301 protein-coding genes, 2 tRNA genes, 5 pseudogenes and 2 riboswitches (2 of these 310 cut by a window edge) are annotated in these 358673 nt (G+C 63.0%); of the genes and pseudogenes, 154 read left to right on the forward strand and 154 right to left on the reverse strand.

The window, feature by feature from the left end; all coding sequences use genetic code 11:
* From mscK to betI, 5 genes are all read right to left on the reverse strand, one after another.
* On the reverse strand, positions 1-1442 hold the 5' portion of the coding sequence (mscK, locus tag KU43P_RS01675; protein ID WP_317660771.1) for a mechanosensitive channel MscK. It extends 1867 nt beyond the left edge of the window; 1442 of the gene's 3309 nt are visible here — the first part of the coding sequence; it begins with the start codon at positions 1440-1442; its stop codon lies off the left edge, out of view.
* A 35-nt stretch (positions 1443-1477) separates the two neighbouring features.
* Positions 1478-3220 carry a potassium/proton antiporter gene (locus KU43P_RS01680; protein ID WP_176510910.1) on the reverse strand — a complete coding sequence of 581 codons (1743 nt, stop codon included), beginning with the start codon at positions 3218-3220 and terminating at the stop codon, positions 1478-1480.
* Between the two features lie 258 nt (positions 3221-3478).
* Positions 3479-5176: a choline dehydrogenase gene (gene betA, locus KU43P_RS01685; protein ID WP_317660772.1), complete on the reverse strand. Its 1698-nt coding sequence runs from the start codon at positions 5174-5176 to the stop codon at positions 3479-3481.
* 76 nt (positions 5177-5252) lie between these two features.
* Complete coding sequence (betB, locus tag KU43P_RS01690) at positions 5253-6725, reverse strand: betaine-aldehyde dehydrogenase (RefSeq protein ID WP_317660773.1); 1473 nt, start codon at positions 6723-6725, stop codon at positions 5253-5255.
* 38 nt (positions 6726-6763) lie between these two features.
* On the reverse strand, positions 6764-7420 hold the full coding sequence (gene betI / locus KU43P_RS01695) for a transcriptional regulator BetI (protein WP_317660774.1): 657 nt from the start codon (positions 7418-7420) through the stop codon (positions 6764-6766).
* A 534-nt stretch (positions 7421-7954) separates the two neighbouring features.
* Between betI and KU43P_RS01700 the strand changes: the two genes are divergently transcribed.
* The 3 genes from KU43P_RS01700 (at position 7955) to KU43P_RS01710 (ending at position 19432) form a co-directional block, all read left to right on the forward strand.
* On the forward strand, positions 7955-9901 hold the full coding sequence (locus tag KU43P_RS01700) for a BCCT family transporter (RefSeq protein WP_317663700.1): 1947 nt from the start codon (positions 7955-7957) through the stop codon (positions 9899-9901).
* Between the two features lie 122 nt (positions 9902-10023).
* Positions 10024-14661 (forward strand): dermonecrotic toxin domain-containing protein, encoded by a 4638-nt coding sequence (locus KU43P_RS01705; protein WP_317660775.1) that lies wholly within the window; start codon positions 10024-10026, stop codon positions 14659-14661.
* Between the two features lie 145 nt (positions 14662-14806).
* Complete coding sequence (locus KU43P_RS01710; protein ID WP_317660776.1) at positions 14807-19432, forward strand: dermonecrotic toxin domain-containing protein; 4626 nt, start codon at positions 14807-14809, stop codon at positions 19430-19432.
* A gap of 21 nt (positions 19433-19453) precedes the next feature.
* Here the strand turns inward: KU43P_RS01710 and KU43P_RS01715 are convergent, their stop codons facing one another.
* The 4 genes from KU43P_RS01715 to gpmI form a co-directional block, all read right to left on the reverse strand.
* Positions 19454-20218 carry a divergent polysaccharide deacetylase family protein gene (locus KU43P_RS01715; protein WP_317660777.1) on the reverse strand — a complete coding sequence of 255 codons (765 nt, stop codon included), beginning with the start codon at positions 20216-20218 and terminating at the stop codon, positions 19454-19456.
* Positions 20219-20225: 7 nt separating this feature from the next.
* Positions 20226-21548 (reverse strand): S41 family peptidase, encoded by a 1323-nt coding sequence (locus KU43P_RS01720; protein ID WP_317660778.1) that lies wholly within the window; start codon positions 21546-21548, stop codon positions 20226-20228.
* 80 nt (positions 21549-21628) lie between these two features.
* Positions 21629-22915, reverse strand: coding sequence for a murein hydrolase activator EnvC family protein (locus KU43P_RS01725; protein WP_317660779.1), 1287 nt, complete (start codon positions 22913-22915; stop codon positions 21629-21631).
* A 188-nt stretch (positions 22916-23103) separates the two neighbouring features.
* The gene (gpmI, locus tag KU43P_RS01730; protein WP_317660780.1) at positions 23104-24639 is read right to left on the reverse strand and encodes a 2,3-bisphosphoglycerate-independent phosphoglycerate mutase; all 1536 of its coding nucleotides are present in this window, start codon (positions 24637-24639) and stop codon (positions 23104-23106) included.
* A gap of 207 nt (positions 24640-24846) precedes the next feature.
* Here gpmI and KU43P_RS01735 point away from each other — a divergent pair, with 207 nt between their 5' ends.
* Genes KU43P_RS01735 through secB form a run of 3 tightly spaced genes read left to right on the forward strand, consistent with a single transcriptional unit; the run spans position 24847 to position 26041 of the window.
* Positions 24847-25260, forward strand: coding sequence for a rhodanese-like domain-containing protein (locus tag KU43P_RS01735; RefSeq protein ID WP_317660781.1), 414 nt, complete (start codon positions 24847-24849; stop codon positions 25258-25260).
* 1 nt (position 25261) lies between these two features.
* Positions 25262-25516, forward strand: a complete 255-nt coding sequence (gene grxC / locus KU43P_RS01740) for a glutaredoxin 3 (RefSeq protein ID WP_317660782.1) — start codon at positions 25262-25264, stop codon at positions 25514-25516.
* Positions 25517-25555: 39 nt separating this feature from the next.
* A complete protein-coding gene (gene secB, locus KU43P_RS01745) occupies positions 25556-26041 on the forward strand; it encodes a protein-export chaperone SecB (RefSeq protein WP_317660783.1) in 486 nt (161 codons plus the stop codon).
* 47 nt (positions 26042-26088) lie between these two features.
* On the opposite strand, the gene trmL is transcribed toward secB, so the two are convergent.
* Complete coding sequence (gene trmL / locus KU43P_RS01750; protein WP_317660784.1) at positions 26089-26550, reverse strand: tRNA (uridine(34)/cytosine(34)/5-carboxymethylaminomethyluridine(34)-2'-O)-methyltransferase TrmL; 462 nt, start codon at positions 26548-26550, stop codon at positions 26089-26091.
* Between trmL and KU43P_RS01755 the strand changes: the two genes are divergently transcribed.
* Positions 26549-26986, forward strand: a complete 438-nt coding sequence (locus tag KU43P_RS01755; protein WP_317660785.1) for a hypothetical protein — start codon at positions 26549-26551, stop codon at positions 26984-26986. The genes trmL and KU43P_RS01755 overlap by 2 nt on opposite strands.
* 396 nt (positions 26987-27382) lie before the next feature.
* Here the strand turns inward: KU43P_RS01755 and ntrC are convergent, their stop codons facing one another.
* From ntrC to glnA, 4 genes are all read right to left on the reverse strand, one after another.
* Positions 27383-28819, reverse strand: a complete 1437-nt coding sequence (gene ntrC / locus KU43P_RS01760; protein ID WP_317660786.1) for a nitrogen regulation protein NR(I) — start codon at positions 28817-28819, stop codon at positions 27383-27385.
* Positions 28816-29901, reverse strand: a complete 1086-nt coding sequence (glnL, locus tag KU43P_RS01765) for a nitrogen regulation protein NR(II) (protein ID WP_317660787.1) — start codon at positions 29899-29901, stop codon at positions 28816-28818. The genes ntrC and glnL overlap by 4 nt, the downstream gene beginning before the upstream one ends.
* Before the next feature lie 255 nt (positions 29902-30156).
* Entirely contained in the window at positions 30157-30699 is a 543-nt protein-coding gene (locus KU43P_RS01770) for a chorismate mutase (RefSeq protein ID WP_317660788.1), read from the reverse strand.
* A gap of 150 nt (positions 30700-30849) precedes the next feature.
* Positions 30850-32256 carry a type I glutamate--ammonia ligase gene (glnA, locus tag KU43P_RS01775; RefSeq protein WP_008095432.1) on the reverse strand — a complete coding sequence of 469 codons (1407 nt, stop codon included), beginning with the start codon at positions 32254-32256 and terminating at the stop codon, positions 30850-30852.
* Between the two features lie 471 nt (positions 32257-32727).
* On the opposite strand from glnA, the gene thiI reads away from it, so the two are divergent.
* From thiI to KU43P_RS01790, 3 genes are all read left to right on the forward strand, one after another.
* Positions 32728-34182, forward strand: a complete 1455-nt coding sequence (gene thiI, locus KU43P_RS01780) for a tRNA uracil 4-sulfurtransferase ThiI (protein ID WP_317660789.1) — start codon at positions 32728-32730, stop codon at positions 34180-34182.
* A 126-nt stretch (positions 34183-34308) separates the two neighbouring features.
* On the forward strand, positions 34309-36129 hold the full coding sequence (typA, locus tag KU43P_RS01785) for a translational GTPase TypA (protein ID WP_016395395.1): 1821 nt from the start codon (positions 34309-34311) through the stop codon (positions 36127-36129).
* Between the two features lie 185 nt (positions 36130-36314).
* Entirely contained in the window at positions 36315-37742 is a 1428-nt protein-coding gene (locus KU43P_RS01790; RefSeq protein WP_317660790.1) for a PhoPQ-activated pathogenicity-related family protein, read from the forward strand.
* Positions 37743-37898: 156 nt separating this feature from the next.
* Here the strand turns inward: KU43P_RS01790 and KU43P_RS01795 are convergent, their stop codons facing one another.
* On the reverse strand, positions 37899-38303 hold the full coding sequence (locus KU43P_RS01795) for a YkgJ family cysteine cluster protein (protein WP_317660791.1): 405 nt from the start codon (positions 38301-38303) through the stop codon (positions 37899-37901).
* A 189-nt stretch (positions 38304-38492) separates the two neighbouring features.
* Here KU43P_RS01795 and KU43P_RS01800 point away from each other — a divergent pair, with 189 nt between their 5' ends.
* The 3 genes from KU43P_RS01800 to KU43P_RS01810 all read left to right on the forward strand — a co-directional run bounded on the left by KU43P_RS01800 (position 38493) and on the right by KU43P_RS01810 (position 42810).
* Positions 38493-40943, forward strand: a complete 2451-nt coding sequence (locus tag KU43P_RS01800; protein ID WP_317660792.1) for a glycogen/starch/alpha-glucan phosphorylase — start codon at positions 38493-38495, stop codon at positions 40941-40943.
* A 256-nt stretch (positions 40944-41199) separates the two neighbouring features.
* Positions 41200-42210, forward strand: a complete 1011-nt coding sequence (locus KU43P_RS01805) for a class 1 fructose-bisphosphatase (RefSeq protein ID WP_016395389.1) — start codon at positions 41200-41202, stop codon at positions 42208-42210.
* A 3-nt stretch (positions 42211-42213) separates the two neighbouring features.
* Entirely contained in the window at positions 42214-42810 is a 597-nt protein-coding gene (locus KU43P_RS01810; RefSeq protein ID WP_317660793.1) for a DUF924 family protein, read from the forward strand.
* A 110-nt stretch (positions 42811-42920) separates the two neighbouring features.
* Here the strand turns inward: KU43P_RS01810 and KU43P_RS26940 are convergent, their stop codons facing one another.
* Entirely contained in the window at positions 42921-43751 is an 831-nt protein-coding gene (locus KU43P_RS26940; RefSeq protein ID WP_411567243.1) for a methyl-accepting chemotaxis protein, read from the reverse strand.
* A gap of 24 nt (positions 43752-43775) precedes the next feature.
* Positions 43776-44903: pseudogene (locus tag KU43P_RS26945) on the reverse strand (cache and HAMP domain-containing protein); the annotation flags it as partial.
* Between the two features lie 134 nt (positions 44904-45037).
* Between KU43P_RS26945 and bamE the strand changes: the two are divergent.
* Both bamE and KU43P_RS01825 read left to right on the forward strand, forming a co-directional pair.
* Complete coding sequence (gene bamE, locus KU43P_RS01820; RefSeq protein WP_079230016.1) at positions 45038-45292, forward strand: outer membrane protein assembly factor BamE; 255 nt, start codon at positions 45038-45040, stop codon at positions 45290-45292.
* On the forward strand, positions 45289-45861 hold the full coding sequence (locus tag KU43P_RS01825; protein ID WP_317660795.1) for a lipocalin family protein: 573 nt from the start codon (positions 45289-45291) through the stop codon (positions 45859-45861). The genes bamE and KU43P_RS01825 overlap by 4 nt, the downstream gene beginning before the upstream one ends.
* Before the next feature lie 85 nt (positions 45862-45946).
* On the opposite strand, the gene KU43P_RS01830 is transcribed toward KU43P_RS01825, so the two are convergent.
* Positions 45947-47311 (reverse strand): formimidoylglutamate deiminase, encoded by a 1365-nt coding sequence (locus tag KU43P_RS01830; protein ID WP_317660796.1) that lies wholly within the window; start codon positions 47309-47311, stop codon positions 45947-45949.
* A gap of 143 nt (positions 47312-47454) precedes the next feature.
* Between KU43P_RS01830 and hutC the strand changes: the two genes are divergently transcribed.
* From hutC to hutG, 10 genes are all read left to right on the forward strand, one after another.
* Positions 47455-48165: a histidine utilization repressor gene (gene hutC, locus KU43P_RS01835; RefSeq protein ID WP_317663702.1), complete on the forward strand. Its 711-nt coding sequence runs from the start codon at positions 47455-47457 to the stop codon at positions 48163-48165.
* Entirely contained in the window at positions 48162-48734 is a 573-nt protein-coding gene (locus tag KU43P_RS01840; RefSeq protein ID WP_317660797.1) for a HutD family protein, read from the forward strand. Before hutC ends, KU43P_RS01840 begins: the two co-directional genes overlap by 4 nt.
* 383 nt (positions 48735-49117) lie before the next feature.
* Entirely contained in the window at positions 49118-50797 is a 1680-nt protein-coding gene (hutU, locus tag KU43P_RS01845; protein WP_317660798.1) for a urocanate hydratase, read from the forward strand.
* Between the two features lie 163 nt (positions 50798-50960).
* A complete protein-coding gene (locus tag KU43P_RS01850; protein ID WP_317660799.1) occupies positions 50961-51929 on the forward strand; it encodes an ABC transporter substrate-binding protein in 969 nt (322 codons plus the stop codon).
* 26 nt (positions 51930-51955) lie between these two features.
* Positions 51956-52807 carry an ABC transporter permease gene (locus KU43P_RS01855; protein WP_016395379.1) on the forward strand — a complete coding sequence of 284 codons (852 nt, stop codon included), beginning with the start codon at positions 51956-51958 and terminating at the stop codon, positions 52805-52807.
* Positions 52804-53634 carry a glycine betaine/L-proline ABC transporter ATP-binding protein gene (locus KU43P_RS01860; protein ID WP_317660800.1) on the forward strand — a complete coding sequence of 277 codons (831 nt, stop codon included), beginning with the start codon at positions 52804-52806 and terminating at the stop codon, positions 53632-53634. The genes KU43P_RS01855 and KU43P_RS01860 overlap by 4 nt, the downstream gene beginning before the upstream one ends.
* 8 nt (positions 53635-53642) lie before the next feature.
* Positions 53643-55166 carry a histidine ammonia-lyase gene (gene hutH / locus KU43P_RS01865; protein ID WP_317660801.1) on the forward strand — a complete coding sequence of 508 codons (1524 nt, stop codon included), beginning with the start codon at positions 53643-53645 and terminating at the stop codon, positions 55164-55166.
* A gap of 20 nt (positions 55167-55186) precedes the next feature.
* Complete coding sequence (hutH, locus tag KU43P_RS01870; protein ID WP_317660802.1) at positions 55187-56719, forward strand: histidine ammonia-lyase; 1533 nt, start codon at positions 55187-55189, stop codon at positions 56717-56719.
* A 134-nt stretch (positions 56720-56853) separates the two neighbouring features.
* Positions 56854-58059: an imidazolonepropionase gene (hutI, locus tag KU43P_RS01875; RefSeq protein WP_317660803.1), complete on the forward strand. Its 1206-nt coding sequence runs from the start codon at positions 56854-56856 to the stop codon at positions 58057-58059.
* Positions 58060-58069: 10 nt separating this feature from the next.
* On the forward strand, positions 58070-58873 hold the full coding sequence (gene hutG / locus KU43P_RS01880) for an N-formylglutamate deformylase (protein WP_317660804.1): 804 nt from the start codon (positions 58070-58072) through the stop codon (positions 58871-58873).
* On the opposite strand, the gene KU43P_RS01885 is transcribed toward hutG, so the two are convergent.
* Complete coding sequence (locus KU43P_RS01885; protein ID WP_317660805.1) at positions 58861-64371, reverse strand: dermonecrotic toxin domain-containing protein; 5511 nt, start codon at positions 64369-64371, stop codon at positions 58861-58863. The two genes, hutG and KU43P_RS01885, sit on opposite strands and share 13 nt — an antisense overlap.
* A gap of 182 nt (positions 64372-64553) precedes the next feature.
* Between KU43P_RS01885 and pip the strand changes: the two genes are divergently transcribed.
* The 8 genes from pip (at position 64554) to KU43P_RS01925 (ending at position 74181) form a co-directional block, all read left to right on the forward strand.
* Entirely contained in the window at positions 64554-65525 is a 972-nt protein-coding gene (gene pip / locus KU43P_RS01890) for a prolyl aminopeptidase (RefSeq protein ID WP_317660806.1), read from the forward strand.
* Positions 65522-65959, forward strand: a complete 438-nt coding sequence (dtd, locus tag KU43P_RS01895; RefSeq protein WP_317660807.1) for a D-aminoacyl-tRNA deacylase — start codon at positions 65522-65524, stop codon at positions 65957-65959. Before pip ends, dtd begins: the two co-directional genes overlap by 4 nt.
* Before the next feature lie 263 nt (positions 65960-66222).
* Positions 66223-67962 carry a glucan biosynthesis protein G gene (locus KU43P_RS01900; protein WP_317660808.1) on the forward strand — a complete coding sequence of 580 codons (1740 nt, stop codon included), beginning with the start codon at positions 66223-66225 and terminating at the stop codon, positions 67960-67962.
* The gene (mdoH, locus tag KU43P_RS01905; protein WP_317660809.1) at positions 67955-70528 is read left to right on the forward strand and encodes a glucans biosynthesis glucosyltransferase MdoH; all 2574 of its coding nucleotides are present in this window, start codon (positions 67955-67957) and stop codon (positions 70526-70528) included. The genes KU43P_RS01900 and mdoH overlap by 8 nt, the downstream gene beginning before the upstream one ends.
* Positions 70529-70807: 279 nt before the next feature.
* Positions 70808-71605: a transporter substrate-binding domain-containing protein gene (locus KU43P_RS01910; protein WP_317663704.1), complete on the forward strand. Its 798-nt coding sequence runs from the start codon at positions 70808-70810 to the stop codon at positions 71603-71605.
* A 77-nt stretch (positions 71606-71682) separates the two neighbouring features.
* Positions 71683-72645, forward strand: coding sequence for an amino acid ABC transporter permease (locus KU43P_RS01915; protein WP_317660810.1), 963 nt, complete (start codon positions 71683-71685; stop codon positions 72643-72645).
* Entirely contained in the window at positions 72638-73372 is a 735-nt protein-coding gene (locus KU43P_RS01920) for an amino acid ABC transporter ATP-binding protein (RefSeq protein ID WP_317663706.1), read from the forward strand. The genes KU43P_RS01915 and KU43P_RS01920 overlap by 8 nt, the downstream gene beginning before the upstream one ends.
* Before the next feature lie 14 nt (positions 73373-73386).
* Complete coding sequence (locus KU43P_RS01925; RefSeq protein ID WP_317660811.1) at positions 73387-74181, forward strand: hypothetical protein; 795 nt, start codon at positions 73387-73389, stop codon at positions 74179-74181.
* A 454-nt stretch (positions 74182-74635) separates the two neighbouring features.
* On the opposite strand, the gene KU43P_RS01930 is transcribed toward KU43P_RS01925, so the two are convergent.
* The 10 genes from KU43P_RS01930 to ubiE form a co-directional block, all read right to left on the reverse strand.
* A complete protein-coding gene (locus KU43P_RS01930; protein WP_317660812.1) occupies positions 74636-76198 on the reverse strand; it encodes a methyl-accepting chemotaxis protein in 1563 nt (520 codons plus the stop codon).
* Positions 76199-76297: 99 nt separating this feature from the next.
* A complete protein-coding gene (locus KU43P_RS01935; RefSeq protein ID WP_317660813.1) occupies positions 76298-77005 on the reverse strand; it encodes a 16S rRNA (uracil(1498)-N(3))-methyltransferase in 708 nt (235 codons plus the stop codon).
* Positions 77002-77793 carry a twin-arginine translocase subunit TatC gene (tatC, locus tag KU43P_RS01940; protein WP_317660814.1) on the reverse strand — a complete coding sequence of 264 codons (792 nt, stop codon included), beginning with the start codon at positions 77791-77793 and terminating at the stop codon, positions 77002-77004. The genes KU43P_RS01935 and tatC overlap by 4 nt, the downstream gene beginning before the upstream one ends.
* The gene (gene tatB / locus KU43P_RS01945) at positions 77790-78167 is read right to left on the reverse strand and encodes a Sec-independent protein translocase protein TatB (protein ID WP_317660815.1); all 378 of its coding nucleotides are present in this window, start codon (positions 78165-78167) and stop codon (positions 77790-77792) included. The genes tatC and tatB overlap by 4 nt, the downstream gene beginning before the upstream one ends.
* A 3-nt stretch (positions 78168-78170) precedes the next feature.
* Positions 78171-78458, reverse strand: coding sequence for a twin-arginine translocase TatA/TatE family subunit (locus tag KU43P_RS01950; RefSeq protein ID WP_317660816.1), 288 nt, complete (start codon positions 78456-78458; stop codon positions 78171-78173).
* A 25-nt stretch (positions 78459-78483) separates the two neighbouring features.
* Positions 78484-78819, reverse strand: a complete 336-nt coding sequence (locus tag KU43P_RS01955; protein WP_317660817.1) for a phosphoribosyl-ATP diphosphatase — start codon at positions 78817-78819, stop codon at positions 78484-78486.
* A gap of 1 nt (position 78820) precedes the next feature.
* Complete coding sequence (gene hisI, locus KU43P_RS01960) at positions 78821-79213, reverse strand: phosphoribosyl-AMP cyclohydrolase (protein WP_317660818.1); 393 nt, start codon at positions 79211-79213, stop codon at positions 78821-78823.
* Between the two features lie 73 nt (positions 79214-79286).
* Complete coding sequence (gene ubiB / locus KU43P_RS01965; protein WP_317660819.1) at positions 79287-80909, reverse strand: ubiquinone biosynthesis regulatory protein kinase UbiB; 1623 nt, start codon at positions 80907-80909, stop codon at positions 79287-79289.
* Positions 80906-81529 (reverse strand): SCP2 domain-containing protein, encoded by a 624-nt coding sequence (locus KU43P_RS01970; protein WP_317660820.1) that lies wholly within the window; start codon positions 81527-81529, stop codon positions 80906-80908. Before KU43P_RS01970 ends, ubiB begins: the two co-directional genes overlap by 4 nt.
* Positions 81529-82299: a bifunctional demethylmenaquinone methyltransferase/2-methoxy-6-polyprenyl-1,4-benzoquinol methylase UbiE gene (gene ubiE, locus KU43P_RS01975; RefSeq protein ID WP_317660821.1), complete on the reverse strand. Its 771-nt coding sequence runs from the start codon at positions 82297-82299 to the stop codon at positions 81529-81531. Before ubiE ends, KU43P_RS01970 begins: the two co-directional genes overlap by 1 nt.
* 124 nt (positions 82300-82423) lie before the next feature.
* On the opposite strand from ubiE, the gene KU43P_RS01980 reads away from it, so the two are divergent.
* Positions 82424-82699: a polyhydroxyalkanoic acid system family protein gene (locus KU43P_RS01980; RefSeq protein WP_317660822.1), complete on the forward strand. Its 276-nt coding sequence runs from the start codon at positions 82424-82426 to the stop codon at positions 82697-82699.
* Between the two features lie 11 nt (positions 82700-82710).
* Here KU43P_RS01980 and KU43P_RS01985 read toward each other — a convergent pair whose 3' ends face one another.
* Positions 82711-87402: a hypothetical protein gene (locus tag KU43P_RS01985; protein WP_317660823.1), complete on the reverse strand. Its 4692-nt coding sequence runs from the start codon at positions 87400-87402 to the stop codon at positions 82711-82713.
* A 180-nt stretch (positions 87403-87582) separates the two neighbouring features.
* On the opposite strand from KU43P_RS01985, the gene KU43P_RS01990 reads away from it, so the two are divergent.
* Both KU43P_RS01990 and KU43P_RS01995 read left to right on the forward strand, forming a co-directional pair.
* Positions 87583-88002, forward strand: coding sequence for a phasin family protein (locus KU43P_RS01990; protein ID WP_317660824.1), 420 nt, complete (start codon positions 87583-87585; stop codon positions 88000-88002).
* Between the two features lie 10 nt (positions 88003-88012).
* On the forward strand, positions 88013-88771 hold the full coding sequence (locus KU43P_RS01995) for a phasin family protein (RefSeq protein ID WP_317660825.1): 759 nt from the start codon (positions 88013-88015) through the stop codon (positions 88769-88771).
* Positions 88772-88880: 109 nt separating this feature from the next.
* Here the strand turns inward: KU43P_RS01995 and KU43P_RS02000 are convergent, their stop codons facing one another.
* From KU43P_RS02000 to gshB, 14 genes are all read right to left on the reverse strand, one after another.
* Complete coding sequence (locus KU43P_RS02000; protein ID WP_317660826.1) at positions 88881-89495, reverse strand: TetR/AcrR family transcriptional regulator; 615 nt, start codon at positions 89493-89495, stop codon at positions 88881-88883.
* Between the two features lie 13 nt (positions 89496-89508).
* The gene (phaC, locus tag KU43P_RS02005) at positions 89509-91191 is read right to left on the reverse strand and encodes a class II poly(R)-hydroxyalkanoic acid synthase (RefSeq protein ID WP_317660827.1); all 1683 of its coding nucleotides are present in this window, start codon (positions 91189-91191) and stop codon (positions 89509-89511) included.
* Positions 91192-91233: 42 nt separating this feature from the next.
* Positions 91234-92085 (reverse strand): poly(3-hydroxyalkanoate) depolymerase, encoded by an 852-nt coding sequence (phaZ, locus tag KU43P_RS02010; RefSeq protein WP_317660828.1) that lies wholly within the window; start codon positions 92083-92085, stop codon positions 91234-91236.
* A gap of 63 nt (positions 92086-92148) precedes the next feature.
* Positions 92149-93828, reverse strand: a complete 1680-nt coding sequence (gene phaC, locus KU43P_RS02015) for a class II poly(R)-hydroxyalkanoic acid synthase (RefSeq protein ID WP_317660829.1) — start codon at positions 93826-93828, stop codon at positions 92149-92151.
* Positions 93829-94180: 352 nt separating this feature from the next.
* Entirely contained in the window at positions 94181-94558 is a 378-nt protein-coding gene (locus tag KU43P_RS02020; protein WP_317660830.1) for a DUF971 domain-containing protein, read from the reverse strand.
* Positions 94559-94736: 178 nt separating this feature from the next.
* A complete protein-coding gene (gene hslU / locus KU43P_RS02025) occupies positions 94737-96080 on the reverse strand; it encodes an ATP-dependent protease ATPase subunit HslU (protein ID WP_317660831.1) in 1344 nt (447 codons plus the stop codon).
* A gap of 75 nt (positions 96081-96155) precedes the next feature.
* Entirely contained in the window at positions 96156-96686 is a 531-nt protein-coding gene (gene hslV / locus KU43P_RS02030) for an ATP-dependent protease subunit HslV (RefSeq protein ID WP_012312406.1), read from the reverse strand.
* A gap of 202 nt (positions 96687-96888) precedes the next feature.
* Entirely contained in the window at positions 96889-98160 is a 1272-nt protein-coding gene (locus tag KU43P_RS02035; protein ID WP_317660832.1) for a dihydroorotase, read from the reverse strand.
* Positions 98157-99161: an aspartate carbamoyltransferase catalytic subunit gene (locus KU43P_RS02040; RefSeq protein ID WP_317660833.1), complete on the reverse strand. Its 1005-nt coding sequence runs from the start codon at positions 99159-99161 to the stop codon at positions 98157-98159. Before KU43P_RS02040 ends, KU43P_RS02035 begins: the two co-directional genes overlap by 4 nt.
* Positions 99162-99174: 13 nt before the next feature.
* Positions 99175-99693: a bifunctional pyr operon transcriptional regulator/uracil phosphoribosyltransferase PyrR gene (pyrR, locus tag KU43P_RS02045; RefSeq protein WP_008099989.1), complete on the reverse strand. Its 519-nt coding sequence runs from the start codon at positions 99691-99693 to the stop codon at positions 99175-99177.
* A 50-nt stretch (positions 99694-99743) separates the two neighbouring features.
* On the reverse strand, positions 99744-100169 hold the full coding sequence (ruvX, locus tag KU43P_RS02050) for a Holliday junction resolvase RuvX (protein ID WP_110748630.1): 426 nt from the start codon (positions 100167-100169) through the stop codon (positions 99744-99746).
* Positions 100169-100738 carry a YqgE/AlgH family protein gene (locus KU43P_RS02055; protein ID WP_317660834.1) on the reverse strand — a complete coding sequence of 190 codons (570 nt, stop codon included), beginning with the start codon at positions 100736-100738 and terminating at the stop codon, positions 100169-100171. Before KU43P_RS02055 ends, ruvX begins: the two co-directional genes overlap by 1 nt.
* A gap of 373 nt (positions 100739-101111) precedes the next feature.
* Entirely contained in the window at positions 101112-102011 is a 900-nt protein-coding gene (locus tag KU43P_RS02060) for an energy transducer TonB (RefSeq protein WP_317660835.1), read from the reverse strand.
* 91 nt (positions 102012-102102) lie between these two features.
* Positions 102103-103056 carry a glutathione synthase gene (gene gshB, locus KU43P_RS02065; RefSeq protein ID WP_317660836.1) on the reverse strand — a complete coding sequence of 318 codons (954 nt, stop codon included), beginning with the start codon at positions 103054-103056 and terminating at the stop codon, positions 102103-102105.
* Positions 103057-103374: 318 nt separating this feature from the next.
* Between gshB and KU43P_RS02070 the strand changes: the two genes are divergently transcribed.
* The 7 genes from KU43P_RS02070 (at position 103375) to trhA (ending at position 112937) form a co-directional block, all read left to right on the forward strand.
* Positions 103375-103776 (forward strand): PleD family two-component system response regulator, encoded by a 402-nt coding sequence (locus KU43P_RS02070; protein WP_317660837.1) that lies wholly within the window; start codon positions 103375-103377, stop codon positions 103774-103776.
* A gap of 46 nt (positions 103777-103822) precedes the next feature.
* Positions 103823-104188, forward strand: a complete 366-nt coding sequence (gene pilH, locus KU43P_RS02075; protein WP_317660838.1) for a twitching motility response regulator PilH — start codon at positions 103823-103825, stop codon at positions 104186-104188.
* Entirely contained in the window at positions 104185-104739 is a 555-nt protein-coding gene (locus KU43P_RS02080) for a chemotaxis protein CheW (RefSeq protein WP_317660839.1), read from the forward strand. Before pilH ends, KU43P_RS02080 begins: the two co-directional genes overlap by 4 nt.
* Positions 104740-104786: 47 nt before the next feature.
* Positions 104787-106811, forward strand: a complete 2025-nt coding sequence (locus KU43P_RS02085) for a methyl-accepting chemotaxis protein (RefSeq protein WP_317663707.1) — start codon at positions 104787-104789, stop codon at positions 106809-106811.
* Positions 106812-106822: 11 nt separating this feature from the next.
* On the forward strand, positions 106823-111712 hold the full coding sequence (locus KU43P_RS02090) for an Hpt domain-containing protein (protein ID WP_317660840.1): 4890 nt from the start codon (positions 106823-106825) through the stop codon (positions 111710-111712).
* Positions 111705-112178, forward strand: coding sequence for a chemotaxis protein CheW (locus KU43P_RS02095; protein WP_317660841.1), 474 nt, complete (start codon positions 111705-111707; stop codon positions 112176-112178). The genes KU43P_RS02090 and KU43P_RS02095 overlap by 8 nt, the downstream gene beginning before the upstream one ends.
* Before the next feature lie 141 nt (positions 112179-112319).
* Entirely contained in the window at positions 112320-112937 is a 618-nt protein-coding gene (gene trhA / locus KU43P_RS02100; RefSeq protein ID WP_317660842.1) for a PAQR family membrane homeostasis protein TrhA, read from the forward strand.
* 3 nt (positions 112938-112940) lie between these two features.
* Here the strand turns inward: trhA and KU43P_RS02105 are convergent, their stop codons facing one another.
* The 3 genes from KU43P_RS02105 to KU43P_RS02115 form a co-directional block, all read right to left on the reverse strand.
* The gene (locus KU43P_RS02105; RefSeq protein ID WP_317660843.1) at positions 112941-113663 is read right to left on the reverse strand and encodes a 16S rRNA (uracil(1498)-N(3))-methyltransferase; all 723 of its coding nucleotides are present in this window, start codon (positions 113661-113663) and stop codon (positions 112941-112943) included.
* Positions 113664-113778: 115 nt separating this feature from the next.
* Positions 113779-115185, reverse strand: a complete 1407-nt coding sequence (locus KU43P_RS02110) for an adenosylmethionine--8-amino-7-oxononanoate transaminase (RefSeq protein ID WP_317660844.1) — start codon at positions 115183-115185, stop codon at positions 113779-113781.
* Positions 115186-115264: 79 nt separating this feature from the next.
* On the reverse strand, positions 115265-115756 hold the full coding sequence (locus tag KU43P_RS02115) for a hypothetical protein (protein ID WP_317660845.1): 492 nt from the start codon (positions 115754-115756) through the stop codon (positions 115265-115267).
* A gap of 212 nt (positions 115757-115968) precedes the next feature.
* Between KU43P_RS02115 and KU43P_RS02120 the strand changes: the two genes are divergently transcribed.
* From KU43P_RS02120 to KU43P_RS02130, 3 genes are all read left to right on the forward strand, one after another.
* Positions 115969-117726: an FAD-dependent oxidoreductase gene (locus KU43P_RS02120; protein WP_317660846.1), complete on the forward strand. Its 1758-nt coding sequence runs from the start codon at positions 115969-115971 to the stop codon at positions 117724-117726.
* 249 nt (positions 117727-117975) lie between these two features.
* Positions 117976-118527, forward strand: a complete 552-nt coding sequence (locus KU43P_RS02125; RefSeq protein WP_317660847.1) for a cytochrome b — start codon at positions 117976-117978, stop codon at positions 118525-118527.
* Between the two features lie 33 nt (positions 118528-118560).
* Complete coding sequence (locus KU43P_RS02130; protein WP_317660848.1) at positions 118561-119139, forward strand: YceI family protein; 579 nt, start codon at positions 118561-118563, stop codon at positions 119137-119139.
* A 101-nt stretch (positions 119140-119240) separates the two neighbouring features.
* Here KU43P_RS02130 and KU43P_RS02135 read toward each other — a convergent pair whose 3' ends face one another.
* The 5 genes from KU43P_RS02135 to ahcY all read right to left on the reverse strand — a co-directional run bounded on the left by KU43P_RS02135 (position 119241) and on the right by ahcY (position 125756).
* Positions 119241-121124 (reverse strand): DEAD/DEAH box helicase, encoded by a 1884-nt coding sequence (locus tag KU43P_RS02135; RefSeq protein WP_317660849.1) that lies wholly within the window; start codon positions 121122-121124, stop codon positions 119241-119243.
* Between the two features lie 219 nt (positions 121125-121343).
* A complete protein-coding gene (locus KU43P_RS02140) occupies positions 121344-122132 on the reverse strand; it encodes a substrate-binding periplasmic protein (RefSeq protein WP_317660850.1) in 789 nt (262 codons plus the stop codon).
* 43 nt (positions 122133-122175) lie between these two features.
* A complete protein-coding gene (locus tag KU43P_RS02145) occupies positions 122176-123252 on the reverse strand; it encodes a hypothetical protein (protein WP_317660851.1) in 1077 nt (358 codons plus the stop codon).
* A 94-nt stretch (positions 123253-123346) separates the two neighbouring features.
* The gene (gene metF / locus KU43P_RS02150) at positions 123347-124192 is read right to left on the reverse strand and encodes a methylenetetrahydrofolate reductase [NAD(P)H] (protein WP_317660852.1); all 846 of its coding nucleotides are present in this window, start codon (positions 124190-124192) and stop codon (positions 123347-123349) included.
* A 154-nt stretch (positions 124193-124346) separates the two neighbouring features.
* On the reverse strand, positions 124347-125756 hold the full coding sequence (gene ahcY, locus KU43P_RS02155; protein ID WP_079229976.1) for an adenosylhomocysteinase: 1410 nt from the start codon (positions 125754-125756) through the stop codon (positions 124347-124349).
* Between the two features lie 21 nt (positions 125757-125777).
* Positions 125778-125874: riboswitch (S-adenosyl-L-homocysteine riboswitch) on the reverse strand.
* Positions 125875-126052: 178 nt separating this feature from the next.
* On the opposite strand from ahcY, the gene KU43P_RS02160 reads away from it, so the two are divergent.
* Positions 126053-126454: an acyl-CoA thioesterase gene (locus KU43P_RS02160; protein WP_085676699.1), complete on the forward strand. Its 402-nt coding sequence runs from the start codon at positions 126053-126055 to the stop codon at positions 126452-126454.
* A 135-nt stretch (positions 126455-126589) separates the two neighbouring features.
* On the opposite strand, the gene KU43P_RS02165 is transcribed toward KU43P_RS02160, so the two are convergent.
* The gene (locus tag KU43P_RS02165) at positions 126590-127825 is read right to left on the reverse strand and encodes a cation:proton antiporter (RefSeq protein WP_317660853.1); all 1236 of its coding nucleotides are present in this window, start codon (positions 127823-127825) and stop codon (positions 126590-126592) included.
* A 178-nt stretch (positions 127826-128003) separates the two neighbouring features.
* On the opposite strand from KU43P_RS02165, the gene KU43P_RS02170 reads away from it, so the two are divergent.
* Positions 128004-128837: an EamA family transporter gene (locus KU43P_RS02170; protein WP_317660854.1), complete on the forward strand. Its 834-nt coding sequence runs from the start codon at positions 128004-128006 to the stop codon at positions 128835-128837.
* Between the two features lie 27 nt (positions 128838-128864).
* Positions 128865-129251 carry an MAPEG family protein gene (locus KU43P_RS02175; protein WP_317660855.1) on the forward strand — a complete coding sequence of 129 codons (387 nt, stop codon included), beginning with the start codon at positions 128865-128867 and terminating at the stop codon, positions 129249-129251.
* 112 nt (positions 129252-129363) lie between these two features.
* Here the strand turns inward: KU43P_RS02175 and KU43P_RS02180 are convergent, their stop codons facing one another.
* A complete protein-coding gene (locus tag KU43P_RS02180) occupies positions 129364-130515 on the reverse strand; it encodes a murein transglycosylase A (protein ID WP_317660856.1) in 1152 nt (383 codons plus the stop codon).
* 118 nt (positions 130516-130633) lie between these two features.
* On the opposite strand from KU43P_RS02180, the gene KU43P_RS02185 reads away from it, so the two are divergent.
* Positions 130634-131080, forward strand: a complete 447-nt coding sequence (locus KU43P_RS02185) for a c-type cytochrome (protein ID WP_317660857.1) — start codon at positions 130634-130636, stop codon at positions 131078-131080.
* A gap of 58 nt (positions 131081-131138) precedes the next feature.
* Here KU43P_RS02185 and KU43P_RS02190 read toward each other — a convergent pair whose 3' ends face one another.
* The 4 genes from KU43P_RS02190 to KU43P_RS02205 form a co-directional block, all read right to left on the reverse strand.
* On the reverse strand, positions 131139-131531 hold the full coding sequence (locus KU43P_RS02190) for a DUF1090 domain-containing protein (protein ID WP_317660858.1): 393 nt from the start codon (positions 131529-131531) through the stop codon (positions 131139-131141).
* A gap of 131 nt (positions 131532-131662) precedes the next feature.
* Entirely contained in the window at positions 131663-133360 is a 1698-nt protein-coding gene (gene ligB, locus KU43P_RS02195) for an NAD-dependent DNA ligase LigB (RefSeq protein WP_317660859.1), read from the reverse strand.
* A gap of 145 nt (positions 133361-133505) precedes the next feature.
* Entirely contained in the window at positions 133506-134696 is a 1191-nt protein-coding gene (metK, locus tag KU43P_RS02200) for a methionine adenosyltransferase (RefSeq protein WP_176513774.1), read from the reverse strand.
* Positions 134697-134715: 19 nt separating this feature from the next.
* A complete protein-coding gene (locus tag KU43P_RS02205; protein ID WP_317660860.1) occupies positions 134716-135696 on the reverse strand; it encodes an ArsR/SmtB family transcription factor in 981 nt (326 codons plus the stop codon).
* Between the two features lie 238 nt (positions 135697-135934).
* Here KU43P_RS02205 and tkt point away from each other — a divergent pair, with 238 nt between their 5' ends.
* The 9 genes from tkt (at position 135935) to KU43P_RS02250 (ending at position 145376) form a co-directional block, all read left to right on the forward strand.
* Positions 135935-137932: a transketolase gene (gene tkt / locus KU43P_RS02210; RefSeq protein WP_317660861.1), complete on the forward strand. Its 1998-nt coding sequence runs from the start codon at positions 135935-135937 to the stop codon at positions 137930-137932.
* A gap of 131 nt (positions 137933-138063) precedes the next feature.
* Entirely contained in the window at positions 138064-139125 is a 1062-nt protein-coding gene (epd, locus tag KU43P_RS02215) for an erythrose-4-phosphate dehydrogenase (RefSeq protein WP_317660862.1), read from the forward strand.
* A 12-nt stretch (positions 139126-139137) separates the two neighbouring features.
* A complete protein-coding gene (locus tag KU43P_RS02220) occupies positions 139138-140301 on the forward strand; it encodes a phosphoglycerate kinase (RefSeq protein WP_317660863.1) in 1164 nt (387 codons plus the stop codon).
* 32 nt (positions 140302-140333) lie between these two features.
* Complete coding sequence (locus tag KU43P_RS02225) at positions 140334-140552, forward strand: hypothetical protein (protein ID WP_317660864.1); 219 nt, start codon at positions 140334-140336, stop codon at positions 140550-140552.
* A 163-nt stretch (positions 140553-140715) separates the two neighbouring features.
* Entirely contained in the window at positions 140716-141045 is a 330-nt protein-coding gene (locus tag KU43P_RS02230; RefSeq protein ID WP_317660865.1) for an MliC family protein, read from the forward strand.
* Between the two features lie 100 nt (positions 141046-141145).
* A complete protein-coding gene (fba, locus tag KU43P_RS02235) occupies positions 141146-142210 on the forward strand; it encodes a class II fructose-bisphosphate aldolase (RefSeq protein WP_008093958.1) in 1065 nt (354 codons plus the stop codon).
* A gap of 196 nt (positions 142211-142406) precedes the next feature.
* Complete coding sequence (locus tag KU43P_RS02240; protein WP_317660866.1) at positions 142407-144527, forward strand: putative bifunctional diguanylate cyclase/phosphodiesterase; 2121 nt, start codon at positions 142407-142409, stop codon at positions 144525-144527.
* A gap of 39 nt (positions 144528-144566) precedes the next feature.
* Positions 144567-145067: a M48 family metallopeptidase gene (locus KU43P_RS02245; RefSeq protein ID WP_317660867.1), complete on the forward strand. Its 501-nt coding sequence runs from the start codon at positions 144567-144569 to the stop codon at positions 145065-145067.
* A gap of 12 nt (positions 145068-145079) precedes the next feature.
* Entirely contained in the window at positions 145080-145376 is a 297-nt protein-coding gene (locus tag KU43P_RS02250) for a helix-turn-helix domain-containing protein (protein ID WP_016395304.1), read from the forward strand.
* A gap of 17 nt (positions 145377-145393) precedes the next feature.
* On the opposite strand, the gene KU43P_RS02255 is transcribed toward KU43P_RS02250, so the two are convergent.
* A complete protein-coding gene (locus KU43P_RS02255; protein WP_317660868.1) occupies positions 145394-145846 on the reverse strand; it encodes a GNAT family N-acetyltransferase in 453 nt (150 codons plus the stop codon).
* A gap of 209 nt (positions 145847-146055) precedes the next feature.
* On the opposite strand from KU43P_RS02255, the gene KU43P_RS02260 reads away from it, so the two are divergent.
* Positions 146056-146793, forward strand: a complete 738-nt coding sequence (locus KU43P_RS02260) for a substrate-binding periplasmic protein (protein WP_317660869.1) — start codon at positions 146056-146058, stop codon at positions 146791-146793.
* 131 nt (positions 146794-146924) lie between these two features.
* Here the strand turns inward: KU43P_RS02260 and yccS are convergent, their stop codons facing one another.
* The 7 genes from yccS to KU43P_RS02295 all read right to left on the reverse strand — a co-directional run bounded on the left by yccS (position 146925) and on the right by KU43P_RS02295 (position 158104).
* Complete coding sequence (gene yccS / locus KU43P_RS02265; protein ID WP_317660870.1) at positions 146925-149108, reverse strand: YccS family putative transporter; 2184 nt, start codon at positions 149106-149108, stop codon at positions 146925-146927.
* Positions 149109-149190: 82 nt separating this feature from the next.
* On the reverse strand, positions 149191-150372 hold the full coding sequence (locus tag KU43P_RS02270) for an NAD(P)/FAD-dependent oxidoreductase (protein WP_317660871.1): 1182 nt from the start codon (positions 150370-150372) through the stop codon (positions 149191-149193).
* 131 nt (positions 150373-150503) lie between these two features.
* Positions 150504-151841 carry an ATP-dependent RNA helicase DbpA gene (gene dbpA / locus KU43P_RS02275; RefSeq protein ID WP_317663709.1) on the reverse strand — a complete coding sequence of 446 codons (1338 nt, stop codon included), beginning with the start codon at positions 151839-151841 and terminating at the stop codon, positions 150504-150506.
* 112 nt (positions 151842-151953) lie between these two features.
* Positions 151954-153381, reverse strand: coding sequence for a multidrug transporter subunit MdtD (gene mdtD, locus KU43P_RS02280; protein WP_317660872.1), 1428 nt, complete (start codon positions 153379-153381; stop codon positions 151954-151956).
* Positions 153382-153496: 115 nt separating this feature from the next.
* The gene (locus KU43P_RS02285) at positions 153497-154828 is read right to left on the reverse strand and encodes a TldD/PmbA family protein (RefSeq protein ID WP_317660873.1); all 1332 of its coding nucleotides are present in this window, start codon (positions 154826-154828) and stop codon (positions 153497-153499) included.
* Positions 154828-156270, reverse strand: coding sequence for a TldD/PmbA family protein (locus KU43P_RS02290; protein ID WP_317660875.1), 1443 nt, complete (start codon positions 156268-156270; stop codon positions 154828-154830). The genes KU43P_RS02285 and KU43P_RS02290 overlap by 1 nt, the downstream gene beginning before the upstream one ends.
* Before the next feature lie 31 nt (positions 156271-156301).
* The gene (locus tag KU43P_RS02295) at positions 156302-158104 is read right to left on the reverse strand and encodes an acyl-CoA dehydrogenase (RefSeq protein ID WP_317660876.1); all 1803 of its coding nucleotides are present in this window, start codon (positions 158102-158104) and stop codon (positions 156302-156304) included.
* A gap of 441 nt (positions 158105-158545) precedes the next feature.
* Between KU43P_RS02295 and KU43P_RS02300 the strand changes: the two genes are divergently transcribed.
* On the forward strand, positions 158546-158788 hold the full coding sequence (locus KU43P_RS02300; protein ID WP_317660877.1) for a hypothetical protein: 243 nt from the start codon (positions 158546-158548) through the stop codon (positions 158786-158788).
* Between the two features lie 272 nt (positions 158789-159060).
* The gene (locus KU43P_RS02305) at positions 159061-159498 is read left to right on the forward strand and encodes a hypothetical protein (protein ID WP_317660878.1); all 438 of its coding nucleotides are present in this window, start codon (positions 159061-159063) and stop codon (positions 159496-159498) included.
* A 341-nt stretch (positions 159499-159839) separates the two neighbouring features.
* On the opposite strand, the gene putA is transcribed toward KU43P_RS02305, so the two are convergent.
* A complete protein-coding gene (putA, locus tag KU43P_RS02310) occupies positions 159840-163793 on the reverse strand; it encodes a trifunctional transcriptional regulator/proline dehydrogenase/L-glutamate gamma-semialdehyde dehydrogenase (RefSeq protein ID WP_317660879.1) in 3954 nt (1317 codons plus the stop codon).
* A gap of 148 nt (positions 163794-163941) precedes the next feature.
* Positions 163942-164076, reverse strand: coding sequence for a hypothetical protein (locus tag KU43P_RS02315; protein ID WP_317660880.1), 135 nt, complete (start codon positions 164074-164076; stop codon positions 163942-163944).
* Between the two features lie 73 nt (positions 164077-164149).
* On the opposite strand from KU43P_RS02315, the gene putP reads away from it, so the two are divergent.
* Complete coding sequence (gene putP, locus KU43P_RS02320; protein WP_317660882.1) at positions 164150-165628, forward strand: sodium/proline symporter PutP; 1479 nt, start codon at positions 164150-164152, stop codon at positions 165626-165628.
* A 47-nt stretch (positions 165629-165675) separates the two neighbouring features.
* Here the strand turns inward: putP and KU43P_RS02325 are convergent, their stop codons facing one another.
* Positions 165676-165942, reverse strand: coding sequence for a hypothetical protein (locus KU43P_RS02325; protein WP_317660883.1), 267 nt, complete (start codon positions 165940-165942; stop codon positions 165676-165678).
* 150 nt (positions 165943-166092) lie between these two features.
* Here KU43P_RS02325 and KU43P_RS02330 point away from each other — a divergent pair, with 150 nt between their 5' ends.
* The 8 genes from KU43P_RS02330 to KU43P_RS02365 all read left to right on the forward strand — a co-directional run bounded on the left by KU43P_RS02330 (position 166093) and on the right by KU43P_RS02365 (position 175280).
* Positions 166093-166929, forward strand: a complete 837-nt coding sequence (locus KU43P_RS02330) for a 23S rRNA (adenine(2030)-N(6))-methyltransferase RlmJ (protein WP_317660884.1) — start codon at positions 166093-166095, stop codon at positions 166927-166929.
* Positions 166930-167131: 202 nt separating this feature from the next.
* Positions 167132-168889, forward strand: a complete 1758-nt coding sequence (locus KU43P_RS02335; protein WP_317660885.1) for a carbamoyltransferase — start codon at positions 167132-167134, stop codon at positions 168887-168889.
* The gene (locus KU43P_RS02340; RefSeq protein WP_317660887.1) at positions 168873-170003 is read left to right on the forward strand and encodes a glycosyltransferase; all 1131 of its coding nucleotides are present in this window, start codon (positions 168873-168875) and stop codon (positions 170001-170003) included. Before KU43P_RS02335 ends, KU43P_RS02340 begins: the two co-directional genes overlap by 17 nt.
* On the forward strand, positions 170003-170899 hold the full coding sequence (locus KU43P_RS02345; protein WP_317660888.1) for an antimicrobial resistance protein Mig-14: 897 nt from the start codon (positions 170003-170005) through the stop codon (positions 170897-170899). The genes KU43P_RS02340 and KU43P_RS02345 overlap by 1 nt, the downstream gene beginning before the upstream one ends.
* Positions 170896-172299 (forward strand): PIG-L family deacetylase, encoded by a 1404-nt coding sequence (locus KU43P_RS02350; protein ID WP_317660889.1) that lies wholly within the window; start codon positions 170896-170898, stop codon positions 172297-172299. The genes KU43P_RS02345 and KU43P_RS02350 overlap by 4 nt, the downstream gene beginning before the upstream one ends.
* A gap of 46 nt (positions 172300-172345) precedes the next feature.
* Positions 172346-173302: a glycosyltransferase gene (locus KU43P_RS02355; protein WP_317660890.1), complete on the forward strand. Its 957-nt coding sequence runs from the start codon at positions 172346-172348 to the stop codon at positions 173300-173302.
* Between the two features lie 67 nt (positions 173303-173369).
* Positions 173370-174143 (forward strand): glycosyltransferase family 2 protein, encoded by a 774-nt coding sequence (locus KU43P_RS02360; protein WP_317660891.1) that lies wholly within the window; start codon positions 173370-173372, stop codon positions 174141-174143.
* Between the two features lie 45 nt (positions 174144-174188).
* Positions 174189-175280: a glycosyltransferase gene (locus KU43P_RS02365; protein WP_317660892.1), complete on the forward strand. Its 1092-nt coding sequence runs from the start codon at positions 174189-174191 to the stop codon at positions 175278-175280.
* A gap of 3 nt (positions 175281-175283) precedes the next feature.
* Here the strand turns inward: KU43P_RS02365 and KU43P_RS02370 are convergent, their stop codons facing one another.
* Positions 175284-175889, reverse strand: coding sequence for a toluene tolerance protein (locus KU43P_RS02370; RefSeq protein WP_317660893.1), 606 nt, complete (start codon positions 175887-175889; stop codon positions 175284-175286).
* Positions 175890-175990: 101 nt separating this feature from the next.
* Here KU43P_RS02370 and KU43P_RS02375 point away from each other — a divergent pair, with 101 nt between their 5' ends.
* From KU43P_RS02375 to hldE, 3 genes are all read left to right on the forward strand, one after another.
* Positions 175991-177166, forward strand: a complete 1176-nt coding sequence (locus KU43P_RS02375; protein ID WP_317660894.1) for an O-antigen ligase family protein — start codon at positions 175991-175993, stop codon at positions 177164-177166.
* Positions 177167-177181: 15 nt separating this feature from the next.
* Positions 177182-178990 carry a lipid A export permease/ATP-binding protein MsbA gene (gene msbA / locus KU43P_RS02380; protein ID WP_317660896.1) on the forward strand — a complete coding sequence of 603 codons (1809 nt, stop codon included), beginning with the start codon at positions 177182-177184 and terminating at the stop codon, positions 178988-178990.
* Between the two features lie 129 nt (positions 178991-179119).
* Positions 179120-180541 (forward strand): bifunctional D-glycero-beta-D-manno-heptose-7-phosphate kinase/D-glycero-beta-D-manno-heptose 1-phosphate adenylyltransferase HldE, encoded by a 1422-nt coding sequence (gene hldE / locus KU43P_RS02385; protein WP_317660897.1) that lies wholly within the window; start codon positions 179120-179122, stop codon positions 180539-180541.
* Positions 180542-180661: 120 nt separating this feature from the next.
* On the opposite strand, the gene KU43P_RS02390 is transcribed toward hldE, so the two are convergent.
* The 4 genes from KU43P_RS02390 to KU43P_RS02405 all read right to left on the reverse strand — a co-directional run bounded on the left by KU43P_RS02390 (position 180662) and on the right by KU43P_RS02405 (position 184153).
* Positions 180662-181630, reverse strand: a complete 969-nt coding sequence (locus tag KU43P_RS02390; protein ID WP_317660898.1) for a metal ABC transporter ATPase — start codon at positions 181628-181630, stop codon at positions 180662-180664.
* A 52-nt stretch (positions 181631-181682) separates the two neighbouring features.
* Positions 181683-182495, reverse strand: coding sequence for an aldo/keto reductase (locus tag KU43P_RS02395; RefSeq protein ID WP_317660899.1), 813 nt, complete (start codon positions 182493-182495; stop codon positions 181683-181685).
* A complete protein-coding gene (locus KU43P_RS02400) occupies positions 182492-183667 on the reverse strand; it encodes an NAD(P)/FAD-dependent oxidoreductase (protein WP_317660900.1) in 1176 nt (391 codons plus the stop codon). The genes KU43P_RS02395 and KU43P_RS02400 overlap by 4 nt, the downstream gene beginning before the upstream one ends.
* 153 nt (positions 183668-183820) lie before the next feature.
* A complete protein-coding gene (locus tag KU43P_RS02405; protein WP_317660901.1) occupies positions 183821-184153 on the reverse strand; it encodes a multidrug efflux SMR transporter in 333 nt (110 codons plus the stop codon).
* 87 nt (positions 184154-184240) lie between these two features.
* Here KU43P_RS02405 and KU43P_RS02410 point away from each other — a divergent pair, with 87 nt between their 5' ends.
* Both KU43P_RS02410 and waaA read left to right on the forward strand, forming a co-directional pair.
* Positions 184241-185131: a LysR family transcriptional regulator gene (locus KU43P_RS02410; RefSeq protein WP_317660902.1), complete on the forward strand. Its 891-nt coding sequence runs from the start codon at positions 184241-184243 to the stop codon at positions 185129-185131.
* A gap of 11 nt (positions 185132-185142) precedes the next feature.
* Positions 185143-186417 carry a lipid IV(A) 3-deoxy-D-manno-octulosonic acid transferase gene (gene waaA / locus KU43P_RS02415; protein ID WP_317660903.1) on the forward strand — a complete coding sequence of 425 codons (1275 nt, stop codon included), beginning with the start codon at positions 185143-185145 and terminating at the stop codon, positions 186415-186417.
* Here the strand turns inward: waaA and KU43P_RS02420 are convergent.
* Positions 186407-187633 (reverse strand): hypothetical protein, encoded by a 1227-nt coding sequence (locus KU43P_RS02420; RefSeq protein ID WP_317660904.1) that lies wholly within the window; start codon positions 187631-187633, stop codon positions 186407-186409. The genes waaA and KU43P_RS02420 overlap by 11 nt on opposite strands.
* 127 nt (positions 187634-187760) lie before the next feature.
* Complete coding sequence (locus KU43P_RS02425) at positions 187761-189197, reverse strand: TolC family outer membrane protein (RefSeq protein ID WP_317660905.1); 1437 nt, start codon at positions 189195-189197, stop codon at positions 187761-187763.
* A gap of 162 nt (positions 189198-189359) precedes the next feature.
* Positions 189360-189466, forward strand: a riboswitch (TPP riboswitch).
* A gap of 155 nt (positions 189467-189621) precedes the next feature.
* Between KU43P_RS02425 and thiC the strand changes: the two genes are divergently transcribed.
* Both thiC and cytX read left to right on the forward strand, forming a co-directional pair.
* Positions 189622-191508 carry a phosphomethylpyrimidine synthase ThiC gene (thiC, locus tag KU43P_RS02430; protein ID WP_317660906.1) on the forward strand — a complete coding sequence of 629 codons (1887 nt, stop codon included), beginning with the start codon at positions 189622-189624 and terminating at the stop codon, positions 191506-191508.
* Between the two features lie 125 nt (positions 191509-191633).
* The gene (gene cytX, locus KU43P_RS02435) at positions 191634-192917 is read left to right on the forward strand and encodes a putative hydroxymethylpyrimidine transporter CytX (protein ID WP_317660908.1); all 1284 of its coding nucleotides are present in this window, start codon (positions 191634-191636) and stop codon (positions 192915-192917) included.
* On the opposite strand, the gene KU43P_RS02440 is transcribed toward cytX, so the two are convergent.
* Entirely contained in the window at positions 192886-193632 is a 747-nt protein-coding gene (locus KU43P_RS02440; RefSeq protein ID WP_317660909.1) for an RsiV family protein, read from the reverse strand. The two genes, cytX and KU43P_RS02440, sit on opposite strands and share 32 nt — an antisense overlap.
* A 185-nt stretch (positions 193633-193817) precedes the next feature.
* Between KU43P_RS02440 and KU43P_RS02445 the strand changes: the two genes are divergently transcribed.
* The 9 genes from KU43P_RS02445 (at position 193818) to KU43P_RS02485 (ending at position 203182) form a co-directional block, all read left to right on the forward strand.
* Complete coding sequence (locus tag KU43P_RS02445; protein ID WP_317660910.1) at positions 193818-194435, forward strand: NUDIX domain-containing protein; 618 nt, start codon at positions 193818-193820, stop codon at positions 194433-194435.
* Complete coding sequence (locus KU43P_RS02450) at positions 194426-194878, forward strand: DUF1249 domain-containing protein (RefSeq protein WP_027920723.1); 453 nt, start codon at positions 194426-194428, stop codon at positions 194876-194878. The genes KU43P_RS02445 and KU43P_RS02450 overlap by 10 nt, the downstream gene beginning before the upstream one ends.
* Positions 194879-194963: 85 nt before the next feature.
* On the forward strand, positions 194964-195767 hold the full coding sequence (cpdA, locus tag KU43P_RS02455; RefSeq protein WP_317660912.1) for a 3',5'-cyclic-AMP phosphodiesterase: 804 nt from the start codon (positions 194964-194966) through the stop codon (positions 195765-195767).
* Between the two features lie 213 nt (positions 195768-195980).
* The gene (locus KU43P_RS02460; protein WP_317660913.1) at positions 195981-196589 is read left to right on the forward strand and encodes a YqiA/YcfP family alpha/beta fold hydrolase; all 609 of its coding nucleotides are present in this window, start codon (positions 195981-195983) and stop codon (positions 196587-196589) included.
* 35 nt (positions 196590-196624) lie between these two features.
* Positions 196625-198529: a DNA topoisomerase IV subunit B gene (parE, locus tag KU43P_RS02465; protein ID WP_317660914.1), complete on the forward strand. Its 1905-nt coding sequence runs from the start codon at positions 196625-196627 to the stop codon at positions 198527-198529.
* A complete protein-coding gene (locus KU43P_RS02470) occupies positions 198526-199512 on the forward strand; it encodes an esterase-like activity of phytase family protein (RefSeq protein WP_317660915.1) in 987 nt (328 codons plus the stop codon). The genes parE and KU43P_RS02470 overlap by 4 nt, the downstream gene beginning before the upstream one ends.
* Entirely contained in the window at positions 199509-200027 is a 519-nt protein-coding gene (locus KU43P_RS02475) for a TIGR02281 family clan AA aspartic protease (protein ID WP_317660916.1), read from the forward strand. Before KU43P_RS02470 ends, KU43P_RS02475 begins: the two co-directional genes overlap by 4 nt.
* Before the next feature lie 10 nt (positions 200028-200037).
* The gene (gene parC, locus KU43P_RS02480) at positions 200038-202296 is read left to right on the forward strand and encodes a DNA topoisomerase IV subunit A (RefSeq protein WP_317660918.1); all 2259 of its coding nucleotides are present in this window, start codon (positions 200038-200040) and stop codon (positions 202294-202296) included.
* Between the two features lie 175 nt (positions 202297-202471).
* Complete coding sequence (locus KU43P_RS02485) at positions 202472-203182, forward strand: membrane integrity-associated transporter subunit PqiC (protein WP_317660919.1); 711 nt, start codon at positions 202472-202474, stop codon at positions 203180-203182.
* A gap of 81 nt (positions 203183-203263) precedes the next feature.
* On the opposite strand, the gene KU43P_RS02490 is transcribed toward KU43P_RS02485, so the two are convergent.
* Positions 203264-204727 carry an AhpA/YtjB family protein gene (locus KU43P_RS02490; protein ID WP_317660920.1) on the reverse strand — a complete coding sequence of 488 codons (1464 nt, stop codon included), beginning with the start codon at positions 204725-204727 and terminating at the stop codon, positions 203264-203266.
* Positions 204728-204862: 135 nt separating this feature from the next.
* Between KU43P_RS02490 and serB the strand changes: the two genes are divergently transcribed.
* On the forward strand, positions 204863-206077 hold the full coding sequence (gene serB, locus KU43P_RS02495) for a phosphoserine phosphatase SerB (RefSeq protein ID WP_317660921.1): 1215 nt from the start codon (positions 204863-204865) through the stop codon (positions 206075-206077).
* 131 nt (positions 206078-206208) lie between these two features.
* Here serB and asd read toward each other — a convergent pair whose 3' ends face one another.
* The 3 genes from asd to KU43P_RS02510 are packed head-to-tail and all read right to left on the reverse strand — an operon-like array spanning position 206209 to position 209478.
* Positions 206209-207072, reverse strand: coding sequence for an archaetidylserine decarboxylase (gene asd, locus KU43P_RS02500; protein WP_317660922.1), 864 nt, complete (start codon positions 207070-207072; stop codon positions 206209-206211).
* A gap of 9 nt (positions 207073-207081) precedes the next feature.
* Complete coding sequence (locus KU43P_RS02505; RefSeq protein WP_317660923.1) at positions 207082-207891, reverse strand: rhodanese-like domain-containing protein; 810 nt, start codon at positions 207889-207891, stop codon at positions 207082-207084.
* 51 nt (positions 207892-207942) lie between these two features.
* Positions 207943-209478: an HDOD domain-containing protein gene (locus tag KU43P_RS02510; RefSeq protein WP_317660924.1), complete on the reverse strand. Its 1536-nt coding sequence runs from the start codon at positions 209476-209478 to the stop codon at positions 207943-207945.
* A gap of 130 nt (positions 209479-209608) precedes the next feature.
* Between KU43P_RS02510 and motA the strand changes: the two genes are divergently transcribed.
* A complete protein-coding gene (gene motA, locus KU43P_RS02515) occupies positions 209609-210460 on the forward strand; it encodes a flagellar motor stator protein MotA (RefSeq protein WP_317660925.1) in 852 nt (283 codons plus the stop codon).
* 3 nt (positions 210461-210463) lie between these two features.
* Positions 210464-211477 carry a flagellar motor protein MotB gene (motB, locus tag KU43P_RS02520; protein WP_317660926.1) on the forward strand — a complete coding sequence of 338 codons (1014 nt, stop codon included), beginning with the start codon at positions 210464-210466 and terminating at the stop codon, positions 211475-211477.
* Between the two features lie 44 nt (positions 211478-211521).
* Here motB and KU43P_RS02525 read toward each other — a convergent pair whose 3' ends face one another.
* On the reverse strand, positions 211522-212001 hold the full coding sequence (locus KU43P_RS02525) for a molecular chaperone Tir (protein ID WP_317660927.1): 480 nt from the start codon (positions 211999-212001) through the stop codon (positions 211522-211524).
* 113 nt (positions 212002-212114) lie between these two features.
* A complete protein-coding gene (gene rsgA / locus KU43P_RS02530; protein WP_317660928.1) occupies positions 212115-213146 on the reverse strand; it encodes a small ribosomal subunit biogenesis GTPase RsgA in 1032 nt (343 codons plus the stop codon).
* A gap of 139 nt (positions 213147-213285) precedes the next feature.
* Between rsgA and orn the strand changes: the two genes are divergently transcribed.
* Together orn and KU43P_RS02540 are read left to right on the forward strand one after the other, a co-directional pair.
* Positions 213286-213828: an oligoribonuclease gene (orn, locus tag KU43P_RS02535; protein ID WP_317660929.1), complete on the forward strand. Its 543-nt coding sequence runs from the start codon at positions 213286-213288 to the stop codon at positions 213826-213828.
* A gap of 91 nt (positions 213829-213919) precedes the next feature.
* The gene (locus KU43P_RS02540; RefSeq protein WP_027920741.1) at positions 213920-214531 is read left to right on the forward strand and encodes a trimeric intracellular cation channel family protein; all 612 of its coding nucleotides are present in this window, start codon (positions 213920-213922) and stop codon (positions 214529-214531) included.
* 102 nt (positions 214532-214633) lie between these two features.
* On the opposite strand, the gene queG is transcribed toward KU43P_RS02540, so the two are convergent.
* Positions 214634-215698: a tRNA epoxyqueuosine(34) reductase QueG gene (queG, locus tag KU43P_RS02545; RefSeq protein ID WP_317660930.1), complete on the reverse strand. Its 1065-nt coding sequence runs from the start codon at positions 215696-215698 to the stop codon at positions 214634-214636.
* 65 nt (positions 215699-215763) lie between these two features.
* Here queG and KU43P_RS02550 point away from each other — a divergent pair, with 65 nt between their 5' ends.
* The 16 genes and pseudogenes from KU43P_RS02550 to KU43P_RS02625 all read left to right on the forward strand — a co-directional run bounded on the left by KU43P_RS02550 (position 215764) and on the right by KU43P_RS02625 (position 233019).
* Positions 215764-216624, forward strand: coding sequence for an NAD(P)H-hydrate dehydratase (locus KU43P_RS02550; RefSeq protein ID WP_317660931.1), 861 nt, complete (start codon positions 215764-215766; stop codon positions 216622-216624).
* Positions 216621-217085: a tRNA (adenosine(37)-N6)-threonylcarbamoyltransferase complex ATPase subunit type 1 TsaE gene (gene tsaE / locus KU43P_RS02555; protein ID WP_411567244.1), complete on the forward strand. Its 465-nt coding sequence runs from the start codon at positions 216621-216623 to the stop codon at positions 217083-217085. Before KU43P_RS02550 ends, tsaE begins: the two co-directional genes overlap by 4 nt.
* 11 nt (positions 217086-217096) lie before the next feature.
* Positions 217097-218530 (forward strand): N-acetylmuramoyl-L-alanine amidase, encoded by a 1434-nt coding sequence (locus tag KU43P_RS02560; protein ID WP_317660933.1) that lies wholly within the window; start codon positions 217097-217099, stop codon positions 218528-218530.
* A complete protein-coding gene (gene mutL / locus KU43P_RS02565; protein ID WP_317660934.1) occupies positions 218527-220425 on the forward strand; it encodes a DNA mismatch repair endonuclease MutL in 1899 nt (632 codons plus the stop codon). Before KU43P_RS02560 ends, mutL begins: the two co-directional genes overlap by 4 nt.
* A 1-nt stretch (position 220426) precedes the next feature.
* The gene (gene miaA / locus KU43P_RS02570; RefSeq protein WP_317660935.1) at positions 220427-221398 is read left to right on the forward strand and encodes a tRNA (adenosine(37)-N6)-dimethylallyltransferase MiaA; all 972 of its coding nucleotides are present in this window, start codon (positions 220427-220429) and stop codon (positions 221396-221398) included.
* 94 nt (positions 221399-221492) lie between these two features.
* Entirely contained in the window at positions 221493-221753 is a 261-nt protein-coding gene (gene hfq, locus KU43P_RS02575; protein ID WP_003258160.1) for an RNA chaperone Hfq, read from the forward strand.
* Positions 221754-221765: 12 nt separating this feature from the next.
* Positions 221766-223067, forward strand: a complete 1302-nt coding sequence (hflX, locus tag KU43P_RS02580) for a ribosome rescue GTPase HflX (protein WP_317660936.1) — start codon at positions 221766-221768, stop codon at positions 223065-223067.
* A 96-nt stretch (positions 223068-223163) separates the two neighbouring features.
* Positions 223164-224345, forward strand: a complete 1182-nt coding sequence (hflK, locus tag KU43P_RS02585) for an FtsH protease activity modulator HflK (protein ID WP_317660938.1) — start codon at positions 223164-223166, stop codon at positions 224343-224345.
* Complete coding sequence (gene hflC, locus KU43P_RS02590) at positions 224345-225214, forward strand: protease modulator HflC (protein ID WP_317660939.1); 870 nt, start codon at positions 224345-224347, stop codon at positions 225212-225214. The genes hflK and hflC overlap by 1 nt, the downstream gene beginning before the upstream one ends.
* Before the next feature lie 290 nt (positions 225215-225504).
* Entirely contained in the window at positions 225505-226692 is a 1188-nt protein-coding gene (locus KU43P_RS02595) for an ATP phosphoribosyltransferase regulatory subunit (protein ID WP_317660940.1), read from the forward strand.
* Between the two features lie 56 nt (positions 226693-226748).
* Complete coding sequence (locus tag KU43P_RS02600; protein WP_008095424.1) at positions 226749-228041, forward strand: adenylosuccinate synthase; 1293 nt, start codon at positions 226749-226751, stop codon at positions 228039-228041.
* 294 nt (positions 228042-228335) lie between these two features.
* Positions 228336-230270, forward strand: coding sequence for a methyl-accepting chemotaxis protein (locus KU43P_RS02605; RefSeq protein WP_317660941.1), 1935 nt, complete (start codon positions 228336-228338; stop codon positions 230268-230270).
* 172 nt (positions 230271-230442) lie between these two features.
* Positions 230443-230934: a DUF2867 domain-containing protein gene (locus KU43P_RS02610; protein WP_317660942.1), complete on the forward strand. Its 492-nt coding sequence runs from the start codon at positions 230443-230445 to the stop codon at positions 230932-230934.
* Positions 230935-231165: 231 nt separating this feature from the next.
* Positions 231166-231655: pseudogene (locus tag KU43P_RS02615) on the forward strand (Hcp family type VI secretion system effector).
* A 9-nt stretch (positions 231656-231664) separates the two neighbouring features.
* Positions 231665-232642 (forward strand): hypothetical protein, encoded by a 978-nt coding sequence (locus KU43P_RS02620; protein WP_317660943.1) that lies wholly within the window; start codon positions 231665-231667, stop codon positions 232640-232642.
* Positions 232639-233019 carry a hypothetical protein gene (locus KU43P_RS02625; RefSeq protein WP_317660944.1) on the forward strand — a complete coding sequence of 127 codons (381 nt, stop codon included), beginning with the start codon at positions 232639-232641 and terminating at the stop codon, positions 233017-233019. Before KU43P_RS02620 ends, KU43P_RS02625 begins: the two co-directional genes overlap by 4 nt.
* Positions 233020-233589: 570 nt before the next feature.
* On the opposite strand, the pseudogene KU43P_RS02630 reads toward KU43P_RS02625, so the two are convergent.
* From KU43P_RS02630 to tnpB, 4 genes and pseudogenes are all read right to left on the reverse strand, one after another.
* Positions 233590-233877, reverse strand: a pseudogene (locus KU43P_RS02630) (iron ABC transporter permease); the annotation flags it as partial.
* Between the two features lie 44 nt (positions 233878-233921).
* Positions 233922-234182, reverse strand: a complete 261-nt coding sequence (locus tag KU43P_RS02635; protein ID WP_085665094.1) for a DUF6429 family protein — start codon at positions 234180-234182, stop codon at positions 233922-233924.
* 67 nt (positions 234183-234249) lie between these two features.
* The gene (gene tnpC, locus KU43P_RS02640; protein ID WP_317660946.1) at positions 234250-235782 is read right to left on the reverse strand and encodes an IS66 family transposase; all 1533 of its coding nucleotides are present in this window, start codon (positions 235780-235782) and stop codon (positions 234250-234252) included.
* Between the two features lie 18 nt (positions 235783-235800).
* Positions 235801-236160 carry an IS66 family insertion sequence element accessory protein TnpB gene (tnpB, locus tag KU43P_RS02645; RefSeq protein ID WP_054913089.1) on the reverse strand — a complete coding sequence of 120 codons (360 nt, stop codon included), beginning with the start codon at positions 236158-236160 and terminating at the stop codon, positions 235801-235803.
* Between the two features lie 88 nt (positions 236161-236248).
* Here tnpB and KU43P_RS02650 point away from each other — a divergent pair.
* From KU43P_RS02650 to KU43P_RS02670, 5 genes and pseudogenes are all read left to right on the forward strand, one after another.
* Positions 236249-236494 (forward strand): annotated as a pseudogene (locus tag KU43P_RS02650) (DUF2867 domain-containing protein); the annotation flags it as partial.
* Positions 236495-236726: 232 nt separating this feature from the next.
* Positions 236727-237215, forward strand: a complete 489-nt coding sequence (locus KU43P_RS02655) for an Hcp family type VI secretion system effector (protein WP_317660947.1) — start codon at positions 236727-236729, stop codon at positions 237213-237215.
* A gap of 79 nt (positions 237216-237294) precedes the next feature.
* A complete protein-coding gene (locus tag KU43P_RS02660) occupies positions 237295-238197 on the forward strand; it encodes a hypothetical protein (RefSeq protein WP_317660948.1) in 903 nt (300 codons plus the stop codon).
* A complete protein-coding gene (locus KU43P_RS02665) occupies positions 238194-238568 on the forward strand; it encodes a hypothetical protein (RefSeq protein WP_317660949.1) in 375 nt (124 codons plus the stop codon). The genes KU43P_RS02660 and KU43P_RS02665 overlap by 4 nt, the downstream gene beginning before the upstream one ends.
* 228 nt (positions 238569-238796) lie before the next feature.
* Complete coding sequence (locus tag KU43P_RS02670; protein ID WP_317660950.1) at positions 238797-239453, forward strand: Bax inhibitor-1 family protein; 657 nt, start codon at positions 238797-238799, stop codon at positions 239451-239453.
* Between the two features lie 50 nt (positions 239454-239503).
* Here KU43P_RS02670 and KU43P_RS02675 read toward each other — a convergent pair whose 3' ends face one another.
* The 4 genes from KU43P_RS02675 to KU43P_RS02690 all read right to left on the reverse strand — a co-directional run bounded on the left by KU43P_RS02675 (position 239504) and on the right by KU43P_RS02690 (position 242528).
* Positions 239504-241069 (reverse strand): ABC transporter permease, encoded by a 1566-nt coding sequence (locus tag KU43P_RS02675; RefSeq protein ID WP_317660951.1) that lies wholly within the window; start codon positions 241067-241069, stop codon positions 239504-239506.
* Positions 241069-242082, reverse strand: a complete 1014-nt coding sequence (locus tag KU43P_RS02680; protein ID WP_317660952.1) for an extracellular solute-binding protein — start codon at positions 242080-242082, stop codon at positions 241069-241071. The genes KU43P_RS02675 and KU43P_RS02680 overlap by 1 nt, the downstream gene beginning before the upstream one ends.
* A 185-nt stretch (positions 242083-242267) precedes the next feature.
* Positions 242268-242354, reverse strand: a tRNA-Leu gene (locus KU43P_RS02685).
* A gap of 87 nt (positions 242355-242441) precedes the next feature.
* Positions 242442-242528: transfer RNA gene (locus KU43P_RS02690), tRNA-Leu, on the reverse strand.
* A gap of 271 nt (positions 242529-242799) precedes the next feature.
* Here KU43P_RS02690 and rnr point away from each other — a divergent pair.
* The 8 genes from rnr (at position 242800) to KU43P_RS02730 (ending at position 252446) form a co-directional block, all read left to right on the forward strand.
* A complete protein-coding gene (gene rnr, locus KU43P_RS02695; protein ID WP_317660953.1) occupies positions 242800-245370 on the forward strand; it encodes a ribonuclease R in 2571 nt (856 codons plus the stop codon).
* A complete protein-coding gene (gene rlmB, locus KU43P_RS02700) occupies positions 245367-246113 on the forward strand; it encodes a 23S rRNA (guanosine(2251)-2'-O)-methyltransferase RlmB (protein ID WP_008089831.1) in 747 nt (248 codons plus the stop codon). Before rnr ends, rlmB begins: the two co-directional genes overlap by 4 nt.
* 285 nt (positions 246114-246398) lie before the next feature.
* A complete protein-coding gene (gene rpsF, locus KU43P_RS02705) occupies positions 246399-246824 on the forward strand; it encodes a 30S ribosomal protein S6 (protein ID WP_003249557.1) in 426 nt (141 codons plus the stop codon).
* Between the two features lie 28 nt (positions 246825-246852).
* The gene (gene rpsR / locus KU43P_RS02710) at positions 246853-247083 is read left to right on the forward strand and encodes a 30S ribosomal protein S18 (protein WP_003249563.1); all 231 of its coding nucleotides are present in this window, start codon (positions 246853-246855) and stop codon (positions 247081-247083) included.
* Positions 247084-247116: 33 nt separating this feature from the next.
* Positions 247117-247980 (forward strand): hypothetical protein, encoded by an 864-nt coding sequence (locus KU43P_RS02715; RefSeq protein ID WP_317660956.1) that lies wholly within the window; start codon positions 247117-247119, stop codon positions 247978-247980.
* A gap of 20 nt (positions 247981-248000) precedes the next feature.
* Positions 248001-248447 (forward strand): 50S ribosomal protein L9, encoded by a 447-nt coding sequence (gene rplI, locus KU43P_RS02720; RefSeq protein WP_008101037.1) that lies wholly within the window; start codon positions 248001-248003, stop codon positions 248445-248447.
* 113 nt (positions 248448-248560) lie between these two features.
* Positions 248561-249958 carry a replicative DNA helicase gene (gene dnaB / locus KU43P_RS02725; RefSeq protein WP_317660957.1) on the forward strand — a complete coding sequence of 466 codons (1398 nt, stop codon included), beginning with the start codon at positions 248561-248563 and terminating at the stop codon, positions 249956-249958.
* 187 nt (positions 249959-250145) lie between these two features.
* Entirely contained in the window at positions 250146-252446 is a 2301-nt protein-coding gene (locus tag KU43P_RS02730) for a YgiQ family radical SAM protein (protein WP_317660958.1), read from the forward strand.
* A 687-nt stretch (positions 252447-253133) separates the two neighbouring features.
* Here KU43P_RS02730 and KU43P_RS02735 read toward each other — a convergent pair.
* On the reverse strand, positions 253134-253721 hold the full coding sequence (locus tag KU43P_RS02735; RefSeq protein WP_317660959.1) for a TIGR00730 family Rossman fold protein: 588 nt from the start codon (positions 253719-253721) through the stop codon (positions 253134-253136).
* 350 nt (positions 253722-254071) lie between these two features.
* Here KU43P_RS02735 and azu point away from each other — a divergent pair, with 350 nt between their 5' ends.
* Positions 254072-254518 carry an azurin gene (gene azu / locus KU43P_RS02740; protein ID WP_317660960.1) on the forward strand — a complete coding sequence of 149 codons (447 nt, stop codon included), beginning with the start codon at positions 254072-254074 and terminating at the stop codon, positions 254516-254518.
* Between the two features lie 43 nt (positions 254519-254561).
* Here azu and nadE read toward each other — a convergent pair whose 3' ends face one another.
* Together nadE and pncB are read right to left on the reverse strand one after the other, a co-directional pair.
* A complete protein-coding gene (gene nadE, locus KU43P_RS02745) occupies positions 254562-255389 on the reverse strand; it encodes an ammonia-dependent NAD(+) synthetase (RefSeq protein WP_317660961.1) in 828 nt (275 codons plus the stop codon).
* Positions 255390-255392: 3 nt separating this feature from the next.
* Complete coding sequence (gene pncB / locus KU43P_RS02750) at positions 255393-256598, reverse strand: nicotinate phosphoribosyltransferase (RefSeq protein WP_317660962.1); 1206 nt, start codon at positions 256596-256598, stop codon at positions 255393-255395.
* A 510-nt stretch (positions 256599-257108) separates the two neighbouring features.
* Here pncB and KU43P_RS02755 point away from each other — a divergent pair.
* From KU43P_RS02755 to KU43P_RS02780, 6 genes are all read left to right on the forward strand, one after another.
* Positions 257109-258245, forward strand: a complete 1137-nt coding sequence (locus tag KU43P_RS02755; protein WP_317660963.1) for a branched-chain amino acid ABC transporter substrate-binding protein — start codon at positions 257109-257111, stop codon at positions 258243-258245.
* Positions 258246-258401: 156 nt separating this feature from the next.
* Entirely contained in the window at positions 258402-259316 is a 915-nt protein-coding gene (locus tag KU43P_RS02760) for an ABC transporter permease subunit (protein ID WP_233689493.1), read from the forward strand.
* A gap of 2 nt (positions 259317-259318) precedes the next feature.
* Complete coding sequence (gene livM / locus KU43P_RS02765; protein ID WP_317660965.1) at positions 259319-260620, forward strand: high-affinity branched-chain amino acid ABC transporter permease LivM; 1302 nt, start codon at positions 259319-259321, stop codon at positions 260618-260620.
* Positions 260617-261492: an ATP-binding cassette domain-containing protein gene (locus tag KU43P_RS02770; protein WP_008089577.1), complete on the forward strand. Its 876-nt coding sequence runs from the start codon at positions 260617-260619 to the stop codon at positions 261490-261492. Before livM ends, KU43P_RS02770 begins: the two co-directional genes overlap by 4 nt.
* A complete protein-coding gene (locus KU43P_RS02775; protein ID WP_317660966.1) occupies positions 261489-262205 on the forward strand; it encodes an ABC transporter ATP-binding protein in 717 nt (238 codons plus the stop codon). The genes KU43P_RS02770 and KU43P_RS02775 overlap by 4 nt, the downstream gene beginning before the upstream one ends.
* A 663-nt stretch (positions 262206-262868) precedes the next feature.
* Complete coding sequence (locus KU43P_RS02780) at positions 262869-263636, forward strand: SDR family oxidoreductase (RefSeq protein WP_317660968.1); 768 nt, start codon at positions 262869-262871, stop codon at positions 263634-263636.
* A gap of 98 nt (positions 263637-263734) precedes the next feature.
* On the opposite strand, the gene KU43P_RS02785 is transcribed toward KU43P_RS02780, so the two are convergent.
* The 3 genes from KU43P_RS02785 to KU43P_RS02795 all read right to left on the reverse strand — a co-directional run bounded on the left by KU43P_RS02785 (position 263735) and on the right by KU43P_RS02795 (position 266090).
* The gene (locus KU43P_RS02785; protein WP_317660969.1) at positions 263735-264832 is read right to left on the reverse strand and encodes an AGE family epimerase/isomerase; all 1098 of its coding nucleotides are present in this window, start codon (positions 264830-264832) and stop codon (positions 263735-263737) included.
* 50 nt (positions 264833-264882) lie between these two features.
* A complete protein-coding gene (locus KU43P_RS02790) occupies positions 264883-265515 on the reverse strand; it encodes a TetR family transcriptional regulator (protein ID WP_317660970.1) in 633 nt (210 codons plus the stop codon).
* 122 nt (positions 265516-265637) lie between these two features.
* Positions 265638-266090: a phage infection protein gene (locus KU43P_RS02795; RefSeq protein WP_317660971.1), complete on the reverse strand. Its 453-nt coding sequence runs from the start codon at positions 266088-266090 to the stop codon at positions 265638-265640.
* A gap of 343 nt (positions 266091-266433) precedes the next feature.
* Between KU43P_RS02795 and KU43P_RS02800 the strand changes: the two genes are divergently transcribed.
* Complete coding sequence (locus tag KU43P_RS02800; protein ID WP_317660973.1) at positions 266434-268500, forward strand: AsmA family protein; 2067 nt, start codon at positions 266434-266436, stop codon at positions 268498-268500.
* Positions 268501-268593: 93 nt separating this feature from the next.
* On the opposite strand, the gene KU43P_RS02805 is transcribed toward KU43P_RS02800, so the two are convergent.
* Both KU43P_RS02805 and osmE read right to left on the reverse strand, forming a co-directional pair.
* Positions 268594-269124, reverse strand: a complete 531-nt coding sequence (locus KU43P_RS02805; protein WP_317660974.1) for a bacterioferritin — start codon at positions 269122-269124, stop codon at positions 268594-268596.
* Positions 269125-269154: 30 nt separating this feature from the next.
* On the reverse strand, positions 269155-269514 hold the full coding sequence (gene osmE / locus KU43P_RS02810) for an osmotically-inducible lipoprotein OsmE (protein WP_016395215.1): 360 nt from the start codon (positions 269512-269514) through the stop codon (positions 269155-269157).
* Positions 269515-269638: 124 nt separating this feature from the next.
* On the opposite strand from osmE, the gene KU43P_RS02815 reads away from it, so the two are divergent.
* A complete protein-coding gene (locus KU43P_RS02815; protein ID WP_317660976.1) occupies positions 269639-270529 on the forward strand; it encodes a triacylglycerol lipase in 891 nt (296 codons plus the stop codon).
* Here KU43P_RS02815 and KU43P_RS02820 read toward each other — a convergent pair.
* On the reverse strand, positions 270510-271403 hold the full coding sequence (locus KU43P_RS02820) for a DMT family transporter (RefSeq protein WP_317660978.1): 894 nt from the start codon (positions 271401-271403) through the stop codon (positions 270510-270512). The genes KU43P_RS02815 and KU43P_RS02820 overlap by 20 nt on opposite strands.
* 125 nt (positions 271404-271528) lie before the next feature.
* On the opposite strand from KU43P_RS02820, the gene KU43P_RS02825 reads away from it, so the two are divergent.
* The 3 genes from KU43P_RS02825 (at position 271529) to KU43P_RS02835 (ending at position 273743) form a co-directional block, all read left to right on the forward strand.
* Positions 271529-272317 (forward strand): AraC family transcriptional regulator, encoded by a 789-nt coding sequence (locus KU43P_RS02825; protein WP_317660980.1) that lies wholly within the window; start codon positions 271529-271531, stop codon positions 272315-272317.
* A 63-nt stretch (positions 272318-272380) separates the two neighbouring features.
* A complete protein-coding gene (locus KU43P_RS02830) occupies positions 272381-272665 on the forward strand; it encodes a PsiF family protein (protein WP_317660981.1) in 285 nt (94 codons plus the stop codon).
* Positions 272666-272735: 70 nt separating this feature from the next.
* Positions 272736-273743, forward strand: coding sequence for an AI-2E family transporter (locus KU43P_RS02835; RefSeq protein ID WP_317660983.1), 1008 nt, complete (start codon positions 272736-272738; stop codon positions 273741-273743).
* Between the two features lie 223 nt (positions 273744-273966).
* Here KU43P_RS02835 and KU43P_RS02840 read toward each other — a convergent pair whose 3' ends face one another.
* Positions 273967-275238, reverse strand: a complete 1272-nt coding sequence (locus KU43P_RS02840) for an Hsp70 family protein (protein ID WP_317660984.1) — start codon at positions 275236-275238, stop codon at positions 273967-273969.
* A 164-nt stretch (positions 275239-275402) separates the two neighbouring features.
* Here KU43P_RS02840 and cbpA point away from each other — a divergent pair, with 164 nt between their 5' ends.
* Together cbpA and KU43P_RS02850 are read left to right on the forward strand one after the other, a co-directional pair.
* The gene (cbpA, locus tag KU43P_RS02845; RefSeq protein WP_317660985.1) at positions 275403-276353 is read left to right on the forward strand and encodes a curved DNA-binding protein; all 951 of its coding nucleotides are present in this window, start codon (positions 275403-275405) and stop codon (positions 276351-276353) included.
* Between the two features lie 2 nt (positions 276354-276355).
* Positions 276356-276661, forward strand: coding sequence for a chaperone modulator CbpM (locus KU43P_RS02850; RefSeq protein WP_317660986.1), 306 nt, complete (start codon positions 276356-276358; stop codon positions 276659-276661).
* 105 nt (positions 276662-276766) lie between these two features.
* Here KU43P_RS02850 and KU43P_RS02855 read toward each other — a convergent pair whose 3' ends face one another.
* The 17 genes from KU43P_RS02855 to cbiE form a co-directional block, all read right to left on the reverse strand.
* Positions 276767-277285, reverse strand: coding sequence for a GNAT family N-acetyltransferase (locus tag KU43P_RS02855; RefSeq protein WP_317660987.1), 519 nt, complete (start codon positions 277283-277285; stop codon positions 276767-276769).
* A 32-nt stretch (positions 277286-277317) separates the two neighbouring features.
* Complete coding sequence (urtE, locus tag KU43P_RS02860; RefSeq protein WP_317660988.1) at positions 277318-278016, reverse strand: urea ABC transporter ATP-binding subunit UrtE; 699 nt, start codon at positions 278014-278016, stop codon at positions 277318-277320.
* An 84-nt stretch (positions 278017-278100) separates the two neighbouring features.
* The gene (urtD, locus tag KU43P_RS02865) at positions 278101-278958 is read right to left on the reverse strand and encodes an urea ABC transporter ATP-binding protein UrtD (protein ID WP_317660989.1); all 858 of its coding nucleotides are present in this window, start codon (positions 278956-278958) and stop codon (positions 278101-278103) included.
* The gene (gene urtC / locus KU43P_RS02870; protein ID WP_028625496.1) at positions 278955-280034 is read right to left on the reverse strand and encodes an urea ABC transporter permease subunit UrtC; all 1080 of its coding nucleotides are present in this window, start codon (positions 280032-280034) and stop codon (positions 278955-278957) included. The genes urtD and urtC overlap by 4 nt, the downstream gene beginning before the upstream one ends.
* Positions 280034-281554 (reverse strand): urea ABC transporter permease subunit UrtB, encoded by a 1521-nt coding sequence (urtB, locus tag KU43P_RS02875; RefSeq protein ID WP_411567232.1) that lies wholly within the window; start codon positions 281552-281554, stop codon positions 280034-280036. The genes urtC and urtB overlap by 1 nt, the downstream gene beginning before the upstream one ends.
* A 95-nt stretch (positions 281555-281649) precedes the next feature.
* Positions 281650-282915, reverse strand: a complete 1266-nt coding sequence (gene urtA / locus KU43P_RS02880; protein WP_317660991.1) for an urea ABC transporter substrate-binding protein — start codon at positions 282913-282915, stop codon at positions 281650-281652.
* Positions 282916-283189: 274 nt separating this feature from the next.
* Positions 283190-284596, reverse strand: a complete 1407-nt coding sequence (gene cycA, locus KU43P_RS02885; protein WP_317660992.1) for a D-serine/D-alanine/glycine transporter — start codon at positions 284594-284596, stop codon at positions 283190-283192.
* A 195-nt stretch (positions 284597-284791) separates the two neighbouring features.
* Positions 284792-286159 carry a PepSY-associated TM helix domain-containing protein gene (locus KU43P_RS02890; protein ID WP_317660993.1) on the reverse strand — a complete coding sequence of 456 codons (1368 nt, stop codon included), beginning with the start codon at positions 286157-286159 and terminating at the stop codon, positions 284792-284794.
* Positions 286160-286214: 55 nt separating this feature from the next.
* Entirely contained in the window at positions 286215-288275 is a 2061-nt protein-coding gene (locus KU43P_RS02895) for a TonB-dependent copper receptor (protein ID WP_317660994.1), read from the reverse strand.
* A 67-nt stretch (positions 288276-288342) separates the two neighbouring features.
* Entirely contained in the window at positions 288343-288774 is a 432-nt protein-coding gene (locus KU43P_RS02900) for a DUF2946 domain-containing protein (RefSeq protein ID WP_317660995.1), read from the reverse strand.
* Positions 288775-288800: 26 nt separating this feature from the next.
* Positions 288801-289286, reverse strand: a complete 486-nt coding sequence (locus KU43P_RS02905) for a copper chaperone PCu(A)C (RefSeq protein WP_317660996.1) — start codon at positions 289284-289286, stop codon at positions 288801-288803.
* A gap of 48 nt (positions 289287-289334) precedes the next feature.
* Entirely contained in the window at positions 289335-289724 is a 390-nt protein-coding gene (locus KU43P_RS02910) for a DUF2946 domain-containing protein (RefSeq protein ID WP_317660997.1), read from the reverse strand.
* A 184-nt stretch (positions 289725-289908) separates the two neighbouring features.
* Positions 289909-290763: an SPFH domain-containing protein gene (locus KU43P_RS02915; protein ID WP_317660998.1), complete on the reverse strand. Its 855-nt coding sequence runs from the start codon at positions 290761-290763 to the stop codon at positions 289909-289911.
* Positions 290764-290790: 27 nt separating this feature from the next.
* The gene (locus KU43P_RS02920) at positions 290791-291228 is read right to left on the reverse strand and encodes an NfeD family protein (RefSeq protein ID WP_317660999.1); all 438 of its coding nucleotides are present in this window, start codon (positions 291226-291228) and stop codon (positions 290791-290793) included.
* A gap of 136 nt (positions 291229-291364) precedes the next feature.
* A complete protein-coding gene (locus KU43P_RS02925; RefSeq protein WP_317661000.1) occupies positions 291365-292087 on the reverse strand; it encodes a cobalt-precorrin-6A reductase in 723 nt (240 codons plus the stop codon).
* Complete coding sequence (locus tag KU43P_RS02930) at positions 292084-293178, reverse strand: cobalt-precorrin-5B (C(1))-methyltransferase (RefSeq protein WP_317661001.1); 1095 nt, start codon at positions 293176-293178, stop codon at positions 292084-292086. The genes KU43P_RS02925 and KU43P_RS02930 overlap by 4 nt, the downstream gene beginning before the upstream one ends.
* Positions 293171-294382, reverse strand: coding sequence for a precorrin-6y C5,15-methyltransferase (decarboxylating) subunit CbiE (gene cbiE / locus KU43P_RS02935; RefSeq protein ID WP_317661002.1), 1212 nt, complete (start codon positions 294380-294382; stop codon positions 293171-293173). Before cbiE ends, KU43P_RS02930 begins: the two co-directional genes overlap by 8 nt.
* 101 nt (positions 294383-294483) lie before the next feature.
* On the opposite strand from cbiE, the gene cobG reads away from it, so the two are divergent.
* From cobG to cobJ, 4 genes are read left to right on the forward strand one after another with little or no spacing between them, the layout of a single operon-like run.
* A complete protein-coding gene (gene cobG / locus KU43P_RS02940) occupies positions 294484-295812 on the forward strand; it encodes a precorrin-3B synthase (protein WP_317661003.1) in 1329 nt (442 codons plus the stop codon).
* On the forward strand, positions 295805-296431 hold the full coding sequence (locus tag KU43P_RS02945; RefSeq protein WP_317661004.1) for a precorrin-8X methylmutase: 627 nt from the start codon (positions 295805-295807) through the stop codon (positions 296429-296431). Before cobG ends, KU43P_RS02945 begins: the two co-directional genes overlap by 8 nt.
* Complete coding sequence (locus KU43P_RS02950) at positions 296428-297162, forward strand: precorrin-2 C(20)-methyltransferase (RefSeq protein ID WP_317661005.1); 735 nt, start codon at positions 296428-296430, stop codon at positions 297160-297162. The genes KU43P_RS02945 and KU43P_RS02950 overlap by 4 nt, the downstream gene beginning before the upstream one ends.
* Positions 297163-297164: 2 nt before the next feature.
* A complete protein-coding gene (gene cobJ / locus KU43P_RS02955; RefSeq protein ID WP_317663711.1) occupies positions 297165-298856 on the forward strand; it encodes a precorrin-3B C(17)-methyltransferase in 1692 nt (563 codons plus the stop codon).
* Between the two features lie 80 nt (positions 298857-298936).
* Here cobJ and KU43P_RS02960 read toward each other — a convergent pair whose 3' ends face one another.
* The 12 genes from KU43P_RS02960 to KU43P_RS03015 all read right to left on the reverse strand — a co-directional run bounded on the left by KU43P_RS02960 (position 298937) and on the right by KU43P_RS03015 (position 314004).
* Positions 298937-299533, reverse strand: a complete 597-nt coding sequence (locus tag KU43P_RS02960; RefSeq protein ID WP_317661006.1) for a MarC family protein — start codon at positions 299531-299533, stop codon at positions 298937-298939.
* Between the two features lie 70 nt (positions 299534-299603).
* Positions 299604-302378, reverse strand: coding sequence for a hybrid sensor histidine kinase/response regulator (locus tag KU43P_RS02965; RefSeq protein ID WP_317661007.1), 2775 nt, complete (start codon positions 302376-302378; stop codon positions 299604-299606).
* A gap of 135 nt (positions 302379-302513) precedes the next feature.
* The gene (purD, locus tag KU43P_RS02970) at positions 302514-303809 is read right to left on the reverse strand and encodes a phosphoribosylamine--glycine ligase (protein WP_317661008.1); all 1296 of its coding nucleotides are present in this window, start codon (positions 303807-303809) and stop codon (positions 302514-302516) included.
* 133 nt (positions 303810-303942) lie between these two features.
* Positions 303943-305550, reverse strand: a complete 1608-nt coding sequence (gene purH, locus KU43P_RS02975) for a bifunctional phosphoribosylaminoimidazolecarboxamide formyltransferase/IMP cyclohydrolase (protein WP_317661009.1) — start codon at positions 305548-305550, stop codon at positions 303943-303945.
* 81 nt (positions 305551-305631) lie between these two features.
* The gene (gene fis / locus KU43P_RS02980; RefSeq protein ID WP_008093076.1) at positions 305632-305952 is read right to left on the reverse strand and encodes a DNA-binding transcriptional regulator Fis; all 321 of its coding nucleotides are present in this window, start codon (positions 305950-305952) and stop codon (positions 305632-305634) included.
* Positions 305949-306962 (reverse strand): tRNA dihydrouridine synthase DusB, encoded by a 1014-nt coding sequence (gene dusB, locus KU43P_RS02985; RefSeq protein WP_317661010.1) that lies wholly within the window; start codon positions 306960-306962, stop codon positions 305949-305951. The genes fis and dusB overlap by 4 nt, the downstream gene beginning before the upstream one ends.
* 196 nt (positions 306963-307158) lie before the next feature.
* Positions 307159-308484 carry a DUF3426 domain-containing protein gene (locus KU43P_RS02990; RefSeq protein WP_317661011.1) on the reverse strand — a complete coding sequence of 442 codons (1326 nt, stop codon included), beginning with the start codon at positions 308482-308484 and terminating at the stop codon, positions 307159-307161.
* A gap of 42 nt (positions 308485-308526) precedes the next feature.
* Positions 308527-309405 carry a 50S ribosomal protein L11 methyltransferase gene (gene prmA / locus KU43P_RS02995; RefSeq protein WP_317661012.1) on the reverse strand — a complete coding sequence of 293 codons (879 nt, stop codon included), beginning with the start codon at positions 309403-309405 and terminating at the stop codon, positions 308527-308529.
* A 259-nt stretch (positions 309406-309664) separates the two neighbouring features.
* The gene (gene accC / locus KU43P_RS03000) at positions 309665-311020 is read right to left on the reverse strand and encodes an acetyl-CoA carboxylase biotin carboxylase subunit (RefSeq protein ID WP_317661013.1); all 1356 of its coding nucleotides are present in this window, start codon (positions 311018-311020) and stop codon (positions 309665-309667) included.
* 17 nt (positions 311021-311037) lie between these two features.
* The gene (gene accB, locus KU43P_RS03005; RefSeq protein WP_317661014.1) at positions 311038-311499 is read right to left on the reverse strand and encodes an acetyl-CoA carboxylase biotin carboxyl carrier protein; all 462 of its coding nucleotides are present in this window, start codon (positions 311497-311499) and stop codon (positions 311038-311040) included.
* A 100-nt stretch (positions 311500-311599) separates the two neighbouring features.
* Positions 311600-312052, reverse strand: a complete 453-nt coding sequence (gene aroQ, locus KU43P_RS03010; protein ID WP_008093086.1) for a type II 3-dehydroquinate dehydratase — start codon at positions 312050-312052, stop codon at positions 311600-311602.
* Positions 312053-312231: 179 nt separating this feature from the next.
* A complete protein-coding gene (locus KU43P_RS03015; RefSeq protein WP_317661015.1) occupies positions 312232-314004 on the reverse strand; it encodes a protein-disulfide reductase DsbD in 1773 nt (590 codons plus the stop codon).
* Between the two features lie 266 nt (positions 314005-314270).
* On the opposite strand from KU43P_RS03015, the gene KU43P_RS03020 reads away from it, so the two are divergent.
* Complete coding sequence (locus KU43P_RS03020) at positions 314271-315518, forward strand: IS256 family transposase (protein WP_317658073.1); 1248 nt, start codon at positions 314271-314273, stop codon at positions 315516-315518.
* A gap of 67 nt (positions 315519-315585) precedes the next feature.
* On the opposite strand, the gene KU43P_RS03025 is transcribed toward KU43P_RS03020, so the two are convergent.
* Entirely contained in the window at positions 315586-317547 is a 1962-nt protein-coding gene (locus tag KU43P_RS03025; protein WP_317661016.1) for a methyl-accepting chemotaxis protein, read from the reverse strand.
* 101 nt (positions 317548-317648) lie between these two features.
* Positions 317649-319028 carry a diguanylate cyclase gene (locus KU43P_RS03030; RefSeq protein ID WP_317661017.1) on the reverse strand — a complete coding sequence of 460 codons (1380 nt, stop codon included), beginning with the start codon at positions 319026-319028 and terminating at the stop codon, positions 317649-317651.
* Positions 319029-319274: 246 nt separating this feature from the next.
* Between KU43P_RS03030 and KU43P_RS03035 the strand changes: the two genes are divergently transcribed.
* The 4 genes from KU43P_RS03035 (at position 319275) to speA (ending at position 323594) form a co-directional block, all read left to right on the forward strand.
* A complete protein-coding gene (locus tag KU43P_RS03035; RefSeq protein ID WP_317661018.1) occupies positions 319275-320342 on the forward strand; it encodes a DUF2333 family protein in 1068 nt (355 codons plus the stop codon).
* Positions 320343-320344: 2 nt separating this feature from the next.
* Positions 320345-320878 (forward strand): NUDIX hydrolase, encoded by a 534-nt coding sequence (locus KU43P_RS03040; protein WP_317661019.1) that lies wholly within the window; start codon positions 320345-320347, stop codon positions 320876-320878.
* 278 nt (positions 320879-321156) lie between these two features.
* Positions 321157-321528: a translation initiation factor Sui1 gene (locus KU43P_RS03045; protein WP_317661020.1), complete on the forward strand. Its 372-nt coding sequence runs from the start codon at positions 321157-321159 to the stop codon at positions 321526-321528.
* Between the two features lie 152 nt (positions 321529-321680).
* Positions 321681-323594, forward strand: coding sequence for an arginine decarboxylase (speA, locus tag KU43P_RS03050; protein WP_317661021.1), 1914 nt, complete (start codon positions 321681-321683; stop codon positions 323592-323594).
* Positions 323595-323719: 125 nt separating this feature from the next.
* Here speA and KU43P_RS03055 read toward each other — a convergent pair whose 3' ends face one another.
* Positions 323720-325057 (reverse strand): MATE family efflux transporter, encoded by a 1338-nt coding sequence (locus tag KU43P_RS03055; protein ID WP_317661022.1) that lies wholly within the window; start codon positions 325055-325057, stop codon positions 323720-323722.
* Between the two features lie 224 nt (positions 325058-325281).
* On the opposite strand from KU43P_RS03055, the gene KU43P_RS03060 reads away from it, so the two are divergent.
* Complete coding sequence (locus KU43P_RS03060) at positions 325282-330183, forward strand: alpha-2-macroglobulin family protein (RefSeq protein ID WP_317661023.1); 4902 nt, start codon at positions 325282-325284, stop codon at positions 330181-330183.
* Positions 330184-330303: 120 nt separating this feature from the next.
* On the opposite strand, the gene KU43P_RS03065 is transcribed toward KU43P_RS03060, so the two are convergent.
* The gene (locus KU43P_RS03065) at positions 330304-330597 is read right to left on the reverse strand and encodes a hypothetical protein (RefSeq protein ID WP_317661024.1); all 294 of its coding nucleotides are present in this window, start codon (positions 330595-330597) and stop codon (positions 330304-330306) included.
* Positions 330598-330673: 76 nt separating this feature from the next.
* Between KU43P_RS03065 and pbpC the strand changes: the two genes are divergently transcribed.
* Entirely contained in the window at positions 330674-333028 is a 2355-nt protein-coding gene (pbpC, locus tag KU43P_RS03070; protein ID WP_317661025.1) for a peptidoglycan glycosyltransferase PbpC, read from the forward strand.
* A gap of 91 nt (positions 333029-333119) precedes the next feature.
* Positions 333120-334781: a ShlB/FhaC/HecB family hemolysin secretion/activation protein gene (locus KU43P_RS03075; RefSeq protein ID WP_317661026.1), complete on the forward strand. Its 1662-nt coding sequence runs from the start codon at positions 333120-333122 to the stop codon at positions 334779-334781.
* Between the two features lie 12 nt (positions 334782-334793).
* Here the strand turns inward: KU43P_RS03075 and KU43P_RS03080 are convergent, their stop codons facing one another.
* The 8 genes from KU43P_RS03080 to KU43P_RS03115 form a co-directional block, all read right to left on the reverse strand.
* Positions 334794-335576: a response regulator transcription factor gene (locus KU43P_RS03080; protein ID WP_411567233.1), complete on the reverse strand. Its 783-nt coding sequence runs from the start codon at positions 335574-335576 to the stop codon at positions 334794-334796.
* A 113-nt stretch (positions 335577-335689) separates the two neighbouring features.
* Positions 335690-336160, reverse strand: coding sequence for an A24 family peptidase (locus KU43P_RS03085; protein WP_317661028.1), 471 nt, complete (start codon positions 336158-336160; stop codon positions 335690-335692).
* A 90-nt stretch (positions 336161-336250) separates the two neighbouring features.
* Positions 336251-336820, reverse strand: coding sequence for a DUF4136 domain-containing protein (locus tag KU43P_RS03090; RefSeq protein WP_317661029.1), 570 nt, complete (start codon positions 336818-336820; stop codon positions 336251-336253).
* A 19-nt stretch (positions 336821-336839) separates the two neighbouring features.
* A complete protein-coding gene (locus KU43P_RS03095) occupies positions 336840-337475 on the reverse strand; it encodes a DUF4136 domain-containing protein (RefSeq protein ID WP_317661030.1) in 636 nt (211 codons plus the stop codon).
* Between the two features lie 21 nt (positions 337476-337496).
* Complete coding sequence (locus KU43P_RS03100; RefSeq protein WP_317661031.1) at positions 337497-338246, reverse strand: methyltransferase domain-containing protein; 750 nt, start codon at positions 338244-338246, stop codon at positions 337497-337499.
* A complete protein-coding gene (locus tag KU43P_RS03105) occupies positions 338243-338548 on the reverse strand; it encodes a MazG-like family protein (protein ID WP_176509632.1) in 306 nt (101 codons plus the stop codon). Before KU43P_RS03105 ends, KU43P_RS03100 begins: the two co-directional genes overlap by 4 nt.
* 65 nt (positions 338549-338613) lie before the next feature.
* A complete protein-coding gene (locus tag KU43P_RS03110) occupies positions 338614-339468 on the reverse strand; it encodes a MaoC family dehydratase (RefSeq protein ID WP_317661032.1) in 855 nt (284 codons plus the stop codon).
* Positions 339469-339470: 2 nt separating this feature from the next.
* On the reverse strand, positions 339471-340823 hold the full coding sequence (locus tag KU43P_RS03115; protein WP_317661033.1) for a 3-oxoacyl-ACP reductase: 1353 nt from the start codon (positions 340821-340823) through the stop codon (positions 339471-339473).
* A gap of 118 nt (positions 340824-340941) precedes the next feature.
* Here KU43P_RS03115 and KU43P_RS03120 point away from each other — a divergent pair, with 118 nt between their 5' ends.
* Positions 340942-342225, forward strand: a complete 1284-nt coding sequence (locus KU43P_RS03120; RefSeq protein WP_317661034.1) for an acetyl-CoA C-acetyltransferase — start codon at positions 340942-340944, stop codon at positions 342223-342225.
* A 156-nt stretch (positions 342226-342381) separates the two neighbouring features.
* Entirely contained in the window at positions 342382-343161 is a 780-nt protein-coding gene (locus KU43P_RS03125) for an AraC family transcriptional regulator (protein ID WP_317661035.1), read from the forward strand.
* A gap of 121 nt (positions 343162-343282) precedes the next feature.
* Here the strand turns inward: KU43P_RS03125 and KU43P_RS26950 are convergent, their stop codons facing one another.
* The 5 genes and pseudogenes from KU43P_RS26950 to KU43P_RS03145 form a co-directional block, all read right to left on the reverse strand.
* Positions 343283-344050: a methyl-accepting chemotaxis protein gene (locus tag KU43P_RS26950; protein ID WP_411567245.1), complete on the reverse strand. Its 768-nt coding sequence runs from the start codon at positions 344048-344050 to the stop codon at positions 343283-343285.
* A gap of 90 nt (positions 344051-344140) precedes the next feature.
* Positions 344141-345229: pseudogene (locus tag KU43P_RS26955) on the reverse strand (cache domain-containing protein); the annotation flags it as partial.
* Between the two features lie 173 nt (positions 345230-345402).
* Complete coding sequence (gene cueR, locus KU43P_RS03135) at positions 345403-345807, reverse strand: Cu(I)-responsive transcriptional regulator (RefSeq protein WP_236236647.1); 405 nt, start codon at positions 345805-345807, stop codon at positions 345403-345405.
* Positions 345804-348203 (reverse strand): heavy metal translocating P-type ATPase, encoded by a 2400-nt coding sequence (locus tag KU43P_RS03140; RefSeq protein ID WP_317661037.1) that lies wholly within the window; start codon positions 348201-348203, stop codon positions 345804-345806. Before KU43P_RS03140 ends, cueR begins: the two co-directional genes overlap by 4 nt.
* A 52-nt stretch (positions 348204-348255) precedes the next feature.
* Positions 348256-348642: a hypothetical protein gene (locus KU43P_RS03145; protein WP_317661038.1), complete on the reverse strand. Its 387-nt coding sequence runs from the start codon at positions 348640-348642 to the stop codon at positions 348256-348258.
* 146 nt (positions 348643-348788) lie between these two features.
* Here KU43P_RS03145 and KU43P_RS03150 point away from each other — a divergent pair, with 146 nt between their 5' ends.
* Together KU43P_RS03150 and KU43P_RS03155 are read left to right on the forward strand one after the other, a co-directional pair.
* Positions 348789-348986: a heavy-metal-associated domain-containing protein gene (locus KU43P_RS03150; RefSeq protein WP_317661039.1), complete on the forward strand. Its 198-nt coding sequence runs from the start codon at positions 348789-348791 to the stop codon at positions 348984-348986.
* 92 nt (positions 348987-349078) lie between these two features.
* Entirely contained in the window at positions 349079-350260 is a 1182-nt protein-coding gene (locus KU43P_RS03155; protein ID WP_317661040.1) for a multidrug effflux MFS transporter, read from the forward strand.
* On the opposite strand, the gene KU43P_RS03160 is transcribed toward KU43P_RS03155, so the two are convergent.
* Positions 350211-350408, reverse strand: coding sequence for a hypothetical protein (locus tag KU43P_RS03160; protein ID WP_317661041.1), 198 nt, complete (start codon positions 350406-350408; stop codon positions 350211-350213). The genes KU43P_RS03155 and KU43P_RS03160 overlap by 50 nt on opposite strands.
* A 497-nt stretch (positions 350409-350905) precedes the next feature.
* Here KU43P_RS03160 and KU43P_RS03165 point away from each other — a divergent pair, with 497 nt between their 5' ends.
* Entirely contained in the window at positions 350906-351613 is a 708-nt protein-coding gene (locus KU43P_RS03165; protein WP_317661042.1) for an ArsR/SmtB family transcription factor, read from the forward strand.
* Between the two features lie 8 nt (positions 351614-351621).
* On the opposite strand, the gene KU43P_RS03170 is transcribed toward KU43P_RS03165, so the two are convergent.
* The 5 genes from KU43P_RS03170 to KU43P_RS03190 form a co-directional block, all read right to left on the reverse strand.
* On the reverse strand, positions 351622-352569 hold the full coding sequence (locus KU43P_RS03170; RefSeq protein WP_317661043.1) for an adenosine deaminase: 948 nt from the start codon (positions 352567-352569) through the stop codon (positions 351622-351624).
* A gap of 102 nt (positions 352570-352671) precedes the next feature.
* The gene (locus KU43P_RS03175; protein WP_317661044.1) at positions 352672-353358 is read right to left on the reverse strand and encodes an SDR family oxidoreductase; all 687 of its coding nucleotides are present in this window, start codon (positions 353356-353358) and stop codon (positions 352672-352674) included.
* Between the two features lie 365 nt (positions 353359-353723).
* Positions 353724-354308 carry an IMPACT family protein gene (locus KU43P_RS03180; protein ID WP_317661045.1) on the reverse strand — a complete coding sequence of 195 codons (585 nt, stop codon included), beginning with the start codon at positions 354306-354308 and terminating at the stop codon, positions 353724-353726.
* 9 nt (positions 354309-354317) lie between these two features.
* Complete coding sequence (locus KU43P_RS03185) at positions 354318-354980, reverse strand: TetR/AcrR family transcriptional regulator (protein WP_317661046.1); 663 nt, start codon at positions 354978-354980, stop codon at positions 354318-354320.
* Positions 354981-355070: 90 nt separating this feature from the next.
* Complete coding sequence (locus KU43P_RS03190; RefSeq protein WP_317663713.1) at positions 355071-355991, reverse strand: LysR family transcriptional regulator; 921 nt, start codon at positions 355989-355991, stop codon at positions 355071-355073.
* 115 nt (positions 355992-356106) lie between these two features.
* Here KU43P_RS03190 and KU43P_RS03195 point away from each other — a divergent pair, with 115 nt between their 5' ends.
* Together KU43P_RS03195 and KU43P_RS03200 are read left to right on the forward strand one after the other, a co-directional pair.
* A complete protein-coding gene (locus KU43P_RS03195; RefSeq protein WP_317661047.1) occupies positions 356107-357453 on the forward strand; it encodes an aspartate aminotransferase family protein in 1347 nt (448 codons plus the stop codon).
* A 73-nt stretch (positions 357454-357526) separates the two neighbouring features.
* Positions 357527-358673 carry the 5' portion of a CoA-acylating methylmalonate-semialdehyde dehydrogenase gene (locus tag KU43P_RS03200; RefSeq protein ID WP_317661048.1) on the forward strand. 347 nt of this gene lie beyond the right edge of the window, so the window shows 1147 of its 1494 coding nt (coding positions 1-1147); its start codon is at positions 357527-357529; its stop codon lies beyond the right edge, outside the window.

Consider the following 358673-nt stretch of genomic DNA (forward strand, 5'->3'; position numbering starts at 1 on the left):
TTGATGCCGGAGCCCCAGGGCAGGTCGGCGACCTGGGCGGCAAAACGCTCGGGCACGTAGCGCAGCCAGTCCCAGTCCAGCGGCTTGTTGCTGGGGATCCAGAACATCTGCTCGTCGAGGGTGGTGCGCAGGCCTTGGGCAGTACCCAGCAGCTGCTTCTGGTTGAGCTGCAGGGTGATCGATTCGTTGAGCAGCGCCGACAGCTCGCGGTTCAAGCGTTCGAGCAGGTCGCTGCGGGTGACGGCGACTTCCAGCAGCGCCTTGCGCAGTGCCGGGGTCACATCTTCCTCGGGCTGGTTGGCCAGCAGCTTGTCGACGTAGGTCACCGGGCTGCTCATCTGCTCGCGCTGCTGGTTGACCTCGAACTGGTACAGGCGGATGTCGGCGATCTGGTCGGCCAGGTCGCGGTCGACCTTCAGGTGCGGCAGGGCCTGCTTCTGCTTGTAGAGGATCTTCGACAGCAGCAAGCTGCCCTTGAGCACGCTGATTTGCTCGTCCAGGGCCTGGTCGGCCTGGGTCAGGCTGTCGAGCTGCTGCTTGGTGCGCAGGTTCTGCTGGGTCACTTCGTTGAGGCGGTCGGTGCTCTTGAGCAGGTAGTCGGAAAGCTTGAGGTTGGCCGCGCTCTCGCTGGCCAGTATCGAGCTGCCACCGGCCTTCTGGGCCTCGATCGACTGTTGGGTGACGGTCTGCTGCGATTGTGCCAGACGCTTCTCGTTGATCAGCGTCTGCAGGTTCTGGATCTCCTGCTCCAGGCGCGCGGCACGCTCGATCAGCAGGTCGTGGCGGGCATTGCCCAGGTCCTGCAGCAGGCCGTTGCCGGCCAGCTCCTGGCGGCGCAGCAGGGTCAGGGCGTTGAGCGAAGCCTGCTCGGCGACGAGCTGGTTGCGCTGGTCGGCATTGATTGCCTTGCCACCGTCCTTGCCACTCTTGAGGATGTTGTTGATCTGCTGGCTGCGGGTCTGGTTGTTGCTGATCTCGGCCTGCGCGCGCTCGGGGCGGGTCTGCGAGTTGATGATCAGGCTGTTGGCTTCCGACAGCGCTTTTTGCAACTCGCCTTGCAGGGTGTTGCGCTCGCTGAGCATCTGCTCGAGTTGCGGCACGGTGAGGTTGGCATAGCGCTGGGCAACCGGCTGCGGCTTGCTCTCTTTGAGCTTGGCCAGTTCTTTCTGACTGTCGCTGGTCTCTTTCGGTGCGCCGGCCAGCTGCTGCTTGAGCGCGGCGAGCTTCTTCTCGCTGTCTTCCTTGCTGGCCAGCAGCGTGAGGGTCTGTTCCAGTACTTGCTGCAGGGCTTTCTGGTCGGCTTCGGGCAGCTTGCGCTCGGCAATCTTGTCGAGGCTGTTCTGGATGCTGGCAGTGGTCGGAGTTTCAGCCGCGGCAGCCGCGAATGAAAGGGACAGACACAGCCCGAGCAGGGCTGTGCGAAGGTACACGCGCAGGGACATAGGCAGACTACTTGTGGATCAGGCGAAATCGGAGTTTAGAGGAACAATCCTGGTCCGGGTCGCGTTCCTTCGGGGAATCTGACGCCGACTTTCTGGATCTTGTTCCCGTCCATGGTCGCGACGGTCCAGATCGTGCCATGCCATTCGACCTGGTCGCCCACTACTGGAGCGCCTCCGACCTTTTGTCGGATGAACTGCGCCAGTGGCATTTTTGCGTCCAGGCCGTCGAGTTTCAGGCCATAAAGTGCGGCCACCGCACCCAGTTCGGCATCGCCTTCGAGCACGAAGTCGCCGAAGAAGCGTAAGTCGAGGCCGCGTTGCGGCGCCTGGCTGAACAGCTTGCCCAGGGCCGGAAGGTTATGTTCGTGGCCGATCACGCAGAGCATATCGCCGACTTCCAGCACGGTACTGCCCGAGGGGTGCAGCAGTTGTTCGTTACGGAACAGGGCGGCGATGCGCGTGCCTTCGGGCATCTTCAGTTCGCGCAGGGCGGCGCCGATGCACCACTTTTCCGCGCCCAGCCGATAGACGAACAGCTCCCACTCGCTGGTGACGTGCACCTCCAGTGCGGAGCGCGAGATGGGCGCTGGATCAGGCGGCACCGTCACCTTCAGCAGCTTGGCCATCCACGGCAGGCTGGTGCCCTGCACCAGCAGCGATACCAGCACGATGAAGAACGCCAGGTTGAAGAACAGCTGCGCATCCGGCAGCCCGGCCATCAGCGGAAACACCGCCAGGATGATCGGTACCGCACCGCGCAGGCCGACCCAGGAGATGAAGCCCTTCTCACGGCCATGGAAGGCCTTGAACGGCAACAGCGCGGCGACCACCGACAGCGGCCGTGCCACCAGGATCATCCACAGCGCCAGGCCCAGTGCCGGCAAGGCGATCGGCAGCAGGTCATGGGGGGTGACCAGCAGCCCCAGCACCAGGAACATGCCGATCTGCGCCAGCCAGGCCATGCCGTCGAGCATGTGCAGGATGCCGTGGCGGCTGCGGATCGGCTTGTTGCCCAGCACCAGGCCGCACAGGTACACGGCGAGGAAGCCGCTGCCGTGCAGGGCGTTGGTCAGCGAGAACACCACCAGGCCACCGGCCACCACGAGAATCGGGTACAGGCCGCCGGCCAGGTTGATCCGGTTGACCAGTTGCAGCATCAGCCAGCCACCGCCCAGGCCCAGCAGGCCACCGATGCCGAATTCGCGCAGCAGGTGGGTCAGCAGGCTCCAGTGCAGGCCGGTCTGGCCGCTGGCGATCATGTCGATCAGGGTGACGGTGAGGAACACCGCCATCGGGTCGTTGCTGCCCGACTCGATTTCCAGGGTGGCGGTGACCCGCTCGTTCAGGCCCTTGCCGCCGAGCAGCGAGAACACTGCGGCGGCGTCGGTGGAGCCGACGATGGCGCCGATCAGCAAGCCCTGGATCAGGCTCAGGTTGAACAGCCAGGCCGCGACCAGGCCGGTCAGCGCCGTGGTGATCATCACGCCGACGGTGGCCAGCGACAGGGCGGGCCACAGTGCCACGCGGAAGCTCGCCACCCGCGTGCGCAAACCACCGTCGAGCAGGATTACCGCCAGTGCCAGGTTGCCTACCAGGTAGGCGGTCGGGTAGTTGTTGAAGATGATGCCGCCACCATCGACACCGGCGACCATGCCGACGGCGAGGATGATGACCAGGATAGGGATGCCCAGGCGCGAAGAAAGCGAGCTGACCAGGATGCTTGCGCCCACCAGCAATGCGCCGATCAAGAACAGGCTGTTGATGGTGCTGGCATCCAAAGGCAGGTACTCCGGGACATCGCGGGGTGAGGGGACTTGCGAGAATGAACTAGCAGGTCGCGTGCCAATCGATTCTAACCTGATGAATTGGCAGGCTGTAAAGCGTTTCTGCAGATGTGCAAAAGGCACCCGGGTGGGTGCCTTTTCAGGTGTTGCCTGGCTGGGCCTCATCGCCGGCAAGCCGGCTCCCACAGGATGATCACAGGCCTGAGGGCTGCGCTGTACCTGTGGGAGCCGGCTTGCCGACGATAGTGCCGGTCAGCCCTGCTTCACTTCCCGCATCGGCTTGCCTTTAACCGGTGCACCGCCAGCCACGTAATACTTGGCAGTGCTGCGCGCCAGCGGCTTGCGGCCACGGATCTTGTCCGAGATTTTCTCGGCGATCATGATCGTGGTGGCGTTGAGGTTGCCGGTGATGATGATCGGCATGATCGATGCATCGACCACACGCAGGCCTTTCATGCCATGCACGCGGCCTTCGTTGTCGACCACCGCCATGTCGTCGGTGCCCATCTTGCACGAGCAGGACGGGTGGAAGGCAGTTTCGGCGTGTTCGCGGATGAACTTGTCCAACTCTTCATCGGTTTGCACGTGTTCGCCCGGGCTGATCTCGCGGCCACGGTACGGGTCCAGCGCGGGCTGGGCCATGATCTCGCGGGTCAGGCGGATGCCGTCGCGGAATTCCTGCCAGTCCTGCTCGGTCGCCATGTAGTTGAACAGGATGCTCGGGTGCTGGCGCGGATCCTTGGACTTGGCCTGGATGCGGCCGCGGCTAGGCGAGCGCATCGAGCCCATGTGTGCCTGGAAGCCGTGTTCCTTCACGCCGTTGGAGCCGTTGTAGTTGATGGCCACCGGCAGGAAGTGATACTGGATATTCGGCCACTCGAACTCAGGGCGGGTGCGGATGAAGCCACCGGCCTCGAACTGGTTGCTGGCGCCGATGCCGGTGCCTTTGAACATCCACTCGGCACCGATGGCCGGCTGGTTCCACCACAGCAGCGAGGGGTACAGCGACACCGGTTGAGTGCAGGCGTACTGCAGGTACAGCTCAAGGTGGTCCTGCAGGTTCTCGCCGACGCCTGGCAGGTCGTGCACCACCGGGATGTCCAGGCTTTCCAGCAGGGCGCGCGGGCCGACGCCGGAGCGCTGCAGCAGTTGCGGCGAGGCGATCGCGCCGGAGCTGACGATGACTTCTTTGCGGGCGCGGGCTTCGACACGCTCTTCGCTGTCGCCGACCAGGTAGGTCACGCCAACGGCGCGCTTGCCGTCGAACAGCACGCGGTCGCTCAGGGCGTGGGTGACGATGGTCAGGTTCGGGCGCTTCTTGGACTGGTCCAGGTAGCCACGGGCGGTGCTGGAGCGACGACCCTGCTTGGTCACGGTACGGTCCATCGGACCGAAGCCTTCCTGCTGGTAACCGTTGAGGTCTTCGGTGCGCGGGTAACCGGCCTGCACGCCGGCTTCGACCATGGCGTGGAACAGTGGGTTGTTGCCGGCCTTGGGCGTGGTCACGCTGACCGGGCCTTCGCCACCGTGGTAGTCGTTCGGGCCGATGTCACGGGTTTCAGCTTTTCTGAAATAGGGCAGGCAGTCCAAGTACGTCCAGTCTTCCAGGCCTGGCAGTTTCGCCCAGCCGTCGAAGTCCATGGCGTTACCACGGATGTAGCACATGCCGTTGATCAGCGACGAACCACCCAGGCCCTTTCCACGGCCGCACTCCATGCGGCGGCCGTCCATGTGCGGCTCCGGGTCGGTTTCGTAGGCCCAGTTGTAGCGACGGCCCTGCAGCGGGAAGGCCAGGGCGGCCGGCATCTGGGTGCGGAAGTCGAAACGGTAGTCGGGGCCACCGGCTTCCAGCAGCAGGACGGTGACGCCGGCGTCTTCGGTCAGGCGGGTGGCCAGGGTGTTACCGGCGGAGCCTGCTCCGACGATGATGTAATCGAATTCTTGGGACATGAAAAGTACCCTCGTTGGCGGTGATCAGGGAGCGGAAACGCCCGTGCGCGGTGGCACGGGCGTGGCTAGACAAGGCTTAGAAAACCGAGTTGTAGCCGCCCAGCTCGACCTGGACCGACTTGATGCGAGTGTATTGAGCCAGCGAGCTGACGCCGTTCTCACGGCCGACGCCCGACTGCTTGTAGCCACCGACCGGCATTTCGGCCGGCGATTCACCCCAGGCGTTGATCCAGCAGATGCCGGCTTCGAGCTTGTGGATGATACGGTGGGCGCGAGTGATGTCGTTGGTGCAGACACCGGCGGCCAGGCCGTAGTCGGTATCGTTGGCACGGCGGATGACTTCTTCTTCGGTCTCGTAGCTCAGGATGCTCATCACTGGGCCGAAGATCTCTTCCTTGACGATGGTCATGTCGTCGCTGCAGTCGGTGAACACGGTCGGGGCCACGAAGGCGCCCTTGGCGAAGTCACCGGCAGTCAGACGCTCGCCACCGCACAGCACGCGGGCACCTTCTTCTTTGCCCTTGGCGATGTAGCCGAGCACGCTTTCCATGTGCTGGAAGCTGACCAGCGGGCCGAAGTTGGTGTTTTCGTCTTCCGGGTTGCCAACACGGATGCGGGCAACACGTTCGGCGATCTTGGCTTCGAAGGCGGCTTTCATCTCGGCAGGGATGAACACGCGGGTGCCGTTGGTGCACACCTGACCGGAGCTGTAGAAGTTGGCCATCATGGCGATGTCGGCGGCCTTGTCCAGGTCGGCGTCGGCGCAGATGATCAGTGGCGACTTGCCGCCCAGTTCCATGGTCACTTCCTTCAGCGAAGAGCTGGAGGCACTGGCCATGACCTTCTTGCCGGTGGTGGTGCCGCCGGTGAAGGAGACTTTTTCGATGCGCGGGTGCTCGGTCAGCCAGGTGCCGACTTCGCGGCCGCTGCCGGTCAGAACGTTGAACACGCCGTCCGGCAGGCCGGCTTCGGTGTAGATCTCGGCCAGCTTCAGGGTGGTCAGCGAGGTGACTTCCGACGGCTTGAAAATCATTGCGTTGCCAGCGGCCAGGGCTGGTGCGGATTTCCACAGGGCGATCTGGATTGGGTAGTTCCACGCACCGATACCGACGGTCACGCCCAGCGGCTCGCGGCGGGTGTAGACGAAGGAGCTTTCACGCAGCGGGATCTGCTCGCCTTCGATGGCCGGTACCAGGCCTGCGTAGTATTCCAGCACGTCGGCGCCGGTGACGATGTCGACGTAGCGGGTTTCCGAGTACGACTTGCCGGTGTCCAGGGTTTCCAGCATGGCCAGCTCGTCGTTGCGCTCGCGCAGGATGTCGACGGCGCGGCGCAGGATGCGCGAACGCTGCATGGCGGTCATCGCAGCCCAGACTTTCTGGCCGCGCTCGGCGCTTTCGACGGCTTTCTCGACATCGGCCTGAGTAGCACGTTGCACGTGGGCGAGGACTTCGCCGGTGGCCGGGTTGATGGCTTCGAAGGTGGCATCGGTGCCAGCGTCGACGTAACCGCCATCAATGTAGAGTTTTTGCGTTCCGAAACGGGCCATAGTGTCCTCGCAAGTGCAGTGTGTGATTGGCTTGCGCGTCACGCTCCTGCCGAGTTGGCAAGCGCCGTGCGCGGTGTTTCAGCAGCCTGGTCGTCTGTTGCCAGGGTGTGCTGTTTAGCCAGTTGTAGATCCATGTATTCGTAAGCAATCCGTATCGCCTGGTCGGTGTCGAATGCATCCCCCGACAACGCTCCACGCAACCACAAGCCATCGATCAGGGCCGCCAGGCCGCGGGCTGCCTTGCGTGCATGGTAAAGCGGCAAGACGCGGCGGAACTGGCAACACAGGTTGGAGTACAGGCGGTGATCGTTGATCCGCTGCAACCTGTGCAAATCGGGCTGGTGCATGCTGGAAGCCCAGAAGGCCAACCAGGTCTTCATTGCCGGGCCGTTCACCTGGCTGGCATCGAAGTTGCCCTCGATGATCACTTTCAGGTGAGCGCGCGCACTGTCGTCGGTCAGAGCCTGGCGCCGTGCCGCAACGCCTTCGTTGAGCATGCTCATGATGTAGCCCATCGTCGCTGCAATCAGGCCGTTCTTGTCCCGAAAGTAGTGACTGATGATGCCGTTCGACACACCGGCCAAACGGGCAATCAGCGCAATGCTGGCATCTCCCAGTCCGACCTGATCGACCGCTTGCAGCGTGGCTTCGATCAATTGCTGGCGGCGGATGGGTTGCATACCGACCTTGGGCATCTTGCTATCTCCTCCAGGCCTGACGAGCAGACGACAAGCGGCTGACTCGGCGAAGGCCAGTCTATTTTGTTTTGATTGAACGTTCAATCAATAAAGAATAAGCTCTGCGACAATTTGTGCCATTGACACTTTTTCAAGCGGTCAAAAGGGCACGGATTGACACCCCAGGAAATCGCGTAACCCCCGGAATACAAGGCGTTGACGGGCATGTGCGATGCGAAATGCAGATTCTGCCAAACGGTTTAACCCCTGCGGCAGGCCCTTGGAGCGGGCGGGGTGCTCTGTGACGAATGCGCGCACCTCCTGCGAGGCGTGGCATTTTTTGCAGACCACCTGTCTGTTTTTTGCAACGTATCCATTCGGGATCACGGTTTCCAGGGTGCTTTTATAACACCTGTAGCAGTGGGGCTATTGCACCAATTGCTCGGGAATAGACTGATTAGCCTCCATAGCCGTACTGCCCGGAGCATTCGTGCAATGAGTTCTGCCTCCCTTACCAAACCCCCCGCCGAGAGGGTACGGGTCAACCGCGTGGTGTTCTTCACCTCCGCGCTGATGATCCTTGTTCTGACTGCCTTGCTAATCGCTGTACCCGATACCGCCGGCCAAGTGCTGGGCGTGGCCCAGAAGTGGCTGACGCGCACTTTCGGCTGGTACTACATGCTGGTGATCTGCGGCTACCTCGGGTTCGTCGTCTTCCTGGCCTTCTCCGACTACGGCAAGCTCAAGCTTGGCGGCAAGGACGACCAGCCTGACTTCAGCTACGGCGCCTGGGCCGGCATGCTGTTCTCCTCCGGTATCGGTATTTCGCTGCTGTACTTTGGCGCCTCCGAGCCGCTGGACCACTACTTCAACCCACCGGAAGGCACCCCGGCCAGCCTTGAGGCCGCGCGCCAGGGGCTGCAGCTGACCTTCCTGCACTGGGGCCTGCACGGCTGGGCGATCTACGCACTGGTCGGCTTGGCCGTGGGTTACTTCGCCTACCGCCATAACCAGCCTCTGGCACTGCGTTCGGCGCTCTACCCGCTGGTCGGTGAGCGCTGGGTCAAGGGCGCCGCGGGCAACGCTGTGGACATCTTCGGCATGTTCGTGACCCTGCTGGGCCTGGTGACCAACCTGGGGATCGGCTCGATGCAGGTGTCTTCGGGCCTCGAGTACCTGTTCGGCATGGACCACAGCAAGACCAATTTGCTGGTGGTTATCCTGGTCATGGCCGGCGTAGCCACCGTAGCGGCGGTGTCGGGCGTGGAAAACGGCATCCGCCGTCTGTCCAACCTGAACATCATGCTGTTCAGCGGCCTGCTGATCTTCGTGCTGCTGGGCGGCGAGACCCTGCACTTGCTCAACGGCTTCGTGCAGAACATCGGCGACTACCTCAACGGCATCGTGCTGAAGACCTTCGACCTCTATGTATACGAGGGCGAGGCCGGCAAGTCCGAGCGCTGGCTGGGCCTGTGGACCGTGTTCTACTGGGCCTGGTGGATCTCCTGGGGCCCGTTCGTCGGCATGTTCATTGCCCGTATCTCCAAGGGCCGCACCGTGCGCCAGCTGGTCAGCGGCGTGCTGCTGATCCCGCTGGGCTTCACCCTGGCCTGGCTGTCGATCTTCGGCAACACCGCGCTGGACCTGGTGATCAACCAGGGCGCCGTAGAGCTGGGCAAGACCGCCCTGGAGCAACCGTCGATGTCGATCTACCAGCTCCTGGAATACTTCCCGGCGGCCAAGATCGTGATCGGTGTGGCGGTGTTCGTCGGCTTCGTGCTGTTCCTCACCCCGGCCGACTCGGGCGCGGTGATGATGGCCAACCTGTCGTGCAAAGGCGGCAAGGTAGACGAAGACGCCCCGCACTGGATGGTGGTGTTCTGGTCGGTGGTCATCACCCTGGTCACCATCGGCCTGTTGTTCGCCGGTAACTTTGAAGCCATGCAGACCATGGTGGTGCTGGCCGGCCTGCCGTTCTCGGTGGTCCTGGTGCTGTTCATGTTCGGCCTGTACAAGGCCATGAAGCAGGACGTGGCCGCCGAAGGCGAGCGCGCCGAGCTGGCCGCCCGTGGCCGTCGTGGCTTCAGCGAGCGCCTGGGCCAGCTGGAGTTGCAGCCGACCCAAGCCGTGGTCCAGCGGTTCATGGACAAGCACGTCAGCCCAGCGCTGAAAGATGCCGCCGCGCAATTGCAGACCCTGGGCTTCGAGGTTGAAACCCGTGTCGGCCAGTCGCGCAACATGATGGGCCTGCGGGTGATGATGGAAGAGGGCAACCCGTTCGTCTACGAAGTGAGCTTGGACGGCTACTTGGCCGCACCTAGCGAGGCTCCGGTCGAAGGCGAGCCGGAGGTGCGCCAGCGCTTCTATCGCGCCGAGGTGTACCTGCACGATGGCAGCCAGGAATACGACCTGATGGGCTTTGCGCCGGAGCAGATCGTGCGTGACGTGCTCGATCAGTTCGAGAGCCACCGGCAGTTGCTGGGTCGCGTTTACAGCTGACCTGGACCCAGGGCGCGGCCGCATCGGTGCATGCCTACGGTCGCTGATGGCATAACTGTTTAACACCCGTGGGGGGAGCGGCAAATACATGGTGCGCATTCGTCAACAAGCGGATGCGTGTCATGGCAAACCCCACTACCTCCATTTTCGATTTCAAGTATGACGTCGCAGCGCAGTTCGCTGACCGACCGACGTTGCGTCAAGTTGCGAGCGAGCAGCTCTTGTCGGTGCTGATCAAGGAACTGCCTTGGCTTGCATTCGTGACGCCTCGGCTCACAACGGCGGATCCGTTGATCCTCGACAGCCCTGTAGCGGGTGCCGACCACTGGACTACCGCGCCGTTGGTGGAAGTGGTGCTGCAGGCGATGCTCGACGGCGTGACCCTCGATCTGGAAGCCAGCGGTGGGCGCAGTCACAACCTTGGCTTGGCCAGTACCCACCGTTTCCCCGGCTCGAACAGCGAGCTGGACACCCGCAGGCTGATGGGCATTTCGCCAGCCCTGAATACACTGATCGCACAATTGCCAGGCCATTACCATCAGGCTCAGGTGAACTATTGGCGTGGTCAGTCGCGCTCGAGCGGCAAGAGCCGTGATCAATGGCTGCAATCGCTGATGAAGATGGCGATGATCAGCAACCTGCCTTTGCAAAACCTGGATGAACAACAGCAAGCGTGCATTCGCGGGCTGCTCCGTGGCGGCAGCGAACAGCCTTCAGTATTCGTTGTGCAGGTGACGCTGAGCTGGGGTGAGCAGGTGTTTACCGAGGTACAGTCTGGATTGCTGGTAACTGGCAATTGGGACGAGCGTGAAGTCATTCTCTGGTGCTCGCCCTCCAGCCAGATTCTGGCTTTCGATTCTATGGACGATTTCGCCGGCGCGTTACGTGATCAACTTGCCCTTCGCTACCATTTCAGTGCCATAAGCTGGGAGCGATACGAACTTGAAGGCAATGCTTTCTCCCAGTGGGTCGCATTGCTGCTTGACGGTATGCTCGAACGTATTGGCCAGTTGCGCCTGAAGGGGCTGACGCTCGAGGCGTTCGAGGGGTTGTACGAAACCTTGAGCGACCCTGCCCAATGGTGGATCGCCGGCTATTTCATTGATCCCTCTGCCAGGGCAACCGTGCCGCCCGGGATTGGCGCGGCAAAGCCGATCGACAGTTTTTCCTATCAAGATGCGCTACTCGATTTGGCGCTGGATCAGGCTGACGCAGGCGGAAAGTCTGCGTTAGACGGCATCCTTGACCTGCACAGCTATGCTCGCCGCGCGCTGCGCGAGCAATTATTGAAGGATTATCCGGCAGAGGCCAACTATCTTCCCGACGAGGTGATCGTGCACCTTGATATCGCCCAGGGCATTCCGGGTGGCGCCGGCGCCGGAACCGGTGGGGGTGAGCCGTTGGTGTCGGCAGGCACGAAAACCCTGACCGAATTCGCGATCGCCAACCTGAGCGCCCTTGACGGCGTAATCATCACGCGAATCAGCCATTCCAAGGATCAGTTGATCATGCCTTGGCTGGACGCCAAATACATCAAGGCATTGGTGGGTCGGGTCGATATCGGTGGCCGTTACCCACGCTACGTCGCTGATGCCTTCGATGATCCGCAGGGGCGCGTTGAGCGCTGCCAGCTCTTTGCCCGGGAATGGCGGCAGTCGCTACGTTTCAGCGCCTTGCAGGCAAAACTCGAGGGGAGGATTACCGAAGCCGGTCTGCAATGTGTGGTTGACCTGTGCAAAGGCAACTTCGAGGCGCTCCAGGACGGTGGGCTGATGCCACTTTCTTTCAAGCGCTCGTCGACCAGTACCCGGCATGATCTGGTCCAAGGTATGTACCTTTTGTTTTCCACCGAACCTTCAGTCGTATTGTTGTATCGCCCCCTCTATCCGGCAGATTCTTTGCGGCAGTTTTCCAGTTTCGATGACGTAATAGCGCAGATCCGCCTACCTGGCGCACTGCAGGAGAGCATCCTGACCTGGATGAATCCGGATGCGGGTTCAGTGTATGAGCATGGTGGTTTTGCCGAACCTCATATCATCCACATAGGGCAGGATCCGTATCAGTTACCTGACAAGCCTGAGCCCGCGCAGCTCGACCTGCAGTTGTGGCAGAAGGAGACGGACGAGCGCCTGTATGTGGCAAATCGGAATCTATTGATCGAGCTGGCTGACCGGGAGAGTACATCGAATGCCCAGAGTCGCTGGGCAATTCTCGGTAAAGGTGCCTGGCTGTTGTTCCACACGGTCTCGCTGTTGGCAAGAGGCCCGGTTGCCGCAGCGGCATGGCTGGTGCAGGAGGCAAGCAGCTTGCAGAGCGAGGGTGCGACGCATGGCGATGAGTTCGAGCGGGAGTCAGCCATTGTCGACCTGATTGTCAACCTGGGCATGACGCTGTTGCATGCGCGTTTGCCTGGTGTGACAAGCGCCCAGGGACAAGCTTTGCCTAGCGCCACCGCCTTCGATGGGCCGCTGGCCCAGGACGGTGGCTTTGCCTCTGCTTGGGTCGTTCCGGAGCAGGGCAAGGTGGGGATCCCGGGGCCGCTCAAGCTGCCTGGCGCTGTCGAACTCGACTTCAGCTGGCGCGGCAATCAAGGCTTCAATTGGCTTGCCCCGTTTCAGCGCGAGGCTTTGCGGGCGATGCGCTCGAACATCGTTCTGGAGGGGCTGAAGCCTTCGCCATCCGGTGTGTATGAGCAGGACGGGCAGCAGTACATCAGCCTGCTTGGTGAAGTGTTTGCCGTGGAAGAAACGGAGGAAGGTGTCCAGATAGTCGATGCCGCCGGGCAGTCGGGGCCTTGGCTTGTTCGTGAGCAGGGGGGCTGGCGGATCGACACCCGTCTGCGTCTGATGGGCGGGGCGCCCAAAGTGCGTCTGGGGCAACAGTACAAGAGGCTGGAAGCGCGTGCGAACAGCTTGACCGCTGAGGCTAATGAAGTGATGGGCACGTTCGACATCCTCAGCGGTGAGGTCATCGAGATGGAAACGAAGATCGAACAGCTGGGCGCGCTCAAGGCTGCGGAACACGGCAGGCGGCAGAAGGCCACGCAGGACAAGGATGAAACGTTCGACATGAAGGGTTCGGACAAGATCATGGACGCCTACGAAAAGCGTATCGCTGAACTTGATCTCGCGCAGGATGCCAAACGCCTGCAGACGGTAACCCAAGGCGAACGCCTGGTGGCCCTGGATCGCGAACAATGCGAGATCCTGCAGTCGATGCTCGAGCCCAAGTATGGGAACTACCGCGAAACCGGATTCGAAAGGACGTTGCAGGTAAAGTGGGACTCGCTCATGGCTGGCGTGATACGTCACAGCGAATTCATCCTCGAAGACCTGCAATACCTGGTGAACTTTCCCCGAATGCGAGAGCTGGCAGCTCAGTTCGATGGCGGCGTCACTCCACAGCTGCATGGGCAATACCGGGCTTTTCGCAGTGAGCTTGAAAACGCGGTGGCGATTCAAGAGCGAATGCTGGTCGCCCAGGGCGGGTTGGATCAAGTGCTGGTGCAAGTACCGGACACGTTCGATATCAGCATGGGAAACGCGCCTCGTAGCGTAGGCCAGTTGATTGCCGGGCGCCTTTTCACCACCGTCGACCTGCGTTTTCACCATGTCATGAACCTGGCTGATCTTGCGTTGCACCTGGACGGCGGTTCCCCAAAATTGATCAGGTATCGGGAAGCGCTTGCCAGCGATGCTCTGAGGAGCGCCGGCACGGCCCATGGTGAGTCGCTGATGGCGAACTTGAGCGTGGCCGATCGGATCAGCATCCTCCAGGAGGCTTGGGACGCCTATGCGGCCGCGATCATCGACGCGCTGCACCTGGAGCGGACAGGTGGCAAGTTGGTCGAGGTTTCCAAGCTCGAGCGCTACCGCAAGCATCTGCAATTGCTCAAGGAAGACGCCGGCAGGCTTCTAATGGATGCGCTTGCAGAGCAGGACGGACTGCAAGAGGGCCGCAAGAGGGTGCCCTATCCCAGAAGCAGCGCGCCGCAGCGGGCGATTCGCAACCGTGACGGTTTGCTCGTGATCGCCACCCAAGCCGGGGCTGGGTTGGAAGTCCAAGACCCTATCAGCAAGGAAAGCCTGCAGATTTTCGATTTGAAGGATGGCGAATATGTCCAGCGTGAGGATGATTTGCCTGAGCCCGTGTACGAGGGAGCCACTGAGGCTGACTCGCTGATCCAGGCCCTGCTCGAAGATAACAAAGACGTGTTGGCGATCGCCGAAGACTATGTCAGAGATGACGCGAACGGCCAGGTGCTCGATCGTCTGTTACAGCGGCAGATCAAACGCTTGCGCGAAACCATGAAGAACCTGACCAAGGACGGCGCGGATGCGCAGCAAATCGGCCTGCTGGACACCGAAGTCACCAGCATGCAAGCCCGGCAGGTTCTTCTGCTGACTGAGTTGTACAGCAAGACCCGCTATCCGACTGCGCATGGCTTGCGCTTCCTGCACGACCAAGGCTTGATCAAGGTCGACTACATCCGGCGAGACACATCGGTCGCGACCAGTCCTTTCGATGAGTTCAGGATTACCCGCCTCAACGCTTCTGGCGCCGCAAACGGGCGCGCCATCTGGGCGGCTCACTTTCACTTGGAAGGCCAGGCTTCGAACCTCGATGCCTTCACGTATGCGCACCTGAAGCTCTGGAGCCAGCGCTATCTGGGCAGACAGTACGAAGCGGCCAGTGGCAACCGGGTGCACCGTGGGCGCCTGACCGCCGAGGATATACAGGGCATCATTCCCCTGACCTGAGATGATTCGGAAAGTGGCCCCCGCCTGTATCAGGCGGGGGCTGCCTTCGATGTCGTGGGTGCTGACCCCAGGCTCAAATAGATACCGCCAGGCGAGTACGAATACCCCCACCCTTGTGCATTTCCACGCACGAGGAGTCGCACTCATGAGTCACCCCATCACCCCGCAGGTGGACATTCGCAGCGGTGTCCGGGCCATGTTCGCCAGCCGCCCGACGTTGCGTCAGGTGGTCGATCTGCAACTTGTGAAACTGATCCGGGAACACTCCCCGTCGGTCGTCAGGCATCTGCCTTCGTTGAACTCGGCCGGGGCGTTGTTGCTGCTTGCGCCGAACGCACCTGCACGTCCCTTGGCGGATATCGTGCTGCAAGCCATGCTCGATGGCACGCCGCTGGACTTTTCTAGCGTCGAAGGTGGTGGCTACAGCTTGAAGGCTGGGCCGGCTGAGGAGGTCGTTCTCGAACCGAAGGTACTTGCCGCCAGCCTCAATCAATTACTGCCATTGCTGCCCGAGCATTTTTACCAGGCGCAGATTGCCTTCTGGAATGGTCGCGGCGAAGACATCGACCGAGACCTCTGGCTGCAGCAGATGTTGCGTGCAAGCCTGTTCGATGGCATGCGAACAGCCAACCTGGAGCCCAACGCGCGCAGCTGCCTGCAGGATGTATTGTTGAGCAGGCTGGCGGGTATCACCGTGCAGGCCGTGCGCGTGAATTTGAATGCAGGGCCAACGAAGTACAGCGAGATCCTCCCTGATTTGCTGATCACCACCAGTGACGAAGTGAGCAGGATTATTCTGGCCTGCACACCGGCCGGTGAGATTCGCCATTTCGAGTCCTTGGAGCAATGGGCGGCGGCCTTGCAGCGGCGGATGGGCCGGCGCTTTGTCTTCGACAGCATGAGCTGGGACCTATTCACCGGTGATGGTGATGCGTTCGCGCTGCAGAGTGCATTGTTGCTGGAAAGCCTGCTGGCAGATGTCGCACGGCTGCGGCGCAGCCGGATAGCTACGGTTGCGCAGTTGGAGCAGCTTTATGCCCAGGCCAGCGAGCCCGCACGGTTTTTTGCATCGTTTGCCTCCGAGGCCAGGGCAATGCCACCCTTGCGCTTTCCAAGCAAGCTCACGATGGCTGAGCAGCAAGTACGAACAGCCTTTGCCCAGGGCTTGATCGACCTTACTGTGCTGCAGTCGATGTTCAAGCCTGGTGACGACCAGCTGCTTGTCGAGGACCTGCACGACTACACCTCGCGTCGCCTGCGCGAAGAGATGCTTAACGATCATCCGGTGGATGCCAACTATTTTTCCGACGATCTGCTGCTGACGATCGATACGTTCGCCAACGATCTGCATGACATGGGTATTGGTCAAAAGATCGAAAGCAAGACTATCACCTTGACCGAATTGGCCATCGCTCGGCTGATGGCGACCGATGCCGGTGTCATCACCCACATCGGGCACCGTGAAAATCAATTGATCATGGATTGGATGAACACGCGCTACGTGCGCGAATTGGTGAGCCGGATCGACATCGGCCGTACTTACCCGCTTCATGTCAAAGGGTTGCTGGATGACGAAGCGCTACGTGGGCAGCGCATCGCCACTTTCGCCGGTCACTGGCGGTTGACGCTACTGTTCGATGCTCTGCGCGCGCGGGTGGTCAATCAGCTCGATCAGGCCTCCTATCACGCGCTCGGGCGCTTCTGCCGGCAGGGTGCTGACGACGGTGCCGGCGTCAGGATCGCCCCCTTGGCTTTCAAGCGTTCAGTGACCTCCCACTTGGTTGAGTGTGTGCACGGCATGTATGTGATCGAACTGCGTGATGTGCCGGCTTTATTGCTGTATTGCCCGCTGTTGCCGAACAGCCTCTACCAGTTCGAGGATGCCGAAGCCTTGCTGGCCGCCATCCGAGAGCCCGGCAGACTTCAGCATGCGGTGCTGGTGTGGCTTGACCAGTCAATGCGGCCGATTTACGACAATGGTGGTTTCGAGGAACCGCATCTACCGAACATGTCCCTCGACCCGTTCAGCCCTTCGGAAAAGCCTGGACCCGCAGTGCTGCAACTCGATTATTGGGGTGAGGCGCTGGACACATACCTATTCAAGGCTCGGCAGTCGCTGTTGCTCGAGATCGCCGATCGCAGCGCCGTGAGTAACAGCCAGGAACGCTGGGGGCTGATTGGCAAATTTGCATGGAGCCTGTTCCACGTAGTCACGCCTGTATTGCCGGGGCCGTTGGCAACGGTGATCTGGTTGTATGCCGGTATCGAGCAGGTGATCAGCGATGTGCAAGTCTTGAGTGAAGGCGGTGAACAGGCGCTTGAGGCGATCGTCGATGTGCTGAGCAGCAGTCTGATGGCTTTGGTTCAACTGCAAGTACCGACCGTAAGCCCTGTTGCAGGAAAGGGGCCGTCTCTGCAGCCCTGGCTGGATGCTTTGCCAGGCGCCGACAGCCCGGCTGTGCGCCCGCTGCCAGCGCCTGCGTCGGGTGAAACCGCATCACTGATCGAGCTGCAGGCCAAGGCCGATACGGTGCTGGACTTTTCCTGGCGCGGGGTAGGCGGAATCAATGGACTGTCGCCCTCTCAGCGCGGCCGGTTGCGCCAACTCAGCGCGAAGGTTTCACTCGCCGGCCTGGTGCCTGTGCACCCAAGCCGTGGGGCGAGTTTGTATCAGCAAGGGGAGCGTTTCTATGCGGAGCTTGAGGGCGATGTGTACGAAGTGGGGATCGAGGACGAAGACGTGCGCATTATCGGCAAAGACCAGAATGCCGGCCCGGCACTGGTAGGCGAAAACGGCGTCTGGCGAATCAAGACCGGGTTGTTCGGCGGCAGTGGCAGGGGCGCGAAAGAGCGTTTGAGTCGCAAGCTTGAGCAGCACGTCACCGGCCCGCTCAAGGCTTTGCAGCGTCACGTAGAGGCCATCAAGCAACGGGAAGCGGGCTATGAAACGCTTTCCAGCGAGTTGAATGAACTACATGCTTCGCTGAGAAAGCTTCAGGCTCTGCTTGAGCAGGAACCACCCCTGCAGGCTGTCGAGCGCGAGCGTTTCGACAAGCTCCAGACGCTTTACCGCGAAAAGCAGGCGCAACTTGAAGAGCGCATTCTGAGCAAGCGCCGTGAGCGGCTGGAACTGGTGAAGCAACTGGAAAGCGATCACCTCGGCGCTGAGCAGGCCTTGGTGTCGTTGCGCGATAACCCCAACTACATCCCGACGCCATCGCGGGCTAAAAGCGAACGCGAAACCTTGGTAGGACTGCGACAGAATCTGATCGCCTATGAAATGATCATCATCGACGAGACAGTGAGCATTGGAAGCTTCGGGCAGTATGGGCCGGCAATGGACGCGTACAATGCCGCACCTGAGCCGCAGAAGGCCGCGTTGCTTGCGCGCGCGCGAGGCTTGCTCGAGGTTGCGGTCAAGGACTTGCCAACCATGATCGATGCCTCCACGAAGCTCGACCGTTTGATCGCACTCAGTGATGGGCAGCTGCTGATCCCTTATGTCGGGAGCAGAATTGCGCTCGATGAACTCATCCCTAAAAGGCAAAGGTCGACCGTCGCACTCTGCTATATACAGGCGATGCACCTTGCCGAACTCGCCCTGCAGATGCACAGGGTCAGCCACGAGCAGTTCCTCGGTTTTCGCGACGCGGTCGCTGGCAAGCGCTTGCGTACGGCGGCCAGTGCGCACGATTTGTCGGTTTACCTCGATCTGCCGGTAGCTCAAAGGATCGAGTTATTACAAACGGCATGGGACGAATACCTCGCGGCCTGGCTCAATGTCGAAAGGCTCAAAGGCTTGAGCAAGCAGGTGCTCGCTGTCGATTGGCTACTGGCCTATCAGCTCCAGGTGCAGCAATTGAAAACACTGGCGGGTGATGCCCTGGTCGCAGCCATGCGTGAACAGACCACTGGGCAGGCTCTGGTACCGGCACGAGCGCTGCATGCACGCAAGGTATTGCAGGTGGCCCACACGCGGGATGGGCAGATTGTCATCGGTGTCGAGGAGACAGTAGAGGGGCAGGCGCAGTTGCAGGTCCACGACCCGCTGGGTAGCGAGATCCTCCATAGGTTCAACCGCGAGCACGGAGTATGGGTGGAAGAGGTTTCGGTTGAAGAAGCCCAGTCACAGGATGTGTCGCCAGAGCCCGATGCGGCCACCGCAGTGATTGCCCAAGAACTCTTGCAGGGTAATGGCAAGGTTATTGAACGCGCTGAAAGCATGGCTGACGAAGATGCGGACGAAGGCGTGTTGACCGACACGCTCAACGGGCAGATCAGCGACCTTGAACATTTCGCCAGGCTGCTCGACGCTCACAGCGAAAGGGCAGGGCTGGTAAATGAGTTGCGCGACAGCGCTGAGGCACTGCGTCGCAAACGGGTCGAACTGCTGCAAAAACTCTACACGCGCACTGCCTACCCCAGCGCACGAGGGCTGCGCTTCCTGCATGAGCAAGGCCTGATCACGGTCGAGTACGTGGGGCCGCGCCAGCAAGACTCGAACGGTTACATGGACGAATACAAAATCAGCCTGAAGACCAAGCCTGGCAGCAAAGGCCGGCCGTTATGGGCGGCGCATTTCCATTTTTCCGACGCCCAAGCAGCCCCTACGGACTTCGAAAAAGGCCACCTGAAGCTATGGCGTCAGCGCTTGCAAGGATACAAGGACCAGATGATCGCGGCGCAATCGGGGGAAGTGCTGAGGATCTACCGTGGCAACCTTACGCTGGCCCAGGCTAGCGGCATCATCCCCTTCCATGGGTTGGGATGAGGCTACAGCGGGTCCGGAGCGTCAGCGGTTGCTGTAAATACCATGCCTTCCATGCCCAGGCATGGCCTGATTGCTGCGCTCGGCGATCATTTGCTTGAGGCCGATCAGGGTGATGCCCTGGCTGGAAAGCCGGGGCAACGCTTGTTCCAGTACTGCCAACGTCTGTGGGTAGGGGTGGCCGATCAATACCGCCGAACCTTGGCGATGTGCCAGTTCCATGCCTCGGCGAAGCTGATCGGCAATCGCCTCGGGCGTGCGCACGTCATCGAGAAATACGTCACGAGACACATGCGCCAGGCCGATGCGCTGGGCTTCGGCGGCGGCCACGGTGGCAGCGCTGGTGCGGCTGTCGACGAAGAACAGGTGGCGCTGCTGCAACTCGCCCATCAGCCAGGCCATCGGTTCACGTTGGGCGGTCATGCGGCTGCCCATGTGGTTGTTGATGCCGGCGGCATAGGGGACTTTGGCCAGGGCCGCCTGGAGCCGGCTGGCCAACTCGGGCAATGGCGTGCCGGGGTGCCAGGCATAGGGGCCGGTGGCCGGGTCCATCGGCATGTGCAGGATCACCGTCTTGCCCGCCCTGTGTGCCTGGCGGGCGAATTCGCTGGCATGCGGGGTATCGGGCATGATTGCCATGGTTACCGGGCCGGGCAGCGCCAGGGTGCGGCTGTCGCGGTCAGCGCTTTGGCCCAGGTCGTCGATGATGATGCTCATGTAGGCCTTGGCTGGCGCCGCATGTGCGGTGCCAGCCAACAGGCAGAACAGCGTGAACAGCAGAAAACGCATGAGAGTATCAGTGGCCCTTGGTGATGTTCAGGCCCTTGAGCAGGCTCAGTGCCTGGCTGAGCTGGAAGTCATCGTCCTGCGGCCGCTCTTTGCGCTTGCTGCTGCTGGTCGGTCGGTCTGCGCCCCCGTTGCCGTTGCCCAGGTGACCCTGCAGATCGGCTTCCTTGAAGTTGTCGGTATCTGCTTCGGCGGTGAGTTTGGCCGGGCGCACTTCTATGTCCGGGACGATACCCTGGGCCTGGATCGAGCGCCCATTGGGGGTGAAGTACAGTGCGGTGGTGAGCTTCAAGGCGCGGTCGTTGGCTAGCGGCAGCACGGTTTGCACCGAGCCTTTGCCGAAACTGTCGGTACCCATCAGTACGGCGCGCTTCTGGTCTTGCAGGGCGCCGGCAACGATCTCCGACGCCGAGGCACTGCCACCGTTGATCAGTACCACCAGTGGCACGCCTTCGCTGGCATCGGCCGGATCGGCCGAGAAGCGCAGTTCGGAGTTGGCGATACGGCCCTTGGTGTAGACGATCAGGCCCTTGGTGAGGAAGTGGTCGGCCACTTCCACCGCCGATTGCAGCACGCCGCCGGGGTTGTTGCGCAGGTCGAGCACCACACCGCGCAGTTTCTTGCCGTTGTCCTTGCGCAGTTTGGCCAGGGCCTTGCCCACTTCCTCGCCGGTCTTGACCTGGAACTGCGTGATGCGGATGTAGCCGTAGTCGTTTTCCAGCAGCTGGCTCTTCACGCTCTTGACCTGAATGACCGCGCGGGCCAAGGTCACGTCGAAGGGGTTGCCGCCGTCGCGCACCAGGGTCAGGGTGATCTTTTCACCGACCTTGCCGCGCATCTTGTCCACCGCTTCGGTCATGGTCTGGCCGCGGGTCGGGGCGCCATTGATCTTGACGATCAGGTCACCGGCCTGAACGCCGGCACGCGAGGCGGGGGTGTCATCGATGGGCGATACCACCTTGATGAAGCCGTCTTCCTGGCCCACTTCGATGCCCAGGCCGCCGAACTCGCCGCTGGTGCTCTCCTGCAGTTCCTGGAAGTCTTCAGGGCCCAGGTAGGCCGAGTGGGGGTCAAGGTTGCTAAGCATGCCCTTGATGGCGTTTTCCAGCAGGGTCTTGTCGTCCACAGGCTCCACGTAGGCAGCCTTGATGCGGTCCATGACCTCGGCAAAGGTGCGCAGCTCTTCGAGCGGCAGCGGCGCCTTGGCGGTTGCCTCGGTGGCCGGTACTGCACCAGGCTTGGCGGGCGCCGGCTCGGCGGCGTAGGCCAAGGGCGCGCCGATCGCCAGGGCGATGGTCAGGGCCAGCTGGGTGAGGCGAGGCGAGTGCAGCATGTCGAACGAACTCCTGATCCTGTAGACGCTCCCTGGGGAGCCCCGGTGCAGCGCCTGGCGCTACGCCGTGAAAAATGAACCTAACCTCTGCACCATTGCGCAGGATCGGTTGGCCGGCCCTGCTGACGGATGGCGAAGTACAAGCCCGCACTGTCCTGGCCACCACTGTCGCCAACGGTGGAAATGGCTTCACCGGCCTTGACGATGTCACCGGCGCTCTTGAGCAGGCTCTGGTTGTGGCCGTACAGGCTCAGGTAACCATTACCATGGTCGAGAATGACCAGAAGTCCAGCGCCACGCAACCAGTCGGCAAACACCACGCGCCCGCCGTGTACGGCGTGTACCTGGGTCCCGGGGTTGGCGCTGATTATCACCCCGTCCCATTTGGCGCGGGCATCGGTGCCGCGGGCATCGCCGAAGCGTGCCAGCAATCGACCATTGACTGGCCACGGAAGTTTTCCTCGTGCGGCAGAAAATGCGCCGCCATAGCTTGCGCCGTCGCTGGATACTATCGGGCCCAGGGTGGTGCGGGCCTTTTTCGGCGGTTCGGCATCGTTGCGAGCGGCCAAGGCTTCCTGTTGGCGCCGCTTCTCGGCTTCCTGCTGGGCCAGCAGGGCTTTCTTGCGTGCCTCCTCGGCTTCGCGAGCCTGGCGAGCCAGGGTTTCCTCGATGGTCTTGAGTACTTTGGCCAGGTCGGCCTGGTCCTGTTCACGGGCCTGCAATTTCTGGTCGCGGTCTTTTACGTCGCTGTTGAGCTTGGCCAGCACCTGCTGGCGCTTGCCACGTTCGGATTCCAACGCCTGGCGGCGGGTGTCGAGGTCGGCGCGCTGGCTCAGCAATTGCTCCTGCTGGCGGCCTATGTCCTGTTCGACGTTGGCCAACTGGCGCAAGGTTTCGTTGAAAGCGCGCAGTTGCTCGGTGCGCGCCTTGCTCAGGTAGTCGTAGTAGCTGAGGGTACGGGCGAACTTCTCAGGATTCTGCTGGTTGAGCAGCAGCTTGAGGTATTCCTCGCGGCCGTTGTTCTGGTAGGCGGAGCGGGCCTGGATGGCGATCAGTCGCTGTTGTTCACTGCGGGCGCTCTGGAGTTTTTTTTTCTCGGAATCAAGGCGCTCCAGCTCGCCTTCAGTCTTTTTTAGTTCTTGTTGCAGGGCCTCCACCTGCTTTTCCAGGTTGCCGATGTCGGTTTCGGTGGCCTTGAGGTCTTTCTGTACGCCGGCCTTTTCTTCCTGGAGCTTGCCCAGCGTCTTCTTGAGCTCGGCGATGTCCTGGCGGGTGGCGTCCAGTTGTTGCTGGGTCTGTGCGCGCTCATCGGCGAAGGCCGGGCTGAGCAGGCAAGACAGGGCGAGTAGGATCAGGGCGCGGAACATGGGGTTTGGCGTACCAGGGATGGAGACTGGCCTAGTATGCCCGCCCGGGCCTGCAAAAAAAACGCCTCGCTGCGGGTGCGGCGGGGCGTTTGTCTGGAATTCATGTACACAGGGGCCGCTGCGCGCCCCAATCGCCGGCAAGCCGGCTCCCACAAAGGGCAGGCCGGGAAGCGGCCCCTGTGCCTCGATCAGGCCTCGACCAGAATCGAAGTGCCAGTCATTTCAGCAGGCTTCTCCAGCCCCAGCAGTGCGAGCATGGTCGGTGCCACATCGGCCAGCACGCCACCTTCGCGGACCTTGACCTTGCGCTTGCCCACATAGATGAAAGGTACCGGCTCGGTGGTGTGCGCGGTGTGCGCCTGGCCGGTGCATTCGTCTTCCATCTGCTCGACGTTGCCGTGGTCGGCGGTGATCAGCGCTTCGCCGCCAACCTTGTCCAGCGCCTCGACGATACGCCCGACGCAGCCGTCCAGGGCCTCGACGGCCTTGACTGCGGCGTCGAACACACCGGTATGGCCGACCATGTCGCCGTTGGCGTAGTTGACCACGATCACGTCATAACGCTGCTGCTCGATGGCCTCGACGATGCGGTCGGTGACTTCCGGCGCGCTCATTTCCGGCTGCAGGTCATAGGTAGCGACCTTCGGCGACGGGATCAGAATGCGCTCTTCGCCTTCGAATGGCTCTTCGCGGCCGCCCGAGAAGAAGAAGGTGACGTGGGCATACTTTTCGGTTTCGGCAATGCGCAGCTGGGTCTTGCCGTTCTTCGCCAGGTATTCGCCCAGCACGTTGTGCAGGCTGGCAGGGGCAAAGGCCGCCGGGGCCGGGATTTTCGCCGAGTACTGAGTCAGGCCGATGTAGGCCGCCAGTTTTGGCAGACGGGCACGGGGGAACTCGTTGAAATCCGTTTCGACGAATACACGCGACAGTTCGCGGGCACGGTCGGCACGGAAGTTCATGAAGATCACCGCATCGCCGTCTTCGACCTTCACCGCGTCGCCGATACGGGTGGCTTTGACGAACTCGTCGCTCTCGTCACGGGCATACGCGGCTTCGAGGCCGGCCACGGCGCTTTCGGCGGTGTATTCGGCAACGCTGTCGACGATCAGGTTGTAGGCGGCGCTGACGCGGTCCCAGCGGTTGTCACGGTCCATCGCGTAGTAGCGGCCGATCAGGCTAGCGATACGGCCCTTGCCCAGCTTGGCGAAAGTGGCATCGAGCAGTTCGATGGACGATTGCGCGCTGCGTGGCGGGGTGTCACGGCCATCGAGGAAGGCATGCAGGTAGATCTTCTCGGCACCACGCTGCGCGGCCAGTTCGGCCATGGCGATCAGGTGGTCCTGGTGGCTGTGCACGCCACCGTCGGAGAGCAGGCCGAGAATATGCACGGCCTTGCCGGCACCCGCTGCCTTGTCCACGGCGCCGGTAAGCACCGGGTTCTGGAAGAACTCGCCATCGCGAATGGCCTTGGTCACTCGGGTGAAGTCTTGGTAGACGACACGGCCGGCGCCGAGGTTCATGTGACCGACTTCGGAGTTGCCCATCTGCCCGTCCGGCAGGCCGACATCCATGCCTGAGCCTGAGATCAAGCCATTGGGCTGACTCGCGCGCAGGCGGTCATAGACCGGTGTGTTGGCGGCAAAGATGGCGTTGTATTCGGGGCTTTCGCTGTGACCGAAACCATCCAGGATGATCAGGACAAGGGGTTTGGGGGTGCTCGTCATCAATCAAACTCACGGTTGTTCAAAGATGATAAAGACACGCATTTTAGGGCAAATGCGCCACCTGCGGCGAATAATCGTCCTGTTCGCTGACCAACGTCGCCAGCCTGCGTAACATGAAGGCACCGTTCCGGCCGGCCTGACGGGCTTTGGTGGTCATGGGGGGCTGTGTATACTGGCCGGCATTTTCAATCGCCTGGAACACCGCTGATGGTTGCTCACCTGATTCAATTCGCGACAGATCACTACATCCTGGTTGCGATCTTCGTCGTTTTGCTGGTTGCCTTGCTGGTCAATGAAATTCGCCGCGGCGGCCAGAGCCTGAGCAATGGCCAACTGACCGCGCTGGTCAACGCCGACAAGGCCCTGGTCATCGATATCCGCCCGACCAAGGACTACTCCGCCGGCCATATTGTCGGTGCGGTGAACATTCCGCAGGACAAGCTGGCCAACCGCATGGCCGAGCTGGACAAGCACAAGGAAAAGACCCTGATCGTCGTCGACGCGATGGGCCAGCAGTCCGGCATGATCTGCCGCGACCTGCTCAAGGCTGGTTACACCGCCGCCAAGCTCAGCGGTGGCGTTTCCAGCTGGAAAGCCGATAACCTGCCCCTGGTGAAGTGATATGAAGCCCGTCATCGTCTACTCCAGCGACTATTGCCCCTACTGCATGCGCGCCAAGTACCTGCTCGAGAGCAAGGGCGTGGCCTTCGAGGAGATCAAGGTCGACGGCAAGCCGCAGGTACGCGCCGAGATGAGCCAGAAAGCCGGGCGTACCTCGGTGCCACAGATCTGGATCGGCACTACCCACGTTGGAGGCTGCGATGACCTTTATGCCCTGGAGCGCGCCGGCAAGCTCGACGCGCTGCTGGCGGCCTGATTTGCACTGCATTCAAAAACATTAGGATAAGGATCTGCCATGACTGACCAACAGACCAACGGCGCAGCCGCCGAAGACAACAGCCCTCAGTTCTCCATGCAGCGCATCTACGTGCGCGACCTGTCGTTCGAGGCGCCGAAAAGCCCGCAGATCTTCCGCCAGCAGTGGGAGCCAAGCGTTGCCCTGGACCTGAACACCAAGCAGAAAGCCCTGGAAGGCGACTTCCACGAAGTGGTGCTGACCCTGTCGGTGACCGTCAAGAATGGTGACGAAGTAGCCTTCATCGCCGAAGTCCAGCAGGCTGGTATCTTCCTGATCAAGAACCTCGACGCGTCTTCGATGAGCCACACCCTCGGTGCGTTCTGCCCGAACATCCTGTTCCCGTATGCCCGCGAGACTCTGGACAGCCTGGTGACCCGTGGTTCGTTCCCGGCCCTGATGCTGTCGCCGGTGAACTTCGACGCCCTGTACGCGCAAGAAATGCAGCGCATGCAGGACGCCGGCGAAGTGCCGACAGTACAGTGATTCTGCCGGTATGAAAAAAGCGCCCTTCGGGGCGCTTTTTTGTTCCCTCAGCTTCCGGCAAACCCCTGCTGGCGCCACGCCTCGTACACCGTAACCGCGACGGTATTGGACAGGTTCAGGCTTCGGCAGCCTGGTCGCATGGGCAGGCGCAGGCGCTGTTCGGCTGGCAGGGTGTCGAGCACCTCGGCCGGCAGGCCTCGGCTCTCGGGCCCGAACAGGAAGGCATCACCTGGCTGGTAGGCCACTTCGTGGAACGGATGCGAGCCCTTGGTGGTGAAGGCGAACAGCCGCGGGTTACCCAAGCTTTCCAGGCATCCGGCCAGGCTTTCGTGGCGCTTGAGCGTGGCATACTCGTGGTAATCCAGCCCGGCGCGGCGCAGGCGCTTGTCGTCCAGCTCGAAGCTGATCGGTTCGATCAGGTGCAGCTCGCAACCGCTGTTGGCGCACAGGCGAATGATGTTGCCGGTATTCGGCGGAATTTCTGGTTGAAAGAGGATGACGTGAAACATGCACGGCTCCAAGCATGAAGATGGCGAGCATTCTACCCCTGAAGCGGACCTGCGATCGAAGGGCTTCCCGCGTGTGCTGCTGTCCCTGGCGATCGTCGGTGTCATGGTAGGGCTGATGATCGGGCGCCTGACCTCTCCGGATGAGCGCGTACTGGAGCAGGTGGACGTGGTGCAGGATGGGCTCGACCTGTGGTTCAACGAAGAGCCGAAGCTGCACGGTGAGCATGTGGAAGGAACGGTCGCGGTGTTGTTCGAGGCCGATGGCAAAGCCCAGCGTGGGCAGTTGAGCCTGCAGGGCAAGCCTGTTGGGTGGCGATTGCAGAAGAGCGAAGAAGGGCTGCTGCTGACTCTGGTCGCCGCTCGCCCCCTGCAGGGCGAGTGGGCCGGTGCAGAGGACGCTGGGCGTTGGCGTGTGCAGGTGCGACTGCACGAATAAAAGAGGGGATTTCCCGGCCTGCCTGTACCGAGGTCCCCAAAACTGGAGCGACTGCGAATAAAAGAGGGGTTCACCCGGCCTGCCTGTACCGAGGCCCCCAAAACTGGAGATATCTGGGTTATTGCAGGGGGCGTGCCAGTTTTGAAAAGCCCGGGAATATTGGGGTTTGAGGGGGATTCGGACGGGTTTCGCGGGGATTTGTGCCTTGGGGCGGTGCAGGAGGCACAGGATCGGTGCAGGGTTGGGGCAATATGGACAGGTTGCAGGTCTATTGTGGGAGCCGGCTTGCCGGCGATCAACGGCGAAGCCGGTGCCTTGAATTGCGGCGCCTGCATCGCCGGCATGCCGGCTCCCACAAGGTCAGGTGACGCCGGCTCCCAGAAAGTCAGCTAAGGATCAATGGTCCTCGCCATCGTCATCATCCCCACCATCCACATTCATCCCCAGCTCCTTGATCTTGCGGGTCAGGGTATTTCGCCCCCAGCCCAGCAGTACCGCCGCATCGCGACGTCGGCCTGCCGTGTGCTTGAGCGCCGTCTCGATCATGATCCGTTCGAAGCTGGGCACGGCACTGTCGAGCAAATTCGATTGGCCGCGTGCCAACGCCTGGTCGGCCCACTGACGCAGCGCCTGCTCCCAGTTGGTGACCGGGGCTGCATCCTGCGGCAGGTTCAGCAGTTCCGGTGGCAGGTCACCAATCAGCACTTCGCGGCTGGAGGCCATCACGGTGATCCAGCGGCAGGTGTTCTCCAACTGGCGCACGTTACCGGGCCATGGCAGGTTGCGGATGAACTCTTCGGTTTCCGGCTTCAGCAGTTTCGGTTCGACGGCCAGCTCCTGTGCAGCGCGGCCCAGGAAGTGACGGGCCAGGGCCGGAATATCCTCGCGGCGGTCGGCCAGGCGCGGGATATGAATGCGGATGACGTTGAGGCGGTGGAACAAGTCTTCGCGGAACTTGCCGGCTTGTACGAGGGATTCAAGATTCTGGTGAGTCGCCGCGATGATCCGCACATCGACCTTCACCGGCACATGGCCGCCGACGCGGTAGAACTCGCCATCGGCCAGCACCCGCAGCAGGCGGGTCTGGGTATCGGCCGGCATGTCGCCGATCTCGTCCAGGAACAGCGTGCCGCCATCAGCCTGTTCGAAACGCCCGCGCCGCAGGTTGGCGGCACCGGTGAACGCACCTTTCTCGTGGCCGAACAGCTCTGACTCCATCAGATCCTTGGGGATCGCTGCCATGTTCAGTGCGATGAACGGTGAGGCTGCACGGGGGCTATGGCGATGCAGGGCGTGGGCTACCAGCTCTTTGCCCGTACCGGATTCGCCGTTGATCAACACGGTGATATTGGAGTGGCTCAGACGGCCAATGGCGCGAAACACTTCCTGCATCGCCGGCGCTTCGCCGATGATCTCCGGGGTGCGGGCAAGCGCCTGCGGGGCATCGAGGCCTTGCTGTTCCTGGGCGTGCTGGTTGGCACGTTTGACCAGCGACACGGCTTCGTCGACATCGAACGGCTTGGGCAGGTACTCGAAGGCCCCGCCCTGGTAAGAGGCCACGGCACTGTCCAGGTCGGAATGGGCAGTCATGATGATGACCGGCAGCCGCGGGTGTTGCTCGCGGATCTGTGCCAGCAGGTCCAGCCCGCTGGCGCCTGGCATGCGGATGTCGGAGATGATCACATCCGGCTGCTGCCGGGCCAGGCGTCCCATCACGCCATCGGCGCTGTCGAAGCTCTGGGTGGTCATGCCTTCCTGTTGCAGGGCTTTTTCCAGTACCCAGCGGATGGAGCGATCATCATCGACGATCCATACGGTTTCACTTCGGCTCATGAGGCGGTGGCTCCTTGTTCCAGGGGCAGGAAGATCGAGAAGGCGGTATGACCCGCATGGCTTTCACACTCGATCAGGCCCTGGTGCTGGCTGATGATGTTCTGGGTAATGGCCAGGCCCAGCCCGGTACCGTCCGGGCGTCCACTGACCATGGGATAGAAAAGGGTGTCCTGCAGTTCCGCTGGAATGCCGGGGCCGTTGTCGATGATCTCGACCCGGGCCACCAGGCGATGACGCACGTGGCCAATGGTGAACTGGCGAACCGCGCGGCTGCGCAATGAGATGCGGCCCAGGCGCAGTTCGTTTTGCGAGCTGATGGCCTGCATGGCATTGCGCACGATGTTCAATACCGCCTGGATCATCTGTTCGCGGTCGATCAGCACGTCCGGCAGGCTGGGGTCGTAGTCGCGCACCAAAGTGATGCATCCCTGGCTCTCAGCCTCGACCAGGCTGCAGACCCGCTCCAGCACTTCGTGGATATTGGTCATGGCTAACGATGGCAGCTTGTTCGACCCGAGCATGCGGTCCACCAGGTTCCGCAGGCGGTCTGCTTCCTCGATGATCACATTGGTGTAATCACGCAGCCCCTCTTCGGGGAGCTCGCGTGCCAGGAGCTGCGCCGCGCCACGGATACCGCCCAGCGGATTCTTGATTTCGTGGGCCAGGCCCCGCACCAGCATCTTGGTGGTTTCCTGCTTGCTCAGCTGCGCTTCTTCCTTGGTGATACGCAGCAGGCGATCGCGGGGGTGTACCTCAAGCAGCAGCAGGGTATTGCCCTGGTGCAGGATCGGCGTCACGGCGTAGTCGACCGTGATGGTCTGCCCGGTCAGCGAGGTCAGTTGCGCTTCGCGCTTGGTGAAGGGGTGTGCTTGCTCCACTGCCTGGCGCAAGGAGTTGAGCGCCTCGGTCGACTCGGTGAACAGCTCGCTGATGAATTGCCCATGGCTGCGTTGGCCGCTGACCGCCAGCAGCATTTCGGCGGCCGGGTTCATGTATTCCAGGCGCAGCTCCGCGTTGAGCAGGAGCGTGGCCGTGGTCAGGTTGTCCAGAAGCAGACGGTGCTGTGCATCGCTGATGGTCATATGGCGTCGTTGACCTCTTTTGGCGCTGGCAGGCCCAGGCGAGGGCCAGGGGCGGGCGCGCTATGGATCCGCTGATGCCAGGAAAATGCAAGAAACAAACCAAGGCTCCGAAAAGAAGCGGCATTTCCGGATAAAGACCCGGAATTGCGCTCATTCGGACCAAAATGCCCTGGTTTACCGTTTCACGTGACCTCTTTTGGGCTGCATGACGGCGCACGGGGCGTGTTTATGCACCAATATAGAGCATTCGCGGCTTCAGCGTTTCGCGCACAGGTGGGCGGTGGCGCGAATCAGGGCTTGGTGCCGAAGTGGGTCGTTTGTGCGCGTTGCCAGGGCATGGGCCAATTCGCGAGGACAGTTGCCCAGTTGCAACTGGTCAAGGCGGCTCAGCTCGAGCAGTAGTGCTGTCTGCAGCTCGTCCAGGCGTGGACGAATTTCATTGGCAAGGTCGAGCCGGGCGGCCGGCGGCCTTTGTCCGAGCGAGTTCCAGCGGTCGATCAGGCTGTACTGAACAAGTTTGTTGGCTTCGATCTGGTCGTTGAAGAAGGCGGCGGCGCGCTCAGGCGTGAGGCCGTAGTCGGGTGCCATTTCGCTTACTCGCGAAAGCACTTCCTGCTCGCGCGCCGGCGCGGTGACCGGCAGGTTGTGGTCCCACTTGTGAACCGCCACCGAGCTGGCCAGGTCCAGCCGCTGTTCGATGCTGGACATCAGCGGGAGGAAGGGAGAGGGTGCAGGCGGATGTGCATGGCAGCCGAGCAAGACGAAGCTGAAGGTAAGGGGAAGCAGGGCAAGGCGCATGGTGATCTCCATATTCTAGGAGACTTAAGTGTGCCCATGCGGTCAACTTCTGCTTGTAGGACGCGTCCGATTCACGCTGAGCAGAAACAAAAACGGCCTTCAGAAGAAGGCCGTTTCCGGTGATTTCATCGACGCAAGGCGCCGATCAAATCAGCAGCTGTAGTACAGCTCGTATTCCAGCGGGTGAACGAAGGTGCGGACCTTGATTTCTTCTTCGCTCTTCAGTTCGATGAAGGCATCGATGAAGTCGTCGGAGAACACGCCGCCCTTTGTCAGGAACGCACGGCCTTTATCCAGCTCTTCCAGAGCTTCTTTCAGGCTACCGCAAACCTGCGGGATGTCCTTCGCCTCTTCAGGCGGCAGGTCGTACAGGTTCTTGTCGGCTGCATCGCCTGGGTGGATCTTGTTCTGGATGCCGTCCAGGCCAGCCATCAGCAGGGCTGCGAAGGCCAGGTACGGGTTGGCCGATGGGTCCGGGAAGCGCGCTTCGATACGGCGGGCTTTCGGGCTGCCGACGTAAGGAATACGGATCGAAGCGGAACGGTTACGGGCCGAGTAGGCCAGCATGACCGGGGCTTCGAAGCCTGGGACCAGGCGCTTGTAGGAGTTGGTCGACGGGTTGGTGAAGCCGTTCAGGGCCTTGCCGTGTTTGATGATGCCGCCGATGAAGTACAGAGCGGTGTCGGACAGGCCGGCATAGCCTTCACCCGAGAAGGTGTTCTTGCCGTCTTTCCAGATCGACATGTGCACGTGCATGCCCGAGCCGTTGTCGCCGTACAGTGGCTTCGGCATGAAGGTGGCGGTGCGGCCGTAAGCGTCGGCAACGTTGTGCACGACGTATTTCAGGGCCTGTACTTCGTCAGCCTTCTTCACCAGGGTGTTGAACTTGACGCCGATTTCGTTCTGGCCGGCAGTCGCCACTTCGTGGTGGTGAACTTCGACGGTCTGGCCCATTTCTTCCAGTGCGTTGCACATGGCAGTACGGATTTCGTGGTCGTGGTCGAACGGCGGAACCGGGAAGTAGCCGCCTTTCACGCCTGGGCGGTGGCCTTTGTTGCCGCCTTCCACATCAGCGCCGGTCATCCACGAGCCTTGCTCGGAGAAGATCTTGAACATCGAGCCGGAGATGTCCGACTGGAACTTCACTTCGTCGAAGATGAAGAACTCAGGCTCCGGGCCTGCGAATACGGTGTCACCGATGCCGGTGCTCTTCAGGTACTCTTCGGCGCGCTTGGCGATGCCGCGCGGGTCACGATCGTAGCCCTGCATGCTCGACGGGTCGACGATGTCGCAGGTGATGATCAGGGTCGGCTCTTCGGTGAACGGGTCCAGCACGGCAGTGTCGTCAACCGGCATCAGGATCATGTCGGAAGCTTCGATGCCTTTCCAGCCAGCGATGGAGGAGCCGTCGAACATCTTGCCGACTTCGAAGAAGTCTTCGTCCAGGCCATCACGCGCTGGCATGGTCACGTGATGCTGAATGCCTTTGGTGTCCGTGAAACGCAGATCAATCCACTTGACGTCATGATCTTTGATGAGTTGAACCGACTTCGACATGTTGTCCTCCGGATGGTCTAGAGCGCGGTGGGCCGCTGCCCTGGAAAAAAGGGTGTTGCCGGGCGCGGATAGTCGGCCAAGCTTACCTGCCTCACAAGGGAGCAAATTGCATGCCAGTGCCCGAAAATGGCGAGGGCGGGATAAAAGGGGGCGTTTGCGGGCTTCTGCTGCCGCGTTGCTCGGGGAAAATGCACCTTTAAGATGCGGGTTTCTGCCTTGGTGCACCAATAGCGTGCATTTAAATGAGGTAGTGCTTCCTTTGAGGGCCTCATCGCCGGCAAGCCGGCTCCCACCAGGCAACCCTGCGTCTGAGACCTGCACCTCCCCTGTGGGAGCCGGCTTGCCGGCGATAAGGCCGGTGCAGGCAATATAAATCCAACCTTCTGTACAAAAGTTGGTCAAATCCTGAGCAATTTCCGATATAATTCGCGCCCCTCATTTTCGGCAGGCCCTGCGCGCGCTGTTAAACCAATGAAACTTATCGTCAAAGTCTTCCCAGAGATCACCATCAAGAGCCGGCCGGTGCGCAAGCGCTTCATCCGCCAGCTCGGCAAGAACATCCGCAACGTGCTCAAGGATCTGGATCCTGAGCTCGCGGTCGATGGTGTCTGGGACAATCTCGAAGTGGTCACCCGCGTCGAGGACGAAAAGGTACAGCGCGAGCTGATCGAGCGCCTCACCTGCACCCCGGGTATCACCCACTTCCTGCAGGTCGAGGAATACCCGCTGGGTGACTTCGACGACATCGTCGCCAAGTGCAAGCAGCACTTCGGCCACCTGCTGGCCGGCAAGCGCTTCGCCGTGCGCTGCAAGCGTGGCGGCCACCACGACTTCACCTCGATGGACGTCGACCGCTATGTCGGCAGCCAGTTGCGCCAGCAGTGCGGCGCCGTGGGCATCGACCTGAAAACCCCCGAAGTGCTGGTGCGCATCGAAATCCGCGACCAGCGCCTGTACGTTATCCACAATCAGCACCAAGGCATCGGCGGCTATCCGCTGGGCGCCCTGGAGCAGACCCTGGTACTGATGTCCGGTGGCTTCGACTCTACCGTGGCAGCCTACCAGATGATGCGTCGTGGCCTGATGACGCACTTCTGCTTCTTCAACCTCGGCGGCCGCGCCCACGAGTTGGGGGTGATGGAAGTTGCCCACTTCCTGTGGAAGAAGTACGGCAGCAGCCAGCGCGTGCTGTTCATCAGCGTGCCGTTCGAAGAAGTGGTCGGCGAGATCCTCAACAAGGTCGACAACAGCTACATGGGCGTGACCCTCAAGCGCATGATGCTGCGCGGCGCGGCGCACATGGCCGACCGTCTGGAAATCGAAGCGCTGGTTACCGGCGAGGCGATCTCCCAGGTATCGAGCCAGACGCTGCCGAACCTGTCGATCATCGATTCGGCCACCGACAAGCTGGTGCTGCGCCCATTGCTGGCCAGCCACAAGCAGGACATCATCGACCAGGCCACCGAAATCGGCACCGCCGACTTCGCCAAGCACATGCCTGAATACTGTGGCGTGATCTCGGTGAATCCGACCACCCATGCCAAGCGTCACCGCATGGAGCATGAAGAGAAGCAGTTCGACATGGCGGTGCTCGAGCGCGCCTTGGAACGTGCCAAATTCATCTCCATCGACCATGTGATCGACGAGCTGGGCAAGGACGTGGAGGTGGAGGAAGTGCGCGAAGCGCTGCCGGGCCAGATCGTCATCGATATCCGCCACCCCGACGCCCAGGAAGACGAACCGCTGGTGATCGACGGCGTCGAAGTCCAGGTCATGCCGTTCTACGCCATCAACAGCAAGTTCAAGCAGCTGGATGAAACCCGCCAGTACCTGCTGTATTGCGACAAAGGTGTGATGAGCCGTCTGCACGCACACCACCTGCTCAGTGAGGGACATGCCAATGTGCGTGTTTATCGTCCGGCATAAGATGCCAGGGCTGTATGGCGGCAGCATCCGCCATCGCCCTCCCGACCGCCGGGCCCGCTGAGCCTTTTAACTTCATATTGGCCGCCTAGACTGGCGGCAACCGAATCCTCTGATCGAGATACAGTTGTGATCGAAAATCTGCGTAACATCGCCATCATCGCCCACGTTGACCATGGTAAAACCACCCTGGTCGACAAACTCCTGCGTCAGTCCGGCACCCTGGAGCGTAACGAGCTCAACGACGAGCGCGTCATGGACTCCAACGACCAGGAAAAAGAGCGCGGCATTACCATTCTGGCGAAGAACACCGCCATCAACTGGAACGGCTACCACATCAACATCGTCGACACCCCCGGCCACGCCGACTTCGGTGGCGAGGTTGAGCGTGTAATGTCGATGGTCGACTCCGTGCTGCTGCTGGTCGACGCCCAGGACGGCCCTATGCCGCAAACCCGCTTCGTGACCAAGAAGGCTTTCGAAGCCGGTCTGAAGCCAATCGTCGTGATCAACAAGGTCGACCGTCCGGGCGCGCGTCCTGACTGGGTTCTGGACCAGATCTTCGACCTGTTCGACAACCTCGGTGCCACCGACGAACAGCTGGACTTCAAAGTCGTCTACGCCTCGGCCCTGAACGGCATCGCCGGCCTGGACCACACCGCCATGGGCGAAGACATGACCGCGCTGTACCAGTCGATCGTCGACAACGTACCCGCACCGGACGTCGACCGTGACGGTTCGTTCCAGATGCAGATCTCCGCACTGGATTACAACAGCTTCCTCGGCGTTATCGGCGTTGGCCGTATCGCCCGTGGTCGCGTCAAGCCGAACACCCCGGTTGTCGCCATCGACACCAACGGCAAGAAGCGCAACGGCCGTATCCTGAAGCTGATGGGTCACCACGGCCTGCACCGTGTTGACGTCGAAGAAGCCCAGGCCGGCGACATCGTCTGCATCAGCGGTTTCGACGAGCTGTTCATCTCCGACACCCTGTGCGCCCCGGACGCGGTAGAAGCGATGAAGCCGCTGACCGTTGACGAGCCGACCGTTTCCATGACCTTCCAGGTCAACGACTCGCCGTTCTGCGGTAAAGAAGGCAAGTTCGTCACCAGCCGTAACATCAAGGATCGTCTGGACAAGGAGCTGCTGTACAACGTTGCTCTGCGTGTTCAGGAAACCGATTCCCCTGACAAGTTCAAGGTATCGGGCCGTGGTGAACTGCACCTGTCGGTACTGATCGAAACCATGCGCCGTGAAGGCTTCGAGATGGCCGTAGGTCGTCCTGAAGTGATCATCCGCGAAGTCGACGGCGTCAAGCAGGAACCGTTCGAGAACGTCACCATCGACATCCCTGAAGATTCGCAGGGCAAGGTCATGGAAGAGATGGGTCTGCGTAAGGGCGACCTGACCAACATGGTTCCGGATGGCAAAGGCCGTGTGCGCCTGGAGTACAACATTCCAGCCCGTGGTCTGATCGGTTTCCGTAACCAGTTCCTGACCCTGACCAACGGTGCAGGCATCCTGACCTCGATCTTCGATCGCTACGACACCATGAAGTCCGGCCAGATGTCCGGCCGCCTGAACGGCGTACTGGTTTCGGTCGAGACCGGCAAGGCACTGACCTACTCGCTGGAAACCCTCCAGGCGCGTGGCAAGCTGTTCGTTGAACACGGTCAAGAAATCTACAACGGTCAGATCATCGGCCTGAACAGCCGCGACAACGACCTGGGCGTGAACCCGACCAAAGGCAAGAAGCTCGACAACATGCGTGCTTCGGGCAAGGACGAAGTCATCGCCCTGGTGCCGCCAGTTCGCCACACCCTGGAACAGGCCCTGGAATTCATCCAGGACGACGAGCTGTGCGAAGTGACGCCGAAGTCGATCCGTCTGCGCAAGAAGATCCTGGACGAAGGCGAGCGTACCCGCGCTGCCAAGAAAGCCAAGAACTGAGTTAGCTCAGGCTGAATGAAAACGCCCCCGGTCGAAAGGCCGGGGGCGTTTTTGTTTGCCTTATGGAAAGTGCCGGTAGGAAGCGGCTGTGTTTCGTGGGTGCGTATTCGACCGTAAGCCTAGGTGCCTTGTGGCGCTTGGACACCCTGCCTAGGTTAGTCGGCTCTAACCTTGGAGCTGGAAGCATGAACTGTCGTTACTGGTTGGTTATCCCGTGTCTTGCCGTTGGTTTTCAGGCGAGTGCGCAGCAGGACTGCAGTGGTCTGCGCCCGCAGGAAGTGGCCCGCTGTCATGTCGAAAAGGTGAGGCAGGCCCCGCTGCAGTACCGGCTTGAGCAGAAGACCCCCGCAGAGGGCTACACCCTCTATCAATACCGGATGACTTCCCAGACCTGGGCGCCTGAGCCTGTGGTCGAACCCCGCCTGTGGGAGCACCGCGTCGAACTGTTCGTGCCTGACGTGGCCTTGCCTGAAAAGGCACTGGTGGTGGTGAACAACGGTGTGAGATTCGGCGAAGAGCAACAAACCCCTGATTACTCGCCCGAGGCGTTGGGCGTTGTTGCCGTGCAGGCGCGCACCGTTGTGGCGTCGATCAGCGATGTGCCCAACCAGTACGTCACCTTCAGTGATGCGCAAGCGCCGATGCGCGAGGATGATGCCGTGGCCCACACTTGGGCGCACGCTCTGCACAACGACGCTGCCGCCCCGGAGCTACCGCTGCACTTGCCAATGGCCGCCGCCGCAAGCCGGGCCATGGACCTCACGACGGATGCATTGCCCGAACTTCGCCTGGAGCGATTCATCATCACCGGCGCATCGAAGCGCGGCTGGAGTTCCTGGCTGACGGCCGTGGCCGATGATCGGGTGATCGCCATCGTGCCCAGCGTCATCGATGTTGCCGACACTTCCCGCATGTTGGCAGGCTTGCGCAAGCGCTATGGCGGTTCATGGCCCTTGGCGCTTTGGCCCTACCAGGCTGCGGGGGTGTTGCAGCAGTTGGGCAGCCCGGCCTTCGAGCGGTTGATGGGGCTGATGGACCCGATGCAATACCTGGATGAACCCGAGGCTCGACTGGAGATACCGAAGTACCTGGTCTCCGCCAGCGGGGATGATTTCTTCGCCCCTGACCCCGCCACGGACTATCTACAGCGAATGCCTGGCCAGACCAGCCTGAGGGTGTTGCCGAATTCGGACCATGGCGGCGTGCGGGCGCATGTCGCCTCTACACTCGTGCCTATGGTTCAGCGGATCCAGGCCCGTTTGGCGCTGCCTCGCGTGCAGGTAACGCCGAGCCAAGCGTCAGGGCATGTGCAGGTACGGTTATCGGAAATGCCCGTGGCACTTAAGGTGTGGACTGCGGAAAATCGCACGGACCGGGATTTCCGCCATGCCTGTGGGGTGCGCTATACATCGCAGACGATCACGCCCAGCGAAGCCTTCAGCCTCGACTGGACGCCGCCGGCGCAAGGCTGGCAGGCGCGGTTCGTGGAAGCGCGGTTTGCCGATGGGTTCATTGCTACCAGCCCGGTCAGCGTGTTGCCGCAGACTTATCCCGAGCATCCGCCGGCAGATCAGGGTGGTGCTTGCCGGAGCTTCCCTGCTGGCGGAAAGTGAGGCAGGCCCATCACATCGATGAGCCTGGGATGAGTGCGCAGCCCCTGTGTGAGCCGGCTTTCCGGCGATAACCGGCATAGCCGGTGCCATGCCCGCGTTGTCTTCATCGCCGGCAAGCCGGCTCCCACAGGTACTGCAGCGGTCCTGGGTATCGAATCAGCGGACGTTGGCCTTCGGTTTGTAGGCGCAATACCCCGGCCGCGGGCCGACTTTCGGGTGATTGCGGCAGGTATCCGGGCGCTTGTCATAAATGGTGCACAGCCGGCTCTTACGATCCAGATAGAGGCAATCGTCGTTGCTCATGCGGGTCAGGGTGAAGATCCCCGACTTCTGGTTGAAGCGCTCGATGATGCCGTCTTTCTGCAGGCGTTTGGCGATGTTCTTCGGCGGCTCGTCCTTTTCGAACTCGTCCACCACGCCAATGCGAATCAGGTCTTTGATCTTCACTTCCACCGGCAGGGTGCAGCAGGTCGAATGGCAGCCCCCGCACATGTGGCTGGCATAGCGCTGCCAGGTTTCCAGGCGGTCGACTTCGGCCGCGGCAATCAGGGTCGTTTTCATCGTTATATATAAGGCTGGATCACGGTGTTGGGGCGCGCGATCATACCGGAGTTGTTCAATTTGTGAACAACCTTTTGCCGGATTCGCAAAGCGGGCATGAAAACTGCGAACCGTGGCTGTCACTCCCTGTCGAAGGGTCTAGTCTCAACACTCTCCCTCCGCTTTCGTCAACTTGCCCGAGGATGCCGCATGTCCCAGGAACCCAAAGCACGTGACGCCGAGGTGGCCGAATTTCGCGCCGCTGTACTGGACAAGCTGACCTATGCGGTCGGCAAGGACCCGGAACACGCCTTCGACCACGACTGGTTCGAAGCCATCGCCCTGGCGGCCCGCGACCACATGGTCGACCACTGGATGGACCATACTCGCCAGGCGTACCGACGCAGCCAGAAACGGGTGTACTACCTCTCCCTGGAATTTCTCATCGGTCGGCTGCTGTATGACAGCCTGAGCAACCTTGGCCTGCTGGACATTGCCCGCGATGCGTTGCAAGGCCTGGATGTGGACCTTGAGCGCATCCGCCTGCTCGAGCCGGATGCGGCCCTTGGCAATGGCGGCCTGGGCCGGCTGGCCGCGTGCTTCATGGAAAGCATGTCGACCCTCGGCATCGCTGCCCACGGTTACGGCATCCGCTATGAACACGGTCTGTTCCGCCAGGCAGTGGTCGATGGCTGGCAGCAGGAGCAGACCGAGAACTGGCTGGACTTCGGCAACCCCTGGGAGTTCGAGCGGGCAGAGGTGATCTACCCGATCAGTTTTGGCGGCAGCGTGGAAACGGTGAACGACAGCCACGGTACGCAACGCCAGGTGTGGTGGCCAGGCGAGACGGTGCGGGCGGTGGCCTACGACACACCGGTGGTCGGCTGGCGAGGGGCCAGCGTGAATACCTTACGCCTGTGGCGTGCGCGGGCCCTGGAAGAGCTGCACCTGGAGCGCTTCAATGCCGGCGATCATCTGGGCGCCGTGGCCGAAGTGGCGCGAGCCGAGAGCATCTCGCGGGTTCTGTACCCGGCGGACAGCACCGAGGCGGGGCAGGAACTGCGCCTGCGTCAGGAATACTTCTTCGTGTCGGCTTCGCTGCAGGATCTGCTGCGCCGCCACCTGAACATGCACAAAGACCTGCTCAACCTGCCCGATGCCGCCGCCATCCAGCTCAACGACACCCACCCGTCGATCGCCGTGGCCGAATTGATGCGGCTATTGGTCGACCAGCATGAGGTTCCGTGGGAAAAGGCCTGGGAGCTGACCGTCGGTACGCTCGCCTACACCAATCACACTCTGTTGCCCGAAGCGCTGGAAACCTGGCCGGTGGCCCTGATGGAACGCATGCTGCCGCGGCACATGCAGATCATCTACCTGATCAACGCCTTCCACATCGACGGTCTGCGGGCCAAGGGCCTGCACGATTTCGACGTGTTGCGTGCGGTGTCGCTGATTGAAGAAGAAGGCGGCCGTCGGGTGCGCATGGGCGCCCTGGCGTTTCTGGGTTCACATAGCGTCAACGGCGTGTCGGCGCTGCACAGCCAGCTGATGAAGAGCACGGTGTTCGCCGAGCTGCACAAGCTCTACCCGCAACGGATCAACAACAAGACCAACGGCATCACCTTCCGCCGCTGGTTGTACCAGTCCAACCCGCAACTCACGGCGATGCTGGTCGAGGTCCTGGGCCCCGACCTGCTGGACGACCCGGAGGGCCGCCTTGCCGACCTGGCGCCGTTCGCCGACAAGAGCAGCTTCCGCAAGGCCTTCGCAGCCCAGCGTCTGCACAGCAAGCGCGCGCTCGCCAGCATCATCCAGGACCGCATCGGGGTCACCGTCAACCCGGAGGCACTGTTCGATGTGCAGGTAAAGCGTATCCACGAATACAAGCGCCAGCTACTCAACCTGCTGCACACGGTCGCCCTGTACCAGGCCATCCGCAACGACCCCAGTACCAACTGGGTGCCGCGGGTGAAGATCTTCGCGGGCAAGGCTGCGGCGAGCTACCACCAGGCCAAACTGATCATCAAGCTGGCCAACGACATCGCCCGGGTGGTCAACAACGACCCGACAGTGCGCGGCTTGCTCAAGGTGGTGTTCCTGCCCAACTACAACGTCAGCCTGGCCGAAAGCATCATCCCGGCGGCAGACCTGTCCGAGCAGATCTCCACTGCAGGCTACGAGGCCTCGGGCACCAGCAACATGAAGTTCGGCCTGAACGGTGCGCTGACCATCGGCACCCTGGATGGTGCCAACGTGGAGATGTGCGAGCAGGTGGGGGCGGACAATATGTTCATCTTCGGCCTGACCGCGCAGCAGGTCGAGGCGCGCAAGCGGGCCAACGATTTTGGCGCGGGTGCCGCGATTGCCAGCTCCCATCGTTTGAACGATGTGTTGCAGGCGATCCGCAGCGGTGTGTTCTCGCCGGATGATCCGGGACGTTACGCGGGGCTGATCGACGGCTTGGTGGCCTATGACCGATTCCTGGTATGTGCCGATTTCGATGCCTACTGGGATGCCCAGCGCCGGGTCGAGGAGCTGTGGCATGCGCCGCAGGAGTGGTGGCGCATGGCGGTGCTGAACACGGCGCGGATGGGCTGGTTTTCTTCGGACCGGACCATTCGCGAATATGCCACCGAGATCTGGAAGGCGTTGGATTGAGCCGTGGGGCCGCTTTGCGGCCCAATCGCCGGCAAACCGGCTCCCACAGGTATTTGCAGCGCCGCTTACACTGTGGGAACCGGCTTGCCGGCGATCAGGCTGCGCAGCAGCCCCAACTGACCATTGGCCTGGCACGCGCTGAACTACCGACCTATTGTGCCGTCTGACAGCCCAGGCGAGTCTCATCGCTCGCTAGCTCGCAACTCTCCCTGTAAACTGCGGGGGTTTTTCTCCCCCCATCCTTTCGGAGCCATACATGTCCCGCGTTACCCTGAGTCGCTATCTGATTGAGCAGACCCGCAGCAACAATACCCCTGCCGATCTGCGCTTCCTGATCGAAGTGGTGGCGCGTGCGTGCAAGGAAATCAGCCACCATGTCTCCAAAGGCGCCCTGGGCGGCGTGCTGGGCAGCATGGGCACCGAAAACGTGCAGGGCGAAGTACAGAAGAAGCTCGACGTGATTTCCAACGACATCCTGCTCGAAGCCAACGAGTGGGGCGGCCACCTGGCCGGCATGGCGTCCGAGGAAATGGACAACGCCTACCAGATTCCGGGCAAGTACCCGAAGGGCGCCTACCTGCTGGTCTTCGACCCGCTGGACGGCTCGTCGAACATCGACGTCAACGTTTCGGTCGGCACCATCTTCTCGGTATTGCGTTGCCCTAATGAGTACCTGAGCCAGAACGAAACCCTCAACGAAAACGCCTTCCTCCAGCCAGGTACCGAGCAGGTCGCCGCCGGTTACGCCATCTACGGCCCTCAGACCATGCTGATCCTGACCCTGGGCAACGGCGTCAAGGGCTTCACCCTGGACCGCGAACTGGGCAGCTTCGTACTGACCCACGAGAACATCCGCGTACCGGAAACCACCGCCGAATTCGCCATCAACATGTCCAACCAGCGTCACTGGGAAGCCCCGGTACAGCGCTACGTGGGCGAGCTGCTGGCCGGTGAAACCGGGCCGCTGAAGAAGAACTACAACATGCGTTGGATCGCCTCGATGGTGGCCGACGTGCACCGCATCCTGACCCGTGGCGGCCTGTTCATGTACCCGCGTGATGCTCGTGAGCCGAGCAAGCCGGGCAAGCTGCGCCTGATGTACGAAGCCAACCCGATGTCGTTCATCATCGAACAGGCAGGCGGCGCGTCCACCAACGGTTACGATCGCATCCTCGACATCAAGCCAGAAAGCCTGCACCAGCGCGTGTCGGTGATTCTCGGCTCGAAGGAAGAGGTCGAGCGTGTGACCGCCTACCACAAGGAGTAAACCATGCTCGCACCTTGGCAGCCGTTGCTGGAGTGGTGGTTCGGTTGGGGCAACAATGCCCAGGCCGTGGCTGACGAGAAGAGCACGCTGTGGTTCGGCAAGCATCACGATGCCGAAGCCCAGGCGCTGTTTGGCGACCTGGTCGAGCACGCCCTGGCGGGCGGGCTGGACGAGTGGCAGCAGAGCCCGCAGGGCTGGCTCGGCCTGCTGATCCTGCTGGATCAGCTGCCGCGCATGCTCTACCGCGACACGCCGCGCGCCTTCGAAGGCGACCGGCGCGCACAGGTAGTGGCCATGCAAGGCTTGCAGAAGGGCTGGGACTACCAATTGCTGCCGATCCAGCGGGTGTTCGTGCTGCTGGTGCTGGAGCATGCCGAGGTGCTGGACTGGCAGAACCTGAGTGTCGAGCGTTACCAGATCCTGCTGGATGAGCAGCCGGAGGCGAACCGCCGGTTGTTCGAAGGCTTCCTCGACTATGCCGAGCAGCATCAGCGGGTGATTGCCCGGTTCGGGCGCTTCCCACATCGCAACCTGATGCTGGGCAGGCCGAGCACCAGTGAAGAGATGGACTTTTTGCTGGAGTCTGGGTCGAGGTTCTGAGACCGTACGGGGCTGCTTTGCAGCCCAATCGCTGGCAAGCCAGCTCCTACACCGGTCTGTGTGGGAGCCGGCTCGACGGCGATAGGGCCGCATAGCGGCCCCCAGCTTTCTCAGATCCTGAAACTCCCCACCAGATGCTTCAACCGCTCGACCTGATGCTCAAGGTCGGTGCAGGCACGCAAGGTGCTCTGAAGGTTCTGCACCCCTTCCTGATTCAGCGTATTGATCTCGGTAATGTCGACATTGATCGACTCGACCACGGCTGTCTGTTCCTCCGTGGCGGTGGCTACCGACTGGTTCATGCCATCGATCTCGCCAATGCGCTGGGTCACGCTGCCAAGTCGTTCGCCAGCCTGGTTGGCGATCCCCACGCTGTGATCGCTGTGCTCGCGGCTCTGGTTCATGGTGCTGACCGCCACCTGGGCACCGGCCTGCAGTTCTTCGATCAGGCGCTGTACCTGCTGCGCCGATTCCTGGGTACGGTGGGCCAGGTTACGCACTTCGTCGGCCACTACGGCAAACCCACGGCCAGCTTCGCCGGCACGAGCCGCCTCGATCGCGGCGTTCAGCGCCAGCAGGTTGGTCTGCTGCGAAATGCCGCTGATCACATCCAGGATCTGGCCGATATTGGCCGTGTGCGCATTCAGCGTCTCGATGTTGCCGCACGAGTCGCTGATACGCGCCGATAGCTGGTTCATCACGTCGATGGTGCGCCCGACCACCTGCTGGCCATCCTCGGCCAGGCCACGGGCCTCGCTGGAGTGCTGCGACGCCAATGCTGCGTTCTGGGCGATTTCCTGCGCCGCGGCGCCGAGCTGGTTGATCGCGGCCGCCACACTGCTGGTGCGGCTGGATTGCTGGTCGGCGTTAAGGATCGAGGCGTTCGAGGCGCTCACCACCTGGGTGGCGACAGCGTTGACCTGGCCGGTGGCCGAGGCCACTTCGCGAATCGATTCGTGAATACGCTCGACGAAGCGGTTGAACGATTGCCCCAGGCTACCGAACTCGTCCTGAGCGTGGATGGTCAGGCGGCGGGTCAGGTCGCCTTCACCTTCGGCAATGTCGTGCATGGCGCGGCCCATCAGGTGCAGCGGCTCCATCAGCACGCGAATCAGCAGGCCAAGCAAGGCGATGATCACCACCACGGCGATCAGCGTCGCCACGATTGCCGAAGTGCGCAGCTCGCCGAGCATGGCGAAGGCGGCGTCCTGGTCGACCACCAGCGCCACGTACCAATCCGCCGACGGCACACCATCGACGTGGGTGAAGCTGATGAACTGTTTATGGCCATCCAGCTCGACTTCCTTCAGGCCGCTGCCGATGCGCGGTGTGTCGGCCGGGTAGACATCGGCCAGGCTCTTGAGCGCCAGGTCGGCCTTGGGGTGGATCAGGATCTTGCCCTCGCCGTTGACGATGAAGGCGTGGCCATGGCCGTCGAAATCCAGGGTGTTGATCAGGTTGCTGATGGTTTGCAGGTCGGTGTCGACACCGCTGACGCCGAGCAGCCGGCCCGCTTGCTGAACCGGAGTGGCCAGGGTAATCACCAGCTTGCCGGCGGAAGCCGAGATGTAGGGCTCGGTAACGATGGTGCGGGTGCCTGCGCTGGCGGCCTTGTACCAGCCGCGTACCCGCGGGTCGTAGTCGGCGGCGCGGTTGCCCACTGGCACCGATTGCATGCTGCCGTCCTGGCCGCCGAAATAGGTGAGCTGGAAATTGTTGCCATACACGGGCAGCGCCAGGCTGCGGTCAAGGCTGCCCTTGCCAGGGCCATCGATGGCGATCTGCTGGGCCAGCGAGTCGAGCAGCTGGATACGGCTGTCGAGCCAGTTGCGAATGGTGCCGGCAGTCAGGTTGCCCAGTTCCTGCAGCGTGTTTTGCGTATCGCTGCGCAGGGACTGGCGCTGACGGTAATCGTTGAACAGGACGAAACAGGTGAAGGCAACGGCTACCACGAGGGCAGCGGCCAGCAGGATCTTGTGGCTGAACTTCAGGTTCTTGGTCATTTTTTTGCGGTCTGCACAAGGCACGTCGGAGGGGAGGCTGCGGCAATTCGCCACAGCCGCTCGCTGTGTCGTCCGCAGCGGCAGAAACATTAATCGTTTGCGCAGGGCCAGCCGACCAACGGCGTAGAACGAAAGAGGGGGTGGTAGGGAACCAGGGAGGGATTTTCCCGTCGAAGGTCACTGCAGGCCACTCGCCTGTATCCACCTTTCAGGAGTGTTCCTTCATGTCGTTGCGTTCCCTCGCCCTGTTGTCCTTGTGCGTCGTCCTGACTGCGTGCAGCAAGATCAATCAGGAAAACTATTCCAAGCTCAAGGCCGGTATGAACAAGGCAGAGGTCGAGCAGCTGCTCGGCACGCCCACCGAGTGCTCTGGCGCACTGGGCATGAGCAGTTGCACCTGGGGGGACGAGAAGAGCTTCATCAGCGTGCAGTACGCCGCGGACAAGGTGCTGATGTATTCAGGGCAGGGCCTCAAATGACGCGTGTGCACCTGCTGCTGGGGTTGTGCCTGGTGATGCTGCTGGGTGGCTGTGCCACCTCGGCCAACGACCCGCTGGTGCCGAAGACCGCGGGCAATGTCGACCTCAAGCGCTACCAGGGCAAGTGGTATGAGCTGGCACGCTTGCCGATGCCTTACCAAAGCGAGTGCGCCCAGTCCGAGGCGCATTACAACCTCAAGCCCGATGGCTCGTATGGCGTGCTCAACCGCTGCCGTACGATGGGCGACGAATGGTTGCGTGCCGAAGGCCATGCCAACATCCAGGAGCCGGGGCACACCGACAGATTGTGGGTTGAGTTCGATAACTGGTTTACCCGCATCGTGCCGGGCCTGACCAAGGGCGAGTACTGGATCCTATACGTGGATGATCGCTACCGCACCGCGATCGTCGGCAGCCCGGATCGTAAGTACCTGTGGATTCTTTCGCGCACGCCGACACTGCCTGCCTGGGAGCGCGAGAGCCTGCTGTCCAAGGCGCGGCAGCAAGGCTATGACACCAGTCGGTTGATCTGGCGTACGCCAGACAAGCAGATCGTGCAGATGCATTGAGTTAGAACGCGCGGGCCCTATCGCCGGCAAGCCCGATCCTTGTGGGAGCCGGCTTGCCGGCGATAGGGCCCTCACTGACTACTCATCAACCCAGCAGCTGGCGCAATACCTCGACAAACGCCCGCGCACTGTCCTTTTCCTGCTCGTGCCGCCCCTGGCGCACCACCCATTGCCCGTTGACCATCACATCGCGCACCTGGCGATCGCCACCAGCGAACAGCCAGCGGTTGAGAATCGCATCCCCCTGGGCCATGGCGATGTACGGATCCTGCCCATCCAGCACCAGCCAATCGGCACGTTTGCCCACCGCCAGTTCGCCCACCGGGTGCCCCAGCACCTGTGCACCGCCGCTCAAGGCAGCGTCGTAAAGCGTCCGCCCGACCATAGGCTGGTCTTCGCGATAGAGCCGGTTGCGCCGCTGGTCACGCAGGCGCTGGCCGTATTCCAGCCAGCGCAACTCCTCGACCACGCTCAGTGAGACATGGCTATCCGAACCGATGCCCATGCGCCCACCCTGGGCCAGGTAGTCCACTGCCGGGAAGATACCGTCGCCCAGGTTGGCCTCGGTGGTCAGGCACAGGCCCGCCACCGCGCCGCTGCGCGCCATTGCAGAAACTTCATGCGGGTCCGCATGGGTGGCATGCACCAGGCACCAACGCGCATCCACATCGACGTGTTCGTACAGCCACTGCAACGGACGCTGGCCGCTCCAGGCCAGGCAGTCGTCGACTTCCTTCTGCTGCTCGGCGATGTGAATGTGGATCGGGCATTGCTGGTCGCCCGCCGCCAGCACGTCGCTGATCTGCCCTGGGGTGACGGCACGCAACGAGTGGAAGCACAGGCCCAGCTGCTGCGCAGGTTGCGCGGCCAGCAGCGGGGCCAGCTGCGCTTGCAGGCGCAGGTACTGCTCGGTGGAGTTGATGAAGCGCCGCTGCCCCTCGTTGGGCGCCTGGCCGCCGAAGCCGCCATGGCTGTACAGTACCGGCAGCAAGGTCAGGCCGATGCCGGTGCTGGCGGCGGCAGCGCTGATGCGGCGGGACAGTTCGGCAGGGTCGGCATAGGCTTTGCCCGCCTGGTCATGGTGCACGTAATGAAACTCGGCCACCGAGGTATAGCCGGCCTTGAGCATCTCGATATAGAGCTGGCGGGCGATAACCTGTAATTGATCCGGGGTGACCTTGCCGACCAGCCGGTACATCAGCTCGCGCCAGGTCCAGAAACTGTCGTTGGGGTTGCCCGCCACTTCCGCCAGGCCCGCCATTGCGCGCTGGAAGGCATGGGAGTGCAGGTTGGGCATGCCGGGCAGCAACGGCCCGCTCAGCCGCTCGGCACCTTCGGCGCTCGCATCGGCTTCGATTGCGGCCAGTTGGCCATCGGCAGTTACCTCGAGGCGGACATTATTGGCCCAACCGCTGGGCAGCAGGGCACGTTCGGCAAAGTAGGCGGGCATTGCGCTATCCTGTTATTGTTTAACTTGTATATACATATACAGCCGTTTGCCTGCCGGGTAAACTCCGGCAAGCTACCGTCAATCAATTCGCACAAGGATCTAACGCCGTGCCGACACCTCCTGTCTCCGCGCTGGTAGCCCAGATGGGCGAGGGCCCGGCGCCGCTGTATGCCCGGGTCAAGCAGATGATCGTCCAGCAGATCGAAAATGGCAGCTGGCCGCCCCACCACCGGGTGCCTTCGGAAAGCGAGCTGGTCAGCGAGCTGGGCTTCAGCCGCATGACCATCAACCGCGCCCTGCGCGAACTTACCGCCGAAGGGCTGCTGGTGCGCATGCAGGGCGTGGGCACCTTCGTTGCCGAGCCCAAGACCCGCTCCGCGCTGTTCGAGGTCAACAACATCGCCGACGAGATCGCCGCGCGTGGCCACCAGCATAGCTGCCAGGTCATCGTCCTGGCCGAGGAAGCGGCCGGTTCCGAGCGCGCCCTGGCGCTGGACATGCGCGAGGGCCAGCGGGTGTTCCACTCGCTGATCGTGCACTTCGAGAACGGCGTGCCGGTGCAGATCGAAGACCGCTACGTCAACGCGCAGATCGCCCCGGACTACCTCAAGCAGGATTTCACCCGCCAGACACCCTATGCCTACCTGTCCCAGGTGGCCCCGCTGACCGAGGGCGAGCACGTGGTCGAGGCCATTCTCGCCGAGCCCGACGAGTGCAAGCTGTTGCAGATCGAACGGGGCGAGCCTTGCCTGCTGATCCGCCGGCGCACCTGGTCCGGTCGTCAGCCGGTGACCGCTGCGCGTTTGATCCATCCCGGTTCCCGTCATCGCCTTGAAGGACGTTTCAGTAAATGAGCCAGTTGCAGTGCTTGCGTGCCAAAGATTACCCGCGCATGCCGTGGAAGAACGGCGGTGGGTTCACCGAAGAGATCACCCGCGATGCCGGCGATGGCCTGGACGGCTTCGGCTGGCGGCTGTCGATCGCCGATATCGAGGCGTCCGGTGGGTTCTCCAGTTTCCCCGGTTATCAGCGGATCATCACCGTGCTGCAGGGCGATGGCATGCGCCTGACCGTGGATGGCGAGCAGGCCCGGCCGCTGTTGCCGTTCGATGCCTATGCCTTTGCTGGCGAAAGCCAGGTGAGCTGCACGCTGCTGGGCGGGCCGATTCGGGACTTCAACCTGATCTATGCGCCGGGGCGCTACCGGGCGCGGTTGCAGTGGTTCAACGGCGGTAGCCGGCTCTTCAGTGCTGCCAGCACGGTGCTGGTGTTCAGTGCACAGGCCGAGTTGCAGGTGAGCATTGATGGCCAGGCGCAGTCGTTGGGCTTGTATGACTGCCTGCAGCGCAGCGGTAACGACCGGTTGCTTGAAGTGGATGTGCTGGGGCGCTGCTGCGTGATCGAGCTGACCCAGATTTCCTAGTGGCTTCGCTGGCCCTATCGCCGGCAAGCCGGCTCCCACACCGATCCTTGTGGGAGCCGGCTTGCCGGCGATAGGGCCAGTAAATCCACCACAAGAGTTACCCGGTAACGCTTCCAAATGAAGCATCCTGTTACCGATCGCCTCAGGATGGCGCAATGCTGTCCAGCCTCAAGCAATCTTTTTAACCGCTTACGAAGATTTTTTTCTGCCCCTCGATCCCTCGATTTTCCTGGCTTGCAACCCTCTCTCCCGATGCTCGATGCCCTCCAGGAACCCTACTTGGCAATTCAATTGCATATGCTTGTATGTACAAGTAAAGCCAAGTGCGCGAAAGTGGATAGGCCGTCCCCATTCGCGCTGTACGCACCCGAGGAGCACTTTTCGTGACTGACAACAAACTGAACAAATTCCGTGACGTCGAGATCCGCGCCCCGCGTGGCAACAAGCTGACGGCCAAAAGCTGGCTGACCGAAGCGCCGCTGCGCATGCTGATGAACAACCTCGACCCACAGGTCGCCGAGAACCCGAAAGAACTGGTGGTTTACGGCGGCATCGGCCGCGCTGCGCGCAACTGGGCCTGCTACGACAAGATCGTCGAGAGCCTGACCAACCTCAACGACGACGAAACCCTGCTGGTGCAGTCGGGCAAGCCGGTCGGTGTGTTCAAGACCCACGCCAACGCCCCGCGCGTGCTGATCGCCAACTCCAACCTGGTGCCGCACTGGGCCAACTGGGAACACTTCAACGAACTGGACGCCAAAGGCCTGGCCATGTATGGCCAGATGACCGCCGGCAGCTGGATCTACATCGGCAGCCAGGGCATCGTCCAGGGCACCTACGAAACCTTCGTCGAAGCCGGCCGCCAGCACTACGGCGGCAGCCTCAAGGGCAAGTGGGTACTGACCGCCGGCCTCGGCGGCATGGGCGGCGCCCAGCCACTGGCCGCGACGCTGGCCGGCGCCTGCTCGCTGAACATCGAATGCCAGCAGAGCCGCATCGACTTCCGCCTGGAAACCCGCTACGTCGACGAACAGGCCAGCGACCTCGATGACGCCCTGGCGCGCATCGCCAAGTACACCGCCGAAGGCAAGGCCATCTCCATCGCCCTGCATGGCAACGCCGCAGAAATCCTGCCGGAACTGGTCAAGCGTGGCGTGCGCCCGGACATGGTCACCGACCAGACCAGCGCCCACGACCCGCTCAACGGCTACCTGCCGGCCGGCTGGACCTGGGAGCAGTACCGCGACCGCGCGCAGACCGAGCCGGCTGCCGTGGTCAAGGCTGCCAAGCAGTCCATGGCCGTACACGTGCAAGCCATGCTGGACTTCCAGAAGCAAGGCGTGCCGACCTTCGACTACGGCAACAACATCCGCCAGATGGCCAAGGAAGAAGGTGTTGCCAATGCCTTCGACTTCCCAGGCTTCGTGCCGGCCTACATCCGCCCGCTGTTCTGCCGTGGTATCGGCCCATTCCGCTGGGCCGCGCTGTCGGGCAACGCCGAAGACATCTACAAGACCGACGCCAAGGTCAAGGAACTGATTCCGGACGACGCCCACCTGCACCGCTGGCTGGACATGGCTCGCGAGCGCATCAGCTTCCAGGGCCTGCCGGCGCGTATCTGCTGGGTTGGCCTGGGCCTGCGCGCCAAGCTGGGCCTGGCGTTCAACGAAATGGTGCGCAGCGGCGAGCTGTCGGCGCCGATCGTGATTGGCCGCGACCACCTCGATTCGGGTTCGGTATCCAGCCCCAACCGTGAAACCGAAGCCATGCAGGACGGTTCGGATGCCGTGTCCGACTGGCCGCTGCTCAATGCCCTGCTCAACACTGCCAGCGGTGCTACCTGGGTGTCCTTGCACCACGGCGGCGGCGTGGGTATGGGCTTCTCGCAGCACTCTGGCATGGTGATCGTGTGCGACGGTACCGATGAAGCGGCCGAGCGCATTGCCCGCGTGCTGACCAACGACCCGGCCACCGGGGTGATGCGCCATGCCGACGCGGGCTATCAGATTGCAATTGATTGCGCCAAAGAGCAGGGGTTGAACCTGCCGATGATTACTGGCTGATGGGCCCTGGGGGCTGCTGCGCAGCCCTATCGCCGGCAAGCCAGCTCCCACAGGGGGTGGGAGCTGGCTTGCCAGCGATAGGGCCGCAAAGCGGCCCCCGATTCGGCCATTTTTCCTTGCAAGGACTGCCGATTTCCACTTTCAAGTTTGGGAGCGTCACGCAATGAAAACCAACAAGACCTTGCTTGCCTCGCTGTTCGCCCTCGGCCTGCTCGGCGCTGCCGGCAGCAGCCAGGCCGCCGGCTGGTGCGAGTCTGGCAAGCCGGTGAAGTTCGCCGGGCTGAACTGGGAAAGCGGCATGCTGCTGACCGACGTGATGCAATTCGTATTGAAGAACGGCTACGGCTGCGAGACCGATAGCCTGCCCGGCAACTCCATCACCATGGAAAACGCCCTGGGCACCAACGATATTCAGGTGTTCGCCGAGGAATGGGTTGGCCGTAGCGAGGTCTGGAAGAAGGCCGAGGCCGCTGGCAAGGTGGTCGGCGTCGGTGCCCCGGTGGTGGGCGCAGAAGAGGGCTGGTACGTCCCCCGTTACGTGATCGAGGGTGACGCCAAGCGCAAGCTCGAAGCCAAGGCGCCGGACCTCAAGAACGTGGCCGACCTGGGCAAGTACGCCAGTGTGTTCAAGGATCAGGAAGAACCGAGCAAAGGCCGCTTCTACAACTGCCCGGCCGGTTGGACCTGCGAGCTGGACAACAGCAAGATGCTCAAGGACTACGGTCTCGAGAGCAGTTACACCAACTTCCGCCCTGGCACCGGCCCGGCGCTGGATGCCGCCGTCTTGTCGAGCTACAAGCGCGGCGAGCCTATCCTGTTCTACTACTGGACCCCAACCCCGCTGATGGGCCAGGTCGATCTGGTCAAGCTGCAGGAGAAAGAAGGCGTGGATAAATCGGTGTCGATCAAGGTCGGCCTGTCCAAGACCTTCCACGAGCAGGCGCCCGAGCTGGTCGCGGTGCTGGAGAAGGTCAACCTGCCGATCGATTTGCTGAACCAGAATCTGGCGCGCATGACCAAGGAGCGGATCGAGTCGCCCGCACTGGCCAAGGCGTTCCTCAAGGAACATCCTGAAGTCTGGCAGGCCTGGGTCAGCGATGAGGCTGCCAAGAAGATCAACGCGGCGCTTTGAGCGTCCTCAGCTGATGAGTGGAACCTATGTTTCCTGACAACCTGACATTTTCCATCGCCGACTGGGTCAACGGTTGGGTCGACGCCCTGGTGACCAACTACGGCGACGTGTTCCGGCACATTTCCGACACCCTACTGTGGGCCATCGTCAGCCTCGAAGGCGCGCTGCGCGCCACCCCGTGGTGGCTGATGCTCGGCGTCGTGGCGGTGATTGCCTGGCACGCCACCCGGCGCATTCTGCCGACCCTGGTCATCACCGGGTTGTTGTTCCTGGTGGGTGCAGTAGGCCTGTGGGACAAGCTGATGCAGACCCTGGCACTGATGCTGGTGGCGACGCTGATTTCGGTGCTGGTGGGCATCCCGCTGGGCATACTCTCGGCCCGCAGCAACCGCTTGCGCGCCGTGCTGATGCCGCTGCTGGACATCATGCAGACCATGCCCAGCTTCGTATACCTGATCCCGGTGCTGATGCTGTTTGGCCTGGGCAAGGTGCCGGCGATCTTCGCCACGGTGATCTACGCCGCGCCGCCGCTGATCCGCCTGACCGACCTGGGCATTCGCCAGGTCGACGGTGAAGTGATGGAGGCGATCAACGCCTTCGGCGCCAACCGCTGGCAGCAACTGTTCGGCGTGCAGCTGCCGCTGGCCTTGCCGAGCATCATGGCCGGCATCAACCAGACCACCATGATGGCCCTGTCGATGGTGGTGATCGCCTCGATGATCGGTGCCCGTGGCCTGGGCGAGGATGTGCTGGTAGGCATCCAGACCCTCAACGTCGGCCGCGGCCTCGAAGCGGGCCTGGCCATCGTCATTCTCGCGGTGGTGATCGACCGCATTACCCAGGCCTACGGCCGGCCACGCCATGAGGTGAGCAAATGAGCACGCAGGCGATCAGCAAGATCGAAGTGAAGAACGTCTTCAAGATCTTCGGCGACCGCGCCGACGAAGCCCTGCAGATGATCCGCAACCAGCAGGGCAAGGAGCAGGTGCTGGCGCAGACCGGCTGCGTGGTCGGGGTCAACGACCTGTCGCTGTCGATCGGCAGCGGCGAGATCTTCGTCATCATGGGCCTGTCCGGCTCGGGCAAGTCGACCCTGGTGCGCCACTTCAACCGCCTGATCGACCCCACCAGCGGGCAGATCCTGGTCGACGGCGAAGACATCCTGCAGTACGACATGGAGGCCCTGCGCGAATTTCGCCGGCGCAAGATCAGCATGGTGTTCCAGAGCTTCGGCCTGCTGCCGCATCGCAACGTGCTGGACAACGTCGCCTATGGCCTCAAAGTACGCGGCGAGAGCAAGCAGCTGTGCGCCGAGCGGGCCATGCAGTGGATCGAGACCGTGGGCCTGAAGGGCTACGAGAAGAAGTACCCGCACCAGCTGTCGGGCGGCATGCGCCAACGTGTGGGCCTGGCCCGGGCGTTGGCGGCGGATACCGACATCATCCTCATGGACGAGGCGTTCAGCGCCCTCGACCCGCTGATCCGTGCCGAAATGCAGGACCAGTTGCTGGAGCTGCAGAAGACCCTGCACAAGACCATCGTGTTCATCACCCATGACCTGGACGAAGCGGTGCGCATCGGCAACCGCATCGCCATTCTCAAGGATGGCCGCCTGATCCAGGTCGGCACGCCGCAGCAGATCCTTCACAACCCGGCCGACGAGTACGTCGACCGCTTCGTCCAGCGCCGCGCGGTCGCGGTATGAGGAGCGCCATGTCGCAAGCTGCAACCGTGGTCTTCACCGGCGCCGCGCTGCGCTGGCAGGACATCGCCGCCGTGGCCCGCCATGGCGCGCGCCTGGAACTGGCGCCGCAGGTGTGGGCGCGCATCGACAATGCCCAGGCCATCGTGCGCCATATCGTCGAAAGCGGTGAGCGCGCCTATGGCGTCAACACCGGGCTTGGCGCGCTGTGCAACGTCTCCTTGCAGGGTGAGCAGCTCGCGGCGCTGTCGCGCAACACCTTGCTTAGCCACGCCTGTGGCGTCGGCCCGGCGCTGCCGGATGAGCAGGCGCGGGCGATCATCTGCGCCGCCATCGCAAACTACAGCCACGGCAAGTCCGGCATCCACCGCCGCGTGGTCGAGGCGTTGCTGGCGCTGCTCAACCACGGCATCACGCCACAAGTACCGTCCCAGGGCTCGGTCGGATACCTGACCCACATGGCCCATGTCGGCGTGTGCCTGTTGGGCATTGGCAAGGTGAGCTACCGCGGGCAGATCGTCGAGGCCGCCCAAGCGCTGGCCGCAGAAGGCCTGGCACCGGTGCAGCTGGGCGCCAAGGACGGCCTGTGCCTGGTCAACGGCACACCCTGCATGACCGGCCTGGCCAGTCTCGCGCTGGACGACGCCAGCCGTTTGCTGCAATGGGCCGACGTGATCGGCGCCATGAGCTTCGAAGCCTTGCGCGGCCAGATCGCCGCCTTCGACCCTGAAATCATCGCGCTCAAGCCGCACCCGGGCATGCAGGTGGTGGGCGAGAACCTGCGCGCCTTGCTCGAAGGCAGCGAAGTGATCGCCACCAGCAAGGGCATCCGTACCCAGGATGCCCTGAGCATCCGTTCCATCCCCCAGGTACACGGTGCCGCTCGTGACCAGTTGGCCCATGCCGCCCGGCAGATCGAGGCGGAGCTCAACGGCGCCAACGACAACCCGTTGCTGCTGGGTACCCCGGACGACTTCCGGGTCGTGTCCCAGGCCAACCCCCATGGCCAATCGGTAGCCATGGCCGCCGACCTGCTGGCGATCGCCATGGCCGAGATCGGCTCGATCGCCGAACGGCGACTGGATCGCCTGGTCAACCCGCTGGTCAGCGGCCTGCCGGCCTTCCTGGTCAGCAACCCCGGCGTCAACTCGGGGATGATGATCGCCCAGTACGTGGCTGCTTCGCTGTGCGCGCAGAACCGCCAGTTGGCGCAGCCGGCGGTACTCGACAACTACGTGACCTCGGGCGTTCAGGAAGACCACCTGAGCCTGGGCACCAATGCCGCGCTCAAGCTGCATCAGGTGCTGGACAACTGCACTCAGGTGCTGGCCATCGAGTACCTGCTGGCCGCCCAGGCCTTCGAATTCCTCAAGGAACAGCGTTTCGGCGCTGGCACCGATGCTGCCTGGCGCCTGCTGCGCGAACAGGTGCCGGCCTACCTGGAAGACCGTTGGCTGGCCCCCGACATCGCCCGCGCCGCCGCGCTTTTGAAAGCTTCGCAAGGGCCGCAGCCGGTGCTGCCGGCACTGCACTGAATACGCAAAGGAGTCTGAACATGGAAGCGTTGAACCTTGTGCCCGGCCGCCTGACCCTGGCCCAGCTGCGCCGTATCCACTTGGCACCCGTGCAGTTGAGCCTGGATGCCAGCGCCGGTGCGGCCATCGACGCCAGCGTCGCCTGCGTCGAGCGGATCATTGCCGAAGACCGCACGGCCTACGGCATCAATACCGGTTTCGGCCTGCTGGCCTCGACCCGCATCGCCAGCCACGACCTGGAGAACCTGCAGCGTTCGCTGGTGCTGTCCCACGCCGCCGGTATCGGCGCGCCGCTGGACGACGCCATGGTGCGGTTGATCATGGTGCTGAAGATCAACAGCCTCAGTCGTGGCTTCTCCGGCATTCGCCGCAAGGTCATCGATGCGCTGATCGCCCTGGTCAACGCCGAGGTGTACCCGCACATCCCGCTCAAGGGCTCGGTGGGCGCCTCCGGTGACCTGGCGCCCCTGGCACACATGTCGCTGGTGCTGCTTGGCGAAGGCAAGGCGCGCTACCAAGGGCAATGGTTGTCGGCCAATGAAGCCCTGGCCGTGGCCGGCCTTGAACCGCTCACCCTGGCAGCCAAAGAGGGGCTGGCGCTGCTCAACGGCACCCAGGCTTCTACCGCCTATGCGTTGCGTGGCCTGTTCCAGGCCGAAGACCTGTTCGCCGCCGCCATCGCCTGTGGTGGCCTGACCGTGGAGGCTGTACTGGGCTCGCGCTCGCCCTTCGATGCGCGCATCCACGCCGCCCGTGGCCAGCTTGGCCAGATCGATACCGCGGCGTGCTTCCGCGACCTGTTGGGTGAGTCGACCGAGGTGTCCCAGTCGCACAAGAACTGTGGCAAGGTCCAGGACCCGTACTCGCTACGCTGCCAGCCACAGGTCATGGGCGCCTGCCTGACCCAGCTGCGCCAGGCTGCCGAGGTGCTGGGCATCGAAGCCAATGCGGTGTCGGACAACCCCCTGGTGTTCGCCGCCGAGGGCGACGTGGTGTCGGGTGGTAACTTCCATGCCGAACCGGTTGCCATGGCCGCCGACAATCTGGCCCTGGCCATCGCCGAGATCGGCGCGCTGAGCGAGCGGCGCATCTCGCTGATGATGGACAAGCACATGTCGCAGTTGCCGCCGTTCCTGGTGGAAAACGGCGGGGTCAACTCCGGCTTCATGATCGCCCAGGTCACGGCTGCCGCCCTGGCCAGCGAGAACAAGGCGCTGTCGCACCCACACAGCGTCGATAGCCTGCCGACTTCCGCGAACCAGGAAGACCATGTGTCGATGGCCCCGGCCGCGGGCAAGCGCTTGTGGGAAATGGCCGAGAACACCCGTGGTGTATTGGCCATCGAATGGCTCGGTGCCTGCCAGGGCCTGGACCTGCGCGAAGGGCTTAAAACCTCGGTGAAGCTGGAGCAGGCGCGCCAGGTGCTGCGCCGCGAGGTGCCGCATTACGACCACGACCGCTTCTTCTCACCGGATATCGAGGCGGCCAGTGCCTTGCTGGCCGAAGGCAAGTTGACCGCGCTGCTGCCGGCCGGCGTGCTGCCAAGCCTGTAGGGGCGGATGTGGGAGCCGGCTTGCCGGCGATGAAGGCACCGCGGAGCATGGCACCAGCTGCGCCGGTGATCGCCGGCAAGCCGGCTCCCACAAGAGCCCTCCGTCAGAACAGCGATGAACATCGGAGTTTGTGTATGAGAACCCTCTGGCAAAACTGCCACGCGGCAACCATGGCCCAGGGTAGCTACTCGGCCATCGAAGACGCCGCCATCGTCAGCAACGCAGGCCTGATCGAATGGATCGGGCCACGTGCCGACGTGCCGCCGCTGGAAATCGCCCGCACGGTCGATCTCAATGGCGCCTGGGTCACCCCAGGCCTGATCGACTGCCACACCCACGCGGTATTCGGTGGCAACCGCAGCGGCGAGTTCGAGCAGCGCCTGCAGGGCGTGAGCTATGCCGAAATTGCTGCTCAGGGCGGCGGCATCGCCAGCACCGTGCGCGCCACCCGCGCAGCCAGCGAGGACGAATTGTTCGCCAGCGCCCGGCAACGTGTGCAGGCATTGATGCGTGATGGCGTGACCACGATCGAGATCAAGTCCGGCTATGGCCTGGACCTGGCCAACGAGCGCAAGATGCTGCGCGTGGCCCGCCGCCTGGCCGACGAGCTGCCGCTGGCGGTGCGCGCCACGTGCCTGGCCGCCCATGCCTTGCCACCGGAATATGCCGGCCGGGCAGACGACTACATCGCCCACATCTGCAACGAGATGCTCCCGGCCCTGGCCGAGGAAGGGCTGGTGGATGCGGTGGACGCCTTCTGCGAGCACCTGGCGTTCTCCCCGGCACAGGTCGAGCGGCTGTTCATCAAGGCGCGCGAATTGGGGCTGCCGGTCAAGCTGCATGCCGAACAGCTGTCATCGCTGCACGGCTCCAGCCTGGCGGCGCATTATCAGGCGTTGTCCGCCGATCACCTGGAGTTCATGACCGAAGAAGATGCCATCGCCATGGCCAAAGCCGGCACGGTCGCCGTATTGTTGCCTGGCGCGTTCTACTTCCTGCGCGAAACGCAACTGCCGCCGATGGAGGCGCTGCGCCGCCACGGGGTGAAGATCGCCCTCGCCAGCGACCTCAACCCCGGCACTTCGCCTGGCTTGTCGCTGCGGCTGATGCTGAACATGGGCTGCACATTGTTCCGCATGACCCCGGAAGAGGCCTTGGCGGGTGTCACCTTGCATGCCGCTACTGCGCTAGGCCTGGGCGACAGCCATGGTTCGCTGGAAACCGGCAAGGTGGCGGACTTCGTCGCCTGGCACATCGAACGCCCTGCCGACCTGGCCTACTGGCTGGGCGGTGACCTGCCCAAGCGTGTGGTGCGCAAGGGCCACGAGATTTCCAACTGAGCGAGGCAATATGGACAAGGTACTGAGTTTTCACCAGGGCCATTTGCCCCTGCTGATCAGCATGCCCCACGCCGGGCTGAAACTGACCCCAGCGGTTGAGGATGGCCTGGTCGAGGCGGCACGCAGCCTCCCCGATACCGATTGGCATATCCCGCGCCTCTACGATTTCGCCCGTGAGCTGGGCGCCAGCGTGGTGGCGGCGGAGTACTCGCGCTTCGTCATCGACCTGAACCGGCCGGAAGACGACCAGCCGCTGTATGCCGGCGCGACCACCGGTTTGTACCCGGCGACGCTGTTCGAGGGCGAGCCCTTGTTCGAGGAGGGGAAGGTGCCCTCGGCGCAAGAGCGGGCCACCTATCTGGAACAGATCTGGCGGCCGTACCACGACACCCTGCGCAATGAACTGGCACGCCTGCGTGAGGCGTTCGGCTATGCACTGCTGTGGGACGCCCATTCGATCCGCTCGCACATCCCGCACCTGTTCGACGGCAAGCTGCCGGACTTCAACCTCGGCACCTTCAATGGTGCCAGTTGCGACCCTCGGCTGGCCGAGCGGCTGCAGGGTGTATGCGCCGAGGAAAGCGCCTATAGCCATGTGCTGAACGGGCGCTTCAAGGGCGGCCACATCACCCGCCACTATGGCCATCCAGGCGAGAACATCCACGCCGTGCAGCTGGAGCTTGCGCAAAGTACCTACATGGAAGAGTGCGAACCTTTCGCTTATCGCGAGGAACTTGCGCAGCCGACCCAGAAGGTACTGCGCAAGCTGCTGGAAACCACCGTGGACTGGGGGCGTGAGCGCTACGGGCGTTGAGCCGGATCACTCGAAGAGCGCGGCTTGCGATCAGGGTCGGCGAAGGCGGTGAGTTCGCGGATCAGGTGTGATTCGCGGGCCTTCCGGCTTCGTTCCAGGGCATTGAATTCCTCGCTCAGGTCATCCAGTGACCGTTCGGGATAGCGTTCGGGGAGTTCGCTCACCTGGTCTCGGTAATGGCTTTCGATTTGTGCGAAGCGCTCCGAGTAGGACTGGCGCAAGTGTTGAACCCAAACTTCGTTGGCGGCAGCAAAACGCAGAAAATCCTCGCCGAGTTCCCCGCGCCGGACCTGCAACTCTGCATCGATCAATTCCTCGAAACTGGGGTTGATCGCATACATCAGCCTATCGACGGGCTGGCCAAGTTGCAGTGGCCCATTCAGTTCGCGCAGGTAGGTCAGGCGTACCTCGGCTATATCCCGGTCGCCAGCTTCGCGCGTGGCCACCTCATCTACCGTGCGCACGCGATACAGGCGGCGCAGCTCACGATACAAGTTGGCCTCGCTGTCTTCGCCATCAAACTTCAAATCTTCGCTGGCAATGTAGAACTCGATGTTCTTGAAGGTCAGCAGGGCGCCGTCATAGCAGGTATGGTCGCCGTCTTCTTGGATCAAGGCTTCGCTGGCCTGGATGTTGAAAAGCGCCCGATCGTCCGGATCAAGCAACGCCCTGACCAGTACCTTGCGAACGCGTTCGCAGAACGCCAAGCGGGTCTGGTCATTCTGGTAGGCAGCGGTATTTTTCAATCGGCCTACAAGGGCCAGCAGATCCTGGGCATCGCCTGCTTCCTCAAGTTGCTCCCAGGTGTCGCGCAGGGCTTCGTTTTCCACCTCCGAAGCCAGGAGCCAGTCCGTGAGCCTGGGTGTATCTTCGATGGGCAGTCCACCCACCTCGTCGCGAATCGCGCTGAGCAGGTCCTCGTACCATTCGTCGACGGCATCGAGCCTGAGCGTAAAGCTGCTACGGCTCTCCGATGACACGCGTGCGCGGTGGACGACATCCTCCCTCAATGGGTTGCCGTTCAGGCGGATGGTGCTGATGGGCACGCTGTTATCGAGGTTTTGCATGATGAAGGGAGGCAATTCCCTGAGCTGGTTATCACTCAGGTCCAGCATTTCCAGGGGTAACAGGCTATTGACCCAGGTTGGCCAATGCTCGAGGCCCATTTCGTTGAGGTTGATGCGTCGCAGTGTGATGAGTGTATGCGGGACATTGACGATTGTGCCGGCGCGGTTGTTTCTGAGGTCAAGTATTTGCAGCCGGTGCAGTGGCGCCAACGCATCCATGAAGTGCTGATCGATCTCCAGCCCGACATTACGCAGTGCCAGAAAAGTCAATTGAGAGGATTGCTGCAGCGCCATCGGCAGGTCATGCGGTGCCCGCACGAACGTGTCCAGGGTCAGGCGGGTCATGCCAGGGAAGCGACTGAGCAGATCTTGCAGTTGCGCGGTGGTACCGCTGACATTTTCGAGGCAGAGGGTAGTTACGCGCTCGCAGAAGAACGTGGGTAACCGAGTCGGGAACAATTCCAGTGCTACGCCTGTCAGGCGTAACGGGATGCTGGTTTGGCCGGTTTCCTGACTGCTCCAGAACGCGTTCAGCGCTGTAGCGATGTCCCTTCTGCCGTTGTACACGGCTTGGCTGACCACTGCGGCCGAGGAGGACGCGTTGAGGTAATTGTCCAGATGATCGCGAAGCCGTTGTCGCAGCGTCAGATGCTGATTCAGCTGCTCAAGGAAGGCATCGGGCTGGTCCCACTCGAAGTGCTGGCCCCAGCCGTCCTGGTCGAGCATCACCGGCAGCATGTGGTCATGGCTGATGGCGTTGCCTTGCAGGAGCAACCGGGGATGGTGCGGAACGCCGTGTGTCCTTTCCAGCAGGAAGTGGGGCAGCAACGTGATCTGGTTGTTGCGCAGGGAAATCTGCTGCATGCGGGAGGCGCTACTGTAGCCGAGCCCATCCGGCCAGTGTCCCAGCTGCATGTTGTCGAGGCCAAGATAATCCAGGCTCAAGCGACTGAAGTCGGGCGGATTGTCGTCGGAGAGGCGGTTCCCGCTGAGGTCCAGGTGGCGCAGGTCGTTCAGGTTCGCGAGGCTGTCGATATCGACCATTGAAATGATGATGTTCTGGTGGGTCAGGCGTAGCGTTTGCAGCGAGGGCAACTGCTCTGCGATCAACGGCAAGCTGAACTGGAACGGCGAAGGCAATGCATCTTGCCGGTAGGGGCGGCTGATCTCCAGCGTTCTCACGTTGGCGAATTGCCGCAGCATGCTGTTCAACCGTGGAGTGTGCTCGCGCACGCTCTGATAGCGTTCAGGCTGGGTTTCGAGCAGCTGCAGGTCGCTGACGCCTGCAGTGAAGAAGGTCGGCAGCCGAAGCGGAAAGTCCAGCAGCGACAACCGCTCCAGGCGCAAGGGCGTGACCAGGCTTTCGTGTGCTGCAAAGGCGCGATCGTACCAATGCTGGGTAATGGCATTCGCCATGTGCTCGAAGTCGTTGGCGCTGTAGCTGGGCAATACGGCCGCCATCTGCCGCCAGTGGCTCAGGCTGGACTGCAGTTGGCTGCGTTGCTCCAGCAGATTGTCGAGTTGCCCACTGATCGCGTTGCGATCGAGGCTGCGGCTTTCCAGTGATGCCAGGATCTGCTCGGCGGGACGTGGCGTGGGGGTGTGCAAACTGATCTGCCTGATCCTGGCGAGCAGTGTTTGCCGCGAAATGCTGATGACGCGCGGGCGAGTACCGCCCAATGGGTAGCCGAGACGCCCGTCGGCCAGGCGCATGGGTGAGCGGAAACCGGGCTCCACTGGCTGCATGCCCAGAATCTGCCTCAGCGCTGGGCGCGGCAGCAGGTCAGCTTGCTGAACCATTGCCTTGAATGCCAGGTTGTTGTCGATCCCCAGCGCCGTGCGCTGCGCTTCGCTGAGCGCTTCGAACAGGGCACCCTGCAACGAGGCGTGGGTTTTCAGTGGAGCATCGGAGGGTTCACTGCTCATCAGTATGTAGCCGGCCTGGGCACTGATGATCGTTGGACCCTGCGCTGCATCAGGGCCGATGCGGGAACGTTGGCTGGGCGAGTAGATGCGCTGTTCCAGGGTGATGCCGAGATTCACTGGCCAGCCAGGTAACTGCCCGAGGGTGTGCAGCACCAAGCAATCGGTGTCCCAGTTGCGCAACTGGTTCAGGTACAGCCCTTCGTAGGCGCGGTTGAGCCTGATCTGCTGCTGGAGAAGGCGGATCTCATCGGCCAGGCGCCTGGGCACCTTGCCATTGTCCAGCTCGCCCAGTTCGCTGGCGGTGGCATTGTTCAGCAGCTCCTCGATGACGGGGGAGGGCAGCTGCCGATAGCGTGCGTGGAGCATTTCGGCCCCCGGCACCTGGCTGGCGGGCAGGCGCTGGTACTGCAGCTGGAATTCGCGCTGAACCTCGCCGGGCAATGCCTGCGTGTTTGCCTGTTCAAGGCGCTGGTAAAGCTTGAAGCGGGTAAAGGTATCTTCCAGCTGGCCGGGCAAGCGCTGGCTGTCGCACAGCACTTTGCGCAGGACATCCTCGTCGATGTCACTTACCCGCAAGGTGCGCCGTACGGTGTTCTCGTCGAAGTGTTCGTTACCTGCCCCCGAGCGGCGCACCAGTTGGTTTGCCTGCCATTGCTCGGGGCGGTCCAAGGGATGTAGCCAGCTGTCGGTACCGTTGTGACGCAGCGGTGGTTGGTAGGCGTCCGCCCGGGTCGGGTGTTCGATAACGTAGCCATCGTCCTGCGCAGCACGCCTCACCGAATAGGCTTGGCCGTCCAGAACAAGCCACGCTCTGCCTTGGTGATGCCGTAGCCCCAGGTTGTCTGGCTGCAGTGTGGCGGGAAAATCGATGGGCTGGGCATAGGGCGCTAGATCGGTCTGCCAGAGCCTGGTCTGGCCTTGCGGGAGCTCCACGTCATCGAGCTCTTCAATGAATGACGGTATTTCTACCGGCAGGGGTTCGACCAGCTGCCTTGGGTCAAGGGTGCTTGCACCGCCCTGGATCGCCTTGAGGGCCAAGGTGAAGGCGGCCATCTCTGCCACGTTCCTCACCACGTCCATCAGGTACTGGTAGGCCTGCTGCCGATCGTCATGGGCCCAGCTTTCGATACCCTCGTAGACCTCATAAGCCAGTTGCAATGCACAGACACCCAGCATGACCTCGCCAACGGCAGGTATGAAGAGCCCGGCGACATTGAGTGCGGTGAGTGCTTTTTGCAGCAAGTGCTCGCGGTAACTCACTGCAGTGATGGTATCGATGAGGGTTGTGGGGATGGCGTGGAAGGCGGCGTCTTCTTCGTGGCGAAAGACTTTTTCCGTGACCAGCCCCTGCAACAGGGAACCACTGAGCTGGCGTGCTTGCAGGTGCAACGTCGCGTGAGGATCTGCGATACGTTCATGAGTACCTTTCTGCGTCAGCGTCCATGGCATCAGCCGGTCCAGCAACCGGGTCTGCAGATGTGCCTTGTGGCGCTCTTTCATGCAGTGGTCGAGGTATCTGATATCGCCGAGCAAACGGTCGCGCAACCATTGCTCGCATGCTGTCTTCGATGCGAATTCGCGAAGCGGTGTCTCAGGGTCGGCGGGAATGTAAAGCGCCACCGAAGATTCCCCATCGGCTGATCGGTAATCGAGCAGGCGCACATGGGTCAGTTGTACATCCCACAGCGTAATGACACCGAACGTCAGGGTGGGAGCGTGCACCGGAACATCCAGAGGCAGCGCCAGGGCTGCCTCGTAGAGGCCCTGGCTGATGTCGTTCTGCAGCCGGGCAAGGTGCAGGCTCTGGGTGAACGTGCAGCGCTCAAGCTCGGCAAGCTTCTGGCCGGTCACCTTGTTGCTTTCACCGCTCTTCAGGTCGCTGTAATGGATGGCCTGCAGTTTTGCCTGGTACTGGCCACCGATATCCAGTTCACGGCACATGCGGGCAAACCGTTCGGGGGCCATGTCGAGGGTGTTGGGGATCGGTACCGTGCCCATGAAACCTTTGTGGTCGAGGATCACCGACTTCTTGAGCAGGGCATTGGCGTTATCCATACCCCCTGGCTCGGCTGCGCTGGCCTCGAAGTTGCGCAGCGCACTCTCCAGCAAGGAATGGGTGGCAAGCGTGTAGGCCTGCAAATCCTCTCCTGGTTGATGGTCGAGGTGCCGGACGTCCAGCAGGTGGTTGTCGGTGACATCCAGTTCGATGCCGAAGGTTTCCTTGATGGCAATGGCCAGCTGTTCCTTGGCAAAGGTTTGCAGGTCAGGCAGAGACTGATACAGGGCCTGCACCTCAAGCATGGCGGCCTGCACGCGCGCATGCTCGCTCGCCAGTGCCCGGGCGATGGCAGGTTCGGCCTGGCAGGCCTGCTGCAGCTCGGCTGCACGTGCGCTCATCACCTGGTTCATCAGGGTATGGGTCGATGGCGGAGCGTTTTTCATCCAGTCGGGGGTTTTTCCGGCGATCAGCGCATAGGGGATGCCGTTGTCTTTTTCCAAGGTCATGGTGAGCCCTAAGTGAAGTGGAAGGCTCAGCGACTATGGCCATGCGCCTGGCGCGCATGTGGTAGATAATTCCGCTCGGTGACGCCTCGAACTTTGCCGTTCTACGGTACGAGGACATGCTCAAAGCGCAATTCAGGTTTATGATGCCCAACGGCAGACAATATCCTCACACGGAGTGCGCAATGCAGACCCTGTACCCGCAGATCAAACCCTACGCCCGGCACGATCTGGCCGTGGAAGCGCCGCATGTGCTTTATGTCGACGAGAGCGGTTCGCCGGAAGGTCTGCCGGTGGTGTTCATCCACGGTGGCCCGGGCGCGGGTTGCGATGCCCAGAGCCGCTGCTATTTCGACCCCAACCTGTACCGCATCATTACCTTCGACCAGCGCGGCTGTGGTCGCTCCACGCCCCATGCGAGCCTGGAGAACAACACCACCTGGCACCTGGTCGAAGACCTCGAACGCATTCGCAAGCACCTGGGGATCGACAAATGGGTGCTGTTCGGCGGCTCGTGGGGCTCGACCCTGGCCCTGGCCTATGCCCAGACCCACCCCGAGCGGGTGCATGGCCTGATCCTGCGGGGCATCTTCCTGTGCAGGCCTCAGGAGATTCAGTGGTTCTACCAGGAGGGCGCCAGCCGCCTGTTCCCAGACTACTGGCAGGACTACATCGCGCCGATCCCGCCGGAAGAGCGCGGTGATCTGGTCAAGGCCTTCCACAAGCGCCTCACCGGCAACGACCAGATCGCCCAGATGCACGCTGCCAAGGCCTGGTCCACCTGGGAAGGCCGTACCGCGACCCTGCGCCCCAACCCGCTGGTGGTCGACCGCTTCTCCGAGCCGCAACGGGCTTTGTCTATCGCGCGCATCGAATGCCACTACTTCATGAACGATGCCTTCCTCGAGCCGGACCAGCTGATCCGCGACATGCCCAAGATCGCCCACCTGCCGGCCGTGATCGTGCATGGCCGCTATGACGTGATCTGCCCGCTGGACAACGCCTGGGCGTTGCATCAGGCCTGGCCGAACAGCGAGCTCAAGGTGATCCGCGACGCAGGCCACGCCGCCTCCGAGCCGGGTATTACCGATGCCTTGGTACGTGCGGCCGACCAGATGGCCCGCCGCCTGCTCGACCTGCCCCTGGAAGAAGCATGAGGGGGTTGTTGCAGCGCGTGCGAGGCGCGCGGGTAGAAGTGGCCGGCGAGATCGTCGGTGCCGTTGACCAGGGCCTGTTGGTGCTGGTGGCGGTCGAGCCTGAAGATACCCGCGAGCATGCCGATAAGCTGTTGCACAAGCTGCTCAACTACAGGGTGTTCAGTGATGAGCAGGGCAAGATGAACCTGTCGCTCAAGGATGTCGGTGGTGGTTTGCTGCTGGTGTCTCAGTTCACCCTGGCCGCAGACACCCGCAGCGGCATGCGCCCGGGCTTCTCTACCGCCGCGCCGCCGGCGCTGGGGGCGGAGCTGTTCGACTACCTTTTGCAACAAGCCCAGGGCCAGCATGCCACGGTGGCGAGCGGGCGCTTCGGTGCAGACATGCAGGTGCACCTCGTCAATGATGGCCCGGTGACATTTCTGTTACAAATATGAGGTAAAAAAACCCTTTGTTTATAGGAAAACAAGGGGTTTTGTACGATAAATAGTTGGTTCAGCCTGATGCGTTGTAACGCGTCCTGCTGGATAATCGCGCGCTGCGTGAGCCTGCGTTCGCAGGTTCGTTTCACTCTGACTCGAGCATTGTCTGGATCCGTTTGGGGAATCATTACGCCCTCACGGGGTCCGAACAGTGCTCGCCAACCCGGCATTTGTCGCTGGCCGTTGGTTTCATGATCTGTTTTCGGCGAGGGTTGCTCGTGATTGTTAGTCCCCAAAAAGCATCAAGTATCCCCGGCACTCGGCTGCGCAAGGCCCTGATGGCCAGTGTCGCACTGGTCGGCCTGATGAGCGCGGGCCAGCTGTGGGCATTCAATCTTGACGATGTTGCAGCCAAGGCAAAGGATCTGGCCGGCCAGAAGTACGAAGCACCTAAAAGCAATCTGCCGGCAGTCTTCCGCGACATGAAGTTCGCCGACTACCAGAAGATTCACTTCCTGCAGGAAAAGGCCGAGTGGGCCAAGGACAAGACCCCGTTCAAGCTGTCGTTCTATCACCAGGGCATGCATTTCGACACGCCGGTGAAGATCAACGAAGTCACGGCGAGCAAGGTCGAGGAAATCAAGTACGACCCGAGCCGCTTCGAGTTCGGTGACGTGCCGCACGACCCGGAAACCACCAAGAACCTGGGCTATGCCGGTTTCCGCGTGCTGTATCCGATCAACAAGGCCGACAAGCAGGACGAGATCATGACCCTGCTGGGGGCCAGCTACTTCCGCGTGGTCGGCAAAGGCCATGTGTACGGCTTGTCGGCCCGTGGCCTGGCAATCGACACCGCACTGCCATCGGGCGAGGAATTCCCGCGCTTCACCGAGTTCTGGGTAGAAAAGCCCAAGCCGGCCGACAAGCATCTGGTGATCTACGCGTTGCTCGACTCGCCGCGCTCCACCGGCGCTTATAAGCTGATCCTGCGTCCAGGCAGCGACACCGTGGTCGACGTGCAGTCCCGCGTGTTCCTGCGTGACCATGTCAGCCGCCTGGGTATCGCGCCGCTGACCAGCATGTACCTGTTCGGCCCCAACCAGCCGTCCAAGGTCCTGAACTACCGCCCGGCCCTGCATGACTCCGAAGGCCTGTCGATTCACGCGGCCAACGGCGAGTGGCTGTGGCGCCCGCTGAACAACCCGAAACACCTGGCCGTGAGCAACTTCAGTGTCGAGAACCCGCGTGGTTTCGGCCTGATGCAGCGCCAGCGCGCCTTCAGCGACTATGAAGACCTCGATGACAACTACCAGAAGCGCCCGAGCGCCTGGATCGAGCCGAAGGGCGACTGGGGCAAGGGCACCGTCGACCTGGTCGAGATCCCGACCGCGGACGAAACCAACGACAACATCGTTGCCTTCTGGAGCCCCGAGACGCTGCCTGAGCCAGGCAAGCCGATCGAGTACGCCTACCGCCTGCACTGGACCATCGACGAACAGCAGTTCCAGGCGCAGGATCTGGGTTGGGTCAAGCAGACCCTGCGTTCCACCGGTGACGTCAAGCAGTCCAACCTGATCCGCCAGCCGGACGGCAGCGTTGCCTTCCTGGTCGACTTCGCAGGCCCGGCCCTGGCCGCCCTGCCGGAAGACACCGCGGTACGCAGCCAGATCAGCGTCGGTGACAACGCCGAGGTGGTCGAGAACAATCTGCGCTATAACCCAGAAACCAAAGGCTGGCGCCTGACCCTGCGGTTGAAGGTCAAGGAAGCCAACAAGGCCACCGAAATGCGCGCAGCACTGGTCCGTGACGTACCGGTCGAGCCGGCCAAGCCTGCCCAGGACAGCAAGCAGGACAAGGCGGCTGCCAAGCACGCCAAGCACGAAAAAACTGCCAAGGCGCAGGAGCCAGCCAAGGCCGAACAACCAGCCGCCGATGCGGCGTCCACCAACGGGACCCCGGCCACCACGGAAAAAGTGCTGACCGAGACCTGGAGCTATCAGTTGCCTGCCGATGAGTAACTCAAGCGCAAGGCCGGAATCGCTTGGCGAGTACCTGGCCCACCTCCCACTGAGCGACGAGCAGCGCGCGGAACTCGCCAGCTGCACATCGTTCGGTGAGCTGCACCAACGCCTGGCGGCCAAACCGGCCGCCGATTCCGCCGAGGCCGTGCAGGCCTCGGTGGGCTCGCGCCTGACCGTGGGCAGCGCCGCCGAGCTGGAAGACGCCGAAATGCTCGGCGTCGACGGCAGCGGCCGCCTGTGCCTCAAGATCGCGCCGCCGATCAAGCGCACCAAGGTCGTTCCCGAGCCGTGGCGCACCAACGTGTTGATCCGCATGTGGCGGCGCCTTACAGGCCGTCCCAACGCCCCGCAGCCCGTCCAGCGCGAGCTGCCAAAGGCGCGCTGGCGCACGGTTGGCTCGATCCGCCGCTATATCCTGCTGGCCCTGATGATCGGTCAGACCATCGTTGCCGGCTGGTACATGAAGGGCATCTTGCCGTACCAGGGCTGGTCGTTCGTCGACCTCGACGAGGTGGTCAACCAGCCGCTTTGGGATACCGTGGTGCAGGTCTGGCCGTATGCCTTGCAGACGTCCATTCTGATCCTCTTCGGCATCCTCTTCTGCTGGGTATCGGCGGGCTTCTGGACCGCACTGATGGGCTTCCTCGAGCTGCTCACCGGGCGTGACAAGTACCGTATTTCCGGCAGCAGTGCCGGCAGCGAGCCGATCGCCCCCGAGGCACGCACTGCACTGGTGATGCCCATCTGCAACGAAGACGTGCCGCGTGTGTTCGCCGGTTTGCGCGCCACCTTCGAATCGGTGGCCGCCAGCGGCAACCTCGACCGCTTCGACTTCTTCGTGCTCAGCGACACCAACGACACCGATATCGCCGTGGCCGAGCAACAGGCCTGGCTGGACGTGTGCCGCGAAACCAAGGGCTTCGGCCGCATCTTCTACCGCCGCCGCCGTCGCCGCGTGAAGCGCAAGAGCGGCAACCTCGACGACTTCTGCCGTCGCTGGGGTGGCGAGTACAAGTACATGGTCGTGCTCGACGCCGACAGCGTCATGAGCGGCGAGTGCCTGAGTAGCCTGGTGCGCCTGATGGAGGCCAACCCGGACGCGGGCATCATCCAGACCGCGCCGAAGGCGTCGGGCATGGACACCCTGTATGCGCGCATGCAGCAGTTCGCCACCCGCGTGTACGGCCCACTGTTCACCGCCGGCCTGCACTTCTGGCAGCTGGGCGAGTCGCACTACTGGGGCCACAACGCGATCATCCGCATGAAGCCGTTCATCGAGCACTGCGCCCTGGCGCCGTTGCCGGGTAAGGGTGCGTTCGCCGGTGCCATTCTGTCCCACGACTTCGTCGAAGCCGCGCTGATGCGCCGTGCCGGCTGGGGCGTGTGGATCGCCTACGACCTGCCGGGCAGCTACGAAGAACTGCCGCCGAACCTGCTCGACGAGCTCAAGCGCGACCGCCGCTGGTGCCACGGCAACCTGATGAACTTCCGCCTGTTCCTGGTCAAGGGCATGCACCCGGTGCACCGTGCGGTGTTCCTCACCGGGGTGATGTCGTACCTATCTGCGCCGTTGTGGTTCTTCTTCCTGGTGCTCTCGACCGCGTTGCTGGCGACCAACACGTTGATGGAACCGCAGTACTTCATCGAACCGTACCAGCTCTACCCCCTGTGGCCGCAGTGGCACCCGGAGAAGGCGGTTGCACTGTTCTCCACCACCATCGTGCTGCTGTTCCTGCCCAAGCTGCTCAGCATCGTGCTGATCTGGGCCAAGGGCGCGGTCGAGTTCGGCGGGCGTATCAAGGTCACCTTGTCGATGCTCATGGAGATGCTGTTCTCCATGCTGCTGGCGCCGGTACGCATGATCTTCCACACCCGCTTCGTGCTGGCCGCGTTCCTCGGCTGGGCCGCGACCTGGAATTCGCCGCAGCGTGACGACGACTCCACCCCGTGGAGCGAGGCGGTGCGCCGTCATGGCCCGCAGACCCTGCTGGGCTTCGCTTGGGCCGGGCTGGTGGCGTGGCTGAACCCGAGCTTCCTGTGGTGGCTGGCGCCGATCGTCGGTTCGCTGGTGCTGTCGATCCCGGTGTCGGTGATCTCCAGCCGCACGCGCCTGGGCCTGGCGGCCAAGGACGAGAAGCTGTTCCTCATTCCAGAGGAATACGCAACGCCCCAGGAGCTGCTGGCAACTGATCAGTACACCCACGAGAACCGCTGGCATGCTCTGCATGACGGCTTCGTGCGCGCGGTGGTCGACCCACGGCAGAACGCCCTGGCCTGTGCCATGGCCACTGCCCGTCACGGTCAGGCCGCACCGATCGAGGCATTGCGTACCGAGCGCGTGGCCAAGGCGCTCGAGGTCGGGCCGAAAGGGCTTGATCTCAATACCCGCTTGGCCCTGCTCAGCGACCCGGTAGCGCTGACCCGTCTGCACGAGCAGGTCTGGGCCCAGCACAATGCGGCGTGGATCGACGTGTGGCGTGCGTCGATCAACAACGACCCGCATTCGCCGCTGTTGCCGTTGCATCCAGAAAGTGAAGGGCAGCCGGCACTCGTCGGCGCCTGACAGACCTTGGGGCCGCTTTGCGGCCCTTTCGCCGGCAAGCCGGCTCCCACAGGTACTGCGAAGCCTCAGGGCTGTGGAGCACCTCTGGGAGCCGGCTTGCCGGCGAAAGGGGTTAGCCAATCTCCCTGCTATCTGCGGATTTTGGCCAACAAAGTCCCCCCCGGCTCTAGGTCCCAGGGCCGCCATGCGTTAGCATCCCTCTCCGATAAAACACGCCGGCCGGTACGGCCGTGCCAACAATAAGATTCGCTACTTTCTTTGCTAGGGGACTTGGTGATGATGAAGAAATACCTTTCGCGCCTGCTGGTCGGCGTCACCGCGCTGGTCGCGGTCGCTTCCGCTCAGGCCGGGGCCATCGACGACGCGGTCAAGCGTGGCACCCTGCGGGTGGGCATGGACCCCACCTACATGCCGTTCCAGATGACCAACAAGCGCGGCGAGATCATCGGCTTCGAAGTCGATATCCTCAAGGCCATGGCCAAATCCATGGGCGTCAAGTTCGAGGCCGTTTCCACCGCCTATGACGGCATCATCCCGGCCCTGCTGACCGACAAGTTCGACATCATCGGCAGCGGCATGACCCTCACCCAGGAACGCAACCTGCGCCTGAACTTCAGCGAACCCTTCATCGTGGTCGGCCAGACACTGCTGATCCGCAAGGAGCTGGCGGGCGAGATCAAGTCGTACAAGGACCTGAACAACGAGAAGTACCGCCTGACCTCCAAACTTGGAACCACCGGCGAAATGGTTTCCAAGAAGCTGATCGGTAAAGCCAAGTACCACGGCTACGACAACGAGCAGGAAGCGGTCATGGACGTGGTCAACGGCAAGGCTGACGCTTTCGTCTATGACGCGCCATACAACGTGGTGGCAGTGGAGAAGGCCGGCGCCGGCAAGCTGCTGTTCCTCGAAGAACCCTTCACCTACGAGCCGCTGGCCTTCGGCCTGAAGAAAGGCGACTACGACAGCATCAACTTCATCAACAACTTCCTGCACCAGATCAAGCATGACGGGACCTACGATCGTATCCACGACAAGTGGTTCAAGAACAAGGACTGGCTGAAGGAAATGGAATAAGGCCTAGGCCACAAGCCCAGCCTTTGACCCCGACGCGCAGGCAAACCCTGCGCGTTCGCATTTACGGAAGTACCCACGTGATCAAACACAAGAAAGCCCAGTGGCCCTGGCATGCGCTGACCGCGCTGGTTCTGGTGGGCCTGGCGTTCAGCCTGTACATGGCCACTTCGATGATTTCCTACGAGTGGCGCTGGAACCGTGTACCGCAATACTTCGCCTACCAGGCCGAGGAAGCGCAGCGGGCAGCCGGCTACGGCACCGTGCAGGACATCGTCGTCTCCGGTGACACCGCGCGTGTCACGCTGAAGGACGAAAACGGCGATGAACAAGTACTCGACGTGGACAAGGACAGCCTGCAACTGAGCCGCGGCGACGATGTCTCCGAAGGCGACCAGATTGGCGTGACCCGCCACTGGGCAGCGGGGCCGCTGGCATGGGGCCTGTGGACAACCTTGTGGATCTCGGTGGTTTCTGGGGCGCTGGGCCTGGTGATCGGGCTGTTCGCCGGGTTGTGCCGGCTTTCCAACAACCCGACGTTGCGCGATCTGTCGACCGTGTACGTCGAGCTGGTGCGTGGCACGCCGTTGTTGGTGCAGATCTTCATTTTCTACTTCTTCATCGGCACTGTGCTCAATCTCTCCCGCGAGTTTGCCGGCGTTGCGGCTCTGGCACTGTTCACGGGTGCCTACGTGGCGGAAATCGTGCGTGCCGGCGTGCAGTCGATTGCCAAGGGCCAGAACGAGGCTGCTCGCTCCCTGGGCCTGAATGCCAGCCAGTCGATGCGCCACGTGATCCTGCCGCAGGCGTTCAAGCGCGTGCTGCCACCGCTGGCCGGGCAGTTCATCAGCCTGGTCAAGGACACCTCGCTGGTGTCGGTGATCGCCATCACCGAACTGACCAAGAGCGGCCGCGAGGCCATCACTACCTCGTTCTCGACCTTCGAGATCTGGTTCTGCGTGGCAGGCCTGTACCTGCTGATCAACCTGCCGCTGTCGCACCTGGCCAGCCGGCTCGAGCGGAGGCTTGCGCAAAGTGATTGAAGTCCGTGACCTGCTGAAAGTCTTCGACACCCGCGGCCAGGTGGTGCGCGCGGTGGATAACGTCACCACGCAAGTGGCCAAAGGTGAAGTGGTGGTGGTGCTCGGCCCGTCCGGTTCGGGCAAGTCGACCTTCCTGCGCTGCCTCAATGGCCTGGAGCATTTCGATGAAGGCCACGTGGCCATCGACGGCCTGCGCCTGGACGACCCCAAGACCGACATCAATGCCTACCGCCGTGAAGTTGGCATGGTGTTTCAGCACTTCAACCTGTTCCCGCACATGACCGTGCTGGAGAACCTGTGCCTGGCGCAGAAGGTGGTGCGCAAGCGTAGCAAGGCCGACCGCGAGGCGAAGGCTCGTGCGCTGCTGGAGAAGGTGGGTATTTCGCAGAAGGCCAATGAGTACCCGTCGCGCCTGTCGGGTGGTCAGCAGCAGCGGGTAGCGATCGCCCGGGCGCTGGCGATGGACCCCAAGGTGATGCTGTTCGACGAGCCGACCTCTGCGCTCGACCCGGAGATGGTCGGCGAGGTGCTGGATGTGATGAAGACCCTGGCCCAGGAAGGCATGACCATGGTCTGCGTGACCCACGAAATGGGCTTTGCCCGGGAAGTGGCGGACCGAGTGCTGTTCTTCGATCACGGCAAGCTGCTGGAAGATTCGGCGCCGGTGGCGTTCTTCGATTCGCCTACAGATCCGCGCGCCCAGGCCTTCCTCCGTCAGGTGCTGTAACTGGTGGGGCTGCCTTGCAGACCAATCGCTGGCAAGCCAGCTCCCACCGCTATTGCACAGGCCTCATGGGCGGTGCTGTAACTGGTTGGGCTGCCTTGCAGCCCAATCGCTGGCAAGCCAGCTCCTACCGCTATTGCACAGGTTTCAAGGGCGGTGCTGTAACTGGTGGGGCTGCTTTGCAGCCCAATCGCTGGCAAGCCAGCTCCTACAGCTATTGCACAGGTTTCAAGGGCGGTGCTGTAACTGGTGGGGCTGCCTTGCAGCCCAATCGCTGGCAAGCCAGCTCCTACAGCTATTGCACAGGTTTCAAGGGCGGTGCTGTAACTGGTGGGGCTGCCTTGCAGCCCAATCGCTGGCAAGCCAGCTCCTACAGCTATTGCACAGGTTTCAAGGGCGGTGCTGTAACTGGTGGGGCTGCCTTGCAGACCAATCGCTGGCAAGCCAGCTCCCACCGCTATTGCACAGGCCTCATGGGCGGTGCTGTAACTGGTGGGGCTGCCTTGCAGCCCAATCGCTGGCAAGCCAGCTCCCACCGCTATTGCACAGGTTTCAAGGGCGGTGCTGTAACTGGTGGGGCTGCCTTGCAGCCCAATCGCTGGCAAGCCAGCTCCTACAGCTATTGCACAGGTTTCAAGGGCGGTGCTGTAACTGGTGGGGCTGCCTTGCAGCCCAATCGCTGGCAAGCCAGCTCCTACAGCTATTGCACAGGTTTCAAGGGCGGTGCTGTAACTGGTGGGCTGCCTTGCAGCCCAATCGCTGGCAAGCCAGCTCCTACAGCTATTGCACAGGTTTCAAGGGCGGTGCTGTAACTGGTGGGCTGCCTTGCAGCCCAATCGCTGGCAAGCCAGCTCCTACAGCTATTGCACAGGTTTCAAGGGCGGTGCTGTAACTGCTGGGCTGCCTTGCAGCCCAATCGCTGGCAAGCCAGCTCCTACAGCTATTGCACAGGTTTCAAGGGCGGTGCTGTAACTGGTGGGGCTGCCTTGCAGCCCAATCGCTGGCAAGCCAGCTCCCACAGCTATTGCACAGGCCTCAAGGGCGGTGCTGTAACTGGTGGGGCTGCCTTGCAGCCCAATCGCTGGCAAGCCAGCTCCCACAGCTATTGAACAGGCCTCAAGGGCGGTGCTGTAACTGGTGGGGCTGCCTTGCAGCCCAATCGCTGGCAAGCAGCTCCCACAGCTATCGCACAGGCCTCAAGGGCGGTGATGTCCCTGTGGGAGCTGGCTTGCCAGCGATTGGGCCGCAAAGCGGCCCCGTGCGATCTCAGAGCTTGAACCGCCCCACCAACCCCTGCAAATGCGTTCCCAGTCGCGCCAGCTCGACGCTGGAACTGGCCGTCTCCTCGCTCGCCGCCGACGTCTGATCGGAAATATCCCGCACATTCATCACACTACGGTTGATCTCCTCGGCCGTGGCGCTCTGCTGCTCGGCCGCCGTGGCGATCTGCTGGTTCATCGCCTGGATCGACGACACCGTGCGCGTGATGGTATCGAGCGAAGTTCCTGCCCGGCGGGTCAGCTCGACACTGCTGTCGGTGAGCTGGCGGCTGGCGTCCATCACGCTGGCCACGCGCTGGGTACCGCTTTGCAGGCCGGCAATCAGCTCTTCGATTTCTTCGGTGGACTGCTGAGTGCGCTGGGCCAGGCTACGCACCTCATCGGCCACCACGGCAAAACCGCGGCCAGCTTCGCCCGCACGGGCTGCCTCGATGGCCGCATTGAGCGCCAGCAGGTTGGTCTGCTGGGCCACCGACTTGATCACATCGAGCACGCTGCCGATCTTGTCACTCTCGGCCTTGAGCTGATTCATCGCTTCGCTGGAGTTGACCACTTCGCTGGCCAGGCGCTCGATCTGCGCGACTGCCTCGCTGACCACGCGGTCCCCTTCACGGGCCTGCTGGTCGGCCATCAGCGCTGCCTCGGAGGCCTGTTCGGCATTGCGCGCCACTTCATGCACGGTGGCGGCCATTTCATTCATGGCCGTGGCCACCTGATCGGTTTCGACCTTCTGGTTGTTGACCCCGGAGCTGGTCTGCTCGGTGACTGCCGACAACTCTTCGGCGGCGCTGGCGATCTGGGTGACGCCATCGCCGATGCCGCCGATCAGCTCGCGCAGGCCCTGGGTCATGCGCTGCATGCTGGCCTGCAACTGGCCTAGCTCGTCGCGACGGCTGGTCGGCAGGTCCTGGCGCAGGTCGCCGTTGGCCACACGCTCGGCGGCGGCCAGGATGTGGCGCAGGGGGATGATGATCTGCCGGGTGATGGCCCAGGCAGCCAGCAGGCCCAGCAGCAATGCCAGGCCGGTGGCGCCGGCGAGCATGGCCTTGGCCTGGCGGGCGCCGGCGTCGCGGACCTTGGTCTGCGACTCGGTCATGGCCTGGCTGGTTTGCAGCAGCACCGTGCCCTGATCGGCCATGCGCTGGAGGATCTGCTCGCTGGGGTTCTGCTTGAGCTCGATAAATGCCTGTCGATAGAGGCGAACCGCCTCAAGCTGCTGTTGCAGCCGCTGGTGGTCGACGGCCTGCTCGATCTGGCTCAGCATGAGCGTGACCTGGCGTTCGACATTGTTCAGCGCCTGATCCAGTTCGTTTATCGAGGCCTGGTCGGGCTGGCGCTGATAATGCTGGCGGGCAATACGCAAGTCTTGCGTGTATCCGTAGATGATCGAGATATTGCCCAGCTTGTCACCGCGGTTGATGATGCTGTCCATGCCAAGCCACCCGGTCAGGGTGATGGCCAGGGTCAGTAGTAGCACCAGGCCGAAACCCAGCCCTAGCTTGCGATTGACGCTCACATTCCCCAGCGATTGGGATAACCATTGGTACATTTTCGACTCCCCGGCAACTTGGCAGCACGGAATATTGTTGTGTTGCCAGGCCATCGGCTTGCGCCGAGGAAACTTGATGGGGAAAAGCTGACCCGTTTGTCAGAAAATCCTTGAGAGTAAGGCAGTTACGGCGGTTTCGACACGCAGGATACGCTCGCCCAACTGCACGGGTGCCAAACCAGCCTTGCCCAGCAGGTCTACTTCGTAGGGGATCCAGCCGCCCTCAGGGCCGATGGCCAGGGTGACCGGGCCCTCGACCGCGCGCGGGCAGGCGGGGTAGGGGCCTGGGTGGCCGACCAGGCCGAGTGTGCCGCTGGCGATGGCGGGCAGTCGATCCTCGACGAACGGCTTGAAACGCTTCTCGATGATCACCTCGGGCAGCACCGTGTCGCGGGCCTGTTCCAGGCCGAGGATCAGGTTCTCACGAATGCTTTCGGGATTGAGGAAGGGCGTCTGCCAGAAACTTTTCTCCACCTTGTAGCTGTTGACCAGGATCAGCCTCTGCACGCCAAGGGTGGCGACAGTCTGGAACAGCCGGCGCAGCATCTTCGGGCGTGGTACGGCCAACACCAGCGTCAGCGGCAGTTTGGCCGGTGGTTGCTGGTCGAAGGCGACTTCAAGTTCGGCTTCGTGCTGTTCCAGGCGTACCACGGTGGCACCGCCCATCAGGCCATTGATACGGCCCACGCGTAGCGTGTCGCCTACCGTGACGCGGTGGATGTCCTGCATGTGGGTAAAGCGTCGATCAGCGAGAACGACGCGGTCGGCCGACACGAAGTCGGCCTCTTCGAGGAGCAACAGGTTCACGGTTGGGTCGCAGGTGGCTGGTCGTTGTGGTCGTCGGTGGCTTGATCGGGCTCATGGCTGCGCTTGCGAATCAGGCTGCCGCACAGCACGCCGATCTCGAACAGCAACCACATGGGCACGGCGAGCAAGGTCTGGGAGAAGATGTCCGGTGGGGTAAGGATCATGCCGACCACGAAGCAGCCGATGATCACGTAGGGACGGATCTTCTTCAGGTAGTTCACATCGACCACGCCGATCCACACCAGCAGCACCACTGCGACGGGGATTTCGAAGGCGACGCCGAAGGCGAAGAACAGGGTCATGACGAAATCGAGGTAGTTGGCTATGTCGGTCATCATCGCCACGCCGGCCGGTGTGGCCGCAGCGAAGAATTTGAACATCAGCGGGAACACCAGGAAGTAGGCGAAGGCCATGCCGGCATAGAACAGCACGATGCTCGACACCAGCAGCGGAATGGCGATGCGCTTTTCATGGCGGTACAGCCCCGGCGCGATGAAGCCCCAGATCTGTTGCAGGATGAACGGTATGGCCAGGAACAGCGAAACGATCATGGTCAGCTTGAACGGCGTCAGGAACGGCGAGGCCACGTCGGTGGCGATCATCGTCGCGTTGGCCGGCAAGTGCTCGCGCAGGGGCGCCGAGACCAGGGTGTAGATCTGCTGGGCAAAAGAAAACAGCCCGGCGAAGATCAGGAAAATGGCAGCCACGCAGCGCAGCAGGCGGGTGCGCAGCTCGGTCAGGTGCGAGACCAGCGGCATGGGCTGGTCGTCTTGCGGATTTTCGCTCATGGGGCTCGCGGCGGTTGAGGCTGTTCGGGTTGCTCAGGTACAGGCACCGTGGCTGCCGGCGCTGCGGACGCTGGCGTGGCGGCGGGCTGCTCGGTAGCGACCGTGGCGGGCGGCTGGGCAGGCGGCGTCAGCGGGTTGAGGATGCGCTTGGCTTCCTGCTCCATCTGCAGGATGTGCTCGTTGTGCAGCTGGCGGCGGATGTCGTCTGCACCGATTTCGCGCTCGACCTCCATCTTGATCGCGTTGAAGCTGCGTTTCAGCCGGCCGATCCACAGCCCCGCGGTACGCGCGGCGCCAGGCAGGCGCTCGGGGCCGAGCACCAGCAAGGCTACCAGGCCGACGAGCAGCAGCTCGCTGAAGCTGATGCCGAACATGGCTCAGTCTTTCCGCTGCGGCTCTTGGACCGGCTGGGCCTGGCCCTCGATGGTATGGCCTTGCGCCTGCGGCGCTGCGGCTTGCTGCTGGGCGGTCTGCACCGGTGGAATCGGCTGGGCGGGCGGCGGGGTCTGCTCGGCCGGCTTGTTCTCTTCTTCGTTCATGGCCTTGCGGAAGCCCTTGATCGATTCGCCCAGGTCGCTGCCGAAGTTCTTCAGCTTCTTGGTGCCGAAGACCAGTACCACGACGACCAGCAGGACGATCCAGTGTTTCCAGTCAAAAATACCCATGGTGCTCTCCTAGAATGCTATTCGGTCAGGCCGACGGCTGACGCGCGGCCTTTTCATCATGCCCGGAGAGGCCGAAACGGCGCTCCAGTTCATCGAGTACGGCTTGTGGATGCTGGCCCAGCGCGCTGAGCATGACCAGGCTATGAAACCACAGGTCGGCGGTTTCGTAGATGACATCACTGTAATCCTGGCTGACCGCGGCGTCCTTGGCGGCAATGATGGTCTCGACCGACTCTTCGCCGAGCTTTTCGAGAATCTTGTTCAGGCCCTTGTGGTACAAGCTGGCCACGTAGGAGCTGTCAGGCGCCGCTTGCTTGCGCGCTTCGAGTACTTCGGCCAGGCGGGTAAGGGTGTCGCTCATGTCAGTGTCCTGCGCTGTAGATGGCATCCGGGTCTTTCAACACCGGGTCGACGGTTTGCCACTGGCCGTCTTCGAAGACGCGGTAGAAACAGCTTTCGCGGCCAGTATGGCAGGCGATATGGCCTAGCTGCTCGACCATCAGGATGATCACGTCGGCATCGCAGTCCAGGCGCATTTCGTGCAGCTTCTGCACATGCCCCGATTCCTCGCCCTTGCGCCACAGCTTGCCACGCGAACGCGACCAGTAGATGGCGCGTTGCTCGGCAGCGGTCAACGCCAGCGATTCACGGTTCATCCAGGCCATCATCAGTACGCGTCCGGTCTTGTGGTCCTGGGCGATCGCCGGCACCAGGCCGTCGCTGTTCCACTTGATCTCGTCCAGCCAGTCTTTCATCGTCGACTCCAAAACCGAGCCCGCTCCTGTGCCGGGCCCTTTGCGCTAGTGTGCCAGCCAGCAGCCCGGCTGGCTATTGGCGCACGATCAGGTACAAGCCTGCGGCCAGCATCAGCCACGCCGGCCAGGCGGCGGGGGCGGCCAGGCTAGCCGCCTCGGCGGCCCCCGCCGCCAATACCGCACCGCCGCCGAGCAGGCCGGCGCCGAGCAGGCGCAGCGCCCAGCGGTCGCCCTGGGCGCGGCGCCGTTCCGGCAGTTGCGGGTCTTGCAAGTGCGGCTGCGACAGGCGTTCGAGCAGGTCCCGGGTCATGCCGGCCAGGTGCGGCAACTGCTCGGCCTGGCTGTAGATGTTGCCGAGCACGGCCTTGGGGCTCATGCGGTCGCGCATCCAACGTTCCAGGAAGGGCTTGGCGGTGCTCCACAGGTCGAGGTCGGGGTACAGCTGGCGGCCCAGGCCTTCGATGTTGAGCAGGGTCTTCTGCAGCAACACCAACTGCGGCTGGACCTCCATGTTGAAGCGTCGGGCGGTCTGGAACAGGCGCATCAGTACCTGACCGAAGGAAATGTCCTTCAAGGGCTTTTCGAAGATCGGCTCGCATACCGTGCGGATCGCCGCTTCGAATTCGTTGACCTTGGTGTGCGCCGGCACCCAACCCGAGTCGATGTGCAACTGGGCGACCCGGCGGTAGTCACGCTTGAAGAATGCGATCAGGTTGCGCGCCAGGTAGTCCTGGTCCTCGGCGGTGAGACTGCCGACGATGCCGCAGTCGATGGCGATGTACTGCGGGCTCCACGGTTTGACCGTGCTGACGAAGATGTTGCCGGGGTGCATGTCGGCATGGAAGAAGCTGTCGCGGAATACTTGGGTGAAGAACACCTCCACACCGCGCTCGGCCAACAGCTTCATGTCGGTACGCTGGTCGGCCAGGGTCGCCATGTCGGTGACCGGCACGCCGTAGATGCGCTCCATCACCAGCACCTTGGGGCGGCAGTGATCCCAGTACACCTGCGGCACGTACATCAGCTCCGAGCCTTCGAAGTTGCGCCGCAGCTGGCTGGCGTTGGCCGCCTCGCGAAGCAGGTCGAGTTCGTCGTAGATGGTCTTTTCGTAATCGCCGACGATTTCCACCGGGTGCAGGCGACGGGCGTCGGCCGAAGCGCGTTCGGCGGCCTTGGCGATCAGGAACAGCCAGGCGAGGTCCTGGGCGATCACCGGCTTCAAGCCCGGACGCACCACCTTGACCACCACTTCTTCGCCGCTCTTGAGGCGGGCGGCATGCACCTGGGCCACCGAGGCCGAGGCCAATGGCTCGACGTCAAAGCGGCTGAACACCTCGCCCACCTTGGCGCCCAGTTGCGCCTCGATCAAGGCCACGGCCTTCTGTGGGTCGAACGGTGGCACGCGGTCCTGCAGCAGCATCAGCTCGTCGGCGATGTCGGTGGGCAGCAGGTCACGGCGGGTCGACAGCAACTGGCCGAACTTGATGAAGATCGGCCCCAGGTCCTGCAGCGCCAGGCGCAGGCGCGCTCCGCGGCTGAGCTCGGAAGGCTTGCGCGGCAGCCAGCGCCAGGGCATGAGCAGGCGCAGGCTCATCAACCACCAGGGCAGCGGCAGGTCGAACAGCAGGTCATCGAGACGGTAGCGGATCACCACACGCTGGATGCGGAAAAGACGGCGGACGGCGAGCAGCTTCATGCGTTATCGCTGGTATCAAGGGATCGGGAGAGGCGCTGAAGGCGCGCCTCGAGGCGTTCTATATCGACCTTCAGGCTGTCGAGCTCGCTGAAGGCGGCTTCGGCTTCACGCTTGCCCACCAGGGTGCGCGATTCTTCGGCCAGGTATTCGGAGAGATTCTGCCCGAAGCGCGCCAGGCCCTGGCGAGTCCAGCTTGCGCGCAGGCGCACATGGCCGGCAAGCAGCGCCGTGGCGACCGGGCCGAGCCAGCGCTGCAGCTCGTGTTCCCAGTCCAGCTCCAAGTCCTGCAGCACGCCGAACAGGTCGAGCAGCACGGCGCTGTCGCCATGCAGTTCGACCTGCGGAGTGTGTAGCACACCGGTCTTGTCCTTGGCCACGGCCAGTTGCAGCAGGCTCCCGGCAGGTGCGCGCAGGCTGCAATCGACATCGCCTTCCCAGTGGGCGGCGAGCATCAGGCCCTCTTCATCGGGCAGGATGAAGACCTGCAGGGCCGGCTGGCGGCAATCGATCTCGATGACCTTGCCTTCCAGCGCGGCCAGGCGCGGCAGAGCCGTGCTGTCCATGCGCAAGACGCGGTTCAAGCCATGTTCGACGCTGGCGAGCAGCCCTGCGAGCAGCATCAGGGCTTGATTCCCCGGTGCACGGCGACGATGCCGCTGGTCATGTTGTGGTAAGTGACACGGTCGAAGCCGGCATCGACCATCATGGCCTTGAGGGTTTCCTGGTCGGGGTGCATGCGGATCGATTCGGCGAGGTAACGGTAGCTCTCCGAGTCGTTGGTGATCAGCTTGCCGGCCAGTGGCATGAAGGCGAACGAGTAGGCGTCGTAGGCCTTGGACATGAACTTGTTGGTCGGTTTGGAGAACTCCAGCACCAGCAGACGGCCACCCGGCTTGAGCACGCGCAGCATCGAGCGGATGGCTTCGTCCTTGTGAGTGACGTTGCGCAGGCCGAAGGCGATGGTCACGCAGTCGAAGTGGTTGTCCGGGAACGGCAGCTTCTCGGCGTCGGCCTGGACGAACTCGATGTTGCCGGCCACACCACGGTCGAGCAGGCGGTCACGGCCCACCTTGAGCATCGATTCGTTGATGTCGGCGAGCACCACCTGCCCGGTCGGGCCGACCAGGCGCGAGAACTTGGCGGCCAGGTCGCCGGTACCGCCGGCGATGTCCAGCACCCGGTTGCCGGCGCGCACGCCCGACAGCTCGATGGTGAAGCGCTTCCACAGGCGGTGCATGCCGCCGGAAAGCACGTCGTTCATCAGGTCATACTTGGCAGCCACCGAGTGGAACACTTCGGCGACTTTCTTTGCCTTCTGGCTCTCGGGTACGTCCTGGTAGCCAAAATGTGTGGTGGGTTCGGCGTGTTCGCCTTTGCGCTGGTCGTTCATATCGCTTCACCGGAAAAAATTACCGCCATTCTAGGGTGATCGGGCGGATTTGTCTTGGCGGGGTGTGCCGCGGAGCGGGGGCGGGCATAATGCCAATTATGTCTACATACCCAGGATCACCCGCATGACCCAGATCAGCGTCGAACGCAAACACACCCTCGGCCGCGAAGCCGCCCGTGCCAAGGCCGAGGCGCTGGTAGACAAGCTCAGCCGCGAATACGACCTCAAGGCCACCTGGAATGGCGACCGCGTCGACGTGGCACGCAGCGGTGCCAATGGCAGCGTTCACATTGACGAGGACAGCATCCGCGTCGACTTGAAGCTCGGCATGATGCTGTCGATGATGAGCGGTACCATCAAGGGCGAAATCGAGCGGGCGCTGGACAAAGCGCTGGCCTGACGCCTCTGCATTCAACTGTCGGGGAAAGGAATCAGCTCCTCGACCTGCTTGAGGCGCAGATCTCCCCGATAGATCTGGTAGCGCTCTGCGGGGGCCAGAGCACGTTGCAAACGCTCCTCGCGGCTCATTGCGTCCGGGAACTTCAAATGGCCCTTGGCAAAGCGCCGGGCGTTGATACTGGGGCTGGTGTAGTGAAAATGGGCTTCCCAGAGTTTCTGCCTTGGTTGCAGGCGGTAAACGTCATACACATCCAGATAGTCGTTGGCCTTGAGCTTCTTGCGGCTTTTGGTCAGCTTCACCTCGACTTCGCCAGCCTCTACCAGAAAGCGCAACGCTTTGCTGTCGGGGTGCCGGGTGTCTAGGTAGGCAATGGTCAACAGGCGCTTTTTTTCTGCCTGTACCTCGGTCATTGCCTGTTCCAGCCTGGTAGCCAGTGCATGCCCTTGATCCGGGCCGGCACGCAAAGGGGCGGCGATGTCCGCCATGTCCTGAATATAGAAGTCGAGTTGGTCCGCCAGGCTGTTTGGTCCGTCCAGGTGACGGGCAGCGTGGGCGACCCTGGTGGATTTCTGGGTCAGCAGGTCGTTGGCCGTGCGGCGAAGGCGAGCGTAGTCAGGTGCTGGCGCAGCTTGCGGCACGGTTTCCCAGTGTTCACCTTGTTGCTGGTAGCGCGCAACCGTCTGTTCCGTCAGTGGGTCGATCTGCACGGCTTCGCTGTCTTCATCCGCCTGCTCGACGACCAGGGATTTGCCCCGGTTGGTGCGGATCACCTTACGCCTGCCGGGGCGCACCCTGTGGGTCAGGGGTTGTTCGGGCAGTGCATCCTGCAGATCGGCCGCAGCAGAAACGAAGGCAAGGTCATGCTCGGTCAGGTTTATCAGTGAATGCAGTTCAGCGATGTATTCGTTGAGCCTGCGGCTGTCCACCGCCGGTAAGTTGCGCGAAAGCAGGTACTCGGCATTTCCCAGTGTCAGTTTGTATTCACCCAGTGCGCTTTCCAGCGGTGCTTCCTGTTCTTCTGGCTTCAGGTGGGCAGCAGCCAGGCTGTCGTGGCTCAACATCGCTTCGTGCAGATGTGTGCTGCGCAGGGTTTTCTGCGAAAGCAGGGTGCTTTCGAAGTTTTCCGCGGTGAGCTGGTCTCGCATCACGATCAACTGATACAGGTCGCTGAGGATCTGTGCGCGGGTGATCATGGTCGAATAACGTCTGTTCTGGATGATGGTGTCGAGTTTCTTACGCTTGCCAGAGAACTGGATCTTCCCATCTGTCAGCGCTTCGCCGAGGTTTTGGTCAAGGCGTTGGCTGACGTTGAAGATGCGTCGATGAGTAGCCAAAGCGGCTTCGACGCGCTTGCTGTAGTCCAGGTAGAGTACCGCCTGCTCCTGGCCTGAAGGCAGCTGCACAAGCCGACGTGACTGGTCCTTGAGTGCGTCATAGTCAGTCATGTCGAGCAGGCGGCGGAACTGCTGCAGGTCCGAGGTCAGCAAATTTTCCCACCATTGACCACGGGCAAACGAGGCCGCGGCCTTGGGGTCGAACCTGGCGTATTTCGGGTCGCTCATGTCTGCGTATAGCTGCGCCTGCCTCCTTATCAGTTCCGCCTGCTTTTCGTAGGTGAGTGCCAGCACATCGAAGTTGGTACGCGCCTCGTTGCGCAGGACGCGTAGCGCCTGTCGCTGTGCCTGCAATGCTTCTGGCAGGTTGTCGAGCGTAGTGCCGGGGTACTCATTCACAGCCTGCTGAAACGCAAGGTGCGCCTGATCATAGGCTTTTACCCGCTCCAGGTAGCCATCAATGAACGTTTCGGTGCTGAGGAGTTTCTTGTCATTTTCCGTTCGGCTTTCCAGCATTTTCCTGAAGGCTTCTTGTTTTTCTTCGAGCAGTGCCCTGGCCGTTTTTGGCATGCCACCGGCCATGTGCAGGTCGAGCATCCACTCGCCGTTCCAGCGCGTAAGCCAAGGGCCGCGGCTGCGTTCGCGGCCGACGATGTAGTAGCCGTCGGGCTCTGCACCCCAGGTCTGCGACCATTCGCTATGGCTGATATCCGGGCCAATGATGCGTATGCCACCATAGGTCTCTTCGACTTCATAGGCGACACCCTGCAGCTTCACGTAGTAATGCTCGTCGATCTTGTACAGGCCGCGCATACGGCCACTGGACAGTGCGCTGCGCCCGTTCAGGCTAGCGTTGGCGCGCAAGGTGTCGAGGGCTGAGCGAGCCTCGCGAGGCAGGTTGCCGAGCCGCTGGTCATGGCCCCATTGGCTGACGTTGAGCGTAGTAGGCTGGAGTTGCTCGATTGAGGCTTGCCAAGAGGTTTGTTCGGGTGGCTGCGCCGCTGTTTCGCGCGGTACACGGCGCGGCGTGGGTTGAAAAGGCTGTTCAGTTTCCGGCTTGGCAGTGGCAGGGCCATGGGCGAGCAGCATGGCCAGGTTCAGCAGGAGGTCTGCGCCAGCGAGCAACTTTTCTTCGGTAGTGCCCTGGGTCAATGTCGTCAGGTCATCCTTGATGCTGAGCAGGGCGGTCACCAGCCAGGCCAGTACACCCAACGGGCCCCGCAGCAGTGGGGTGGCCGTATTGAATGCCAGCCAAGCGAACCGTACGACCAGTGCCCAGCGTTGCTGTGCGTTCGAGACACTCTGCCAGGAGGCCAGCAGCAGGAGCATGTCAGCCCTGGCTTTGAACATCATTTCGTCCAGTGCATCGGACCATGGCGTGAACGCCAAGGTGACCGGGGCCCTCAAGCGCTCGATGGCATCTGCAGCCAGCGCGGAAGCGGGCCCCAGCAGATGCGCCAGTTCGATGAGGCCGGCATGAAGGTGCGGGTGGTTGAAGCCATCATCGGCATAGATGGGGCGGGCATCGTCATCCAGCCACGGGAGGATGTCCTGCTGCAAAGCAGGCTCGGTCCTGATGCTTGTAATCAGCCGATCGCGGCTGTCGAACTGCCTGACAGCCTGCGCAGTGCTCATGGGCCGGTAGAGTAGCCAGGCTCCGGTGGCAGGTACTTCGATGACGAACATGCCATGCACCGTGTTTGCCTTCGGGCCGTCCGGCACGCTGTTGAATGACAGCGGCGCCAACTTCAGCGATGCGCTGGCGTGGGCTTCACGGCGGCAAAAATCTGCGACCACTTGCCAGGTGCGCTCGCTCAGTTGCCCGGCAATCTTGGCCTGCAACGCGCTCAGCAGCAGGGCGCCACGCCATTCTTCGGCAAACCGCTGGCGACGTTTGGCAGTGTCGGTCTGTAACTGTTCGTGAACATACTTCGGATATTGGCCACCGACATCCACGGCAGTGATCAGCGCATGGACATAGTCAACGTCCATCCAGCTGCCCGCTGCTTGTTGCCCGCTAAGTTGAGTGGACGTGGCTACCTGGTCGCTATCCAACGGCAGGCGGGTAATGGCCAGTTCGGTCAGGCTGACCGTTCTCAAGTATTCCAGCCTTGCCGGCCCCTCCGAGGACACCTGCACCACCTGCGATATCGCGACCTCTACCTGATCAGAGTTGTAAGGCAGGCGGGTCGGGTGGTCTTTGTGCATTTGTTCGCGCAGGCGGCGAACCGTGTATTGCTGCAAGTCTTCGATCCCGTCCAGGGAATCTTTGCCCTGTGCCAGCATTTGCCCTGCCGACAGCTCCAGCAGCGCCATGTGGTACTGGAAGCGGTCGCTCGCCGTGGCTTTTGCAACCCAGTCAGGCAGCGCGACGGCGGGCGTGGTTCGTTCAAGGCGAAAGCACGTTGGGAAGACCGATGAGGGATCGCTCAGCTTGCTGAATTCATCCTCCAGATCGCTGACGTGTTCGATATCGCCAAGCTGAATCCGATCAATTTTTTGCAGCAGACAGTTGAGCAGTTGCCGGGCCTGGTAGCCGAACGGGTCTTCGGCCAAGGCCGTACAGGCCCACGACATCGTGTCGAATGCATGGTGCTCGGAAAGTTCCTCGCGCAGGGCGGTGGCGAATGCAGCGAGCCCGTTGAAACCGCGTACGGTGCCGGAGGGCTTGCACCACAAGACCAATTCGCGAGCGTCTTTCTTGCCGGTGATCAGCAGGTCCGGCAAGACCTCGAGAACAGTTTTGCCTGGTGTCCCGAGCGAAACCTGCACAGATTGTACGGTTGCCGCGGGTTTTATCTGAGCGAGCACCGCATACAGCAGGGATTTCTGCTCGCTGTCCAGACCCTGGCGCTCAAGCGTGGCGAGCAATGCAGCCTTGAGCACCTGCTGCACCCAGCACAAACGGGTTACATCCGAATCGGCGTCGCGGCTGTTCCAGAAACTGACCTGTGCCTGCTGGAATGCTTCGCAGAGGGTTGCAAGCATATCGTCGTAGGCAACATTCAGGTAGGCCATGCGAATGTCGATTGTCGGCGCCTGCTCGTTGGGCCGGAAAATGACTGGCGGATTCAGGCTGAGCTGGTCCGTTGGCTGGAGCGCCAAAGGCTGACCGTTGAGAAAATGCTCAAGCAATCTGTCCACCAGGTTGCCTGGCTGCGCCGGTCGTTTGTCATTCGGGCCAGGCAGGATAACGAAGTCCCTGATGGAGTGCAGGTGTGGGTAGTTCTGTCGGATCCATGGGTAGCGTGCCGCAAGTGCGTCGAAGCCTGCTGTGGCGACGACCTCACGCAAGGTGGGGCGGTTGGCGAACTGCGTCGCTACCAGCTGCTTGAACGATATGGGTGGCGGGGGCACTGATTGGGACATGGAGTGAGGCTCCGAGCAGAGGGAGCCAAATCCTGAAACCTCAGGTATAAGTCGCTGCGGTAGATACATCAGTGCAGCGATCTTAGGGTGCAGATTCTAATTCCCCTCCCTACCTTATGCTTCAAGCCCAACCTCCATGGGCGGTTCCTCCCCTCCACTCATGAGCATGAGGTACAGAGCATGACCAAAGTGAATGTGAAGAAAAAGGATGACGCCCAGGGCACCTTGGGCGAAGTGCGCGGTTATGCGCGCAAGATCTGGCTGGCCGGTATCGGCGCATACGCTCGGGTCGGGCAGGAAGGCTCCGACTACTTCCAGGAGCTGGTAAAAGCGGGTGAAGGCGTCGAGAAGCGTGGCAAGAAGCGCATCGACAAAGAGCTCGATGCCGCCAACAACCAGATCGACGAAGCAACCCAAGAAGTCAGCCGGGTCCGCGGTAAGGTCGAAGTTCAGCTCGACAAGATCGAAAAGGCTTTCGACGCACGGGTAGGCCGCGCCTTGAATCGCCTCGGCATTCCGTCTAAACATGACGTTGAGGCGTTGTCCATCAAGCTTGAACAGCTACATGAGCTGCTCGAGCGCGTCGCGCACAAACCATAAGGAGAGCAGGATGGCTGGCAAGAAGAATTCCGACAAAGAAAGCAGCTCTTGGATCGGCGGGATCGAGAAGTACTCCCGCAAGATCTGGCTGGCGGGGCTGGGTATCTATTCGAAGGTCGACCAGGACGGCCCTAAGCTGTTCGACTCGCTGGTGAAGGATGGCGAGAAGGCCGAGAAGCAGGCGAAGAAGACGGCTGAAGACGTTGCCGAATCTGCCAAGTCCTCGACCACCTCCCGTGTGTCCGGCGTGAAAGACCGCGCACTGGGCAAGTGGAGCGAGCTCGAAGAAGCCTTCGACAAACGCCTGAACAGCGCCATCTCGCGCCTTGGCGTACCAAGCCGCAACGAGATCAAGGCCCTGCACCAGCAGGTTGACAGCCTGACCAAGCAGATCGAGAAACTGACTGGCGCTTCGGTAACGCCGATCTCTTCGCGCGCAGCTGCGGCCAAGCCGGCCGCCAGCAAGACGGCGGCCAAGCCACTGGCCAAGGCGGCAGCGAAGCCTGCGGCGAAAACCGCTGCAGCCAAACCTGCAGCCAAGACTGCTGCGGCGAAACCTGCGGCCAAAGCAGCTGCCAAGCCTGCGGCGGCCAAACCCGCTGCGGCGAAGAAGCCAGCAGTGAAGAAATCACCGGCCAAGCCTGCCGCAGCCAAGCCAGCGGCACCTGCTGCCAGCGCAGCCCCGGCGGCCACCGCCGCACCGGCGCCCACTGCGGCTCCGGCTAGCAGTGCGCCATCGGCGCCGGTAAACGTGGCCACCCAGGCCTGATACCGCGTGGCTCCCATCGCCGGCAAGCCGGCTTCCACAGGTTCTGTGAAGTCCTTGTGGGAGCCGGCTTGCCGGCGATGCGGCAGCTGCTGCACCCCAAGTTGTTGATCTATCCCTCCAGATACCGCCGCGCCAACTGTTGCGCTGCCTCCCGCGGTTTCTCCTGCAGATGCGGCGCCACCAGCATCATCACCTGGTACACCACCACCCCCACATCCCCCTCGCGGCCCAACACCCGCTGGTAGTCCAGCGAGAACATCAGGGTCAGGGTGATCTGTTCAACCAACTGCCCCAGCGCCTGGGTATCGCTGACCACTTGCCCCTGCCCCTTGAGGCTGGCCAGCAACGCCGCCAGGGTGCGCTTGAGCCCGTTTATCAGGCTGCGCATGCCACGGGCCAGCTTGGGCAGGCGCCCGGTCAGGTTCGACAAGTCCTGGAACAGGAAGCGGTACTGCGCCATGTGCTCGACGATCAGGTGCAGGAACAGCCAATAATCCTCGGCATCCAGGCGTACCTCCAGCGGTGGGTCGAGCAGCGGCATCAGGCTTTCTTCGAAGCGCTCGAACAGGCCGAGCACCAGCGGCTCTTTGCCGTGGAAGTGGTAATACAGGTTGCCGGGGCTGATGCCCAGCTCGTTGGCAATCTCGAGGGTCGAGACATTCGGCTCGCCCTGCTGGTTGAACAGCTGCAGGGCGCATTCGAGGATACGGTCGCGGGTTTTCATCCAGGCGTAGTGCTCATCGGGTCAGGACATAGGTGCCTGGCGCGGGGCCCAGCGGTGGATAAGTTGCATTGCCCAGCTCCAGGCGCGGTGCCTTGAGCGGGCCGGAGCGAGGAACGATCCACTCCAGCCACAAGGGCCACCAGCTGCCGTCGCTGCGCTGTGCATCGTGGAACCAGGCGCGCGGGTCACTCGACAGCTTGGGGTTGTCCAGGTAGTAGGCCTTGGGGTTGCCGGGCGGGTTGATGATGCTCTGGATATGCCCGCTGTTGGACAGCACGAAACGCCGCTCGCCACCCAGCAGCAGTGCCGAACGGTACACGGCGTCCCATGGGGTGATGTGATCGTTGCTGCCTGCCACGGTAAAACTGTCGAGGTCGACCTGCTTGAGGTCGATGGGCGTGCCGCACACTTCCAGCCCCGTCGGATGAGTCAGCGGGTTGAGCTTGAAGAAATCCAGCAGGTCGCCGTGCAGGGCGGCGGGCAGGCGCGTGCTGTCGGCATTCCAGTAAAGGATGTCGAACGCCGGGGGCGTCTTGCCCAGCAGGTAATTGTTGACCCAGTAGTTCCAGATCAGGTCGTTGGGCCGCATCCAGGCGAATATCCGCGCCACCTCGCCGCCGTCCAGCACGCCGCGCTGGTAGGAGCGGCGTTTGGCGGCCTCGATGGTCTGTTCGTCGGCGAACAGGCTGGCGGGGCTCTCGAACTGGCTGTCCAGCAGGCTCACCAGGTAGGTGGCGCTGCGCACCTTGCGCAGCTGATGCTTAGCCTGCAGGTGACCCTGCAGCGCGGCCATGGTCAGGCCTCCGGCGCAAGCGCCCATCAGGTTGGGGTCGCGGCTGCCGCTGATGCTGCGGCAGGCGTTGAGCGCTTCTTCCAGGGCCTGCACATAGCTCGAAAGCCCCCACTCACGGTGGCGTGGGTCGGGGTTGCGCCAGCTCACCATGAAAACCTGCAGGCCATGCTTGAGCATGTACTGGACGTAACTGTTGTTGGGCTGCAGGTCGAAGATGTAGAACTTGTTGATCTGTGGCGGCACTACCAGCACTGGCCGGGCATGCTGCTTTTCGCTCATCGGCTTGTACTGGATCAGCTCCAGCAGCTCGTTGCGAAACACCACCGCGCCTGGGGTGCAGGCCAGATTGCCGCCCACTTCGAAGGCACGCTCATCCACCTGCCGTGGCAGGCCGTCGTTGTGGCGCAAATCGTCAAGCAGGTGGGCCACGCCGCGGACCAAGCTCTGGCCGCCGGTATTGAACAGCTCCTTGACCGCCAGCGGGTTGAGCAGCGAGTTGCTCGGCGCCAGGGCATCGTTGATCAGGTTGAACAGGAAATGCGCGCGCGCCCGGTCGTCATCGTTCAGGTGGCTTTCCTCGATCCACAGGCGGGTTTGCTTCTGCCAGGCCAGATAGGCCTGCAGGCTGCGCCGGTAGAACGGGTTCTGGCTCCACGTCGGGTCGTTGAAGCGGCTGTCGCGCGGGTTTGGCTGATAGGGCGTGTCACCCAGCATCACACGGCCCAGCTGGCCGCTCAGGGCCATCAGGTGGCGTGCGGTGTGCAGCGGGTTGCGCAGGCTCTGACGGCCGACGCTGCGCAGTGTGGAAATCAGGTCGCGGCCGCGCAGGCCGAGAATGGCGTTCTGCACGTTCATGCTGGTGGCGGGAAGCGTTGTCGTTCCTCGGGCCGGTTTATCTTTCATGGCAACACTCCCTCGTCTTACCGGATTCGCGGGCAGCGACTATCAACCGCCGGAGGCGGGGCGCGGATGCATGACCGCGCGCTGACGTTCTTCCTGGAGAAACTTCATGATGATCGGGGCGACGGCCTCGGCACGGGTAATCAGGAACAGATGGCCGTCGTCGATAATGTGTAGCTGGGCATTGGGAATTCGCCAGGCCAGCAGGCGCATATTGATCAGCGGGATCAGCGGATCGTCGTCGCCGGCCAGCACCAGGGTCGGCTGCTGGATCTTGTGCAGCCAGTGGATGCTGGTCCAGCCCAGGCCGGCGAACAGCTGCCAGTAGTAGCCGAGCTTGCCGCCCGAGCGCACCTTGGCCGCGTGGTGCATGGCCAGCTCCGGGTCGCGGCGAAAGCCACCGCCATAGATCAGCGGCGCGATACGTATGACATGAGACGGCTGCACGTAGCGCCTCGGGCTCGCCATCATCCACAACACCTTGGGCTTGCCCGGCACCATCACCGCACCGGCCGCCGTGGCCGCCAGCACCAGCTTCTTGCAGCGCTCCGGGTAGTCGTGGGCGAATTGCTGGGCCAGCGCGCCGCCCCAGGACACACCGATTACATTCACCTGGCCGTAGTCCAGGTAATCGAGCATGCGCGCGGTCAGCTTGGCCAGGCCCGGGAAGCGATAAGGGTGGCGCGGGGTGGAAGAGCCACCCACGCCCGGTACGTCGAACGCGATCACTTCCAGGTCCGGGTCGAGTGCCTCGATGAACGGGAACACCAGCTCCAGGTTGGCGCCGATGCCGTTGAAGATCAGCAGCGGCGTCAGGTGCGGCTTGCCCGGGCGAACAGCGGTGCGGATGGATTGGTCATCCAGCTCGACGGTCCTGAATATGTAGGGTTGCGGCATGCACGTGGCTCTGTGGTGTCAGATAGCACCGTGGCATGCCGTTGGCGGCCACGGCGATGTAACTCAACGTTCGTGAACGTAGGTACCCGGCGAGGCTTCGCCTGCGGCGTAGGCGCGGCTGCCCAGGCGCGTGGGTGCCTTTTTCAGCTCGCCGGCGCGTTCGCCCAGCCAGTTCTGCCAGTGCAGCCACCAGGAGTCGGCATGCTTGTCGGCATTCTCCTGCCAGGCAACCGGGTCGCCCGGGCGGTCGGCACCGGTCATGAAGCGCGCCTTGGGGTTGCCTGGCGGGTTGAGAATGCTCTGGATATGGCCGCTGTTGGACAGCACGAACTCGATCTTGCCGCCGAACAGGTGCGCCGAGCGGTAGCACGACTGCCAGGGGGTAATGTGGTCGGTGGTGCCGGCCACGCTGAAGATGTCGCACGTGACGCTCTTCAGGTCGATGGCGGTGCCGCACACTTCCAGTGCGTTGCTGCGGGTCAGCGGGTTGTTCTTGAACAGCTCGATCAGGTCGCCGTGGAAGGCGGCCGGCAGGCGTGTGGTGTCGTTGTTCCAGAACAGGATGTCGAACACGGGTGGCTCGTTGCCGAGCAGGTAGTTGTTCACCCAGTAGTTCCAGATCAGGTCATTGGGGCGCATCCAGGCAAACACTCTGGCCATGTCGCTGCCTTCGAGCACGCCGGCCTGGTAGGAGTGGCGCTTGGCCGATTCCAGGGTCTGCTCGTCGACGAACAGTGAGACATCGGTGTCCATGGTGGTGTCGAGCACGCTCACCAGCAGGGTCAGGGCGTTGACCTTGTTCTCGCCGAGGGCGGCGTAGTGGCCGACCAGCGCCGTGCAGGTGATCCCGCCGGAGCAGGCGCCGAGGATGTTCAGGTCCTTGCTGCCGGTAATCGCCAGCACTGCGTCGACCGCTTCCTTGAGCGCATCGATGTAGGTCGACAGGCCCCATTCGCGCTGGGCCTTGGTGGGGTTGCGCCAGCTGATGATGAAGGTCTGCTGCTGCGAACGCAGGCAGAAGCGCGCCAGGCTCTTGTCCGGGCTCAGGTCGAAGACGTAGAACTTGTTGATCTGCGGCGGCACCACCAGCAGCGGGCGGGCATGCACCTGTTCGGTGATGGGGCTGTATTGGATCAGTTCCAGTACATCGTTGCGGTACACCACGGCACCTTCCGTGTTGCCGAGGTTCTTGCCCACTTCGAAGGCGTCCATGTTGACCTGGCTGGGCATGCCGCCATTGTTCACCACGTCCTTGGCCAAATTGGACAGGCCATCAAGCAGGCTCTTGCCGCCGGTTTCGAAGAAGCGCTTGACCGCCGCCGGGTTGGACAGTGTGTTGGTCGGCGCCATGGCCTCGGTCAGCAGGTTGATGACGAACTGGCCGCGGGCGATGTCCTGGGGCGACAGGTCGCTGTCGCCGATCCAGTCCTGCAGCTCCTGGCGCCACGCCAGGTAGGTTTGCAGGTAGCGTCGGTAAAGCGGGTTCTTGCTCCAGGCCGGGTCGTTGAAGCGACGGTCGTCGCTCTGCGGGGCCAGGGTGGATTTGCCCAGCAATACATTCTTCAGCTCCAGGCCGAAGTGGGCCACGTGCTTGGCACTGTGCAGCGGCTGGCGCACGGCCTGGCGCAGCACGGTACGCGCTGAGCTCAGCAGGTCCTTGCGGCGGATGCCGATGACCGGGTTCAGCCCCAGGGTGTTGTCCGAGGCCTGCCGCTGCAACTCATCGTTGTTCTTGTTACTCATCTACGACGCTCCGTTGTCCTGAGACGAGTACCGGTTTGCTGTGGCACATGCACAGTCTGCTGCCCGGTACTGCTACTCGGGTGACCAGTGATAAGGAACAGCGGTGCTGCGGGCCGGATGCTTTCGGCGATGAGCTGCGGGGGAATCTGCGTGTGAAGACAGCCTGCTTTCGCTCGCGACCTCTACAAACCGGCCTTGCCCTGATTGCCTACATGGCTATGCAGGGAACTTGCCAGCCCCATTGGTTACCCGACTTTCATGTAATGCGCAAGACAGCCGCGTTACGAGCTGTCTGTAGCGCATTCAAGCAGATGAGATTAGAAAATGCGCTCTAAACGGTGGAAGGCTTGCGCTAGAGCATGAGTTTGACCACAGATTCGGCAGGATCGCGGGACTTGCCGGCCTTGTGCAGCTCGTCCAGGTACTCGGCCCAGAGCTGTTCCTGGCGCAGGCAGAGCTGTTCCAGGTATTCCCAGGTGAACAAGCCGCTGTCATGGCCGTCGTCGAAGGTCAATTTCAGTGCATATTGGCCGGCAGGTTCCAGGCCGACCAGGCCGACGTTGATCTTGCCGAATTGCAGGATGGGGTTACCGTGACCCTGGACCTCAGCGGAAGGTGAGTGTACGCGCAGGAATTCGGCGGGCAGGTGGTAGGCCTCGTCGGGGGCGTAGGTGAGGCTGAGGGTTTTCGAGGCTTTGTGCAGGTTGATGGCGGTGGGCAGGCGGGCCATGGCTGGAAATCTCTTGTGAGCTGATGTTGCAAGCTTCGAGAGATTCAGGGGATTGTGCAAGGGGGCTGCTACGCAGCCCAATCGCCGGCAAGTCGGCTCCCACAGGGTTCTGCATTGCTGCGGACTTTGTAGGAGCCGGCTTGCCGGCGATTGGGCCGCGAAGCGGCCCCCTGCGGTCTTACAGGATGTAACGCGACAGGTCTTCGTTCTGCGCCAGCTCACCCAGGTGGCCGTTCACATAAGCCGCATCGATCCGGATCGGCGTTTCATCATGGGCACTGGCCAGGTCACCGGCACTGAACGATACCTCTTCGAGCAGGCGCTCGAGCAGGGTGTGCAGACGGCGGGCGCCAATGTTCTCGGTCTTCTCGTTGACCTGATAGGCGATCTCGGCCAGGCGCTTGATGCCGTCGGCCTGGAACTCGATGTTCAGCCCTTCGGTCTTGAGCAGTTCGCGGTACTGTTCGGTCAACGAAGCGTGAGGCTCCTGCAGGATGCGCTCGAAGTCTTCCGGGGTCAGTGCCTTGAGCTCGACGCGGATCGGCAAACGGCCCTGCAGCTCAGGCACCAGGTCGCTCGGTTTGCTCAGGTGGAACGCGCCGGAGGCGATGAACAGGATGTGGTCGGTCTTGACCATGCCCAGCTTGGTGTTCACGGTGCAGCCTTCGATCAGCGGCAGCAGGTCGCGCTGTACGCCTTCACGGGATACATCGGCACCGCCAACGTTGCCACGCTTGGCCACCTTGTCGATCTCGTCGATGAACACGATGCCGTGCTGTTCAACGGCTTCGAGGGCTTTGGCCTTGAGCTCTTCATCGTTGACCAGGCGGCTGGCTTCTTCGTCGCGCACCATCTTCAGCGCGTCCTTGACCTTGAGCTTGCGCGACTTGCGCTTGCCCTTGCCCATGTTGGCGAACAGGCTCTGCAGCTGGTTGGTCATCTCTTCCATGCCAGGCGGCGCGGCGATCTCGACACCCACACTGTCGGCGACTTCGATCTCGATTTCCTTGTCGTCCAGTTGGCCTTCGCGCAGGCGCTTGCGGAACAGCTGGCGGGTATTGGAATCGGTGCTGGTCTGCGCGGCTTCCTCGGCGAAGCTGCTGACCCGCGCCTGCGGCAGCAGGGCGTCGAGGATGCGGTCTTCGGCGGCATCTTCGGCGCGGTGGCGCACGCGGATGATTTCCTGTTCGCGCAGCATCTTCATCGCGGCGTCGGCGAGGTCACGGATGATCGACTCGACATCGCGGCCGACATAGCCCACTTCGGTGAACTTGGTCGCTTCGACCTTGAGGAACGGCGCGTTGGCCAGCTTGGCCAGGCGACGGGCGATTTCGGTCTTGCCGACGCCGGTGGGGCCGATCATCAGGATGTTCTTGGGCGTTACTTCGGCACGCAGCTCGGCAGGGAGCTGCATGCGCCGCCAGCGGTTGCGCAGGGCGATGGCCACGGCGCGCTTGGCGTCGTCCTGGCCGATGATGTGGCGGTTGAGTTCGTGGACGATTTCGCGGGGGGTCATGGACATGATGAAAATGGTCCTTGGGCAGAGTCGATCAGCGTGGAAATATCCCGCGACGAGCGGGACGCCAGAACAGCTGATTTACTCGGCCAGGTCCTGCTCCTCGATGGTCAGGTTATGGTTGGTGAACACGCAGATATCGCCCGCGATGTTCAGGGCAGTCTCGGCGATTTCACGCGCCGACAGGTCGGTCTTGTTCAGCAGGGCACGGGCTGCGGCCTGGGCGTAGGCGCCGCCGGAACCCATGGCGATCAGGCCGTCTTCCGGCTCTACCACGTCACCATTGCCGGTGATGATCAAGGATGCGTCCTTGTTGGCGACCGCCAGCATGGCCTCAAGGCGGCTAAGGGAGCGGTCGGTACGCCACTCTTTGGCCAGCTCGACGGCGGCGCGCACCAGGTGGCCGGAGTGTTTCTGCAGTTGCGCTTCGAAGCGCTCGAACAGGGTGAAGGCGTCGGCGGTGGCACCGGCGAAACCGGCGATCACTTCGCCGTTGTACAGGCGGCGGACCTTCTTGGCGTTGCCCTTCATGACGGTGTTGCCGAGGGATACCTGGCCGTCGCCACCCATGACGACTTTGCCGTGACGGCGGACAGAAACGATGGTGGTCAAGGGGAGAGTCTCCACGCAGCGGGGCGAAAATGCCTGATGCAGACTCATATGGGGGTGGGGGAAGGATTTCAACCGGGGGGGATGAATGGTTGGTGCATGTCTGTGCTGGCCCCATCGCCGGCAAGCCGGCTCCCACAGTGGTTGCAGTGCTGCAAATCCCTGTGGGAGCCGGCTTGCCGGCGATCAGGCCCGAAAGGCTTACTCAGCCCTCGTGGCAGACATGCCCATCGACCAAGGTATAACGCACCGCCCCAGGCAGGCAGTGGCCAATGAACGGGCAGTTGTCGCCACGCGAGAACCACTGCTCGCCCGCCACGGTCGAGGCCTTGGCATCGAACAGCACCAGGTCCGCGGCACCACCCACCTTCAGTTCACCCGCTGGCAGGCGCAGGGCCGCAGCCGGACCGCTGGTCAGGCGCGCCAGCAGCGTAGGCAGGTCGAGCAGGCCATCGTCGACCAGGGTCATGGCCAGCGGCAATAGCAGCTCGACGCTGCTGATACCCGGTTCGGTGGCGCCGAACGGGGCCAGCTTGGCGTCGCGTTCGTGGGGCTGGTGGTGGCTGGAAATCGCCTGGATCACACCCGACTTGACCGCTTCGCGCAGGCCGTCACGGTCGGCAGCGGTGCGCAGCGGCGGCTGCACGTGGTACAGGCTGGAGAACTCGCGCAGCGATTCGTCGGTGAGGATCAGCTGGTACAGGGCCACGTCGGCGGTCACCGGCAGGCCGAGCTGCTGGGCCTGGGCGATCAGCCGCGCGCCGCGGGCGCTGGTGATCTGGCTGAAGTGGGCGCGTACGCCGGTCTGTTCGACCAGCAGCAGGTTGCGCGCCAGGGCCACAGTTTCGGCGGTCTCGGGGATGCCAGGCAGGCCGAGGAAGCTGGCCATGGCACCTTCGTGGGCCAGGCCGCCCTGGGACAGGTCGCGGTCCTGGGAGTGGAACACCACGGTCAGGTCGAAGGTGGCGGCGTATTCCAGGGCGCGAGCCAGGGTACGGTTGTTGGGGATTTCCTTCAGGCCGTTGCCGAAGGCCACGCAGCCGGTATCGCGTAGGGCCACCAGTTCAGCCAGCTGTTCGCCTTCCAGGCCCTTGGTCAGGGCGCCGATCGGGTAGACCTTGCTGTTGCCGGCTTCACGGGCGCGATCGAGGATCAGCTCGGCCACGGCCGAGGTGTCCAGCACCGGTTTGGTCTGCGGCGGGCAGCACAGGCTGGTGACGCCACCGGCCACGGCGGCACGGGTTTCGCTGGCGATGTTGCCCTTGCGGCTGTAGCCCGGCTCGCGCAGGGACACGCCGACGTCGACCAGGCCCGGTGCAGCGACCAGGCCATCGGCCTGGATCGTGCGGCTAGCGCTGAAGCCTGCCGGGGCCGCGCCGATGGCGGCAATGCGGCCGCCGTCCAGGTGCAGGTCGGTGACCTGGTCCAGGCCGGTCTTGGGGTCGATGACCCGGGCGCCAAGAATGCTGACGGTCACTGGGCGTTCTCCTGGTCGAATTGACGTTGCGCGTTCTGCCCGCTCATGGCCATGGACAGCACGGCCATGCGCACGGCGATGCCGTAGGTGACCTGGTTGAGGATCACCGAGTGTTTGCCGTCGGCCACTGCCGACTCGATCTCCACGCCGCGGTTGATCGGGCCTGGGTGCATGACGATGGCGTCGGGCTTGGCGCCGGCCAGGCGCGCGGTGGTCAGGCCGAACAGGCGGTAGAACTCGCCTTCGCTGGGCAGCAGGCCGCCGGCCATGCGCTCACGCTGCAGGCGCAGCATGATCACCACGTCGACATCCTTGAGGCCTTCGGCGAGGTTGGTGTAGACCTTCACGCCGTATTGCTCGATGCCGATCGGGATCAGGGTCTTCGGGCCGATCACGCGGATGTCCGGGCAACCCAGCGCCTTGAGCGCCAGCATGTCGGAGCGGGCCACGCGCGAGTGCAGGATATCGCCGACGATCGCGACCGACAGGTTCTCGAAGCTGCCTTTGTGGCGGCGGATGGTCAGCATGTCGAGCATGCCCTGGGTCGGGTGTGCGTGGCGGCCGTCACCGCCGTTGATCACCGCGACGTCCGGGCACACGTGCTCGGCGATGAAGTGCGCAGCGCCGGAGTCGGAGTGGCGCACGACGAACATGTCGGCGGCCATGGCTTCCAGGTTGCGCAGGGTGTCGAACAGGGTCTCGCCCTTGCTGGTCGAGGACGTCGACACGTTCAGGCTGATCACGTCGGCCGACAGGCGTTGGGCAGCCAGTTCGAAGGTGGTGCGGGTACGGGTCGAGTTCTCGAAGAACACGTTGCACACGGTCTTGCCGCGCAGCAACGGGACTTTCTTCACGGCCCGGGCGCCGACTTCGAGGAACGAGTCGGCGGTGTCGAGGATCTCGGTGAGCAGTTCGCGGGGCAAACCGTCGAGCGAGAGGAAGTGGCGCAGCTGGCCCTGGTCATTGAGCTGCAGCGGGCGCTTGGCGTCGATTGGCGTCATCGCGAGGGGACTCTTAAAGGGCGGAAGCGGTGGCGAGGTCCTGGCGCTCGAGGGCGAGCGGTGCGGGTCCGGTCAATTTTACCCGTTCATGGGCCGCCAGCGACAGCGTGGCGCCAAGCACGTTGGGGCGGATCGGCAGTTCGCCGGCATCCAGGTCGAGCAGGCAGACCAGCGTCACGCTGGCCGGGCGCCCGTAGTCGAACAGTTCGTTGAGCGCTGCGCGAATGGTGCGCCCGCTCATCAGCACGTCATCGATCAGCACCAGGTGCTGGCCTTCGACTTCGAACGGCAGCTCCGAGGGCCGTACTTGCGGGTGCAGGCCGTTCTGGCTGAAGTCGTCGCGGTAGAAAGAGACGTCCAGAGTGCCCAGCGGGCTGCTGTCGGCCATCTCTGCCTGCAGGGCCTGGGCTACCCAGACGCCGCCGGTGCGGATGCCGATGAAGCGCGGCTCGGTGATGCCCCGGCGGGCCAGATGGGCGCGAAGGTCGACAGCCATCTGCCGGATCAGGTCGGCGGGATTGGGTAGGCTCATTGCGTGTCTCCTGGAGGGCGCCGGGCGGGCCCATTGGTGAGGCGGAAAGTTCAGGTGTTGGCCTCCAGCCAGCCTTGCAGCAGCAGGGCGGCGGCGATGGCATCGACCGGGTTGTCGCGGTAGCTGCCACGCTGGCCTCCACGGGCCAGGCGTTCGCCCTTGGCCTCGAAGGTGGTCAGGCGCTCGTCATGGGTATGCACTGGCAGGTTGAAACGGCCGTTGAGGCGGCGGGCGAATTTTTCGGCGCGGGCGCTCATTTCGCTGGGCGTGCCGTCCATGTTCAGGGGCAGGCCGACGACGATCGCGTCGGGCTTCCACTCATTGATCAGCTTTTCCACCTGGGCCCAGTCCGGCACACCGTTCTGTGCCTTAAGCGTGCACAGTTCACGGGCCTGGCCGGTAATCACCTGGCCGACGGCCACACCGATCTGTTTGCTGCCGTAGTCGAAACCCAGCAGCAGGCGTAGTTCGGCCATCAGGCGTGACCTGCCTGGCTGGTGAGCAGGCTGAGGTTGATGCCCAGGCTGGCTGCCGCGGCCTCCAGCCGTTGGTCGCTGGCCAGGCCGAAGATGATTTGCGGGTCGAACGGGCAGTTGAGCCAGGCGTTGTCGGCCAGTTCCGCTTCGAGCTGGCCTGCTTCCCAGCCGGCGTAGCCCAGGGTGATCAGGCTTTTCTCTGGGCCCACGCCTTCGGCGATGGCGAACAGCACGTCCTGCGAGGTCGATAGCGACAGGCCCTGTAGCTCGACGGTGGCCTGGTAGCTGCATTCATTGGTGTGCAGCACGAAACCGCGGTCGGTCTGCACCGGCCCGCCCTGGTAGATCGGCACCTGCAGGGTGCTGGCGGGAGGCTCCTCGTCCGGGCGCAACTGCTCGAGAATATCGGCCAGGTTCAGCTCCTGGGGGCGGTTGACCACCAGGCCCATGGCGCCATTGGCGTTGTGCTCGACGATGTACGTGAGGGTCTGGGCGAAGTTCGGATCGGCCATGTGCGGCATGGCGATCAGGAACTGATGCTTGAGATAGCTCGGGGCGAGGGTTTTCATGGGGGATAGTGTGGCGCCAGGTGGCGAGGCTGACAAGGTGGTTTGTGGCGGCTGTCATGCGCATGTCGGGAGGCTTTTTAGCGCCTTTGAGATCGAGCGCCGCCGGCGCGGCGCATTGCGGATAAATCCGCTCCTACATTTGTTGCAACGTGCCTATGCCTGATAGGCCATGGTTGCCAGCCTTGTTGGCTCGACGCGATTTTTTGGTTGGCGCCAATGCCAACACTGATTTATCGACGGGCGCCAAAAGGCGGACAACCATGGCCTGACAGACAGCGGCACGTTGCAACGAATGTAGGAGCGGATTTATCCGCGATGCGCCGCGCGGGCGGCGCTCGATTTCATGACCGCCAGAAAAACATCGCCGAGCCCATCAATTACTCGACAACCGATCCCCGCGGGCAAACCGCCAGGTCCGGATGATCTCCAGCCGGTCGAACTCCGCCAGGTCCCCGGTAAACGGTGCAAACGGCGCCGCCAGCCGCACGATGCGCTGCGCCGCCTGGTCCAGCACCGGCTGCCCGGATGACTCCAACACCAGCACCTCGTACAGCGAGCCATCGCGGTTGATCGACACCATCATCCGCAAGTTGCCGTAGATCTGCTGCCGGCGCGCCTCGTCGGGGTAGTTGAGGTTACCCACCCGCTCGACCTTCTTGCGCCACTCTTCCTTGTACCAGGCACCCTTGTCGCGCATGGTCGAGGCAGCGTTCAGGCGATGGATGCGAGGCCGCTTGGCGTACATCTGCTGTTCGTTGGACAGCTCGGCTTCAAGGCTGGCGATCTGGCTCGACAGCTGCGAGCTGTCGAAGTCCGGCGTGGCGGCTGCAGGCTTGGGCTGTGGCTTGCTTTCTTTGGGCTTGGGCTCGACCTTCTGTGGCTTGGGCGCCTTGGTGACCACGGCGGATTTCTCCGGCGTTGGCGGCACTTCGGGCTTGGCCGCGGGCGGCGGGGTGATCTTGTTGATCTTGCTGTCCTGGAACGGCGCGACCTCGGTGGTCTTGGGCACCGCCTTCTTTTCCAGCGTGCCGCTGCCCTGCTGGTTGTCCTGGGCCTGGAAATCGGCCTTCTCGGGCGCTTTCTCGCTCTTGAAGGTGGCCAGGGTGATATCCATGGTCTGGCGGATTTCAGCCGGTTTGACCACGGTAAAGCCCACGCCAAGGATCAGCGCCAGGTGCACCAGTGCAGCCAGGAACAGGGTAAAGCCGAGCCGGTCCAGCGGGCGAACGCGGGGTGGCAGCAAATCGGCGGGGATGTCGGCAGGCAGCGTCATCAGGTATCCAGCAACCGCAGGGCGGGGCAGCAGCTCAGTCGAATTAAACCGGCATCATACCCCACTCCGCGCCATTGCTCCGCGTCGGCGGTCAGCGCGCCTTGAGCTGGCGATCAATGGCATCCATCAACTTGCCACCGATATCGGTGTTGTAGGCTGCGTCGATCTCGCGGATGCAGGTCGGGCTGGTCACGTTGATCTCGGTGAGGTAATCGCCGATCACATCCAGGCCCACGAACAGCAGGCCCTTTTCGCGCAAGGTCGGGCCGACCTGGGCGGCGATCCAGCGGTCGCGCTCGCTCAGTGGGCGGGCTTCGCCGCGGCCACCGGCAGCCAGGTTGCCGCGGGTCTCGCCGCTGGCCGGGATGCGTGCCAGGCAGTAGTCGACCGGCTCGCCGTCGATCATCAGGATGCGCTTGTCGCCGTCCTTGATCGCCGGCAGGTAGGCCTGGGCCATGATCTGCTGGGCGCCCAGTGCGGTCAGGGTCTCGAGAATCACCGAGAGGTTGGGGTCGCCCACTCGGTGACGGAAGATCGAGGTGCCGCCCATGCCGTCCAGCGGCTTGAGGATCACGTCACCGTGCTCGGCGGCGAACTGGCGGATGATGTCCGGGCGACGGCTGACCAGGGTCGGCGGCGTGCACTGCGGGAACAGCGTGGCGAACAGTTTTTCGTTGCAGTCGCGCAGGCTCTGCGGGCGGTTGACCACCAGCACGCCTTCGGCCTCGGCCTGCTCCAGCAGGTAGGTGCTGTAGACGAACTCCATGTCGAACGGCGGATCCTTGCGCATCAGGATCACGTCCAGTTCGGCCAGCGGGCTGTCCTGTTCGTCGCCCAGCTCGAACCAGCGTTGCGGGTCGGCGAACACGTTGAGCGGGCGCATGCGGGCGCGGGCCTTGCCTTGCGCTTGGTACAGGTCGCGCTGCTCCATGTAGAACAGGCTCCAGCCGCGGGCCTGGGCGGCCAACAGCATGGCCAGCGAGCTGTCCTTCTTGTAGGAGATGGACGCGATGGGGTCCATGACAATGCCGAGGCGAACGCTCATGGGGGTGGTTCCTCTTGGCGGCGGGTGGCCGCGACGAATCGAAAGAAAAGTGGCTCAGGGTGGCGCCGCGAACGCCGCGGGTCAAGGGGTGGGGCAGATGGAATGGCTATCCGGAGTGTGCTAAAAATGCCAGTCACAGTGCTGTATCACAGGCCTTTGGGGCTGCTGCGCAGCCCATCGCTGGCAAGCCAGCCCCACAGCTACGGCGCCAATCTGCAGGAATGTGCTGTACCTGTGGGGGCTGGCTTGCCGGCGATAGGCCGCAGAGCGGCCTCGAGAGCGGCGTAACGTACAGTCAATTCCGACGGGTAGGCATCTATGGAACAACCCCTGAAGGTGATGGTGATCGACGATTCACGCACGATCCGCCGCACCGCGCAGATGCTGCTCGGCGAAGCGGGCTGCGAAGTGATCACCGCCAGTGACGGCTTCGATGCCCTGGCCAAGATCGTCGACCACCAGCCGCAGATCATTTTCGTCGACGTGCTCATGCCGCGCCTGGACGGTTACCAGACCTGCGCGGTGATCAAGCACAACAGCGCCTACAAGGACATCCCGGTGATTCTCCTGTCGTCACGCGATGGCCTGTTCGACAAGGCCCGCGGCCGGGTGGTCGGCTCCGACCAGTTCCTGACCAAGCCCTTTGGCAAGGAAGAACTGCTCGACGCGATCAGGGCCCACGTGCCCGGTTTCGTCGCGCAGGAACAACACGCACCCTGACCGCGCCCGAAGTGGCGCGGCCTCTATTTCCTGATGGGGAAGCAGCATGGCCCGAATTCTGATTGTCGACGACTCGCCGACAGAGATGCACAAACTGACCGCCTGGCTGGAAAAACACCAGCACCAGGTGCTCAAGGCCAGCAACGGTGCCGACGCCGTGGCCCTGGCTCGCCAGGAGAAGCCTGACGCGGTGTTGATGGACATCGTCATGCCCGGCATGAACGGTTTCCAGGCCACCCGGCAATTGAGCAAGGACCCGGAAACCAGCTCGATTCCGGTGCTCATCGTCACCACCAAGGACCAGGAAACCGACCGAATCTGGGCGCAGCGCCAGGGCGCCCGCGGCTTCGTCACCAAACCGGTGGAAGAAGACGCGCTGATCGCCAAACTCAACGAAGTGCTGGGCGCTTGACCACCCGCCCCCAGGGCGCGTCGTTGACCGCCTTCGAGTTGTTGCTGGACATCGACCGGCGCTGCCGCCTGCTGGTGGCCGACCAGCCCCCGCATGACACTCGCCTGCAGCAATGGAGCGGTATCGGCTTTCGCATCGCCGGGCAGTGGTTCGTGGCGCCCATGGGCGAGGTCGCCGAAGTGTTGCGCGAACCGCGCAGCAGCCGCGTACCCGGCGTGCAACCGTGGGTGTGCGGGGTGGCCAACCTGCGTGGCCGGCTGCTGCCGGTAATGGACCTGAGCAGTTTCTTCGGCCTCGGTCCGGCAGCGCCGGGCAAGCAGCGCCGGGTGCTTGTGCTGGACCACGAAGACCTGTTTGTCGGCCTGCTGGTGGACGAAGTACTGGGCTTGCAGCATTTCGCCCTGAGTAGCCTGGAGCTGTCGCCGCCGCAGCCGCTGCTGCGCGCCGCGGCGCGTTTCGTCCAGGGGCATTTCCCGCGTGAGCGCAACTGGGCGATCTTCAGCCCCTTCGCCCTGGCCCAGGCGCCGGGCTTTCTCGATGTGGCGTTATAGGACTTTCGAACGTGAACAAGCCGGCCACCAGTGTCGCCCCCAACAGCATGACGCCGCGCACGCGCAGCATCGTGCAGATCACCGTGCTGTTCGTGGTGCTGATCCTGTCGATCATCCTGCTGTTCGCCAACTTTGCCTACCTCAACACCCAGTCCAACCACGACAAGCAGTACATCGGCCACGCCGGCGAACTGCGCGTGCTGTCCCAGCGCATCGCCAAGAACGCCACCGAGGCGGCGGCCGGCAAGGCCCTGGCGTTCAAGCTGCTGTCGGATGCGCGCAACGATTTCGAACGGCGCTGGAGCTACCTGCGCGAGGGTGACAAGTCCACTGGCCTGCCTGCTGCACCGGTCGGCGTGCGCGATGAAATGGAAGCCGTGCGCCAGGACTGGGAAAATCTGCGCAAGAATACCGACACCATTCTCGCCAGCGAACAGACCGTGCTGTCGCTGCACCAGGTGGCGGCTACCCTCGCCGAAACCGTGCCGCAGTTGCAGGTCGAATACGAGAAAGTGGTCGAGATCCTGCTGCAGAGCGGCGCACCGGCCAATCAGGTGGTGGTGGCCCAGCGCCAGTTGCTGCTCGCCGAGCGCATCCTTGGCTCGGTCAATACGGTGTTGGCCGGCGACGACACCGCCGCCCAGGCTGCCGATGCCTTTGGCCGTGACGCCAGCCGTTTTGGTCAAGTACTTGAAGGCATGCTCGCCGGCAACCCAGCGATCCAGGTTACCCGTGTGGAAGATGCCGACGCCCGTGCGCGGCTGGCGGAAATCGCCGAGCTGTTCCAGTTCGTTGCTGGCTCGGTGGATGAAATCCTCGAAACCTCGCCCGAGCTGTTCCGAGTGCGTGAGGCTGCGGGCAATATCTTCAGCCTGTCGCAGACCCTGCTCGAAGAAGCCTCGCACCTGGCCAACGGCTTCGAGAACCTGGCCGGGAGCCGCACCCTCGACACCGTCGGCGGCTATGTGCTCGGCCTGCTGGCGCTGGCCTCGATCATCCTGATCGGCCTGGTGATGGTGCGCACCACCAACCGCCAGCTGCGCGAGACCGCCGAAAAGAACGAACGTAACCAGCAGGCGATCATGCGCCTGCTCGATGAAATCGAGGAACTGGCTGACGGCGACCTGACTGTCACCGTGTCGGTCACCGAGGACTTCACCGGTGCCATCGCCGACTCGATCAACTATTCGGTCGACCAGTTGCGCGACCTGGTCGCAACCATCAACCACAGTGCCGAACAAGTGGCAGCGGCCGTGCAGGACACCCAGAACACCGCCCGTCAGCTGGCCAAGGCTTCGGAGCATCAGGCCGACCAGATCAGCGAAGCGTCGGAGGCGGTGGGCGACATGGTCGAGTCGATCGACCGGGTTTCGGCCCATGCCTACGAGTCGGCCAAGGTGGCGGAGCGGTCGGTGGCCATTGCCAACAAGGGCAACGAAGTGGTGCACAACACCATCGACGGCATGGACAACATTCGCGAGCAGATCCAGGACACCGCCAAGCGGATCAAGCGCCTGGGCGAGTCGTCCCAGGAGATTGGCGATATCGTTAGCCTGATCGACGACATTGCCGACCAGACCAACATCCTGGCATTGAACGCAGCGATCCAGGCGTCGCTCGCAGGCGAGGCAGGCCGCGGCTTTGCCGTGGTAGCCGATGAAGTGCAGCGGCTGGCGGAGCGGTCTTCCTCGGCCACGCGGCAGATCGAGGCGCTGGTGCGGACCATTCAGGCCGACACCAACGAGGCGGTGATCTCCATGGAGCAGACCACTGCCGAGGTGGTGCGTGGTGCGCGCCTGGCCCAGGATGCCGGTGTGGCGCTGGCCGAGATCGAAGGCGTATCGCAGAACCTCGCCGAACTTATCCACAGCATCTCCGACGCCGCCCAGTTGCAGACGTCTTCGGCAGGGCAGATTTCCCACACCATGGCCGTGATCCAGCAGATTACCGCGCAGACTTCCGCCGGTTCCGGCGCCACCGCCGACAGCATCCGCCACCTGGCCCGCATGGCCAGCGAGATGCGCCGCTCGGTGTCTGGCTTCACCCTGCCGGCACCGGCCGAGCGCCGTTGAGGGAAATGCCCATGGCTTCTGCAGCAGTGAACCCGGAACGGCACGACACGGTCGCCCTGGCCTGGACCCGGGCGGCCATCCTCGACTGCCTGGGCCAGGCGCGCCAGGCATTGGAGCGCTTTGCCGGCGAGACCGACGACCGCTCCATCCTGGCGTTCGTGGTGGACAACTTGCACCAGGTGCATGGCTGCCTGCGCATGCTCGAACTGCGAGGCGCCACACGTCTGGCCGAAGAGCTGGAGCTGCTGGCCAAAGCGTTGGCCGAGGGCCAGGTGAGCCCGCGTGGCGACTGCCTGGGCCCGCTGTTTCGCGGGTTGGAGCAACTGCCCTCATACCTCGAGCGTCTGCGCGGGGCGCGCCACGACCTGCCGCTGGTGATGCTGCCGCTGCTCAACCAGCTACGTGCCTGCCGAGGTGTCGAGCCGCTGGCCCAGGGCAGCTTGATCAGCGGCGCGGCCCAGCGTTTTGCCGGCTCCGATGACCTGGCCAACCTCGACCTGTCCCTGGGCAACTGGCGTGAGCAGGTGCAGGCCGGGCCGGGCCGCGATGCTCTGCGTTCGGTGGTGACCGCCTTGTGCGATGACCTGGTGCGGATCAAGGAGCGCCTGGACCAGTTCGTGCGGGGCGATCGCCTGCACATAGAACAACTGGACGCCTTGCTCGCACCGCTGCGACATGTTGCCGACACCTTGGCCGTTCTGGGCTTCCAGCAGCCTCGGCGGGTCATCATCGACCAGGTCCTGGCGTTGCAGGCGCTGGCCCAGGGTGAACGTGCGGTGGATGACCCGGTGCTGATGGATGTGGCGGGTGCACTGCTGTACGTGGAGGCCAGCCTCAATGGCATGGTCGGCCCGTTGGAAGAGGGCGGGCAGAACGGCTTGCCCGGCTCGGACCTGGCAGAGATTCGCCAGTTGGTGCTGAACGAATCGTTGTCGGTCTTGCAGCAGGCCAAAGACCTGATCGGTGACTGCCTGGAGTCCGATTGGCCCCGGCAACGCCTGCAGCCATTGCCTGGCTTGTTGCAGCAGGTGCGCGGGGCATTGGCGATGCTGATGCTGCCAGCCGCCGCGCAGGTATTCGGCGGCTGCGCGGGCTACGTGCAGGGCTGGTTGCAGCACCTGGATGTGGAGCCGCCGGCGCAGGAGCTGGATCATTTGGCGCAAGCGCTGAGTGCGGGCGAGTGCTACCTGCAATGGCGAGTGGCCGACCCTCTCGCCGATGGCCAGCCATTTCTCGAAATGGCCCGCGCCAGCCTGGCGGCGTTGGGCGTGCAGTGCAGCCATGGCGAGGCCGCGAGTCATGACGGTGACAGCGATGGCATCGATGATGAACTGCGCGAGGTGTTTCTCGAAGAGGCCGGTGAGTTATTGCCGGAAATCGAGCGCCACTGGCTGCGCTGGCGCGCCGACAACAGCCTGCGTGACGCCCTGGTTGAAGTACGCCGCGACCTGCACACGCTCAAGGGCAGCGGGCGCATGGTGCATGCCCAGGCTGTTGCCGAGCTGGCCTGGGGCGGCGAACACCTGCTCAACCGTGTCCTGGAAGGGCGCATCGCGCTGGCGCCAGAGGGGGCCGTGGCGCTGCAGCAGGTCGTGGTACACCTGCCCGACCTGCTGGCCGATTTCGCTGCGGGGCAGATGCCGCAAGTCACCGAGATCGAGCAGCTGGCCAGCCACCTGCACGCGCTGGCTGAAAACGACACCCCCATTGGTGTCGAAATCGAGGGCCTCGACCCGCAACTGCTGGAAATCTTCCGCAATGAAGCACAGGGCCATCTGGCCAGCCTGGACACTTTCCTGCAAGCGGCCAGCGGGCAGGACACGCCGGTCAGCGATGACCTGCAGCGCGCGTTGCATACGCTGAAGGGCAGTGCCGCGATGGCCGGCGTAATGCCGATTGCCGAGTTGGCGACGGCCTTTGATCGTCTGGTCCGCGAGTACCGTGGCCACCAGTTGCCGTTGCAGGGTGCCGAAATCGCCTGGCTGGAGTTGGCGCATGTCCTGTTCCAGCAGGGCTTGGGGCAGTTGGGCAGCACCCCGCTGGCTGCCATTCCCGGCGCGGCGCAGTTGATCGAGCAGGTCGGCGAAGCGGTGGATGAACGCCTGGCCTCCCTGCATGACGAGCAATCCCATGCGCGGCGCAACGCACGCGACCCGCAACGCACAGCCATCTTCCTGGCCCAGGCCATGGACATACTGCTGGATGCCGAGTCGCTGCTCTCGCGCTGGCAAGAGCAACCCGGTCAGCGTCAGTCGCTGGACAGCCTGCTCGACGAGCTGACCACCTTGTGCCACGCGGCCCACCTGGCCGACCTCTGGCAGATGGATGACGTGTGCGAAGCGCTCCTGGACCTCTACGGGGCGGTGGAAGAGGGCAGCCTGGGCGCCGATGCGCACTTTTTTGCCCAGGCCCGACAAGCCCATGAGGTGCTGTTGGATATGCTCGACGAGGTGGCGGCCGGCCAAGAGCTGACGCCACGCCCCGACTGCGTCGACGGCCTGCGAGCCTTGCTGGCCGGTGCGCTGGCGCCGGAGGCCACTGGCCTGGTGGCACCGGGTTCGGTGACGGCGCTGAGCGCACCGCCGGAACTGGCCGAGGAGGCCGACAGCCCGGGCGACAAAGAGCTGCTGGAAGTCTTCCTCGAGGAAAGCTCGGATATCGTCGAGAGCGCCGCCGCCGCGTTGGCACGCTGGCAAGCCGACCCGCGCAACAGCGTCGAGGTGGAGAACCTGCTGCGCGACCTGCACACCCTCAAGGGTGGCGCGCGCATGGTCGAGATCGCTGCCATCGGCGACCTGGCCCACGAACTGGAATTTCTCTACGAACTGCTGGCTGCCGGACGCCTGCCGGCCAGCGCGGCGCTGTTCGCCCTGCTGCAGAATTGCCACGACCGCCTGGCGCACATGCTCGATGCCGTGCGCCTGGGCCAGCCGCTGCACGCCGCCACCGCGCTGATCGACTACATCCGCAACTTCAGCAGTGCCGCGCTCACCGACAGCGCCGCCGGCCAGGCACCGGCCGAAGCGGCGCCCGCCGATCAGCCCAGCGCCGCACCGGAGCGCGCAGCCGGCGATATGGTCAAGGTCGACGCCGAGCTGCTCGATGACCTGGGCAACCTGGCTGGAGAGCATTCGGTGATCCGTGGGCGCATCGAACAGCAGGTCAACGACGCCCAGTTCGCCCTGAACGAGATGGAAACCACCCTGGAGCGCATGCGCGATCAGTTGCTGCGCCTGGACAACGAGACCCAAGGGCGGATCAGCAGCCGTCAGCCGTTCGAAGGCGACGCCTATGAAGACTTCGACCCGCTGGAGATGGATCGCCATTCCCAGTTGCAGCAGTTGTCGCGGGCCTTGTTCGAATCGGCCTCAGACTTGCTTGACCTGAAGGAGACCCTGGCCCAGCGCGCCCAGGAAGCCTACAGCCTGCTGCAGCAGCAGGCGCGGGTGAACAGCCAGTTGCAGGAAGGCCTGACGGCCACCCTGATGGTGCCGTTCGAACGCCTGGTGCCACGCCTGCAGCGGGTGGTGCGGCAAGTGGCGTCCGAGTTGGGCAAACAGGTCGAACTGGTGGTGGGCAACGCCGAAGGCGAGCTGGACCGCAGCGTGCTCGAACGCATGGTCGCGCCGCTTGAGCACATGCTGCGCAATGCCGTCGACCATGGCTTGGAATCGCGCGAAGTGCGCCTGGCTGCCGGTAAGCCGGAGCAGGGCACCATTGCCTTGAACTTGCTGCACGAAGGCGCCGATATCGTCATCGAAATGACCGATGATGGCGCCGGGGTACCACTGGAAGCCGTGCGTCGCAAGGCCATCAAGCGCGGCCTGCTCGACCCCCAGGCCAACCTGAGCGACCACGAGATTCTCCAGTTCATCCTGCGGCCTGGGTTTTCCACGGCCGAGAAGATTACCCAGATTTCCGGGCGCGGCCTGGGCATGGACGTGGTGCACGAAGAGGTCAAGCAACTGGGCGGCTCGATGACCATCGAATCGGCCCAGGGCAAGGGCGCCCGCTTCCTCATTCGCTTGCCGTTCACGGTGTCGATCAACCGCGCGCTGATGGTGCACCTGGGCGAAGAGCAGTACGCCATACCACTCAACACCATAGAAGGGATCGTCCGTGTGCCGCCGGCCGAACTGGCCGCCTGCTATCAGCTTGAGGTGCCGCATTACGTGTATGCCGGCCATGAATACCAGCTGCGTTACCTGGGCGAGTTGCTGCAAGGGCTACCAAGGCCCGGCCTGCTGGGGCAGAGCGTGCCGCTGCCGGTGCTACTGGTGCATTCCCAAGAGCAATCGTTCGCGATCCAGGTCGACAGCCTGTCGCCGAGCCGTGAGATCGTGGTGAAAAGCCTTGGCCCGCAGTTTGCGGCCGTGGCCGGGCTTTCGGGCGCGACCCTGCTCGGCGATGGCCGGGTAGTGCTGATTCTCGACCTGCTCGGCCAGTTGCGCGGCCAGCAACGCCGCCTGGCGCGCCTGCCGGGCGGCAGCGGAGTACAGAACACGCTGTTCGGGCCCGCGCCACGCCGCGCCTTGCTGGTGATGGTGGTGGACGACTCGGTGACCGTGCGCAAGGTCACCAGCCGCCTGCTCGAGCGCCACGGCATGAGCGTGCTGACCGCCAAGGACGGGGTCGATGCCATGGCCCTGCTGGATGAACACCGCCCAGACGTGCTGCTGCTGGATATCGAGATGCCGCGCATGGATGGCTTCGAAGTGGCCACACGCATTCGCCGCGACGAGCGGCTCAAGGACATGCCGATCATCATGATTACCTCGCGCACCGGGCAGAAACACCGCGACCGGGCCATGGCCATCGGCGTCAACGACTACCTGGGCAAGCCGTATCAGGAGTCGGTCTTGCTGCAGAGCATCGCCCATTGGAGCCAGCACCATGCTTGAACTGATCGCTGGCCAGCGCAGCAGCCTGACGGGCCTGTTGCTGCCTCTGGGCGACCGTACTCTGGTGCTGCCCAACGTGGCCGTGGCTGAATTGATCGGCCAGCGCAATCTGCTCTGCCAGCCGCGTGATCCGGCGTGGCACCTGGGCTGGCTCGACTGGCGCCAGCAGCATCTGCCGCTGATCGGTTTCGAGGCTGCCTGCGGGGGCGAGACACCCTGTGGCGAGCGGGCGCGCATCGTGGTGCTCAATGCCTTGGGTGATACTGGGCTGCGTTATCTGGCGGTGTTGCTGCAAGACATTCCGCGCTCGTGCAAGCTCGACAGCCAGCTCAACTACGTGGATGTAGCGTTGGGCAGCCTGGAGCTGGCAGCCGTGCAGGTGGGGGAGCAGGTGGCGCGGGTGCCGGACTTGGTCGGGCTGGAAAGGCTGGTGCGTGACGCGCAATTGCAACCTGGGGTTGGGTAGGATGTGAGGCTGATGGCCTTATCGCCGGCAAGCCGGCTCCCACATGGACTTTGCGCGATACCTGTGGGAGCCGGCTTGCCGGTGATAGGGTCGGAGCGAACAAAGCGGGAACCCAGCCCACCCAAGGAGGTCTGTGTTTGCATGTATTACGGTGAACGCTTCAACGCCTGGACCCACCTGGTCGGTGCCGTCCTGGCCTGTATCGGTGCCATCTGGCTGATCGTCGTCGCAGGCCTGCAAGGCGACCCTTGGAAGATCGTCAGTTTCTCCATCTACGGCGGCACGCTGCTGCTGCTCTACAGTATCTCGACCCTTTACCACAGCACCCGCGGGCGGGCGAAGGTGATCATGCGCAAGCTCGATCACCTATCGATCTACCTGCTGATCGCCGGCAGCTACACACCCTTCTGCCTGGTCAGCCTGCGCGGCCCCTGGGGTTGGAGCCTGTTCGGCGTGGTCTGGGGGCTGGCGGTGATCGGCATGTTGCAGGAGATAAAACCACGCTCCGAGGCGAGGATCCTGTCGATCATCATCTATGCGGTGATGGGCTGGATCGTGCTGGTGGCGGTCAAACCGTTGCTGAACAGCCTTGGCACCGCCGGCTTTGCCTGGCTGGCGGCCGGCGGTGTGTTCTACACCGTGGGTATCATCTTCTTCGCCTTCGACAGCCGCTTTCGCCACTGGCATGGCATCTGGCACCTGTTCGTGATTGCCGGCAGCCTCATGCACTTCGTCGCGGTTTCGTTCTACGTGCGTTAGCTGTCAGGAAAAATCGCCCCACAGCTGCTGTGCCACCGCTAGGGCCACCACTGGCGCGGTCTCGGTGCGCAGCACGCGTGGGCCGAGGCGGGCGGCATGGAAGCCAGCCGCCTTGGCCTGTTCGACTTCAGCCTCGCTCAGGCCGCCTTCGGGGCCGATCAGGAAGGCCAGGCGTGCCGGTTTGGCATGGCTGGTGAGTGGCTCGGCAACCGGATGCAGGACCAGCTTCAGGTCGGCGTCAGTGGTCTTGCTCCATTCGGCCAGGGTCACTGGTGGATGAATGATTGGTAAGGTCGAGCGGCCGCACTGTTCACAGGCGCTGATGGCCACCTGGCGCCAGTGGGCCAGGCGCTTGTCGGCGCGTTCGTCTTTCAGGCGCACTTCACAGCGTTCGCTGACAATCGGAGTAATTTCGCTGACGCCCAGTTCGGTGGCCTTCTGGATGGCCCAGTCCATGCGCTCGCCGCGGGACAGGCCCTGGCCAAGGTGGATCTGCAGCGGCGACTCGGCCTGACCGGGCAGGGCCTGGTCAAGGCTGACGCGCACGCTTTTCTTGCCCACTTCGAGCAATTGGCCGAGGAACTCCTGGCCGCTGCCGTCGAACAGTTGCACGGCATCGCCAGGGGCCATGCGCAGCACGCGGCCGATGTAATGGGCCTGGGCTTCGGGCAAGTCGTGCTCGCCGAGGCTCAGGGGGGCGTCGATGAAGAAGCGGGACAGTCTCATGGTTCTGCTCAAGCTGAAGAGTGGAAACAGCCTGTAGGCGCGGATTTATCCGCGATTGCGGCGGTGAATCCAGCATCGCAATCGCGGATAAATCCGCTCCTACAGGGTTGTTGGGCTAGCCCGGATCGCGGAAGTCGGGGTGGAAGCTGGCGGGCACCGCGACGCTTACGCTTTCCCGCGTGGCGATATCGATGCCTTCGCTGGCCACCTCGGCCAGGAAGTCGATCTGCTCCGGGGTAATCACATACGGCGGCAGGAAATACACCACGCTACCCAGTGGGCGCAACAGGGCGCCGCGGGTCAGAGCGTGTTCGAACACCTTCAAGCCACGGCGCTCCTGCCAGGGGTAGGCGACCTTGCCAGCCTTGTCCTGCACCATCTCGATGGCCAGGGCCATGCCGGTCTGGCGGATTTCAGCGACGTGTGCGTGGTCGGCCAGGTGCGCGGTGGCGCTGGCCATGCGTGCCGACAACGCCTTGTTGGCCTCGATCACGTTGTCCTGCTCGAAGATATCCAGGGTTGCCAGGGCGGCGGCACAGGCCAGCGGGTTGCCGGTGTAGCTGTGCGAGTGGAGGAAGGCGCGCAGGGTCGGATAATCGTCGTAGAACGCCTGGTAGACGGTGTCGGTAGTGAGGCAGGCAGCCAGCGGCAGGTAGCCACCGGTCAGGGCCTTGGACAGGCACAGGAAGTCGGGGCGTATGCCGGCCTGTTCGCAGGCGAACAGGGTGCCGGTGCGGCCGAAGCCCACGGCGATCTCGTCGTGGATCAGGTGCACGCCATAACGGTCGCAGGCCTCGCGCAATAGCTTGAGGTACACCGGGTGATACATGCGCATGCCCCCCGCGCCCTGGATCAGCGGCTCGATGATCACCGCCGAAAGGGTTTCGTGGTGTTCGGCCAACGTCTGCTCCATGGCGGCGAACATGTTGCGCGAATGCTCTTCCCAGCTCATGCCTTCTGGGCGCAGGTAGCAGTCCGGGCTGGGCACCTTGATGGTGTCGAGCAGCAACGCCTTGTAGGTTTCGGTGAACAGGGGCACGTCGCCGACCGACATGGCGGCGATGGTTTCGCCGTGGTAGCTGTTGGTCAGGGTGACGAAACGCTTCTTCGCCGGTTTGCCGATGTTCTGCCAGTAGTGGAAGCTCATCTTCAGCGCCACTTCGATGCACGACGAGCCGTTGTCGGCGTAGAACACCCGGTCCAGCCCGGCCGGGGTCATGGCCACCAGCCGCTCGGACAGTTCGATCACTGGCTGATGGCTGAAACCGGCAAGGATCACATGTTCGAGCTGGTCGACCTGGTCTTTGATGCGCTGGTTGATGCGCGGGTTGGCATGGCCGAACACATTGACCCACCAGCTGCTTACTGCATCCAGGTAGCGTTTGCCCTCGAAGTCTTCGAGCCACACGCCTTCTGCGCGCTTGATCGGGATCAGGGGCAGTTGCTCGTGGTCTTTCATCTGGGTGCAGGGGTGCCACAGGACCTTGAGGTCACGTTGCATCCACTGATCGTTGAGGCCCATCGGCACTTCTCCTGGCATTGCGGCGTGGTTTGACCGCGTAAGCCTAAGCAATGCCAGGTGGCAGGACAACCGCTAGCGGTCAATGGCGGCAGGTGCGGGTCCATTCGAGCTTGCGAATGTGCACGGTGCCGGCCTGCGACGTGGAAATGGTCAGGCGTCGGAACGGGCCGGCGATGACCTGCTGATAGGGTTGGGTAGAAATGGGGCCTGGCATGAATTCGGTGAAGCCGCTGCCGGAAAGCGTCAGCCAGTAGAAGTTGCGTGTAACCGGCACGATCAGGTCGACATCGTAGCTGTCGGTATCCAGCAGCATTTGTACATCGTCGTAATGCTGGTCACTCACCACGTAGTATTCCAGGCGTAGGCTCTCGACCTCCTGGTTGAAGGCGATTTCCACGTCGCTGTGCTCGCCGATCACCAGCTCAGTGCCGTCATCGCCTTTGAAGGCTTCATGAAAGCCGGTCCAGGAGGTGCCGTTGGCGCGGATGCTCAACCCGGATGATGTTTGCAAGGTCTTATTGTGGCTCAGAGACTGCTTCTTGAGCTGTGCGAAATGCTCCTCGTAGATCATGTGCAGCTCCTTTTGTCGGTTTTTTTGGCTACACCAGAGAGCATCGCTGAGCGGTGAGGCGCCTGGCTACTGACAAAAATGCCAGTTGCCAAAGGCACTTGATGTCGCTGTGGTGGCAGGGTGTGCATACCTGACGTATTCTTAACGCATCTGCCTCGGGGCAATTCTTGCCTCTTCCCATTCCTGTTACGTCTGACTCGGAGTTCGCCATCATGGCTGCTGCTTGGGTGCGCCTGTGCGCGTTGGTATTGATCGGTGTGTCCAGCGGCGCCGCGCTGGCCAAAGACAAAACGCCTACGGCGATCGTCGTGGGCGGTGGCCTGGCAGGCCTGACCGCGGCCTACGAGCTGCAGAACAAGGGCTGGCAGGTAACCCTGCTGGAAGCCAAGTCGGGCATGGGCGGCCGTTCGGGCCTGGCGACCAGCGAATGGATCGGCAATGGCAAGGCCCAGCCGGTGCTCAACCAGTACCTTGACCGTTTCAAGCTTGAAACCCTGCCCGCGCCGGAATTCGTGCGTACCCCGGGTTACTTGATCGACGGCGAGTACTTCAGCGCCACCGACCTGGCCACCAAGCAGCCTGCCACTGCCGAAGCCCTCAAGCGCTACGAGAAAACCCTCGACGACCTGGCGCGTTCGATCGACGACCCGCTCAACCCGCAGGCGAACAGTACCCTGTTCGCCCTTGACCAGATCAACGTGTCGACCTGGCTCGACAAGCTGCAGTTGCCGGCCACTGCACGGCAGCTGGTGAATCAGCAGATCCGCACCCGCTACGATGAGCCGTCGCGCCTTTCGCTGCTCTACTTCGCCCAGCAGAACCGCGTCTACCGCGGTGTCAGCGACCGTGACCTGCGTGCCGCGCGCTTGCCAGGTGGCAGCCCGGTGCTGGCTCAGGCTTTCGTCAAGCAGCTGAAAACCATCAAGACCAGCTCGCCGGTCACCTCCATCGTCCAGGACAAGGACGGCGTCACGGTCAAGGCCGGTACCACCGGCTACCAGGCCGATTACGTGGTCATGGCGGTGCCACTGCGTGCCCTGGCCAAGATTCAGATCACCCCAGGCCTGGATACTCAGCACGTGGCAGCGCTTAGGGGTACCAACTACGGCTGGCGCGACCAGTTGATGCTCAAGTTCAAGCAGCCGGTTTGGGAGAGCCGTTCGCGGATGTCGGGCGAAATCTTCAGTAACGCCGGCCTCGGCATGCTGTGGATCGAGCCTGCGCTCAAGGGTGGCGCCAACGTGGTCATCAACCTCTCCGGCGACAACGCGCGGCTGCTGCAGGCTTTTGGTGACAAGCAGATGGTCGACCAGGTGCTGATCCGCCTGCACGCCTTCTATCCACAGGCTCGTGGGGCGTTCACCGGTTACGAGGTCAAGCGCTACAGCACCGATGCAGGCACCGGGGGGGCCTACCTGGCCTACGGCCCGGGCCAGATCAGCAAGTACTGGCGCCTGTGGGAGCGCCCTGTACAGCGCATTACCTTCGCCGGTGAACACACCGATGCCCTCTACCCAGGCACCCTTGAAGGCGCCTTGCGCAGTGGCCAGCGTGCTGCCAGCCAGGTGCAGGACTTGCTGGCCGGCAAGTCGTTCGACCCGGCCAAGGCGGCGACGGTAGCCGCCGCTGCAACCGCTGGCGCAGCGGCGACCCAGGACAAGGGCGGGTTCTTCTCGCGCCTGTTCGGTGGTGGCGACAAGGCTGAAGTGAAAGCAGCACCGGTTGCCAAGGTCGAGGAGGTTGCTCCGGCGCCAGCTCCCGCTCCTGCGGCTGCACCTGCCGCGGTCACTCCTATCGCCAAGGAAGAACCAGTCAAACCGGCTGCGAGCAAGGCGCTGCCGGCCAAGCAGGCGCCAGCGCACAAGCCGGCGGCCAAGCAGGCGCACAAGGTAACTGAGCAGAAGAAGGCGACCGCCAAGTCTGAGCCGGCCAAGAAGCCGGTGACCAACGCCCAGGCCAAAGCTGATTGATGTACCCGCCTGTTCTGGTCACTTCGCGAGGATAAGCCCGTCCCCACAGCTAACGGAAATGCTGTGGGAGGGGCTTGTTCCGCGAAGGGGCTGGCTATTACTAACTCTCCTACTATTGTTAATGTTTCCTTAATAGCAAGCTCACACACTAACTATCGGATTTCTCGATAATCGAAAGCAATCTTTTCCGCTTTAATTCGATACGTTTCGCGTTAGTCTGTGCACAGCTTTCAGGGGAAACACAGCATCATGCAACTGCGCAACTCATCTTCTCGCTATGGCGTCGTCAGCATCGTCCTGCACTGGGGCGTGGCGTTGGCAGTTTTCGGTCTGTTCGGCCTGGGCCTCTGGATGGTCGGTCTCGACTACTACAGCCCATGGCGCAAATCGGCCCCAGACCTGCACAAGAGCATCGGCCTGGTGCTGCTGGCGGTGATGATGCTGCGGGTACTCTGGCGTTTCGTCAGCCCACCGCCTCCGGCACCGGCAAACCACGGGCCACTCACCCGTGTCGCCGCCAAGCTGGGGCACCTGGCGCTGTACCTGGGGCTGTTTGCGGTGATGGGTGCCGGCTACATGATTTCGACCGCCGATGGCGTTGGCATCCCGGTCTTCGGCCTGTTCGAAGTGCCGGCCCTGATCAGCGACCTGCCCGACCAGGCCGATGTGGCGGGTGTCATTCACCTGTGGTTGGCCTGGGGCCTGGTGGTCTTTGCCGTGCTGCACGCCCTGGCAGCCTTGAAACACCATTTCATCGACCGTGACGCGACCCTGACTCGCATGCTGGGCCGCAAAGCTTGACTCTCAACTCAATTGCAAAGGAAGGAAGTAAGGATGTTGAAAAAGACTTTTGCCGCTCTGGCGCTCGGTACCGCATTGTTCTCCGCTGGCCAGGCCATGGCTGCCGACTACAAGATCGACAAGGATGGCCAGCACGCGTTCGTCGACTGGAAGATCAGCCACCTGGGCTACAGCTTCATTCACGGCACCTTCAAGGACTTCGACGGTAGCTTCAGCTGGGACAGTGCCAAGCCTGAAGCCAGCAAGATCAACGTAGAACTGAAGACTGCCAGCCTTTGGTCGAACCACGCCGAGCGTGACAAGCACATCACCAGCAAAGACTTCCTGGATGTGAATAAATACCCTGAGGCCAAGTTCGTCTCCACGAGCGTCAAGTCTACTGGCGAGAAAACCGCAGATGTAACCGGTGATCTGACCATGCACGGCGTCACCAAGCCTGTGACCTTCAAGGCGACCTTCAATGGTGAAGGCAAGGACCCGTGGGGCGGTGAGCGCGCAGGCTTCAATGCCACCACTACCCTTAACCTGAACGACTTCGGCATCAAGGGCCCGGGCCCAACCTCGCAGACCCTCGATCTGGATATCAGCCTCGAAGGTGTGAAGCAGAAGTAAGCCTTTGCCCTGGCAATGAAAAACGCCGCCCGATTGGGCGGCGTTTTTGTTTGTCTGTTCGGGCCTCATCGCCAGGAAGCAGGCGATGAGGCCGGTACAGATCAGCCCTTGCGGGTCAGCAGCGCAGGGCGCTCGCCACGGGGGCGGCTTGGCAGGTCGTCCAGTTGCTCAGGCGTCGGGTAACGGTCGAGCTTGGACTCCTTGCGGATGATCACCGGCTGGTTCTGCGGCTCGCGCGAGCTGCGTACTGCCGGCTCCTGGCGCAACCCATCGTCTCGACCGGCCGGGCGGTTGCGCCCACCACCATCACGACGGCCGCCACCGCCATTGTTGTTGCGCGGTGGGCGCTTTTCACCGCTGGCGTTACGTGGTTGCCCGCCATTACGGCCCTGGCCACCCCCGTTGTTGCGCTGGCCAGCGCCCTGGCCTTGCTGGCCGGCACCGGCAGTGCCACCTGGGCGACGGTTGCGGCCTTGGTTCTTGGCGTTCTGGTAAGGGCTGACGTAGTCGGCACGGTTGCCGAAATTGTCGACGTCGTCGTCCAGGAACTCTTCCGGGTCACGGTCGGCTGGCGCTTTCGGCGCGCTCGCCTGGCTCGCCTGCTGCTGGCGTGGCTTCTTGTCACGCGGCTTGCGAGGCTGTTGCTTGTCGCCGGCCTTTTCCTTGTCGGCAGATTTTTCCGCCGCTTGTGGTTTGGCCTTGCCTTTGTCCTTGCCTTTGTCCTTGCGGCCACCGCTGCCGTCTTTGCCGCCTTCACCGCGAGCCTGCTGGTTACGGCCACCGCGGCCGTTGTTTTGCGGGCGTTCGCGTACTTCTGGCTTCTCGGCTTCCACCTGGCTTGCATCGAAGCCCATCAGGTCGCCATCGGCGATTTTCTGCTTGGTGACGCGCTCGATGCTCTTGAGTAGTTTTTCTTCATCTGGCGCGACCAGGGAAATGGCCTCACCCGAGCGCCCGGCGCGGCCGGTACGGCCGATACGGTGAACGTAATCTTCCTCGACGTTCGGCAGCTCGAAGTTGACCACGTGAGGCAGTTGGTCGATATCCAGCCCGCGTGCGGCGATGTCGGTGGCGACCAGCACGCGTACGGCGTTGGCCTTGAAGTCGGCCAGGGCCTTGGTGCGGGCGTTCTGGCTCTTGTTGCCGTGGATCGCGGCGGCGGTCAGGCCGTGCTTTTCCAGGTACTCGGCCAGGCGGTTTGCGCCATGCTTGGTGCGAGTGAACACCAGCACCTGCTCCCAGGCACCCAGGGTGATCAGGTGCGCCAGTAGAGCACGCTTGTGGCTGGCGGGCAGGCGATAGACGCGTTGCTCGATACGCTCGACCGTCGTGTTCGGCGGGGTGACTTCGATGCGCTCCGGGTTGTGCAGGAGCTTGTCGGCCAGGTCGGTGATGTCCTTGGAGAAGGTCGCCGAGAACAGCAGGTTCTGGCGCTTGGCCGGCAGGCGGGCGAGGACCTTCTTGACGTCATGGATGAAGCCCATGTCGAGCATGCGGTCGGCTTCGTCCAGTACCAGGATTTCCACATGGGCCAGGTCGACCTTGCCTTGACCGGCCAGGTCGAGCAGGCGGCCAGGGCACGCGACAAGAACGTCGACGCCCTTGGCGATGGCCTGGATCTGCGGGTTCATGCCAACGCCGCCGAAGATGCAGGCGCTGACCAGGGGCAGGTCACGGGCGTACACCTTGAAGCTGTCATGCACCTGGGCTGCCAGCTCGCGGGTTGGCGTCAGCACCAGGACACGCGGTTGGCGCGGGCCATGGCGCTGGGATTTGTCGGGGTGACCGGCTGGGAACAGGCGCTCGAGAATCGGCAGGGCGAAGCCGCCGGTCTTACCAGTACCAGTCTGAGCGGCAACCATCAGGTCACGGCCTTGCAACACGGCGGGAATGGCCCGCTGTTGCACCGGAGTCGGCTGGGTGTAGCCCGCAGCTTCGATAGCGCGGACAAGTGCCTCGGAGAGACCGAGGGAAGCAAAGGACATGGGCAATCCTGTTCTCGTGGGGGCTGGGCCCGTTGGGATGTTCTGCCTGGCGCGACGGGCATCGGTGAGATGCGATCGCGTCCGGTCCAGCTTGGCTTTCACTGCACATCCGGGACGCGGGGGGTGGACGCCAATGGGGCGTCAGTGCCGATCGGGATGCTTGTTGCGAGGCCGAGCGTCCGGGCGTGAGCCGGGCGGGAAGGCCCGAGTATAACAGAGCTATTGCAGCGTGCTGCTTTCCTGCTGCTCAACGGCGTCAGGAAGATAGCTGGCGTCGCCAATATAACGTTCGATTATCGCGACAAAGGCCGGCTCCTGCTTGAACCGACGCAGTTCATCGGTGAAGGCCTGAGCCAGCGCTTCGCGGCCAGGTTTGCGTGCTAGCCCCAGATACTGTGGCTGGCGACTGATCACCAACGGCAGCTCCTCGACCTGTTGCTCCAGGCCCAGTTGCCGACGCAGAAAGCGCCCGACCATGCGGTCGGTGATCAGCAGGTCGATGCGGCCAAGCGCGAGTTTGCCGAAGTTGGCTTCATGGCTGGGGGCCGATTCACGCCTGAAGCCCGATGCTTCCTGGAACTCCGGACCGTAGGCATAACCTGGCGAGGTGCCTACGGTCAGGCCATTGAGGTCGCTGAGCTGGTGGATGACATGACGACGGCGGTTGGCCTGGTACAACACGAATTCGGCATCCGACATGGGCTCCAGCGGGTAGATCATGTAGGCCGTGCGTGCATCGACCTTGAATATGTCCATCACCCCGTCCGCCTGGCCTTGCTCGATCATGGCCAGACAACGCTTCCAGGGCATGAACTGCCACTCCACCTCAACGCCCAACCGCTTGAACACTTCGCGGGTAACTTCGTAGTCGATGCCCTTGGGTTCGCCGCCCTCCTGGTAGATGTACGGGGCCCAGTCGTCGCTGACCAGGCGCAGGCGCTCACCAAGCGCCATCGGGCTCAGGCAGGCGAGCAGGAAGATGCACAGCAGGCGGGTAATAACGGGCATGGCGCGAGATTACGCGCTCGGGCGGGGCAAGGCCAGAGACGGCTCAGTGTGCTGCGGTTCTGAGCAGGTGTGCCTCGATGTCTTTGCGCCGCTCGCCCAGCGACAAGCGCAAGCCCGGATGGCGCAGGCACTGGCGCAGTTGCTCGGGAGCCATGTTGCCATTGCGTTCGTTCAGATTTGCCAGCGCCTTGTCCCACCAGGCTGGCGCACAGGCGCGGTCGAACTCGTTGGGGTAGGGGTAGCAGCCGTACAGCAATTCACGGGCAAACTGGCGCTCATGGCTTGGCAGGGTCAGGCTCAGCGCCTTGTAGCCCAGGCGGTGCAGCGCCGGTGGCCGCGGCAGCTGGTCGTTGACCTGCAGTACGTCAGCCAGCGCCGCCGCACTCAATGGGTCGTCACCATGCTTGCGCAGCCACGCCTGGATCTTGGCACGGAACTGGGCCTTGCGGCTCCAGTAGTGATGGATGACGTCGGTACATTCAGCCAGCTCGAGCTTGCGGTACGCCGCCACCGCCAGGCAGAACTCTTCCAGGGTATAGGCCGTTCGGGCCAGCGGGTAGAGTTCGTCCATCAGTGCGATGGAATGGTCGAGCGCCGGGGCGTCGGCTGCGGTGAGCCCGATCACTCCGGAGTTCAGCAGCGGCATCTGGCAATCGGCCAGGTCACGTTGCTGAAGAATGGCCAGCAGGTTCTTGTACAGCAGACACTTCTGGTTGGCGCCATAACGCGGGCCGATGAAGTTGCACAGCAGGCGGCCCTGGCCGACGCGGTGGAACAGTTTCATGGGCGAGGTGCGGAAGAAGGTGTCGGTGTCGATCAGCACGGCCAGTGGATGCTGCCGCAGTACCTCGCGCAGCAGTACGTGCTTGCTGCGAAAATGGTAACCGTGCGGTTCGTTCCAGGCCTTGCGGGTGGCTTCGTCAAGCAGGTGCACGGTGACCGGCAACTTGCGGTAGGGCGCCGGGTTGTCGGTGTAGACCTGGATGTCGATGGCCTCGCCAGCCTTGGTGTCCAGGTGCGCCAGGGCGCTGACGATACTGAAGCAAGCCTCATGATGATAAGTGGCCGGCCCGAAGGCCAGGTAGACCAGTTGCGGGCGCGAAGGCGAGAGCGGTGGCATTTCTGGCAAGACCTGCATGTTCCAGTAAGGAAATAAGGCCTCAGTCTATGACCAAAGCCTTAATCATTACTGAATAAGATCTTGCCAAAAAGTTTCAGCGAGGCAGCTTCAGATTGTTCCAGATAGCCAGGCTGGCATCGGCTTGGTTCAGCGTATAGAAGTGCAGGCCCGGTGCGCCGCCTTGCAGCAGTTGCTCGCACATGTGGGTGATCACTTCTTCACCGAAGGCCTGAATGCTTGCGGTATCGTCGCCATAGGCTTCCAGCTGCTTGCGGATCCAGCGCGGGATCTCGGCGCCGCAGGCGTCGGAGAAACGTGCCAGCTTGCTGTAGTTGGTGATCGGCATGATGCCGGGCACTACCGGAATGTCCACGCCCAGCTTCTGTGCGCGCTCGACGAAATAGAAGTAGCTGTCGGCATTGAAGAAGTACTGGGTGATGGCGCTGTCGGCACCGGCCTTGACCTTGTGCACGAAGTTGGCCAGGTCGGCCTCGAAGTTGCGCGCCTGCGGGTGCATTTCCGGATAAGCGGCGACTTCCAGGTGGAAGTGGTCACCGGTTTCCTGGCGGATGAACTCGACCAGGTCGCTGGCATAACGCAGTTCGCCACTGGCCATGCCCATGCCCGACGGCAGGTCGCCACGCAGGGCAACGATGCGCTTGATGCCGGCAGCCTTGTACTCGGCCAGCAGGGCGCGTAGCTCGTCCTTGGTGTCGCCGACGCACGACAGGTGCGGGGCGGCCGGTACCTTCACTTCACTTTCCAGCTGCAGCACGGTGTTCAGCGTGCGATCGCGGGTCGAACCGCCGGCACCGTAGGTGCAAGAGAAGAAGTCCGGGTTGTAGGTCGCTAGCTGCTTGGCAACGGCCATCAGCTTTTCGTGACCGGCGTCGGTCTTGGTGGGGAAGAACTCGAAACTGTAGCGGCGTTCTTGTGACATCACTCGTTCCTCGAGCAGCGCGCTTCGGCGGCGTGCTGCAAGTAAAAGCCAGATCGGTGATGGCCGATCTGGCTTGGGCATCGTTCAAGATCTCTGCTGCCTGAGCTGCAAGCGGCGTGGCAACACCAGCCGCTTGAGGCTCCAGGCTTGCCGCTTAGTAGCGGTAGGCGTGCGGCTTGAACGGGCCTTCGACGGTCACGCCGATGTACTCGGCCTGCTGCGGGGTCAGCTGGGTGACCACGCCACCGAAGCCGCGGACCATTTCCAGGGCCACTTCTTCGTCGAGCTTCTTCGGCAGCACTTCCACGGTCAGGCGCTCGGCCTTCTTGGCGGCAGGCAGCTCGGCGAACTTCTGCTCGAACAGGAAGATCTGGGCCAGAACCTGGTTGGCGAACGAACCGTCCATGATGCGGCTTGGGTGACCGGTGGCGTTACCCAGGTTCACCAGGCGGCCTTCGGCCAGCAGGATCAGGTAGTCGTCGTTCTGCGGGTCGAAGGTACCGGCGCCGGTGCGGTGAATCTTGTGCACCTGCGGCTTCACTTCTTCCCATGCCCAGTTCTTGCGCATGAAGGCCGTGTCGATTTCGTTGTCGAAGTGGCCGATGTTGCAGACCACGGCACGCTTCTTCAGAGCCTTGAGCATGTTGGCGTCGCAGACGTTGACGTTACCGGTGGTGGTGACGATCAGGTCGATGCGGCCCAGCAGATCGGCGTTGATGCCGGCTTCGGTACCGGTGTTGATACCGTCCTTGAACGGCGAAACGACTTCGAAGCCGTCCATGCAGGCTTGCATGGCGCAGATCGGGTCGACTTCGGTGACCTTGACGATCATGCCTTCCTGACGCAGGGACTGGGCCGAGCCCTTGCCCACGTCACCGTAGCCGATCACCAGGGCTTGCTTGCCCGACAGCAGGTGGTCGGTGCCGCGCTTGATGGCATCGTTCAGGCTGTGACGGCAGCCGTACTTGTTGTCGTTCTTGCTCTTGGTGACCGAGTCGTTGACGTTGATCGCCGGGACTTTCAGCTCGCCCTTGGCCAGCATGTCCAGCAGGCGGTGCACGCCGGTGGTGGTTTCTTCGGTCACGCCGTGGATCTTGTCCAGCATGGCCGGGTATTTCTTGTGCAGGATTTCGGTCAGGTCACCACCGTCGTCCAGCACCATGTTGGCGTCCCATGGCTGACCGTCCTTGAGAATGGTCTGCTCGATGCACCACTCGTACTCCTGCTCGGTTTCGCCTTTCCAGGCGAACACAGGAATGCCGGCAGCGGCGATGGCGGCAGCGGCCTGGTCCTGGGTGGAGAAGATGTTGCAGGACGACCAGCGTACTTCGGCGCCCAGGGCGACCAGGGTTTCGATCAGCACGGCGGTCTGGATGGTCATGTGGATGCAGCCGATGATCTTCGCGCCCTTGAGCGGTTGCTCGGCTTGATACTTGCGGCGCAGGCCCATCAGAGCGGGCATTTCCGATTCGGCGATGATGACTTCTTTACGGCCCCAGTCGGCCAGGGAGATGTCGGCGACCTTGAAGTCGGAAAAACCTGCAGGCGTGTTTACAGCGCTCATTGAGAGCCTCCATTCGTAGTGTGCGAATGGGCGCCGTTGTGCGTTGAGCGTCCGCTTGAGCGGACAACGCCCCATCCGAGCCTGACAGGCCGAGCCTGCTGCAGCGCCCCTCGGACAGGTGGCGGGCATGGCACCGCTAATGGCTGCCATGTGAATCGGCAGGGATTATAGCCGCGGCTGTGTGACACACCCAAGGCTTTCTGTCGATTTATCGAGACGATAGTCGATGTTCAATGGAGAGGCTGGCGCCGCTCTGCCATCATTACTTCACGTTAGCCAAGCAGGTCAGGAGTACTATGAACTTTCACACCCGCAAATGGGTAAAACCCGAAGACCTCAACCCCAACGGCACACTGTTCGGTGGCAGCTTGCTGCGCTGGATCGACGAAGAGGCGGCGATCTACGCCATCGTCCAGCTGGGCAACCAGCGCGTGGTGACCAAGTACATGTCGGAAATCAACTTCGTCAGTGCCTCGCGTCAGGGCGACATCATCGAGCTGGGTATCACGGCCACCGAATTCGGCCGCACCTCGATCACCTTGCGCTGCGAAGTGCGCAACAAGATCACTCGCAAGAGCATCCTCACGGTAGACCGCATGGTCTTCGTCAACCTAGGCGAAGACGGCTTGCCGGCGGCCCATGGGCGGACCGAGATCAAGTACGTGCAGGACCAGTTCCCGGATTCGGCGGTGGAGTGATGGCTTCGGGGCTGCTCTGCAGCCCAATCGCCGGCAAGCCGGCTCCCACAGGGCTGACACAGCCCGTGAAAGCCGTGGAGTACCTGTGGGAGCCGGCTTGCCGGCGATTGGGCCACGAAGCGGCCCCCGCCATCCTCAAGCCTGTGCGCTGACCCTTCGCACCACCCCGCCGATGCTCAACCCCTGCACCAGAATCGACGACAGCACCACGATGTAGGTGATCGAAAGCAGCAGGTCACGTTCGCTCCCCTGAGGCAACGACAGGGCTAGCGCCACCGAAACCCCGCCTCGCAAACCACCCCAGGTCAGCACCCGCACCGTGCCTTTCGGCACACTGCGCCAGCGCCGCAGCAGCACGATGGCCGGTGCCACCGTCAGCAAGCGTGACAGCAGCACCGCCACCGCCAGCACACCGCCTGCCGCCAGGTGCAGCCAGTTGAACGGCAGCAGCAACAGTTCCAGGCCGATCAGCGCGAACAGCAGGGCGTTGAGCATGTCGTCGATCAGTTCCCAGAAACCGTCCATGTAGCGGCGGGTCATGTCGTTCATCGCCAGGTTGCGCCCCAGGTTGCCGATGATCAGGCCGGCCACCACCATTGCGATCGGTGCCGAGACGTGCAACTCGTAGCACATCGCCGAGCCACCGATGACCAGTGCCAGGGTCAGCATGACCTCGACCTGGTACTGCTCGACGCTCTTGATCATGCGGTAGGTGGCGTAGCCGATCAGCCCGCCGAACACCACGCCGCCGACGGCTTCGCGGGCGAACAGCAGCGCGGTGTCGGAGAAGCTCGGCGTTTCGCCCAGCTGGATGATCCCCAGCAGCACGGTGAATACCACGACAGCCGTGCCATCGTTGAACAGCGACTCGCCGACGATGGTGGTTTTCAGCGGTTTGGAGGCGTTGGCGGTACGCAGGGCCCCCAGCACGGCGATCGGGTCGGTCGGGGAGATCAGTGCGCCGAACAGCAGGCAGTAGATCAGCGGCACCTGCCAGCCGAACAGGGCAAATACCCAGTGCGACAGGTAGCCGATGACTACGGTGGCAATCAGTACGCCAAGGGTCGCCAGCAGGCCGATGGGCCAGCGGTAGCTGCGCAGGTCTGCAAGGTTGACGTGCAGTGCGCCGGCGAACAGCAGGAACGCGAGCATCCAGTGCATCAGCAGGTCATTGAAGTCGATCTGGCTCATCAGCCCTTCGACGCGCTCTTCCAGGCCCGGGAAGCCGATCAGGCTCAGGCCCTGGAGCATCAGGGAAAACAGCAGTGCCGTAACCATCACGCCGATGGCGGGCGGCAGGCCGATGAAGCGGTAATTGACGTAGGTGAGGAGGGTGGTGAGGCAGATGAACGCGGCTACTAATTCAAGCATCCCAAATCCTGTAACGATGGCTTCCAAGTCGTACCCGAGGGGCATCGGGCAGTTGTTTGATGACCTGGCGATGGTTTCGGGACACAGCTTTGACCGGATTTGTTCTTTTCGTTCCATGGCTCCTTCCGGGCCGGAAGCGTTGTATCGTTGCCAGCTCTGACTGCAAGGAGCGCCCCGCGTGTTGGCAACTTCCCTGGTTCTGATCGCCGCCCTGCTGCACGCGACCTGGAACACCCTGATCAAATTTAGCGGTGAGCGCTTGCTGGTCATCGCCAGCATGGACACCGTGGCGCTGGTCTTCGCCGTGTTCGCCGTGGCGTTCACCGAATTTCCCCCGGCCGAGATCTGGCCCTGGTTGCTCGCCTCGGCGCTGGCCGAGCAGCTGTACCGCTTCCTGCTGATCCAGGCCTACCGGGTCGGCGACCTGGGCCTGGTCTATCCTCTGATGCGCGGGCTGTCGCCGCTGGTGGTGCTAGGGCTGACCCTGGCGTTCGCTGGCGAGTCGCTGAGCCAGCAGCAGATCATCGGCATTCTGCTGATCCCTTGTGGCATGGCCTGCCTGTTGTGGCAGGGCGGCGGCGGGGATCGGCTGCCCTGGTCGATGTTGCCGGTGGTGGCGCTAATCGGCTTGTGCATTGGCTGCTATACGTGGTTCGACGGGCAGGCTGTGCGGCTGTGGGGCAAGCCTTGGGACTACCTGGTGTGGCTGACCTTGCTCAGCGCCTGGCCATTCCCGGTGCTGGCCAGCGTGGCGCGGCGGGCACCGTTCGTGTTGTTCTGGCGCATGCAATGGCGGTTGGGCCTGGCGGTGGGGCTGTGCGTGCTGCTCAGCTACGCGCTGGTGCTGTGGGCCATGCACCTGGGCTCGGTGGCCGAGACCGCGGCGTTGCGTGAGCTGAGCGTGATCCTGGTGGTGCTGCTGGGCATGCGCTACCTCAAAGAACCTTTTGGCGGGCCAAGACTCCTAGCATGCGGGCTGGTCCTGGCAGGCATGCTGGTGATGAAGCTCTAATCCATTTTCGAACAAGGAGTCATGAGCATGACCGTTGCCCTGTGGTGCATCCTGATCGCGCTGGTGCTGGCGCCGCTTTGTGCGTTGATCGCCAAGGTCAGTAGCGGCCGCTTCGGCCTGAAGGACAATCACGACCCGCGCGCCTTCCTCGACACGCTGTCGGGGCTGCCGCGTCGTGCCCATGCCGCGCAGCAGAACAGCTATGAAGCGTTTCCGGCCTTCGCGGCGGCAGTGCTGGTGGCGGATGTCGTCGGCAATGCCGAGCAGGTGACGCAGGATGTGCTGGCGGTGATGTATATCACCAGCCGGCTGCTGTACATCATCTGCTACCTGGCGGACTGGGCGGCGTTGCGCTCGCTGGTGTGGTTTGCCGGGTTGGCGTTGATCGTGTCGTTCTTCGTGGTTTCTGCCTGAGATCGAGTTGCCTTCATCGCCGGCAAGCCGACTCCCACAGGTAGCGCACAGCTCCTGAGCGCTGTGATTTCCTTGTGCGAGCCGGCTTGCCGGCGATGAGGTCAGTACAGGCTCACAGAACCTTCGGCACCTCGGGCAATGGCTTGCCCTTGGGCCACAGCATCCAGATCTGCCCCTGCTGCTTCATGTTGCCAGCCAGTTCCCCGGCCTGCGGGCCAGTCCCCCAGAACAGGTCTGCGCGCACTTCGCCGGTGATCGCGCCGCCGGTATCCTGGGCGCCGACCGGTCGGACCACAGGGCTGCCATCAGGTCGCGTGGTGGACAGCCACAACAGGCTGCCCAGCGGGATCACCTTGCGGTCGATGGCAACGCTGTAGCCGGCAGTCAGCGGCACGTTGAGCGACCCGCGTGGCCCCTCGTTGCTGTCGGGGCGGGTGCTGAAGAACACATAGCTGGGGTTGCTGGCCAGCAGTTCCGGTACGCGCTGCGGGTTGGCCTGGGCCCAGGAATGGATGGCGCCCATGCTCACGTCTTCTTTCTTCAATTGGCCCTGTTCGATCAGCCAGCGACCAATCGGTCGGTAGGGGTGGCCGTTCTGGTCGGCGTAACCCAGGCGCAGTTGCCGGCCATTGTCCAGTTGCACGCGCCCTGAGCCTTGGATCTGCAGGAACTGCAAATCCATCGGGTCGGTAAGCCAGGCCAGCACAGGTGCCTTGGCGCCGTCGCGGTAGATCACTTCGGCGGTGTCATAGGGTTTCAGTACGCGCCCTTCAAGGCGGCCGCGCAGACGCTTGCCCTTGAGCTCGGGGTAGACGCTCGCCAGGTCGACGACAATCATGTCCTCGGGAATGCCATAGACCGGCACCTGGGCCTTTTCGGTGCGCTTCAGGCTGCCTGGATAAACCGGCTCGTAGTAGCCGGTGATAAGGCCGTTAGCGTTGTTTTCGGCTGAGCGCAGTCCGTAGACCTGCAGTTGCTGCTGCAGGAAACCACGTACCTGGGCGGCATCCTCTGGGATGGCTTGCGCCGCTTCACAGGTGGCGGCCCACACCGGGTCGCGCTTGAGTTTTTCACAACCCGCCCGCCAGGCCTCGAAACCTGCAAGCAGGTCGCTATCGCTGACCTTGGGCAGGTCGTTCCAAGTGGCGGGTGCGTAGGTGGCGATGGCATGCGGCTCTGGCTTGGCGTTTTCGCCGCCATTGCAGCCCGCCAGCAGGGCCAGGGCCGGGAGTGTCCAGGCCAGGTGGCGCAGGGCAGATTTCATTGGTGGGTTCCTGTCAGCGGTGAACATGAAGAATCACCCCTGTGTTTTATGTGGCTATTGGTCTTTGCCCGGCAGGCGGCGATACTGGCCGCCCATTTGCGAGGCCCAAGAGACCGTGATGTTCAAGCGATTGACCGTAGTACTGCTCGCCGCCCTTGCCCTGACCGCCTGTGACCGGGTCGACCCGAATTCGCCACTGGGCAAGCGCAAGGCGATCTTCAAGGACATGCTCAAGACCAGCGAGGATCTAGGAGGCATGCTGCGCGGGCGTTTGCCGTTCGACGCAGTCAAGTTCGCCGATGGGGCGCTGAAGCTCGACACCCTGTCCCACGAGCCCTGGCAGCACTTCCCCCAGGTGCGCGATGACGGCGACAGCAGCGCGCGGCCCGAAGTGTGGGAGCGCCAGGCACGCTTCCATGACCTTGCCCAGGCCCTGGAAGGCGTCACCGGCGAGTTGGTCGAGGTGACGCGCACTCAGCCCCTGGACGCTGCGCAGCTGAAAGGGCCGATGGACAAGGTCGAGGCTGCTTGCAAGGCCTGCCATACCGAGTTCCGCAATCATTGATCCTTCGTGGGGGCTATTGCCGGCTTGCCGGTGATCAGCCCCTCACAGTCGATGCGCATCAACGGTCAAGTTCGTCGACCGCTTCCTGTAGTTCCTTGCGCGACTCGGCCAGCTTGTCCTTGCGCTTGTTGATTTTCTCCGCGTCGCCTTTCTTCTCGGCCTTCTTCAGGTCTTTCTCGCGCTGCGCCACTTCATGACGGGCATCGAGCACCTTTTGCTCGCGCTCTTTGCGCAGGCTCGCGTCGGTGCAATTGTCGACCCCACGCAGCGCCTCTTCCAGGCCTGCGACTTGGTCACTGTTGCCATGCTCACGGGCGATCTTCAGCTGATTCTCGATGGCGCTGCGTTTGGCAGCGCAACCGGTCAGGCCGGCATCCGGCTCGGCAGCCTGCGCGACACCTGCGCACAGGCCGAGTGTTGCCAGCAGAACGAGGGTGGAAATACGTTTCATCAGGGCCTCCTTGACGGGGCGGGGCAGCAGAAAGTTGTGGCAAATGCTGCCTTGGTTTTACCGATTTAGGAACCCTTGTTGGACTTTTCTAGAACAAACCGTGGCATTCATGGCCTCTATTTTGTGAAAAGTCATTGCGCCGTGAGTGCGTTGTGACGGGTGAACCCGTCTATGTCGAAGCCACCCAGCTGCTCGGCAATACCCTGAACAGTCGCCGAAGAAAAGAAAGCCTTCAGTTGCCCTGCTCGTGTTTCGCCTATTCCAGGCACTGCTTGCCAGTCACCCGCCGAGCGCCTGGCCAGCGTTGGCCAGTCCCCCTCCAGCGGCATTGCACGAGGGGCCGGTACGCCGAGCGCGCGCAGCCACTGTTCGAAGGGCCGTGCACGGCCAGCGGCGAATGCATTCAGCAGGCGCCTGGCCGAGGGTTCACTGATGCCAGGTACGCTCATGAGCTGTTCAGCCTCCAGTGCCAGCCAATCGCTGATGGCTGCCACCTGGCCGTTCTCCACCAGGCGCCGCCAGGTGCCAGGCCCTATACCGGACAGGGCCAGACCATGCTTGCCACTGAGCCAGGTGAGCCGGGCGATGAACTGCTCTTCGCAACCCTCACTGACCTCCCAGCAACTGTGGGCGTCGAACTGGCCAGGCACGGGTGGTGTGACCGGTTGCCGCTCGGCTGCACGGTGCACGACCTGTTCGAATCTCGGGATGGTCAGCCCGGCTAGGCTGATGGCCACCTGGTCCCCTGGGCGCGCGTCGATGGCCTGCCAGCGGGCCAGGGAGCCCAAGCTGACCTGAGTGATGCGTCGACCATCCAGTTCGACCGGCCGAAGCATGAGCAGCGGCGTGATCTTGCCGGTGCGCCCAACCCGAAAGTGCACATCGCGCACTTCTGTCAGCGCCTGGGTGTAGGGGTGTTTCCACGCCGCGATCCAGTAGGGCGCATTGACTTGCCAGCGTTCGGCGGGAGGGCGGCTGTCCTGGCGCAGAATCACGCCGTCGGTGGCGAAGGGCAGGGCAGAACGATACCAGTGCAGCCGCCATTCGCCGGCTTGTTCAGGGCTGTCGATGGCTCTGCTGTAATGCTGGCTGTCGGGGAAGCCCAGCGCACTCAGCTGCGCCAGGCGCTCGGCCTGGCGGGATGGGCCGTGCGGCCAGTCCCAGACGAAAAGGCCGATGCGGGCGCCGCCTTCACGGTCCAGCTGCTTGCGGGCGAGCAACCCCGCAACCGTGCCACGTGCCCCCGCGCTGCCTGCTTCGGCCTGCACGTGCGCTGGCAGGCGCAGGTACAGCTCGCCTTGCAGGGTCAGGTCCAGTGGCTGGGACAACTGCTGGGGGATCGCTTCGAGGTGGGGAATATGACGGCTCCAGTCGTGCCCGCGTAGGCCGTCGCCGCGGCTGAGTAACTTGACCAGCCGACCTTGTCGGTAGATCAACGAGGCAGCGACGCCGTCGACCTTGGGCTGGATCCACACCATTTGTTTACCGGCCATCCAGCGCGCTACTGCCGTTTCGTCCGGCAGCTTGTCGACACCCGTATGGGGAATTGGATGGGGTATCGGGCCGCGAGCGCTGGCCAGCGAGTCCAGTTCGCCTTCCAGGGCAAAGCATTGGTGAAGATGCGTGAGGTACTGGCGGCTCTGGTCGTACAACTCATCGGCCACCAGCGCCTTGCCGAGCCGGTGGTAGTGGTCGTCCCAGCGTTCAAGTGTTTTGCGCAAGCTGGCAGCTTCGGTGGCTGCCCGCGTGGCCGACCACGGTGGGCATTCGTGCGCCTGGGCGGTGAGAATGGGCAGTATCAACAGCGTGAAGAGCAGCATCCAGGGCATGGCCAGCATCCTTGCATGGCGGGGAGGTGCTGCTCAGCCTAGGCGGGTGTCTGCGGCCCTGCAGAGGGCAGTTGTCAGCCGATATGTCACGAAAAAGCCCCTGCCGATCACTCGGCAGGGGCTTTCGTTTACCGCTGTAGGAAGATTACAGGCCGGCAGCGTCACGCAGCGACTGGGCGCGGTCGGTACGTTCCCAGGTGAAGGTGGTGAAGGTGTCGTCGCCGACAGTCTTCTGCTGCGGGGTACGGCCGAAGTGACCGTAGGCAGCGGTTTCCTGATACATCGGGTGCAGCAGGTCGAGCATGGTGGTGATGGCGTATGGACGCAGGTCGAAGCACTCGCGCACCAGTTGCACGATCTTGGCGTCCGAAACCTTGCCGGTACCGAAGGTGTTGATCGAGATGGAGGTAGGCTGGGCCACGCCGATGGCGTAGGACACCTGGATCTCGCAACGCTCGGCCAGGCCAGCGGCGACGATGTTCTTGGCCACGTAGCGGCCGGCGTAGGCGGCGGAACGGTCGACCTTGGACGGATCCTTGCCGGAGAACGCGCCACCACCGTGGCGGGCCATGCCGCCGTAGGAGTCGACGATGATCTTGCGGCCGGTCAGGCCGCAGTCGCCCACCGGGCCACCGATGATGAAGTTGCCGGTCGGGTTGATGTGGTACTGGGTGTCCTTGTGCAGCAGTTCGGCAGGCAGGGTGTGCTTGACGATCAGCTCCATCACCGCTTCCTGCAGGTCTTTCTGGGACACTTCAGGGTTGTGCTGGGTCGACAGCACGACGGCGTCGATACCCACGACCTTGCCGTTTTCGTAGCGGCAGGTGACCTGCGACTTGGCGTCTGGGCGCAGCCATGGCAGCAGCTTGGACTTGCGCGCTTCGGCCTGGCGCTCGACCAGACGGTGCGAGAAACAGATAGGTGCTGGCATCAGCACGTCGGTTTCGTTGCTCGCGTAGCCGAACATCAGACCCTGGTCGCCCGCGCCCTGGTCTTCCGGGCGGGAGCGGTCAACGCCCTGGGCGATGTCCACCGACTGCTTGCCGATGATGTTCATCACGGCGCAGGTGGCGCCGTCGAAGCCGACGTCGGAGCTGTTGTAGCCGATGTCGATGATGACCTTGCGCACCAGCTCTTCCAGGTCGACCCAGGCCGAGGTGGTCACTTCGCCGGCGATGATGGCGACACCGGTCTTGACCAGGGTTTCGCAGGCCACGCGGGCGTACTTGTCCTGGGCGATGATGGCGTCCAGGACCGCGTCAGAAATCTGGTCGGCGATCTTGTCCGGATGCCCTTCGGACACGGACTCGGAGGTGAAAAGGGAGTATTCGCTCATCTCGACGGGTTCCTAAAATTTACCGATGGTGAGTGTCGCCAGTCGTCCGCTGGAAATGGCGGACCTGTATCTGGAAACCGTTACGCAAGCCCACGTAGAGGCTGTCCCCGGGGGCCAGCCCAGCCGCATTGGCCCAACGGGCCAGGTCGTCCTGTTCGAAGCCGAGCCAGAGGTCGCCGCAGGCATCCCGCGCCCAACCCTGGTCATGGCTGCACAGTTCGGTGACCAGCAGGCTGCCGCCCGCTTTCACCCGTTTGGCCAGCAGGCGCAGGGCCAGGGCCGGGTCGCTGAAATGGTGCAGCACCATGTTCAGCACAACGCAGTCGGCTTCCACATCCGTTGCACCCAGTGCATCGGCCAACTGCAGGTTTACATTATTCAGGCCTTCGCGATCGCACACCTGGCGCGCCAGATCGAGCATTGTCGGGCTGTTGTCCAGGGCGGTGACGCGGGCGAAGCGCCGAGCCAGGTCGGGCAGGAAGCCACCGTCGCCGGGGCCTACTTCCAGCGCGCTGGCGCTTGGCGCGAAATTCAGTTTGTCGAGCAGTGCCAGCAAGCTTTCGCGGTACTGCGGCAGCCCGGCGATCAGGTCTTGCTGGGCGCGGAATTTCTCCTCCACGCGCAGGAAGAAGTCCTGGCTGGTGGCAGCGCGGCGTTGCTGGATCTGCGCGATGCGGGCCTGGACATCCTGCGCCAGGGCCAGTTCGTCGACCTCCTCGAGCAGCGCCGTGTGCAGGCGGCCGTGCGGCAGGGCGCGGCGGTAGAAAATGGCATTGCCTTCGCGGCGCGTGGCCACCAGCTCGGCCTGGGCCAGCACCTTGAGGTGATGGCTCATGCCCGATTGGCCGATGTCGAAGATCTGCGCCAGCTCCAGCACGCCGAACGAGTCGCTGGCCAGTACCCGCAGAACGTTCAGGCGCAACTCGTCGCCGCTGGCTTTGCACAGGGCTGCCAGGGTGTCACTTTGCTGGGGCGGGATCGATTGCGCACGCTGATTCATGGGCCGGCAGTCTAGACAGGCATCGTTGCCCTCGCAAGACCAATATCAAAAAGTTTTGATATTGGCTGATGGGCGGGTGCGGTGGTCGCTATGGTTTCCCGGTTTTCACCCGCTTTGCTGCCCAATCACAGGAAAAATACCCAACTGCGACCATACGTCATTGCCCCGGGGCCCGCCTGTGGGCGAAAATGGCCGCCTTTTTCGTAACACCACCTATTCAAGCCCCAGGAGATAAGCGATGCCCAGCCGTCGTGAACGTGCCAACGCCATTCGTGCCCTCAGCATGGATGCCGTGCAAAAGGCTAACAGCGGCCACCCAGGTGCCCCCATGGGCATGGCGGATATCGCTGAAGTGCTTTGGCGCGACTATCTGAAGCACAACCCGAGCAATCCGAAATTCGCTGACCGTGACCGCTTCGTGCTGTCCAACGGCCACGGCTCGATGCTGATCTATTCGCTGCTGCACCTGACCGGCTACGACGTCACCATCGATGACATCAAAGGCTTCCGCCAACTGCACAGCCGCACCCCGGGCCACCCGGAATACGGTTACACCCCTGGCGTCGAAACCACCACCGGTCCGCTTGGCCAGGGCATCGCCAACGCCGTGGGCTTCGCCCTGGCGGAAAAAGTGCTGGCCGCCCAGTTCAACCGTGACGGCCACAACATCGTCGACCACAACACCTACGTGTTCCTCGGCGATGGCTGCATGATGGAAGGTATCTCCCACGAAGTCGCCTCGCTGGCCGGCACCCTGGGCTTGAACAAGCTGATCGCCTTCTACGACGACAACGGCATCTCGATCGACGGTGAAGTGCACGGCTGGTTCACCGACAACACCCCGGCCCGCTTCGAAGCGTACAACTGGCAGGTGATTCGCAACGTCGACGGTCACGACGCCGAAGAAATCAAGATGGCGATCGAGACGGCGCGCAAGAGCGACCGCCCGACCCTGATCTGCTGCAAGACCATCATCGGTTTCGGCTCGCCGAACAAGCAGGGCAAGGAAGACTGCCACGGTGCACCGCTGGGCAACGACGAAATCGCCCTGGCCCGCAAGGAACTGAACTGGAACCACGGTCCGTTCGAAATCCCTGCCGACATCTATGCCGAGTGGGACGCCAAGGCTGCCGGTGCCAAGGCCGAGGCCGACTGGAACCAGCGTTTCGACGCCTACGCCAAGGCTTACCCAGCGCTGGCCGCAGAGTTCAAGCGCCGTGACAGTGGCGAGCTGCCGGCCGACTTCAGCGAGAAGGCCCAGGCCTACATCAATGAAGTGGCTGCCAAGGGCGAGACCATCGCCAGCCGCAAGGCCAGCCAGAATGCCCTGAATGCCTTCGGCCCACTGTTGCCTGAGTTCCTCGGTGGCTCGGCTGACCTGGCTGGCTCCAACCTGACCCTGTGGAAAGGTTGCAAGGGCGTAGAAGCCAATGACGCCAGCGGCAACTATGTGTTCTACGGCGTGCGCGAATTCGGCATGACCGCGATCATGAACGGTGTCGCCCTGCACGGCGGCCTGGTGCCTTACGGCGCGACTTTCCTGATGTTCATGGAATACGCCCGTAACGCGGTACGCATGTCTGCTCTGATGAAGCAGCGCGTGATCCACGTCTACACCCACGACTCCATCGGCCTGGGCGAAGACGGCCCGACTCACCAGCCGATCGAGCAGTTGACCAGCCTGCGCAGCACACCGAACCTGGATACCTGGCGCCCAGCCGACGCGGTCGAATCGGCCGTGTCCTGGAAGCACGCCCTGGAGCGCAAGGACGGCCCTTCGGCGCTGATCTTCTCGCGCCAGAACCTGCAGCACCAGGCGCGCGACGCCCAGCAGATCGCCGACATCAACCGCGGCGGCTACGTTCTGAAAGACTGCGCTGGCGAGCCGGAACTGATCCTGATCGCCACCGGTTCGGAAGTGGGCCTGGCCGTTCAGGCGCATGCCAAGCTGACCGAACAGGGCCGCAACGTACGCGTCGTTTCCATGCCGTGCACCAGCGTGTTCGATGCCCAGGACGCCGGCTACAAGCAGTCCGTGCTGCCAGTGGAAGTAGGTGCGCGTATCGCCATCGAAGCCGCCCACGCTGACTTCTGGTACAAGTACGTCGGCCTGGAAGGTCGTATCATCGGCATGACCACCTACGGTGAGTCGGCGCCGGCTCCTGCGCTGTTCGAGGAGTTCGGCTTCACCCTGGAAAACATCCTGGGCACCGCCGAAGAGCTGCTGGAAGACTGATAGACCTATGCGGCCTTGATGGCCTCATCGCGGGCAAGCCCGCTCCTACAGGATGTTCGCAATCCCTGTAGGAGCGGGCTTGCCCGCGATGGGCCGCAAAGCGGCCCCTATAGCCCGTTAGCGAGCCACCAATGCCCCACCTGCGTCCCTACAAAGTTGCACTCAACGGTTATGGCCGCATTGGCCGCTGTGTCCTGCGCGCACTGTTCGAGCGAGGGGCAAAGGCCGGTTTCGAGATCGTTGCGCTGAACGACCTGGCCGACCAGGCCAGCGTTGAGTACCTGACACGCTTCGACTCCACTCACGGGCGTTTCCCCGGCGAGGTGAAGGTCGACGGCGATTGTCTGCATATCAATGGCGACTGCGTGAAGGTGTTGCGCAGCGCCACTCCCGAGGGCGTCGACTGGGCGTCTCTGGATATCGACCTGGTGCTGGAGTGTTCCGGTGCCTATCACACCCGCGCCGATGGCCAGCGTTTCCTCGATGCTGGCGCGCCGCGGGTGCTGTTTTCCCAACCCATGGCCAGTGAGGCCGACGTGGATGCCACGGTGGTCTACGGCATCAACCAGGATGTCCTGACCGGCGGCGAGCGCCTGGTGTCCAATGCCTCCTGCACCACCAACTGCGGCGTACCGCTGCTGCGTGTGCTGGACCAGGCCTTTGGCATCGAGTACGTGCAGATCACCACCATTCACTCGGCCATGAACGATCAGCCGGTGATCGACGCCTATCACCACGAAGACCTGCGCCGCACGCGCTCGGCCTTCCAGTCGGTGATTCCGGTGTCCACGGGGCTTGCGCGGGGCATCGAGCGGCTGCTGCCGGAACTTGCCGGGCGAATCCAGGCCAAAGCGGTACGCGTGCCGACCGTCAACGTCTCGTGCCTGGATATCACCCTGCAGACCGCCCGCGACACCAGTGCGGCCGAGGTCAACCGGGTATTGCGCGAGGCGGCGCTGGAAGGCCCGCTGAAAGGCTTGCTGGCCTACACCGAGCTGCCCCACGCCAGCTGTGATTTCAACCATGACCCGCATTCGGCCATCGTCGATGCCAGCCAGACCCGCGTCTCAGGCCCTCGCCTGGTGAACCTGCTGGCTTGGTTCGACAACGAATGGGGGTTCGCCAACCGTATGCTCGACGTTGCCGAACACTTTCTGCACGTCGTCCACCCAACCCGCACCAAACAGCCCTGAAGGACTGCATTCATGACCGTGTTGAAGATGACCGACCTCGACCTGCAAGGCAAACGCGTACTGATCCGCGAAGACCTCAACGTGCCTGTGAAGGACGGTGTGGTAGCCAGCGACGCGCGTATCCTGGCTGCGCTGCCGACCATCAAGCTGGCCCTGGAAAAGGGCGCGGCGGTAATGGTCTGCTCGCACCTGGGCCGCCCCACCGAAGGCGAATTCTCGGCCGAGAACAGCCTCAAGCCGGTAGCCGACTACCTGAGCAAGGCCCTGGGCCGCGACGTGCCACTGGTCGCTGACTACCTGGACGGTATCGAGGTCAAAGCCGGTGAGCTGGTGCTGTTCGAGAACGTGCGCTTCAACAAGGGCGAGAAGAAGAACGCTGACGAGCTGGCGCAGAAGTACGCTGCCCTGTGCGACGTCTTCGTCATGGACGCGTTCGGCACCGCTCACCGCGCCGAAGGCTCCACCCACGGTGTTGCCAAGTTCGCCAAGGTCGCCGCGGCCGGCCCGCTGCTGGCTGCCGAACTGGATGCCCTGGGCAAGGCCCTGAAAGCCCCGGCCAAGCCAATGGCGGCCATCGTTGCCGGCTCCAAGGTGTCCACCAAGCTGGACGTGCTGAACAGCCTGAGCACCGTGTGCGACCAGCTGATCGTCGGTGGCGGTATCGCCAACACCTTCCTCGCCGCCGCCGGTCACCCGGTTGGCAAGTCGCTGTATGAGCCTGACCTGGTGGACACCGCCAAGGCCATCGCCGCCAAGGTCAGCGTACCGCTGCCGGTCGACGTGGTCGTGGCCAAGGAATTCGCCGAAACCGCCGAAGCCACCGTCAAGGCCATCGCTGATGTGGCGGCTGACGACATGATTCTGGACATTGGCCCACAAACCGCCGCCAACTTCGCCGAGCTGCTGAAGTCGTCGAAGACCATCCTGTGGAACGGCCCGGTCGGTGTGTTCGAGTTCGACCAGTTCGGCAACGGCACCAAGGTGCTGGCCAAGGCCATCGCCGACAGCGCGGCATTCTCCATCGCTGGCGGCGGCGACACCTTGGCAGCCATCGATAAATATGGCGTTGGCGCCGATATCTCCTACATTTCTACCGGTGGCGGTGCGTTCCTCGAGTTCGTCGAGGGCAAGGTACTGCCGGCTGTGGCGATCCTGGAAGAGCGGGCAAAAGCCTGACAATGGCGGCGCCTGGCAAAGGGAGCGACCTGATGGTCAAGCGATTGCCTGTGATGATCGTGGCGGCTTTGCTGGGCGCCTGCTCCAGCGCACCGTCGTCGGACAGCGACCCGGCGCAAGCGCCCAAGGGTGGTTGCTATCAGTCCGAGTGGCAGGCCGAGACCGTGCCGGTGATCAGCAAGCGCGTGGGCCCGGAAGGCCTGGAAAAATATGACGAAGAGCACCAGCGCAAGGCGCCGGGCTGCCCTTGATCGGGTGGTTGGCAACCTGCAGGCTGTTTTGTGGTCTTGAACAGGGGGCCGCTGTGCGGCCTATCGCCGGCAAGCCGGCTCCCACAGATACAGCGGCGACTTCGATGTGGGAGCCGGCTTGCCGGCGATTGGGCTGCAAAGCAGCCCCAAGCGGAGTAATTTGATGAAAGCGCTCTTGGCCGTGACGGCCCTGGCGACACTGGCAGGATGCTCGCTGCTGCAGCCGGCGCAACCCGCCCCGGCAGACAACTGGACCCGCTGGGTCTGCGACAGCCAGACCGAAGTGCTATGGCGCTTCGCCGATGCGCAACAGGACTCGGTCGACGTTCGCCTCGGCGGCGGTGACCAAGTCTACCGGCTCAAGTCCGAGCCGAGCGCCTCGGGTGCGATGTACAGCGATGGCGTGCTGGCCTTCCACACCAAGGGCGAAGAAGGCCTGGTGTACTGGGTGGCGACCAACGATCTGATAGGGCGGGGCTGCAAGGCACCGTGACTGGCCGGGCCGCGTAAACGGCCCACACTACTTGAACAGCAACCGCCCCTGCGGCAGGCTTGCACGAAACAAACGACGCTTGTCGGGAGAGAGATACACAATGGCACTCATTAGCATGCGCCAGATGCTGGACCACGCCGCCGAGTTCGGTTACGGCGTACCAGCTTTCAACGTCAACAACCTCGAGCAGATGCGCGCCATCATGGAAGCGGCCGACAAGACCGACTCTCCGGTCATCGTCCAGGCTTCGGCCGGTGCTCGCAAATACGCTGGCGCGCCGTTCCTGCGTCACCTGATCCTGGCAGCCATCGAAGAATTCCCGCATATCCCGGTGTGCATGCACCAGGACCACGGCACCAGCCCTGACGTGTGCCAGCGTTCGATCCAGCTGGGCTTCAGCTCGGTCATGATGGACGGCTCGCTGGGCGAAGACGGCAAGACCCCGACCGACTACGAGTACAACGTCCGCGTTACCCAGCAGACCGTTGCCATGGCCCACGCCTGCGGCGTTTCGGTCGAAGGCGAGCTGGGCTGCCTGGGTTCGCTGGAAACCGGCATGGCCGGTGAAGAAGACGGTATCGGCGCCGAAGGCGTGCTGGACCACAGCCAGATGCTGACCGACCCGGAAGAGGCCGCCGACTTCGTCAAGAAGACCCAGGTCGACGCCCTGGCCATCGCCATCGGCACCAGCCACGGTGCCTACAAGTTCACCAAACCGCCTACCGGTGACGTGCTGGCCATCGACCGCATCAAGGAAATCCACAAGCGCATCCCCAACACCCACCTGGTGATGCACGGTTCTTCCTCGGTACCGCAAGAGTGGCTGGCGATCATCAACCAGTACGGCGGCGACATCAAGGAAACCTACGGCGTACCGGTCGAGGAAATCGTCGAAGGCATCAAGCACGGTGTACGCAAGGTCAACATCGACACCGACCTGCGCCTGGCCTCCACTGGTGCCATGCGTCGCCTGATGGCGCAGAACCCGAGCGAGTTCGACCCGCGCAAGTTCTTCGGTGAAACCGTCAAGGCCATGCGTGACGTGTGCATCGCCCGTTACGAAGCGTTCGGCACTGCCGGCAACGCCTCGAAGATCAAGCCGATCTCCCTGGAAGGCATGTTCCAGCGTTACCTGAAAGGCGAGCTGGCCGCCAAGGTCAACTGATCCGCTGGAAGAAACGAAAAACCCGCAGAATATGCGGGTTTTTTTATGGGCGAATCACCAGCAAGTGACCGTTAGTCGACTACCCTTGGAATTGTTATCTGATAGCGTTCTGATTCCATTGCTTGTTGGAGTCTCAAGTCTAGAGTATTAATCGGATCCAATCGTAAGTTGAAGTCGGTCACACAAGAGAAGCAGCATGGATGGCGCTTACCCTCAACCGCTAGAGAGCAACTCCGTGCTCCTGGTGGTGGACGATTACCCGGAAAATCTGATCAGCATGCGAGCCCTGCTGGCCCGTAAGGATTGGCAAGTATTGACGGCAAGCTCCGGGATGGAAGCCCTGAGCGCCTTGCTCGAACACGATGTCGACCTGGTGCTGCTGGACGTGCAGATGCCGGAAATGGACGGTTTCGAAGTAGCACGTCTCATGCGTGGCAGCCAGCGCACCCGGCTCACCCCCATCATATTCCTCACCGCCAACGAACAGTCCGATGCCGCCGTGCTCAAGGGCTACGCCAGTGGCGCGGTGGATTACCTGTTCAAGCCGTTCGATCCGCAGATCCTCAAGCCCAAGGTTCAGGCGCAACTAGAGCAGCAACGCAATCGGCGCATGCTGCAACGCCTCACCCGCGAGCTCGAGGACGCCCGGGCATTCAATGCCTCGATCCTGGAAAACGCCGCCGAGGGCATTCTGGTGGTCGATGCCTCGGGCACCATCGGTTTTGCCAACCCCGCGATTTCGCATCTGCTCCAGGCGCCGGTGGAGCAACTTCAGGGCGTGCACCTGCTGGACCTGGTGCAATTGCCTGACGCCACCCTGTGGCACGACTCGGACTTCCACCAAGCTTACCTGGCACGGCGCATTTTCCGTGTGCACGATGCCCACTTGCGCACTGTTGACGGCCACCTGGTGCCGGTGGCGCTGTCCTGCGCACCATTGCCTGCCGACCAGCAGGCGATGGTGGTGACGGTGCTCGACATGTCAGTGGTACGCAACCTGCACCAGCAACTCGAATACCAGGCGGTCACCGACCCCCTCACCGGGCTGTTGAACCGACGCGGTTTCTACCAGGCCGCCGAAGGCGTACTGCTGCGCAATGAACGCTCTGAAAAGGCGCAAGCCCTGATGTACATGGACCTGGATGGCTTCAAACGCATCAACGATTCGTTGGGCCATGAAGCCGGTGACCGGGTATTGCGCTGGGTGGCCGAGCAATTCAGAGACTGCCTGGGCAGTCAGGCATTGCTTGCGCGTATGGGCGGTGATGAGTTCACCGCGCTGTTCGACAGCCTGCCTTACCCTGAGCAAGCTGGGCGCTTTGCCGAACAACTGCTGGAACGTGTGTCCATCCAGCAGCAGATGGAGGGCATGGATATCTGCCTAGGGGTGAGCATCGGCATCGCCACTTACCCGGATTGCGGGTCGACTGTGGAAGGCCTGCTGCGTGCGGCCGATGCCGCGATGTATGCGGCCAAGCAGGCCGGGCGCCAGCAATACCGCTTCTACGACCAGGAACTCAACGGCCGGGCGCGTTCGCGGCTGATGCTCGAAGACAGCGTTCGCAATGCGGTCGAGTCCCAGGACTTCAGCCTGGTGTACCAGCCCCAGGTGGGCTTCGTCGATGGTCACCTGCGCGGCTTCGAGGCCTTGCTGCGCTGGCAGCATCCCAGCGTTGGCGATGTACCACCGGGCCTGTTCATTCCTCTGCTGGAAGAAGCGCGACTGATCAACCGCCTGGCCAGCTGGATCTATCGCCAGGGCGCGGCCCAGCGCCAGGCATGGCGTGAGCGCTTTGCTCCGGACCTGGTGCTGGGTATCAGCCTGAGCCGGGCACAGTTCGCCATGCCCAGCCTGGTCGACGAGTTGCAGCGGGTGATCCACGACTATCAACTGAACCCGGCGCAGCTTGAAGTGGAAATTGCCGAAACCTCGCTGATGGGCAACATCGAGATGGCGATCAAGCAGATTAACCGGGTGCGCGAACTGGGCGTGCGGGTGGCGCTGGACGACTTTGGTACGGGAGACTGCTCGCTGTGCATGGTGCGTGACCTGCCGATCGATACTTTGAAACTCGACCGCCACCTGGTCGCACGTCTGCCTGATTCGGCACCGGACGCAGCGATGGTACGCAGCATCATCGGCCTGTGTGCGGACTACCGCATCACGGTCATTGCCGAAGGTGTGGAAACCCCGGCCCAGGCGGCCTGGCTCAAAGCCAACGGTTGTGCCTACGTGCAAGGTTTCCTGGTCGCCCACCCGATGACGGCGGCGGACGCCAGCGGCTTCCCGGCGATTTTTCCCTGGCCACGGCCCTGATTGGCTAGAATCGCCTTTCGTTACATCGAAAGCCGTGCCATGACCGTACTACGCTACTTGCAAGCCTACCCGCCACACCTGCAGCAGCAGGTGCAGCAAATGATCGACAGCGACCGCCTGGGCGACTACCTGCAGCGTCGTTACCCAGGGCGCCATGACGTGCAGAGCGACAAGGCGTTGTACACCTATGCCCAGGAACTGCGCCAGCAGTACCTGCGCACCGCGCCGAGCCTGGACAAGGTGCTGTTCGACAACCGCCTCGACCTTACCCACCGCGCCTTGGGCCTGAACACGGCGGTGTCGAGGGTGCAGGGCGGCAACCTCAAGGCGAAGAAGGAAATCCGCATTGCCTCGCTGTTCAAGGAGGCAGCGCCGGCCTTCCTGCGCATGATCGTGGTGCACGAGCTGGCGCACCTGCGCGAGCGCGATCACAACAAGGCTTTCTACCAGCTTTGCCAGCACATGGAACCGGACTACCACCAACTGGAATTCGACCTGCGCGTGTACCTGACCTATCGGGAACTGCCAGGCAACCTGTAAGGACCCCGCAGCATGGAAGTGAGCAAGACCAAGAGCAGCTTCTATCGTCGCCTGTATGTGGCCTGGCTGATCGACAGCCAGACCGCCACCAGCGTACCGGCCTTGATGGAGGCCACCGGCATGCCGCGACGCACCGCCCAGGACACCATCGCCGCGCTGGCCGACCTGGACATCGTCTGCGAGTTCGAGCAGCAGGAAGGTGCGCGCAATCATGCCGGGCATTACCGCATCCATGACTGGGGGGCGATCGACAAGCAGTGGATCATCCAGCACCTGAGACAGATTCGCGAAGTGCTTGGCTATCCTTGACGCCTTGCGTGCAAGGCTCAGGCCTTGCGCATGCCGATGTGCGGAATGTCATCCTCCAGGTATTGCTCGCCTACCACTTCGAAGCCGTGCTGACCGTAGAACCCTTGTAGGTGCGCCTGCGCCGACAGGTACACCGGCGTTCCCGGCCAGCAATGCGCGGCCGCTTCCAGCCCCTTCAGCAGCAGCGGGTGGCCCAGCTTCAGCCCGCGTGCCTGCGGTGCCGTCACAACGCGGCCGATGACCACATCGCCGCCCTGCGATTGCGGATCGAGCAGGCGCAGGTAGGCCACCAGCTGATCATCCTGCCAGGCCATCAGGTGCAGGGTGTCGCCGGCCAGGTCTTGGCCATCGACCTCCTGGTAGGCGCAGCGCTGCTCTACCACGAACACTTCGGTGCGCAATTGCAGGATGGCGTAGATCTGCTCTTTGCTCAGATCGGTGTGGTGCTTGCAGACCCATTCGATGGACATGGCCGGTAACTCCTGAAAATGATTGGCGATCATCGCAAATCTGCCTGCCGCCGACGAGTGATTGACCCCTCGAAGTGTTGGCGTTCGTAGTTCGGCCAAAATAGAGGCTAATTGACACTATTGGCCGCTGCCGTGTGCTGCGGCTTTGTGTAATCTCATTTGTCAGATGCCTTTCACAGCGTGTGCCTCCCTCTGCAAAGGACTTCAGCATGCGGCCACTGCTTTGCGCGTTGGGATTGTTGGGCGTGATGCTGACAGCATCTGCCCAGGGCCAGGACAAGTTGCGGCTGGTGGCCGACAACTGGCCACCGTTCACCGACAGCGCCATGCCGGGCGGCGGCCTGGCCACCAGCCTGGTCACTACCGCGCTGACCCGCGCCGGGTATGCCAGCGGCTACGAGGAAGTGCCCTGGGCGCGGGCCCTGATGGGCGTCGGCGAAGGGCGCTACGATGTGCTGATCAATACTTGGTACAACGACTCCCGCGCCCAGATCGGCCAGTTTTCCAAGGGCTACCTGAGCAACCGTATCCGCCTGCTCAAACGCAAGGGCGACAGCTTCCGCTACCAGCGCCAGGCCGACTTGTACCCCTACAGCATTGCCGTTGTGCGCGACTATGCCTACTCACCCTCGTTCGATGGCGACAGCCGCTTGCACAAGGTACAGGTGCGCAACTTCTCCACTGCCGTGCGCATGCTCGCGGCAGGGCGGGTGAACCTGGCCGTGGAGGATGAGTATGTGGCGCGCTACAACCTGCAGCGCGAGCCGCAGCAAGTGCGCGATGGCGTGGCCTTGGTGGGGCCGCCGCTGGCGGAGAACACGCTGCATATCCTGGTGAGCTTGAAGCATCCCGAGCATCAGCAGATTGTCGAGCGGTTCGAGCAGGCCATTGCCGCAATGAAGGCTGATGGCAGCTATGCCAGGTTGCTGCGTCAGCATGGATTTTGATCTTTGGTGCCTGGGCTGGCCCTATCGCTGGCAAGCCAGCTCCTACAAAGATCTTCACAGCCCTCAAGCCCGATAGGGTACTTGTGTGAGCTGGCTTGCCAGCGATAGGGCCGGCCCAGGCGATACAGCACTCAGGCCGGTGAGCCCTCTTTGATCAGATGCGCCGCCAAGGTACGCAGCGGCCCCAACTGCCGGCAGATCAAGGCCAACTGCGTCTGCACCAGCCGTTGATGCTCATCCACCTCATCGGGCATCTGCTCCAAGGCGTTGGCCAGGGCTTCTTCGGCATCGCTGTGGATGGCTACCGGCAACCGCGCCGCCAGGCCATTGGCGATTTCGTCCAGGCTGTTGGCCAGGCTTTGCCCGGCGCCCTCGATCAATTGCTCCTGGACCTCGGCCGGCAAGGCACTGTCACGGTGTGCACCCAGCCCCGAGAGGTAGCTGAGCAATGTGTGCGACAGCACCAGGAAGCGAAAGCCGACATCGGCCTCCTTACGGAAATGCCCCGGCTCCATGAGCATGTTGGCCAGCGTGGTGGACAGCGCTGCATCGGCGTTGTGGGCGTTGCGCCGGGCCAGGCGGTAGGCGAGGTCGTCGCGTTTGCCGTGGGCATACTGCTGCATGATCTGGCGCAGGTACAGGCTGGCGCAAGTCAGGGTGTTGGCCAGTGCCTTGTTCAGGCGCCGGCCCTGCCAGTCGGGGAGGAACAGGAACACCGCAAGGATGGCGATCAGACTGCCCACCAGGGTATCGAACAGGCGCGGCAGGAACAGGCCATAACCATCGCCGATCTGGTTGAAGCAGAACAGCACCATCAGCGTGATTGCCGCTGTGGCCAGGGTGTAGCGGGTGGTGCGATTGACGAAGAACACCACCCCGGCAACCACGGCGAACAACGATTGGATGACCGGGTTGGGAAACAGGTCGAACAGCGCCCAGCCCACGGTCAGGCCGATGGCCGTGCCGAAAATCCGCTGCACCAGCTTGCGTCGGGTAGCACCGTAGTTTGGCTGGCAGACGAACAGCGTGGTGAGGATGATCCAGTAGCCCTGGGTCGGGTGGATCAGGTGCACCATGCCGTAACCGATCGACAGCGCCAGCGGCAGGCGCAGGGCGTGGCGGAACAGCAGCGAAGTCGGTGTCAGCTGGGTGCGCAGGCGGGTCCAGACGTCCTTGAGGTTGCGTGGCGAGCGGTCGAGCAGGCTGCTATCGCTGGCGTCGGCCAGGCTGTCCGGGTTGCTGGCGGCGCCGAGCAGGCGATCAAGCGTGGCCAGGTTGGCCGCCAGTGCGCGCAGCGAGCGCAGCAGGCCGCGCCAGGCGGGGTTGTTCTGGTTGCGCAGGTGCTCCAGGGAGGCATTGAGGTCTTCGAGGGTGTCGGCAAAGCGGCTGTCGAGCACGAACGGCTGGCGCAGCCGTATTGAACGGGCCAGGTCCTGGCAGGCCGAGCCTTGATGGCGCAGCAGGCGCTGGCAGCGGAACATCACATCGCTATGGAAGAACGCATCGGCCAGGGCATTGTAGGGGTAGTGCGAGGCGCTGACGCGCTCATGGATATCCTGGGCCAGAAAGTACAGTTTCAGGTAGCGGCTGACCTTGGAATTGGGCTGGCTGTTGCCGACCCGGTGCAGGATGATTTCCTTGGCCGCGTTGAGCGCAGCCACCACCTTGCCATTCTGCTGGGCAAGTTCCAGGCGCCGGGCTTCCAGGTCATGGTTGCGCACGGGCTCGAACAGGTTGGCCTTCAACTTGAGGTAGCGCCCCAGTTCGAAGAACAGCTTGGCCAGGCTCTGCTGCACCGGCTGGTTGGAGAACAGCGCCTGCCACAGTACCGACAGCAGGCCGTACCAGGCCGCGCCGGCAACCAGCAGCAGGGGTTCGTGCCAGAAGTCGGTCACCTGGCCGCCGCGCTGGTCGACCCCGATCATGGTGTACACCGCAGTGATCAGCGTCGCCGAGGCGATGGCGCCGTATCGTTCGCCCAGGGCGCCCAGCATGGTCAGGCCGAAAGCCGCAAGGGCCAGGGCGATGGCGAATATCCAGGGGTAGGGGAACAGCAACTCGACGGCGAGGGCGGCAATGGCAAAGCAGACCAGTGTCACTGCCAGGGCGCTGAGGCGGCCTTGCCAACTGTCGTCGGTCTCGGCCAGGGCACTGGCGATGATGCCGAGGAACAGTGGAATCAGCAGGCCCATCTCGTTCTGGTACCAGCACATGGCCAGGCTGCCGGTGAGGGCAATGGTCACCCGGATGCTGTAGCTGAACTTGTCTTGGCCCCACAAACGACGCAGTGACTGACGAAACGAGCTCGATGACATGATGGCCTTGGGCAGTGATCGAATGAATGCATTGCCGCACGGACCAGCAAGAAGCGTTCCGTGCTGCTGAATGGATTCTACTCTACACGAACTGCGCCGCGGCGTTGGCCGATGCCCAGGCCCACTGGAAATTGAAACCGCCCAAATGGCCTGTGACATCCAGCACTTCACCGATGAAGTACAGCCCCGGGCTTTTCAGCGATTCCATGGTCTTGGACGACACTTCACGGGTATCGACGCCGCCCAGGGTCACCTCGGCGGTGCGATAGCCTTCGGTGCCGGCCGGTACCACCTGCCAGGCTGCCAGCTTGTCGGCGATCTGGGCCAGCTCCGCCGGGGTGTACTGCTTCATCGGCTTGGACTCGAACCACTGCTCGGCCAGCAGGTTGGCCAGCTTGCGGGTGAACACCTCGCCCAATACCGTCTTGAGCTCGGCGTTGGCGCGTTCGCTCTGCTGCTGTTGCAGCCAGGTCAGTGCATCGCGATCGGGCAGCAGGTTGATCTCGACGGTGTCGCCGGCTTCCCAGAACGAAGAGATCTGCAGGATCGCCGGGCCACTCAGGCCGCGGTGGGTGAACAGCAGGTTTTCGCGGAAGCTGGTGCCGTTGCAACTGGCCGTGCAATCCAGCGAAGTACCCGATAGCTCGGTGCACAGTGCCTTGAGTTGGGGCTCGGTGATAGTGAACGGCACCAGGCCGGCGCGGGTCGGCAGCAGGGTATGGCCGAACTGGCGGGCCACTTGGTAGCCAAAGCCGGTCGCACCCAGTGTGGGAATCGACAGGCCGCCGGTGGCGATCACCAGCGACTGGCAGGCGAACTGTCCGGCGCTGGTTTGCAGCAGGTAGCCATTTTCGACCTTCTCGATGTGCTGAATGCTGGTTTCCATGCGCAGTTCTGCACCGGCATCGTCGCACTCGGCCAACAGCATGTTGAGGATGTCGCTCGCCTTGTTGTCGCAGAACAGCTGGCCGAGCTTCTTCTCGTGGTAGGGAACACCGTGCTTGGCCACCAGCTCGATGAAGTCCCATTGGGTGTAGCGGGCCAGGGCCGATTTGCAGAAGTGCGCGTTCTGCGACAGGAAGTTGGCCGGCTCGGTGTACATGTTGGTGAAGTTGCAGCGCCCGCCGCCGGACATGAGGATCTTCTTGCCGGGCTTGTTGGCGTGGTCGAGCAGCAGCACCCGGCGGCCACGGCGGGCGCTGAGCTGGGCGCACATCAGGCCGGCGGCGCCGGCGCCGAGGATGATCACGTCGGTGGTGTCCACGGTAAACCTCTTGGTAACAGGGGCCGCTGTGCTGCCCAATCGCCGGCAAGCCGGCTCCCACAAAGAGCAACGCAAGTCTCCTGTGGGAGCCGGCTCGCCGGCGATGGGCTGCAAAGCAGCCCCAAGAATCGTCAGATAATGCGGACTTTCAGGGCACGGCCCTTGATCTTGCCGCTGTTCAGCCGCTGCATGGCCTGTTTGGCCAATGCCCGCTCTACCGCAACAAACGCCTGGAAGTCGAAAATGGCAATCTTGCCCACCTGCTTGCCAGGAATGCCGGCATCACCGGTCAGCGCACCCAGGATGTCACCCGGACGCAGCTTGTCCTTGCGCCCTGCGGCAATGCAAAGGGTGGTCATCACTGGCAACAACGGCTCGCCACCCTTGCTCTTCAGGCTGTCCAACTGGTCCCAGCGCAGCGGGCTCTTCTGCAGCGCTTCGATGGCCTGGGCGCGATGGCCTTCAGCCGGCGCCACCAGGCTGACGGCGATACCCTTCTCGCCAGCGCGACCGGTACGGCCGACGCGGTGCACGTGGATCTCCGCATCACGCGCCAGCTCCACGTTGATGACCATGTCCAGGCCATCGATGTCCAGGCCGCGGGCGGCCACGTCGGTGGCCACCAGCACCGAGCTGCTGCGGTTGGCGAACATGGTCAGCACCTGGTCGCGGTCGCGCTGCTCCAGGTCGCCATGCAGGGCCTGGGCGACGATGCCTTTGGCGGTCAGGTGGGCCACCACGTCCTCGCACTGCTGCTTGGTGAAGCAGAACGCCACGCACGACTGCGGGCGGTAGTGGCCGAGCACGCGGGTCACGGCCTCCAGGCGGTGTTGCGCATCGATCTCGATGAAACGCTGCTCGATCTGGTTGTCGGCGTGCAGGCTCTCGACCTTCACTTGCTGCGGCTTGCGCATGAAGTCGGCAGCCAGCTGCTCGATACCGGCCGGATAGGTGGCCGAGAACAGCAGGGTCTGGCGACGCGACGGGGTCTTGCCGATGATGGCGGCGATGGCGTCGAAGAAACCCATGTCGAGCATGCGGTCGGCTTCGTCGAGCACCAGCGTGTTGAGCCCGTCGAGCACCAAGGTGCCTTTGTCCAGGTGCTGCTGGATGCGGCCTGGGGTGCCGACGATGATGTGCGCACCGTGTTCCAGCGAGGCGATCTGCGGGCCCAGCGAGACACCACCACAGAGGGTGAGGATCTTGATGTTGTCCTCGGCGCGGGCCAGGCGGCGCAGCTCCTTGGCCACCTGGTCGGCGAGCTCGCGGGTCGGGCACAGCACCAGCGCCTGGCAACCGAAGTAGCGCGGGTTGATCGGGTTGAGCAGGCCGATGCCGAAGGCGGCGGTCTTGCCGCTGCCGGTCTTGGCCTGGGCGATCAGGTCCTGGCCCTTGAGGATGACGGGCAGGCTCTGGGCCTGGATGGGCGTCATCGAGGCATAGCCGAGGGCGTCCAGGTTGGCCAGCATGGCGGCGGACAGCGGCAAGGTAGCAAAGGCGGTGGATTCGGTGGTCACGAGGCGGGCCTGCGGTGCGAAGCGAAAAATGCCGCACAGTCTACCAGCCCCATGGCCATTCGCCCTACGATTCCACGTGTTGTTCCGGACGACGGGCACGCCTTCCGTCCGTCGGGGCCAGTTGCAGGAATATTGCCGCGGCCAGCATGGCCATGATGCCGATGGTCACGAAGGTCAGCTGGAAGGCTTGCAGGGTGGTTTCCACGCCTTCTGCGCTGCCGGCTGCCGTGAAGCCGCCGAGCAACGCACCGGCGCAGGCCACGCCAAGGCTCAGCGACAGCTGCGCCACCACCGACAGCAGGCTGTTGCCGCTGCTGGCGGAGGAGTCGTCGAGGTCGATCAGGGTCACCGTGTTCATGGCGGTGAACTGCATCGAGTTGACCGCGCCCAGCAGGCCCAGTTGCACCAGCAGCAGGGCATAGGGCGTCTGTTCGTCGACCAGCCCGAGGCTGGCCAGCAGCAAGCCGAGCAACAGCGTATTGCCGGTGAGCACGATGCGATAGCCGAGGCGTTCGATCAGCGAGCGGGCGACGGACTTGGCGAGCATCGCCGCCGCCGCCAGCGGGATCATGCTCATCCCGGCCTGGGACGGCGAATAGCCCAGCGCCACCTGCAGCAGCAACGGCACCAGGAACGGCAGGGCGCCACTGCCCAGGCGCGCGAACAGGTTGCCGAGGATGCCGATGGCGAAGGTGCGCACGCGGAACAGGCTGGGCGCGAACAGCGGCTCAGGATCACGCCCGGCGCGCAGCCAGTAGGCGGCCAGGCAGGCCATGCCGGCGAACAGCAACAGCATCACCCGCAAGTGCGGCAGGTGCAGCTCGCCCAGCCCCTCCATGGCGATGGTGATCAGCACCATCGCCGCGCCGAACAGGATGAAGCCCGGGCCGTCGAAGGTGGTGCGTTCGGCGCCGCGCAGGTCGGGGATGAACTTCCAGACGGCATAGCAGCCCAGCGCGCCGACGGGCAAATTGAGCAGGAAGATCCAGTGCCAGCTGAGGATTTCCACCAGCCAGCCGCCCAGGGTCGGGCCGAGCAGCGGGCCGAGCAGGCCGGGGATGGTGATGAAGCTCATGATCCGTACCAGTTCGGTGCGCGGATAGGCCCGCAGCACCACCAGTCGCCCGACCGGCAGCATCAAAGCGCCGCCCAGGCCCTGCACGACGCGGGCGAAAATCAGGAAACCGAGGCTGTTGGCCATGGCGCACAGCAGGGAACCGAAGCTGAACAGGAGGATGGCGCTGAAGAAGATGCGCTTGGTACCGAAACGGTCGGCGATCCAGCCCGAAGCGGGGATCAGCAGGGCTACGGTGAGCATGTAGGCGATGATCACGCCCTGCATGCGCAGCGGGTCTTCTTCGAGGGAGCGGGCCATGGCCGGCAGGGCGGTGTTGAGGATGGTGCCGTCCAGGGACTGCATGAAGAAAGCAATCGCCACCACCCAAGGGATCCAGCGGGCGGTGATGGGGTCCAGCGGGGTGCGTTCGGGCATGGCGTCCTCTTCCGTCAGTACCTGCCTCATCGCCGGCAAGCCGGCTCCCACAGCGCCCGCGGTGAAGCTGAACCTGTGGGAGCCGGCTTGCCGGCGATGAGGCCCGAATGGCCAATCACAAAGTCAGGGTCAGCCCTTTGACCAACGCCCCCGGCAAATGACTCGACCCGGTACTGCGCTGCCCATAGGTGCTGGTCGACAGAATCATCTCCCGCTCGCGGGTCAGGTCTTCCAGTTGGTTGCCCAGCAGGCTGTACAAACTGTCATCGAAACGCATGGTGCTGACCGGCCCCTGAATCTGGCCGTTCTCCACCCAGAAGGTGGCAAAGCGGGTCAGGCCGGTCATGCGCGCCGCTGGCAGGTCCGAGTAGTTCAGGTACCACAGGTTGCTGATGTACAGCCCAGTGCCAAGCCGTTCGAGAATCTGCTCGCTGGCCAGCCCGCCAGGGGCCAGGCTCAGTGCGCAGGGCGACTCGTAGCTGTCGGCGCCATTGCTCAGCAATTCGAACTCGACCGCACTGCGAGCACTGACCAACTTGTCCACCGCTCGCCCCTGGCTGATCAGTGAAACATCCAGGCGTGGCGAACCCTCATCGGAAAACGCGGGGCTCAGCGAGCCGCTGACCTGCTCGCTGAAGCTGACCAGCGGGCTCAGCCGCGCATCGCCGTTGTACAAGCGCTGCAGAGCGCTGTTGCCAGTGGCCAGCGCCTGGGCCGAGAAACCGCCCCAGCACAGCATGCCGGCGATCTCGTCCATGGCCGCCGGTGCCAGGTAGGCGCGGTAGCTGCCGGGCTTGAGGGTGATCGCCGGGCGGCCGAGGAAGCCGAGTTGTTCACGGGCCTGGCGCAGGCGCGTGGTGAAATCGTCGGCGTTCCACACCTGCCCGGCATAGTTTGCCTTCACCGCCTGGCCATTGCTGTGGAACAGACTCCAGTCGAAGTTGAAGCTGTTGGCCTGGTGCCAGCCAAAGGCGCCGAAGGAGCTGGCAAAGCCGCGGCAGATCGGCCCGGCGGCATAGATACCCACCAGATCCAGGTCACCGGCTTCGCGGTCGAGCAGGGCCAGGACTTCACTCAGGTCCGGCAGCGCCTGGCTTTGCAGGCTGTGGCTGTGGCTGTGCCAGTCGTTCTCGTCCAGGCGCAGGTAAGGGTCTACCGCCAGCAGCGGCAGGGTCTGACGCAGTTGCTGCAACGCCTCGCCCAAGCGTTGGCGGTCCAGCTGCGCATCATCGCTCAAGGTCACCTGGTGTTCTGCCTGGCGCCCGTCGCGGATCAGCCGCAGTTGTGCACTGGCCTGGCTCACGGTGCCGGCCTGGCGCACCTTGGCGTGGTTGAAACGCACGAACTGCGACTGTTCGGCGCTGTAGCCGAGGGTGAACTGTTCGCCTGGCTGCAGTGCCTCACGCAGCACGCTGACCAGGCCTTCGAATGTTTGCTGTGGTGTCATCAGGCGTCTCCCCCGAATACGTCAATCTGGCGGAACACGCAGGCCGGCGAGGCATGGCCGACGCGCACCACCTGGTTGGGTTCGCCCTTGCCGCAGTTGGGCGTGCCCAGTACCTGGAAAGTGCTGTGGTCGCCGACCGCCGCCAGGTTGCGCCAGAACTGCGCGGAGATGCCGCGGTAATTGGGGTTCTTGACGATGCCCTTGAGCTCGCCGTTTTCGATCAGTTGCCCCCATTCGCAACCGAACTGGAACTTGTTGCGCGCATCGTCGATGGACCAGGAGCGGTTGGTGCGCATCAGGATGCCGTGCTCGATGCCAGCGATCAGCTGCTGCAGCGACTGGTCGCCGGGCTCGATGTTGAGGTTGGCCATGCGGTCGATCGGTGCGCGGTTCCAGCCGCAGGCGCGGCTGTTGGCCACGCCGTCGAGGCCGGAACGGAACTGCGACAGGGCACCGCCCAGCGGGCGCAGCAGCAGGCCGTCACGGATCAGGAACTGCTTGCTGGCCAGGGTGCCGTCATCGTCGTGGCTGTAGCTGGCCAGTTCTTCGCCGATGGTCGGGTCGAAAGTCACGTTGAGCAGCTTCGAGCCGTATTGCAGATGGCCGAAATCGCTGGCTTTGACGAAGCTGGTGCCGGCGTAGTTGCGCTCGTCGCCGAGGATGCGGTCCATTTCCAGTGGGTGGCCGATGGACTCGTGGATCTGCAGCATCATCTGGTCGGGCATCAGCAGCAGGTCGCGCGTGCCGCTTGGGGTATTGGGCGCCAGCAGCAGTTGCAGGGCCTCGTCGGCGATGTGGCGGCCGGCGCCGACCAGGCCGCAGCGCTCGATGATCTCGAAACCGCCCTGCTGGCCGAAGTTGTCCCGGCCCAGGCTGCGGCTCTGGCTGTCCTGGCCGTCGCTGGCGGTCACGCCCAGGCCCGGGAACAGGAAGCGCTGGGCATGGCGCAGCTCGGCGCCGGCGGAGTTCAGGTAGGTCTGCTCGACCAGGCTCATGCCAAGGCTCGCCTGCCAATCCACCAGTCGGCTGTCCTTGGGGATGCTGGCCGATTCTGCGGCGAGCAGGCCAAGGCAATCGGCGAGGCTCGGCAGCGGCTGCTCGAAGTTGGGCGAGACATGGTCGTGACGGGCAGCGGTCACCGGTTGCTCGCGCAGGTCGAGCAGGCTGTGCCGGGCGATTTGTCGGGCCAAGTTTTCGGCGTGCTCCAGGGCGCGTTGCAGGCCTTGCTGGGACAGATCGGCGGTGGCCGCATAGGCCTCGACGCCATTGACCCGCACGGTGAGCATGGCGCCTTCGTCCTGGCTGAACAGCGGCGGCTCGGCGACGTTGCGCCGAACCGAAAGTGACTGGTGCGACTGTTTTACGTGGCGCAGGGAAAACAATTCGGCCGTGCTGCGCAGCGCGTTGAAGCGCTGGCGCAGCAGGGCGCTGGAATCGAACATGGAAAAGCCTCCGTGTACACGGTGGCTCCCCCTAGAACCACCCCTCTTGCATGGCGAGGCAGGTGTCGTCGCGTGCCTCGAGCAATGCCAGCTCATTATGGCAGCCCGGTACTTCCCAGGTCAGGAAATAACGGGCGGCCTGCAACTTGCCCCGGTAGAAGTCACGGTCCGCAGCATTGCCCTTGAGCAGACCGAGCTCGGCGTGGATGGCCTGCTCCAGCCAGCGCCAGCCGACCACGCAATGGCCGAAGGCCTTGAGGTACAGCGCGGAGTTGGCCAGGGCACCGGCGACCTTGCCTTGCGCCAGGTCGCCGAGCAGCGCCAGGGTCACCGCCTGCAGGCGATTGACCAGTTGCTCCAGCGGCTGGCGCAAGGCGTCGAGGTTCGGATGGTGGCTGGCGCGCTCGGCGGTGCCGGCGATCAGCCGGATCAGCTGCTTGAGGCCGGCACCGTTGTTCTGCGCCAGCTTGCGACCGAGCAGGTCGAGCGATTGGATGCCTTCGGTGCCCTCGTGGATCGGGTTCAGGCGGTTGTCGCGGTAGTACTGCTCCACCGGGTATTCGCGGGTGTAGCCATGGCCGCCGAGGATCTGGATGGCCAGCTCGTTGGCCTTGAGGCAGAACGCCGAGGGCCATGACTTGACGATCGGGGTCAGCAGGTCGAGCAACTCCTTGGCCTGTTGCCGAGCGCTTTCGTCGGCAGCGGTGTGGGTATCGTCGAACAGGCGCGCAGCGTACAAGCCCAGGTCGAACGCGCCTTCCACATAGGCCTTCTGCGCCAGCAGCATGCGCTTCACGTCGGTGTGCTCGATGATCGGCACGGCCGGGCTGTGCGGGTCCTTGCTGTCCGGCAGGCGGCCTTGCGGGCGCTGGCGGGCATACTCCAGCGAGTACAGGTAGCCGGCGTAACCGAGCATCACCGCACCCATGCCGACGCCGATGCGCGCTTCGTTCATCATCTGGAACATGCAGGCCAGGCCCTGGTGCGGCTGGCCTACCAGATAGCCGACGCACTCGCCGTTGTCGCCGAAGTTCAGTGCGGTAGAGGTGGTGCCGCGCCAGCCCATCTTGTGGAACAGGCCGGCCAGCAGCACATCGTTGCGCGGGCCGCGGCTGCCGTCCTGGTTGACCAGGTACTTGGGCACGATGAACAGCGAAATGCCCTTCACACCGGCAGGTGCGTCCGGCAGCTTGGCCAGCACCATGTGCACGATGTTTTCCGACAGTTCGTGATCGCCGCCGGAGATGAAGATCTTGTTGCCCTTGAGCCGGTAGCTGCCGTCGCCGGCGGGTTCGGCGCGGGTGCGGATGTCGGCCAGCGACGAGCCTGCATGGGGCTCGGTCAGTGCCATGGTGCCGAAGTAGCGGCCTTCGATCATCGGTTGCAGGAACAGGCGTTTCTGCTCATCGCTGCCGAATGTCTCGATCAGGTTTGCCGCGCCCATGGTCAGGAACGGGTAGGCCGTGGTGCCGGCGTTGGCCGCCTGGAAGTGGGCGAAGCAGGCTTGCGAGACCAGGCTGGGCAGTTGCATGCCGCCGACTTCGAAGTCGCGGTTGGCGTTGAGGAAGCCCGCTTCGAGGAAGGCGTCGACGGCGGGTTTCACCTCGGGGATCAGCTCGGCGCGGCCGTCGACATAGCGCGGCTCGTTCTCGTCGGCCTTGCGGTTGTGCGGGGCGAAGAACTTCTCGGCGATGGTGCGGGCGGTGGTCAGCGCGGCATCGAAGGTCTCGCGGCTGTGCTCGGCGAAGCGCGGGCGCTGGGTCAGGGCTTCGGCGTCGAGGACTTCGTAGAGCTCGAAGGCGAGGTTGCGGGGGCTGAGCAGGGTCTCGGGCATGGGAGCGGTCCTAGGGCGGGCTTGGGCCGAGTCTAGGGTTTGGGGCGGGAAGGGAACAGGTTAATTGGTGTGGGTGATATGGGTTTAGAAGGTGGAGAAGGAGATCGGGGAGTGAGCAGGGTGTTGCGAATTATGTGCAAATTGTAGGATTTTCCTCCTTGCTTGTAGTCCATTTCCCAAACATAGTTCCAACCCCTTCAAGTCATTGCGATGTTCTGGGTGGCGCTCTAGTCTCGGGCGGTCGTTGCATATCAGCGACCGGCTTTGACAGGCCGCTCTGAACGAACTGCATGGTTTCGCCTTTTATGGCGGCTGTGTGTGGGGCACCTCGTGTGCGCCGGTTTTGGTTCTGTTCACCGGTCTGTCAACCCATGCACAGCTGCCACCCTATTGTTTGACAGCATGCGGTGGTGGTCCTTTTTCTCGAACAGGACAAATACCATGCTCAAGATCGTTCCCGATCCACCTCACAACCATCATTCCCTCGAAGACACCCTCATCCAGGCCACAGAGTACGCGCAGTGCGCACAGACCGTGGTGCACCAGGCCATGCTGCTGCAGCCCAGGTCACCGGCGTCGCTTCTGATGATGGCCTCCATGCATGAACTCGAAGCGCTGCGGGTGTTGCTCGAGTCGGCGTTGATCCAGGCGCAGATGCCGGCGGAGCCGCGAGCGCTGCACTAGGCAGGTCCGCCCCTATCGCCAGCAAGCTGGCTCCTACAGGTATGGTGCTGTGCTACTGCCTGTAGGAGCCGGCTTGCCGGCGATAGGGCCAGACCTGCCAGTAGAGAACTCATCGGAAGGCGAGCGAGAGTTTTCTCGATCTTCCGCAGTTCATCAATACGGAAAGAAAGACTCAGCAGCATTATGTGGAGGCTGACGATCACTGAGGCATTTCCGGTGCGTCCTAGTGCTGTCAATGAGATCTAAGAATTTAAGAAAGGATAACTCCATAAATGCCGGTATTTAACACAAGGCGTTCCACGCTGTTGTTCTGGAGTGCTATGGATGCTTTCTATATTTGCTTTGTGTTGTTTGGCAGCCTGCGCCGAGGTGCGATACCGCTTTGGACCGACCTGAATGACGCGCTCACCAACATGAGGAATTGGGGAGGTGGTCTGGAGGTGATGATATGGCTCGGCCTTGCCATACAGCTTTCTGTGGTGGTTAGCTGTGTGCTGTTTTACAGGGGTGGCAGGTCAGCTATCTACTTTGCAGCTGTGCAAATTCCATTTCGAGCGTTATTTATTGTTCCGTCCGTATCCATTTTGTTGATGGTGCCGACTTTGGTTGCTGGCCTGAGTAACTGGGTGTGGGCATGCCTGTTAGTGGCTTCAGAGTTCGCCAAGGCATTGAGCTTGTGGTGGTTGCGTCGTGGTGGGATGAAGCACTGACGGCTCGCCACGACCTTTGTGGTGGTCATGAGATCGAGCGCCGCCCGCGCGGCGCATCGCGGCTAAAGCCGCTCCTACATTTGTTGCAACGTGCCGCGGTCTTCAGGCCATGGTTGTCCGCCTTTTTGCGCCCGCCGAAGAATGGCGTCGTACCCACAAGGCAAGCAACCATGGCCTATCAGGCATAGGCACATTGCAACAAATGTAGGAGCGGATTCATCCGCGATGCGCCGCGCGGGCGGCGCTCGATCTCATAGGCGCTGCAACTCCCAAGACAGGCTCCCGCAGCCAACACAAAAAAAGGAGAGCCTAAGCTCTCCTTCTTCTTCAACCATTAGCCATCAGCCAATAGTCATCAGGCTGGCGTTCCCCCCCGCCGCAGCGGTATTCACGCTCACCGCCCGCTCGATCACCAACCGCTCCAATGCAATCTGATGATCGCCACTGGACAGCCCGTGTACACCCACGATCGCCCCGGCACGCTTGGCCACCTGCTGGCATACGCCGCGCAGCTGGTCCGAGTCGCCATGGTGGATCACGGCGTCGAACGCCACTTCATCCTTGTTCCAGTCCGCCACCAGCTTGACCTTGGCCTGCAGCTCCTTCGGCAGGCGAGCGCGCAGGGCTTTGCCCGGCTCTGCATCGGCCCACACCGCCGAGCTGCCGACGGCCAGCACGGCTGCGAACTGTGCCAGCAGGTCAGCCTCGTTGTCGGCCAGGCACAGCACGTGTTCGCGCGGCAGGATGGTGTAGCTGTTGCGCTCACCGGTAGGGCCTGGCAGCAGACGGGCGATGCCGCTCTGCGACTGGCCGGCGAACTGGCTGCACAGCGCGGCCAGGTCAGCTTGCTGGTTGCTCTCGGCCCAGGCCTTGAGGCTGTGCAGCGGCTTGATCAGTTGCTCGTGCAGGGTGCGGTCCGGCTTGCCTTCGCCGTCCTGATGCTGGAAGTGACGGCCAATCGCGTCGGCCGGGCGGGTCGACAGCAGGCGGTACAGGTACAGCGGGCCACCGGCTTTCGGGCCGGTGCCGGACAGGCCTTCACCACCGAACGGCTGCACGCCCACCACCGCACCGACGATGTTGCGGTTGACGTACATGTTGCCGGCGTTGGCGGTTTCCACGACCTTGGCGATGGTCTCGTCGATGCGGGTGTGCACGCCGAGGGTCAGGCCATAGCCGGAATTGTTGATCTGCTCGATCAGCTGGTCGAGGTTGCGGCGGTTGTAGCGCACCACGTGCAGCACCGGGCCGAAGATCTCGCGCTTGAGCTCGTCGAAGCTTTCCAGCTCGATCAGGGTCGGCATGACGAAGGTACCGCGCTTGACTTCGGCAGCATCGGCGATGGCTACCTGGTAGACCGAGCGGCCTTTCTCGCGCATAGCTTGGATGTGCTTCTCGATGCCGGCCTTGGCCTCGGCGTCGATCACCGGGCCGATGTCCACGGCCAGGCGGTCCGGGTTGCCCAGGCGGCTTTCGGCCATGGCCCCCTTGAGCATTTCGATCACGCGGTCGGCGGAGTCTTCCTGCAGGCACAGTACACGCAGGGCCGAGCAACGCTGGCCGGCACTGTCGAAGGCCGAGGACACCACGTCGATCACCACCTGCTCGGTCAGTGCCGAGGAGTCGACGATCATCGCGTTCTGGCCGCCGGTTTCGGCGATCAGCGGGATCGGGCGGCCCTGGTTGTCCAGGCGGCCGGCGACATTGCGCTGCAGCAGGCGGGCCACTTCGGTGGAGCCGGTGAACATCACGCCCTTCACGCGCTCGTCGCCGACCAGGCCGGCACCGACGGTTTCGCCGCGGCCTGGCAGCAGTTGCAGGACGCCTTCCGGGATGCCCGCTTCGAGCAGCAGGCGCACGGCCTGGGCGGCGATCAGCGGGGTCTGCTCGGCCGGCTTGGCCAGTACCGGGTTACCGGCGGCCAGTGCTGCGGCCACCTGGCCGCTGAAGATCGCCAGCGGGAAGTTCCACGGGCTGATGCACACCACCGGGCCCAGCGGGCGGTGGGCGTCGTTGCTGAAGTCGTTGCGTGCCTGCACCGCGTAGTAGCGCAGGAAGTCCACGGCCTCGCGCACTTCGGCGATGGCGTTGGCGAAGGTCTTGCCCGCCTCGCGGATGAGCAGGCCCATCAGCGGCTGGATCTCGGCTTCCATCAGGTCGGCGGTGCGCTCCAGAATCGCGGCGCGCTCGGCTGGCGGGGTGGCCTGCCAGATCGGTGCGGCATTCAGTGCGCACTGGATGGCGTTGTCGACGTCGGCGACGGTGGCTTCCTGGACATGGCCAACCACGTCACGGTGATCGGCCGGGTTCAGCACCGGTGCGCCAGCGCCTTCGCTGGCGGCGCAGGCCAGCAGCGGGGCGGCTTTCCAGTCGTTGTGGGCGGTTGCCAGCATGGCGCAGGACAGCGACGCCAGGCGGTGTTCGTTGGCCATGTCGATACCGGCCGAGTTGGCCCGCTCGCTGCCGTACAGGTCGCGCGGCAGTGGGATGCGCGGGTGCGGCAGGCCGATGCTGCCTTCCTGTGTCCCCATGCGCTCGATGCTGACGACCGGGTCGGCAACCAGTTCCTGGATGGAAATCGAGTGGTCAGCAATGCGGTTGACGAACGAGGTGTTGGCGCCGTTCTCCAGCAGGCGGCGGACCAGGTAGGCCAGCAGGGTTTCGTGGGTGCCGACCGGTGCGTACACACGGCACGGACGGTTCAGCTTGCCTTCGGAGACCTTGCCCACGACTTGTTCGTACAGCGGCTCACCCATGCCGTGCAGGCATTGGAACTCGTACTGGCCTGGGTAATAGTTCTGGCCGGCGATGTGGTAGATGGCCGACAGGGTGTGGGCGTTGTGCGTGGCGAACTGCGGGTAGATGGCTTCTGGTACCGCCAGCAGTTTGCGTGCACAGGCGACGTAGGAAACGTCGGTGTATACCTTGCGGGTATAGACCGGATAGCCTTCCAGGCCTTCGACCTGGGCGCGCTTGATCTCGCTGTCCCAGTAGGCGCCCTTCACCAGGCGGATCATCAGGCGGTGGCGGCTGCGCTTGGCCAGGTCGATGACGTAGTCGATCACATACGGGCAGCGCTTCTGGTAGGCCTGGATGACGAAGCCGATACCGTTCCAGCCGGCCAGCGACGGCTCGAAGCACAGGCGCTCGAGCAGGTCGAGGGACAGCTCCAGGCGATCGGCTTCCTCGGCGTCGATGTTCAGGCCGATGTCGTACTGCTTGGCCAGCAGGGTCAGCGACAGCAGGCGCGGGTACAGCTCTTCCATCACGCGCTCGTACTGGGCGCGGCTGTAGCGCGGGTGCAGGGCCGACAGCTTGATGGAGATGCCCGGGCCTTCATAGATGCCACGGCCGTGGGAGGCCTTGCCGATCGAGTGGATCGCCTGCTCGTAGGAGGCCAGGTACTTCTGCGCATCGTGCTCAGTCAGCGCGGCTTCACCGAGCATATCGTAGGAATAACGGAAGCCCTTGGATTCGAAGCGGCTGGCGTTGGCCAGGGCTTCGGCGATGGTTTCGCCGGTGACGAACTGCTCGCCCATCAGGCGCATGGCCATGTCGACGCCCTTGCGGATCATCGGCTCGCCGCTCTTGCCGATGATGCGGGTGAGCGAGGAGGTGAGGCCGGATTCGTTGTGCGTGGAGACCAGCTTGCCGGTCAGCAGCAGGCCCCAGGTGGCGGCGTTGACGAACAGCGATGGGCTGTTGCCCAGGTGCGGCTGCCAGTTGCCGGTGCTGATCTTGTCGCGGATCAGGGCATCACGGGTGCCTTTGTCGGGGATGCGCAGCAGGGCTTCGGCCAGGCACATCAGGGCGACGCCCTCCTGGGACGACAGCGAGAATTCCTGCAGCAGGCCCTGAACGATACCGGCACGGCCACCGGCGCTCTTCTGGTTACGCAGTTTTTCGGCGAGGCCTGCGGCCATCTTGTTGGTGGCTTCTGCCAGCGGTGCGCTCAGGCGTGCCTGCTCCAGCAGCATAGGCACCACTTCCTGCTCGGGGCGGCGGTAGGCGGCGGTGATGGCCGAACGCAGCACCGACTGCGGCAGGATGCTTTCGGCAAACTCCAGGAAGCACTGGTGGCTGTGGTCTGGCTGCACTTCACCAGCATCGTCGGCGACGCTGTTGGCTTGACCGTTGAGTTCGGTCAGGGTGGCACCACCCTCGAGCTTCTCCAGGTAATTGAAGATCGCTTGCTTGATCAACCAGTGCGGCGTGCGGTCGATGGACTGCGCAGCGGCCTTTAGTCGCTCACGGGTCGGGTCGTCAAGTTTGACCCCCAGGGTGGTCGTCGCCATTTCTTATCCTCGTTATTGCCACGGGCGTGGCCTAAGCTAGTGTCAAGAGTATCTGTAGGACAATTCGGGTGCAACCAGGTGCAACCCGTTTTTTGTCTACAAAAGGTGCAACTCGTCTGGCGAAATTCCTCACTGGATAAATGCGTGCTTATTCGATGCGTTTTCTTATGAAAACTGCAGTTTTTGCTCCAAAAGGGAGCAAAAAAGGCATGAGTTCTGAAAAAGCACGGCCGGGTGCAACTTGCAAATGAAAAATGGTTGCACCTGCTTTGCGTTGTTGCATAGGATTCGCCGCCTGGGTGCAACCGTCTTGCTACGGGTGCGCATGAGATAAAAACAAACGCCAGGGCACACGCATGGGCAATCCACTAACGATCACTTTCGTGATCTACATCGCGGCAATGGTGCTGATCGGCTTCGCCGCCTATCGCTCCACCAACAACCTTTCCGACTACATCCTCGGCGGGCGCAGCCTAGGGAGCGTGGTCACCGCGCTTTCCGCCGGTGCCTCCGACATGAGTGGCTGGCTGCTGATGGGCCTGCCGGGCGCCATCTACTTCTCCGGCCTGTCCGAAGCCTGGATCGCCATCGGCCTGACCGTCGGTGCCTACCTGAACTGGCTGTTCGTCGCCGGCCGCCTGCGCGTGCAGACCGAGCACAACGGTGATGCGCTAACCCTGCCGGACTACTTCTCCAGCCGCTTCGAAGACGCCAGCGGCCTGCTGCGGATCATCTCGGCCATCGTCATCCTGGTGTTCTTCACCATTTATTGCGCTTCCGGCATCGTTGCCGGTGCCCGTCTGTTCGAGAGCACCTTCGGCATGTCTTACGAAACCGCGCTGTGGGCAGGTGCTGCGGCGACCATCGCCTACACCTTCATCGGTGGTTTCCTGGCGGTCAGCTGGACCGACACCGTGCAAGCCTCGCTGATGATCTTCGCGCTGATCCTCACGCCGATCATCGTGCTGATCTCCACTGGGGGTATCGACACCACCTTCCTCGCCATCGAAGCGCAGAACCCTGCCAACTTCGACATGTTCAAGGGTGCGACCTTCATCGGCATCATCTCGTTGATGGGTTGGGGCCTGGGCTACTTCGGCCAGCCACACATTCTGGCGCGCTTCATGGCCGCGGATTCCGTCAAGTCGATCGCCAAGGCCCGTCGCATCTCCATGACCTGGATGATCCTGTGCCTGGCCGGTACCTGTGCCGTGGGCTTCTTCGGTATCGCCTACTTCTCGGCGCACCCCGAGTTGGCGGGCCCGGTCACCGAGAACCACGAGCGTGTGTTCATCGAGCTGGCAAAAATCCTGTTCAACCCGTGGGTTGCCGGTGTGCTGCTGTCGGCCATCCTGGCGGCGGTGATGAGCACCCTGAGCTGCCAGCTGCTGGTCTGCTCCAGTGCCCTGACCGAGGACTTCTACAAGGCCTTCCTGCGCAAGAACGCTTCCCAGGGTGAGCTGGTCTGGGTCGGTCGCCTGATGGTGCTGGCCGTGGCCCTGATCGCCATCGCCATGGCTGCCAATCCGGAAAACCGCGTGCTGGGCCTAGTGGCTTACGCCTGGGCCGGCTTCGGTGCCGCCTTCGGTCCGGTGGTGCTGATTTCGTTGCTGTGGAAGGGCATGACCCGCAACGGCGCGCTGGCCGGTATCGTGGTGGGTGCGCTGACGGTGATCCTGTGGAAGAACTTCGACACCCTCGGGCTGTACGAAATCATCCCGGGCTTCCTGTTTGCCAGTATCGCTATCGTGGTGGTGAGCAAGCTGGGCAGCCCGTCGCAAGCGATGGTGCAGCGCTTCGAGACGGCTGATGCGGCGTATCACGCCGACAAGTGATGCCTTGCGAGCCGGCGGCAGGGTCTGCTGCCGGCCGTATGCCGAAGTTACAGCGTGATCCCGAATTTCAGACGGGTTGCTTCGAACGCCTTGCCTTCCCTTGGGCGGATCAGGGCGTCATAGTTTCCCGGGGTGCAGTCTTCCAGGGTGACTTCCCAGGTTTCATTGCCGGAGGAAGGCACTACCAGTTCATGGGTCAGGCCAGTTGGCCTGGTCAGTTCCAGAATGGCGCTGTAGGGGATGTTGATGATGCCCAGGGTTCCGTGAAGCCTGGCTGTGGTTCCGTTCTTGTCCAGCTGGATGGAAGCTTTCATTGCATGTGCTCCTGGTTGAGTGGAGGCACGAGTGTCAATGCGTCGGGTGGTTCAAGGTATCCGGAATTTGTCCCATACCATGACTGTCGACTGCCGTACCTGACGTCTTCTTCGTGACAAGGTAAACTTGCTGCCCCCGCAGGAGTTGCCATGAACTATCGTCACGCCTTCCACGCCGGCAACCACGCCGACGTCCTCAAGCACATCGTGCTGACTCGCCTCATTGCCTTGATGTCGCGCAAGGAGCAGCCGTTCGCCTACATCGACACTCACGCCGGCCTCGGTCTGTATGACCTGCAAGGCGACCAGGCGACCCGTACCGGTGAATACCTGGAAGGTGTCGCACGCCTGTGGAACCGTGATGACCTGCCGGCCATGGCTGCCGATTACCTGCGCATCATCAAGCGCCTCAATGCTGATGGCGAGCTGCGTTATTACCCCGGTTCGCCCGAGTTGGCCCGCCGCCTGATGCGTCAGCAAGACCGCGCCCTGCTCAATGAGAAGCACCCTGAAGACGGCCCGCTGCTCAAGGAGAACATGAAGAAGGACCCTCGTGTGGTGGTCCATCTGGGTGAGGGCTGGCATGTGCCACGAGCGCTGCTGCCTGTACCGGAAAAGCGCGCGATCATGTTGATCGATCCACCCTTCGAACAGGCTGATGAGCTCAAGCGCTGCACCACCGCGATGAAGGAGGCGATCGGCCGCATGCGCCAGACCGTCGCGGCCATCTGGTACCCGATCAAGGATCAGCGCTCGCTGACCCGTTACTACCAGGATCTGACCAGCACCGGCGCGCCCAAGCTGCTGCGTGTGGAGCTCTACGTGCATCACCAGGACAGCCCGCAAGGCCTCAATGGCTCGGGCCTGGCCATCGCCAACCCGCCATGGGGGCTGGAGGATGAGCTCAAGGAGCTGCTGCCGTGGCTGGCCAAGGAGCTGGCACAAACAGCGGGCAGCTACCGGATGGATTGGCTGATCGCTGAGTAAGTGGTTGCCTGCACTGGCCCTATCGCCGGCAAGCCGGCTCCCACAAGTACACCACAAGCCTCGAAGGCTGTGCCCTAGCTGTGGGAGCCGGCTTGCCGGCGATAGGGTCAGTTGGAATTGTTTGCGTTATAATCTCGCCCTTTAGCCGCCACCCGCCCACGAGGCCGCTGGCGCATCTCTACCGAATGAAGAGGCTAAACCCTTGGCATTGACGATTCTTGGCCTGTCCGGCGCCCTTAGCCATGACCCTTCCGCGGCCCTGTACATCGACGGCAAGCTGATTGCCGCCGCCGAAGAAGAGCGCTTCGTGCGTGACAAGCATGCGAAGAACCGCATGCCCTACGAGTCGGCGAAGTTCTGCCTGGAACAGGCTGGCATCAAACCGTCCGATGTCGACGTGGTCGCCATCCCGTTCGCGCCGATCAGCCTGTTCGGCAAGGCCCGCTGGCACTATGCCAAGCGTTACTGGTATGCCCCGGATCGCGCCCTTGACGCCATCCTGATGGGCAACCGTCGCTACAAGCGCTACCGCAAGAAGATCGTCTGGTGCTTGGAACAACTCGGCTTCGACCCGAAAAAGGTCAAGATCGAGCCCGTCGAGCACCACTTGGCCCACGCTTCCAGCGCCTACCACTGCTCGGGCTTCAAAGAGAAGACCGCGATTCTCGGTATCGATGGCAAGGGCGAGTACGCCACGACTTTCTTCGGCTACGGCGAGAACGGCAAGATCCACAAGATCAAGGAGTTCTTCGACCCGGATTCGTTGGGCGGCCTGTACGGCGCGATCACCGAATTCCTAGGTTTCGAGATGCTCGACGGCGAGTTCAAGGTCATGGGCATGGCGCCATACGGCGATGCCAGCAAGTATGACTTCTCGCGCCTGGCCAGCTTCGAGAACGGCGAACTGGTGATCAACACCGAATACGCCAACGTAATTGGTCTGCGCCGTTATAAAGAGAAGGGCAAGGGCTTCTACTTCTCGCCGAAACTGATCGAATGGCTGGGCCCCAAGCGCGAAGGCGATATCGCCGACGAGCCGTACATCCACTATGCGGCCAGCATGCAGGCGCTGTTCGAGAAGCTGGCGCTGCAGATGATCGACCACTACCTGGGCGACACCCTGCGTGAAACCGGCAAGCTGGCCTTTGCTGGCGGCTGCGCGCTGAACGTCAAGCTGAACCAGAAGATCATCGCGCGTCCCGATGTGAAGGAACTGTTCGTCCAGCCGGCCTCCGGCGACGCCGGTACCGCAGTCGGTGCAGCAGCCTACGTTTCCCACGCCCGCGGCGTGCCGGTCGAGAAGATGGAGCACGTCTACCTCGGCCCGTCGTACTCCAACGAGGACGTGATCGCCGCCTGTGCCCGTCACCCGAACCAGCCGAAGTGGCGCAAGCTCGACAATATGCCGCAACAGATCGCCAAGATCATGGTCGACGGCAACCCGGTGGCCTGGTTCCAGGGCCGCATGGAGTTCGGCCCGCGTGCCCTGGGCGGTCGTTCGATCATCGGCTGCCCGAGTGTCGAGGGCGTGGCCGACCGCATCAACCATCAGATCAAGTTCCGCGAGCGCTGGAGGCCTTTCTGCCCGTCGATGCTCGACACTGTCGCCCCGCAGATGATCAAGGTCGATCACCCGGCGCCGTTCATGACGTTCACCTTCGAAGTGGCTGAAGAGTGGAAGACGCGTGTACCCGAAGTGGTTCACGAAGATGGTACTTCGCGTGCTCAGGTGCTCAAGCGCGAGTACAACCCGCGTTATTACGACATGATGAAGGCGCTGGAAGACCTGACCGGCAACGGCGTTTCGCTGAACACCTCGCTCAACCGCCGCGGTGAGCCGATGATCTGCTCGCCGACCGATGCTCTGAACATGTTCTTCGGCTCGGACCTGCAATACCTGATCATGGAAGACATCCTGGTCGTGAAGGACGGCGCGGCCTCGTATGACCAGCCGCTCTGAACCGCGCATCCTGCAGTTCTGCCATGGCTATGACGGGCCGTTCCTCGACTGCGCCCGTCAATACGCCAGCCTGTTCCAGGGCAGCGGCTACAAGGTCACCACGGTGTTCCTCACCGGCGCCAGCGACCCGCAGGTCGCGGCCGGCTGCGCGTCGGACGAGGTGCTGTTTCTCGAATTCAGCTCCAGGGCCGTGCGCGGCTTGAAGCTCGGCGCCATCCGCGCCTTGCGACGGATCGCGGCCGAGCGCAATTTCAGTTTCTGCATCGCCCACCGCTTCAAGCCGATCTATGTCGCATTGCTGGGCACCGGCCTGCCGGTGATCGGCGTGCACCATGCCTTCGGCGACTACGAGCGCAAGGGGCGGCGGCTGTTTGCCAACCTGTTCAGCAAACGCTTGAGCCTGCTCGGTGTATCCGACGCGGTGCGTGACGACATGCGCCGCTGCTTGCCGCAGTGGCCTGCCGAACGCATCCAGACCCTGTACAACCGCATCGATATTCAGGCTCTGCAAGCGGCGCTGGTGCCTCGCGCCAAAGCGCGTGAGGCCTTGGGGCTTGATGCGCGGGCCTGGGTGGTCGGTAACGTCGGGCGGCTGCACCCGGACAAGGACCAGGCCACCTTGCTGCATGGCTTTGCCCAGGCGCTCCCGACGCTTCCCGCTGGCGCGCGCTTGGCGATCCTTGGCAAGGGCCGGCTGGAAGACACGCTCAAGGCCCAGGCTGCGGAGTTGGGTATCGCCGGGCAGGTCGATTTCCTTGGCCAGGTGCCTGATGCGCGGCGCTATTTCCAGGCGTTCGACGTATTTGCCCTGAGTTCCGATCATGAGCCGTTTGGCATGGTCCTGCTCGAAGCCATGGTCGCCGGCGTGCCGGTACTGGCCACCGCCTGCGGTGGTGCGCGCGAAGTGGTCGAGGGCGTCGGCATGCTGTTCCCGCTTGGTGATGCAGGCCAGTTGGCTCAGGGTCTCAAGCACATGGCCGAACTGGATGCACGGCAGCGCGAGGCCTGTGCGACGCACATGCTGCAACGTCTGCAGCAGCGATTCTCCGATCAGGCAGTGCGCGAGGCCTTCTGGCAACTGCCACAGGTGCGTGCCTTGGTGGCTCAGGCGTGATGCTCAATCATATCCAAGCCTTCCGCGAGCGCGGTTGGCAGGTCATCGACGGCGCCGCTTACGCCGAGGCCTGGGCGCGTTTTGGCGGCAGTGTCGCGACGCATCCGCTGGTGATCGAGCAGCTTGCCGAGCTTGCGCAGATTCCCGTGCGCTACCTGGGCTGGCATCAGGCGGGTGAACTGAAGGCGGCCCTTCCTGCCTGGGGGCGCCACCTGGCGCTGTCCAAGGAGGTGCTCAAGCGCGCTGGCAAGAAGGGCTTGTTCGATCTGGGCAATGCCGAGATTCTCCTGCCGGCCGCCGCCGATGCTGCTGCGCCCTTGCGCCATGCCGGGCGCTATCTGTCCGAACTGAACCAGGGGCGCTTCACTGGCCTCAAGGCGCAGAAGGAACAGTTGGCCATGGCCAGAGCCCCTGAAGACCTGTCGAAAAAATTCCGCTACAACCAGCGCCGCGAATTGCGCCTGCTGGAAGAGGCGGGTGGCGTGGTTCGCCCGATCAGTGACTTCAATGCGTGCGAGATCGCGGCCATGTACCTTGACCTGTTCCAGCGGCGCTGGAACTTCCCGGCCACAGGTGCCGAGCGCATGGCCGAGGTGATCGAGCGCTTGCGCGAATTGCTGATCGGCTCGGTGTTGATGCTCGAAGACAAGCCAATCGCTATCCAGCTGGTGTACCGGGTCGAGGCGCCGGAGTGGATCAGCGTCGAGTACGTCAATGGTGGCGTCGACCCTGAAACCAAGGCGTTCAGCCCCGGTAGCGTGCTGAGCTTCCTCAATACCCAGGCTGCCTGGGAGGATGCCCGCGCGCGCAACAAGCCGCTGCGCTTCTCGTTCGGTCGAGCCGACCGCGAGTACAAGGACCGTTGGTGCAACCCAGTCCCGGTGTTCCAGGCGTGAGTCGCAAGCAGGCGTTGCTCAAGCGCCACCGACGCAACAAGCGCCTGGGTTTGTTGGTCGCGCTGGTCGTGCTGGTGTGCCTCGGTGTCTTTGCCTGGTGGTGGCTACCGCTGTTGCTGCTGCCCTTGCTTTGGGCGGCGCACGAGGCCTGGTTCGCCGACCACCTGTTCTATGCGCCGAACGAAGACTACGCCTACCGTTTTGGCGAGCACACCCGCGAAGGTGCGGTCACCTGGCGTGATGGGCTGCTGAAGGCCGACACGGTATTGCAGGGTGATGAAACCCTGGTCCTCGAAGTTCGGGTGAAAAGTAGTTGGTTGGGGCGTTTTCTCGACCCGCGTGTCGAGCTTAGGGCTGATCCGTCCAGCGACCGCCAGACGTTCGAGCGGGGCGTAGACGGCCTGCGCTTTCTCAATCTGACCGGGCTGGCCGCGCCGCTGCAGGCAGGTACCCTGCGCATGCGCGGTCGCCATTGCCGTCTGCTGGGCGAGCCACGCCTGTGGGTAACGCCCAGTGTCGAGCTGCAACGCCGCCGCGTCATGGTCATCGCTCCCCATGCCGATGACGCCGAATTGGCTGCTTACGGCCTGTATAGCCAAGCGGACGAAACTTGGGTGGTTACCCTGACTGCTGGCGAAATCGAAGCAGAGCACTATCAACAGATGGGTTTGGCCAAGACGGAGGCTGCCCGTCTGAAAGGTCGCTTGCGCGCATGGGACAGCATTGCCGTGCCACGCTGGGGCGGCGTTCCTGAATCGCGTTGTCTGCAGTTGGGCTATTTCTGCCTGCAACTGCCCGCGATGCAGGCCGCGCCGGATACCCCTGCGGCCTCCCGTGAAGCCGATATGGCCGATACCCGCCCATTCCGCCAGTTCAACCCGTTCCCATTGCCTGGTGATGCAGATGGGGCGCCGACCTGGCGCAATCTGCTGGCCGACCTGCGCGCGCTGCTGGAAATGGCCAAGCCTGAGGTGCTGGTCATGCCGCACCCTCAGCTCGATCCTCATCCCGACCATATCTGTGCCCAGGCCGCCGTGCTGGAAGCCCTGCAAGGCCTGCAATGGCAGCCGCAAACCCTGTTGTGCTACGCCAACCATCTGCATGACAACGACCGTTGGCCCATGGGTGACAGCGGTGATGGCGTGGCCCTTCCGCCGCAAATGAGCGCTGACCAGGCCTGGGCACCTTGTACCCTCATGCTGGACCTGCCGGCCCAGCGCGACAAGGCCATGGCCCTGGGCATGATGCATGATCTGCAGCCCCGGGCACCGTTCAAGCGCCGCCTGCGCCGCGTACTGCAGCGCTGGCTGGCCGGGCGCCGCCCATCGCCTTATGGGGAGAACGAATTCTTCCGCAAGGCCGTGCGCCGCCATGAACTGTTCTGGCGCCGTGATCTGTAATACGCCCATGGTTGACCGCGAAGGCGCAGAGCGCCCAAGGAAAGCAATGAAAGTCCTATTTCTGGTGCAGAAGGAACAGCGGGCCATCCTCGATCGCCTGTACGACGGCGTCGCGGCCAACTGCGAGTGCGATTTGCGCTGGTTGACCAGCGAAGACCAGCGCAACCTGCGCCGCTATTTCAAGCGTGAAGTGCAGGTCGAACGCTATGACCGCATCGTTTTTTTTCTGCGTTTCAAGCAGGAGATCCGCCAGGTCGCGTTCATCCGTACGGTGCCGAACCTGGTCATTCTCGAGCATGACGCCTACCAGAACTACATCCCCTGCAAGTACACCGGCAAGTTCAGCGCCCACTACCGCAAGCTGCCGTGGGCACGGGTCATCAGCTCCGGCTACATGGTCAGCGAGCGACTGCGCCAAGAGGGCTTCGACGCGGTTTTCGTGCCCAAGGGCTACGATGAACAGCTACTCAACGACCAGGGCCGGGAACGCGATATTGAACTGGCCTTTGTCGGCAGTACCAACAGTGTCGCCTACAGCGGGCGCAAGGCGCTGCTGGACGAGTTGGGGCGGGTGGAAAACCTGGTGGTGACCCGCACCAAGTCGGGTGAAGACTACTGCAACACCCTCAACCGTATCCGGTTCTTCGTCAGTGCCGACGTCGGCATGGGCGAGTACATGATCAAGAACTTCGAAGCCATGGCCTGCGGCTGCGTGCTGCTGGCATTCGACCAGGGTGAGGAGGAGAACCGCGCGCTGGGCCTGAAGGACATGCACAACGTGGTGCTCTACGACAGCATTCCCACATTGCAGGCGAAGCTGAACTCGTTGCGCGACGATCCTGCGCTGGCGCGGCAAATTGCTGAAAACGGGCGCCATTTGGCAGTTTCCCGTTTCAGTTTTGCTGAAGTTGGTCGTAGCATCGTCGACCACATGCGCCCGGCACTGAGGCCGCATCCACCTCTGTCCGCATGGCAGCGGTTGCGCTTGAAGTTGGGTTTTTAACTAAAAGAACTTTCGTGCTCACGGAGCGGGAACGGGAAGTTGACTGTCGCAACGCGGAGGGAGTCCGGTGCGCTTTTCTGAAGAAAGTGATGTCACGCTTGTCGTGACCAGCTGCGGTCGATTCGACTTGCTCAAGGACACCCTTGAGAGTTTCGATCGTTTTAACACCGCGCCTGTACGTGAAGTGTTCATAACCGAGGACTCGGGGGACGATGCGGTGCATGGCGCCGTGCCCGAGCATTGGAAACCGTACTGCACGGTATTCGTCAACCGCCCCAAGCTTGGGCAATTGCCGTCCATCGACCTGGCCTACGGCCGCGTCAAGACGCCCTACATCTTCCATTGCGAAGACGATTGGCAATTCTATCGGCAGGGGTTCGTGGAAGATTCCCGATCGGTGCTGGCAGAACGCCCCGATCTGTTGCAGGTCTGGTTGCGCAGTTATGCCCATGACCTGGCTATCCACAGCCCCTATATCCATCTGGGCGATCGCCAGATAATCGCTGGGGTGCCATGCTATCCACTGCTGTCGGAGAAAGCCGAATGGCAGGCGTTTTCGCTGAACCCGGGATTGCGTCGCCTGAGTGATTATCAGCGCTGCGCGCCATTTGCAGCCTATTCTGGTGAGAAGGCGCTTTCCCGGCGCTATGCTGAGTTAAATCTGACAGCGGTGACGCTGGAGGGTGATGCAGTGTTGCACACGGGATTTGGCAGCCACGTAACCTTGCCCGAAGAGGTTCAGCGCAAGGCCAAACGGCGCCAGAGGGATCGGATGAAGCTGGCATTGACGCTGGTTGTGGGTGCCGTGGTAGGCATTGGAATATCTTTTCTTGTTCACTGACATCGTTGTCCCACCTGGCTTGAACGGGAGAGGGGCACTAACCCCATGAACATCGTCAATATGATGTGGGCAGGCGGTTCGCCCTACATGTCCATCCACCAGGTTCACCGGCAAGTGTTGTCCAACGCCGGTGCCGATGCCCGCATCAGTAATTGGCTGCTGTTGGGCAGTGGTCTGTGCTGTGCGCTCGGTTCCACACGTGAATGGCACATGCCGCAGCGAGCGCTGAAAGGGCGGCATCTGTGGCGCCTGTTGCGCCCATGGTTGCGCATGCGCCTGCGCAAGGCGCTGGCCGAGGCGCAGGTCGACGTGTTGCTGCTGGATGGTATCGGCGTCGCTCGTCTGGTGCTGCCGTTGCTTGAGCAGGTTCCCGGGGTGCGCGCAAAGGTGCTGTTCCATGGGCGCACGCGTTTGAACGCCAGTGACATACGCCTGTTGGGGGCGTTACCTGCCGACCGCCTGAGCATCGCGGCGGTTTCGCATACACTCGCGCAATCGCTGGAGCAGGATCTCGGCCGGCCAGTTCAGACGTTGCGTATGGCCCTGGAGCCAGAAACCTTCCGCCTGTCCTTGATGAGCCGCGAGCAAGCGCGACAAGCGCTGGGCTTGCCGTCAAACGATGGAAAGGTGATAGGTGCCGTCGGCCGGTTGGTTGAGAGCAAGGGTTTCGAGATGTTGATCGAAGCATTTGCAAAAGGCTCTGCCCTGCAACCAGACATGCATCTGGCGATCATCGGTGACGGCCCGTTGCGCGCAGCCTTGCAGGTGCGGATCGATGCACTCGGCCTGCGCGATCGGGTTCACCTGTGTGGTTACCGCGATGACTTGCGTCAGCTCTATTGCGCGTTCGACTGGCTGCTGGTGCCGTCACGTGCCGAGGGCCTGGGTCTTGTGGTGCAGGAGGCCGTTATGGCCGATGTGCCAGTCATCTGCAGTGACTTGCCGGTATTTCACGAACAACTAGAAGGTGCGGGTTGTTACCTGCCGGTCGGCGATCTGGATGCCTGGGCCCAAGCAATAGCGCACAGCGATGAACGTTGCGCGGCCGCCCTTGCCGCCCGGCAGCGCCAGGCATTGGCTCCAGAGGCGGCCTGGCGGGCCTTCCAGAATGGTTCGGCGAGCCTGCTGCGCGGCTGAAATTCAGCGCGCCAGCAGGGCGGCCTCGAAGTCGGCTAGGGGGAAGCGGTCGCCGAGCTTTTCCCGTTCGATGTAGCGCACCATGTGTTGCACATTGCGCCGAATCATCCGTGCAGACAGTGGCGGGCGCAGGAAACGCATGTCTGCCACGTCGATCAACCCCAGGCGCTGGTCAGGCGTTACCACCACATTGCCCAGATGCAGCGAGCGGAAGTAGATACCGCTGCGATGCAACTGGCGTATCAGCTCGATCAGGCGGGGCAGGTAGGTGCCCCAGCTGAAGTCGGCATCGCGAGACATCTGCAGCAGCGTACGCCCAGGAAGCGGGCGGTACAGCACCGCCGTACGCCCGGGCAAGTCGAGCTTGTGCTGGCTGATCACCTGCAGCGTGGGGATGCCCAATTGCGCAAGGCGTTCGGCATTGTCGACGAAGCGCTGTGAGTACGGGCGCAGCAGCGCAGATGAAATCAGACGCTTGCGACGAAAAACCTTGAGGAAATTACCATCCTTGAGCAGGTAGACTTTGGCGCCATGGCTGTCTGCCTCTATCACCTGGGCGCCAAGTGTCAGCTGATCGAAGTCGACCTGGTTGAGCCGGGAGCATTGCATGAGTTGAGCCTTGTCGTCTGGCGAACAAAAATGACCGGCAATAATGCCGAAAATAATGCGGTAGCACCATGATGGTGTCTTTTGATTGACCGGGGGAATGGATGTTGTACGAAAAAAACTGGGCGCGGGCATGGTTGGGATTTGGCCTGGTCTGGTTCGTGGCGGCGATTGCATTGGCGCCAAGTAACAAGATTTATCAGCAAGGTCTGATAGTGTTTTTCTGGCTGCCTACGTTGATCTTCACGTGGTCCGCACGCGCAGTGTTCATGGACGCATGGCGGCGGCAGCCAGCGTTATGGGGCGCGCTGCTGCTGTTGATGGTGTGGTCAGGGCTGACGTTGGTATGGTCGACTGCAGCGGAGCCCGGGCGTGAAGTCAAACGCCTGGTATATATCCTCGTGTTCCTGCTGGCGTTTCCATTACTGGCTCAGGCTGGCCTTGCGCGCATCCGTCATTTGTTGCAGATCGGTGGTGGCCTGCTGGCCCTTGCTGCGCTGATCTCTATCGTCAGGTTCTACGGCGTTCAGGGCCATCCGTTGTTGTTCCGACTGGAAGGCATTGGAGAGATTTCCCACCCGATTCTCGGCGCTTATGTGGTGGGCGCGGCAGTGCTATTGCTGCTTTATCAGGTGCCTCACCAGCGGGCCGCCCAGCTTGGCTGGGTGCTGGCTCTCGCCTGCCTGGGTGCGTTCGTCATGCTAAGCCAAAGCCGGGGGGCCGGGTTGGCGTTACTCATCACCGTAGTGCTCGCACCGCTGTGGTTCCGTGACCGCCATAGCCGATTGATTGCGGTTCTGGCCATGCTTGCCACCAGCTTTGCCTTTTATTTGGTCTACGACGTCATCACTCATCGCGGCGCTTCGCATCGGCCGGAAATTTTCCAGGTGGTGCTACAGATGATCGCAGAGCGCCCATGGACAGGGCTGGGCTTGGGCGCCGAGTACGAAGTAAACGTGGCGGGCCGGCTATTCGACCACTCTCACAACATGTTTACCCATGTGGCGATCGAGCTAGGCCTGCCTGGGATGCTGTTGTGGATCGCTGTCTGGTTGTTCACCCTGGGCGAGATCGTTCGCGCTCGGCATACCGTGCTGGGCAAGATCCTCCTCGCGCTGTGGGTCTACTCCACCATGGCGATGCAGTTCGATGCCGCCAGCCTGAGCGGGACGCCGCGCGCCGAGTGGTTCGTCAGCTGGCTGACGGTCGGTCTGGCCATGTTGTTGCCCTGGGGGCGTGCCGAAAAGGGCGCCTGTGGTAAAATTTCCGGTTCAACCTGAACAGCGAGCTCGATGATGGCCGAAACACCGCGACCGGCGGAGCACACCTCCAGCCTGAAGATCTACTTCCGGCTGCTGAGCTACGTGAAACCTTATGTCGGCATTTTCCTGCTGAGCATCATCGGTTTCGTGATCTTTGCCTCGACCCAGCCCATGCTGGCCGGGATTCTCAAGTACTTCGTCGATGGCCTGAGCAACCCGGAAGCGGTGTTGTTCCCCAACGTACCGTACCTGCGCGACCTGCAATTGCTGCAGGCGGTGCCGCTACTGATCATCCTGATTGCCGCCTGGCAGGGGTTGGGGTCGTTCCTGGGTAACTATTTCCTGGCCAAGGTTTCCCTGTGCCTGGTACACGACCTGCGCGTCGAGTTGTTCAATAAGCTGCTGGTACTGCCCAACCGCTACTTCGACAACCACAACTCCGGGCACCTGATTTCGCGCATCACCTTCAACGTGACCATGGTTACCGGTGCGGCTACCGATGCGATCAAGGTAGTGATTCGCGAAGGCCTGACGGTGGTGTTCCTGTTCGCCTACCTGCTGTGGATGAACTGGCACCTGACCCTGGTGATGGTCGCCATCCTGCCGGTGATTGCAGTGATGGTGAGCGTTGCCAGCAAGAAATTCCGCAAGCAGAGCAAGAAGATCCAGGTGGCGATGGGGGACGTGACCCATGTCGCGTCCGAAACCATCCAGGGTTATCGCGTGGTCCGCAGCTTCGGCGGCGAGGCCTACGAAGAGCAGCGTTTCAGTCGCGCAAGCCAAAGCAACACCGACAAGCAGCTGCGCATGACCAAGACCGGCTCGCTGTACACGCCGATGCTGCAGCTTGTGATCTACAGCGCCATGGCGGCGCTTATGTTCCTCGTGCTGTTCCTGCGCGGCGAGTCCACCGCGGGTGACCTGGTGGCCTACATCACTGCGGCGGGCCTGCTGCCCAAGCCGATCCGCCAGCTTTCTGAAGTCAGTTCGACCATCCAGAAGGGCCTGGCCGGCGCCGAGAGCATCTTCGAGCAACTGGACGAGGAACCCGAGGTCGATACCGGCACGGTCGAGAAGGAGCGCGTGCAAGGCCGTCTCGAGGTGCGCGATCTGAGCTTTACCTACCCGAACACCGAGCGCGAGGTGCTGAGCGACATCAGTTTCGTCGCCGAACCTGGGCAGATGATCGCCCTGGTCGGCCGCTCCGGTAGCGGCAAATCGACCCTGGCGGCGCTGATTCCGCGCTTCTACCACCATACCAAGGGGCAGATCCTGCTCGATGGCGTGGAGATCGAGGACTACCGCCTGCGCAACCTGCGCAAGCACGTGTCCCAGGTAACCCAGCATGTCACCCTGTTCAATGACACGGTGGCCAACAACATCGCCTATGGCGACCTTGCCGGCGCACCGCGTGCGGACATCGAGGCGGCGGCGGCCGATGCCTATGCCAAGGAGTTCGTCGACAGGCTGCCGAAAGGCTTCGATACCGAGGTGGGCGAGAACGGCGTGCTGCTTTCCGGTGGCCAGCGCCAGCGTCTGGCAATAGCCCGGGCCTTGCTGAAGAACTCGCCGCTGCTGATCCTCGACGAGGCAACTTCGGCGCTGGACACCGAGTCCGAGCGCCATATCCAGGCAGCCCTGGACCACGTGATGCAAGGCCGTACCACGCTGGTGATCGCTCACCGTCTGTCGACCATCGAGAAGGCCGACTTGATCCTGGTGATGGATCAGGGCCGCCTGGTGGAGCGCGGCACCCACGCCGAGCTGCTGGCAGCCAATGGCCATTATGCCCGCCTGCACGCCATGGGTCTGGACGAGCCAACCAAGGCCGACATCACCTGACCCACCTCGATCGGGGCCTTCGGGCCCTGATTGTCACGGGAATTTTCCAGGGCCCGATCTGGCCGTAAAGCCCTCGTCTACCCTGTGCTAATATCCTGCCCCTGTTCATTATTTTCATATGGGTTGCCCATGAAGTTGTCCATGCCGCGTTTCGATCAAGCCCCGGTACTGGTGGTCGGCGATGTCATGCTCGACCGCTACTGGCATGGCGGTACTTCGCGTATTTCGCCGGAAGCGCCGGTACCGGTGGTCAAGGTCGATCAGATAGAAGATCGCCCCGGCGGCGCGGCCAACGTTGCCTTGAACATCGCCGCCCTGGGCGCGCCGGCTTCGCTGATCGGTGTTACCGGCCAGGATGAAGCCGCCGACAGCCTAGCCAACAGCTTGCATGCCGCCGGTGTGCGCTCGGTGTTCCAGCGCATTGCCCACCAGCCGACCATCGTCAAGCTGCGGGTCATGAGCCGCCATCAGCAATTGCTGCGCATCGATTTTGAAGAGCCCTTCGCTACCGACCCGCTGTCGCTCGGCGCGGAGGTCGACGGCCTGCTCGAAGGGGTCAAGGTGCTGGTGCTGTCCGACTACGGCAAGGGCGCGCTGAAGAATCACCAAAGCCTGATCCAGGCCGCTCGCGCCAAGGGCATTCCAGTGCTGGCCGACCCCAAGGGCAAGGATTTTTCCATCTACCGTGGCGCGAGCCTGATCACCCCGAACCTCAGCGAATTCGAAACCATCGTCGGCCGCTGTGCCGATGAGGCCGAACTGGTCGCCAAGGGCCTGCAGCTGCTGCAGGACTTGGACCTTGGAGCATTGCTGGTAACCCGTGGCGAGCATGGCATGACCCTGCTGCGCGTCGGCCAACCGGCGCTGCACCTGCCAGCCCGTGCCCGTGAAGTATTCGATGTGACGGGTGCCGGCGATACCGTGATTTCCACCCTGGCGGCGGCCATCGCGGCAGGTGAAGACCTGCCGCACGCGGTAGCCCTGGCCAATCTGGCTGCGGGCATCGTGGTCGGCAAGCTGGGTACTGCAGCCATCAGCGCGCCTGAACTGCGCCGTGCCATCCAGCGCGAGGAAGGTTCCGAGCGTGGCGTACTGGGCCTGGAGCAACTGCTGCTGGCCATCGACGACGCGCGTGCGCACAACGAGAAAATCGTGTTCACCAACGGCTGCTTCGACATCCTGCATGCTGGCCATGTGACTTACCTGGAGCAGGCGCGTGCCCAGGGTGATCGGTTGATCGTCGCGGTCAACGACGATGCTTCCGTCAGTCGCCTGAAGGGCCCGGGCCGGCCGATCAACAGCGTCGACCGGCGCATGGCCGTGCTGGCTGGCCTGGGTGCGGTGGACTGGGTGATCAGCTTCCCGGAAGGTACCCCGGAGAACCTGCTGAGCCAGGTCAAGCCGGACGTACTGGTCAAGGGCGGTGACTATGGCATCGACCAGGTGGTGGGTGCCGATATCGTCCGCGCTTACGGCGGTACGGTGAAGGTGCTGGGTCTGGTCGAGAACAGCTCGACCACGGCGATTGTCGAGAAGATCCGCAAGAACTGATGTGCATGGGGCCGCCTTGCGGCCCATCGCCGGCGAGCCGACTCCCACAGGGTTTATGCAGCGCTGCCGAACCTTGTGGGAGCCGGCTTGCCGGCGATAGGGCTGCAACGCAGCCCCGCGTCACTTGTGAAGTGAGGTTCGCGCCCGTTCGAGCAACGCCCGCGCCTTGTCACCGAAACGCTGCAAGTGCGAACCCGGTTCAGCCTTGCGCTCCACCAGCCCCTGCTGCTTCACCCAGTCCTTCCAGCGAATGCGCTCCTCCGAAACCACCCAGCCGCTCTGCCGGGCAAAACTCTCGGCCAGGTACAGCCCGCGGGTGCTCGCCGGCACCAGCTCGTCTTTCTTCAGCGTGTACAGCTCCGCCAAGGGCTGACCGTCCTGCAGTGGCATCAGGTACAGGTCGGGTCGCTTGCGGTTGAGGCGGGCCACCAGTTGGCCGCCCTCGAGGCGTTCATCGACGTGGAACAGGCTCAGCTTCTTCGCTTCCCTGGGCACTTGCAGGCGCATGTCGTAGATCAGCTGCAACGAGGCAGTAGGCAGGTGCACGTAGGCCCGTGGCCGCTCCAGCAGCATCAGGTTGCCGCAATGCACGGGCCGCGCAGCCCCCGACTGCGGCGTCAGCACGACAGGCAATGCCTCCCGGTAATGCAGGGCCGCCGCATAGGGGGCTGGCAGCCAGGTGTCGTTGAAACGCCCGCCCAGCCAGCCTTCCGGGGTTTCCAGCAGGCATTCCTCGGCCACTTCCTGAACGGCGGTATGCAGCGGCAGGTTCAGCTCCTGGGCGGGTACGTAGCCAGAAATCAGCTTGAGCACCACGTCGCCGCGGTCCTGGCGACGTTGCCGTACCAGCACCCAGTAGTCGCGCTGCTGCCAGTGCAAGGTCAAGCGCACCGAAACACCCAGGTTGGCCAGTTCCACCACGAAGCGCTGGTTGTCGGGTAACTGGATCGCCCGACGCCGCTGCTGGGTCTGGGCAAAGTTCAACGGCATGCCGATGCTCTGGTAGACCAGGCCTTCGGCGGTGGCTTCGACATGCAGAGGCAGTGTCTTGAAGTTGCTCGGGTTCTTGCGGATCAGCGTACGCGGCACGAGGCTCCTCCTTGCGTCGGTCCAGTCTCCTGGCCCTAGGGGTGGGGACAACTCAATGCTGGCCCAGGATACGGGCGACGGTGGCCACGTTGTGGGCCAGGTGCAACGGATTGATGGTGCCGACGATAGCACTGCTCACGCCCGGGTGTGAGAACAGCAGCTCGAAGCTGGCCTGAACCGGATCGACCCCAGGCGCCAGGCAGATATGCCCACTGGCCAGGGCCTTCTTCACCAGAATCGCCTTGCCGTGTTCGGCAGCGTAGTCCAGCACCGGGCGTTCCGCCTGCTCGTTGAGGTTATAGGTGACCATGGCGCAATCGCCCTGCTCCAGTGCCTTCAGGCCACCGGCCACGGTCTTGCCGGACAGGCCGTAGCCAAGGATCTTGCCTTCCTGCTTGAGCGCGGCGAGGGTCTGGTAGACCTCTTCCTGCTCGAGGATCGCCAGGTCGTTGCCATCGGAATGCACCAGCACCAGCTCGATGCGGTCGGTTTCCAGTCGTTGCAAGCTGCGCTCGACGGAGCGGCGGGTATGTGCGGCGCTGAAGTCGAAGTGCGACAGGCCGTCCTCGAACTCCTCACCGACCTTGCTGACGATCACCCATTCATCGCGCTGGCCCCGCAGCAGCGGGCCCAGGCGTTCCTCGCTGCGGCCATAGGCCGGCGCGGTATCGATCAGGTTGATGCCGAGCTCACGCGCCTGCGCCAGCAGCAGGCGGGCTTCGTCATCGCCGGGAATGGTGAAGCCGGTGGGGTACTTTACGCCCTGGTCGCGGCCGAGCTTGACGGTGCCCAGGCCCAGGGGGGAGACCTTGAAACCGGTGCTGCCAAGTGGGCGGTGGACGTCGTGCAGGGTCGGCAGGGTCATGGCAGCAGTTGCTCCCAGGCCGGGATGCCGAGCGGTGGGCGGGGCAGGTCGGAGAGATCGGCATGCGCCTGCGGGCGGATACCGTCGCGCTCCAGGTGGCTGATGACCCGGTCACTGAAATCGGGTGCCAGTGCCAGCTTGGTCGGCCAGCCCACCAGCACGCGTTGCTGATCGGCGAGGAAGGCGTTGTCCGGGCGAACCAGGCCGGACTGCGCAGGTTCGGCGCGGTCGACCCGCAGGGTGGCCCAGCGCACCTGGCTCTGGTCGACCCATGGCAGCAGGTGGGCGATTTCCTTTTGCGCGGCGGCAATCTGTGCCGCAGGTTCGCGAGCCACCCCGTCGGCTTCGGCAAGGTCACCGCCCAGGTACCACACCCATTGACCGTCCGCTGCCGGGTGGGTGGTGACCGTGACCCGCGGCTTCGGCCCGCCGCCCAGGCAGTGCGCGTAGAGCGGTTTCAGGTTGGCGCCCTTGGCCATGACCATGTGCAGAGGGCGGGTTTGCATGGCCGGTTGGTGCAAGCCTAGGGCGTGCAGCAGGTCCTCGGTACCGGCGCCTGCACTCAGCACGATGCGCTGGGCGCGGATCTCACGGTCGTCGACACGCAGGCCGACCAGTTCGTCGCCTTCTCGCAGGGGCTCGATGCGCTGGCCGGCCAGCAGGCTGTCGCCGGCAAGTTCCGCCAGGTTGGCCAGCAGGCTGGGCACGTCGATGACCAGTTCGGACAGGCGATACACCTTGCCCTTGAAGGCGCGGTCCTGCAGGGCTGGCGGCAGTTGTTCACCCTTGACCTGTTCGACCCGGGTGCGCACGGCCTTGCTGGCGAAGAAGCTGGTGAGGTTGCCGGCCAGCGTGCCCGGCGACCACAGGTAGTGGGCATCGGAAAGCAGGCGGGTGCGGGTAAGGTCCAGCTCGCCACTGCCGTCGATGGCTTCGCGCCAGCGGCGCGGCATGTCGGCGATGGCCTCCGAGGCGCCGGTCAGCGCGCCGTGCAGGGCGTACTTGGTACCACCGTGGATGATGCCCTGGGACTTGATGGTCTGCTCGCCGCCGAGGCTGGCGCGTTCCACCAGTACGGTGGAATAGCCCAGGTGACGCAGCCGGGCATTGAGCCAAAGGCCTGCGACTCCGGCGCCGACGATCAGCACGTCAGTGGAAATGGCGGTTGGCATGGCGGTACCTCGAAGACTGGGACAGCTGGCAAGTATACAGGCTATCCCCGCGACGGCCCTATCGCCGGCAAGCCGGCTCCCACAGGTACAGCGCAGGCCCTGGGGCGGTACGCTATCGCCGGCTTGCCGGCGATTGGCCCTTCCTGGCGAACATCAATGCCCGGCAGTCTTCGAGAACAGCTGAATCACCACCACCCCGGCGACGATCATTGCCATGCCCAGCATCGCCGGTACATCCAGCTTCTGCCCATAGATCACCAGGGCCGCCACGCTGATCAATACGATGCCCAGCCCCGACCAGAGCGCATAGGCGATGCCCACCGGAATGCTGCGCACCACCAGGGTCAGCATCCAGAACGCGATGCCATAGCCCACCACCATCAGCAGCAACGGCAGTGGCGTGCTCAGGCCCTTGACCGCCTTCATGGAGGCGGTGGCGATGACTTCGGCGCAGATGGCGATGGCGAGGTAGGTGTAGGCGTTCATGGTGCGATTCTCCGGTAACTGGTCGAGCATTCTAGGCGCGCCTCGGATGCGGTAAAGTCATTACCTATCAGCATTGGAGATAGGTTGATGGCAGAGCGTTGGGATCTGGAACAACTGCGGCTGTTCGCACGGGTGGCCGAGCTGCGTTCGTTTTCCGCCGTTGCGCGCGAACAGCGCAAGGCGCAATCGGCAGTCAGCAATGCCATAGCGCTCTTGGAAGCCGACCTGGGTGTCACCCTGTTCGAGCGCAGCAGCGGCAGGCAGCCCCGGCTGACCGAAAACGGCACCGCTTTGCTGGAAGATGCTCGCGAATTGCTTCGCCAGTGCGAGCGCCTTGATGGCCGGGCGCTGGCGCTGATGCGTGGCCAGGAGGCCATGCTGCGGGTAGCCCAGGACGAAGCCATGCCCTATCAGCCGGTGATCGACAGCCTCGACGAACTGGCCAGCCGTTACCCGTTCCTGGAAGTGCAGCTGGCCAGCGGTGCCCAGGGTGATGTGGCGCGAAAACTGGCGGAAAGGCGCGCCGACCTTGGTCTGTTCTTCCATCACGAAAGCATGCCGGCATCGCTGGAGCGGCGCGCCCTGGGCAGCGTGGAAATGGTCACGGTGTGCGCAGTCGACCACCCGCTGGCCCGTGAAGGGCGGGTTACCCGCCAGCAGCTCGCGCGCCATCGCCAATTGCTCATCACCCCGCAGCAAAGCGGATACCCCGGAGGCGAAGCGATCAGCCCGCAGATCTGGCGTGCCGACAGCTTCTACGCCATGGCCGAATTGCTGATGCGTGGCTTGGGCTGGGCCTGGTTGCCGCGGCATGTGGTGCAGTACCCGACCTACCAGGAGCAGATGGTCGAGCTGGACAGCGAGTGGCGGCCTCCGGCCCTGGTGGTGGAGCTGGCCTGGCGCCGTGACGAACCCCTGGGCCCGGCTGCGCAATGGCTGGCCGAGCGCTTTGCGGTGCACCTGCGCGCGATCGGGTAAACTTCGCCGCCATGAACAGAACTCTCTACTCCTTGCTGTTTCACCTGGGCCTGCCGCTGGTCGCGCTGCGCCTGTACCTGCGTGCCCGCAAGGCGCCGGCCTACGGCCAGCGCATCGGCGAACGGTTTGCCTGCAACCTGCCGGCCATGCGCCAGGGCGGTATCTGGGTGCATGCCGTGTCGGTGGGAGAAAGCATCGCCGCCGCGCCCATGGTGCGCGCGCTGCTGAAAGCCTACCCGGACCTGCCGATCACGCTCACCTGCATGACTCCGACCGGTTCCGAGCGCATTCGCGCCATGTTCGCCGACGAACCGCGCATTCAGCATTGTTACCTGCCTTACGACCTGCCGTGGGCGGCCGGGCGTTTTCTCGACCATGTACGGCCGCGCCTGGGCATCATCATGGAAACCGAGCTGTGGCCCAACCATATTCACCAGTGTGCCAGGCGCGGTATTCCGGTAGCCCTGGCCAACGCCCGTTTGTCCGAGCGTTCTGCCCGTGGCTATGCGCGCCTTGCCAAGCTGACCCGGCCGATGCTCGCCGAGATGAACCTGATCGCCGTACAGACCGAAACCGAGGCGCAGCGCTTTCGTGATCTTGGCGCGCGCCCTGAGTGCGTGCAGGTGACCGGCTCGATCAAGTTCGACCTGAAGGTCGATGAACACCTGCTGCCGCGCGCCAAGGCGCTGCGCGATCAGTGGGGTGCAAGCCTGCGGCCGGTGTGGATTGCCGCCAGTACCCATGAAGGCGAGGACGCGCTGATCCTGCAGGCGCACCAGACGTTGCTGCAGGCACACGGCGACGCGCTGCTCATTCTGGTACCACGCCACCCCGAGCGGTTCAATGCGGTGCATGCCTTGTGCAGCGAGCAGTTCGTCACGGTGCGTCGCTCTGCCGGTACGGCGGTCGACGCCCAGACTCGCGTGCTACTCGGCGATACGATGGGTGAGTTGCTGTTCCTCTATGCGCTGGCCGACATCGCATTCGTCGGCGGCAGCCTGGTCGCCACCGGCGGCCACAACCCGCTTGAACCGGCTGCGCTGGCGCTGCCGGTGATCATGGGGCCGCACGTGTTCAACTTCCTCGAAATCAGCGCAATGCTGCGCGAGGCAGGGGCCCTGCAGCAGGTGGATGATGCCGATGGCTTGGCAGAGGCGGTGCGACGGCTGATCGAACTGCCGCAGGATGCCCGGCGCATGGGAGTCGCCGGGCAAGGGGTGATGCAGCGTAATCAGGGTGCGCTGCAACGTTTGCTGGAGGGCCTGGGGCGCTTGATCACTGGCTGAGTGGGTGAAGCGCCACAAACCCCTGGAAGTCATTGCTATCTTCCATCCGGACCCCTCCGCCGACTACCAAGCGGGGTGGGGCCTCCGTCACCAACATGCTGTTTGCCAGTGTGGCCTTTTTGCCTATTGCTACGCCCGTTGGGAACTCGTCCTTCACCAAGCCATGTTTATCGAAAGCGGCTGCGATGTAACCTGTGTTGGAGACGTCGAGAATTCCTCCAACAGCGTAGATACGCTCTTCCTGGTCTTGATTCATCCGGGTAGCTATCTGCCAGAACGATGTCTCGTGGTCATTCAGCTGAAGGTAGAACGGGAGGCCATTGTTGAAACCCGTGTCGACCTTGCCATCAAACGCATTGAGGCGCGCCAGAAACGCCCTTCGCTTGCCCTCCACGCGTGTCATGCCAACGATGTTCACCGCGTTCTGATCGGGCGAGAGCGACAGGTTCAAGAGATTCACTCTGTCTTTATGTTCGATCGTGACCATGCCCGTCTCGCCGAACCCTTTGATCGGCTTACCATCCATATCGTAGGTGGCCAGAATACCCTTCAGGCCGGCATCCCCCAGTACCAGAATCACTTTATCGCTGCGCAGCGATGCATTGGTGAGTTCGAAATCTTCGGCGCCTTCGGGTACTGGTTTGAGCTTGCCGCCATCACCAAAATCAGTGTCGAGTTCACCGTTGTCTTTTAGCCGCAACAAGTAACCCGTCTCTGCAGATGCGATCAGGTAGCCACCGCCAGGCAGCGCAATGTGGGTGGTGGAAGAAGGGGCAGCGGCGCTTGCCATCACCTTCACCTGGGCAGCATCGGCTCTGGTTTGGGTCTCCTGCTTCGATGCCAGGTCACGGAAAACCTTGGTGCCGGCATTGCCAAACGAGGTGTCCAACGGTCCGCTGGCTTTCAGCCTTGCAAATGCTGGGTAGAGGTCATCCCCCCACAGAGCGCCGGCGAGAAACAGTGTGTCGCATGGGCCTGCCTGTGCCGACAGTCCGAAGAAGATCTCGTCGCCAGGCTCGAAGTGGTGTACGGCCAGCAGTTTTTCGTTTTGTTCGCTATCCAGGCTCGACAAGGTAAAGGAGGAGTCCTCCGATGGCGAGTTGCCTGTGAGTAGAAGTGAACCCTTGGATGCAGGGGCGAGGCTGATGGTGCCGACCTCGCCGGTCTTGTCTAGATAAATGAATGCTTCGGTATGCCGATTCAACGTGCTACTCATGTGCTTTCCATCCTCTCAATCGATAGTGTTGGACCTCTCGGCGAATGTAGAAGGAAGGGGAAAGCTGGGTAACTAGTAGATATGACAGGTAAGCCCTGGAGAGCGCCTCCAGGGCTTGGCCAGCGACTTACGGCCTGCGCTCGAAGTTCTTCGCTGCAGCCGCCGCCAGGTCCGGCGGCAGGAAGTCCTTGTCCGGGTTGTAGTCCGCCTTCAGGTAGCGCTTGAGGTCAATCAGGTCCTGCGGGCTCAAGGTGCCGGCCGCCTGCTTCAGGCTCAGGTTGTCGAGAATGTAGTCATAGCGGCTGTTGTTGTAATCGCGTACCGACGTATACAGCTGGCGCTGTGCATCGAGCACGTCGACGATATTGCGGGTACCGACCTGGTAGCCGATCTCGGTGGCTTCCAGTGCACTCTGGTTGGAAATGATCGACTGCTTGCGTGCCTGCACCTGTTCCACGTCGGTATTCACCGCCCGGTGCAGGTTGCGGGTGTTCTCCACCACCTGGCGGCGCAGACTCTCGCGCTGCTGCTCGCTCTGGCTCAGGCGCTGGTAGGCCTCGCGCACCTGCGAGCTGGTCAGCCCGCCGCTGTAGATCGGGATGTTCAGCTGCAGGCCGATGCTGGTCTGCTCCACGTCACCGCTGTAGCGCTGGCCGGGGAAGGGCGAAGGGTTGGTGAAACCGAAGTTGTCGTTGTCGCCTTTCTCGTAGCGGGCCACCGCATCAAGGGTCGGCGCGTGCCCGGCCTTGCGCTGGCGCAGGGTTTCTTCGGCGGCGTCAACCGCGTGGTTGGTGGCCAGCAGGTTGAGGTTCTGGCGCCCGGCGGTTTCCACCCAGGCCTTGGCGTCGTTGGGCGTCGGCACCTGGATTGGCAAGGTGTGGACAACACCCTGGATCGAGCTGTACTCGCGGTTGGTCAAGGTCACCAAGGCTTCGAAGGCATCCTGCACCTGGCGCTCGGCAATGATCCGGTTAGCTCGCGCGGTGTCATAGCTGGCCTGGGATTGCAGCACGTCGGTCTTGTCGGAAAGGCCGACGTCGAAACGCTCATTGGACTGGTCGAGCTGGCGCTTGAACGCCGCTTCCTCGGCCTTGGTCGCGGCCAGGTTGTCCTGGGCGCGCAGCACGGCGAAGTAGTTTTGCGCGGTCTGCAGGATCAGGTTCTGCTCGGTGGCCGACAGTTCCAGCGCTGCCTGCTCGTTGACGGCCTCGGCAGCCTGCAACTGGAACCAGCGGTCGGCGCGAAAAATCGGCTGCGACAGGGTGGCATTCCAGGCGTTGCCACTACGGTTGGTGGTGGCCGATGGTTCGTCGAGCTTGGTACGCGTGCTGAGCATCTCGGCACCGGCCGACAGGTTCGGCAGCAGGCCGGCACGGGCCTGGGGCACCACTTCGCGGCGGGCGCCATAATCGGCGCGGGCGGCGGCAAGATCGGCGTTGTTGTCTACCGCTTCCTGGTAGACGCTGACCAGATCGGTCTTCACCGTTGTGGGCACATCCGCTGCCCAGACCACTCCGTTGGACGCACAAGACACGGCAATCGCCAGTGAGAGTTTGCGCAGCATAAAGGCAATCCTTGTACGAAATTTTAATTTCTGAACTGTTGAGTATCGAATGACGGGCCAGTGTAGTGCCGTGTGCAGCCGGCAACAATCGCCGAGTGTGCCTTTCATCATCACTACGATTTACCCGCTTGGCTTTGCCGACCACTCCAGTCTAGACTGCGCATGTTCTTGTCGGGGTGCCTTGAAGCAAAGGCTGAGATCGCAGAGGTGCGGATCCCGTTGAACCTGATCAGGTTAGCGCCTGCGTAGGGAACAAGATTGCTCGCCTTCCCGGGGAGCCTCTTGTGCCAGGTCCGGGAATGTCACAGCTGCATGCAGCTCAAGGCACCCCTCCATCCGGCACTGCACACCCGTCAAGGGGTGCGTTCGCGTCTTTCAGGTTCACCCCGACATCCGCCCAAGGAAGACGTCTGGAGAGCCTGTGATGAGCAAACAAGAAAAAACGATCAACCTCAGCGAGTCGGCCCAAGTCGACCAGCAGTCCGTGCAACCTTTCCCGCGTTCGCGCAAGGTGTATGTCGAAGGCTCGCGCCCGGACATTCGCGTGCCCATGCGCGAAATCAGCCTGCACGATACCCCCACCGACTTCGGCGGCGAAAGCAACGCGCCGGTGCTGGTCTATGACACCTCCGGCCCGTACACCGACCCCAGCGTCGTCATCGATGTGCGCAAAGGCCTGGCCGATGTGCGCTCGGCCTGGATCGACGCGCGTGGCGACACCGAGCGCCTGGCCGGCCTGAGCTCCAATTTCGGCCAGCAGCGTCTGAGCGATGCCGAGCTGGCCAAGCTGCGCTTCGCCCATGTGCGCAACCCTCGCCGTGCCAAGGCTGGTGCAAACGTCACGCAGATGCACTACGCCCGCCAGGGCATCATCACCGCCGAGATGGAGTACGTCGCCATCCGCGAGAACATGAAGCTGCAGGAGGCGCGCGCCGCCGGCCTGCTCAGCCAGCAGCACGCCGGCCACAGCTTCGGTGCGAGCATTCCGAAAGAGATCACTGCCGAATTCGTGCGCGAAGAGATCGCCCGCGGCCGCGCAATCATCCCGGCCAATATCAACCACCCGGAACTGGAACCGATGATCATCGGCCGCAATTTCCTGGTGAAGATCAACGGCAACATCGGTAACAGCGCGCTGGGTTCCTCGATCGAGGAAGAAGTGGCCAAGCTGACCTGGGGTATCCGCTGGGGCTCGGACACGGTCATGGACCTGTCCACCGGCAAGCACATTCACGAAACCCGAGAGTGGATCATCCGCAACTCGCCGGTACCGATCGGCACTGTGCCGATCTACCAGGCCCTGGAAAAAGTCGGCGGCGTTGCCGAAGACCTGACCTGGGAGCTGTTCCGCGACACCCTGATCGAACAGGCGGAGCAGGGCGTGGACTACTTCACCATCCACGCCGGCGTGCTGCTGCGCTACGTGCCGCTGACCGCCAAGCGGGTCACCGGCATCGTCAGCCGTGGCGGTTCGATCATGGCCAAGTGGTGCCTGGCGCATCACCAGGAGAACTTCCTGTACACGCATTTCGACGAGATCTGCGAAATCATGAAGGCCTACGACGTCAGCTTCTCGCTGGGCGATGGCCTGCGCCCAGGCTCGATCGCCGACGCCAACGACGCGGCCCAGTTCGGTGAGCTGGAAACCCTCGGCGAGCTGACCAAGATTGCCTGGAAGCACGACGTGCAGTGCATGATCGAAGGCCCGGGCCACGTGCCGATGCAGTTGATCAAGGAGAACATGGACAAGCAGCTGGAGTGCTGCGACGAGGCGCCGTTCTATACCCTCGGCCCGCTGACCACCGACATCGCACCGGGCTACGACCACATCACTTCGGGTATCGGTGCGGCGATGATTGGCTGGTTCGGCTGCGCCATGCTTTGCTATGTCACCCCGAAAGAGCACCTGGGCCTGCCGAACAAGGACGACGTCAAGACCGGCATCATCACCTACAAGATCGCCGCCCACGCCGCCGACCTTGCCAAGGGCCACCCGGGCGCGCAGATTCGTGACAACGCACTGTCCAAGGCGCGTTTCGAATTCCGTTGGGAAGACCAGTTCAACCTGGGCCTGGACCCGGATACCGCACGCGCCTTCCACGACGAGACGCTGCCAAAGGAATCGGCCAAGGTCGCGCACTTCTGCTCGATGTGTGGGCCGAAGTTCTGCTCGATGAAGATCACCCAGGAAGTGCGTGAATACGCCGCCAACCAGCGCATCGAAGCGGTGGATGTGGCAGTCGAGGACGGCATGCGCGAGCAGGCCGAGCGGTTCCGCCAGGAAGGCAGCCAGCTTTATCACAAGGTGTAACAACAATAACCGGGCGGTGCGCCTGCGCGCACCGCATCGCCGGCAAGCCGGCTCCCACGCCTTCCTGTGGGAGCCGGCTTGCCGGCGATTGGCCCCAATACTTTTTCTGGCGAGCACGAATCAGCATGACCACCCCCAGCCACTTCTCTCCCGACCACCCGGTCCCTTCCAACCAGCGCCCCTTTGGCGCCCGCGACCTGTTCTCGCTGTGGTTCTCCCTCGGCATCGGCCTGATGGTCCTGCAGGTGGGGGCCATGCTCGCCCCCGGCCTGGGCCTTGCTGGCGCGGTGCTGGCCATCGCTCTGGGCACCGGCGTGGGCGTGCTGCTGCTGGGCGCCGCGGGCGTGATCGGCAGTGACACCGGCCTGTCGGCCATGGCCACTCTGCGCCTGAGCCTGGGCCGTCACGGCGCGCGCTTGCCGGCGCTGCTCAACCTCCTGCAGTTGGTGGGCTGGGGCGCATTCGAGATCATCGTCATGCGTGACGCCGCCAGCCTGCTGGGCGCGCGCACCTTCGGCGAAGACAGCCTGTGGAACAGCCCGATGCTCTGGACCCTGTGCTTCGGCGGCCTGGCCACTTTGCTCGCGGTCAGCGGGCCGCTGGCCTTCGTGCGCAAGATCTTGCGCAAATGGGGGATCTGGGTGCTGATGGGCGCTTGCCTGTGGCTGACCTGGAACCTGTTCGCCAAGGCCGACCTGGCCGAGTTGTGGAGCCGCGGCGGGGACGGTTCGATGTCGCTGGCTGTTGGCTTTGACATCGTCATCGCCATGCCGCTGTCGTGGCTGCCGCTGATCGCCGACTATTCGCGTTTCGCCAGCAGCGCCAAGCGCGTGTTCGGCGGCACCGTGTTGGGCTATTTCATTGGCAACACCTGGCTGATGAGCCTGGGCGTGGCCTACACCTTGGCATTCGCCCCGAGCGGTGAGGTCAATGCCCTGCTACTGGCCCTGGCGGGCGCGGGCATGGGTATCCCGTTGCTATTGATTCTGCTGGACGAGTCGGAAAAGGCCTTTGCCGATATTCACTCGGCTGCCGTTTCCAGCGGCTTGCTGGTGCCGGTGAAAGTCGAGCACCTGGCCTTGGCCATCGGCGTGCTCTGCACGCTGATCGCGCTGCTGGCGCCACTGGCCCAGTACGAAAACTTCCTGCTGTTGATCGGCTCGGTATTCGCGCCGCTGTTCGGCGTGGTGCTGGTGGACCACTACCTGATCCGCCGACGCCGTGCGCCGGCACAGGTCGACGGGCTGCACTGGCAGGCCCTGCTGGCCTGGGTGGTGGGGGTCGCGGTCTATCACCTGATCGCCGCGCAGGCGCCGACGCTGGGCGCCACGCTGCCAGCATTGATGCTGGCAGGTGGGCTGCATGCGCTACTGAGCCTCAGCCGCGGCCGGGAAACAGTTCAGGCTTGAGCACGCCATTCAGGCGCGGGTAGGGGATCTTGAGTTCCACGTGGCCCATGGAGTAGGGCGCGATGGTGTAGACCTCATACTTGACCACTACCGCGCCGTAGGTCAGCGCGATGTGCGGGGACTTCTGGAACGGCCAGGTCTTCACGAACTGGGCGTCCTTGTCCATGCCGACGCTGATCAGCCAGGCGCGGTGCGATTCCTCAACGGTCTTCCAGAAGGTGTCTTCCTGGCCCGGCACCAGCATGTCCTGCAGGGTCAGCACCTTGTCCTGCTTGCGCGAGTAGTTGATGAAACCGCGCCCGGGCATGCCGTGGGCGCCGCCGCTGTCGAGGTAGCTGGACAGCTCGATGATCACCAGCCCGTCATGCTGTTCACGTACCTTGGCCTGCAGGTAGCTGCTGTTGCGCTTGTCGGCGCTGGCCAGGTACTGCTGCTCGTAGGCCTGCAAGGTGCTTGGCGCGGTGCCGTGCTGGTTGTCTTCGGTGAGCTGCAGCAGGCGCTTCTCGACGATGGCGTCGAGTTTCGGCAGGTCCGGGAAGTGAATGGTGTCGATGTTCACCAATGGGCAGTCACTGGCGCTGCAACCGGGTTTGACGTGCTCCCACGCGTCGCGCTTGACCTCGAGCGGTGCACGGTAGTTGGGCGTGAACAGGCTCTGGCAGGCCCCCAGGGCCAAGGCCAGCACCGCCACGGAAGTCAGTTTGACAAGTGTCATGATGATCCTTGCAGAACAGTGAAAAGTCGGCCTTTGACCGTCTGCGCGGCCTTCAGTTCGCCACTAAGCTAACAGAGAGAAGGCCCGCTGTCCCGACTGGGCGAACGGTTGCCGGAAAGGGATGAAACCGGCAGGCGTGCAGAGTAGGATGGCGCGATGCGGTATTCGAGGTAATGAGGATTTCCATGTCAGACGCGTTGAATTCAGTGCCTAAGGGCTTCGAGATCATCGAACGGGCCAATTGCTTCCAGGGCTTCTACAAGCTCGACAAGCTGCGCCTGCGCCACGAGCTGTTCGCCGGCGGCATGGGGCGTGAGATCAGCCGTGAGCTGTTCGTGCGGCACGACGCCGTATGTGTGTTGCCCTATGATCCCCAGCGCGATGAGGTGGTGCTGATCGAGCAGTTTCGCGTCGGTGCCCTGGACAAGATCGGCAACCCTTGGTTGATCGAGATGGTTGCCGGGCTGATCGACAAGGACGAGCAACCGGAAGAAGTGGCTCACCGCGAAGCCGAGGAAGAAGCCGGCCTTGCCTTCAGCGCCCTGTGGCCGATGACCCGCTACTTCCCCTCGCCGGGCGGCAGCGATGAATATGTGCACCTGTTCCTCGGGCGCTGCGTCAGCGAAGGCGCCGGAGGCTTGCATGGCCTGGAGGAAGAGGGCGAGGACATCCGGGTACGTGTGTGGTCCTTTGAAGATGCACTGCAAGCCGTGCGTGACGGGCGCATCTGCAACGCGGCGACCATCATCGGGTTGCAGTGGTTGGCCCTGAACCGCGAAGAAGTACGAGGTATGTGGAAGTGAACCTGTTGCGTGAGCGTTATCGGGTCGACCTGGCCGGGCTGCAAGCAGCCTGTGAGGCCAACTATGCCCGGCTCATGCGCCTGCTGCCCGACATGCGTACCACCCAGAGCTCGCGGCGCATCGGCATGACCCAGGGCGACCAGATGCTCGGCGTGCTGGTGCTCGATGTGTTGCTGGCCTGCCCGTACACCACCACCTTGCGGGTTCGCCAGGAGCACAGCCTGCCTTGGCTGCCTGTGCCGCACCTGGAGGTGCAGGTATACCACGATGCACGCATGGCCGAAGTGGTCAGCGCCGAACATACCCGGCGCCTTCGCAGCATCTACCCATACCCCAACGAAGCGATGCACCAGCCGGACGAGAAAGCCCAGCTCAACCTGTTCCTGGGTGAATGGCTAAGCCACTGCCTGGCTTGCGGCCATGAACTGGCAAGTGTGCGCTGAAATGTGACGCCGGTCGGCTTCTACTGTTTGCTCGGCACGGCCGCAGCGCCATAATTCCCGCTGAATCCGTTCGAGGAGACGGCCGTTGCCGCACCCAGACCTTTCCCCGGCACCCGTGCATGTGGTGCAACTCACAGACGCCCATCTGTTCGCCGATCCGGCGGGCACGTTGCTGGGCCTGAACACCCGCGACAGCCTGCGTCACGTGATCGAACAGGTGCGGCGCGAGCAGCCGCAGATCGACCTGCTGCTGTGCACGGGTGATCTGTCCCAGGACGCCAGTGTCGCTTCTTATGAGGCTTTCCATGAATTGACTGCTGGGCTGGGAGCGACTGCACGCTGGCTGCCAGGCAACCATGATGAAGCGCGGGTGATGGCCGAAGTGGCACCGCGACTGGTGCAGGCGGTGACCGATGTGGGCGCCTGGCGCGTGGTGATGCTCAACACCGCGGTGTTGGGGGCTACCCATGGACTGCTTGAGCAGGACCAGTTGGCAGTGCTGGACGAGGCCTTGGCATCGTCGGGCGAGCGGCATTGCCTGGTGTGTTGCCACCACCAGCCGGTGGACATCGGCTGTGCCTGGATTGCCCCGATCGGCTTGCGCAATGCCGATGAACTGATGCTACGGTTGGCGGGCTATCCACAGGTGAAAGCCTTGCTGTGGGGGCATATTCATCAGCCATGGGATGAAGTGCGTGATGGCGTGCGCCTGCTGGCCACGCCGTCTACCTGCATCCAGTTCGCCGCCCGCAGCGAAGACTTCAAGGTCAGCGAGGAACAGCCAGGGTATCGCTGGCTGCGACTGCATGCCGATGGGCGGCTGGAAACTGGGGTGGAGCGGGCCAGGGACTTCGAGGTCAGGCTCGACTTCGACAGCCCTGGGTATTGAGTTAATGGGGCTGCTGTGCAGCCCATCGCCGGCAAGCCGGCTCCCACGATGGGGAGTCGCTGCCCATGCTCTGTGGGGGCCGGCTTGCTGGCGATGGGGCCGGCGAAATTGTTGCGAAAAACCAGGCGCGGCGCCAAAACCCGGCGAACACGCTACACTGCGCATCCCTGCGCCCGCACCCTCGGGCGCGAAGCCGAAGATTCCGGGGGCAGCATGTCGGGTTCCATCCTCTATATCCATGGCTTCAACAGCTCACCGTTGTCCACCAAGGCGCGCCAGCTCGAAGCAGTAATGCAGCAGCTTGGGCTGGCGGACCAATTGCGCCTCCCCGCCTTGCACCACCACCCGCGCCAGGCTATCGCGCAACTCGAGGCCGCCATCGCCGAGCTGGGCGCGCCCCTGCTGGTCGGCAGTTCGCTCGGCGGCTACTATGCCACCCACCTGGCCGAGCGCCATGGCTTGAAGGCGCTGCTGGTCAACCCGGCGGTCAACCCGCACAAGCGCTTCGACGGCTACCTGGGCAGCCAGCGCAATCACTACACCGGTGAAACCTGGCAACTGACCCACGACCATGTCGAGGCGTTGGCCGAACTGGAAGTGCCGGCCCCCGAAGACCCCAGCCGCTATCAAGTGTGGTTGCAGACCGCCGATGAAACCCTGGACTATCGCGACGCCGAACGTTATTACCGAGCCTGTGCCCTGCGTATTCAGGCCGGTGGCGACCACAGCTACCAAGGTTTTGCCGCGCAGTTGCCAGCCTTGCTGGCGTTCGCCGGGATTGCCCGGCAGCAGTACGCGGCACTCGATTTTTCTGTATTTTGATTTTTTCGCATTCACCAGACTGACGACGAGAACCCATGGCCAATCCCAGCGCTAGCGCCTATAACGCAGACGCCATCGAAGTCCTCTCGGGCCTTGACCCGGTCCGCAAGCGGCCGGGCATGTACACCGATACCAGCCGGCCGAACCACCTCGCCCAGGAAGTCATCGACAACAGCGTCGACGAAGCCCTGGCCGGCCACGCCCGTTCGGTCCAGGTCATCCTGCATGCCGACCATTCGCTGGAAGTCAGCGACGATGGCCGCGGCATGCCTGTGGATATCCACCCCGAAGAGGGCGTATCGGGGGTCGAGCTGATCCTCACCAAGCTGCACGCCGGTGGCAAGTTCTCAAACAAGAACTACCAATTCTCCGGCGGCCTGCACGGTGTAGGTATCTCGGTGGTCAACGCCCTGTCGACCCAGGTGCGCGTGCGCGTCAAGCGCGACGGCAACGAATACCAGATGACCTTCGCCGATGGCTTCAAGGCCAGCGAGCTGGAAGTGGTCGGCACGGTCGGCAAGCGCAACACCGGTACCAGCGTGTACTTCAGCCCGGACCCCAAGTATTTCGATTCGCCGAAATTCTCCATCAGCCGCCTCAAGCACGTGCTCAAGGCCAAGGCCGTCCTGTGTCCGGGCCTGCTGGTGAGTTTCGAGGACAAGGCCAGCGGCGAGAAGGTCGAGTGGCACTACGAAGATGGCCTGCGCTCCTACCTGGTCGATTCGGTCAGCGAGTTCCTGCGCCTGCCTGACGAGCCGTTCTGCGGCAGCCTGGCCGGTAACAAGGAGGCCGTGGACTGGGCCTTGCTGTGGCTGCCTGAGGGTGGCGACAGTGTTCAGGAAAGCTACGTCAACCTGATCCCCACGGCCCAGGGGGGAACGCACGTCAACGGCCTGCGCCAGGGCCTGCTGGACGCCATGCGCGAGTTCTGCGAGTTCCGCAACCTGCTGCCGCGTGGTGTGAAGCTGGCGCCGGAAGACGTCTGGGAGCGCATTACCTTCGTCCTCTCGATGAAGATGCAGGAGCCGCAGTTCTCCGGGCAGACCAAGGAACGCCTGTCGTCCCGCGAAGCTGCGGCCTTCGTTTCGGGCGTGGTCAAGGACGCCTTCAGCCTGTGGCTCAATGCGCACCCTGAAGTGGGCATGCAGTTGGCGGAATTGGCCATCAGCAACGCCGGCCGTCGCCTGAAGGCGAGCAAGAAGGTCGAGCGCAAGCGCATTACCCAGGGCCCGGCACTGCCAGGCAAGCTGGCCGACTGCGCCGGACAGGACCCCATGCGTGCCGAGCTGTTCCTGGTCGAGGGTGACTCCGCCGGTGGTTCGGCCAAACAGGCGCGTGACAAGGAATTCCAGGCGATCCTGCCGCTGCGCGGCAAGATCCTCAACACCTGGGAAGTAGACGGCGGCGAAGTGCTGGCCAGCCAGGAGGTGCACAACATCGCCGTGGCCATCGGTGTCGACCCCGGCGCCGCCGACCTGTCGCAGTTGCGCTACGGCAAGATCTGCATCCTCGCCGACGCCGACTCCGATGGCCTGCACATCGCCACCCTGCTGTGCGCGCTCTTCGTCCAGCATTTCCGCCCGCTGGTGGAGGCCGGTCACGTGTATGTCGCCATGCCGCCGCTGTACCGGATCGACCTGGGCAAGGAAATCTACTACGCCCTCGACGAAGCCGAGCGTGATGGCATCCTCGACCGGCTGGTGGCCGAGAAAAAGCGCGGCAAGCCACAGGTCACCCGATTCAAGGGGCTGGGCGAGATGAACCCACCGCAGCTGCGCGAAACCACCATGGATCCGAACACCCGGCGCCTGGTCCAGCTGACCCTGGACGACCTGCAGGGCACCACCGAGATCATGGACATGCTGCTGGCCAAGAAGCGCGCCGGCGACCGCAAGAGCTGGCTGGAGACCAAAGGCAACCTGGCCGAGGTCTTGGTTTGATTCGTCTGCTGGTCGCAGTGCTGTTGAGCCTTGTTGCCCTGCCGAGCCTGGCAGGCAACTGGCCGGAGCTGAAGCTGGTAGCCGAGCACCCCATCGACGGCATGCGCGGCGGCAACCTTTCCGGGTTGGCCGTTTGCCGTGGTGCGCTGTGGGGTGTTTCCGATCGCGACGACGACCGCATCTACCGTTTCGATCAGCAGAACGCGGTGTGGCGGGCCCAGCCTCTGACGTTCACTCCGCCGCCGGTACCGGAGAGCGGCTTGCCCTGGGGCCTGAAAACGCGCAACTGGGCCGCGTCGTACATTCGCGGTGGTGAACTGGATTATGAAGGCATTGCCTGCGATCAGGCCGATAACCTCTACCTGGTCAGTGAAGCCCACGCGGCGGTGCTGCAATTGCCGCTCGAAGGCGAGCCCGACTGGCTGAAGATCGACCCGGCGATGATTCGCCAGGCCCGAGCCAGTGGCATGCTGCTTCACTTCAACGCGTTGTTCGAAGGCCTGGCGATCAACCCGGCCGGCGACCGCCTTTGGCTGGCAGCCGAGCGTGAGCGTCGTGGCCTGGTGGCGATCGAGCGCCAGCAGTCGGTGTGGACCTGCGGAGCTACCTGCGTACTGCTGAGCGAGGCCGGGGTGGAAATGCAGCCGCCGCAGATGCCCAACGCCCGTGCGCTGGCGCGGGACTTCGCCGACCTGGCCTGGTTCGAGGGCAAGCTGTTCACCCTTGAGCGCAATGCCTATCGCATTTGCCGGCGGGATGCCGACAGTGGCAAGGTCGAGCGCTGCTGGTCGTTCGCTGCCGATACCTTGGTGCCGGAGCGACTCTACGACCAGCCTTTCGGCCTGGCCGAAGCGCTGGTGATCGATGCCAAGGGCGCGTGGATCGGTATCGACAACAACAATGGCGACCGTGCCGATGGCGAAAGCCGGCCAGTCGTCTGGCGCTTCGATGCCCCTCAGGGTGGCTGGAGCGCCAAGCCATGAGCCAGGCCCCGGGCAAGCGTGCCGGCAGGGTACTGATGATCGTCGCCTGGGCGGCGGCGATGTTCCTCGCCACGCGTTTCTTCGGGCAGTGGGAGGAGCGCCAGGCCAACCCCAACGCCCAGGTGCAGTCCGAGCATGGCGAAGGCTTGATCGAAGTGCGACTGCTGGGTAACGGCCAAGGTCATTTCGTGGCCGATGGTGCGATCAATGGCCGGGTGGTGCACTTCATGCTCGACACCGGCGCCACCGACGTGGCGATTCCCGAGGCGCTTGCTCGCGACCTGGACCTGCAGCGTGGCGCCCCGGTCATGCTCAGTACCGCCAACGGCCGCACCGAGGGCTATCGCACCCGCCTGGACAGCGTGCAGCTCGGTGACATCCGCCTGCAGAACGTGCGTGCTCTGGTGGTGCCGGGGCTGGATGGGCAAACGGTGCTGCTCGGCATGAGCGCGCTGAAACAACTTGAATTTACCCAGCGCGGCGGCACCATGCTGCTGCGCCAGAACCTGAAATGACGAGGCCCGCATGAGCGACCCACTGGAACTCAGCCTCGACGGCGTCGAACGCCGATCGCTGGCTGACTTCACCGAACAGGCCTACCTCAACTATTCCATGTACGTAATCATGGACCGGGCCCTGCCGCATATCGGCGACGGCCTCAAGCCTGTGCAACGACGCATCGTCTATGCCATGAGCGAGTTGGGGCTCGATGCCGACGCCAAGCACAAGAAGTCGGCGCGTACCGTCGGCGACGTGCTCGGCAAGTTCCACCCCCACGGTGATTCGGCCTGCTACGAGGCCATGGTGCTGATGGCGCAGCCCTTCAGCTACCGCTATACGCTGGTCGACGGCCAGGGTAACTGGGGTGCGCCAGACGATCCGAAGTCGTTCGCGGCCATGCGTTATACCGAGGCGCGTCTGTCGCGTTACTCCGAGGTGCTGCTCAGCGAACTGGGCCAGGGCACCGTGGACTGGGTGCCTAACTTCGACGGCACCCTGCAGGAGCCTGCGGTGTTGCCAGCGCGCCTGCCGAACATCCTGCTCAATGGCACCACGGGTATTGCCGTGGGCATGGCCACCGACGTGCCGCCGCACAATCTGCGTGAAGTGGCCAGCGCCTGCGTGCGCCTGCTCGACGAGCCGAAGGCCACCATCGAACAGTTGTGCGAGCACATCCAGGGCCCGGATTACCCGACCGAAGCCGAGATCATCACCCCGCGTGCCGAGATCCTGAAGATCTACGAAAGTGGCCGTGGTTCGATCCGCATGCGCGCCGTATATCGGGTCGAGGACGGCGATATCGTTGTCACCGCGCTGCCGCACCAGGTTTCCGGTGCCAAGGTGCTGGAACAGATCGCCGCGCAGATGCAGGCCAAGAAGCTGCCGATGGTCGCCGACCTGCGTGACGAGTCGGACCACGAGAACCCATGCCGTATCGTCATCATCCCACGCTCCAACCGGGTGGATGCGGCCGAGCTGATGCAGCACCTGTTCGCCACCACCGACCTGGAAAGCAGCTACCGGGTCAACGTCAACATCATCGGCCTCGACGGCCGGCCACAGCTGAAGAACCTGCGCGCCTTGCTGCTGGAATGGCTGGAGTACCGCATCGGCACCGTTCGTCGCCGTCTGCAGCACCGCCTGGACAAGGTCGAGAAACGTTTGCACCTGCTGGAAGGCTTGCTCACTGCGTTCCTCAACCTGGATGAAGTGATTCACATCATCCGCACCGAGGAGCATCCCAAGCAGGCGTTGATCGCCCGCTTCGAGCTGACCGAGATCCAGGCCGAATACATTCTCGAGACCCGCCTGCGTCAGCTCGCGCGCCTGGAAGAGATGAAAATCCGTGGTGAGCAGGACGAATTGCTCAAGGAGCAGGCCAAGCTGCAAGCCCTGCTCGGCAGCGATGCCAAGCTGCGCAAACTGGTGCGCAGCGAACTGATCAAGGACGCCGAAACCTACGGTGACGATCGCCGCTCGCCAATTGTCGAGCGTGCCGAAGCCAAGGCCTTGTCCGAAAACGAGTTGATGCCAACCGAACCGGTCACCGTGGTGCTGTCGGAAAAGGGTTGGGTGCGCTGCGCCAAGGGCCACGATATCGACGCAACCGGCCTTTCCTACAAAGCGGGTGACGGTTTCAAGGCCGCTGCCGCAGGCCGATCCAACCAGTTCGCCGTCCTCATCGATTCCACCGGGCGCAGCTACTCGCTGGCTGCGCATACCCTGCCTTCGGCGCGAGGCCAGGGTGAGCCGTTGACCGGCCGCCTGACGCCGCCACCGGGCGCCACGTTCGAGTGTGTGCTGTTGCCTGAAGATGATGCCCTGTATGTGGTGGCTTCCGACGCCGGCTACGGCTTCGTGGTCAAGGGCGAAGACCTGCAGGCCAAGAACAAGGCCGGCAAGGGCCTGCTCAGCCTGCCCAACGGCGCCAAGGTGATCAGCCCGCGTCCGGTGGCCAACCGTGAGCAGGATTGGCTGGCGGCAGTGACCACCGAAGGTCGTTTGCTGGTGTTCAAGGTGGCTGACCTGCCGCAACTGGGCAAAGGCAAGGGCAACAAGATCATCGGCGTGCCTGGTGATCGGGTGGCCAGTCGTGAAGAATATGTCACCGATCTTGCCGTGATTGCCGAGGGTGCAACCCTTGTTTTGCAAGCTGGCAAGCGTACCCTGTCCCTGAAACCCGACGACCTTGAGCATTACAAGGGGGAGCGGGGCCGGCGCGGCAGCAAGCTGCCACGCGGGTTCCAGCGTGTCGATGGGTTACAGGTAGAGGGGCCGGCCTGACCCGATGAATGGTCTGGAACGGCATTTTCAGCGCCGTTCCAGGCGGAAATGCTGGAGTCGGACCGACATTTCGCGGATGATAGTGCACCTTGTGGTGCCGGCGTGGCCGTGTGCCCGAATGAACGAATATCAGTATCACTGCGGTTTGCCGGGGGCGACCGCTTGGATGGGATGAATGAGATTTCTGCGCCTTCCATTTGCGCTGTTGATGACGGGCTTGCTGGGGCTGAGCGGATGCAGCATGCATCAGCCGGTTGCCTTGTATCAGCTCGACAGCGGTGATCCTGGCCAGCCTTCGCAAAGTGCGGGCATGGCCGTGGTGCTCGGCCCGGTGTCGGTCGCCGATTACCTGCAACGCGAAACATTCCTGCAGCGCCAGGCCGATGGAAGCCTGAGTTCGGCGACCGACGGTCGTTGGGCTGGCAGCCTGTCGGCAGACATCGACCAACTGCTGGTCCGTCAGCTTGCCTGGCGCCTGGACAGCCAGCGTGTGGTCCTGGCACCTGCCAGCACCGGCTTCACGCCAGACGTGCAGGTGTTGCTGTCGATCACCCGTTTGGACTCGGGCAAGAACCAGCCGGCGATTCTTGATGCCCAATGGCGCGTGCTCGACCGCCGTGGCCATGTGCGTGACAACCGTATCGTTCACCTCGAGCAGCAGCACGAGGGTAGCGAGTCTTCGCAGGTACAGGCCCAGGGGCAATTGCTGCAGAAGCTGGCCGAACAGTTGAGCGTGGCGGTCAAGCCGCTGGCCAACCAGCCGGCGATAGCCGAGGAGACGCCGAAGAAGCCTGCGGCACCGGTGCAGGTTAAGAAGGAGCCGGAGAAGTCGAAGATTCCGATGGCTTCGCCGATCCGTACCGATATGGAAGTCTATCGGTTCTGATGGTTCTGCCAGATATGAAAAAGCCCGCACTTGTGCGGGCTTTTTCATATCTGGGTATGACACATACCCATGTAGGCGCTATCAGGCCCTGCGTTCGTGCATGCGCGCCAACTGCCGCTCCAGCATCGACGGATAAGGCTCCATCAACCGCTCAACACAGCAAGCGCCCTCAGGGCTGGCAATCGGTCGAATGCGTGCACGTTGACGAATCAGCGCGTCATCGCTGATCGGCCGCTCCACCAATAGCAGGTTGCGGCTGTGCTGGGACAGCGCCAGGGCATCCTGGGCCTTTTCTTCCATCAGCAGGTCAACCTGCTCCAGCCCTTGCAGGTCATCGCCCAGGGTCAGCCCAAGCTGTAGCTGCAGGGTGATGCCACTGTCGGCGACCTCGATTTGCAAGGCGTGGCCCAGGGCGCGCAGCAACTCACCACAGCAAATCGCGTTGGTCAGGTAATCCTCGCCACAGTCGCTGCTGTGGAAGAGCACCAGGGTGCTGCCGTCATTGAGCGTGAAGGTTTCGCCTTCGTACAGCGAGGCTGCCTGTTCCAGGCAGTCGCGGTAGCGCTCCAGCAGTTCGGTCAGGCGTGTGCGCGGCAGGCGGCGCAGTTGCTCCTGGGAGCCGAGCTGGACCGCGAGCACCGCGGTGTACTGCGGCTCGTCGGATTTGACCACGGCCTGCTTGGGTGCGGGCTCCTCATCCAGCAGCCCGGCGAAGGCCTCGTCGTCGTCCTCGTCAGCATCGACCAAGACCTTGGCCCGTGGCGCGGCTTTCGGCGCAGGTGCAGGCACGTCTGCGTGGAAGTCATCGAACTGCTCTTCGTCCTCTTCTTCCGGCTCGGGCTCAGGCGGTGGCGGCGGGGCCAGGCGAGCATGCAGCTGGCGCGCGATATCGCCGATCTCATCCTGGCGGTCGATGGCCGGGGTGTAGGGGTGTGGGTCGCGCAGCCACACACGCAGTTGCAACAGCGGCAGGGTGATGTGGCGGCCTTGGCGCAGGCTCAGGCTCAGCGCCAGGGCCAGCAGGATCGCGGCCAGGATGCCCATGCTCTGCAGGCTGATCAGCATCGGCTGCTGGAACTGGCTCATGTCCAGGCTGATGCGCAGCTGCCCGGCAGTCACGTCCTGGAAGGTGATCTTGGTCTGGTACAGGCCTTGCGCTTCACCCAGCAGGCTGTTGCGCGGGCGCTGGCCGGCTTCGGCGAGTATGCGATTGTCCACGCTGTAGATCGCCGCATGGGCCACCAGCGGGTTCTTCACCAGGTTGCCCAGCAACACATTGAGGCTGAGGATGTCGTTGGACACCAGCAGCTCGGTCGCCGAGGTGGCGGTCTGGGTAGTCAGGCTCTGGCCAAGGGCGTCGGCCTGTTCGTGCATGGCCTGCTTGAACTGCAGGCCCATCACACAGGCATAGATCACCAGCGCCAGCGCCACCAGGAAAATGTTGGTGCTGGCGATGCGCAGTGCCAGTGGAACGCGACGTTGGCGCAGGGCACGGAAGATCATGAGGAAGAAGTTATCTGGTTTGACGGGCGTGGGCCGGTTCACAGAGCGCGGCTCTTAATGGCAGAAAAGTGTTGCGCAGTATAGCGACCCGTGTTTTGTCGGCAAAGTATCGTTGGCGCCCGATGGTCATGGAAAATCGGTAGAATGCGCATTTTTCATCGAAGTCGGAGCCAGGTTGTGCGCGAAATCGTCCTGATCAACATCACCGGTGAGGACCGTCCCGGTCTCACTGCCGCAATTACCGGCGTCCTGCTCCAGGGCGGTGTGAACATCCTCGACATTGGCCTGGCCGTCATGCACGGCACCTTGTCGTTCGGCATTCTGGTCGACATCCCGGACAACGAAGTGGCCACCAGCCTGCTGCAGAGCGTGCAGTCCAAGGCCCACGAACTGAACCTTCAGGCCCGCTACACGCCGATTTCCGAAGCGGATTACCAGCACTGGGCCGATGGTCATGGCGAGGCTCGCCATATCGTGACCTTGCTAAGCCGCAAGGTCACGCCGGAGCAGCTGCAACGGGTCAGCGCAGTCATCAGCCAGTACGGCCTGACCATCGAGCGTATCGAGCGGCTGTCTGCCCGCGTGGCGCTGGATGCCCCGAGCGAAAAAGGCAAGGCAGCCGTGGAGATTTCCGTGCGCGGCGTGCCGAGCGACACTCAGGCCTTGCGTGCCGACTTCTTTGCCTTGTCCGAAGCGTTGAGCATCGACATTGCCTTCCAGAAGGACGACCTGTTCCGCCGTAACCGCCGTCTGGCGGTGTTCGACATGGACTCGACGCTGATCGAGGCCGAGGTCATCGACGAGCTGGCCAAGGCTGCGGGCGTTGGTGAGCAGGTCGCCGCCATTACCGAGCGCGCGATGCGCGGCGAGCTGGACTTCCGCGCCAGCTTCAAGGAGCGCATGGCGCTGCTCAAGGGGCTGGATGTCAGCGTTCTGGACGAAATCGGTGCTTCCCTGCGCCTGACCGAGGGCGCGGAAAATCTGTTCGCCGAACTCAAGCGCCTGGGTTACAAGACCGCGATTCTTTCCGGTGGATTCACCTATTTTGCCAAGCAGGTGCAGGCGCGCCTGGGCATTGACTACGTGTTCGCCAACGAGCTGGAGGTGGTCGACGGCAAGGTGACCGGCGTGGCCGTGGAGCCGATCGTCGATGCCCAGCGCAAGGCCGAGCTGCTGCAGCAGCTGGCGAGCGAGGAGGGCTTGCAGCTCGAGCAGACGATTGCCGTGGGTGATGGTGCCAATGACCTGCCGATGCTGTCGCTGGCCGGCCTGGGTGTGGCCTTCCGCGCCAAGCCGCTGGTGCGCCAGTCGGCCAAGCAGGCGATTTCCACCCTGGGGCTGGATGGGGTGCTGTACCTGCTGGGGCTGCGCGACCGCGACGCCCGCGTCTGATCTGAAATTCCGGGGCTGCTTGGCAGCCCAATCGCTGGCAAGCCAGCTCCCACAGGATTATGCAGCGCTGCGCAGATTGTGGGAGCCGGCTTACCGGCGATGGGCCGCAAAGCGGCCCGACATGCAGCGCATCAACCCTGCGCAGGCACCGCCAGCAGCTCACCCATGCGGGTTGCCGACCCGGCCCCCAGGTTTTCTGCCCACTTCACCTGCTCCGGCCCGAACAGCACGATGGCTGTGGAACCCAGCTTGAAGCGGCCCAGCTCCGCACCTTTTTCCAGGTGGATAGGCGCACGGCTGCCTTCGTCATACCGGAACGTTTTCAGTTCACGCTTCGGCGGCGTGACCAGCCCGGCCCAGACCGTCTCGATCGAGGCGACGATCATCGCACCGACCAGCACCACGGCCATCGGCCCGCGCTCGGTATCGAACAGGCACACCACGCGCTCGTTGCGAGCGAACAGCTCAGGGACGTTTTCTGCCGTGGTCTGGTTGACCGAGAACAGGCGGCCCGGTACGTAGACCATCTCGCGCAGGGTACCGGCCAGCGGCATGTGCACGCGGTGATAGTCCTTCGGCGACAGGTAGATGGTGGCGAACTCGCCACCCATGAACGGTGCGGCCAGAGCCGGGTCGCCACCGAGCAGCTCCAGGGCGCTGAAGCTGTGGCCCTTGGCCTGGAAGATACGGCCATGCTCGATCGGGCCGAGTTGGCTCACGGCACCATCGGCCGGGCAGAGGATCGCCCCTGGGGTTTCGTCCAGCGGGCGGGCGCCCGGCTTCAGCGCGCGAGTGAAGAAGGCGTTGAAGTGCTCGTAGGCGCTGAGGTCTTCGACCAGCGCTTCGCTCATGTTCACCTGGTAGCGCTTGGCGAACCAGGCGGTGAATGCGTTCTTGAACCAGCGTGCGCGGCACTCGGCGACGCAGCCGGCCAACCGCGACAGCAGGTGGTGCGGTAGCAGGTACTGGCTGATGATGAACAAACGGGATTTCATGCAGGTTCCTTAGACTTCTACAGGCGTGTCCGGGTGGTTGCCCCATTCGCTCCACGAACCGGCGTAGGCCTTGATGCGTGGGTAGCCGAGGGCTTTGGCCACCAGGTAGGTGAAACCGGAGCGGCGGTGTGACTGGCAATGGGTGATCACTTCCTTGTCAGGGGTGATGCCCTTTTCTTTCAGAACATCGGCGATGTCCTTGCGGATGCGCAGGTGGTCGTTCAGATCCATGCCTGCGGTCCATTCGAAATTGATGGCGCCGGGAATATGCCCGCCCTTGGCCGCCAGCAGCTTCTCTCCGCTGAATTCCTGGGGCGCACGGGCATCCCAGATGACCAGGTCGTCTTTGCCAAGGCGACTTTGCAGGTATTCGCGGGTGGCGGTTGGCTCGCTATGCACGTGCAAGCGTACAGGCGTGTTGGCCGGTGCCGGTACTTCGGTCACCAGCTTGTCTGCCGGCCAGGCCTGGATGCCGCCGTTGAGGTAGTGATAGGCCGAGTGACCGATCACGTCGAGCATCCAGATGAAGCGACCGGCCCAGCCACCGCCTTCATCGTCGTAGACCACGTAGACGGCATCGTCGTGGTGGCCGAGCTCGCTGAACAGTTTCTCCAGGTCGCCAAGGGCGGGCAGCAGGCCGGGCGCTGGCGGCAGGCCCAGCTGGGTACGCTTGCCTTCGACGAAGCGAGCGCCAGGGATATGGCCGCTGACATAGCGGTTGGCGCTGCTCAGGTCGACAAGGATCAATTGGGGTGAATCCAGGCGCGGCAACAAATCCTCGGGCTCGATCACCAGAGGCAGTCCGGAAAAATCGGTCATCCACGGTCTCCAGTGTGGAAAGAGGGGGCGATTGTAGCGCAAGGGTCAGGCTCAGGCATTGCGATTGGCGAACACCGCCAGCGCGCGTTCAATGCATTGCGCGGTCTTGCCGAAAGCCTGCACGCTCAGGTCGGCCAGCGGTTTGCCTCCCTGGTCGGCCACCGCCAGCATCAGCACCTGCTCATTGACCGCAAGCGAGCGCAGCAGCACATGTTCGCTACGGAACAGCGCGCGCAGTGCTGGCGGCAGCAGCGCCGAGAATTGGCTGTGGTTTTCTGGCGTCAGGCGCAGTTGTCCGGCTTTGCTGACTAGTTTCTGCAGCAGCTTGTTCTGCGCAAGGGGCAGGGCAATTGCCGCTGCCTCCTTGGGCAGGCCGGCCGCCTGCTGCACGCGCAGCAGGTCGCTGGCCTTGTCCAGGCTGAGCAGCAGAATGCGCTGCATACCGCACGCCTGTAGGGCCTCGCGTGCCTGAGTGGCCAAGTGTACGCCATTGCTGAACGGGCTGGGCTGGGCCAATAGGTCCTGGCACAGCGTGCGCCAGCGGCCGAGTTGCTCGGGGGAAGGCGGCGGGGGCGCCAGCATGTCGGGATGTGGGCGGCGCTGGTGCCAGGGCCAGAGCAGCGCCTCGGCCGGGTGGAACAGCGCGTGCCTGGCGTGGCGCCGGGCACTGGCGGCAGCCTGTTGGTGAACCTGTTGTTGCACATCTTCCAGCGAGGTCTGCAAATACAGCGCGGTCAGTAACTGCCAGCGCAGTAGATGAGGGTTGTCCCAACCCACTTGCGCAGCCAGGGCCAGGTTGTTGGCCAGCAGTACGGTATTGGCCGGCTGGTTGAACCAGCGGCTCAGTGCGGGAGCTTCGTCCAGGCGATGCTGCTGGCTCAGGAGGTCTTCGTCGCGGGCGATGGCGAGGATCTGGCCAAGCTGTTCGCGCTCCTCCAGTAGCATGCGGTAGCCCTGGGTGACCCACTGCGACAGTCGCCAGTGCTCGGCCAAGGCCCGACACAGCGCGATGATGCGTACGCCAAACAGTTCGAGCTCGACCTCTTCGGCCTCTTCGCCCTTGTGGATAACCCGCAGTTCCCAGGCATCGAGCAGTTTCGGGTAGGTAAGCGCCATTGGCCACAGTGGCGAGAGAAACAGCAGGCTGCCCCAGTGAATCTCCTGCCAAAGCCGCGCCAGGCGGCTTGCGAACAGCCCGCTGGCCTGTTGAGAAGCGTGTTGGCTGATCAGCAGAAACTGGCGCAGTACAGGTGGGATATCGTCATCCGGCAGGGCCGGCAGGCGCATGAGCAGCTCGCGGGTACGCGCCAGGCCCAGGCGGTTGAGGGCAATTTCCAGGCTTTCGGCAGGCTCGGCCTGGCTGGCGTTGGCCGGGTGGTTGGCCTCGCGCATCACCGACAGCACCAGGGCCGGGCTGTCCTGCATCAGTTCGGCGATGTCGCGCAGGGAGCGGCGGCTATCGTTGATGGCGCTCATGACCCGGTCGTAACTCTGCTTCGGTACCGGTACACGGACACCGTCGAGCAGCTTGACCCAGGCTTCTAGGGTACGCGGATTCTGAGTGGGCACCTTGGATTCCATTGGCATTTTGACATCAGTCCGAACTGGCTTTTCTCATTATGTGGCTATAGTCTGGCGCAGTTCTGCCGATAAGTAGAAGAAGAGTTTTAAAGCTCCCGTCCCTCACCCTGACCACGACAGCAAGTGCTTTGAACCTATGGCTAAAATTATCGGCATCATCGTCGTATTCGCGAGCGTGCTCGGCGGATATGTGCTCTCCCACGGCAAGATCGCGGCGCTGATCCAGCCGTTCGAAGTGCTGATCATCGGCGGTGCGGCCTTTGGCGCATTCATGCAGGCCAACCCTGGTTACATGACCATGCATGTAATCAAGAAGTCGATGAAGATGTTCGGCACGCGCTTCACTCATACGTTCTACCTGGAAGTACTGGGCCTCATCTACGAGATCCTCAACAAGAGCCGCCGTGAAGGCATGATGGCCATCGAGAGTGATATCGAAGACGCCGCAGCCAGTCCGATCTTTGCCAAATACCCCGCCGTGCTGGGCGATGAGCGCATGACCGCCTTCATCTGCGACTACCTGCGCATCATGTCCACCGGCAACATGGCGCCGCACGAGCTTGAGGGCCTGTTCGACATGGAACTGCTGAGCATGAAGGAAGAACTCGAGCACCCGTCGCACGCGGTCAGCGGCATTGCCGACGGCATGCCGGGTTTCGGTATCGTCGCGGCGGTACTGGGTATCGTGGTGACCATGGCGTCGCTGGGTGATGGCGACCAGAAGTCCATCGGCCTGCACGTGGGTGCGGCGCTGGTCGGTACCTTCTTCGGTATTCTGGCGGCCTATGGCTTCTTCGGCCCGCTGGCCAAGTGCCTGGAGCACGATGCCAAGGAAGAGCTCAATCTCTATGAATCGATCAAGGCGTCGCTGGTGGCTTCGGCCTCCGGCATGCCGCCTTCGCTGGCCGTGGAATTCGGGCGCAAAGTGCTGTATCCGAAGCACCGCCCGAGCTTCGCCGAGCTGGAACAAGCGGTTCGCGGTCGCTGATCCATGGAAAACAATCAGCCGATAATCATCAAGCGCGTCAAGCGCTATGGTGGCGGGCATCATGGCGGTGCCTGGAAGATCGCCTTCGCCGACTTCGCCACAGCGATGATGGCCTTCTTCCTCGTGCTGTGGCTGCTGTCCACGGCCACGCCTGAGCAGAAGATCGCCATCGCCGGCTATTTCAAGGATCCGATCGGCTTTTCCGAGAGTGGAACGCCCTACATCATCGACCTGGGTGGCTCTCCGCAACTGGCACCGGAAAAGACCATCAACCCGGAAGAGAAGTCCGAGCCTACGCCTGACACCAGCATCCAACTGGACAAGGACCAGGTCGAGACCATGGCCGAACAGGTCGAGCGCGAGCGCCTGGAGCTGTTGCTGCAAGAGTTGCAGAACAAGGTCGAAGAGAACCCGCAGCTGCAGAAGTTCAAGGACCAGATCCTGTTCGAGATCACCCAGGATGGCTTGCGCATCCAGATCATGGACGCCGAGAACCGGCCGATGTTCGACATTGGCAGTGCCCGTCTGCAGCCGTACTTCGAAGACATCCTGCTGGCCATGGCCGACACCATCAAGGCGGTGCCGAACAAGATCAGCATCAGTGGCCATACCGATGCCAAGCCTTATTCGGGCAGTGGCGAATTCGGCAACTGGGAGCTTTCGGCCAACCGCGCCAATGCCGCGCGCCGTGCGCTGGTGGCGGGTGGCTACCCGGATGACCAGGTGGCGCGTGTTGTGGGGTATGCCTCGTCGTCGCTGTTTGACCGCAAGGACCCGTTCAACCCGGTCAACCGCCGTATCGACATCATCGTTCTGACCAAGAAGGCCCAGCGCAACATCGAGGGCGAGCAGGGTACGCCAGAGGCGCCACCGGCTCAGGCGCCCGCGCCTGCAGCGCCCGGTGCTTCGACGGCACCTGGCGCTGACGATGCGCCGATGCAGCCCCGTGAGCTGCGCCAGAAGCTGAACATCTTCGAGGACGGTACCTTGAAGATGGATGAGGCCAAGGACCAGTAAGGCCCGAGGGGCCGCTGCGCACCCCATCGCCGGCCCCTTTGCTTTCAAAACCCTCGCCGAATCTTGGCCTTCAGGTCGGCATGGAAGTAGTCCGCGTTGTCCCGGTCCGCCCAGCTGCCACCCGGCGCCGGCAGGGTCAGGGCGCGGGCGAAGGTGCGTTCGTCGTGATAAGCCCTGACGAACAGGTCGATATGCGTTCGCTCGCGCATTGTCGGCCATCTACCCAGGTGCGCTGGCAGCGCATCGCCGGCGGGCTGGAAGAAACTCACCCTGCGGCTGGCCATTACCGCTGCCCCCAACAGCCAGGCTGTCCACCAATCTTCGGTGAAGTCCTCTGGCAGCAGGCCAATCCAGTGGGTCGCATCACTTATGTGCTGGCAGAAGCTGCCATACAGGTCTTCGCTGGTCTGCCCGTCACAGTCGAACAGGACCAGTTGTGCGGGAATGCCTTCGAGCAGCAGGCGCTCGTTGAGAATGAAGGCGTCAAGCCGCTCTTCGTGGCGGTAGCTGATGAACACCGGCATTTCGGTTGCCCTCCCTGATAGAAGACATGACCATCAGGGAAAGCAGCAAGCGGAGCAATAGATGACGGTAAATCCGGAGCTTTCCTACGTTCTGCAGTAAAAGATCCTACAGATCAGTAGCTATCTTCCGGCAGGCTGGCAATGATCGAGCGGTAGCTGCTCATCCGTTGCGGCTTGATACGGCCTTCTTCCAGCGCCTTGAGCAGCGCGCAACCGGGCTCGCGGTCGTGCTTGCAGTCGCGAAAACGGCAGGTGCCGAACAGGTCTCGGAACTCGATGAAGCCATCTTCCACGTCGCTGCGGCTGACATGGCCCAGGCCGAACTCGCGAATGCCAGGCGAGTCGATCAGGTCACCGCCATTGGGGAAGTGGTACAAGCGCGCAGTGGTGGTGGTATGCGTGCCCTGGCCGGACCATTCTGAAAGATCGCCCACGCGGGTGCCGGCATCGGGCAACAGGCTGTTCACCAGCGATGACTTGCCCACGCCCGACTGGCCGACGAACACGCTGATGTGCCCGTCCAGCATCTGCTGCAAGCGCTGCATGCCGTCGCCGTGGTGCGCCGAGACTTCCAGCAGCGGGTATCCCAGCTCGCGGTAGACTTCGAGCAAGGCGTGCAAGCCCGGGCCGTTTTCTTCGTCGATCAGGTCGGCCTTGTTCAGCAGCAGCAGCGGGCGGATGCCGGCATGCTCGGCGGCCACCAGGTAGCGGTCGATCAGGTTCGGGTGTGGCTCGGGAGCCGGCGCGAACACGATCACGATCAAATCGACGTTGGCCGCCACTGGCTTGAGCTGGCCGTGGTTGTTCGGCCGGCACAGTTCGGTGCTGCGCGGCATCTGCGCGACGATCACGCCAATGCCCTGGTTGCCTGCACGCCATACCACCCGGTCGCCGGTGACCAGCGCCGGCAGGTTGGCCCGCAGGTGGCAGCGGAATACCTGGCCTGCGGCCTCGCCGTCCTGGGCCTCGACCTCGACCTGCACACCGAAGTGGGCAATCACCAGGCCGAGTTGTTCCGGCCCCAGGTCGCCACCCTCCAGCTCCTGCAGCGCATGCTGTTCGCGTTTGGCGGCGCGTGCGGCGCGTTCGTTCTGGATTTTTTCGATACGCCAGTTCTGGCGGCGGTTGAGCTGGCGTTTGGCCATGGAAGTTCCGTGGAGGGGCGAATGAAATCGGCGGGCAGTTTAGCACGCCAGGCGCCGGACCATTGCCCTTGGCGTAGCAGCGCGCATGCGCAGGCCACTCCCGCTAGGCTAATATGAGCGCCTATACGAGGAGCCCTGCATGCAGAACCCACAGAATTTGATCTGGATCGACCTGGAAATGACCGGTCTGGATCCGGATAGCGACGTCATCATCGAGATGGCCACCATTGTCACCGACAGCGAGCTGAACACCCTGGCCGAAGGGCCGGTAATCGCGATCCACCACAGCGACGAAGTGCTGGCGCGCATGGACGAGTGGAATACCCGCACCCACGGCGCCTCGGGTCTGACCCAGCGCGTGCGCGAAAGCAAGGTCAGCATGGCCGAAGCCGAGGCGCAGACCATCGCCTTCCTCGAGCAGTGGGTGCCCAAAGGCAAGTCGCCGATCTGCGGCAACAGCATCTGCCAGGACCGCCGCTTCCTCTATCGTCACATGCGCAGCCTGGAAAACTACTTCCACTACCGCAACCTCGACGTCTCCACCGTGAAGGAGCTGGCTGCACGCTGGGCGCCGGACGTGCGTGACAGCTTCAAGAAGGGCAGCACCCACCTGGCGTTGGACGATATCCGCGAGTCGATCGCCGAACTGCGTCACTACCGCGAACACTTCATCAAGGTGTGAGCCGAAGGGGCGCAGATAATGTATCGGCGCCCTCTTTTGGTGCCTGGGGCAACTGGTTAGACTGCGCGCCTTTCTCGCACGGACCCGCACCATGTTGCTGATGCTCTACCTCATCGCCATCACCGCCGAAGCCATGACCGGCGCCTTGTCTGCCGGCCGCCGCGGCATGGACTGGTTCGGCGTGGTGCTGATCGCCTGTGTCACCGCCCTGGGTGGTGGCTCGGTGCGCGACGTACTGCTCGGGCATTACCCATTGACCTGGGTGAAACACCCCGAGTACCTGGTGCTGACCAGCCTGGCTGCGCTGCTGACGATTTTCATCGCCCCGATGATGCGCCGTCTACGCTCGCTTTTCCTGGTGCTAGACGCCCTTGGGCTGGTGGCCTTTACCCTGATTGGCTGCATGACGGCGCTGGAAATGGGGCAGGGCATGCTGGTGGCGTCGATCAGCGGGGTGATTACCGGGGTGTTCGGCGGTATTTTGCGGGACATCTTCTGCAACGACATTCCGTTGGTGTTTCGTCGTGAGCTGTATGCAAGCGTGTCGTTTGCGGCGGCGTGGTTCTACCTGGGGTGCGTGTATTTCAAGTTGCCAGCCGAGCAGGCCATGTTGCTGACCCTGTTTGGTGGGTTTCTGGTGCGGTTGCTGGCCATTCGCTTTCATTGGGAAATGCCCAAGTTCCACTACAACGACCAGCAATGAGTATTCGTCTTTAGGCTTTCTGTGCGGTTGGGATCGAGCGCCGCCCGCGCGGTGCTCGCTCTCAATGCCGCCACAAGAGGCAAGGTATGCACCTACCAGCCTCTACGCCACACCATGCCGTTCCAGTGCCCACTGCACATGCTCGCGCACCAGCTCCGACGGGTCGTCTAGCCGCGCCTTCAAGGCCTCCAGCACCGGAATCGTCGAAGGTGCATTGCCCAGCCCTACCGCCAGGTTGCGCAAAAAGCGTTCATACCCCGCCCGCCGCAAAGGCCCGCCTTCGGTCTTGCGCAGGAAGGTTCTCTCATCCCACAGGAACATCTCTGCCAGCTCGGCATTCTCCAGGCCATGCCGGGGCTGGAAGTCATCTTCTTGGGTCGGCCGTGCGAAGCGGTTCCACGGGCAGACGATCTGGCAGTCATCGCAGCCGAACACCCGATTGCCCATCATCGAGCGCAACTCCACCGGAATCGCGCCTTTAAGCTCGATGGTCAGGTAGGAAATGCAGCGCCGCGCATCCAGTACATAAGGCCCGACAAAGGCCTTGGTCGGGCAGATATCCAGGCACGCCTCGCAGCGCCCGCAGTGTTCGCTGGCGTGCGCCTCGTCCACCGGCAACGGCAAGTCGACGAACAGCTCGGCGAGGAAGAAATAGCTGCCGGCCTTGCGGTTGAGCAGCAACGTGTTCTTACCGATCCAGCCCAGCCCGGCCTTCTCGGCCAGGGCCTTTTCCAGCACCGGGGCGCTGTCGACGAAGGCGCGGTAGCCGAACGGCCCGATCTCTTCCTGGATGCGGTCGGCAAGGTGCTGCACGCGCTTGCGCACCAGCTTGTGGTAGTCGCGGCCCAGGGCATAGCGCGACACATAGGCCTTTTCCGGCTGGGCCAGACGCTGTGCCATTTGCGTGTCGCCGGGCAGATAGTCCATGCGCAGCGACACTACGCGCACGGTGCCGGGAATCAGCTGCTCGGGATGAGCGCGCTTGCTGCCGTGTGCGCCCAGGTACTCCATTTCGCCTTGGTAGCCGGCATCGAGCCAACGCTGCAGGTGATGTTCGTGCTCGCCAAGATCCACCCCGGCGATGCCGACGTGGGCAAAACCGAGTTCTCGGCCCCAATGCTTGATCGATTGGGCCAGTGCGGCGAGGTCAGGTGTGGAAGCAGGCATGGATGGGTAAGGCAATACGGGCTCAGGTGCGTATAATTCTGCCAGACATTGGAGCCTTTGACCCCATGCCCCAGACCAAACACCCCGGTCACACCCCGCAATTGCTCACTGGCATGACGGTCGCACGCCTGCCTGCACGGCCTGTGCATGCCCAGAAAGGCGACTTTGGCCACGTGCTGGTAGTGGGTGGCGACCTCGGCACCGGTGGTGCAGTGCTGCTCGCTGCCGAGGCAGCGTTGCGCTGTGGTGCCGGTCTGGTCAGCGTGGCAACCCGCACCGAGCACGTTGCTGCAAGCCTTGCCCGCCTGCCGGAAGTCATGTGCCAGGGGGTGAGTTCGGCGAACCAGCTGATGACCCCGCTGGAGCGTGCATCGGTGCTGGTGGTGGGGCCGGGCCTGGGCCAGGCGGCCTGGGGGCGCAGCTTGCTGTCGGCGGTGACCAATGCCGAGCGGCCGCAGGTATGGGACGCTGATGCGCTCAACCTGCTGGCGCGCACGCCACTGGCCCTGCCCAGCGCCAGTATTCTCACCCCGCACCCGGGGGAGGCAGCGCGTCTGCTGGGTATTTCCACCGAGGCGGTGCAGGCCGACCGCGCCGGCGCCGCACGCAAGCTGGCGCGGCGCTATGCCAGCGTGTGCGTGCTCAAGGGCGCCGGCACCCTGGTCGCCGACCCAGTGGGCAAGCTGGCGCTCTGCGAGCGCGGCCATCCGGCGATGGCCGGGGCGGGTCTGGGCGATGTGTTGACCGGCGTGCTCGGTGCATTGCTGGCCCAAGGGCTGGATACCTGGGATGCCGCATGCCTTGGGGTATGGCTGCACGCCTGTGCGGGCGAGCATCTGGGGAGCAAAGGTAGAGGCTTGGCGGCCAGTGATCTGGCGCCGGTCATTCGTGAGTTGTTGGAGGAGCATTCTGCGTGTCTGGGATAACCCTGTTTCTGGCCGATGAAGCGGCCACGGTCGCTTTTGGCGCCAAACTGGCCGAGGTGACCGGCGGTCACGGCGTGATCTTCCTCGAAGGTGACCTGGGGGCTGGCAAGACCACCCTGTCTCGCGGCCTGATCCGTGGCCTGGGCCATACTGGTGCAGTGAAAAGCCCGACCTTTACCGTGGTCGAACCCTACGAGATTGGTGAGGTGCGTGCCTTCCACTTCGACCTGTATCGCCTGGTCGATCCGGAAGAGCTGGAGTTCATGGGCATTCGTGACTACTTCGAGGGCGACCCGCTGTGCCTGTTCGAGTGGCCACAAAAGGGTGCGGGCGTTTTGCCAAAGCCCGACCTGACCATTACCATAAGCCCCCAAGCGGGCGGACGCTCGCTGAACCTTTCGCCGCAGGGGGCTCGCGGCGAGGCCTGGTGCACTGCACTGGCCGAACACAATAAACAGTAAGTGGGGTAGGTATGCGCATACGCGCACTGGTCGCTGTCGTTGGGCTGCTGCTGACAGCGGTGACCGTTGACGCTCTGGCCGTCACGCAAGTCAAGAGCATGCGCCTGTGGCGCGCGCCGGACAACACACGGCTGGTCTTCGACCTTTCTGGCCCGGTGCAGCATAGCGTCTTCACCCTGAGCGCGCCCGATCGCCTGGTGATCGACATCAACGGTGCGACCTTGGCCGCCCCGCTGAACGTGTCCACCTCGAACACGCCGATCAGCAGTGTGCGTTCTGCCCAGCGCACGCCCACCGACTTGCGGGTGGTGGTCGACCTGAAGAAGTCGGTCACACCGAAAAGCTTCACCCTGGCGCCCAACGCCCAGTATGGCAATCGCCTGGTGGTCGACCTGTACGACCAGGAGTCCGATGCCATCGCGGCCACCACGCCACCGCCAGCGCCTGCACCAGTACCTACCCCGGCGACCACCCCTGCGGTGCCGGTCAGCCCGGCACAGCCTGCGATCAAGCTGCCGCCGGTGCCAGCCGGCAAGCGCGACATCGTGGTTGCCATCGACGCCGGTCACGGTGGCGAAGACCCGGGTGCCTCCGGCTCGCGCGGCCAGCACGAAAAAGACATCGTGCTGCAGATCGCCAAGGAACTGCAGCGCCAGATCAACACCGAGAAGGGCTACCGCGCCGAGCTGACCCGTACCGGTGACTACTTCATCCCGCTGCGCAAGCGCACGGAGATTGCTCGCAAGAAGGGCGCCGACCTGTTCATCTCGATTCACGCCGACGCCGCGCCGTCGCGGGCCGCCTTTGGTGCCTCGGTGTTCGCCCTTTCCGACCGTGGTGCCACCTCCGAGACCGCACGCTGGCTGGCCGATACGGAAAACCGCTCCGACCTGATCGGCGGTGCCGGCAATGTCAGCCTCGATGACAAAGATCGCATGCTGGCCGGCGTACTGCTCGACCTGTCGATGACTGCCACGCTCAGCTCCAGCCTCAACGTCGGGCAGAAGGTGCTCGGCAACATGGGTCGGGTCACTTCGTTGCACAAGCAGCGTGTCGAGCAGGCGGGCTTCATGGTGCTGAAATCGCCGGACATTCCGTCGATCCTCGTTGAAACCGGGTTCATCTCGAACAACAACGAAGCCGCCAAGCTGGCCACTGCGAGCCACCAGCAGGCCCTGGCCCGCTCGATCCATACCGGTGTGCGGCAGTACTTCCAGCAAAACCCGCCGCCTGGCACCTACGTCGCCTGGCTGCGCGACAGTGGCAAGATTGCCCAGGGCCCGCGTGACCATACCGTGCGCCCTGGCGAAACCCTGGCGATGATCGCCGTGCGCTATCAGGTCAGCGTACCCAACCTGCGCAGCAGCAATAGCCTCAAGAGCGATGAGCTGAAGGTTGGCCAGCACCTCACGATCCCTGCCACCACCCTGGCCTCACAGCAATGAGCGGCGGTTCGCGCATCCAGCTGCTGAGCCCGCGGCTGGCTAACCAGATTGCTGCGGGCGAGGTGGTCGAGCGCCCGGCTTCGGTGGCCAAGGAGCTGCTGGAAAACAGCCTCGATTCCGGTGCCCGGCGCATCGATGTCGAGGTCGAGCAGGGCGGCGTCAAGCTGCTGCGGGTGCGCGACGATGGTAGCGGTATCTCCGCCGACGACCTGCCGCTGGCCCTTGCCCGTCACGCCACCAGCAAGATTCGCGAACTGGAAGACCTTGAAGGCGTGCTGAGCCTCGGCTTCCGTGGTGAGGCCCTGGCGTCCATCAGTTCGGTCGCGCGCCTGACCCTGACCTCGCGTACTGCCGCCGCCAGCGAAGCCTGGCAGGTCGAGACCGAAGGGCGTGACATGACGCCGCGGGTGCAGCCCGCCGCGCATCCGGTCGGCACCTCAGTGGAAGTGCGCGATCTGTTCTTCAATACCCCGGCCCGGCGCAAGTTCCTCAAGGCCGAGAAGACCGAATTCGATCACCTGCAGGAAGTCATTCGGCGCCTGGCCTTGGCCCGCTTCGATGTCGGCTTCCATCTGCGCCATAACGGCAAAAGCATTCTCAGCCTGCACGAAGCGCACGATGAAACAGCCCGTGCACGAAGAGTCGGTGCCATCTGTGGCCCAGGTTTCATGGAGCAGGCGCTGCCCATCGACGTCGAGCGCAATGGCCTGCGCCTGTGGGGCTGGGTCGGTTTGCCGACGTTCTCGCGCAGCCAGGCCGACCTGCAGTATTTCTTCGTCAATGGCCGAGCGGTACGCGACAAGCTGGTCGCCCACGCCGTGCGCCAGGCCTATCGCGATGTGCTGTTCAACGGGCGTCACCCGACCTTCGTGCTGTTCCTCGAGCTTGAGCCCAACGGCGTCGACGTCAACGTGCACCCGACCAAGCACGAAGTGCGTTTCCGCGAAGGGCGGTCGGTGCACGACTTCCTCTACGGCACTTTGCACCGTGCCCTGGCCGATGTTCGCCCGGAAGACCAGTTGGCGGCGCCTGCGGCGGCCGCCGAAATCGTTCGTCCGACCGGCCAGCAGGTCGGCGAGTTCGGCCCGCAGGGCGAGATGCGCCTGGCCACGCCGGTGCTCGAGCAGCCTCAGGCTTCCCAGTTTGCAGTGTCCAATGGCGGCAGTGGCGCAGGCTATCAGTACCAGTACACCCCGCGCCCGTCGCAGCCGCTGCCGACGGCTGAGACCCAGGCGGTCTACCGCGAGTTCTACAAGCCGTTGAACGACGGTGCTGCGGCGCCTGCGACGCTTCCCGAAAGCCAGGGCGACATACCGCCGCTGGGCTATGCGCTGGCGCAGCTCAAGGGTATCTACATCCTCGCCGAAAACGCCGTCGGCCTGGTGCTGGTGGACATGCATGCCGCCCACGAGCGCATCATGTACGAGCGCCTCAAGGTGGCGATGGCCAGCGAAGGCCTCAGCGGCCAGCCGTTGTTGGTCCCAGAGACGCTAGCGCTGAGCCAGCGCGAGGCCGATTGCGCCGAAGAGCATGGGCAGTGGTTCCAGCGTCTGGGTTTCGAGTTGCAGCGCCTGGGCCCTGAAACCCTGGCGATCCGCCAGATTCCAGCCTTGCTCAAGCAAGCCGAGGCCAACCGCCTGGTCCAGGACGTGCTCGCCGACCTGATGGAATACGGCACCAGCGACCGCATTCAAGCGCATTTGAACGAACTGCTCGGCACCATGGCCTGCCACGGCGCAGTGCGCGCCAATCGGCGCCTGGCCATCCCCGAGATGAACGCCCTGCTGCGCGACATGGAAAACACAGAGCGCAGCGGCCAGTGCAACCACGGCCGACCGACCTGGACCCAGATGGGCCTGGACGACCTGGACAAACTTTTCCTGCGCGGTCGATGACATGAGCGGCAAGCCCCCAGCAATATTTCTCATGGGCCCGACGGCGGCCGGCAAGACCGATCTGGCCATCGAGCTGACCAAGGTGCTGCCCTGCGAGCTGATCAGTGTCGATTCGGCGCTGGTGTATCGCGGCATGGACATCGGTTCGGCCAAGCCTTCCAAGGAAATCCTGGCCGCCCATCCGCACCGCTTGATCGACATTCGCGACCCGGCCGAAAGCTATTCGGCAGCGCAGTTCCGCGCCGATGCCCTGCAAGCTATGGCCGAGATCACCTCGCGCGGCAAGATTCCGCTGCTGGTCGGCGGCACCATGCTCTATTACAAGGCGCTGATCGATGGCCTCGCGGACATGCCGGCAGCCGATGCCGCGGTGCGCGCGGAGCTGGAGGCCCAGGCCCAGGCGCTGGGCCTGGCCGAACTGCACCGGCAACTGGCAGAAGTGGACCCGGAGTCGGCGGCCCGCATTCACCCCAACGACCCGCAGCGGCTGATCCGTGCGCTGGAGGTGTACCGGGTGAGTGGTGAGAGCATGACGGCCCATCGCCAGCGTCAATTCGCGGAAAGTCGCGGGCCAGACGCAGGCGCTGACACACATTTGCCCTATACTGTCGCGAGTTTGGCAATTGCTCCTACAGATCGTCACATTTTGCATCAGCGAATTGCGCTACGATTTGCGCAGATGTTGGAACAGGGCTTCGTCGACGAGGTCCGATCGCTGCGAGCCAGAAGTGACTTGCACGCCGGGCTGCCGTCTATACGGGCAGTGGGTTATCGGCAGGCCTGGGACTACCTCGACGGCAAGCTGACTGAGAATGAGATGCGAGAACGCGGTATCATTGCCACCCGACAGCTTGCCAAGCGGCAGTTCACCTGGTTGCGTGGTTGGCCCGACGTACATTGGCTCGACAGCCTGGCCTGCGACAATCTGTCCCGCACCTTGAAATACCTTGGGGCCGTCTCCATATTGAGCTGAGTCCCTGCTGATTGCCGTCTATTCTTGCGAAGGGGCGGCACAACTTATCGATTTCTTTGATTTTCTACTATTGATCCTTACAGGAGTGCGGCATATGTCAAAAGGGCATTCGCTACAAGACCCTTACTTGAACACCTTGAGAAAAGAAAAGGTCCCGGTTTCGATCTATCTGGTCAACGGGATCAAGCTGCAGGGCTCGATCGAATCCTTCGACCAGTTCGTGGTACTGCTGAAGAACACCGTCAGCCAGATGGTCTACAAGCACGCCATTTCGACCGTGGTTCCTGCGCGTCCGGTTCGCCTGCCTAGCCCGTCCGATTCCGAACACGGTGACAGCGAGCCAGGCAACGCCTGATAGGAGCCTGCATTGTTCTTTGAGCGCCACGGTGGTGGTGAGCGAGCGCTGCTCGTTCACTTGGAAGGTCAGAACCCTGAGGCGCGCGAAGATCCGCAGGAGTTTCAGGAACTGGCATTGTCGGCCGGCGCCGACATCGTCTCGTTGGTCACGGTGGCACGGCATCAGCCTACCGCCAAATACCTGATTGGCAGCGGCAAGGTCGAGGAATTGCGCGACCTGGTCAAAGCCGAACAGGTAGACCTGGTGATTTTCAATCACACCCTCACGCCCAGTCAGGAGCGCAACCTCGAACGTGTCTTCGAGTGTCGCGTGCTCGACCGTACCGGGCTGATCCTCGATATCTTCGCCCAGCGGGCGCGTACCCATGAAGGCAAGCTGCAGGTCGAACTGGCCCAGCTCGAGCACATGAGCACGCGGCTGGTGCGCGGCTGGACCCACCTTGAGCGTCAGAAGGGTGGTATCGGCTTGCGCGGCCCGGGTGAAACCCAGCTTGAAACCGACCGTCGCTTGCTGCGGGTGCGCCTGCGGCAGATCAAGGGGCGCCTGGAAAAGGTCCGCAGCCAGCGTGAGCAGGCTCGCCGTGGCCGCCGCCGCGCGGATATCCCGTCGGTTTCGCTGGTGGGCTACACCAACGCCGGCAAGTCCACGCTGTTCAACGCCCTGACCGAATCCGAGGTCTACGCCGCCGACCAATTGTTCGCCACCCTCGACCCGACCCTGCGCCGGCTCGAGCTCAACGACCTTGGGCCGATCGTGCTGGCCGACACCGTGGGCTTCATTCGTCACCTGCCACACAAGCTGGTCGAGGCTTTTCGGGCTACGCTCGAAGAGTCGAGCAACTCCGACCTGCTGCTGCACGTGATCGACGCCCATGAGCCGGAGCGTATGGAGCAGATCGAGCAGGTGCTGGCGGTATTGGGCGAGATCGGTGCCGAAGGCTTGCCGATCCTCGAGGTCTATAACAAACTCGACCTGCTTGAAGATGTCGAGCCACAGATCCAGCGCAACGCCGATGGCAAGCCGGAGCGGGTCTGGGTATCGGCACGCGATGGACGTGGCCTGGAGCTGGTCGGTCAGGCGATTGCCGAGTTGCTGGGGGATGATCTGTTTGTCGGTACCCTGTGTCTGGAGCAGCGTTTTGCCCGCTTGCGCGCGCAATTCTTTGCCCTGGGTGCCGTGCAGAGTGAGGAGCATGACGAAGAAGGGCGCAGCCTGCTGAGTGTGCGATTGCCCATGGTCGAATTGAATCGCCTGGTCAGCCGTGAAGGCATGGAGCCGCAAGTGTTTGTCGAGCAACACACTTTGCAATAAATGCCCGGCGAGGTCGCCGGGCGGCAGTGGCAGGCATTCTGTAGCATTGGACGGCGCGCCGTGGGCGCGTCTTTGCTTTATCAGATGGAGAGCGCTATGGCTTGGAACGAGCCGGGTGGCAACTCGAACAATCAGGATCCCTGGGGCGGCCGCCGTGGTGGCGGCGGCGGTGGTGGCGATAAAAAAGGCCCGCCGGATCTGGACGAGGCCTTCCGCAAACTGCAGGACAGCCTGAACGGCATGTTCGGCAGTGGCAAGAAACGTGGCGGCGGTGACCGCAATGTCGGCAAGGGCGGAGGCTATGGCCTGCTGGGCATCGGCCTGGCGGTACTGGCCGCCATCTGGCTGTACAGCGCCGTGTACGTGGTCGACGAGCAGGAGCAGGCCGTCGTGCTGCGCTTCGGCAAGTACTATGAGACGGTCGGTCCCGGCCTGAACATCTACTTCCCGCCAATCGATCGCAAGTACATGGAAAACGTCACGCGCGAGCGTGCCTATACCAAGCAGGGCCAGATGCTCACCGAAGACGAGAACATCGTCGAGGTGCCGCTGACCGTCCAGTACAAGATCAGCAACCTGCAGGACTTCGTGCTCAACGTCGACCAGCCCGAGGTGAGCTTGCAGCATGCCACCGACAGCGCCCTGCGCCACGTGGTGGGTTCCACTTCGATGGACCAGGTGCTGACCGAAGGCCGTGAGCAGATGGCCGTGGATATCCGCGAACGCCTGCAGCGCTTCCTCGACAACTACCGTACCGGTATCACCGTCACCCAGGTCAACGTACAGAGCGCGGCAGCCCCGCGTGAAGTGCAGGAAGCCTTCGACGACGTGATCCGTGCCCGTGAAGACGAGCAACGTGCCCGCAACCAGGCCGAATCCTACGCCAACGGCGTTGTGCCGGAAGCCCGTGGTCAGGCCCAGCGCATCATCGAGGACGCCAACGGTTACCGCGACGAAGTCATCGCCCGTGCCAAGGGTGAGGCGGACCGCTTCACCAAGCTGGTCGGCGAATACCGCAAGGCACCTGACGTGACCCGTCAGCGTCTGTACCTGGAGACCATGCAAGAGGTCTACAGCAATTCGAGCAAGGTCCTGGTGGCGACCAAGGACGGGCAGAACAACCTGCTCTACCTGCCGCTGGACAAGATGGTCGAAGGCAGCCGCAACACGTCCGCGCCGGTCACCAGCGCAAGCCCGTCGGCCAACGACGCGGCAGCGCGTGCAGCGCAGGACTTGCAACAGCAACAGCAGCAGCTGCGTACTAGGGAGAGCCGCTGATGAGCAATAAATCGCTGATCGCCCTGATCGCCGCTGTGGTCCTGGCCGTGGTGGCCTGGAACAGCTTCTACATCGTGTCCCAGACCGAACGCGCGGTACTGCTGCAGTTTGGTCGTGTGGTCCAGGCTGATGTCCAGCCAGGCCTGCACGTGAAGGTTCCGTACGTGAACCAGGTGCGCAAGTTCGACGCCCGCCTGATGACCCTCGACGCCCCGACCCAGCGGTTCCTGACCCTGGAGAAGAAAGCGGTGATGGTCGACGCCTACGCCAAGTGGCGCGTCAAGGATGCCGAGCGCTTCTACACCGCCACCTCCGGCATGAAGCAGATCGCCGACGAGCGTCTGTCTCGCCGCCTGGAAAGTGGCCTGCGTGACCAGTTCGGTAAACGTACCCTGCACGAGGTGGTCTCCGGTGAACGTGACGCGCTGATGGCTGACATCACCGCCTCGCTGAACCGCATGGCCAGCAAGGAGCTGGGTATCGAGGTGGTCGACGTGCGCGTCAAGGCCATCGACCTGCCGAAGGAGGTCAACCGCAGCGTGTTCGATCGCATGAGCACTGAGCGTGAGCGCGAAGCCCGCGAGCATCGTGCCAAGGGTAACGAGCTGGCCGAAGGTATCCGTGCGGATGCCGACCGTCAGCGCCGTGTACTGCTGGCCGAAGCCTATCGCGAAGCCGAGGAAACCCGCGGTGACGGCGACGCCCAGGCGGCCGCCATCTACGCCAAGGCCTACACCCAGGACGCCGATTTCTATGCGTTCTACCGTAGCCTGCAGGCGTATCGCGAGAGCTTCTCCAGCAAGAGCGACGTGCTGGTCCTGGATCCGAAGAACGAGTTCTTCCGTTTCCTCGACAAGAGCAAACCCTGATGTATTGAGGGGCGCATACCCCGCCTGGCAGCTAAAACACCGGGCGGGGTGCATCCTGAATGAAAAGGGGTGTATGATGCGGCAGCCGGGAAATTTCCCGGCTTTTTTGCGTCTGCAAGGTTGATTGGCAAACGGCCAGTTGACGGATTGGTCAGCTCGCAAGGCAATTCGAGGGTATTGGGTACGGTGGTGGCGCTGGGATCAGTGCTGCCCGCTGCTGTGCGCCAATGCCTGCTTCACTGACGGCTCGCCTGCAGGCAAGCCGCCCGGACCAGAGGGGAAATGGCGTAATGGCAACGGTAGACCGCTGGCTGCTGCCAGATGGCATCGAGGAAGTACTGCCACCTGAGGCAGCGCGCATCGAGATCGCGCGTCGGCAGGTGTTGGACCTGTTCCAGAGTTGGGGCTACGAACTGGTCGTCACCCCGCATATCGAGTACCTGGAGTCGCTGCTCACCGGCGCCGGCCAGGACCTGGACCAGCGCACCTTCAAGGTGGTCGACCCACAGTCCGGCCGCCTGATGGGCTTCCGCGCCGACTTCACCCCGCAGGTGGCGCGTATCGATGCCCATACCCTGCGCCGTGAAGGCCCGAGCCGTCTGTGCTACGCCGGCAGCGTGCTGCACGCCGAGCCGCGTGCCCTGTCCACCTCGCGCAGCCCCATCCAGCTGGGTGCCGAGCTGTACGGCGACGCCAGCCCCACCAGCGACGTCGAGGTCATCAGCCTGATGCTCGCCACGCTGCAGCTTACCGACGTCGCGGATGTGCACATGGACCTCGGCCATGTCGGCATCTACCGCGGCCTGGCGCGCGCCGCCGGCCTGTCGGGCGCCGTCGAGCAGCAGCTGTTCGACGCCCTGCAGCGCAAGTCGGTAGATGAGGTGCAGGCACTGACTGCCGACCTGCCGAAGGACCTGGGCAGCATGCTGCGCGCCCTGGTCGAGCTGTGCGGTGGCCGTGAAGTGCTGGCCGAGGCCCGTGTGCGCCTGGGCCGTGCCCCGGCCAGCGTGCTGGCGGCACTGGACGACCTGCTGGCGATCGCCGATCGCCTGGCTTCGCGTTACCCCGAGCTGCCGCTGTACTTCGACCTCGGCGAGCTGCGCGGCTACAACTACCACACCGGTGTGGTGTTCGCGGTGTTCGTGCCGGGCGAAGGTCAGTCGATCGCCCAGGGCGGTCGCTATGACGACATCGGTGCCGATTTCGGCCGGGCGCGCCCGGCCACTGGTTTCTCCACGGATTTGAAGACCCTGGTCACACTGGGGCGAGCGGAGGTCGTATTGCCTTCTGGCGGCATCTGGATGCCGGACAGTGGCGACGCGGCCCTCTGGCAGCAGGTCTGCCAGTTGCGCAACGAGGGCCAGCGTGTGGTCCAGGCCCTGCCTGGCCAGCCGTTGAGTGCTGCTCTCGAGGCGGATTGTGATCGGCAATTGATTCAGCAAGACGGGCGCTGGCAGGTACTGCCGCTGACCCAATGAGTTTCTGCGCCGGCAGTTGGCCGGCAACCAAGTTTGCGTGAATGAGGACAAGTGTTATGGGTAAGAATGTCGTCGTCCTGGGCACCCAGTGGGGTGATGAGGGCAAAGGCAAGATCGTCGATCTGCTGACCGAACATGCTGCCGCCGTAGTGCGCTACCAGGGTGGCCACAACGCGGGCCACACCCTGGTGATCAACGGTGAAAAAACCGTTCTGCACCTGATTCCGTCCGGCATCCTGCGTGAAGGCGTTCAGTGCCTGATCGGCAACGGCGTGGTCGTTGCCCCGGATGCCCTGATGCGTGAAATCACCAAGCTGGAAGAGAAGGGCGTACCGGTGCGCGAGCGCCTGCGCATCAGCCCAGCTGCGCCGCTGATCCTGTCGTACCACGTGGCCCTGGACCAGGCCCGCGAGAAAGCCCGTGGCGAAGCCAAGATCGGCACCACCGGCCGTGGTATCGGCCCAGCCTACGAAGACAAGGTCGCTCGCCGCGGCCTGCGCGTGGGCGACCTGTTCCACCGCGAGCGCTTCGCTGCCAAGCTCGGTGAGCTGCTGGATTACCACAACTTCCAGCTGGTGAACTACTACAAAGAGCCGGCCATCGACTTCCAGCAGACTCTGGACGAGTGCATGGCCTACGCCGAGCAGCTCAAGCCGATGATGCTCGACGTCACCGCCGAACTGCACAACCTGCGTCGCGCCGGCAAGGACATCATGTTCGAAGGCGCCCAGGGTTCGTTGCTGGACATCGACCACGGTACCTACCCGTACGTCACCAGCTCCAACACCACCGCTGGCGGCATCTCCACCGGTTCCGGCGTTGGCCCGATGTACCTGGACTACATCCTGGGTATCACCAAGGCCTACACCACTCGCGTAGGTTCCGGTCCGTTCCCGACCGAGCTGTTCGACGAGACCGGTGCCACCCTGGCCAAGCGTGGCCACGAGTTCGGTTCCACCACCGGCCGTGCCCGCCGTTGCGGCTGGTTCGATGCCGTCATCCTGCGCCGCGCCATCGACGTCAACAGCATCTCGGGCATCTGCCTGACCAAGCTGGACGTACTGGACGGTCTGGAAACCATCAACATCTGTGTTGGCTACAAGAACGAGAACGGCGCCGTCATCGACGCGCCTTCCGATGCTGACAGCTACATCGGCCTGGAGCCAGTGTACGAAGAGATGCCAGGCTGGAGCGAGTCGACCCTGGGTGCCAAGACCCTGGAAGAGCTGCCAGAAGCTGCTCGCGCTTACATCAAGCGCATCGAGGAGCTGACCGGCGCGCCGATCGACATCATCTCCACCGGCCCGGACCGCAACGAGACCATCGTGCTGCGTCATCCGTTCGCCTGATCCGCCTTCCAGGCTGATCTGACGCCGTGGCCCTGAAAGGGGCCGCGGCGTTTTTGTTTCTGTCTTCTGTCTGTACCGGCCCTATCGCCGGCAAGCCGGCTCCCACAAGATTTTCACTGCCGTGAAGGCGGTGGATTCTGTGTGGGAGCCGGCTTGCCGGCGATAGGGCCGGTACAGATCAAGCATTGCTGGACCTTGGCACATATCCCTGCTGCTCCCGGCACAACCCTTGCTGTAAGAAGTTTCTGTAGATGCCATCAAAATAATGGCGCCAGAATGCACGAGGGTTTCACCGTGTCTGCCATCCTCTCACTGTTACGAAGCCGCCTGTTGCGGCCTGTGTTTGTTGCCTTGGGTATCGCCCTTTTGGTGCAGTTCCTGTTTGCCGTTGCGCTGACCCGAAGCACCATCACTGCGCTTGAGGCCGACCTGAGCCAGCGTCTGGGCAATGACAGCCGCAAACTGGCTGGCGAGCTGGAGCAAGCCGGGCAGCAAGTCCGCTCTGGCCTGGAAGGGCTCTCCAGCAGTACCCGTCAGCGCCTCAGCGCCGGGCTCTCCGAGCGTCTGCAAAGCGAGCAGCAGCAACTGCGGGCCACGCTGGAGAAGAACCTCAAGGACTCCGCCAACGACATGGCCGAACTGCTGGCCTCGGTCGCTCCGCGGGCGATCTGGGACAACGATGTGCCGACGCTCTCCGACTTCGCCCGCCGCGCCCAGCGCAACCCCAACGTGCTGTTCGTGATCTACGACGACGCCCAGGGCCAGCACCTGACGCGCTACCTCAACCGGCAGAACCCCATCAACCAGGGGCTGATCGAGAAAGGGCAGGGCGAGCGCGCGCTGGACAAGGTGCTCGATGCTGCTCGTCGTGACCCTTCGGTGTACTTCGTCGAAGCCTCGATCAACCCTAACGGTGCGGAGATCGGCAAGGTACTGATGGGCGTCTCCACCGCGGGTGTGGACCAGGAGCTCAAGGCCCTGGACCAGCGTTTCAATGCCTTGATCGCCAGCGGCGAACAACTGGTGGGCGACAGCCTCGGTGCCGCTGCGGCGGACAGCGGCAAAGCCCTGCGTGATCGGTTGGAGGCTGCGCAGAGCAGTGCCACGGCGATGCAGGCCAATACCGCACAAACCGTGCGCGATGCCGCGGGTGAGCTGCGCTTTCGCTTCGGCCTGGGCCTTGTGCTGGTCGGCCTGGGTGTCTTGATCGCGGTTGCCGTGGTGCTCGGTCGTCGCGTGCTGAGCAAGCTTCGATTGCTGGTAGACGCCCTCGATGACCTGGCTGCTGGCGAAGGCGACCTGACCAAGCGCGTCAACCTGGACAGCCGCGACGAAATCGGCGACATGGCCTCGGCGGTCAACCGTTTCGTCGACAAGCTTCAGCCTATCGTGCGTGAGGCCGGAGAAGTGGCGCAGCGTACCGGCGTCGAGATCGGCACCATGGCCCAGCGCAACGCCGGTGCCGATGCGGCCGCAGCATTGCAGCGCGATGAAGTGGCGGCGAGCTTGCGTGACCTGTCGAGCATGGCTGACGAGGCCCAGGCCGAAAGCCATGCGATGAAGGCGGCGCTGCAGCAGGTGGTGGACATTCGCCAGGCCACGGACGAGAACAGCCGCACATCGACACAGTTGGCCGGGCTGATCGAAAACCTTGCCGGCCAGGTCGACGCTGGCTCGCACGTGATCGAGCGGTTGGCCAAGCAGAGTGAACAGATCGAAGTGGTGCTGACCGTGATCCACGGTATCGCCGAGCAGACCAACCTGCTGGCCCTCAACGCCGCCATCGAAGCCGCACGGGCGGGCGAAACCGGGCGCGGCTTCGCCGTCGTGGCCGACGAGGTGCGCGCGCTGGCGAGCAAGACACAGAGCTCCACGGGGGATATCCAGGCGCATATCTCGGCGCTGCAGAAGGGGGCCAAGGAGGCGGTCGACACCATCAGTCAGGCCGGCATGAAGGCCAGCGAAGGGCTGCTCGTGCTGCGTGACAACGAACGACGCCAGCAGTCGGTGCAGGTGGCGGTGGAGCAGGTGCACGCGGCGATAGGCCTGGCCACCCGGGCAGCCGAGCAACAGGCGCAAGGTGCGCAGGCCGTGCGCGGACGAGTCGAGAACATCCACGCCCAGGCCGAACGCTCCGCCGAGGTGGTGATGCAGACCACCGCCAGCAGCAAGGTGCTGGATGACCTGGCAGCCCAATTGCGCGCCAGCCTGGGGCAATTCAGGGCCTGAGGTCGCGTCCTACCCATCGCCGGCAAGTCGGCTCCCACCGGTACGGCGTAGATTTCGGATTTGCGCTTTCCCCTGTGGGAGCCGGCTTGCCGGCGATGGGCCGCCCAGCGGCCCCGGTACCCAATGCCGCTTTGCTAAGCTGTCGGGCGACCCATGACAAAAGGATTTGTACATGCCCGCCCAACTGCTCGCCGCCCCAGTCGACCTGGACTTCCTGCACAGCGACAGCGTACCGCTGACAAAGTCGCTGACCGCCCTGCAAGCCTACTGTGCCATGACCTCGCATGTCCCAGGCTGGCTGGCCACGGCCTTTCGCATTCGTGACGTCATCTCGCGTCGTTTCAATGTGGCCGAGATTCAGGGCTTTTCTCCCCGCAGCCCCGAGTCGGTACCAGAAGTGGGCGAGTGTCTGGACTTCTTCACTGTCGAGGCCATCTGCGACCAGCAACTGGTGCTGACCTCGCGCGATAGGCATCTGGCCGTCATGGTCTGCATGGATGTGTCGACAGGGGAGTATGGCCTCCCGCAGTTGAATGTGACCACCTCGGTGAAGTGCTTCAACACCTTTGGGCGTTTTTACATGGTGCCGGTTGGACGGGTGCATGGCGTGATTGTGCGGCGGATGCTGGCCAACCTGCAGGGGTATCGTTTCGAGCGGCGATAAGAAACAGATTCTTACCTGATAAATCAGAATTTTTACCCGATTTTGTAGGTAATTTCCGAGATTTTGCTTTGGTGGGTGCGTGCTATTGCGTGGCTTGGCACAGGGGAGCTAGTGTCAACCGGACCTTAGGTGACAGCGCTAATCCGCCGTCATCTTTTCAGGCGCAACCGCAAGACGACAATGTCAGAGCGTTGTCGTTATCAGCCCAAACGTTACCAAGGAGAGGTAAGCATGGCTTTCGATGCTTACTATTCAAATTACTGAAATCGCTGGTGAAGCGCTGGACGAGCAGTTCACCAACTGGATCGAGATTGCTGGCTACAAGTTCGGCGCCAACCAGAGCACTTCTGCCACCGCAAGCTCCGCAGGCGGTGCATCATCAGGCCGCACCACCCTCACCAACTTCTCCTTCACCAAGTACCTGGACAGCGCCAGCTGCAAGCTGCTGGAGGCCAGCTGTGCCGGTAAGCACCTGAAAGAAGTGAAGTTGGTGCTGTGCCGTGCGGGTGGCGACAAGCTCAAGTACTACGAAGTGGTCCTCGAAGAAGTGATCATCGCCGACTACGCCCAGAGCGCCAGTGCCGGGGTGCCAATGGAGGTGGTGCAGCTGAATTACGGACGCATCAAGACCACCTACACGCGGCAGAAACGTCTCGACGGTAGCGCCGGCGGCAACGTGACCGGTGGCTGGGATCGCATCAGTAACAAGAAATATGCGTGAGGTGCGACCATGTCCGAGGCACGTAGCTACATTAATCCACACGCGCAGTCCTATGAGTCGCTGAAGGCCGATACACCCATGAACGCGAATCAGCGGGCCAAGTTTGATGTGTTGAATGCGCATATCGTTAACAGCGTGGTTTTTCCCGGAGAACTGGTAATTGTTGGTGACCCGACGACGCCGTCTTGCACCAGTCATGAGGCTTATCTCATGGGGCGAGCTGCCGGTATACATCTTGATATCGAGCTGAATGGTGGCGGTGTTGATGATTTTTTTCTCGACAACTTTGAGTTTCTACAAAGTCTGCTAAGCCATGCAGCAATGGGGGCTGGTGCAGCTACTGACGGTTGGGCAAGGCATATGGGGATGATCAAGTCGACGTTGGAGCAGATTGAGCAATTGCATAGATCTCACTTAAGCGACGGCCAGTTCAGAGCCCGTGATGAGTTTTATGCTAAGAGAAGGTCATTATTCATGAGGCTGGGTAAGCAGCTCGATAAAGCCGCTGCATTCGGATCGGGTTTGCGGAACCAAGGAGCAATAAAGCGAGTTTTGGGGATATCGACCAAAAGCTATCTTAGTTCAGGTGAGATATCGAGATATGCCGAGAAGGTAGCTGGGGTTGCTAAAGCTACGAGTCTGATAAAAAAAGGAGTATACATAGGCTTGGCACTAGATGTCGCTGCAACAGGTTTGGCGATTCAAAGAGCATGTACCCTAGGTAGAGAAGAAGACTGCAGGAAGGCCAAGTTTGTTCTAGGTGGTGGTTTGGTTGGAGGGGCAGGAGGAAGCATTATTGGCGGTTCGCTCGCGGGAGCAGCATCCATAGGGCTATGTTCGGTGGTATTTGGCATTCCTACAGTTGGAACCGGCGCTGTAGCATGCGCTGTGGTTGGCGGAGCTATTGGTGGTAAGTACGCTGGTGAGAAGGCTAAGGAAAAAGGTGAGCAGTGGGGTGAGCTTATTTATGAGCAGGTGAGCCCTTGACGGATTTTGAAATTCAATTGCTCGGGTTGTTATTTTTTTTAGTATCAATCGTGTCATTTGTTGTGCTGGTTTATATATCGCTTCGCTATCTGGATCGCATTGAGTCACTGTTGTCTAAAAGCCGCTTTGTGATGGGTAATAAAGCGGTGTATTCTCGGGCCGGTCCGTTAGGTAGGGTGATGAGAATCTGTACTATCGCAGTGTTACTGATGATGCCTCGCGTATTTGCCTGGCGAGGGCTCGCGGATCTACAACAAGTAAAGGACTTTCCGTATCGGATGCGTTGTGTGCTTGTGACGGCTTGGGGGGTGGCAGTAATTTCTCTGATTGCTTTCGGCAGTATTGATTATCTCGAACAATTATTTCGAGGAGGCTGAGTTTCCGTTCACTTATGTTCAAGGCCGCATAAGCCAGCAGCAACAGCACGGTGGTTTGGTGCAGTGCCGCACGTAGGGCAGCGAGAACACCACCAGCGACAGGGCGATCACCAGGATTGGGGGAGATTTTGTATGAGGCGGTGCGATGAGTAACTTGCACCTGGCAGTGCTTGGTGTGGTTGTAATTATTTCGCCGTTTATGATGTTTGGTGTGTGGATATTCGTTGCGTACCGATATCTGGACCGTGTCGAATCAATCTTGTCAAATAGCCGAATGGTGGCTGTGAATCGAGAAATATATTCTCATGCAGGGTTGCTCGGGAAAGTTATGCGCCTAGGGTCAATTTCTGCAATGCTATCAATGAAATGTTTTAGCATTCGCAAGGGTCTACTAGGCAGCGATGACGTTAGTAAGGCTCCAGTCGACCTGCAGAGGCTGTTAGTGCGCTTGTGGACTGTACAAATTTTTCTGATTGCACTGATTGTGCTGTTTTTTGTTTGGATAGAGTACTGGAGGTAAGCTCGTGTGTCGTTCGAAAATCCAGGCTGCTCGCCAGCCTGGATTCGTTCTCAGGCCTTATTCAAATACATCCGCGTAGTCAGCAAATACACCGGCAACCCCGACACCACAATCAACAACGCCGCATAAGGCGCCGCCGCCGCGAACTCGACGTTGGCGGTATGCGCCCAGACCTCAGTGGCCAGGGTGGTCATGCCAGTCGGGCTGAGCAGCAGGGTGGCGGTCAGCTCCTTCATGGCATCAAGGAACACCAATGCAAACGCCGCCGCCAGCGCCGGGAAGATGATCGGCAGAGTCACCCGGCAGAACGCCGCAAAGCTGCTGGAACCCAAGGTGCGTAAGCGATCCATAAACCCCACCCGTTACATGAAGGACGGGGAAATCAGGTATTCGAGTCGGGCACCTGCCCCGCTTGAGTCTTTAACCCGAACAACTGGTCAGCTAGCTGTCGGCCTCGCTCCAGCCCCTCCGCCGTCAACCAGATGGATTTGTTTCTATTAACTGGATCACTGATGAAACCCCTTTCATGCAGTCGATTCATGATCTCGAAGTCAAATCCTTTCCACGCGTTACCTTTGTCGGAGCTATAGGCTGCCAACAAGGCAAGCACTGCGTCTTCAATCAGTTTTTCGTCGTATTCCATGGTCGTTACCCCGCTCTTGTCCTTCAAGCGCTTCGTAGGCCCCATCTGACCCACGATGGGGGAGCACTTAACTATGTATTTTAGGCGTGCAATTCCACGGCAGCAGCGCTTCGTAATCTTCCACGGAGGACGCCTGCGGCAGGCGTTCCAGTGCGTGGCGCAGCCACGCATAGGGCTCTTGGCCGTTGGCTTTGGCCGTCTCGACCAGGCTGTAAAGTTGCGCACTGGCCGTCGCCCCTCTGGGCGTGTCACTGAACAACCAGTTCTTTCTGCCGATGACAAACGGGCGGATCGCACGCTCGGCTGCGTTGTTGTCGATCGGTAAGCAGCCGTGCTCGATGTAGCGTTCCAACTTGCTCCAGTTGCTGGCCAAGTAGCCGATGGCCTTGCCCAAGGCATTCTGCGTCGTGACCTGAGGTTGCGTTTTCTCTACCCAGCTTTTCAGCTGAGCCAGCAATGGCAGGCTGCGCTCCATGCGGGCAGCCTTACGATCTTCATCGCTGCCGTCCTTAAGGTCGCGCTCGATGCCATACAGCTTGTTGATCAAATTCAGGGCGATGTCTGCGCGCCCGGTTTTACCCTTGGGCTGCACTTTCTGCGCTTCGACGAACTTGCGGCGTGCGTGCGCCCAGCAGCCCAACCGCTCCACGCCGTCCTGTGCAGCTAGCGCGTTGTAACCGGCGTAGTCGTCGGTCATGACATAGCCGCGATAGCCATCCAACAGGCGCGTCGGCACCTCCTGCGCTCGGCTGGTGGCGTAGTCGAAAAGGATCACTGGCCGCTCAGGTGGGCCGCCGGTTTGCACCCACATCCAGGATTGGCTGCTGGGCTCACGACCCGGCTCTTTCAACACCTGCACACGCGTTTCATCACAGTGGATGATCCGACTGCTCAACAGGCTTTCGCGCATCAGATTCAGCAGCGGTTGGAAGTGCTCGCTGCATTGAATCACCCAGCGTGCCGAGGTTTGGCGCGAGATATCGATACCGTGGCGCCCCAACACTTTTTCGAAGCGATGAAGCGGTAGGCCGTCTACGTATTTGGTGGTGAGCAGCATGGCCAGCACACTCGGGCTAGCCATGCTCTTCTCGATCACCTGGGCAGGCTTGTCCGCCGTTACGGGCGCTGACTCGCAGTCGCGGCAGCCATACACCTTGCGAACATGTTTGATGACGCGAATCTGCATCGGGACGATTTCAAGCTGTTCGCTGACCTCTTCACCAATGGCATGTTTGCGGCAGCCACAAGCGCACGTCAGCTCATGCTCGGGCAGTTCGTGGACAACCTCGATACGCGGCAAATCAGCCGGCAGTGGTTTGCGTTTACCACGGCGCTTGGTCGGTGCAACGACTTCTTCGTCGCCGGCCTCATCCAAGGGTTCTGCCAGGCTTTCCGCTTCGTCGAAGAGCGGCAACTGTGGCGTCGCCGCATCGCCTGTCTGCTCGGTCTTTCGCCCGAACAGGCGCTGGCGCAACAGCGTAACTTCCTCTTCGAGATGAACGATCTTGCCCTTGTCGGACGCCCGCTCGTTGATCATCTGCTCAAGCAGTTGCTTGAGCAGAACAGGATCGTCAGGGAGGTCTTCGGGCATGGAAATCATGCCGCGGATTATACCGAATCAGGCGACGTATCGAGGCGTCAAAACCTGATGCGGACGGTTGCGCCAGAGGTCGAAGCCGTCGAGTAGCCAGTTCAGTTCCTGAACGGTCAGTACGATGGCCACGTCAGTCGGATCGGGTGAGGTTTTGAACCGTTCGGAGTCCAGGCGTTTGAGCCAGAGGCAGAAGCCGTTGCGTTCCCAGTACAAGATCTTCACCCGGTTGCGCGGCTTGTTGAGGAAGACGAAAAGCACCGGGTCGAACACCGCCACTTTGATATCGAGTTCGACCAGCGCAGCCAGACCATCGATGGACTTTCGGAAGTCGACGGGCTTGGGGTAGAGGTACACTTTTTCGACTTTGGCGTCGGGTCGCATCATGGTCGGCGAACTCCAGAAAGAAATCAGGAGCACAGCATCGGGGATCAGGTAAGCGCTTTGAATGTGGGGTTCATGGAGCGCTTACAAAGTGGGTGAGCGCCTGGACTTTTTCACCGTCGAGGGCATCAGCGATCAGCAACTGGTCCTGACCTCGCGTGATACGCACCTGGCAGTCATGGTTTGCATGGATTCCACCGCAGAGCGCGACAAGGGGCAGCGCTTGACCGTGACCACATCGGTGCAGTGCTTCAACGCCTTTGGGCGCTTGTATATGCTCCCGGTTGGCCTGGCCCATGGGCCTATCGTGCGGCGGATGTTGGCAAACATCCGTTGAAGGATGCCCAGTGCAAAGAAACATTTATTTACGTAATCTAGGTGTGTTTGTCGGCGAACTTGTAGGCTATTTCCTAATTTGTCTTTGAGGCTCCGCGTACTATTGCGGTTGCAAGACTGGGCGACTAGGGTCGGTTGGGCCTCGGTGGCGCTTCGTGTCCATTGAGGAATACCCAAGGCGACGGTGTCCGAAACATTGTCGTTCAACCCAGTTGTGCCAAGGAGCGGTAATCATGGCTTTCGATGCCTATATCAAAATTTCGGACATCAATGGCGAAGCGCTCGACGAGCAATACGCCGGCTGGATCGAGATCGTCGGCTACAAGTTCGGTGCCAACCAGAGCACCTCCGCTACTGCCAGTTCTGCAGGTGGTGCATCATCAGGCCGTACCACCCTCACCAACTTCACCTTCACCAAGTCTCTGGATAGCTCCAGCTGCAAGCTGCTAGAAGCCAGCTGTGCCGGCCAGCACTTGAAGGAAGTTACGCTGGTCGTGTGCCGCGCCGGGACTGAAAAACTCAAATACTACGAAGTCGTTCTTGAGGAAGTGATCATCGCCGACTACGCCCAGAGCGCCAATGCCGGCGTGCCCATGGAGGTCGTGCAGCTCAACTATGGCCGTATCAAGACCACCTACACGCGGCAGAAGCGCATCGATGGCGGTGCTGGTGGCAACGTGACCGGCGGCTGGGATCGGATCAATAACAAGAAATACGCGTGAGGTACGACCATGTCCGAAGCACGCAGCATTTATTAATGCGCAAGCGCAGTCGTATGAGTCTCTGAAGGCCGGCACGCCCATGAACGCGAATCAGCGGGCTAAGTTTGATGTGTTGAATACGCATATCGTAAACACTGTTGTTTTCCCTGGCGAGCTGATAATCGTGGGTGACCCAAGCACGCCGTCCTGTACTGGCCATGAGGCATTTCTCATGGGGAAAGCGTTAGGAATACATCTTGACATCGAGTTGAACGGAGGCGGAATTGATGGGTTCTTCCTGGAGAACTATGAGTTGCTGCAGAGCTTGCTGACTCGTGCGTCCATAGGTGTAGGTGCAGCCAGTGACGCTTGGAGCAAGCATCTTGAGGCTATTAAAAAAACGCTAGAGGAAATTGAGCAACTTCATCGAAAATATTTGCATCAAGGTACGTTGAAGGCGCGTAATGAATTCTACGCGAGACGTACAGAATTATTTTTGAGATTAGAGACTCAGCTGAATAGCATGGCTGCCCATGGGGCGGGGTTGCGAAATCAGGGTAAGATCAAAAAAGCGCTGGGAATATCTACCAAAAGCTTTCTGCGCACCGGTGAGATCAATGGCTATGCAGAAAAAATCGCCGGCGTGACCAGGGCGGCGAGCTGGATAAAGAAAGGAACCTATTTAGGAATGGCGCTTGATGTTGTGTCAGCCGAGCTGTCCATTCGTAACGCTTGCACGCTTGGGCGAGAGGATGATTGTAGAAGGGCTAAGTATGTCGAGAGAAGTTCTCTCGTGGGAAGTTGGGGGGTTGGAGGAATGGCTGGGTATGCTGGTGGTTTCTTAGGGCCGATTGCGTGTGCTGCAGTGGGTATTCCTACAGGAGGTGCAGGGACTGCCGCTTGTGTAGTGTTCGGCGGCGTTGCTGGAGGTATTGTAGGTGGGGCGTTAGGAGAAAAGGGGGGCGAGTTTTTGGGAGAGGTTTTATATGAGGTACTCCAATGACCAATGTACAGGTCGCGGTACTCGGCGTGTGTTTGTTTGCGTCACCATTTTTAATGTTTGGGACGTGGATTGTAATTGCATACCGCTTCCTTGATAAGGTTGAGGCAAGCTTCTCGAATAGTCCCATGGTTGTGGGAAACAAAGCAATATATGCCCATGCTGGTATGCTCGGGCAGATTATGCGTTTGGGGTCAGTTTCCGCGATGTTGTCAATGAAGGATTTTTGCATTCGTAAAGGTATGTTAGACGCTGAAGATGTCCGCAATGCTCCCCAAGACCTAAAAAAAATGCTGATTTGCTTATGGCTTGTTCACTTGTTGCTTTTTATATTGCTGGTGATGTTCTGTATCTGGATAAGTTTTCTGAGGTGACGTTTTCGATTTGGCGAAATCCAGTTTGGTCACAGACCTGTGCCCGTTCTCATACTTCGTTCGCATAAAATCTGGTCGTCAACATATACACTGGCCACTCCGATGCCAATATAAATAACGCCGCATAGGGCATCGCCGCCGAGAACAGCAATTGTATGGTCGGGTGTTGTTTAGTGTACGTGATTACGGTGATACTAAATAGACATAGGTCAAGGGAGCACAAGAGGCATGTTGGAGAACAAAACCTTCAATCGGCTCGGAACCAACCATAAATTATCGGCGAACACCTACAATCTGATTCTCGGGGCCGTCCTGCTGTGGGGGTTTTCCGTCAATTGGTATCTGGTAATCACGGTGCCGGCCGAGACTATTCGGGCCGTCCCCATGATGCTGTTCTTGGTTGGCTACATGATCACAGCGTTAGCGGGGTGTGCTATCATCTTCAGATCTGAAAAGCCGCTGTATAGTTTCCTGGGCTATAACCTGATCGTGATTCCGGTCGGATTATTACTTGTCATCGTCCTCCCGAACTACTCAGATCAAAACATCTTGAAGGCCTTACAAGCGACCGTCTTCCTGACCGTTGCCATGATGCTGCTGGGTACTTCGTTTCCTCACTTCTTCAAACGTATCGAGGCGTCATTGTTCATAGCCTTGGTGGGCACGATTATCGTTGAGTTGGCGCAGGTTTGGCTATTCGGTATCCATCTCGCGGTAATGGATTGGATCACTGCATTGATATTCTGTGGCTATATCGGGCTTGATTGGGGGCGTGCGAACCAGATCGAGCGGACCGTGGATAACGCGATAGACAGCGCCGCATCGCTGTATCTGGACATCATTAATCTATTCCTGCGGGTTTTGCGGATCGTATCCAGGAAGTGAGTTGCCTTGGTGGCGAAATGCCCAGGCCGTATGGCGGTCTGGGCAAGCTTTCAAGCCTTATTCAAATACATCCGCGTGGTCAGCAGATAAACCGGCAGCCCCGATACCACAATCAACAACGCCGCGTAGGGCGCCGCCGCCGCGAACTCGACGTTGGCAGTATGCGCCCAGACTTCAGTGGCCAGGGTGGTCATGCCCGTCGGGCTGAGCAGCAGGGTGGCAGTCAGCTCCTTCATGGCGTCAAGGAACACCAGGGCGAAGGCTGCTGCCAGGGCCGGGAAGATGATCGGCAGTGTCACCCGGCAGAACGCCGCGAAACTGCTGGCGCCCAGGGTGCGGGCCGCTTCTTCGAGCGTCGGCGATGCCTTGTTCAGCGCGGTGCGGACCGGCGCCTGGGCCAGTGGCAGGAACAGCAGCGCATAAGCCAGCAGTAGCAGCGCGGTGGTCTGGTACAGCGCCGGCACGTAATGCAGCGAGAACACTACCAGCGACAGGGCGATCACCAGGCCGGGCAGGGCATGCAGCAAATACGGCAGGCGTTCGGCCCACAGTGCCAGGCGGCCCTTGTAGCGCACTACCAGGAAGCTGACCGGTAGCGCCAGCAGCACGCAGAAGCCTGCACCACCCAGCGACACCGACAGCGAAGTCAGGAGCGCTTTGCTGATCGCCGCCACCGGGAAGGCTGCCGACGACCCCACGCTCAGCCAGTATCCCAGCATGGCCAGCGGAATGCCGCTACCGAGAATCGCCAGGCCCAGGCAGAACAGTTGCGCCAATGGCATCCGGCCACGCAGTCGCACCGGCTGCCCACGGCGCGCCACGCCCTGGCCGATGCGCACGTGTCGGGCCTTGCCGCGCACGCGCAGTTCCAGCCACAGCGTCAGCAGGCACAGTGCCAGGAGCACGGCCGAGAGCATCGCGGCATTGGCGTTGCTGAACTCCAGTTCGAACTGCTGGTAGATCGCCGTGGTGAAGGTCTGCAGGCCAAGGATCGACAGCGCGCCGAACTCGACCAGCATGTGCAAGGCGATCAGCAGCGCGCCGCCGAGCACCGACGGCCACAACAGCGGCAGGGTGATCTTGCGGAACACGCCCCAGCGGCTGTAGCCCAGGGTGCGCGCCGACTCTTCAAGCGAAGTGTCGAGGTTGCGCAAGGTCGCTGCCACCGGCAGGAACACCAGCGGGTACTTGGACAGCGCCATGACCAGGATCGCACCACCCAGGCCTTCGAAGTCCGAGCTCAGCGACACCCAGGTGAAGCTGCTGACGAACGACGGCACGGCGAACGGCAGGCACAGCACCACGCCCCACAGCCGGCGGCCGGGCAGGTTGCTGCGCTCGAGCAGCCAGGCCAGGGCCAGGCCAACTACCATGCACGCCAGCGTCACCCCCGCCATCAGCATCAGAGTGTTACGCATCAACCCCCAGACGAACGGGCGCCAGAGCAGGTGCAGGGCCTCGCGCCAGCCGGCCTCCCAGGCTTTCATGGCAACGTACAGCAACGGCAGCACGCTCATCGCCACCAGGAGCAGCACAGGTAGCACCACCCAGATCGAGGGGCGCTTGCGGCGCGGCACGAAACGTACCGGCACCGGCTCTGATAGGGCGGCAGTCATCAGAGCAGGCCGACCTCGCGTTCAAGCTCGATCGCTTCCTCGGCATTGCCCAGGTCGGCTGGCGAGATCTTCGGCGGGCGCAGGTCCTCGAACGGCTTCAGGCCGCGGTCGGAGACCATGCCCTTGTGCAGCGGGTATTCAGCGGTGGTCTGGGTGATCACGCGCTGGCCTTCTTCACTGGCCATCCAGTTGAGCAGGGCCTGGGATTCTTTCGGGTGCTTGCTGGCCTTGACCACGGCGGCGCCGGAGATGGTGACCAGGTTGCCGGCATCGCCATCGGCCAGGTAATAGAGTTTGGTGTCCAGCTTGCCGCGCTCACGCTGCAGCGCATACCAGTAGTAGTTGTTCACCAGTACCGCAGCGACTTCGCCTTTTTCCACGGCCTTGAGGGCGACCATGTTGTTGGTGTAGGTCTTGCCGAAGGCCTTCAGGCCGGTCAGCCATTCTTCGGTGGCTTCACGCCCGTGCATCTTCAGGATGGCCACGGCCTGCTCCTGAAAGGCGCCGCTGGTCGGTACATAGCCGACGCGCCCTTCCCACTCCGGGTTGGCGAAGTCCATGACCGTGGTCGGCAGGTCTTTCTCGTCGACCTTCTTCGGGTTGAATACCACGATGCGGGTACGGGCGGTGATGCCCATCCAGGTGCCGTTGGCGCCTACGTACTCCTTGGGCACCATGTTCGCGGTGGCGTCATCGATCTTCGCCAGCAGGCCCAGTTCACCCAGGTTGTTCAGCGGCGGGGATTCTTCGGTGTAGATGATGTCGGCCGGCGAACGGTCGCCTTCCTCGATGATCTGGCTGGCCAGCTGGTTGCTGCTGCCCTTGCGGATATTGATGTGGATGCCGGTCTTGGCCTCGTAGGCCTTGGCGATGGCTTCGCCGATTTCCTTGTGCTGACCGTTGTACATGGTCAGGGTGACCGGGTCGTCTGCCATGGCGGCCGGAGCGCCGATCACCAGGCTCAGAACTGCGGCAGCCAAGGTGCGCATCAGCGGTTGCGGGCGGATCGTCATGCGGGTACTTCCTCGCTTACGGCTACATATTCGGAAACAATGGTAAACGAAATTGTTTCTCAAGTGGCCGAGTGACGAGAAATTCATGGGCAGACCATGGTGCAAGGGTTACACGGGTCGGCGAGGGGGAGGGGCATAAATCGCAGGCAAGAAAAAACCCACTAGCAAGCTAGTGGGTTTTTGTATGGTGCCCAGGAGAAGACTCGAACTTCCACGACCGTTAAGTCACTGATACCTGAAACCAGCGCGTCTACCAATTCCGCCACCTGGGCAAAGCTTTACATCATCTGATGAAGGCGACTATCGTTCGCTTTCACACAGTAGTAACAGATCCTTGGTCATCTGTTACTTGAAATACTTGGTGCCCAGGAGAAGACTCGAACTTCCACGACCTTGCGGTCACTGATACCTGAAACCAGCGCGTCTACCAATTCCGCCACCTGGGCACACATTCGAGATTACAAGATGCTTTACAGCGCCGTTCATCTCTACTACAACTTCGGGGTTGTCCGTCGTTGTGGTGCGCACTATACGGACGCTCCCAGGGGCTGTAAACCCCCCAGGCAAAAAAAAATTCAAAAAATTCAACTTGTTGATTCCACAGCGCTATTGCTGCTTGCTGGACATGCCGTTGGGGCTGTCCAAGGCTGACATTTCCGGTTTCAATACGCCTATGCCAGAATTCCTATCTATATACCCCAAGGTGAACCCCTTCTGATGGCCGATTGGCAATCCCTCGATCCCGAGGCCGCTCGCGAAGCGGAAAAATACGACAACCCCATTCCCAGCCGTGAGCTGATCCTGCAGCGCCTTGCCGACCGTGGTGAGCCGGCGGCGCGCGAGGAGCTGGCGGCAGAGTTCGGTCTTCACGAAGAAGACCAGATCGAAGCCCTGCGCCGCCGCCTGCGGGCCATGGAGCGCGACGGCCAGCTTATCTATACCCGGCGCGGCACCTATGCCCCGGTAGACAAACTGGACCTGATCTGCGGTCGCGTCTCCGGCCACCGCGATGGCTTCGGCTTCCTTATTCCCGACGATGGCAGCGAAGACCTGTTCCTCAGCCCGTCGCAAATGCGCCTGGTGTTCGATGGCGACCGCGCCCTGGCCCGGGTTTCCGGCGTCGACCGCCGTGGCCGCCGCGAAGGTGTGCTGGTAGAAGTCATCTCCCGTGCCCATGAAAGCGTGGTCGGTCGCTATTTCGAAGAAGGTGGCATCGGCTACGTGACCCCGGACAACCCGAAGATCCAGCAGGAAGTGCTGGTGACCGCCGGGCGTAACGGTGGCGCCAAGATTGGCCAGTTCGTCGAGATCAAGATCACCCACTGGCCGAACCCGCGCTTCCAGCCGCAAGGCGACGTGGTCGAGGTCATCGGCAACTACATGGCGCCGGGCATGGAAATCGACGTTGCCCTGCGCAGCTATGATATCCCGCACGTCTGGCCCAAGGACGTGATCAAGGAAGCGCGCAAGTTCCGCTCCGAAGTCGAAGAGAAGGACAAGGAAAAGCGCATCGACCTGCGCCACCTGCCGTTCGTCACCATCGACGGCGAGGACGCCCGCGACTTCGACGATGCCGTCTATTGCGAACCGCTCGGCAAGCTGCGCCTGTTCTCCGGTGGCTGGCGCCTGTATGTCGCCATCGCCGACGTGTCCAGCTATGTTCGCCTGGGCTCGGCCCTGGACGTCGAGGCTCAGCAGCGCGGTAACTCGGTGTACTTCCCTGAGCGCGTGGTGCCAATGCTCCCCGAGGAGCTGTCCAACGGCCTGTGCTCGCTGAATCCTCACGTCGATCGCCTTGCCATGGTCTGCGAAATGACCATGAACAAGGCTGGCCAGATGGTCGACTACCAGTTCTACGAAGGGGTGATCCACTCCCATGCGCGCCTGACCTACAACAAGGTCAGCAGCATGCTCGAACACGCCCGCACCCGCGAGGGCAAGGCGCTGCGCGAGGAGTACAAGGAAGTCCTGCCGGACCTGAAGAACCTGTACAACCTGTACAAGGTGCTGGTCGATGCCCGTCACGCCCGTGGCGCGATCGATTTCGAGACACAGGAAACCCGCATCATCTTCGGTGACGAGCGCAAGATCGCGGAAATCCGCCCGACCGTGCGCAACGATGCCCACAAGCTGATCGAGGAATGCATGCTGGCGGCCAACGTCGCTACTGCCGAGTTCCTGCACAAGCACGGCGTGCCGGCGCTGTACCGCGTGCACGATGGCCCGCCACCGGAGCGCCTGGAAAAGCTGCGTGCCTTCCTGGGTGAACTGGGCCTGAGCCTGCACAAGGGCAAGGACCCTTCGCCGAAGGATTACCAGGCCCTGTTGGCGAGCATTGCCGGGCGCCCGGACTTCCACCTGATCCAGACCGTGATGCTGCGCTCGCTGAGCCAGGCGGTGTACAGCACCGACAACAATGGTCACTTCGGCTTGAACTACGAGGCGTACACCCACTTCACCTCGCCGATCCGTCGTTACCCGGACCTGCTGGTGCACCGCGCCATCCGCAGCATCATCCGCTCCAAGGTCGATACCCCGCACGTCAAGCGCGCGGGCGCCATGAGCATTCCCAAGGCGCGTATCTACCCTTACGACGTGAACACCCTCGATCAGCTCGGCGAGCAGTGCTCGATGACCGAGCGCCGAGCCGACGAAGCCACCCGCGACGTGGTCAACTGGCTCAAGTGCGAGTTCATGAAGGATCGCGTAGGCGAGACTTTCCCGGGTGTGATCACCGCTGTCACCGGTTTCGGTCTGTTTGTGGAGCTGACCGATATCTACGTCGAGGGACTGGTGCACGTCAGTGCGCTGCCGGGCGACTACTACCACTTCGACCCTGTGCATCACCGCCTGTCGGGTGAGCGTACCGGGCGCAGCTTCCGCCTGGGTGACACCATCGAGGTCAAGGTCATGCGCGTCGACCTCGACGAACGCAAGATCGACTTCGAAGTGTCCGAGCAGCAGCTCGCTGCGCCGATTGGGCGCAAGGGCCGTGGTGCGGCACCCGCAGGTGACCAGCAGCCGGTGGTGGAGGCCAAGGCCACGCCGAAGCCGCGCAGCCGCAAGAGCGAAACCGCCGAAGCGTACTTCCCGAAAGACGCTGTTCAGCGCAATGCCGAAGTGCGCAAGAGCCGCGAAATGAAGAAGGCGCTGATGAGCGAGGCGCGCACTGGCGGCCATGCCAGCAGCAAGTCGGAAAAGGGCGGCAAGCCTTCCGGCAAACCGACCAAGCACCGTAAAGGTCCGCCGAAGTCCGGCGCGCCACGCAAGAGCAAGAACAAGTCATGAGTCAGCTGGAAAAGATCTACGGCGTGCACGCCGTGCAGGCGTTGTTGCAGCACCATCCGAAGCGGGTCAAGCAGATCTGGCTGTCGGAAGGGCGCAGTGAGCCGCGCATCCAGGCGTTGCTGGCCCTGGCCGCGGAAAACCGCGTAGCGGTGGGCCAGGCCGAGCGTCGTGAGCTGGATGCCTGGGTCGAGGGCGTGCACCAGGGTGTGGTGGCCGAGGTGAGCCCGAGCCAGGTGTGGGGCGAGTTGATGCTTGAGGAGTTGCTCGAGCGCACCGAAACCCCGCCGCTGATCCTGGTGCTGGACGGTGTCACCGATCCGCACAACCTCGGCGCCTGCCTGCGCACCGCCGATGCGGCCGGTGCCACGGCGGTGGTGGTGCCGAAGGACAAGTCAGCGACGCTGACCCCGGTGGTGCGCAAGGTGGCCTGCGGTGCTGCCGAGGTGATTCCGCTGGTGGCCGTGACCAACCTGGCGCGCACGCTGGAGAAATTGCAGCAGCGTGGCCTGTGGGTGGTTGGCACTGCCGGCGAGGCCGAGCAGGAGATCTACCAGCAGGACCTGACCGGGCCGCTGGTGATGATCATGGGGGCAGAAGGCAAGGGCATGCGCCGGCTGACCCGTGAGCACTGTGATTTCCTGGTGAAGTTGCCGATGGGCGGTAGCGTCAGCAGCCTGAACGTCTCGGTGGCTACGGGCGTCTGCCTGTTCGAGGCCGTGCGTCAGCGTCAGGCCAAGCGCTGACCCATTGGCCCTATCGCCGGCAAGCCGGCTCCCACAGTCAAGGTCTGTAGTCATCCTGTGGGAGCCGGCTTGCCGGCGGTAGGGCCCGTGCAGTCGTGAAAGTGTTTCCGGCTGTTCAAATAATCGCCAATCACCTTGCTTGTGTGCCCCGCCTTCTCTACAATTGCGCCCCTTGCCGAGCTGGCAGGCGCGCATGTGCCTCCCCTCCATGGCAAGACACACAGTGTCATTCACTCCTTGTCTGACTAGATATCCTGGCAGACTACTAACCCGTAAGGAGCATTCATGCGTCATTACGAAATCATCTTCCTGGTTCACCCGGACCAGAGCGAGCAAGTCGGCGGCATGGTTGAGCGTTACACCAAGCTGATCGAAGAAGACGGCGGCAAGATCCACCGCCTGGAAGACTGGGGCCGTCGTCAACTGGCCTACGCAATCAACAATGTTCACAAGGCTCACTACGTGATGCTGAACGTTGAGTGCACCGGCAAGGCCCTGGCCGAGCTGGAAGACAACTTCCGCTACAACGATGCCGTTATCCGTAACCTGGTCATCCGTCGCGACGAAGCCGTTACCGGCCAGTCCGAGATGCTGAAGGCTGAAGAGAACCGCAGCGAGCGCCGTGAGCGTCGTGAGCGTCCTGAGCATGCTGACTCCGCCGAAGGCGACGACAGCAATGACAGCGACTCCAGCGATAACGCTGACGAGTAATCCACGGACCTTTAGAGGAGCCTATTAAATGGCACGTTTCTTCCGTCGTCGTAAATTCTGCCGCTTCACTGCTGAAGACGTGAAAGAGATCGACTTCAAAGATCTCAACACCCTGAAAGCTTACGTATCCGAAACCGGCAAGATCGTTCCAAGCCGTATCACCGGTACCAAAGCTCGTTATCAGCGTCAGCTGGCTACCGCTATCAAGCGCGCCCGCTTCCTGGCCCTGCTGCCCTACACCGACAGCCACGGCCGCTGAGACCGGGTCGTCGACAAGCAGTAAGGGATTAGCATGCGAGCGTTAGCAAGTTTCATCATGCGCGGTCGTGTGCAGGCCACCCTGGTGGTGGTCATCAGCGCGGTACTGCCGCTGCTGTTCTGGTTGAGTGCCGCTGCTGGCAGCCTCGTGCTGCTGCGGCGTGGTTTCAAGGATGCTTCAACGGTCATCGCCGGCGGCCTGCTGGCCGGGCTGGCCGTGTGGTTCATGGGCGATCCCATCACCTTCCTGGTGACTGCGGGTGCCCTGAGCCTGGCCGCCATGTTGCGTGCTGAGCATCCCTGGAGCCGGGTGTTGGTTGTCAGTGCCGTATTCGCCGTGGTTTTCAGCCACGTGCTCGATGTGGCGCTGGCACAGACCTTCGATGTGCTGGCCAAGGCGTTTGCCGATGTCATGCCGAAAGTCGAAGGGCAGCCGGTGCTCTCCGGTGAGCTGATCCGCCCTGTGCTGGTCGCTTCCACAGCAGTGACGGTGCAATTGTTCAGTGTGCTGGCCCTGGTGCTGGCGCGCTACTGGCAGGCAGTGTTGTACAACCCTGGAGGCTTCGGTCGCGAATTTCGCGCACTGAAGTTGCCGAAACAGACCATGGCGGTCTTGGTGGCAGTGATGGTGGTGGCTCCGTTCATCGGGCCGCATTTCATCATCCTGGCATCGGCATCGAGCCTGGTACTGGTCCTGGCCGGCATCGCCTTGATGCACGGGCTGGTGGCACAGGGGCGACTGGCCGGGTTCTGGCTGGTAGGCATGTACGTGACGTTGCCGCTGATCATGCAGCTGATTTATCCGTTACTGATGGTCTTGGCCATTGTCGACAGCCTGATTGATTTTCGCGGTCGCAAGTCCCCCCCGGGGGAAGACTCCGCGAACGGTGAAGGTTAAAAGTTAAGAGGTTTTACCAAATGGAACTGATCCTGCTGGAAAAAGTCGCTAACCTGGGCAACCTGGGCGACAAAGTTAAGGTTAAGGCTGGTTACGGCCGTAACTTCCTGCTGCCATTCGGCAAGGCCACCGTTGCCAACGCCGCCAACCTGGCTGCGTTCGAAGAGCGTCGCGCCGAGCTGGAAAAAGCAGCTGCTGACCGTAAAGCTTCGGCTGAAAGCCGCGCTGCCCAACTGGCCGAGCTGGAAGTGACCATCACTGCCACCGCTGGCGACGAAGGCAAGCTGTTCGGTTCGATCGGCACCCACGACATCGCTGACGCCCTGACCGCCTCCGGCGTTGAAGTGGCCAAGGCTGAAGTTCGTCTGCCGAACGGCACCATCCGTCAAGTTGGCGAATACGACGTAGCCGTGCACCTGCACAGCGACGTTGAAGCCACTGTACGTGTGGTCGTCGTAGCTGCCTAAGCTGCGCTGACTGGCTGGCCCCTTGCGGGTTAGCCGGTTAACATCGGGCACGGTCCTGTTTTCGACAGGCCGTGCCCTTTGTCTTTTTCATCCTCCAGAATTCTTTCGTGGCCATGAACGAGATTACCAACCCCGAACAACTCGACCTGCAAACTGCAGCCCTGAAGGTGCCGCCGCATTCCATCGAGGCCGAACAGGCCGTACTCGGTGGCCTGATGCTGGACAACAACGCCTGGGAGCGGGTGCTGGACCAGGTGTCGGATGGTGACTTCTACCGGCATGACCACCGCCTGATCTTCCGCGCCGTGCACAAGCTGGCGGACGCGAACCAACCGTTCGACGTGGTGACCCTGCACGAACAGTTGGACAAGGAAGGCCTGTCGACCCAGGTCGGCGGCCTGGCCTATCTGGCCGAGCTGGCCAAGAACACGCCATCGGTGGCCAACATCAAGGCCTATGCCGCGATCATTCGCGAGCGTGCCACTCTGCGTCAGCTGATCAGCATCAGTACTGACATCGCCGATAACGCCTTCAATCCACAAGGGCGCAACGCCGAAGAGATCCTCGACGACGCCGAACGGCAGATCTTCCAGATCGCCGAGGCGCGGCCGAAGACCGGCGGCCCGGTGGGGGTCAACGAGCTGTTGACCATGGCCATCGACCGTATCGACACGCTGTTCAATTCCGACAGCGACATCACCGGTGTATCCACCGGCTTTACCGACCTTGACGAGAAGACCAGCGGCCTGCAGGCAGCCGACCTGATCATCGTCGCCGGCCGTCCGTCGATGGGCAAGACCACCTTCGCCATGAACCTGGTGGAAAACGCCGTGCTGCGCACCGACAAGGCGGTACTGGTGTTCTCCCTCGAGATGCCAGGCGAATCGCTGATCATGCGTATGCTCTCGTCGCTGGGGCGTATCGACCAGACCAAGGTGCGTTCCGGCCAGCTCGATGATGATGATTGGCCGCGTCTGACCTCGGCGGTCAACCTGCTCAACGACCGCAAGCTGTTCATCGACGATACCGCCGGCATCAGCCCTTCGGAAATGCGTGCGCGCACCCGTCGCCTGGCGCGCGAGCACGGCGAAATCGCCATGATCATGGTCGACTACCTGCAGCTGATGCAGATCCCGGGCTCGGCCGGTGACAACCGCACCAACGAGATTTCCGAGATCTCCCGCTCGCTCAAGGCCCTGGCCAAGGAATTCAACTGCCCGGTGATCGCCCTGTCGCAGCTCAACCGTTCCCTGGAACAGCGGCCGAACAAGCGCCCGGTGAACTCCGACTTGCGGGAATCCGGTGCGATCGAGCAGGACGCCGACGTGATCATGTTCGTGTACCGGGACGAGGTGTACCACCCGGAGACCGAGCACAAGGGCGTGGCCGAAATCATCATCGGCAAACAGCGTAACGGCCCCATCGGCTTCGTCCGCCTGGCGTTCATCGGCAAGTACACCCGCTTCGAGAACCTCGCGCCGGGCATGTACAACTTCGACGACGACGAGTAAGTCGCCGCCCCCATCGCCGGCAAGCCGGATCCCACAAAGGCCTGTGGTGAACCTGTGGGAGCCGGCTTGCCGGCGTTGGGGCCAGTAGCAGCTTCACATGAATCCGACCTCTGTCGTCGGATTTGGTCAAATTTTGTGCTATATTTCGCGCCCGCGATTTCCCTGCACAACAGAACCGGTCACTGACATGCAAGCAGCCAAACCTCTCTACGACTATCCCAAGTACTGGGCCGAATGCTTCGGACCAGCACCTTTCCTGCCGATGAGCAGGCAGGAAATGGATCTGCTCGGCTGGGATTCCTGCGACATCATCATCGTGACCGGTGACGCCTACGTCGACCATCCGTCGTTCGGCATGGCCATCATCGGCCGCCTGCTGGAAGCCCAGGGCTTTCGTGTAGGCATCATCGCCCAGCCGAACTGGCAGTCGAAAGACGACTTCATGAAGCTCGGCGAGCCGAACCTGTTCTTCGGCGTCGCGGCCGGCAACATGGACTCGATGATCAACCGCTACACCGCAGACAAGAAGATGCGCTCCGACGACGCCTATACCCCAGGCGGGCTGGCCGGCAGCCGTCCGGATCGCGCCAGCCTGGTGTACAGCCAGCGTTGCAAGGAAGCCTACAAGCACGTGCCGATCGTGCTCGGTGGCATCGAGGCGTCGCTGCGCCGCATCGCCCACTACGACTACTGGCAAGACAAGGTTCGTCACTCGATCCTGATCGACGCCAGTGCCGACATCTTGCTGTTCGGCAACGCCGAGCGCGCGGTGGTCGAGGTGGCCCAGCGCCTGTCCAATGGCGAGAAGATCGAAACCATCACCGACGTGCGCGGCACTGCGTTCGTGCGCCGGGATACGCCGCAGGGCTGGTACGAGATCGACTCCACCCGCATCGACCGCCCGGGCCGCGTCGACAAGATCATCAACCCGTACGTGAATACCCAGGACACCCAGGCCTGCGCCATCGAGCAGGCCAAGGGCGACCAGGAGGATCCGAACGAGGCCAAGGTCGTGCAGATTCTGGATAGCCCGGCCGTGACGCGCGAGAAATCGGTCATTCGCTTGCCATCGTTCGAGAAAGTGCGCAACGACCCCGTGCTCTACGCCCACGCCAACCGCGTGCTGCACCTGGAAACCAACCCAGGCAACGCCCGCGCCCTGGTGCAGAAGCACGGCGAAGTGGATGTGTGGTTCAACCCGCCACCCATTCCGATGAGCACCGAGGAAATGGACTATGTGTTCGGCATGCCTTACGCCCGTGTGCCGCACCCGGCCTATGGCAAGGAGCGCATCCCGGCCTACGAGATGATCCGCTTCTCGGTCAACATCATGCGTGGCTGCTTCGGTGGTTGCACCTTCTGCTCGATCACCGAGCACGAAGGCCGCATCATCCAGAACCGCTCCCATGAGTCGATCCTGCACGAGATCGAGGAAATGCGCGACAAGGTGCCGGGCTTCACCGGCGTGGTCTCCGACCTTGGAGGCCCGACTGCCAACATGTACCGCATCGCCTGCAAGAGCCCCGAGATCGAGAAGCACTGCCGCAAGCCGTCGTGCGTGTTCCCGGGCATCTGCGAAAACCTCAACACCGACCACAGCTCGCTGATCGAGCTGTACCGCAAGGCCCGTGCCTTGCCGGGTGTGAAGAAGATCCTGATCGCCTCGGGCTTGCGCTACGACCTGGCGGTGGAATCGCCGGAGTACGTCAAGGAGCTGGTGACCCACCACGTTGGCGGCTACCTGAAGATTGCCCCGGAGCACACCGAGCGTGGCCCGCTGGACAAGATGATGAAGCCGGGTATCGGCAGCTATGACCGCTTCAAGCGCATGTTCGAGAAGTTCTCGAAAGAGGCGGGCAAGGAGCAGTACCTGATTCCGTACTTCATTGCTGCCCACCCTGGCACTACCGATGAAGACATGATGAACCTGGCCCTGTGGCTCAAGGGCAACGGCTTCCGCGCCGATCAGGTGCAGGCGTTCTACCCATCGCCCATGGCTTCAGCCACGGCCATGTACCACTCGGGCAAGAACCCGCTGCGCAAGGTCACCTACAAGAGCGAGGGCGTGGAGATCGTCAAGAGCGAGGAGCAGCGCCGCTTGCACAAGGCGTTCCTGCGTTATCACGATCCGAAGGGCTGGCCGATGCTGCGTGAGGCGCTGCAGCGCATGGGCCGCGCCGACCTGATCGGGCCGGGCAAGCACCAGTTGATTCCGCTGCACCAGCCGCAGACCGACAGCTACCAGAGTGCGCGGCGCAAGAACTCGACGCCAGCGGGCAGCCACAAAGTGGCCAAGGAGCAGAAGGTGCTTACCCAGCACACCGGCCTGCCACCGCGTGGAAGCGATGGCAGCAAGCCGTGGGACAAGCGTGAGAAGGCCAAGGCCGAGGCATTCGCCCGCAATCAGCAGGCTGCCAAGGAGCGCAAGGAAGCGGCCAAGGGTGGCGGCAAGGGCAAGAAACCGCGTCAGCCTGTTATTCCGCGCTGATTTCAAGGGCTGCCTTGCAGCCCAATCGCTGGCAAGCCAGCTCCCACAGGGGATACGCCGAACCCAAGGCTTGCGCTGTACCCGTAGGAGCTGGCAAGCCAGCTCCTGCAGGGGATACGCCGAACCCAAGGCTTGCGCTGTACCTGTAGGAGCTGGCAAGCCAGCTCCCGCAGGGGATACGCCGAACCCAAGGCTTGCGCTGTACCTGTAGGAGCTGGCAAGCCAGCTCCCGCAGGGGATACGCCGAACCCAAGGCTTGCGCTGTACCTGTAGGAGCTGGCAAGCCAGCTCCCGCAGGGGATACGCCGAACCCAAGGCTTGCGCTGTACCTGTAGGAGCTGGCAAGCCAGCTCCCACAGGGGATACGCCGAACCCAAGGCTTGCGCTGTACCCGTAGGAGCTGGCAAACCAGCTCCTGCAGGGGATACGCCGAACCCAAGGCTTGCGCTGTACCTGTAGGAGCTGGCAAGCCAGCTCCCGCAGGGGATACGCCGAACCCAAGGCTTGCGCTGTACCTGTAGGAGCTGGCAAGCCAGCTCCTACAGGGGATACGCCGAACCCAAGGCTTGCGCTGTACCCGTAGGAGCTGGCAAGCCAGCTCCTACAGGGGATACGCCGAACCCAAGGCTTGCGCTGTACCTGTAGGAGCTGGCTTGCCAGCGATTGGGCCGCAACGCGGCCCCTGGATCAATCAGGCTGCTTGTCGACCCACTTGGGCAGCACTGGCGAGACAAACTGCTCCATCCCATCCAGCAGGGCATCCGCTCGCTGCTCCAGCAGCAACATCGCCCGATGCTGCGGCCGCACGAAACCTTCTTCGACGATATGGTCGAGGAACCCGCCAAGCTTTTCATAGAACCCGTTCACATCGAGCAGCCCCAGCGGCTTGGCGTGATAGCCCAGTTGCCCCCAGGTCCAGACCTCGAACAGTTCTTCCAGCGTACCCAACCCACCCGGCAGGGCGATGAAGGCGTCGCTCAGTTCAGCCATGCGTGCCTTGCGCGCGTGCATGCCGTCGACCACTTCCAGGCGGGTCAAGCCCTTGTGGCCGATCTCGGCGTTCATCAGGCTCTCGGGAATGATTCCGATCACTTCGCCACCGGCCGCCATGGCCGCGTCAGCCACGGTGCCCATCAGGCCGACCGCGCCGCCACCGTAGACCAGGGTCAGGCCACGGCGGGCGATGGCCTGGCCAAGAGCAACCGCCGCTTCGCGGTAAGCTGGGTTGGCGCCGATGCTGGCGCCGCAGAACACACAAACGGAACGTACAGGCATTTGACAATCTCCAATCACTTAGCGTGACAGAGTACGGCGCAGGCCTGTCGCTTCCAAGGCTGCTTTCACTCCGGGCGGGAGAATTCGCAGCTCGCGCCGGTGGCGCCGTGGGCGTAGGCTGCGAGCAGGCTGTTCATGAAATTCGACAGGGACATGGGCTTTGCTCCTAAATGAGAGGTTGTCCCATCGTCTAGTAAAAGGGCATGATGTGCTCTTAGATTGGTTGTATACAATCCATTGAACAATTCTACTGCCTGGCCACTTGACACCCTTCTTGACTCATATCAGCCAGGGGTGAAACGGTTTCAGGCAGTCTCGCAATTGATAAAACCCTGCCAAGGAGATTCATGATGTTTGCGAAAGCTGTAGCGGTATCCCTGCTGACCCTCGCCAGCGCTTCTGTCTTCGCAGCCGAGTGTTCGGTGACTGTCGACTCGACTGACCAGATGTCCTTCAACACCAAGGACATTGTCGTCGACAAGAGCTGCAAGGAATTCACCGTCAACCTGACTCACTCCGGCAACCTGCCGAAGAATGTCATGGGGCACAACGTGGTCATCAGCAAGGAAGCTGACATGCAGCCGATCGCTACAGACGGTCTGGCAGCAGGGATTGACAAGAACTACCTGAAGGACGGTGATGAGCGCGTCATCGCTCATACCAAGATCATTGGCGCTGGTGAGACAGACAAGCTGACTTTCGATGTGTCCAAGCTGGCGGCTGATCAGAAGTACGGCTTCTTCTGCTCGTTCCCTGGCCACATCTCGATGATGAAAGGCACTGTTACCCTCAAGTAAGCATGCAGTGAAGACCGGGGCCGCCTAGCGGCCCCGGTTGTTTTCACGGGGCGAACGGCAGTTCGCGCTTGTGCTGGGTCTTGCGGTAAGTCGACACGATGATGTCGAACGCTTCCTGATCGACCGGCTGCCCATGCAGGAACGCATCGATCTGCTGGTAGGTCACCCCATGCGAGGCCTCGTCCGGCTTGCCCGGCTCCAGGTCTTCAAGGTCCGCAGTCGGCACCTTCTCCACCAGTGACTCCGGCGCGCCGAAGCTGCGCGCAATCGCCCGTACCTGGTTCTTCACCAGGCCACTGAGTGGCGCCAGGTCGCACGCACCGTCACCGAACTTGGTAAAGAAGCCCATCACTGCCTCGGCAGCATGGTCGGTGCCGATTACCAGGCCGGCACGAGCACCGGCGATGGTGTACTGCGCCACCATGCGCGTGCGCGCCTTGACGTTGCCGACGACGAAGTCCACCAGAGTCGGCGAGCCACCTTCCAGTGCCTTCACTTCCTTCGCCAGCGCGCGCACCGCCGGTGCGATATCGACCGTGTGCACTTCATCGGCCTTGATCACGTCCAGGCAGGCCTGGGCGTCGTGCTCGTCATGCTGCACCTGGTACGGCAGGCGTACGGCGATGAAGGTATAGGCCTTGTCGCCCGTCTCGGTGCGCAGTTCGTTGATGGCGCGCTGGGCGAGCAGGGCGGCAGTCAGCGAGTCGACGCCACCGCTGATGCCCAGCACCAGGGTCTTGAGCCGGGCGTTGGCCAGGCAGCCCTTGATGAACGCCACGCGCCGGGCGACTTCGGCGTCGAGCGCGGCGGCGTCGGCAAACGGCGGCTGCACCTTGAGCGCCTGGGCAATCTCTTGCTGAACGGCTTGCATGGGTTACTCCTTGCTGGGGACTTTGAATACATGACGCATGTAGGCGACGAAGTTGGCGTCGCGGCACTGGGTCTTGGCGGCCTCATCCGAGATCTTGGCCACCGGCGAGCCGTTGCAGTCGGTCATTTTAAGCACGATGTTCATCGGTGCCACACCCGGTATGTCGCACGTCAGGTTAGTACCAATGCCGAAACTGACGTTGATGCGCCCGCGCAAGGCACGGAAGATTTCCAGCGAACGGGTCAGGTTCAGGCCATCGGAGAACACCAAGGTCTTGGTCATCGGGTCGATGCCCAGCTTCTGGTAATGGGCGATGGCCTTTTCCGCCCAGGCCACCGGTTCGCCCGAATCGTGGCGCAGGCCGTCGAACAGCTTGGCGAAGTACAAGTCGAAATCGCGCAGGAAGGCATCCATGGTGATGCAGTCGGTCAGGGCGATACCGAGCAGGCCGCGGTATTCGCGTACCCAGCAGTCGAGGGCGGCGATCTGGCTGTCGATCAGCCGCGGGCCGAGCTGCTGGTGAGCCATGAACCACTCGTGGGCCATGGTGCCCAGAGGCTTGATATCCAGTTTCCATGCCAGGTCGACGTTGCTGGTGCCGACAAAACGGCCTGGGAAATCGTCGCGCAGCACCTTTACCACTTCGGCCTGTACACGGCTGGAGAAGCGACGGCGGGTGCCGAAGTCGGCCACTTGCAGTTCGGCCAGTTCGTCTTCGCTGGCGTGGGCGCGCAACCAGTCGAACTTGCGGTGCAGCTGGTCGCGCGCCTCGCAAAGGCGCATGTGCGGGTGCAGGTGGCGGTTGCGCACCTCGCTGATGAGGGCCAGCAGCGGTACTTCGAACAGGATCACATGCAGCCAGGGGCCGCGCAGGCGCAGGCACAGTTGGTCGTGCTCGATGCCCAGTTGCACATAGCGCAGGTTGAAGCGGAACAGGCGCAGAAAGCGCAGGAAATCGGGCTTGAGGAAGCTGATGCGTTCGAGGAAGGCCAGCTGGCCATCATCCAGGGTGAGGTCGCTGAGCAGTTCGAGCTGGTGGCGGATCTCGTCAAGGTACGGGCGCAGGTCCTCGCCGTTGCGACAGCGGAACTCCCATTCCACGTCGGCGTCCGGGTAGTTGTGCAGCACGGCCTGCATCATGGTGAGCTTGTAAAAGTCGGTGTCGAGCAGGTTGTGCACGATGCGCTCGGCGAATGCGCTCTCGCTCATCGATGGGGCTCCAGAAGCGGTGAATGGCGGCCATTGTGCCAGTCTTTTCAGTTTTGTTGTGTCAGTAACGGCCCCATCGCCGGCAAGCCGGCTCCCACAGTTGGGCATTGTGGTAACCCTGTGGGAGTCGGCTTGCCGGCGATGGGGCCAGTCCAGGCAAAACAGGTTTTTTTCCGTGCACCAGCTAGCCTTCAAACGGTGCCCCCTGTAGCAGTCGCGCACCAGCGGTGTGCACTTCGGTGACGGTGTGCGGTTACAGGGCGGTTGCACGTAAACACTTGCCAGGGTTGCAATGATGGCACCTGTTGGTTGCTCCTTGTCTGTACGAGTGGTGGCGCCTGCTGCGAGGCAGACGGTTGCACGCTCAATAATGGAAAGGCCGCCGGTCGCCTGCTTGCCTCCTGCCCAGTGTGTTTTCCCGGAAGACAAAATTGATGGCACGGCCCTTGCTCGGAGCACAGGGCTGAGAAGTTGTAGTGCCAACCAAAAAAACTCTAGGAGCACCACCTCATGTCGCAGACGTTTTACAAGAAAGGTTTCCTGGCACTTGCCGTGGCTACGGCACTGGGTGTTTCTTCGTTTGTTCAGGCCGACGTCAAGATCGGCGTCGCTGGTCCCATGACCGGGGCCAACGCAGCGTTTGGCGAGCAGTACATGAAAGGTGCGCAGGCAGCGGCCGATGTCATCAACAAGAATGGCGGCATCAACGGCGAGCAGATCAAGCTGGTTGCAGGTGACGATGCCTGCGAGCCCAAGCAGGCCGTAGCGGTGGCCAACCGTCTGGCCGACCAGGACAAGGTCATCGGCGTAGTGGGTCACTTCTGTTCTTCCAACACCATTCCGGCGTCCGAGGTGTATGACGAAGCGGGCATCATCGCCATTACCCCGGGCTCGACCAACCCAGCAGTGACCGAGCGCGGCCTGAGCGCCATGTTCCGCATGTGCGGCCGTGACGACCAGCAAGGCATCGTCGCCGGCGATTACATCGTCGACGTGCTCAAAGGCAAGAAGGTCGCGGTGCTGCACGACAAGGACACCTATGGCCAGGGCCTGGCCGACGCGACCAAGGCGCAGCTGGAAAAACGCGGCGTGAAGCCTGTGCTGTACGAAGGCCTGACCCGCGGCGAGAAAGACTTCAGCGCCGTGGTCACCAAGATCCGCGCCGCCGGTGCCGACGTCGTCTACTTCGGCGGCCTGCACCCGGAAGCCGGCCCGCTGGTACGCCAGCTGCGCGAGCAGGGCCTGAAGGACGTCAAGTTCATGTCCGATGACGGCATCGTCACCGACGAACTGGTGGCCACTGCAGGCGGCAAGCAATACGTCGAGGGCGTGTACATGACCTTCGGCGCCGACCCGCGCCTGCTGCCCGACAGCAAGGCCGTGGTGGAAGAGTTCCGCAAGGCCGGTACCGAGCCTGAAGGCTACACCCTGTACGCCTATGCCTCCGTCCAGGCGCTGGCCGCCGCGTTCAACGGCGCCAAGTCGAACAAGGGCGAAGACGCTGCCAAGTGGCTCAAGGCCAACCCGGTGCAGACCGTCATGGGCGAGAAGAAGTGGGACAGCAAGGGCGACCTGACCGTCTCCGACTACGTGGTCTACCAGTGGGACAAGGACGGCAAGTACCACCAGCTGGAAAAACAAAAATAACAACGGCGACCGGCCTGGGCGCATGACGCCCGGGCCGCAGCCCCGCGGTACCTGTCTTTATCCGTAGATCTGCACAGTTCTGCGCTGCGAGGGCCGCTGCATCGGCGGCCCGCCGTGGTCGGCGCTCGTGCAATCTCAATCAGGTGAGATTGCGTTATGGATGGTATTTTCCTGCAGCAACTGGTCAACGGCCTGACCCTCGGGTCGGTCTATGGCTTGATCGCCATCGGCTACACAATGGTCTATGGCATCATCGGCATGATCAACTTCGCGCACGGCGAGGTGTATATGATTTCCGCGTACCTCGCGGCAATCAGTCTGGCATTGCTGGCCTATTTCGGCGTCGAATCGTTCCCGCTACTGATGCTGGGTACGCTGTTGTTCACCGTCGTCGTCACGGGCGTCTATGGCTTCACCATCGAGCGCATCGCCTACAAACCCCTGCGCAACTCCACCCGCCTGGCACCGCTGATCAGTGCCATCGGCATCTCGCTGATCCTGCAGAACTACGCGCAGATCAGCCAGGGCGCCCGCCAGCAAGGCGTGCCAACCCTGCTCGAAGGCGCCCTGCGCGTCGAAGTGGGCAGCGGCTTCGTGCAACTGACCTACACCAAGATCTTCATCCTGATTGCCGCGTTCGTCGGCATGGGCCTGCTCACCTATGTGATCAAGTACACCAAGCTTGGCCGCATGTGCCGCGCCACCCAGCAAGATCGCAAGATGGCCTCGATCCTCGGCATCAACACCGACCGGGTGATCTCCTACGTGTTCGTCATCGGTGCGGTGATGGCTGCGCTGGCGGGCGTGCTGATCACCATGAACTACGGCACCTTCGACTTCTATGCCGGCTTCATCATCGGCATCAAGGCATTCACCGCCGCGGTGCTCGGCGGCATCGGCTCGCTGCCTGGCGCCATGCTCGGCGGGATCATCCTGGGCATCTCCGAGTCGTTGTTCTCAGGTCTGATCAACTCCGACTACAAGGACGTATTCAGCTTTTCGCTGCTGGTGATGATCCTTATCTTCCGCCCACAAGGCCTGTTGGGTCGCCCGCTCGTGGCTAAGGTGTGAACATGTCGATTGCCAAGATTGCCTCTGCCTCCGAAACCAAGGGTTTCGATATCAAACGCAGTTTGCTCGAGACGATTGTCGCGGGCCTGCTGGCCCTCATCGTGTTTGGCCCGATCGTCGGCGTGGTGCTCGACGGCTACACCTTCAATGCCGAGCCGCGCCGGGTGGCCTGGCTGGTCGGCGGGGTGATGCTCGGGCGATTCCTGCTCAGCCTGTACGTGCAGACCGCCCCCGGGCGGCGCATGCTCGAAGGCTTCGACAACGGTGGTTCGGGGGTGCATGTCAACGCCCCTGACTACAAGTCGCGCCTGCGCTACATCATCCCGGCGCTGATCGTGATCGCGATCGTCTTCCCGATCTTTGCCAACAAGTACCTGCTGACCGTGGTCATCCTCGGCCTGATCTACGTGCTGCTGGGCCTGGGCCTGAACATCGTGGTCGGCCTTGCGGGCCTGCTCGATCTGGGATACGTGGCGTTCTACGCCATCGGCGCCTACGGCCTGGCGCTGGGCTACCAGTACCTCGGGCTGGGCTTCTGGAGCGTGCTGCCGCTGGCGGCCATCGCCGCAGCGCTGGCGGGGTGCATCCTCGGCTTCCCGGTGTTGCGCATGCACGGTGACTACTTGGCGATCGTGACCCTGGGCTTTGGCGAGATCATCCGCCTGGTGCTGAACAACTGGCTGTCGTTCACCGGTGGCCCGAACGGCATGCCGGCGCCGGCGCCGACCTTCTTCGGCCTGGAGTTCGGCCGTCGGGCCAAGGACGGTGGGGTGCCGATTCATGAGTTTCTGGGCATCGATTACAACGCCAACCTGAAGTTCGTGTTCATCTACGCGGTGCTGTTCCTGGTGGTACTGGCCGTGCTGTATATCAAGCACCGGTTGACCCGCATGCCAGTCGGGCGTGCCTGGGAAGCGCTGCGCGAAGATGAGATCGCCTGCCGCTCGATGGGCCTGAACCATGTGCTGGTCAAGCTCTCGGCCTTCACCCTGGGCGCTTCCACTGCAGGTCTGGCCGGGGTGTTCTTCGCCACCTACCAGGGTTTCGTCAACCCGTCGTCGTTCACCTTCTTCGAGTCGGCGCTGATCCTGGCCATCGTCGTGCTCGGCGGCATGGGGTCGACCGTGGGGGTGGTGATCGCCGCCTTCGTGTTGACCGTGGCGCCTGAGCTGCTGCGCAGCTTCTCCGAATACCGCGTACTGCTGTTCGGCGTGCTGATGGTGCTGATGATGATCTGGCGACCGCGTGGGCTGATCCGCATCAGCCGTACCGGTGTGGTCCCGCGTAAAGGAGTGGCGCCATGAGCGACGAAATCATTCTCTCGGTCGACAACCTGATGATGCAGTTCGGTGGCATCAAGGCGCTCAGCGATGTCAGCCTCAAGGTCAAGCGCAACCAGATCTTTGCCTTGATCGGCCCCAACGGCGCCGGCAAGACCACTGTGTTCAACTGCCTCACCGGTTTCTACAAGGCCAGCGGCGGGCGTATCGAGCTGAACGTGCGCGGTAGCCATACCAACGTTATTCAGTTGCTGGGCGAGCGCTTCCAGGCCACCGATTTCGTGTCGCCGGCGAAGTTTGCCAATCGCCTGTACTACAAGATGTTCGGTGGTACCCACCTGGTGAACCGCGCAGGCCTGGCGCGGACGTTCCAGAACATTCGCCTGTTCAAGGAAATGTCGGTGGTGGAAAACCTGCTGGTGGCCCAGCACATGTGGGTCAACCGCAACCTGCTGGCCGGTGTGCTCAACACCAAGGCCTACCGCAAGGCCGAAAGCGATGCCCTGGACCACGCATTCTATTGGCTGGAAGTGGTCGACTTGGTCGACTGCGCCAACCGGCTGGCTGGCGAGTTGTCCTATGGCCAACAGCGCCGCCTGGAAATCGCCCGGGCCATGTGCACGCGCCCGAAGATCATCTGCCTGGACGAGCCGGCTGCCGGCCTCAACCCGCAGGAGACCGAGGCGCTGAGCCGTATGATCCGTGTGCTGCGCGACGAACACGACATCACCGTGGTGCTGATCGAACATGACATGGGCATGGTCATGAGCATCTCGGACCATATCGTCGTGCTTGACCACGGCAACGTGATCGCCGAAGGCGCGCCACAGGATATTCGCCACAACCCGACGGTGATCGCCGCCTATTTGGGTGCCGACGAAGAGGAACTGGTATGAGTGCACCCATTCTCGAACTGAAGGAACTGGACGTGTTCTACGGGCCCATCCAGGCCCTGAAGAAAGTCTCGATGCACATCAACGAAGGCGAGACGGTCAGCCTGATCGGCGCCAACGGAGCCGGCAAGTCGACCTTGCTGATGTCGATCTTCGGCCAGCCGCGTGCGGCGTCCGGGCACATTGTCTATCGTGGCACCGACATCACCCGCAAGTCGTCGCACTACATCGCCTCCAACGGCATCGCCCAGTCCCCGGAAGGGCGCCGAGTGTTCCCCGACATGACGGTCGAGGAAAATTTGATGATGGGTACCATCCCCATCGGCGACAAGCATGCCAGTGAAGACATGCAGCGCATGTTCGAGCTGTTTCCGCGCTTGAAGGAGCGGCGCAACCAGCGAGCGATGACCATGTCCGGTGGCGAGCAGCAAATGCTCGCCATTGCCCGGGCGTTGATGAGCCGGCCCAAGCTGCTGCTGCTCGACGAGCCCTCGTTGGGGCTTGCGCCTATCGTGGTCAAGCAGATCTTCGCGACCCTGCGTGAACTGGCCAAAACGGGGATGACCATCTTCCTGGTGGAGCAGAACGCCAACCATGCACTGAAGTTGTCTGACCGGGCGTATGTGATGGTCAACGGCCAGATCCGCATGACCGGCACCGGGCAGGAACTGTTGGTGAACGAAGAAGTGCGTAACGCGTACCTGGGCGGGCATTGACGACAGTTAGGGGCTGCTGCGCAGCCCAATCGCCGGCAAGCCGGCTCCCACAAAGGGCGATGCTTAACCTGTGGGAGCCGGCTTGCCGGCGATTGGGCCGCACATGTGGACAACTTGTCGCATATCTTTCTCGAAGCGCACTACAAACCCTTCACAAGCCCTTGTTTCCACAGGTGGTATGTTTTCCACGGATAATGTGGAACCGCCTGTGGAAAACATGGTGGCACCTCGCTCAAACTCTCTGATTTCAAGGCTTTCGAGCATCTGTTCATTTTTTGAACAGAGAGGCTTTGTGGATGATTGAACAGGTTTTTTTCCACAGATCTGATATGCCCTGAATTCGTGGAATGCCTGTGGATAAGTCTGTGAGCAACCCTTGGACAGACCGCTGCAGACGGCATGCTTGAAAGCGTTGCGCCATCACCGAACAGCTCGTCAGCGACCGCCGTTCGCTGAAAGGGTTCCGCTGGTAGGACAAGTTGCCCCCAATCCGTGGGGAAAGGCTTGTGGATAACATGCGTATAGCTGGCGCCAACCGCTCTGTAGCAGGGCTTTCGCGACTATGTACAAAAAATGACCAGCTGCTTTGAAACCTTGCTGCCGGGGCCAACCAGAGGCATGCTGCAAAGCCTGCCGATGACTATCCACAGCGAGGAACAGAGCATGACGTCCACCGTATTCATCACTGGCGCGACTTCCGGTTTTGGCGAGGCCACCGCCCGCCGTTTCGCCGACGCCGGCTGGAAGCTGGTACTCACCGGGCGCCGCAAGGACCGTCTGGATGCCCTGTGCGCCGAGCTGTCGGCCAAGACTGAAGTGCATGGCCTGGTCCTCGATGTGCGCGACCGCAAGGCCATGGAACAGGCGATCGCCACCCTGCCAGCCGGCTTCGACAAGCTGCGCGGCCTGGTCAATAACGCAGGCCTGGCACTGGGTGTGGATGCAGCGCAGAACTGCAGCCTCGACGATTGGGAAACCATGGTCGACACCAACATCAAGGGCCTGATGTACACCACCCGCCTGCTGCTGCCACGCCTGATCGCCCACGGTCGCGGCGCGTCGATCCTCAATGTGGGTTCCGTGGCGGGCAACTACCCGTACCCGGGCAGCAATGTGTATGGCGGCACCAAGGCCTTCGTCGGTCAGTTCTCGCTGAGCCTGCGTTGTGACCTGCGTGGCACCGGTGTGCGCGTCAGCAATATCGAGCCGGGCCTGTGCGAGAGCGAGTTTTCGCTGGTGCGATTTGGCGGTGACCAGGCCAAGTATGACGCCACCTATGCTGGCGCCGAGCCGATCCAGCCGCAGGATATCGCCGAGACCATTTTCTGGATCCTCAACCAGCCGGCACACATCAACATCAACAGCCTGGAGCTGATGCCGGTGAGCCAGGACTGGGCAGGGTTCTCGATCGACCGTTCGGCCAAAGGCTGACTTACGGCCCGATCGCCGGCAAGCCGGCTCCCACAGGTACAGCACAGGCCTCAAGGGCTGTGAATAATGGTGTGGGAGCCGGCTTGCCGGCGATAGCGTCAGTTCAGGCGCTGCAACCCTTCCAGGCAGGTCGCCAAGTGGTAAGGGGTGGTCGAAGGCATATCATGTCGGCTGACAGCACCTTCGCTGTCCAGGCACTCATACCAGCCAGCCTCCCGCAGGAATCGCCTGTTCATCGCCTGTAACTGTTCGATCAACCTGGTATCGTGATCAGCACGCAACGCCAGCGCCCGCAGATACTCCGCCTGTGCCCAAATCCGCTGGGTCGCATCGATGACCTTGCCATCCACGTCCAGCATGGCCAGCACCGCCGTGTCCTTCACCCCGCACTGCTCGGCATAGCCAAAGGCGCGCTCGATGGACGCGTGCAGCGGCGTACCACGCAACAGCGGCGAAGTCTCCAACAGGTAGAACCATTCGAACTGATGCCCCGGTTCGAACCAGTTATCCACAGCACCCCTTGGCTTTTCCAGCATTAGCCCGTACTGCGGCTCGATGAAGTGCGTTTGCAGCGCCTCGCACAGTTGCAGCAGGTCGTGCTGCACGTTCTCATCTTCACGCACGGCGAGCACCTGCAGGAACGCCTCGGCCAAGTGCATCTGCGGGTTTTGCAAGGGGCCGCTGCCCAGGTCGGACCAGTCTTCACCCAGGCTGGCCTCGTACAGGCCGTCATCGCGGGCGAACTGTTCGGCAACGATCTCCAGGGCAGCATTGAGCGCAGACTCCACCAGCCCTTCTTGTACCTTGCCCCAGTAATGGGCGCAGGCGAAGACGATGAAGGCGTGGGTGTAAAGGTCCTTGCGTCGGTCCAGGGGCTTGCCTTCAGCGTCGATGCTGTAGAACCAGCCGCCGTTCTCGGCATCATGGAAATGCCGCTGCAACGAGCGGAACAGGGCGGCGGCGCGCTCTGCGGCACCGGGTTGCTCGATACGGCTGCTGAACAGGTAGAGCTGGCGAGCACAGGCCATGGCCCGGTAGCGCTGGACGGGCAGTGGCTGGTGCTGAGCGTCAAGGGCTTCGTAGGGCAGGGCCATGTCGGCGTTCCAGCCTGGGCCTAGCCACAGCGGCACGATGCGATCGGCGAAGTGCTGGTTGAAGCGGGCCAGTTCGGGCTGAAGGGGGCAGGCGTTGGGCATGAAAGCGCTCGTCATGGTCAGGCAGTGCGCCATGGTAGCAGAACTCTGGCTCAGCCCGGATTACCCAGCCCCTGCCAATGCCGTGCGCCGACGAAGATGAAGCGCAGCTGCTGGGTGATCTTTTCCTGCGCCGTCAACGCCTGTGGATAACCCTGTTCAGGGCTGTCGATCAATTCGGGCAAGGTGGCGAACACGGTCTTCACCACCAGGTCGGCCATCACTGCCAGTGCAGCGTTGTCCAGATGCTGCCAGCGCTTCATGCGCGCAAGGTCGGTGGCCAAGTCGTCGCTGATGCCCTGGCGCAAGCGTGCAATCGCCTGGCGCACCGCTTGCGAGCCACCGTACTGTTCGCGCGCCAGGAACAGGAACTGCGCACGGTGGGCGGCCACCACATCGAGGAAGATGCGTACCGAGGCGTCGGTTATACCGCCGAGTTCGAACTCGTTCTGCCGCACCAGGCGGATGGTATGACGAAAGGTGGCGTCAACTTCGGCGACCAGCGCCAGGCCCAGGGCATCCATGTCGGGGAAGTGCCGGTAGAAGCCTGTGGGCACGATACCTGCCGCCTTGGCCACTTCGCGCAGGCTGATGCTGCCGAAGCCGCGACCACTCTCCATGAGCTGGCAGGCAGCATCGAGCAGGGCCTGGCGGGTCTGTTGCTTCTGTTCGGCGCGCGGCAGCATGGCAGGGAATTCTGAGACGGTGAGGCTGGGCACTCTAGATAAAAAAACGAAGCCCGGTCAATGGACCGGGCTGGGAGGGGAGCAGGCACTCTGATGCAGGTTGTTGTTTTCGGCCATGGCGGTCAGCTCACATGGCTGATTTCAACCAGGCGATCCGAGCCACCTTCGGCGACACGGCCACTGCGTTCGATCAGGCGATCCGAGCCACCCTCGGCGACACGGCCACTGCGTTCGATCAGGCGATCCGAGCCACCTTCGGCGACACGGCCACTGCGTTCGATCAGGCGATCCGAGCCACCTTCGGCGACACGGCCACTGCGTTCGATCAGGCGATCCGAGCCACCCTCGGCGACACGGCCACTGCGTTCGATCAGGCGATCCGAACCGCCTTCGGCGACACGGCCACTGCGTTCTATCAGCCGATCCGAGCCGCCTTCGGCAACGGTTTTCAGCGGTTGGGCGATTTCTGCGGCGCTGGAGCGCGATTCGGCGGTCAGGTGCTGGTCGGCAGCAGGCACAGCGAAGGCATTGGCAGCCAGGACAGACAGGGTCAGGGTAAGCAGGGTGCGTTTCATGATCTCGGTGCTCCTCGGGTGGGGCGGGAAAGTGGGTACGGAGCCAATGCTACGCCCGGGGGCACCAGAGAGAAGTTCATACGGGTAATGGTAACAATCGACCGTATTGATAGACCTTTGCAACGGCTCTATTACGCTACTTGTGGAGTGGATAGTGGCTATTTGCTGTGGCTTTTGCAGCGCTCCCATCAACCGAACCATGACCAATAGCCGAGGCAGTCCCCCGGAAAAACTTCGCTATCATGGACGCCACCGATAAAACCCCACGGGTTTTCATCAGTCCGAGATATTGAGTGCCATCGCTGTGCCCCGCTTTGAGCCATGTCGTCAGGAGAACCACGCAATGACGCGTCCCGCCAGAATCCTCGTCTGGACCCTCACCACCCTGCTGACCCTGCTGGCGATATTGATCCTGGTGATCGCCACCTTCGACTGGAACCGTATCAAGCCGCTGCTCAACGAAAAGGTTTCCGAGGCGCTGCACCGTCCCTTCGCAATCAATGGCAACCTCGCCGTTCACTGGCGCACCGAACCCGAGGAGGGCGGCTGGCGCGCCTGGGTGCCCTGGCCCCGCTTCACTGCCGAGAACCTGACCCTGGGCAACCCCGACTGGCTCAAGGAGCCGCAGATGGTCGGCCTGGAGCGCGTCGAGTTTCGCCTTGCGCCACTGCCACTGGTGTTCCAGCAGATCGTCATCCCGCGCATCGACCTGGTCAAACCTACGGCTAGCCTGACTCGCCTGGCCGATGGCCGGGCCAACTGGACCTTCGACTTCGGCCCCAAGGACGAAAACGCAGAGCCGTCAAAATGGCAGCTGGACATTGGTGCAATTGGCTTCGACCAAGGCAACGTCAGCTTTGATGACCAGACGCTGAAAACCAATATGAAGGTGCAGATCGACCCGTTGGGCAAGCCGATCCCGTTCAGCGATATCGTCGGCAAGGCCAGCGCGGAAAAGGCTGGCGGCGCTCAGGACTATGCCTTTGGGCTGAAGGCCAAGGGCCGTTACAAGGACCAGCCAGTCACGGGTACAGGCAAGATCGGTGGCTTGCTGGCGCTGCAGGATGCCAGCCAGCCGTTCCCGTTGCAGGCCGATGTGCGCATCGCCGATACCCACGTGATACTCGCCGGCACCCTGACCGACCCGCGCAACCTGGGCGCCCTCGACTTGCGCCTGCGGTTGTCGGGTGCCAGCCTGGGCAACCTCTACCCGCTGACCGGCGTGACCCTGCCCGACACCCCTGCCTATGAAACCGATGGCCACCTCACGGCCAACCTGCAGGCTGCCGAGGGTGCGACCTTCAATTACCAGGGCTTCAACGGCAAGATCGGCGACAGTGATATCCACGGCGACCTGGCGTTCGTCGCCAGCCAGCCGCGGCCCAAGCTCACCGGCAAGCTGGTCTCCAATCAATTACTGTTCAAGGACCTGGCGCCGCTGATCGGCGCCGACTCCAATGCCGAGCAGAAGGCCCGTGGCGGTGCCAGCAAGCAGCCCGCCGCCAAGGTGCTGCCGGTGGAAGAGTTCCGCACTGAACGCTGGCGGGCCATGGATGCCGATGTCACCTTCGCCGGCAAGCGCATCGTCCACAGCGAACAGCTGCCGTTCAATGATTTGTCTGCCCACGTGATTCTCGACGACGGCTTGTTGCGCCTTGAGCCGCTGCGCTTCGGCGTGGCGGGCGGCAACCTGGCCTCGAACATTCGCCTGGACGGGCGCAGCGTGCCGCTGCAGGGGCGTGCCCAACTGACTGCGCGTGGCTTCAAGCTCAAGCAGCTGTTCCCCACCTTTGCGCCCATGCAAACCAGCTTTGGCGAACTCAACGGCGATGCCGACATCAGCGGCCGCGGCAACTCGGTAGCGGCGTTGCTGGGCACGGCCAACGGCGACCTGCGCATGCTGATCAACGATGGCGCGATCAGCCGCAGCCTGATGGAGATCGCCGGGCTCAACGTTGGCAACTATGTGGTCGGCAAGCTGTTTGGCGACGAGGACGTGAAGATCAACTGCGCAGCGGCCGATGTCGGGATCAAGGATGGGTTGGCGACCACGCGCCTGTTCATCTTCGACACCGAGAACGCGATCATCTACATCAACGGCACGGCCAACTTCGCCAGTGAGCAGCTGGACTTGAAGATCAGCCCGGAATCCAAAGGCCTGCGGTTGTTCTCGCTGCGCTCGCCGCTGTATGTGCGTGGGCCGTTCGCCAAGCCGAGCGCGGGGGTGCAGGCGGTGCCGCTGGCCTTGCGCGGGGCAGGGATGGTGGCGTTGGGAGTGGTGGCGGGGCCGGCGGCGGGGTTGCTGGCGCTGGTGGCACCCAGCAGCGGTGATGAGCCCAATCAGTGCACGCCGTTGCTGCAACAGATGAAAGCCGGCAAGGCGCCGGCTGCGGTGAAAGGCAAGAAATAGCGTTGCAGCCAATCGCCGGCAAGCCGGCTCCCGCGCATATTTCGTGTGGGAGCCGGCTTGCCGGCGATTGGGCTGCTAAGCAGCCCTTAGCGATTACAACCCCTGCAGCAGATCGGACATATCGTCCGCGTGCTCTTCTTCCTGCGCCAGGATGTCTTCGAAGATACGCCGCGTAGTCGGGTCGGTATCGCCGATGTACTGGATGATCTCCCGGTAGCTGTCGATTGCGATGCGCTCGGCCACCAGGTCCTCCAGTACCATCTCCTTCAGCGTACTGCCTGCCACATACTGGGCGTGGGAGTTCTTGGTCAGGTTGTCCGGGTTGAAGTCAGGCTCACCCCCCAGCTGCACGATGCGTTCGGCCAGCTTGTCGGCGTGCTCGGCTTCCTGGGTGGCATGCTCGAGGAACTCCTCGGCCGCGACACTCGCCTTGATCCCGCTGGCCATGAAGTAGTGGCGCTTGTAGCGCAACACGCAGACCAGCTCGGTGGCCAGCGATTCGTTCAGCAGGCGCAGGATTTCCTTTCTATCAGCCTGGTAACCCTCGGTCACGGCCCCTTGTTCCACATGCTGGCGGGCACGCTTGCGCAGGGTTTGCACATCGGTCAGTTCAACGTTGCTCATGGTTGTCTCCAAACAGATCAGGACGGTGGGTCAAGGTGTGACGGAGGCTTTGGCGTCCTTTACGGCTTCGCTGTCCTCTTCTCGTTGCTTGCATGTCTTGAAGCCCTTGGCATCGACATGGCCGGTGGCGTCGAAACGCACGTAATAGGGCTGTTGCTGGCCGTCGCGGTTGAGGATGTAGTCGTTGCAGGTGCCCCCGTGCGGCAAGTCGATGACATTGGACGGGCTGCCGCCGATCGCGATGACCTTCTGCATGGTCATGCCGTTTTCCACCTGCTTGACCAGTGGTTCGTCGCGATAGGTGACGTAGTCGACCGGGTTTTCCGGGCGGCTGCCGCAGGCGGCCAGGGTGGCGCTTGCCAAAAGGATTGCCAGGGTCTGCTTGTACATGGTCCCGCTCCTTGCACAGGGTCTGTTCTGGTTTGGAACCGCAGCGCGCGTCAGGAGTTCGATTGCGATGGTCATCAACGCCGCTGTAGTGTGGGCCGAACGTCCACGCAAAGGGGCTGGGGCAATGGGACAGGAATTGGCCACGCGATACCCGCTGGTGCTGGTACCGGGAATGCTCGGCTTCGTCAGGGTGCTGCTCTATCCCTACTGGTTCGGTATCGTGCCGGCCTTGCGCAAGGGCGGGGCGCGGGTGTTCCCCGTGCAGGTTTCGCCGTTGCACGCCAGCGAGGTGCGCGGTGAGCAGTTGCTGGCGATCATCGAAGACATCTGTGAGCGCACCGGCGCCAGCAAGGTCAACCTGATCGGCCACAGCCAAGGTGCCCTGGATGCCCGTTACGCCGCTGCCAGAAGGCCTGAGCGGATCGCCTCGGTGACTTCGGTGGCCGGGCCCAACCACGGTTCGGAACTGGCTGACCATCTGCAACGTGTCGCGCCGGGTGACTCACCCCAGGGACGTATCTTGAAGGCCGTGCTGCACGGTCTGGCGTTGTTGCTGGTGTGGCTGGAAACCGGCTGGCGGCGTGACCCGCTGCCAGTCGACGTACATGCCTCGCACCAGTCCCTGACCAGCGAAGGCGTGGCGCTGTTCAACCAGGCTTATCCGCAGGGCTTGCCCGATACCTGGGGAGGGGAAGGGCCCAGCGAGGTCAACGGCGTTCGCTACTACTCCTGGTCAGGCACCCTGCAGCCCGGGCTTACCGACCAGGGACGCAACCGCTTCGACGGCAGCAATCGCTTCTGCCGCCTGTTCGCGCGCAGCTTCGTCAAGGAAAAGGGCCACTGCGACGGCATGGTCGGGCGCTTCAGTTCGCATCTGGGCCAGGTGATCGGTGACGACTACCCGCTCGACCACCTGGACATCGTCAACCAGTCGCTCGGTGCCGTGGGCAAGGGCGCCGAACCGGTTCGCCTGTTCATCGAGCATGCTGCCCGGCTCAAGGCTGCGGGGCTGTAGCCAGGCGGCGCACGGGGGTGGTCCAGCGTTCGGCGAGGACCACGCCGGCCAGGGTCAGCAGGCCGCCGATAAGGTGGTAGCTGGCCAGTTGCTCGTCGAGTACACCAGCGGCGATCAGCGCGGTCACCAGCGGCAGCAGGTTGAAGAACAGCGTAGTGCGGCTAGGCCCCAGCCGGTGCACGGCCTGCATCCACACCAGCGGTGCAACCATCGAGGCGAGCACGCAGGCATATAGCACCAGGCCGACATTGTGGGTATTCAGGCCAGTCTTCTCCGAGATCAGGAACAGCGGCAACAACACCACGATGGCCACCAGCACCTGCAGGTACAGCAACTGCAAGGGCGGCAGGCGCAGTTGCCATTTCTTCAACAGGAAGCTGTACAGCGCGTAGGCCAGAGTGGCCACCAGCATCAGCAGGTCGCCGCTGTTCAGGCCCTGTTCGAGCAGCGCGTCAGGGTTGCCGGCAGATACCACTTCGAGCACTCCGTAGAACGACACCAATGCACCGAACAAGGCGCCGAAGGTCAGGCGCTGGCCGAGCCAGGCGATCGACAGGGCCAGCGACATCAGCGGCATCAGCGAGAGGATGATGCCCATGTTGGTGGCACTGGTGATGCCGGCGGCGAAATACGCCAGGCTCTGGTACAGCGCCATGCCCAGTACGCCGAGGACGAAGACCTTGCCCAGGTTCGGGCGAATTGCAGCACGGTTGCGCCACACCTTCGGCAGCAGGAACGGGGTGAACAGCAGGCCGGCCAGCAGCCAGCGGTAGAAGCCGATCTCGGCGGGGTGGATGGCACCGGCGGACAGCTTGGTGACCACGGTATTGCCGGCCCAGATGAGGATGGCGGTAAGGGGGAATAGGTAATTCATGCAGCTGTGATTCTCTGAGGTGTTGCGAAAGGGCCGATGGCGGCCCCCGATAGGCAGTCATTATCCGCTGTCCGTTCGCAAGCCTATACTCCTATCCAGACAACCTGCCCCTGCAAGCAGACACCATGGCCCGCAAATACCTCGACATCCCCCAGTTCGACCAGCTCCCGGCACCGGTGTACTTCCGTCACGACGAGTTCGGCGCCGACACCCACAGCGCCCCGCATCGCCATGCCTGGGGCCAGCTCAACTACACCGCCCATGGCGTCATGTACCTGGACGTCGACGGCCAGCGCTTTCTCTCGCCTCCGCATTATGCGGTGTGGGTGCCGCCGGGCACCGAGCATGGCTGCTACAACCCTCAGGCCATCGTCTATCGCTCGGTCTACCTGGACCGCAGCCTGTGCGCCGACCTGCCGCAGCAGCCATGCAGCCTGGTGATCAGCGACATCCTCAAGGCCATCCTCGGCGACTTCGCCCGGCGCGACCTCAAGGTGGCTCAGGATGAGCGCGACCAGCGCCTGGTTCAGGTGCTGCTCGACCAGCTTTTGCTGGCGCCCACCCAGACCTGCTACCTGCCGTTCGCCCGCAGCGACGGCCTGCGCCAGGTGCTCGACGCGCTCGGCAGCGAGCCTGGCGATAACCGTCCGCTAGCTGAATGGGCGGCGCAGGTGCATGTCAGCGAACGGACCCTAGCGCGCCAGTTCCTGCGGGAACTGGGTATCAGCTTCGGCGAGTGGCGTCTGCGCCTGCGTTTTCTACGCGCCATCGAGGCCCTGGAGGCCGGCCAGCCGATTCAGGCCATTGCCTTCGACCTGGGCTACAGCAGCGCCTCGGCCTTCATCGCCATGTTCCAGCGCCAGGCCCACTGCACGCCGGAGCAATACCGCCGGCAGGCACGGGCAGGCGTGTAAAAATTCTTGTCTACAATAATCTGCACCACCGTGCATCGGGCGCGGAGACAAGGAGACCACTCCATGAAGATGCTGCAAATGCCATTGCTGGTGTTGGCTGTGTTGTTCAGCGCGCAAGGATTCGCTGCTACCGCGCAACAGGAAAAGATGACGTCCTGTAATGCCGACGCCACCGCCAAGGCCCTCAAGGGTGATGAACGCAAAGCGTTCATGAGCACTTGCCTGAAGAAGAGCACGCCAGCCACCCAGCAGGAAAAGATGAAAACCTGCAATGCCGACGCCAGCACCAAGGCACTCAAGGGCGACGAGCGCAAAGCCTTCATGAGCGACTGCCTGAAGAAGAAATGACCTGCGCCTATGCCTGTGGCCACAAGGCTGGCAGACTGCGGGTCTTTCCGCTGTCTGCCGCCGAGGCTGTATGACCTTCACCCCCCGCCAGATCACCCTTGCCAGCCTGATCATCGTGATGGCCGGCCTGCTCCTGGCCCTGCCCTTGAAGTTGCTGCCCAGCCTGCTGGCCGGCTTGCTGGTGTTCGAACTGGTCAACATGCTCACACCACGGCTGCAGCCGCTGATTGCCGGGCAGCGTGCGCGCTGGCTGGCGGTGGCGCTACTGGGCACGCTGGTGGTCAGTACCCTGACGTTGCTGATCGCTGGCGCGTTCAGCTTCCTGCTGCACGAGGCGGAAAACCCTGGCGCTTCGCTGGACAAGTTCATGGCGCTGGTGGAGCGTGCCCGTGGCCAGTTACCGCCGTTCATCGAAGCTTACCTGCCAGCCAGTGCGGCCGAGTTCAAGGTGGCTATCGGTGACTGGATCAAGAGCCACCTGAGCGACCTGCAACTGGTGGGCAAGGGCATGGCGCACATGTTCGTGACCTTGCTCATCGGCATGATTCTCGGGGCCATCATCGCCCTGCAGCGCATCCCCGACATTTCCCGGCGCAAGCCCTTGGCGGCGGCGTTGTTCGAGCGGCTGAACCTGCTGGTGCAGGCGTTTCGCAACATTGTGTTCGCGCAGATCAAGATCTCGCTGCTCAACACCACCTTCACCGGCATCTTCCTCGCGGTGGTGATGCCGCTGTTCGGCGTGCACCTGCCGCTGACCAAGACCCTGATCGTGCTGACCTTCCTGCTCGGGCTGTTGCCGGTGATCGGCAACCTGATGTCGAACACGCTGATCACTATCGTCGGCATGTCGCTGTCGATCTGGGTGGCGGCGGCGGCGCTGGGTTACCTGATCGTCATCCACAAGGTCGAGTACTTTCTCAACGCGCGGATCGTCGGTGGGCAGATCAGTGCCAAGGCCTGGGAGCTGTTGCTGGCGATGCTGGTGTTCGAGGCGGCGTTCGGCTTGCCGGGGGTTGTGGCGGGGCCGATCTATTACGCCTACCTGAAGAGTGAGTTGAAGCGGGCCGAGCTGGTTTGAGCTGTACCGCCCCCATCGCCGGCAAGCCGGCTCCCACAGGTTCGCCACAAGGCTCGAATGTGGGAGCCGGCTTGCCGGCGATAACGGCTCCCACAGGTTCGCCACAGGGCTCGAATGTGGGAGCCGGCTTGCCGGCGATAACGACTCCCACAGGTTCGCCACAGGGCTCGAATGTGGGAGCCGGCTTGCCGGCGATGACGGCTGTACAGGCCCTGCAGAAGTATCAGACCGCCCCGTAACGCTTGCGCGCCTCGATCGCCAACCCGCTACCGATGCTGCCAAAGATATTGCCTTCCACATGCCGTGCATTGGGCAGCATCGCCGCCACGCTGTTGCGCAGCGCCGGAATGCCACTGGAACCACCGGTGAAGAACACCGTATCCACCTGCCCATGGCCCACACCGGCCTTGCCCATCAGTTCGGTCACGCTGCCACGCACGCGCTCCAGCAACCCTTCGATGGCACCTTCGAACACCGCTCTGGTCAGGTCCACGCCCAGTTCACGCTCGACCCGTCCGAGGTCGATGCGGCGGCTCTGCTGCTCGGTCAGATCGATCTTGCTGGCCTCCACTTCCATCGCCAGCCAGTGCCCGGCGCGCTGCTCGATCAGCTTGAACAGGCGGTCGATGCCAAGCGTATCCTCGATGTCGTAGCGCATGCTGCCCAGTGCCAGTTGCGACTTCTGCGAATACAGGGCATTGATGGTGTGCCAGGTGGCCAGGTTGAGGTGGTAGCTGGTGGGCATCAGCGCACCGCTCTTCATCCGGCTGCCGTAACCGAACAGTGGCATCACGCCCTGCAGGCTCAGTTGCTTGTCGAAGTCGGTACCGCCGATGTGCACGCCGCCGGTGGCGAGGATGTCGCTCTGGCGCTCGGCTACCCGATGGCGCTCCGGCGACAGGCGAATCAGGGTAAAGTCCGAAGTACCACCGCCGATATCGACGATGAGCACCAGTTCTTCACGGCTGATGCTCGACTCGTAGTCGAAGGCCGCAGCGATCGGCTCGTACTGGAACGACACGTCCTTGAAACCGATCTTGCGGGCCACCTCGGCCAGGGTGTCCTCGGCTTCCTGGTCGGCGGCCGGATCTTCGTCGACGAAGAACACCGGGCGGCCCAGCACCACCTGGTCGAATTCGCGGCCCGCATCGGCCTCGGCGCGCTTTTTCAGCTCGCCGATGAACATGCCCAGCAGGTCCTTGAACGGCAGGGCGCTGCCCAGCACGCTGGTGTCATGCTTAATCAGCTTGGAGCCCAGCAGGCTTTTCAGCGAGCGCATCAGGCGGCCTTCGTAGCCTTCGAGGTACTCATGCAGCGCCAAACGGCCATACACCGGGCGACGCTCTTCGATATTGAAGAAGACCACCGAGGGCAGGGTGATCTTGCCGTCTTCCAGGGCGACCAGCGACTCGTTGCCGGGGCGGTGCCAGCCGACCGTGGAGTTGGATGTGCCGAAATCGATGCCCAGGGCGCGGGCCGGGGATACGTCAGACATGGGAAACAGGCTTCCGGAGGCAAAACGGCCGCGCAGTTTATGCCAGTTGGCCAGAGAATCAAGACCGGCCGTCTGCCTTGCAGCAACACCAAGCGCACCTTGAAAGGCTATGCTTGACCCCTATCTTCAGTTGCAACACGCAAATTCACATTGGTGATCCATAGATGGACTTCAAAGACTACTACAAGATACTCGGCGTAGAGCCCACGGCGGACGAGAAGGCGATCAAAGCCGCGTACCGCAAGCTGGCGCGCAAGTATCACCCCGATGTCAGCAAGGAGCGCGACGCCGAGGAGAAATTCAAGGAGGCCAACGAGGCCTACGAGGTGCTGGGCGATGCCCAGAAGCGCGCCGAATTCGACGAAATCCGCAAGTACGGCGGCCAGCATGGTCGGCCGTTCCAGGCCCCACCAGGCTGGGAAAGCCGTGGCGGTGGCGGCGGCTTCGAGGGCGGCGACTTCTCCGACTTCTTCAGCTCTATCTTCGGCGCCCGTGGCGGCAACCCCTTCGGTGGCGCCCGGCAACAACGCAGTGCCGGCAGGCGAGGGCAGGACGTGGAACTGGAACTGGCAATCTTCCTTGAAGAAACCCTGAGCAAGGAATCCAAGCAGATCAGCTTCCAGGTGCCGCAAACCAACGCCGCCGGCCAGCGCACCGGCTTCACCACCAAGACCCTGAACGTGAAGATTCCGGCCGGGGTGACCGATGGCGAGCGGATCCGGCTGAAGGGCCAGGGTGCGCCAGGGGTAGGCGGCGGGGCCAATGGCGACCTGTTCCTGACCATCCGCATGGCACCGCACCCGCTGTTCGATGTCGAAGGTCATGACTTGATCATTACCGTGCCGCTGGCCCCGTGGGAAGCGGCGCTGGGCACCAAGGTGGCGGTGCCGACCCTGGACGGCAAGATCAACCTGACCATCCGGCCCGACAGCCAGAGTGGCCAGCGCCTGCGCGTACCGGGCAAGGGCTTGGCGAATAAGCAAGGCGAGCGCGGCAACCTCTATGCACAACTCAAGGTGGTGATGCCGCCTGCATCCGACGCTTCAGCCCGCGAACTGTGGACGCAGCTCTCCGAGAAGGCTGCGTTCAACCCGAGGACACAATGGAGTAAGTGATCATGAGCAGCACCCTGATCGTTCAACTGGACATGCGCACCCTCTGCCAGGAAGCCGATATCACGGCCGACTACGTGGTCGAAATCGTCGAGCACGGCATTGTTGAACCTTCGGGGCGAACGCCGGAGGATTGGTTGTTCGATGATCAGGCGCCGTTGGTGGCCAAGCGTGCGGTGAAGCTGCACCAAGAGCTTGAGCTGGAATGGGAAGGGGTGGCGCTGGCGCTGGAGTTGCTGCAAGAAGTGCAGCAGTTGCGCAGTGAGAACAGCATGTTGAGGCAGCGGTTGGGGCGGTTTACCCAGATGTGATGTTGGCTGTACCGGCCTCATCGCCGGCAAGCCGGCTCCCACAAGAATCCCACAGCCCTGGAGATCTTTGTGGGAGCCGGCTTGCCGGCGATGAGGCCGGTACAGTCAGCTAGATGGCTCGGCTCCTGGGTTCAGCACCAACTGCATGAAGGTCAGATCCAACCACCGCCCAAACTTCACCCCTACCTGCGGCATCTGTCCAGTCACCACGAACCCCTGCCGCTCATGCAGGCGCACCGACGCCGCATTGCCGCTCTCGATGGCAGCGACCATCACATGCTTGCCGCAGGCACGTGCCCGCTCGATCAGCGCCGCCATCAACTGCGGCCCCAGCCCCTTGCCACGCTGGTCGCCACGGATATACACCGAGTGCTCCACGGTATGGCGAAACCCCTCGAACGGCCGCCAGTCGCCAAACGAGGCATAGCCCAGCACACCCGTCTCATCCACCACCACCAGGATCGGATAACCCTGCTGCGCCCGCGCCTCGAACCAGGCCTGGCGGTTGGCCAGGTCCACCGGGGTTTCGTTCCAGATCGCCGTGGTGTTGCACACCGCGTCGTTATAGATCTCGAGGATGCCCGGTACATCGCAGGCCAGGGCGTCGCGGATTTCGTGGCTCATGTGCAGCGTCTCGCAGGGTCGATGGCGGCAGATTAAATGGTTACCAGCCCGCGCACACCTTCGGCCTGCATGTTTTCACCACGCCCGCGCTGGATGATCTCGCCACGGGCCATGACCAGATACTGGTCGGCCAGCGCTTCGGCGAAATCGTAGAACTGCTCGACCAGCAAGATGGCCATGTCGCCGCGCTCGGCCAGGCGGCGAATGACCGCGCCTATTTCCTTGATCACCGAGGGCTGGATGCCCTCGGTCGGTTCGTCGAGGATCAGCAGGCGCGGGCGGCTGGCCAGGGCGCGACCGATGGCCAGCTGTTGTTGCTGGCCTCCGGAGAGGTCGCCACCACGGCGCTGCTTCATCTGTTCCAGCACCGGGAACAGTTCATAGATGAAGGCCGGCACTTCGCGGGCCTCCCGAGCCGAGAAGCGCGACAGGCCCATCAGCAGGTTTTCCTCGACGGTGAGGCGCGGGAAGATTTCGCGGCCTTGGGGGACGTAGGCGATGCCGGCCTGGACCCGTTGCTGCGGTTTGAGCGTGGTGATGGTTTTGCCTTCCCATTCGACGCTGCCTTCGCGGGGCGGCACCAGGCCCATCAGGCAGCGCAGCAGGGTGGTCTTGCCCACGCCGTTGCGCCCGAGCAGGCAGGTGACTTCGCCGACCTTGGCCTCGAAGGACAGGCCGCGCAAAATGTGGCTGCCGCCGTAATATTGGTGCAGGGTGTCGATTTTCAGCATGTCATCTCCCTGGTAATTCTTGCTTTGCCTGCACAGACCGAATGATGTGGGAGCCGGCTTGCCGGCGATGAGGCCACTGCAGATTCAGCGGCCTAGATAAACCTCGACCACTCGTTCATCCGCCTGCACCTGCTCAAGCGAACCCTCTGCCAGCACACTGCCCTGGTGCAGCACGGTCACATGGTCGGCGATGCTGCCGACAAACCCCATGTCATGTTCCACCACCATCAGCGAGTGCTTGCCCGCCAGCCCTTTGAACAGCTCGGCGGTGAACTCGGTCTCGGCATCGGTCATGCCCGCCACCGGTTCGTCGAGCAGCAGCAGTTGCGGCTCCTGCACCAACAGCATGCCGATCTCCAGAAACTGCTTCTGCCCGTGGGACAGCAGGCCGGCCTGGCGTTGGGCCAGCGGCAGCAGGCGCAGGGTAGTCAACACCTGCTCGATACGTTCGCGCTGCTCGCCGCTCAAGCGCGCGGCCAGGCTGGCCCACACCGACTTGTCGGTCTTCAGTGCCAGCTCCAGGTTTTCGAACACCGTCAGTGCTTCGAACACCGTGGGCTTCTGGAACTTGCGGCCGATGCCGGCCTGGGCGATCTGGTATTCGCTCATGCGGGTCAGGTCGAGGGTGTCGCCGAAAAACGCACTGCCGGTGTCGGGGCGGGTCTTGCCGGTGATCACGTCCATCATCGTGGTCTTGCCGGCGCCGTTGGGGCCAATGATGCAGCGCAGTTCGCCCACGCCGATGTAGAGGTTCAGCGCGTTGAGTGCCTTGAAGCCATCGAAGCTGACGCTGATGTCTTCCAGGCTCAGCACCGTGCCATGGCGCGCATCAAGGCCCGCTTCACGGCGGCTGCCCAGGCCGATGGCATCGCGGCCGGCCCCGAGGTTGTCGAAGACCGGTTCGAGCATGAATTCCGGGTGAACAGGGGGCACGCCTCTCATGGCTGGCTCCTTTTCTTCAGCAGGCCGACCACGCCCTTGGGCAGGTACAGGGTGACGAGAATGAACAGCGCCCCGAGGAAGAACAGCCAGAACTCCGGGAAGGCCACGGTGAACCAGCTCTTCATGCCGTTGACCAGGCCCGCGCCGAGCAGCGGGCCGATCAGCGTGCCGCGCCCACCCAGGGCCACCCACACGGCGGCTTCGATGGAGTTGGTCGGCGACATCTCGCTGGGGTTGATGATGCCCACCTGCGGCACGTACAGCGCCCCGGCCAGGCCGCACAGCACGGCGCTGAGCACCCACACCAGCAGCTTGAACCCGCGCGGGTCGTAGCCGCAGAACATCAGGCGGTTCTCGGCGTCGCGCACGGCGGTGAGCAGCCGGCCGAACTTGCTTCGGGTCAGGCGCCAGCACAGGTACAGGCTGGCCAGCAGCAGGCCGACGGTGAGCAGGAACAGCACGGCCCGCGTGCCCTGCGAGGCAATGTCGAAGCCGAGGATGGTGCGAAAGCTGGTGAAGCCGTTGTTGCCGCCAAAGCCGGTTTCGTTGCGGAAGAACAGCAGCATGCCGGCGAAGGTCAGGGCCTGGGTCATGATCGAGAAGTACACGCCCTTGATCCGCGAACGGAAGGCGAAGAAGCCGAACACCAGCGCCAGCAAGCCGGGCGCCAGCACCACCAGGCACATGGCCCAGGCAAAGTGCTGGGTGCCGGCCCAGTACCAGGGCAATTCGCTCCATGACAGGAAGGTCATGAACCCCGGTAACCCATCGCCGGCAGCCTGGCGCATCAGGTACATGCCCATGGCGTAGCCGCCCAGGGCGAAGAACAGGCCGTGGCCCAGCGACAACAGCCCGGCATACCCCCAGACCAGGTCCAGGGCGAGCGCGACGATGGCGTAGCAGAGGATCTTGCCGACCAGCGTCAGGGTATAGGCCGACACCTGCAGTGCATGGCCTGCCGGTAACAGCGACAACAGCGCCATGGCCAGCAACAGCAGCACCACGACAGTGCCGATGGCCAAGGTCAGGCGCGGCCCGGCTTTTTGCGAAGCAGTGACAAGCAGTGGCTGGTTCATCAGTCGATTACCCGTCCCTTGAGGGCGAACAGGCCTTGCGGGCGCTTCTGGATGAACAGAATGATCAACGCAAGGATGAGGATCTTGCCGAGTACCGCGCCGATCTGCGGCTCCAGCAACTTGTTGGCTATCCCTAAGCCAAAGGCCGCCCAGAGGCTACCGGCCAGTTGCCCGACACCGCCGAGCACCACCACCAGGAACGAATCGATGATGTAGCTCTGGCCCAGGTCCGGGCCGACGTTGCCGACCTGGCTCAGGGCCACGCCGCCGAGCCCGGCGATGCCGGAGCCGAGACCGAAGGCGAGCATGTCGACGCGCCCGGTGGGCACCCCGCAGCAGGCTGCCATGTTGCGGTTCTGGGTGACCGCGCGCACGTTCAGGCCAAGCCGTGTGCGGTTGAGCAGCAACCAGGTGAGCAGCACCACGGCCAGGGCGAAGCCGATGATCACCAGGCGGTTGTAGGGCAGCACCAGGTTGGGCAGCAGCTGGATGCCACCGGACAGCCAGGCCGGGTTGCTCACCTCGACGTTCTGCGCGCCGAACAGCAGGCGGATGGCCTGGATCAGGATCAGGCTGATGCCCCAGGTCGCCAGCAGGGTTTCCAGCGGGCGGCCGTAGAGGTGGCGGATCACCGTGCGCTCCAGCGCCATCCCCACCCCGGCGCTGACGGCGAAGGCCACCGGCAGGGCGATCAACGGGTAGAACTCGATGGCGCCGGGCGCGTAGCGTTGCAGCAGCACCTGGACCATGTAGGTGCTGTAGGCCCCCAGCATCAGCATTTCGCCGTGGGCCATGTTGATGACCCCGAGCAGGCCGAAGGTGATCGCCAGGCCCAATGCAGCCAGCAGCAGGATCGAGCCCAGCGACAGGCCGCTGAAGGCCTGGCCGAGCAGTTCGCCGACCAATAGCTTGCGTTTGACCTGGGCCAGGCTGGTCTCGGCGGCGGTGCGCACATTGGCGTCGGTTTCGGCGCCCGGTTGCAGCAGGGCTTCCAGGCGGGTGCGGGCCAGTGGATCGCCGGTTTCACCCAGAAGGCGCACGGCGGCCAGGCGCACCGCAGGCTCGCTGGCGCCCAGTTGCAGGTTGGCCAGGGCGAGGGCGAGGGCGGCATGCACGGCGGGGTCTTGTTCGCTGGCGAAGCGCCGGTCGAGGAAGGCCATCTGCGCGGGCTGGGCGCTCTTCTGCAACTGCTGGGCAGCGGCCAGGCGCGTTTCGCCGCTGACGCTGAGCAACTGATGGCTGGCCAGGGCGTTGTCGATCAGGCCGCGCAGGCGGTTGTTCAGGCGCACCTTGCGGGTGTCGCCTTCGGCGATACGGCCCTGGCGCAGGTTTTCCAGCAGCGTCAGGCGTGCGGGGTCGGGTTGCGCCGCCCAGCCTTCGAGCAGGGTGGCCTGCTCGGCGGGCTTGGCGGTGAGGAAGAATTCGCCTTCGCTGGCTTGGGTTGCCAGGGGGAGCAAGAAGAGGAGGGTGAGCAGGAGTCTGAGCATGCGGGCAATCCTGGAAATCGGCGGTGGATTCATCGCCGGCAAGCCGGCTCCCACAGGTTCGGTAGTGTTCTCGGACCCTGTGGGAGCTGGTTTGCCAGCGATTGGGCTGCGCAGCAGCCCCAGTGCACTCAGTTACCTTTCACCGCGTAATCGGGCCGCTTGTCGTTGCCCGGAATGAACGGGCTCCACGGCTGTGCCCGCAATGGCTGCTCGGTCTCCCAGACCACACTGAACTGCCCGTCATCCTGGATCTCGCCGATCATCACCGGCTTGTGCAGGTGGTGGTTGGTTTTGTCCATGGTCAGGGTGAAGCCCGACGGCGCCTTGAAGCTCTGCCCGGCCAGCGCCTCGCGGACCTTGTCGACATCGGTGGACTTGGCTTTCTCCGCCGCCTGCGCCCACATGTGGATGCCCACATAGGTTGCCTCCATCGGGTCGTTGGTCACGGCCTTGTCGGCACCTGGCAGGTTCTTGGCCTTGGCGTAGGCCTTCCAGTCGGCGACGAACTTCTGGTTGACCGGGTTATCCACCGATTCGAAGTAGTTCCACGCCGCCAGGTGGCCTACCAACGGCTTGGTGTCGATGCCGCGCAGCTCTTCTTCGCCCACCGAGAACGCCACCACCGGCACGTCGGTGGCCTTCAGGCCCTGGTTGGCCAGTTCCTTGTAGAACGGCACGTTCGAGTCGCCGTTGACGGTGGAGATGACCGCGGTCTTGCCGCCAGCGGAGAACTTCTTGATGTTGGCGACGATGGTTTGGTAATCGGCGTGGCCGAACGGCGTGTAAACCTCCTCGATGTCCTTGTCGGCCACGCCTTTGCTGTGCAGGAAGGCGCGCAGGATCTTGTTGGTGGTGCGCGGGTAGACGTAGTCGGTTCCCAGCAGGAAGAAGCGCTTGGCACTGCCGCCGTCTTCGCTCATCAGGTATTCCACGGCCGGAATGGCCTGCTGGTTGGGGGCGGCGCCGGTGTAGAACACGTTCGGCGACATCTCTTCACCTTCGTACTGCACCGGGTAGAACAGCAGGCCGTTGAGTTCCTCGAACACCGGCAGCACGGATTTGCGCGATACCGAGGTCCAGCAGCCGAACACCACCGCGACCTTGTCCTGGGTCAGCAGCTGGCGGCTTTTTTCAGCGAACAGCGGCCAGTTGGAGGCCGGGTCGACCACCACCGGCTCCAGCAGCTTGCCGTTGACCCCGCCCTTGGCGTTGATCTCGTCGATGGTCATCAGCGCCATGTCTTTGAGTGAGGTCTCGGAGATCGCCATGGTGCCCGACAGTGAATGCAGGATGCCGACCTTGATGGTTTCGGCGGCCTGGATGCTCCAGCTCAGGCCCATCGCCGCGATTGATGCGCTGAGGGTAAAAGCCTTGATCAGACTGCGACGCTTCATGTGCTCTCTCCGCTGAGTTTTTTTGGTGTTGGCCAAGCGGGTGAGGGCGTTGCAAGGGGTGTGCCGAGTGGCGAAAGGTGCGAAGTAGAGGGGCTGTGCGAGGTGTTGGGGCAGGAAGTGGATCCAGGTTGGTGCTCAAGGTTTTAGCGTGCACAGGATTGGGGCCGCTGTGCGGCCCGATCGCCGGCAAGCCGGCTCCCACATTTCAGTGCAGGGGAGCCCCTGTGGGAGCTGGCTTGCCAGCGATGGGCTGCAAAGCAGCCCCAAACGCTATCTAGCCGTTGCGCACCGCACTGCGCGGGTGGCGCTTGCTGCGCACGCCCTGGTAGGTGATCGCCAGCAACACGAACCAGACCGGTGTCACGACCAGCGCTGAACGCGTATCCGCCTCCAGGCTCAGCAACACCAGGATGAACGCAAAGAACACCAGGCACACGTAGCACATGAAGCGCCCGCCCGGCATCTTGTACTTCGACGCCTCATGCAGCGCCGCGCGGTGTGTACGGTACTTCAGGTACGACAGCAGGATCAGCGTCCAGACGAACATGAACAGCACTGCCGACACCGTGGTCACCAGGGTGAACGCCTCGACCACGTTGGGCACCAGGTAGATCAGCACTGCGCCGAGCAACAGACAGGTGCAGGAGAAGTACAGGCCGTTGGCCGGCACGGCACGGCGGGACAGCTTCTCGAACGCCCGTGGGGCGTCGCCTTCCTGGGCCAGGCCGTAGAGCATGCGGCTGGTGGAGAACACGCCGCTGTTGGCCGACGAGGCCGCCGAGGTCAGCACCACGAAGTTGATGATGCTGGCCGCTGCCGGCAGGCCAGCCAGCACGAACAATTCAACGAACGGGCTCTTGCCCGGCACCACGTCGCGCCATGGTGTCACGGCCATGATCGCGATCAGCGCCAGCACGTAGAACACGATGATTCGCACCGGGATCGAGTTGATCGCCCGGGGCAGAGTGCGCTCGGGGTTCTTCGCCTCGGCCGCGGTGGTGCCCACCAGCTCGATGCCGACGAAGGCGAACACGGCGATCTGGAAACCGGCGAAGAAGCCCATCAGGCCATTGGGGAACATGCCGCCGTCATTCCACAGGTTGGCCAGTTGCGCGGTGCGCCCGCTCGGTGAAGTGAAGCTGGTGATGACCATGTACAGGCCGGTGGCGACCAGGCCGAGGATGGCGACGATCTTGATCAGGGCGAACCAGAACTCCAGCTCGCCGAACATCTTCACGGTCACCAGGTTCAGTGACAGCAGCAGTGCCACGCAGGTCAGTGCCGGTATCCACTGGGGCAGGTCGGGGAACCAGAACTGCGTGTAGGCAGCGATCGCTACCACGTCGGCGATGCCGGTGACCACCCAGCAGAACCAGTAGGTCCAGCCGGTGAAGTAGCCGGCCCAGGGGCCGAGCAGGTCGGCAGAGAAGTCGATGAACGATTTGTAGTTGAGGTTCGACAGCAGCAGTTCGCCCATGGCGCGCATGACGAAGAACAGCATGAAGCCGATGATCATGTAGACGAAGATGATCGATGGGCCTGCCAGGCTGATGGTCTTGCCCGAGCCCATGAACAGGCCGGTGCCGATGGCGCCGCCGATGGCGATCAGCTGGATGTGGCGGTTGGTCAGGTTGCGCTGCAGGTGCTGGTCTTCAGCAGGGGGGGAAGAGGTCCGGGTCATTGGCTGCATTCCATTGAGGGTCAGTCTTTTTTTGAGAGCCGGGTAGGCTAACACGCGCGTCCCAGATCGGGGCGCGACAGATCGACACGACTTCTGGGGCTGCTGCGCAGACCAATCGCCGGCAAGCCGGCTCCCACAGACGTAAAGGTGGGAGCCGGCTTGCCGGCGATGAGGCCAGGCCAGCCGGCAGAGTCCTCAAGCCTGGGCCAGCACCCGACGGCGCCGCACGGCCAGACTGTCCACCACCCACATCACCACCATCGACACTCCCACCAGCGGGAACATCGCCCCCAGCACCAGCATCACCCCCACCGCCGTCTTCCAGCGCGGCAGGTCATGACGCAACGGCGGCACGCCCAGTCCACCTTCCGGCCGGCGCTTCCACCACATCACCAGCCCGCTCACCGAGCCCAGCAGGATCATCAGGCACACCAGCAGGATGATGATCTGGTTCAGCGCACCGAACATCTTGCCCTCGTGCAGCATCACACCCAGTTCGGTCGCCCGGGCGACCGGGCTGTAGTCCTGCCAGCGCACATCGGCCAGCACCTTGCCGGTGTACTGGTCGACATGCAGGGTGGCGTCGTTGCGTGGGTCATCGGCGAACACGGCCACGGTGTAGACGCCGTCCGCAGTGGTGGGCACGGTGATGCTGTATCCCGGCTCGACCTTGCGCGCATTGGCCACGTCTTCCACCTGCTGCAGGCTCACCTGCGGCGCCGCTGGCATGTCCGACATGCTGTGATGCCCGGCATGCTCTGCATGTGCGCCCGATTGCGGCATCGGCGTGTTTTCCAGTGCCCAGGGCACGGTCTGGCGGTGGGCATTGTTCAGTTCACCGGCCTGTTGATCGGACTTGGGCACGTCATTCCACATGGCCGCCGGGAAGCGGTTCCACAAATCGGCGTACTGCTTGCCCCACAGCCCGGTCCAGGTCATGCCGCTGATCAGCATCAACAGCAGCAGGGCCGCCCCCCAGAAGCCAGTCACGGCATGCAGGTCGCGCCAGAACACTCGACCTTTCGCCCCCAAGCGTGGCCATAGCACGCCGGAGCCGTTGCGCCCACGTGGCCACCACAGGTAGAGGCCGGACACCACCAGCACGATGCCCCAGCCAGCGGCCAGCTCCACCAGGCGATCGCCGACCGTACCGACCATCAGCTCGCCGTGCAGGGCACGGGCGATGGCCTGCAGGTTCTGCTTGCCGTCCTGTTCGCCGAGGATCTTGCCGCTATACGGGTCGACGAACACATTCAGCTCGCGGCCACCGTCATGCACCACGAACTGCGCACTGCGGTTGGCATCAATGGGGGGCAGGTACTGGCCGACATGGCCCTTGGGGTAGGCCTGACGCACTTCGGCCAGCATCAGGTCCGCGCCCTGTCGGTGATGGCCGGCTTCGACCACCATCAGGTCGCGGTACAGCAGCGGATCAAGCTGTGGCTTGAACAGGTAGATGATCCCGGTGATCGCCAGCAGGATCATGAAAGGGGCAACGAACAGCCCGGCATAGAAATGCCAGCGCCAGGCCAGGTTGTAGAAGGACACGCGTGTTCCACTCATGGGAACCTCCTGTTTGACCAGCTGAGGGCGCGGCTCGAGGCCGCGCCTGTTGTTGTCAGTAGCTCACATCGACCTTGGTCCAGAAGGTCCTGCCTGGCTCGTTCACCGGCTGTGGATCATTCGCCGGGTAGCCGAACCCGGCGTTCCCGGCCAGGTTCAGGTGCTCGGCGTAGGTTTTGTCGAACAGGTTGTCGACCCCTGCGCTGAGCTTGAGGTTTTTGTTCACCTTATAGGCGCCGTTGAGCGAGAACACGCCGAAGCCGGCACTCTTGTCATAGTCCTTGCCCACCACGTTGCCCTGGTTCTCGGCAATGCGGTTCTGCGCCGCCACTAGCCGCCACAGCGCCCCGGCGCTCCAGGTGTCGCGGCTGTAGGTCAGGCCCAGGCGGCTTTCCAACGGTGGCATCTGCGGCAGTGCCTTGCCGTCGCTGCTGTTCTTGCCCCAGGCGTAAGCCAGGGTGGCATCGGCTTTCCAGTTTTCCGTCAGCTTGTAGGCGGCGCCCAGTTCGCCGCCCATGATGCGGGCATCGATGTTCTGCGCCTGGGAGGTGCTCATGCCCATCATGCCGGTGCGGTAGTCGAACAGGATGTAGTCGCGGATCTGCCCGACATAGCCCGAAGCCCAGGCATCCAGGCGCTCGTCACGGTACTGGATTCCGAAGTCGAGTTGGGTGGTCTTTTCGGGCTTGATGCTATCGAACGCATTGGTCGAGCCAGCAGGGCCTTGGTCCGGGGAGAACAGCTCCCAATAGTCGGGGAAGCGCTGGGCATGGCCGAGGCCGATGTAGGTAGTGGCGGGTACGGCCACCAGGTCGTGCTCGTAGCGCACGAAGCCACTGGGCAAGGTATCGGCGCGGGTGTTGCCGTTGGTGGCGCTGTCGGCGCGGAAATCCCTGGCTGAGACACGATCCAGGCGGGCGCCGGTGATCAGGCGGTCCTGGCTTGTGGTGTACCAGGTGAGCTCGCCGAACGCTCCGTAGTTGTGGAAGTCGGCGTCCTTTTCCCAGGGTTTGTCCTTGTACGCATCCACACCCATCGCGCTGCGGGCGCGGTGTTCGTTGGTCTGGGCATCGATACCGCTGATCAGTTGCACATCGGCCCAGCGCCAGGTGGCCTTGATGCGCGCGCCAAGGGTGCGGCGGTCGACGGCGGCGGCCATGGGGCCGGCCATCATGCCCGTGCCCGACGGGGTACGCAGGGTGTAGTTGTCCATCACGTGGTCGGCGTAGTTGTAGTAGACCTGCGCCTCGATCTTGTCGAGCACCTCGCCGAGGTTGGACTTCTCGAAACGCAGGCCCAGGCTTTCACGCTTGAACTGTGCGCCGTCCATGCCGCGGCCGGCGTAACGTGCCTCGCCGTCGCCCTTGCCGGCGGTGAGCTCCAGCAAGGTGTCCTGGTCCGGGGTCCAGCCCAGGGCCACGTCGCCGTTCCACTTGTCCCAGCGCGAAGGCACGGTGTCGCCGCTGCCGTCCTGGTAGTCATCGGAATGCGACTGGTTGCCGACGAAGCGGGCATAGGCCTGGCTGTTGCCGGCGGCGGTGTCGATCAACTTGTCGAAGCGGCCGTTGGAACCGGCCAGCAGGCTTGCGTTGACGCGGCTGCCGAGGGTGCCGAATTTTTCCGGTTCCCGCTCGAAGAGGATGGTGCCGGCCGAACCGCCGGGGCCCCAGATGACGCTTTGCGGGCCCTTGATCACGGTGAGGCGGTCGTAGGTTTCTGGCGAGATGTAGGACGTCGGTGCGTCCATGCGGTTAGGGCAGGCGCCGGGCATCACGCCGCCGTTGGTGAGGATGTTCAGGCGTGAACCGAACATGCCGCGCAACACCGGGTCACCGTTGGTGCCACCGGCGCGAATCGCCGAGAAGCCGGGGATGGTCTTGAGGTAGTCGGCGCCATCGCTGGCCGGTACGGGCTGGCGCGGGTCTTTCGGGTTGGTGACCACGGTCAGCGGCGAGCTGGGCGCGATGGCAGTAATCACCGTCGGGCTCAGTTCGGCAAGGTCGTGCTCATGGCCTTCGTGGCCTGGGTCGGCGGCCAGGGCCATGGGCGCGAGCAGCGAGCCGCACAGGGCGGCGAGTGTGCCTTTGAAGGCAAATGCAGGGGTACAGCCGGACATAGAATTTCCGTCGATCAGTCATGAGTGAGCGCGAAGCCTCCTGGCTCCGTGCGGCAAAAATGTGGTTTCACACGCTGATCGAAGGTGGCGGGGCGCGGCTGCGCGCACCAGGGAATACGGCCTGCCGGGCATGGCCCTGATGGGGGTGGGCGGGGGCGAACGTGGCGGGGGTGACACCGCCCGCGCTGAGCGGGCTGAGGGTTTGCGGTAATGCCGGGCAGTTGAACAACAGGCTGCAGTAGCCGCACTTTTCCCACATCACGTGCAGCTGCCCATCGCCTCCGTGGCCATGGTGCGCGTCGCCGCCATGCTCATGGCCGGCGGCCATGGTCATGTCCATTGGCATGTTCATGCCGGCGTGATGGTCCATCGGCATCGACTGGGAAACCAGCGGGCCGATAAAGATCATCCACATGGCAAACAGGCTCAGCCAGCCACCACCGACGCGCCTGCGATCAGGGCGGGAGGTACGGCTGAGACGGTTGCGCGGCAGGCTCATGATGGCGAGCGCCTGTCAGCTAGCGGTCAGTGCGCGTGTTCGTGGCCTTGGGGCTGGTCTGCCGGCGGCTGTTTCTGCACAGCGACATCGACCGTGACGTTGCCGGCCTTCTCGAAGTGCAGTGTCAGCGGGAAGCGCTTGCCATCGCTGAGCAGGTCGCGGCTCTTGGGCTGCATGAGCATCACGTGGTAGGCGCTGGGGGCGAAGACCACGTCCTTGCCGGCCGGTACCACCACGCTTTCTACCCGCTGCATCTTCATGGTGCCGTTGCTACTCATGCTGTGCTCGTGCAGTTGTGCGTCAGCCGTGATCGGGCTGTCGACGCCGAGCAGACGGTCATCGGCCTTGCCGTTGTTGTGCACGACAAAGTACGCGGCGACGTTGGGCGCGTTGGGTGGCAGTTCCAGTGACCAAGGGTGGGCGATGTGCAGGTCGCCCACGGTGTATTCATGGGCATTGGCGAAGGCGCCGGGCAGCAGCAGTGCGGCCACTACGAGAGCTTGCTTGAGCATGGTGTGAGTCTCCGTTCTAGTCAGGTTCAGGCAGACAACGTGATGAACTCAGACCAGGGGAGAGGCACGGGGATTGAGCGCGGGCCATAACTGGCGCGGCGTTGGCTGGTAGCGGGAAGGCGGTGGCGTGAACCCGGCCAGCAGAGTAGGTGGGTTGTGCAGTTGCGGTGGGTAGCCTGGCAGGGCCAGCAGCGGTGCGGCGCCGGAGCAGCACCAGCAGTGCTGCATGTTGGAATGCTCGTCGCTTTGCGAGCCGAGGTCGATCTTGGCGAGCGCCTGAACATCGACTTTGGCCTTGCTGGCCACGCTGGAACAGAATGCCCCCCACAGCAGCTGCTCGGCCGGGCCCTTGGGCGCGGCAGAGGACAGCGGCATGGCCAGCAGGTTGAACAGCACTGCAAGGCAGGCTATCCAGGCGATGTGCCGACGTGGGGGCATGGAGAGATCCGGTCAGGAATCGTGGTGGCTATTGTAAGGCGGAGTATAGGTAAAAATGCCGGGGTGCGGTGAAGTGACGCAGGTGGGATGAGTAGCAGGGGCTGCTGCGCAGCCCATCGCCGGCAAGCCGGCTCCCACAGGAAGAGGCGTCACCCTGTGGGGCCGGCTTGCCGGCGGTCGGGGCTCAAGCCTTGTTTCGGCCCATCAAGCCACGCACGGTCTCCTGCAGGTCAGCTGGCAGCACCACCACCTTGGCATTGCTGCTGCCTGCCAGGTTCTCCATGGCGCCCACATAACGCTCACCCAGCAGGTACATGGCCGGCACCGTCTCGTTGCCCACCGCTTCCTTGACCAGCGAAATCGCCCGTGCCGAGGCTTCGGCCAGGTTGATCTGCGCCTCGGCGTCCAGCTTGGCCGACTGCAGGCGTGCCTCGGCTTCGAGGATAGCCGCTTGCTTCGCGCCTTCGGCACGGGTCACGTCGGCCTTGCGCTCACGCTCGGCCGCTGCCTGGCGCTCCATGGCCAACTGCATGTTCTCGGACGGCTTGATGTCCTGGATCTCTACCGAGCGCACGGTAACGCCCCAGTCTTCGGTCTGCTCGGACATCGCCTCACGCAGGCGCGCCTTGATCTGCTCGCGGCTCGACAGCGCTTCGTCCAGATCCATGGCACCGACGATTGCACGCAACGACGTCATGGTCAGGCTGGTGACGGCAAACGTGAAGTTCTGCACGCCGTACGACGCCTTCTGCGGGTCGACGACCTTGGCGAAGCACAGGGCGTTGGCGACGATCACCGCGTTGTCGCGGGTGATGATTTCCTGCTCCTGCACATCGAGGATGATGTCCTTGGTTGGCAGGCGGTAGGCGACCACGTCCATGTACGGGATGACGATGTTCAGCCCGGGCTTGAGGGTGCTGTTGTAGCGGCCCAGGCGCTCGACGATCCATTCCTCACCCTGGGGCACGATGCGTACCCCCTTGAACACGGTGATCAGGACAAACAGAGCCAGGGCGGCGACGACGATGAGGCTGGTCATGATGCGAACTTCCTTTAAATTGCGATATCAGGCCCGAATGACGCGGGCGGTATTACCTTCGATGGCGACAAGCCGTACACGCTCGCCAGAAGCAATGTCGCTGTCGGCGACGCACGGCCACTCCTCATTGCCGAGGATCGGCTTCTGGAAACGCACGCGGCCTTTCTGGAATTGCGAGACGTTGCTGATCAGCAGCCCGACTTCGCCGATCACACTGTCGGCGGTCCAGCGCACATCCGGCTGCCTGCGCTTGAACAGCTTGAACCAGAGGAACGTGGTGCCCGAAGAGAACAGCACCCAAAGCAGTACCTGCATGTCCAGTTGCAGGCTGGGGGCAGCCAGCGAGATGAGCGAGACCAGCACGGCACCGATGCCGAACCAGATGATGAAGAAGGTGGGGAGGACCAGTTCGAGCAGGATCAGGGCGATACCGAAGATCAGCCAGATCCACCATTGCATTTCCATATGAGTGACACCTTCCGGGGGGGGCGTTGAGTGTAGGGGAGAGGGGAGGCAGAACGCTATTCAGAGAAATTGGAGTGAGTTGTCAGAATTTTCTATTGTTCCTGTGCGCCGCTCGACCCTGAGCGCCCCGCAAACCTCACCCCATGCAAAGAGCGGCCATCAATTCGTCTGCGCAAGCAAACTCACGATCCACATCAGCCAGCACCGGACGTTTCAAGATCAATACCGGAACCCCAAGCTCCCGAGCCACTTCAAGCTTCGGCTCGGTTGCCACACTGCCGCTGTTCTTGCTGACCAGTACATCGATCTCTCGGCGAGCGAACAGTGCGCGCTCATCGTCGAGCTGAAACGGCCCTCGTGCGCCAATCACTTCACAGCGCTCATTGCCGGGGCAGGCCTCCAAGGCTCGCAAGGTCCAGAACTGCCCTGGCGGAATTTCGTCGAGGTGTTGCAATGGCTCTCGCCCCAGTGTGAACAACGGTCGCCGAAACGGCTTGAGCGCTTGGATAAGCCCCGCCCAGTCTGCCACTTCGCGCCAATCATCACCGGGTTGGGCCTGCCAGGCCGGGCGGCGCAAGGCCCAGCAGGGGATGCCGACGGCGCGGGCGGCTGTAGCGGCATTGCGGCTGATCTGCGCAGCGTAGGGGTGGGTAGCGTCGACCAGCAAGGTGATGCCGGCATCACGCAGGTACTGGGCCAGGCCTTCCGCTCCACCATAGCCACCGACCCGCACTTGGCAGGCCAGGTCCTGGGGCACGCGGCCGATGCCGGCCAGGCTGTAGACATGCTCAGGCCCAAGCTGACGTGCGACGGCCAGGGCCTCCGTGACGCCACCGAGCAACAGGATACGCTGGCTCATTGCACACCGGCCTTGCCGACGATGCCGCCCTGGCGGTCGATGGCGAACACTTCCACTTGCACCTGGGGCGGCACAACGCTGCGGGCGAAGGCCAGGGCATGGGCGCACACCGCATCCCCCAGGGCGATACCGGCCGCATGGGCCAGGGCCAAGGCCTGCTGACTGGTGTTGGCGGCAACGATCGCGGCTTGCAGCTCGGCATCGGCGCCCACGTCCGCCGCCCAGCCGGCCAGTTGCGGCAGGTCGATGCTCGAATGGCGGCTGTGCAGGTCCATGTGCCCGGCGGCCAGCTTACTGATCTTGCCGAAGCCACCGCACAGGGTCAGGCGCGGCACTGGCACCTTGCGCAGGTGCTTGAGCACCGCGCCGACGAAGTCGCCCATCTCGATCAGGGCGATTTCCGGCAGGCCGTAGACCCGGCGCATGGTGTCTTCGCTGGCATTGCCGGTGCAGGCGGCGATGTGCGTGAAGCCGTTGGTGTGGGCCACGTCGATGCCCTGGTGAATCGAGGCGATGTAGGCCGAGCACGAGAAGGGCCGCACGATGCCGCTGGTGCCCAGGATCGACAGCCCGCCGAGAATGCCCAGTCGCGGGTTCATGGTCTTGAGGGCGAGCGCTTCGCCGTCCTGCACATTCACCGTGACTTCGAAACCACCCGGGTAGGCGCAGTCGTTGGCCAACTGTTGCAGGTGTTCGCCAATCATGCGTCGCGGCACCGGGTTGATTGCGGGTTCGCCGACGGCCAGCACCAGGCCCGGGCGGGTGACAGTGCCGACACCGACGCCTGCAACGAAATGCACGCCAGGTTGCTCCACCAGGCGCACCTGGCTGTAGAGCAACGCGCCATGGGTGACATCCGGGTCATCCCCCGCATCCTTGAGCGTACCTGCTTCGGCGCGCTCAGCGTCACGGCGGCAGAACTCCAGGCGCATCTGTACCACTTTGCCCTTGGGCAGGGTGATGCTCACAGCGTCGCTGGCCTGGCCGGTGAGCAGCAGGCGCGCTGCCGCCAGGCTGGTGGCGGTGGCGCAGCTGCCGGTGGTCAGGCCGCTGCGCAACGGAGCGGGTTGTTCGCGGGTTTCCTCACGCATCGACGGGCTTCACCACATCGAGCAGGGTGATCGGCAATGCCTGGCGCCAGGTGTCGAACGCACCCAGGGGCTGGGCCTGCGCAACATGGATGCGGGTCAGTTCGCCGCCGTGTTGTTCGCGAAAATGTGCCAGGGCCAGCTCGCTTTGCAGGGTCACCGCATTGGCCACCAGGCGGCCTCCAGGGCGCAAGCGTTCCCAGCACAGCGCCAGTACGCCTTCGCGGGTGACGCCGCCGCCGATGAAGATCGCATCCGGGCGTTCCAGGTCGGCGAGTGCCTCCGGTGCCTTGCCACGAACCAGTTGCAGCCCGGGCACGCCCAGTGCGTCGCGATTGTGCTCGATGAAGCCCTGGCGACCTTCGTCAGCCTCGATTGCCAGTGCGCGGCAGGCGGGGTGGGCGCGCATCCATTCGATGCCGATCGAGCCGCAACCTGCGCCCACGTCCCACAGCAGATCACCCGGTTGCGGTGCCAGACGGGCAAGAGTGATTGCGCGCACATCGCGTTTGGTCAATTGGCCATCGTGACGGTACGCCATATCCGGCAAGCCGGCCAGGCGCGAGAGCCGTGGTGCATCCGCAGTGGCCTGGCATTCGACGGCGACCAGATTCAACGAGGCGACTTCGGCGTGAGCCCAGTCATCGGCACTGCCCGCCAGTTGACGTTCATCAGCCCCCCCGAGGTGCTCGAACACTTGCAGGCGGCTCGGCCCGAAGCCGCGTTCACGCAGCAGCGCAGCGATGGCCGCAGGGCTGTCGCCATCATTGCTCAGCACCAACAGGCGCATGCCGCTGTACAGGTGGGCATTGAGCGCTGCCAGTGGGCGCGCGACCACCGACACCACCTGCACCTCCTGCAGCGGCCAACCCAGGCGGGCGGCGGCCAGGGCGCAGGAAGACGGCATCGACAGTACCTGCATTTCTTCGGCCGGCACCTGCCGTGCCAGGCTGGCGCCGACGCCGTAGAACATCGGGTCGCCACTGGCCAGCACGCACACCGGTTCGCCGCGCAGGGCCAGCACCGGGGCGAGGGAAAACGGGCTTGGCCAGTCTTGCTGCGTGCCGCTGATGCACCGGGGCAGCAAGGCGAGCTGGCGCGGGCTGCCGATGATCCGCGAAGCGCCCAGCAAGGCGCGCCGGGCCTGCTTGCCCAGGCCGCTGAAACCGTCTTCGCCAATGCCTATTACTGTCAGCCAGGGTGCCATTTGATCCAATCCGCCCATCATGCTCGACCACCGGCTTTTCATGCCGCCGGACAAAGCAGGCATAATACCGCGCCTTCTACACTCAAGCGCATTTTCAGCGATTGCCGGACGCCCCTTTGAAGCAGGTCCATGCCCCCACCGTTTCGCCCCGTCCCTCGGCCTGCCCGGGGTTGTGGCGCATCGTCAGTGCCCGTGACGGCGGCATCTGCCGCATCAAGCTGCCCGGTGGCCTGCTGCTGGCCGAGCAGGCCGAGGCCGTGGCGAGTGCCGCCGAGCGTTATGCCGCAGGGGTGATCGAGGCGACCAACCGCGGCAACCTGCAGATTCGCGGCATCGGCAGTGACCATGCGGGGTTGATCGAGACTTTGCTGGCCGCCGGCCTCGGCCCGCGTGAAGCGGCCAGCGACGATGTGCGCAACCTGATGCTCAGCCCCTTGGCCGGGCATGACCCGGCGATGCTGCTGGATGTGCGGCCTCTGGCCGGGCAGATTCTGGACCTGTTGCAAGGCACGCCACGCTTCCATCAGCTGTCGGCCAAGTTCGCCGTGCAACTGGATGGCGGCGAGCGCCTGGCGATGCTCGAACACCCTCACGACCTGTGGCTCTCGGCCTTGCGTCTTGAACAACAGACCTGGCTGGCATTCGGCTTGGCCGGTAGCCCGTCTAGCCGCGCGCTCGGGGCTGTGCCGCTGGCGCAGGGCCTGGCGCTGGTGCGTGCAGTCCTTGAGCGCTTTCTCGACCTCGCGACGCCCGAACAAGTACGCATGCGCCAGTTGCTCGAAGCATGCTCCGCCGAGCATTTCATCGATGGCCTGGGCATGCAGATTCGCCGCGACGCTGCGCTACTCGGCTGGCGTCGTGCGCCGGCCGATAGCCCGTGGCTCGGCGCTCTCGACCAGTACCAGGGCATGGCCCTGGGCGTGGCGCCACCGCTTGGCAGGTTCAACCCCGCGATGCTGCGCGGTATCGCCCAGGTCGCCCGTGAACAGGGCGACGGCAGCGTGCGCTTGAGCCCATGGCAAAGCCTGGTACTGACCAACGTCGATCCAGCCGGTATCCAGCAGGCTCAGCGAACGCTGTCGGCCCTGGGCCTGCTGTGTCACAACCACGAACCACTGGCGCGCATCGTTGCCTGTACCGGCGCCAGCGGCTGCGCCAAGGCGCACGGCGAGACCAAGGCCGATGCGCTGGCGCTGTCGGGCCTGCTGCCCATGGGCGCCCCTGCCAGCGTGCACCTGTCGGGCTGCAGCCGCTCCTGTGCCATGGCCCATACCGCGCCTGCCACATTGCTGGCCCGCTCGCCGGGCCGCTACGACCTCTATCTGCGTGACGCGCGCCAACCGGGCTTCGGAGCCCTGCGCGCCACCGACCTCACCTTGAATGAAGCAGGCGCCATGCTCGCCCTGCCGACGGAGCACCTTGATGATTGACTACATCCGCGATGGTCAGGAGATCTATCGCAATTCCTTCCGGATCATCCGTGAGGAAGCCCGGCTCGAGCGGATTCCCGCCGACCTGGAGAAACTTGCCGTACGGGTGATTCACGCCTGTGGCATGGTCGAGGCGATCGACGGCCTGCAGTTCTCCGAAGGTGCTGGCCGCGCAGGGCGCGAAGCCCTGGCCAACGGCGCACCGATCCTGTGCGATGCGCACATGGTCGCCGAGGGCATCACCCGCGCGCGCCTGCCGGCAAATAATCAGGTGATCTGCACGCTACGCGACCCCAGCGTCCCGGGCCTGGCCAAGGATGCTGGCAACACGCGCTCGGCCGTGGCGTTGGAGTTGTGGCGTCCGCACCTGGAGGGCAGCGTGGTGGTTATCGGTAATGCGCCGACCGCGCTGTTCTACCTGTTGGAAATGATCGATGCCGGCGCACCCAAGCCGGCGCTGATTCTCGGCTTCCCGGTCGGTTTCGTTGGCGCGGCCGAATCCAAGGCCATGCTTGCCGCCGACAGCCGTGGCGTACCGTTCGTGATCATGCAAGGCCGCCTGGGCGGCAGTGCGATGGCTGCCGCCGCAGTCAACGCCCTTGCCACGGAGGTGGAATGATGGCACCGCGCGGACGTCTGCTGGGCCTGGGCGTGGGCCCTGGCGACCCTGAGCTGATCACCGTGAAGGCCCTGCGCCTGCTGCGCGAGGCGCCGGTCGTGGCCTATTTCGTGGCCAAGGGCAAGCGTGGCAATGCCTTCGGCATCATCGAAGCGCACCTGCAAGCCGAACAGACCCTGCTGCCGCTGGTGTACCCGGTGACCACCGAGGCCTTGCCGGCGCCGCTGTCCTACGAACAGGTGATCAGCGACTTCTACGACGAAGCCAGCGTCCAGGTGGCCGAACACCTGGATGCTGGCCGCGATGTGGCGGTGATCTGCGAAGGCGACCCGTTCTTCTACGGTTCCTACATGTACTTGCATGACCGGTTGGCACAGCGCTTCGAGGCCGAGGTGATTCCGGGGGTCTGCTCGATGCTCGGCGGTGCTTCGGTACTGGGTGCTCCGCTGGTCTACCGCAACCAGAGCCTGTCGGTATTGTCGGGTGTGCTGCCTGCCGATGAGCTCAAGCGCCGCCTCGCCGATGCCGATGCGGCAGTTATCATGAAGCTTGGCCGCAACTTCCCCAAAGTGCGCCAGGTGCTGGTCGAACTGGGCCTGGATGGGCGAGCGCTGTATGTCGAACGTGCAACCATGGCCAACCAGAAGATCGTCCCGTTGGACGAGGTCGACCCGCAATCCTCGCCTTATTTCTCGCTGATCATCGTGCCGGGTGAAAAATGGCAGGGATGAGCATGCATACCGCCCCGGCAATCATTGTGCTCGGCCCTGGCAGCCTGGCCACGGCGCAACGTATTCAGCAGCGCTATCCAGCGGCGACGATCCATGGCCTGAGTGGTCGGGTCGAAGGCGCCGATCAGTACTACGAGGCGTTCGGCGACACCTTGCGTGCGCTTTACCAGCAAGGTACCCCGATCGTGGCACTGTGCGCGGCGGGCATCGTGATCCGCAGCCTGGCCAGCCTGCTCGGTGAGAAGGGCGAAGAACCGCCAGTGCTGGCGGTGGCCGAAGATGGCAGTGCCGTGGTGCCGTTGCTGGGGGGGTTGAGTGGCGTCAACGTCATGGCCCGCGAGTTGGGCGAGGCGCTGGGTGTGGCTGCGGCCATCACTACCAGCGGTGAGCTGCGCTTTGGTACCTGCCTGCTGAACCCTCCAGAGGGGTATGCATTGGCGGATGTCGAGCAGGGCAAGCGTTTTGTCTCCGACCTGCTGGCGGGTGAAGCGGTGCGTGTAGAAGGCGATGCACCCTGGTTGCAGCAGGTTCAGTTGCCGGCCAGCGACAGCGCGCAGCGCACTATCCACGTGGGGTGTGAAGCGCGCCCAGCCAGCCGTGACGAGTTGCTGATCCACCGCCGCTCGCTGGTGGTGGCGGTCGATGATGCTGGGCCCGGATTGCTCGTGCGGGTTCGCAGCGCCTTGCGTGAGGCTGGCCTGGCGGAGCAGGCGCTGGCCTGCCTGCTGGCGATCGATACCTTGATGGCCGAGCCCGCTTTGCATGAAGCGGCCGAGGCACTTGGGGTCGGCCTGCGCTTTGCTCCGGCGGCGGGCAGCCTGGCCGACCTGCTGGCCGAGTACGTGCCTGGCGCGGCATTGGTCGAACAGGCGGGTGTGGCCATTGCCGTAGCGCCGGCACCTGTCGATGCGACCCAAGTCGGTCGCCGACGCGGTCGCCTGGCAGTGATCGGGCTTGGCCCGGGCGCCGCCGAATTGATGGTGCCTGCGGTCAAGGCGGAACTGGCGCGCGCTGAAGATGTGCTGGGCTATGAGACCTACGTGCGCATGGCCGGCCCGTTCCGCGATGATCAGCAATTGCATTGCACCGACAACCGAGAAGAGATGCAGCGCGCGCGCCACGCCTTCGAGCTGGCTGCCACGGGCCGTTCGGTGGTGGTGGTGTCGTCAGGCGACCCCGGCGTGTTCGCCATGGCCGCCGCAGTGCTCGAAGCACTGCACGCGTCCGACGACCCTGCCTGGCACCGCGTCGACCTCGAGATTTTGCCGGGGGTTTCGGCCTCGCTGGCAACCGCTGCCCAGGCAGGTGCGCCGCTGGGGCATGACTTCTGCGTGATGTCGCTGTCGGACAACCTCAAGCCCTGGTCGGTCATCGAGCAGCGTCTGGACCTGGCGGCCCAGGCCGATCTCGTCCTGGCCTTCTACAACCCGATTTCCCGGTCGCGGCCTTGGCAACTGGGGCGCGCCATCGAAATCGTGCGACAACACCGCAATGGCAGCACGCCGGTGGTACTCGGGCGAGATATCGGCAGGCCCGGGCAGAGTCTCAAGGTCGTGTCACTGGCCGAGCTGGTACCAGACATGGTCGACATGCGCACCATGGTCTTGCTGGGGTCATCGACGACCTGCCAGTTCCCAAAAGCCGATGGCACCCAATGGGTGTATACGCCGCGCTGGTACCCGAGCGCGGGTTGAGGCTCTGAGCGCAACGGGCCACAGCTGACAGGGAACGGGGCCTCGTGGCCCCGTTTTTTCACGCGCGCCTTGCTGTCCGGTCAGGGCAGCAGATAGCCCTTGATCCCGGTAAAGATAATCTGCGCAGCAAGGGCGCAGACGAACAGCCCCATCAGCCGGCTGACGATCTGCAGGCCCTGGTCGCCGAGTATCCGCTCGATGCCGTGCGAGAGATACAGCACCAGCCCTACAGTGAAACTGGCAAGGGCGATACTGACGATGGCCAGGGCCTTGTCGTCCCAATGCGGCTGGCCCACTCCCATTACCAGTAGTGCGCCGATGGTGCCGGGGCCGACCGTGAGCGGGATGGTCAACGGCACGATGGTCACATCCTGCTGCACATTGTCGGCCTGCACGGCAGGCTTGCCCTGGGCCATGCTCAGGGCCGAGATGAACAGCACGCTGCCGGCGCCAATGCGAAAGGCGTCGGCAGTGATGCCGAAGATGCCGAAAATCGCCCGTCCGAACAGGTACAGCAGGACACTGGCGACCAGTGCAGCGAAGGCCACCTTCCAGGCCAGTTGCTTGCGCTCCTTGCTGGAGTGGCCACGGGTCAGGCTGATGAAGCATGACAGCACGAAGAACGGGCTGTAGAGCACGAGCATCTTGAGGTAGACACTGAACAACTCATGGAGCATGAGTGCGATTCCTGGCTGGGCCGCCGAGGGCGGGACTTGCCCGTGAGGCGGTGGATGCAGCCACTATAGTTCAGGAGGTGTGCAGCGGATCATCAGCTTTTGCTTCCCGTTGTTTCGCCCAGTAATGGATCAGCTCACGCAGTTGCGACAGCTCGACGGGCTTGGCCATGTGCCCATCCATGCCGGCCAGGCGTGCGCGCTCCTTGTGCTCGGCGAGGATATGCGCAGTCAGGGCCACGACGGGCGTGCGCTGACGCTGGTTGGCCACTTCCCAGTCGCGAAGCTGCCGGGTCGCGGAAAAACCATCGAGTATCGGCATTTCGCAATCCATCAGCACCAGGTCGTAGCGCTGCGCCTTCATCGCCTGCAGGGCCTCTTCTCCGTTGCTGGCGGTGTCCGGTTCGAGGTTCAGCTTGCCCAGCATGCCGCGGATCACCTTGGTCGAGATGCTGTTGTCTTCTGCCACCAGTACACGGAAATCACCGGGCAGCTCCGGTGCCGAGGGCCCGCTCTGCGCGGTAGCCGGTACCGCCTGCTCGCGGCCGCGCTGGGCCAGCTCTTCGGCCAGGGTGGTTTTCAGGGTATAGCCGGCGACCGGTTTGGCAAGGATGCGCTTGATCCCGGCGTTGCGCGCGATAACCTTGCTCGGCGCATTGCTGATACCGGTGAGCATCACCACCAGGATGTCGTGGTTGAGGCTCGGGTCTTCCTTGATCTTGGCCGCCAGTTGCATACCCGTCATGCCGGGCATGTTCTGGTCCAGCAGCACCGCGTCGAAGTAGTCGCGCAGGTGGGCCTTGGTTCGCAACAGGGCCAGGGCTTCCTTGCCAGACGGCACGGCGCTGACGTTCATGCCCCAGGCACTGCACTGTTGCACCAGCACCTTGCGGCAGGTGTCGTTGTCGTCCACCACCAGCACCCTGGCATCGCGCAACGGGCCATCCAGGTCGGCCGGCGGTTGTTCCAGGCACGAAGGGTCGAGCGGCAGGGTCAGCCACAGGGTATTACCCATGCTGGTGCTGCTCTTGATGCCGAACTCGCCCTGCATGAGGCCAATGAGCTGTTTGGCAATCACCAGGCCCAGGTGGCCGCCGAGCTTGTTGCTGGAAAGGAAGTGGTGGCTGTGCAGCTCGGCCTGCAGCAGGGCTTCGCGCTCGGCGGCAGGAAGCGGCTCGCCACTGTCCTGCACGGCGATGCGCAGGCGTGGAACCTCGCCGCGCTGGTCCAGCGCCACCACCAGCAGGATCTCGCCCTGGTCGGTGTTCTTCAGCGCGTTCTCCAGCAGGCTCGACAGGGCCTGGCGCAGGCGTGTCGGGTCGCCGCTGATCACGCGCGGCACCTGGGGCTGGGTAAAGCTGATCAGCTCGATGTTCTGCTGTTCGGCCTTGGCCCGGAAGATGTTCAGGCAATCTTCGATCAGAGCATTGAGGTCGAACTGCACATCATCCAGTTCGATCTGCCGCGATTCGAGCTTGGAGATGTCGAGGATCTCGTTGATCAGCGTGAGCAGTTCGTTACCGGCACTGTGGATGGTTTGCACGTAGTCGCGCTGCTTGACCGACAGTGGGGTGCCCAGTAGCAGCTCGGTCATGCCCAGCACACCGTTCATGGGGGTGCGGATCTCGTGGCTGATCTTGGCCAGAAACTCGGCCTTGGCATTGATTTCGGCATCACTGGCGGCCAGTGCACGGCTGGCACTGAAGCGTTCTTCACTCATGCGCCGCAAGCGCTCGCTGACGGCCAGGTTGAGCAACAGCCCGCAAACCACCGTCAGCCCCATGAGGATGCACAGCAGCCACGGTGTGGAAGTGCGCGTCAGGCCAAGGAGTGCCGGCAGCAACACCAGCCCACCGAGGTTGTAGACCAGCATGGCGATGCTGAACAGCCGTGCCGGGCCGTAGCCCTTGTACCAGTGATAGCTGCTGACCAGCAGCATGGTCATGCTGCCCAGGGCCAGCAGGGCGTAGGTCATCAGGTTGAGTGGCAGGGTGTCGACGAACAGCAGGATCAACCCGCTGACTGCGGTGATCAGCATCTCGCCTTGCAGCAGGCGGTTGAGCCGCAGCGAATGGCAGGGCGCAAAGAAGTGCTGGGTGAAATACAGCCCCGACAAGCCCGCCAGTACCAGGGTCAGGTAGGCGGCCGGGGTTTGCGCGCTGTGCCACAAGTGCCACCAGGGGCCGCTGAGGTTGAGCAGGATCAGGCCACTGAGCAGCATCAGGCCGTGGTACAGGGCAAGAACCAGGGTGGTGGTGGAGCGGGTGTAGAGGAAGCGGATCAGGTTGTGCAGGATCAGCATCACCAAACCGCCGAAAAGCATGCCGAACAGCAATGGCAGGCTATGGTCGGAGGCAGCCTCGGCCGCAGGCTCCAGGCTGATGGCCGGGCGCAGTTGGTGCTCGGAGACCAGGCGCAGGTAGATGTCCAGGGGGTGCGTACTGATGGGCAGCGGCAATACATGGTCGCTGCCGCGCAGGGTCGGGCTGGCGTTGCCGGCCTGGCGGCCATGGCGAAGCTGGCGCAACAGCTTGTCGCCATCGAGGGCGTACAGGTCAAGGTGGGAGAGGTCGGGAGCGAATACCCGCAGCAGTTGCTCCTTGTCACCCGGGTCCAGGTGATAATGCAGCCACAGGGCCTGTTCGGCGGGGGCCGCATCGAGCTCGCCCAGGGTGGTCGGGCTGAACTGGCTGCGATAGCGATCGGAGCGAACATCGCTCAACTGCAGGTTGGCCTGTTCATCGAGCAGAACGGACCAGCCACCGCCTTGCTCGGCCGAAGCCGGGAGCAGGCAGAGCAGGGTCAGCAAGCTGACGATCAGAGCTGTGGCAATCCGAAGCCGACGCACTACGAGATCCCTTCCTAGCCGATGTGCCGGGTATTAACTATGCGCGGCGCGCCAAGTCGAAGGCAAGGCCCCATCGGGGCCCTGTCGACGAGCCGAATGCCGCACGCGCAAGGCGCTGCGGCAATTCGGTGAAGATTACTGCTGGTGTTCACCGCGCTCGCGGGCGATGGCCCGGTAGCCGATGTCGGTACGGTAGAAGCTACCGTTCCACGACACTTCCTTGGCCAGGCGGTAGGCCTGCTGCTGGGCATCGGCAACGCTGGCGCCCATGGCAGTGGCGCAAAGCACGCGGCCGCCGTTGGTGACCACTTGGCCGTCCTTGAGCGAAGTACCGGCGTGGAACACCTTGCCTTCGATCTTGGCTGCTGCGTCCAGGCCGCTGATCACATCGCCCTTGGCGTAGTCGCCTGGGTAGCCACCGGCTGCCAGTACCACGCCCAGGCTCGGGCGCGGGTCCCACTGGGCTTCGACTTTGTCCAGGGCCTTGGCGAACGCCGCTTCGATCAGCAGCACCAAGCTCGACTCCAGGCGCAGCATGACCGGTTGGGTTTCAGGGTCGCCGAAACGGCAGTTGAACTCGATGACCTTGGGGTTGCCCGCCTTGTCGATCATCAGGCCGGCATACAGGAAGCCGGTGTACACGTTGCCTTCTTCGGCCATGCCGCGCACGGTCGGCCAGATCACCTGGTCCATCACGCGCTGGTGCACGTCGGCGGTGACCACCGGGGCAGGGGAGTAGGCACCCATGCCGCCAGTGTTCGGGCCGGTGTCCTGATCGCCAACGCGCTTGTGGTCCTGGCTGGTGGCCATCGGCAGCACATTGTGGCCGTCGACCATGACGATGAAGCTGGCTTCCTCACCGTCGAGGAACTCCTCGATTACCACGCGCGAGCCCGCGTCACCGAAGGCGTTGCCCGCGAGCATGTCACGCACGGCGTCTTCGGCTTCCTGCAGGGTCATGGCGACGATCACGCCCTTGCCTGCGGCCAGGCCATCGGCCTTGATCACGATGGGCGCACCCTTTTCCTTCAGGTAGGCCAGGGCCGGCTCGATCTCGGTGAAATTCTGGTAGTCGGCGGTCGGGATCTTGTGGCGCGCCAGGAAATCCTTGGTAAAGGCCTTGGAGCCTTCGAGCTGGGCTGCGCCCTTGGTTGGGCCGAAGCAGTCCAGGCCGCGGCTGCGGAACAGGTCGACGACGCCGATGACCAGCGGCGCTTCAGGGCCTACGATGGTCAGGTCGACGTTCTTCTCGGCGAAGTCGGCCAGTTGCTCCAAAGCGGTGACGTCGATGGCGACGTTCTCGCACTTGGCTTCGATGGCGGTGCCGGCGTTGCCTGGGGCGACGAAGACTTTCTCGACGCGTGGGTCTTGGGCGACTTTCCAGGCCAGGGCGTGCTCACGGCCGCCGCTGCCGATGATCAAAACTTTCATGTCAAAACCTCTGTTTGGCGGCGATCCTCGGCCTTGTAGCAGCGGATTTATCCGCGATTGCGCTGGTGAATCCAGCATCGCAATCGCGGGTAAATCCGCACCTACAAGGCCGAGGATCGCCCGGCCATCTTGATTAGTGGCGGAAGTGGCGCATTCCGGTGAAAACCATCGCAATGCCAGCTTCGTCGGCAGCGGCGATGACTTCAGCGTCACGCATCGAACCACCTGGCTGGATCACGGCGCTGATACCCACTTTAGCCGCATTGTCGATGCCGTCACGGAACGGGAAGAACGCATCCGACGCCATGACCGCACCCTGTACCTGCAGGCCGGCATGCTCGGCCTTGATGGCCGCGATGCGAGCGGAGTTGACGCGGCTCATCTGGCCGGCGCCAACGCCGATGGTCTGGCGCTGCTTGGCGTAGACGATGGCGTTGGACTTGACGAACTTGGCCACTTTCCAGGCGAATACCAGGTCGTGGATCTCCTGCTCGGTCGGCGCGCGCTTGGTAACGATCTTCAGGTCTTCGGCAGTGATCATGCCGTTGTCGCGGCTCTGCACCAGCAGGCCACCGTTGACGCGCTTGAAGTCCCAACCGGCAGCGCGCTCGGCTGGCCACTCGCCGCACTCCAGCAGACGCACGTTCTGCTTGGCAGCCACCACGTCGCGGGCAGCCTGGGAGATTTTCGGGGCGATGATCACTTCGACGAACTGGCGGTCGACGATGGCCTTGGCGGTTTCACCGTCCAGCTCGCGGTTGAAGGCGATGATGCCGCCGAACGCCGACTCGGTGTCGGTGGCGTAGGCCAAGTCGTAGGCCTTGCGGATGCCGCCTTCTTCTTCAGGTACCACGGCCACGCCGCATGGGTTGGCGTGCTTGACGATGACGCAGGCCGGCTTGACGAAGCTCTTCACGCACTCCAGCGCGGCGTCGGTGTCGGCCACGTTGTTGAACGACAGCTCCTTGCCCTGCAGCTGAACGGCGGTGGAAACGCTGGCTTCGCCTTTCTTGGCTTCAACGTAGAACGCCGCGCTCTGATGCGGGTTCTCGCCGTAGCGCATTTCCTGGGCCTTGACGAACTGGCTGTTGAAGGTGCGCGGGAATTCGCTGCGGTCTTCGGTGGACAGGGTGTCCTTGGCCTGGTCGATGGTGCCCATGTAGTTGGCGATCATGCCGTCGTAGGCGGCGGTGTGCTCGAACGCCTTGAGCATCAGGTCGAAACGCTGGGCGTAGGTCAGGCCACCGGCCTTGAGGCCTTCGAGGACGCTGGCGTAGTCGCTGGCATTGACCACGATGGCCACGTCCTTGTGGTTCTTGGCAGCCGAGCGGACCATGGTCGGGCCACCGATGTCGATGTTCTCGATGGCGGTCGGCAGGTCACAGCCAGGCTTGGCGATGGTGGCTTCGAACGGGTAAAGGTTGACGGCGACCAGGTCGATCGGCTTGATGCCGTGCTCGTTCATGATGGCATCGTCGACACCGCGACGGCCCAGGATGCCGCCGTGAATCTTCGGGTGCAGGGTCTTGACCCGGCCATCCATCATTTCGGCGAAGCCAGTGTAGTCGGCCACTTCCACCGCGTTGACGCCGTTGTCCTTGAGCAGCTTGTAGGTGCCGCCGGTGGACAGGATCTCGACACCGAGCTGTTGCAGCTCACGAGCGAATTCGAGGATACCGGTCTTGTCGGAGACGCTGATCAGGGCGCGGCGGACTGGCAGGCGGGTAGTCTGGTCGGTCATTTCGGATTCCAATAACGCGGTGGAGTCAGCAAAAAAGGCGCCTCTGTTCAGGGAGCCGCCTTTTCTGATTGGGATTCTGGCTTACAACAAGTCGTACTGCTTGAGCTTCTTGCGCAGGGTACCTCGGTTGAGTCCGAGCATCTCGCTGGCCTTGGTCTGGTTGCCCTTGACGTAATTCATCACGCTTTCGAGCAGGGGCGCCTCGACTTCGGAGAGCACCAGGTTGTACACGTCAGTGACGGTAGCGCCTTCCAGGTGTGCGAAGTAGTTGTGCAGCGCCTTCTCGACGCTGTCGCGAAGGGTCTGGCCCTCTTCGCTCGGCGTGTTGAGGTGCTGTTTGAGGTTGGCGTTGTCGCTCACGGGCGTTGTTCCACTCACTAATGTCTCGGTCATCATCGTCATGCGGCCACCCCTTGTTCGTCCTCTGTCTCAAGGCTCTGTCGACGTTCGCTGAAATACTCGCGAACGTTGGCGCACTGCGCTTGTGTGTCTTCCAAAGCGTTGAACCGGGAGCGAAACTCCTTGCCGCCGGGTCGTGTTGCCAGGTACCAGCCAACGTGCTTGCGGGCGATACGAACGCCCATCACATCACCATAGAAGGCGTGCAGCGCGGCCAGATGCTCCAGCAGGATACGTTCCACTTCGTCCAGCTTGGCGGCTGGCAAATGCTCGCCGGTCGCCAGGTAATGCGCGATCTCGCGAAAGATCCAGGGACGCCCTTGGGCAGCCCGGCCGATCAGCAGACCGTCGACCCCGGTGGCGTCCAGCACCGCCCGGGCCTTTTCTGGCGAAGTGATATCGCCATTGGCAAAAACCGGGATAGACACCGCTTGCTTGATGGCAGCGATGGTGTCGTATTCGGCTTCGCCGGTGTACAGGTCGGCGCGTGTGCGGCCATGCACCGCCAGCGCCTGGATGCCGGCCTGTTCGGCGATCTTCGCCACGTTCAGGCCGTTCTTGTTCGCCCGGTCCCAGCCGGTGCGAATCTTCAGGGTCACCGGGACGTCCACCGCGCCAACCACGGCGTGGAGGATCTCGCTGACCAAAGCTTCATCTCTCAATAAAGCAGAGCCTGCGGCTTTGTTGCAGACTTTTTTTGCCGGGCAGCCCATGTTGATATCGATGATCTGAGCACCCGCTTCGACGTTGGCCCGTGCCGCCGCTGCCATCATCTGCGCGTCGCCACCGGCGATCTGTACCGAGCGGGGCTCGGGATCACCTTCGTGGATGCGGCGCAGGCTCGACTTGCGGCTGTTCCACAGGCTCATGTCGCTGCTGACCATTTCCGACACCACCATGCCTGCGCCCAGGCGCTTGCAAAGTGTACGGAAAGGCTGGTCCGTGACCCCGGCCATGGGCGCGAGGATCAGGTTGTTGCGTAGTGTGTATGGGCCGATGCGTACCGCCGACATAGGTGTTCCCTGTTGTGGGGCCGAATCATTGGAGTCGAAAAAGGGTTGGCATGATACCCGCTCTCGGTGACCGGATAAAGATGGATTTGGATAAATTCTGAACAGTTGTCGGCTTATGCCTTAACGGATAACGGGCACCTTTGCCGCGCCATCGCCGGCAAGCCGGCTCCCACAGAGCAGGGCCTGAGGTGCCGGGTTACTCGGGGGAGCGGAAGCTGAGGCTGTAGTTCACGGCCTTGGGGCCCGGGTCGAGGATATCCAGGGCGATGTGGATCGGCGTCTGGCTTGGCATCTCGCCACGGCCGGCCAGCTCGCCGGAGAGGTACTCGCTGGGTTTGAAGCGACGGCTGGCGATCAGCTGGCCGTTGAGGTCGGCGAATCGCAGTTCCAGCAGCGGGAACGGCTGGGCGAACGGAGCGCGGTTGTAGATGATCGCGTCGACGATCAGTGCACCCTTGAAGTCCGGGTGGCTGCGCACCACCAGGTTGCTGCTCTTGATCCGGCCGATGTCGACGCGGCTCGGCACCTGGCAGCCGAGCACTGGGCACAATTGCTGGAAGATCGGCCGGTACTGGTCCTGGCGGGCCATTTCGTCGAAATGGAACCACACGTACTGGAAGGCCAGCAGGCCTGCGGCGAGCAGGGTCAGAAAGCCCCACAGCAGGCGCTTGCCCCAGTTGGCCTCGGGCTTTTCCCAGCCCAGTTGCAGCGGGTCATCCACCACATCGACCAGCGGCTCCTTGCGCGAAGGGCGCTCGGCCTTGGCGGCGAAAGCGGGCTCCAGCCGCTCGCCCGGCAGCGGCGAGACAGGGTCGTCATCGCGCGCCGACAAATGGATATCCACTTCGTCGTCATCACGAGCGCTCAGGCCTTTTTCGTGGATGACTTCATCCTCATCGATCGCATGCGGTTCGTCGAAACGCTCGGCTTCGACCGGCTCGGCACGTTCGTCTTCGAGGTCGAGGCCAAGGTTGGTACCCAGGGTCGGCTCGGTGCGATCTCCGGGGGCCGGCTCCAGGTCCAGTGGTTCCTGCTCCAGCAGCACAGGGGCGGGCTCATCAAGCGTTTGCGGCTCTGCGCGATCGCCGGTAGCGGTGCCGAACAGCTGGTCATCATGATCATCGATGGCAGGCTCGTCACGGCGCGCCTGCAAGGCCCCGGAAGTTGCAGCGGGGCCAGGCTCGGCAGGCTTGCCGCGACGCTCCAGGCGAGCCAGCTCCTGGTCCAGGTCCAGCTCGTCCAGGGCTTGCGCGGTCGCCGCCCAGTCCTCTGGTTCGACCGGCGGGCGCGTAACAGGTGCAGGCTCGGGCGCCACGATGGGCTCGACAACGGGGGCTGGTGCCACCGCAGCGGCCTCGGCCGCCGGTTGTGCACGGTTCTGCTCCAGCAGCTGCTTGGCCGCATTGAACACCTGCAGGCAGTGGCCGCAGCGCACCACGCCGCGCGCTACGCTCAGCTGGTGATGAGTGACGCGAAAGCTGGTCTGGCAATGCGGGCACTGGGTGACGAAACTGTCGGTCATGCGGCGATCCGGGAGCTGTGCAGAGGTTAATTCTAGGCCCGCTTAGCGGCGGCGACCACTGATGCGCACCCAGCCGTCGCGCACGACGATCGGGTCCAGCTCGAAGTCGGCGGCGTAGGCTGCAGCCACTTCCTCACCCTGTTCGGCGAGGATGCCCGACAGCGCCAGCAGGCCACCCGGGCGAACCAGACCGGACAGTTGCGGCGCCAGGGAAACCAGCGGGCCGGCGAGGATGTTGGCGACCAGCACGTCGGCCTGCATCGCCGGCATGTGCTCGGGCAGGTACAGGGCGAACGCGTCATCGGCGATGCCGTTGCGCTGGGCGTTGTCGCGCGAGGCTTCCAGGGCCTGCACGTCGATGTCGGTACCGACCGCTTCACGGGCGCCGAGCAGCAGCGAGGCGATGGCCAGAATGCCCGAACCGCAGCCGAAATCGAGCACCTGGGTGCCTTGCAACTGTTGGCCGTCGAGCCATTCCAGGCACAGCGCGGTGGTCGGGTGTGTGCCGGTACCGAAGGCCAGGCCAGGGTCGAGCAGCAGGTTGACCGCGTCCTTTTCCGGCGCTTCGTGCCAGCTCGGCACGATCCACAGGCGCTGGCCGAAGCGCATCGGCTGGAAGTTGTCCATCCAGCTGCGTTCCCAGTCCTGATCCTCGATCACTTCGGCCTGGTGTTCCGGCAGCTCGGCGCCGGTCAGCAGGCGCAGGTGGGCGAACACGGCGTCAGGCTCGGCGTCGGCTTCGAACAGCGCCAGCAGGTGCGTGTGCGACCACAGCGGAGTGGTATTGAGGTCAGGCTCGAAGATCGGCTGATCTTCGGCGTCCATGAACGTGACCGAGACGGCGCCGACTTCGAGCAGGGCGTCTTCGTAGGTTTCGGCTTGTTCCGGGCTGATGGCCAGGCGTACTTGCAGCCAGGGCATGGCGGGCACCTTTGTAAATCGACAGGGGCAGCCCGAGGCTGCGCGAAGGCTGGCAGTTTACGCGAGTGCGGGGGTTTGTGCATGAATTGAGGGGGCTGCTTTGCAGCCCAATCGCCGGCAAGCAGGCTTCCACAGGTATTGCACCGACCTTGAAAGCGATGGGCCACTTGTGGGAGCCGGCTTGCCGGCGATGAGGCCCTGGCAGGCCATAAAAAACCCCGGCACAGGGCCGGGGTTTTCATGCATCACGCTAACGCGATCACTCCTGGCTAGCCAGTTTGTGCTCGAGGTAGTGGATGTTGACGCCGCCTTTGCAGAAGCCTTCATCACGCACCAGGTCGCGGTGCAGCGGGATGTTGGTCTTGATGCCGTCGACGACGATCTCGTCCAGGGCATTGCGCATGCGCGCCATGGCTTCGTCGCGGTCCTTGCCGTAGGTGATCAGCTTGCCGATCAGCGAGTCGTAGTTCGGCGGAACCGAGTAGCCGCTGTACAGGTGCGAATCGACGCGAACGCCGTTGCCGCCTGGCGCGTGGAAGTGCTTCACCTTGCCTGGGCTCGGGATAAACTTCTTCGGGTCTTCGGCGTTGATACGGCACTCCAGCGAATGGCCACGGATGACCACGTCTTCCTGGCGGATCGACAGCTTGTTGCCAGCGGCGATGCTGAGCATCTCCTTGACGATGTCGATACCGGTGACCATTTCCGACACCGGGTGCTCAACCTGCACACGGGTGTTCATCTCGATGAAGTAGAAACGGCCGTTCTCGTACAGGAACTCGAAGGTGCCGGCACCGCGGTAGCCGATCTCGACGCACGCATCGACGCAACGCTTGAAGACTTCCTGGCGGGCCTTCTCGTCGATGCCCGGGGCAGGTGCTTCTTCCAGTACTTTCTGGTGACGGCGCTGCAGCGAGCAGTCGCGGTCGCCCAGGTGGATGGCGTTGCCTTGGCCGTCGGACAGCACCTGAACTTCCACGTGACGTGGGTTGGTCAGGAACTTCTCCAGGTAGACCATCGGGTTGCCGAAGGCAGCACCGGCTTCGGTGCGGGTGAGCTTGGCCGAGGCGATCAGGTCCTCTTCCTTGTGCACCACGCGCATACCGCGACCACCACCGCCACCGGCGGCCTTGATGATCACCGGGTAGCCGACGTCACGGGCGATCGCCAGGGCGACCTCTTCGTCTTCCGGCAGCGGGCCATCGGAGCCCGGTACGGTCGGTACGCCCGACTTGATCATCGCGTCCTTGGCCGAAACCTTGTCGCCCATCAGGCGAATGGTGTCGGCTTTCGGGCCGATGAAGGCGAAACCGGACTTCTCCACCTGTTCGGCGAAGTCGGCGTTTTCCGCCAGGAAGCCGTAACCGGGGTGAATGGCGGTAGCGCCTGTCACTTCAGCCGCGGCGATGATCGCCGGGATGTGCAGGTACGAATCTTTGGACGAAGCAGGACCAATGCAGACCGACTCGTCTGCCAGGCCCAGGTGCATCAGTTCGCGGTCGGCCGTGGAGTGCACGGCGACGGTCTTGATGCCCAGCTCTTTGCAGGCACGCAGGATCCGCAGGGCAATTTCCCCACGGTTGGCGATCAGGACTTTTTCCAGCTTCCCAGACATCGTTGGCTCTCCGCGAATCAAACGATGGTGAACAGCGGCTGGTCGAACTCAACCGGCTGACCGTCTTCCACCAGGATTTGGTCGATGACACCGCCAACATCGGCTTCGATGTGGTTCATCATCTTCATCGCTTCGACGATGCACAGCACCTGGCCTGCCTTGATGGTCTGGCCAACTTCAGCGAAGTTCGGCGAGGTCGGCGCAGGCTTGCGGTAGAAGGTACCGACCATTGGCGACTTGATCACGGTGCCACGCAGGGCTGGAGCAGCGGCGGCTTCGGCGGCCGGGGCGGCAGCGGCAGCGACCGGGGCGGCAGCAGGAGCGGCAGCCATCGGAGCAGGTGCGAAGTACTGCTGGGCAGCTGGGGTCTTGCTGTGACGGCTGATACGGACCGACTCTTCGCCTTCCTTGATCTCCAGCTCGTCGATGCCAGACTCTTCCAGCAGCTCGATCAGTTTCTTGACTTTACGGATATCCATTAATCATCAACTCCCAAAGGTTCGGTCAGGGGGCGTAATTTAAAAACGTATCTGAACGTTTCTCTCGAACCCCGGCCCACAAAGGCCAGGGTCTCAATCATCAGGGCTGTGCGTTGGCAGCCAGTTGTTCCAGCGCGGACTCCAGGGCCAGGCGATAACCGCTGGCGCCCAGACCGCAGATCACTCCTACGGCGACATCGGAGAAGTAGGAGTGGTGACGGAACGGTTCGCGTTTGTGCACGTTGGACAGGTGCACTTCGATGAATGGGATGCTCACCGCGAGCAATGCGTCACGTAATGCGACGCTTGTGTGGGTGAAAGCAGCCGGATTGATCAGGATGAAGTCCACACCCTCGTTGCGTGCGGCGTGAATACGGTCGATCAGTTCGTACTCGGCATTGCTCTGCAGGTACTGCAGATGATGGCCAGCGGCGCGGGCGCGCTGCTCCAGGTCCTGGTTGATCTGGGCCAGGGTCACGGCGCCGTAGTGGCCCGGTTCGCGAGTACCGAGCAGGTTCAGGTTGGGGCCGTGAAGCACCAGTAGGGTTGCCATCTGCTGATTCCTTGGATTTGTAGGGCAATTCGACACAGCGCGGCGAGTGTGCCGTAAAGCGACGGCAAGTGTCCAGTTCCCGGCAATAGCCAGCACGATGTCCGAGATTCGCGCGAAATATGTGACCAAATAATTAAATCTGGTCACTCATTGGCAGAAAATTCCCGGCACGCGGGAAGTTATAGACCGAGTTTGCCGCGCACGCGCGCAATAACTTCGGCGAAATCGCCGGCGTTTATCTCGCCAACCACCCGATCAGTGGTCATTTCGCTGCCGTTCGCCCCAAAGAACAGCAGTGCGGGTGGGCCGAACAGGTGATAGCGGTCGAGCAGGGTACGCTGCTCGGCGTTGCTCTGAGTGATATCGAAACGCAGCAGTTTGAAGACGCCCAGCTGGGATTGGACCTGAGGCGCATTGAGGACTTCGTGCTCGATCACCTTGCAGCTGATGCACCAGTCGGCGTACCAGTCGAGCAGCACGGGCTGGCCGCTGGCCTTGGCTTGGGCCAGTGCGGCGTCCAGGGCAGCAGGCGTGGTGACGGTTTGCCAGGCACTCTGCTGGACGATGGCGCCGCTGCTGGCGCCGACGAGGGTGGGCGTCGGCAATGGCCGTAGCGGGTCGCCCTGGCCACTCAGTGCCCCGTACCAGCAGGCCAGGGCATACACCAGCAAGGCCAGACCGAGCAGTTGCGCCAGGCGTTGGCGGGGCGACTTGACCACGAATTCCAGCGCACCGAGGAACAGCGCCACGCCAGCGGCCAGCAAGCCCACCAGCAACAGGGTCGCCGGCCCCGGCAACACGCGGCTGAGCAGGCCGATGGCCAGGCCCAGCAGCAGTACGCCGATGGCATTTTTCACGGTGTTCAGCCACGGGCCGCTCTTCGGCAACCAGGCCGCACCGCCGGTAGCTACCAGCAACAGTGGCGCACCCATGCCCAGGCCCAGGGCGAACAGCTTGAGTGCACCGCCCAGGGCATCACCGCTGGCGCTGATGTACAGCAGGGCGCCGGCCAGGGGCGCCGAGACGCAGGGCGATACCAGCAGGCTCGACAGCACGCCGAGCACCGCAGCCCCCAGCAGCGAGCCGCCTTTGGTGCGGTTGGCCACCTTGTCCAGGCGATTGCTCAGGGCTTGCGGGAGTTTCAGTTCGAACAGGCCAAACATGGCCAGGGCGAACAGCACGAAGAACAGCGCGAACGGCACCAGCACCCAGGCCGATTGCAACCGCGCTTGCAGGTTCAGGCCGGCGCCGAACAGGCCCATCAGTGCGCCCAGCACGGCGAAGCTGACGGCCATCGGCAGGATATAAGCCAGCGACAGGGCCAAGCCGCGCAGGCCGCCGACCTGGCCGCGCAGCACCACGCCGGAGAGAATCGGCAGCATCGGCAGCACGCAGGGGGTGAAAGTCAGGCCGACTCCGGCGAGGAAGAACAGCAGCAGCGATTTCCAGCTCCAGGCGTGTTCGCCGCTTGCCGGCAATGCGCCACCGCCTTCCCCGTCGATGCTCAGCCGTTCGGTTTCCGGTGGGTAGCACAGGCCTTTGTCGGCGCAGCCCTGGTAGCCCACGAGCAGGGTGAAGGCGCGGGCGTCGGTGCGTGGCAGCTCGATGTCGAGCACGCCGTGATAGACCTCGACGTCGCCGAAGAACTCGTCGTGCTTGGCCTCGCCTTTGGGGATGTTGGGCGTGCCCAGGGCGATGTCCGCCGGTTCCGTGCGGAACTGGAAGCGGTGGCGGTAGAGGTAGTAGCCGTCGGTGGCGACCAAGCGCAGCTTGATTGTTTGCGCGTCGGCTTGGACCAGGCTGAGCTTGAAGGCCTCGTGCACCGGCAGAAAGTCGGCGCCGTTGGACAGCGAGGCGGCGCCGAGGGTGGCGCTGGGGCGGTTGTCGAGCAGGCCCGTGGCGAAGGTAGGGCTGGCCAGCAGCAGGAACAGCAGGAAAAACAGGCGGCGCATGGCGGACTCGCGAGGTGGAACGTGCCGGGCATGATAGCGGAGTTGCCGGGGGTTGGCAGGGGGGTGTCTTTGGCAGCGACACATGGTCGCTGGTTGTGATGGGCCATTACTGGCCCTATCGCCGGCAAGCCGGCTCCTACAGGTAGCCCACAGCACTTGAGATCTGTGGCGTGTCTGTGGGAGCCGGCTTGCCGGTGATGGGGCCGAACCTGTCGAGGGTGTCAGAAATTTTGTGTTCGGGCATAACATGAGTAAGAGGTGCATGTATGCCAACCAAAAAGAAACCCCTGCGTGACCTGCCCAAAATCCCCAAAGAGCTGCTGGAGCAGTTCGGTGAGGGCCTGATGACCGCAGAAGCTATCGAGGATGCCTCTGCGGCGTTCAAAAAGGCCTTGATCGAGCGTGCTCTGCATGCCGAGCTTGGTCACCACCTGGGTTATCCGCCGGGCGCGCAGCGCCCAGAGGATGAAACCAACCAGCGTAACGGCAAGAGTGGCAAGACGGTTTTGACCGGCGATGGCCCGCTGCGGCTGGAAATTCCTCGTGATCGAGACGGCAGTTTTGCGCCCATTCTGATCCCTAAGCACGAACGGCGGTACACCGGTTTCGATGACAAGATCATCGCCATGTACGCCCGTGGCATGACGGTCAGAGAGATCCGAGCGTTTCTGTCCGAGCAGTATGGAACCGACGTTTCGCCCGATTTCATCAGCTCTGTGACAGACGAGGTCATGGAAGAGATTGGCGCGTGGCAACAGCGGCCATTGGAGCCGATGTACCCGGTCATTTTCTTTGATGCGCTGCGGGTGAAAATTCGCGAAGAAGGCCTGGTGCGCAACAAGGCCATTTACCTGGCTTTGGGCGTTCTACCCGACGGGACGCGCGATATCTTAGGCATCTGGATCGAGAACACCGAGGGTGCGAAGTTCTGGATGAAGGTTTTTAACGATCTCAAGACGCGTGGTGTCGAGGATGTGCTGATTGCCGTGACCGATGGCCTCAAAGGCATGCCAGAGGCTCTCAGCGCCGTGTTTCCAGAAACGACGCTGCAGACGTGCATCGTGCACCTGATCCGCAACAGCCTCGACTACGTGGCTTGGGACAAGCGCCGGGCACTGGCCAAGGCGTTGAAACCGATTTACCAGGCCATCAATGCAGAAGCGGCTGAGCAGGCATTGGATGAGTTTGAAAACGGACCCTGGGGCAAACAGTATCCAACGGTCGTGGCAGCCTGGAGACGCGCCTGGGATCGAGTGATTCCCTTCTTTGTCTTCCCACCTGCCATCCGCAAAGTGATCTACACCACCAACGCTATTGAGAGCATCAACGCCCAGCTACGCAAAATCATTAAAACTCGGGGGCATTTCCCGAACGATGAAGCAGCCACCAAGCTGATCTGGCTGGGGCTGCGGAACATCACGGCAAACTGGGGCTCGGCGGCGCATGATTGGAAAAGTGCGATGAATCAATTCGCGATTCTGTACGGGGATCGGTTCATCAGGCCGACGTGGTGAAAATCGGGCCTGCCTAACGGCAGGCCATTACCGGCCCGAACACAAAAAAACTGACAGTCCCAACCTGTCAGACCCTGAATGCCCGGACGGCGCGGTTCAATTCACCGCCCAGGCTCAACAGTTGCTCCCCCTGCTCGCGCCCTTCGCCAATGCGCTGCAGGTTGTCCTCCCCCAGCGCATGAATACGCTCGCTGTGGTCGCGAATTTCGCTCACCGCGCCGCTCTGCTGCGCTGTGATATCGGCGATGCGCACTGCCGTGTCGGCAATGGTGCGAATCGCGCAGACAATCTCATCCAGTGCCCCATCCGCAGCCTGTGCCTGGTTAGCAGTAGCCTCGGCATGTTCAAGCTGGGCGCGCATGCCCGTCACCGACTCCCGCGCCGCCTGCTGCAGGCGGTCGATCAGGGCCTGGATCTCGCCCGTTGCCCCGGTGGTGCGTTGCGCCAGCGAGCGCACCTCATCAGCCACCACGGCAAAACCACGGCCCATTTCGCCAGCGCGTGCAGCTTCGATGGCAGCGTTCAAGGCCAGCAGATTGGTCTGTTCGGCAATCGAGCGGATCACCGTCAGCACCCCGCCAATGGTCGCCGACTCCTCGGCCAGCTGCTCGATCATGCGCGCATTGCCCTGCACCTCGTCGACCAGCGCCCGCAGGCCCGACAGGCTCTGGCCGATCACCGCCTGCCCCTGTTCCACGGCGCGGCCGGCATCACGGCTGGCATCGGCGGCGGAACTGGCATCGCCGGCCACTTGTTGGATGGTCGCTTCCAGCTCGCCCAGGGCATCACGAATCTGCCCGGTGTCACCTGCCTGGCGTTCGGCACCGTCATGCAGGGCGGCACTCATGCCGGCCAGGGCATGGCTGCTGCCGGCGACCTGTTCGGCGTTGTGGCGAATGGTGCCGACCAGCGCCACCAGGTACTGGCGCAGACGGTTCAGCGATTCCTGGATATCGTGCAGTTCGCGGTTGGTTCGGCCCAGGGCGATGGCCTCGGCGAAGTCGCCTTCGGCCCAACGCGACAGGGCTGGAGCCAGGCCAGTCAGGGTGCGCGCCAGGCGCCGCTGCAAGGTGTCGATGAGCAATGCAATCAGCAGGATCAGGCCGATCATCAGCCCCTGTATAAGGCGTACTTCGCTGGCGATCCTGGCGTGCTGGCCACGCACCTCCGGCTCAAGGCCAGCGATGGCCTGCTGCACGGCATCCAGGCGTTCATGGGTGCTGGCAGCCAGGGTACTGCGCCGCTCGATCTGCTCGCGGGTGCGTTGCAGTTCGGCCGGGTAGCGGTTGAGCAGGCTCTGCAGGTCGCGCTTGAGCGTCACCGCCACATCTTCCTGTTGGGTATCTGCCTGGGTTTCCAGGCCCATCATGGCGGCGAAGTCGTCGGCGCCGGACTCGGCTGCGCGGGTCACGCCCAGCAGGGGCAGGCTGTCGATGACCTGAGCCTGGGCGCGGATCAGTTGCAGCTCGCGTTCCACTTCGTCTGCCAGTTCGGCACGGCCGCTGCTGACCAGCTTGTCTCGGGCCAGCGACAGGCGGCCCAGGTGCACGCTGGCATCGAGCAGCGGCAACAGGTAACGGCTGGCATCCGCATTGCCGCTGTCGCGGGCATAGGTGGTCAGTTGTTCGAAGTTGGCGCCCAGTTCCCGGTCGGCCTGCAGCAGCAAGGCCTGTGGGTCACCGGCAAGCTTGCCGGCCGCCAGCAGTTCGTTAGCGGTGAAGGTGTTCAGGGTGTCCAGGCTGGGCCGCATCTGGCTGGCCAGTGTTTCGGGCAGCTCGGCCAATGCTGCCTGCAACTGCTGGTTGGCCTCCATGGCTGCGGCATGGCGCACGGCATCGCCAGTGCCCAGGTAAGCCTGGATATTGCTGGCAGCCTGGTTCTGGAACTGCTGCGACAGGCTCAGGTAGCGTTCCATCAGTTGATAGGGGCGTTCCAGCGCGCGCTGCGACCACCACAGGGTTGCGCCCAGGGCAATACACACGGTCACCAGCAACAGGGTGTTGAAATTGGTCAGCCACTTCAGGCGCATAGCCGCGAACTTCCTGCGGGGGAGTGGGGGTAGGCGCCTGAAGTTATTGCTAATTTGTGACGAGGTGATGACGGTGGTGGCTCGATGCCATATCTGCAGAGCTAAGGCTCTACGCGCACTACGCAGTTGCGCCCTGCGTGCTTGGCCCGGTACAGCGCCTCGTCCGCCGCACTGGCCATGGTCAGCGCATCCAGCCCGTCATCGAGTTGCACCACGCCGGCACTGAAGGTGCATTGCAGGTCATGGGGTTGGGCGGGGTAGAGAATTTCGGCAAAACGCCGGCGGATTTCGTCCAGCACCTTGTGTGCTGCATCCAGCGCGGTGTTGGGCATGACGATGGCGAACTCCTCGCCACCGTAGCGGCCAATGAAGTCGGTCTTGCGCAGGCGCTGCTTGAGAAACAGCGCCAGGCTCTTGATCACCCGGTCGCCCATGGGGTGGCCGTGGCGGTCGTTGATCTTCTTGAAGTGGTCGATGTCGAGCATCGCGAAGCTCAGTGGCTGGCCTTCACGGCGGGCGCGGAAGCTGCAGTCTTCGAGCAGTTGCAGGATGTGGGTGTGGTTGTACAACCCGGTAAGGCTGTCACGCACCATGCGTGATTTCAGGTGCCGGGCCCGTGCTGCGCGGTTGCGCACAGTGGTGATCAGGTGCCGCGAGCGAATCGGCTTGGTGAGGAAGTCATCACCACCTTCGCTCATGGCATCGAGCTGCTTGTCGAGGTCGTCTTCGGCAGACAGGAAGATGATCGGCACGCTGACGTAACGGTCATTGTGGCGAATCACCTTGGCCAGCTCCGGTCCGGAGCAGGTGGGCATGTACAGGTCGAGAATGATCAGGTCGGGCTGGAAGTCGGCGAGCTCGGCCATGGCGCGGATCGGGTCGCTGAGGCTGCGGGTGACCATGCCGGCGTAGCCCAGTACCCGCTCGGTATGCAGGGCCTGGGTGCGGGAGTCATCGATGATCAGCACGCGCAGCGGGTCGAACAGGGCGGTGCTGGTCATGATCTCGAGCTTTTCCAGCAGGCTGGAGGCTTCCAGCGTACCGGTAAGAAACGCCTGGCCCCCGGCGCGCACGGCAGCCAGGCGGGTGGGCGTGTCGGTTTCGTGGAGGCTGAAGAACAACAGTGGGATAGCCCTGTCCAGGCCTTGCTGCACCTGCGTGGCCAGGGCCAGGCCGCGATCGGGGCCACCGAAGTCGACGTCCATGACCATGGCCGCGGGCATCTGCTCAGCCAGTGCCGCCATCAGTGCCTGCGCCGAGAACAGTGGCAGTGCGCTCAGGCCGAAGAATTCCAGTTGCTGCGCCAGGCGCTCGGCAGGCTCGGGGTCTTGCAGCAGCAAGTACACCGGCTTGCGCGCAGGTGGCAGTGCCAACTGATCGAGTTGGTCGCCCTTGCGCAGGCTGGTGCGCGAAAGGCGTTGCAGCAAATGGTCGAGCTCCTGCTCTAGGCGCTCGGGGATCGGCTCCGCGGCGTGGGTCATGTCCTGGCTACTTATTGGAGGGATATGCAGGTGCAATGATGGCTCTATGCTAGCACCACTTTTCTTGTGCGTGAGTGCGCTGAGTCAACAAAGAGCTTGGAACGCATATTCAGTTAATGACTCATTGGTCGCTTATGCGTAAGGCGGTGTCTGCTTTATAGTGCAGCGACACGGGCTTGCCGTGGCACCCTGGCGCAGGCCTGTGGTCCAAGCCCTGAACCGTCGTGACTGATTAAGGACAAAGCCATGCTGGATTGGAAAAACCGTGAGGCCAAAGCCGAGCCCCGCGAGCGAGTCGACGGCCGCGGCGCTGCCGCCCGTAGCTACCTTGGCGGCCTCTGGAGCCGTGCCTTGGGGACGCTGATCGGCCTGTACCTGCTGGTCTGCATCGGCCTGGGCTGGTACTGGAGCCAGGAACCGGACCTGTTCCCGGTGCAGCAGAATGCCCAGGCTGCGGCCGAGCGCACCGGCCAGCAGATGGTGGTCGGCTACACCACTGTGGAAACCCTCAAGACCGTGGCCGCTACCCTGCTGAACAAGCCGGGCGGCTATATTTCCAACGACCGATTCCCGCCGGGGTTGTGGATGGACAACATGCCGAGCTGGGAGTATGGCGTGCTGGTGCAGGTGCGTGACCTTTCCCGTGCCCTGCGCAAGGACTTCGCGCGCTCGCAATCGCAGTCCACCGAGGACGCCGACCTGGCCAAGGCCGAGCCGCGCTTCAACTTCGATAACAAGAGCTGGATCCTGCCATCGAGCGAATCGGAGTTCGAAGAGGGCATCAAGTCGCTGTCGCGCTACCAGACCCGCCTGGCCGCCGGCGACAAGGGCGCGATCTTCTATACCCGCGCCGACAACCTGAACAACTGGCTGGGCGATGTCGCCACTCGCCTGGGCTCGCTGTCTCAGCGGCTGTCGGCCAGCGTTGGCCGGGTCAAGCTCAACACCACCCTGAAGACCGAGTCGGTCGTGGCCGGCCAGGCGCCGCAAGTGGATGAAGAGATGGTGGAAACGCCGTGGCTGCAGATCGACAACGTGTTCTACGAGGCACGTGGCCAGGCATGGGCGCTGTCGCACCTGCTGCGTGCCATCGAGGTCGATTTCGCCGATGTGCTGGCGAAGAAGAACGCCACGGTCAGCGTGCGCCAGATCATCCGTGAGCTGGAAGCTTCGCAAGAGCCGCTTTGGAGCCCGATGGTGCTGAACGGCAGCGGCTTCGGTATGTGGGCCAACCACTCGCTGGTCATGGCCAACTACATTTCCCGGGCCAACGCCGCAGTCATCGACCTGCGCCAGCTGCTGTCGCAGGGTTGAGCATGGCCATCAGCCCCCACGAGGCCGCCCACCGGGCGGCTTCCGACCGCGAACTGGTTGCCTGGGTGGACGAAGCCGACCAGGTGCTGGGTGCATTGCCCAGGGCTGAGCTGCGCGAGCGTGGCCTGATCGGCCGCTGCACCTTCATCCTGTTGTTCAACAGCGCCGGGGAACTGTGCGTACACCGGCGAACCTTGAGCAAGGCGCTGTACCCTGGCTATTGGGATGTGGCGGCCGGTGGAATGGTGGCGGCGGGGGAGGCCTATACCGACTCGGCAGCCCGGGAGCTGGCCGAGGAGCTGGGTATCGCAGGCGTGCCGTTGACCTTTCACGAGCGCTTCTATTTCGACCAACCGGACAATCGCCTGTGGTGCGCGGTGTATTCGGCGGTGTCGGATGCGCCGCTGCAGTTGCAGCCGGAAGAGGTGATCGAGGCAAAGTTCGTCCCAATCGAACAGGCTGAAGCAGAAAGCCTGGTCAAGCCGTATTGCCCGGACTCTCTGGCTGCGTTGCAGCGCTACAAGGCCAGTCTGTGAAAGGTTGGATGGCGGGGTGGACCCATCGCCGGCAAGCCGGCTCCCACCACTCACTGATGCAGCGGGATCATTGTGAGAGCCGGCTTGCCGGCGATGGGTCGCAAATCATTCGCAAAATGGCGCATTCCAGTACTTAGCAACGGCGAGATTTATCGTTAAACTGCGCGCCCTTTTCGGGCTGCCGCAAGTCTTGCAGCAGTAGCGCCGCCCCTGCCAGAGTGGGGCTTCGCGGTCGGCTCCCGCCGACCAGTTTTTGTCCTCTGCACCGAGGAACAAAAGTGGCCAAGAAAGCTTCTTCCTTCGCCGCCCTAGGCGGTCTCGTTTACTCCACCGATGCCGGTCGGCACTGCCCCGACTGTGGCCAGCCGGTGGATGCCTGTACCTGCAAGCAGCAGCTCATCCCCGAAGGGGATGGCATTGCCCGTGTGCGCCGTGAAAGCAAAGGCCGCGGCGGCAAGACGGTGACTACCGTCACTGGCGTGCCGCTGCCACTCGATCAGCTCAAGGAGCTGGCCACCACCCTCAAGCGCCGCTGTGGTACTGGCGGCGCCCTGAAGGATGGGGTCATCGAGATCCAGGGCGACCATGTCGAACTGCTGATCGGTGAGCTGACCAAACAGGGCTTCAAGGCAAAAAAATCCGGCGGCTGATGCCGGCACGCGATTTTTTGCCCAGCGCTTTCTAAACTCGTTGCCGTGGCCAGGGTCTATCCCAGGACACGGACGAATCGTCATTTTCAGCTTTTACACTGCGCCCGCCTCCTTGCGGGGCAGTGTCTTCGACTTTTCTATAGGGGACTTGAATGTCCGTACGACGCACACGCAAAGACGATGGTAGCCAGTGGACCGTGGCCGACAGCCGCAGTGTTTATGGCATCCGCCATTGGGGCGCTGGTTATTTCGCCATCAATGAAGCCGGGCGCGTCGAAGTGCGCCCCAACGGCCCGCAGAGCGCACCGATCGACCTGTTCGAACAGGTCGACGAACTGCGCCAGAGCGGCCTGTCGTTGCCGCTGCTGGTGCGCTTCCCCGATATCCTGCAGGACCGCGTGCGTCAGCTGACCGGTGCCTTCGACGCCAACATCGCGCGCCTGGAATACCAGAGCCAGTACACCGCGCTGTACCCGATCAAGGTCAACCAGCAAGAAGCGGTGGTGGAGAACATCATCGCCACGCAGAACGTTTCCATCGGCCTGGAAGCCGGCTCCAAGCCCGAGCTGCTGGCCGTGCTGGCGCTGGCGCCGAAAGGCGGCACTATCGTCTGCAACGGCTACAAGGACCGCGAGTTCATCCGCCTGGCACTGATGGGCCAGAAGCTTGGCCACAATGTGTTCATCGTCATCGAGAAAGAATCCGAAGTGGCGCTGGTGATCGAAGAGGCCGCTGACCTCAAGGTCAAACCGCAGGTCGGTCTGCGTGTGCGCCTGTCGTCGCTGGCGTCGAGCAAGTGGGCCGACACCGGTGGCGAGAAGTCCAAGTTTGGCCTGTCGGCTGCCCAGCTGATCTCGGTGGTGCAGCGCTTCCGCGATGCCGGCCTGGACCAGGGCATCCGCCTGCTGCACTTCCATATGGGCTCGCAGATCGCCAACCTGGCCGACTACCAGCACGGCTTCAAGGAAGCCATCCGCTACTACGGCGAACTGCGCGCGCTGGGCCTGCCGGTCGACCATATCGACGTGGGCGGTGGCCTGGGCGTGGACTACGACGGTACCCACTCGCGTAATGCCAGTTCGATCAACTACGACATGGACGACTACGCCGGCGTGGTGGTGGGCATGCTCAAGGAGTTCTGCGACGCGCAGGGCCTGCCGCACCCGCACATCTTCTCCGAGAGCGGCCGTTCGCTGACCGCGCACCATGCCATGCTGGTGATCCAGGTGACCGACGTCGAAAGCCACAACGACGAAGTGCCGCTGATCGAGAACAAGGAAAGCCTGCCCGAAACCGTGCAGTGGCTGGCCGACCTGTTGGGCCCGACCGACATCGAGATGGTCACCGAGACCTACTGGCGCGCCACCCACTACATGGGCGACGTGGCCGCCCAGTACGCCGATGGCAAGATCAGCCTGGCCGAAAAGGCTCTGGCCGAGCAGTGCTACTTCGCCGTGTGCCGGCGCCTGCACAACTCGCTGAAGGCCCGCCAGCGCTCGCACCGCCAGGTGCTGGACGAGCTGAACGACAAGCTGGCCGACAAGTACATCTGCAACTTCTCGGTGTTCCAGAGCTTGCCGGATACCTGGGCCATCGGCCAGGTGCTGCCGATCATCCCGCTGCACCGCCTGGACGAAGAGCCGATGCGCCGCGCGGTGCTGCAGGACCTGACCTGCGACTCCGACGGCAAGATCAACCAGTACGTCGACGAGCAGAGCATCGAGACCAGCATGCCGGTGCATGCGGTGAAGGAAGGCGAAGACTACTTGCTGGGCGTGTTCCTGGTGGGCGCCTACCAGGAGATTCTCGGCGACATGCACAACCTGTTCGGTGACACCGACTCGGTGAACATCTACCAGAACGCTGATGGCAGCGTGTACCACGCGGGTATCGAGACCCACGACACCATCGAGGACATGCTGCGCTACGTGCACCTGTCGCCGGAGGAGTTGATGACCCACTACCGCGACAAGGTGGCCAGCGCCAAGATCAGCGCCCGCGAGCGTACCCAGTTCCTCGACGCCCTGCGCCTGGGCCTGACCCGCTCTTCGTACCTGTCGTCGTAATCACGGGGCCGCCCTGCGGCCCATCGCCGGCAAGCCGGCTCCCACAGGTACTCCGCCGCTACAAGGATCTGCGCGGTACCTGTGGGGGCCGGCTTGCCGGCGAAAGGGGCTCAAAGCGCCCCGCATCATCCAACCCACAGCTTCTTGCGCTGCAACCCCCAGCCAACCCACCCCAACGTCACTGCCCGCAACGCCATGAACGCAAGAAAAGCCAACCACAACCCGTGGTTGCCAAACCCTCTCATGAGCCACGCCAGCGGCAGCGCGATCAGCACCGACAGCAGCATCGCATTGCGCATCTCCCGCGCCCGCGTCGCGCCGATGAACAGCCCGTCGAGCAAGTAACTCCACACCGCGATCAGCGGCAGCACCGCCAGATAGGGCAGGTAGGGATACGCCGCCGCCCGCACGCTGACGATGTCGGTCTGCAGGTCGATGAACAGGTGCCCGCCCAGCAGGAACAGGCCTGCGAACCCGAGGCTGGTTATCAGCGACCAACCACAGGCCACCACCAACGAGCGGCGCAAGGTGTCGCCATCGCGTGCGCCGATGGCATGCCCACACAGGGCTTCCACCGCATGCGCCAGGCCGTCGAGAGCATAGGCGGTGAGCAGCAGGCCGTTGAGCAGCAGTGCGTTGGCCGCCACCGTGGCCTCGCCCAGGCGCGCGCCCTGCACGGTAATCAGCAGGAACACCAGCTGCAGTGCCAGGCTGCGCAGGAAGATATCGCGGTTGACCGCCAGCAACGGCCGCCAGGCCTGCCAGCGTTTGAGTGCGGCCCAGGCGATTTGCCCGGGGTAGGCGCGCAGGGCGGGGCGGGTCAAGGCCAAGCCGAGCAAGGCGGCGCTCCATTCGGCAATCACCGAGGCCCTCGCCGACCCCAGCACACCCCAGTTCAGGCCAAGTACGAACCACAAGTTGAGCGCGATGTTCAGCAGGTTGGTAGTCAGCAGGATGGCCAGCGGCGCGCGTGCATTCTGTGTGCCGAGGAACCACCCCACCAGCGCGTAGCTGGCCAACGCCGCCGGCAGGCCGAGCAGGCGAGTATGAAAGAAGGCTTCGGTGGACTGCTGCAACTCCGCGCTCGGCTGCATGACATGCAGTGCCAGCTGGCTGAACGGCAGGGCGAGCAGGCCGACAAGCAGTGCCAGGCCCAAGGCCAGCAACAGGCCCTGTATCAGCACCTGGCGCAGCGCCGCGCCATCGGCACGCCCTGCCGCCTGCGCGGCGAAGCCGGTGGAACCCATGCGCAAGAAGCCCATCAGGCCGACCATGAAGGTGAACAGCGTGCCGCCCACGGCAACTGCGCCGAGCTGGTGGGCGTGGGGCAGGTGGCCGATGACCGTGCTGTCGACCAGGGCGACCAGTGGCACCGAGATGTTGGAAAGGATCATCGGCGCAGCCAGGGCCCAGACTTTGCGGTGGGTGAGGCGGTGGCGCCAGTCGCTGGCAATTCGAGACATGTGAGTTCCTGGGAAAAGCAGGGGTCGCCACGCGCCCCGATCGCTGGCAAGCCAGCTCCCACAGGGGCCCTGCCGAGCTTGAAATGTGGGAGCCGGCTTGCCGGCGATTGGGGTGCGAAGCGCCCCCTTTCTGGTTCCATTTGACCGCATTGTAACGGCCAGCCACCTGCTGTTGCGCTATAGTTGCTGCCCTCACGTACCTGCTGCCAAAGAGTTCCCACTCCATGTTCAACAAAGGATTGTTGCTGGCCTGCGCGCTGGCCTTGCTCAGTGCCTGTGACTCCTCGACACCGGACAAGCCCGCACCCGCCGAGAAACCTCAGGCGAGCGTGCCGGCCGAGGTGCCGGCTGCCCGGCGCGAAGACCCCGCCGTGCTCGCCAAACGCTACGAAGGCCGCGAGCTGAGCGTACTGGATGCCTCGGAAGTACAGATCGACGGGGCCAGTACCCTGTCGGTCAGTTTCTCGGTGCCGCTGGATGCCAAGCAGGACTTCGCCAGCAAAGTGCACCTGGTCGACACCGTGAAAGGCAAGGTCGACGGCGCCTGGGAACTCTCCGACAACCAGATGGAACTGTGCCTTCGCCACCTGGAGCCCCAGCGCAAGCTGGTGCTGACGGTCGACAAGAGCCTGCTGGCGGTCAATGGCCAGCAGCTTGCCAGCGAATCGGTGACGCACCTTGAAACCCGCGACATGCAGCCCACCGTAGGCTTCGCCAGCCGTGGCTCGCTGCTGCCCACACGCCTGGCCGAAGGCCTGCCGGTGATCGCCCTGAACGTCGACAAGGTCGATGTCGAGTTCTTCCGCGTCAAGCCTGAAAGCCTTTCGGCGTTCCTGGTCAGCTGGGGCCGCAACAGCAGTCTGTACTACTACCAGTCCAAGGAAACCCTGGACATGGCCGACCTGGTGTACAGCGGCCGCTTCGACCTCAACCCCGCGCGCAACACCCGCGAAACCGTGCTGCTGCCCATTGCCGGGATCAAGCCGCTGCAGGCGCCGGGCGTGTATCTGGCGGTGATGCGTGCCTCCGGCACCTACGACTACTCGCAGCCCGCGACCCTGTTCACCCTGAGCGACATCGGCGTGTCTGCCCACCGCTACCGCGACCGCCTGGACGTGTTCGCCCAGGCCCTGGAAGGCGGCAAGGCGCTCAACGGCGTCAACCTCGAACTGCACGACGACAAGGGCAAGCTGCTGGCCCAGGCCAGCACCGATGGCGCGGGCCACGCGCAGCTACCGATCACCGCCAAGGCCGACACGCTGATCGCCACCCAAGGCGTGCACACTACCTTGCTGCGTCTGAATACAGCCGCCCTGGACCTGGCCGAGTTCGACATCACCGGCCCCCAAGCCAACCCTTTGCAGTTCTTCATCTTCGGCCCGCGCGACTTGTATCGCCCTGGCGAAACCGTGCTGCTCAACGGCCTGCTGCGTGACCAGGATGGCAAGCCGGTCAAGGCCCAGCCGGTGAGCGTGGAAGTGCGCCGCCCCGACGAGCAGGTCAGCCGCAAGTTCGTCTGGGAGGCCGATGGCAACGGCCTCTACCAGTATCAGCTGCAACTGGCAACGGAGGCCCCGACCGGTCGTTGGCAGCTGTTGCTCGACCTGGGCGGTGGGCGCAAGCAGGTGTACGAGTTTCTCGTCGAAGACTTCCTGCCCGAGCGCCTGGCGCTGGAGCTCAAGGGCAGCGGCACGCCGCTTGCGCCCGAAGACGATGCGCGCATCCAGGTCAATGGCCGTTACCTCTATGGCGCACCGGCCGCAGGCAATCGCCTGAGCGGCCAGGCTTATCTGCGACCTCTGCGCGAAGCAGTGCCGGCGCTGCCGGGCTACCAGTTCGGCTCGGTCACCGAGGCCGACCTCAACCAGGACCTGGAGCTGGATGAAGTCACCCTCGACCAGGCCGGCAAGGCGGTGGTCGATATCGAAAGCCGCTGGGCCGAGGCCCGCTCGCCGCTGCAGCTGACCGTGCAGGCCAGCTTGCAGGAGTCTGGCGGGCGCCCGATTACCCGTCGCCTGGAACAACCCATCTGGCCCGCCGAGCGCCTGCCAGGCTTGCGCGGTCTGTTCGAGGGCGAGGAAACCGACAGCGACGGCCCAGTGCAATTCGAATTCCTGGTGGCCGACCGCGATGGCCACAAACTCGCCGCCGAAGGCCTCAAGGTGCGCCTGATTCGCGAGCGTCGCGATTACTACTGGAACTACTCGCAGAGCGATGGCTGGAGCTACGCCTACAACGAGAAGTTCCTCACCCAGGATGAGCAGACCCTCAACGTTGAGGCCGGTGCGACCGCCAAACTCAACTTCCTGGTGGAGTGGGGCCCTTACCGTGTCGAAGTGGAAGACCCGCAGACGGGCCTGGTTTCCAGCGAGCGCTTCTGGGCCGGCTACCGCGCCCAGGACAACGCCGAAGGCGGCGCGGTGCGCCCTGACCAGGTGAAACTGGCGCTGGACCAGCCGGCCTACGCCGAGGGTGCCAGCGCCAAGGTGACCGTGACCCCGCCTGCGGCCGGCAGCGGCTACCTGATGGTCGAATCCAGCGATGGCCCGCTGTGGTGGCAGGAAATCGAAGTGCCTGCAGAAGGCAAGACCTTCGAGGTGCAACTAGACAAGCACTGGGCCCGCCACGACCTGTACCTCAGCGCCCTGGTGATTCGCCCGGGCGAGCGCAAGGCCAATGCCACGCCCAAACGTGCCGTGGGCGTTCTGCACCTGCCGCTGGCCCGTGCCGAGCGCAAGCTGGCGCTGAGCCTGCAGGCACCGGAGAAGATGCGGCCCAAGCAACCCCTGACAGTCAGCTTCAAGGCCGCCAATGCTGACGGCAGCATTCCCAAGCAGGTGCACGTGCTGCTGTCCGCGGTCGACGTGGGCATCCTCAACATCACCGACTTCAAGACGCCAGACCCATTCGCCAGCCTGTTCGGTCGCAAGGCCTACGGTGCCGACCAGCTGGACATCTATGGCCAGCTCATCGAAGCCGGCCAGGGCCGCCTGGCCAGCCTGGCGTTCGGTGGCGACGCAGCGATGGCCAAGGGCGGCAAGCGCCCGAACACCACGGTGACAATCGTCGCCCAGCAGAGCGTGCCAGTGACCCTGGACGACAAGGGCGAAGGCCAGGCAACCGTGGATATTCCGGACTTCAACGGTGAGCTGCGCTTGATGGCCCAGGCCTGGACCGACGAGCATTTCGGCATGGCTGAAGGCAAGACCGTGGTGGCCGCGCCGCTGATCGCCGAACTGTCGGCACCACGTTTCCTAGCCGGCGGCGATCAGACTCGCCTGGCACTGGACCTGGCCAACCTCTCGGGGCGGGCCCAGCAACTGACGGTGCAGATCAGCACCGAAGGCCCGTTGAACCTAACGGCGAGCGCCCAGCAGAGCGTCGCCCTGGCCGAGGGCCAGCGCAGCACGCTGATGATTCCGGTGCAGGCCCAGGGCGGGCTGGGGCAGGGCAAGGTGCAGGTGCGGGTCAATGGCCTGCAGCTGCCGGGTGAGCCGGCCACTGCCTTCACCCGCGAGTGGACCCTGGGCATCCGCCCGGCCTACCCGGCAATGCTCAAGCACTACCGCGTAGCGCTCAAGGAGCAGCCCTGGATCCTGCCGGAAGCTGACCTTGCGGCTTTCGAACCCGCCGGTCTTGAGGCCAGCCTGGCCCTGTCGAGCCGCCCGCCATTGAACCTGGCCGAGCAGATCCGTGCCCTTGAAGCCTACCCCTACGGCTGCCTGGAACAGACCACCAGCGGCCTTTACCCCTCGCTATACGCCGATGCCGACAGCCTCAAGCGCCTGGGCATCACGGGCGAGCCGGCAGACGTGCGCAAGCGCAAGATCGAAATGGGCATCGAGCACCTGCTGGGGATGCAGCGCTACAACGGCAGCTTTGGCCTGTGGAGCTCCGACAGCGAAGAAGAGTACTGGTTGACCGCCTACGTCACCGACTTCCTCCTGCGCGCCCGCGACCAGGGCTACGGCGTGCCTGCCGAGGCGCTGAAGAAGGCCAATGAGCGCCTGCTGCGTTACCTGCAGGAGCGCAACCTGATCGAGGTGGACTACAGCGAGAACGCCGAGCACACCCGTTTTGCCGTGCAGGCCTATGCCGCGCTGGTGCTTGCGCGCAACCAGCAGGCGCCGCTGGGCGCCCTGCGCAGCCTGTTCGAACGGCGTGCCGACGCCCGTTCTGGGCTGCCGCTGGTGCAGCTGGCCGTGGCGTTGGACAAGATGGGTGACAAGCCACGTTCGCAGCAGGCCCTGCAAGCCGGCCTGGGCATCAGCCGCAGCAAAGGTTGGATGGCCGATTACGGCAGCAGCCTACGTGACCAGGCGCTGATTCTGGCGTTGTTGCAGGAAAGCAGCCTGGCCGGCGATCAGGTCGACCAGCGCCTGTTTGCCTTGTCGGATGAGCTGGCGGCCAATCGCTGGCTGTCGACCCAGGAACGCAACGCCCTGTACCTGGCGGGCCGCGGCCTGCTTGGCAAGCCGCAAGCGCAGTGGAAGGCGCGTCTGGACAGTGCCGGTGAAGTGCGCGAGTTCAACAATGACGACACCGGCATGAAGCTCGAAGGCCCATTGCTTGCTTCGCCGTTGAGCGTGCAGAACGAAGGCAGCGCAACGGTCTATCAGCAGTTGACCCTTTCCGGCTACCCGCGCCAGGCACCTGCAGCCGGTGGCAATGGCCTGGAGATCCGCCGCGAGTACCTGGGCATGAATGGCCAGCCGCTGGACCTGCGCAACCTGCGCAGTGGCGACCTGGTATTGGTGCACCTGGCACTCAAGGCCCAGGAGCGTGTGCCGGATGCCCTGGTGGTCGACCTGCTGCCGGCGGGCCTGGAGCTGGAAAACCAGAACCTGGCGCAGAGCGCTGCCAGCCTGGACAACGCCAGCAGTGCGGTGAAGGAGTGGCGAGAGTCGATGCAGAACGCCAGCGTGGTGCATCAGGAGTATCGCGATGACCGCTATGTGGCGGCGCTCAAGCTGGACGGCTATGGCACCACCCATTTGCTGTATCTGGCGCGGGCGGTGACGCCGGGGACCTATCGTGTGCCGCCGGCGCAGGTGGAGTCGATGTATCGGCCGAACCTGCAGGCGGTGGGGGATGGGCAGGGGGAGATGACGGTCAAGGCCAGATAGTGCCGCTACTGGCCTCATCGCCGGCAAGCCGGCTCCTACAGGGATTGCGCATGTCTCGAGGCTGGCGCTTTACCTGTAGGAGCCGGCTTGCCGGCGATGGGCTGCCAGGCAGCCCCAGGCTCAGTGAATCACCCAGCTCATTACCCACAACCCCAGCACCAACCAGATGATCCCGAGAATGATCGAAGCCCGCATGAAGGCGCGGATCGCCGAGTACAGCAGCATCAGGCCAACGATCAGGGCGAGGATGCTGACCAGCGAAGTGTCCATGCCCAGGGTGCGAGCCAGGCCATCGATGAAGTTGCCGCCGGCATTGGCCAGCAGGTTGAACAGGCCGCTCAGCGCATCGACGACAAAGCGGATCAGCGCACCCAGTGCCTGGCCAAGCCACTCGAAAAAACCTTCTACTTGCATAGTTGCTTCCTGATGAACGATTCGGCGTGTTGCCGCTTCCAAGCCTTTGGCCACTACCAGGCCAGGTCGGTTCCCGATGCCTAGCTTAGCTCGACTGCGCACCCGTGCGGGCAGGTTCCTGCGCGCCAGTGCCATCGCATTGCTGGTGCTGTGCGGCCTGCTGTGGCTGGCTGATCGCCTGTGGCCCCTGCCCATGCCGGCAGATGACCTGGCGCGGGTGGTGCTGGCGGAGGATGGCACGCCCCTGTGGCGTTTCGCCGATGCCGACGGGGTATGGCGCTACCCGGTCAGCCCGGAAGAAGTTTCACCGTACTATCTGCAGGCGCTGCTCACCTACGAAGACCGTTGGTTCTACCATCACCCGGGAGTCAACCCGCTGGCGCTGGCGCGGGCAGCGTGGCTGAACTTGCGGGGTGGACGCGTGGTGTCGGGTGGCAGCACGTTGTCGATGCAGGTGGCGCGCCTGCTCGACCCCCACGACCGCACCTTGGCCGGCAAGCTGCGACAACTGTGGCGCACGGCGCAACTGGAATGGCACCTGTCCAAGCGCGAGATTCTCCAGCTGTACCTCAACCGTGCCCCGTTCGGGGGGACCTTGCAGGGTGTGGCAGCAGCCAGTTGGGCCTACCTGGGCAAGTCGCCCCGGCACCTGACTGCTTCGGAGGCGGCGCTGCTGGCCGTACTGCCCCAGGCCCCGAGCCGCTTGCGCCCGGACCGCCACCCGGCACGTGCCCAGCGCGCCCGAGACAAGGTGCTGCAACGCCTGGCCGAGTATCAGGTTTGGCCCGCCCAGCAGATCAGCGAAGCCATCGAAGAGCCGCTGCTGCTGGCACCTCGTCAGGAGCCTGCCCTGGCCCCGCTGTTGGCACGGCGGCTGAATACTCCCGGTAGCCCGGCGCTGATCCGCACCACCCTGGACGCCGCCTTGCAGCGGCGCCTCGAAGACCTGCTGCTGGGGTGGCGCGCTCGCCTGCCGGAACGAACCTCGGCGGCGATTCTGGTGGTGGATTCACAGACCATGGCGACGCGCGCCTACCTGGGCTCGATCGACCTCGCCGATGAGCGACGCTTCGGCCATGTCGACATGGTTCGCTCACTGCGCTCACCTGGCTCGACCCTCAAGCCGTTTCTCTATGGCATGGCCCTGGACGACGGCCTGATCCATTCCGAGTCGTTGCTGCAGGATGTGCCCCGCCGCTATGGCGACTATCGCCCCGGCAACTTCTCGATGGGCTTCAGCGGCCCGGTGTCGGCTAGCTCGGCGCTGGCACTGTCGCTCAACCTACCGGCGGTGCAATTGCTTGAGGCATACGGGCCCAAGCGCTTTGCCGCGCAACTGCGAATGGCCGGCGTGCCCTTGGCGCTTCCACCACTGGCCGAGCCCAACCTGTCACTGATTCTGGGGGGCGCCGGCAGCCGCCTGGAGGATCTGGTCGGCGGTTATGCCGCGCTGGCCCGGGCCGGCAACAGTGCGCAGGTTCGCCTGCAGCCCCAGGACCCGCTGCTGGAACGGCGCCTGCTGTCGCCGGGGGCGGCGTGGATCATCCGGCGCATCCTCAGCGGCCAGGCACGGCCAGACCGCGACCCGCATGCCGAGCTGGTGCAGCGCCCGCAGCTGGCCTGGAAGACCGGCACCAGCTATGGCTTTCGCGACGCCTGGTCGATTGGCGTCGGCCCGCGCTACCTGATCGGTGTATGGATCGGTCGGCCCGATGGCACACCGGTGCCTGGGCAGTTCGGGCTGGCGTCGGCGGCGCCCTTGATGCTGCAGGTGCACGACTTGCTGAGCAACCGCGACAGCCAGCGCGGGATAAGCGTGCCGGCCGAGCGGGTGCCCGACAGCGTGGGCGTGGCCGCGATCTGCTGGCCGCTCGGGCAGCCCATGTCGCGCCTGGACCCGAACTGCCGGCGCCAGCGCTTCGCCTGGACCCTCGACGGCACCACGCCCCCGACCCTGCAGGCGGCCGATCAGCCGCTGGGGCTGGGGTTGCGCGAACCGGTATGGGTCAATGCCCAGGGGCTGCGGGTGGACGGCAGTTGCCCTGGCGCCGTGCAGCGCGACATCGCCCTGTGGCCGGCGCCGCTGGAACCCTGGTTGCCACGTGCCGAGCAGAGGGCAGCGCGGCTGCCAGCGGTGGACCCTGGCTGCCCGCCGCAGGTGCCGGCCAGTGCGCCGCCGCTGTCGATCGTCGGCGTGCGCCCTGGGGATAATCTGCGCCGCCCGGCCAGCAGCAGCGAACCGTTGCAACTGCAGGTGTCGGCCTTGGGCGGGGGCGGCCGGCGCTGGTGGTTCCTCAACGGCCAGCCGTTGGGTGAGACCGAAGGGCAAGGCAGCTTGCAGGTGCGCTTCGAGCAGGCCGGGCAGCACGAGCTCAGTGCGCTGGACGAAAGCGGCACCACCGCGAGGGTGAGCTTTCAGGTCAGCGAGTAGCCGTTCGACGTATGCCGGGGCAGCACCTACGCTTGCTGGTGAGGGGTGTGACCGGCGCAGCCCCGGTACCCAAGGGATTCTGGAGCACCCTATGCGTCCTCTGGCCGTGCCCCTGATATTGGTGTCCTGGGCCAACTCGGCTCTTGCCGACCCATTGCCGGTATTTCTCGACAGCCACGAATATGAACGCCGCCTACCCAGCGCGAACGTGCCGCTGGATGCCTACTTACCCGCTGCCCTGCCACTGCAAAGAACGCTTGCTGCTGGCCAGCCAACCGCGTTGCCGAGCGATCAGCGACTGGTGTTGCACAAGGTGCGTTTCGAAGGCGGCACGGTCTATCCCTTGAGTGAGCTGCGTGAGCATTACCAGCCGCTGATTGGCCGAACGATAACCGTGGCTGAACTGCAGCAGTTCACCGATCGCCTGACCCAACGCTACCGCCATGACGGGTTTCCACTGTCTTATGCCTACCTGCCACAGCAGGATCTGGCCGATGGCCGGGCCCAGGTGGAATTGGTAGAAGGCTACGTCCATGACTACCAGTTGCAGGGCGATATCGGCGCCGCTGCGGCCTATTTCATGCAGTTGATGGAGCGGCTCAAGGCCGAGCGACCGCTGACGGACGCAGCACTCCAGCGCACCCTGGGCTTGATGCAACGTGTTCCCGGTATCACCGTGCAGGCAGAAATGGCCGCTGCTGAAGGCGCTGATGGCGCGGCGCGGCTTACCCTGCGCGCATCGCGCAAGCCCTTTGCCGCCGCGGTGACCGTGAACGACGGGAGCCGGGACGATGCGCAGGCGCTGCTGACGGTCTCCAGCAATGCCCAGACGCAGCTGGCAGAACAATTGACTGCACGCTTTCTGCTGCCGCCGGGTGATGACCGCGCGCATTACCAACGCCTGGATTACAGCCAGTATCTGGACGCTCAGGGCAGCCAGCTGCTGCTCTCGGTTGCGCGTTATCGCAGTGAGCCGGGCACCCGCGTTCGCCTGGATGACGGTAGCGACTTCACCCAGCGCATCGAGAGCGAGCGTTATGCAATGGGTTTCGCTCAGCCGTTGATCATTGCACCGAATGAATCGATGAGCGTTGCCGGGCATTTCTATTCGGTCAGCGAGCACATCGACGACCGGCGCGGTGGCCAACGTGAATATGACACCTACGTCCGCGCCCTCTCTTTCGAAGGCAATTGGCGCAAGGCCGAGCCACAGCGCCTGCGCATGGTCAGTGCCGGGGTCTACCAGGGCCTGGATTATCTGGATGCGCGTAGCGATGCCCGCTACGACATGGATTTCCTGCGCTTTCGGCTGGCGGCGCTGCAGGGCGACAATTGGTTCGACAACTGGCAGGGCGTGGCCTCGGGTGCACTCTACTGGAGCGATGACCGCCTGCCCGACAGTGAGCGTGCAGTTTTTGGTGGGCAGCAGTTCGGCCATGGTTACCCGCGCGATCAGGCGGCAGGAGACAAGGGCTGGGGCGCGGCCTATGAACTCAACTACAGCATCCGGCCAGGCACGGGTTGGCTGCGCTTGCTGCAGCCTTACGCGCTGCTCGATGCCGCACAGGCCTGGTACAACGGTGGGCCCATCGCGGATGCCAGGATGAGCTCGCTGGCACTGGGAGTGCGGTTGTCGGACGGGCACGATGCCGACGTCTCACTGGAATTGGCCAAACCGCTGGCAGATGAGGCGCTGGACAGCATGAGCCGAGCGCCACGATTGATGATGAGCCTGACCTACCGGGTCGACTGATATTGATGATCGTCAGTGCGTGGTAAAGCGCTGATGCACCGGCGATGAACTGGGCGTCAACGCCAGCGCCAGTTGCGTACGGTTGTGCATGTGGGTCAGGCGCAGCACCTGCGAAACATAAAGTTTGACCGTGTTCTCGGTGATCCCCAGTTCGCAGGCGATCTGGTAGTTGGTCTTGCCCTTGCTCACCAGGCGAGCCACCTCCAACTGGCGCGGCGACAGTTTCTCGAAGGCTGCCGGCAACTCGCCTTCAGCCTCTTCGGCATCGGTGGCGCGCCTGTGCACCCCTTGGCCGCGAGCTTTCTCCAGATCCTGGTAGAGCTCATCGATGGAGCCCGCCAGGTCCTGCAGGCGCTGGTTGAGGTTGCCCAGATCGCGGTAGTTGGCCTTGCGCTCGAGCAGCACCTGTTCCTGGCGACGCAGGCCTTCGAGCAGCTCGTCGAGGTCCATGGGTTTCTGGTAGTAGTCGGCAAAGCCCTCGCGCAGGGCGCGGATCACGTCCTGTTTGTCGGCGCGGCCGGTGAGCATGATTGCCTCGAACATGCGGTTGCGCCCGGCAATTTCCTTCAAGGCACGAACCAACTCGATACCATCACGATCGGGCATATGCAGGTCGCATAGCACCAGGCCGATGGCTTCATCGCCGATATAGCACTCGATGGCCTGGTCGGTGGAGAAAGCGGCCACGCAGGGGTGCCCGTGGCTTTCGAGAAACTCGCACAACTGTTCGACAATCACTTCCTGGTCATCGACCACCAGGACTTTCACCTCACTGACTGACTTGTTCACGATCAACTCCCTGTTCGTATATGGCCCAGCTCCCGGACCAGACGCTCTGGCAGCTTAAAAGTAGACGCTGCTGGCGATTCTGTACAAGGCATGTACAAGCTATCGGACCGCAGGGATGATTATTGGATCCATACAGCAGTCAAAAGAAAGCCGGTCAGCACATAGGGTACGAAGGCCTGTTTGTCGCCCATCTGCTCGGTCAGGGCCTGCAGGCGCTTCTTCACTTTCGGGTTGAGCAGGGTCCACAGACGCCTGCGGGTGAGTAGCCACAACACCACGCTGACACCCGCGCCAATGAAGGTGCCGAGCACATATTGCGGGCTCGTGGCCAAGGCCAGGGCGCCCATCAGCTTGACGTCATCAGCGCCGAAGCGCCCGAGCATGTAGCCGGGCAGTGTCAGCAGCATGACGATCGCCAGGGCCCAGCCGGCATCGCTGGCCTCGGCGCCGATCCAGCTATGGCCGGTGACGAACAGCCAGACCAGTGCGCATGCCGCGACCCCCAGGGTGAGGAAGTTGGCGATCTGGCGTTCGCGGATATCTTGTTCAGTGCACAAGGCAAGCCACATCAGGAGAACAATGCTTTGCATTGGCAGTCCTTAATCGTTGAACACGGCTACCCGTTCAGTCAGGTTTCCTAAACAGGGTAGACGCGATCTGACGAACGGGCTATGTCGTGGCTATTTCTTGCTCCCGGGTGGGTAATGGCTAAGCACTTCGGCCACGGTTTTCTGGATTGCGCTGTTGCGCTCCTCCGGGCTTGGCGGGTAGTTGTTCATGATCTGTTCGGCGCTGCCGCGCCATACCAGCTTGCCGTCGTGGCCGTCGAACAGATCGACCTGGATGGTCGCCACCTTGTAGTCGACGCTACGGGTTTCGTTGTACATCGGCCCGCCCCAGTAGCCGTTCCAGTAACCGCCCCAGCCGCCACCGTAGTTGGTGGTGATCTGTTGCTGGCGCTGTTCGACGATCAGATAGGCACGCACCTTGAGATCGGCCGGGCTGTTTCCCTGGGCCGGGCGCAGGCCGCGCTGGTCGAGCTGGTCGTCCACGGCCTGGCGGATGCGCTGCTCGGTCAGGTCGCTCTTGATGCGCGGGTCATCCGGGCGGTATTGCAGGCCAGGCTCCTGCCATGCCCAGCTGCGGTAGGCGGCAAAATCGCGGCTGGCATCGAAATCCTGCTGAACGTTGTTGCTCGAGCAAGCCGTGAGCAGCAGCGCGAACGACAGTAGAACGAGGCGGCGCAACATGATGGTTCTCCGTTAAGCGTTAACTGGGAGGATAGCCGCTGAGCGCCTTGTGCACCGATTCACGCAAGGCGCTCTCGCGATCGCGTGGCGAGCTCTGGTCGCTGCCGCTCTCGGCACTCGCGCTCCATACCGGCTCGCCGTTGCGGGCATCGAACAGGTCGATGCGCACCACCATCACTTCGACCTCGTAGGTGCGCACGATCGGCACGCTGGCGTAGCCGCCATAACCATTGCGGTAGCCACCGACACCAACACCACCGTATGGATAGGGGCCGTAATAGGGGTCGTAATAGTCGTAATCGCGAACCTGGCGCAGGCGCCGCTCCAGGCGTATGTCAGCACTCACCAGCAGGTCGCCCGCACTGCCCCTGGCGGGGCGCAGGCCATGCTGGTCGAGGGCGCCACTGACCGCATCGGCCAGTTGCCCGGGGTCGGCGTTGGCAGTGGCAGTGGGCAACTGCCCGTTGCGCCAGCTCCAGCTGCGGTAATGCCCATAGTCACGCTCCGGAGCCGGGTAGGCACTGGCGTCGAACGTATTGGCCGCTTGCGGAGGGGCCGGTGGTAGCGGGCGGCTGCTGGCAACGTAGGGGTTGCTGGCCTGGCAAGCGGCCAGGGCGAGCGGCAGCAAGGCCAGACACAACGGACGGTACGGCATGTATTCCTCCCGGCGGGCGGGTTAGCGTGGGCGGCACATCCAGTGCAGGTAGCGGCCGAGCCCGGCAAAGCTTGGGTGACGGCGGTGGGCCAGTTCCATTTCCAGCAGGTCGAGCAACTCGGCCTTGTCCTGGAATTCCTTGGGCATGTAGTCGTGGAATACCCTTACACCGCTCTCGCTTTCGACATGCCACATGGCTTCAAGTTGCGCCTTGAGTTCACGGGGATCAAGCGGTTTTTGCGGGGTCAGGCTCTGCTTTTCGCCCTGCAGGCGATTGCTGCGCAATTTGCGGAAGTGGCCCTTTAGCAGGTTGCGATAGACCAGCGCATCACGGTTGTAAAAGGCCAGCGACAGCCAACCCCCCGGGGCCGTCAGCTGGTGCAGCACCGGCAGGATGCTTTCCGGCTCGGCCAGCCATTCGAGTACGGCGTGGCACAGCACCAGGTCGTAAGGTTCGGTGAGTTGGCCGAGCAGGTCTTGCCACGGTGCCTGGATGAAGGTGGCTTGCTGGCCTGCTTCGGTAAAGCGTGCGCGGGCGCCTTCGAGCATCGGCGCGGCCGGTTCGGCAAGGGTCAGGTGGTGGCCGCGCTCAGCCAGCCAGAGGGCCATGTGGCCGAGCCCTGCACCGATATCCAGTACCCGCAGCGGGCGGTCGGGAAGGGCCTCGGCCAGGTCGGCCTGGAGCACGGCCAGGCGGATGGCGCCCTTGGCACCGCCGTAGATCTTCTCGGCGAAACGGGTGGCCAGTTCATCGAAGTGACGGTCGTTCATCGGGCGAAGCGCCTTTCGCTGTCGGCCAGTTTGGCGCGTACCACCTGCTCCATGTCCAGGCCCAATTCGCTGCACAGTAGCAACAGGTAGAGCACCACGTCGCCGACCTCCTGGCCGGCGTGGGCGAGCTGGTCCGCAGGGAGCTGGCGCGATTGGTCTTCGCTCAGCCACTGGAAGATTTCCACCAGCTCGGCCATTTCCACGCTGGCGGCCATGGCCAGGTTCTTCGGGCTGTGGAAGCCGCGCCAGTCGTTGTTGTCGCGGATTCTGTGCAGGCGTTCGGTGAGTTCTTGCAGGTTCATCGGGGGTCTCCTAATGCTGCATAGCTTCACGGGAGGCCCGATGCAAAGCAAGTGGATTCGGGACGCTAGAGCGGCGCCCAGCGCCCGACCATGTGCACCAGATCTCCATGGCCATCCAGGCGCAGTTCACCGGCAGGCCCAGGCTCGTGGGCACTGAGCACCACCTCCGAAGGCAGGCGCACCGGTTTGCGGAAGTCCACCTCGAAGCTGTAGCCGCTGCCGTTGGGCATGTGGGTGCGTAGCGCCGCCAGCGCCATGGCCTTGCTCCACATGCCATGGGCGATCGCCTTTGGGAAGCCGAACAGCCGTGCGCTGGCGGCGCTCAGGTGGATCGGGTTGTAGTCGCCGCACACCTTGGCGTAGCGCCGGCCGATATCGCTGTCGGCATACCAGCGCGTAGCTTCTGGCAACGGCTTGGGCTCGTCGTCTTCGCTGGCCTCGGGCTGGCCATCGAGGTGCAGGCCGCGTACCAGCATGCGGCTGGTCTCGCGCCAGAGCAGGCCGATTGCGTCCTCGGCTTCGGTGACCAGGTCGAAGGTGCCGCCCTTGGGATGCGCCTGCAGGTTGTCGGCATAGACCGCGAAGCGCAGCCCGTCGATGCCACCCAGTGGGCGCAGCATCTCGATGCGGTTGTGCAGGTGAACCATGCCCAGCAGCGGGAAGGGAAAGTCGTGGCTCGTCAGCAGTTGCAACTGCAGGGTGAAGGCCATCACGTGGGGATAAGTGCCCGGCAGCCGGCCGTCGTCAGTGAAGTGGCAGAGCCGCCGGTACGCCGCAAGGTTGCCGGCTTCCACGCGAATGAAGCAGCGCTGGCCAGTGGTGGGTAGCGTGGTACCGCTGATCTTGCGCTTGCTCGCCGCACGCAAGTACAGGCTGGCGCGGGCGTCGGGGCTGTGCAGGTCGTGCCATTGGCGGTTCATGTTCACGCTCCCATCAGTGCCTGGCCGCACACCCGCAGCACTTGGCCGCTGACCGCACCAGAACCCGGCTGGCTGAGCCAGGCGATGGTTTCGGCGACATCCTGTGGGCGCCCGCCCTGGCCCAGCGAACTCAAGCGCCGCCCGGCTTCGCGCAAGCCCATGGGCATGGCGGCGGTCATGTGGGTCTCGATGAAACCTGGCGCCACGGCGTTGATGCTGCCGCCGCGCTCGGCGAGCCTTGGCGCCCAGGCTTGGGCGAAGCCGATCAGGCCGGCCTTGCTGGCCGCGTAGTTGGACTGGCCGCGGTTACCGGCGATGCCGCTGACCGAGGCCAGCAGGGTGATGCGCGCATCCTCGCCCAGCGCACCCGCATCAAAGAGTGCCTTGGTCAGAACCTGCGGGGCCTTGAGGTTGACCGCCAGCACCGCATCCCAGTATTCCGGGGTCATGTTGGCAAGGGTCTTGTCACGGGTGATGCCAGCGTTGTGCACGATGATGTCGATACCGCCGGGCAGGGCTTCGAGCAACTGGGCGGCAGCATCGCCGGCGCAGATGTCCAGGCCCAGGGCCTTGCCACCCAGGCGGGCGGCCAGAGCGTCGAGATCCTGCTGGGCTTGCGGCACATCCAGCAGCATGACCTCGGCACCGTCGCGGGCCAGGGTTTCGGCGATGGCTGCGCCGATGCCCCGCGCCGCGCCAGTGACCAGCGCCCGCTTGCCGGCCAGTGGCCGTGTCCAGTCCTGCACCTGCCGGGCACAAGGCTCAAGGCGCAGAACTTGGCCGGAAATGAACGCACTCTTGGGTGACAGGAAGAACCGCAGGGCACCTTCGAGCTGGTCTTCGGCCCCCTCAGCGACGTACAGCAGTTGCGCCGTGGCGCCGTTGCGCAGCTCCTTGGCCAGTGAGCGGCTGAAACCCTCCAGAGCACGCTGGGCAACGCTGGCCAGCGGATCGTCGAGCTGCTCCGGCGCACGCCCCAGGATCACCACATGGGCACAGGCAGCCAGGCTACGCAGCAATGGTTGGAAAAACTCACGCAACTGCTTCAGGTCATCGCTGTCGGACAAGTGACTGGCATCGAACACCACGGCCTTGAGCTTCGGCCCCAGGCCGGCTACCCAGGCGGGTGCCTGCAGGCCCTGGCCATTGAAGCTGTAGCATTCGTCGGTGAGGCACGGGGCGATGGCTTCGACGGCATTGGCCAAAGGGCCGCCACCCAGCACCAGGGCGCCCTCCACCGGGCGCAGGCGGCCGGCTTGCCAGCGTTCCAGCGGCGCCGGGCGCGGCAGCCCTATGGCATCGACCAGGCGGCGGCCGAGGTTGGAGTTGGCAAAGCCGAGATAGCGGTCGCTCATGTGCGGGTCTCCCTGAAGGCAAGCTTGCAAGTGTGGACCAACTTTGTGGCAAGGTCGTTCGAATGCGGCAAAAACACCTAGGCTGTACGGACCTAATTGTTTCAGGAGGAATCCACGCATGCGTTCACTTCGCCAGGTCGCGATCCTGGGCGGCAACCGAATTCCCTTCGCCCGCTCCAACGGCGCTTATGCCACTGCCAGCAACCAGGCGATGCTCACCGTCACCCTCGAAGGCCTGATCGAGCGCTACCGCCTGCACGGGCTGCGCTTGGGCGAAGTGGTGGCGGGCGCGGTGCTCAAGCATTCACGCGACATGAGCCTGGCCCGCGAGTGCGTGCTCGGCTCGCGGCTGTCGCCGCAGACGCCGGCCTACGACATTCAGCAGGCCTGCGGGACCGGCCTTGAAGCGGCGTTGCTGGTGGCCAACAAGATTGCCCTGGGGCAGATCGACTGCGGCATTGCCGGCGGGGTGGACACCACCTCCGACGCACCGATCGCGGTCAGCGAGGGGTTGCGCCGCATCCTGTTGCAGGCCAACCGCGGCAAAACCTTGACCGAGCGGCTCAAACCCTTCCTGCAATTGCGCCCCGGCCATCTGAAGCCTGAGCTGCCACGCAATGGCGAGCCGCGCACCGGGCTGTCGATGGGCGAGCATTGCGAGCGCATGGCGCAGGCCTGGCAGATCGGCCGGGCCGAACAGGATGAGCTGGCGCTGCTCAGTCACCAGCGCCTGGCTGCGTCCTATGCCGACGGCTGGCAGGACGACCTGCTGACGCCGTTTCTGGGCCTGACGCGTGACAACAACCTGCGCCCGGACCTGGACCTGGACCTGGAACAACTCGGCAAGCTCAAGCCGGTCTTCGACCACAGCGGCCTGGGCACCCTGACCGCAGGCAACTCCACACCGCTGACCGACGGGGCTTCGCTGGTGCTGCTGGGTACGCCGCAGTGGGCCGAAGCACAAGGGCTGGAGGTGTTGGCTTACGTGGTTGACGGTGAAACGGCCGCGGTGGATTTCGTCAAAGGCCAGGAAGGGTTGCTGATGGCGCCGGTGTATGCCGTGCCGCGGCTGTTGGCGCGCCATGGGTTGACGTTGCAGGACTTCGATTATTACGAGATCCACGAAGCCTTCGCAGCCCAGGTGCTGTGTACGCTCAAGGCCTGGGAAGACGCCGAGTACTGCCGCACGCGCCTGGGGCTGGAGGCGCCGCTGGGTGCGATCGACCGCGGCAAGCTCAACGTGAAGGGGAGCTCGTTGGCGGCGGGGCATCCGTTTGCTGCTACCGGTGGGCGGATTCTGGCCAATATGGCCAAGTTGCTGGCGACGGCGGGCAAGGGGCGTGGGTTGATCTCGATCTGCGCGGCGGGGGGGCAGGGTGTGACGATGATTGTCGAGCGTTGAGCGCGCGTCGCCTCTTTCGCCGGCAAGCCGGCTCACACAGATGCAGCGCAGGCCTCAAGGCCTGTTAGTCACTTTTTGGATCGGGTATGCCGGTGAAGGGGCGACAGGGCGATTACAGGTGTTAGGCTTGTCTGGTCGGAACTATAAGAAACCACTATGCCGAGCATCGGACACCCCCGCGCTATCCCTGCCCTGGACCATCTGCCCAGGCCTCTCTACGCCCGCGCCGAGAGCCTCGGCGCCGGCTCCTGGACCACCTGCCACAGCCACGACTGGGTGCAGTTTTCCTACGCCATAAGCGGCGTGCTAGGCGTGTACACCCACGAGGGCAGCTACTTCGCTCCACCACAATGGGGCGTGTGGATCCCGGCCGATGCCGAACACGAAGTAGTGACGACCGGGCAGGCCGAAATGCGCAGCCTGTACATCCGCCGCGACGCCTGCCCCTGGGCTTCGGCGCAGTGCCGGGTGCTGGAGGTGACCCCTTTGGCGCGGGAACTGATCAAGCAGTTCTGCCTGTACCCGGCACATTACCCGGAAGGTGACAGCGCTGAAGCGCGGCTGGTGGCGGTGTTGCTCGACCAGCTGCGTACGCTGCCCGAAGTGGGCTTCTCGCTGCCGCTACCTCGCCATACGGGGTTGCTGGCCTTGTGCAACGGCCTGATCGCCGCGCCGGATCAGGTGCAGACCCTGCAGCAGTGGGCGTTGCAGTTGGGGTGTTCGGAGAAGACCTTGATGCGGCTGTTCCAGCGGGAAACCGGGTTGAGCTTCCGCAACTGGCGCCAGCGTATGCGGTTGTTGTCGTCGCTGGCCTTGCTGGAGGCGGGGGAGAGTGTGACCGAGGCGGCGCTGGGGTGTGGCTACGACTCGACCTCGGCTTATATCGCTGCTTTCAAGCAGCTGTTTGGCGCTACGCCTGGGGAATTGAAGTTGTAGGGGAGCTTGTACGGGCCCTATCGCCGGCAAGCCGGCTCCCACAGGTACAGCGCAAGCCTTGAGGCTTATGGGGTAGCTGTGGGAGCCGGCTTGCCGGCGAAAGGGCCCTACAGTTAGCCAATCAGGTGCGGAACCGCCGTACCAGGGTATCCAGCTCGTTGGACAACCCCGCCAGGCTCTCCGAATCCTGCCGCGCCGCCTGGGCCAGTTCGGCCACCAGCTGTGCATCGCCATGAATCTGGCTGATATGGCGGTTGATGTCTTCGGCCACCTGGTGCTGTTCCTCTGCGGCCGTGGCGATCTGCGTGTTCATGTCGCGAATGATGTCCACCGATTCGCGGATCTGGCCAAAGCTGTCGCGGGCCAGGCCGATGCGGCTGACCGACTGCTGCGACACCTCAAGGCTTGCATGCATCTGCTCGGCCACTTCGGCGGTGCGGCTGGCCAGGTTGCCGAGCAGGCCGTCGATTTCAGCGGTGGAGTCGGCAGTACGCTTGGCCAAGGCTCGCACCTCGTCGGCGACCACGGCGAAACCACGGCCTTGTTCGCCCGCCCGAGCGGCCTCGATCGCGGCGTTCAGCGCCAGCAGGTTGGTCTGCTCGGCAATCGAGCGGATGGTGCCGAGGATCGACTGGATGGCGTTGCTGTCGCGCTCCAGTTGCTGGATCGACTGGGCCGATTGTTCGATTTCCTGGCTCAGGCGGTCGACGCTGTGCACAGCCGCATCGATTTGCTGCTGGCCTTCACGGGCCTGCTGCTGGCCACTGTCGGCCGATTGCGCGGCCTGGCTGCAGGAGCGCGCCACCTCGTTGGCGGTGGCGACCATTTCGTGGAACGCGGTGGACACCATGTCAACGGCTTCACGCTGGCGCCCGGCGGCCTCGGCCATGTCGCTGGACACCTGGGTCGAGCTGGTGGAGGTGCTGAGGATCTTGCTGGCTGCCGAGCCGATGTGCTGGATCAGGCTGCGAATGGCGCCGAGGAACTGGTTGAACCAGCTGGCCAGTTGCGCGGTTTCATCGCGGCCACGTACATCGAGGTTACGGGTCAGGTCGCCTTCGCCTTGGGCGATGTCTTCCAGGCCGCTGGTGACGCTGTTGATCGGGCGCACGATGAGCTTGGCGAAGGTCGTGCCGACCACGGCGAACAAGGCTGCAAGCACCAGCGCGATGCTGCCGATGAGCCAGGTCAGGCGGGTGGTGGTCTGCATCACTTCGCCTTGCTGGATCAGGCCGATGAAGGTCCAGCCGAGTTTCTCGTCCGGGTAGACGTTGGCCATGTAGCGCACGCCGCCCAGGTCGACTTCGACCAGGCCCTTGCCGGCCTTGGCCAACTCGGCATAGCCATCGCCGAAGCTCGCCAGTTGCTTGAAGTTGTGGCTGGCGTCGCGGGGGTCGACCATCACGTTGCCGTTGTTTTCCATGAGGATCAGGTAGCCGCTCTCGCCCAGCTTGATCTGCTGCACGATCTCGGTCAGGCCCTTGAGCGATACGTCGATGTTGACCACGCCACCTGGGTTACCGAGCTGGTTGGCGACGGCGCGCACGGTACTGACCAGCACCGCGTCATCGCCTGCCCAGTAATAGGGGGCGGTGCGCAGGGTCTTGCCTGGGTTGGCCATGGCCGTCTGGTACCAGGGGCGGGTACGCGGGTCGTAGTTGCTCATGCTCGGATCGCCCGGCCAGAACGCGTAGCCGCCGTCTTTCAGGCCATAGGACACGTAGGCGTAGTCCGGGTGGCTGTTGGCCAGACGGGTGAACAGTTCGAACAGTGCCTTGTCGTGTTCGCCGGGGGCGATTTGCGCGGCGTCGGCGCTGATGTGCTTCTTGATGTTGTCGCCCGCGCCCGTGACCTGCGGCAGGCTGGCCAGGTAGTCGACGTTCTGGGTGATGCCCTGGAAGAACAGGTTCATGGCATTGCTGACCTGGCGGATCTCGCGGCTGCTGCTGTCGAGGAATCCATCGCGGGCTTCGCCGCGCAGGTTGATGACCACCAGAGTGGCCACGAGGACGATGGGCAGCGCGGCGATGACCGCGAATGCCCAGGTCAGTTTCTGTTTGATGTTCATCGACGCTCCCGGAGTTTGTTTTTATCGACACGCGATGCTCAGTGCATCGGCAGCGTCCGGGATTTTTTGAGCGAAAATGCCCGTATTTATTGGGCGAAGCCGCATTTGGCGACTATTCGGTCGGCTCTAGGCTAATATGGCATACCAAATAGCTGACGATCTGGTCAGAAGCCTCAATGACAGCACTCGCCGCCATTGGCCAGGTCCTTGAGAATCGGGCAATCGGGCCGGTCGTTGCCCTGGCAATGGGCGGCCAGTTCACTCAACGTGTCGCGCAGGCTCACCAACTCTTCGATACGCCGGTTCAGCTCGTCGATGTGCTGCACGGCCAGTGCTTTGACGTCGGCGCTGGCGCGTTGCCGGTCCTGCCACAGGGTCAGCAGCTTGCCCACTTCTTCCAGGGAAAACCCCAGATCGCGGGAGCGCTTGATGAACGCCAGGCTGTGCAGGTCCTGCGGCTGATACAGGCGATAGCCGCTGTCGCTTCGGGTGGCCGGCTTGAGCAGGCCGATGGACTCGTAGTAGCGGATCATCTTGGTGCTGAGCCCGCTGCGGCGGGCGGCTTGGCCGATGTTCATGAGGCCTCCTGCGAAGTGCTGGTAGGTTTCCAGGTTTTCAGCCACAGGGCATTGCTGACCACGCTGACGCTGGACAGTGCCATGGCGGCCCCTGCCAGCACCGGGTTGAGGTAACCCAAGGCGGCCAGGGGGATGCCGATCAGGTTGTAGATGAACGCCCAGAACAGGTTCTGGCGGATTTTCGCGTAGGTCTTGCGGCTGATTTCCAGGGCGGCGGGCACCAGCCTTGGGTCGCCGCGCATGAGGGTGATGCCTGCGGCCTGCATGGCCACATCGGTACCTCCGCCCATGGCGATGCCAATGTCGGCGGCAGCCAGGGCCGGTGCATCGTTGATGCCATCGCCGACCATTGCCACCACTCCATCTTTCTTCAGCGCTGTTACCGTGGCGGCCTTGTCGGCAGGCAGCACTTCAGCGTAGACGTCGTCGATGCCGAGGCGGTCGGCCACGACCTTGGCGCTGCCGCGGTTGTCGCCGGTCAGAAGGTGGCTGCTGATGTGTTGTTCATGCAGGGTACTGATCGCCTGCTCGGCACCGGGCTTGAGGCTGTCGCCAAAGGCGAACAGGCCCAGTACGCGCGGTTGCGCACCTTGTTCGATCAACCATGACAAGGTACGGCCTTCGGCTTCCCAGGCTTGCGCCATCGGCGCCAGGGCGCCGGGATGCAGGCCGCTCTCGTCGAGCAGTCGACGGTTGCCCAGGGCCAGCTCGCGGCCTTCCACAACCCCGGCAATGCCGCGGCCGGTGAGCGATTGGCTGTCGGTTACCGGTGGAACGTCCAGGCCTTTTTCGGCACAGGCTTTCAGTACCGCCTTGGCCAAGGGATGCTCGCTGCCCCGTTGCAAGGCCCCGGCCAGGCGGTGCAGCTCGGCGCCGTCGCCAGCCAGTGCCTTGCTATGCACCACCCGTGGGCTGCCCGAGGTAAGGGTGCCGGTCTTGTCGAACACCACACGGTTCACCGCATGGGCTCGCTCCAGGGCTTCGGCGTCCTTGATCAGGATGCCGTGGCGCGCAGCAACGCCGGTGCCGGCCATGATCGCGGCGGGCGTGGCCAGGCCAAGGGCGCAGGGGCAGGCAATCACCAGCACGGCGACGGCGTTGATCAGCGCGGTTTCCAGCGGCGCTCCGGCCAGCCACCAGCCGACCAGTGTGACCAGCGCCAAAACCAGCACCGCGGGGACGAACACCTGGCTGACCCGGTCCACCAGCTTCTGGATCGGCGCCTTGGCTGCCTGGGCGTCTTCGACCAGGCGAATGATGCGGGCCAGCACGGTTTCCGTGCCCATGGCCTGTGTACGCACCAGCAACCGGCCCTCGCCATTGATGGCGCCACCGGTGACGTTGTCACCCGGTTGCTTGGGTACTGGCAGGCTTTCACCACTGATCAGGGCTTCATCGGCGTGGCTGCTGCCTTCCACCACTTCACCGTCCACCGGGAAGCGTTCGCCCGGCTTGACCAGCACCAGGTCGCCGAGGCGCAACTGGGCGATCGCCACGTCCTCTTCGCGGCCATTGACCAGGCGCACGGCCCGCTCGGGCCTCAGGGCTTCGAGCGCGCGTATGGCGCTGGCGGTTTGGCGCTTGGCACGGCTTTCCAGGTATTTGCCCAGCAGCACCAGGGCGATCACCACTGCCGATGCCTCGAAGTAAAGGTGAGGTTCCATGCCAGCAGGGGCTTGCGCCCACTGATACAGGCTCAGGCCGTAACCTGCGCTGGTGCCCAAGGCCACCAGCAGGTCCATGTTGCCGGAGCCGGCCCGCACTGCCTTGTAGGCCGCCACGTAAAAGCGTGCGCCAAGGATGAACTGCACCGGCGTCGCCAGCAGGAACTGCGCCCAGGCGGGTAGCATCCAGTGCAGGCCGAAGGGTTGAACGAGCATCGGCAGTACCAGGGGCAGCGCCAGCAGCAGGGCGGCGCCGACGGCCAGGCGTTCGTTGCGCAGCCGGCGCTGGGCGGCCTGCTGATCATCCTGGCGTGCCTGGGGCAGGCTGGCGCTGTAGCCGGCCTTTTCGACAGCTGCGATCAGCAGCTGGTCGTCGAGTGCCTGAAGCACTTGGAGGTGGGCGCGTTCGCTGGCCAGGTTGACGCTGACCTGCTCGACTCCCGGCAACTTGCCAAGGGCCCGCTCTACGCGGCCCACGCAACTGGCGCAGGTCATGCCGCCAATTTGCAGTTCCAGGGTGCGGGTAGGGACGCTGTAACCGGCACCGCGCACGGCGTCCACCAGAGCCGGCAGGCTGCCGGCCGGTGCCTGGACGCGGGCCTGTTCGGTGGCGAGGTTGACGCTGACCTGTTCGGTGCCGCTGACCTTGCGCAGGGCGCGCTCGACACGGCCAGCACAACTGGCGCAGGTCATGCCGGAGATCGGCAGGTCGAAAGTGGTGGATGCGGGCATGGCTTTCCTCCGTGGACAGGCCTGCAGCATCAACCTTGCCATGCAGGGAAGGTCAATAGCCCAGGGCGGCTCGCTTCAACTCAAGCCCATTGTGGCCCATGGCAATGCGATATTTGCTGATCTGGCCCACCTGCAGGTTCAGGCGCGTGCTGCGCTGGTCCTCGATGCCAGGAGCGCAGCCGGGCATCTGCCCTGGCAGCTGGCGCAGGCGCACATCAACCGGGCCTGGCGGCAGGTTGAAGGAGACCGATTGCTCCTGGAATACCCGCCCGGAGAGTTGATCGTTGAGGTAGATGCCGATTTCACAGCTCGTGGCCACTTCCAGGCGCTCCCGGGAAATGATCAGTACGCTGTAGTCCGAGTTGCCCTCGGCGCTGGCCGGCGGCACTGCGGCTAGCGCACCCAGTAGCCCGACAACGCTCACTGCTGCCCTGAACATGAAAAATCTCCTGCTTGCTTGAATCGTCAAAGCCGCAGCTTGGCCGAGGTCCGCGTGGATTTCCAGCCCGGCCGTTCGCCGCAGAACTTGACCTTGCCCCGATGGCAAGCTTGAAACTCGGCAAAACCCACAAGGAGGCAACACCCATGCAAGTATTCAACGTACAGGGCATGACCTGCGGCCATTGCGTTAAAGCGGTGACCCGCGCGGTGCAAGAGCAGGATGCGCAGGCGCAGGTGGAAGTTGATCTGGCCGCCAAACAGGTGCGAGTGCAAAGCGCATTGGCGGTCGAGCAGGTGCTGGAGGCGATTCGTGAAGAGGGTTACCAGGCCGAGGTTGCCTGAGCCCAAGGGCTGTTTTGTTGCAAATGTTTTCATACTGAAAGGGTCCACTGCAGGTAGACTTACGCGCTTGCTTAGCCTGCTATGGATTCCTGATGAACTTGCGAATGGTGCTGATCCTGGGCGCATTGAGTGCGTTCGGGCCCCTGGCGATCGACTTCTACCTGCCCGCCTTCCCGGCCATGGCACAGGCGTTCGCCACCGACGAGAAACATGTACAGACCACCCTGGCCGCGTACTTCCTCGGCTTGTCGCTCGGCCAGTTGGCCTACGGCCCGGTGGCCGATCGCTTTGGGCGGCGCAAGCCGCTGCTGTTCGGTGTGGGGCTGTTCACCTTGGCCTCGCTGGCCTGCGCCTATGCGCCCAACCTTGATACGCTGATCCTGGCGCGTTTCGTCCAGGCCCTGGGCGGCTGTGCCGGCATGGTGTTGTCACGGGCCATCGTCAGTGACAAATGCGACCCGGTGGCCTCGGCCAAGGTGTTCTCGCAACTGATGCTGGTGATGGGGTTGGCGCCAATCCTTGCGCCGATGCTTGGCGGGGTACTGGTGAACGTGGCGGGCTGGCAGTCGATCTTCCTCGCCTTGAGCCTCTTCAGCGCCTGCTGCCTGCTGGCCGTGAGCTTGGGCCTGCCGGAGAGCTTGCCCGCGCATATCGCGCGCCAGCCGCTGTCTGGGGCGCTGCGTCAGTATTTGCGGTTGTTGTCCGATCGCGTATTCATTGGCCATGCGTTGACCGGTGGCATTGCCATCGCCGGTATGTTTGCCTACATCGCCGGTTCACCGTTCGTATTTATCAAGCTCTACGGCGTGCCTGCGGAGCATTACGGCTGGCTGTTCGGCACCAACGCGGCAGGCTTCATTCTGGTCGCGCAGGTCAATGCTCGCCTTTTGGCCAAGCGGGGCCCTGCATTCCTGCTGGTGCGGGCAGTATGGATGTACCTTGCGGCGGGGCTGGTATTGCTCGGGGTGGCCGCGATGCGCCCGGCGCAATTGTGGCCACTGCTGGTGCCCTTGTTCGTCTGCATCGCCAGCCTGGGTTGCATCATTCCCAACGCATCGGCCTGCGCCATGAGTGGCCAGGGCGCCCGGGCAGGTAGTGCCTCGGCACTGATGGGCTGCCTGCAGTTCAGCGTCGCTGCAGCGGCGGCAGCGTTGGTCGGCCTGCTGCACGATGGCAGTGCGGTGCCTATGACCTTGGTTATCAGCCTGTGCGGGGCACTGGTGGTCAGTGTCGCGCTATTGACCCGGGGTTTGCAGGCCAAGCGTCCTGCATGAGCTGATGAGGGGCCTGCAGACGGGTTTCGAGGGTAGCGACGAAGGCGCGTGCTTCGGCCTCGCTGCGAAAGCTCACCACATGCTGGTCGAGCTTCACCTGCCAGGGGCAGTTGGGGTTACGGTTCGACGCACTGACGACAATCTTCATCGCGGCATACCTCCGAAAAGAGGGGAGAGCGGATCCAGTGTAGCGCTGCGGTGACCCCACGCCATGGCTAGCCCGGTTGTTCTGACTGACGGTCAATGAACGGGCCCCTTCAATGTTTGGAAGCGTGTAGAAGGTTCGCTTTAGTTCGCGTTATTTGAGGAAGTGTGTTGTCGGCAGAGTCCCTTGGGGGCCTAGGGCCATTCTTCCTCATGCGCTGCTTCTTCCCTGTCAGCCGGCGGCTTCCTTCACCTCAAGCGCCTCAATGCCCCGGCCAGGGCGGGATGCGTGATTCTCAAGGGTTCCCCTACCCAAACTCACTTTGCCAGTTTTGCCCACGGCACGCCTGCGGGGGCCGGGCCGCGCGCGGCTTATACTGCGAGCGGAGCTGGCGTCGGCGATGCGTTTGCTTGTTGCAACTGGCACCTGCCGAGAGGCGATCGGCGTTGCCACGGTTGGCCATTGGAAATCAGATGTGATTTTGCAGGGAGTTACAGGACATGAATGCAGTCAGCAGTATCAGTCAGATTGCCGGCCTGATGGCCGACCCCAAGCGAAGTGCAATGTTGTGGGCACTGATCGATGGCACGCCGCGGCCGACCGACGAATTGGCGATGATGGCTGGCTTGACCTCATCCTCTGCCTGCGCGCACTTGTCGCTGTTGTCTTCGGCAGGCTTGCTCCGGCTCGAAGCCCGTGGCCGCAAGCGCTACTTCAGGCTTGCAACGCCCCAGGTGGGTGCGGCGGTGGAGGCGCTGGCCAGCGTGCAGCTTGGCTGTGATGGGCAACAGCGACCGAGGCCGGCACAGATGCCCATGTCGATGCGCAGGGCTCGCCGTTGTGGCGATCACCTGGGGGGCGAACTGGCCGGTGAGCTATACCATCGCCTCGCGATCGCTGGCTGGCTGGAAGGTAGTGAGCGGCAGTTGATGGTCAGTGACGAGGGGCGATTGGAGTTGGCGCGCATAGGTGTCTTCATCGACGCCCTGGCGCCGCGCCAGCAGCATGGCTGCGTGATCTGCCATTGCAACGAATGGAGCGACCAGGGCCCGCACCTGGGCGGTAGCCTCGGGCGGGCATTGCTCACGTTGTTTCTTCAGTCAGGCTGGCTACGTGAGCCGGAAGGTATGCGGGCGATGCAGATTTCTGCCGAAGGTATCCAGCAGATCAATCTCATTGCCCGCGTCACCACGCTGCAGGTGGGCTGAGCAGCCCGTTATACCAGCCGCGCGTCCAGGCTGTTCTGGGCCAGCCTTCGAGCCTGGTCTTCGGTCATGCCGAGGTGGGTGTGCAGGGCATGGAAGTTTTCGGTGACGTAGCCGCCGAAGTAGGCAGGGTCATCCGAGTTCACCGTCACCTTCACGCCGCGTTCGAGCATGTCGAGGATGTTGTGCTGGCTCATGTGATCGAACACGCAGAGCTTGGTGTTCGACAATGGGCATACGGTGAGGGGGATCTGCTCGTCGATGATGCGCTGCATCAGGCGTTCGTCTTCGATGGCGCGAACACCGTGGTCGATGCGCTTGATCTTCAGCAGGTCGAGGGCTTCCCAGATGTACTCGGGCGGGCCTTCCTCGCCAGCGTGGGCGACCGCGACGAAGCCTTCACTGCGGGCACGGTCGAACACGCGCTGGAACTTGCTCGGCGGGTGGCCCATCTCGGAGCTGTCCAGGCCGACAGCAATGAACGCGTCGCGGAAGGGCAAGGCCTGGTCGAGGGTCTTGTGTGCTTCTTCTTCGCTCAGGTGGCGCAGGAAACTCAGGATCAGGCCACTGCTGATGCCCAGTTGCTCACGGCCATCCTTGAGCGCATGGTTGATGCCGTTGAGCACGACCTCGAACGGAATGCCGCGGTCGGTGTGAGTCTGAGGGTCGAAGAACGGTTCGGTGTGGATGACGTTCTGTGACTTGCAGCGTTGCAGGTAGGCCCAGGTCAGGTCGTAGAAGTCCTGCTCGGTGCGCAGAACGTCCGCACCTTGGTAATAGAGGTCGAGGAATTCCTGCAGATTGTTGAAGGCATAGGCACTGCGCAGGGTTTCGACGTCGTTCCAGGGCAGGGCGATCTTGTTGCGCTCGGCCAGGGCGAACAGCAGCTCGGGTTCGAGCGAACCTTCGAGGTGCAGGTGCAGTTCGGCCTTCGGCAGGGCATTCAACCAGTCATACATGGGGGGATCTCAATCAGGTACGGTTGCCGCCATTCTACAGGCCCTGGCCAGGCATTGCGCTTGGCCAGGGCTGCATTGCGCCAACCATTGATCAGCGGCGGCTTACCAGGTGAGGGTTTCACCTTTGTAGTTGATGAAGCGCAGGCCGCCATGGCCGCTCTGCGCCTTGACCTGTTCGAGCATGCCACGGGTGCTGGTGAGTACGTCGATGTCGGCGTTCTCTCCACCCATGTCGGTTTTCACCCAACCCGGGTGCATTGCCAGCACACAGAGATCCGGGCGCTGCAGGTCGACCACGAAGCTGTTGATCATCGAATTCAGGGCGGCCTTGCTGGCTTTGTACAGGCAAACCTCGCCGCCGTCCGGGATGGTGACACTGCCCAGAATCGAGCTCATGAACGCCAGTACGCCACTGCCTTGGCGTACCTGGGCGGCCAGGCGACGTGCAACGCGGATCGGTGCCACCGCGTTGGTCATGAACAGTGCGCCGATGTCCTGTTGCTGCACGGTTTCCAGGTCCTGCGGCAGGGGGCCCATGACGCCGGCGTTGATGAACACCAGGTCGAACACTTCGCCTTGTAGGCGTTGCTTCAGGCCATCGAGTTGGGCGGTGTCGTTCATCTCCAGCTGTTCGATGCGCACCCCGGGGACTTCGCTCAGCGCGCCGGGTTTTTGGGGGTCACGTACCGTGGCGGTGATGTTCCAGCCATCTTCGTGCAGCCGCTGCACCAAGCCAAGGCCGAGCCCGCGGGAGGCACCGATGATGAGGGCGGTTCTTGAGTTGGCCATAGGAACATTCCTTTATCGGGGTGGGAAAAGGAATTGAGAATACTGCAGGCACGGACTGTTTGCCCGCAATGAAGGGTGATCAAAAAATGATCAACGACAGATGGACGTGCGGCGGCGGGCGCTTGGCTTGTTGGCTAACGGGTTATCCACAGGCTGATCCACAGTTAATGTGCGCAATCACAGCTGACACGATTGCAGGGTGTCGCCGATCCATTGTGGATAACACTTGCCGACTCAACAGGTTAGGGCTGTCATCAAACTGTGATCAAAATATGCTCAATGCTCTGCAGGCCTTGTAACGCTTGGGCTGTAGCTAAATGCCCCAAGCTTATCCACAGGCGGGCCCACAGTTGTTGTGAGCAACCTCAGCGTGCTTCCAGGAGGATGCGCCCACGGCTCAGGTCTGCCAGTTGCTGTTGCAGAACAGGCAGATGGGCTTCGCCAACGGCGATGTGCAGGTCTACGCCATTGGCGGTGAATTGCTCGTCCAGCACCAGGCCATCGACCTCGGCCAGGCGTAGCTTTACCAGTGCCAGTTCGCTGAAGTTGCAACTGCAGGCATATTCGCTGCGCTGCACCAGCAGCCGCTTTGGCGCCTGCTGCAGGCATTTGTTAGCGCCACCGCCGTAGGCGCGGGCCAGGCCACCGGTACCCAGTTGGATGCCGCCGTACCAGCGGATGACGAGCACCACGACCTGGTCGCAGTCCTGCGCCTCGATGGCAGCCAGTATCGGCCGCCCGGCCGTTCCACCGGGCTCGCCATCGTCATTGCTACGGTACTGCGTACCGAGTTTCCAGGCCCAGCAGTTGTGGGTGGCGGCCAGGTCGCTGTGGCGTTCGATGAAGCTCATCGCCTCGGCGGCACTGTTGATCGGGCCGGCGAGGGTGATGAAGCGGCTCTTGCGGATTTCCTCGCGAAATTCGCAGAGGTCTAGCAGGGTAGAAGGCATAGGGGGAGGTCAGGCGCTCGGCGCGATGCCGCATCCTTTGAGAATGATGTGGATAAGGTTGTTGCTCGCGTCTTCCATGTCCTGCTTGGTCAGGCGGCTGCGGCCGGTGACCTGGCAGATCTGGGTGGCGAAGTCGGCATAGTGCTGGGTGCTGCCCCAGAGCAGGAAGATCAGGTGCACCGGGTCGACCTGATCCATCTTGCCCGCATCGATCCAGGCTTGGAACACCGCGGCACGGCCACGGAACCATTCACGGTAGTCGGCGCTGAAGTACTCGGTCAGGCAGGTGCCGCCGCTGATCACTTCCATGGCGAAGATCCGCGAGGCTTGCGGGTTGCGTCGGGAGAACTCCATCTTGGTGCGGATGTAATGGCTGAGCGCTTCTCCAGGGTCGTCCTCGACGCTCAGGGCGTTGAAGGTGCTGTCCCACAATTCGATGATGTTGCTCAATACCGCGATGTATAGGCCCAGCTTGTTGGTGAAGTAGTAATGCAGGTTCGCCTTGGGCAAGCCGGCCTTCAGCGCGATGGTGTTCATGCTGGTGCCTTTGAAACCATGACGGGCGAATTCGTCTTCGGCGGCCTGGATGATGGCCTGTTCGTTCTTCTGGCGGATGCGGCCGGCGGGCTTGCCCGAGGCGGAAAGGCGATGCGCTGGGACTTCTAAGGTCATGGACGATTCCGTACGGGTCTGTGGCAACGGATGTCGGACAAGATTACCTGCCTGCGCGCAAGTGACAAGCATTAGCGGCAGAAGCAGGCATCAGCGTGTCGCAGCCAGGCTTTCGAGGAAGCTTTCCAGGACCAGATTCGGCCGTCGTCCTTTGCGCGTGACCCAGCTCAGGCCCAGGTCGTAGAAGCGTTGGGCAGGTTTGAGCGCGCGCAGCCGGCCTTGCTGGACCCAGAAGGTGGCGTAATGGTCGGGCAGGTAGCCAATGTAGCGGCCTGTGAGGATCAGGAATGCCATGCCTTCGCGGTCGGAAGCGCTGGCCGTGCAGTTCAGTGCCTGGTAATGGGCCTGGATATCGGCAGGCAGCCGGAAGGTGGGGGCGATGGCTTCCTGGCTGTTGAGGCGCTCGTCGTCGATCTGTTGGTCGTCGGCATAGAACAGCGGGTGGCCGACAGCACAGTAGAGCAGCGAGCGTTCGCTGTACAAAGGTTGGTATTCGAGGCCGGAGAGCGGGCTGGTCTGCGGTACTACACCTACATGAAGGCTGCCGTCGAGTACACCTTGTTCGACCTGGCTGGGAGCGATCATGCGGATCTGGATGCGCACGTCCGGGCCACGGTCCTTGAGTTCGGCCAGGGCATGGGTGATGCGCATGTGCGGCAGGGTCACCAGGTTATCGGTCAGGCCGATGTTGAGCTCGCCCCGCAGGTGCTGGTGCAGGCCGTTGACCTCGGTGCGGAAGGTTTCCAGCGCGCTGAGCAGTTGCAGCGCGGAGTGGTAGACCTCGCGGCCTTCCTCGGTCAGCGAGAAACCTGCCCGACCGCGCTGGCACAGGCGCAGGCCCAGGCGCTGTTCGAGGTCGTTCATCTGCTGGCTGATGGCCGAGCGGCCTATGCCCAGCACGTTCTCGGCAGCCGAAAAGCCACCACATTCAACCACGCTGCGGTAGATTTTCAGCAGGCGGATATCGAAATCGCTGACCTGAGCGAGAGGATCGGGGCGTCGGCTCATCAGTTTAGTCTTACGCTACCTAAAGATTAGAAATGTAGGCTTTTTCAGACTTTATCCGCGTGCGAATTTAGCTGCAACAACATCCATCGTTGCCTAATCGTCTTTCGAGGAACCGCCGATGAACATGCCCGAAACCGCTACCGTCGGTATCGCCAGCCAGCTCAAGCTGGATGCCCACTGGATGCCTTACACCGCCAACCGCAACTTCCATCGCGACCCACGCCTGATCGTGGCGGCCGAAGGCAGCTACCTGGTCGACGACAAGGGGCGGAAGATTTTCGATGCCCTGTCGGGGCTATGGACCTGCGGCGCCGGGCATACCCGCAAGGAGATTGCCGACGCGGTCACGCGCCAGCTCAATACCCTGGACTACTCCCCGGCGTTCCAGTTCGGCCACCCGCTGTCGTTCCAATTGGCCGAGAAGATCACCGAGCTGACCCCAGGTGACCTGAACCACGTCTTCTATACCAACTCCGGTTCCGAGTGTGCCGACACCGCGCTGAAGATGGTGCGTGCCTACTGGCGTCTGAAAGGCCAGGCGACCAAGACCAAGATCATTGGCCGTGCCCGTGGTTACCACGGCGTGAACATCGCCGGCACCAGCCTGGGCGGGGTCAACGGCAACCGCAAGATGTTCGGCCAGTTGCTGGACGTCGACCACCTGCCGCACACCGTACTGCCGGTCAATGCCTTCTCCAAGGGCATGCCGGAAGAGGGCGGCATCGCCCTGGCCGACGAGATGCTCAAGCTGATCGAGCTGCACGATGCTTCGAACATCGCTGCGGTGATCGTCGAGCCGCTGGCAGGCTCTGCCGGTGTACTGCCGCCGCCGAAAGGTTATCTGAAGCGTCTTCGTGAAATCTGCACTCAGCACAACATCCTGCTGATCTTCGACGAAGTGATCACCGGTTTCGGCCGCATGGGTGCCATGACCGGCGCCGAAGCGTTCGGTGTAACTCCGGACCTGATGTGCATCGCCAAGCAGGTGACCAACGGCGCCATCCCGATGGGCGCAGTGATCGCCAGCAGCGAGATCTACCAGGCCTTCATGAACCAGCCGACGCCGGAATACGCTGTCGAATTCCCGCACGGCTATACCTACTCGGCTCACCCGGTGGCGTGCGCCGCCGGTATCGCTGCACTCGACTTGCTGCAGAAGGAAAACCTGGTGCAGTCGGCCGCCGAGTTGGCGCCGCACTTCGAGAAGCTGCTGCACGGGGTAAAGGGCACCAAGAACATCGTCGATATCCGCAACTACGGCCTGGCCGGTGCGATCCAGATTGCGGCCCGTGATGGCGACGCTATCGTGCGTCCGTATGAAGCCGCGATGAAGCTGTGGCAAGCCGGCTTCTATGTGCGCTTCGGTGGTGACACCCTGCAGTTCGGCCCAACCTTCAATACCCAGCCGCAGGAACTGGACCGCCTGTTCGACGCGGTCGGTGAAACCCTGAACAAGATCGACTGATCTTTCCGATTTTGACGCAAGGCGCGCGAGCTGATCGCGCGCTGGCTTCTACCTTCTTTATCTGGAGTTTTGCATGAGCATTGTTCAGCACCTGATCCACGGCGAGCTGGTTACCAAGGGTGAGCGCAACGCCGATGTCTTCAACCCGTCCACCGGCCAAGCGGTACGCAAGGTCGAGCTGGCCAGCCGGGCTACCGTTCAGGAAGCGATCGACTCCGCCAAGGCTGCCTTCCCGGCCTGGCGCAACACCCCGCCGGCCAAGCGGGCCCAGGTGATGTTCCGCTTCAAGCAGTTGCTGGAGCAGAACGAAGCCAAGATCTCGCAGATGATCAGCGAAGAGCACGGCAAGACCCTGGAAGATGCTGCCGGCGAGCTCAAGCGCGGTATCGAGAACGTCGAGTTCGCTTGCGCCGCACCGGAAGTGCTGAAGGGCGAATACAGCCGTAACGTCGGCCCGAACATCGATGCCTGGTCGGACTTCCAGCCGCTGGGCGTAGTGGCCGGGATTACCCCGTTCAACTTCCCGGCGATGGTTCCGCTATGGATGTACCCGCTGGCTATCGCCTGCGGTAACGCGTTCATCCTGAAGCCGTCCGAGCGTGACCCGAGCTCGACTCTCTTCATCGCCCAACTGCTGCTCGAAGCCGGCCTGCCGAAAGGCATCCTCAATGTGGTGCACGGTGACAAGGAAGCCGTGGACGCGCTGATCGAAGCGCCGGAAGTGAAGGCCCTGAGTTTCGTGGGTTCGACGCCGATCGCCGAATACATCTATGCCGAAGGCACCAAGCGCGGCAAGCGTGTACAGGCTCTGGGCGGTGCGAAGAACCATGCCGTGCTGATGCCTGATGCTGACCTGGACAACGCCGTTAGCGCACTGATGGGCGCAGCCTATGGTTCGTGCGGTGAGCGTTGCATGGCCATTTCCGTTGCGGTGTGTGTCGGCGACCAGGTGGCCGACGCGCTGATCGCCAAGCTGGAGCCGCAGATCAAGGCGCTGAAGATCGGCGCGGGTACTTCGTGTGGCCTGGACATGGGCCCATTGGTGACTGCTGCTGCCCGTGACAAGGTGGTTGGCTACATTGACGATGGCGTTGCCGCTGGCGCCAAGCTGGTGGTGGATGGCCGCGGGTTCCGCGTGGCGGGTAATGAAGATGGCTACTTCGTGGGTGGCACCCTCTTCGACAAAGTGACCCCGCAGATGCGTATCTATAAGGAAGAGA

The sequence above is a fragment of the Pseudomonas sp. KU43P genome, assembly GCF_033095865.1.
Lineage (GTDB): Bacteria > Pseudomonadota > Gammaproteobacteria > Pseudomonadales > Pseudomonadaceae > Aquipseudomonas.

Bases quoted from the DNA above. Each gene is read 5' to 3' on its own strand.
- rsgA (WP_317660928.1), bottom strand. From the start codon at position 213,146: ATGGCCAAACGCCAGCTCAACCGCCGCCAGAACTGGCGTATCGAAAAA.
- KU43P_RS02145 (WP_317660851.1), bottom strand. From the start codon at position 123,252: ATGCCACCGCTCTCGCCTTCGCGCCCGCAACTGGTCTACCTGGCCTTC.
- gshB (WP_317660836.1), bottom strand. From the start codon at position 103,056: ATGAGCGTTCGCCTCGGCATTGTCATGGACCCCATCGCGTCCATCTCC.
- hflC (WP_317660939.1), top strand. From the start codon at position 224,345: ATGAGCAATAAATCGCTGATCGCCCTGATCGCCGCTGTGGTCCTGGCC.
- urtB (WP_411567232.1), bottom strand. From the start codon at position 281,554: ATGAATCCACCGCCGATTTCCAGGATTGCCCGCATGCTCAGACTCCTG.
- queG (WP_317660930.1), bottom strand. From the start codon at position 215,698: ATGCCTGCTTCCACACCTGACCTCGCCGCACTGGCCCAATCGATCAAG.
- thiC (WP_317660906.1), top strand. From the start codon at position 189,622: ATGAGCAAACAAGAAAAAACGATCAACCTCAGCGAGTCGGCCCAAGTC.
- KU43P_RS02260 (WP_317660869.1), top strand. From the start codon at position 146,056: ATGCGGCCACTGCTTTGCGCGTTGGGATTGTTGGGCGTGATGCTGACA.
- KU43P_RS01970 (WP_317660820.1), bottom strand. From the start codon at position 81,529: ATGCTGCTCGCAGGGCTGCTCGCCAGCGTCGAACATGGCTTGAACCGC.
- rpsF (WP_003249557.1), top strand. From the start codon at position 246,399: ATGCGTCATTACGAAATCATCTTCCTGGTTCACCCGGACCAGAGCGAG.
- KU43P_RS02675 (WP_317660951.1), bottom strand. From the start codon at position 241,069: ATGACTGCCGCCCTATCAGAGCCGGTGCCGGTACGTTTCGTGCCGCGC.
- KU43P_RS02665 (WP_317660949.1), top strand. From the start codon at position 238,194: ATGACCAATGTACAGGTCGCGGTACTCGGCGTGTGTTTGTTTGCGTCA.
- KU43P_RS03030 (WP_317661017.1), bottom strand. From the start codon at position 319,028: ATGACCCACGCCGCGGAGCCGATCCCCGAGCGCCTAGAGCAGGAGCTC.
- KU43P_RS01985 (WP_317660823.1), bottom strand. From the start codon at position 87,402: ATGTCCCAATCAGTGCCCCCGCCACCCATATCGTTCAAGCAGCTGGTA.
- KU43P_RS02915 (WP_317660998.1), bottom strand. From the start codon at position 290,763: ATGACCAGCCTCATCGTCGTCGCCGCCCTGGCTCTGTTTGTCCTGATC.
- KU43P_RS03020 (WP_317658073.1), top strand. From the start codon at position 314,271: ATGCCAACCAAAAAGAAACCCCTGCGTGACCTGCCCAAAATCCCCAAA.
- cbiE (WP_317661002.1), bottom strand. From the start codon at position 294,382: ATGGCACCCTGGCTGACAGTAATAGGCATTGGCGAAGACGGTTTCAGC.
- KU43P_RS26950 (WP_411567245.1), bottom strand. From the start codon at position 344,050: ATGGCCGAGGCCGCCGGGCGCCAGCGTGAAGCCGTTGACATGGTGTCC.
- KU43P_RS03095 (WP_317661030.1), bottom strand. From the start codon at position 337,475: ATGCCGTACCGTCCGTTGTGTCTGGCCTTGCTGCCGCTCGCCCTGGCC.
- hflK (WP_317660938.1), top strand. From the start codon at position 223,164: ATGGCTTGGAACGAGCCGGGTGGCAACTCGAACAATCAGGATCCCTGG.
- KU43P_RS02425 (WP_317660905.1), bottom strand. From the start codon at position 189,197: ATGCTGCGCAAACTCTCACTGGCGATTGCCGTGTCTTGTGCGTCCAAC.
- betA (WP_317660772.1), bottom strand. From the start codon at position 5,176: ATGTCCCAAGAATTCGATTACATCATCGTCGGAGCAGGCTCCGCCGGT.
- KU43P_RS01910 (WP_317663704.1), top strand. From the start codon at position 70,808: ATGAAGAAATACCTTTCGCGCCTGCTGGTCGGCGTCACCGCGCTGGTC.
- KU43P_RS02825 (WP_317660980.1), top strand. From the start codon at position 271,529: ATGGCCCGCAAATACCTCGACATCCCCCAGTTCGACCAGCTCCCGGCA.
- KU43P_RS01755 (WP_317660785.1), top strand. From the start codon at position 26,549: ATGCACGGCTCCAAGCATGAAGATGGCGAGCATTCTACCCCTGAAGCG.
- KU43P_RS03075 (WP_317661026.1), top strand. From the start codon at position 333,120: ATGCGTCCTCTGGCCGTGCCCCTGATATTGGTGTCCTGGGCCAACTCG.
- KU43P_RS02840 (WP_317660984.1), bottom strand. From the start codon at position 275,238: ATGTCTGACGTATCCCCGGCCCGCGCCCTGGGCATCGATTTCGGCACA.
- asd (WP_317660922.1), bottom strand. From the start codon at position 207,072: ATGAAATCCCGTTTGTTCATCATCAGCCAGTACCTGCTACCGCACCAC.
- phaC (WP_317660829.1), bottom strand. From the start codon at position 93,828: ATGAGTAACAAGAACAACGATGAGTTGCAGCGGCAGGCCTCGGACAAC.
- KU43P_RS03155 (WP_317661040.1), top strand. From the start codon at position 349,079: ATGAACTTGCGAATGGTGCTGATCCTGGGCGCATTGAGTGCGTTCGGG.
- KU43P_RS02960 (WP_317661006.1), bottom strand. From the start codon at position 299,533: ATGCTCCATGAGTTGTTCAGTGTCTACCTCAAGATGCTCGTGCTCTAC.
- KU43P_RS02410 (WP_317660902.1), top strand. From the start codon at position 184,241: ATGGCAGAGCGTTGGGATCTGGAACAACTGCGGCTGTTCGCACGGGTG.
- speA (WP_317661021.1), top strand. From the start codon at position 321,681: ATGTCCGTACGACGCACACGCAAAGACGATGGTAGCCAGTGGACCGTG.
- dusB (WP_317661010.1), bottom strand. From the start codon at position 306,962: ATGTCGGCGGTACGCATCGGCCCATACACACTACGCAACAACCTGATC.
- livM (WP_317660965.1), top strand. From the start codon at position 259,319: ATGTCGATTGCCAAGATTGCCTCTGCCTCCGAAACCAAGGGTTTCGAT.
- KU43P_RS02000 (WP_317660826.1), bottom strand. From the start codon at position 89,495: ATGAAAACCCGCGACCGTATCCTCGAATGCGCCCTGCAGCTGTTCAAC.
- pncB (WP_317660962.1), bottom strand. From the start codon at position 256,598: ATGAGCGAGAGCGCATTCGCCGAGCGCATCGTGCACAACCTGCTCGAC.
- KU43P_RS02910 (WP_317660997.1), bottom strand. From the start codon at position 289,724: ATGCCCCCACGTCGGCACATCGCCTGGATAGCCTGCCTTGCAGTGCTG.
- KU43P_RS02610 (WP_317660942.1), top strand. From the start codon at position 230,443: ATGCCCGCCCAACTGCTCGCCGCCCCAGTCGACCTGGACTTCCTGCAC.
- KU43P_RS02795 (WP_317660971.1), bottom strand. From the start codon at position 266,090: ATGAAACGCACCCTGCTTACCCTGACCCTGTCTGTCCTGGCTGCCAAT.
- KU43P_RS02305 (WP_317660878.1), top strand. From the start codon at position 159,061: ATGCCGGTATTTAACACAAGGCGTTCCACGCTGTTGTTCTGGAGTGCT.
- KU43P_RS02930 (WP_317661001.1), bottom strand. From the start codon at position 293,178: ATGCGTGAGGAAACCCGCGAACAACCCGCTCCGTTGCGCAGCGGCCTG.
- hutH (WP_317660802.1), top strand. From the start codon at position 55,187: ATGGAAGCGTTGAACCTTGTGCCCGGCCGCCTGACCCTGGCCCAGCTG.
- msbA (WP_317660896.1), top strand. From the start codon at position 177,182: ATGGCCGAAACACCGCGACCGGCGGAGCACACCTCCAGCCTGAAGATC.
- urtD (WP_317660989.1), bottom strand. From the start codon at position 278,958: ATGAGAGGCGTGCCCCCTGTTCACCCGGAATTCATGCTCGAACCGGTC.
- KU43P_RS03090 (WP_317661029.1), bottom strand. From the start codon at position 336,820: ATGTTGCGCCGCCTCGTTCTACTGTCGTTCGCGCTGCTGCTCACGGCT.
- KU43P_RS02900 (WP_317660995.1), bottom strand. From the start codon at position 288,774: ATGAGCCTGCCGCGCAACCGTCTCAGCCGTACCTCCCGCCCTGATCGC.
- KU43P_RS01840 (WP_317660797.1), top strand. From the start codon at position 48,162: ATGAGCCAGTTGCAGTGCTTGCGTGCCAAAGATTACCCGCGCATGCCG.
- urtE (WP_317660988.1), bottom strand. From the start codon at position 278,016: ATGCTGAAAATCGACACCCTGCACCAATATTACGGCGGCAGCCACATT.
- KU43P_RS02115 (WP_317660845.1), bottom strand. From the start codon at position 115,756: ATGATCTACGAGGAGCATTTCGCACAGCTCAAGAAGCAGTCTCTGAGC.
- rnr (WP_317660953.1), top strand. From the start codon at position 242,800: ATGGCCGATTGGCAATCCCTCGATCCCGAGGCCGCTCGCGAAGCGGAA.
- KU43P_RS02475 (WP_317660916.1), top strand. From the start codon at position 199,509: ATGAGCCAGGCCCCGGGCAAGCGTGCCGGCAGGGTACTGATGATCGTC.
- KU43P_RS02760 (WP_233689493.1), top strand. From the start codon at position 258,402: ATGGATGGTATTTTCCTGCAGCAACTGGTCAACGGCCTGACCCTCGGG.
- phaC (WP_317660827.1), bottom strand. From the start codon at position 91,191: ATGAAAGATAAACCGGCCCGAGGAACGACAACGCTTCCCGCCACCAGC.
- KU43P_RS02785 (WP_317660969.1), bottom strand. From the start codon at position 264,832: ATGCCCAACGCCTGCCCCCTTCAGCCCGAACTGGCCCGCTTCAACCAG.
- KU43P_RS02730 (WP_317660958.1), top strand. From the start codon at position 250,146: ATGCAAGCAGCCAAACCTCTCTACGACTATCCCAAGTACTGGGCCGAA.
- KU43P_RS02085 (WP_317663707.1), top strand. From the start codon at position 104,787: ATGACGCCGCGCACGCGCAGCATCGTGCAGATCACCGTGCTGTTCGTG.
- purH (WP_317661009.1), bottom strand. From the start codon at position 305,550: ATGACCGACCAGACTACCCGCCTGCCAGTCCGCCGCGCCCTGATCAGC.
- KU43P_RS02835 (WP_317660983.1), top strand. From the start codon at position 272,736: ATGACCTTCACCCCCCGCCAGATCACCCTTGCCAGCCTGATCATCGTG.
- KU43P_RS02525 (WP_317660927.1), bottom strand. From the start codon at position 212,001: ATGCCGGTGTTCATCAGCTACCGCCACGAAGAGCGGCTTGACGCCTTC.
- prmA (WP_317661012.1), bottom strand. From the start codon at position 309,405: ATGCCCTGGCTGCAAGTACGCCTGGCCATCAGCCCGGAACAAGCCGAA.
- KU43P_RS02225 (WP_317660864.1), top strand. From the start codon at position 140,334: ATGGTCAAGCGATTGCCTGTGATGATCGTGGCGGCTTTGCTGGGCGCC.
- cueR (WP_236236647.1), bottom strand. From the start codon at position 345,807: ATGAACATCGGCCAAGCCGCCCGCCGCAGCGGGCTCAGCACCAAGATG.
- KU43P_RS02560 (WP_317660933.1), top strand. From the start codon at position 217,097: ATGCGCATACGCGCACTGGTCGCTGTCGTTGGGCTGCTGCTGACAGCG.
- KU43P_RS02890 (WP_317660993.1), bottom strand. From the start codon at position 286,159: ATGAGTGGAACACGCGTGTCCTTCTACAACCTGGCCTGGCGCTGGCAT.
- parE (WP_317660914.1), top strand. From the start codon at position 196,625: ATGGCCAATCCCAGCGCTAGCGCCTATAACGCAGACGCCATCGAAGTC.
- KU43P_RS03015 (WP_317661015.1), bottom strand. From the start codon at position 314,004: ATGCGCCGCCTGTTTTTCCTGCTGTTCCTGCTGCTGGCCAGCCCTACC.
- KU43P_RS01950 (WP_317660816.1), bottom strand. From the start codon at position 78,458: ATGGGTATTTTTGACTGGAAACACTGGATCGTCCTGCTGGTCGTCGTG.
- KU43P_RS02395 (WP_317660899.1), bottom strand. From the start codon at position 182,495: ATGACCCTGCCGACCCTGCACGACGTCCACCGCCCACTTGGCAGCACC.
- KU43P_RS02815 (WP_317660976.1), top strand. From the start codon at position 269,639: ATGGGACAGGAATTGGCCACGCGATACCCGCTGGTGCTGGTACCGGGA.
- aroQ (WP_008093086.1), bottom strand. From the start codon at position 312,052: ATGGCAACCCTACTGGTGCTTCACGGCCCCAACCTGAACCTGCTCGGT.
- parC (WP_317660918.1), top strand. From the start codon at position 200,038: ATGAGCGACCCACTGGAACTCAGCCTCGACGGCGTCGAACGCCGATCG.
- dnaB (WP_317660957.1), top strand. From the start codon at position 248,561: ATGAACGAGATTACCAACCCCGAACAACTCGACCTGCAAACTGCAGCC.
- orn (WP_317660929.1), top strand. From the start codon at position 213,286: ATGCAGAACCCACAGAATTTGATCTGGATCGACCTGGAAATGACCGGT.
- KU43P_RS02990 (WP_317661011.1), bottom strand. From the start codon at position 308,484: ATGACCGACAGTTTCGTCACCCAGTGCCCGCATTGCCAGACCAGCTTT.
- pbpC (WP_317661025.1), top strand. From the start codon at position 330,674: ATGCCTAGCTTAGCTCGACTGCGCACCCGTGCGGGCAGGTTCCTGCGC.
- fis (WP_008093076.1), bottom strand. From the start codon at position 305,952: ATGACGATGATGACCGAGACATTAGTGAGTGGAACAACGCCCGTGAGC.
- KU43P_RS02245 (WP_317660867.1), top strand. From the start codon at position 144,567: ATGACCGTACTACGCTACTTGCAAGCCTACCCGCCACACCTGCAGCAG.
- KU43P_RS01795 (WP_317660791.1), bottom strand. From the start codon at position 38,303: ATGAAAACGACCCTGATTGCCGCGGCCGAAGTCGACCGCCTGGAAACC.
- KU43P_RS02670 (WP_317660950.1), top strand. From the start codon at position 238,797: ATGTTGGAGAACAAAACCTTCAATCGGCTCGGAACCAACCATAAATTA.
- KU43P_RS03065 (WP_317661024.1), bottom strand. From the start codon at position 330,597: ATGCAAGTAGAAGGTTTTTTCGAGTGGCTTGGCCAGGCACTGGGTGCG.
- nadE (WP_317660961.1), bottom strand. From the start codon at position 255,389: ATGCAAGCCGTTCAGCAAGAGATTGCCCAGGCGCTCAAGGTGCAGCCG.
- tkt (WP_317660861.1), top strand. From the start codon at position 135,935: ATGCCCAGCCGTCGTGAACGTGCCAACGCCATTCGTGCCCTCAGCATG.
- ruvX (WP_110748630.1), bottom strand. From the start codon at position 100,169: ATGGCCGAACTACGCCTGCTGCTGGGTTTCGACTACGGCAGCAAACAG.
- KU43P_RS02300 (WP_317660877.1), top strand. From the start codon at position 158,546: ATGCTCAAGATCGTTCCCGATCCACCTCACAACCATCATTCCCTCGAA.
- KU43P_RS02440 (WP_317660909.1), bottom strand. From the start codon at position 193,632: ATGACACTTGTCAAACTGACTTCCGTGGCGGTGCTGGCCTTGGCCCTG.
- KU43P_RS03120 (WP_317661034.1), top strand. From the start codon at position 340,942: ATGCGTTCACTTCGCCAGGTCGCGATCCTGGGCGGCAACCGAATTCCC.
- KU43P_RS01995 (WP_317660825.1), top strand. From the start codon at position 88,013: ATGGCTGGCAAGAAGAATTCCGACAAAGAAAGCAGCTCTTGGATCGGC.
- KU43P_RS02755 (WP_317660963.1), top strand. From the start codon at position 257,109: ATGTCGCAGACGTTTTACAAGAAAGGTTTCCTGGCACTTGCCGTGGCT.
- accB (WP_317661014.1), bottom strand. From the start codon at position 311,499: ATGGATATCCGTAAAGTCAAGAAACTGATCGAGCTGCTGGAAGAGTCT.
- cobJ (WP_317663711.1), top strand. From the start codon at position 297,165: ATGCATACCGCCCCGGCAATCATTGTGCTCGGCCCTGGCAGCCTGGCC.
- KU43P_RS01715 (WP_317660777.1), bottom strand. From the start codon at position 20,218: ATGCGTTTTCTGCTGTTCACGCTGTTCTGCCTGTTGGCTGGCACCGCA.
- putP (WP_317660882.1), top strand. From the start codon at position 164,150: ATGGGCAATCCACTAACGATCACTTTCGTGATCTACATCGCGGCAATG.
- mdtD (WP_317660872.1), bottom strand. From the start codon at position 153,381: ATGCCCGAACGCACCCCGCTGGACCCCATCACCGCCCGCTGGATCCCT.
- KU43P_RS02660 (WP_317660948.1), top strand. From the start codon at position 237,295: ATGAACGCGAATCAGCGGGCTAAGTTTGATGTGTTGAATACGCATATC.
- KU43P_RS02230 (WP_317660865.1), top strand. From the start codon at position 140,716: ATGAAAGCGCTCTTGGCCGTGACGGCCCTGGCGACACTGGCAGGATGC.
- gpmI (WP_317660780.1), bottom strand. From the start codon at position 24,639: ATGACGAGCACCCCCAAACCCCTTGTCCTGATCATCCTGGATGGTTTC.
- KU43P_RS03100 (WP_317661031.1), bottom strand. From the start codon at position 338,246: ATGAACGACCGTCACTTCGATGAACTGGCCACCCGTTTCGCCGAGAAG.
- KU43P_RS02460 (WP_317660913.1), top strand. From the start codon at position 195,981: ATGTCGGGTTCCATCCTCTATATCCATGGCTTCAACAGCTCACCGTTG.
- KU43P_RS03115 (WP_317661033.1), bottom strand. From the start codon at position 340,823: ATGAGCGACCGCTATCTCGGCTTTGCCAACTCCAACCTCGGCCGCCGC.
- KU43P_RS02820 (WP_317660978.1), bottom strand. From the start codon at position 271,403: ATGAATTACCTATTCCCCCTTACCGCCATCCTCATCTGGGCCGGCAAT.
- KU43P_RS01725 (WP_317660779.1), bottom strand. From the start codon at position 22,915: ATGTTCCGCGCCCTGATCCTACTCGCCCTGTCTTGCCTGCTCAGCCCG.
- KU43P_RS02770 (WP_008089577.1), top strand. From the start codon at position 260,617: ATGAGCGACGAAATCATTCTCTCGGTCGACAACCTGATGATGCAGTTC.
- ligB (WP_317660859.1), bottom strand. From the start codon at position 133,360: ATGCCCTGGATGCTGCTCTTCACGCTGTTGATACTGCCCATTCTCACC.
- KU43P_RS02595 (WP_317660940.1), top strand. From the start codon at position 225,505: ATGGCAACGGTAGACCGCTGGCTGCTGCCAGATGGCATCGAGGAAGTA.
- betI (WP_317660774.1), bottom strand. From the start codon at position 7,420: ATGCCCAAGGTCGGTATGCAACCCATCCGCCGCCAGCAATTGATCGAA.
- KU43P_RS03140 (WP_317661037.1), bottom strand. From the start codon at position 348,203: ATGCCCGCATCCACCACTTTCGACCTGCCGATCTCCGGCATGACCTGC.
- KU43P_RS02240 (WP_317660866.1), top strand. From the start codon at position 142,407: ATGGATGGCGCTTACCCTCAACCGCTAGAGAGCAACTCCGTGCTCCTG.
- rplI (WP_008101037.1), top strand. From the start codon at position 248,001: ATGGAACTGATCCTGCTGGAAAAAGTCGCTAACCTGGGCAACCTGGGC.
- KU43P_RS01930 (WP_317660812.1), bottom strand. From the start codon at position 76,198: ATGTACCAATGGTTATCCCAATCGCTGGGGAATGTGAGCGTCAATCGC.
- hldE (WP_317660897.1), top strand. From the start codon at position 179,120: ATGAAGTTGTCCATGCCGCGTTTCGATCAAGCCCCGGTACTGGTGGTC.
- KU43P_RS02055 (WP_317660834.1), bottom strand. From the start codon at position 100,738: ATGAAAACCCTCGCCCCGAGCTATCTCAAGCATCAGTTCCTGATCGCC.
- dtd (WP_317660807.1), top strand. From the start codon at position 65,522: ATGAGGGGGTTGTTGCAGCGCGTGCGAGGCGCGCGGGTAGAAGTGGCC.
- KU43P_RS02355 (WP_317660890.1), top strand. From the start codon at position 172,346: ATGAAAGTCCTATTTCTGGTGCAGAAGGAACAGCGGGCCATCCTCGAT.
- KU43P_RS02800 (WP_317660973.1), top strand. From the start codon at position 266,434: ATGACGCGTCCCGCCAGAATCCTCGTCTGGACCCTCACCACCCTGCTG.
- KU43P_RS02925 (WP_317661000.1), bottom strand. From the start codon at position 292,087: ATGAGCCAGCGTATCCTGTTGCTCGGTGGCGTCACGGAGGCCCTGGCC.
- KU43P_RS02105 (WP_317660843.1), bottom strand. From the start codon at position 113,663: ATGAGACTGTCCCGCTTCTTCATCGACGCCCCCCTGAGCCTCGGCGAG.
- KU43P_RS03160 (WP_317661041.1), bottom strand. From the start codon at position 350,408: ATGAAGATTGTCGTCAGTGCGTCGAACCGTAACCCCAACTGCCCCTGG.
- KU43P_RS02715 (WP_317660956.1), top strand. From the start codon at position 247,117: ATGCGAGCGTTAGCAAGTTTCATCATGCGCGGTCGTGTGCAGGCCACC.
- KU43P_RS01955 (WP_317660817.1), bottom strand. From the start codon at position 78,819: ATGAGCGACACCCTTACCCGCCTGGCCGAAGTACTCGAAGCGCGCAAG.
- KU43P_RS01830 (WP_317660796.1), bottom strand. From the start codon at position 47,311: ATGCCCGCCTACTTTGCCGAACGTGCCCTGCTGCCCAGCGGTTGGGCC.
- KU43P_RS01990 (WP_317660824.1), top strand. From the start codon at position 87,583: ATGACCAAAGTGAATGTGAAGAAAAAGGATGACGCCCAGGGCACCTTG.
- KU43P_RS02505 (WP_317660923.1), bottom strand. From the start codon at position 207,891: ATGACCGATTTTTCCGGACTGCCTCTGGTGATCGAGCCCGAGGATTTG.
- mutL (WP_317660934.1), top strand. From the start codon at position 218,527: ATGAGCGGCGGTTCGCGCATCCAGCTGCTGAGCCCGCGGCTGGCTAAC.
- tnpC (WP_317660946.1), bottom strand. From the start codon at position 235,782: ATGATTTCCATGCCCGAAGACCTCCCTGACGATCCTGTTCTGCTCAAG.
- KU43P_RS02855 (WP_317660987.1), bottom strand. From the start codon at position 277,285: ATGAGCCACGAAATCCGCGACGCCCTGGCCTGCGATGTACCGGGCATC.
- purD (WP_317661008.1), bottom strand. From the start codon at position 303,809: ATGAAAGTTTTGATCATCGGCAGCGGCGGCCGTGAGCACGCCCTGGCC.
- KU43P_RS03110 (WP_317661032.1), bottom strand. From the start codon at position 339,468: ATGAACCGCCAATGGCACGACCTGCACAGCCCCGACGCCCGCGCCAGC.
- tnpB (WP_054913089.1), bottom strand. From the start codon at position 236,160: ATGATGCGACCCGACGCCAAAGTCGAAAAAGTGTACCTCTACCCCAAG.
- KU43P_RS03145 (WP_317661038.1), bottom strand. From the start codon at position 348,642: ATGTTCAGGGCAGCAGTGAGCGTTGTCGGGCTACTGGGTGCGCTAGCC.
- pip (WP_317660806.1), top strand. From the start codon at position 64,554: ATGCAGACCCTGTACCCGCAGATCAAACCCTACGCCCGGCACGATCTG.
- KU43P_RS02040 (WP_317660833.1), bottom strand. From the start codon at position 99,161: ATGACGCCAATCGACGCCAAGCGCCCGCTGCAGCTCAATGACCAGGGC.
- KU43P_RS01885 (WP_317660805.1), bottom strand. From the start codon at position 64,371: ATGACCTTGGAAAAAGACAACGGCATCCCCTATGCGCTGATCGCCGGA.
- KU43P_RS02285 (WP_317660873.1), bottom strand. From the start codon at position 154,828: ATGACACCACAGCAAACATTCGAAGGCCTGGTCAGCGTGCTGCGTGAG.
- KU43P_RS02780 (WP_317660968.1), top strand. From the start codon at position 262,869: ATGACGTCCACCGTATTCATCACTGGCGCGACTTCCGGTTTTGGCGAG.
- hutI (WP_317660803.1), top strand. From the start codon at position 56,854: ATGAGAACCCTCTGGCAAAACTGCCACGCGGCAACCATGGCCCAGGGT.
- KU43P_RS02775 (WP_317660966.1), top strand. From the start codon at position 261,489: ATGAGTGCACCCATTCTCGAACTGAAGGAACTGGACGTGTTCTACGGG.
- KU43P_RS03035 (WP_317661018.1), top strand. From the start codon at position 319,275: ATGCTGGATTGGAAAAACCGTGAGGCCAAAGCCGAGCCCCGCGAGCGA.
- KU43P_RS02140 (WP_317660850.1), bottom strand. From the start codon at position 122,132: ATGCCCGTTATTACCCGCCTGCTGTGCATCTTCCTGCTCGCCTGCCTG.
- KU43P_RS02110 (WP_317660844.1), bottom strand. From the start codon at position 115,185: ATGGGCCTCAACGATCAGTGGATGCAACGTGACCTCAAGGTCCTGTGG.
- KU43P_RS03085 (WP_317661028.1), bottom strand. From the start codon at position 336,160: ATGCAAAGCATTGTTCTCCTGATGTGGCTTGCCTTGTGCACTGAACAA.
- KU43P_RS02485 (WP_317660919.1), top strand. From the start codon at position 202,472: ATGAGATTTCTGCGCCTTCCATTTGCGCTGTTGATGACGGGCTTGCTG.
- KU43P_RS03025 (WP_317661016.1), bottom strand. From the start codon at position 317,547: ATGCGCCTGAAGTGGCTGACCAATTTCAACACCCTGTTGCTGGTGACC.
- urtA (WP_317660991.1), bottom strand. From the start codon at position 282,915: ATGAAGCGTCGCAGTCTGATCAAGGCTTTTACCCTCAGCGCATCAATC.
- KU43P_RS03175 (WP_317661044.1), bottom strand. From the start codon at position 353,358: ATGGCCAACTCAAGAACCGCCCTCATCATCGGTGCCTCCCGCGGGCTC.
- KU43P_RS02420 (WP_317660904.1), bottom strand. From the start codon at position 187,633: ATGAGTAGCACGTTGAATCGGCATACCGAAGCATTCATTTATCTAGAC.
- KU43P_RS02370 (WP_317660893.1), bottom strand. From the start codon at position 175,889: ATGCAATGCTCCCGGCTCAACCAGGTCGACTTCGATCAGCTGACACTT.
- KU43P_RS01770 (WP_317660788.1), bottom strand. From the start codon at position 30,699: ATGCGCCTTGCCCTGCTTCCCCTTACCTTCAGCTTCGTCTTGCTCGGC.
- KU43P_RS02165 (WP_317660853.1), bottom strand. From the start codon at position 127,825: ATGCTTGAATTAGTAGCCGCGTTCATCTGCCTCACCACCCTCCTCACC.
- hutH (WP_317660801.1), top strand. From the start codon at position 53,643: ATGTCGCAAGCTGCAACCGTGGTCTTCACCGGCGCCGCGCTGCGCTGG.
- KU43P_RS02325 (WP_317660883.1), bottom strand. From the start codon at position 165,942: ATGAAAGCTTCCATCCAGCTGGACAAGAACGGAACCACAGCCAGGCTT.
- KU43P_RS03125 (WP_317661035.1), top strand. From the start codon at position 342,382: ATGCCGAGCATCGGACACCCCCGCGCTATCCCTGCCCTGGACCATCTG.
- mdoH (WP_317660809.1), top strand. From the start codon at position 67,955: ATGAGTAACTCAAGCGCAAGGCCGGAATCGCTTGGCGAGTACCTGGCC.
- KU43P_RS02095 (WP_317660841.1), top strand. From the start codon at position 111,705: ATGCTTGAACTGATCGCTGGCCAGCGCAGCAGCCTGACGGGCCTGTTG.
- ubiB (WP_317660819.1), bottom strand. From the start codon at position 80,909: ATGAAGCTGCTCGCCGTCCGCCGTCTTTTCCGCATCCAGCGTGTGGTG.
- KU43P_RS02365 (WP_317660892.1), top strand. From the start codon at position 174,189: ATGAACATCGTCAATATGATGTGGGCAGGCGGTTCGCCCTACATGTCC.
- KU43P_RS03185 (WP_317661046.1), bottom strand. From the start codon at position 354,980: ATGACCTTAGAAGTCCCAGCGCATCGCCTTTCCGCCTCGGGCAAGCCC.
- accC (WP_317661013.1), bottom strand. From the start codon at position 311,020: ATGTCTGGGAAGCTGGAAAAAGTCCTGATCGCCAACCGTGGGGAAATT.
- KU43P_RS01860 (WP_317660800.1), top strand. From the start codon at position 52,804: ATGAGCACGCAGGCGATCAGCAAGATCGAAGTGAAGAACGTCTTCAAG.
- yccS (WP_317660870.1), bottom strand. From the start codon at position 149,108: ATGTCATCGAGCTCGTTTCGTCAGTCACTGCGTCGTTTGTGGGGCCAA.
- phaZ (WP_317660828.1), bottom strand. From the start codon at position 92,085: ATGCCGCAACCCTACATATTCAGGACCGTCGAGCTGGATGACCAATCC.
- KU43P_RS01805 (WP_016395389.1), top strand. From the start codon at position 41,200: ATGTCCCGCGTTACCCTGAGTCGCTATCTGATTGAGCAGACCCGCAGC.
- KU43P_RS02135 (WP_317660849.1), bottom strand. From the start codon at position 121,124: ATGTCCTTTGCTTCCCTCGGTCTCTCCGAGGCACTTGTCCGCGCTATC.
- KU43P_RS02375 (WP_317660894.1), top strand. From the start codon at position 175,991: ATGTTGTACGAAAAAAACTGGGCGCGGGCATGGTTGGGATTTGGCCTG.
- KU43P_RS02850 (WP_317660986.1), top strand. From the start codon at position 276,356: ATGAGCAGCACCCTGATCGTTCAACTGGACATGCGCACCCTCTGCCAG.
- KU43P_RS02945 (WP_317661004.1), top strand. From the start codon at position 295,805: ATGATTGACTACATCCGCGATGGTCAGGAGATCTATCGCAATTCCTTC.
- trhA (WP_317660842.1), top strand. From the start codon at position 112,320: ATGTATTACGGTGAACGCTTCAACGCCTGGACCCACCTGGTCGGTGCC.
- KU43P_RS02190 (WP_317660858.1), bottom strand. From the start codon at position 131,531: ATGAAACGTATTTCCACCCTCGTTCTGCTGGCAACACTCGGCCTGTGC.
- KU43P_RS02090 (WP_317660840.1), top strand. From the start codon at position 106,823: ATGGCTTCTGCAGCAGTGAACCCGGAACGGCACGACACGGTCGCCCTG.
- KU43P_RS02510 (WP_317660924.1), bottom strand. From the start codon at position 209,478: ATGCCAATGGAATCCAAGGTGCCCACTCAGAATCCGCGTACCCTAGAA.
- rlmB (WP_008089831.1), top strand. From the start codon at position 245,367: ATGAGTCAGCTGGAAAAGATCTACGGCGTGCACGCCGTGCAGGCGTTG.
- thiI (WP_317660789.1), top strand. From the start codon at position 32,728: ATGAAACTTATCGTCAAAGTCTTCCCAGAGATCACCATCAAGAGCCGG.
- KU43P_RS02185 (WP_317660857.1), top strand. From the start codon at position 130,634: ATGTTCAAGCGATTGACCGTAGTACTGCTCGCCGCCCTTGCCCTGACC.
- tatC (WP_317660814.1), bottom strand. From the start codon at position 77,793: ATGAGCGAAAATCCGCAAGACGACCAGCCCATGCCGCTGGTCTCGCAC.
- ahcY (WP_079229976.1), bottom strand. From the start codon at position 125,756: ATGAGCGCTGTAAACACGCCTGCAGGTTTTTCCGACTTCAAGGTCGCC.
- trmL (WP_317660784.1), bottom strand. From the start codon at position 26,550: ATGTTTCACGTCATCCTCTTTCAACCAGAAATTCCGCCGAATACCGGC.
- ubiE (WP_317660821.1), bottom strand. From the start codon at position 82,299: ATGAACGACCAGCGCAAAGGCGAACACGCCGAACCCACCACACATTTT.
- KU43P_RS03060 (WP_317661023.1), top strand. From the start codon at position 325,282: ATGTTCAACAAAGGATTGTTGCTGGCCTGCGCGCTGGCCTTGCTCAGT.
- motB (WP_317660926.1), top strand. From the start codon at position 210,464: ATGGAAAACAATCAGCCGATAATCATCAAGCGCGTCAAGCGCTATGGT.
- KU43P_RS01790 (WP_317660790.1), top strand. From the start codon at position 36,315: ATGAACTGTCGTTACTGGTTGGTTATCCCGTGTCTTGCCGTTGGTTTT.
- cycA (WP_317660992.1), bottom strand. From the start codon at position 284,596: ATGACCCGGACCTCTTCCCCCCCTGCTGAAGACCAGCACCTGCAGCGC.
- urtC (WP_028625496.1), bottom strand. From the start codon at position 280,034: ATGAACCAGCCACTGCTTGTCACTGCTTCGCAAAAAGCCGGGCCGCGC.
- KU43P_RS02735 (WP_317660959.1), bottom strand. From the start codon at position 253,721: ATGCCTGTACGTTCCGTTTGTGTGTTCTGCGGCGCCAGCATCGGCGCC.
- KU43P_RS01735 (WP_317660781.1), top strand. From the start codon at position 24,847: ATGGTTGCTCACCTGATTCAATTCGCGACAGATCACTACATCCTGGTT.
- KU43P_RS02290 (WP_317660875.1), bottom strand. From the start codon at position 156,270: ATGTTCGATTCCAGCGCCCTGCTGCGCCAGCGCTTCAACGCGCTGCGC.
- KU43P_RS01980 (WP_317660822.1), top strand. From the start codon at position 82,424: ATGACCCAGATCAGCGTCGAACGCAAACACACCCTCGGCCGCGAAGCC.
- KU43P_RS02020 (WP_317660830.1), bottom strand. From the start codon at position 94,558: ATGGCCCGCCTGCCCACCGCCATCAACCTGCACAAAGCCTCGAAAACC.
- rpsR (WP_003249563.1), top strand. From the start codon at position 246,853: ATGGCACGTTTCTTCCGTCGTCGTAAATTCTGCCGCTTCACTGCTGAA.
- KU43P_RS02070 (WP_317660837.1), top strand. From the start codon at position 103,375: ATGGAACAACCCCTGAAGGTGATGGTGATCGACGATTCACGCACGATC.
- KU43P_RS01810 (WP_317660793.1), top strand. From the start codon at position 42,214: ATGCTCGCACCTTGGCAGCCGTTGCTGGAGTGGTGGTTCGGTTGGGGC.
- KU43P_RS03180 (WP_317661045.1), bottom strand. From the start codon at position 354,308: ATGCCTTCTACCCTGCTAGACCTCTGCGAATTTCGCGAGGAAATCCGC.
- KU43P_RS03040 (WP_317661019.1), top strand. From the start codon at position 320,345: ATGGCCATCAGCCCCCACGAGGCCGCCCACCGGGCGGCTTCCGACCGC.
- KU43P_RS02445 (WP_317660910.1), top strand. From the start codon at position 193,818: ATGTCAGACGCGTTGAATTCAGTGCCTAAGGGCTTCGAGATCATCGAA.
- secB (WP_317660783.1), top strand. From the start codon at position 25,556: ATGACTGACCAACAGACCAACGGCGCAGCCGCCGAAGACAACAGCCCT.
- KU43P_RS02405 (WP_317660901.1), bottom strand. From the start codon at position 184,153: ATGAACGCCTACACCTACCTCGCCATCGCCATCTGCGCCGAAGTCATC.
- KU43P_RS03170 (WP_317661043.1), bottom strand. From the start codon at position 352,569: ATGTATGACTGGTTGAATGCCCTGCCGAAGGCCGAACTGCACCTGCAC.
- betB (WP_317660773.1), bottom strand. From the start codon at position 6,725: ATGGCCCGTTTCGGAACGCAAAAACTCTACATTGATGGCGGTTACGTC.
- metF (WP_317660852.1), bottom strand. From the start codon at position 124,192: ATGTCACAAGAACGCCGCTACAGTTTCGAGTTCTTCCCCACCAAGACC.
- KU43P_RS02175 (WP_317660855.1), top strand. From the start codon at position 128,865: ATGACCGTTGCCCTGTGGTGCATCCTGATCGCGCTGGTGCTGGCGCCG.
- KU43P_RS01710 (WP_317660776.1), top strand. From the start codon at position 14,807: ATGAGTCACCCCATCACCCCGCAGGTGGACATTCGCAGCGGTGTCCGG.
- KU43P_RS02125 (WP_317660847.1), top strand. From the start codon at position 117,976: ATGCAACTGCGCAACTCATCTTCTCGCTATGGCGTCGTCAGCATCGTC.
- KU43P_RS02130 (WP_317660848.1), top strand. From the start codon at position 118,561: ATGTTGAAAAAGACTTTTGCCGCTCTGGCGCTCGGTACCGCATTGTTC.
- KU43P_RS03055 (WP_317661022.1), bottom strand. From the start codon at position 325,057: ATGTCTCGAATTGCCAGCGACTGGCGCCACCGCCTCACCCACCGCAAA.
- KU43P_RS02805 (WP_317660974.1), bottom strand. From the start codon at position 269,124: ATGAGCAACGTTGAACTGACCGATGTGCAAACCCTGCGCAAGCGTGCC.
- epd (WP_317660862.1), top strand. From the start codon at position 138,064: ATGCCCCACCTGCGTCCCTACAAAGTTGCACTCAACGGTTATGGCCGC.
- KU43P_RS02330 (WP_317660884.1), top strand. From the start codon at position 166,093: ATGAACTATCGTCACGCCTTCCACGCCGGCAACCACGCCGACGTCCTC.
- KU43P_RS02905 (WP_317660996.1), bottom strand. From the start codon at position 289,286: ATGCTCAAGCAAGCTCTCGTAGTGGCCGCACTGCTGCTGCCCGGCGCC.
- hslU (WP_317660831.1), bottom strand. From the start codon at position 96,080: ATGTCCATGACCCCCCGCGAAATCGTCCACGAACTCAACCGCCACATC.
- hutG (WP_317660804.1), top strand. From the start codon at position 58,070: ATGGACAAGGTACTGAGTTTTCACCAGGGCCATTTGCCCCTGCTGATC.
- KU43P_RS02400 (WP_317660900.1), bottom strand. From the start codon at position 183,667: ATGCCAACCGCCATTTCCACTGACGTGCTGATCGTCGGCGCCGGAGTC.
- glnL (WP_317660787.1), bottom strand. From the start codon at position 29,901: ATGACCATCAGCGATGCACAGCACCGTCTGCTTCTGGACAACCTGACC.
- KU43P_RS01800 (WP_317660792.1), top strand. From the start codon at position 38,493: ATGTCCCAGGAACCCAAAGCACGTGACGCCGAGGTGGCCGAATTTCGC.
- KU43P_RS01705 (WP_317660775.1), top strand. From the start codon at position 10,024: ATGGCAAACCCCACTACCTCCATTTTCGATTTCAAGTATGACGTCGCA.
- grxC (WP_317660782.1), top strand. From the start codon at position 25,262: ATGAAGCCCGTCATCGTCTACTCCAGCGACTATTGCCCCTACTGCATG.
- KU43P_RS02060 (WP_317660835.1), bottom strand. From the start codon at position 102,011: ATGACGCTGCCTGCCGACATCCCCGCCGATTTGCTGCCACCCCGCGTT.
- cytX (WP_317660908.1), top strand. From the start codon at position 191,634: ATGACCACCCCCAGCCACTTCTCTCCCGACCACCCGGTCCCTTCCAAC.
- KU43P_RS02340 (WP_317660887.1), top strand. From the start codon at position 168,873: ATGACCAGCCGCTCTGAACCGCGCATCCTGCAGTTCTGCCATGGCTAT.
- fba (WP_008093958.1), top strand. From the start codon at position 141,146: ATGGCACTCATTAGCATGCGCCAGATGCTGGACCACGCCGCCGAGTTC.
- KU43P_RS02220 (WP_317660863.1), top strand. From the start codon at position 139,138: ATGACCGTGTTGAAGATGACCGACCTCGACCTGCAAGGCAAACGCGTA.
- KU43P_RS03165 (WP_317661042.1), top strand. From the start codon at position 350,906: ATGAATGCAGTCAGCAGTATCAGTCAGATTGCCGGCCTGATGGCCGAC.
- cbpA (WP_317660985.1), top strand. From the start codon at position 275,403: ATGGACTTCAAAGACTACTACAAGATACTCGGCGTAGAGCCCACGGCG.
- KU43P_RS02790 (WP_317660970.1), bottom strand. From the start codon at position 265,515: ATGCTGCCGCGCGCCGAACAGAAGCAACAGACCCGCCAGGCCCTGCTC.
- hutC (WP_317663702.1), top strand. From the start codon at position 47,455: ATGGGCGAGGGCCCGGCGCCGCTGTATGCCCGGGTCAAGCAGATGATC.
- KU43P_RS02250 (WP_016395304.1), top strand. From the start codon at position 145,080: ATGGAAGTGAGCAAGACCAAGAGCAGCTTCTATCGTCGCCTGTATGTG.
- hisI (WP_317660818.1), bottom strand. From the start codon at position 79,213: ATGAAAGACTGGCTGGACGAGATCAAGTGGAACAGCGACGGCCTGGTG.
- KU43P_RS02655 (WP_317660947.1), top strand. From the start codon at position 236,727: ATGGCTTTCGATGCCTATATCAAAATTTCGGACATCAATGGCGAAGCG.
- KU43P_RS02180 (WP_317660856.1), bottom strand. From the start codon at position 130,515: ATGAAATCTGCCCTGCGCCACCTGGCCTGGACACTCCCGGCCCTGGCC.
- pilH (WP_317660838.1), top strand. From the start codon at position 103,823: ATGGCCCGAATTCTGATTGTCGACGACTCGCCGACAGAGATGCACAAA.
- KU43P_RS03195 (WP_317661047.1), top strand. From the start codon at position 356,107: ATGAACATGCCCGAAACCGCTACCGTCGGTATCGCCAGCCAGCTCAAG.
- KU43P_RS02920 (WP_317660999.1), bottom strand. From the start codon at position 291,228: ATGGAAATGCAATGGTGGATCTGGCTGATCTTCGGTATCGCCCTGATC.
- pyrR (WP_008099989.1), bottom strand. From the start codon at position 99,693: ATGAGCCTACCCAATCCCGCCGACCTGATCCGGCAGATGGCTGTCGAC.
- KU43P_RS01720 (WP_317660778.1), bottom strand. From the start codon at position 21,548: ATGCTGCACTCGCCTCGCCTCACCCAGCTGGCCCTGACCATCGCCCTG.
- KU43P_RS03105 (WP_176509632.1), bottom strand. From the start codon at position 338,548: ATGAACCTGCAAGAACTCACCGAACGCCTGCACAGAATCCGCGACAAC.
- KU43P_RS02295 (WP_317660876.1), bottom strand. From the start codon at position 158,104: ATGCCCGAGACCCTGCTCAGCCCCCGCAACCTCGCCTTCGAGCTCTAC.
- waaA (WP_317660903.1), top strand. From the start codon at position 185,143: ATGAACAGAACTCTCTACTCCTTGCTGTTTCACCTGGGCCTGCCGCTG.
- KU43P_RS02680 (WP_317660952.1), bottom strand. From the start codon at position 242,082: ATGACGATCCGCCCGCAACCGCTGATGCGCACCTTGGCTGCCGCAGTT.
- KU43P_RS02160 (WP_085676699.1), top strand. From the start codon at position 126,053: ATGAACTTTCACACCCGCAAATGGGTAAAACCCGAAGACCTCAACCCC.
- KU43P_RS02315 (WP_317660880.1), bottom strand. From the start codon at position 164,076: ATGCAACAACGCAAAGCAGGTGCAACCATTTTTCATTTGCAAGTTGCA.
- KU43P_RS01850 (WP_317660799.1), top strand. From the start codon at position 50,961: ATGAAAACCAACAAGACCTTGCTTGCCTCGCTGTTCGCCCTCGGCCTG.
- KU43P_RS02635 (WP_085665094.1), bottom strand. From the start codon at position 234,182: ATGGAATACGACGAAAAACTGATTGAAGACGCAGTGCTTGCCTTGTTG.
- bamE (WP_079230016.1), top strand. From the start codon at position 45,038: ATGTCGTTGCGTTCCCTCGCCCTGTTGTCCTTGTGCGTCGTCCTGACT.
- hfq (WP_003258160.1), top strand. From the start codon at position 221,493: ATGTCAAAAGGGCATTCGCTACAAGACCCTTACTTGAACACCTTGAGA.
- KU43P_RS02540 (WP_027920741.1), top strand. From the start codon at position 213,920: ATGTTGCTGATGCTCTACCTCATCGCCATCACCGCCGAAGCCATGACC.
- KU43P_RS03150 (WP_317661039.1), top strand. From the start codon at position 348,789: ATGCAAGTATTCAACGTACAGGGCATGACCTGCGGCCATTGCGTTAAA.
- tatB (WP_317660815.1), bottom strand. From the start codon at position 78,167: ATGTTCGGCATCAGCTTCAGCGAGCTGCTGCTCGTCGGCCTGGTAGCC.
- KU43P_RS02600 (WP_008095424.1), top strand. From the start codon at position 226,749: ATGGGTAAGAATGTCGTCGTCCTGGGCACCCAGTGGGGTGATGAGGGC.
- motA (WP_317660925.1), top strand. From the start codon at position 209,609: ATGGCTAAAATTATCGGCATCATCGTCGTATTCGCGAGCGTGCTCGGC.
- KU43P_RS02550 (WP_317660931.1), top strand. From the start codon at position 215,764: ATGCCCCAGACCAAACACCCCGGTCACACCCCGCAATTGCTCACTGGC.
- KU43P_RS02255 (WP_317660868.1), bottom strand. From the start codon at position 145,846: ATGTCCATCGAATGGGTCTGCAAGCACCACACCGATCTGAGCAAAGAG.
- KU43P_RS01855 (WP_016395379.1), top strand. From the start codon at position 51,956: ATGTTTCCTGACAACCTGACATTTTCCATCGCCGACTGGGTCAACGGT.
- KU43P_RS02620 (WP_317660943.1), top strand. From the start codon at position 231,665: ATGTCCGAGGCACGTAGCTACATTAATCCACACGCGCAGTCCTATGAG.
- miaA (WP_317660935.1), top strand. From the start codon at position 220,427: ATGAGCGGCAAGCCCCCAGCAATATTTCTCATGGGCCCGACGGCGGCC.
- KU43P_RS02830 (WP_317660981.1), top strand. From the start codon at position 272,381: ATGAAGATGCTGCAAATGCCATTGCTGGTGTTGGCTGTGTTGTTCAGC.
- KU43P_RS02205 (WP_317660860.1), bottom strand. From the start codon at position 135,696: ATGAATCAGCGTGCGCAATCGATCCCGCCCCAGCAAAGTGACACCCTG.
- putA (WP_317660879.1), bottom strand. From the start codon at position 163,793: ATGGCGACGACCACCCTGGGGGTCAAACTTGACGACCCGACCCGTGAG.
- KU43P_RS02345 (WP_317660888.1), top strand. From the start codon at position 170,003: ATGCTCAATCATATCCAAGCCTTCCGCGAGCGCGGTTGGCAGGTCATC.
- KU43P_RS01825 (WP_317660795.1), top strand. From the start codon at position 45,289: ATGACGCGTGTGCACCTGCTGCTGGGGTTGTGCCTGGTGATGCTGCTG.
- dbpA (WP_317663709.1), bottom strand. From the start codon at position 151,841: ATGCTGGCCAACCTGGACGCCCTCGGCTATGCCTCGATGACGCCCATC.
- KU43P_RS02950 (WP_317661005.1), top strand. From the start codon at position 296,428: ATGATGGCACCGCGCGGACGTCTGCTGGGCCTGGGCGTGGGCCCTGGC.
- azu (WP_317660960.1), top strand. From the start codon at position 254,072: ATGTTTGCGAAAGCTGTAGCGGTATCCCTGCTGACCCTCGCCAGCGCT.
- glnA (WP_008095432.1), bottom strand. From the start codon at position 32,256: ATGTCGAAGTCGGTTCAACTCATCAAAGATCATGACGTCAAGTGGATT.
- osmE (WP_016395215.1), bottom strand. From the start codon at position 269,514: ATGTACAAGCAGACCCTGGCAATCCTTTTGGCAAGCGCCACCCTGGCC.
- KU43P_RS02895 (WP_317660994.1), bottom strand. From the start codon at position 288,275: ATGTCCGGCTGTACCCCTGCATTTGCCTTCAAAGGCACACTCGCCGCC.
- KU43P_RS02120 (WP_317660846.1), top strand. From the start codon at position 115,969: ATGGCTGCTGCTTGGGTGCGCCTGTGCGCGTTGGTATTGATCGGTGTG.
- ntrC (WP_317660786.1), bottom strand. From the start codon at position 28,819: ATGAGCCGAAGTGAAACCGTATGGATCGTCGATGATGATCGCTCCATC.
- metK (WP_176513774.1), bottom strand. From the start codon at position 134,696: ATGAGCGAATACTCCCTTTTCACCTCCGAGTCCGTGTCCGAAGGGCAT.